The following is a 459094-nucleotide window of genomic DNA, read 5'->3' as shown; positions in this document are numbered from 1 at the left end:
TCTCCTCGTGCCTTCCCATCCTGGCGCAGTCCCCGTTCTTCTTCGCCCTGTACCGCGTGCTCAACAGCATCGCGACGGGCAAGACGATCGGCGTCATCAACCAGGACCTGCTCAACAGCGCCCGGCATGCGCACGTCTTCGGCGCCCCGTTGGCCGCGAAGTTCACGGACAGCGCGGCCAAGGTCGAGGCGCTCGGCGCCTCGCTGACCGACGTCCGGGTCGTGACCCTCATCATGATCGTCCTGATGTCGGCGTCCCAGTTCTACACGCAGCGCCAGCTGATGACGAAGAACGTCGACACCACGGTGAAGACGCCGTTCATGCAGCAGCAGAAAATGCTGATGTACGTCTTCCCGGTGATGTTCGCCGTCTTCGGCATCAACTTCCCGGTCGGTGTTCTCGTCTACTGGCTGACCACCAACGTGTGGACCATGGGCCAGCAGATGTATGTGATCCACAACAACCCGACCCCCGGTTCCAAGGCTCAGGCCGCGTACCTGGAGCGTCTCAGCAAGCACGTCGCGAACCACGGGAAGACCCGCAGCCGCGGCGAGCGTGCGATCGTCAAGGCGATCGTCTCCAAGGGCCGGGACCGTAACGAGTTCGAGCGCACGTTCATCACCAGCCTGAGCAAGGCGGGTCTCGCCGCCCAGGCCGACGGCACCGTGGTGAAGGCCGACAGCGTCACCGCCGTCCAGACCGAGGACGGCACGGCCGTGACCCCCGCACCGGCCAAGCGTCAGCAGCCCAAGCGGCAGTCCAAGTCCCAGCGCCAGTCCGGCGGTGCCAAGGCGGACGACTCCCCGTCGTCCACCTCGCTCGAGAAGCCCGACGAGCCGCAGGACACGCCGCCCGCCGCGGAGAAGGCCCCCGAGAAGGCCGCCCCGAAGCCCGGCACCGGTGGCCGGAGCCGGGCCCAGTCCGGCCAGCGCAAGGGCGGCTCCCGGCCCAAGTCCCCGACCAAGAAGTAAGAAGGAGTCCATCCCGTGACGGAAGGCACCACCGCCGCCGCTGCCGAGGGCGCGGACGCCCTGACCCGCCTTGAGCAGGAGGGTGAGATCGCGGCGGACTACCTTGAGGGTCTGCTGGACATCACCGACCTCGACGGTGACATCGACATGGACGTCGAGGCCGACCGCGCCTCTGTCTCGATCATCAGCGACACGGGCGGCCGTGATCTGCAGAAGCTGGTCGGCCGGGACGGCGAGGTGCTGGAGGCGCTTCAGGAGCTCACGCGGCTGGCGGTGCACCGGGAGACCGGCGACCGCAGCCGGCTGATGCTTGACGTCGCGGGCTACCGGGCAAAGAAGCGTGCCGAGCTGTCCGAACTGGGCGCCAAGGCCGCCGCCGAGGTGAAGAACACCGGCGAGCCGGTCAAGCTGAAGCCGATGACGCCGTTCGAGCGCAAGGTCGTGCACGACGCGGTCAAGGCCGCGGGGCTGCGCAGCGAGTCGGAGGGCGAGGAGCCGGAGCGCTTCGTCGTCGTGCTTCCCGCCTGAGCGGTTCCCACGATCCACCGGCCCCGTCTGTCCACCAGACGGGGCCGATTTCTTGTCAGCTTTCTTGTCAGTGTGATGATTCTGGAGGCCGGCGCCGGGTGCGTCGGTGCGGTACGGAAGGACGGTTCCCGTGACGGAGGCAGCGGAGCTTCCCCCTGCGCCCGAGCAGGCGCGTGAGGTGTTCGGCGAGCGTTATGCCGATGCGGTCCGGTACGCGGAGCTGCTCGCCGAGGCGGGTGTGCAGCGCGGTCTGATCGGGCCCAGGGAGGTGCCCCGCCTCTGGGAGCGGCACCTGTTGAACTGTGCGGTGCTCTCGGAGGTCGTACCCGAAGCTGTCACGGTGTGCGATGTCGGCTCGGGTGCGGGGCTGCCCGGTATTCCGCTGGCGCTTGTTCGGCCGGATCTGAAGATCACGCTGCTGGAGCCGTTGCTGCGGCGCACCAATTTCCTCACGGAGGTCGTCGAGCTGCTCGGCCTCGACCATGTCACGGTGGTGCGGGGGCGCGCCGAGGAGGTCATGGGGAAGGTGACCCCGGTGCATGTGGTGACGGCCCGCGCGGTGGCCCCGCTGGACCGGCTGGCCGCATGGGGCATTCCCCTACTGAGGCCCTACGGCGAGATGCTGGCGCTCAAGGGCGACACCGCCGAGGAGGAGCTGAAGAGTGCCGCCACGGCGCTGAGCAAGCTCGGTGCCGTGGAGACGTCCATCCTGCATGTGGGCGAGGGGATCGTGGATCCGCTGTCCACGGTGGTGCGGGTCGAGGTCGGAGAGAGTCCGGGCGGTGTGCGGTTCGCGGCCAAGCGGGCCAAGGCGGCCCGGACGGGGCGGGCACGCAGACGCCGCTGAGTGCGGGACGGCCCGCCGACCGAATCGGCCTGCATTCTGCAGGCCGTACTCCACACAAGCTGCCATACCTGTACATGCCGGAGTGTCGCGACAGTTCGGTCACGGGTGCCCTGCATCGTGTTTCACGTGAAACGTCGCTCACTGCTGCACGGCATCATCAGTCGGGGTCGCGCCGCCGCTCCCCGTGACCGCAAGTCCCATGGTCCGCTTCCGAAGAACCCTGCTTCGGGAGCCTCTTCGGCCCCCTCAAGGGGGGCCGAGTTGTCCACAGAGGTGGATTTCTCCACAGAAGGCCAGGGCTCACTGGTTCGGGACCCCGATGGCATGGGAGGCTCTGTTCATTGCGAGCCTGAAGTCGAGGAGAGTGAATCCTTGCGGTCCGACGCCAATATCGCGGGACCGATGACCGACCCGGTCCCCGGTCCCCGAAGCGAGTCGATGGGGGTGGATGTTTCACGTGAAACACCGCCCCCGATGGACGACACTCCCATCGGTCGTGCTGCCCAATTGGCGGTCGAGGCGCTGGGCCGGGCCGGCGAGGGCTTGCCACGGCCAGAGCACACCCGCGTCATCGTGGTCGCCAACCAGAAGGGCGGGGTGGGCAAGACGACGACGACCGTCAACCTTGCCGCCTCGCTGGCACTGCACGGCAGCCGTGTCCTGGTGATCGACCTCGACCCCCAGGGCAACGCGTCGACCGCCCTGGGGATCGACCACCATGCCGAGGTCCCGTCGATCTATGACGTGCTGATCGAGAGCAAGCCGCTGTCGGATGTCGTCCAGCCGGTCCCGGATGTGGAGGGACTCTTCTGCGCGCCGGCGACGATCGACCTCGCCGGTGCCGAGATCGAACTGGTCTCACTGGTGGCGCGGGAAAGCCGGCTCCTGCGGGCGATTCAGTCCTACGATCAGCCGCTGGACTACATCCTCATCGACTGCCCTCCCTCCCTGGGCCTGCTCACCGTCAACGCGCTGGTCGCCGGGCAGGAGGTCCTGATCCCGATCCAGTGCGAGTACTACGCGCTCGAGGGCCTCGGCCAGCTCCTGCGCAATGTCGACCTGGTGCGGGGGCACCTCAACCCCGCCCTGCATGTGTCGACCATTCTCCTCACGATGTACGACGGCCGGACGCGTCTGGCGTCACAGGTTGCCGAGGAGGTGCGCACCCACTTCGGTGACGAGGTGCTGCGGACGAGCATCCCCCGCTCCGTCCGTATCTCCGAGGCTCCGAGCTACGGTCAGACGGTTTTGACCTACGATCCAGGATCGAGCGGTGCCCTCTCCTACTTCGAGGCGGCACGAGAACTCGCGCTGAAGGGTGTCGGTGTCAGTTACGACCCGACGCAAGCCCATATCGGCGCCCAGAACGACCCGAGCATGGTGGAGGGGATCCAGTGAGTGAGCGACGGAGGGGGCTGGGCCGAGGTCTTGGCGCGCTGATCCCCGCGGCACCGACGGAGAAGGCGGTCGTTCCGGCCCCGCTGGGGGGTAGCCCGTCGGTGTCCCCCGCGAGCGTTCCGGTGCTGACCGCGGACCGGGGGGTGGCCGCCGCGAGGGTCACCACGCTGGCGCCTGTTGCCCAGGAACCGGAGGATGTGTCCCCACGGGGTGCGATGGAGACTCCCGTGGGGCCGATCGGCGCCCACTTCGCCGAGATCCCGCTCGACGACATCACGCCGAACCCGCGGCAGCCACGTGAGGTCTTCGACGAGGACGCACTCCAGGAACTGATCACCTCCATCAGGGAGGTCGGCCTCCTCCAGCCCGTCGTCGTCCGGCAGCTGGGCCCCGCGCGCTACGAGCTCATCATGGGCGAGCGCCGCTGGCGGGCCTGCCGTGAGGCGGGTCTCGAAGCGATCCCGGCGATCGTCCGGGCCACCGACGACGAGAAGCTCCTTCTCGACGCCCTCTTGGAGAACCTCCACCGGGCCCAGCTCAACCCGCTGGAGGAGGCGGCCGCCTACGACCAGCTGCTGAAGGACTTCAACTGCACGCATGACCAGCTGGCCGACCGGATCGGACGCTCCCGCCCGCAGGTCTCCAACACGCTGCGGCTGCTGAAGCTGTCCCCGGCCGTTCAGCGCCGGGTCGCCGCGGGCGTGCTGTCCGCGGGCCATGCCCGGGCACTGCTGTCGGTCGAGGACTCGGAGGAGCAGGACCGGCTGGCGCACCGGATCGTCGCCGAGGGGCTGTCGGTGCGGGCCGTCGAGGAGATCGTGACCCTGATGGGTTCGCGTCCCCAGACGAGCCAGCGGTCCAAGGGGCCCCGTGCCGGTACGCGGGTCTCACCCGCACTGTCCGACCTCGCCACACGGCTGTCGGACCGCTTCGAGACCCGGGTGAAGGTCGATCTGGGCCAGAAGAAGGGCAAGATCACGGTCGAGTTCGCCTCCATGGAGGACCTCGAGCGGATCCTCGGGACCCTCGCCCCGGGTGAGGGACCGGTCTTTGAGAGGAGCCTGGACGACGGCGATTCCGAGGACACGGAGGACTGAGTCCTCGGGCGGTTTCTCGGGGCGGCGGTGGAGCCGGCGGAGGTGGGGAGCGGACGGTGTCCGGTGTGTACCGGAACGCAGTCCGCTCTTTCCTTTCTGCCGGTATCGGGGCAATCGCAGGGTGGATACCATGCGATCGGGCATGGCGGTCGACCTGGCAGGACTTCTGAGGGGGAGGCGGTGGCCATGCGAACGGTGAGCCGTACCGGCCTGGTGAGCGTGGGACTGGGACTGGGGGCGGTCGGCGGGTTCGTCGGCAGTCTGCTCAGGGAACGGAACGCTCTGACTGCAGCCCGCGGTGGAGCGGGCGAAGGAAGCGAGGAACAGCCTTCATGGGGCGCCGGGTCGTACCGCTCACACTGGACAACCTCCAGGATCTCCCCCGACGCTGCCGTTCGTGCGTCTTCTGGGAACTGGATCCCGTGAGCGGAGAAGAGGCCGCCAGGAGCGGTACGACGGCCCTGGAGAAGGAGTCCTGGATCTCCGCCGTGCTGCTGGACTGGGGTTCCTGCGGTCGTGTCGTCTACATCGACGACTCCCCGGTGGGCTTTGTCCTCTACGCGCCCCCCGCCTATGTGCCCCGCTCCGCGGCGTTCCCCACTAGTCCCGTCTCACCGGACGCGGTGCAGCTGATGACCAGCTTCATCCAGCCCGGCTATCAGGGTCAGGGGCTCGGCCGGGTGATGGTCCAGACGGTCGCCAAGGATCTGCTGCGCCGGGGCTTCAAGGCGATTGAGGCGTTCGGCGACGCCCGCTGGAAGGAGCCCGCCTGCCTTCTTCCGGTGGACCATCTGCTCGCCGTCGGCTTCAAGACCGTACGGCAGCATCCGGTGCACCCGAGACTGCGTCTGGAGCTGCGTTCCACGCTCTCCTGGAAGGAAGACGTGGAGATGGCCCTGGACCGTCTTCTGGGGGCCGTACAGAAGGAACCAGCGCTTCGGCCCCTCTGACCCGGAGGCGTGCGGACCGATGTCAGCGGCGTGGTGATGCAGTGGGGGCCAACTCCCTTCGAGGAGTTGGCCCCCACTCATGCTTCATGTTTCACGTTTCATGTTTCACGTGAAACATCGCCACCGCGACAGGCGGCGTTCTTCGTCAGAAGGTCTTGGCGGCGCTGTCGCCGATGAACTCCTCGAGGTCGCGGACGATCGCGGCCTTGGGCTTGGCGCCGACGATGGTCTTCGCGACCTCACCCCGCTGGTACACGTTCAGGGTCGGGATGGACATGACGCCGTAGCGGGCGGCCGTGTTCGGGTTCTCGTCGATGTTGAGCTTGACGATCTCGATCTTGTCGCCGTACTCGGCGGCGATCGCCTCGAGCGACGGAGCGATCTGACGGCACGGACCGCACCAGGCGGCCCAGAAGTCCACCAGGACGGGCTTGTCGTTCTTCAGGACGTCCTCTTCGAAAGAAGCGTCGGTCACATGCTTCAAAGTGCCGGCCACTGCGGGCTCCTTCATTTGGTGCGGTCGGGCGGTTCGGGGAGGGTCAGACGGTGGTCTTCTCGGGCTCGGCCTTCTCCTCGTCCGCGAGGGCGGACAGGAAGCGCTCGGCGTCGAGAGCGGCGGAGCAGCCGGTGCCGGACGCGGTGATCGCCTGGCGGTAGGTGTGGTCGACCACGTCACCGGCGGCGAAGACACCGGTGAGGCTCGTGCGCGTGGAGGGGGAGGCGACCTTGAGGTAGCCCTCCTCGTCCAGGTCGAGCTGGCCCTTGAACAGTTCGGTGCGCGGGTCGTGGCCGATCGCGATGAACAGGCCGGTGACCGCGAGGTCCGAGAGCTCGCCGGTCTTGACGTTGCGCAGCTTCAGGCCGGACAGCTTCTGTCCGCCCTGGACCTCGGCGACCTCGCTGTCCCAGATGAACTTGATCTTCGGGTCGGCGAAGGCACGCTCCTGCATGGCCTTGGAGGCGCGCAGAGTGTCCCGGCGGTGGATGATCGTCACGGACTTGGCGAACCGGGAGAGGAAGGTGGCCTCCTCCATCGAGGTGTCGCCGCCGCCGATCACAGCGATGTCCTGGTCCTTGAAGAAGAAGCCGTCACAGGTGGCGCACCACGAGACGCCGCGACCGGACAGGGCGTCCTCGTTCGGCAGACCGAGCTTGCGGTGCTGGGAGCCGGTGGCGACGATGACGGCCTTCGCCCGGTGGACGGTGCCCTCGGTGTCCGTGACGGTCTTGATCTCACCGGTGAGGTCGACGGAGACGACATCGTCCGCCACCAGCTCGGCACCGAAGCGCTCGGCCTGGGCGCGCATGCTGTCCATGAGCTCGGGGCCCATGATGCCGTCGCGGAAGCCGGGGAAGTTCTCCACCTCGGTGGTGTTCATCAGCGCGCCACCCGCGGTGACGGCGCCCTCGAACACCAGCGGCTTCAGCGATGCGCGCGCGGTGTAGAGCGCCGCCGTGTAGCCGGCGGGACCGGAACCGATGATGATCACGTTACGGACGTCGCTCACGACTTGATTCCTCGTCTCTGGACTGCGTCGTACGGCGGGGGAGCCTTCCTCACTGCTCTCACCCACCCAACGGATCCTAAGGGGCGAGCATTCCCGCTGGGTTCGGCCACACGGGGAGCCGCAGGGTGACCCCGCGCACGAAGAGCTCAGGGACGGTCGTAGGACTCCGTGAGCAGCACCTTGCCGGGGGTCTGCTCGTGGCAGGACGCGTCGACGACGTAGGCCGTGACCTTGGTGTCATCGGAGGCGGCGGGGAGCACGACGAGATACGCCTCCCTGCCGTCGTAGGTGCCCTTCTTGGCGCCGAGCACATCGGCGGTGCCGCGGTGGATGCCCGCGCGGACGCATCCGGGGATCGCCGCCGAGGGCTGGATCATGGTCTGAGGCCTGTCGGTCTGGGACTGGATGCCCCACGGCTTCTGTGTGTCGGAGCCGCGTCCGGTGCCCTGCTTCTTGGCGAGCAGCTCCGTCACCTGGCTCTTGAGGTGCTCCTTGGCGAAGGTGCCGGCAGCGGTGGTCGTGCTCGTCGAGTCGTGGCCGACGAGCGTCGACACCAGCACGGAGCCCCCGCCGAGGAGGGCGGCGGTCAGCACGGCACCCAGGATGACTTTCCGGCGGCGTCCGAGGGGCCTGCGCTCCTTGCGGCCGGGCCCGGTCGCGGCGGACGAGCGGCCTGCGGGGCGGTCCGTCGGCCGTTCGGCGGGACGGTCTGTGGGGTGGTCCATGGAGTTGGCGTGGTCCGCCTCTGCCGATGTTTCACGTGAAACACGCGCCTCGGCGGCGAGGGCCGCATCGATGCGCTGGGCGACATTGGCGGGCATGTGAGTGGGGACGGGGAGGGTGCCGAGCAGGTCCTGGATCTCCGCGAGCGAGCCATGGACATCCGCGCACAGCTCGCACCCGTCGAGATGGCTTTGCACCTCGGCGGTCCGGGAGGGCGGGAGCAGCCCCTCGGTGAGGTCGGAGAGCTCGGTGACGTCCGGGTGCTCCGTCGTGTCCGTCGTCGGCGTCACGCTCGTCCACCTCCGCCCTTCACAGCCGCTGAATCGCTCGGTCCCGCATCGTCGGATCCCCTGCCGTGGGATCCCGCTGCCGGTGGGACGGATGTCCCCTGCGCCCGGTTCCGTCCTGGAGCCGGGTCTTGCGCGTCGCCGCCGCTTTCCGGTCTCAGATGGGCGATCAGGGGGAGGAGCCTGGCTCTGCCCCGGGCGCAGCGGCTCTTCACCGTCCCGGTCGGGACGCCGAGGATGCGGGCGGCCTCGGCGACGGGGTAGCCCTGCATGTCCACCAGGACGAGGGCCGCCCGCTGGTCGGGCGGCAGGGTGCCGAGCGCTTCCAGCAGCTGGCGGTGCAGATCATTGCGCTCCGCCGGGGCCGAGGCCGACTCGTGCGGCTCCAGGAGCTGCTCCAGCCGCTCGGTGTCGTCCACCGGGGACGTCTTGCGGGAGGCAGCCTTGCGGGCCCGGTCGAGGCAGGCGTTCACCGTGATCCGGTGCAGCCATGTCGTGACGGCCGACTGGCCCCGGAAGGTGTGGGCGGCCCGGTAGGCGGACACGAGGGCGTCCTGCACCGCGTCGGCGGCCTCCTCGCGGTCCCCCAGCGTCCGCAGCGCGACGGCCCAGAGCCGGTCCCGGTGCCGCCGCACGAGCTCCCCGAAGGCGTCGGGGTCGCCTTCCACATGACGGGCCAGCAGATCCTGATCGCTGGCCCCGTCGTATCCGGCGCCCTCCGCCATCCGTCCCTCCCCTTCCGGCGAGACGTCAGCCCGTGAACTTCACTTCGGTGATGGCCTGCTTGTAGCCGGCACGGCTGTACGCGGTCGGATCCGAGCCCGAGTATGGAACGGCCGTGATCCAGACGAGGACGTACTGCGTTTTCACCGACTTCGCGAGCTTCACGGTCGCGCTGTTGCCACTCGTCGTCCCGCTGCCGATCTTCGTCATGTCGCTCAGCGACGATGGCGTCAGCGAGTCGGCGGAGTACAGGTCGACCGTAGTGTGGTCGCCGGAGTACTGGAGCCCGAGGGACGCCGCACTGAGGTCCTGTGCCGAGCCGAGGTCGTAGACGATGCCCACTCCTGGCTTGTACGGCGCGAGGACCGGACCCTTTATGAAGGTATTCGTCTTCCAGTAGGTCGAACTGTTGCCGTCGTACGTTTTGCCGACGTCGCTGGGGTGCTGGGCGTCGCCCGTGGCAACGAATTCCTGGGCGTGTGCCACCGTGAGCTGCTTGACCGGCTTCGTGTTGCCGCTGTTCTTGTCGTGCCCGTCCGTCGTCTGGGTCTGGTTCGTGTCGTCGGACTTGCCGTCCGGGCCCATCAGAGTGTCCGCCAACTGCCAGCTGCCCAGCCCCAGGGCGGCGATCAGGAGGGCGGAGACGGCCCACTTGAGGGCTTTTCCAGTGCGGCTCTGGAGCGGGGGCGGGGGCGTGGTGATCGGCTGGGTGGCGCCGGGGTGCGGCGCCGGGCGGTTGTAGTTGCCCTGCTGGTACGTGGTGCGCTGGTACTCCGGCGGTGCCGTGAACGCGGGCTCCGGCGGGCGGATGCGGGGCATCTCACCGATCGCCTTGACCAGCTCCTCCGGCGAGGTGCAGGGCGCCTCGTGCCGCGAGGCTGTCGCCCCGTCGTTGGCGAGCGCCCGCATGGTCAGCTCGGACAGTCCCCGGTGGACACCGGCGCGCACCTGGTCGGGGGCGACGAGGCCCACGTCCTTGGGCAGGCCGGACAGGCCGAACGCGTCCTCCTCGTACGGCCAGCGCTGGGTGAGCGCCGCGTACAGCAGGGCGCCGATCGCCTCGGTGTCGGTGCGCTGCGGGGTGTCGGAGTCGATGCCGCGCAGCGCGGCGTTCACCGCGAGGCCTCGGATGCGCCACTGCCCGGTCGAGGCGCGCAGCACGGCGTTGGGGTTCAGCCGCAGATGGGCGAGTCCCTCACGGTGCGCGGCGGCCATGGCGGCGGCGATCTGACTCACCATCTGGTAGGCGTCGTGCGCCTCCAGCGGGCCGACGGCGAGCAGCGTGGTGAGCTCGGTCGCGTCGGGGAGCCATTCGTGGACGACGTAGACGAGATCGTTCTCCTCTACGGCGTCCAGGACTTGGACGAACCGCGGGTCGCCGAGCAGGGCGGCGGAACGGGCCGCGGCCAGCACGGTCCGCGCCCGCGGATGGTCCGACGGGAGGGTGTGGACGCCGACGGCGCGGCGCAGTTTCTCGTCGACCGCCCGCCAGCTGCTGAAGCCGTCCAGTCGGGTGACGCACTCCTCCAGCCGGTAGCGTCTGGCCAGCTTGTGCCCGCTGTGCAGTTCGGGCCGTGAGGCCGTACCGGGACTCATGGACCCGCTGCTCCCCTGTGCCTGGTCGTGTTCCGTGTCCCGCTCCGGGTTCTGGGCCACCCCGTCGGCCGTGGTCTGGTCCGCCTTGGCGGTCAGCGGCTTGCCACCGCTGTTGTCTGCCACGTCGACGGCAGCCGTGCTCCGTTCCGCCACCGCCGTTCCTGCCTCCCCATCCGTTGCACGCTGTCCGACGCCGAAACCAATTGTGCCCACAGTCCGCCGTCATGCACGACACACGACGGCGGACGATGGTTGTGCGCTTGCCCCCTTCTCAGCGTCCCAGTCGCCCGCGCACCATGCCGACGAGGGAGTTGAGTTCCTCGATGCGCATGCGGCGCGCGGCGACGAAGAAGACGCCGAGCAGAAGGGCACCACCGGCGAGCAGCGCGGCGAAGGAGCCGACGACACCCTGGCCGATGGTCTGGGCGATCCCGTAGACGGCCGCCCCGCTGAGCAGTGCGGCCGGCACCGAGGCGATGCACAGCCGCGCGTAGGTCCTGATGACGCGGGCCCCGTCGAGGTCGCCGCCGAGCCGCTGTCGCAGCCTCTTCCAGGCGACCCCCACACCGATCGCGTAGGCCACACCGTATGCGGCGGCCATGCCGGCCACGGCCCAGCGGGCCGGGAGCAAGTAGTAACAGGCCGCCGAGGCGCCCGCGTTGACCCCCGCCACGATGACGGTGTTGTAGAAGGGGGTCCGGGTGTCCTCGTAGGCATAGAAGGCGCGCAGGACGACGTACTGCACTGAGTACGGGATCAGGCCAAGGGCGAACGCCATCAGCATGAAGCCCATGTTGGTGGCCGATTTGGTGCCCGAGGAGCCGAAGATCAGCGTGCACATCGGGATGCCGAGCGAGAGGAAGCCGAACGCGATCGGCACGATCGCGACGGCGGTCGTGCGCAGGCCCTGCGAGATGTCGTCGCGGACGGCGCCCGCGTCGCCTTCGGCGGCGGAGCGCGAGATACGCGGCAGCAGCGCCGCCATCAGGGAGACGGTGATGATGGCCTGCGGCAGGCCCCAGATCAGCTGGGCGTTGGCGTAGGCGGCGAGACCGGTGCCGGCGACCCTCGAGTTCTTGCCCGCGGCGGTGGACAACTGGGAGACCACGAGCGCGCCCGCCTGGTTGGCGAGGACGAACAGGACGGTCCACTTGGCGAGCGTGGCGGCCTTGCCGAGGCCGTGGCCCCGCCAGTCGAAGCGCAGCCGCAGCCGGAACCCGGTCTCACGCAGGTACGGGATCATCGCCAGGGCCTGGACGACGAGGCCGAGCAGAATGCCGACGCCGAGCAGCCGCTGGCCCTCCGGCGGGATGCTGGTGACCTCCATGCCGGAGTTGGCGGCGGTGCCGTAGACCCAGATGAACATGCCGAGGGTGACGATGATCACGATGTTGTTGAGGACCGGGGTCCACATCATCGCGCCGAACTTCCCGCGGGCGTTGAGGACCTGACCCATGACCACATGGACGCCCATGAAGAAGATCGAGGGCAGGAAGTAACGGACGAAGGTGACAGCGACCTCGTTGGCGTCCGGGTTGGCGGCCACGGAGTTGGACAGCACGCGGATGAGCAGCGGGGCGATCGCGATGGCGAGTGCCGTCAGCGCGCCCAGTGCGACCATCACCAGGGTCAGCAGCCGGTTGGCGTAGGCCTCGCCGCCGTCCTCGTCCTCTTTCATGGCGCGCACCAGCTGGGGCACGAACACGGAGTTGAGGCCGCCGCCGACGGTGAGGATGTAGATCATCGTGGGCAGCTGGTAGGCGACCTGGAAGGTGTCGCCGAGCACGCCGACGCCCAGCGCGGAGACGATCAGCGCGGAGCGGATGAAGCCGGTGAGCCGGGAGACCAACGTGCCCGCGGCCATCACGGCGCTGGACTTCATGAGGTTCGACGCGCGGCCGCCCGTCTTCCCGGACTCGGGAGCGGCGGGCGTGGCGGTGAGGTTCATGGTCGCGTCGGTGCCGCGGGGCGGCGCCTGCGGTGCCTGGCTCTGCTGTGCGCCCCACTGACCGCCGGGGGCCGCTGCGGGACCTGGTACGGACGGGGACTCGGGGTAGGGGCGTGAGCCGCCCTGCTGCTGGTCGCGGAAGAGATGCGCGAAGGCGTCCGGCTCGTGGTACTCGTCCCCGGAGTCGGCCACGAGGTCGTCCACGCCCACGTACTGGGTGGTGCGGGGATCGTCGCCGTAGGGCCGGTTCGGGGCGGGGCGCTCCGGTTCCGGGGCCGGGGTCTGGGCCCACAGTCGCGGGTCGGGGGCGTACGGCGAGCGGGGCGGCCTGCCGTAGAGCGGCTGCTGGGGCTGCTGCGGCTGGGGTCCCGGGGGCGGCGGTGGGTGCGCGGCGCGGTCGTAGAACGCCTCGGCGACCGGGTCCTGGGCGGCGAGGTCCTGCGCCTGGTAGGGGTCCTGGCGGTAGGCGTCTTGGAAGTAGGTGTCGGCGGGTGGTTGGGAGGGCACCTGGCCGGGCTCGGGCGGCGGGCCCTCGGGGTAGCCGGGACCGCCCGCGGCGGCCCGTCCACGGTCACCGTCGTACGGCGCGTTCATGCTTACCCCACCTCATCGTCCCCGGCCCACCGGCCACGACATCGCTCAACGGTCCACTCTCTCACCCGTGCCGGACGGGGCGGCGCTTTCCGGAGCGGTGTCCGGTGTCGGGTCACTCGGCTGCTCCGGGGCGTCTGCCCGGGACTCGGCGCCGGACTCCTCCGCCGGACGGTCCTCCGTGGTCCCGGGGGTTCCGGTGTGCCCGGTGCTGTCGGAGGGATCGCCCGCGCCGTCGGGGCCGTCCGCAGTGGCCTCCCGGGCGGCCGCGCGTTTGCGCTGCGTGTACATCCGGAAGCCGGCCAGCACCAGCAGCAGGACGCCGCCACCGATGACCAGCATCACGGTGGCCGTGACCTCGGTGACCTTCACATCGAAGGTGACGGCCTGACCGTATGCCTGGCCGTCCTCCGTGTACAGCTGAGCGATCACTGTCGCCTGGCCGTTGGCGTTCGCGGACGTGGTGAACTTCACCGACTGGCTGTGGCCGCCGGACACCGCGACGCGCTGCTCCTGGTAGGCCTTGCCGCCGATCTTGAGCCGGGTGGGGTTGGTCGAGGTGAGCCGCAGCACCAGATGTTGGACGCCCTGCACGAGGTTGTTCTGCACCGTCACCGGGATCGTGGCACTGCGCCCGGAGAGCTTGGTCTCGGACTTGTCGATCAGTTTGACCTCGTCGGTGAGGTCGTCGAGATAGCCCTCCACGTCCTGCCGGTAGTCGGCTGCCTGGGAGGGACGGCCCCGCCACGACGTGGACATCTCACGGTTGACGGCCCGTCCGAAGGGGGTCACCACACGGGCCTTGACGGTGAGGACGACCTTGAAGTTGTCGAGTTTGTCCTGCGTGACCGCGATCTGCGCGAAGGCCTGCTTCGGCAGTTCCTGGCGGCGCAGTGACGTCGGGTACGAGGAACCGGACGGGACCCTGGTGGTGGCGCCCGGGTCCGGCTTGGCCTTGGCGGCCGCCGTGAGTTCCTGGGCCTGGGACCAGGTGCTGCCCTGGAGCGCCGTGACGGCCTCGGCCATGGCCCGGACCTGGCTCGCGGACGGCATGCGCTGCGGGGCGACGACGATGCTGCGCTGCTTGTTCGACTGGAGGCCGACGGCCAGGCTCTGGGCCAGGAACCGCTGGACGGCGAGCGTGCTCGCACCGGCCTCGGTCAGATCGCCCTGGAACACCGTCGACAGCCGGGCGTCCGCGACGACCGCGGTGGTGCCGCCGCCGATGGGGCGGGCCGCGGAGGGTGTGTAGGTCAGGCCGCCGGTCTCCTCGAGGCTGTCGCTGCGCGCGATCACCGCGTCGGCGCCCGCGGAGGTGGCGACCTTGACGATGGACGCGTCGACCGCGCCGTTCACCGGCCAGGCGAAGTCCGTGGACGGCTTGACGTGGAGGATCGGCTCGACCGTGTTCTCGATGGCATCCGTGGCCGCCTTCAGCTGGTTCAGCGAACCGGTGACGCCGGTGCCGTTGTGCGCCAGGGAGGCGAGGTCGGGGTCGCCGTAGGGCAGGGCGACGACCTCCTTGCCCGCCACGGCCTGCTGGAGTGCGGCGAGCCACTGCTTGGCGACCGCCTGCTGGGTGCCCGCGGTCGTGGTGCCGTCGTTGTTCCTGACCTTGTAGGTGCGGGTCATGGCGTCGACGGCGGCCAGCAGATCGGGGTCGAGGACCCAGGTGACATCGAGGTTCTTGCCCAGCGACACCAGCTCCGCCAGTCGTCCGCCGGGCGCGAGGTCCTTCGTGAGGTCCTCGTCGAGGAACACCCGCGTCTGCTGCTCGCCGGGACCCGACTCGGCGGTCATGTGGACGGTGGAGATCAGCGGCCAGAGGTACGTCGTCTTCGTTCGGGTGCTCGCCTCGTCGGGCTGCCAGGGCAGGAAGGTCCGCTGGATGCCCAGCACCTGCTCCCAGGGCTGTGCCGAGGTCTGCCCGGAGAGGGAGACACCGAGCTGGTAGACGCCGTCGGCGCCGAGGTCGAGCTTGCCGACCGGCACGGAGATGCTGAAGTGCTCGGCGACGCCGGGGGTGAGCTTGGCGAACTTCTCGACGTACTTGCCGCCGATCTCCTCGGCGTCGGCACCGGGCACATAGCCGGAGCGGCCGGCGGCGGTGTCGATCGCGGAGCGGGTGGTCAGGACGGAGCCGACACGCAGGCCCACATGGGCGTCGGTGACGGTCTGCTTGCTCTTGTTGGTCAGCGTGCCGGTGATCGTCAGCGTGTCCCCGTCGGTGGGGGCGCTGGGAGTGAGGGCGTCCAGCGAGACGGCGACCGTGCTGGAGCCGGACACCTCCTTCGCGGAGGCCGCCGCGGACGTCTGAGGAGATGCCGCGGCGGGCAGCTGGAGCACACCGGCCAGCAGGGGCGCGCCGGCGAGCAGCGCTCCGGCCCGGCGCAGCCACCGGCGGGCAGGTGAGGGAGCCGTCCCCTGGAAGTCTGCCGCCTCGGCCACGCGCTCGCCCGTCCCTTGTCGTCAGTGGTCAGTGGTCGTCGCAATGTACGTCCACGCATGGTAACGATGCCCGCTGAGCGGAAGTGCCACGGAGGGCCTCCACAAGATCGGAGAATTCGCCGAGCGGCTCGTTATGCGCCTGTATAAGGGGAGAGACGACGAAAGTCACAACGGTGGTTCTCGGGCTGGTATGGGCCCAGGTGATCGTCCGAACCTAATGGAGGCGCGGCCGTCGGTCCGGGCACCGTACCCTCTTCTGTTGTGCCGAACGCCAACGAAGACACCTACTCCACCACCCTGAGTCAGGAGCAGCGACGCGCCGTGACCGAGCTGCTGCGGGTGGCCCCCGCCGCCGACGACCTGGCCCGCCGTTTCCAGCAGGCCGGGTTCTCCCTGGCCCTCGTGGGCGGCTCGGTCCGGGACGCGCTGCTCGGCCGGCTCGGCAACGATCTGGACTTCACCACCGACGCCCGCCCCCAGGACGTCCTGAAGATCGTGCGGCCGTGGGCGGACGCGGTGTGGGAGGTCGGGATCGCCTTCGGCACCGTCGGCGTGCAGAAGGACGGCTACCAGATCGAGGTCACCACCTATCGGTCGGAGGCGTACGACCGGACCTCCCGCAAGCCCGAGGTGTTGTACGGAGACTCCATCGAGGAAGACCTCGTCCGGCGTGACTTCACGGTGAACGCGATGGCCGTGGCGCTGCCGCAGCAGGAGTTCATCGATCCGCACGGCGGGCGCGAAGATCTCGCCGCACGGATCCTGCGCACCCCGGGCACCCCGGAGGAGTCCTTCTCGGACGACCCGCTGCGCATGATGCGGGCAGCCCGGTTCGCCGCGCAGCTCGACTTCGAGGTGGCGCCCGAGGTCGTCGCGGCGATGAAGGAGATGAGCGGGCGGCTGGAGATTGTCTCGGCCGAGCGGGTCCGGGACGAACTGAACAAGCTGATCCTTTCGGCACACCCCCGCAAGGGTCTGACACTGCTCGTCGAGACCGGCCTCGCCCGTCATGTGCTGCCGGAGCTGCCGGCGCTCCGGCTGGAGAGCGACGAGCACCACCGTCACAAGGACGTCTACGAGCACACGCTGATCGTCCTGGAGCAGGCGATTGCGCTGGAGGAGAACGGCCCCGACCTCACCCTCCGTCTGGCGGCCCTGCTGCACGACATCGGCAAGCCGCGCACGCGCCGCTTCGAGAAGGACGGCCGTGTCTCGTTCCACCACCATGAACTGGTCGGGGCGAAGATGACGAAGAAGCGGATGGCGGCGCTCAAGTACTCCAACGAGCTGGTGAAGGACGTCTCGCGCCTGGTCGAGCTCCATCTGCGCTTCCACGGCTACGGCACCGGGGAGTGGACCGACTCGGCGGTGCGCCGGTACGTCCGGGACGCGGGACCGCTGCTCACCCGACTCCACAAGCTGACCCGCTCCGACTGCACCACCCGCAACAAGCGCAAGGCCGTCGCGCTGTCACGGGCGTACGACGGTCTTGAGGCACGTATCGCCGAGCTTCAGGAGCAGGAGGAGCTCGACGCGATCCGTCCCGACCTCGACGGCAACCAGATCATGGAGATTCTGGGCGTCGGGCCCGGGCCGGTGGTGGGCAAGGCGTACAAGCACATGCTGGACCTGCGTCTGGAGAACGGCCCGATGGGCCACGATGCGGCAGTGACGGCCCTCAAGGAGTGGTGGGCCGGGCAGGGCTGAGCCATAGAACCGGGCCATGGACCGGACCATGGAACGGCGCCATGTTTCACGTGAAACATGGCGCCGGATCTACGGACGGGGCTACGCGCGGATCTAAGGACGGGTCTGCGTGCAGCGGGCGCCCGGACGCGACGAGGGGCGGTGTTTCACGTGAAACACCGCCCCTTCGCTGTCGAACCGGCCTTGCCGTTACTTGGTTTCCTTCAGGCAGAGCACCACATCGTGGCCGCCGCCACTCTGGAGGTAGTAGATCGTCGAGCCCGTGACGGACTTGCACTTGTCCCGGTCGCTCGTGCCGTCGAACTTCTCAAGGACCTTGTACTCGGCGCCACTGGACGAGCAGTCGACCTCGTTGAGGTCGGGGTTGCTGAAGGTGCCGTCGTTGTGCATACAGGAGCCCACCGAGGTGGTCTCCGCGTCGTTACGGTTGAGGAACCAGCCGGCGCCGAATTTCAGCGCGGCTATCACAGCGAAGACGGCGATCGCACCCAGCACACGGAGCATCTTCTTTCCCCGCCGGGGCGGCGCGGGCGGCGGCGGGAGCGGGGCACCCTGCTGGGGGAAGGGCGCGTACGGCTGCTGCGGCGGGTAAGGCTGCTGGGGAACCCCGGGCTGGACGGGCTGCTGCCCCATGGGCGGAGTCGGCGTCTGGGCGTACGGATTCTGGCCCTGGGGCGGCGGTGGAACAGACACAGGGGTCCCCCTAGAACGTGAGCGCGAAAAGCGTGAGTTAAGACCCACGTAAAGTACCGGGCGCCTCTGACAACCTGGCAATCTGAGAGGGGGCTGTGTCATTGATGTGACACTTGGCGATACTCAAAGCGGGCCATAGCCGCAGCAACTGTCGCGTAGACAGCGGCCACCGAGAGCACCAGTGCCGCCGAACGGCCGTCCGGCGGGAGCATCAGAGCGGCCACTCCGGCAGCACCGACGAAGGCGACGTTGAAGAGCACGTCGTACAGCGAGAAGACCCGGCCCCGGAAGTCGTCGTCGATGGTGGACTGCACGATGGTGTCCGTGGCGATCTTCGCCGCCTGGGTGGTCAGCCCCAGCACGAAGGCGGCGACCATCACAGGTGCCGTGGCGAACGGGAGTCCGAGCGCGGGCTCCAGTACCGCGGCACAGGCGGCGCACACCGCGATCCACCGCCCGGGACCCAGCCGTCCCACGGCCCAGGGTGTGATCACGGCGGCGGCGAAGAATCCGGCCCCCGAGACGCCCAGCGCCAGCCCCAGCAGCCGGAGCCCGCCGTTGGTCGTGGAGCTCAGGGCGTAGCGGCACAGCATCAGCAGCATGACCAGCAGGGCGCCGTAGCAGAACCGCATGAGCGTCATCGAGGCGAGCGCCCGGGCGGCCTCACGGCGCTCCGGTGCCCCCAGGTGCCGTAGCCCCGCCATGAGGTCGCGCGCGGTGCCGCTGAGGGCCGTCCGCAGCTGTGGCCGGACCAATGCGCGGTCGGGGCCGAGCAGTTCCGGTGGCATGAGCAGGGACGTCAGGCTCGCGCACAGATACAGGGCGGCGCCCACCAGGACGACGGTGGCGTCGGAGTTCGCGATCACGAGCCGCACGACGAAGGCCAGCCCGCCTCCTGCTGTCGCTGCGAGCGTTCCGGCGGTCGGGGAGAGGGAGTTGGCCATCACCAGGCGTTCGGCGTCGACCACCCGGGGCAGTGCGGCGGACAGACCCGCGAGGACGAAGCGGTTGACGGCGGTGACGAACAGTGCGGACAGATAGAAGAGCCAGGCGGGTACGTGGCTCAGCATCAGCAGGGCCGTCCCCGCCGCCAGCAGTGCGCGCAGCAGATTGCCGTAGAGGAAGACCTGGCGGCGCCGCCAGCGGTCCAGCAGGACCCCGGCGAACGGTCCCACCAGGGAGTACGGGAGCAGCAGGACGGCCATCGCGGAGGCGATCGAGGCGGCCGAGGTCTGTTTCTCCGGTGAGAAGACGACGTACGTGGCGAGTGCGACCTGGTAGACCCCGTCGGCCCCCTGGGACAGCAGCCGTACGGCGAGCAGACGGCGGAAGTCGACGAAGCGGAGCAGGACGCGCAGGTCGCGGACGACGGGCATGGGGCTCAGCCTCACATACGGAGAGGGTCCCCGGGCGGACGACCCGGGGACCCCTTCCCGCCCTGGCAGGAGCAGTTGACCGCGCGGTGCGCGGTGTGCGAGCCGAGTGTCAGCGCTCGATCTCGCCGCGGATGAACTTCTCGACGTTCTCGCGGGCCTGGTCGTCGAAGTACTGGACCGGCGGGGACTTCATGAAGTACGAGGCCGCGGACAGCACGGGGCCGCCGATGCCGCGGTCCTTGGCGATCTTCGCCGCGCGCAGGGCGTCGATGATCACACCGGCGGAGTTCGGGGAGTCCCAGACCTCGAGCTTGTACTCCAGGTTCAGCGGGACGTCGCCGAAGGCGCGGCCCTCCAGGCGGACGTAGGCCCACTTGCGGTCGTCGAGCCACGGCACGTAGTCGGACGGGCCGATGTGGACGTTCTTCGCACCCAGGTCCCGGTCGGGGATCTGGGAGGTGACGGCCTGGGTCTTGGAGATCTTCTTGGACTCCAGGCGGTCGCGCTCCAGCATGTTCTTGAAGTCCATGTTGCCGCCGACGTTCAGCTGCATCGTGCGGTCCAGGACGACACCGCGGTCCTCGAACAGCTTCGCCAGGACGCGGTGCGTGATGGTCGCGCCGACCTGCGACTTGATGTCGTCACCGACGATCGGCACACCCGCCTCGGTGAACTTGTCCGCCCACTCCTTGGTGCCGGCGATGAAGACCGGGAGAGCGTTGACGAAGGCGACCTTGGCGTCGATGGCGCACTGGGCGTAGAACTTCGCCGCGTCCTCGGAGCCGACCGGCAGGTAGCAGATCAGGACGTCGACCTGCTTGTCCTTGAGGACCTGGACGACGTCGACGGGCTCGGCCTCGGACTCCTCGATGGTCTCGCGGTAGTACTTGCCCAGACCGTCGTGGGTGTGGCCGCGCTGGACGGTGACACCGGAGGCGGGTACGTCGCAGATCTTGATGGTGTTGTTCTCGGAGGCGCCGATGGCGTCCGCGAGATCGAGGCCGACCTTCTTCGCGTCCACGTCGAACGCGGCGACGAACTCGACGTCGCTCACGTGGTAGTCGCCGAACTGCACGTGCATCAGGCCGGGGACCTTGGACTCCGGGTCGGCGTCCTTGTAGTACTCGACTCCCTGGACCAGCGAGGCGGCGCAGTTGCCCACGCCGACGATGGCTACGCGAATCGAACCCATTCCGGGTGCTCCCTGTGTGTGCGAGTGACGCCCTGACCGGGCTGTCACGTGGCGGTGTCGCCGGGCGAATCCGTCTCCGGGGAGTCCCCGGGACGGGGCAGACCGCCCGTCGATCCAGTTGCGATGTCCTGCTGGGCGGATCCCCCCGCGGCGGGACCTTCGAGGTCCCGCCCGGTCCGCTCACTCTCGATGAGCTCGTTCAGCCAGCGCACTTCGCGCTCCACGGACTCCATCCCGTGGCGCTGGAGCTCGAGTGTGTAGTCGTCCAGCCGCTCCCGTGTGCGTGCCAGCGAGAGGCGCATCTTCTCCAGTCGCTCCTCCAGCCTGCTGCGGCGGCCTTCCAGCACGCGCATGCGGACATCGCGCGACGTCTGCCCGAAGAACGCGAAACGAGCGGCGAAGTGCTCGTCCTCGTACGCGTCGGGACCCGTCTGCGAGAGCAACTGCTCGAAGTGTTCTTTGCCTTCCGCGGTCAGCCGGTAGACGATCTTGGCGCGACGTCCCGCGAGCGGAGCGGCAGGGGCCTCCTCGGGGGTCTTCCCCGTCTCCTCGATCAGCCAGCCGTTGGCGACCAGCGTCTTGAGGCACGGATACAGCGTCCCGTAGCTGAACGCACGGAACACACCCAGCGATGTATTGAGCCGTTTGCGCAGCTCATAGCCGTGCATCGGAGACTCGCGGAGCAGACCGAGCACAGCGAACTCAAGGATTCCGGCACGCCGGCTCATCGTCGCCTCCTCCCGGTCCCGTTCCGCTTGTCTCGCTCCGATGTATCGACTCGATACATCAAGACGATAGAACGGCCTGCCTGATGCGACAAGAGGGGCAATCGTGAACGGGGTCACATCATGGATTCATCGGCGCCGAAGTGCCTGGTTTGAGGTGAACTTCGGGTCACGGCGGGTTTTTGCGGTGCGTAGTCTGTGCGCCATGCACACCACCGGGAACCGAGTGACAGCAGGGGGCGTCCTCGTCCCCGGTGCAGTACGGGTGAATGCAGGACCGACCACATCCGTACTTCGGGGGGACCGGAAACCAGCCGCCGTTTCCAGGCGCCCAAGGGTGCGCCTGCCCGAGGAGTAATCGTTCGATGAGCGAGCACCGTCGCAAACCGCCGCAGCCGCAGGGAGGCGGACGTGCCGAGGCCCGACGCGGCCAGTCCGGCCAGTCCTCCGGCCGCCGTGCGGCACCGCGAGGCGCCACCGGGTCTCCTTCCGATTCCTATGGGTCGAGTGGGTCGAACCGTCACGGGGGCGACGAGCTTCCGTACGGCAGCCGCGCCGAGGCCCGGCGCGCCTCACAGAGAGGCCCTGGCAACCGTCGCAGGGCACCCGACAACGGCCGCGGGCCCGCCGACCCGGGCGGTCCCGGCCGCGCCAGAGCCGGCGCCGCGGGGCAGAAGCGTTTCGTCGACTACCCCCGCTTCGACAAGTACGGCTGGCGCCGCTGGGTGCCGTCCTGGAAGCTCGTCTCCGGACTGTCCATCTTCTTCTTCGGCAGCCTGGTGGCGCTGGTCGGCGTCGCCTACGCCATGGTGGGCCTCCCCAGTGAGAACGATGCGGCCAAGTCGCAGAACAACGTCTACTACTGGTCCAACGGCGACCAGATGGTGGCTACCGGCACCGGGGTGAACCGCCAGAACGTCACCATCGACCGGATCCCCAAGGCGATGCAGTGGGCGGTGATCTCCGCCGAGAACAAGAGCTTCTACCAGGACTCCGGCGTCGACCCCATGGGCATCGCCCGTGCGCTGGTCAACATGGCGAAGGGCGGGCAGACGCAGGGTGGTTCGACGATCACCCAGCAGTTCGTCAAGAACACCTACCTGAGCCAGGACCAGACGATCTCCCGGAAGTTCAAGGAGATGTTCATCTCCATAAAGGTGGGCACGAAGCTCAAGAAGCCGCAGATCCTCCAGGGCTATCTGAACACCTCGTACTACGGCCGCGGCGCCTACGGCATTCAGGCCGCCGCGCAGACCTACTACGGAGTGGACGCGGTCAAGCTCACGCCGAGCCAGTGCGCCGTCCTCGCGGCCCTCCTCAAGGGCCCGACGTACTACGACCCGGCAGGCAACGAGGGCCTCGACCCCACGGCGACGGCCAAGGCCAACACCCAGCGCTCCAAGGACCGCTGGAGCTGGATCCTCAGCGAGATGCACAAGGACAAGCACCTCACGGACTCCGAGTACCAGGAAGCCATCAAGAAGTACCCGACGCCCGACGGCCGCAAGGCGACCAAGGGCATGACCGGCCAGATCAGCTACCTGGTGGACACGGCCAAGAAGTACGTCCTGGCGCACTCCGACATCACCCAGACCCAGTTCGACCAGGGCGGCTACCAGATCTACACGACCTTCGACAAGAAGAAGGTCGAGGCCCTCAACGCTGCCGTCAAGAAGATCCAGAAGGACCGTCTCGACCCGAAGAAGCGTGACCTCGACAAGTACGTCCAGTTCGGTGCGGCCTCGGTGGTGCCCAACGACGGCGCGATCGTCGCGCTGTACGGCGGCGACGGCTACGAGAACAACCACTTCACCAACAACGCCGACACCTCCGGTGTCCCGGTCGGTTCGACGTGGAAGCCGTTCGTGCTCGCCGCGGCCATGCAGGACGGCACGTACAAGACGGCCCCTGATGGTCTGTCACCGCTGGCCAAATACAACGGCGACGACAACCTCAAGGTCAGAAAGCCGGACGGCAGCTACTACCTCAACAAGGACCAGTCGATCTTCCGGCAGCGCAACGAGAGCGAACACGCCTGGGGCTACATCACGCTGCGCAAGGCGATGGAGCAGTCCATCAACACGCCGTTCGTGCAGCTCGGTGTGGACGTCGGCATGACGAAGGTGCGGGACATGGCCAAGGCGTCCGGCATCCTGCCGGACAGCATGTCGCAGGACCTCAACCCGTCGTTCGCCATCGGTACGTCGACGCCCAGCGCGATCCGCATGGCCGACGCCTACGCGACGTTCGCCGCGTCGGGCAAGCATGTCGATCCGTACTCGGTGACGTCGGTCAAGCGGAACGGCACGGAGCTGCCCCGCTTCACCAAGCCGAAGGCCACCACGGCCATGGACGCGAACGTGGCGAACAATGTCACGGACACGCTGGAGAACGTGATCCAGAACGGTACGGGCAAGAACGCCAAGGCCCTGGGCCGTACGGCGGCCGGCAAGACCGGTACCACCGACAGCAACAAGTCGGCCTGGTTCGTCGGCTACACCCAGCAGCTGTCGACCTCGGTCACGATGTTCCGTGAGAACCCGAAGGACCACGAGCTGCTCTCCATGAACGGCACCGCGGGCGTCGCCTCCATCCACGGTGGTGACATCCCGACGCTGGTGTGGACCGAGTACATGAAGGGCGCGCTGAAGGGGAAGTCCGACACCGGCTTCCCGGACGCCGAGAAGATCGGTGTGGTCCAGAATGAGGACGGCGCCCCGTCGCCGACCCCGTCCGTCACCATCACGCCGAGCGAGACGCCGAGCGACACGCCCAGCGCCACGCCGAGCGAGACGCCCGACCTGCCCACGCCGTCCGCGACGAGCACCTGCCGGGGTCCCAGTTGGAAGTGCAACGACAACGGAGGCACCCCCACGGGAGGCACCACTGGCGGGGTGACCTCGACACCGTCGGTGAGCGCCACCAGCACCAGAGGCAATGGCGGAGGCGGCCTCTTCGGAGGCTAGAACGGCCAGCCGGTCCGTTATCGCCCGCCAAGGGTGTTTCACGTGAAACATGGGCCGCCGCACCCCCGAGGTGCGGCGGCCCTCCGTGTTTACCTAGGTTTCCTGGGTTTCCTGGGTTTCCTAGCCTCGTACGGCAGGATGACCCCATGCCCAGTGCAGAAACGACGCCAGCGAGCGTGGACGAGCCCGAGCCCGTGCTGCCGACCAGGGAGGACGAGATCGCCGCGAGCGGCAGCGAGCTGATCGGCGGCCCCATCGGGCGCCACGCCCTGCTCGGGGCGACCTGGTGGACCCCGGTGCGGGTGGTCGTGTTCGTGGCGATCGGGATGTTCGCCCTCGGGTTGGTCCAGAAGGCGCCCTGCTACAACGGGGCCTGGTTCTTCGGCGCCAGTTCGCAGTACACGCACGCCTGCTACTCGGACATCCCCCACCTCTACCAGGGCCGGGGCTTCGCCGACGGGCTCGTGCCCTACTTCGACAAGCTGCCCGGCGACATGGACTACCTCGAATACCCGGTGCTGACCGGTGTGTTCATGGAGGTGGCCGCCTGGCTCACCCCCCACAGCGGCAGCGTCCAGGACCAGGAACAGTGGTACTGGATGGTCAACGCCGCGATGCTGATGGTCTGCGCGGCCGTCATCGCCGTCTGCGTGGCCCGCACCCAGGCACGCCGTCCCTGGGACGGCCTGCTGCTCGCACTCGCGCCCGCCTTCGTGCTGACCGCCACCATCAACTGGGACCTCTTGGCGGTCGCTCTGACGGCCGCCGCGATGCTGATGTGGTCCCGGGGCCGCTCCCTCGCCTTCGGTCTTCTGCTGGGCCTTGCGACGGCCGCCAAGCTCTATCCCGTGTTCCTGCTCGGCCCGCTCTTCCTGCTGTGCTGGCGCGCGGGCAAGTGGCGGGACTTCGGCAGGGCCCTGGGCGGCACGGTCCTGGCCTGGCTCGTGGTGAACCTTCCGGTGATGCTCTTCGCCTTCGAGGGCTGGTCGAAGTTCTACCGGTTCAGCCAGGAGCGGGGCGTCGACTTCGGGTCCTTCTGGCTCATCTGGTCCCAGAACACCACCAATCCGCCCAGCACCGACTTTGTGAACGCCGCCGCGATGGCCCTGGTGGTGCTGTGCTTCGCCGGTATCGCGGTCCTGACGCTGACCGCGCCCCGGCGGCCCCGCTTCGCCCAGCTGGCCTTCCTGGTGGTGGCGGCCTTCATCGTCACCAACAAGGTCTACTCACCGCAGTACGTTCTGTGGCTGGTCCCGCTGGCGGTGCTGGCCCGGCCGAAGTGGCGGGACTTTCTGATCTGGCAGGCCTGCGAGGTGACGTACTACCTCGGGATCTGGATGTACCTCGCGTACACGACCAGCGGCGACGCCCACAAGGGTCTGCCCACCCACGGCTACCACTGGGCCATCGCCGTGCATCTGCTGGGCACGCTGTACCTGTGCGCCGTCGTCGTACGGGACATCCTCCTGCCGGAGCGGGACGTGGTGCGCATCTCCGGTGACGACGACCCCTCGGGTGGTGTGCTCGACGGGGCGGAGGACGTCTTCGTGCTCGGCTCCGCCGCCCGTCCCCCGCAGCACGCCGTCCCGTTCGGCGGGCCACCCGTGGAATGGGGCACGCGCGAGCCCACCGACGGTTCGCTCTGAGCGAACAACCCCTGTCGGTTCCGCGGGACTCCGCGGACGCCGTACACACCGAGGGCCGTACACGGACGATTCCGTGTACGGCCCTCAGCGTTGTACGGGACTCTCAGCCGGCCTCAGCGGTCCACGAGACGGTCGAACTGCGTGGTGGTGTGCCGCAGATGGGCCACCAGCTCCTCGCCCACCTTCGGCTCGGGCGCGTCCGAAGGGACGAAGAGGATCGACACCTGCATGTGCGGCGGCTCGGCGAACCAGCGCTGCTTGCCGCCCCACACGAACGGCGAGAGGTTGCGGTTCACCGTGGCCAGGCCGGCCCGTGCGACGCCCTTGGCGCGCGGCATGACGCCGTGCAGCGCCTTGGGGGCCTCCAGACCCACCCCGTGCGACGTACCGCCCGCGACGACGACCAGGTAGCCGTCCGAGGCCGCCTTCTGCTGCCGGTAGCCGAACCGGTCGCCCTTGGTGACGCGCGTGACGTCCAGGACGGCACCGCGGTACTGGGTCGCGTCGTGGTCCCCCAGCCACAGCCGTGTGCCGATGCGGGCGCGGAACCGGGTCTGCGGGAACTGCTGCCGCAGACGCGCGAGTTCCTCGGCCCGCAGATGGCTGACGAACATCGTGTGCAGCGGCAGCCGGGCCGCGCGCAGCCGGTCCATCCAGCCGATGACCTCCTCGACGGCGTCCGAGCCGTCGGTGCGGTCCAGCGGCAGATGGATGGCGAAGCCCTCGAGACGGATGTTCTCTATGGCGGAGTGCAGCTGCGGCAGATCCTGCTCGCTGATGCCGTGCCGCTTCATGGAGGACATCACCTCGATGACCACCCGGGCCCCCACCAGGCCGTAGACGCCGTCGATGGACGACACCGAGCGGATCACCCGGTCGGGCAGCGGGACGGGTTCCTCGCCGCGTCGGTAGGGCGTCAGCACCAGCAGGTCACCGCTGAAGAAGTCCTTGATTCGCGCGGCCTCGTAGGTCGTGCCGACGGCGAGGACGTCCGAGCCCATGCGGGTGGCCTCCTCCGCCAGCCGCTCGTGACCGAAGCCGTAGCCGTTGCCCTTGCAGACCGGGACGAGACCCGGGAACTGCTCCTGGACCTGCTTGTGGTGCGCCCGCCAGCGCGCGGTGTCGACGTAGAGCGTGAGCGCCATGGCCGGACCCGGACCCTTCCTTGTTGCTTCGACGTGATGGGGGACGTATGTGGGGTGAGAGGCAATTGTGCCGGGTCAGCGGCGCGACATGTAGATGTCGAGTGCTTTGTGAAGAAGCTTGTTCAGCGGGAAGTCCCACTCGCCGAGATACTCGGCGGCCTCACCACCGGTGCCCACCTTGAACTGGATCAGTCCGAAGAGATGATCGGTCTCGTCCAGCGAGTCGGAGATGCCGCGCAGGTCGTAGGCGGTGGCGCCGAGCGCGTACGCGTCACGGAGCATCCGCCACTGCATCGCGTTCGACGGCCGTACCTCACGGCCGATGTTGTCGGAGGCGCCGTACGAGTACCAGACGTGCCCGCCGACGATCAGCATGGTCGCCGCCGACAGGTTCACCCCGTTGTGCCGGGCGAAGTACAGCCGCATCCGGTTGGGGTCCTCGGTGTTGAGGGCCGTCCACATGCGCTGGAAGTACGACAGCGGGCGCGGCCGGAAATGGTCGCGCACCGCCGTGATCTCGTACAGCCGCTGCCACTCCTCGAGGTCGTGGTAGCCGCCCTGGACGACCTCGACGCCGGCCTTCTCGGCCTTCTTGATGTTGCGGCGCCACAGCTGGTTGAAGTTCTTGTGGACCTCTTCCAGGGAACGATTCGCCAGCGGCACCTGGAAGACATAGCGAGGCTGCACATCGCCGAAGCCCGCGCCGCCGTCCTCGCCCTGCTGCCAGCCCATCCGGCGCAGCTTGTCGGCCACCTCGAAGGCGCGCGGCTCGATGAAGTCGGCCTCGATGTCGCGCAGCCGCTTCACATCGGGGTTCTGGATGCCCTGCTTGATGGAGTTCGAGTCCCACCGCCGGATGATCACCGGCGGGCCCATCTTCACCGAGAACGCGCCCTGCTGCTTGAGGTGCGCCAGCATCGGCTGGATCCAGTCGTCCAGGTTCGGCGCGAACCAGTTGATGACCGGGCCCTCGGGCAGATACGCCAGATACCGCTTGATCTTGGGGAGCTGCCGGTAGAGCACCAGACCCACGCCGACCAGCTCACCGGTCCGCCCGTCGAACCAGCCCAGATTCTCGGAGCGCCACTCCGCCTTGACGTCGGCCCAGGCCGGGACCTGCATGTGACTAGCCGCCGGCAGGCTCTGGATGTACGCCAGATGCTGCTCGCGGCTGATGGTCCTCAGGGTCAGGCTCATGTCGGGGCGCTCCTCGGGCTGGTGTGTCCCCATGGGTCAGGGGTTCCGGCTCACGCGCCGAAGCCTACTGCGCCTTGGCCATGGCCTGGCTGGGCGGACGCACGCCGCGCCCCGGCCGATTCGGGGCCGGGGCGTTTCATGACCGCTGCGCTGTGATGGCGGGGTGTCGATGTGGTGGTGTGTGCGGCGGTTTGTGTCGTGTCCGGCGTGGCATCCCGGTGGTGATTCCGGGGGCGTGCTACGGCGTCCGGGGTGCCCTTGCGTGAAGTCGCGCGGGTGCTACGGCGTCCGGGGCACTGCTGCGAGAGCCGTGCGCGTCAGCCGAACAGGCCGCCGTGCGCCATGCCGAGGTAGAAGCCGACTCCCGCGGCACCGAGACCCAGGACCAGTCCGAAGCGTTCGCGCGTGGTCTCCGAGATCCACTGGCCGTAGGCCCCGGTGAGGATCCCCACGAGGCCGGTCCAGGAGGCGAGCAGATTCAGGTGGTCGAAGAACCCCGTGACGAGGGCCGTCACACCCAGGACCAGGGTCACCGCGGTAAGGGTGTCCTGGACGGGGTGGGACCTGCCGTCCGTGGCGAAGAGGGATCCGGCGGTGTTGGGTCGCAATGCCTGTGCCATGGGGCACCTCCTGCGGAAGGCGGCGCATCGTAGCGCCTTACACACCCGACGTGTACAGACTGACGGCCCGGACCGCCGGATTTCAACCGGAAGCGGGGTGCGGGTACTCTGTATCTTCTGCACCGGTGTCTGCCCAGGCCACGCGGATCATCCGCGGTCCATCGACCGGGCCGGCGACCGGGGTCCGCCAGGATCCAGGGACAGCCGCCCCGATTGTCAGTGGCGGCCGATACCGTTGCGTACGCATCACAACCCTCCTGCCACGGAACGACCGTGGCCGTTGAGTCCAGAGGAGGTGGGTTCCACATGCGTCACTACGAGGTGATGGTGATCCTCGACCCCGATGTCGAGGAGCGCTCTGTCTCCCCGCTGATCGAGAACTTCCTGTCTGTCGTCCGTGACGGCGGCGGCAAGGTCGAGAAGGTCGACACCTGGGGCCGTCGTCGGCTCGCGTACGAGATCAAGAAGAAGCCCGAGGGCATCTACTCGGTCATCGACCTGCAGGCGGAGCCTGCGGTCGTCAAGGAGCTCGACCGCCAGATGAACCTGAACGAGTCGGTCCTCCGGACCAAGGTCCTCCGCCCCGAGACCCACTGAGCCCTCCGCTCACAAGGTCCCGGGACTTCGAGTAGCAGCAACCAAAAGCAGCAAACCCGCCGAGAGGTTCATCCATGGCAGGCGAGACCGTCATCACGGTGGTCGGCAATCTTGTCGACGACCCCGAGCTGCGCTTCACCCCCTCCGGTGCGGCGGTCGCGAAGTTCCGTGTCGCGTCCACTCCCCGCACCTTCGACCGTCAGACGAACGAGTGGAAGGACGGCGAGAGCCTCTTCCTGACCTGCTCGGTCTGGCGCCAGGCGGCTGAGAACGTCGCGGAGTCGCTCCAGCGAGGCATGCGCGTCGTCGTGCAGGGCCGGCTGAAGCAGCGGTCCTACGAGGACCGGGAGGGTGTCAAGCGCACGGTCTACGAGCTGGACGTCGAGGAAGTCGGCCCCAGCCTGCGCAACGCCACGGCGAAGGTCACCAAGACCTCCGGCCGCAGTGGCCAGGGCGGTCAAGGGGGCCAGGGCGGCTACGGCGGCGGTGGCGGCCAGGCTGGCGGCGGCTGGGGCGGTGGCTCCGGCGGCGGTCAGCAGGGCGGTGGCGACGACCCGTGGGCGACCGGTGCTCCCGCCGGCAACCAGGGCGGCGGCGGTGGCGGCTGGGGTGGAAACTCCGGCGGCGGCAGCGGTGGCGGCTACTCGGACGAGCCCCCCTTCTAGGTCTGCGGACCGATGGGTCCCGGGACTGAAAGGTTTCTGGACCCAGAGGTCTCCGGACCGAGGGCGGGTCGTACCCACACTTCTTGATCACACAGGAGAAACACCATGGCGAAGCCGCCTGTGCGCAAGCCTAAGAAGAAGGTTTGCGCATTCTGCAAGGACAAGGTCACGTACGTGGACTACAAGGACACGAACATGCTGCGGAAGTTCATTTCCGACCGCGGCAAGATCCGTGCCCGCCGCGTGACCGGCAACTGCACCCAGCACCAGCGTGATGTCGCCACGGCAGTCAAGAACAGCCGTGAGATGGCGCTGCTGCCCTACACCTCCACCGCGCGCTAAGGGAAGGGTGACCGACTCATGAGGATCATCCTCACCCACGAGGTCTCCGGCCTCGGCGCCGCCGGCGAAGTCGTCGATGTCAAGGACGGCTACGCCCGCAACTACCTGATCCCGCGGAAGTTCGCGATCCGCTGGACCAAGGGTGGCGAGAAGGACGTCGAGCAGATCCGTCGTGCTCGCAAGATCCACGAGATCCAGACCATCGAGCAGGCCAACGCGGTGAAGGCCCGGCTCGAGGGCGTCAAGGTCCGCCTGGCCGTCCGCTCCGGTGACTCCGGCCGTCTCTTCGGCTCCGTCACCCAGGCCGACATCGCTTCGGCGATCAAGGCCGCCGGTGGTCCCGACGTCGACAAGCGCCGTATCGAGGTCGGTTCGCCGATCAAGACGCTGGGCGCCCACGAGACGTCCGTGCGTCTGCACCCCGAGGTGGCCGCCAAGGTCAGCATCGAGGTCGTCGCGGCCTGATCGCCTGATCGCCGCGTCCGGCTGAAGCCGTGACGAGAGGGGCCGCACCTTTCACAGGTGCGGCCCCTCTCGCATGGGTGGGGTGGGGTCGGTCCGGGGGGTGCCAACGCATGGGCAGGGGCCCGTGTTTCACGTGAAACGTGACAGCTGCGGTGTTTCACGTGAAACGGTCAGCGCGTCGCGCCCGTCACGATCCAGCGGCCCGAGCGGGCACGCCACCACAGGGTCAGCATGCGCACGGTCATCATCAGCGTCATCGCCGCCCACAGCGCGGTGAGACCACCGCCGACAGTGGGCACCAGTAGGGCGGCAGGGGCGAATACCGCAAGGGTGAGCACCATGGCCCAGGCCAGATAGGGACCGTCTCCCGCGCCCATCAGGACTCCGTCCAGGACGAAGACGATCCCGCACACCGGCTGGGAGAGCGCCACCAGGAGCAACGCCGGAAACGCCGCGTCCTTCACGGTCGCGTCACCGGTGAACAACGGCAGGAAGACCGGCCGGGCCACGACCACCAGCAGACCGAGCGCACAGCCCGCCGCGATGCCCCACTGCACCATGCGGCGGCATGTGTCCCGAGCGCCACGGGCGTCACTGGCACCGAGACAGCGGCCGATGATGGCCTGCCCCGCGATCGCGATGGCGTCTAGCGCGAAGGCGAGCAGGCTCCACAAGGACAGGACGATCTGGTGGGCGGCGATGTCGGCGTCGCCGAGCCGGGCCGCGACGGCGGTGGCGATCATCAGGATGGCCCGCAGTGACAGCGTGCGGACCAGCAGGGGCACCCCCGCCTGTGCCGAGGCCCTGATGCCCGCGGCATGCGGTCGAAGCGAGGCGCCGTGCTCACGTGCCCCGCGGACGACCACGGTGAGATAGACCGCGGCCATGCCGCACTGGGCGATCACGGTTCCCCAGGCCGAGCCGGCGATGCCGAGCCCTGCGCCGTAGACGAGTGCGGCGTTGAGCGCGGCGTTGGCCACGAAACCAGCGACGGCGACGTAGAGCGGTGTTCTGGTGTTCTGGAGTCCGCGCAGGACACCGGTGGCGGCCAGCACGACGAGCATGGCCGGGATCCCGAGCGCGGAGATCCTCAGATAGGTCGTCGCGTACGGTGTCGCGGTGTCGGAGGCGCCGAAGAGCCCGACAAGGGCGGGCGCGCCGGGCAGGACGACGACGATGACGGCCGCGCCGAGCAGCAGTGCCAGCCAGATGCCGTCCATGCCTTGGCGGATGGCGGCCTGGAGATCGCCCGAGCCCACGCGCCGCGCCACGGCGGCGGTGGTGGCGTAGGCGAGGAAGACGAAGACGCTCACCGCTGTCATGAGGAGGGCCGAGGCGACCCCGAGTCCGGCCAGCTGCGCCGTGCCGAGATGCCCGACGATCGCGCTGTCCGCCATGACGAAGAGGGGCTCCGCGACCAGTGCGCCGAAGGCCGGAAGGGCCAGCGCGACGATCTCGCGGTCGTGCTGTCGCAGGGGGGTGCGAGAGGTCACGGGGGCCTGTGTCATGAGCATCAATGTAATCGTCCACAGGTAAGTGATGCAAACCCTTTGTGGTCCTTACCTCAATTCGCACGGGGTGTGCTTTCGCGCGGTGTTCGAAGCGATCTTGGGCTGAGTGGGGAAGTTTTTGTTCTGCACAGCCGGTGGATGGTAAAAATGCAGGTCAGATGGGTGGGCAGGGAAGGGTGGAGGTCTTGTTCACAGCACTGTCCACCGCGTCGTGCACAGGTTTGGCCGACTTCTCCACAGCATCCGGTGCGTCGTCCACATGGCCTGTGGATAACCAGATTGGCTGACGGTGCCGAGGGGCCTACCGTGGTCCGGCGCCCGCTCCGTGAACCGGCCTCGGAAATGCCGCAAATCCGACGCGCCACAAGTGGAGTTGGGCCTCTCATTTGTCAGTGCTGTGCCGTAGAAAAGACGAGGCACGGCGAGGTCCGCTCGGCGGACGGGAGGAGGTGGCTCGGTGAGTATTTCCGAGCCCTTGGACGACCCGTGGGCCGAGAGCGGACCCAGTGATCGTCTGCCTGCCTCCCGTCGGCGCGGCGACGGCGGCCGGGGCCGTGACGACCAGCACGACCGGGGCCGGGACAGCGGGGAGTGGGACGGCGGAGGGTCGTCGTCCTTCGAGCGGGTCCCCCCGCAGGACCTGGACGCCGAGCAGTCCGTGCTCGGCGGCATGCTGCTCTCCAAGGACGCCATCGCCGATGTCGTCGAGCTGCTCAAGGGCAACGACTTCTACAAGCCCGCGCACGAGACGATCTATCTGGCGATCCTCGACGTCTATGCCAAGGGTGAGCCGGCCGACCCCATCACCATCGCCGCGGAGCTCACCAAGCGCGGCGAGATCAACAAGGTCGGCGGCCCCTCCTATCTGCACACGCTCGTTCAGACGGTGCCGACGGCGGCGAACGCCGAGTACTACGCGGAGATCGTCCATGAGCGCGCGGTCCTGCGCCGTCTGGTCGAGGCGGGTACCCGCATCACCCAGATGGGATATGCCGCCGACGGCGATGTCGACGAGATCGTCAACCGGGCCCAGGCCGAGATCTACGCCGTCACCGAGCAGCGCACCAGCGAGGACTATCTGCCCCTCGGCGACATCATGGAGGGCGCCCTCGACGAGATCGAGGCGATCGGCTCACGCAGCGGCGAGATGACCGGTGTCCCCACCGGTTTCACCGACCTCGACTCCCTCACCAACGGACTGCACCCGGGCCAGATGATTGTCATCGCGGCCCGTCCTGCCATGGGCAAGTCCACCCTCGCGCTGGACTTCGCCCGGACCGCGTCGATCAAACACAACCTGCCGAGCGTCATCTTCTCCCTGGAGATGGGCCGCAACGAGATCGCGATGCGCCTGCTGTCCGCCGAGGCCCGGGTCGCGCTGCACCACATGCGCTCCGGCACGATGACCGACGACGACTGGACCCGTCTGGCCCGCCGTATGCCGGACGTGTCGGCCGCACCGCTCTACATCGACGACTCCCCGAACCTGTCGATGATGGAGATCCGTGCCAAGTGCCGCCGCCTCAAGCAGCGCAACGACATCAAGCTCGTCGTCATCGACTACCTCCAGCTGATGCAGTCCGGCGGTGCCAAGCGCGCCGAGAGCCGTCAGCAGGAGGTGTCGGACATGTCCCGTAATCTCAAGCTCCTCGCCAAGGAGCTGGAGATCCCGGTGATCGCGCTCTCCCAGCTCAACCGCGGCCCCGAGCAGCGCACCGACAAGAAGCCCATGGTGTCCGACCTGCGTGAGTCCGGCTCCATCGAGCAGGACGCCGACATGGTGATCCTGCTGCACCGGGAGGACGCCTACGAGAAGGAGTCACCGCGCGCGGGCGAGGCCGACCTGATCGTCGCCAAGCACCGCAACGGCCCCACCGCGACGATCACTGTCGCCTTCCAGGGCCACTACTCCCGCTTCGTGGACATGGCACAGACCTGATCCGCCCGGCTGTAGGGTCTCAGAGCCTCGTCTCGTACCTGGTCAGGACCACGCCGCCGGGAAACGTCCGCGTCTCCACCAGGTTCAGGTTCACCCAGCTGTCCAGCGCGGTGAAGAACGGCGTGCCGCCGCCCACCAGGACCGGATGGGTGGCGATCACGTACTCGTCGATCAGTCCGGCGCGCATGGCCGCCCCGGCGAGCGTTGCACCGCCGATGTCCATCGGGCCGCCGTCCTCGGCCTTGAGCCGGGTGATCTCGGCGATCGCGTCGCCGGTGACCAGGCGGGTGTTCCAGTCGACCTTGTCGATCGTCGAGGAGAACACCACCTTCGGCGTGTCCCGCCAGTTCCGCGCGAACTCCATCTCCGCCGGGGTGGCGTTGGGCTGCTGGTCGCCGGTCGGCCAGTAGGAACTCATCGTCTCCCACAGCTTGCGCCCGTACAGCGACAGACCACTCGCCAGCTCGTGGTCGAGCCACCACTGGAACAGCTCGTTGCTCGGCGGTCCGCCCCAGCCGATGTCGTCGCCGGCCGCGGCGATGTAGCCGTCCAGGGTCAGGTTCATGCCGTAGATCAGTTTCCGCATGGCCCAGCCTTCCGTCCGTGGGTGTCCGGCGTACAGACCGGCGCGGCGCGGGAAACTCATCGGTGCGCGATCTGGGCTCGCCGGTAGTCCTCGTCCTCGGGGCTCAGCGTGGTGTACTCGGCCGACACGGGCAAGCCGCAGGATGCCCGGTTCAGGGAACCGCCACTACGCAAACCGCCGTATCCGCCGCGGCCCGGTACGCGATGGCGCGTAGGGCGACTGCCGTCGGCCACGTGACGACGGCAGGGGTCTGACCAGGGGAGCCTTCGGAGAGCAGTCCCAGATCAGATTCGGAGATGGCCGTGGCCTCCTTGCTCTACCGATTGGGCCGGTTCGCCTTCCGGCGCCGATGGTCCGTGTTGTCGATGTGGGTCGCGGTGCTCGGCGCAGTCGTAGTTGCCGGGCTGTTCGCCCCGTCCGCGCCTGCGGACGACTCGTCCATTCCGGGAGCGGAGTTCTCGAAGGCGAACAGCCTGATCCAGAAGGACTTCCACACCACCACCGGCGGCGCCTCCGCGCAGATCGTCTTCATCGCCCCGCACGGGCAGAAAGTCACCGCCGCGCACTACGAGAAGGTGATGGCCGAGGTCGTCGCCGCGGCGGCGAAATCCTCGCAGGTCACGAGCTCGGACACGCCCTCGCAGACCGGTCAGGTCAGCAAGGACGGCACCACCGCGATCGGTGACGTCAACTACAGCGTCAAGAACGACGATCTCACCGACGCGACGACGAGCACGCTGCAGGGCGCGCTTAAGATCGCCCGCGATACGGGGCTGACGGTCGAGGTCGGCGGCGACGCGCTGTCGCCTGCGGCCTCGGACACGGCCCTGATCTTCAGCCTGGTCGCCGCCGCGATCATCCTGTTCATCACCTTCGGCGCCTTCGCCGCGGCCGGGATGCCGCTGCTGACGGCGATCGTCGGGGTGGTGCTGAGCCTGTTCGGGATCATGGCGCTGAGCAACGCGCTGGGACTGTCGGGCACCTCGCAGGAGCTCGCGCTGATGCTGGGCCTGGCCGTCGGCATCGACTATGCGCTCTTCATCGTCTCGCGCTACCGCGAGGAGCGCGCCCGCGGCCATGACCCCGCGGAGGCCGTCTCCGTGCTTGTCGCGCTCACCCAGATCAACAGAAACCTGCACTTGCCGGAGCGAAATGAGCTCGACGTGCGGTGGCTGTGGCGAGTGGACTGGGATCATGACAACACCTCAGGACGAACTGCTTCCCGGCACCCGTCGCGCCCTGCTGCAGCGGATCGCCGTGGCCCAGGCCGAGGGGCGGGCTCCCTCGCTCGTCGCGACGGTCGTGCGGGACGGATCAGCCGTGTGGACGGGAGCACGGAGTTCGGTCGACGGGTCCCTCCCGGACGAGAACGTGCAGTTCAGGATCGCCTCGATCACCAAGACCTTCACCGCCGTTCTCGTGCTCAGACTGCGCGACGAGGGAGTCCTCGACCTCGGTGATCCGCTGGAGATGCATCTGCCGGGGACCGGTGCGGGGGAGGCCACCATCGCCGGACTGCTCGCCCACAGTGCGGGGTTGGCGGCCGAGTCGCCGGGGCCGTGGTGGGAGCGGACGCCGGGGTCGCTGCGTCCCGAGCTCTCCGACGTGCTGGGCGAGAAGCCCTTCGTGCATCCTGCGGGCCGCCGCCACCACTACTCGAACACCGGCTTCACCCTGCTGGGCGCACTGGTCGAGGCGCTGCGGGACGCGCCCTGGGAGGACGTCCTGCGGCGCGAGCTGCTCGAGCCGCTGGGCCTGAACCGCACGACCACACGCCCCGAGGCGCCGCATGCGGGCGGCTGGGCCGTGCACCCTTGGGCCGATGCGCTGCTCCCGGAGCCCGCCGAGGACCTCGGCAGGATGGCTCCCGCCGGACAGCTCTGGTCGACGACGGGTGATCTGGCACGGTTCGCCGCGTTCCTGGCCAGGGGTGACGACCGGGTGCTGAGCGCGGCCTCCGTGGCGGAGATGCGGACGCCGTCCGCCCCGGCCGAGGCGGCGGATCTGGCGGACGGCGTGTCGTACGGGCTCGGCCTGCAGGTCCGGCAGCGGCACGGGCGGCTGCTGGTCGGGCACTCGGGCTCACTCCCGGGCTTCCTGGCCAACCTGACCATCAGCGTGGCGGACGACGTCGGGGCCGTGGTGCTGGCCAATTGCACCTCGGGCCCGCTGCTGTCCGCGGTGGCCGCCGATCTCGTCGGTATCGTCGCCGAGGCCGAGCCCAGGATCCCGGAGCCGTGGCGGCCGCTGCGGGAGGTCGACCCGGCCGTCCTGGAGCTGGCCGGGCAGTGGTACTGGGGGACGTACGGCTTCGGGCTGCGGGTGACGGCCGACGGGCCGCTCGTGCTGGAGCCGCTGACGGGGGACGGCCGCAGATCACGGTTCGAGCCCAACGGTGACGGCACCTGGACCGGGCTCGACGACTATTACGCCGGAGAGGTTCTGCGGGCCGTACGACGCCCGGACGGGTCGCTGAGCCATCTGGACATCGGATCGTTCGTGTTCACGCGCCAGCCGTACGAGGAGGGGGCTGCTGTGCCCGGAGGAGTGGACCCGCAGGGATGGCGCGGTATCGGATAGCCGACGCGGCGCCGAGGGCGGCTTGTTTCACGTGAAACCGGCCGCCCCCGTGTCCTCACAGGGGGAGCTTGAATCCGATGTGGGAGGCCGTGAACCCGAGCCGCTCGTAGAACCGGTGGGCGTCGGTGCGGGTGCTGTCGGAGGTCAGCTGGACCAACTGGCAGTCCTGACGCCGGGATTCCTCGATCGCCCACTCGATGAGCTGGGTGCCGAGACCGCTGCCGCGCTCGTCGGCATGGACACGGACACCCTCGATGATCGATCTGGTGGCGCCCCTGCGGGACAGTCCGGGAACGATGGTGAGCTGGAGGGTGCCCACCACACGGCCCTCGCATACCGCGACGACGACATGCTGGTTCGGGTCGCCGCTCAGCCGTTCCAGCGCGGCCAGATAAGGGGCCGGATCGTCCGGGGACTCGCGTCGAGCGCCCAGCGGGTCGTCGGCGAGCATGGCGACGATCGCCGGTACGTCGTCGGCGACCGCGGCGCGGACGGTGAGACCGGCCACCTCAGCCCGCCGCCACCGTCACGGGCGCGAACCGCCGGGTCCAGTCGCCGGGCAGCTCCGCGATCCCGTACGTCATGACGGAGTTGAACCCGGCGGACGCGAGGCCGCGTTCCTTGAGCCAGGCCAGGAGTTCTTCGTGTCGTACGTCGATGTCCGTACGCAGGGGGCGTTCCGTCTCTGCGGCCAGCGCGTCGATGAGTGCCTTCGCGGTTCTGGTGTCCCGGGCGATCAGCGGTCCGACGACCTGGGTGTCCATGTTGGGCCAGGCACCCGCGTAGCCGATGATCCTGCCCCTCTCCTCGGCGACCAGGAGACGGTCGGTGAAGGCGGGCAGCCGGGTGATGATGTGCGTGCGGTCGGTGCCGAACACCTCCTCGTCGAGCCGGATGATCGTGGGAAGGTCCTCGGCGTTGGCGGCTCGTGTCGCGATCCGGGGTCCCGGTTCTCCCGGCTCTCCCGGCTCTCTCGGTGTGAAGCGGCCGTGGAGCATTTCCGCACGGCCGGACACCTTGAATCCCATCTCCTCATAGAGCGGGCGGCCGTTCGGTGTCGCGTGGAGGGTCAGCGGCGTCGTGTTCATCGTTGTGACGACATGACGCATCAGCCGGCGGCCGACGCCCTGCCGGGCATACCGTGCGGCGACCAGAACCATACCGATGGCACCGAGCGCCGGACGGTCCCAGGGGCCGTATTCCGTGACCACGCACGCGGTGACGAGTCCGCCGCCGGGATCGTCGATGCCGTAGCCCTTTCCCGCAGTGAGGAGGAAGCCCCACTTGTGTTCCTCGCGCGGCCACCCCCGATCCTCGGACAAGTCGGCGCAGTCGGCCAGATCACGAAGTGTCAGCCGGCGAATGGGAAGAGTTGCGAGGGCAGGAGTCGGCACGCAGGTCAGGCTGTCCGACCGGCGCCCCCGGCGTCCACCGTTTCCTGGGAGACATACGTGCTTTTGGCCATGTCGTGGCCACCTGTACAGAGCGCCGACAGGTCCACGCTGTTTCACGTGAAACAGCGAGCCGGTACTCGGCGCAGAACCTCTGACCAGTCGGCCAGAGGTTCTGCCCACCCGGCCGGGATCGGACAACTCGTCCGGCCTGCCCTGTCATTGAGGGGAACGGGCAGCGCCGCACTTGGTGCACTCTTGTCCTACTCACCCGTAGGACACAGGAATGCGGGTTGAATGTAACCGCATTGACCGAGGCGCCGTACGCGCTGGGGATGTCCGGCCGCAACAGGAAAGCACGTCGGTCCGCTGGGGAGAATGTGCGCCCTTTCGAGAGTGGAGGGGCGCCGACCGGACGCAAGCAGTTCGAGGCGAGGCACACGATGGATGCTCCGACCACCCCGTCGGCCGACAATGGCGCTTCCGGCGAGGGCGGCTGGTTCAGCCCGCGCCGACCGATGGAGAAACGCCCCTCCACGGAGCGGGGGACGGGCGAGGGACTGCACCCGGCTGTGGTGCGGCCGACGCAAGGACCCGCGGTGGAGGGTGGCGTCCGGAACATCGGCCGGGGCCGCTCGGGTCCCGCAGGTGCGGGCGAGGAGCGCATACCGCGTGCCCTCGCACCCGCCGACACCCTGGCGCCGGGCCGGGGCGTGCCTCCCCGCCGGGCGGCGCTGCCCTCCCCAGCCCCGGCTCCGCCCCACCCGGGTGCCGCCTCCGCCCCCGAGGCGGTTCCGGATGCCGTGCTCATCCGCCGCACCATGGCTGAGATCACCCCCAGGGCCGGCGACTTCACCGCGTACTTCTACGCGCTCCTCTTCGTACGTCACCCCGGACTGCGTCCGATGTTCCCCGCCGCGATGGATGTCCCGCGGGAGCGGCTGCTGAAGGCGCTGCGTACCGCGGCCGGGTACATCGACGACACCCCGGCCCTGGTCGGCTATCTGCAGACCCTGGGGCGCAGCCACCGCAAGTACGGCACCCGGCCCGAGCATTACCCGGTCGTCGGTGAGTGCCTGCTCGGCGCCCTGGGTGCGTACGCCGGTGCCGTCTGGACCGCCCAGACGCACGCGGCGTGGGCGCGGGCGTACACGACCGCCTCCCAGGTGATGATCGACGCCGCTGCGGCGGACGCACGCCAGGCCCCGGCGTGGTGGCAGGCCGAGATCGTCGCGCACGAGCCGCTGACCCCGGACGTGACGGCCGTGACCGTCCGCCCCGACCAGCCCTACCCCTTCCTGGCCGGGCAGTACGCCGAGGTGGAGACGCCGTGGTGGCCCAGGGTCTGGCGGTCGTACTCCTTCGCTTCGGCTCCCCGGCCCGACGGGCTGCTGACGTTCCAGGTGAAGGCCGTTCCCGCGGGCTGGGTCTCCAACGCGCTGCACCGGGCCAGGCTCGGCGATGTCGTCCGGCTCGGCCCGCCGACCGGCTCGATGACCGTCGACCACACGACCGACGGGGGAATCGTCTGCGTCGCCGGCGGATCCGGCATCGCTCCCGTCAAGGCGATCGTGGAGGACGTCGTCGAACACGGCGGGCGGCGGCCGGTCGAGGTCGTCTACGGCGCCCGTACCCAGCGGGACCTGTACGAGCTCGACAACCTGCGCAGGCTCCAGCAGCGCCACCCATGGCTGGAGATCCGCCCGGTGCCGGACCGCAACGGGGTGCACCAACTCCCGCACGCCGTACGGGCGTACGGCCCGTGGGACGACTACGACGGCTATGTCGCCGGACCGCCCGGCCTGGTCCGCAGCGCGGTGAGCGCGCTGGCGGACAACGGCGTACCGGCCGGGCGTATCCGGCACGACCCGGCGGAGGAGCGGACCGGGGCCGGAGAATGAGCCCGGGGCCGGAGAATGAGCCCGGGGCCGCTGTCAGCCCAGGTCGGGGGCGTGCATGGCGCGGACGCCCTCGATGTTGCCGTCCAGGTAGTGCCGCAGCGAGAGCGGAACGAGATGGACGGAGGCGATGCCGACCCGGGTGAAGGGCACCCGGACGATCTGGTACTCGCCGATGGGCTCGTCCACCTCGGGGCCGTGCCGCAGGGCCGGGTCCATGGACTCCAGATGGCAGACGAAGAAGTGCTGCACTTTGACGCCGGTCGCACCACCGTCCTCACCGATGTGTTCCACGGTGTCGACGAAGCAGGGCACCACGTCGGTGATCTTGGCCCCCAGCTCCTCGTACACCTCGCGATGGAGGGCGTCGACGACGGTCGTGTCCCTTGGCTCGACACCGCCACCGGGTGTCACCCAGTAGGGATCGACGCCGGGTTTGGTGCGTTTGATCAGGATGAGGTCGTCGCCGTCCAGCAGAACGGCACGGGCGGTGCGCTTGACCACGGGTCGGACGGTCATGGAAGGAATGTGGCCCCGCTGGTTCCACGTGAAACATCGCGAAACGTCACCAAGCGACCTCGCGGAGTGATCATCTCCTGTTGTGCCGCTCAGCACCAGTCAGCCGCCGCCCGCTGGAGCCAGTCATGGGCGCGGGCGACGGGCGGCAGAGACAGGGTTCCGGCGCGAACCACCAGGAAGTACGTCCGCAGCGGCGGCACCGCCGGCTCGTGCAGAGCGACCACAGCACCGCGCTCCAGTTCCGCGGCGCACAGATAGCGGGGCAGGACCGCGAGTCCGGCGCCCGCGGCCGCGCAGGACAGGACCGCGCGCAGGTCGGGCACGATGACGGCGCCGGTGGCGGCGGGGAGGGCGTCGAAGACGGAGGCCCAGTAGCGGGAGACGAACGGCAGCGACTCATGGACCTCGACCACGGGGAGGTCCTCCAGAACGGGTGCGCCCTTGTGCTGCAGCGCCTCGGCGTCGATCTGCCGGGCCCAGCGCGGGGCGGCGACCAGCACATGCACCTCGTCGCAGAGCGGGGTCGCGGTGAGCAGAGGGCCGCGCGGGCGGGCCGTGCTGACGGCAAGGTCATGGTGTCCGGCGGCCAGCCCCTCCAGTGTCTCCTCGGCTGTCCCGAAGGAGGCGCGCAGCGCAAGTCCCGGGCCGTCCTCGCCGGTCAGCTCGGTGAGTGCGGGCAGGACGCGTTCGGCGGTGAACTCGGGCGGCCCCGCGAGATGCAGGGTGCGTAAGGAAGAGTCGTCCTCCAGTCCGGACTCGGTGATCTCCACGAGGGCGTCGAGGTGCGGGGCGGCCTTGTGGGCGAGTTCGTCGCCGATGGTCGTGGGGGTCACCCCGCGGGCCTGCCGCAGGAACAGCGGACGGCCCAACTGCCGCTCCAGGGTGCGGATCTGCGAGGTGACGGCGGGCTGCGAGAGACCGAGCAGGGCGGCGGCACGGGTGAAGGAACCGGCCCGGTGCACGGTCACGAAGGTGCGCAGCAAGGCCAGATCCATCGAGTGTCCCTCCCCGGTCCCTGCCCTTCTCCCCGCCCCCGAGGCAGGGTCCAACTATAAATAAGTCGATAGGTCTCTGTCGCCGGAGTGATTGGACACTGACACACAGTCAACTAGCCTTGTTCGCGCGGTTCCCGGCGCACGGGAACCGGAGCGGTCCGAGTCACGAGGGGGGAGGCTCGGACCGTTCGCGTGCGGCCCTGCCGATCGCTCAAGCCGCTCGTCCCTCCAGATGGTCGCGCACCGCGGTCAGCAGGCCCGCGCTCGCCGACTCCACCATCTCAAGGCACTCCGCAAACCCGTCCATACCGCCGTAATAAGGGTCCGGTACATCGAGATCGTCCCCGGCGGCCGGGTCGTACGAGCGCAGCAGCCGCACCTTCGCCGCGTCCTCGGGGGTGGGCGCGATACGGCGCAGGGCCCTGCGATGACCCTCGTCGAGGGCGATCACCAGATCCCGGCGGGCGAACCAGGACGGCTGGAACTGGCGAGCCGTGTGCTCCGTGCCGTAGCCCTGTTCACCGAGGACCGAGACCGTACGAGGGTCCGCGGTGTCACCTTCGTGCCAGCCGCCGGTACCGGCGCTGTCGACCTCGACCACTTTGTCGAGACCGGCCTCGGCGACACGCGCCCGGAAGACCGACTCGGCCATCGGGGAACGGCAGATGTTGCCCGTACAGACGAAACAGACGCGATAGGTCATCGGGCTCAGTCCTCGTCGGGCAGGACCATGTGCAGGGCCCAGGAGACGATCGAGATGATCAGACCGCCCAGCACGGCCGTCCAGAAGCCGTCGACATGGAAGCTCAGATCCAACTTGTCGCACACCCAGGACGTCAGCAGCAGCATCAGCGCGTTGACGATCAGGGTGATCAGGCCGAGCGTCAGGATGAACAGCGGGAAGGTCAGCACCTGCACGATCGGCTTGACCAGGAAGTTCACCACGCCGAAGACCAACGCGACGAGGATCAGCGTCAAGGCCTTCTTGCCCGTGCTGTCCCCGGTCAGAGTGATCTTGTCGAGCAGCCATACGGCGACCGCAAGGGCGCCCGCGTTGGCGATCGTCTTGACTACGAAATTCTTCATGTGTCTGATCGTGGCAGACGCGATCGGCTACGAGTACGGGCGAGGACGATGAAGGCATTCCGCTTGGACGAACTGGAGGCGGAACGCGCCGCCAACGACGGGGCCTACCTGCGGTTCCTGCGGGAACGGACCATGTCGGTCGGTCTCTACGCCCTTGACGCGGGCGCGCACGACCCGCAGACCCCGCACCGTCAGGACGAGGTGTACTTCGTCGTGAGCGGCCGCGCCTCGCTCACCGTCGGCCTGGAGACCACGCAGGTGGCACGCGGCAGCGTGGTGTTCGTGCCGGCCGGGGTGGCCCACAAGTTCCACCACATCAGCGAGGACCTCAGGGTGCTCGTCGTCTTCTCTCCCCCGGAAGCCTGAGCGGTTCCCCCGAGATTCCCTAGGGGACCGCTCAGGGGCGGACAAGGGATGCGGGGCCCCCGCAGGAGCCTGCGCCGCTCTAGCATCGAAGACAGACAGGCGGCAATACGACAAGAGCGCAAGCGAAAGAACAAGCGCAAACACGAGCTCAAGTCCGTCAGCCCGCCGGTCCGCACAGGAACACAGCAGAACACGAGGATCCGGCACCACAGGGTGCGGGACCTCCGAGGAACCCGGCGGTGACGACGGGCAGAGAGGCAAGGGACTAGGCAATGGGTGAGATCTTCGCGAGTCTGCCGTGGTGGGTGAAGTGGATCGCGGTGCCGGTCATCGCCCTGGTCGTGTTCGGCGGGCTGATCGCCACGGTCGTCGGCTTCGTGATCGGGCTGCTGTTCAAGGCGCTGGTCTTTGTGGCCCTGGTCGGTGGACTGATCTACGTGGTGCGGAAGTTCACGTCGAGTTCGTCGTCGCGCAGCGACTGGTGAGCGCCGCGGGAGCCGGGGACCGGTGACGGGAATCGCCGGTTCCCTCGCGGGAGGGAAGTTTGCCCACGTGGGGTGTCTGTGGGCTGTGGGGCGGAGTTAGAGTCCGGAGTTCCCCGCGGGGCCGGTCCCCGCGGGCGGCGTACACCCCCACCCGTGTTCCCCGCACGGGCTGGCCCTCTCGCGCTCCGGGAGTGACCCTTGGCCACGGCTGACACCGCACCCGCAGAACAGCACGCACTCCCCGCACCGCCGAAACAGCGGTGCTCCCCGGAACGTTCCGTACAGCCCCGGACCGCACCGTCCCCGGCATCACCCGACCCGGCGTACCTACCGGACGGCGGGACGAGCGCCGCGGATGCGCGGGGCGCCACGAAGCAGCCCAGCGCAACGGGGCTGCCGAGCCCGGCGACGCCACCGAGTCCGCCGGCGCCGGGCCCTGCCACACGGCCAAGCTCCGCCGGGCCCCGGGCAGCGGCGATGCGACCGAGCGCCGCAGGACCGCCCGACGCCACCCTGCCGAGCCCCACCAGGCCGCCGAGGCCGGTGGGCGCCCCGAAGCAGCCGTTTCCGACACGGCCGCCACGCGCTGCCGAGCAGCCGGGCCCGACGAGGCCACCGGACATCGCGAGACAGCCCGGTGCGGCGGAGACCACCGGTGTCTCACGGCAGTCGAACCGCGTCGGATCACCCGGTGCGGTGAAGGTGCCCAGCCCTGCCCGCCCCCCGGGCGTCCCAAGGGGGCCGGCCACCGCGGGACCAGCTGCCGAGAAGGCGGCACCCCCGGCACCCCCGGGGCATGCAGCGCCCAGAGCCCAGGCCGGGCCACCGGGCGGCGCGGCCGCACGGCAGGCGCCGGGCGGCGCGGCCGCACGGCAGGCGCCGGGCGGCCTGGCAACCCCCACACCGCAGCCCCGGGAGGCGACGCTCATCGGATCCGTTCAGCGGGCGATGCGGCTGCTGGAAGCCGTCGCCCGGCATGAGCGGGGAGCACCCGCCAAACAGCTCGCCCGGGAGACCGGCCTCGCGCTCCCCACCACGTACCACCTGCTGCGCACCCTGGTGCACGAGGGTTATCTGCGGCGTGAGAACGGGCTGTTCCACCTCGGCGCCGCCGCCGAGCGGCTCGGAGGCGAGGCCGCGCAGAAACGTCGCGGCACGATCGCCGACACCCTTGCCCGATGGCGCGATTCCATCGGCGCGCCGGTGTACTACGCGGTCTACCGCGACGGCGGGATCGAGGTCCTGGAAGTCGCCGGACCCCCCGGCACCCCGGCGGTCGGGGAGTGGACCGATCTGAGCGAGACCGCGCACGCCCACGCCCTCGGACAGTGCCTGCTGTCCCAACTGGACGACGACGCCCGCCGCGAGCACCTCGAACGCCATCCTGTGCGCCCCCTCACGCCGTACACCGTGCGTGACACCCACACCTTGCTACAGCGCCTGGAGCGGGCCCGGCGCACCGAACCGGTGGTCGAGCGGCAGGAGTACGCCCTGGGGACGGTCTGCGCGGCGATCCCCATCACGGTCGGTGGTACGGCGGCCAGCATGGCCATCTCCCTGCCCGCCCACCAGGCGGACCGGCTGCTGCCCGCGGCCCGGTGGCTGCAAAGGGAACTGGAGCTGCTGATGCGGTCGCCAACCCTCTCTATCAGTATCTGAAAACTTACTCCTTGTGATCTGATGTGCACGTTGAGCAAGATGCCCACAGTGTCAGAGGGATCATTCCCGGCCAGCCGGTGTCATATGACGGGGTAGACGATGCGCGAGTCCGTACACGCAGAAGTGATGATGAGCTTTCTCGTCTCCGAGGAGCTCTCCTTCCGGATCCCGGTGGAGTTGCGCTACGAGACCTGTGATCCCTATGCCGTGCGGCTGACGTTCCATCTGCCCGGCGATGCCCCGGTGACCTGGACGTTCGGGCGGGAGCTGATGGTGGACGGAGTGGGCGGACCGACCGGCGACGGCGATGTGCGGATCGCTCCGGCGGACCTGGAGGCGCCCGGCGATGTGCTGATCCGGCTTCAGGTGGGCGGCGAGCACGCCCTGTTCCGCTCCGGCGCGGCCCCGCTGGTCGCCTTCCTCGACCGCACCGACCGGCTGGTGCCGCTCGGCCAGGAAGGCGCCCTCGCCGACTTCGACGCCCATCTCGACGAGGCACTGGACAGGATCCTGACGGAGGAACAGAACGCGGGCTGACACGGCGGGGCAGGCCCCATGACGATGCCGTAACGCTTCTCCTGGGCCCCGGACGCCGATGGACACCCGGGATCCCACCGGAGACGCACCACAGCCCTCCGGCCGGGCGCACAGGCCCCGTGACAGCTCCCCACAGGCGGGCACGGGGCCGTCCTCACTGCTTGCGCCGCCGCCCCCGTCCCCCACGCGCGGGCGCCGGCAAAGCACCCGCGGGTGCCTGCTGACCGTGCGGCCGGTCGGCGGAGACCACCAGCGCCGCGAGCGCCGTGGTGAGCGGCACCGACGCGACGAGCCCGATCGAGCCGACCAGCGTGCGGACGATCTCCTCGGCGACCAGTTCGCTGTTGGCCACCGTGCCCACACTGCTCTGCGCGATCGAGAAGAGCAGCAGCAGCGGGAGCGCGGCGCCCGCGTAGGCGAGGACGAGCGTATTGACCACGGAGGCGATGTGGTCGCGGCCGATGCGGATGCCCGCCCTGTACAGCGCGCGGCGGCCCATCGAGGGGTTCGCCTCGTGCAGCTCCCACACGGCGGACGTCTGGGTGACCGTCACGTCGTCCAGGACGCCGAGCGAACCGATGATGACGCCGGCGAGCAGCAGACCGCTCATGTCGATCGATGGGTACAGACCGTGGATCAGGCCGGTGTTGTCGTCGGTGTTGCCGGTGAGCGCGGCCCAGCCGATGAACTGGGAGCCCAGGACTCCGATCAGCGTCAGTGAGACCAGTGTGCCGAGCACCGCGACCGAGGTCCGGGCCGACAGGCCGTGGCACATGTAGAGGGCGATCAGCATGATGGCGCTCGACCCGACGACCGCCACGACCAGCGGATTCGAGCCCTGGAGGATCGCCGGAAGGATGAAGAAGGTCAGCACCATGAAACTGACGGCCAGTGCGATCAGCGCCATGACACCGCGCATCCGGCCCACCACCACGACGGCGAGCGCGAAGACGGCGGCGAGCAGTCCCACGGGGAACCTGCGGTTCACGTCGGCGACCGAGTACTGAAGGTCCTTGGGCGCCGAGGGCTCATAGGCGACCACGACTTTCTGGCCCTGATGCAGCTGCCGAGGCTGATCCGGCTGCACGATCTCCGTGAACGTACGGCCCTTGCCGCCGCCGGTGTCGACCCGGATCGTCGCCTTCTTGCAGGTGCCGCCCGACTCCGCCGTCGTGGAGGTGCCCTCGGCGGTGGAGGCGTCCCCCGTCGAGGTCGAGCCCGATGCGTTCACCGACTTGCAGCTGACGTTCACGACCTTGGTGACCGTCGCCTGCTGCGTCTGCCGGTCGAAACCGACACCGCTGCGCTTGTGCCCGGGTGTGCCACCGGGCCACAGCACCGTGAGCCCCACGACGACGGCCACGGTGAACGGGATGAGGATAGCCGCGATGACCTTGCGCAGCCGCTTGGAGACGGGCGCCGCCGGGCCATGGCTGTGGCTGTGCCCGTGGACGAGCGGGGGAGGGTGGCCGTCGGCGTGGCCGCTCGCGGTGCGGTCCCCGTCGGCGGCGTCGGTACCGTGCCGGTGGGGCGGCCCGGGCGGCGGTGGGTACGGGGGCTGGTGTGTCGAGGTCACCGCCAGATCATCGCAAGAACGACGGGGGCCCACTGTTCAGCGCGTCACATCTGCCGCTAGCGTGGAGGCACCTTTGCACACGCGGGAGCTCGGAGCACCGGGCTGAGAGGGCGCTGACCTCCGTCTTTGCGATGTTTCACGTGGAACGAGCGATGTTTCACAGGGGAACACCGGACGACGGCGACTGCTGCGTCGACCGCCGAACCTGTTACCGGGTAATGCCGGCGTAGGGAGTAGGTCTCATGACCGACAAGGACGCGCGCACGCCTGCCTCCGTCCAGAACGATGCGGCCGAGAAAGACGCGGCCCCGGAGGCCGCGAGCCTCATCGGCTGGCACAAGGCGTATCTCCAGGGCTCGCGCCCGGACCTGAAGGTGCCGGTCCGTCAGGTGCACCTCACGAACGGGCGGTCGGTCACGCTGTACGACACCTCGGGCCCGTACACCGATCCGCTCGTCGGCACCGATGTCCGCCGGGGGCTGCCGCCGCTCAGGGAGAACTGGATCGTCGCCCGCGGCGACACCGAGGAGTACCCGGGGCGGCCGGTGCGCCCGGAGGACGACGGGATCCGGCACACCTCGCCGCGGGGCGGTCTGCGCAATCTCGACGCGGTCTTCCCGGGACGGCCCCGGCAGCCGCGCCGTGGCCGGGACGGCGCAGCGGTCACCCAGCTCGCTCATGCCCGCCGGGGCGAGATCACACCGGAGATGGAGTACGCGGCCCTCCGCGAGAGCATCTCCCCGGAGGTCGTCCGCGAGGAGATCGCGGCCGGACGGGCCGTGCTGCCGGCCAACGTCAACCATCCGGAGAGCGAGCCGATGATCATCGGCAAGCGGTTCCTGGTGAAGGTCAACGCGAACATCGGCAACTCGGCGGTGACGTCCTCCATCGAGGAGGAGGTCGAGAAGATGACCTGGGCGACCCGCTGGGGCGCCGACACGGTCATGGACCTGTCCACCGGCCGCAACATCCACACCACCCGCGAGTGGGTGCTGCGCAACTCCCCCGTCCCCATCGGCACGGTGCCGCTCTATCAGGCCCTGGAGAAGGTCGACGGCAGGGCCGAGGAACTGAGCTGGGAGATCTACCGGGACACCGTCGTCGAGCAGGCCGAGCAGGGCGTGGACTACATGACCGTCCACGCGGGCGTCCGCCTGGCGTACGTTCCTCTCACGGCGAACCGCAGGACCGGCATCGTCTCGCGCGGCGGCTCCATCATGGCGGCGTGGTGCCTGGCCCACCACAAGGAGTCCTTCCTGTACGAGAACTTCGAGGAACTCTGCGAGATCCTCGCCGCCTACGACGTCACCTACTCGCTGGGCGACGGCCTGCGGCCGGGTTCGATCGCCGACGCCAACGACGAGGCGCAGTTCGCGGAACTGCGCACCCTCGGGGAACTCAACGGGATCGCCAGGCGTTTGAATGTGCAGACCATGATCGAGGGCCCGGGACATGTCCCGATGCACAAGATCAAGGAGAACATCGACCTTCAGCAGGAGATCTGCGATGAAGCCCCGTTCTATACGCTCGGCCCGCTGACGACGGACGTCGCACCCGGGTACGACCACATCACCTCCGGCATCGGCGCCGCGATGATCGCCTGGTGGGGCACGGCGATGCTCTGTTACGTGACGCCGAAGGAACATCTGGGCCTGCCCGACCGCGACGACGTCAAGACCGGTGTCATCACCTACAAGATCGCCGCGCATGCGGCCGACCTCGCCAAAGGACACCCGGGCGCGCAGGCATGGGACGACGCGCTGTCGGACGCCCGTTTCGAGTTCCGCTGGGAGGACCAGTTCCAGCTCTCCCTCGACCCGGACACCGCACGGGAGTTCCATGACGCGACCCTGCCCGCCGAGCCCGCCAAGACGGCTCACTTCTGCTCCATGTGCGGGCCGAAGTTCTGCAGCATGAAGATCAGCCAGACCATCCGCCGTGAACACGGCGCCACACGTGAGGAGATCGAGGAGGGCATGGCTCAGAAGTCGAAGGAGTTCGCCGCCGGGGGCAACAGGGTCTATCTGCCCGTCGCGGACTGACCTCGCGGGCCCGTCCGGGCAAGGGACCTGCCCCGCGAGGGATTCCGTGGCCGCCGACCGGTTCGGCCTGCGCTCCGGCTGCCGGAGTCGCAAGCCGAGGGCTACTCGGGCTGGTGTTCCGGCCCCCCGAAGTCCGGGCTGGTGAAGTCCGGGCTGGTGAAGCTCGGGCGGTGACCCGGGGCGGGCCCGTCGTCCGGGCTGCTGAAGCCGGGGCGGTCGTAGCCGAGGCGCGGCATGCGGCTGGTCGGTGCCGGTGGCGTCGTGTGGTGGGGGGTGCCGGTGCCGGGCCGGGTGAGCGTCTCCCGCAGGAAGGGCAGGATGCCCCGTTCGAGCAGGGCGTCCCGCCAGGCGTCCCGGGCCTCGGCCACGTCTGCGGGCAGCTCGCCGTACGGTCCGTCGTTGTAGGTGGGGCGGTTGTGCAGGGCGGTCAGCAGCAGCCCCACGCCAGCGACGAGGATCGCGGCCGCGGTCAGGGCGCCGAAGACCCAGCCGGTGGTGAGCATCGTCCGGGCGAACGCCTGCTGCGGGTCGAGCATCTTGAGGATGTAGCCCACGAGCAGGAAGATCGCCGCGGCGGTTCCGGCGAGGACGGGAGTGAGGACAGCGGCGATGGCGACGGCGCCCGCGCCGGTCGTCTCCGCGACCCCCTCCATGGTGGTGGCGAGCCCCGTGGCGCCGTCCGGACCCAGGAAGTCGGTGCCGTCGGCGGCCGACGGGGTGGACGGCGCCGGGTGGCGCAGTTCCTCGCGGACCTTCACGTAGTGCTGGTACTCGGTCGCCGCGGCCGCCGCTATGAGCGCGGAGGCGTTGAGCGCCGCGGTGCGCAGCTGTTCTGTGTTCAGCCGCTGCCCTGCAGCGGCGAGTTCCGGGTGCTGAGGTGCGGAGCGCAGCGCCTCATCGAGGATCCGCTCGAATTCCACGCGGTCCTCGTTCAGCAGGTGCTGCGGAACGCTGTTCATGTGCATCCCCCGATGCTCCGTAGGGCTTGGGGCTCGCACGCTGACGAGCCGTCGGGCAGAAAACGGAGGGGAGCCTGCTACGGATAAGCCGATGGTAGAGCGGCGATGGTATGTGGTGACAGGGGGTTTGCCGAAATTGGCCCCCGGCCGCCGGGCCCGTCTCCCGCCCCCGGCCCGCGGAATGAACGCTCAGTTCTCCATGGGCAGTTGCTGGACCAGCAGTTTTCCGGCCATGGTGACCCCGCCGTCCATCGCGATGGCGAGGCCCTCGGCATAGACGTGCGGTGCCTCGACGACCGGGCCCGCGCCTTCCTCGCCGTCCTCGGAACCGACTTCGCCGAGCAGATAGGGGATCGGGCTGTGCCCGTGAACGATACGGGTGCCGCCGTACGTATCGAGCAGGGAGCGCACGGCGTCGGCGCCGCCCTCGTCGCGGAAGGAGAAACGCTTGGTGAACTTGCGGAAGAGGTCCCAGACCTCGTCCGCGTCATTACGGGTGAGGGCCTCGCGGATGGTGTCGTTGACGGCCTCGATCGAGTCGCCGTAGTCGAGGTAGGAGGTCGTGTCGGAGTGGACCAGCAGATAGCCGTCCTCCAGTTCCATGGCGTCCAGGCGTGCCATCCACTGGAGGTGGTGGTCCTGGAGGCGGTCCATGTCGGTCTTCTGGCCGCCGTTGAGCAGCCAGGCGGCCTGGAAGGTTGCGGTGCCCGCGCCGGAGTTGACGGGCGTGTCGCCGAACCGCTTGGCGCCGAGGAGCAGCAGCTCGTGGTTGCCCATGAGCGCCTTGCAGTAGCCGCCGGCAGCGGCGGCCTCGGCGGACAGCCGCATCACGAGGTCGATGACGCCGATGCCGTCGGGGCCGCGGTCGGTGAAGTCGCCGAGGAACCACACCCGGGCGTTTCCGGCGCACCACTGGCCCTCGGCGTCGAGGAGTTCCTTCTCCTGGAGCGCGGCGACCAGCTCGTCGAGATAGCCGTGCACATCGCCGACCACGAAGAGCGGACCCGGTCCGTCCGCGGGCCGCTGTGCGGCCACGGCCGCCGGGTCGACGGTCACCTGAACCGTGTCACCTCGATGGATGACGGGCAGGTCGCGCTGGGTGGGCGTGTACTCCTCCGGATAGTCCGCAGGCGTCTCGGGGAGCGGCCGGGCGGCCTCACCCGGGCCCGCTCCCTCGTCGTACGCTCGGGTCTCGTGGACATATGCCGGCACCCGGAAGTCGCGCACTGTCGCCGTGCGCTCCACCTCGGGTCCCTGACCGGCCCCCTGAGTCATCAGACCCCTCCACCATCGCGCCGCATCTGCACCTCCTCGGACTGCCTGGTCGCAGCGGCCCGCGGTGTCGTGGGCCCATCATAGGAATGCGGATCGCGCCATGTGATGACCCAGGGGCGGTGAATCGGGGCCGACTCCGTTTCACCGCCGCTTTCGCCCCGTTTGGGCAGGGCTTCGGCCCTCCGTGCGGGCCGGATCCTGCCGCCTCTCACCCCTGCTCGGGGGACCGAGGAGGGCTGACCGTCGTGCGTGGCGGGCGTCGCTGGGACGAGGTGCGCACGATCAGTTCGGTCGGTATCACCTGTTCGACGGGGTGGTCGGTGTCGACGCCCTCGATCGCGTCGATCAGCAGTTGCACCACGGCGGTGCCGATGCGGCGGGGCTTGAGGGAGAGGGTGGTGATGGGCGGCTCGGTGTTGGCGTACACGGTGGATTCGCTGCAGCACACGAGGAGCAGATCGTCCGGGACGCGCAGTCCGTAGCGGCGGGCGGCGGCGAGGAGGTCGGTGCCGTTGGGGTCGAACAGTCCGTAGACGGCGTCGGGGCGGTCGGGCCGGGCGAGCAGCCGGTCGGCGGCGACGGTGCCCGCGCAGGGGTCGTGCGCCGGGTACGCCTCGTACACCGGGTCCTGGCCGACCCGTTCGCACCAGCGCAGATAGGCCGTGGTCGACAGATGGGTGTAGGTGTCGGTCGTGGTCCCGGTCAGCAGGCCGATACGGCGGGCGCCGGAGTCGGCCAGATGGTCGAGGATGCCGAGCACGGCGGCCTCGTGGTCGTTGTCGACCCAGGCGGTGACCGGGAGCTCACCGGCCGGACGGCCGTCGGAGACGACGGGTAAGCCCTGCCGGACCAGCTCGCTGACCACGGGGTCCTGGTCGGAGGGGTCGATGACGACCGTGCCGTCCAGGGCGACGTTGGACCACACGTCGTGGCGCGAGGTCGCGGGCAGGATCACCAGGGCGTAGCCGCGGGCGAGCGCGGCCGAGGTGGCGGCACGCGCCATCTCGGCGAAGTACGCGAACTCGGTGAAGGTGAAAGGTTCATCCCCGTAGGTCGTCACGGTCAGGCCGATGAGGCCGGACTTGCCGGTACGGAGGGTGCGGGCCGCGGCCGACGGGCGGTAGCCCAGCCGGTCGGCGACTTCGCGGACGTGGCGTCGGGTGGCGTCCGGGAGCCTGCCCTTGCCGTTCAGGGCGTCGGAGACGGTCGTGATGGAGACTCCGGCGGCGGCGGCCACGTCCCTGATGCCCGCCCGGCCCGGCCGGCTGCCTCGGCGTGAGGTTTCCGCGCGGCTCACCTGGTGCTTCCCTGCTGCTGTCATGGCGAGCCGATAGTAGGGCTCACGCGGTGGGGTAGTGCGGACGCATATGCAGGTATTGACAGGCACGTTTCTGCATGGTCAAAGTCTATCAACTGCCTTGGAATATAAGCCAGTTGAACGATCCCATGGTGGTACGTAGCGCGTCGGGGCGCATGGGCCTGCCAAGTTCTTCATGTCTCGAAGAGGTCTCAACTCACCTGCACGAGCGATGCGCGCCACGGCGCAAGCCACCGGCGCATAGATATATGTACGACGCGCCCCCTATTCGTGTGACTTCATACACTGATGCCCCTGATGCGTGTGTGACAGTCGAGGTCCGGATTCCTGGCCGGACTGTCATACGTGAAGGTGTCCGAACGAGGCTGCCGCACCCGTTCGCAGGGGTGCCGAATCCTCATAGGCTGAGGAGAATTGGTAGTCGGCGGTACGGACGGGCCGTCGGCGGTCACAAGGAGGACTGCGGTGAGCCAGACGAACCCCAGGCTGCGTGCCGAGCTGGAGGGTATCCCCACCTACAAGCCGGGAAAGCCCGCCGCGGCGGACGGCCCCGTGGCCTACAAGCTGTCCTCCAACGAGAACCCCTACCCCCCGCTGCCCGGCGTCATGGAGACCGTGGCCGCGGCGGCCGCCTCCTTCAACCGCTACCCCGACATGGCGTGCACCGGGCTGATGGCCGAGCTCGCCGAGCGCTTCGCCGTGCCCCTCTCTCACCTCGCCACCGGCACCGGCTCGGTCGGCGTCGCCCAGCAGTTGGTCCAGGCCACCAGCGGCCCCGGCGACGAGGTCGTGTACGCCTGGCGGTCCTTCGAGGCGTACCCGATCATCACGCGGATCAGCGGCGCCACCCCGGTGCAGGTGCCGCTGACGCCGGGCGATGTGCACGACCTGGACGCGATGGCCGACGCGATCACCGACCGGACCCGGCTGGTCTTCGTCTGCAACCCCAACAACCCCACAGGCACTGCGGTACGACGGGCCGACCTGGAGCGGTTCCTGGACCGGGTGCCCCGTGATGTGCTCGTCGTACTGGACGAGGCGTACCGGGAGTTCATCCGCGACCCCGAGGTGCCCGACGGCGTCGAGCTGTACCGCGAGCGGCCGAACGTGTGCGTGCTGCGGACGTTCTCCAAGGCGTACGGACTCGCCGGGCTGCGGGTCGGATTCGCGATCGCGCACGAACCGGTGGCGGCGGCGCTGCGCAAGACGGCGGTGCCGTTCGGGGTGAGTCAGCTGGCGCAGGACGCGGCGATCGCCTCGCTGCGCGCCGAGGACGAACTGCTCGGCCGGGTCGGCCTGCTGGTGTGCGAGCGGACCCGGGTGGCCGAGGCGCTCGGCGCCCAGGGCTGGACGGTGCCGCAGAGCCAGGCCAACTTCGTGTGGCTGCGGCTGGGGGAGCGCACGGTCGCCTTCGCGCAGGCCTGTGAGCAGGCGGGCGCCGTGGTGCGGCCGTTCCCGGGCGAGGGCGTGCGGGTGACGATCGGCGAGACCGAGGCCAACGACATCTTCCTGAAGGTGGCGGAAGGGTTCCGCAAGGAGCTCTGACCGAGGCTCCGGCAGCCTCCGGCCGAGCCCCGGCAGCGTCCCCGGCCGAGCCTCCACCCAAGCGTCCAGCCGAGCCTCCAGCCGAGCCCGGCCGAGCGTCCAGCCGAGCCCGGCCGAGCCTCCAGCAGAGTCCCCGGCCGAGCCGGGTATGAGCCCGGTACGCGTCCCGCACGGTTTCCGGAATCCGGCTCGGACCGGGTTCCTGACCGGCGGCGGGTGTGTTCCGGACCGGTGCCGACGGGTGTTCCGTACCGGGTTCCGTGGCCGTCGCGGCCCACCGTGGGAGTGGCGAAGGTCACTCCACCCCCGCCCGAGGTGCCGACACGGTGTCGGTCCATGAAACTCCCAGCTTGCGCGCCCTGCCGCGTTCCCGGCCATGGGCCGTCCGGGCCGGCGCGGCGGGGTCCATGGGGGACGGCTCCATTGAGTCCGCCGGTTCGCAGCAGGGACCCCCGGCCCTCGAACATCTCGACTTCATGCTGCATAATCCTTGTGAATGTGAACGCGTTCACAAACGTGTCCCGGTTGCTCCCGCGATGTCCGATTGCCTCCGGGACAAACTGCCGATTGTGACCACGGCGACATAAGGAGACTGACGACGTGGAATTGGCTTTGGCGCCGGAGACCCTGGCGCGATGGCAGTTCGGAATCACCACCGTCTACCACTTCCTGTTCGTCCCGCTGACGATCTCGCTGGCCTCCCTCGTGGCCGGCCTTCAGACCGCATGGGTGCGGACGAACAAGGAGAAGTACCTCAGAGCCACCAAGTTCTGGGGCAAGCTCTTTCTGATCAACATCGCGATGGGTGTCGTCACCGGCATCGTGCAGGAGTTCCAGTTCGGTATGAACTGGTCCGACTACTCCCGCTTCGTCGGTGACATCTTCGGTGCCCCACTCGCCTTCGAGGCCCTGATCGCCTTCTTCTTCGAGTCGACGTTCATCGGGCTGTGGATCTTCGGCTGGGACAAGCTGCCGAAGAAGATCCACCTGGCCACCATCTGGATGACCGCGATCGGCACCGTGCTGTCGGCGTACTTCATCCTCGCGGCCAACTCCTGGATGCAGCACCCGGTCGGATACAAGATCAACAAGGCCAAGGGGCGGGCCGAGTTGACCGACTTCTGGCATGTGCTGACCCAGAACACCGCGCTGAGCCAGGTATTCCACACCTTGTCCGCCGCGTTCCTGACCGGTGGTGCCTTCATGATCGGCATCGCCGCCTACCACCTGGCCCGCAAGCGCCACATCCCTGAGATGAAGACCTCGCTGCGGCTGGGCCTGATCACCGTGGTCATCGCCGGTCTGCTCACCGCCGTCAGTGGCGACACCCTCGGCAAGGTCATGTTCAAGCAGCAGCCGATGAAGATGGCCGCCGCCGAGGCCCTCTGGGACGGCGACCACTCCGCACCCTTCTCGATCTTCGCCTACGGCGATGTGGACAAGGGACACAACACCGTGGCGATCGAGGTCCCCGGCGTCCTGTCGTTCCTGGCCAACAACGACTTCGGCTCGTACGTCCCCGGCATCAACGACATCAACAAGGCCGAGCAGCAGAAGTACGGCCCGGGTGACTACCGGCCCGTCGTCCCGGTCACCTACTGGGGCTTCCGCTGGATGATCGGCTTCGGCATGACGTCCTTCGTCCTGGGGATCGCCGGCCTGTGGCTGACCCGCAAGAAGTTCATGCTGCCCGCCCATCTCCAGGTGGGTGAGGACGAGGTGCCGAACCTGGTCCTCTTCAAGGAGAAGGTCCTCGGAGAGAAGGCCACCACCTGGTTCTGGCGCATCGCCCTGTGGACCCTGGCCTTCCCGCTGATCGCCAACTCCTGGGGCTGGATCTTCACCGAGATGGGCCGCCAGCCGTGGTCCGTCTTCGGTGTGCTGACCACCGCCGACTCGGTCTCCCCCGGGGTCTCCCAGGGCGAGGTCCTCACCTCGATGACCGTGCTCACCCTCCTCTACGCGGCCCTCGCCGTGGTCGAGGTCAAGCTGCTGGTCAAGTACGTCAAGGTCGGTCCGCCCGAGCTCACCGAGGCCGACCTCAACCCGCCCACGAAGATCGGCGGCGACTCCCGTGACGCCGACAAGCCGATGGCCTTCTCGTACTAGGCCGAGGGAGCTGCTAAGTCATGGCACTGCACGACGTCTGGTTCATCCTGATCGCCGTCCTGTGGATCGGGTACTTCTTCCTCGAGGGCTTCGACTTCGGGGTCGGCATCCTCACCAAACTGCTCGCCCGCGACCGGCCCGAGCGCCGGGTGCTCATCAACACCATCGGCCCCGTCTGGGACGGCAACGAGGTATGGCTGCTCACCGCGGGCGGCGCGACCTTCGCCGCGTTCCCCGAGTGGTACGCCACGCTGTTCTCCGGCTTCTATCTGCCGCTGCTGATCATCCTGGTCAGCCTGATCGTCCGGGGCGTCGCCTTCGAGTACCGGTCGAAGCGGGACGACGAGAGCTGGCAGAACAACTGGGAGCACGCGATCTTCTGGTCCTCCCTCGTCCCCGCGCTGCTGTGGGGTGTCGCCTTCGGCAACATCGTGCACGGCGTGAAGATCGACCAGCAGCACGAGTACGCGGGCACCTTCTTCGACCTGCTCAACCCGTACGCCCTGCTCGGCGGCCTCGTCACCCTGACGCTGTTCACCTTCCACGGTGCGGTGTTCACGGCGCTCAAGACCGTCGGTGACATCCGGGAGCGGGCCCGCAAGCTCGCCTTCCAGGTCGGGATCGCCACCGCCGCTCTCGCACTGGTCTTCCTGCTCTGGACGCAGTTCGACAACGGTGACGCCGCCAGCCTGGTCGCCATGGTCGTGGCCGTCCTCGCCCTGCTCGGGGCGCTGGGCGCCAACCAGATCGGACGCGAGGGATGGGCGTTCGCCCTGTCCGGCGTCACCATCGTGGCCGCGGTGGCGATGCTCTTCCTGACGCTCTTCCCGAACGTCATGCCGTCCACGCTCAACAGCGACTGGAGCCTCACGGTCTCCAACGCCTCGTCGAGCTCGTACACCCTGACGATCATGACGTGGTGCGCCGGGATCGCGACGCCGATCGTCCTGCTCTACCAGGGGTGGACATACTGGGTGTTCCGCAAGCGGATCGGTACGCAGCACCTGGCCGACGCCGCGCACTGAGTCCGGCGTAGGGGGGTTCGCGATGTTTCACGTGACACGTTGAACAACGCGAAACCCCCCTCTTCGGTTGAAGGGCATGTTTCACGTGAAACCAATCGATCCCCGTCTGCTGCGCTACGCCCGCGCCACCCGCCTCTTCCTCATGGCGATCGTGGCTCTGGGGGCCGTCGGCGCCGGACTGGTCATCGCCCAGGCGATGCTCATCGCCGAAGTGGTGGTCGGGGCGTTCCAGCACGGGCTGTCGGTCTCCGGTCTGCGGACCCCCCTGCTGCTGTTGGCGGCCGTCGCGGGCGGCCGTGCTCTGATCTCCTGGCTCACCGAACTCGCCGCGCACCGGGCGAGCGCCGCAGTGAAGTCGGAACTGCGTGAACGCCTGCTGGAGCGGGCCGCGGCCCTCGGCCCGGGATGGCTGAGCGGACAGCGGACCGGCTCCCTCGTCGCCCTCGCCACCCGGGGCGTCGACGCCCTGGACGACTACTTCTCCCGCTATCTGCCGCAACTGGGCCTCGCCGTCGTCGTACCGGTTGCGGTGCTCGCGCGGATCGTCACCGAGGACTGGGTGTCGGCCGCGATCATCGTCGCCACCCTGCCGCTGATCCCCCTCTTCATGGCGCTGATCGGCTGGGCCACGCAGTCCCGGATGGACCGTCAGTGGCGGCTGCTGACCGGGCTGTCCGGTCACTTCCTCGATGTCGTCGCGGGACTGCCCACCCTCAAAGTCTTCGGACGGGCCAAGGCACAGGCCGAGTCCATCCGGCGGATCACCGGCGAATACCGGCAGGCGACCATGCGGACGCTGCGGATCGCCTTCCTCTCCTCCTTCGCCCTGGAACTCCTGGCCACCCTCTCCGTCGCCCTGGTCGCCGTGACCATCGGTATGCGTCTCGTCCACGGCGACATGGACCTCTACATCGGCCTGGTGATCCTGGTCCTGGCGCCGGAGGCCTATCTGCCGCTGCGCCAGGTCGGCGCGCAGTACCACGCCGCCGCCGAGGGACTCGCCGCCGCGGAGGAGATCTTCGCCGTGCTGGAGACCCCGCTGCCCGAGTCCGGAAGCGCCGAGGTCCCGGCCGGGGGCATCGCCTTCGAGGGCGTGACCGTCCGCTACCCCGGCCGCTCCGGCGACGCCGTCTCGGACGCGTCCTTCGCCGTCGAACCCGGCGAGACGGTCGCCCTCGTGGGGCCCAGCGGGGTCGGCAAGTCGACGCTGCTGAACGTCCTGCTGGGCTTCGTACGTCCCGCCGAGGGCCGGGTGCGGATCGGCGGCGCCGATCTCGCCGGCCTTGACCTCGCACAGTGGCGTTCCCAGGTCGCGTGGGTGCCGCAGCGGCCGCATCTGTACGCCGGGACGATCGCCGAGAACGTACGGCTCGCCCGGCCCGACGCCGACGACGACGCCGTACGACGGGCCCTCGCGGACGCCGGTGCCCTGGAGTTCGTCGAGGCGCTGCCGGAGGGGGCGGCGACCCTGCTCGGTGAGGACGGCGCCGGTCTTTCCGCCGGTCAGCGCCAGCGCCTCGCCCTGGCCCGCGCCTTCCTCGCCGACCGCCCGGTGCTGCTGCTCGACGAGCCGACGGCCGCGCTGGACGGCCATACCGAGGCCGAGGTCGTATCCGCCGTCGGACGGCTGGCCCAGGGCCGCACCGTCCTGCTGGTCGTGCACCGGCCCGCGCTGCTCGGGGTGGCGGACCGGGTCGTACGGCTGGAGGAGGCCGAACCGGCGGACCGGCCGAGTGCCGCCGAGCAAGCCGCACCGGAGCCGACCGAGATCGCGGAGCCGGTTGCCGCCGCCCGCCCGGAAGACCTTGCCGCCGCCTCCCAGGCAGACCAGGCAGACCCGGCAGAGCTGGCAGACCAGGCAGACCCGGTAGACCCGGTCAGCCCCCCGGACACCGGGAACGAGGCGGTGGGACGCGCGCACGGCGGTGTCCTCGCCCGTGTCCGCGCCATGTCCGGCCCCCGCGGCAGCAGGCTCGCTCTCGCGCTGCTGCTCGGCACCCTCGCGCTCGGCAGCGCCGTCGGCCTGATGGCCACCTCCGGGTGGCTCATCTCCCGGGCCTCGCAGCAGCCGCCCGTGCTCTATCTGATGGTGGCCGTGACCGCCACGCGGACCTTCGGCATCGGGCGGGCCGTGTTCCGTTACGCCGAGCGGCTGGTGTCGCACGACGCCGTGCTGCGGATGCTGGCCGACACCCGCGTCGCCGTCTACCGCCGCCTGGAGCGGCTGGCGCCCGCCGGGCTGCGCACCACCCGGCGCGGCGATCTGCTGTCCCGGCTCGTCGCCGACGTGGACGCGCTCCAGGACTACTGGCTGCGCTGGCTGCTGCCCGCCGGGGTCGCCGTCGCCGTGTCCGCCGGATCGGTCGCCTTCACGGCCTGGCTGCTGCCCGAGGCCGGAGCCGCCCTCGCCGTCGGACTGCTCGCCGCCGGGGCCGGGGTGCCGCTGGTGAGCGGCGCCGTCGCCCGCCGCGCGGAACACCGCCTCGCACCCGCCCGAGGAACCCTCGCCACCCGGGTCACGGACCTGCTCACCGGCACCGCCGAACTCACCGTCGCGGGCGCGCTGCCCGCCCGTACCGCCGAGGCGAAGCGCGCCGACGCCGTGCTCACCCGGATCGCCTCCCGCGCCGCCACCGCCACCGCGCTCGGCGACGGACTCACCTCGCTGGTCTCCGGCCTGACCGTCACCGCGGCCGCCCTGTTCGGCGTCCAGGCGGTCGCCGACGGACGGCTGAGCGGGGTCGTGACCGCGGTGGTCGTCCTCACCCCGCTGGCCGCCTTCGAGGCCGTCCTCGGACTGCCGCTCGCGGTCCAGTACCGGCAGCGGGTGCACCGGAGCGCCGAGCGGGTGTACGAGGTGCTGGACGCCCCCGAGCCCGTACGCGAGCCGGAGCAGCCGCGGCAGGCCCCGGCGTCGCCGTTCCCGCTCATGGTCAAGGCCCTCTCCGCCCGCTACGCCGGTCAGGACCGGGAGGCGCTCGCGGGCGTGGACCTGACGCTGGAGGAGGGCCGCCGTATTGCCGTGGTCGGCCCCTCCGGCTCCGGCAAGACCACCCTCTCCCAGGTGCTGCTGCGGTTCCTGGACACCGAGGCGGGCGCGTACAGCCTCGGCGGCGTGGACGCGTACGCGCTGGACGGCGACGACGTACGGCGCCTCGTCGGCCTGTGCGCCCAGGACGCGCACCTCTTCGACAGCTCCGTGCGGGAGAACCTGCTGCTCGCGAAGAAGGACGCCACCGAGGCCGAGCTGCGCGACGCGCTCACCCGCGCCCGGCTGCTCGACTGGGCGGACGGACTGCCCGACGGGCTCGACACCTTCGTCGGCGAGCACGGGGCGCGGCTGTCCGGCGGTCAGCGCCAGCGCCTCGCTCTCGCCCGCGCGCTGCTCGCCGACTTCCCGGTCCTGGTCCTCGACGAGCCCGCCGAGCATCTCGACCTGCCGACGGCCGACGCGCTCACCGCCGATCTGCTGGCCGCCACCGAGGGCCGTACGACACTGCTCATCACCCACCGCCTGGCAGGGATCGAGGCCGTCGACGAGGTGATCGTCCTGGACGAGGGCCGCGTGGTGCAGCGCGGTGCCTACGCCGAACTGGCGGTCGTGGACGGCCCGCTGAGGGCGATGCTGGAGCGGGAGGCGGAGGCGGAACTGCTGGTGGCGGGGCGGTAGCGGGGGACCTTCGGGAGCGCCGTGCCGCCGTCCCGGCCGCCGTGCCGTCGTCCCGGCCGCCGCACCGCCGTCCCGGCCGTCGTGCCCGTCCCGGCGGTCGTGCCCGTCCCGGCGGTCGGGCTCCCGCCCTACGGCAGCTCGGCCAGCAGCTTCTCGATCACGAGGGCGACCCCGTCCTCGTTGTTGGCCACGGTGCGCCCCGAGGCGGCCTCGATCACCGCGGGGTGGGCGTTGCCCATGGCGTACGAACGGCCCGCCCAGGTGAGCATCTCGACGTCGTTGGGCATGTCGCCGAAGGCCACGACCTCCTCGGCCGCGATGCCCCGCTCCGCGCAGCACAGGGCGAGGGTGCTGGCCTTGGAGACGCCGGGGCCGCTGATCTCCAGCAGGGCACTGGGGCTGGAGCGGGTGACGACGGCGCGGTCGCCGAGCGCGAGCCGGGCGAGACCCAGGAAGACGTCCGGGTCGAGGGTGGCGTGGTAGGCGAGGATCTTGAGCAGCGGCTCGGTGGTGGCGGCGCCACCGGGAGCGAGCAGTTCCTCGGCGGGCGCGAGGCTGTCCGGGACCTCCATGTGCAGATGCGGATAGTCGGGCTCCTGGTGGAAGCCGTACGTCTGCTCCAGCGCGTACACCGTGCCGGGCGCCGCCGCGCGCAGCAGCCGTACGGCGTCGAGGGCGTTGTCCCGGGCCAGGTCACGCAGCTTGACGAACCGGTGGGCGCCGGGACCTCCGTGCAGGTCGACGACGGCCGCGCCGTTGCCGCAGATCGCGAGGCCGTGGCCATGGACATGGTCGCTGACCACGTCCATCCAGCGGGCCGGGCGGCCGGTGACGAAGAAGACCTCGATGCCCGCCTCCTCGGCGGCGGCGAGGGCGGCGACCGTGCGCGGGGAGACCGAATGGTCGTCGCGCAGCAGGGTCCCGTCGAGATCGGTGGCGATCAGCCGCGGTGGAACGGCGGGGGGACGGCTCTCGGGCGTTCGGGTGGCTGAGGTCACCGGTTCATTCTCGCGCATATGCCCGCACGGCCGTGCGGTGGGCCGCTCGGATGCAGCGGGGCATGCTGCCGCGGGCTTGGCAGGTCGGGCTAAGTCTGCTGCGGTTCGGCAGCGGCCTGAAGGGGCGCGGGGAACTGCGCGACCAGCCACGATGCTGCCGCAGACAGCAGACAGCAGACAGCAGACGGCAGACGGCAGACGGCAGACGGCAGACGGCCCATCGCGGCACTCCCAGCGGAGCGCTTACGCGGTCGTGGGTACCTCCAGCGACTCCACGACCCGTACCAGCGGTGCCAGGACCGGGTTCTTCGCCGCCTCGTCGAGAGCCTCGCGCAACGCGGCGTCGTTCGTGGGCCTGGCCTCCTCCAGGAGCTTCAGGCCGGCCGCCGTGACGTCGGTGTAGATGCCGCGCCGGTCGGTGGGGCACAGATAGCGCGCCAGCAGACCGCGGTCCTCGAGGCGGGTGACGAGGCGGGTGGTCGCGCTCTGGCTGAGGACGACGGCGTCGGCGACCTGCTTCATCTGGAGGTGGCCTCCCTCGTCGTCGTGCTGCCTGCTGAGGACGTCGAGCAGCGAGTACTCGCGCACGCTCAGCTCGTGCCCGGCCTGCAGGGCGCGCTCGACGTGGGTCTCGATCCTCCCGTGCAGCAGCGAGAGGGCGCACCAGCCCTGGGCGAGGGCGGTGAGCGCGGGGTCCGTCGCGGTCATGTGGCGTTTCCTCCGTCCCGGAGCGGCCGGCGGTCCGGCCGCGCGGTGGCTCAGCCGCTCGGTGGGTCGGCGACTCGGTTGCCGGGCGGCTCGGCGGCTCTGCGGTTCTGACGCTCGGTGGCTCGGCGGCTCGGTGGCTCGATCCAGGATAGGCCAGCGGTGAGATAGCCCGCCATTGCCTATAGGGCGCGTGTGCAATTATTGTGTACGCGCATTAAACGTGCGTGCAATCGGGCCCGCCACAGGCGCCTGCCATCGACTGGGAAGGTGTATCCCCCATGCCCCTCGCGCTCCTCGCCCTCGCGGTCGGGGCCTTCGGAATCGGAACGACCGAGTTCGTGATCACGGGTCTGCTGCCCGCGGTCGCCGGCGACTTCGGGGTCTCCATCCCCACCGCGGGCCTGCTCGTGACCGGCTACGCGCTCGGCGTGGTGGCCGGCGCCCCGCTGATGACCGTCCTTGGCACGAAGACGTCCCGCAAACGGATGCTGATGCTGCTGATGGGGCTGTTCACCGTCGGCAATCTGCTCTCCGCGATCGCCCCCTCCTTCTCGGTCATGCTGGCCGGCCGGGTTGTCGCCTCGCTCGCCCACGGCGCGTTCTTCGGCATCGGTTCGGTCGTCGCCGCCGACCTCGTCGCCCCCGACAGAAAGGCCGGGGCCATCGCGACGATGTTCACCGGACTGACCGTCGCCAACGTCGTCGGCGTGCCGCTCGGCACCCTGGTCGGACAGCACGTCGGCTGGCGTGTCACCTTCGGCATCGTCGCCGGGCTGGGAGTCGTCGGAGTGCTCGGTGTCGCCGCGCTGGTGCCAGAGCTGCCCCGGCCCGCGGGCGTACGCCTGCGCCATGAACTCGCCGCGTTCCGGAACGCCCAGGTGCTGCTCGCCATGGCGATGACGGTCCTCGGCTTCGGCGGCGTCTTCGCGGCCATCACCTACATAGCGCCGATGATGACCCGTGTCGCGGGCTTCGCCGAGGGCTCGGTGACCTGGCTGCTGGTGCTGTTCGGGCTCGGCATGGTCGCCGGCAACCTCGTCGGGGGCCGGTTCGCCGACCGCGCGCTGATGCCCATGCTCTACGTCTCCCTCGGCGGCCTCGCCCTCGTCCTCGCGCTCTTCACCCTCACCGCGCACAACAAGGCCGCGGCCGCCGTGACCGTCATGCTGATCGGAGCCCTGGGCTTCGCCACCGTCCCGCCGCTCCAGAAACGCGTCCTCGACCAGGCGCACGGAGCTCCCACACTGGCCTCGGCCGTGAACATCGGCGCCTTCAACCTGGGCAACGCCCTGTCGGCCTGGCTCGGCGGCCTGGTCATCACCGCGGGCTACGGCTATACCGCCCCCAACTTGATCGGTGCCGCTCTGACCACGTCCGCCCTCGCCCTCGCCGTCCTGTCGGCGGCCCTGGAACGCCGGGACAGCCGGCCCGGCAGGGTCGTCGCGACGAACGGTCGTACCGCAGGCCCGCAGCAGGCGAACGGCGTGGCGGCCTCCAGGAACCGCGTGCCGAACGGCTGACATGCGAGCTTCGGTGGTCGAGGGGACGTCGGGGAAAGTCGGGGACGTCGGGGACGTCCCGAGGGCCGAGGGAGCAAGTGGTGGTCGCCGCGTGCCGTGGTTGCTGTGGCGGGAGGGAGCGGCCGTAGGCTCGGGTGCATGAGTCTGCGTCTGAGCACCGTGATCCTGCCGTACCGCCGCTGGCACGAAGGGAGCCGGGACGACTGGCAGCGGGCTGAGGAGCTCGGGTTCCACGCCGGGTACAGCTACGACCATCTGTCCTGGCGCTCCTTCCGCGACGGCCCCTGGTTCGGTGCCGTGCCGACGCTGACCGCCGCCGCCGGGGTCACCGCTCGGATGCGGCTGGGCACCCTGGTCACCTCGCCCAACTTCCGGCACCCGGTGACCCTCGCCAAGGAGCTGATCTCGCTGGACGACGTCTCCGGCGGCCGTCTCACCCTCGGCGTCGGTGCCGGGGGCACCGGGTTCGACGCCACCGCGCTCGGCCAGGAGCCGTGGACGTCGCGCGAACGGGCCGACCGGTTCGCCGAGTTCGTGGCGCTGCTCGACCGGCTGCTCACCGAGGACGGCACGGCTGGGGTGTCGTACGAGGGCGACTACTACTCGGCGCACGAGGCGCGCAACATCCCCGGCTGTGTCCAGCGGCCCCGGCTGCCCTTCGCGGTGGCCGGCACCGGGCCGCGTGGGATGCGGCTCGCGGCGCGGTTCGGGCAGGCGTGGGTCACCACCGGGGACCCCAAGCTGTTCGAGACGGGCACCCCGGAACAGTCGCTGCGCGCGATGCGCGACCAGATCGGGCGGCTGGCCGACGCCTGCGCCGACCACGGCCGAGACGTCGACGAACTCGACAAGATCCTGCTCACCGGCTTCACCCCCGACCGGGGGCGCCCGCTGGAGTCCCTCGACGCCTTCGTCGACTTCGCCGGGCGGCACCAGGAACTCGGCTTCACCGAGATCGCCGTCCACTGGCCCATTCCCGACTCGGACTTCGCCGCCGATGAGAAGGTCTTCGAGCAGATCGCCACGGAGGCGCCCGCGCAACTCGCGTGACATCCCGGTCGTCCGTCAGCGCGGGGCGGGGAAGCGCAGATAGTGCGCCGGCACCGTCTTCGTCAGCCATACTCCGTTCGCGCTGACTTGGAAGACATGGCCGTCGCGGTGCATCGCCGCCGCGTCGACCGCCAGCACCACCGGCCGGCCCCGGCGGGCGCCCACCCGGGTCGCCGTCTCGCGGTCCGGCGACAGATGCACGTCATGCCGGTTCATGGGGCGCAGCCCCTCGGCCCGGATCCCGTCCAGATGGCGGGCCACCGTCCCGTGGTAGAGGTTCGCGGGCGGGGTCGCCGGGGGCAGGCCCAGGTCGACCTCGACGCTGTGGCCCTGGCTGGCCCGTATCCGGTCGCCCTCGACGGCGAAGCGCCGCTTGTCGTTGACGGCGACCACATGGTCCAGCTCCTCCCGCGTGACACGGAAGCCGTGTGCCGCCGTCGCCGCGAGCAGCACGTCGATCTCCACCCAGCCGCCCTCGTCGAGGACGAGACCGATCCGCTCCGGCTGGTGTCTCAGATGTTTCGACAGGTACTTCGACACCTTCACCGTGCGACGTTCGTCCATGTCCTTCCCGTGGCCGTCCTTCCCGTGGCCGTCCTTCCCGTGGCCGTCCTTCCCGTGGCCGTCCTTCCCGTGGCCGTCCTTCCCGTGGCCGTCCTTCCCGTCGCCGTCCTTCCCGTCGCCGTCCCCCTCAGGGCTGCCTTTCCCGTCGTTCTTCGGGCTCTTCTCGTTCATGGCCTTCAGGGTGCCGGATGAGACGTGGATCACGCATGTGAATTTCGCTTGGAGGTTTGTTCCACAAGTTCACTGTGTTTTCCACAGGCGAAACGACGAAACTGTGGACAACCTACTTACGATTCAAGAGGATTCGTCAAGGTGCGCCGAGAGGGGGCGGATTCGGGTAGCTCTCAGGCAGGGGATCCCCTACGGGCTCGTACGACTGGAGACTGACGCCAAAACTGCTCTGCAGTCTGACGACCGCGGTGGCCCGTATCACTACCGTCTACGGCGTGACTGTGATCGCGACCGAAAGCCTGAGCAAGCGGTTCCCACGGGTGACCGCTCTCGACCGGCTGACCGTGGACGTCGGACCCGGGGTGACGGGTCTCGTCGGAGCCAACGGAGCCGGCAAGTCCACCCTGATCAAGATCCTGCTGGGTCTGTCCCCCGCCAGCGAGGGCCGCGCCGAGGTACTCGGCCTGGACGTCGCGACCAAGGGTGCCGCCATCCGTGAACGCGTCGGCTACATGCCGGAGCACGACTGCCTGCCGCCCGATGTCTCGGCCACCGAGTTCGTCGTGCACATGGCTCGCATGTCCGGCCTCCCGCCGACCGCCGCCCGCGAGCGAACCGCCGACACCCTGCGCCACGTCGGCCTGTACGAGGAGCGCTACCGCCCCATCGGCGGCTACTCCACCGGTATGAAGCAGCGCGTCAAACTCGCCCAGGCCCTCGTCCACGACCCCCAGCTGGTCTTCCTGGACGAGCCGACCAACGGCCTCGACCCCGTCGGCCGCGACGAGATGCTCGGCCTCATCCGCCGTATCCACACCGACTTCGGCATCTCCGTCCTGGTCACCTCGCACCTGCTCGGCGAACTGGAACGCACCTGCGACCACGTCGTCGTCATCGACGGCGGCAAGCTGCTGCGCGCCAGTGCCACCCGGGACTTCACCCAGACCACCACCACCCTCGCGATCGAGGTCACGGACACCGACGACCACCCCGACGGCACCCGCAGCCTGCGCGAGGCACTCCACGCGCGCGGGGTGGACACCCACGACAGCGCCGGCCTCCCCGGCGCCGGGCACATCCTGCTGCTCACCGCCACCGGCGAGGAGACGTACGACCTCGTGCGCGATGTCGTCGCCGACCTCGGACTCGGCCTGGTGCGCATGGAACAGCGCCGCCACCACATCTCCGAGGTCTTCAAGAACGACGAGACAACCGATCAGGGTGCCCGGAAGGAGGCCGTCGGCCATGGCAACTGAGAACCCCGCCGCCACCGGGACGCGGGACCAGACCCGCATCCACGACATCGGCTACCGCAGCTACGACGGCCCCCGCCTCGGCCGCGCCTACGCGCGCCTCTCCCTCTACTCGCAGTCCCTGCGCGGCGCCTACGGCCTCGGCCGCTCCGTGAAGTCCAAGGTGCTGCCGATGCTGCTGTTCGCCGTGATGTGCGTGCCCGCGGCCATCATGGTGGCCGTCGCGGTCGCCACCAAGCTTAAGGAACTGCCCGTCGAGTACACCAAGTACGCGATCATCATGCAGGCCGTCATCAGCCTGTACGTCGCCTCGCAGGCACCCCAGTCCGTCTCCCGCGACCTGCGCTTCAAGACCGTACCGCTGTACTTCTCGCGGCCCATCGAGACCGCCGACTACGTCCGCGCCAAGTTCGCGGCGCTCGCCTCGGCGCTCTTCATCCTCACCGCGACCCCGCTGCTCGTGCTCTACGTGGGCGCGCTGCTCGCCAAGCTCGACTTCACCGACCAGACCAAGGGATTCGCTCAGGGGCTCGTCTCCGTGGCACTCCTCTCGCTGCTCTTCGCCGGGATCGGCCTCGTCATCGCCGCCGTCACCCCGCGCCGCGGCTTCGGCATCGCCGCGATCATCGCCGTCATGACCATCTCCTACGGCGCGGTCTCGACTCTCCAGGCCATCGCCGACGTCCAGGGCAGCCAGAGCGCCGTCCCCTGGATCGGCCTCTTCTCGCCGGTCACGCTCATCGACGGGGTGCAGAGCGCCTTCCTCGGTGCGACGTCCTCCTTCCCCGGCGGGAACTCGGCGGGACCCTCCGACCTGCAGGGAATCGTCTACGTCATCGCCGTCCTGGGCCTCGTCGCCGCGGCCTACGGCCTCCTGCTGCGCCGCTACCGGAAGGTGGGACAGTGACCACGCTCTCCATCGACCACGTCTCCCGCTGGTTCGGCAACGTGGTCGCCGTCAACGACGTCACCATGACCGTCGGCCCCGGCGTCACCGGGCTGCTCGGCCCCAACGGCGCCGGGAAGTCCACCCTGCTCAACATGATGGGCGGCTTCCTCGCCCCCTCCTCCGGCACCGTCACCCTCGACGGACAGGAGGTGTGGCGCAACGAGCAGATCTATAAGCACATCGGCATCGTCCCCGAACGCGAGGCGATGTACGACTTCCTCACCGGCCGCGAGTTCGTCCTCGCCAACGCCGAACTGCACGGCCTCGGCGCCAAGGCCGCCCAGCGCGCCCTGGCCACCGTCGAGATGGAGTACGCGCAGGACCGGAAGATCTCCACCTACTCCAAGGGCATGCGCCAGCGGGTGAAGATGGCCTCCGCGCTCGTCCACGAACCGTCCCTGCTGCTGCTCGACGAGCCGTTCAACGGCATGGACCCGCGCCAGCGCATGCAGCTCATGGACCTGCTGCGGCGGATGGGCGACGAGGGCCGCACCGTGCTGTTCTCCTCGCACATCCTCGAAGAGGTCGAGCAGCTCGCCTGGCACATCGAGGTGATCGTCGCCGGACGGCACGCCGCCAGCGGCGACTTCCGCAAGATCCGCCGTCTGATGACGGACCGGCCGCACCGCTATCTGGTCCGCTCCAGCGACGACCGCGCCCTCGCCGCCGCCCTGATCGCCGACCCGTCCACCTCCGGTATCGAGGTCGACCTCGCCGAGGACGCGCTGCGCATCCAGGCCGTCGACTTCGGCCGCTTCACGGCCCTGCTGCCGCGGGTGGCCAAGGAGCAGGGCATCCGGCTGCTCACGGTCTCGCCGTCCGACGAGTCCCTCGAGTCCGTCTTCTCGTATCTGGTCGCGGCGTAGGAGGCCGAAGATGTACGACCCCACAGTCGCCCGCCTCACCTACCGGGCGCTGCTCGGCCGACGCCGGGCGCTCATCCTGGGCGCCCTGCCCCTGCTGCTGATCGTGATCTCCATCGCGGTACGCGGTCTGGCCGGCGCCGACGACCAGACCGCCGCCGATCTGCTGGGCGGCCTCGCCCTCGCCACCATGGTGCCGATCATCGGCGTCATCGCCGGGACCGGCGCCATCGGGCCCGAGATCGACGACGGCTCGGTGGTCTACCTGCTGTCCAAGCCGCTGAAGCGGCCGGCGATCATCTTCACCAAGCTGATCGTCGCGATCGCCGTGACCATGGTCTTCTCCGCGGTGCCGACGTTCATCGCGGGCATGATCCTCAACGGCAACGGCCAGCAGGTCGCGGTCTCCTACACGGTGGCCGCACTGGTCGCCTCCATCGCCTACTCGGCGCTGTTCCTGCTGCTCGGCACGGTGTCCCGGCACGCGGTGGTCTTCGGGCTCGTCTACGCGCTGGTCTGGGAGGCCCTGTTCGGCTCCCTGGTCTCCGGCGCTCGCACCCTCAGCGTGCAGCAGTGGGCGCTGGCCGTGGCCCACAAGGTGTCCGGCGATTCGGCCCTGGTCACCTCGGACGTCAAGCTGCCGACGGCGACCGTGCTGCTGGTGCTGGTGACCATCGCGGCCACCTGGTACGCGGGGCAGCGGCTGCGGTCGCTGACGCTGACGGGCGAGGAGTAGGAAACGGGGCCCGGCCGGACGGGTGCTGCCTTCACGAAGGCTTCACGTTCGGCCGGGCACACTGTGCTCCAGGGGATGCACTGCTGGGAAGCGGGAGGCACGGGCATGGCCGCCGACGACGCGCCGAGGGACGACGACTCCGACTGGGACGAGACAGTCCTGGACGAAGACTTCATACGCTCGGCCTCGACCACCGAGCCGTCCGCCCGCGCCCGTATGCTCGCCGCCCGCTGGCGCAACGAGGCCCCCGAACCCCAGCCCTGGCGTTCCGACGAGGAACCCGCGGGCTGGTTCTTCAGCAAGGCCAGACGCCGCCGGTGGCGGTGGCGGTGACAGCCACCGGATGACGCCGGTGGTGGTGACGGTGGCGGCCACCGGAGGACGCCGGTGGTGGTGACGGTGGCGGTGGTGGTGACGGCCGAGGATGCCCGGGGTGCCTGACCCTGCAGCCGTACACCCCCATAGCGGGACACCCGGATTAAATCGGTGGCGTTCGACCCGCCTCGACCTGCACAGTTGGTGTGTCCACATCGCCGGTCGGGGACCGGCGTCCTATTCCGGGAGTGGAGCCGGGGCACGTCCATGCACGGCATTGCCTCCGGCTTCCAGCAGGGCAGTATGCGGAGCGACCACTACCTCCGCCCGCCCGTTTCCGCACGGGGAGCTGCCCGGGGCGGCCGCTTCGAGCACGCGATCTCACCCTCGCGTGGGCCGCCCACCCGGAAGGACGACGGCCGGACGACGGCCCAGGGCCCATGTCTTGCGGCATGATCCGCCGGACAGGCCCCGGGGGCCGGTCAGCCCAGTAGGCCCGGTCAGGCCAGCAGCCGCTCCAGGACCACGGCGATGCCGTCGTCCTCGTTGGACAGGGTCACCTCGTCGGCCACCGCCCGCAGTTCCTCGTGCGCGTTGGCCATGGCCACGCCGTGTGCCGCCCAGGCGAACATCGGGACGTCGTTGGGCATGTCACCGAAGGCGATGGTCTGCTCGGCCTTCACACCGAGACGGCGGGACGCCAGCGACAGGCCGGTCGCCTTGGACAGACCCAGCGGGAGCAGCTCCACGATGCCCGCGCCCGCCATGGCGACGGAGACGAAGCCGCCCGCGGCACGGCGGGCGGCGTCCGCCAGCTCGTCGTCCGACAGTTCGGGGTGCTGGATGTACAGCTTGGTCAACGGCGCGGACCACAGGTCGGCCACGTCCGTGAACGGGGTCGCGGGCAGCTTTTCGGTGGCCGCGTACCCCGGTCCCACCAGCACCTCGCCGTGCAGGCCGTCGCGGCTCGCCGCCAGGAACAGCGGGCCGGTCTCGGCCTCGATCTTGGCCAGCGCCACCGCCGCGAGCTGCCGGTCCAGGGTCACCGAGGTCAGCAGGCGGCCCTCCCCGGCGTCGTAGACCTGCGCGCCCTGGCCGCACACGGCCAGGCCCCGGTAGTCGAGGTCGTCGAGGATGTGACGGGTCCAGGCGACCGCGCGGCCGGTGACGACGATGTGCGCCGCGCCCGCCGCGGCAGCCGCGGTGAGCGCGTCACGGGTGCGCCGCGAGACCGACTCGTCGGAGCGCAGCAGTGTGCCGTCGAGGTCGGTCGCGACGAGCCGGTAGGGAAAGCCGTTGCTCACTTGGTGACCGGCTCCAGGAACTCCCGGCCGCCCAGGTACGGGCGCAGCACCTCGGGCACCCGCACCGAGCCGTCAGCCTGCTGGTGGTTCTCCAGGATCGCCACGATGGTGCGCGGTACGGCGCACAGCGTGCCGTTGAGTGTGGCCAGCGGGCGGACCTGCTTGCCGTCACGGACCCGGATCCGCAGCCGGCGGGACTGGAACTCGGTGCAGTCCGACGTCGACGTCAGCTCGCGGTACTTGCCCTGGGTCGGGATCCACGCCTCGCAGTCGAACTTGCGGGACGCCGAGGCGCCGAGGTCACCGGTGGCGACGTCGATGACCCGGAACGGCAGCTCCAGCGAGGTCAGCCACTGCTTCTCCCACTCCAGCAGCCGCCGGTGCTCCTCCTGCGACTCCTCCGGGAGGACGTACGAGAACATCTCCACCTTGTCGAACTGGTGGACGCGGAAGATGCCCTTGGTGTCCTTGCCGTGCGAGCCGGCCTCGCGGCGGAAACAGGGCGAGAAGCCCGCGTAGCGCAGCGGCAGCCGGTCGGCGTCCAGGATCTCGTCCATGTGGTACGCCGCGAGGGGCACCTCGGAGGTGCCGACCAGGTAGAGGTCGTCCTTGTCGAGGTGGTAGACGTCCTGGGCGGCCTGGCCGAGGAAGCCGGTGCCCGCCATCGACTGGGGGCGCACCAGCGCCGGGGTCAGCATCGGTGTGAAGCCGGCGGCCGTGGCCTGGGCGATCGCCGCGTTGACCAGCGCGAGCTCCAGCAGCGCGCCGATCCCGCTGAGGAAGTAGAAGCGCGAGCCGGACACCTTGGCACCCCGCTCGACGTCGATCGCGCCGAGCAGCTGGCCGAGCTCCAGATGTTCCTTGGGCTCGAAGCCCTCGGCCGCGAAGTCGCGGATCGTGCCGTGCGTCTCCAGGGTGACGAAGTCCTCCTCGCCGCCGACGGGCACATCGGTGTGGACGAGGTTGCCGAGCCGGAGCAGCAGCTCCTGCGTCTCGGCGTCGGCGGCGTCGCGCTCGGCGTCGGCCGTCTTGACGTCGGCGGCGAGCTGGCTCGCCTTCTTCAGCAGCTCGGCCTTCTCGTCCGCGGCGGCCTTGGGGATGAGCTTGCCGAGCGACCTCTGCTCGGCGCGCAGCTCGTCGAAGCGGACGCCGGACGACCTGCGCCGCTCGTCGGCAGACAGGAGAGCGTCGACGAGCGCGACGTCCTCTCCACGGGCGCGCTGCGACGCGCGCACACGGTCGGGGTCCTCACGGAGCAGACGAAGGTCAATCACGTGGCCAAGGCTACCGGTGCGGGGTCCTGCCCAACGACTCACTATTCCCGCCAGGGCGTACGTACCGTTATGGGGCAATAGCGCTGTGTGTCAAGAAAAGGTGTCTCACTCCCCGGGACGGGGCATGGTGCGGGCTTCCGGTTGACTCGATTCCCTTGTGAGGGGCGGGACTTGGAGCGGGGTGTTGTCCACAGGCCATTGGTCCCCCCAGTGAGTTATCCACAGGCTGTGTGCACGATCTGTGGATTTCGGAATTGATCACTCCGGAAGTGCGCTGCAGGGCGGGGTAAGGCACGGAATTCGTCGCTCAAAACGCAACAAAAGCCACTTTCACCAGGAAAGAGGTCACTCTGCAAGATGAACCAGGGGAAACAAGTGACCGAAGGGTGACCCGTCCGGCATGTGTCCGGATGGGGCTCCGCAGGCAGATTTGTCGACAGGCTGGCTCCCTGCTGTCGACTTGTCCCCAGGGGGAGCGGAAGGCCTGTGGATAACATCTGTGGACAACTTGAGGCGCCGCAGGTGGCGCGGGCTCACCCGCCGCCGGACCGCTCCGGACAGAGCCGCCGGACCGCTCCCGACAGAGCCGCCGGACCGCCCGGACAGATCAGAACCGCCCGTCAGAACCGACCGTCCTGGCACCGCGCGACCCAGTCCGCGGCCGACATGAACTCCTCGTCCGACGTCCCCGGATGCGGTGCGGCGACCTCTTCCGGGGTGATGTCCGCACGCGGGTACGACCCCAGGAACCGCACCTGGAGGCAGATCCGCTTGAGCCCCATCAGGGCCTCGGCGACCTTCCGGTCGGAGATATGGCCCTCGGCGTCGATGCAGAAGCAGTAGTTGCCGATACCGGCGCCCGTCGGGCGGGACTGGAGCAGCATCAGGTTGATCCCGCGGCCGGCGAACTCGCCGAGCAGATCGCGCAGGGTGCCGGGGTGGTCGGTGCGCTGCCACAGCACGACCGAGGTCTTGTCGGCCCCCGACCGGGCGGCGGGCCGCGCCGGGCGGCCGACCAGCACGAACCGCGTCTGCGCGTTCTCGGCGTCGTGGATGCCGGTCTCCAGGGCCTCCAGGCCGTAGCGCGCGGCGGCGAACTCACCGGCGAAGGCGGCGTCGTAGCGGCCCTCCTGGACCAGCCGGGCGCCGTCCGCGTTCGAGGCGGCCGACTCCCAGACGGCGTCGGGCAGATGGGTGCGCAGCCAGTTGCGCACCTGCGGCTGGGCGGCCGGGTGCGCGGTGACCGTCTTGATGTCCTTGAGCTTGGTACCGGGCCTGACCAGCAGCGCGAAGGTGATCGACAGCAGCACCTCGCGGTAGATCATCAGCGGGGTGCCCGCGACGAGCTCGTCGAGGGTGGTGGTGATGCCGCCCTCGACGGAGTTCTCGATCGGCACGAACGCGGCCTCGGCGTCACCCCCGCGCACGGCGTCGAGCGCGGACTGCACGGACACATACGGCACCAGCTGCCGGGTGGCCGCCTCGGGAAGGGTACGCAGGGCGACCTCGGTGAAGGTGCCCTCGGGGCCGAGATAGGCGTAGCTCGCAGGCATGACCTCACCCTAGTGGGCCCGCGACGGCCGGGGCGCCACACGCGCTCCGGCCTTCCCCGCGGCACCCCTCACCCTCCAGTCCTCATCCCCCAGGCTTCATCCCTCCAGTCACCCCTCCAGCAGGAGCTGCCCCACGTACTCCCCCCGTCCCGCCCCGCCCGGCACCGCGAAGAGGGCGCTCGTCTCGTGGCGGATGAACTTCGACAGGGCGTCGCCGCGGTCCAGCTTCCGCTGCACCGTCACGAAGCCGCGTAGGGGGTCGGCCTGCCAGCACACGAAGAGCAGACCGGCGTCCGGGGTGCCGTCGGCGGCGATGCCGTCGTGGTAGGAGAACGGGCGCCGTAGCATCGCCGCCCCGCCGTTCTTGTCGGGACGGCTGATCCGGGCGTGCGCGGTGGAGGGGACCACGTAGTCGCCCTTGGCGTCCGTCTTCTCCAGGTCCATCGCCGTCGTCTCGCCGCCCCCGGACAGCGGTGCCCCGTCGGACTTGCGGCGGCCGATGACCGCCTCCTGCGCGTGCGTCGACAGTTGCTCCCAGTCGTCGAGGAGCATCCGGATGCGGCGTACGACGGCGTAGGAGCCGTTCGCCATCCAGGCCGGGTCGGTGGAGCCGGACGCCGGTACGAAGATCCGCTTGGTGAAGTCGGCGTCGGTGGGTTTCGGGTTGCGGGTGCCGTCGATCTGGCCCATCAGATTGCGGGCGGTCATGGGGTGGGCGGTGGCGCCAGGGGAGCGGTTGAAGCCGTTCATCTGCCAGCGGACCCGGGCCGCGCTCCCGGCGTCCTTCTGTACGGTGCGCAGCGCGTGGAAGGCGACGAGGGCGTCGTCGGCGCCGATCTGCACCCACAGATCACCGTCGCTGCGGGCCTTGTCGAGGTGGTCGGAGGAGAAGTCGGGCAGCGGGTCCAGGGAGACCGGCCGCTGTTTCTCCAGGCCGGTGCGGGAGAAGAAGGTGCGTCCGAAGCCGAAGGTGAGCGTGAGGGAGGAGGGGCCGGCGTCGCGGGCCACGTCCGTGTCGTCGTGCGGGGCGGCTTCGCCTGCCATGAGCCGTTCGGCGGTCGCCGACCAGCGGCGCAGCAGCGCGGCGGCCTCCTTGCGCCCGGCCCCGGCCGTCAGATCGAAGGCGACGAGATGGCCGACGGCCTGGAGGCCCTCGGTGATACCGGGCTGATGTTTCCCGTGAAACAACGCCTTGGCGGAGCCGAGTGAGGTGAGCGGGGTGGCCCCGGCGGGTGCGGCCGTGTATCCGACGGCGGCGCCGGCCGCGCCGAGTACGAGCCCGGTGGCCCCGGCGGTGCTCAGTAGCCGTCGTCGGGACACGCCAGTGGCGGCGGCTGTGTCAGCGGGGGCCGTGGCGATGGTGTCGGTGGGTGTAGCGGTGTCGGTGGTAGCGGTGGTGTCGGGGGTGCGGGCCGTCTCGGCATCCGCGGTGGAGTGGTCAGGCATCGTGCGTTCAGCCGATCTGCGCGTTCTTGGAGACGGTGGTCTGGTCGATGTCGGAGGTCCGGACCGTGACGGAGATCTTCCAGTCGCCGGCCATGGGGATCTGGAGCGCGGTGGCCGCCCAGTGCCCGGTGGCGATGTGGTCCGGGGCCACGGGAAGGGGGCCGATCTTCTTGGCGTCGAGGGTGAAGGAGACCTTCACCTCGGGGATGTCGAAGGCGCGTCCGTTGGGGCGCTGCACCAGGACGTCCATCTTGTTGGCGCCGGTCCGGGCCGGGTCGAGTTCGAGCCGTACGAGGCCCTTGCCATCGGTGCCGCCTGTGTCGAAGGGCATGTCCAGGGTCAGGGCCGCCCCGGTGGACGCCGCCGAGTTCGACGAGGACGACGTCGACGACGAGGATGCCGCTGCCTTGGCCGCCTCGGCCTCCCGTACGGTCCGGCCCGGTTCGCTCTGGGTCAGCACGGTGGTGACGGCGAGCAGCGCCACCGCCACCCCGGCCTCCGCGAGGACCGAGCGGCGCAGCCCGGAGCGGCCCGCGTCGGAGTCGCGCAGCCGCTTGACCCGGGCGGCGTTCACGGCGGCGCGCTGCCGGGCCAGCTGGGCGGTACGGGCGGAGTTCGGGGAGCCCGCTCCGGACGCCTGGCCGCCCTTGTGCACGGCGGCGGGCCCCTTCGCGGCCTGCACGGCCTCTGCGGCCTGCACGGCCTCTGCGGCCTGCACGGCCTCTGCGGCCTCCACGGCCTCCACGGCATCCGTGGTGTCCGTGGTGTCCTGCGGGACCTCGGCCGTCTCCGTCAGCCGCCCGGTCCACCGCCGAGAGAACCAGGCGACGGCGACCATCACCGCCACGAGCGCGATCTTGGCGAGCAGCAGTCGCCCGTACGTCGTACCGGTGAACGCGGACCAAGAGCCGAGCTGCCGCCAGGACTGGTAGGTGCCGGTCGCGACCAGTGCGAGGACGGCGCCGAAGGCGACCTGGGAGAAGCGGCGTACGGCGGCGGCCTCGATCGGGGTGCCGGCGGGCGCCTTGTAGAGGGCGGTGAGCAAGGCGGCGAGCCCGCCCAGCCAGACGGCGACGGCGAGCAGATGGACGACGTCGACCGGCATGGCCACGGCGGGCTGGAGCCCGGTGGAGGCGTGCTCGGCCAGAGCCCAGCTTGCCGCCAGCCCGGCCGCGACGACCGTGCCGCCGACGGCGAGCCCGAAGGCGAGGTCGCGCCTCTCCTCGCCGTCCTGCGCGTCGTCCTCCCCTTCGACCTCCCCGTCGTTTTCGACCTCCCCGTCGTTCGGGGTTGCGGTGGACGACGGGCGGGCGTACGTCCCGAAGAGCACGGCGATGAACAGCGACCCGGCGGCCAGCAGCAGCAGCCGGGAGACCAGCGCGGCGCCGGTCTTGGTCTGGAGGACGTCGGCGAGCAGGCTCAGGTCGAAGATGTCGGCAGTCTTCCCCGACCCGGTGTAGGAGCCGCGCAGCAGGAGCAGGGCGAGGGTCGCCGCGGTGAGCGCGAGCCAGCCGGAGACGACGAGCCGCTGCATGGCCTTGACCCCTGCGCCGCGCGGCCAGCAGCCGAGCACGAAAGCGGCGCCGCCCACCATGACGATGAACCCGGCGTACGACATGTACCGCCCGAAGCCGTAGAGCCAGCCGACGACCCCGCCCCCCGCGGAGGGTCCCGAGACACTGACCGCGGTCTTCGAGGGACTGCCGACGGAGAAGGTGAACGCACCGGCGACGGGGTGGCTGTCGGCCGAGACGACCTGGTAGGTGACGGTGTACGTGCCGTTGTGCAGGCCGCTCTTCAGCTGCACCGAGTAGGTGGTGCCGCCGGTGTTGGACGGTTTGCCGACGTCGACGCGACCGCCCTTGGGATCGAGCACCCGCAGCGAGCCGTCGCTGAGGGCGACCTTCTCGGAGAAGGTGAGCGCCACCTCGGTCGGCGCCTTGGCGACCACCACCCCTTGCTGGGGATTGCTGCCGGTCAGCGCGGCGTGCGCGGTGGCGGGACCGGCACCGGCGAGGAGCATGCCGGTGACGGCGACGAGCAGCAGCACAAAGGTGCGCACGCGGGGGGTGATGGTCTGCGGCACGGTGGCCCTCCCTCAGTGTCCGGTCGCCGGGTTGTACGTGGCCGGCTTGACCGGCATCTCGACGGTGAGCGGATCGGATGTCGCGAAGTGCAGCTTCAGGGTCACCGTCCGGCCCTGCTCGGGCCGTTGCTTCAGCTTCTCGAACATGAGGTGGTAGCCCCCGCTCTTGAACACGAGTTGACCGTGGGCGGGGACCGTCAGGGAGGTGACCTCGTTCATCGCCTGCCCGGTGGTCTCGTGCAGGGTGACGCTGCCCGCCGCGTCGCTGGTGACGGAGGTCAGCTCGTCCTTCGTACCGCCCTTGTTGACGATGGTGAGAAACCCGGCGGCCATGTCGGAGGTGACGGGCCGGGGCATGTAGGAGGAGCTGACGGACAGTTCGGGGCGGTCGCTGGAGCCGGAGCCGGAGCCGGAGCCGTCGGCGGAGTCGCCCGAGCCGCCGCCGCAGCCGGTCAGGAGCAGGGCGCCGGTGAGTGCCGCGCCCATCGCAGCGGACAGGGCCGGGCGCCTGGAGGTTCTCACGGGTTCTCCCCCTTGATCAGCTTGGGGAGGTCCTTGGTGTAGTCGTCGACGGTGGTGTCCTGGCCGTAGAGGACATAGCCGCCGTCGGTCTTGGGGGAGAACGCGATGACCTGCGTGCCGTGCGCCGAGACGGTCTTGCCGTTCTTGTCCTTGCTGGTCGGCTCGACGGAGATGCCGAGGGCGCGGGCGCCCGCCTGGATGGCGGCGAAGTCACCGGTGAGCCCGATGAACTGAGGGTCGATGCCCCTGAGCCACTTGCCGAGCTCGGCCGAAGTGTCCCGCTTCGGGTCGGTGGTGACGAACACGACGCGCAGCTTCGCCTGTTCGGCCGCGGGCAGCGCCTTCTTGGCCACGGCGATGTTGTTCATCGTCAGCGGGCAGATGTCGGGGCAGTGGGTGTAGCCGAAGTAGACCAGCGTCGGACGGCCCGCGGTCTCCTTGCGGAGGTCGTACTTCTTGCCGTGGGTGTCGGTGAGAACCAGGCCGGGCTTGTCGAAGGGCTGGTCGAGCACGGTCGCGGCCTGCTGCGAGGCGTCGGCGGAGACCACGGCGACCGGGCTGTCCTTGCCGCCGCTGCCGGTGGCGCAGGCGGAGAGGGTGAGCGCGGCGGCGGCCAGCAGCGCGGCTGCGGCGAGGGTCTTGGGAGTCCGGGCGGTCTTGGCGGTCTTGGAGGTCTTCGTGCAGGTCATCTTGCGCATGGATGCGTGTCCCAGTGGTGAGTGCTCCGGCGCCCACCGGGGCCGTACAGCCGTATGACGAACGTACGGGCCCCGGTGCGCGCCATGGTGAGCGGGTCTCAGGCGGCGGTGCGCCGACGTCCGGCGAGGACGCCGTACGCCACTCCCGCGGCGCCGACGACGATGCCGACGACGCCGAGGACGCGGGCGGTGGTGTCGCTGCCGGAGGAGGCGGCGGAGGAGGTGGAGACGGCGGCGGTGGTCGCCTCGGAGGTGGCGGCGGCGTCCTCGGCGGTAGCGGCGCCGTGGCTGTGCCCGTCCTCGGAGGCGGCGGAGAGCGCGAGCACCGGAGCGGGGTTCTCCGGTTCTTCCTGGCCGTCCTTCTGGACCTCGATCCAGCGGACGACCTCCTTGTTCGAGTACGTCTGGACGGCCTTGAAGACCAGTTCGTCGGTGTCCTCGGGCAGGGCGCCCATGGAGAGCGGGAACTTCTGGAAGTAGCCCGGCTCGACGCCCTTGCCGTCCGCGGTCCAGGTCACCTTGGAGACGGCCTCGTCGATCTTCTTGCCGTGGACCTCCAGCGGCTTGGTGAGCTTGGACTTGGTGATCTCGACCTTCCAGCCGGCGAGCGGCTGCGCCATCACCGAGGCCAGCGGGTGGTCGGCGGGGAAGCTGACCTCGACCTTGGTGGTCGAGGCGTTGTCACGCTCGTTGGGGACTTTGAAGTCCACCACCGCGTAGCCGCCCTTGGCCGCGGTGCCCTCCGGGGCGACGCTGACGTGCGCGAACGAGGGGGTGGCCAGGGCGAGCACGGCGATCGCCGCGGCGCCGCCGACGGCGGTGAGACGGGAAGCCTTGGAAGCCTTCATGGCAGGAGCACTCCACTTCGGGTGATGATCCGGGGCACGGCGCCGGCTCAACCTGGAGCATCGGTTGATGGCTCGTGGCCGGTGGCCGGTGGCCGGTGGCCGGTGGCCGGTGGCCGGTGGCCGGTGACCGATGGCCGGCGGTCGGTGCCGTGCGGGACTGCGGGAAAGGGACGCGCGGCCGCACGACGGCGGACGGCCCCTCCCCGGCGGAATCCCGATGGAATGCCGACGGAGTCCCCGTGGGCTCCTGGAGGGCTTTCGGAAGGCTCCGGTGGGTGGGGTGCGGTGGTCGCTGTCGTGTCAGGCGGCGAGCGCGAGGGCGAGTGCGCCCGCGGCGGGCGGGCCGCGTCGGATCACGGCATGGCGGAGCGTGGTGGTACGGGGCCGGGGCGGGCCGGGCCAGGCGGTTTGCCCCAGCCCCGGTCCCGGCTCGGGCGCGGCGGGCAGCCCGGCGTACAGGGCGCGCGCCAGCGCGAGCGCCCCGCGTAGGGACCGTACGGCCGCCCCCTCGGCGACGGCGTGCGCCGACAGCTCGATCAGCCGCAGCAGCGCCAGGTCCCCGCGCCGCAGCAGCCAGCCCGCCGCGATGGCGGCGAGGACGTGGCACAGCAGCATCGGCAGGGAGGGCAGCAGGGCGGTGAGGGGCCCGGTGGAGGCGGCGGGCAGGGCGTCCGCCGCGTGGTGCGGGGCCGCCGTCGCACCGCCGGTGCCGGTGAAGGCGCCCGTGGCCCGGTCGTAGAGGCGGGCGTCGCCGAGGACACGGCGGGCGTGCTCGGGGGTGATCGCCGCAGCCGTCGTACCGCACAGGATGCGGGCCGCCCGTGACACCAGCTCGGCGTCACTCACGGAAGCCGCGGACCGGGCCATGGACGACGTTATGGACGACGTTATGGACGACGTCATGGACGTCATGGAGTTCATGGCCGCCGTGCCCGAGGTTGCCGCCTGCTGACCCAGCCCGAACAGGGTGTGCAGCGCCGTCTGGCCGACGGCGAGCAGTGCCGCGATCCCGGCGGGTGAGCGGGTGCGCCCGGCGAGCGGTACGGCGATGGCGAGTGCCCCCAGGAATCCCGCGGCCAGGGTCCACAGCGGGACCGTGGCGCAGGAGGCGAGGACATGGCCGCCCGCGCCCAGCACGACGCAGACCGCGGCGAACACCGCGGCCCGCAGGAACCGGAGCCCGTCTCCGGAGCGCGCCCAGCGCATGTGGGGGGCAGTCATGGCCCGCTCATCTTCGCACTGGGCCTCTCGGCCTCTTGCGGCAGGGGCGGGTAGTGACGTAAAGCCGGGCGGTCGCGGGAGGGTTGGACCGGTGGATCAGCGGGGACGACGGTGACAGCAGGGAGGGCAAGGGGGGCGACGGAAACGCCACATTCCGTCGCTCCATACACCGATCTCGTGCAGCGCGCATCCCCCGGATGGGCCTCTTCGCGTCAACTTCGTGCTTACGCCTCGCCGCTCGGGGCAATACGTATCGGTATGTCGAGCCGCAGCCAGGAGGCTGGAGCATGAGCATCTGGTGGTCACTCCACTTGCGGCGCGACGCTGCGAGCGTGCCGCTCGCCCGGCGCCTCCTGATCGGCACCATGGAGACGGCGGGGGTCGACCCCGATGTGTCGTACGACCTCTCCGTGGCGTTGAGCGAGGCGTGCGCGAACGCCGTCGAGCACGGCGGCGGCCCGGCGCGCGACGACACCTCGCAGGCGTATCGCGTCACCGCCTACCTCGACGGCGAGAAGTGCCGGATCGAAGTGGCCGATTCCGGACCGGGTTTCGCCCGGCATCATGTCGCCCGCACGGTCCGCGCGGACTCCGAGCACGGCCGGGGACTGTGCCTGATCAGAGAGCTCGCGGACCACGTCCACATCCGCACCGAGCCGGGGCGCGGTGGCGCGGTGGTCAGCTTCGACAAGATGCTGAAGTGGAGGAAGGACACCCCCCTCATGGTGGTGTAGCACCAGGGTGAGGGCTCAGGCGTGAGGGCTCACGGACGGGGCTGACGGGTCAGTCTGCCTGAGGTCGCCACCGGCTGGCCTCTCGTACGGCGGCCAGGCCGGCCGCTCCGGCTGCTCCTGCCGCGAGGGCCAGGGAGAGTACGAGCAGTTCACCGCACAGGCTCCAGGACAGTTGTGCGCCCTGTGGGCCGCCGCTGATGGGCTGAGCGAGGACGACGTAGGCCCCGATCCCTGCGGTCCCCGCGAGGGCGATGGGCAGGCTGAGCGACCATATCGCCGTGGTGCGGAAGACGCGGCGCTGCCCGGTGAGCGCGGTGAGCGGTGCGAGGGCGCGGGCGAACCGGAGAAATTCCGCGAGGGACGAGACGACCATGGCCACGGCGATGTACAGCGTGCCGACGGTGCCGAGGAAGGGGATCCACCGGGCCTGGAAGCCGAGCGTGTCGGAGCCGCTGCCCTCGGCCAGGGGGCGGATGACGGAGTCGGTGCTCAGGGACAGGCGGGCGGCGCGTTTGACCGCTGGGAGGTCGAGGGCGTTGCCGTCGGAGGTGAAGACGACCAGCCATATGTCCTGGGGGTCGAGGCGGGTGGCCTTTCCTGCGCGGACGGTGGCCGGGGTTTCTCCGAAGTCTGCGTAGGAGGCGACCTTGAGGCGGCGGTCGAGCTGGTCGAACGGCACCGTCGCGGGGGTCGGTCCCGTGGGGCAGGGAAGGTGCAGCGCCTTCAGGTCCGCGCAGGGGGCCTGGATGATGCGTCGCGTGCTGGAGCCGTCCGGTGCTGTGTCCGCGTGGCCGAGCGACAGCATATGGACGCCGCTGGGCAGAGCGGCCCGGAACAGCTCGGTGGGCCGGGCACGGTCGGCGGCCTGCACCAGCGCCATGCTCTTGCCCTGAGCCGTGTTCACGAATTCGGAGTCGTCGGAGCGGTTGTAGAGAAGGGTGCTGATCAGCTGGGTCTGTCCGATGACTCCGATCGCGATGACCAGTGTCGCGACCAGGCGCACGACGGCACCGGGGCGGGCGGCAAGGGTCCGGGCCGCGATCAACCGCCCGGGGTGACCTGTCTGGCGGGCGGCAGCGACCATCCGGGGCGCGTAGCGTGCGCAGGTCCAGGCGATCACTGAGGGCAGGGTGGTCCACACGCCCAGGACGGCGAGCAGGTAGCCGAAGGCGGAGCGCTGCCCGCCGCCGAGCATCGGTCCGGTGGCAACGGCGAGGACCAGGAAGGCCGGGCAGGCTCCGAGCGCGAAGCGTCGCAGGAGCCCGTCGCCCGCCGCGCGGACGCGGGTACGACCGGACCGGCGATCGGCGGACGGCTGGAGGAGCAGGGTGACCGACAGGACGAACGCCACGGCCGCGGCCAGCGCGACAAGCAGGCCGCCCGCAGCCCGGCGCAGGTCTGCCGCGGCCAGAGTGAAGTCGATCCACGGCAGCGTGACGTCGAGGACGAGGGCCGGGGTGACGAGGGCCGCGGCTGCTGCGGCGCCGACGGCGACGGGGAGCACGGCGGTTCCGAAGTCCATCCAGGCCCGCGTCCGACGGCCGGCGCCGAGGACGGACAGCAGACGGGCGCGGCGGTCATGACCGGCTGCGCCCATGCGGGCGGCGGCCACGGTGAGTCCGGCGGCGGGAAGTCCCACCAGTACCAGCATGATCAGGTCGAGTTGAGTGCCCCGGTCGCTGTCGATGGCCTTCAGATCACCGAACGAGGGACCGGGGGAGCCGAATCCCACGATGGGATCGAGGTAGCTGGAGTTGAGCATGGCCCGGCTGGGGCGGGTGTAGACGAGTCGCTCACCCGGGGTGGCCAGTCCGCTCTCGCCGATTCGGCCGACCGCCTTGCCGTAGCGGTGCGCGAAGTCCTCGGAGGGCGGTCTGTCCGCAAGGGCGGGAGAGAGGAACGCCTCGCCCGGAGCGGGCCAGCGGCTCAGCCCCGGAGGAAGTGGGGCGTCGGCCGTCAGCGGCCATACGACGACCACGGAGTACTGACGGCCCTGTTCACTGTCCCAGTACCGGGTCCACAGTGCCTTGGGCTGCCGGCCGTGTCCGGCCATGACGGGGTTGCGGGCCGTGCCACGCAGTTCGCGTCCGTGGAAGGTGGCGGCCGAGGCGGCGAAGGCGAAGGCAGTGAGGGCGGCCACGACCGTGGCCATCATCAGTGCCAGGAAGCGGGTACGCCCGCTCTCGCCGGCCCTCGCGGCCGACATGCCCATGCGCAGCAGCTGCCACCGCAGCGGCGCTTTGTTCGTCCTCACGCCTGCCCCCGGCCGCTTGCGTCCACCAGGCGTGCCTGGCTCAACCGCAGGACGCGGTCGGCACGTTCTGCCACCGATGCGTCGTGGGTGACCAGCAGCAGCCCGCAATTGCGTCGTCGTGGTGCGTCGAGCAGCACCTCGGCAACCTGGTCGCGGGCGTGCTCGTCCAGTGCCCCGGTGGGCTCGTCCGCCAGCAGCAGGGACGGCTCGGACATGAGTGCCCGGGCCACGGCGGTGCGTTGCCGCTCGCCGCCGGACAGGTCCGCGGTGAGCGTGCCGTCGACCGGCACGCCGAGACCGGCCAGCAGGTCCTCTCCCCGGCTGAACGCCTGGCCCCGGTTCTCACCGGCCAGCAGCGCCGGCAGGGCCACGTTCTCCACGGGGCTGAGCTCCGGCAGCAGCTCGCCGAACTGGAACACCATGCCCATGTGCCGCTGCCGCCACCGCGCCAGCTTGCCGCCCCGCAGGGCCATGACGTCCTGCCCGGCCACCAGGATCCGGCCCGCAGGCGCCCGGATGAGCCCCAGGACCAGGGAGAGCAGGGTGCTCTTCCCCGAGCCGGAAGGTCCCGTCACCGCGACCGACTCACCGCGCTGCACGGTCAGTTCCAGCGCGGACAGCAGCTTGCGGCCGCCGATCTCGTAGTCAAGCCCGTCGATACACAACGGGAGGTCAGCCGACACCGCTCCACCCCAGACGTCAGCCCCGCTGCGCGCCCGGCGCGACGGGGAGCTGCCACACCATGTCTCTTCCTACCCGCCCGGGCCGACAACGCGCGCACGCGAAGAGCCGGGCACCCAGCGGTACCCGGCCCTCGGCCCCGGAGCCAGGCATGTCGGTCGGTCAGCCGGTTCGGTCGGTCAGTCAGTCGGCCGGTCGGTCGGACAGCCGGTCGGTCAGTGCAGCGGCAGCCCGAGCTGCCGCTGCTCAGTCCGTCAGTCCGTCCGTCAGTCCGTCCGTCAGTCCGTCCGTCAGTCCGTCCGTCGGTCCGTCGGTCCGTCCGTCAGTCCGTCAGCCCTTGAGCGCGGCCATCCACGCCTCGACCTCGTCCGAGCGGCGCGGCAGGCCGGTGGAGAGGTTCCGGTTGCCGTTCTCGGTGACGAGGATGTCGTCCTCGATGCGGACGCCGATGCCGCGGTACTCCTCCGGCACGGTCACGTCGTCGGCCTGGAAGTACAGGCCCGGCTCGACGGTGAGCACCATGCCGGGCTCCAGGACGCCCTGGACATACGTCTCGGTGCGCGCCACGGCGCAGTCGTGGACGTCCATGCCGAGCATGTGCCCGGTGCCGTGCAGCGTCCAGCGGCGCTGGAGGCCGAGCTCCAGGACCCGCTCCACCGGGCCTTCGACCAGGCCCCATTCGACCAGCCGTTCGGTCAGCACACGCTGGGCGGCGTCGTGGAAGTCGCGGTACTTGGCGCCCGGCTGCACCGCCGTGATGCCGGCCTCCTGGGCGTCGTACACCGCGTCGTAGATCTTCTTCTGGAGCTCGCTGAACGTGCCGTTCACGGGCAGGGTGCGCGTGACGTCGGCGGTGTAGAGGGTGTGGGTCTCCACGCCCGCGTCGAGCAGGAGGAGGTCGCCGGAGCGGACGGGGCCGTCGTTGCGCACCCAGTGCAGGGTGCAGGCGTGCGGTCCGGACGCGCAGATGGAGCCGTAGCCGACGTCGTTGCCCTCCACGCGCGCGCGGAGGAAGAACGTGCCCTCGATGTAGCGCTCGCTGGTGGCCTCGGCCTTGTCGAGGACCTTCACCACGTCCTCGAACCCGCGCACGGTCGAGTCGATGGCCTTCTGGAGCTCGCCGATCTCGAAGTCGTCCTTGACGAGCCGGGCCTCGGACAGGAAGATCCGCAGCTCCTCGTCGCGCTCGGCGGTGACCTTGTCGGTGAGGGCGGCCTCGATGCCGGAGTCGTACCCGCGCACCACGCGGACCGGGCCGGTGGCCTCGCGCAGCATGTCGGGCAGTTCGCGCACGTCGGAGGCGGGGATGCCGTAGAGCCGTCCGGCCTCGGTGAGCGAGTGGCGGCGGCCGACCCACAGCTCGCCCTGGCCGGAGAGCCAGAACTCGCCGTTCTCGCGGTCGGAGCGCGGCAGGAGGTAGAGGGTCTCCTTGTGGCCGCCGTCGACCGGCTCCAGGACGAGGACGCCGTCCTCGGTCTGATTGCCGGTGAGGTACGTGTACTCGACCGACGACCGGAAGGGGTACTCGGTGTCGTTGGAGCGGGTCTTCAGGTTGCCCGCGGGGACGACCAGGCGTTCGCCCGGGAAGCGGGCGGACAGCGCGGCGCGGCGGCGGGCGGTGTTCTCCGCCTGCTCGACGGGCTTCAGGTCCCGCAGCTCCGTGTCGGCCCAGCCGGACTTCATGTTCTCGGCCAGCTCGTCGGACACGCCCGGGTACAGGCCGTTCTTCCGCTGCTTGATGGGCTCCTCTTCGGCAGTCTCCGGGGTCTCCGGAAGCTCTTCTGCCACGGTCATCCTCCTAGATACGGCACCGGACCCCATCCATCGTACGTTCGTACCGTCATATGAATTGGAGGTCAGGCCCGCCGCCCGGGCGGCCTGCGGCAGTCCCGGCCCGCCTCGGTCCGGCTTGGCCCGCCCCAGTTCGGCTCGCTTCGACTCAGTCCGCCAAGGGCGGTCTCAGTCGAACCGCACCGCCAGCAGCACCACGTCCTCCTCGCTGTCGGCCTGGTCGAGCCCGTCCGGCAGCACCGTGCGCAGCACGTGGTCGGCGATCGCGCCGGGGTCGCCTCGCAGCGTCCTCGGTACGGAGGCGGCGGCCGCGTGCAGCCGCGCGAAGGCGCGGTCCGCCGGGTCGCCCGTACGGTGCAACAGCCCGTCGGTGTAGAGCAGAACCGTCTCTCCTGCTTCGGCCAGGAACTCCACGCTGGGCGCCTCCCAGCAGGCGAGCATCCCGAGCGGCGCCGATACCGAGGTCTCCGCGAACTCCGTGCGCCGCTCACCGACCAGCAGCGGCGGGCAGTGTCCGGCCCCGGCCAGCGTGATCTTGCGCAGGGCGGGCTCGCAGTACGCGAACAGGGCGGTGGCCGAGCGAGCGGGTTCGGTGAGGCGCAGCAGCAGTTCGAGGTCGGACAGCACGGCGACCGGGTCCTCGCCCTCCATCACGGCGTACGCGCGCAGGCTGGCCCGCAGCCGCCCCATCGCGGCGACCGCGCTCGGCCCGGAGCCGGTGACCGAGCCGACCGCGAGGCCGAGGGCCGCGTCGGGCAGCGGCAGCGCGTCGTACCAGTCGCCGCCGCCGCGCGGCCCGGTGCGGTGCCGGGCGGCGAGCTGGACGCCGGCGACGCGGGGGAGCCGGGACGGCAGCAGCTCGTCGGCGATCGTCGCCATGGCGGTGCGGGTGCGCTCCAGCTCCAGCAGCCGGGCGAGGTGGTCGGTGGCGTAGCGGGTGTAGATGCCGACGAGGTGGCGCTGGCGGCGGAGCGGCTCGGCGGGCTCGTCGTAGAGCCATACGGCGGCGCCGAGGCGGCCCGCGTCCTCGGTGGCCAGCGGGAGCGCGTAGGCGGCGGCGTAGCCGAGGCGGGCGGCGACCTCGCGGTGGCGCGGGTCGAGGCCGTCCTCGGCGAACAGGTCGGGGCGGACCTGTTCGCCGTCGCCGCCGGGGCGTCCGTCGAGGATCCGGCCGTACGGCATGGCACCGCGCGGCACGGTCTCGATGTGCCCGAGGTCGGCGCGGGCGAGGCCGAGGCCGACGGTGGTGCGGGGGCCGAGCCCGTCCGCCGGTTCCAGTACGACGAGGCCGCGCCGGGCGCCGACGAGGGCGGACCCGGCGCGCAGCAGCTCCTGGAGCGCGGCGTCGAGCGTGTCCGTGCGGGCGAGGCGTTCGGTCAGTTCGTGGAGGGTCGTCAGGTCGGAGACCCAGCCCGCCAGACGGTCCTGGAGCAGGACTCCGGGGCCTGGTGAGGCGGGGTCCGGGCCGGCCGGCGCGGGGACCTCGGCGGCGCCGGCGGGGGTGAGCGCGGACGGGGTGCCCGACGCGGTGGGCGCGGGCTCGGCAGTGTGTGCGGGCGCGGGAACCTGGGAATCGATTCCAGCCACTTTCGGAGGATGCGGGGCACTCATGGCATCCGGCTTTCCGGCCGGTGCGTACTGCTCAAAAGCATCGCAAACCCCCATGTCATTCTGCGCCGCTGCAGTGGTTCCACACATACACGCACTCGTGAGGGGATGTCCAGCATTGTCCTGCCGGGATTCCTGGTGTCCGTGGGCTTTTCGCGACGAGTCACCCGACCCCCTTGCGAAAACGCAAAGTTGGCTTAAAACTGCCTCGGGTACGGGCTCATTGCGGTCGACTGGCCTTGTTCGGCGGAGCGTCACAACGGTCGCGATGGGTACGTACTCGGTGAAGGCCAGGGGTGGTTGGGGGCTACCCGGAACCTGGCGACGGACCCGGGCGTCTTAGCCACCGACGACCGGCCCCAGTCTCCCGTGGCGGAGGCGAAGAGAAATACGCGGATGGCAAAAACGCCAGACTTCGCCACCCCTACGCCGCACCGCGCTTCTGATAGACGCAGTATGGACGCGGACGCGGCCAACGCTCGAACCCCTGGGGTTCTCCTTGCTCTGAGCAGGGGTGTGATGCGCCAACAGGTACGCACAGTGAAGTGATCGACACATGATGTGATGTGGTCCTCGGTGTTGCCAGCGGTGCAACGGAAAGGAACGAGCGCTCATGCGCGAGATCCTCGGAAGGCGACGCAGGCTCCTGTCCGGGCGGGACGACGGGCGGCCTGAAATGCTCGGCGCGGCCCTGACCTTCGCGGCGGAATGGCAGTGGCCGGTGCTCCCGGGTGTGGCCCCGGACCCCCAGGGGCGGGCCGGCTGCGCCTGCCCCGACCCGGAGTGCTCGGTGCCCGGTGCACACCCCTTCGACCCCGGCCTCCTCGCGGCCACCACCGACGAGCGCATGGTGCGCTGGTGGTGGTCCAACCGGCCTACGGCGCCCATCGTCCTGGCGACGGGAGGCAGTGCGCCCTGCGCTGTCAGCCTGCCGGGCTCGGCCGCCGCCCGCGCGCTCGCCGCGCTCGACCAGGCCGGGCTGCGCCTCGGCCCGGTGGTCGCCTCGCCCACCCGCTGGTCGCTGCTGGTGCGGCCGTACTCCCTGGAGCAGCTCGGCGAACTGCTCTACGCCAAGGACTACGTCCCCGGCTCCCTCCGCTTCCACGGCGAGGGCGGCTATCTCGCGCTGCCACCGTCCGAGACCGGCCTCGGCGAGGTCCGCTGGGAGCGCGCCCCGCTGCCCGGTTCGGCCCGGCCGTGGGTGCCGGATGTGGAGGCCGTGGTGGACGCGGTCGTCGAGGCACTCACGCGCGGTACGGGTGTGAACGCGCCGGAGGTCTGAGGGGGCCGCGCCGCTCGGCCTGGTCGGCCCGCTCGGTGGCGGGTGCGTTCCGCTTGCCGCTGTTTCCGCGGCGGCGCCGCCCGCAGCTCCAGGTGTTCGCAGCTCCCGGTGTCCGGCCTCGGCCGGATGCCGGACGCTGGGACCTGGCTCGGCCGGATGCCAGATGTCAGCCACCGAACGCTGGGCCAACTCGGGTGCGCCCGGCGGCAGTTGACGTTCCCGGTGGCGTTGTAAAAGGTGAGCCCGGAGGCGACCCGCCGGAACCCGGGCATGAAAAGACCCGGTTGCTGGCGACGGGGGATGCACCAGCAACCGGGCTACTGGAACGGTAACAAGAGATCGGTGGTTCGCAAATTCGATCTCGGCTATTCGGACACGGATCGCCTTGTCACGACGGAGAGTTGTGACACGAGTCACGAGTTGCGACCGAATGCGACCGGGTGTGACCGACTGGCCGGACGGACGACCGGTCACACCCGATTGCGTGACTGTTCTTGATCGTTGAGTGTCGACGATTTGATCGCTGGCTGATCAGTCAACGATGGTCGGTCGCCGTCAGCTGAGCGTGACCTGGCGGTTGGTGAGCCCGCCGCGGGCCCGGCGCTCCTCGGCGGTGAGCGGCGCGTCGGAGGCGAGGGCGGCGGCCAGACGCTCGTCGAACTCGGCGGCCGGCTTCTCGATGTCCTGCGCACCGACCCCGCTCGGCAGGTCCCACACGGGCACGGTGAGCCCGTGGGCGCGGAACGAGCCGACCAGCCGGGTGCCCTCGCCGAGGGTGGAGCGCCCGGCCGCGTGCAGCCGTGCGAGAGCGTCCAGCAGCTGCTCCTCCGGGTGCGGCATGACCCAGCGCAGGTGGTTCTTCTCGGGGGTCTCGCACCAGTAGGCGGCGTCGACGCCGGTCAGCTTGGCGGTGGGGATGGCCGCGGCGTTGGCCCGCTCCAGGGAGGCGGTCACCTCGGGGGTGGCGTTCTCCGCGTCCGGGACCCAGAACTCGAAGCCGCTGTGCACAACTGGCTCGAAGGCGCCTGCCGGGTCGAGCAGATCCTGCATCCGCGGACCGTCCGCCGGAGCACGGCGGCCCTGGACGGGGGTGCCCGGCTCGGCGGTCAGCGCGCGCGTGAGGGTGTCGGCGAGGTCGCGGCTGATGTCGCCGGACGCCGTGTCGTTCTGGAGACCCAGCAGGACCGAGCCGTCGTCACGGCGCAGGGCGGGCCAGGCCATCGGCAGCACCGTGGCGAGGGTGACCGAGGGCACGCCCTCGGGGAGGCCGTCGCGCAGCGTCAGCTCGACGGTCGCCGCGGGCACCAGCTCGCGCAGCGCCACCCAGTCGCACTCGCCGGGCAGCCCCTCGAACGGGCGCTGCACCAGCTCGGTCACGGCGTGCGCGGCGGCCCGGCCGTGACACGCCTTGTAGCGCCGGCCGCTGCCGCACGGGCAGGGCTCGCGGGCGCCGACGACCGGGACCTCTCCGTCGGTGATCTGCGGTCGTGCGCCCTTCGCCTGCGCTCGCTTCTTGGCCATCGTGCGTGTCTCCCGGATACGGCTCGTCTCGTACGGCGGGAGCCTAGCCGCTCGCGCGGGGCCGGACGGGGTGCTGTGGACGACGGGGGCGGCGTCGGCGACACCGGGGGCGTGCGGTGGGCTGCGCTCGGGGCGGCTGGGGCGCGGTTCGTGCCTGCACCTGTACCTGCGCCGGTGCCAGGGTTTCTTGCCTGTGCCGGTGTCCGGTCAGGGAGTGCGGGCCTGTTGCCCCGCCTGGTGCGGTGGCCGGGCGGGGGCTCGGCCGCCGTAGGGGAGCGGCGGATTGGGCCGGTACTGCCGGGGCGGCCCATGCTCCGGCCCGTGACCCGCCGTCGTGATGGCACTCTTGCCCCGCCCTGTGCCGGTGTCCCGGCCAGGGAACGGCGTCGGTCGCCCCGGCAGGAGCGGCCGACCAGCGGGGACTCGGCCAACCGTGGCCGCGCGGCCTGGGCCGGGACGGCCGAGGCACGCCGCAGCAGCGCTCCGCGGCACCGGGAGCCGGTCCGTGACCCTGCCGACGCCCCGCTTCCCTGAGGCGCCCTCGCCCCCAGACGCCGACGCCCCGTCCCGCGCCGCCCCGACACAGAGGTCGACACAGAGGCCGACACAGAGGCCGACACAGAGGACCGGCCCGGTCGCTTTGCCGCCGAGAGCGCGCTCGGAGCGGTCCGCCCCCTCAGTCCAGGTCGTCGAGGGCGTCCTTGAAGTCCAGGCCGTGCAGGTCCGGAGGCAGGCGTGCGACGCGCGTAGCGAAACCGCGGCCGCTCCCGGGTTCCCGGTCGTGGTCCCGCTCACGGGCCACGTCCTGACGGAGATCCTGGACCTGTGGGAAGTCCTTGCGCAGGTCTCGGCGGGCGGTGTCCTCGCGCAGGCCTCTGCCCGAGCCGGCCCGCAGGTCCGTACGACTACCGGCGCGGCTGCCTGCGCGGCTGCCTGCGCGGCTGTCCGCCCGCCCGTCTATGCGTCCGTCCACGCGTCCGTCCACCCGCCCGTCCCCTTGGGCGCCGTCCTGGGCGTCGTCGTGGACGACGACCCACACCGTGACCTCGCCGCGGGCGTCGTCCCGTACGCCCCAGTCGTCGGCCAGCGCCGTGATGATGTTCAGCCCGCGGCCGCCGTGCGCGGTGACCGACGGGGTGGACGGAGCCGGGCGGGTGGGCCCGCCGCCGTCCGTCACCTCCACCACGAGCTGCCCGCGCGTGTCGACCCGCCATGCGGCCCGGACGTCGCCGTCCCCGGCCAGCGCGTCGCCGAGTGGACGACCGTGTTTGCACGCATTGCTCAAAAGTTCGGAAAGGATCAGAACAGCATCGTCAATGACCGTTTCTGAGACACCACCCGTACGCAACTGAGTGCGCATCCGGTGTCTTGCTTCCCCCACGCCCGCAGGGCCATGGGGTACGGCCATGCTTGACGACGTGGGCACCTCCTGTGCCACCACCAACGCCACCCCCGAGACCTCCTTCGCCCCACGCCACCGTGTGAATGCCCTCTCGGCCTGTACCGGAAACCGGCCATTCCCTGTACGGTGACGCATTCGCAATGAGCGGAACGAAACTGAACGACGCTGAACGCGCCGGAGCACTCCCCGTGACGGTTCGGTCACCGTTCGGGAGAGCCTTGAGGGTGGTTGCGCGAACCGGGGTTCTGCCTGGTCAGCGGCTGTCGCCGGGCCGGCTGCCGCGCCCGAGCCGCTCCAGCACCGTGCGCGGGCGGTTGGTGATGATGGCGTCGATGCCGAGTTCGACACAGAGATCGACGTCCTCGGGGTCGTTCACGGTCCAGACATGCACCTGGTGCCCTGCCTCCTTCAGCCGCTCGACGAACACGGGATTGTTGCGCACGATCCGGATCGAGGGCCCGGCGATCCGGACTCCGGCGGGCAGCCGTCCGTCGCGCAGCCGGGGCCGCACGAACTGCATCAGATAGACGGTGGGAAGTGTCGGGGACGCGGTCCGCACCCGGTGCAGTGAGCGCGCCGAGAAGCTCATGACGCGGACCGGGGACTCGGCGGCGGAGGCCGGGGCGTCGAGCCCGAACCGCTTCAGCAGCACCAGCAGCCGCTCCTCGACCTGGCCGGCCCAGCGGGTGGGGTGCTTGGTCTCGACGGCCAGCTCGACCCGGCGCCCCGAGTCGGCGACGAGCGAGAGCAGCCGCTCCAGGGTGAGCACGGAGGTGTGCTCGGGCTGGTCGGGGCGCACCTCCCAGTCGGGTTCCTCGGCCCGCCCGCGCCAGATGTCGCGCGTCTTCCTGGACCCGAAGTCCAGCGTGGCCAGCTCGGCGAGCTCCAGCGCGGAGACGGCGCCGCGGCCGTTGGACGTACGGTTGACGCGCCGGTCGTGCACACAGACCAGATGCCCGTCGGCGGTGAGCCGGACGTCGCACTCGAGGGCGTCGGCACCGTCCTCGATCGCCTTCATGTATGCGGCCAGGGTGTGCTCGGGAGCGTCCTCGGAGGCTCCGCGGTGGGCGACGACCTGGATACGGTGCTGTGGTGCGAGGGTCACCGCGACATGGTGCCACCGCCGTCGTACCGGCGGAGGGCAGGTGGAGCAATATAAATGCCAGATTTGCCGGTTGTATACCTTATAAAGGATCGTCGGATACCCATAGCCAGCGCTTATGGTGCTCTGACGTCTCGTGGGAAAAGCTGACGGCATACAAAGCAGAAGTGTGGGCGAGCGTGTCCCAGTGCACCGGATGACAGCATGACGACTGCCGTGGACGTGACAGACGGCAGTCGTGACATGACAGAAGAACACGACAGCGCACGCCGGAACACGCGACAGACCGCACGCCAGACCGCACGCCAGAACGTACGCAGAACGCGACGACAGTCGTGACAGACGAGACTCATGACGGACGACAGTCGTGAGACACCAGCCGTGGATCGAGGAGAAGAGCTGTGAGCACCGAGAACGAGGGCACCGCGGTACCCCCGGCCCCGTCTGCACCCCCCGTGCCGGTGGAAACTCCCGCGGCTCCCCAGCACACCCATCAGACGGCGGCGCATGACGGGAGCGCGCCGACGACCCAGCTGCCCCCGGTCCCGCCGGGCGGCCAGGTGTACGCCGCGGCGGGTGACGGCCCCACCGGACCCGTGGACCCCGCGGGCGGCCCGGCCCCGGACGGCAGTTGGCCGCCCCCGCCGCCGGCCACCCCGTCGTACTCCGACGGCGGCGCGGGGGGAGCGGGCGGCTGGGGCTCGACGTACCAGCAGCCCGCGCCCAAGTCGGGCGGCGGCCGGGGCGGACTGATCGCCGCGGTGCTGGTGGCCGCGCTGGTCGCCGGCGGCCTGGGCGGCGGCCTCGGCTACACACTGGCGAAGAACAACGACGGCAACGGCTCGACGACCGTGTCCGCGTCGACCGACAGCGGAGCCTCCCAGATCAAGCGCAGCCCCGGCACGATCGCGGCGGTGGCGGCGAAGTCGCTGCCGAGCACCGTCACCATCCAGGCGGAGTCGACGAGCGGCGAGGGCGGCACGGGCACGGGCTTCGTGTTCGACACCCAGGGCCATATCGTCACCAACAACCATGTGGTGGCCGACGCGGTGGACGGCGGCAAGCTCACTGCGACGTTCCCGAACGGCAAGAAGTACAACGCCGAGATCGTCGGCCATGCGCAGGGCTACGACGTGGCCGTCATCAAGCTCAAGAACGCGCCGTCGGACCTCAAGCCGCTCGCGCTGGGCGACTCCGACAAGGTGGCTGTCGGCGACGAGACCATCGCCATCGGCGCTCCCTTCGGCCTGTCCAACACGGTGACGACCGGCATCATCAGCGCCAAGAACCGCCCGGTCGCCTCCAGCGACGGCAGCTCCACCAGCAAGGCGTCCTACATGAGCGCCCTCCAGACCGACGCCTCCATCAACCCGGGCAACTCCGGCGGCCCGCTGCTGAACGCCTCGGGTGCGGTGATCGGCATCAACTCCGCGATCCAGTCGACGGGCAGCGGCGGGCTGGGCGGCTCCAGCCAGTCGGGCTCGATCGGCCTGGGCTTCGCGATCCCGATCAACCAGGCGAAGTACGTCGCCCAGCAGCTGATCAAGACCGGTAAGCCGGTGTACGCCAAGATCGGCGCGTCGGTCTCCCTGGAGGACTCCACGGCGGGCGCGAAGATCACCGACCAGGGCACGGGCGGCTCCGCCGCGGTCGAGTCCGGCGGCCCCGCCGCCCAGGCCGGCCTCAAGCCCGGCGATGTGATCGTCAAGCTCGACGACACGGTGATCGACTCCGGCCCGACCCTGATCGGCGAGATCTGGACCCACCAGCCGGGCGACGTCGTCAAGATCACCTACAAGCGGGACGGCCAGGAACACACCACCGAACTGACCCTCGGCTCCCGCGTCGGCGACAGCTGACACAGCACGGCGCACACAGAGACCGGCCCCCGCCAGAGCACATCGGCGGGGGCCGGTCTCTGCGCGCACCTACTCTCGCTCCAGTGAGCATGATCGGCGAGTACCTGCGTCTGACGCCCGCGGATCTGGACAAGGCGATCGCGAACCCCGAGTGGGCCGTGCTGCTGGCCGAGGCCGCCCAGGACGCGGCGGAGGTCCACCCGGACCTCAGACCGGCGGATGCCCGCCACTACTCCACATACAAGACCTGGGACCTGATCCGCCATCTCGTGGTCCGCGCGGAATTCCCCGTGAACGTGGTCCAGGGCGAGGAACTCTTCCCCGACCCGGAGGACTGGGTCTACGGCCCGCCCCGCTACCTGCCCCCCGCCCGAGTCCGCCAGGCCGCCGAAAGACTCCTCCCCCTGACCTACGACCTCCTCATCACCGGCGTCGACCCTTCAGACCTCACAGAACTGGAGGTCTACCCCCTGCACTGGGACACCCCCGGATCCCTCGACTGGGCCCGCCCCTGGTACGAGGGCCTGACCCAGTTCTTCGAAGCGGCAGCCCTGGACGGCGACGCGATGATCATCTGGCTCACCTAACCGCACGGATGCGCCCCCGCACGCATCACGCACCCCGCAGAACGCCCCATGCCGGTACGCTGTACCCGCTCCGCCCCTGGTGGCCCGGGGCACAGGTGGGTTGCCCGAGCGGCCTAAGGGAACGGTCTTGAAAACCGTCGTGGCGGCGACGTCACCGTGGGTTCAAATCCCACACCCACCGCGCAGGTCAGAAGCCTTGCAGGTCAGAAGGGGTGCCGCTCTGAGAGCGGCACCCCTTCAGCGTGCAGCCTGTCTCACCCTGACTCGCCGGTTTCCCACCCTTGACCAGCGCGTGCGGCCAACCTGCGGCCAGGATTCAGGGGCCCTCGGGCTCCCCGTCGTGCTCCGCTAGCCCCTGCTCGATCAGCGCGTTCATCCTGGCTTCCTCGCCGTCCAGCACCTTGGCGTAGTAGCGCTGGAGTACGGCGACGCTCTGCCCCGCCCGCCGCGCCGTCTCGGCCAGGCTGACCCCGGAACGAAGCCAGAACGACACGCACGCGTGCCGCAGGTCGTACGGAATGGCGGCCAGAGGAGAGGCCACCTGCGCAGGGGTGAGCGCCTTCCGGCGAGCCTCTTTCCACACCGCGCCGTACTCCTGCGACCGGACCGGGCCACCCCGGACGGCGCTGAACAACCGGCCGTCCGCCGTGATCCCGAAATCCTTCAGGTGGGTGCGCAGCAGCGTGACCAGAACGGGCGGAATGGGCACCGGGCGGATGGCGTGACGGGCCCGGTGCTTGAGCTGCCGTTCCTCGTACGGCTTGCCGTTGTCCGTCCAGGCTGAGCCCACTTGCGGCCGGGCGCCAGCCAACATGAGCCGTCCCCAGCCTTCCTCGGGAAGGTTGCACTGATCGGCGCTCAGCATGGACACTTCCTCCGGCCGCATCGCCGCGTAGTAGATGCACGCGAAGAACGCCACCAGGTGGGCGCCGCGCGGCCCCTGCGCCCGGACCGCGTCCAACAGGACCCGTGCTTGCGCGGGGGTGGCGACACTGCGCACGTCCAGTTCCTCAACGGCTTTGGGCGTCTCCCAATGGACCCGGTGCAGGGGGTTGCCGGGCAGCAACTCGTGTTCCACGGCCAGGCGCAGGCAGTTGCTCAGCACGGCACGGCGCCGCCGGAAGGTGTTCGCGGCGGCGGCCTTGCCGTTCTGCCGCTTGGCCAGGTGTTCCAGCACTGTGCGCACGCGTTTGGCACTGTCCAGGTCGACGACGGCAGGGGTGTTGCGCTCCACCCACGCCAACGCCTTGGCCTCCGCTTCCGGCGGTTCCTGGTCGTGTCGACCGGCGTTGAACCCCCACTGATAGAGCGCGCGGCGCAAGAGGCTGTCCGCCGGACGCCCCTTCCCCGACGGGCACAGAGCCATCGTGGCGATGGTCAGGCTCTCCGCGATGCTCGCCCGGTGCTTAGCCGACGTGGTCGGCCACTTCCGGGCGGCGTGCGCGCGAGCGTGGGCGTACCAACTCGTGCGGTTCCTCTCACGGACCTCCGACACAGGCAGGCCGGTCTCCGTGTCGAACGGCTCGCCCTTGCGGGTCGCGGTCAGCAGCTCTGCCCTGCGGGCGTCGGCGAGAGTCTTGGTCGCGAACTTCTCCTGATGCCCCGTACCGTCGACCTGCCACCGCAGTTGGAACGGGGCGACCTTGCTCGGACGCTTGCGGATGCTCCAAATCCGCACGTCGTAGCTGTGCATCGTGCTCCCTCATGGGAAGGAGCCCCGTCGGTGACGGGGCCCCTTGGTGGTCAGTGGTCAGGCTGCGATTTCGTGTTGGGCCCACCAGGTGTCCAGGTCGCTGCGGCGGCAGCGGATCTGTCCGTTGGACAGCTTGATGAGCTTGGGAGCGTCGCCGCGGGCTCGCATGCGGTAGAACGCGGCGCGGCTCATCTTGATCTCCGTGAGGACCTCGGAGAGCTTGAGTTTCTCGGTGCCGGCCAAGGCGGTGACTCCTCTTCGGGACTCTCGGGGTGTGGTTGGGGTCACATTGCTGTGGGTCGCGGCCCATCGCGGCCCAAGCCTGTGACCTGCACTTTTGCCGGGTGGTTGCGCGGCCCATCGCGGCCCAACCGTGAGCGGGCTGGGCCGCGATGGGCCGCGATGCGGGGTCGGGAAAGCCGCAGGTCAGACGTGGTGGGTCGCGATGGGCCGCGACCCTGGGGAATCTGTGCTCAACCGTTGAGAGCGATGCCGCTGTAGACGGCGAGCCGTTCGCCGGACGCGGTGCGGGGGCGGGAGCGGTTGAGCTGGGGGACGACGGACAGGAGGTTGCGGCCGAAGACCTGTTTCGTGCCGGCCTTGACGTTGTTGTCCTCGGCCCACTCCCGCCAGACGGTCCACAGGGTGTCCACGGGGACGCTGCAGGTGGGCCCGGTCTTGCAGCGTTCGCGGACGAACGCGCTGGTGGGTGAGGCGGTGTCCTGCATGGTGGTCACCGCTTCCCGGCTGGACGCCGGTTCGGTGATCCGGCGCGTCGACTCCAGACGGGCCAGTCCTTCCAGGGCCCAGTTGAAAATGCCGGGCATCTCGGCGATCAGCCGGTCCAGAAGGGTGGGGTCTTCCCTGCCCAGCCACGAAATGGTCGTGTTGAGCACCACGAACCGGCGCGCGATCACACCGGACGAGTCGCCGAAGTGCGGGAGTTCGTTGGACAGGATCACCAGCCGCGTGGGCAGCTTTCCCGTCCATGCCTCGCGGTACTTGCGGTCGATGTCGATGGTGTCCTCACCGGAAATGGTGAGCAGCCGTTCCACGACCTGGCAGTTGTCGTTGCCGGACAGCCGGGCGTCCGCGATGATCGCGAGCGGCTTGCCGACCAGGGTTGCCAGACCGAAGTTGGAGCCCAGCCCTGCGAGCGTCGGCCCGGCAAGGTTCTCCTTGCCGACCAGCGCTTTGAGGACGCGGGCGATCGTGCCTTTCCCGGATCGGGACGGGCCGACCATGAGCAGGATCTTCTGTAGGTCGGTGCGACCGGAGAGGACGTAGCCGAACCACTCCTGAACAGCACGGACGGAGTCCGGGTCATCGGGCCAGACCTGGTTCAGGAAGTCGTCCCAGGCCGGTGCCGTCGCGGTGGGGTCGTAGGGGAAGGGCACGGAGACGTGGTTGAAGAACGTCGGGGTGTGCGGGAGCAGGGCGCGGTCGCGGATACGCAACAGGCCGTTGCCGCACGCGACGATCGGCCCGTCATCCGCAGCGCCCGCGCCGTCGGCGTCGAGCCAGGCCGGGGCGTCGACGTCGGCGGGCAGAAGGGTGATGGCGCTCAACGCGTCGAGCAGGTTGCTGATCTTCTGCTTCGTCGGCGCCCACTCGTGTTCCTCCGTGTCACCGTCCTTGCCCGGGGTGAGGTAGACGACGTGCTCAAGGCGCTCGTACATGTAGGCGCGCACCTCCGCTTCGTCGGTCTCACGCCAGCAGGTGCCGTTCCACCGCATCCAGGACGCGCGCCAGCGGCGGTACATGAGCTGTCCGTCCTCGTTCTGCCAGTCGGGCAGCAGACGGCGCGCGACGGCCAGGGGGTTGGACGGCGGCGGCAGTTCCTCGGTCCGGGTGCTGGTGGTGTCGGTCATGCCGCGTGCCTCCCTTCCTGGGAGTTGCGGAGCGGGCAGGTGTCGCGGTGCGCCATGTGGTCGGTGATCAGGGCCAGGACCCGGTGACGGCCGAACGCCCGACGGTTCCACCCGCACTCGCATTGCGAGGACGCGGAGGGTGCGGCGCCCTGCGTCGCGCGGATGTGCAGCCACGCGACGGGGTAGCGGCCGTCGCCGCGCTGCGGGTCAGGGCGAAAGGCAGAAGGGACGCCCTTGCGGGCGGCGACCTTCGGTTCGCCCACGGCCGCCGGCGGTGGGGTCGGTCGGGCGGGGTGCGGGCCGGTCGGGGATGGGGTGATGCTTTTCAGAGGGGGGCGGGGAGGGGTTCTCATGCCGCGTCCCTGCGGGTCTGGTTGTGGGTGATGGACCAGTTGAGGGCGCTGCGGAGGGTGGAACGGCATTCGGCCGGGGCGAGTCCGGCCGCCTCGCCCCCCTCCTGAAGAGCCTGTTCGACCACGTGCCGGGGGATGTCGCCCCACGCGACGAACCGTCCCAGGGCGCGCGCCGCCCGGAACAACGTGGCCTCGCGGTCGCCGACTTGGGCCGCAGCGACGTTCCGTACCTCGTTGGCGAGCGCTACATCCGCGTATCGGCGGGATTGCCCCGATGCGGCCATGGAGGGGGCCTGAGACGCCCGGGGGGCGGGTCGCAGGATGCTCAGCAGCCATCCGGGCAGTGGGGCCGTCTCAGGGGCGCACAGGGCTTCGTACGGTCCGGCGGGGGTGATGCTGCCCGCGGCGACGACGTAGCCGCCCCACGCCCGGGTGTCGACCAACTCGGCCAGCGTTCCGGCCGTGTTGGCGAGTCGGAGCCCGGTCGGGGCGGTGAAGTAGAGGTGGGTTCCGCCGCTCGCGGTCCGGGTGCGGTAGGTGGTGGGGACGGCGTGTCCGGCGCGCTCGCAGAGCGCCCCGAAGGATGCCGCGCCGCCAGGCGCGTCCGAACTGCCCTTGTCCTTGGGCACGTCCAGGTCGACCACGACCAGCCCCGACGGGCCGGTCGCGATACCGACGTTGAACGGGGCCGTCGTCCAGGCGGCCCGGATACGGTCCGGGTCGACGGTGGCGCGCTGCTCCCACTTCAGGTGGCCGTCCGCGCAGGGTCCGGTGCCGGTGCAGGACTTCTCGCCGTGGAGGGCGGGGCGCTTGGTGTTGGGGCGGAGGGGGAAGACGTGCCAGCCGCGGGCGGCGGCGGCCAGTGCGGCGGTCAGGAGGTGGGTGTTGGTCATGCCGCTGCCTCCTGCGGTTCGGCGGAGGTGAAGCAACCGCAGCCGCCCTCGTCGAAGAGGTCAAGCTGTTCCGGCTGCTGTTCGATGCGGCGGCGGAGTGCGGCCAGGGTGAGCGGCCGGGTCTGGCCGCCGGTCCGGTCGCGGAGGATGCTCACGTCCTTGCCGAGGAGACGGCGCATCCTGGCCTCGGCGGCCTCGGCTCGGGCGTAGCGCTCGGGGAAGACCTCCAGCAAGCGCACCCATTGGGCCTGGCCGCCCTTGACGCAGCCACCGCCGCAGTTGTTATGCGACCAGCCGAGCCGGTACAGGCGCGGAATGGGCAGGCCAGCCGCGCGGGCTTCGGTCAAAAGCTGGTGCTTGTCCCGGTAGGGCGGACGGGTCAGCGGTGCGTCGACGGGCCAGGGCGCCCAGCCGTCGACGATGGCGGGCAGGCGGTGGGTTTCGCTCCAGTCGATGCCGACGTAGACCACCGTTGAGGCCGGGTCGGTGTGGTTGGTCAGCCAGCGTCGGCAGGGCTCCTGCTTGAGCACGTGGGAGCACTGGGCGATGCGGGTGTTGCCGAGCCACCGCTTGTCTTCGAAGACCTGCCAGGGGTCGCGCTCCTGCTCGTCGGCGACGCGCACGATCTGCGTACCGAGCTGCGCGGCAGCGGTCTGGTTCCAGGCGTAGAGGTCTTCGTCCTCGGCGTTCGTGTCGGCGAACAACAGGATGGTGCTGGCCGTACCGTGTTCGGCGATGACGTGACGGGCGGTGGCCCAGCTCGTGATGCCGCCGGACCACATGACGACATGCGTCACGTCGTCATGTGGCTGCGGCGTGCGGGGCGCTCGCCGGATAGGGATGGGTTGGGTCATGCTGGAGACCTCCAACAGGTCTGTAGTGGGTCTGACTGGACAAGGGCGGCCCCGGACTTTGGCGAGACGGGGGCCGCCCTTGGCGTGGCTAGGCGTCGGGGTGGTCGGCGGTGCGGTCGCGTCGCTGTTCCTGCTGCCGCCATGCGGCGTACTCGCGGCGGACGTAGCCGCGCGGGTCGGCCTCCGCCTGTGCCGGGACACGGCGCTTGTAGTGGCCCTTGTCCATGTCGAGCAGGTACAGGGCGGCGGCCTGCGCGGTTTCGGCGGCGTCGCCGTCGCTGAACAGGTCGAACTCGTCCCGGAGCGCCATACGGTCCAGCAGCGCAGCCCTGCGCAGGTAGAAGTCCCGGTCCATTTCGGCGAAGCCTTCGGCAGTGGCGACGACGTCGACCATCCAGCCGAACTCGTCGGCGATCGTCGGGGCCAGGGCGTAGGCGTCCCGCGGGGAGGGCCACGCCCGCGGGTCCATGTGGTGGTCGGCGGTCGCGTACAGCCGTGTCCGCCTGCGGTCGCGGGTCGGGCGGGCCTGGACGTGCCGCAGGTCGAACGTCTGGCCCAGGGCGGTGACGACCTGGTCGACGTCGGCGGGGTCGCAGATGACGCGGATCTCGAACATGTCTCTCCTCTCGGGGTTCAGAACGGGGGTTCGTCGCTGTAGCCGCCGTGGGTCCACGGGCTGCGGTCGCTGCCGTGCCGGTGCAGCCAGCGGGACATGCGCGGCAGGGGCAGCAGCGTCCAGCGGCGGGAGTCGTTCCAGCAGTCGCAGATCTCGTAGTCGGTGCCGTCGTACTCGCCGGTCTCGGGGTGGCCGTAGTCGCGTGCAGTGCCGCCCTCCCCCTGGCAGTTGTCGCAGTCGGGGCGAGGCGTGTCGGTCAGGACCAGGGCCCGGTGGGGGCAGTGGGCGACCTGAATGCGCAGTCGGATCACGGGTGTTGGGCTCCCTTGTCAGCCGTAGAACTTGTTGCGCTTGATGACGGCCTTGCGGATGTTGACCGTCGTTCCGCCCCGGTGGCCGCTGGCGCTGAACACCTGCACGGCGATCCAGCCGCCGAAGATGACGGCGGCGAGGATGACGAGTTGGGTGATCAGGGCGGTGAGGGCGGTGATGAAGGCGGTGAGCATGAGCAGTCCGCCGCACACCGCGAGGAACCCCACGCCTCCGAGCGCGATGTTCACCGCCGTCCGCGAGACGGCCGGCTTGGCGGCGACCGGTTCGGGTTTGGCGGGCTCGATGGCGTAGCCGGTGATGACGCGGCCGTCCGGGAGGACGACGCTCGCGACGGCCGGGATGGTGCCCGGCTGCACGGGCATGAGCGGGGCGGTGTGCACGGGGGTGAGCGGGGCGGGGGTGTGGACTTCCACGGCCGCCGTCTCGTGTGCGGCCGGACGGCCGTACGCGGTGGGTTCGTTCACGGTGCTGGTCTCCCTTCGGGTCAGTGACGGATGCCGGGCAGGGCGTCCGTGACGGCGGTGACGAGCTGGTCGACGGTGCCGGCCGCGCCGGTGTGGGCGAGGTAGAAGCCGAACAGCGCGACGGCGACCGCCGCACCGGCGCCGACCGCGCGGAAGCGCAGCAGCAGAACCACAACGACGGCGAGCAGCAGCACGAGCGGGACGGTGATGACCACGGGGTCTCCTGGATCAGCGGCGGGCGCAGGCGGGGTAGGCAGAGCCGTGGAAGCAGCTCTTGTAGTCGTGCCGGGTGACGCGGAAGGAGTGGCGCTGACCGTCGGTGGTGGTGACGGTGAGCCGGTAGTGCCAGCCGCCGGACTTGTAGTAGGCGGCGCTGCGGTCGGTGACGGTGCCGGTCGGACCGGGCGGGTACGTGGGGCTGCAAGCGGTCAGGGCCAGGACGGCCCCGAAGGTCGCGGCAGCGGCGAGGGCCGTGCGCATGGCGGGTTGCTCCTCCGGTCGGTCAGCGGTGGCCGGCGCGGTAGGTGCGCGCGGCGCGGTTGTAGATCCAGCGGCCGACGCGTATGCGCTTGCCGGTGGCGTCGCAGCGGCGGCAGTCACGGCCGCGCTTGGTCTTGCCCTTGCGGTCGGTCTTGAAGGCGTGGCCCATGCCGTCGCACTTGCGGCAGTCCCCGAACGGGCTCAGCCAGCACTTGACGACGTAACCAAGGGTGACGAACAGCAGGAAGGCGGTAGCGAGCACGGCAAGGCTCATCAAGGGCCTCTCAGAGGGGTTTCGAGGGGTTTCCGCAGGTCGGCCGCTAGACGCTAGCGACCTGATCAGGGGTGGTTTGGGTCGCTAGCGGGGTCGCTTGCGCAAGCGACGGACGGTGCTTACGCAAGCGACCCCGGGGACCTATCCGGCGTCCCGCTTGTTGTTGCGCTGCGTAATCGCGGTGGCGATGTCGTCGCGCTTGATGCCGCGCTTGTTGACGACCTTGCCGTCGACGCGGCGGCTGATCTGCTCGGTGGCCACCCCGTACGGCTTGAGCGAGGCGGTGAGGGCTTCGGCCTTGGGCTTGGGCTCAAGTTCGACCCACGGGCCATAGACGTCCGGGCGCAGATTCGCGAGACGGTCCACGACCGTTTCGGACCACACCTTGACCTCGCCCTTGCCGAGGACGGCCGCAACGTCGTCAAGGATCGTCGCGGACGTCTCCGGGACCGGGGCCTCGCCGGCCGCGTCGCCGGACAGAGTGCCCTCCGCCTCGCGCAGAGCTGCGGCGCGGGTCAGGATGCGGTCGGCGTCACGGCCGTCGGCGAGGTAGGTGCGCACGATCCCGGAGTCGTCGGACATGCCCTTGAGCAGACCGACGCCCTTGTGGGACTTCAGCAGCTTGGACGCGTCCAGCCCCTCCGAGTACGAACCCGCACCGAGGATGGTGTCCGACACCTGGTAGGCGCCGACCCGCAGCGCGAACCGGGCCTGATGCTGGTCACGCAGCTCCGACGGGCACGCCTTGTCGTCCGGCTTCTGCGTCGCGGTCATCACCGAGACGCCGACGGCCGGGGCGACGCGGGCGAGGTAGACCAGCAGGGCCAGGATCTCCTTGCCGTGCTCGGGATGGGTCAGGTACTCCTGCACCTCGTCCACCACGAACAGGACCAGGGGCATGTTGAGCCTCACGTCCCGGCTGATCTCCGGGGTGAGCTTGCCCTCCGGGCAGACGTGCAGCGGCAGTTCGGACAGCCGGTGATAGCGGTCCTCGACGTCCGCCTTCAGCTCCCGCAGTGAGGCGAGCAGGTGCTGAACCGGGTCGAACCCGTTCTTCGGCACGATGCCGAACCCGATGCGGTGGGCGACCTTGACGAACGTGCGCCAGTCCGGCGACGCCTTGCCGTCGAACACGTACAGCCTGACGTACGGGTCCAGTGCGGCGGCGAGGGCGATCGTGCGGGCGGAGAACGTCTTGCCCTGCCGGGGCACGGCGCCGACCAGCAGCGACAGCCACAGCATGGTCGCCATGACCGGGTTGCCGCGCTCGTCCACGCCCCACGGGAACGGCTTCCAGAAGTCCACCCGCGTCGCCCCCAGCAGGGGCGACTTGCCCGACGGCACGGCGAGCGGGTCACGGTCGGCGATCCAGTACGACACCCGCCGCCCGCTCGTCTCGTCCTTGTCCAGGAACAGTTGGGTCGGAGCGATGTCCATACCGGACGCCAGACGCGCATGCGCCTTCACCGCGTCCTCGAACGTCTTGCCGTACGGCAGGTCCACCACCACCCGCCATCCGTCGCCGTCCCGGCCGATCGGGCGCGGGAAGGCGATCGTCTGGTCCTTGCTGGTCAGCCCGGCCACCTCGTGCGCGCGGATGACGATGTCCGAGGACAGCCGCCGCTTGCGGAAGGTCACCTTCGCCATGTCGATGAGCGGCCGGTCGGCCGGCGCACCCACCATGCCCAACGTGGTGGTCAGCGTGGCCACGGCCAGCATGAGCAGCCACGACGGCGCCATGACGTACAGGGTGAGCGCGGCGGCGAGGCCGATGAACCCGCCCACGGTGGCGACGATCCCGCGCAGCCGCACGCGGTCGTTGCGCTGCCGGGAGAGCTTCAGGTAGTCCGCGGCGTTCTCCTCGGCGACGGAGGCCAGGCGCAGGGGCCTGCCCTCCGCGTCGGACACCCACCGGCCGAGGGCGGTCGACCACCGCCACGCGCCGCGCGGCGAGTACAGGCAGAGCTTCGGCGTGTAGACCAGCGGCAGCCGGACCGCGTGATAGCCGACCACAGTGGAGTAGTGCCGGATCGCCCACTTGCGGACGGCCGTGCGCTGGTCCGGGAGCTTCACCCAGTCCGGCAGCACCGGCATACGGGCCTTGTCCTTGGCCTCCATCCATTCCGCGACCGACGGCGGGTACGCCTCGCGCGGCGGGTCGACCGGCGCCCCCTCGTTCAGGCCGTCGGCCTCCGGGTCCTCGGCGTCGGGGAGTTCGGCCTCCCACTCCCCCGGCTTCACCACATCCTCGTTCGGGGCGGCCGGGGCGGGGTCGGTCGTCTTCTTCAGCGGGAACGGCAGCACGTCAGCCGTCGGCTGCTCGGTGCCCTCCGGACCCTCAAGGGGCGGCAGGTCGATGGTGTGCGTCACGATGTACGTACTCCTTCGGGAGTCGACGGGTCCGGCCGGCTTGCTGTGGCAAGTCGGGCGGCCGGACCCGGTGTGAGAGGTGGTTCAAGCGACGCGCTGTTCCTCGGGATAGGCGCAGGTCACGCACGTTCCGAGCGTGGGCGGGATGACGTATCCGGCATCCCGTCGGCAGGCGGGGCAGATACGGCGGGCGGTGTTCGCCCTGGCCAGGGCCGCCCATTTCGCGGGGGTCATGGGGCGTACCGGCTTGGCCAGGTCCACCCGGTAGAGGTAGGCGACCAGCGGCGGGCGTCGGCGGCGCGGCCGTTCGAGCTGAGCAGCCACGTCCTGACCGCCCGGACGCAACCCCCGGTCGCGCAACTGACGGCGGGTGGCGAGCCCGTCGGGGGCCAGATGCCACCGGTAGACCGCCAGCGCGGCCATCACGCCGCAGCCGCGTACGCGTTCGGGTGCGCGGCGGTGCGGGCCAGTAGGCGTAGCCGCGTGTCCGGGCAGGGCTCCTGCCGGGCGGCCCATTCGCCGGTGGTGATGAAGTCCTGGCCGATGTAGCGGGTGTAGGCGGGCGGGATCGCCTCGGTGAGTTCGGTGTGGTCAGCGGTCCATGTGATGTCCATGGCGGACTGCATCTCCGGGATGTCGGCCTTGCCGCCGCCCTTGCCGTACGCGGCGACGTACGGGCCGTCCCGCCACACGCCGTGCCGCCAGCCGCGCACCGGCCCGCGGTGCGGCCGGTGCGCGGGCCGCAGGGGCCGCCAGTACGGGCCGATCTCGAAGTAGCGATGCCGGATGACTCCGAGGTCGAACATCTCCCCGCACAGCGTCAGGTCCCTGCGCAGTCCGGAGCCTTGGACGTTCTCGATCACGTAGTCCACCCCGTACCGCTCGCACAGCTCCCGCACGGCGGGGATCAGGTCCGGGTGGAAGCGGCCCTTGTTCGTGCCCTTGGTCAGGGCGCAGGACGCCTGACAGGGCGGGGAGAGGTGCACCAGATGGAAGTCCTGAGCCCTCTCGCGGAACGCGTCCAACGCGTCCCCCAAGATGAACGGGAACGGGTAGGAGGGGCGGGGCACGATGTCGACCCCGACCACCTCGAAACCCGCCCGCCAGTACCCCATCCCTGCACCGCCGGCACCGCAGAACAGGTCCAGCACCCGCGGCCGTCGACGGATCATCACGCCACCCGCTTCCACGCCGCCCGCAACCGCACCTCCGACGCGGAATGACCCGCCGCGCGGAAGCGTGCGGCCATCTCGCGGTAGGACAGCGGAGGCGTCTGGGTGTGCCGGATGTCGTCGACCAGGACGTCAAGTTCCGTGTCCGTGAGCGCGGGCCCCGCCTCCAGCGCCAGCACCGTGACCGCCTCGGTCGGCCCCCACACCGGGAGCTCCCAGCGGGCCGTGACGGCGGGTGTGCCGTCGGGTGTGACGGGGGCCGTCACACAGGTCAGCGCCCTGCCCGTGTCCTCGCCCTGCCGCGCGCTCTCCAGCGTCGACCAGGCCGCGGACAGCTTCTGTGCAGTCTCGGCCTGGACGTGTGCGACGCGCGCACCGGCCTGCGTCACGGCCGTCAACCGGGTCTCCTCGGTGGCCGCTTCCGCCCGCAGCCGGGCACGCGCCACCGCCGCCTCGTCGCGGGCCTCCTGCTGGATGCCCCGGATGTCGGCGAGCGCGCCCGGGGTCAGGGCGGTGCGCTCCCACAGCCCGTGCACCAACCACAGAGCTTTCGCGGCGAGCGGCAGCCACGCCACCGCCAGCCACGCCCCCACCGAGGACCTCTCGGCGGTGAGGGCGTGGGCGACCAGGACACCGGTGGCTACCGCGCCGAAGGACCAGCCGACGGCCGTGACAGCGTGGTTGTGGTCGCCCTGCGCGGCCAGACGCCGCTCGTAGGCGAGGGTGGCCAGCCACCCACCGTCGATCCCCAGACCCACGACCAGCGCGACCAACCACGGCATCGAAGAGCCCAGCCACATCACGACCACCGCGAGGGTCAGCACCATGGAGACGGCCGTCATCGCGACGGCGGGCAGAACCGTCCGCTTCCTGCTCATGACGTCACCCCCCTGCGGCGGTTCTCGGCACGGCTGCGCTGGTCGGGCCGCGTGCGCGGACCGTCGACCCAGCAGAACGGGGCAATGCCGTCGGCAGCCTTGAACACGCGGATGGCGGCGCCCGCCGGCGCGTCAGGCAGGGCGTAGACCCTGCCCCCCTCCAGCGACGCCAGCAGCCGCGCCCCGTGGTGCTCGCAGCCGTCCACACCGCCGTTGAACGCATCCAGCACCGTCACGACCACCGGACCGTCGCACGGCGTCGGGTCTTCGGGGTGAGCAGCCGGGCAGCGGACCGTGCCGGTCATGCCGCACCCCCGGGCACGGTCGCGGCGGCCGTGTTGGCGAGGGTCCGGCGGGCGGCCAGAACACGGCGGCGGGCGCGGCGCAGCCTGCGGGCGTCCAGCTCGGTCGGCGTGCGGTCCAGGGTGATGATCTGCGCGTCCAACAGGTCGACGCGCGCCAGGATCAGCGGCATCTCGTGCTCGATCGCGTCCAGTTCCGCGGCCGTCGGCTCGCGGTCGAAACCGTCGGCGGTAACAACCGCCTGAACAGCAGCGATGTGCTTCATGGGTCGTGGTTCCTCTCGAAGGGTGGACGGCCCGAAAAGGCACCCCCGGAGTTGGCGCTCCGGGGGTGCGTGCCGTCATGGGTGAAGCCGCAGGTGCGGCCGTTTCAGCGTCCGCTCACACCCGGTGCGGGTGCGGACGCGGAGGACGGACCGGCAACGGCGGCTTGGTCCGCTCGTGCTCCGCGCCGGCCATCAGCGGCCACCGCGCACACGGGCGTTGTCCTCGCTGCGCTTGTTCGCCGCAGCGTTCTTGCGCGACAGATCCTCGTGCTCTTTCTCTGTCAGACTCGTCACCACAGGTGACCTCCACGTCAGGCGCCTGTACGCGGGTCCCGGGGTGCCACCCGGGGCCCGCTCCCGTAACGGAGCCAGCCGATTCCGACTCCCCCACCCCGCCCGTACGACCACCGCACGCGGCGGGTGGCCGGACGGCCGGGGGAGGCAACCGGCCGCAGCGTCAGACGCTGCGAGGCCGGGCGCGGAGTGGTGTCAGCAGATGTAGTCGGTGGGGTCGAGCGGCCGAAGCGCCCGGTCGATCAGGTAGAGGAGTGCCGCAGACTCCGCGGCGGTGAGGTCCGCGGTCGGGTCCAAGAGATCGTCCATGAGCACGGTCGTGTCGTAGAAGACGTCGTGGTCGTTCGCCCCGGGCAGGTCCTCGGTGGCGTAGCTGAGCGCGGCGAGCAGATTGCGGAAGTCCGCAGGTGTGGGCGGAACGACGGCGGGCTTCGTGACTCCGAGGTGATCGGCCACCTCGGTGAGCGTTTCGGTGTGTATGCCGATGAGCAAGTCGAGCGTGAGAGCGACGGTCTCAGCCATGAGAGTCCTTCGTTGTCGTCGCGGGAACAGAGCAGGTCAGTCCGGCTCCCCGCGCCCCCGCCCGTACGACCTCCGTGCGATGCACGTGGTCGGACGGGCGGGAGAGGCAGCCGCCCGCAGTGTCAGCACTGCGAAGCCAGAGCGGACCGGAATGAAGGTGGTGCGGCGCTGCCGGCCGGTCCATCGGGCAGCGCCGTCGTATGTCGTCGGCTCATGCCGACCTCCCTGTTGAGCGCAGGGGCTACAGGGCGCGGCTTTGTGCCGCGCGGTCCGCCTTTTCGACTCGGGGAGGCGGGGCCCACCTATGCAGTTCTCAAGTAACGGCAGCTCCCCGGTGAGCGCGGTAACCCTCCTCAGAGCGGCTCCCGTGAACACGGGACCCACCGGGCGCTGTCAGTGCAGGTCAAACAGGTGCGCCGTACGCGACGCCCCGTCTGGGTTGTCGCGTCCGCTGTGTGCAGTACCTGTTTTACAGGTACTGCATGAGGGTTCGTCAAGTACCGCGACGGACTCTCTTGGTTTTGTGCCGGGACTTCTTGGCGCACATTCAGAATCGCTGCTGGTCAGGGGAGTTGGTCACCCCACCCATGGACAGCTCTTCGACTTGTGGCTACGGTCAAGAGGTCCCTAGAAGTCCCTACGGGGGTGCAGATGTCGAACGAGCGTTTACGGTCCGCCCTCCTCGCGCGCGGCATGACCGTGCAGGGTCTCGCCGAAGCGATCGAGGTCAACCCGAAGACAGTCGAACGCTGGATCACGCAGGGCAAGGTGCCGTACCGGCGTCACCAGTACGCGACGGCGGCGGTGCTCAAGGTCGACGTGACGACGCTCTGGGATGACAGTCGCGCGGTCGAGAGTGCGACGGATCTGTCCAAAGCGGAGATCGTTGCCGTCTACCCGCATCGGCACACCGTGCCGTCCGGTCTCTGGCGTGACATCTATGCGCGAGCGGAGGCCAACCTAGACGTTCTCGTCTACTCCGGGCTCTTCCTGTCCGAAGATCCGCTGTTCCACGATCTTCTGAAGAAGAAGGTCCAAGGGGCGACCCAAGTGCGCATTCTGCTGGGGGACCCGGACTGTGAGGCCGTTCGGCAGCGTGGTGTCGATGAAGGGCACCGGATCATGGACGGCAAGATCCGCAACGCGCTGGTGAACTACCGGCCCCTCTTTGCGAGCCACCCGGAAATCCGCTTCAGGCTCCATGCCACGACGCTCTACAACTCCATATACCGGTCCGATGACGAGATGCTCGTCAACCCCCACGTCTACGGCATCGGCGCCTACATGGCACCGGTCTTCCACCTGCGGCGGATGCCGGGCGGCGGCCTGTTCGACACCTATGCGAATAGCATCGAACAGACCTGGGGCGGTGCCCGCCAGGTCACGGACCGAGACATCACAGGAGTCTGAACATGGGACGGATTGACTACCTCCATGACCCTGCTGCCCCGCCGGCCAACTCAGTCGTGCCGTCCGTGGTCGCGTTCGTGCAGAACGAGGCGGGACAGGTGCTGATGATCCAGCGTTCTGACAACGGGCGTTGGGCCCTGCCAGGTGGCGGCCATGATGTGGGGGAGTCCATCAGTGACACCGTCGTGCGGGAAGTCTGGGAAGAGACCGGCATCAAGGCGGAAGTCGTCGACGTCACGGGGCTCTACACCGACCCCGGGCACGTGATGCAGTACGACGACGGTGAGGTACGCCAGCAGTTCAGCATCTGTTTCCGTGCGCGGCCGGTCGGGGGTGAACTCCGTACCAGTGACGAGACGACTCAGGTCCGCTGGGTGGACCCTGCGGACCTGACGGCGTTGGACGTTCACCCGACCATGCGGCTCCGTATCGAGCACGCCATGGACCGTGCGAGGACGGTGCCCTACATCGGTTGACGCTTGGCGGCGGCAACCCGTTCGAGGACGCGGAACGTGCACATGTGGATCTCGGGTTCCGCGCGTCGGATGAACTTCCCGATCAGGCTCTCGGGCCCGTACCGGCCAGCGATCTCGTTGACCCGGTCGACAGGATTGGTCGGCGTGCCGTCCGGCGTGGTGTTCATGTCGCAGTAGCACAGGGCGTCGTTCAAGTGCTCGCTCTCGCGCGAGAACTCGCCCTCCAGCTCCTCGCGCATACCGCGGGCCTCCGCCTCCAGCCGTGCGCAGGAGTGGTGAGCAACGAGGTTGACGACCCGCTCGTCTGCACCGGCCACGTCCCGGAGATAGCGTGCGCCGTCAAGCGGGTGGAAGCCCGTCTTGGCCAGGTCCGGCGCGTAACCGATGTCATGCAGGACCGCCGCGGCCTCCAGCAGATCCGCGTCCTGGTCAAGGATGAGCGCGATGGTGCGTGCCCGCTCAGCGACTCCGAGACAGTGCCGCCAGCGGCGCGGCAGGGGCTCGGCTAGCAGGGACTCTGCCAAGGGATAGGCCCACTCGGTCAATTTCGGCAAGCTAGGAACGCTCCTCTCGCGTCGGCATGGCGCGGACGGTCCGCACCCTGCCCTGTCCTCCCCCCGCCAGCACGCCGGCGGTCTCCAGCCTCTCCAGGGCTTTGGTCACCGTGGGACGTGAGACCCCGAACCGCCCCGCGAGCACGGAGGCACTCGGAAACGCTTCCCCCACCGCGAGCCTCTCAGCCGTGATGATGTCAGCGATCTGCTGATCCAACGGGCGCCGGTCCACTCGTTCGCCCGGACGCACGACACGCCACCGCTCGCCCTGGACCGGTTCGGCCACGCCGTCCTGCCGCAGCACGCCGAACGCGCGGACGGCGACTCCGCGCGAGACCTTGTGAGCGCTCATGACCTCAGCCAGGGACGGGAGTTCCGTCATGTCCGGGTCACTCTCGATCTGCCGCTTCACGGACTCGGCAATCTTCAGGAAGGTTCCCCGGGGGTTGGCCTGTTGCGACACTCGCTCTCCCTCTTCAGCGCCCGTCGTCACCCCAAGACTCCCACGACTTGCGACCTCTGCGGAGGGCCCGACCGGCAGCGCGCGAACGCGGTGCCGACCAGTCCCAAACCATGTGCCCGGCCTCGTGTGCGGGCAGAGCCCGCGGAGACTCCTGCGGCCAACCTGTGGCCAGCAGAGGGCCGACAGCGGGGCACCGCATCCTGTATCCGCAGGTCAAGGCAGTGGTCACCACACGAAAGCGGGTGGTCTTGAAAACCGTCGTGGCGGCGACGTCACCGTGGGTTCAAATCCCACACCCACCGCAGGTGAACGGCCCCTGACCAGGTACGACGGTCGGGGGCCATCGCATTGTCCGGTGCCCGTCAGTCGCCCTGATTCACCGTGGTTTACCCCTCTATCGGGCACGGATGGGGCACGCTACGCGTGTCGATGAGCGGGACGCCTCCTGGCTGGCTCGACCGAGCACCTTGTACGTAGCATCGCTCGATGTGACGTACATGGGGGCTGCTAGTTCGGCCGACAACGATCCGGTGCATACCGGGATCTTCTTCCTGGTCATGGGGCTGGTCGTTATGGGATGGGTGACGCTCGGCCGTCGACAAGGGTGGAAGTTGATCCAGGAAGTTGGACCGTACTCGTACAGGTCTGGGATGGTACAGGGTGCTTTGTCTGTCTTGGGTGGAGCGATTGCGGTGGTTGTTGGTCTCCTGACCCGGTAGCTATGCGGATGATCGCGCCAGCATTGCTGGCGTGCAGTCGGAGCCGACCGGCCCCGCTGTCGCTTTGACCGTACGGTCTCGGTTCATCGCCTGGCCTGTCCTCGCGCGTCGGCGCAGCGCGGGCGGAGCCGGCTGGCGGCAAGAGCGGCGCCCGCAGCGGAGCCGGGAGCGTGCCCGGCGGAGCGGCAGCGGAGCCGGGCTTGAATGAAGACGCGTCGACGGCGAGCCACGCACAGGCCATTCACGATCAGCACCGCTGTGTCTGCGATGGGTCAGCCCAAAGATTCGCCGTCGCGGTGCATCTTGACACCTACGGCTAACAGCAGTGTGCCAGCCACCAGGCCCATCAGGTCGGGGAGGGAGTCCAACCAGCTCGCGATCTTCGCGGAGTTGACCACGGGATTGATCGTGGCAGGTGAACGTGCTCAGTGCCACGGGCGGGTTGTCCTCGGAAGGGGTGCCGCTCATGGAGTGGCGCCCCTTCCGGGTCATCGGTCAGCGGATCGCCTCGTCCATCAGGACGTAGAGCAGGCCCACCAGGGAGCCGCTGCTGACGATCTCCTGGCGGTCGATCATCGCGCGTACCGCGGTCAGGGGGATCCACTCGATGCGGTCGGACTCGTTCAGTTCTGTCGGCGGGCCTACGTACGTGGCTCCGTCCGCGCGGAAGATGTGGTGCTGGGAGTCGGTGATGCCGTTGGCCGGTTCGGCGTAGATCAGGGGTTTGACCGGGCCGCAGCGCCAGCCCGTTTCCTCCAGGACCTCGCGGGCTGCCGTGTCGGCCGGGGTCTCGTCCTCCTCGACCAGGCCCATGGGGAGTTCCCAGGCCCAGGTGTCCGTGATGAAGCGGTGGCGCCACATCATCAGGATCTCGCGTCGTTCGTTGACCACCGCGGCCACGGCCAGGTGACGGAGCTTGACGACGTGGTGTTCCCAGCGGTTTCCGTCCGGTGTCTCGATGTCGGTGAGCCAGAGGTTCACCCACTCGTTCTCATAGATCGGACGTTCACCGTGGATCTTCCACTGCATTGCTGTGGCCCCTCTCGATCGGGCTCCAGCATTGCAGAGCATGCCCCTATCGGTGTGCGGGACAGGCCAGTTGGGGTATTGCGTGTCGTGGCGAGTTATGCGTCGCGGGTGCAGGTCAGACGGGCCGCCGACGCCAGCGTCGCCCGCGCCTCGCGTTCCGTCAGCCCTGTCCGGCAGGCCGCGTCCACCAGTGGCTCGGTCAGGGCCGGGCCCATGCCGTTCTCGTACGCGCGGCAGGCCGCCCAGAACAGGCGGGTGTTGCGCTGGCCCGCGTGTGCCGCCAGGACGAACTGGACCAGGCCGTCGCCGTTCCCGTTGTGCGAAGGGGCCGGTGCGCCGCGGTTCGGGCGGGGTGGCGGCGGGAGCAGGAGGCAGAGGAGGGAGCGCGGGCACGGGGCGGGGGTCAGGTGCGTGGTGCCGGGGGCTGTTGTGTACACGCCGTGGTCCGTACGGGAGCCCGGGCCGACCAGATAGCCGCCCGCGCCCCTGATGTCTATGCCCGGCGCCAGTCGGCCGGCCGAGTTCGGGACCACGACGTCCGGCGGGCCGGTGAGCCACAGATGGCGTCCGCCCGACGGGGTCACTACGACGACCGTCGGCGGGATGGTGAACAGATGGCGCAGCGCCAGTTCCCGCAGCGCCGCCGAGGAGTCCGTGCCCGTCTTGACGTCCAGGTCCACGCCGATCAGATGGTGCGGAGCCAGCCCGCAGGCGATGCCGTAACCGGTCGCCCACGGCGCGGCGGCGAACAGCGTGCGGATACGCGCCGGGTCGCTCGACGCGTCGTACACCCCGTGGCCCGGGCGGCCGCACTCGCCGCGGCAGGGCGGCGTCGAGGGGGAGTCGCCGTGGTGGGGGGAGCGCAGGGCCGGGAGCTTCGTCCGGGACAGGGGGATGACGGCCAGGCCGCGTTCGGCGGCCGACAGGGCGTGCGCGAGGGCGATGGCCAGGGTTGTGGCCTGCCGGTGTGTGGTGGCCATGCCTTTAGTTTCGTACGAATGTTCGAGGATGGGAAGGGGGTGGGGGTTCCGGGAGGGGCTGTGTCCGCGCCCCGGTGGCAGCGGTGGCGCTTCGGTGCCGCCGCGCGGACGTGTGCCTGGCGCCTGCCCGGGAGTCCTACGGCCGTCGTACGGTCATTCACTCGCGTGACCTTGACACCCTTCCCTATCTGACGGACAGTCAGATATTCGTGAACAGCCACAGCCCCATCGGGACGACGGGAACGGAGTGCGGCCGTGGACGATGTCGGGGCGGCGGGCCAGTGGGACCAGCGGCTCAAGGCGTACGAAGGGCGGGTCGCCGCTCCTACCGTCACTGGGCTGGACCCCGTCAACGCCCCCATGATCCGGCACTGGTGCGAGGCCCTCGGCGACACCAACCCCGTGTACACCGGCCCGGACGCCGTCGCACCGGCCACGATGCTCCAGGTGTGGACCATGTCCGGCCTCGCCGGTCGCCCCGGGCGCTCCGGGCCGTACGTCGAACTGCTCGGCCTGCTCGACGAGGTGGGCTGCACCTCGATCGTCGCCACCGACTGCGAGCAGGAGTATCTACGGCCGCTGCGGCTCGGTGACGAGGTCGAGTTCGACGCCGTCATCGAGTCGGTCTCGGAGCGCAAGTCCACCAAACTGGGCAGCGGTTACTTCGTCACCACCCGCATGGACGTCCGTGTCGGCGGTGAACTCGTGGGCACCCACCGTTTCCGGGTCCTCAAATACGCCCCCATCAGACCCAGTTCCAGTTCCCCTTCCAGTTCCGGTTCCGGATCTGGCACCAGCACCGCCGCCGGTGCCAAACGCCCCCGCCCCGTCGTCAACCGCGACAACGCCGGTTTCTGGGCAGGGATCAAGGACCACCGCCTTCTCATCCAGCGCTGCACCGCCTGCGGTACCCTCCGGCACCCCTGGCTGCCGGGCTGCAACAGTTGCGGCAGCCCCGGCTGGGACACCGTCGAGGCGAGCGGCGACGGCACCGTGTACTCGTACGTCGTCATGCACCACCCGCCCTTCCCCGCCTTCGAACCCCCGTACGCGGTCGCCCTGGTCGAGCTCGCGGAGGGTGTGCGGATCGTCAGCAACGTGGTCGGGGTGCCGTACGACAAGGTGCGGATCGGGATGCCCGTGCGGGTCGGGTTCCGTGCCTATGAGGAGGATCTGGTGCTGCCCGTCTTCCAACCCGCCGACCAGGCTGGGCCCGACGAGGGCGGATCCGTGCCGTCGGAGATGTCGGAGGTCGCCCCGTGAAAGTCGGTCAGCGGCTCGCCCCGCTGGAGATCCCGATCACCCGTACCCTCATCGTCGCCGGGGCCATCGCCTCCCGTGACTACCAGGACGTCCACCACGACCCGGACCTGGCACGGGGCAAGGGCTCCCCGGACGTCTTCATGAACATCCTCACCACCAACGGCCTCGTCGGCCGCTACATCACTGACCACTTCGGGCCCACGGCCGAGCTCCGCAAGGTCGCCATCCGCCTCGGCGCCCCCAACTACCCGGGGGACACGATGGTGTTGACCGGAACGGTGGAAGAGGTCGAAGAGGTTGAAGAGGTCGATGAGGAGGAGGGCGGTGCCCGCCTCACCGCCACCGTCCGCGTCGTCGGCGCCAATCGCATCGGCCGCCATGTGACCGGCACGGTCACCGTCACCGTACCGAGGAACGGACCGTCCGCCGCGGACGGTGGCGGTGAGGCATGAGCCTGCGGAACCGGGATCGGCTCGGTGGCCGGGCCGCCGTCGTCGGCATCGGGGCGACCGAGTTCTCCAAGGACTCCGGGCGCAGTGAGCTGCGGTTGGCGGTGGAGGCGGTGCGGGCCGCGCTCGACGACGCCGGGCTGACACCGGCCGACGTCGACGGGCTGGTCACCTTCACCATGGACACCAGCCCCGAGATCACCGTGGCCCAGGCGGCCGGCATCGGTGAGCTGTCCTTCTTCTCCCGCGTCCACTACGGCGGCGGCGCGGCCTGCGCGACCGTCCAGCAGGCGGTGCTCGCGGTGGCGGCGGGCGTGGCCGAGGTCGTCGTCTGCTATCGCGCCTTCAACGAGCGCTCCGGCCGCCGGTTCGGCTCCGGGGTGCAGCACCGGGAGCCCTCCGCGGAGGGCGCCGCGCTCGGCTGGTCGCTGCCGTTCGGGCTGCTGACGCCCGCCTCCTGGGTGGCGATGGCGGCCCAGCGCTATCTGCACACCTACGGGCTGACCCCCGAGGCGTTCGGGCACGTGGCCGTGGTGGACCGGGCGCACGCCGCGAACAACCCTGCGGCGTACTTCCACGGCCGCCCCATCACCCTCGCCGACCACGCCGCCTCCCGCTGGATCGCCGAGCCGCTGCGGCTGCTGGACTGCTGCCAGGAGACCGACGGCGGTCAGGCGCTCGTCGTGACCTCCCTCGAACGGGCCCGCGATCTGCCCCGCCCGCCCGCGGTGATCGCCGCCGCCGCGCAGGGCGCCGGCCGCGGGCAGGAGCAGATGACCAGCTTCTACCGCGACGACCTCACCGGCCTTCCGGAGACGGCCGTCGTCGCCCGGCAGCTGTGGCGGACGTCCGGGCTCGCTCCCGCCGACATCGACGTGGGGATCCTGTACGACCACTTCACGCCGTTCGTGCTGATGCAACTGGAGGAGTTCGGCTTCTGCGGGCCGGGCGAGGCGGCCGACTTCGTGGCTGCCCGGGGGCTGCCCCTGAACACCCACGGGGGCCAGCTCGGGGAGGCGTATCTGCACGGCATGAACGGCATCGCGGAGGCGGTACGGCAGGTGCGCGGCACCTCCGTGAACCAGGTGTCCGGGGCGGCGCGGGTCCTGGTGACCGCAGGGACCGGGGTGCCGACGTCCGGGCTGGTCCTCACCGGGGACGGGCAGCGGGGCTGAACACTCCCCGGTCCCCGCGCAGGTGAGCCGTCGGGCCCCGCGTAACCGAGCCGTAGGGTCACGTTCCCGCACGGTTGAGCCGTACGGTCCTCGCACGAGTGAACTCAGGGGCGAACCCGCAGTACTTGCGGGCCGCTCGTCCACCTTCAGGAGGTGTAGCCGACCCCACCCCTACAACCTGAGGGGGACCTCGCTTCGGGACCTGGGGCCGATCCGCGGCAAACGCCGCGCTCATAGCGTTGAGCCCATGACCACACCCGTCTGCACCAGCGCGTCGGCCGTCGCGTACGCGACCTACCCGTCGTTCGCGTCGTACGTCATGGCCCGTCAGCCCGTGCTGCTGCGCACCGCCCGTTCGCTCACCGCCAACCCGAGCGACGCCGAGGACCTGCTGCAGACCGCGCTCACCAAGACGTATGTGGCCTGGGAACGGATCGAGGACCACCGGGCGCTGGACGGCTATGTGCGCCGCGCGCTGCTCAACACCCGTACCTCGCAGTGGCGCAAGCGCAAGGTGGACGAGTTCGTCTGCGACGAGCTGCCCGAGCCGGAGCCGGTGCCGGGGGACGGCGACCCGGCGGAGCAGCAGGCGCTGCACGACGCGATGTGGCGGGCGATCCTGAGGCTCCCGGCGCGGCAGCGGGCGATGGTCGTCCTCAGGTACTACGAGGACCTCAGCGAGGCCCAGACGGCCGAGGTGCTCGGCGTATCGGTGGGCACCGTCAAGTCGGCGGTGTCCCGCGCCCTGGGCAAGCTGCGCGAGGACCCCGAGCTGGGGCTGGTGCGCAGCGCGGCCACGGCGTCGTAGGCGACGATCACCACCGCCCCGGGAAGACGGTAACCACCGCCCCGGGAAGACGGTAACCACCGCCCCAGGAAGACGGTCACCACCGCCCCGGGGAATTGCCGCCCTGTGAGGTTTCCGACGCGCCCGGCGAGACCGGTGTCACCAGTTCACTCGTCCCCGCCTAGTGACATACCGAGCGGTATGTGCGCACAATCAGCGCAAACCCTGACCGCCGCGTAGGCAATGTCGCCACCCCGGGAGGACGCCGTGCTGAGCACGATGCAGGACGTACCGCTGCTGATCTCAAGGATCCTGACCCATGGGTCGACGATCCACGGCACCTCCCAGGTGATCACCTGGACGGGTGAGGGAGAGCCGCAGCGCCGTACGTTCGCCGAGATCGGCGCGCGGGCCGCCCAGCTGGCGCACGGCCTGGCCGGGGACCTCGGGGTCCGCGACGACGAACGCGTGGCCACGCTCGCCTGGAACAACGCCGAGCATGTCGAGGCGTACTTCGCGATCCCCTCCATGGGCGCCGTGCTGCACACCCTCAACCTCCGCCTCCCGGCCGAGCAGCTGACCTGGATCGTCAACCACGCCGAGGACCGCGTGATCATCGTGGGCGGCTCGCTCCTGCCGCTGCTCGCCCCGCTGCTGCCGCACCTCAAGACCGTCGAGCACATCGTCGTCACCGGCCCCGGCGACCGGAGCCTGCTGGCAGGCACCGCCGCACAGGTCCACGAGTACGAGGACCTCCTCGCCGGAAGGCCCACCGCCTACGACTGGCCGGAGATGGACGAGCGCCACGCCGCCTCCATGTGCTACACCTCCGGCACCACCGGCGACCCCAAGGGCGTGGTCTACAGCCACCGTTCGGTCTATCTGCACTCCATGCAGGTCAACATGACGCAGTCCATGGGCCTCACCGACCGGGACACCTCGCTCATCGTCGTCCCCCAGTTCCACGTCAACGCCTGGGGCCTGCCGCACGCCACCTTCATGACCGGCGTCAACATGCTGATGCCGGACCGCTTCCTCCAGCCCGTGCCGCTCGCCGAGATGATCGAGAAGGAGCGGCCGACGCACGCCGCCGCCGTTCCCACCATCTGGCAGGGACTGCTCGCCGAGCTGACCGCGAAGCCGCGCGACGTCTCCTCCCTCGTCCAGGTCACCATCGGCGGCTCGGCCTGTCCGCCCTCCCTCATGCGGGCCTTCGACGACCTCGGCATGCGGGTCTGCCACGCCTGGGGCATGACGGAGACCTCCCCGCTCGGCACCGTCGCCCGCCCGCCCGCCTCCGTGGCCGGCACCGACGCGGAGTTCGCCTACCGCCTCACCCAGGGCCGTTTCCCGACGAGCGTCGAGGCACGTCTCACCGGCCCGGGCGGCGAACGGCTGCCCTGGGACGGCGAGTCGGCCGGTGAGCTGGAGGTGCGCGGCCCCTGGATCGCGGGCGCCTACTACAACGGCACCGACGCCGAACCCCTGCGCCCCGCAGACAAGTTCAGCGAGGACGGCTGGCTGAAGACGGGCGACGTCGGCACCATCTCCCCCGACGGCTACCTCACCCTCACCGACCGCGCCAAGGACGTCATCAAGTCCGGCGGCGAGTGGATCTCCTCCGTCGACCTGGAGAACGCCCTGATGTCCCACCCGGACGTCGTCGAGGCCGCCGTGGTCGCCGTACCCGACGACAAGTGGGGCGAGCGCCCGCTGGCCACCGTCGTGCTGAAGGAGGGCTCCACCGCCGGTTTCGAGTCGCTGCGGGCCTTCCTCGCGGAGGAGGGGAAGATCGCCAAGTGGCAGCTCCCGGAGCGCTGGACGATCGTCGAGGCGGTGCCCAAGACCAGCGTCGGGAAGTTCGACAAGAAGGTGCTGCGGCGGCGGTACGCGGCGGGGGATCTGGATGTGACTCAGCTCTGAGGCACTGAGCGGCGCTGAGCCGACGCGGCGGGGACTCCGGATGTCCGGAATCCCCGCCGCGGTGCGTGTCTCAGGCGACTGCCTCAGCCGGTTCCTCAGTTGACGCCGATGCGCGCCAGCAGGTCCACGATGCGGGCCTGCACCTCGGGGGTGGTGGAGCGTTCCGCGAGGAACAGCACCGTCTCGCCCGAGGCCAGCCGCGGCAGGTCCACCGGGTCGACGGCGGCCGTGTAGACCACCAGCGGGGTGCGGTTGAGCTGTCCGTTCGCCCGCAGCCAGTCGACGATCCCGGCCTGGTGCCGCTGCATCTGCATCAGGTCCATCACGACCAGGTTGGGCCGCAGCTGACCGGCCAGCGTCACCGCGTCGGCGTCGCTCGCCGCCCGAGCCACCTGCATCCCGCGCCGCTCCAGCGCCGCGGTCAGCGCCAGCGCGATCTCCGCGTGCTCCTCGATGAGCAGCACCCGCGGCGGGTGCTGCTCGCTGTCGCGCGGCGCGAGCGCCTTCAGCAGTACGGCGGGATCGGCGCCGTACGCCTCCTCACGCGTCGCCTGCCCCAGCCCCGCGGTCACCATCACCGGCACCTCGGCGGCCACCGCCGCCTGGCGCAGGGACTGCAGCGCGGTACGGGTGATCGGCCCGGTCAGCGGGTCGACGAACAGCGCGGCGGGGAACGCGGCGATCTGCGCGTCCACCTCCTCGCGCGAGTGCACGATGACGGGACGGTAGCCGCGGTCGCTGAGCGCCTGCTGCGTCAGCACGTCCGGCGCGGGCCACACCAGCAGCCGCCGCGGGTTGTCCAGCGGCTCGGGCGGCAACTCGTCGTCCAGCGGCTGCGGGCGCGGGGCGTCCGCCACCTCTACGGCGCCGCCCGGGCCGTCCAGCGGCTCGGGACCCTCGGCGGCGTTCTCGTCCGGCGCGCCGATCGCGTACGAACGTCCGGCGCCGTCGGTCGGCTTGACGAGACGGGGCTGCCCGGGGACGGCTCCGGTTCCGGTTCCGGTTCCGGCTCCGGTGAGGGAGGGGTGGGGCTGCGGCTGGGCGGGAGTCTGCTCGGCAGCCGGGTGTGGCTGGCCGCCGGTGGGGTCGGGCGGGGTGCCCAGCTTGCGGCGCCGTCCGGCCGACGACGACGTGCCGTGCGGCGGGGTCGCCGAGACACCGGGCTGCGGGGCCTGCGCCTGGGCTGCCGACACCGGCCGCGCGAAGGGGACGCCCTGACCCAGGGTGCGGACGCTGAAGGCGCGGCCCTGGGTGGAGTTCGGGTCGAGGGGGGCGGGGGCGACCGGGATCGGGGCGGGGGCGGGCGCTGCCGGTGCCGGTAGGGGTGTTGCGGGTACCGCGGGTGCTGGTGCAGCGGCTTCGGCGGGCAGCGGCTGGGCTACGGCTTGGGGTTGAGCCGGCTGCGGGGCCTGAGCGGTCGGTGTGGCCTGCTCGGCGGGGAGGGGGGCGGCCTGGGACGCCTGCGGCTGCGGCTGCGGCTGCGGTTGAGGCTGCGGTTGAGGCTGCGGCGGTGCCGGGATCGGGGCGGGGGCGACGGGGACGGGCTGGGGCTGGACCGGGGCGAGTTGGGGCGCGGCGGGTTGCAGGGCTGGGGCCTGCGGGACCGGCTGCGGTGCCGCGGGGACGGGCTGGGCCGCGAGGGGCTGGCCGGGGGCCACCGGGAGGGGCTGAGGCTGGAGTTGGGGCTGTGGCTGGGCGGCGGCCTGCGCCGGGATCGCCCCGGCGGGGACGGGCTGCATCGGCGTGCCCGGTACACCCTGCGCGGGCACACCCTGCGCCGGTACGCCTTGCATCGGCACACCCTGCGCGGGCGTACCCATCACAGCACCGGCACCGGCACCGGCACCGGCACCGGCCTCGGCCAGCGGCGTCGGCTGACCTGGCTGCACCGGCTGGGCCATCGCCCGGCGCCTGCGGCCGGTCGGCGCGTTGGTGGGGTGCGGCTGCGGAGGGGTGTGGTCGTCGTCCGGGTCGTGCAGCGCCGCATCGTGCTGCCCCTCGTCGTCACCCGGCCGGGCGGCGATAGGCAGCGGAGCGGCAGGCACGGGAGCGACGGGAGCCACTGGGGCCATGGGGGCCTGACCTGGAACAACGGGAGCCTGACCCGGAACGGGCACGGGCCCCTGCACGGCGATGCCGTCGGGCGCGCGGTCCGCGTCGGCGGGCGGCAGTGCGAAGACCGGACGGGGACCCGCGCTCGCCTCCTGCGCGGCGGCACGCTCGGCCGCGGCGGCCAGCGCACGCCGACGGCGCCCGGTGGGCTGCGTACCGTCGTCCGCACCGGAGGCACCGGAGACCTCGGCGGCACCGCCGTCGGCGCCGGCGACCGCGGGCAACGCGGGCATGCCACCCGGCGGCACGGCGGCGGCCGACGCGGGCACACCCCCGGGCGGTACGGCGGCACCAAGGCCGCTGCCGACGGCGGCGGCGCCGGCGGCATGCTCGGCCGCGGTCACCACGGCACCCTCGGCCACGGCGGGCTGCACGCCGACGCCCTGACCACCGGCGGCTTCGGCGGGCCGCCCACGGCGCCGCCCGGTACCGCCGGACGTCTCGGTGCCCTCGGCCACGACGGCCTCGGACTCCTCGGCGGGCCGCCCACGTCGCCGTCGCCCGGTGGGCGCGCCCGCCTCCGTACCACCGGAGGCGCCCGGCACCTCGCTCTCGAGGAAGGCGTCCACGGACGATCGCCGGGCCCGGCGCCGTCCCCCGCCGACGGTGTGATCGGGATGCTCACCCGCGACACCGCCCTCGGCGACGACCTCAGGACCCACGCCCGGACCCGCACCCGGATCCACGCCCGGATCCACGCCCGGATCCACGCCCGGATCCACGCCCGGATCCACACCCAGATCCACACCCAGACCCGCATTCGGAGCGGGGGCCGGATCCATGGCCGGAACCGGTTCAAGAACAGGTTGCGGAACAGGTTCCGTGACCGGAGCCGGATCAAGAACCAGCTGTTGCTGCTGCTGTACTTGAACGGCGGCCCCCGCCCCCTCCCCGAGGGGTACCTCGAGGACGTAGGCGTTGCCGCTCATACCCGGCACCTCATGCGTCTGGAGCACACCGCCGTGGGCCCGTACGATCCCGCGCACGATCGGCTCGTGCACCGGGTCTCCCCCGGCGTACGGCCCGCGCACCTCGATACGTACGACCTCTCCGCGCTGCGCCGCAGCGACCACGACGGTGCTGTCCATGTAACCGCCCGCGGACACCGGCGCGTTGCCGGTCGCGTCGACACCGGCGACGTCGGCGATGAGGTGGGCGAGGGCGGTGGCGAGGCGTTGGGGGTCGACCTCGGCCTCGATGGGCGGGGCGTGGACGGCGAACTGGACGCGGCCGGGGCCGATGAGCTCGATGGCGCCCTCGACACCGGCGGTGACGACGGCGTCGAGCATGACCTTGGCCCGGCTGATCTCCTCGCCGCCGGCGTCGAGGAGCTGGTAGCCGAGGACGTTGTCGATGAGGGTGGTGATACGGGCGTAGCCGGCCGAGAGATGGTGGAGGACCTGGTTGGCCTCGGGCCACAGCTGACCGGCGTCGTCGGCGGCGAGGGCGGCGAGTTCGCGGCGCAGCTCGTCGAGCGGGCCGCGCAGCGAGCGCCCGAGGAGGACGGTGAGCTGCTCGTACCGGGCGGCCAGCGTCTCGAAGCGGTCCTTCTCCTGCTCGGCAAGCGTCTCGAAGCGTTCCTTCTCCCGCTCGGCGAGGTCAGAGAGGCGCTCCTCGGCGGCGGTCAGCTCCTCGGCGTGCCGCTCGGTGAGCTCCTCGACCTCGGTGACGTGCTGCTGGCGCAGGGCGGTGAGGTCGGAGGCGTGTTCCTCGGCGAGCCGTTCGAGGTCGGCCTCGTGCTCCTTGTCGGCGGCGTCCTTCTCGTCGGCGAGGGCGTCGAAGGGGCGCCGGTCGGTGAAGGTCATGACGGCGCCGACGAGCTGGTCACCGTCGCGCACGGGCGCGGTGGTGAGGTCGACGGGGAGCGCGTCGCCGTTCTTGGTGAACAGCACCTGGCCGCGGACGCGGTGCTTGCGGCCGGAGCGCAGGGTGTCGGCGAGCGGCGACTCGGCGTACGGGAAGGGGGAGCCGTCGGGGCGGGAGTGCAGAACGAGGTTGTGCAGTTCTTTGCCGCCGAGGTCGCTGGCGCGGTAGCCCAGTATCTGCGCGGCGGCGGGGTTGACGAGCACGACGCGGCCGTCGGTGTCGGTGCCGACGACGCCCTCGGAGGCGGCCCGCAGGATCATCTCGGTCTGCCGCTGGGAGCGGGCCAGCTCGGCCTCGGTGTCGACGGTGCCGGAGAGGTCGCGTACGACGAGCATCAGCAGCTCGTCGCCGGTGTAGCCGGAGCCGTCGTAGGCCTGCTGCCCGTTCTCGAGGTTGGCGCTGGTGACCTCGACGGGGAACTCGGCGCCGTCGGTCCGTCGGGCGATCATCCGGGTCGGCTTGGTACGGCCCCGCGGGTCCATGTGGTCGGGCCGGCGCATGGAGCCCGGGATGAGCCGGGAGTCGAACTGCGGAAGCAGGTCCAGCAGGCCCCGCCCGACGAGCGCGGTACCCGGCGCCTCGAACGCCTCGAGGGCGATCGTGTTGGCGTTGACGACCGTTCCATTGGCGTTGACCAGCACCAACGCGTCGGGAAGCGCGTCCAGTATGGCTGCGAGGCGAGCAGCGCCTCGGGATGGCCTGCTGCTCACGAGCGCTTCCTCCCTGTTACCGCATGTTGCCGACCGCTCCGGCCATCTTGCCAATCGGCCCGCGGTGTGTCACGCGAGGGATTCTAAGGGAGGGGGTTGCCCCGGCGGTGCCGGATGAGAGGGAGGTCCCACGACGAACTGACGGCGGAAGGGTGCAGAACCTGTGACGGTACGTTTCCGCTGCCGCACCGGCGCGTACGGCTGCTGCCGCACCGGCGCACACGGCTCGGCGCACACCGCGTCCCACCCACCCCCACACCCACCCCACACCCGCCCCCAGCCACCTCCCACCCCCTCCCGCCAGGCCCGACACGCCGCCCCCGTACCCCTCCCTCTCCCTCCGACCCGCGGAAAGGGCTTTGCCCTGCGGCCTACCCGCCTAGTACCGTGGGAGGCGATTGGTGACACGGCACTCGCCTGTGTCATCATCTGCAGGCACCACTCGCGCACACGCGCGGGGGGTCGTGCTGGAGGCGTCGCCTAGTCCGGTCTATGGCGCCGCACTGCTAATGCGGTTTGGGCCTTAAAGCCCATCGAGGGTTCAAATCCCTCCGCCTCCGCGCTTGATCACCGAAGCCCCGGTCCCAGGACCGGGGCTTCGTTCGTTCAAACGGCGTTTCCGCAGGTCACAAGGGGTAGACCAAACGGATTTCACATGGCGGCGGCAGTCATGTAATGTTCTTCCTGTCGCCGGGACGGGCCGAAAGCCCCGAAAACGGAGACGAAAACAGAACAAGCACTCGTAGCTTAACGGATAGAGCATCTGACTACGGATCAGAAGGTTGCAGGTTCGAATCCTGCCGAGTGCGCACTGACCAGAGGCCCCGGATCACTCCGGGGCCTCTGGCGTTTCCGGGGTTGTACAGCAGCGAAGTGCAGCAACGGTTGATGTCAGGCGTTGATGTCAGCCCGCTTCGCTGTCGCCCATCGCTGCGGACAGCTTGCCGAGCGCGGCCCGCCTCCTCCTTGCTCGTCTCGGCGCCCCGTACGGCGCCCGCCCCGGCACATCCCTCTGCCCAGGTGAGACTGCGTCACCGGCGGCCCGGGGGCAGGCCCGCGCCGTCGGTACCTGCCGGAAGGCCGGACGGATCAACGGCGGTGACCAGCGGCTGCGTCGTGGCCGCGGACGCGGCCACGACGAGGACGAGTCGACACCCGAGTCCGCCGGCGTCAGGAGGTCGAGGCCACGAGAGTGTGCTCGGTTCCCAGCGCGGTGGCTCCTGTGTCGGTGTACATGATGGTCTCACCGTCGGACCAGCGGATGACGAGGTCGTCGGTGCGCCCGTTTCCGGTGTAGGCGCCGGTCGTCATGGCCGTGTCGCGGGTCCAGAGCTTGTTGGGGTTCGGGATGCGCCGCTCGGTGCCCAGGCCCGAGGTGGTGGTGCCGACGTAGTTGTCGAATTCGCCGTCGGCCCGGCGCACCATGAGGTCCCACTTGGCGTTGCCGGAGAACTCGCCGCTCGTGAGGAGTGTGGCGTTCTTCCATGTGCCGCCGGGGGCCTGGAGCCTGTGCTTCTGGCCGAAGGTGCCGGCGCCGACGCCGGTGTAGAGGGTCAGTTCGCCGTCGGCCCAGCGCACGATCAGGTCGGTGACGTACCGCGAGGTGCTGAAGCGGCCCGCCGCGATCTGGGCCGCGTTCTTCCAGGTGCCGTTGGGTTTGATCATCTGCGTGCCGGCCCAGTTGAGTCCCTTGGAGCCGACGTCGCCGTAGAGGGTGACCTCACCATCGCCCCAGCGGACCAGCAGGTCGAACTGGTTCGATCCGGTGAAGTCGCCGGCGGTGATGGTCTTCGCGTTCTTCCAGGTGCTGTTGGGGGCCAGCAGTTGCCGCTCGGTGTCGTAGCCGCCGTGCCCGTTGCCGGGACAGAGCGTGACCTTGCCGTCGGTCCAGACCACGATCATGTCGCTGTGGCCGGTCTGCCGGAAGTCGCCCGAGGCCAGCAGGCCGGCGTTCTTCCAGGTGCCCGCCGAGCCGGGCAGCCGAGGGTCCCCCGACCCCTTGTAGGGCGGCTTCCCGCCCAGCTGTTGGTGGGCGGCGGCGTGGGCGAACAGGTCCTGGGCGTCCGTGCCGTAGATCGGCGCGTACGTCACCCAGTCGTCGTTGGCGTCGTTGCCGCCGCCGTTGTATCCGCCGGTGTTGCCGATGACCTTGCCGGTGCCGGTGGTGCTGTTGTAGTCCTCGATCCAGGGGCCGCCGGAGACACCGCCGTAGAAGCCCTTGCAGGTCATGCGCAGCTGCCGGAAGCCCGGCAGCTGGGAGGTGCTGACGGGGCAGCGGACCGGCACATGCCCGGGGTTGACGTTGTCGGCGCCGGGATAGCCGATGACGGTGACCTTGTGGTGGTAGCTGCTGGTGGGTGTGAAGGTCAGAGCGCCAGTGACGGCCTCCACCTCGCCGCGGCTGTTGGCGTCCACCTGGGCGAAGGCCAGGTCGAGGTCGGACGTGGCTGCCTTGGTGTTCTGCGAGTAGCGCGCGTCCAGGTACAGCTGCGTGACGGGGAAGACCCCGTAGGGCTGCTGGGCGGCGGACTTACCGTTGCGGTACATCGGTACGAAGATGCGATGCGTGGCCCGCTGCAGGCCGGTTCCGCAGTGACCGGCGGTCAGGACGATGTCCTTGGCGGCGGTGTGGACGACGCTGCCCGTGCAGTAGGTCCTCGGGCCGCCCAGGGGCGTGCCGTCGAAGAAGAAGGTCCCCACCGTCTTGTGGCCGGCGAAGTGCTCGGGCTCGGGCGTGCCGGACGGCGGTGGCCGGTGGCTGGCGGCCCGCTGTGCGCTGATGCCGTGCCTGGTGGCGGCTGGGACCGGTGCGTGGTCGACCGGGACCGGTGCGGCGTCGACCGGGACCGCGCGGTCCATGCGGTTCGCCGTCCAGTACTTCTCCTCCTCGCTGAGACTCGGTCCCATTAAGGGAGCGGGGGAGCCGGTCGGCCTGGAGGTCTTTGCCGAGGGGGCCGGGACCGTGCGATCGGCGGCCCCCGCGGCCGCCGATGGCGCGGCCGGAGCCGTCGGCAGTGGAGTGCCGGACGCGGCGGACGCCGGCCCGGTGGCGAGTATGCCCGCGCACAGACTCAGCGCGAGGGCCGGAACCGATCTGTTTCTGGAACCCAATGAGGTCTCTTTCCGTCTTGAAGTCAGCCGGACGGTGCATGATGCCGAGCTTCGCTCCATGAGAGATCGCACACCAGTTCGACACGGATGCGGCCAGCATACTGACCCCTGTGATGCTGTCCGGCACGACGCCAGAAGAACAGGACAGGCCAAGGCGATAGACAGATTCCGTACGGCCGCGTGGGCGGCGCTCCCGCTCCTGCTGCCCCTCCTCGCGGCCGGACCGGCCTCGGCCTCGGTCTCGCAGCCCACGGCATCGCTCACCTACGGAAGCGTCAGGTCGGTGCGGCCCGGCGACACGCTGACGGTCGATGCCAAGCAGGGCGAGGCGATGTACGGCGACACCATGCGCTCGTCCCGAGCCGATTCCCTCGCCTCGATGAGCTGGCCGAGCTGGATGTAGTACAGCTCGACCTGCGCCGGGGTGAGCACGAGCAGCGTCTCGCAGGCGCAGCCGTCCTCGTAGTACACGGTGACCGGTACTGCGGCCTGCTGCGCGCGGTGGTCGTAGACGGCATCCCGCTTCATCGGCGTGACGTGCGTGACCGGGACGGGTACGGGGCGCAGGGTGCGTCCGTCGTTTCTGGCCCGCCACTCCTCACCACCGCCAGGCGGGCGCAGTTGGTACGACGCCGAGGTGTCGCTCGGCAGAGCGACGACTACCCCGATCTTCCCGCCCTTGGCGAGGTCGAGAGCGAGGTCACCGAGGCGGGGATGAAACGGGGCACCAGGAGTTAACTCGGCGCCCCGCGTGAGCAAGCCACACCGCTCGGCCTCGGCCTGGTCGGCGATCACGCGGGTGGTGAACCCGGTGTCTGCCAGCCCGGCACCCTTCAGCGCCTGCCGTAGCCGGTCTTCGAGGAGCCGCTGGTTGGGGCAGTCCGGTACGACCAAGACCTCGATGTCCCTATCGACCATGTCTCCAGGATCGCGCCCCAGTTCCGTACCGGCCAAGGGGCCCCGACCTGGCCCGGCAGTGCGCTGGGCCGGAGTGCGTGGCCCTTCGTCCGCGCAACCGTTGGGCTCACGGGCGTGTTCTCGGCCCGGGCGTGACGGCTGCCCGATTCGGGCATGTTGTTTCTGAAGATCAGCGTTTGCCCGGCACTCCCGATCTGTGGCCGGTAGCGTCGATGCCCGCCGATGGGCAACCCGTGGATCGCTTCGGAAGGGGGGAGTACCGGTGGTCGAGCGGATCTGGCTGGATGTCCCGTACGCGGAGAAGGACCAGGCGAAGAAGGCCGGCGCGCGGTGGGATCCGGTGGCCAAGCGCTGGTTCGCGCCCCGCAAGGACATGACCGCGCTTCAGCCCTGGGACGCCGCCCCGGACGTGCCCGACCTGCTGCCCGGCGAGGACCGCACGCTGGGCGGGGGCCTGTTCGTCGATCTGGTGCCGTCCAGCTGCTGGTTCACCAACGTCCGCTCGTGCGTGACGCCGCGGGACTGGGAACGGCTCCGGCGGATGATCACCCGGCGGGCCGGGATGCGGTGCGAAGCGTCTCTGATCAGCCAAGCGATCCCATGCGAACCGTAGGGTTCGGCGTGGGTTCTGCCCACCTGGGCGGGGTAGCGTGAGCGTGGAGATGGAATCCCGCGCCGAGTGCTGCTCCGCGTGGCCGGTGGCCGGTGGTGGGTGTGCTGATCGCGGTCATGCCCTGGTGCCGGTGGGCTGCGCGGGGCAGCCGGGTCCGGTCCGTTGGTGCGTGTCCCTCCGGACGCTTTCCGGCTGGGCCCGAGGGCCGGGCCGGGGAGGGAATCCCGCGTCGCCTGGGCGCGGGACGGTTGGAACGCCGCCGGGTAGGGCCGGTCTTGGACCGGTCTTTCCGGCTGGTCTTCGGTGTGGCCGTGATGACCGCCCCGGCTTCGAGCTTGTCCACGACCTTGCGGATCACCATGGCGCCGCTGGTCTTGTCCACGACGGTCTTGGTCTGGTGGGTGAGCCCACGCGCCACGATCCGCCGCCATGCGCCCTGGTCACGGTCGTCCTGCCATCGGCAGGACGGGCAGATGGCCCACTTCCAGCCCGGGATGGTGGGCCGGTCAGGGGACTTGCGGTGTCGCAGCGGGGTGAGGCAGTGCGGACAGTGCTTGGAGGTGTTCGCCGGCGGCACGGTCACCACGGCAACGCCGGCCTCGGCGGCGAGGTGCCGCATACGGTCGGCGATCTGCCCGCGCACGGTCTGGGACATGCGAGTGTTCTGGATGCGGCCCATGCCGCCCGCTTCCATCGACCGCAGGTCTTCCAGGTAGATGACCGTGGCTCCGGCTGCAACGGCCTGGTCCACCGCCCATCGGGCAGCGGCCCAGGCCAACGCGTCGTTGAGGTGGGAGCGGCGCTCCGAGACGCGTCGGATCTCCTCCGTGAGCACGGCCTGTTTGCCGTCCAGGGCCGGGTGGGTGAGACGGGTGTACTGGTCAGTCTTGGCGTGCAGCTGCTCGGACTGCTTCCGGAGGCGGTACTGCTTGGCCAGCACACCGGAGGCACGGAACTGCGCCCCGGTACCGAGGGCGGTGATCGTGCCGTCCGGGCGGAGCCGGGCCGCACCGGCGGACAGAAGGGTGTTCAGTCCCCAGTCCACACCCAACGCCACGGTGTGGCCGGAGTGCTGGGCCTTGGGCACGGGGTGGGTGTAGGCGAGATCGGCTCGCACCTTCCCGCCGACGATGCGCAGGGTCGGCAAGTGCAGGACGGCGTTCGCGGGAACAGTCGGGGGCAGCTTGATCGTGCAGGCGACCCACGACCAGTCCGCGTACTTCTGCGGGCCGGGCCGGGTGGGAAGCTGCAACCGCAGCAGCACCTTTGTCGGCTCGGTCACGGACCGCTCGATCGACGCTTGCTGCCCATCACAGGCGGAGAGAAGAAGTATCCGCGCCACGTGGGGCGCGGGCTCCAGCTCGAACACGTCCACCGGGAGACGCCTGTTCTTCCGCAGATACGCGGCGATCTGACGGGTGCGGGAACGGATCACGCTGGACAGCAGGAACTCACCGCCAGGTATCGCGGCCCGCACCGCTTCCCACTCACCCTCGGTACGCTTCTTCGGATCGACAGGCCAGGTGGACAGAATTCCAGCGACTACATCGACGCGCCACTTCACCGACCGCAGAGCGCGCCCGGCCTGTTCCTGAACGGCACGGACGATCCGGTCATTGACCTTCACGTTCTCGGGCACGGCAGTGGTCCAGCCGAGGCGGCGCAGTGCCATCCACGCGTTCGACGGAAGCTTCCGTCCCCCGGCGTCCACTCCGGCGGCCAGAGTGTTCACGTCGGCGGTGTTCCAGTGCTCGCCGAGCAGGGAGGCGGTCATGCCGGCTGCCAGGCCGGTGCACCAACCCACGCGTTCGGCCAGCACGGCAGCGGTGAGGACTTCGCCGGTCTTCTCATCCACCCCGGCATGGACCAGGGTGCGGGCGCATGCGGTGTGGGAGGTCTCGCCCTCGGTGAGCGGCAGCTTCCGGCTCACCGGGCGCGGCCCTCTTCGCTGCACTGCCCCGACTCGGACAGCAGACGGCGACGGTTGTCCGCGCTGCGCATCCCGTACAGCCGCCCGGCGAACGTCGTCACCAGCGAGACGAAGTCTTCGAGGAGTTCGTCCCGGCCGCCGAGCTTCTTCGGGTGCAGCACCTCCACGGTGACGCCGTACACGGCGAACAGCCGCTTCAGCCAGCCCACACCGAACCGCGCGAGCCGGTCCTCATGCGTCACCCGCACCACGGTCACCGAGCCGTCCGCGACCATCGCGATCACCCGGTTCAAGCCGGGCCGGTTCTCCTTCAGACCGGAACCGCGATCCTTGACGACCTTGACGACCGTCCCCGTCGAGGTAGCCCGTAACTCCTGCTCCTGAGCCTCCAGCGAGGACTCCTGCCCCGACGAGCCCGACACCCGCGCATACAGCAACTCCAGACGCGGCCGGGAAACGGTGGAGTCACTGCCGCGCTTCATGTTCTCCACGTCCACCGAGGAAAACCGGCGCTCACGCCCGACCCAGGTGAACGGGATCTTGCCGTCCAACGCCCACTGGCGAAGCGTCATCGGGTGTATCCCGAGACGCTTCGCAGCCTTGGACATACGCAGCAACTCCACGCGTTCAACAATACATGCACAACACTAGGGATAACTAATGAAGTTGTTTTGAAGCGGCTGATCTGCCTGTGCACCGACTGTCACACCGTCACCCACTACGGATATGCCCAGGTCCGCGGTCTGGAGTCGGAAGCCTTCGCCCATCTGGTCAAGGTGACCGGGATGGACGGCGTCGCGGCCCGCGGGCACATCGACGCCGCGTTCGCGCTGTGGCGGCGCCGCTCGGCCGTCACCTGGAACCCGGACCTGAGCATGCTCACCGACGCAGGGATCACCCTCCGACGGCCGCCCAGCGCAGAGAAGCGTCCCGGCATCGCCGCAACCACGCTCGCCGTTGAACGCGGCGCCCCGCGACCGGTCCGCACCGATGTGATGGAGATCGTGGAGCGGATCGCTGTCGAACGTGGCATCGCCCCGCCCAGGCCCACACCCGCGAGTCCTCAGCCCGTGCCGTCGGCTCTGCCTCGGCCCGTCGACAGCGTTGTTCCTGGCCCCCGTGACGAGGAGTCACCGTCCGTCCTGCAGCGCTCGTTCCGCAGGGGCAAGCGGTAGCCGTCCCAACGGCGGACCTCCCGCAGGGCACCAGGAATCAACTTGGTTCCCCGCATGGGTAGTTGGTCGGGGTAGACCTCTGTGATCGCCACGTTGGCAGCGGCGTCTCGCAGGTGGTGCAGCGAGTGGTCTCAGTCCAGAGCTGACGGGCAGGGACGACTTCCTTGCCGACTTTGCGTCTCCGGTGAGTGCCACCCAGGAGGCTGCGCCTCGCGTCAGCCTGATGCCGCGCCTCATCCGGCGTGAAGCCGTCGGCCTGGACTCCGAGCGGCCCCTGGACGACAGTGTCCGGAGCCGCTCGGAGTCCAGGTCTGACGTGCCTTCAGCCCGCCGCCTTGGTGATGATGCGGCTGATTTCCTCCCTGTCGAAGGCGCGCAGCGTCGTGCTGCGGACGTTGCCCGCGCTGCCGACCTGGAGGAGGGCCGCCGTGGCGGTTTCGTCGTCGGGGGCCTCTACGACCGTGACGAGGTCGTAGGAACCGACGGTCCAGTAGAGGTTCACGAGTTTGCCCCCGAGGTTCTGGATTGCTGCGGCGAAGGCTTCCGCGCGCTGTGCGGTGTCCTTGTAGTTCCGGATCCCTTGGTCGGTCCAGTTCAGCAGCGTGACGTACGTCGGCATGGTTTTTCACCTTCATGAGGGAACATCGCCACCTGCAACACTCCGCGTCATGCCTGAAATGTGCATGAGGTGTGCCGCCGAACGGGTGGCTCCGCCGACGCTGTCCCTGCGGGTACTGGTATCGGCAGGATCTGGAGCGGGCGGTCCCGCGCGGTCACCGTGGGGGCATGGCACATGTACTCGTCACCGGTGGGACCGGGTTTCTCGGCTCCCACACGATCGCTCGGCTCCTCGCCTCGGGGCACACCGTCACGACCACTCTGCGTTCGGCGAAGCGGCAGGGTGAGCTGGAGGAGATGCTCGGCGTGGCCGGTGCTCCGGGGCCAGGGCGCGTCTCGTACGTCGAAGCAGACCTCGGCGGCAACAGCGGGTGGGGCCGGGCGATGGCCGGAGCCGACCACGTTCTGCACATTGCCTCTCCCTTTCCGGCCTCGCGTCCCGCGGACGAGAACGAACTGATCGTCCCCGCCCGCGACGGCACTCTCCGGGTGCTGCGGGCCGCCCGGGACGCGGGCATCAGGCGTGTGGTCCTCACCTCCTCGTTCGCCGCGGTCGGCTACGGCCACGATCCGACGGACAGGGTGTTCACGGAGGACGACTGGACCGATGTCACCGGGCCCGGCGTCGGGCCGTACGCGAAGTCGAAGGCCCTTGCCGAGCGTGCCGCGTGGGACTTCGTCGACGGTGAAGGGCAGGGGCTGGAGCTCGTCGTGATCAATCCCGTCGGGATCTTCGGGCCGGTGCTCGGGCCCGACTACTCCAGCTCGATCCGCATCATCCACTCGATGCTCACCGGCGGTATGCGCGCCGCACCCCCGATCTGGACCAACACCGTCGACGTCCGGGATGTCGCCGATCTGCATATCAAGGCGATGACATCGCCGGTCGCCGCCGGACAGCGGTACCTGGCGCTGGCCGGCGAGCCGATCTCCTTCCAGCAGATCGCGCTCACGCTCCGCGCCCGGCTGGGCGCGGCGGCAGCCAAGGCCCCCGCTCGATCCGCCCCCGCCTGGCTGCTGCGGCTGCTGTCCACCTTCACCCCGCAGCTGCGTGAGACCGTGCCGCAGCTGGGCGTCGTGCGCCGGGCCAGCAACGCCAAGGCCCGCGAGCAACTGAGCTGGTCGCCGCGCTCGAACGAGGAGAGCGTCCTCGCCAGCGCGGACAGTCTGGCGCGGCTCGGTCTGCTCTCCGACTAAGCGCTCCGCTGGAAGTGCCGTGATGTGCCGTCTGTCGTCTGCGGCACCACCGTGGCCGGTCGCTCCCCCAAGCTCTCAACTTCGTTCGAGCAGGGAGGTACCCCCATCGCGGTGGAGCCGCATGTCGGCACAGCCCCGCGCCCCTTCACGGCGCTGAACCGGAGCGGACTTCGCCCGACCTGCTAGCGTCCAACTACCGTCGGAGAATGCGCGATATGGCGGACACCCTCGGCGAGTTCCTGCGGGCCCGGCGGGAACAGCTCAGTCCCGAGCAGGTCGGCCTGCCGGCCGGCGAGCGGCGCCGTGTCCCGGGGCTCCGCCGCGAGGAGGTCGCCCAGCTCGCCGGGATCAGCCCCGAGTACTACCTGCGCTTGGAGCAGGGGCGCAACCGGCATCCCTCCGACCAGATCCTGGACAGTCTGGCCGCCGCGCTGCACCTCGACGACGACGCCGTCGCCTATCTGCACCGCCTCGCCCATCCCGCGCCCTCGCCCCGGCGACGCCGCCCCCGGCCCCCCGCCGGTCAGACGGACCTGCAGCCGCTGCTGGACAGCTGGCCTCTCACACCCGCCTACGCCCAGGGGACAGCCGGCCGTGTCGTCGCCGCGAACCGCCTCGCCGTCGCCCTGTGCCCGTTCTTCGCCGTGGGCGGCAACCCCCTGCGCGCCGCCTTTCTCGAACCCGAGATGCGCAGCCTGTACCCCCAGTGGAACGACATGACGGCCAAAGCCGTGTCCGGGCTGCGCGCCACACTCGGCATCGATGACGCCGACCCCGAACTCCTGGAGACCATCGGCGAACTCAGCGTCGCCAGCGAACGGTTCCGCACACTGTGGGCCAAGCGCGAGGTGCGCCGCCGCTCCACCGGCCACACCCTGTTCGACCACCCGCTGGTCGGCCGGCTGGAACTGCGCTACGAGAAGCTGCTCAGACCGGAAGCACGGCAACTGCTCATCGTCTACTACGCCGACCCGGACTCTGAGAGTGCCGAACGCCTCCAGCGGCTCGCCGGCCTCTGAACGTGAGTGCGGCACGTCGATGTCAGTGGCACCGTCTAACCTCCGAGGTGATGGCACAGGTGTGGAAGTGCGCGGGGCTCCGGTGGGTGGACGGGCGGCCCGTGCTGGAGTGGGACGGCGGGCGGCGCAGTGCGCTCGCCCTGGGGCAGCGCGTCGCCTTCGGGGTCGCCACGGACGCCGTGCGGACGTGCGTCGGTGCGCGCGGCTTTCCGTGCCCGGTGCGGGCAGCGGTACCGGGGCGCAGTACCGGAGCCCGGTGCGAGGAATGCGCCCGGCTGGACCGCGCTCACTCCGTGGCCGCCGACCGGGTCCCCGACGATCCCCGGCCCTATCACGTGTACCTGGCCTGGTTCGGGCCAGGCATGGTCAAGGTCGGCATCACCGCCGTCGAGCGGGGCTCCGCGCGGCTTCTCGAACAGGGGGCCGTGTGCTTCAGCTGGCTCGGTGCCGGGCCGCTGATGGCCGCGCGGCGGGCCGAGGAACTGCTGCGCGCCGCGCTTCGGGTGCCCGACCGGATTCCGTACGCCGCGAAGCGCGCCGTACGCGCCGTACTGCCGACCTCCGCCGCCGAGCGGGCGGCCGAGGTGGAGGAGATGCATCGGCGGGCCGTGGGGCTGGAGGCTTGGCCCGAGTCGCTGGCGGCCGAGCCCTGCCGGGTTGTAGATCATGTCGGTGCGTTCGGGCTCGGGGTGTCCGTCTCGCTCCTCGGTGAGGTCGGTGAGCTGGTCGCCGGGGGTGCTGTCGGTGGGGAGCTGATGGCTGCCGCCGGGCCCGATCTGCATCTCCGTACCTCCTCCCGGGGAGTCGTCGTCCTCGACACCCGGCTGATGCGGGGCTGGGAACTCGTCTCGGCGGGGGAGGACGGGCCGCTCACCGTTCCTGTGCGGGAGTTCAGGGCGGCGGAACAGGGTGCGAGGGTGCAGGAGGGCTTGTTCTGAGCGACGGGACGGGGGCTGGACTTCGCGGGGTGGCCCAACCGATCGTGGGCGTATGAGCGATCAGAGCGCCGTTCCTGCCGATGCCGGTGCGTCCACCGTTCCCGCCGATCTCGCCGACGCCGCCGATGTCGCCGATGTCGCCGATGTCCGCCGTTTTCAGCGGCGGCTCGGACTCGCCGGGCTGGTCGATGTGCACACCCACTTCATGCCCCACCAGGTCCTGGCCAAGGTCTGGAGCTACTTCGACGCCCTCGGGCCGCTCACCGGCGGAATCGAGTGGCCCATCCGGTACCGGCACGAGGAGGAGGAACGGGCCGCTCTGCTGCGGGAGTTCGGGGTGCGGGCATTCACCGCGATGCTCTATCCCCACAAGCCCGGGATGGCACGGTGGCTGAACGAATGGGCCGCAGGGTTCGCCCGGCGTACCCCCGATGCGCTGCACACCTCGACCTTCTTCCCGGAGCCGGGAGCCGAGGAGTATGTCCGGGAGGCCGTCGAGGCGGGGGCCCGGGTGTTCAAGGCCCATGTGCAGGTCGGGGCGTACGACCCCGGTGATCCCCTGCTCGACGGGGTGTGGGGGCTGCTCGCCGAGGCCGCGGTGCCTGTCGTCGTCCACTGCGGGTCCGGGCCCGCGCCCGGCAAGTTCACCGGGCCGGAACCCGTCACGCGGGTGCTTTCCCGGCACCCCAGGCTGCGGCTGATCGTCGCCCACCTCGGCATGCCCGAGTACGAGGACTTCCTCGGCCTCGCCGAGCGATACCCGGAGGTCCGGCTGGACACGACCATGGCGTTCACCGACTTCGGGGAGCGGTTCGCGCCGTTTCCGGCGCGGGCGCTGCCCCGGCTCGCGGATCTGGGGGGCCGCATACTGCTCGGGTCGGACTTCCCCAACATCCCCTATCCGTACGCCGACCAGCTCCACGCGCTGGAGCGGCTCGGGCTCGGCGAGGCCTGGCTGCGGGCCGTCTGCCATGACAACGGTGCGGAGCTGTTCGGGATCCACCCGGAACATCCGGAGCCGGAACATCCGTAGGGAGATCCGTAGGGAGATCCGTCGGGAGATTCGAAGGATCTTCTCAGGAAGATCCGCAGGAAGATCCAGTGGCCGAAGACCCGATAGCACCGGCCCAGGTGTTCCCTGAGAGGCGCCTGTGGGTTTCTCAGGGAAATCACAGACTTATGAAAGGGCGTTCTCAGAGGACCCGGACAAGGTGTGCACCATGACCACGATCTCGCCCCAGGGGCGCACCGAACTGCTGAGGCCGGACGGGAGCCCCGTTCGCGTGCTTGTGGTGGACGACGAGTTGTCGATCACCGAGCTTCTGTCCATGGCTCTTCGCTACGAGGGCTGGCAGATACGCAGCGCGGGGGACGGGCAGGGTGCCCTCCACACAGCTCGCGAGTTCCGCCCGGACGCCGTAGTGCTCGACATGATGCTCCCCGACATGGACGGCCTGACCGTGCTCGGCCGGCTGCGCCGCGAGCTGCCCGATGTGCCGGTGCTGTTCCTGACGGCCAAGGACGCCGTGGAGGATCGTATCGCCGGGCTCACCGCGGGCGGCGACGACTATGTCACCAAGCCGTTCAGCCTGGAGGAGGTCGTGGCGCGGCTGCGCGGGCTGATCCGGCGCTCCGGTGCCGCCGACCGGCGGTCCGACTCCGTGCTCGTGGTCGGGGACCTCCAGCTCGACGAGGACAGCCACGAGGTCTCGCGCGGCGGGGACAACATCCACCTCACCGCCACCGAGTTCGAGCTGCTGCGCTTCCTGATGCGCAACCCCCGGCGGGTCCTGAGCAAGGCACAGATCCTGGACCGGGTGTGGTCGTACGACTTCGGCGGCCAGGCCAATGTGGTCGAGCTCTACATCTCGTACCTCCGCCGCAAGATCGACGCAGGCCGGGAGCCGATGATTCACACCCGGCGCGGCGCCGGTTACCTGATCAAGCCCGCCGCGTCATGAGCGGGCGGCGACGGCCGCGTGCGCAGTCACGACGAGCGCGCCAGCCGCGCACCCTGCGGACGCGGCTCGTCGTCGCGTCCGTGGTGCTGATCGCCGTCGTGTGCGCCGTGATCGGGACCGTGACGACGCTGGCGCTGCGCTCGCACCTCTACGACCAGCTCAACACCCAGCTCATCGAGGTGGCGAAACGCGCGGGCGGGGGGCCCGGGCCGCTCGGCGATCAGAACCCCAAGGACGGCACCGAGACACCGGCGCAGACCAGCGGCCAGCAGAACAGCCAGCCGTCCAAGACGTTCACGCTCGGCGACTTCGTCGCCAGGGGCCCCCAGCCGCAGTACACCCTCGCCGCCACCGTCCAGAACGGCCATGTCACCGACGGCAAGTACGGCAAGAAGGCGAAGAACAGCAACGGCGTCACCAACATGAGCCCCGGTGACCTGAACCGGGTGCAGCTGAACGTCCTCAACTCGGTCCCCCAGGACCGCAAGCTGCACACCGTGGAGATCCCCGGCCTCGGCAGCTACCGCGTGCAGTTCACCAGTGGCACCAACGGCACCTTCTACGTCGGCATCCCCACCACGGACGTCGACAGCACCATCAACACCCTCATCCTCGTCGAGCTCAGCGTCACCGGCGCCGGACTGATCGCCGCGTCCCTCGCCGGCACCGTCATCGTCGGCGTCGCCACCCGACCGCTGCGCAAGGTGGCCGCCACCGCGACCCGGGTCTCCGAACTCCCCCTGCACACCGGCGAGGTGAACCTCAGCGAACGTGTCCCGGAGTCCGAGACCGATCCGCACTCCGAGGTCGGTCAGGTCGGTGCCGCGCTCAACCGGATGCTCGACCATGTGCACGGCGCGCTGCACGCACGCCAGCAGAGCGAGATGCGGGTACGGCAGTTCGTCGCCGACGCCAGCCATGAGCTCAGAACCCCCCTCGCCTCGATCCGCGGCTATGCCGAACTGACCCGGCGCGGACGTGAGCAGGTCGGGCCCGACACCCGGCACGCCCTGGGCCGTATCGAGTCCGAGGCGGGCCGGATGACACTGCTCGTCGAGGACCTGCTGCTGCTCGCCCGCCTGGACGCCGGACGGCCGCTGCAGTTCGAGCAGACCGACCTCATCCCCCTCGTCGTCGACACCATCAGCGACACCCGCGCGGCCGGCATGGGCCACAACTGGCGGCTCCAACTGCCCGACGAACCCGCCCTGGTGGCAGCCGACGCGGCCCGTATCCAGCAGGTGCTGGTCAATCTGCTGGGCAACGCCCGCAAGCACACCCCGCCGGGCACCACCGTCACCGCGCGCGTCCAGCGGCGCGGGCCGTGGATGTGCATCGACGTCGAGGACAACGGTCAGGGCATCCCGCCCGAACTGCTGCCGCATGTCTTCGAACGGTTCGCGCGCGGCGACTCGGCGCGCTCCCGGACCACCGGCTCCACCGGCCTCGGCCTCGCCATCGTGCAGGCCGTCGCGACCGCGCACGGCGGCGCCGTGACCGTCGACAGCGTTCCCGGGCGGACCGTGTTCACCGTCCACCTGCCCGCGCTGGCCCCCGCCGTGCCGAACCCGGCGCCCGAAACAAACTGGCAATCGCACTCACAGGCACAGCACAGCGCCACCACATGGGTGCAACAGGGCGCTTGACGAGAGTCGGTGGCATGCGAACCGATTCCTCTCCCGGCAACCTGCCGGCGCGGGAGCACCTCCCGGCCGGTAACGCCGGTACGCCTGTCCTGGACGTAGTGATCCCCGTCTACAACGAGGAGAAGGACCTCCAGCCGTGTGTGCTCAGACTTCACCAACACCTCACCCGCACCTTCCCTTACGCGTTCCGCATCACCATCGCGGACAACGCGTCCACGGACACCACCCCGCAGGTGGCGGCGCGGCTGGAGGCACAGCTCCCGGAGGTGACGAACTTCCGGCTGGAGCAGAAGGGGCGCGGCCGGGCCCTCAACACCGTGTGGTCCGCCTCGGACGCCCCCGTCCTCGCCTACATGGACGTGGACCTGTCCACCGACCTCAACGCCCTGCTGCCGCTGGTGGCGCCGCTGATCTCGGGCCACTCGGACCTGGCGATCGGTTCCCGGCTGTCCCGCAGCTCCCGTGTGGTGCGCGGGTCGAAGCGGGAGTTCATCAGCCGCACCTACAACATGATCCTGCGCGGCTCGCTCCAGGCCCGCTTCTCGGACGCCCAGTGCGGCTTCAAGGCGATCCGCCGTGATGTCGCCCAGGCGCTGCTGCCGCTGGTGGAGGACACCGGCTGGTTCTTCGACACCGAGATGCTGGTGCTGGCCGAACGGGCCGGGCTGCGCATCCACGAGGTGCCGGTGGACTGGGTCGACGACCCGGACTCCACGGTCCACATCGTCAAGACCGCGACCGACGACCTGAAGGGGGTGCTGCGGGTGGGCAAGGCCCTGGCCACCGGCTCGCTCCCCCTGGACCGGCTCGCCCGGCCGTTCGGCGACGACCCCCGCGACCGCGACATCCAGGACGTCCCCAAGGGCCTGGCCCGTCAGCTCGTCGGCTTCAGCGTCATCGGCGGTCTGTCGACGCTGTTCTATCTGCTGCTCTACAGCGGCTTCCGCACCTTCTCCGGCTCCCAGGTCGCCAACGCGCTCGCCCTGCTCGTCTCGGCGATCGCCAACACGGCGGCGAACCGGCGGCTGACCTTCGGGGTGCGCGGCCGCGGCGGTGCCGTACGGCACCAGGCGCAGGGCCTGGTCGTCTTCGGTATCGGCCTGGCGCTGACCAGCGGTTCACTCGCCGCCCTGAACGCGGCGAGCGACCACCCGGCGCACTCCACCGAACTCGCGGTGCTCGTCGCCGCCAACCTCGCGGCGACCGTGCTGCGCTTCCTGCTCTTCCGGGCGTGGGTCTTCCCCGACCGTGGCGAGCAGGCGTCCATGTCCACGTCCACTCTGGTCGCCTCGCACACCCCGGACCCGGCCCCGTCTCCGGCTTCGTCTCCGCGGGCGTACGCCACGTCCGCGCCGGCCCCCGGCCCGTACGGCGCCCCCTACCCGCAGCACCCCGCGCCGATCCGTCCGCAGGGCACGCCGTACTACTACGGCGGCTCCTACGACACCCCCCGGTACGACACCGATTCGTACGACACCCCACAGTTCCGCGCCGGTGAAGCCGCGGACGGCACCTGGAAGGACGCGACGATGCCGCTTCAGCCGGTGCGCCCGCACGACACCGATCCGAGGGACCCGCGATGACCACGCACTACGACGACCGTACGGCCGGTCCGGGGGACGCGAATCCCTCGGTCTGGGGACCGCCCCGACTGACCGCTCCCCCGCCGCCGGTCGCCGCCCCCACCGCGGCACCCCAGGAACCCGTCCCCGTCCCCGCCCCGGCCCCCGCCTCGGGCGAGCCCGAGCAGCCCTTCGTACGGCGGCTGTGGCGCGGGCGCCCCGAGGACCCGCGCTGGGCGCGCCCGGCCTTCCTCGGCCTGCTGGCCGCGACCCTCCTGCTCTACCTCTACAACCTCAGCTCCTCCGGCTACGCCAACTCCTTCTACTCGGCGGCCGTCCAGGCAGGCAGCAAGTCCTGGAAGGCGCTCTTCTTCGGCTCGCTGGACGCGGGCAACGCGATCACCGTCGACAAGCCGCCGGCCTCGCTGTGGCCGATGGAGCTGTCGGTGCGGATCTTCGGCCTCAACTCGGGGGCGATCCTCGCCCCCGAGGTGCTGATGGGCGTGGCCACGGTCGCGGTCGTGTACGGGGCTGTACGGCGCCGGTTCAGCCCGGTGGCCGGTCTGATCGCGGGTGCGGTGCTCGCCCTCACCCCGGTCGCGGCGCTGATGTTCCGGTTCAACAACCCGGACGCGATGCTGGCGCTGCTGATGGCCGTGGCCTGCTACTGCGTGGTCCGCGCGCTGGAGGACGGCCGTACCAAGTGGCTGCTGTGGGCGGGCGTCGCGATCGGTTTCGCGTTCCTCGCCAAGACCCTCCAGGCGTTCCTGATCCTGCCGCCGCTCGCGATCGTCTACGCGGTCTGCGCGCCGGTGCCGGTGCGCAAGCGCTTCGTGCAACTGGCCGCGGCGACCGCCGCCCTGGTGGTGTCCGGCGGCTGGTGGGTCGCGATCGTCGAACTGTGGCCCGCCTCCTCCCGCCCGTACATCGGCGGCTCGCAGAACAACAGCTTCCTGAACCTGACCTTCGGCTACAACGGCCTCGGTCGCCTGAGTGGCGACGAGACCGGCAGTGTCGGCGGCACCGGCGGCGGGGGCAGCACCGGGCAGTGGGGCACGACCGGCTGGAACCGGATGTTCAACTCCGAGATCGGCGGCCAGATCTCCTGGCTGCTGCCCGCCGCGCTGATCCTGCTCGTCGCCGGCCTGGTGGCGACCCGAAAGGCCCGGCGCACCTCCGTGACCCGCGGCGCGTTCCTGGTGTGGGGCGGCTCGCTGCTGATCACCATGGTGGTCTTCAGCTACATGGCGGGCATCTTCCACCAGTACTACACGGTGGCCCTCGCCCCCTACATGGCGGCCGTGATCGGCATGGGCGCCGGACTCCTCTGGGAGAAGCGCCGGGAGACCTGGGTGTCGATCACCCTCGCCGCCTCGGTCGTGGCGGCCGCGGTCTGGAGCTACGTCCTGCTCAACCGCACCTCCGACTACCTCCCCTGGCTGAAGTACCTGATCCTGATCGGCGGTCTGACCAGCGCCCTCGGCCTGGTCTTCGCGGGCCGCGTCACCCGGCAGCTCGCCCTCGCGGCGGCGTCCGCCGGTCTGGTCGCGGCGCTGGCCGGTCCCACGGCGTACACCCTCAGCACCCTCCAGGAAGGCCACACCGGGTCCATCGTCACGGCCGGTCCGGCGGGCGCCAGCATGATGGGCGGCGGCGGTATGGGCGGTGGCCGGGGCGGCTTCGGCGGGGGCGGCGGGCAGATGCCGGGTCAGCAGGGCCAGAACCAGCAGAACGGCAACGGCACCACGGGCGGCAACGGCACCGCGGGCGGTAATTCGCAGGGGCAGAACCAGCAGGGCAACGGGTTCCCCGGCGGCGGGATGCCCGGCCAGCAGGGCCAGAACCAGCAGAACGGCAACGGCAGTTCGCAAGGCCAGGGGCAGCAGGGCAACGGCTTCCCCGGCGGTACGACCGGTGAGGGCGGCATGGGTGGCGGCGGTGGCGCCAGCGGTCTGCTGAACGGCGCGAGCGTCACCGACGCGGCCAAGAAGCTGCTGGAGAAGAACGCCGGGGACTACACCTGGGTGGCCGCGTCCGTGGGCTCCCAGAACGCCGCGAGCTACCAGCTCGCCACCGGTGACCCGGTGATGGCGATCGGCGGCTTCAACGGCACCGACCCGTCACCGACGCTGGCGCAGTTCAAGAAGTACGTGGCCGACGGAAAGATCCACTACTTCATCTCCGGCGGCAGCATGGGCGGCGGCATGGGCAGCAGCTCCACCGGTTCGGCCTCGAAGATCAGCTCGTGGGTCACGAGCAACTTCAAGAAGGTGACGGTCGGTTCGGCCACCTTCTACGACCTCACGCAGAAGACGAGCGGGAGTTGAGCCGGGGCACGAATCCCGGCCGGTGAACGGCAGCCGGTGAGTCGCGGCTCAAGAGCGGGAGCCGACGGCGGCGACGGAGGAGCGGGAGTCCAGAAGGCGCTCGCCCGACTCTCCGGCTGACCGGAAGAGGCGGTGGTCCGACGGCGGACCACCGCCTCTCCCTTGTGCCTACGACGCGTGCGTTCCGGTTCGCAGTCCCTGCTCCGGTCTACGACCCCGACACCAGCCGTGCCGGGAAGCCGCCGGTGGCCACCGGGCCCCAGCGCTCCGGGGTGATCCGGATGACCGACTTGCCCTGCTTGACCATCGCCGCCCGGTACTCGTCCCAGTCCGGGTGCTCACCGGCGATGTTGCGGTAGTACTCGACCAGCGGCTCCACGGAGTCGGGCGTGTCGATGACCTCGGCGGTCCCGTCGACCTGGACCCACGGCCCGTTCCAGTCGTCGCTCAGCACGATGACGCTGACCCGCGCGTCCCGCTTGGCGTTCCGCGTCTTGGCGCGCTCCGGGTAGGTGGAGAGCACGATCCGTCCCGAGTCGTCCACCCCGCAGGTGAGCGGCGACCCCTGGGGGCCGCCGTCGGCACGGCGGGTGAGCAGGATGGCGCGGTGCCGGGGGCGTACGAAGTCCAGCAGCTCGTCCAGCGATACGGCGGTGTTCGTCGCGATGTTCGGTGCCATGCGGGCAGCGTAGGCGGTGACGGGGGCGGGGAGAGCGGTCCGGGGCAAGGGACACGGGAGCGGCCCGTGACGGGAGCGCGCTGCCGCTCACGGCGCGCCGCCCGTCACGGGCCGGGCAGGGGAGGTGCCGGTCAGCCGGTCTGCGTCGTACCGGCGTCCGTACGGCCTCCCGCGCCACCCTCGTCCGCCGTTGCGGTCACGGCTGTGACCGCACCGGCGGACGCCGTCACCTGCTGCTGGGCTGCCGCTCCGGTGCCCTCGGCCCGGTCCTTCGCGACGGCCTCGGCCGCCTGGGACGTGCCGCTCTTGGTGCGCAGCGGGACCTCCTTGATGAACAGGGTGATCAGGAAGGCGATCAGAGCCATGCTGGAGGCGATCAGGAAGACGTTCGCGATGCCGTGGCCGTACGCGCTCTCCATGACCGTGCGCAGCGGCGCGGGCAGCTTGTCCATGTCCGGGATGGCGGAGTCGGAGTTCGAACCGGAGGCGAGGGCCGCGTACTTGGGGCCGAGGGCGATGAGGCCCTCGGTGGCGTAGTGGGTGATCCGGTTGGCCATGACGGCGCCCAGCGCGGAGACACCGATCGCACCGCCGAGGGAGCGGAAGAAGGTGACCGTGGAGCTGGCCGAGCCGAGGTCACCGGGGGCGACCTGGTTCTGGGTGCACAGCACCAGGTTCTGCATCATCATGCCGATGCCGAGGCCGAGCAGCGCCATGAAGACGGCGGTCTTCCAGTACGGCGTGTCGTAGCGGATGCTGCCGAGCAGGCCCAGGCCGGCCGTCACGAGCACACCACCGCTGACCAGCCATGCCTTCCAGCGTCCGGTGCGGGTGATGAACTGCCCGGAGACGGTGGAGGAGAGGAACAGGCCGCCGATCATCGGGATGGTCAGGACGCCCGACATGGTCGGCGACTTGTCGCGGGCGAGCTGGAAGTACTGGGCGAAGAAGACCGTGCCGGAGAACATCGCGACGCCGACGAACATCGAGGCGGCGGACGACAGGGCGATGGTGCGGTTGCGGAACAGCCGCAGCGGGATGATCGGCTCGCTGGCCCTGGTCTCGACGATCAGGAAGACCGCCCCGAGCAGGAGCGAACCGCCGACCATCGCCACCGTCTGCCACGACAGCCAGTCGTACTTGTTGCCGGCGAAGGTGACCCATATGAGCAGCAGCGAGACCGACGCGGAGATGAAGAACGCGCCCGCCCAGTCGACCTTCACCTCGCGCCGGACCACGGGCAGGTGCAGCGTCTTCTGGAGCACGATCAGGGCGATGACGGCGAAGGGCACACCGACGTAGAAGCACCAGCGCCAGCCGAGCCACGAGGTGTCGGTGATGACACCGCCGAGCAGCGGGCCGCCGACGGTGGCGACGGCGAAGGTGGCGCCGAGGTAGCCGGAGTAACGGCCCCGGTCGCGCGGCGCGATCATCGCGGCCATGACGATCTGGGCCAGGGCGCCCAGACCGCCCGAGCCTATGCCCTGCACGACACGGAAGGCGATCAGCGTCCCGGGGTTCTGCGACAGACCGGCCGCCGCGGAACCGAGGACGAAGATGATCAGCGCGCTCTGGACGAGCACCTTTTTGTTGTAGAGGTCGGCGAGCTTGCCCCACAGGGGCGTGGTCGCCGTCATCGACAGCAGGGTGGCGGTGACGACCCAGGTGTAGGCGGACTGGCCGCCGCCGAGATCGCCGATGATCTGGGGGAGGGCGTTCGAGACGATCGTGGACGAGAGGATCGACACGAACATGCCGAGCAGCAGCCCGGAGATGGCCTCCAAGATCTCGCGGTGCGTCATGGGGGTCTGACCGTCGGGGCCTGACCCGTCCTTGCTGTCGGCCCGCACACCTGCTGGTGTGGTGGTTGCCATGGACTTCCTTCTCTGTGCGGTCTACGCGGTCGCGGGTGTACGGGGGGTCTGTGCGAGTGCGAGTGCGGGGGTGTGGGGGGAAGGCAGGGGGGAGCCGGCCGGGGGCGTGGGGGCCGTCGGGGCCGGAGCGGTGTCCGTGTCCGTGAAGGCCGGGGCGTCCGCCGGGGGCGCGAGGGCTGGGGCCGGGACCGGGGCCGGGAGGTGCAGGGAACGGCAGTTGCCGAAGCTCTCTCTCAGCCGGGTCATCAGACGGGTCAGCAGGGCGACCTCGTCGTCGGTCCAGTCGCTCAGCCGCTCGGCCAGCAGATCGGAGACCCGGCCGGACAGCTCGCAGAGCACCGCGTGACCGGCCGGGGTGAGACGCAGGATGCGTGAGCGCTTGTCGGCCGGATCGGGGGACCGCTCGATCCAGCCGCGCTCGGCGACATGGGCGACATGACGGCTGGTCACGGACATGTCGACGTCGAGCAGCTCACCGAGCCTGCTGATCCGCATGTCCCCGTGCCGGCCGAGCAGCGTCAGGACGGCGGCGGAGCCCCCCGGGCACTCGGGCGGCAGGATCCGGCCCAGGTCCCGCTTGACGGCGCCGAGGGCACTGAGCTGACGTGCCAGCTCCTCGAACTGCGCCTGCCTCGCCATCGCACCTCACCTGTGAGTGGTTGTTCTTGTGGGGGTGTTCGTTGCTTGGGGCAACCATATGGGAGTTTGGTTGCTGCAGGCAAATAATTCGGGGAGTGCTGCCGCAAAAACTTGGCAAAGGCAAGCATTTCGGAGGTAAATCCGCAGATGGCGTATGTCGTGCCCATGTCGGGCCCCGCACTTGGGTGTATAGCGCTGATTCGCTAGTGTCCTGGCCATGGCTAACACCCAGGGCCCCCAGGGCAACTACGACCCCGCCGGCAGCACCCAGATGTTCCGCGCGTTCGTCGACGAGGGGCCGCAGAGCGGCCCTCAGCAACAGCAGCAGACCTCCTCCGGTCCGCGAATCGGTCTGATCATCGGCGTCGTCGTCGCCGTGGCGGTCCTGGTCGGGGTGGCCCTTCTCGCGTTCAACAAGTCCTAGGGCAATAGGGCAGTAGGGCAAGTCGAGCCCGTACCACTGCGGTTCGACCGCTAACCCCACTGGACGGACAGGTCCCGGGTCTCCACGTGCATGCCGAGCGGCACGCTCCCCCAAGTTCTCGGCTCCGCTCGAACAGGGGGGACCCCCATGGACTCCACGCACACCGTCCAGGATTTTGACGTGCGCGCACCTGCCGCGATCGGCACCGGAAGGTCCTGCGTGGACCGTACGGTCGCCCAGTCGATGCCGAGCGCGTCGATGATGTGCGTCCCGAAGGTCACGGTGCCCGAACGGACCGGACTCCCGCCGGAGTTGCGGAAACCGACGGTCACCTCGTCGCACCAGCGGTGCGCGCCGTCGGCCCGTTCCGGGTCGCTCCAGGTGAGGGCGGCGGGGGCGGGAGGGGCGGAGGTGCCGGGCGGGGGCGCCGGGGCGGTCGTACGGCCGTGGCGGGCGCCCGGTGCCGTGGGGGCTGCGGTGGTCGGGCTTCCGGGGTTCCCGGGGCTGGCGGAATCCGCCGATCCCGCCGATCCCGCCGTAGCCGTGCCCGTACTCGTATCCGTGCCCGGACCCGACTTCGTACCCGTGCCGTCGGCCGCACCAGGGCCGGACGGTGAGCCACCGCGGTCGCGACCACCACTGCCACTGCCGCCGCCGTCCAGCGGGACGAACGTCACATCACCCGTCGGCCCGCCGGAGGCCGGACCGGACACTCCTGGCGCGCCCACCGCGGCATAGCCGCCGTGCCCGCCGCCGCTCCCGCAACCGGTCAGCACCCCGCCCAGACAGACCACGGCGGCCATCGCACGTGTCACCCGAAACATCGCGTCATGGTGACTGACGTACCGTCAATAAGGAACCCTCCGGTAAGAATCCGGCCGCGCCCGCGGCCGGACCCGGTCGGCGAGTCCCAGTCAATAATCTCTCAGTCGGAGATGAGCCCCTCGCGCAGCTGGGCCAGTGTCCGGGTCAGCAGCCGGGAGACATGCATCTGGGAGATGCCGACCTCCTCGCCGATCTGGGACTGGGTCATGTTGGCGAAGAAGCGCAGCATGATGATCCGCCGCTCGCGGGGCGGCAGCTTGGCGAGCAGGGGCTTGAGCGACTCGCGGTACTCGACGCCCTCCAGGGCGGTGTCCTCGTAGCCGAGGCGGTCGGCCAGGGAGCCCTCGCCGCCGTCGTCCTCGGGGGCCGGGGAGTCCAGCGAGGAGGCCGTGTAGGCGTTGCCCACGGCGAGGCCGTCGACCACGTCCTCCTCGGACACGCCGAGCACGGAGGCGAGTTCGGTGACCGTCGGGGAGCGGTCGAGCTTCTGGGAGAGCTCGTCGCTGGCCTTGGTGAGGGCCAGCCGCAGCTCCTGGAGGCGGCGCGGCACCCGCACCGACCACGAGGTGTCCCGGAAGAACCGCTTGATCTCGCCGACGACCGTGGGCATCGCGAAGGTCGGGAACTCCACGCCCCGTTCGCAGTCGAAGCGGTCGATCGCCTTGATCAGGCCGATGGTGCCGACCTGGACGATGTCCTCCATGGGCTCGTTGCGCGAGCGGAAGCGGGCCGCCGCGTAGCGCACGAGGGGGAGGTTGAGCTCGATGAGGGTGTCCCGGACATAGGCGCGCTCGGGGCTGTGCTCGTCGAGGGCGGCGAGCCGCAGGAAGAGGGAGCGGGAGAGGGTGCGGGTGTCGATGGCTTCCGAGGCTGCCGGGGTCGGCGGCGCGGCCTCGACAGCCGCAACCCCGTCGATGGGGCTGATGGGGCCGATGGGGCCGATGGGGCCGTCGAGCGCGTCGATCGCCTCGGGCGCGGTGTCGCTCTTCTGGAGCGTGAGCACCTTCGAGCTGCCCTGTTCTGCGGACATGCCACCCCCTTTGGGTCGCGGGACGGTCGCGGCGGCGTTTCCGTCGAGGAACGCAGCCTTCACCTGAATACCGGAGCCTGAGCCACGGCAAACGCTCTTCCCGCAGAATGTCACATGTCGGCAACACGCTGTAGTGACATGTCGACATGTGAGTGACGAAACAGCCCTGGAAAGAGGGGGTCTGACGGTCTTTCGGCACACAACTGTCGGGAAGCACCCAGGTGGGTGATTCGCTCCTGACGGTTACGTCTCGATCCTGTTTGCGGATCTCAGCCGCTGGAAGCTACGCGCCAGTAGCCGCGAGACATGCATCTGGGAGACCCCGAGCTCCGCGCTGATCTGCGACTGGGTGAGATTGCTGTAGTAGCGCAGCAGCAGGATCCGCTGCTCGCGCTCGGGCAGCTGGACGAGCAGATGGCGCACCAGATCGCGGTGCTCGACCCCGTCCAGCGCCGGGTCCTCGTAGCCGATCCGGTCGACGAGCCCCGGCAGCCCGTCGCCCTCCTGGGCGGCCTCCAGGGAGGTGGCGTGGTACGACCGCCCGGCCTCGATGCAGGACAGCACCTCGTCCTCGCTGATGCGCAGCCGCTCGGCGATCTCGGCGGTGGAGGGGGAGCGCCCGTGGGCGGTCGTGAGGTCCTCGGTGGCGCTGTTGACCTGTACCCACAGCTCGTGCAGCCGGCGCGGTACGTGCACGGTGCGGACGTTGTCGCGGAAGTACCGCTTGATCTCGCCGACGACCGTCGGCATGGCGAAGGTGGGGAACTGCACCCCCCGGTCCGGGTCGAAGCGGTCGATGGCGTTGATCAGCCCGATGGTGCCGACCTGGACGACGTCCTCCATCGGTTCGTTGCGGGAGCGGAAGCGGGCGGCCGCGTAGCGTACGAGCGGGAGGTTGGCCTCGATGAGCGCCCCGCGCACGCGGTCGTGCTCCGGCGTGCCGGGCCGGAGCTCCTTGAGCTGAGCGAAGAGCACCTGGGTGAGCGCCCGGGTGTCCGCGCCCCGGCGTTTCACCCCGGGGGGCGGCTGGGCCGGCGCCGGAGGATGGGGGGTGGGGGCCTCCTCCTGGGGCGGCGCAGTACTGGCCGACACGGTCAACGCCACCTCTTCCTCGGTCAATCATCCGTCAAAAGCGGTCATAGCATCACAAGACATGTGCACTGTGTGCAAGCACCTCATCACGCCGTGTTGAGGGCGAGTTGGGTGACCGGGAGGCGTGCCGGGCATGGGAAAAGCCCCCGGCCGGTAGGGCGAGGGGCTCGATGTTCGCGTTGGGTCAGTAGGAGTAGTCCGCCATCACCCATGTGGCGAACTCACGCCACAGGCCGACGCCCGCCTGGTGCTCGGGGTGCTCCACATAGCGGCGCAGGGACTCGGGGTCGTCGAAGCCGGAGTTGATCGCGAAGTCGTAGGCGATGGGCCGGTCGCTGACGTTCCAGCCGAGCTCCCAGAAGCGGATCTCGGGGATGATGCCGTCCAGCGCCTCGAAGGCCGCCACGCCCGCCAGGACCCGCGGGTCGTCGCGCTCGACGCCCTCGTTGAGCTTGAAGAGGACCAGATGGCGGATCATGACTGCTCCCGGAGGGGGTTTGGCGACCGGCGCGCCGGGGCGCCGGTGCACCGGAGGGCCGGAGCGTCCGAGTGCTGTGGGCGACAGGCGCTAGTTGTGGGCGCCGTTGGCTAGCCAGGTCATGAAGTCGCCGACAGCCTTGGCGGCGTTCGATATGCCCTCGAAGCCTATCTGGACGTAGTCGGCCGCCTTGGCCGGGTCCGTGATGATCACGTACAGCGCGAAGACCACCAGCACATAGACGGCGATCTTCTTCGCGTTCACCGCCATGAGCGGCCCTCCCCTGTGACTGCTGTCGCTCTAAGTGACTGCTGTGGCCCCAAGTCTCCATGTCACCGGCGCGAGTGTAGCCACCGCACGCCCACACGCCTGTAATAGGGACCAATGGCCCGCACGCCAAGGGCCTTTGTCGGTCCCGCGGAATCGCTCGCGGCCCCAAGATGGATTCAGAGCCCAGGGGATCTGGCAGGAATCCCGAGGGCCGGGACGGACCCCACTGCGGGGTACACGCCGTGACCTCCCCCGTTACCGGCGCGTACTTGAGGGTCCGGGTCTGCACCGGGGGAGACGACGCACATCCCCCGCGCCGTCTCCCCCGAATTCTTTTTTCCGCCGTTCTCTCTCTCGCGTCTCGTGCCGGTAGTGGCACCCGCGCTTCTCGTACTTCTCGTGGCTCTCGCGCGTCTTTCATGTCGCTCGTGCTTCCTGCGCCTGCGCTTCTTTCCCTTTCGCGCGCCTTCACATGCGCCTCCTGGCTGCTTCCGCACCCCACCGCCGACGCATACGACGTGCCGACGCATACGACGAAGGGCCCCGCCGTCCGGCGGGGCCCTTCTGTGGCGGTAGCGGAGGGATTTGAACCCTCGGTGACTTGCGCCACACTCGCTTTCGAGGCGAGCTCCTTCGGCCGCTCGGACACGCTACCGAGGGAGACCTTACAGCACGGAAAGCCCTGCTCCGAAATCCGTTTCTCAGCGGGTGCGGAAGAAGTCCGTCAGGAGGCGGGCGCAGTCGGCGGCGAGGACGCCCTCGATCACTTCGGGCCGGTGGTTGAGCCTCCGGTCGCGTACGAGGTCCCAGACGGAGCCGGCCGCGCCGGCCTTGTCGTCGCGGGCGCCGTAGACCACACGGTCCACGCGGGACTGCACCAGGGCTCCCGCGCACATCGGGCACGGTTCGAGGGTCACCACGAGCGTGCAGCCGGTCAGCCGCCACTCGCCGAGCCGTGCGGAGGCCCGGCGCAGGGCGAGGACCTCGGCGTGCGCGGTCGGGTCGCCGTTCGCCTCGCGCTCGTTGTGCCCGGCGCCGAGCACCGTCGTACCGTCCGTGGACAGCACGACGGCGCCGACGGGGACGTCCCCGCCGCGGACGGCCTGCCGGGCCTCGTCCAGGGCGAGCCGCATCGCGGCCCGCCAGCGGTCGCGTACGGGGTCCGGAGCGGTGTCCGGGGCCCCGTCTCCCGGGTTTCCCGGGTCGTCCGGCGCCGGGGCGGTCAGCGGACGGTCTCCAGCACCTCCGAGGCACCCAGGGCCTCGGCGATCGCGCTCAGCGCGTCCTCGGCGTCGAGGCCGCGCAACTCCTTCTCGTCGATGCCCAGGTCCTCCAGGATCCCGGCGTCGCCGACGGGGCTGTGCGGGACCGCGTCGGCGGCCGGGCCGTCCCCGTCGTCGTCATCGGGCTCACCGTCCTCGGTGCCGTCGAGGTCCAGCGACTCCAGGTCGCTGCCGTCGTCGCCGGGCTCCCGCCCGAGCAGTTCGTCGGTGAGCAGGATCTCGCCGTACGAGCTGCGGGCAGCCGCGGCGGCGTCCGAGACGTAGATGCGAGGGTCCTCCTCGCCGTCCACCCGGACGACACCGAACCATGCGTCCTCCTGCTCGATGAGCACAAGGACCGTGTCGTCGTCGGGCGAGGCCTCACGGGCCAGATCGGCCAGATCCGACAGGGTCTCCACATCGTCGAGCTCCGTGTCGCTCGCTTCCCACCCGTCTTCGGTGCGCGCGAGCAGTGCGGCGAAGTACACCGTGACTCTCCCACTGGTCTTAGGCGTGCCGGTTGGGGGTCCCCCCGGCGCGGGTTCTGGGCGGGAAGAGCTGGGCTCCGAGCCCCACCCACTCGGAATCGTGGCAGAAACAAGGCGTTCAGGGGACGTCTTCGGCCCCCTGTGTCCGGCTGTTTTGATCGCAGGTCCATAAAGGACTCACCAGCGCACTCGTTGCCGCCACCTGCGGATCGTACGCGGGTTTTCCAAAACCCCACGCACGGCCGTCCGCACAACGCCCCGACACGGTGTGATCTTCCCTACCAGCGGAACGTCCGCATACGCATCGCGTGCCGCAGCCGGGCCGCCTTGGCGCGCCGGGGCTGGACCCGCTCGCGCAGCTCACGGGCCTCCGCGAGATCGTGCAGGAACTGGGCGCGGCGACGGCGCCGCTCGGTGTCGGTCTCCCGCGGGCGGCCCGCGACGGGTATCTCCGGCGATCCCCCGGCGGAGGCGCTGTCAGGCAGGTCGGGCATGGGTCACCACCTCGGTCCGTCCCACCCACTTTCCCCCCGCCGGACGGTTTGATGCCAGGAGTGGTGCCGGCAGTGATGCGAGCGGTGCTGCCCGGTGGTGCCAGCCGTGATGCCCGCGGTGGTGCCAGCCGTGATGCCGACAGTGGTGCCAGCAGTGGGTCCGGCTGTGGTGCCAGCAGTGGGGGACGGCGGGCGCGGTTACTGTTGTGCACATGCGTCTCCACGTCGTCGACCACCCCCTGGTCGCCCACAAGCTCACCACGTTGCGCGACGAGCGCACCGACACCGCGACCTTCCGCCGGCTCGCCGACGAACTGGTCACCCTGCTCGCCTACGAGGCCACGCGGGACGTACGCACCGAAGCGGTCGACATCCGGACCCCGGTCGCGCCCACCACCGGCGTCAAGCTGTCCCACCCCCGCCCCCTGGTGGTGCCGATCCTGCGGGCCGGGCTCGGCATGCTGGACGGCATGGTCCGGCTGCTGCCGACCGCCGAGGTGGGCTTCCTGGGGATGATCCGCAACGAGGAGACCCTCAAGGCGTCCACGTACGCCTCCCGGATGCCGGAGGACCTCTCGGGGCGTCAGGTGTACGTCCTCGACCCGATGCTGGCCACCGGCGGCACCCTGGTCGCGGCGATCCAGGAGCTGATGCGGCGCGGCGCCGACGACGTCACCGCCGTGGTGCTGCTGGCCGCGCCGGAGGGCGTCGAGGTCATGGAGCGCGAGCTGGCGGGCACGCCGGTGACGGTCGTGACGGCGGCCGTCGACGACCACCTCAACGACCGCGGCTACATCGTCCCGGGCCTCGGCGACGCGGGCGACCGGCTCTACGGGCTGGCGGACTGAGCGCTCCGCTGGACGTGCCGTGCTGTGCCGTCTGTCGTCTGCGGCATCGTCGTGGCTGGTCGCTCCCCCAAGCTCTCAACTTCGTTCGAGCAGGGAGGTACCCCCATCGCGGCGGAGCCGCATGTAGGCACAGCCCCGCGCCCCTTCGGGGGCGCTGCCGAACCGCAGCGGGCGTCGCCCGATCTGCTGAGCGACGCGTCAAGTATCGGCGGGGCCGTACCAGGTGGGTACGGCCCCGCTTTCGTGCCCGGGGCTACGGCCTCAGCAAGGCTTCTTCGACGTGGTGGCAGTCGGCTGCGGTGCGGTCAGCGCGGTCAGCGCCTTCGTGGCCGTGTCCGTCTTGTCGAGGGTCTTGAAGCCGTCGCCGATGATCAGATCGACGTCACCGCCCTTGCGGGCGTCGGTGCGCAGTTGGGCGCCGCCCAGCTGGGTGCTCAGCACCGGCAGCGTCGTCTTCAGGGACGACAGCCGGCCCAGCAGCACCGCGCTGCCGTGGACCTTCTTGTCGTACTCCTTGCTCGCGTTGCCCACGTCGCCGATCTTGAAGCCGCGCTTCTTCAGCTCGTCCGCGGTGCCCTTGGCGAGGCCGGTTCGGGCTGTGGCGTTGAACACGTTGACCGTGATCTGGCCCGGCTTCGGCAGATTCGTTGCGACGGTGGCTGACGGGCTGGCCTTCTTGGTGCAATCGGCCTTGGTCCCGGCCGCGGACGCGGAGTTGCCGCCGCCGGTGAACACGTCGATGAGCTGAAGTGTCCCCCAGCCGAGCACCCCGAGCACGGTCACACCGGCGACGACCATGAACACGAGTCGGCCGCGCCGCCGGGGACGACGCATCCGCGGGTATTTGTCCCCCGTGATCCGGTACTGGCCGCCCATGCCAGGGGGAGTGAGCATGCTCATGAGCGCAGCGTAGTGCGCCTGGGCTGCAATGCCTACTAGATGATCATTCGACGCCGCAGGAGCACTCGAAAGGGCCAAGCCGGTGCCGGATCCGACACCCGCTCGGCCCTGTCCATGCCAGTTGTCCGTCCCGGTCAGGATCGGTGGCGCGCTCAGTCCGGTTCGCTCAGTCCAGTTCGAGGACGCGTGCGTGCAGCACCTGGCGCTGCTGGAGGGCCGCCCGCACGGCGCGGTGCAGGCCGTCCTCCAGATAGAGATCGCCCTGCCACTTCACGACATGCGCGAACAGATCGCCGTAGAACGTGGAGTCCTCGGCGAGGAGGGTCTCCAGGTCGAGCTGCTGCTTGGTCGTCACGAGCTGATCGAGGCGGACCGGGCGCGGCGCGACGTCCGCCCACTGCCGGGTGCTTTCCCGGCCGTGGTCGGGGTACGGCCGGCCGTTTCCGATGCGCTTGAAGATCACACGGAAAGCCTACCGGTCGAGACGTTCCGGGCGCAGCCATGGCGGCGGAGTACGGGGCCGGAAAGCCGCGGGGAAGGCGGGTCGCAAGGGAGATCAAATCGAGATCAAGTTGTTGAAATGACCCGCCGGGGCCCACCGCGGGGCGGGTCCAACATCACATCGCGATGTGGTGCGCCCGTCCTCGTTCGACCCAGCGAACACCGGATCAAAGCTGTCACACCGTCCGCGGGATGCGGTTGGCACGGCTGTGGATGCCGACCGCCGTGAAGATCTCCATGACACCCACGACGACCAGCCACACCCCGCCGACCACGGCGAGGACGGTGAGCGAGTCGAACGGGGAGTCGATCATCACGATCCCGGCGGCGATCGTGATGACGCCGAGGAAGATCTGCCGGCCGCGCGCAGGCATGCTCGGGTCGGAGGCGGCGGCCAGGGTCTGGGTGATCCCCCGGATCAGCCAGCCGATGCCGATCCACAGGGCGAGCAGCAGGACCGACTGCATCGGGCCCCGGAAGCAGAACAGGCCCAGCAGGATCGACAGCGAGCCGCTGATGAACGCCAGCACCCGCAGCGAGGTGGTGCGATGCGTACCGAACGCCGCGATCAGCTGGAAGACACCGCTGACCAGCAGATACAGCCCGAACAGCACCCCGGCCACGCGCAACGACACATCGGGCCAGGCCAGCACCACGATCCCGAGGACCAGCGAGGCGATCCCGGTGAGCAGGACGATCTGCCAGGCGGCGCGGGAGAGGGCGTGCAGGGGACCCTCGAAGGGCGGTTCGGGTTCGTGGGACGGGTGGTGGGCCGCCGGGTGAGGGGTGGCCCGGGGTCCGTGGACCTTGCGGTCGTCGTCCGGGTTCAGGGGGGAGCCGGAGGGTGCCTCGGTCATGCTCCATGCTGGGGACGGACTCGGCCGGGCTGCCACTCGGGGCGTCCGGTCGGCTGACCCGGACGGGCCGGCGGACCCGGACCGAGTCGATCAAGCAGATCGACGGATCAGATCGACGGATCACTTGCCCTTGGCGGCTCGCGCCGCCGCCTTCATCTCCTGCTTGTGCGCCCGCACCCTGGCCAGCGACTCGGGCCCGGTGATGTCGGCGACGGAGCGGTAGCAGCCGGAGTCCCCGTAGGCACCGGCCGCCTCGCGCCAGCCCCTCGGGCTCACCCCGAACCGCTTGCCCAGCAGGGCGAGGAAGATCTGCGCCTTCTGTTTGCCGAACCCGGGCAGGTCCTGGAGCCGTTTCAGCAGCTCCTGGCCCTCGTCCACGCCCTTCCACACCAGCTCGGCGTTGCCGTCGTAGTGCTCGACGAGGTACTGGCACAGTTGCTGGATGCGCTTGGCCATCGACCCGGGGTAGCGGTGCACGGCCGGCTTCTCGGACAGGAGCGCGGCGAAGTCGTCGGGGTCCTGGACGGCGATCTCATGGGCGTCCAGGTCGGCGGCGCCCATCCGCTGCGCGATGGTCGCGGGGCCGCGGAACGCCCACTCCATCGGGACCTGCTGGTCCAGCAGCATCCCGACCAGCGCGGCAAGCGGCGACCTGCCGAGCAGCGCGTCGGCCTCGGGGTCCTGGGCGAGGTGCAGGGTGATGTCCATGGGTCGATGATCCCGCGGGGGCGGGCGGGGCGCGCGTTGCCGTTGCCGCGGCTTTCCCTGCACGGCGTTGTCGGGCTGGCGTACCTTCCGGTGTGCCGTATGAGCGGGGAGTTCGTCCCGTCCGTACGAGATGCGGAGTGACGGACCGACGACGGAACGACGACGGAGTTACGACGTGCAGCGACGGCCGAGCGAGGAAACCAGCGAGGAAACGAGCGAGGGAACCACCAGGAAGACGGCACACAGCGGGCGACCCACCCCTCGACTGTCGCCACCGCTGCTGGGCATGCTGGTGCTCCTCCTCCCCTTTCTCCTCCTCGGTACGGCGGCCCCGGCGTCGGCGCACGCGGCGCTGCGCGGCTCCGATCCCGCCGACGGGAGCGTGGTCAAGTCCTCGCCCCGGTACGTGACCTTGACGTTCACCGAGTCGGTGGGCCTGCTCGACGACTCCTTCCGCGTCCTCGCCCCGGGCAACAAGCGGCTGGACACGCCCGAGCCGGAGCATGCCCCGGGCCGTTCGAACACGGCCCGGGTGAGGCTGCCCGGCAAGCTCGCCACCGGCACCTTCACAGTGGCGTGGCGGGTGGTCTCGGCGGACAGCCACCCGGTGTCCGGCGCGCTGACCTTCTCGGTCGGCAAACCGTCCCCGACCCCTCCGCCGGTGCCCGCGGCCCCCGTGGAACACCCGCTCACCGGCGGCCTCTACGACACCGCCCGCTACGCCGCCTACCTGGCGGCCGCCCTCCTCATCGGCACCGCGGCCTTCGCGGCCCTGTGCCGCCCCCCTGACCCGGCCCCCCTGCGCAAGCTGCTGCTGGCGGGCTGGTGGACCCTGGCCGCCGCCACCGCCGTACTCCTCCTGCTGCGCGCCCCCTACGAGACGGGCACCGCGCCGACGACGGCGTTCGATGCGTCGGCCCTGCACCGCACCCTGACCGGCCGCCCCGGCCAGGCCCTGCTGGTCCGCCTCGCGCTGCTGCTGCTCACGGCTCTCCTTGCCGCACGGGTCCGCAAGCTGTCGCCCACTGCTCTCGAGCCGTCGCCCACCTCCCTGGCGACCGGTGCAGTTCTTGCCGTCGCCCTGGCCCTGACCTGGGCGGTCTCCGACCACGCCTCGGCCGGTGTCCAGGTGCCGGTGGCCATGGCGTCGTCGGCGCTGCATCTGCTCGCGACGGCGGTGTGGCTCGGCGGCCTGGCGGCACTGCTCACGACACTCCACCGGGCCCGGCCCGACAGGGCTTTCGTGGCCTCTGCCGTCCGCTTCTCCCGCCTGGCGTCCGCGGCCGTGGCCGTGCTGGTGATCACCGGCGTCTACCAGTCCTGGCGGGGCCTCGGCTCCTGGCAGGCGCTGACCGACACCTCGTACGGCCGGCTGCTGTTGCTGAAACTGGCCGCGGTGGCCGTGCTGCTGATGATCGCGGACCGCTCCCGCCGCTGGACGGCGCGCCGCGTGCTGACGGTGGAGACGGGGGCTACGGAGGTGACGGCGGCAGTCCGGGAGGGGGTCAGGGAGACTGTGGGCGGCACCCGAAGTGCACTGCCCCACCCCCTCCCGGACACCGACGGCGACCGCACCCCACCACCGCCCGCCGCCGCCCACCGGACCCTGCAGCGCACCGTGCTGGCCGAGGCGGCCGTGGCCGCGGTGGTCCTGCTGATCACGACGGTGCTGACCGGCACCGTGCCCGGCCGGGCGGCGTCGGAGGCGTCGGAGGCGCAGGCGGCGGCGGGGCTGCCGGTCGCGGCGGTCATGACGATCCCCTTCGACGTGGGTATCCGGAACGGTCACGGCAAGGTGCAGATCACCCTTGATCCCGGCCGGGTGGGGCGCAATTCGGTCGAGGCGGTGGTCTTCGGCCCCGACGGCGGCCTGGTCACCGTCCCCGAACTCCGGCTGTCCCTCACCCTGCCCAGCCAGAAGCTCGGCCCGATCGACGCCAAGGTGACCGACCTGGGCGGCTACTGGGGCACCGGCCGCCTGACTCTCCCCGCCCCCGGCACCTGGATGGTGAAGGCGACGGTACGGGTGTCGGACCTGGACCAGGTGACGGTGTCGAAATCCCTGAGGATCGCGCCCTGACAAACCCCGTCGACGGGCCCGATCCCTGGCCGACGGGCCCGTGGCGGGCAGGGCCGGACGGGCCGACTCTGGAGGTAACGGAGGTAATGGAGGCAACGGAGGTAACGGAGGTAAGGGGAGGAGAGGGAGCACCGGCGTGTTCGGGTGGGAGAACGGAGGCAGGGTGATGAGCGTCAGTGGTCTGGTGGTCGTCGGAGTGGACGGCTCGGCCTCGAGCCTCGGTGCGGTGGAGGTCGCGGCGCGCGAGGCCCGGGCGCGGGAGGCGGGGCTGCGGGTGGTGCACGCGTTCTTCTGGCCCGCGATGCACGCGCCGCTGGGACCCTCGCTGCTGGGTCCGCCCGAGGGCGGGATGCGGAACATGGTCGAGCGCCTGGTCGCCGAGGCGGTGGCACGGGCCCGCGAGGCGGAACCGGATGTCGAGGTCAGCCATGCCGTCGTGGCCGGGGAGCCGCTCACCGTCATGGAGGCCCAGTCACGTGCCGCCGAGCTCGTGGTGGTCGGGTCCCGGGGCATGGGCGGGTTCGTGGGGCTGCTCATCGGGTCCACGGCGGTGCATCTGGCCGCCCACGGCCGGTGCCCGGTGCTGGTCGTACGGGAACAGGACGAAGCGGGGGCACCGGCGGACGGGCCGATCGTGCTCGGTGTCGACGGCTCCGCCGCGGGTGAGCGGGCGGTGGACTTCGCCTTCGCCGAAGCCGCGTTCCGCGGTGCCGGGCTCGTCGCCCTGCACGCCTGGACCACCTGGAACGCACCCCTGCCCGCCCCGCCGGACCCCGCCGAGCCGTACGCCAACCCCTCCGGCGCACTCGCCGGAGAGGAACAGCGGCTGCTCTACGAGTCCCTCGCCGGCCGGCAGGAGCGGTACCCCGGCGTGAAGGTCGAGCACCAGGTCGTGCACGGCCGAACACGGGAGGCACTGATCGAGGCGAGCCGGTCCGCACAGCTCGTGGTGGTCGGCGCGCGCGGACGGGGCGGATTCCGCGGGCTGCTGCTGGGCTCGGTCAGCCAGGCCCTGCTGCATCACGCGCACTGCCCGGTCGCGGTGGTGCGGGGGACGCTCGCCCCTGAGTGAACCGCCGACCGGTGGGACGGGCACGGCGCGCGCGGTACGTGCGGTACGTGCGGTACGTGCGGTACGTGCGACACGTGACTGTGTGGCGGAACGGGAAGGGACCGCAATTGCGTGATCCGCGCCGTGCCCGCCCTCAGACGTGATCGGCGCAGCAGGGTGTCGGATCGGGCACCTCGAACGGCGCCAGCGTTCCCCCGACGGCCGGGACGAGCGCGAGCGTCAGCCGCCCGTCCCGCCACTCGGGCCGCACGTGATCGCGGGTGAGGACGTGGGTGGCGGGATCGGCCCCGCCCGTGTCCGTGCCGTCGTTCGGTGTGCCCACTACGACGATCCGCTCGACGGCGCTGAGTCCGAGCAGCTCGACGACGGTGACCGTACCGGTGAGACGGTCGGCGCCGGGGTAGAGCACGGCGCGTCCGCCGCTGCGGCGGGAGTGCTCGTCGGCGGCGAGGGCGGCGGCGGGGACGGCGGCGGGGGAGCCGTGGGTCCGGTCGCCGAGTACCGCGGCGAAGTCCGGACCGAGGACTGCACCGATGCCTGCACCGATGTCCGTACCGACGCCTGCACCGACGTCCGTACGGACGTCCGTACCGACGTCCGAACCGGGGACGGCGGAGGTGTCCGCCGCCGTGAGTGCATCCCAGACGGTCTCCGCGTCCATGCCCTCGGGCAGGGCGAACGACAGGGCGGTGCCGCGGCGTTCGTCGGTGCGGATGAGGTGGGTGCAGACGACGGTCCCGGGAGGGAGGCCGCCCATCCGTTCCACGAGATCGTGGATCAGATGGTCGGCCTCGCGCAGGGACGCCGTCCCGGCGTCCACCCCGATCACGGAGCGGACGCCGGGCACGGCATGAGTCACGGCGGGCTCACTGCTGCCACTGCCGAGGGCACTGCCAGCGGCACTGCCGGGGACACTGCCAGCGGCACTGCCGGGGACACTGCTCATGCGGGCAGGACCCACATGGGGTTGGAGTAGAACCAGAGGTCCTTCCACGGGTCGGCGTCGCCGACGACGTCCATGGCCGGGCCCGCCGGGTCGACGGAGGCGCCCATGATGCCGACGGCGGAGCGGTTGCCGTCGGTGCCGCGCAGACGGACGTAGAACGGCTTGTCGACCTTGCCGAGGGAGTAGGTGAGGCGGACCGTGCCGGTGGACTTGTTCACCTCGAAGGACTTCACGACCTTGGTGTCCGGCGTGGTGAAGGCGTCCTTGTCGGAGACGGCGCCGGTGACGGTGCCCTGGATGACGTCGACACGGGCGAGCTGCGGCACGAACTGCGACCAGTTGGGGCCGCCCGCGAGGCTGATCTCGACGACCAGGTCGACCTGGCTGCCGCGGCGGACGGTCAGCATCTCGCCCAGGGTCGCGGCACGCTTGCCGGAGCGCAGCCGGGCGTCGAGGCCGCTGATGAGACCGCCGTGGTCGACCCAGACACGGCCGGCACGGATGCCGTCCATGACCGCCTTGTAGGAGAACGAGGCGGCACCGACGTGGGTGCGCGAGTACTGGCCCGGCCAGTAGTCGCCGTTGGCGAGGTCCATGGCGCCGCCGTAGACGGGGTCCTCGTAGCGGCCGTTGGCGTTGAAGTCGCTGTTCGGGCCGCGGACGGAGGTGTCGGTGTAGACGTTGTGGGAGTCGGAGTTGGCGGTGATCCACCAGGGCTTGCCCTCGGCGAGCAGGCTGTCCCACAGGCCGCCGACGGTGGCGGTCATCCAGTCGAAACCGCCCCAGGTGCGGTAGCTCTCCAGCGGGTACGCGGCGAAGGAGTCGGCGCTGGGGCTGTTGTCGTAGTAGCCGCGGCCGGAGCCGGGACCCTGCGGGGCCTTGATACCGGCGGCCTGGTGGCCGGGCGCGCCCTCCATGCCGACGGCGATGCTCGGCTGGGCGTCGCGCCAGCTGCGGATCTCGTGCGGGGAGTCGATGCCCTTGCGGGCCGGGTGGTTGGCGAGGAAGAGAATGTCCTTCACCTTGCGGCGCTGGACCTGCTCGGCGAGGAAGTTGATGCCGGCGATGGCGAGGGCCTCGTTGGCCGGGGTGCCCGCGGTGGCCTTCTTGACCGCGCCGTCGAAGGAGTTCTCGAACTCCTTCAGCACGGCCACCTCGTTTCTGCCGGGGTGGACGAAGACGGTGCCGTGCTCCGCGGCGGGGATGTTCCACTCGAGGCCCTGGAAGACGAGGGTGTCCTCGATCTGGTCGCGGGCCGCGACGATGTCGGGGTTGACCTTCTCGACGCCGATCTTGGCGTGCGCCTCGCTGCCGTGGTCGGTGATGACCATCCAGTCGAGGCCGTACGCGTTGGCGTGGCGGACGTGGTCGATGACGCGGAACTTGCCGTCGGAGCTGTACTGGGTGTGGATGTGGTGGTCGCCGGCCAGCCACAGGTAACCGCCGGAACGGTCACTGCGGGAACCGGACGCAGCGGCGGAGGTGGCGGAGGTGGCGGGCGCGGCGGCAGCGGCCTGCCCGGCACCGGCGAGCACACTGCCGGCCGCGAGCCCGGCCCCGAGCAGACCGGTACGGCGCAGCATGGAGCGGCGCGAGAGCTGGCTGGGCGTCAGCTCCGCGTCAGGGACGGAGAGATCGAGGGCGGGCGGCAGGGAGGTGGCCTCCCCGCTGTCGTGGTGGTGATGATGGTGGTGACCGGAACCGTGGCTGTGACCGTGGCCGTGGCCGTGGCCGTGGCTGTGGCTCATACTCAACTCCCGCGGGCGGCAGGGATGTACACGCTTGGGACGTGCAGATTCTGAGAAGGCCGATTGAACGACGGGGGTCGTGCTGATGCTCCGTGGCCGAACGGATGATGTGCGGCCGGGGTTTGGGCGGGACGGGAGCGGAGAGCCACGGCGGGAACGCGCCACTCGGGGGCGTGCGGGTGGACCGCAGATGACCATGGGCCGACAGCCGCTGCCCCTGCCGCTGCCTGATGAGGCAGTGCAGGGCGCGGCTGTCGGCCCATGTGTTCCGGTCCCGTGGGTGCCGCTACGAGGCGGCCGCCGCGGCGGTCACATGCGCATCGCCATCGGCAGGGCGAAGAGGTACACGTTGAACGCGCCGAAGACCAGGAGCAGTACGGCGTACGGCGCCAGGGTCGCCCAGGTGCGGGCGGTGGCGGGGCGGGCGGAGCGGGCCGTGCCGGCGGGGCCTCGGGCGATGCGCCAGGCGGTGTACGCCGAGCCCGCGACACCGAGGGCGACGACGACGTACTGGAGCACCTGGATGGTGCCCGTCGAGACGAACGCGGTCGAGGTGCCGTAGGAGCCCTGGCCCAGCGCTTCGAGGGCGGTGTAGAACACCGACTTGCCCTCGGCCAGCAGATGGAACAGGTTGTGCGCCACGTGCCCGGCGACGTCCAGCGGGATGAGCGCGTACCCGAACCGCGCGAAGTTGCTCCACACCGTGCCTCCCGCCGTACGGGACGCGACGAAGGAGGCGGCGGCCAGCAGCGCCGCCGGTGCGGCGATCGCGACCGTGAAGGCGGCGGTGAAGATGACCCCGTAGCTGGTGACGCCGAAGGTGTCGGAGATCCAGTCCAGGATGTCGTTCCACACGGTGAGCATCGTGATGTTCTGGATGAAGACGATGCCCATGATCGCCACCGCGAGGAACGTCTCCTCGATCTTCGGCCTGCGGATGAACCACAGTTCCTTGGTCGGCGGACGCACCGTCAGCGTGATCGCGTCGTTGGGGCAGTTCTTGATGCAGTTCGCGCACAGGTTGCAGTTGGCGGAGGAGTCCATCGTGCGGGGGAACTCGAACAGCGGGCAGGCCGGAGCCGCCTCACCGCCGTTGAAGCACACGGCGCGCGCCGTGCAGGTGGCGCAGATGTCGGTGTTCGCGCGGAGCGCGACGGCCCCGGTGCGTGCGTAGTTGCCGGAGAGACCGCCCAGGAAGCACAGGTAACGGCAGAAGGTGCGCCGGGTGAAGAAGGCGCCCGAGACGACCACGGCGGTCGTCATCAGCAGGAGCAGCATCCCGGTGCCCCAGGGCGACTCCACGATGCCGAAGACATGGTCGGCCCAGGTGATGGCGATGAACTGGGCGTCGATGATCCAGATGCCGTACTGCTTCAGGAACCGCGGCACCGGGCGTTCGACGCCGACCAGCCGCTGCACGAGGTCGGACAGCTTGCCGAACGGGCAGACCGTGCACCAGGCACGCCCGACGGCGATGAACACGATCGGGATCAGCGGCCACCACAGCACCCAGACCAGGGCGGTGCCCAGGTTGTCGTGCGCGGCCTGGGGACCCACCAGGAGCTGGTAGACCACGACGGCGAACACGGCCATCGCCGCGTACTGGAGCACCCCGGGGTACCAGCGGCTGCGCGCCACGGCGCGGACGGGCCGGTAGTCGAGGAGGTTGCGGCTTCGGCCGGGCGGGTCGGTGGGGGTGATCCCGGGCGTACGGGAGCCGCGGGGACCGCGCGGGCTGCGCGTGGTGTCGTCGGTGCGGGCGGGGCTCATCGCGTGGCTCCCTTCTTGGCGTTCCGCTGACGACGCCGTACGACGGCCGCCGACGCCATCACACCGACGTTGACGACGCCGAACGCGCTGAGTACGGCGGTGCGGGGGTGGTCGGCTTCGGTGGTCTGGCCGGTGGAGGAGCCGCTGTGGCTGTGACTGCTGCCGTCCATGCCGGGCATGTCCATACCGTCCATGCCGTCCATGCCGTCCATGCCATCCATCCCGTCCATGCCGGGCATGTTGCTCATGTCATTGCTGTTGCTGTCGCTGTGGCTGTCGCTGTGGCTGTGGCTGTGGCTGTGGCTGTCACCGGTGGCGGAACAGGTACCGCTCGTGCCCTTGGCGGAGAGGGAGGGAAACGGGTTGGGGGTGGCGCTGGCACTCGGTGAACCGGTGCTTTTGGGCTGGCAGTCGGCCAGTGCCGCGGAGGCGCCGAGAAGCGTGATCGCGGGCACCGCCAGACAGATCACGGCGGTGCGCCGGAGGGCGTGTTTCATCAGAGGATTCCTTCGCTCGGCCATGCGCCGGGCAGGACGGAGCCATGGCGTGACCCGGCATCGCCGGGGGCGGATGGGGGCAGCTAGGAGGTGATGGCCAGGCGCTTGGTGAACGTCTTGCCGCCGTCGCGGGAGTCGTAGACACCGTTCTGGGTAGCGGCGAGCACCCGCCCGTTGGCGTAGGCGGTCAGCGCCTCGGGCTGCCCACCGGGTACCGTGCCGGTTTTCCGCCAGGTGGCGCCGCCGTCGGTGCTGAGGTGCAGGCCGCCGGAGAGATCGGCGCCGTAGAGCGTGTCGGCCGCGGGCCAGGACAGGTAGGCCATCACCTTCCCGGAACCCTTGCCGAACGTTCGGCCGCCGTCCTTGCTTGTGACGACGCCGCCCTCGGTGGTGGCGAGTACGACGTCGGCGTCCTTCGGGCTGATGGCGAAGTCCAGGGCGGCGATCCGGGCGCGGCTGTCCCAAGTGGAGCGGTCGGTGCTGACGCGCAGGGTGCCGCGGGTGCTGTCGTAGCCGTAGACGGTGTTGTGCGCGTACTTCAGGGCGTGGAAGTCGGCCGAGCCGCCCAGGGAGAGCGTTGTCCAGTTCCGACCGGCGTCGGTGGAACGGATCAGTCCGCGATTGCCGGGGTCGCTGCTGCCCTCGGCGGAGTGACCGCTGCCGAGGAAGGTCTTGGGCCCGATGACGGTGAAGCCCATGTAGTCGGCGGTGTCACCGACCCGCCGGGCCTTGCCGTTCTGCGCCACGGCGACGACGCCCTCATGCGTGGCGACGTAGAGGCGTCCGTCGGAGGGGTCGATGCCGACGCCGTGGACATGGACGATGGAGAGCTTGCCGTCGGAGCTGCTGCTTTGGCTGTCGCCGTTGCCGGCGCAACCGGAGAGGACGAGAGCGGCGGCGGCTGCGACGGTGACGCCGAGCCCGAGACGACGTGGATGACGTGGACGATATGAGGGGAAACGAGCGCTACTGGTGCGCGGATCCAGCGGATTCAGCGAATCCGGATGATGCCGATTCTGATGCCGATTCATGCGGAAACGCATGCGGAACTCCTGCGGAGCGGAAGGGGGACGCGCGCGAGAACGGCGCGGGACATGACGGACCGCCGTGCGACCACCGCCCGCGGCACACACCGCAGGGGCGGACACGGCTGGGCCTTGTCCTAGATCCGCAGAAGCTGCAATGCGCTGAGGGAGGGAGGCGCGCGACCGCCCTCCAGCCCGATGACGGCGGACCGGTGCCCGCCGGCAGACGCCGGAGCGGGACTGGGAGGAGCGGGCAGCAGAGCGGGAAGCGCGGTCCCGGCGCTGAGCGCACCGGAGGCACAGGTCGCATCGGCATGCTGGGCATGCCCGCCGCCGACACCACTCTCACTGAGGCAGACGGAATCAGCCTTTCGGCCCCACATGTCAGGCATGCCGAGGTGCATCTCGCTCGCGGAGGAGTGGTGCCCCCCGACACGACCGGACTCCCCGAGAGCCAGCCCGTGCATACCGACCAGCCCGACCAGCAGCCCGAACACCAGCAACGTCGGCCACCACTTCAGCGGCGACGGCGCCCGGCGAGGCTGCACAGAGGCTGTCACAGCGCACATGCTACGGAAGTCCGAGCCTCCTGAAACCCACGAGTACACGACAACCACACATTAGCGCCGCCCGCCGCACGACCTGTCACCTGCGCCTCGCGGGCGGGAGACGACGGCCACCGTCGACCACAGCTGAGAGCAAGAGCACAGCCCTCCCCGACCTTCAGGCCGGTCCACACGCTGTCAGCCGCCGAACCCGTCGCGCAGGATGCGGCGGGCCACCTCGGTGCGGGCGGGTGCGAGTTCCTTGCCGATGCGGAGGTCCCGGTCCGGGGCCGGGGTCACCGCCGCCTCCAGGTGCGGGCCGTCGAGGAGGCAGGTGCGGCGCAGGTGGGTCGGTGGGTGGGTGGTGTCGACGCGGTGTCCGCGGCGGGCTCCGGCGCGGCGCTGGCGTTCGTACGCGTACTCCGGGACGGACGCCGTGTACGCGGTGAGCGCGCCCCACAGTTCGTCCGCGTGGGCCGCCGCCTCTCGGGTGGACCGGGAGCCGGTGAGGGCGGCCTTGTTGGCCTCGCTGCGCAGCAGCACGGCGAGCGAGTCCGCGATCAGCAGCCGGTCCATGAACGACGCCGCGGCCTGCGTGGAGGCGACGCGGGCGGCATGCCGGTCGGCGAGGTATTCGGCGCGCAGACCGGCGCGGGTGGTCAGCCGGACGAGCAGTTCGTGCACGCTCCGTACCAGCAGCCTGGGCACGATGTAGAGCACGTTCACGATCATCTCGGTGGGGGAGGGATCCTGCAGCGGCTGGAGGGCGTGGTGCCACAGGGAGAGCGTCCGTACCGCTGTCGCCACGACGAAGCCGTGCCGGGTGTCGCCGTTGGCGTAGTGCCCCAGCTCATGGCCGAGCACGGCGAGCCGTTCCTCCGGGGTGAGGACCTCCCACAGCGGCATGCCCAGCATCAGCAGCCGACGGCGGCGTACACCGTAGGTCGTGACGCCGGCGTTGATGCGCTCGTCCACGACGATCGCGTGCACACCGCGGGTGCCCACCACGCCGGCGATCTCGTCGACCAGGGCGAAGAGTTCGGGCGCGTCGGCACGGAACAGGACGGGCCGGTCGTCGGGCAGCTTGCGGAACCGGGGGCCGAGCACGACGGCCATGGCCAGGAGCAGCAGGCCCACGACCACGCCCAGACCGCCCCAGCCCGCCACGAGGCACCAGACACCGGCGACCGCCAGCACCACGGTGACACCGTGCACGCCGAGTGCGAGCGCGATGGCCAGCACCGCCGAGGAATCGCGCTGCGGCCGGGGTTCGCGGCCGCTCAGCATCTCGGCGAGCAAGGCCTCACCGTGCCGTCGGGCGAGGGCCAGTTCCGCCCGCTCGAACCGTGTTGGCTCCGGGCGGCCCGGCTCCGGATCCACATTCCAGTCGCAGGCCGCGCACCATGCGGCGAACCGGCGGTCGAACCGGATCTGCGCGCCGCACTCCGGGCACGGCTGTGTCGTCTCTTCCGCGACGGCGGACATGACCGCTCCCCCTCCCGGACGGCCCCCACCGAACCGCCCCCCATGGTGATCTGCGCAAGCTGATCATCTGGATCGGGGCTGGTAAAGAGGAGGCGTCCGGTCCACGCGGCACTTGACCCAACCGCAACCCGCACGACGCCGTTGCGGGGCCGCTGTGGCCACCCTTGGGCCACCCTTGGAGAGGAAATCTCGTATGTTCGGACTGTTTGTGCGGTTCACCTGCAAGGACGCTGCCGCTGCGACCGCCTTCGACGACCTGGTCGCGCGCACCGGCGAGCGCATCCGTGCGAACGAGCCCGGAACGCTGATCTACACCGTGCACCGAGTCGACGGCCGCCCCCTGGAGCGCGTGTTCTACGAGCTGTACCGCGACGAGGACGCCTTCGAGGACCACGAGTCGCAGGACTACGTACGCGCCTTCCTCACCGAGCGGGAGCAGTACCTCGCGGCCAAAGAGGTGGACCGGCTGGAGTTCGTGTCCGGCAAGGGGGTCGATGCCGAGAGGTGACGTGGGGAATCGTTCCACCGACATCGGGCCTGGGGAGCAGCGCCCTGAAGGGGCGCGGGGCTGTTCCGATCTGCGGCTCCGCCGCGACGGGGGTACCTCCCTGCTCGAACGAAGTTGAGAGCTTGGGGGAGCGACCGGCCACGTCGGCGCCGCAGACGACAGACGGCAGATCGCGGCACATCCCATCGTGGCACTTCCCGCCGAGCGCTCAGCGCGCAAGCGACCCGCGCTGGGCGTCGGACGCGGACTGCCACGCCTGCACACCCGCTCGGGACGCCTCCTTGGCCTGCCGCCACTTCGCGGCCGCCTGCTGGCTCGGGGGCACGTCCATCTCGCGGATCATGCGCCGACCTGCCGCGAACACGGCGATAGCCCCGATGGCCATACCGATGCCTGCCACCGCGGCACCGGCCGCGGTGAGCACGGCACCGGTCGTGACGAGCCGGGTGTCGATCTCGATCGCCTTACGGGACTGGTGGTGATGCTGGTTCATGACACCACCTTCCACCGGGGGGAACCCCCTCGCATCCCGACCGACGGCTCAGTACGCCGTACGTGAGCGGGCGTGCGTCGCCAAGGGGGCGCGGCCCTGCCCGACGACATATCAGGTGGGGCTGTAGATGGTTGCCAAGTCGATCAGCCGGATGTCGGGATCCGCCTCCGCGTAGGCGTGTGCCTTGTCGTTGAAGCCTGCTCCGCTGAAGCAGATGAGGCGGGTGCCGCTCGTGTCGTAGCGCCCGGCCTGCGTGATGAGGTCGCGGACATGCCGGAGGCGGTCGATGTGGGCCATGCCGATCATGTCGTTCCACTTGGCCTCCCCGATGGCCAGGAGCGGCGGCTTGGCGCCATCGGCGATTCCGATGACCGCCGCGTCGATCTCATGGTTGACGCGGGCCTTGGGGTCGTGGACCACGCCGTGCCCGACGCGGGCGGGCAGGCCGCCCAGTGTTTCGGGGTCGGCGTGATGGAGGGCCCAGTCGCGGCAGACCTGTTCGAAGTGGGGTCCCAGCACGTTGCTGACGAAGCGGCGGCGGCTGGCCTGCCAGACCCGTGTCGCGCTGCCCGGGCGTTCGAGCTGGTCCCAGACCGGACGCATGATCGCGTGGTAGAAGCGGATGAGCGGCTCGGCGATGCGATAAGTGGGCCTGTTGTCGCGGAAGGCGTCCGCATCCCGGTGCAGCAGTCCCGCGTCTTCGAGGACGTTGATGGGGTGCGCGATGTCCGTGGCCTTGCGTTCCAGGTAGCCGGCCATACCACCCCGGGTGGCGTTGCCGTCGGCGACGGCGGCCAGGACGGACAGGTACAGCGCGGTGTCGCGGAGGTCGGGTTCTTCGGCGAGCAGGTAGCGGGCCTCGCGGAAGAGCGGGGTCTCGGGATTGAGGACGGTACGGACGACCCAGTCGTCGAAGTCGTCCGGACCTGAGGGCGTGTCGCCGCGCGCGAACTCGCGCCGGTAAGCGGGAGTGCCGCCGACGATCGCGTTCACCTTCATGGCCAGCCGGGGATCGGTGATGCCCCAGAACTCGGCGGCGAGACGGTGATCGAGGGGGCGGACCACGAGCTCCAGTCCCGCCCGGCCCCGCAGCGGGGCATTGCCCGACAGCAGCCGCCCCATGAAGGACAGCGCCGAGCCGCACAACAGGAGCCGGGTGCGGGAGGCGGTGCGCTGGTCACGCAGCGGGCGCAGCGCCTCTTGGATGATCGACGGCAGCTCCGGGTTGGCCTTGGCGAGGTAGGGGAACTCGTCGATCACCACCGGAACGGGCCGCTCGGAGCCGAGCGCGAGGAGCGCGTCGACCGCCTCCGACCAGTCGGCGAAGTGGAACGGGGCGGCGGGGCGGACATGCGCTGTCAGAGCGGCGCCGATCCGCCGCAACGACTCCGCATCGGCTGCCTCGGTCGCCCCGAAATAGAACCCTCCGGAGGCACGGCAGGCGGCGTCCAGCAGGAACGTCTTTCCCTGGCGGCGGCGCCCGGAGACCACCCCGAGGGTCGCGCCGGGCTGCGGATCCGTGATGAACCGGCGCAGCGCCGACCACTCGTAGTCCCGGTCGAACATCTCGGCAGGCTTGTCCATGCCTCACCTCAAGGGGCGCGTGAATGTAGAAGTACAGATCTATAAACCGTACCCCTACTTTGTGCCCCTGGGCCTGTACCTCGTAGGCGGGGCGTCGGCCCCCGACCACCACCCCGTTTCCGTTATCCCGCCCCCGCTGCTCCGGTCTCCCCTGGAGAAGCCGCCTCCGCAGGAGCAGACAGGAGCGTTCCGCCATGTCAGAAAGCCGGTTGTCCAGACGCCGCCGACACCGCCGACGCGTACGATCCGTCGGCCTGGCCACCGCCACGGTGCTCGTCACCTGCCTGGCCGTGGTGGCAGCCGTCCTGCTGGCCCGTACCGACTCATCCGCCCCGACGACGGCGGAGCGAGCCGCCACAACCCTGTCGTCGCCCGCACACCCCGCCCCGGCCCTCACCACCGCCACTCCCCGCCCCACCCCCTCCTCGTCGGCGTCGCCGAAGAAGTCGCCCGCGCACTCGGCCACGCCCGCCCCGCGGACGTCAGCCACCGCCCGCACCGGGTCCGAGTCCACCGCCGCCACCCCCGGCAAGCGGACCATCACCCTGGTCAACCGTCTCTCCCAGACCATCTGGCCGGCCATCGCCGCGGACCCCAAACATCCCGTCGAGGCCACCGGATGGGTCCTGAAGCCCGGCGCAAGCCTGAGCTTCAGCATCCCCGACCACTGGGACGTGCGGCTGTGGGCTCGCACCGGCTGCTCCTTCGACGCCGCCGGCAACGGCCACTGTCTGACCGGGGACTGCGGACACCTCCAGTGCGGTTCGACCTGGGGCGAATTCCCCTCCACCCTGGCCGAGTTCAATCTGAACGCCTGGAACGGCATGGACTTCTACGACGTGAGCCTGGTCGAGGGCAACAACCTGCCGATGTGGATCAACAGTTACGGCGGATCGTCCCAGGACAAGCTCGACGCCAACGGGTGTTCCGGCGCGGGCTGCACCCGGGACGCCAACGCGACCTGCCCCGCCGAGCTGCAGCGGATCCGCAACGGCCGTGTCGTGGCCTGTCTGAGCGCCTGCCTGGTGTTCAAGACCGACCAGACCTGCTGTACGGGCGACTACGCCGCGCGCCCCAAGTGCGTGCCCTCGTCCTGGCCCGTCGACTCGGCCGCCGTGTTCAAGAAGGCCGAGCCCTTCGCCTACTCCTACGTCAACGACGACGCGACCAGCGTCCTGACCTGCTCGGGAGAGTGCGGTTACCGCGTCACCTGGGGCGTGAGCCCATAGCTCTCACGAAGGCTCTGCCGAAAGCCATGCCGAAAGCCATGCCGAAAAAATCGACGGGTCGGCCCGAATTTCTGTTGTCGGGCCACCGACGGCGACGTCACCGATACGAGAGGACGCCCCGCGAACAGCACGAGGACGCGAACAGCACGAGGAAGAGGCGCAGCAATGGCAAGCGGACGCAGAAGACACGGTGCGAGACCACTACGCCGCCGCTGGTGGTACGCGGGGACGGCCGCCCTCGCGGCAGCGGTCGCGGTGCTGATCGCGTACGGCACATGGTCACCGTCCGGCACGGGCGCCGGCACCGTGCGCACAGCGGACGCGGACCGCCAGGTCACCGCCGGGCTTCAGCCGTCCACCGCGCCGAGCACCTCCCCGTCCGCGTCACCCTCGCCGAGCCACAGCGCCTCGGCGTCGGCGTCCGTGTCGGCATCGTCCTCGGCGAAGGCGAGCGCGGCGGCGAAGCGCACAGCGAAGCCGGCCACCGGCTCGGGCACGACGGTGGCCCAGCCGTCGACGGCACCCGCCGGCAAGCGCCTGATCACGGTCGTCAACCGGACCTCGAAGACGGTCTGGGCGGTCGTCACCAACACCGCCGTCTACCCGTCCGGCCGCAAGCTGGCCCCCGGCCAGAGCATGTCCGTGGCCGTGGCGAACAACTGGGGCGGCCGTATCTGGGGCCGTACCGGATGCGCCTCCACCGCCGCGAGCCACTGCGCGTCCGGTGACTGCACCAGCGTGTGCGACGGCCCCAACCCGCCCACCACCCTGGGCGAGTTCACCTTCGACGCGTACGCCGGCATGGACTTCTACGACGTGAGCATGGTCGACGGTTCGAACCTGCCGATGTACATCAACGTCTCCCACACCACGACCGTCGACCCGGTCAGCTCCGCCGGCTGCTACAAGGGTGTCTGCACCACGCCCGTCAACTGCCCCACCGCGATGCAGTCCGTCTCGGGCGGCCAGGTCATCGGCTGCAAGCCGCCGTGCGCGGCGTTCGGCGGCGACACGTACTGCTGCCGCGGCAAATGGGCGGGCCGCGAGAACTGCGTCCCCTCCAAGTGGCCGGTGGACTACACCCGGGTCTTCAAGCGAGCCGCGCCGTACGCCTACTCCTACGCCTTCGACGACGCCGCGACGATGTCCTGCAAGGGCGCCTGCTACTACAAGGTGACCTTCGGCACGACGGCCGGCGCCTGACCGGTCGTGCGGCGGCGCGCCGACGTAGCGCCACACGTGGGCTGCTGGAACGCCGGGGCACGGTCTCCAGAGGACCGTGCCCCGGCGCCTGGCGCTCTCTGCCGGGCAGGGTGAGGCCGGTCAGACGACGGCCTGAGTACCGCAACTGTGCCGAGAAACGCCTTGCAGGACATCGGCCACCCTGGCGATGCTGCGTCGATGATTGCTTCCGTCGTGGCGTTCGTCGGCGCCGCCTTTCTGATCGCCATGGCCCCGGGGCCGAGCACGGTCGTGATCCTGCGCCGCGCGGTGGTGAACGGCCGGAGGACCGGCATGGTCACGGTCCTGGGCAACGAGTGCGGTGTGCTGCTGTGGGGCCTCGCCGCGGCCTTCGGTCTCTCGGCCCTGCTGCTGGCCTCGCAGGTCGCCTACGACATCATCCGGATGGTCGGCGCCGCGGCGCTGGTATGGATGGGAGCGCGCGCCTTGTGGCAGACGAGGCGAGCCGGCCGGTCGGAGGAGAGACCTGCGGAAACAGCCGCGCTGTCGCTTCGGCGGGCGTACTGGCAGGGTCTAGTGACCAACTTCGCCAATCCCAAGGCCGGCGTGTTCGCCGTCTCCTTCCTGCCCCAGTTCGTTCCGCACGGAGCCCCGGTACTTCCGACATTGCTCGCGTTCTCGGTGCTGTGGGCCATGGTCGACCTGCTCTGGTACCTACCGCTGGTCTGGCTGGCCGGACGGATGGGGGGCGTGCTTCAGCGGCAGTCCGTTCGGCGCCGTATGGAACAGGTCTCCGGCGCGGTCCTGATCGGACTGGGAGTGCGTTTGGCCACCGAGTCTTAACCGTCTACTTAGAGACCGAGCGAGCACGGCGACGGTCAAGAATGCGTCATGGGATACCGGCGGCTGAGAAGGCGCGGGTCGGCCGACGTACCAAGGGAGCAAACAGATGCGACTCCCGACGAAGGGCGACCTCTTGATCCCGCGACGCATCGTCCCGAACCTGGTCATAGGGCTCGCCTCCGCGTTCCTGCTGGGAGCATGCGGCTCCTCGACCGACACCGGCACCGGCACCGGCAGCGCTGCTCCGGCGGCCCCGGCCGCGTCCGGTCCCGCGCCTTCCGCATCGGCTGCTTCAGCGCCGGGCGACGCAGGCAGCTCCGGGAGCGGACACCCGGCCACGACCACAGCCGTGACGGCCAGGGCGATGAAGGGCATGGGCACCGTGGTCACCGACGACAAGGGGCTGGCCCTCTACCGCTACGACAAGGACCAGCCGACTCCCTCGAAGTGGACGTGCGCGGGTGCCTGCACCAAGACGTGGATCCCCGTCATCGTGCAGGAATCCGTACAGACTTCAGGGGTTGAGCACAGCCTCCTCGGTACGGTCCACCGGAAGGGCATGAAGCAGCTGACCCTTGCCGGCTGGCCGCTCTATCGGTACATCGGCGACACAAAGGCCGGACAGGTGAACGGCCAGGGGAAAGACAAAGAGTGGTACGCCGTCACCCCCTCCGGACAGAAATCCGCCGTGACGGGCGCGACGGGCTGACATCCGCAACCTGATCCCTACCGGCTCACCTGGCACTTCCCCGCGCAATCAAAGACTTCTGTTCTGCTTGAATGGCATCTCGAACATCTTGGAAAACAGCCACGCCCCGAATAGTGAAACCGGAAGGCCCAAGGCAAGTGTGAACCAGAATGTGGGCAGCCCGGGTGATGTGAAGTGCGGGGCTATTCGGCGAATTACGGCCATGACGATCGGAAGATGAATCAGGTAGAGGCTGTAGGAGAAGTTGCCGAGGCTGCTGACAGGGCGCGTGGTCAGTAACCGAACAAGGCAGGCGGGTTTGCCGGTGGCAACCGCGGTAAGCACCATCGTCATGGCCGGAGCGATGGCGAGATCTATCCAGAAATAGTGGTTCACCGTCCAGACAGAGCCCCGGACGGCGCCAAGAGCCAGGACAGGCAGGGCGGCCAGCACAGCGAGCCATCCCCACGGCAGACGTCGAAGCCTGTCCGACGCGCTGATGACCCCTCCACCTATCACTCCGGCGGCGAACACCGGGACGAGATGGGGAGCGAGCCAGTTGTCGCCCTCCACGGGGGACGCGTCAGCCGCCATGAGCCCTCGGGCGACCACCGGGAGCGTCACGCACACGGCCAGTACCGCAGCGCCCCACCGTCGACGGACGAACAGAAGTAGGGGGAAGAGGAGATACAGCTCGGACTCCACTCCGATCGACCAGAACGCACCATTCGGTGTCGGAGCGGTGACCACGTCCTGGGCGACGAGGCCGTACACCAGTACCGTCGCGCCGGTCGGTGGCCCGAAGCGCGAAGCCGGCACCACGAACCATGAGATGAGCAAGCTCAGGATCAGTGCCGCCCAGTACGGGGGCAGGATGCGCCAAGCGCGCCGACGCAGGAACTGGCCGATGCCGCCCGACCGCCAACCGTGACGCGCCGGGGAGATCGCCAGGGAGAACCCGGACAGCACCAGAAAGAAGACGACAGCAAGACGCCCGAACATCAAGCCGTCCAGCCACGGAGGCGCCGAACTGTCGGGGTAGCCCGGGAAGGTGTACAACCAGCAGTGAAACAGGACTACATACAGTGCCGCCAGGCCACGGAGACCATCCAGGCCCAGCACTTGCCGACGGAGATGCGCTCCGCTTCCCTTCCCGTCCTGGCCGGACGGGGCGGCTGAGCCGAGAGCACTGCCCGCCGGACGGCTGCCCGTCGGACGGCTCGAATCCACTGAAACTGTTCAGCCCTTCCTCTGGTCACCGATTACCGCACACCGGCAACGCCTCCTGACGGCCTGATGCCGTCCGCAGCACCTGGTACGTCACGTCGAGCTGAGCCGTTCAACGGGCAAGGGCAAGCGGTCATGACGGAGCCGGCCGTCGCGCCGCCGGGCTCGGGGCGACGCCCCCGCCGTACCCCGCAACAGTCGGTCCACCGACAAAAAACGGCCGGAAGAACTGGCGGATTCCTGAATCGAATCGCGGAAGGCGGACATGATGTGGTGGCTACGGAAACGCAACTCCGCCGACGCCTGAACAAGGGATACCGGATACCGAGAATCCGGACAATCCGAGAGGTCACCGCATCGGCGCCTTTCCGATCTCTCCGGCGCCCTGGAATTCCCCGTATCCCGCTGCACCTTTCCGTACCTCTCCGCGTCTCACCGCCGGTGACTGACCCACAATGGAGCTGCCATGAAGGCCGCAGAGCGAATAATCGGTTCCACGCCAGAATCCGGGTTACCCCCTCGATCGCGCACCGCCCGCGGCGCCGCTGTCCTCGACCGGACCGCTGCTGTCCTCGACCGGACCGCCGCTGTCCGCGACCGGACCGCCGCTGTCCGCGACCGGACCGCCGCCGTCACACGCCGGAACCGAGGGGAGGCACGATGACCGTCGAAGCCATGACCGTGCCCTCGCGAGAGGATGTCCGCTCCCTGCTGGGGAAGTTCGCCGAGACGGCGGTCGGCAGCCTTCAGCCCTCGAACCCGCCCACGATCCGTCAGCTCTGGGAGGACGCCGGCGCGGCCGGCCTGCTGGCGCCGGCCGAGGCTGTCGGCCCCGAGTGGCGGCGCTTCACCCTTGTCGTCGCCGAGGAGCTGGGCCGCCACTGGCTGCTCGACCTGCCGCTGTGGCTCCAGAGCGACGTGCTGCCCACGGTGCTCCGCCTGCACGGCACCCCGCAACAGCAGGCCCTGCTGCCGGAGTTCGCGCGCGGCTCCGCGGTGGTCTCGGCGGCGCTGGCCGAGACGGCCAACGCGTCGTCCCTCACCGGACTGGCCTCCACGGCGCGGCCGGTGGCGGACGGCTACCTGATCAACGCGGACAAGCGCAACATCAGCAACTCCGTGATCGCCGACTACATCGCGGTCTCCGCCAAGGTCGGCGAGGACGGCCCGAGCACGGGGCTGTTCCTGGTCCCCCGGAACACCCCCGGTATCGAGGTGACCCAGACATCGATGGGTCTGGGCCTGGAACTGCTCGGGACGGGCACCGTCACCTTCACCGATGTGCGCGTTCCGGCCGAGACGCTGCTGGGCGGGGTGGCCGACGCGGGCGGCCAACTCCAGTCCGCGATGGCCCTGGAGTGGTACTTCCTGGCCCTCATGAGCAACGCGGCGGCGTGGTCGGTGGTGGCCGGGACGTACGCCCGCGTCAACGCCTCGCGCGGCGCCGGTCCGCTGCTGGGCCACTCCTCGGTGCAGCACCGGGTCGCCGAACTCGTGAGCCGTCTGCACACGGTGACGGCGCTGGTACGGACCCTGGGCGCCGGTTATGTGGAGACCGGCGCGGCGCCCGCCGACCTGGCCGCCGTCAGCAAGAACGAGGCGGCGCAGGTGCTGCTTGCGGCGCTCGACCTGGAAAGCGGGCTGCGCGGCGCCGCCGACCTCGCGGCGTCCCCCGCCACCAGCAGGACCGACGTGGACGGCCGCCGCAGGGCCGCAGCCGCGCAGGCGCTCGCGGGCGGCGCGACGCACGCGCTGCACGGGGTGACGCTGGCGGGGCTGGCGGCGAGGGTCGGACAGGACCCGATCATCTGACCGCCTCCCCCGTGGGTGCGGGCACGGCGTCCGGCCGGCCCGCGCCCGCGCCCACGAGCGTTCACGGTCCCGTCCGATGACCGCCCGGACCGATACCCCGGCCCGCCCCGGGCGGATGCCCCGGGCGCCGGGCGAACGCGACGGCAGCGGTCCGGCTCACGGGGCGGCTGACGTCGTGTTCTCCTCCTCGTCGTCGGTGATGGCCGCGAGGCGTTCGGCACGGCGGCGGGCGTACGACCACAGCAGGCCGGACAACACGGCCGCCACGAGAAGGACGACGGTCGCCTTGGCCAACTGCGCCCAAGGCGTGGACGTGGCCGTGATCCAGGTCAGGTAGAACCAGGCCGCCGGCATGGGCGTGAACGTGACCAGCCAGCTGTAGGGGCGGTTCTGCAGCAACTCGCCGCCGTCCAGGCCGGGGACGGGCAGGAGCGCGAAGAAGGCGGTCTCCAGGGCGACGACGGTCAACGTCTGCAGGAAGAGGTCGTACGACGGTGTGCTCGCGGCCCGCCGCCACAGGAACCAGCAGGCCAGAGCGGCCGCGAAGGTGACCCAGGCGGCGAGCACGACGGCCTGGAGCCTGCGCTCGGGGCGGGGCTCACCCCGGGCGGGGGCCACGACGAAGAAGCCGATCAGGCCGTACACATGCCCAGGGTCGAGGGCGAGCGCGTAGGACACCGCCGACATGACGACGGCGATGGCGAGACCGGCCCAGAGAGTGCGGTACCGGCCGAAGGGGCCCGGCAGGTCGAGGGTTTCCCACCCGTGTGCGACGGCCGAGTATGTGAGGAGGGCCAGCAGGGTGCCGGCCGCGAAGGCGCCCAGTAGCACGGCGGCGGCCTGGTGGTCGATGCCGCCGCCGGGGAGGCGGATGTCGGCACTGGCGAAGGTCTGGACCGTGGGGTGACGGTGACCCCGGCGACGAGGTGCGTCCAGGGGAAGCGGGGTTCCTCGCCGCTGCGCCGCTCATTGAGGCTTTCCAGTGCGGCGTTGAACACCTCGGCAGGGAAGGCGGGCTGCGGGAGCCGCACGCGGCTCGGGATGAGCCGGTCGCGGAGCGCCACCGTGCGGGTGAACAGGAACGTCCACGCCACCACAAGGGCCGCGGCGAGCGCCGCCGCGGGCGGCCCGAGCCTGGTCGGCAGCCGCCAGGACGCCCCGGAGGGGACGGTGCCCGGGTCCCGGACCGCGTCGGTACCGGTTGCGCCACGGCCTTGTTCAGAGGCTGCTGGCCGCGGGCGGTTGATGCGGTTGTGGTACTTCACTGCGTACCACAACCAAACCAGTGGTTAACCGTTGGCCAGCGCCGTACGCTTCCTCTGATCAAGCAAAAAATCCGTGGGGGAACATTCATGCGCACAACCATGCGCCTTGCCATGCTCGGCACCAGCGCCGCGCTGGTCGCCACCGCAATCGGTGCCACTACCGCCCAGGCGACAGACGGCGGCTCGGGCAATATCACGATCGACAAGGTCGTTGTCAACGGCGGCAAGCCGGTCGTGGTCGGTACCACCAACGTGGTGTCTGCCAGGGTCTCCGTGACCGCGTCGGACGATTCGGGCATCGCCGAGACCACGTACATCAGCGCCTTCGGTCCGAGGCCGAACTACGCGCAGATCTGGTACGACCACGGCGAGATCACGTGCGTCAAGGCGAGCGCCACTACGTCGACCTGCACGGGCACGCTGACGTTCGACCCGCAGGCGTCGACCGGGTTCGTCGGCAACAACGCGGCGGCCACGTGGAACCTCGGCACGCTGGTCTCCGCCAACGACTACGACTACATCCACCGGGACGCGGCCACCACGTTCAAGGTGCAGCGCTACGCGAAGCTGACGGTCAACGCCTCGCCGGAGCCGGTGAAGAAGGGCAAGACCATTACGGTCACCGGCAAGCTCTCCCGGGCCAACTGGGAGGACAACAAGTACCACGGCTACGCGAACCAGTTGGTGAAGCTGCAGTTCCGCAAGAAGGGCAGCAACACCTACACCACGGTGAAGACGATCAAGTCCGACGCGACGGGCAACCTCAGGACGACTGTCACCGCCTCCACCGACGGCTACTTCCGTTACAGCTTCGCGGGCACGACGACGACTTCGACGGCCAACGCGACCGGCGACTTCGTGGACGTCCAATAGCCACGTACTGAGAGCGTTTCCGACCACAGGCCACCGTCACACCACGCCTGGTCGAGTGTCAGCGGATGTCCAGTGGGGCGCCGTTCTTACCGGGACGGCTGCGCAAGGTCGCTCAGCAGGTCGGGGAAGCGCTCCGGGAGTCGCCCGGCGGCGGCCGGAAAGCCGACTGAGACGGAAAGTGGGACGGGGCAACGCCAGAGGGCCGGACCGCTTGTGCGGTCCGGCCCTCTGGGCTGGCGGAGGATACGAGATTCGAACTCGTGAGGGGTTGCCCCAACACGCTTTCCACATGTTCGTCAGGGGGTTCGGCGAGGGCCGGGGGCGTTCTGACCTGCGGTGGAGCGGATTGTTCAGTGACGTCCGGACGCAACTGAACGTGGGTGAATGAGACCAGAACTGAGACCACGAGATGACGGGCGAGCGGCTCGCGTCGTTCGGTGGGTGCTGTACCCGGACCGAAGAATTCCTACTTGTTTGATAATGTCGGTCCCATGAGCGAGATTCCTTACAGCGTCGGCGAGGGGCCGGCCACCAGGGTCAGCCTCTCCCTCCCCGAGGGGACGGCGGATGCGATCCGCCGACGGGTCGGCAAGCGTGAGTTCTCCGCGTTCATCACCGAAGCGGTGGAGCGCGAGCTGCGCGGTCAGATCTTGGATGAGTACCTGGCCGACTACGAACGTCGTCAGGGGCCGATCTCCGAGCACGAGCAGGAGCGGGCACGCCGGGTCTTCGACGAGGTGTTCGCCGAGGAGGGGCAGTGGCCCGCCGCAAGTTGAGTCACGAAGGCACGCTCGTTCTCGACTGCGAGGGTCTGTCGAAGTTCGTCAGTGATCACGAGCCCGTCGTCGCCCTCATCGCCGAAGCCCGCAAGCGGGGCATGGAGGTGGTCATCAGCGCACTCACCATCATCGAAGCGGTGCATCGCCGGACCGACAAGGTGCGGCTCGCCTGGGTCCTGTCCGGCGTGCGGATCGTGCACATCGGCGACGAGGAGGCCAGGGCCGCCTCAGCCATGCTGATCAACGCCGGGCTGCATGGTCACAAGTACCCCATCGACGCTGCCGTGGCCGAGACGGCGCTGCGTCAGCGCCGTCCGGTCGTCATGCTCACCTCGGACATCGACGACATGACGAAGCTCTGCGGCGACAGAGTGCGCCTCGTCGCCGTGTAATCGACGCCCAAGACCCGAACGCCCGGACCCAAGGTCGAGCGCGGCGGGGCCGGTGGGCCAGTCGGTGGCACCCAGGGCCGTGAACGGCTGTGCGGCCGGACGGCTCGTCTCTCATGGTGCCGTAAGGCTCAGCAGCCACGCGTTGGCCTCGTCCGGCGTGAAACGGTCAGGGGCCAATTCCGCGGCGGACCGGCGTCGGAGCCACTCCCGCATGGCGTGGAGTTCCTCATGGGCCGGATCGGCGAGTATCCCTTTGAAGTCGCTGTAGCCGGAGGGGCCGCCGCAGTCCTCAGGCGGGCACGCCGCAGTCCTCAGGCGGGCACGCCCCGGTGCCGTCCACACAGTGCGGGTAGTGGATCCCGGCTACGGCTGTCTGGGACTCTTCCACGGTGATGAGGTGCTCCCAGGAGTCCCCGAAGTCGTACGTGTAAACGAAGTGGGCGCCCGGTTTGAGCAGGGCGGCCAGTGTGGCGGTGTGCTCGTCGCGGAAACCGAGTTCGCCTCCGGGACGGCCGTACTGGACGCCGTCGATGGTGAACGCATGCATGTGGCTGTTCTGCCAGCCCATCGCTGCCTGGATCACGGAGTGGAGGCGGCCCAGGCGGATCGCGGCGGGCACCAGCAGCCGCCGCGTGGCCTGGTTACGGGAAGGACCCGGCACACGGTCTCGTCCGAAGGACGGTGAACGGGGCTGAATGAGACGGAAACTGAGATGGCCGCACTCCGCACCGCAGTACGGTAGGCGGCCCGCGGCCAGTTGCCGGAGCCACCGTCATTCGTGGAGCTGAGCTGCCCTGGGTCGCGCCGCATGTACGCCCGAGGCGGGCTTCTTCGCGTCCTCTAGCGGCAAGGTCTCGTCTGTCCCGAAGTCAGGTGCCTGGAAGGGGTTGGCCGTCGGAGGCGGCGATGCTGCAGCGGAGCAGCGGGGTTGCCCTTCCACGGCGGAAAACAGCGACGTCAGATCGATGAGAGGACTCTCTTTCGTTACAGGTCCCTGAAGGGGCCTGGTGTGCCGTGACCGGGCACAGCGGTCCTACAGGTTGGTCATCTTGGCGTACGGACTCAAGATCCGCATTTGGGCCGAGCCGAAATCCACGAGCGCCGCCACTCCGTCCTCGATGCCGATTACTCGGCCGAGGCCGTAGATGTCGTGTGTGACCTGGTCGCCCACGGCGAAGTGCTTGGGAGCCGGGGTGACCGGGGCCTTGAAGGGGCTGGTAGGCAAATGACGTTTCGGCGCAGCAGGCTTTGTCATGGCTCAGTATGAGCCTTCGTGTATCCGATTCGCTGTGGCCGGCGGCACAGATCCGGACGGGAACAAGCGCTTCGTGTCACTGACCTGGGGTTTCGAGACCTGGTGAGGCGAACCTGGACCGTAGGTCCCTTCGCTGACCGTGGCTGACCCCTGCATCTGGCACGGTTGTGGTACGAACCTCAGCCGACGACAGCCTCGCCGGTCGGCGGGCCGCTGAGCCCCAACACCGACTTCCACGTCTGGAAGCGGTTGCTGCGGGATGCGGGCGTACGAGACGGGCGTCTCCATGACGCTCGCCACACCGCCGCGACTGTCCTGCTGATCCTCGGCGTTCCGGACGTCGTGATCGACTCGATCATGGGTTGGGAGCCCGGGGGAGCGGCCCGGATGCGCGCCCGGTACATGCACGTGACCGGGACCATGCTTCGGAAAGTCGCGCAGCAGGTCGGCGATGCGCTCTGGGAGCTCCCGGAAAGGAACTGAGACGGAAACTGAGACGGACAACGTCGAAGGCCCCACCGCGAACGGTGGGCCTTCGACTTCGTGCCCGGTGAGGCACTGGCGGAGGGTACGAGATTCGAACTCGTCAGGCGTTGCCCCCAACACCTTTTCCAAATGTTCGTCCGTGGGTTCGGGATTGATCAGCGGCGTCCTCCTGACCTGCGGCGGAACGAGGCCGAGGGCGGGTGCTGGACGGTGCTGAACGGCGGCGAATGCAACCAGAACTCCAACCGGGGTTCAGCTTCCTGCTCGCGCCCTGCGCCAGGCGGTGAGTAGTTCCTCGGGGCCGTACGCCGCCTGAAGGCCGGAGCAACCGATCCCGCTGCGGGAGACCGCCACGAGCGGTACCGGTTCCTCGGTGATCGCTGCCCGGTGCTTCTGCAGTGCGGCCAGGTCGTGGCTGTCGAACGCCGAGTTCTCCAGCCACTTGACCGAGCCGAGAAAGAGCAACTGCTTGGCCACCGGCTGCCGGTCGGCGCCCACCAGGTCGATTTCCACGTCGTTGCTGCGGGTCCAGTACCCGCCGATCGCCGGAGCGGCGGGCAGGAGCCCGTCCGGCAAGAGGCGGGCGAGGGATTCCCGGACCAGGGGCTCGATCGCGCGGCCCCGCCAGCTCGTCCACTGCTCCTTGATCCGGTTCAGCGTGAGATCTCCCCGCATCCGCTCGATCTCCGCCATGTGCGGATCCAGAAACGCGAGCCAGAAGCGCAGGTAGGGGTCGGCCACGTGGTAGCGGCGTTCCTTCGACGGCCGCAGTGAGAGCGGCAGCTCGGCGGCGACGACCCGTTTCTCGGTCAGGACGTCAGTGGCTCGGGTGAGAGTGGTGTGGGCGATGCCGCCCGCCGTGCGAGCGATGTTGGTGAAGGTTCGTTCCCCGGATCCGATGGCCCGCAGGACCTCCCTGGTCATCGCCTGCGGTGGAAATTCCGCCGCCAGGGAACGTTCGGCGGAGACCAGCAGCGCCGAGATCGGGTTGTCCAGCGAGTCGCGGAGGAACTCCCAGACATCAGCTCCGGCCCGCCACTCGGTGCAGATCAGGGGGAGACCCCCCGTGATCAGTGTGGCGTCGAACGTGGCCGCCGGAGACAGGCCGAGCATCTCGCCGATGTCGGCCGGGTTCAGGGGCCCCACGATCATTTCCCGGCCCCGCTGGTGAAAGGGGCGGTCGTAGCTGTTCAGCGCCTCCATCATCGACAGATCGGACCCGACCAGGAGGAGAAGCACCGGCTTGCGGCTGAGCAGCCGGTCCCATGCCCGCTGGAGCATGCCCTCGAAGGCGTCGATGCGGTTCATGAGATACGGAACCTCGTCGATGACGACCACGCTCGGGCTGTCGTCGGGAAGGATCTCCGAGAGCAGTCTGAACGCTGCGTTCCACTGCCCCGGGGTCTCCTCCGAGAACAGCCCCCGCTCCGGCAGGGTGGATCTGGCGACGGCGTCGAGCAGCTCTGAGAGTTCGTCCTCCGCCGTGCCCCCCGCCGCTGTGAAGAAGAGGTACGGCGTCTCGGTACGCCGGAGGAACTCCTCGACGAGGCTGGACTTGCCGACCCGCCGCCTTCCCCGCATGAGGATGCACTGCCCCGGTTTCGCCGACCCGACGGCATCGTGAACCGTCTGCAGGGCGTTGCCGAGCACGTTCAGCTCGCGGTCCCGCCCGATGAAACGCAGCATGGCAAGCCTCCCGATCGGTCCCCCGAGGGAGATAGTATCGATAGAGATACTATCTCCCTCGATACTATCGACATCGATAGCAACGGCGCCTTCGAAACCTCCGATGCTGCCGTCGGCTCGTCCGGCCGCGACCGTTGATCATGCCGGCGGGCAGTATCCGCAACTGCTGCACGGTGCCCTTGGCCTGGATCACCGTGCGGCGTCTGCCGTTGATCAGTGGCCTGTCGGAGAATTCACGCCGCCCAGAGCCTTTGCCGGTGTCCACGATGAGACCGAACCTGTCGACGGCGACGGCGGGCGCGTTCCTGTGGGCCCGCCGTCGCCATTGTGATCAGCTCTTCGGCATGACGCGGGCGATGACGATCGAGGTACTGGTGCTGCCGGCGGCCGCATAGGCGGCGCTGCCGTCCGAGTACGTCTTGAAGGACATGTAGGCGTGGTCGGGCACGTCGATCGTGAACTGGCTGCCCACGGTGGAGCCTGTACCTGAGTTGTACACCTGCGCGGCCATCTTCGAGCCTGACGCCCAGGCCATCAGCATCCGGCCACCGTAGCTGACCAGGTGCGGATGACTGGTGGCGGCCGAGGTGGTGACGGTCTTGTCGGAGGCACCGGTGCTGAAGTGGTCCAGACGCGCGTGGCCGCCCTGGCTCCACCCGACCCAGTATCCGGCGTTGCTCGACAAGACGATGTCGCCGCCGAACAGGGTGCCGTCACAGGTACCCGAAGCCACCGTCTGGTAGTTGGCCGGCTGCGCTATCCGACAGTTGTTGTCGGTGGCGCAGACCATCACGAAATGGCCCACCCTTGGATCCCAGACGCTGTGGGTGTCCCAGCTGTGGCTGCAGCCGAGTTCGAAACTGTCGTGCCCGGACAGCAGGGCCCCGGTCGGGCCGACCACCTGCATCCGGTCGCCTTCGTGGATGTCGACGCAGTGGCCGTTCTGCACGGTGACGGCGTCGCGGCCAGCCAGGCCAGACCCCGCTTCTGGTACTCACGCAACGTGGCATTGAGGGCGGCGGGCTGGGGCACGGGGGTGCGGGACTCGGGGTCGCGGATGCGAGCGACCAAGTCGCCGAGCGCACCGACCGCCGCACAGGGGACCCGGTCACCGTCCCGCTCGACCTCGCCGGTCAGCGCGGCGCTCAACGCTTCCATGGGGGTGAGCGGCTCCATCCGGCGGCGCTTGGCGCGGGCCACCAGCTTCGGGTCGGCGAGCACCCACTGGTCGCGAAGCCGGACGAGGGGACGGCGTGACTCTGCGAGGGCATCCATCTCGGCCTCGGTGAGCGGCTCGTCGCCGAGGGAGACCTGCCAGCGGAAGTCGAGCAGCGCCTCGGTGTCCAGCAGGCCGCCCGCGGTGGAACCGGGGGCGGTGCGCTGCCCGATCTCCGCGGTCGCGGTGAGTGCCTTGACCAGTTCGCGCGGCCAGTGCACGTCGACACCGGCCGCGCGCAGCGCGTCCGTGGCGTCCCCAAGGAGATCGAAGGCTTCGTCGTCGGTCAACCGGAGCTGATCGGGAGCGGCATCGTCGAGCAGCCTCCGCAGCGGGGGCCAGGCGCGGGCGCCGCGGCGCAGGGCGAGCAGGGTCTCGGTCTCGGCGCGCGGGCCAGCAGCCGCTCCACTTCGGTCGGCTCGCTCCACAGCCGTGCGGCCTCGATGACGAGCGCCGGGTCCGCCGCGGTGTGCAGTTGCAGGACGGCCCGAAACTGCCGTCGGCGTCCTTCGGGGACGTCGACGCGCAGGGAGACACTCACCTCGGCGGTGAGCGCCGCCTGGGTTTCCTCGGCCCATTCACGCAAGGTGGGCACGGCACGGGCCTCGCGCCAGGCGTACGGCAGCGCTCCCATGGCGAGCGGCGCGGCCGGGGTACGCACCAGATCATCGGCGACCGCGTCGCAGAACTGGCGTACCAGCGCAGCCGGTTCGGCGATCCGTACCGGCGCAGGGCCTGGCTCGGGCAGGCAGTGGGCGTGTGGCGGGAAGGCGGCGGCCAGGGCGTCCAGCGTCTGGCGCTGGGCGGCGGTGCAGGGACCCACCTGCCAGGTGTCGTAACCGGCGGGGGTGACGGCCGGGTGGAGGCGGCCGTCGGCGAGCAGCCGCAGCGCGAAGCGAGTGGCGGCCTGCCAGGCGGCGCCGGAGGGATGCGTCGGCTCCGCATTGGCCAGGGCGGAGACAGCGACGGCGACAGGCAGCGCGTAACCCTCGACCCTGCGCCGTCTGACCGAGCGGCCGTGCGGCAGGACCAGTTCCACCGCCTCGGTCTCAAGGCCGGCGGGCGCCATACTGTCTCCGGCCGCCGCCCCGGTCGGCTTCCACAGCAGCAGCCGCCCAAGGCGCGCGGGCTCACCGGGCAGGAACACCGCCGCCCAGCCGGCGCTGAGCAACTCCCTCACGAAGGCTGACGTTTCCTGCCGGGCCAGCGGCGGTGCGCCCCTCGCGCCCGTATTCGGCTCTCGTACGACGACTCGTGCCACTCTCTTCCGCCCTGTCGCTTGCCGGACCTCCCCTGGGCCGCTCACTACCGAACCCCACCAGGCAACGTCACACGCTGGCAACCACGGGCCTTGGCTTGACTGCCGGCGAGGGCGCCACAACGGATACGCCGCTGCTGAACACACCGGTCCTCAACCGTACGGTGCGGCGCTACGGTGAGGCCATGAGCACCTGGGACCCAGCCGCGCTGGAGGCGTTGGTCGAAGAGGCCACCGTCGACGCCTACGGCGAGGATGAGCAGCTCACCGGCTTCTTCACGATGATCGAGGAGAGCCTTGCCGTGCCGTTCACCACGACTGTTCTCGGCGTCGAGGTGAGCGTGGTCGGTGTCGATCTGGCCGAGGACGGACGCGTGGTCGCACGCTGCGCCCGGGGGCCGGTCCGACAGGACATCGGAATTCTGGACCTGCCGCTGCAGGAACCCGCCCCCGAGGGCTGGCAATGGATCGAGGCATACCGCTACTGGGCCCGCTGAACTGACGCGTCGCACAACTGCCCAGCTGAGCCCCTGCTCGACCGGACAGTCGCCGCGACTGCCGCTGACCGGACCGACTGCGGGGAAAAGGCAGCACGCAGCGCGCATACCGAAGTATGCTTGCCGCTATGGCTGACACCACACGCATCACGGTGACACTCCCCACCGAGCAGGTGGCGGAGCTGAAGAAGATCACGGACAACATCTCCGGCTATGTGGCCGAAGCGGTCGCCAGGCAGATCCGGCACCAGCTTCTGGGGGCCGACCTGCGCAGCCACACGGACGAGCACGGGGCCTTCAGTGAGGAAGAGCTGGCCGAGGCACGGGCGCGGATCTTCGGTACGACGTCGGCCGCCGGGGGCGCGAGCGCCGCGTGAGCGGGCACATTGAGACCGTCGTCCTGGACAGTGAGGGGCTGTCGGCCTGGGTGGCGCAGGACCGGAAGGTTCTGGCGATGTTCCAGGTGTTCCACGACATGGGGGCGGACCTTGTCGTCAGCGCCAACACCATCGTGGAGGTGAGCCACGCCAGGGTGAACCTGCCCCGACTGCAATGGGCGCTCTCCCGGGTCAAGGTGGAGCCGATCACGGAGGCGGCGGCGAAGGCGGCGGCCCAACTGCTCAAGGGCGCCGGTCTGCACGGACACAAGTACGCGATCGACGCCACCGTCGCGGAAGCGGCTTTGCGTCAGCCTGGCCCGGTCGCCATCCTCACGTCGGATGTCGATGACCTGACCCGGCTGTGCGGCAGCAAGGTCCGGATGATCGGGCTATGACCGCGGCATCGTTCCGGGAACATGGATAGATCCGCGTGGATCCGCAGAAACCAGAGTCGCCGCAGGTCAGCCCGCGACGGGTGAATAAGGCGCCGACGGATGCCGGGGGTATGACTGCGTTCGGCGTCAAAGCCCCTCAGGGCGCAACGCCGGTTGGCGGCTCAGAGCGGCGACTGCCTCTTCGTCTACGCCGTTGAGGACGGCCGACTCATCGTGTGGGTCCTGGCGGCCGGTGACCGTCGTGACGAATCCCCGTCAGACGGCGTGGCTCCTCGCAGTCTGCGCCGGTCGCCCTATGGGACGCGAGCGTGTGCCCTTCCTGCTTGAGGCTATGTCCTAAATGTCACCTATAAATGTAACCGAAATTGCAACCAGGGCATGCCGAAGAGCCGGACCGTAATGAACGGTCCGGCTCTTCGTTTCGCCTGTTCAGGCGGCTGCGGAGGATACGAGATTCGAACTCGTGAGGGGTTGCCCCCAACACGCTTTCCAACTGTGGTGGTGGTCCTGGGGGCCTCGGACGGGGCCGTTCACCTGCGTTCATGGGCGGTTCACTGCGTGAGCTGCTTCCGGGTTCGGTCTCGTCTGAACGGCCGCGAACGGTGCTGAATGAGACGGAAACTGAGACGGCCGGCCTGTTGCTGAGCCGCCTCGTGGGTGGCGTGACCTTCCGATCCGTAGCTCTACAGAGATCGGTCACCGAGGGTCATACAGGTCGGGGTTCGGCCCCTCGGGGTGGCTGTAGGGCTGACCGGTTGCTGGGGTTGCTGTGCTTCGCTGCTGTACCGAGGGGTGTGCCTCGGAAGGATGATCACTCGGGCTGATCCGATCTTGTGTACCGCCCACGTTCTCGATACAACCGTGCGGAGGGGGCGATTTATGATGCTGGGCTTGCTGGGGGAGCTACTGAGCGGACTGTTGGGAGGTCTGGCCAGGGATCGCGTCATCAAGAAGCGGAGCGAGCGGCTAGCTAAGGACGGGAAGGTCGAGTGCGGCCTCCGCGTCTTGTCGGGCAGTCATCCCCGGGCGCCAGCAAGAATGTGGATGCACAGTACCGCTCAGCTGTCACCAGGGCTTATCAAAATGGGTGGAATCGTCGTCCGGATCACGGAGCTCGATGCAACGAACCCAAGGCGACCCAAGGGCAGGGAAGTCTGGTCAGTGAGTCCTCAGACAACCATCGTGCGCGTAGTCGCTTCGACTGGGGCAGTTCTTGAATGGGCCGTGCTGGCCGAACAGTTGCCGTGGGCCCTGGAACAGGTGCACGTGGCGGCCTGAGCGCACGCGAGGCGGCGCTCCAAGCCCGGGTCCGGCCTTGAGATCTGGCCTCATCCTTATCAGGTCGGTCACGCGGGGACGGGGGCGTTGGCTCACCGGCTGTGTGTCGGCAACGGCTGAATTTGGGACCGGCCCGTCTTCACCTCAGCCGACGACAGTCAGCCACGACGGCGGGCGCGCCGACCGACCACGCGCGCGTGTGGCTCGCTGCACCCCCACCGGCCTCAGCCACGCTACCGGTCACGTTGAACCGCTCCGGGTTCGGTAGGGACTCGATCATTTGAGAGGATCGAGTCATGGCACGTCCTTCCCAGTACCCGCTTGAGCTGCGCCGTCGTGCGGTGCGGATGGTCGCCGAGGTGCGGCCGGACTACGACACCGAGTGGGCCGCGATGAAAGCGGTCGCCCAGAAGCTGGGCATCGGCACGACCGAGACGCTGCGCAAGTGGGTGCGGCAGGACCAGATCGACGCCGGGGCCCGGCCCGGCACCACGACCGAGGAGTCGGCCGAGCTGAAGCGGCTGAAGAAGGAGAACGCCGAGCTCAAGCGGGCCAACGAGATCCTGAAGGCCGCGGCGTCTTTCTTCGCGGCCGAGCTCGACCGGCCACACACACGCTCGTAGCGTTCATCGACGAGCACCGGGACCGCTTCGGCGGCGTCGAGCCGATCTGCCGGGTCCTCACCGACCAAGACTGCCAGATCGCACCCTCCACCTACTACGCCCACCACAAACGCCGGGCCGCACCGTCCGCCAGGACCGTGCGGGACGGTGAGCTGAAGGAACTGATCCAGCACGTCTACGACACCAACTACCGCGTCTATGGCGCGAGGAAGATCTGGCGGGAGCTGAACCGGCAGGGCCGGGCAGTGGCCCGCTGCACCGTCGAACGCCTGATGCGCGAGCTCGGCATCACCGGAGCGGTCCGCGGCAGACGCGTGATCACCACGCTTCCCGGCGGTCGGACCGACCGGGCCCCAGACCTCGTGGACCGGGACTTCGTCGCCGGCGCCCCGAACCGCTGCTGGGTCGCGGACTTCACCCACGTGAGGACCTGGGCGGGTGTCGTCTACGTCGCCTTCGTCGTGGACACCTTCTCTCGCCGCATCGTCGGCTGGTCCGCTGCCACCGTGAAAGAAACTGTCTTCGTGCTGGACGCCCTGGAGATGGCGATCTGGCAACGCGACCGGGACCAACACCCCGTCCAGCCGGGCGAGTTGATCCACCACTCGGATAGTGAGTATGTGAAGTACCGGATGTCCCGGGCCTCTTGACCCGCACAGCGATGGACGCGCCAGGATGCCGGTGCCGGGATGCTCTCGCGGCCTCCTGACCCGCACTCCGATCGACGGCGCTGTCCTTCCTCGGACTTGTCGGTGGCCCGGGAACATCCCGGCGAGGCGCTCGCCTCGCCGACGGGAGTGACTTAAGGAGAGCCTGGCCAAGGTCCCATCACTGTCTTGTCCGCCGCCTCGGTGACCGCGCGCCGACCCACCGCGCTCTCGTCCGCGAGGAGGCCGACATGGCCAGCATCCCACCCGTCTCCCGCGTCGTCATCGGCGGCGTGGACACCCACAAAGACCTGCACGTCGCCGCCGTGATCGACACCGACGACCACGTTCTGGACACCCAGGCGTTCTCCACAACCCGCGCCGGCTACCGCGCCCTGCTCGCCTGGATGCGCACCTTCGGCGACGTCCGCCGCATCGGCATCGAAGGCACCGGCTCCTACGGCGCCGGACTCCTGCGCCACCTGCAGCAGGCCGGCATCGAGATCCTGGAGGTCAACCGGCCCGACCGCTCCGACCGGCGCCGCCGCGGCAAGGACGACACCCTCGACGCCGAGAACGCCGCCCACGCCGCGCTGGCCGGCAACCGCGTGATCACTCCCAAGACCCGCACCGGCATGGTCGAGTCCTTACGCGTCCTGCGGATCGCCCGCTCCACCGCCGTCAAGGCCCGCCGCGTCGCCCTGCAGATGCTGCGCTGCCAGATCATCTCCGCGCCCGAGGAACTCCGCGACCAGATACGCAACCTGACGCGGATGCAGCTCATCCGCACCTGCGCCGCCTGGCGGCCGGACGAGACCGCCTTCCGCGACCCCGTCTCAGCCACCCGCATCGCGATCAAGTCCCTGGCCCGCCGCTACCTGGAACTCAACGACGAGGTCGCTGATCTCGACGCGATGATCGAGCCTCTGGTCCGTGAACTGGCACCCTCGCTGCTGGAGCGGACCGGCTTCGGGATCGAGAACACCGCCCAGCTCCTGGTCACCTGCGGCGACAACCCTCAGCGGGTCACCGACGAGGCCCGCTTCGCCAAGCTCTGCGGCGTCGCCCCGCTGCCCGCCTCCTCCGGGAAGGTCCAGCGTCACCGGCTCAACCGCGGCGGCGACCGCCAGGCCAACTCCGCTCTCCACATGGCCGTCGTCTGCCGCCTGCACTACGACGAGGCCACGCAAGAGTACGTCGAACGCCGCACCAGCGAGGGCAAGACGAAGATGGAGATCATCCGTTGTCTCAAACGCTACGTCGCCCGCGAGGCCTACTACCTGATCAAGCAGGACAGCACCCCGAACCGGTCGGTCCAGAGGGGTTGACATTCAGGAGAGCGTCGCCGGGTCGCAGTACACGAGTTTCCGGCTCGCCGAGCACCTGGAGGCCGCCGGTATCGCCGCCTCCATCGGATCGGTCGGCGACGCCTACGACAACGCCCTGATGGAGAGCACGATCGGCCTCTTCAAGACTGAACTGATCAAGCCCCGGCGGCCGTGGAAGATGCTGTCCGACGTCGAACTCGCCACCGCCGAGTACGTCGACTGGTACAACCACCGGCGACTCCACGGTGAGATAGGCCACGTCCCGCCGGTCGAATACGAGAACAACCACTACCTCGCAACCACGAAACCCCAGGTCACACCCAACATCTGAGATCTCTACCGAACCCGGAGCGGTTCAACGTCGACCAGCCAGGCCCGGGCCTCGGTCGATCGTCTACTGGGGTCCGGCGTCGACCGCTGCTGTTCGCGCTTGTTGGTGTCAGCCACTGGTGTCAGCCGCCGCACGCAGCCTTGACAAGCGTGGCTTTCCCCTCCGGCCTGGAATACCAGTTCGGAACCCTCAACGCCCTGTCCACAGCCCCGAGATCGTAATGCTCGGCGTCGACGCTTCGGAAGGCACGGCGCTTATCGGTTCCGTGGCCATACATCGAGGAGGACTCTTCCTCCGCGACTGTCACCGCCGCCGGTAGAACCAACTTCCCTCATAGTCGCGGTCGACGGTCTCCTGTGACTCGATCACGAGCCCGTCATAGAGCTCGGCCATGTCGTGTTCGGCGGCGACCCTACGAACTCGGCCGTCAAAGGTTGCGTCCTGCTGGCAGGCATCGCGCTCTTGATCTGTTGAGACGCCGAGCCACACCGAGTAGTAGAAGGGCTGGCTGAACGCGACGACGAACTCGACAAGAGTGACGCCGTCGACGGCAAACTCACGGAGCAAGCCGTCCTCGACGCGCTTCAAGCGTTCCCAGTCCGGTTTCGGCTGCTTTGCTCTCCACAGCCTCTCGCCCCTTTTCTTACTCATGCCCAGTTCCCCCCTGCTGCCCTGGTACCGCGCCTGCCTGGCCTGCGGCAATCACCCATCCCCTCGGTGCCCAGTAGTGTCGCAGGACAGGCTCCGGTTGGCCGTTCTAACTGCGGATCTGCCGCCCCGGCCACAACGTGTTCTGACCTCATGCCCGTGTGCCTGCCTGTTGGGCGGGAGCGGGCGGTCGGCGGTGCCGAGCGGGGCGCAGACATGAGCGCGGGCGCCGCCGGCCGCCCGCTCCCGCCCGGAGGAGCGAAGCGACGACGGGTGCTTGAACCCGTGAAGAAGGTTGTAACTCAGTCGGTGCTCTGGGCTTTGTCCTGTCTCGGTTGATGCTTGACAGTTCGGTCCCAGCTGATGGGCCTTCACCCGCGAAAGTGGACACGCGTTCGGGTGGTTATGCGGCCAGCGTGAGCTTATCGGGCTCCTGCTGGTGCTGGTGTTCGTAGTCGACGGGGCTGAGGTGTCCGTTGGCGGAGTGCCTGCGGCGGGTGTTGTAGCGGGTGAGCCACCGGAAGACGGTGCGTCGGCAGAGTTCCGCGCCCGGGTAGTGGTGGGCGCCGCGCAGGGTCTCCCGCTTGAGGGTGGCGTGGAAGCTCTCGCAGGCGGCGTTGTCGGCGGAGGTGACGACCGCGCCCATGGACTGGGTGACGCCCAACTCGCCGCACAGGTCGGCGAATTCGCGCGATGTGTACTGGGCGCCGTGATCGGAGTGGAAGACCGCGCCGCTCAGTCCGCCGCGGGTGGCGGCTGCCATCCGCAGGGCGTCGGCGACGAGTTCGGTGCGCATGTGGGCGGCGATGGACCAGCCGACCACCCGGCGGCTGTAGCAGTCCAGGACGGTGGCCAGGTAGAGGAACTTGCCGTCCCCGGTGGGGAGATAGGTGATGTCGCCCATGTACTTGACTCCGGGCACCGGGGCGGTGAAGTTCCGCTGGAACAGGTCCGGGACCGGTGTCGCCGACGGCTCGGGGATCGTGGTGCGGACCCGTCTGCGCAGGCGTATGCCCTGGATGGAGAACTTGCGCATCACGCGGGCCACCCGTTTCTCGTTGATCTTCCGGCCGTCGGCGCGGAGCTCGGCGGTGATCCGCGGGGACCCGTAGGCGCCGTCGGAGTCGGCATGGACGGCGCGGATCTGCTCGGCCAGGGCCCGGTCGGCGGCCCGACGCGCGGTCCGCGCGTCGGCTCCGTCCCGCCACTTGTAGTAGCTGGACCGGTTCACGCCCAGCACCTGGCACAACCGCTTCACGCCGAAGGCGTCCCGGTGGTCGTGGACGAACTGGAAGCGGTTCACCAGTTCGTCTCGCCAGCGAAATACTTGGCCGCCTTGCGCAGGATGTCCCGCTCGGTGGCGAGCTTCCGCTCACTCGCCTCAAGCTCGGCCACCCGGGCCTCCAGCTGCCGGATCCGTTCGTCCGGATCGGCGGACGGTGCCGACTGTCCTGCCCGGGCCGGCGCTGCCCCACCTGCCCGAGGAGCTGCGGGAGCGACCCCGCGACGTTCCCGGTCCCGCAGCACCCACTCACGCAGCGTCGCCCTGTTGATGCCCAGGTCAGCGGCGATGCTCTTGTAGGTCGCCCCGGGCGTGGACTCGTACAGGGCCACGGCATCGGCCTTGAACTCGTCCGAGTAGTCCTTCATCGCCATCGGCGGTGTTCTCGCTTCCTCCGGATCAAGCAGATCCAGTATCAGCGTGTCCACCGCTCAGGGGGAGGCCCCGATCGACGACTGCCTCCTGTCCACCAGCCTGATCATGGACTGCGGTGTGGTCAGTTCATCGGACTCCATGAGTTCAACCTGAGTCCGTATCCGAGTCTTCCTGCGTGCCAGCAGCAGGCGTTCCGTTCTCTTCGCCGTTGGCGGGGAGGTCGATGCCCCGGCGTGCTAGCTCCATCTGCGCCTGTGCCCGGATGCGGTCGTTGTCTGCGAGTCGCTGCTTCACGTCGATCTCGCCTCGCGTCCGCAGGAGCTTGATCCAAAGGTTACCCAAGACGCCCGCTGCTGAAATGACGGCCGTTAACAGGGCAATGATCAGCATGATCACAGGCGGTTGATCGGCGGATGCAGGTGGTGGAGACGGCGCCGGTCCTGCTGATAGCACCGTTGCCCCGCCCAGCCACACAAACGACAGCAGCAGCGGTCCGAGCAGGGCGATCGTCTGTCCCTGAAAGCGCCTGTCTCGACCGCGACCGCGAACGAAGAGCGCCACGATCCACAGGGCGGGGACGACCGGACCGAACAATAGCCAGGCTTCTAGCAGATAGGACATGTTTCATGTTCGCGCACAACTCGGTTGTAGGTCATGCAAAATGGCGAAACTACAGGGCTGGGTGACTGCCAGTGGCACAGCAGCGCGACCAGCGAGTTGGGGTGTCCATTGCAGGCTCGTACCCATGCTGCAACCGTGCCCAGCCGGTTTGACTGGGTGATTCCGGCAGATCGGAAATTGACGGGAGCCAGAGACTCGTGGGTGTCCCTCATTCGATCTGCCACAAGGGCGTTGTGTACTTCTCCGGTCGGCTGTTGATGAGCAACTGGCGCAGGTCATCGCGCTGTGAGCCGTCGAGATTCAGGGCCTCGGTCAGGTGGCGGAACGTCGTGTGAGTGATTCCGCGGCTTCGGGCGTCCGCCTCAAACTGGGCGAGTTGGGGTAGCAGCGTCTCGGTGTCGAGTTGCCTCGGGTGTTGCTCCTTGAGCCAGAGTGCCTTGTTGCGCTCGTAGTCGATTTCCGAGAAGCCGCAGATCTCGCGGCTCAGGGCTTCTGCCTCGTCTAGTGTGGTGGTCGAGATGGCGGCGCGGGCCAGTTCGTTGCGGCTCAGGGCGTCGTCCAGGTCGGCCTCGTGGACCGTCGGGCTCTCGTCGGTGAGGGGGATGGGGAGGCCGGCGTCTCGGACTTCGCAGGTGCCGCGTACGCCTCGGGCCGTTGCCGCGAGCATCCCTGTGGCCTCTGAGGGGTGCCACTCCAGGACCGTGCTGATCGGCTCGGTGTCCGGTCCCGTGAAGGTGTGGACGAGGGGGCCGAGCAGGGGACGCAGGTCGTCGGGAGGGAGTTCGCCGTCGAGGCCGGGGCCTGCGATCAGCAGGCGGATCGGCGTGTCCACCTGGGCGCAGGCTGCCAGTGTCAGGGAGTCGGCGAGCGGGCTTTTCAGGGTCGGTTCGTCGCCTCGGGCCAGGATGTCGCCGCCAACGTCGAGGAGATCGACCGACGTCGGCTCCAGGTGGGCGATCAGGTCCGTGAGCTGGCTGGTGATGCCTTCGGCGCCGTGCTTCGGGTCGATCAGGGCGAAGGTGTGCGGGAGCTCTGCGGCCAACCGGGGGAGTGTCGAGCCTGCCGGTGCGATGGGGCGGGCGGTCGCCGGCACGGTCCAGACGGCTGGGGTGAGCGGTTGGAGGCCGGTGAAGTTGTCTGCTCCTCGGGGGCCCGGTACCGGGTCGATCAGCAAGCGGTCCCATGCGTACGTGAAGATCACCGTATGGTCGCTGTCACCCCCGTACAGGGCGGCGTCAAGCATTGCGGCGGCGACTGCGTCGCCCCCTCCTCCTGCTGCGACGATCAACCGCGTCATGGGTCCAAGCCTACGGGGTGGGCCGTTGACCACTCACTCTATAGTGGCTAGAGGCTATAGCCACTTGGACGAGGAGGGGACACATGCCTCAGATCGAGGAGGCGCAGCCGAAGTATCTCCAGATCGCGCACTTCATCCGCGATCAGATCCTTCGGGGTGACCTGCGGCCGGGGGACGAGGTTCCCTCGGAGCGGCAGTTGGCGGCGGCCTGGAAGGTGTCGCGGCCGACGGCGGCGCGGTCTTTGGAGGCGTTGAGCCATCAGGGGCTCGTCGAGAAGCGGCAGGGGTCCGGCACGTACGTGCGGAGCCTCGAAGTGAACCGGCGGGCCAGGGAGTTGTACGGGCGGGCGTGGCAGACGGGGAAGATCTACACGCCCGGTGAGTACGCCGTGATCACCTCGGCGGGATGGCTGGATGCGCCCGACTACGTCGCTGAGGCACTGGGCCTGGTGAAGGATCTCCGGGCGGTGCACCGTCAGCGGGTGACCAACAATCAGGACGGGCCGATCACGCTGTCCACCTCGTGGTTCGCGTCGGATGTCGGGCAGCGGGCGCCCAAGCTCCTGGAACCGGAGAGGATCCAGGAGGGAACCCTGATGTACGTCGAGAACATGACCGGTCGGCAGGGCAGTTACGCCGAAGACCGGATGTGTGCGCGACAGGCGACCGAGGAAGAGGCGACCGACCTCCTTTTGGAGCCGGGCTCTGCCGTGCTGATCGTGCATCACGTCGTCTTCGACCTCCAGGACCGGCCGTTGGAGTTCGCCGAAGCCACCTACCCACCTCACCGCTGGGCTTTCGAACAGGGGTACCCCCTCACCTGAGGATTCATCACTTCGGTGTTCGTGCTTGCGCACTACGACTGGCTAATGCCACTATCCAGTAAGTGGCTAAGGCCACTTACGGAAGGGGGCACGGAGTGACGAGTCAGCGGCCGAGCCGTGAAGCCGGCTTACCTTGCCGGGCTTGCCGGGGACGCGGTTGGAAGCGGGTCAGTTCGCGTACGTCCCTGGCGCTCACCGTTGCCGCCGACCGCACTCGTGCCACATCGAAGCGGCGCTGTCCCGACTGTGACGGCAGCGGCAAGGAGTGAGTGCGGATGGCCTATACGATCGACCGCTACGCCTCCGGGGACTCTCCGCGGCTGGGGGCTATGACCTTGCATCCGACCCCGGAATCCGCCCCCCGGGCGCGACGCTGGTTCCGGAAGTTCATCGCCCCCTACAACCCGGCCTGCTCGGTCGAGGACTGCACGCTGATGATCTCGGAACTGGTGACCAACGCCATCCGTTACGGGCAGGCGGACGAGCCGTGGGTCGTGCGGGTGGAGTGGTTCCGGGAGGGGGCCGCGCTGCGGGTCGAGGTGCACAACCCCGGGTTTCCTGCCAGCGTGCGGCTCCGGCGTCCCGACGCCAGCGACGCACATGGGCGCGGGCTGCTGCTGGTCGACTCCATCGCCGAGTCGTGGCACTCCGGGCCCAGTCGCTTCGGCGGCACGGTGGTGTCGTTCGTGGTGGCCGATGCCTGGCCGGTGTGAAGGGAATGCCTTCTGCTGGTTCTGCGACGGGGAATTCCTTGTTCCTGAGCGTCCTGGTCGTTGTGTGCGATGCCTCCGGCCAGGTGCTGTAGGTGTCTGAAGTGCTGCTTCCTGCCGGCCTGGCAGGAACTTGAAGACACCTACCGCCTGAGCTGAGCCCCCGGCCCGGTGTCAGCCGTCTTCCCGGCCAGGAAGCGGCGCTCCGTGGAGGAACGCTTGGTAAGCGTCTGCGGCGTCATCCTCCACTGCTGGCTCTGCCGGTCCGTACCGTGTGTCGTTCCGGTCGCGTTTCGGTCCGGAGAGCCAGAAAGCCTCGTCGGTTTCTACGTCGTAGAAGTTTGCGTCGAACAAGCCGAGAGCCGTGGCACGCCGCAGGGTCCGCCCCTGGAAGTAGGCCGTCTTCCAAGTCTTGGAGAAGTCCACCCATCCGATCCATGAGGGTCCGCGGTCGGTGTTGTAGCCCGTTTTGAGCTGCACGAACATGATCCTGCGAGGCATGGCCCCAGCCTGGCTGACAGGGCCGATCCGACCAACTGAGTTTCTTGGGGGGCGATCCTGGAATCGGCCCTACCGAGGGGCGTACGGTCCGATGCGGCCGGACGAGCTGGCTGGCCTCCGCCGCCGTGACGTCGACCTGGACACCTGCGCATCCGGGTGCGCCTTGCCGAGCCCGGGCGGATGGACGGGCGGGATGTCCGGGGCGGGACCAAGTCCGAGGCGGGTACGCGGACTGTGATTCTTCCCGCGTTCCTCCGTCGGGAGCTCCGCCGGCACCTGGAGAGCTATGCCGAGCCGGGACCGGATGGGCTGCTCTTTGTCGGTGCACCTTCGGGCGGAGGGGGCGGAAACGGCGGAAGGTGCGAGAGATCGTCGGCATGCGGGGGCTTGCGGTTCACCTCCAGCACACGGGGCACAGGACGCACACTGTCCAAGCGCTCTGGCAGGAATCTGGCGCGCGGGGGGAGTGATCACCGAGGACAGCAAAAAGGCCCGGGTCTCTGACCTGGGCCTTGATCGTGGAGCGGGTGACGAGAATCGAACTCGCGCTCTCAGCTTGGGAAGCTGATGTTCTACCATTAAACTACACCCGCGTAGTGCATCCGTCACCCAAGGTGATCATCCCGGGGTGGTGTCCGAACGCTCGCTCACTGTACCCCATGCCCGGCTCCCGGTGTCGTAGCCGTGGGGTCTGCTCTGTGTTTCGGGCGGGTGACGAGGCTGCGGGGGGCCGGAGTTGGGGCGTACGGTGTGGCGGTGGTTGCGGGTCTGGACGGGGTCGGAGTGCCGCCTGGAGGGCCGCCCCGTAGATCCCGTAACGTGGCATTTGTCGTCAGGCAACTGGCAGCCAGACGCGGTTCTTGGGGAAGGGACTCTAGGACTTGATGGAGCGCACCGTCGTCCGTTGTGCCGATGGGCACGTGTTCAGTACCGCTTCGTTCCCGATGCAGAAGGCCGAGCGACTCGGCCCCGGCCGGCTCGTCCGGTGTCCACGGTGTGCCCGGCTCCGCAGCGCGGTTCCGGTGAGCATCGAGGGGCGATAGCGGCGGTAACAGAGAGGTAGGAGGACTGGCGCGCGGCGCCGGCGATTGTGGCCGGTCCGCGCGCCTTGCGTATCCTCGGGGCGTGCTTCTCTCAGACAAGGACATCAAGGCCGAGATCGACGCCGGGCGAGTTCGGATCGATCCGTACGACGAGTCGATGGTTCAGCCGTCGAGTATCGACGTGCGCCTCGATCGTTACTTCCGGGTCTTCGAGAACCATCGGTACCCCCACATCGACCCCTCCGTCGAGCAGCCCGATCTCACCCGCCTCGTCGAACCCGCCGGCGACGAGCCGTTCATCCTCCACCCCGGGGAGTTCGTGCTCGCCTCGACGTACGAGGTCGTCACACTGCCTCATGATCTTGCCTCGCGGCTGGAGGGCAAGAGTTCCCTCGGGCGGCTCGGGCTCGTCACCCACTCCACCGCCGGGTTCATCGACCCGGGGTTCTCGGGGCACGTGACACTGGAACTGTCCAACCTCGCCACGCTCCCCATCAAGCTCTGGCCCGGTATGAAGATCGGCCAGCTGGCCATGTTCCGGCTCACCTCGCCCGCCGAGCACCCCTACGGCAGCGAGCGCTACGGGTCCCGTTACCAGGGGCAACGGGGGCCGACCGCCTCCCGTTCCTATCTCAACTTCCACAGGACGCAGGTGTGAGCCGGTGAGCAGCGACATCCGGGAGAATCTCACGTACGAGCGGTTCGGCACCGCCGTACGGGAGCTGGCGCAGACCATCGCCGACGACGGCTACGAGCCCGACATAGTCCTCTCCATCGCCCGCGGCGGCGTCTTCGTCGCCGGCGGCCTCGCCTACGCCCTCGACTGCAAGAACATCCACCTCGTGAATGTGGAGTTCTACACAGGCGTCGGTACGACGCTCGAGATGCCCGTCATGCTTGCTCCCGTCCCCAACGCGATCGACTTCACCGACAAGAAGGTGCTGATCGCCGACGACGTCGCCGACACGGGCAAGACGCTCAAGCTCGTGCACGACTTCTGCCTCGGGCATGTGGCGGAGGTGCGCTCCGCGGTGATCTACGAGAAGTCGCAGAGCCTCGTCAAGTGCGAGTACGTCTGGAAGCGGACGGACGACTGGATCGAGTTCCCCTGGAGCGTCGAACGGCCTGTCGTGCAGCGGGTCGGGCAGGTTCTCGACGCCTGAGCGTGCAGAAGGGGGCCCGGGCGACCGTTTCCGTGGTCGCCCGGGCCCCCTTCTGGCGGTCGTCAGCCCTGAGGCCTGTCAACCCTGAGGCCTGTCAGCCCTAGAACGTGCCCAGCTTCACGATCGACAGCAGCGCGATCAGCTGGATCGCCGACGCACCCAGGGCCTTCGGCCACGGGAGGTCGTGGGAGCGGGAGACCATCAGGGTCAGCAGGGCGCCCGCCGCCACCCAGGTGGCCCAGCCGAGCAGCTTCACGAACGTCGCGTCGCCGCCCAAGAACATCGCCACGACCAGACGCGGCGCGTCCGTGATGGACATGATCAGCATGGACAGGCCCACCGTCGGCTGCCACGCGCCGTCGCCGCCCAGCTGACGGGCCAGGGTGTGGGTGACGACACTGAGCACGAACGAGCTCAGCACCATCGCCACCGCCGTGACCAGCACGATCGGCACCGCGTTCGACAGCGTCGCGTCGATCGCTTCCTTGCGGGCGCCGTCGAAGCCGAAGACGGCGAGCAGGCCGTAGAGGAACGTGACGATCAGGGCCGGGGCCCACATCGTGTAGTCCCGCATGCGGAGGAAGGTCTGGCCGGGGGAGAGCACGATGCCCCTCAGCAGTTCCTTCCAGTGCAGCGGCGGGCCGATCGGGCCCGGCGGCGGCGCGGTGGCGGAGCCCGCGTGGTACGTCTCGCCCTGGCTGTACGGGTCCTCGCCCACCGCGAACGCCTGGGTGCTGCCCGGGTTGTTCGCCGCGTACGGGTCCTGGGCGCCCTGCCCGTACGGGGCGCCGCCGTCGCCGAAGTACTCCGGCTCGCCGTGCGGGCCCTGCGGCGCGCCGCCCTGGCCGCCCGGGCCGGGGCCGTAGCCACCGCCCTGCGGGGCCTGCGGGTAGCCGTACGACGGTCCCGCCGGGGCCTGCCCGTACGACGACGGCCCCGGTCCGTACGACGGTCCCTGCTGACGGCCGTACGACGGCCCTTGCGGGGCCTGTTGCCCGTACGGCGGTTGTTGCGGTCGCGAGTGCGGGGCGGCGTGATTGTCGCGGCCGCCGCGTCCGTTCCTGAATCCAGCCACGTTCTCGAACGTACCTGCTTCCCCGGAGTGACGTGCCGGGCCCAGCCATCCGGGCCAGGCTTTGCTGCCGAGCTGTGACATCCCCTAGTGGCCTGACCGTGCCCTCCCGGTGACATCCCCTAAGGGAGGTCACCGGGAGGGCACAGGGGTTCACTGGGCTCACTGAGCCGGCGTCGCGCGTCGGTCAGTTCGCGAACACTCCGCCGAACTGCGGCGTGCCCGACGTCGAGACGCCGACGTTGCCCGGGGAGAGCGCACGGGAGCCGGTGGTGGTGATCTTCGCGCCGTTGGAGGGCAGGTAGGTGACCGAGCCGTCGCCGGCGTTCTCGAAGCTGCCGACGACCAGATCGGCCTTGCCGTCGCCGGTGACATCGTCGAGTTTGACGTCGAGGCCGAAGAGGTCGTTCTTCTCGTCGCTGCCCGGGACGCCGGCGGTGCTCTGGGCGAACGTCTGGAAGCCGGACGACACGTTCAGGCCGGATGCCGAGCCGTACAGGACGGTGACCATGCCGGCGTCGGTGACGCCCCCGAGGTCCTCCTTGGCGGTGGCGACGGCCAGGTCCTGGTAGCCGTCCCCGTTGATGTCGCCGAGGTCGAGGTCCCAGCCGAAGCTGTCACCCTTCTCCGAGCTGCCGGGCACGTTCCCGGTGTTCTGGGTGACGCCGGTGGTGCTGCCGGGGCCGGAGGCCGTGCCGTAGGTGATGTTCACCTTGCCGCCGTCGGCCGCGCCCACCGGGTAGGTCCGCCCGTCGCTGGTCTTGGCGTCCCAGCCCGCGCCGCTGATGATGTCGCCGTAGCCGTCGCCGTTGATGTCGCCGATGCCGGTGATCGTGCCGGGCAGGAGGGTCTTCGTGGGCGCCGCGCTGAGACCGCTCGCGGTGCCGGGGACGTAGTAGTTGGTGTTCCAGCCGTTGCCGGTCTTGGTCTCGAAGCCGTCGACGACCAGGTCGGTCCTGCCGTCGCCGTTCACGTCGCCGGCGGTGAGGTTCAGCGGGCCGTAGCCGCTCGACATGACCGGGGCCTTGACCGTCGTGCGCCCGCCGGGGGTGCCGGCCGTGGTGAAGCCGCCCTTGTAGACGTAGATCGTGCTCGCCGAGCTGCCCACGGCCAGATCGGCCTTGCCGTCGCCGTCGAAGTCGCCGGCGGCCAGGGTGTTGCCCCAGTGGTCGTGCGAGGAGGCGGCCGGGTCCTTGACGTCCACGCTCTTGCCGGTGAGACCGCTCTTGGAGCCCCACAGGATGGCCAGGGCGCCGCCGCCCGTGTCGGTGCCGACCTTCTCGTTCGGGGAGCCGACGGCGAGGTCGTCGTAGCCGTCCCCGTTGAAGTCCGCGTACGCCGTGGCGTAACCGAAGAAGTCGCCCGCCTCGGCGGTACCGGGGACGCCGGTGGTGTTCTGGCTGATGGTGGTGCGCTTGGCGGAGGTCACGCCGGAGGCGCTGCCGTAGAGGGCGACGACCTGGCCCGCGTTGGCGTGGCCGCTCACGGCCGCGCCGGGCGCGGAGGCTACGACGTCGCCGATGCCGTCGCCGTTGAAGTCGGCCTTCGCGACCTTGAAGGAGTCCGCGGCGGTGGCCGTCGTCGCCGCGAACGTGAGCAGCCCGCCCGTCAGCGCGGCCGCGGTGGCCGTCGCGAGGGCGAGTCGCAGGTGGCGGTGCTGGTGCATGCGGGTTCTCCTGCAGCATGCGGGGGATGCCTCGCACGGGCATCCGCAGTCGATGGGGTGCCGGGCGTTCAGGTGTTTGACGGGAGTTGGTCCCGCTGTCATGAACGGGTCGGCTTACGGATGACCATCGGTGTGACGTAAGGGTTGTAGGTGAGTTCGATAAACGGCCGAAAGAGGTCCATCAGAGATCCACCAGAGATCCATCGCGGCTCGCCGCGGGGTGACCCCGGTCCGGTCCGCGGGGAGGCCGGGGAGGAGGATGAGGGCATGAGCGTAGTCAAGATCAACGTGCTGACTGTTCCTGCCGAACAGCGGGAGATCCTTGAGAAGCGGTTCGCCTCACGGGCCCACGCCGTCGAGAGCTCCGACGGTTTCGAGTGGTTCGAGCTGCTGCGTCCGGTCGACGGGACCGACAGGTACCTCGTCTACACCCGCTGGCGCGACGAGGCCGCTTTCGAGGCGTGGCGCGACGGCCCGATGCGCTCCGCCCACCGCGACGGCGGCGCGGGCGAGGGCGGCGAACGGCCCACGCCGGCGGCGACGGACGCGACGCTGTGGTCCTTCGAGGTCGTGCAGCAGGCGGGACCGGGTTCCGCGGGCGCGTAGTTCCTACGGCGGTGTGCCGCGCCCCCGTGGGTGGTGACCGACGCTGACTCTGTCGGGGATCTTGGCGGTCTGCTCAGTCTCTGGCGGACCGCCAAGACCTCGGCCGGGGGATCCCGTGCTGGTCCAGGTAGTTCTGGAAGGCGGTCGGCCGTCGGGACGGAGGCGCTTCTCCGGTCGGCGGCCGTCGGCTGAGGCGCTCGATGTTTGCAGCGATGGCTGTGAACACGTGCTGTAAGTGGGCTTTGTGCTGTCCCCGGTAGCGGCAGTGGCGCATGCCGTGTCCGTGGGCGAGCTCGTTGATGGTGCCTTCCACTCCGGAGCGGACCGCGTAGCGAGCCTGCCATTCGGGTGTCTGCTGCTCGGCACGGACTCGGAGTTGCAGGTCACGGAGTTCTCGCGGGGGGAAGCCCACGCTCCGGGCGCTGTCGGCGGTGGTCGTGCAGCGGGTGCGGACCGGGCAGGGCCGGCACTGGCTCTTGGTGAACCGGGCCACGATCAGAGGTGCCGCCGTGGGCGAGGAAGTCGGGTAGGGGCCGTGCCAGCCCGCGCTGGTCTCGCCCTGCGGGCAGGTGACCTGCCGACGGTCGAAGTCGATGTGGAAGTCGTCGCGGCCGAACCCGTTGTTCCTGCGGTTCTGGCGGGTGGTGTTGACCGGCAGTGGTCCGGTGACCGTGACCTGGTGTTCGCGGGCTGCCTGTTCCAGATGGACCAGGGAGGTGTAGCCGCCGTCGACCAGATGCTCGGCGGGCAGCAGCCCGCGGCGCTTGAGCCGGGTGTGGATGCCGGGCAGAGCCTTCGCGTCGTAGCCGGTGGCATCGGTGGTGGCCACATCCGTGATCACGTTGACGCCGTCGGGATCGCAGGTCTCGGTGAGATGCGCGACGAACCCCTTCCAACGGGTGACGTGTCCGCGGCGCGCGTAGCGGGCCGTCGGATCGTAGGGCGAGACGACCGCGACGGACGAGGGCGGCAGCCCGCCGTCCTCCACGGTGCGCCAGCGCAGGCGCCCGGCCCCGTCACGGTAGTAGTTCTGCACCATGATCTGCCGCAGGGCCTGGACGCGGGGCCCTGACAGGCGTTCCGGCCCGTGCTGCCCGAGGTGCTCGATCAGCCGGACGGCGTCGCCTCCGGTGGCGAGGATTCTGGTCTTGGGGCGGGTGGGGTTCTTGCCCAGACGGACCGGACGGCCGTAGCGGCGCCCCCACTCCTCGTCCACCAGGCCGGCCAGCAGGTGATCAGCGGTGCCGGCCAGCTCTTCCAGCGCGGCGCGGACGGCCTCGGTGACCAGTTCCAGCCGGGTCAGGTCGCGCACCGCGGCCAGGACGTGGGTGGAGTCCGTGCGCTGGGTGGTGCGTTCGCGAACGAGACCGGCCTCCTTCAGGCGTTCGAGCGCGAGGTCGAGGAGACGGTCGGCTCGGCCGTCCTCGGTGAGACGGTCGCGGAAGTCGGCCAGCACGCTGTGGTGGAAGCCGGGATCGTCCAGTTCCATGGCCAGCGCGTATTTGAAATCGATGCGGCAGCGAACCGCTTCGGCCGCCTGCCGGTCCGACAGACCGAGCAGGAACTGGAGCACACAGACGGTGGCCAGCTGGGCGGGCGAGAGCCCTGGGCGGCCGTCGCGGGGGTACCAGTCGGCGAAGTCCTCGTCACGCCACAGCCCGCCCAGGCGGTCTCTCACCCACATCGCCGTTGTACCGCTCGGGTTGCTCGCCCGCGCCATCTGCATGGTCAGAGAAGGGACTTGCTCACCAGAACGGGCGTGAAGCGACAACGGGCACCTCGACAACTGCATCGGTCCTTGAACAGAGCCGAGCATGCCCGTTGATCATGCTGCCCCGCCGGGGATCCTCAAGATCCCCGACAGAGTCAGCGTCGTGGTGACCCTGCGGGGGCGCGGCGTGACGGCGTCAGGCGGTGGGGTCGGTGGCTTCGGCGGGGCGCTCGGCCACGAAGGAGCCCAGGCCCGGCTCGGTGTAGGTCAGGCCCTCTTCGCGCAGCGCGCGCAGCACCTTGTGCGCAGTCGCGTTGGCGATGCCGAACTCCGTCGTGAGCTGCACGACGGACGGCACCCGGGCGCGCGGGCGGTACGTACCGTCCGCTATGCGCCGCCGGATCACCTCGGCCACCTGGCGCCACCGGGGAACGTCGGGAGCAAACTCGATCACGGCAACATCATGCCTGGAATGCCGCAGTTGCTGTGAATCCGTTGTGGAGATGTGGACGGACTCCGCAGCCGGCGGGCAGCAGGGCTGGCGTCATGCGTGACGGTGCCCTCCGTCCCGTAGGAGACGGAGGGCACCGGAACTTCCGTACCGGGGGCGTTACTTCACCGGCTCCGGCTCCGGCGCGGGCTCCGCCTCAGGCTCGCCTGCCGGGTCCACCGGGGTTTTCACCGAGTTCAGGAGGAGCTGGGCGACGTCCACGACCTGGACCGATTCCTTCGCCTTGCCCTCGTTCTTCTTGCCGTTGACCGAGTCGGTCAGCATGACCAGGCAGAAGGGACAGGCCGTGGAGACGATGTCGGGGTTCAGCGAGAGGGCCTCGTCGACGCGTTCGTCGTTGATGCGCTTGCCGATCCGCTCCTCCATCCACATCCGCGCGCCGCCCGCGCCGCAGCAGAAGCCGCGCTCCTTGTGGCGGTGCATCTCCTCGTTGCGCAGGCCGGGGACGCTCGCGATGATCTCGCGCGGCGGGGTGTAGATCTTGTTGTGGCGGCCCAGGTAGCACGGGTCGTGGTAGGTGATGATGCCCTCGACCGGGGTCACCGGGACCAGCTTGCCCTCGTCGACCAGGTGTTGGAGCAGTTGGGTGTGGTGGATGACCTCGTAGTCGCCGCCGAGCTGCGGGTACTCGTTGCCGATGGTGTTGAGGCAGTGCGGGCAGGTGGCGACGATCTTCTTCGCCGCCCTCGGCTTCCTCGACTCCGCCGTGACGTTGCCGTCGTCGTCCAGTTCCTCGCCGAACGCCGTGTTCAGCGCCATGACGTTCTCCATGCCGAGCTCCTGGAACAGGGGCTCGTTGCCCAGCCGGCGGGCGGAGTCACCGGTGCACTTCTCGTCGCCGCCCATGATCGCGAACTTCACGCCCGCAATGTGGAGGAGCTCGGCGAACGCCTTGGTCGTCTTCTTGGCGCGGTCCTCCAGGGAGCCCGCGCAGCCGACCCAGTACAGATACTCGACCTCGGTCAGGTCCTCGATGTCCCGGCCGACCACCGGCACCTCGAAGTCGACCTCCTTCAGCCACTCCAGGCGCTGCTTCTTGGCCAGGCCCCAGGGATTGCCCTTCTTCTCCAGGTTCTTGAGCATCGTGCCCGCCTCGGAGGGGAAGCTGGACTCGATCATCACCTGGTAGCGGCGCATGTCGACGATGTGGTCCACGTGCTCGATGTCCACCGGGCACTGCTCCACGCACGCACCGCACGTTGTGCACGACCACAGCACGTCCGGGTCGATGACGCCGCCCGTGGCGAAGCCGTCGTCGGACACGGCGTCGGCCGGGCCGATCAGCGGCCGCTCGGCCTCGGCGAGAGCCGCGGCGGGCACCCCGGCGAGCTGCTCCGTGGACGCCCGCTCCTCGCCCTCCGCCGACTTTCCGCCGCCCGCCAGCAGATACGGCGCCTTGGCGTGCGCGTGGTCGCGCAGCGACATGATCAGCAGCTTCGGCGACAGCGGCTTGCCGGTGTTCCAGGCAGGGCACTGCGACTGGCAGCGGCCGCACTCCGTGCAGGTGGAGAAGTCCAGCAGGCCCTTCCAGGAGAAGTGCTCGACCTGCGACACGCCGAAGACGTCGTCCTCGCCCGGGTCCTCGAAGTCGATCGTCTTTCCGGCGCTGGTCATCGGTTGGAGCGCGCCCAGCGAGGTGCCGCCGGTCGCGTTCCGCTTGAACCAGATGTTCGGGAAGGCGAGGAAGCGGTGCCACGCCACACCCATGTTGGTGTTCAGCGAGACCACGATCATCCAGACCATCGACACGCTGATCTTGATCATGGCGACCAGGTAGACCAGGTTCTGGAGCGTCGTCAGGCTCAGGCCCTTGAAGGCCAGGACCAGGGGGTACGAGGCGAAGTACCCGGCCTCGTAGCTGTCCACGTGGTGCAGCGCGCCCTCCAGGCCGCGCAGGGTGTAGATCGCCAGGCCGATGGTCAGGATGACGTACTCGACGAAGTACGCCTGGCCCAGTTTCGAGCCGGCGAAGCGCGACTTGCGGCCCGGGCGCGACGGCAGGCTCAGCAGGCGGATCGTCATCAGTACGGCGATGCCGAGCACCGTCATCACACCGATGAACTCGGTGTACATCTCGAACGGCACGAACTCGCCGAGCCAGGGCAGCAGCCATTCGGCCTTGAAGATCTGGCCGTACGCCTGGGCCAGGGTCGGCGGCAGGGTGAGGAAGCCGATGGCCACGAACCAGTGGGCGAAGCCGACGACACCCCAGCGGTTCATCCGCGTGTGGCCCAGGAATTCCCTGACCAGGGTCACGCTGCGCTCATAGGGGTTGTCCGTGCGGCTGCCGGCCGGGACCGGCTGGCCGAGTCTGAAGTACCGGAGGAACTGGCCGATGGCGCGTGCGATCAACGCGACGCCGACCACCGTCAGGACCAGCGACACGACGATCGCGGCGAGTTGCATGAGGGCTCCTCGGGCCTGCGAGGCTTATGTATTACTAAGCGGTAACTTACCTGGTCCGTCTGAGACTACCCTCATCTTGGACCGCATTGCAGTCGGCCGTGCGGTGATCTGTGTCGCTGAGTGCTCCCTTCTCGCACACCCCGGGTGCTCCCGTCTCGTCCCCCGTGTGCCCTCCGGTCCCCCGCGTGCCCTCCGGTCCCCCGTGTGCCCTCCGGTCCCCCGTGTGCCCTCCGGTCCCCCGTGTGCCCTCCGGTCCCCCGTGTGCCCTCCGGTCCCCCGTGTGCCCTCCGGTCCCCCGCGTGCCCTCCGGTCCCCCGCGTGCCCTCCGGTCCCCCGCGTGCCCTCCGGTCCCCCGTGTGCCCTCCGGTCCCCCGTGTGCCCTCCGGTCGTCCGTATCCCGTCCTCCGGTCGTCCGTATCCCGTCCTCTGGTCGTCGTCATCCCCTCCTTCTGCTCCGCGACACGCGATCCGATGATGCGATTCGTACCGAATTGCTACATTCACCCCCTACTTTGGATCCGTGCTCTACGGGATCGCCGCCGCCACCTCCGCCCTCCTCCTGGCCGCCCTGCTCACGGCGCTGCTCCGGGCGCCGCTGCTGCGCGCCGGGGTCGTCGACCGGCGCCGGGTGCGGCCCGTGCCGCTCGGCGGCGTGGCCGTCGTCCTCGCCACCTGTGCCGTCGCCGGTGCCGGGAACTGGACCGGCGTCGCGCCGCTCGGCGACGGGACCGGTGCCCTGCTGCTCGCCGCCGGGGGTGTCGCGGTCCTCGGTGCGGCGGCCGACGCGTGGCGGCTCAGGACACGGTTCCTGGCCGTCGGTACGGCTGTCGCCGCGGCGCTCGTCGTGCCGTACGGCGAGACCGGCACGGCCGCCGGGGTGGCCGCCGGGGTGGCCGCCGTGGGTTGGGTCGTCGGCGTCACGCTCGCCTTCCGGGGGCTCGACCACGCCGACGGGCTCGCTGGGACCGTCGGGGTGGTGACTGCCTTCGGGGCCGGGATGTGTGCGGCGGCGGAGGTGCTGGACGGGCTGGCGGTACTGCTCTGCGTGCTGGCCGCGTCGCTCACCGGGTTCCTGATGCACAACTGGCCTCCCGCGCGCGCGGGACTCGGCGCGTCGGGCTCCCTCTTCACCGGGTTCCTGCTCGCCTCGGCGGGCGTGCTGGTGAGGAGCGGGGGCGGGCATACGTTCATGTCGAGCACGGCGGTGCTGTTCGGGCTCGGCGCGGTGGCCGTCGCCGACACCGTCCTGGTGCTGCTGTCCCGGGTGCTGTCCGGGCGTCCGCCGCTCCGTGACGGCCCCGATCATCTCGTCCACCGCCTCCGGCGGCTCGGGGTCACACCGTCGGGTGCAGTGGTCCTGGTCGGTGCCGGGGCGTCGGCCGGTGTCACGGTGGCCGTGCTGATCCACACCGGGTGGTGCGGGGCGGGCGCGGCTCTGTGGACGGCGGGCGGGGCCCTCGTCGCCGTACTCGCGCTGCTGCGCGTGTCGCCGTACCGTCGTCGGGCGGAGGCGCGTACGAGCGTGCGTACGAGCGTGCGTACGGGCGTCCGTACGAGTGCGCGCATGGACCCCGCCACCTCCACCGCCACCGCCGCTGCCGCCGTCCGGCGACCGTACGACACGCGGGCACATGGCGTGTCGTACGCCCCCACGCGCGCGGGAGCCACGGGAGCCACGGGATCCACGGGAGCCACGGGAGCCACGGGAGCCACGGGAGCCACGGGAACCAGCCGTGCCGGAGCCACGCGCGCGGGCGGATCGATCCCCGTCGCCCCACGCGCGCGGGTGACCCGGTCAACCCCGATCCCACCCCCGCTCCGCCCGGCCCCGCCGCAAACCCGCAGCTCAAGCACCCCTTGCGTGTAAGGAACGGATAAGACTTGAGCCCTGCAGACTCAGGTCTGTTGACCCCGCGGCGGGCGTCATGCACACTTGAGCCTGTTCCACTCAAGTCAGCTGGAGGAAATCACCATGGCACGTGCGGTCGGCATCGACCTGGGCACGACTAACTCCGTCGTCAGCGTTCTGGAGGGCGGCGAGCCCACCGTCATCACCAACGCCGAGGGTGCCAGGACCACGCCGTCCGTCGTCGCCTTCGCCAAGAACGGCGAGGTGCTGGTCGGCGAGGTCGCCAAGCGCCAGGCGGTCACCAACGTGGACCGGACCATCCGGTCCGTCAAGCGCCACATGGGCACCGACTGGAAGATCCAGTTGGACGGCAAGGACTTCAACCCGCAGCAGATGTCCGCCTTCATCCTGCAGAAGCTCAAGCGGGACGCCGAGGCGTACCTGGGCGAGAAGGTGACCGACGCGGTCATCACCGTCCCGGCGTACTTCAACGACTCCGAGCGCCAGGCGACGAAGGAGGCCGGCGAGATCGCCGGTCTGAACGTGCTGCGCATCGTCAACGAGCCCACCGCCGCCGCGCTGGCGTACGGCCTCGACAAGGACGAGCAGATCATCCTGGTCTTCGACCTCGGTGGCGGCACCTTCGACGTGTCGCTGCTGGAGATCGGCGACGGCGTCGTCGAGGTGAAGGCCACCAACGGCGACAACCACCTCGGTGGTGACGACTGGGACCAGCGTGTCGTCGACTACCTGGTGCGCCAGTTCCACTCCGGCCACGGCGTGGACCTCTCCAAGGACAAGATGGCCCTCCAGCGTCTGCGCGAGGCTGCGGAGAAGGCCAAGATCGAGCTGTCCTCGTCCACCGAGACCTCGATCAACCTGCCCTACATCACGGCGTCCGCCGAGGGCCCGCTGCACCTGGACGAGAAGCTCACCCGCGCCCAGTTCCAGCAGCTGACGGCCGACCTCCTGGAGCGCTGCAAGACGCCGTTCCACAACGTCATCAAGGACGCCGGTATCGCCCTGAGCGAGATCGACCACGTCGTCCTGGTCGGCGGTTCCACCCGTATGCCCGCCGTCGCCGAGCTCGTCAAGGAGCTGACCGGCGGCCGTGAGGCCAACAAGGGCGTGAACCCGGACGAGGTCGTCGCCATCGGCGCCTCGCTCCAGGCCGGTGTCCTCAAGGGCGAGGTCAAGGACGTTCTGCTTCTCGACGTCACCCCGCTGTCCCTCGGCATCGAGACCAAGGGCGGCATCATGACCAAGCTCATCGAGCGGAACACGACGATCCCGACCAAGCGTTCCGAGATCTTCACCACCGCCGAGGACAACCAGCCCTCCGTGCAGATCCAGGTCTACCAGGGCGAGCGCGAGATCGCGGCGTACAACAAGAAGCTCGGCATGTTCGAGCTGACCGGTCTGCCGCCGGCGCCCCGCGGCGTCCCGCAGATCGAGGTGTCCTTCGACATCGACGCCAACGGCATCATGCACGTCACGGCGAAGGACCTCGGCACCGGCAAGGAGCAGAAGATGACCGTCACCGGCGGCTCCTCGCTGCCGAAGGACGAGGTCGACCGGATGCGCCAGGAGGCCGAGCAGTACGCGGACGAGGACCACCGCCGCCGCGAGGCCGCCGAGACCCGCAACCAGGGCGAGCAGCTCGTCTACCAGACGGAGAAGTTCCTCAAGGACAACGAGGACAAGGTCCCCGGCGAGATCAAGGCCGAGGTCGAGGTCTCCATCGCGGACCTGAAGGAGAAGCTCAAGGGCGAGGACACCGCCGCGATCCGCTCCGCCACGGAGCAGGTCGCCGCCGTGTCGCAGAAGCTGGGCCAGGCCATGTACGCCGACGCCCAGGCCTCGCAGGCCACGGGCGGCGCGTCCGCCGGTGCCCCCGCCGGTGACGACGACGTCGTGGACGCCGAGATCGTCGACGACGAGCGCAGGGACGGTGCCGCGTGACGGAGGAGACCCCGGGCTTCGAGGAGAAGCCCGACGTCCCTTCCGGCGCCACCCCTGACGACGCCGAGCCGAAGGCCGCCCCCGAGGAGGGGGCGGCCCCGGCCGGGGACGCGAGCGACCGGACCGCAGGTCTGATCGCCCAGCTCGACCAGACGCGCACGGCGCTGTCCGAGCGCACCGGGGACGTACAGCGTCTCCAGGCCGAATTCCAGAACTACCGCCGCCGTGTCGAACGTGACCGGATCGCGGTCAAGGAGATCGCCATCGCGAACCTCCTGACCGAGCTCCTGCCCGTGCTCGACGACATCGGCCGCGCGCGGGAGCACGGCGAGCTCGTCGGCGGGTTCAAGTCCGTCGCCGAATCGGTGGAGACCGTCGTCGCGAAGATGGGCCTCCAGCAGTTCGGCAAGGAGGGCGAGCCCTTCGACCCGACGGTCCACGAGGCCCTGATGCACTCGTACGCGCCGGACGTCACCGAGACGACGTGCGTGGCGATTCTCCAGCCCGGGTATCGGATCGGCGAGCGCACCATCCGCCCCGCGCGCGTGGCGGTCGCCGAGCCCCAGCCCGGCGCGCAGACCGTCAAGGCCGACACGGCGGACGAGACCGCGGCGGGCGACGACAAGGAGAGCGGTGGCCCGGAGGAGGGCTGACACAAGGCTCGACGAGCGGTTCGACGAGCGGAAGGAGGGACGTCGGGGATGAGCACCAAGGACTTCATCGAGAAGGACTACTACAAGGTCCTCGGCGTCCCCAAGGACGCCACCGAGGCCGAGATCAAGAAGGCGTACCGGAAGCTCGCGCGCGAGTTCCACCCGGACGCCAACAAGGGCAACGCCAAGGCGGAGGAACGTTTCAAGGAGATCTCCGAGGCGAACGACATCCTCGGTGACCCCAAGAAGCGCAAGGAGTACGACGAGGCCCGCGCCCTGTTCGGCAACGGCGGCTTCCGCCCCGGTCCCGGAGCGGGCGGCGGCTCCTTCAACTTCGACCTGGGCGACCTCTTCGGCGGCGGCACCCAGGGCGGCCAGCAGGGCGCCGGCGGTTTCGGCGGCGGCCTGGGGGACGTCTTCGGCGGCCTGTTCAACCGGGGCGGCACGGGTACGCGGACCCAGCCGCGGCGCGGTCAGGACATCGAGTCCGAGGTCACCCTGAGCTTCACGGAGGCCATCGAGGGCGCCACCGTCCCGTTGCGGATGTCCTCGCAGGCCCCGTGCAAGGCGTGCTCCGGCACCGGCGACAAGAACGGCACCCCGCGCGTGTGCCCGACCTGTGTCGGCACCGGGCAGGTGGCCCGGGGTTCGGGCGGCGGCTTCTCGCTCACCGACCCCTGCCCCGACTGCAAGGGCCGCGGTCTCATCGCCGAGCATCCCTGCCTGGAGTGCAAGGGCAGCGGCCGCGCCAAGTCCTCCCGCACCATGCAGGTGCGCATCCCCGCGGGCGTCACCGACTCGCAGCGGATCCGGCTGCGCGGCAAGGGCGCCCCGGGCGAGCGCGGCGGCCCGGCCGGGGACCTGTATGTCACGGTCCACGTCGGGCCCCACCCGGTGTTCGGCCGCAAGGACGACAACCTGACCGTCACCGTGCCCGTCACCTTCACGGAGGCGGCGCTCGGCGGCGAGATCCGGGTGCCCACCCTGGGCGGGCCGCCGGTCACCCTGAAGCTGCCCGCCGGCACGCCCAACGGCCGCACCATGCGCGCCCGGGGCAAGGGCGCGGTCCGCAAGGACGGCACCCGCGGCGACCTTCTGGTCACCGTCGAGGTGAGTGTCCCGAAGGACCTGCCGGGGAAGGCTCGTGACGCACTTGAGGCGTATCGCGAGGCGACCGCGGGCGAGGATCCGCGGGCGCAGCTGTTCGAGGCCGCGAAGGGAGCTTGAAGGTGATGGACGGCCGTCGACGAAATCCGTATGAACTGACCGAGGAGACCCCGGTCTACGTCATCTCGGTGGCGGCCCAGCTCTCCGGACTGCACCCGCAGACGCTGCGCCAGTACGACCGCCTGGGCCTGGTCTCCCCGGACCGCACCGCGGGCCGGGGCCGGCGCTACTCGGCCCGTGACATCGAACTGCTCCGCCAGGTGCAGCAGTTGTCGCAGGACGAGGGCATAAACCTGGCGGGTATCAAGCGCATCATCGAACTGGAGAACCAGGTCGTCGCGCTCCAGTCCCGGGTGGCGGAACTGGAGGCGGCGTTGGACGGCGCGGCGGCCGCAATGCGCCAGCGCGAGGCCGCGGTGCACGCCTCGTACCGGCGCGACCTGGTGCCGTATCAGGAGGTCCAGCAGACCAGCGCGCTGGTCGTCTGGCGGCCGAAGCGGCAGCAGGACTGACCTGCGGCCGGGGCCGGTGACTCTGCGAGGGGTCCGGAGGAGACATCCTCCGGGCCTCTTCGTCGTCTCTTCGCCGTCTCTTCGTCGGTCTTCGCCGTCTCTTCGTCGTCTCTTCGCCGTCTTCTCCCCGTGTCGCCGGCAGGGGGAAACGACGGCGGCTGTCAGGGCCTGATGGGGTTTGACGGGGCTTGGCGGGGTCCTGGGCGGCACAGCGTGCGGGAGGGGTGGCCGACTTCGTTCGATCTTCTGATCGGGCGTCGAACGGGCAGCGAACGGCCCCGGGAGCGGTGCCCCTCGCGACTCGAGAGGAACGCGCGGGGAAGGGGGATCGGATGTGCGGATCTTTACCTTCCCCTGAACTCCGGCTGGGTGAAGGGTCCGTAAAGAACCATTGATGGTGATTTCACAATCCCTTCACAGGACTTGCGGAGCGTGGCGTTGCGCACTCGTTAAGTATTGCTCTTGACGCTGGGCCTGCCGGGAGCGTTGGCTTTTGAGTCATCTGGGTCTTCATGCTGCCCAGACATCTTGGGCCGCAGTGCGCTGCGCCCATGCCCCGGAAACGCACGTGAAGTGAGCCCCCTAATGCGTCGTATCGCCATATCCTTGGCCGCGTCCACGGTTACCCTTTCGCTCGCCGGATGTGGGGTGCTCAACGCTTCAGGGGACAGCGCGAGCGCCAGTCCGACCAAAGGCAACGATGTCACCATCGGCCTGCTGCTCCCGGAGAAGGCCAACACTCGGTACGACGACTTCGACTACCCGATCATCAAGGAGCACGTCGCCAGCCTCACCAAGAAGCAGGGCAAGGTGCTCTACGAGAACGCCGACGCCGACGCCAAGACGCAGGCCAAGCAGCTCCAGCAGATGATCGACGAGAAGGTCGACATCATCCTGCTCGACGCCGTCGACTCGCACGGCATCGCGTCCGGCGTCAAGAAGGCCAAGGAGGCGGGCATCCCGGTCATCGCCTACGACCGGCTGGCCGAGGGCCCGATCGACGCGTACATCTCCTTCGACAACGAGCTCGTCGGCGAGGTGCAGGGCCGCACCCTGCTCGAGGCGATGGGCAGCGTCGGGACCTCCACCAAGATCGTCATGATGAACGGTTCGCCCACCGACCCGAACGCCAAGCAGTTCAAGCAGGGCGCCCTGTCCGAGCTGAACGGCAAGGTGACGATCGCCAAGTCCTACGACACCAAGGACTGGAAGCCGGAGAACGCCCAGGCCAACATGGCTGAGTCGATCAGGGCGATCGGCGCGAGCAACATCGCCGGTGTCTACGCCGCCAACGACGGCATGGCCGGCGGCATCATCCAGGCCTTCGAGGCCGCGGGCGTCACCAACCTGCCGCCCATCACCGGCCAGGACGCGGAACTCGCCGGTGTGCAGCGCATCCTGGACGGCACGCAGTACATGAGCATCTACAAGTCCTACCCGGCGGAGGCCGAGGCTGCCGCGCAGATGGCCGTGGCCCGTGTCCAGGGCAAGGACATCCAGTTCGACGCGCTCACCCGCGACCAGGTCGACAGCCCCACCAACAAGAAGATCCCGGCCCAGCTGGTCGCCGTGACCGCCCTGACGAAGGACAACATCAAGGAAACCGTGATCGCGGACAACATCTACAAGCAGTCCGAGATCTGCGCGGGCAAGTACAAGTCGGAGTGCGCCGCCGTGGGCCTGAAGTAGCCCGCAGCCTGCGGTCCGGAGCCTGCTGCCCGCTGCCTGCTGCCTGCTGTCCGCTGCCCGCAGCGTGCGGCCCGCAGCGCTTGTCGCGCGGTCAGCAGCGGACCCGCGGGCCGGGCTCCCCTCCCGGCCCGCCTCCGCCCCCCTACCCCCGCCCGTGCCCTGAGCGGCGGCGGTCCCCCCGGGCCGCCGCCCGCCCTCGCCGCATCGCGCCACCCCCGTGGACGCGATGCGGCGTCGTGCTTTCCGGGGGTGTCGGCCGTGCGGCGGTCCCGGGACGGCGGGGAGCCTGAACGGGACCGGAGTCGGGTGACGGGCACCCTGGGGAAGCGGAATCCACGATGCACGCTGCCACACCGCCACACCACCGTCAGCTTGTTGCAATGCGACGGGCGGAGGCCCGGAAATAGCGGTGGATACCGGTGGTTTGCGCCGTCCGTAGTGCGAAGAGCCGTGTTGCGGAGCAGGTCCCGGCCGCGCATAGTTGCGGAGCCGAGGGGTCTCGACACGCGCTGTTGCGCCCCGCGGGCGGACCGTGGAACAGGCGGGTCTTCGGGGGTGAGATGGGCGATGGCCGGGCATACGGCGGGGCAGCATCCGCACGGTGCGGACCGGCTGTGCGAGGAGGGGGACCGTGTGTACTCCCGGGCGGTACGCCGCGGCCGGGTGCGGCGCGGGGAGGCGGACCGGGTGCCCTGCCTGCTGGAGCTGGCCCTGCTGCACCCCGACCCCGACGACATGGACTGGCTGGTGCCCACCTCCCCGCAGGAGGTCATGACCCGGCTGCTGCGCGGCGTCTACGACGAGGTCACCGCCAGCCACAGCCGCGTCGGCTCCGCCGTCGAGGCCATCGAGCGGTACGCCGGGCTCGGCCACCGGCTCCAGGCGCCCTCATCGCCCGAGGGCACCGCGATCCGCGTCCTGGACGGCCTCTCCCGTATCCAGGCCGCGATGGACGAGGCCACCGAGGCCTGCACCACCGAGGTCCTCACCGTGCAGCCCGGCGGCATCCGCAGGGAGGACGAGCTCACCGAGGGCCTGCACCGGGCGCTCGCCCTGCGCGGCCGCGGAGTGCGGATGCGCGACCTCTACACGCACGTCGCCCGGCACGGCCAGGGCCTGCTCAACTACCTGGAGCTGATGGGCGACGCGGTCGAGGCACGCACCCTCGACGAGGTGATCGACCGGCTGATCCTGTTCGACCGCACCGTCGCCTTCGTCCCCGCCAACACCGACCGCACGATGGCCCTGGAACTGCGCCATCCCGCGCTGGTCGGCTATCTGATGACCGTCTTCGAGCGGCTGTGGCGGCTGGCGATCCCGCTGACCGCGCCGCTGCCGGACACCGGTATCGAGGGCATCTCGCACCGTGAGCAGTCCATCGCCGCGCTGCTCGCCGAGGGCCACCAGGACGCGGCGATCGCGGAACGCCTCGGCATCAGCGTGCGTACCTGCCGGGCCCATATCGCCCGTCTCTCCGAGACACTCGGCGCGGCGAACCGCACACAACTGGGCGTACGCATCGCCCAGGTCGGCCTCGACTGCCCACGGGGCTCGACGGGTTCGCCGGGCCCGGCGGGACCGGTGGTGGGTGCAGCGCCTTTCGCCCCCGCCGCCCCTTCCCGTCCCGTCACGGGGGCTCCGCCCCCGTCCCCCCGCTCCTCAAACGCCGGAGGGGCTGATTTTTAGCCCGTCCGGCGTTTGAGGACGAGGCCCGAAGGGCCGACAAGGGGGGTCTGGGGGCGCAGCCCCCAGGGACGGGAACGGGAAGGGGCGGCGGGGGCGAGACTCATCCCTCCCGGTCGAGGATCCCCGAGCGGGCGATGAGGAAGCCCAGTTGGGCGCGGCTCTCGCTGCCCAGGGTTGCGGCGAGCTTGGCGATGTGGACGCGGGCGGTGCGGACGTTCATGCCGAGGCGTTTGGCGATCACCGCGTCGGTGTGGCCCTCGACCAGCAGGGCCGCGATGGCGCGCTGGCGGGCTGTGACGCCGTCCGGGGCGGGCGGGCGTACCGCGCTCGGGTACATCGGCGTGGCCAGCCGCCACAGCCGTTCGAAGGTCGTCACGAAGTAGTCGAGCAGTGCGGGGTGGCGGACCTCCAGTGCCAGGCGGCCGTCCTCGCCCGCCGGGATGAACGCCACCGTCCGGTCGATGACGATGAGCCGGTCGGTGACCTCGTCCAGGGTGCGGCACTCCACGTCGCCGCGCAGCGCCTCGCAGTTGGCGAGGATCGCCGGGGAGTGGCGCTGGGTGTGCTGGTAGAGGGTGCGGATCCGGCCGTCGCGGTCCAGTAACGCCTGGTCACGGGCGCGGGCGCGGGACCGGGCCACCTCGTTGCGGTGGTCGTCGTAGTGGGCGTGCGGCTGGATGCACAGGGTCTCCCGGCACGCCTCCGCCATGGCGTCGGTGATGACCTGGTTGATCCGGTCGGTGCCGCTGAGGATCCGCAGCGTCGGGGTCTCGGCCGTGGCCGCCGTACGGCCCCCGTCGAGCCGCAGCAGCCGTTCGAACGAAGCCGCCAGCCGCTCCTCGCGGCGCCGTTCGTCCGCGATCCGGGTCGCGGAGGCGCGCAGCAGCCGGTGCAGGGCGAGGGCGGGCGGCACGGGCTCCAGCCGGTCCAGATCGTCCACGGCGGGCTGCAGCAGGCCGTGGCCGACCAGACAGGGTGCCTCAGCGGCCTCCGCGGCGGCCACCCGGCCGTCGCGCAGGGCGCGTTCGTAGAGCTTCTCGCCGACCGGGCACAGGTCCTCGACACCGTGCTCCGGATGTGCCGCCGCGTTCATGACATGCATCCTCCGTCCGGTCCGAGTATCCATCGCGTCCGGCGCCCGTACGCGGGCCGGTCGTCCGGCGTGCGGCCCTGTCCGCCGGTGCGTCAGGGCCGCTCGTTTGGATCATGCCCGCGGACACAGGGTTTGGATCAGGCCCGCGGACACAGGGTTTGGATCAGGCCCGCGGACACAGGGTTTGGATCAGGCCCGCGGACACGGGGTTCGGATCACGCCCGCGGACACAGGGAACGGATCATGCCCGCAGATGCGGGTTTCGGATCAGGCCCGCAAACGCGGGGGCGGCACTCCTCCGAGCTCGGCGATGCTTCAGTGCTCCTGGTCCAGCAGGCCCGACTGGGCGATCAGATAACCGAGTTGGGCCCGGCTGCCGCTGCCGAGGGCGGCGGCGAGCTTGGCGATGTGGGCGCGGCAGGTGCGGACGTTCATGCCGAGCCGGCGGGCGATCGCCTCGTCGACATGACCCTCGATCAGCAGCTTCGCTATGGACCGCTGGACGCCGGTGATGCCGTCGGTGGGGGGCGCGTAGGCGGGCTCCTCCAGGAGGGGCGCGGCGCGGCGCCACAACTGCTCGAAGACCTTCACGAGGTACTGGACGAGGCCGGGATGCCGCAGCTCCAGGGCGATCTGACGGTCGTCGCGGGCCGGTATGAAGGCGACCGCGCGGTCGAAGATCATCAGGCGATCGATGAGTTCTTCGAGCGTCCGGATCTCCACCTTGCCCTTCGCCATCATCTCGGCGTAGGCGAGCGTGCCCTGGCTGTGCCGGGCCGTGTGCTGGTACAGCGTCCGCATGGTGATGCCGCGTCCGATGACGTCCTGGCCGCGTTTGAGGGCGGTCTCCAGGACGTGTTCGCTGCGCCCGCCCCCGGGTTGGACGGTCAGCACCTCCGACTGGCACTCGTGGGTGGCCCGTTCGATGGCCGCGTTGATGCGCTCGATGCCCTCGTGCACGGTGACCGCGTGCGTCTCACCTGGGCTCTGGGCGCTGATGGCCATGAACGGCTCGAAGGAGTCGGTCAGTTCGGTGGCCTCGTGGCGGCGCTCCTGGATCTCGCGTTCGAGGGGGTGCAGACGCTGTGCGAGAGCGATGGCCGGGGGGACGGGCTGGAGCCAGGTCGGGTCGTCCGGATCCGGATGGAGCAGCGCGAACTCCAGCAGGCAGGGGGCCGGTCCGGCCTCCGAGCGGGCGACGCGTCCCAGACGGAGCGCGTCGGCGTACAGTCGCTTGCCGGCATCGCAAAGCTCCGTCATGCCATGAGGATGTGTCCCTTTTTTAGCTGTATTCGGCAAATCTCCACCCCCCAGGGTCCTGAACATGCAGGAACATGATGCACCGCTGCTGTGGCTTTGACGTGGCTTGATGAGCCATCGTCTTGAGGGCGGGGGAGAGACACAGGGGAAGTGAGGACGAAGCCCACCATGTGCAAGAGAACGCTTCGCTCGATACTTGCCGTTGCCTTCTCCGCGGGACTGGTCTTCGGCGCGGCGAGCACTCTGGACCTCGGCTGGGACAGCAGCACGGCGGTCGTGAGCGTGTCCGACAGTTCGCAGGACCTCGGCTGGGACAACGGCAAGCTCGATCTCGGCTGGGACAGCAGCACGGCGGTAGTCGGCGCGGCGAACGTTCCGGGTGACCTGGGCTGGGACAGCAGCAAGCTGGATCTCGGCTGGGACAGCAGCAAGCTGGACCTGGGCTGGGACAGCAGTGCGACCGTCGTGAGCGCGGCGGATGTTCCGGGCGACCTCGGCTGGGACAGTGCCCAGGCGGTCGTGAAGGCGTCGGACGGTTCGCAGGACCTCGGCTGGGACAGCGTCCAGGCGGGTGTCACGGCATGACCACTCCCCCGGACGACCGCTCGTTCCGCCGGGAAATGGCCACCGCCTACCGCTCCGGCTGGCACTTCATCGACCTGGTCACCGCGATCCCGCACAGCGGGGACTCGCTGATGGTGACCGTGTTCGGCGAGCCGGTGGTCGTCACGCGGGACGAGGACGAGGACGTACGGGCCTACCGATGTCTGCGCAGGCCGCGCGGCGCGCCGCAGCCGGTGCGGTGTGCCATACGGTACGGAATGATCTTTGTGAACCTGGATCAGCGGGATCACCGGCTGGTTGAGCCGGACAGCGCGGACATACAGACTATTTCAGCCACCCCCCGCAGTGCCTGACGCGATTCCCCCGTCGTAAAAGATCGCCTCAGGTGCTTCCCCCCGCAGCGGCGTCACCGTGACCTGAACACGGTGACGCCGCTGCAGTTTTGAGCCGATATTTCAGGACACCGGCCGTATCCCGGTCTTGGCTGAAACTCGTCCATGCGCGGCGGCCGGGTATGGCGCCCGTGCGCGGCGGCTGTTTGTGTCACCCGTGTGCGGCCCGCCTCTGTCGCCCGCATGCGCCCCCGCTCGTGTCATACGCGCTCACCCGCGCCCCGTAGCCCGCGTCAGCGCGATCTCGATCACCACCCGGGACGGATTCGGCCGCGGCGCATGCCCGTACCGCTCGGCGTACCGCCGTTCCGCCTCCGCGACCTGCTCGGGCTCGGCCCGTACGACGGCCAGCCCCTCCAGCGTGGCCCAGCGCCGCCCGTCCACCTGGCACACCGCGACCCGCGCCCCGTCCGGCCCGGATGTAAGAACATGGCGTACCTTCGCGCTCCCCTTGTCCGTGATCACCCGGGCCAGCCGGGCCGCGGGGTCGTACGTCACCCCGACCGGCACCACATGCGGGCTGCCGTCCGGCCGGAGCGTGGTGAGCGTGCAGAGATGCCGCTCCTGCCAGAAGGAGAGGTACGGGGCGTCGGGTGCGCCCGGGTCTTGGGGATACGTCGCCATGGTTCTGGAATCTAACCGGGGCTTCGCCGGGTTTCGCCGGCGGATCCCACCCATCCAGTAGCCGTATCTCGTACCCATCCCGTACTTGAGCGGAATAGACTCAACTTTGTGTACGCTGAGGGAGTCAGTAGTGGGGCTGACTGAGGCGAGGAGGAGAAAGCGAACGTGGAAGCCGAGCTGACCAACAGGAGCCGGGACGCGATCAACGCGGCCAGCAACCGTGCCGTGACCGGGGGCCACCCCGACCTCACCCCCGCCCACCTGCTCCTGGCGCTGCTTGAGGGCCAGGACAACGAGAACATCATCGACCTGCTGGCGGCCACCGACGCCGACCAGGCCGCCGTACGCTCCGCAGCGGAGCGCGTGCTGGCCCAGCTGCCCAGCGTGACCGGCTCCACGGTCGCACCGCCGCAGCCCAACCGCGAGCTGCTCGCCGTCCTCGCGGACGCGCAGCGCCGGGCCAAGGAGCTGGGCGACGAGTACCTCTCCACCGAACATCTGATCATCGGTATCGCCGCGAAGGGTGGCGCGGCCGGTGACGTCCTCACCAAGCAGGGCGCGAGCGCCGGGAAGCTCCAGGAGGCGTTCCAGAAGGCCCGCGGCGGCCGTCGGGTGACCACCGCCGACCCCGAGGGGCAGTACAAGGCCCTGGAGAAGTTCGGCACCGACTTCACCGCCGCCGCCCGCGAGGGCAAGCTCGACCCGGTCATCGGGCGCGACCAGGAGATCCGCCGGGTCGTGCAGGTGCTGTCCCGTCGCACCAAGAACAACCCCGTGCTCATCGGCGAGCCCGGCGTCGGCAAGACCGCCGTCGTGGAGGGCCTCGCCCAGCGGATCGTGAAGGGCGACGTGCCCGAGTCCCTCAAGAACAAGCGGCTGGTCGCGCTCGACCTCGGCGCGATGGTCGCGGGGGCGAAGTACCGGGGCGAGTTCGAGGAGCGCCTGAAGACGGTGCTGGCCGAGATCAAGGACTCCGACGGCCAGATCATCACCTTCATCGATGAACTGCACACCGTCGTCGGCGCGGGCGCGGGCGGCGACAGCGCGATGGACGCCGGCAACATGCTCAAGCCCATGCTGGCCCGCGGCGAGCTGCGGATGGTCGGCGCGACCACGCTCGACGAGTACCGCGAGCGGATCGAGAAGGACCCTGCGCTGGAACGGCGCTTCCAGCAGGTGCTGGTCGCCGAGCCGACCGTCGAGGACAGCATCGCGATCCTGCGCGGGCTCAAGGGCCGCTACGAGGCCCACCACAAGGTGCAGATCGCGGACAGCGCGCTGGTCGCGGCGGCCACCCTCTCCGACCGCTACATCACCTCCCGCTTCCTGCCCGACAAGGCCATCGACCTCGTCGACGAGGCCGCCTCCCGGCTCCGTATGGAGATCGACTCCTCGCCCGTCGAGATCGACGAACTCCAGCGCGCCGTCGACCGGTTGAAGATGGAGGAGCTGGCCCTCGCCAAGGAGACCGACGCGGCCTCCCGGGAGCGCCTGGAGAAGCTGCGCCGCGACCTCGCCGACAAGGAGGAGGAGCTACGCGGCCTCAACGCCCGCTGGGAGAAGGAGAAGGAGTCCCTCAACCGGGTCGGCGAGCTGAAGGAACGCCTCGACGATCTGCGCGGCCAGGCCGAACGCGCCCAGCGCGACGGCGACTTCGACACCGCGTCCAAGCTGCTCTACGGCGAGATCCCCGCCCTGGAGCGGGATCTCGCGGAGGCCACCGAGGCCGAGGAGGAGGCCGCCCGCAACACCATGGTCAAGGAGGAGGTCGGCCCCGACGACATCGCGGACGTCGTCGCGTCCTGGACCGGCATCCCGGCCGGCCGTCTCCTGGAGGGCGAGACACAGAAGCTGCTGCGCATGGAGGACGAGCTGGGCAAACGCCTGATCGGCCAGTCGGAGGCGGTACGGGCCGTGTCGGACGCCGTACGCCGCAGCCGCGCCGGCATCGCCGACCCGGACCGGCCCACCGGCTCCTTCCTCTTCCTCGGCCCGACCGGCGTCGGCAAGACCGAACTCGCCAAGGCACTCGCCGACTTCCTCTTCGACGACGAGCGGGCGATGGTCCGTATCGACATGTCGGAGTACGGCGAGAAGCACAGCGTCGCCCGCCTGGTCGGCGCACCGCCCGGCTATGTCGGCTACGAAGAGGGTGGCCAGCTCACGGAGGCGGTACGCAGGCGCCCGTACAGCGTGGTGCTGCTCGACGAGGTGGAGAAGGCCCACCCCGAGGTCTTCGACGTCCTCCTCCAGGTGCTGGACGACGGCCGCCTGACGGACGGTCAGGGCCGCACGGTCGACTTCCGCAACGCCATCCTGGTCCTCACCTCCAACCTGGGCAGCCAGTTCCTGGTGGACCCGGCGCTGACCGAGGAGGAGAAGAAGCGGCAGGTCCTGGAGGTCGTGAGGATCTCCTTCAAGCCGGAGTTCCTCAACCGTCTCGACGACCTGGTGGTGTTCTCCGCGCTCAGCAAGGAGGAACTGGGCCGTATCGCACGCCTCCAGATCGACCGCCTGGCCAAGCGGCTCGCCGAACGCCGCCTCAGCCTGGAGATCACCCCGGAGGCCCTGGCCTGGCTCGCCGAGGAGGGCAACGACCCGGCCTACGGCGCCCGCCCACTGCGCCGCCTCGTCCAGACCGCCATCGGTGACCGGCTGGCCCGGGAGATCCTCTCCGGGGAGGTCAAGGACGGCGACACGGTCCGTGTGGACGTCTTCGGCGAGGGCCTGATCGTGGGCCCGGCGACCGGCAAGACGCTGTAGCCGCCCGCCCGCCGGACACGCGCCGCGAGGCCCCGTCACCCGGTGTGGCGGGGCCTCGCGGCGCCTGTCCGCCCACCGGCTGACCGGATCGGATCACCCTCGCCCCCACACCCCTGTCGGGGTTGCCACCCCCCTCCCCGGATGAGGGAGGATGGCAGGATCCGTACGAAGGGAAAAACACGGTGACCATCGATCCGTCCTCGATTCCGAACTTCGGGGGCCAGCCCGAGCCGCAGCCCCAAGGACCGGCGGGCCCCGTCGTCCCGGATCAGGACCTCGTGAAGCAGCTCCTCGACCAGATGGAGCTCAAGTACGTCGTCGACGACGAGGGGGACCTCGCGGCGCCGTGGGAGCAGTTCCGTACGTACTTCATGTTCCGCGGGGAGGCCGAACAGGCGGTCTTCTCGGTGCGGACCTTCTACGACCGTCCCCACAAGATCGACGAGAAGCCGCAGCTCCTGGAGTCCATCGACGACTGGAACCGCAGGACGCTGTGGCCCAAGGTCTACAGCCACACCCACGACGACGGCACCGTCCGTCTCATCGGTGAGGCCCAGATGCTGATCGGCACGGGCGTCGACCTCAACCACTTCGTCTCCTCCACGGTCAGCTGGGTGCGGGCCGCGATCGAGTTCGACAAGTGGCTGGTCGAGCAGCTCGGCCTGGAGCAGGAGGTCAACGACGCGGACGAAACCGACGGCGAGGCCGACACGGACGGGGAGTGACCCCCGCCCCAACCGACCAGGAGCCCGGCCAGGCCACCGACCACCACGGTCGGCTGCCAGGACCGGGCTCTTGCCGTGTTTCACCCGGTCGGGTGTTCCAGCCCGGCCCCCGAGGGGCCCGCGAGGGTCAAGCCCGCCTTAAGGCGGCCGTAAATCGGGTTAGGGATGGGCGGCTCACCTCTTCGGACGGAGGCCGGGCCGACGGGGTGTGCGTGTCCGGTGTTGCGGGTGGGGTGGAAGGAAGTGGCTGGTCAGGGGTGCTGGAGAGGGTCGGGGTGGGGCTCGGCCGATGTGGTGGGCCGGGCTTCGGCGGGGGCGGTGGGGTGGTTCCGCTGTGCTTGACGGGCTTCCGACAACGGAGCCAGGATCTGGTCTCGCATTCGGAAAGTTAGTTTCCAATTGCGGGAGTCGCCGCACCCGGCGTCGATTCCTCCGCCAGAGATCCGACCGCCCGGCCGGACCATCGAAACAGCCCCCGTCGAGGCGGCGATGAGGCCCCGGTGCCGCTACGGCACCACCGGCCCGCGCTCGCCCGGGAACCCACAGGAGACCGTCCTCATGGCCCCTCGTGCACAACACGGCCACCGGCGTCGTGGCGTCAAGCATCCCGCGGTGATCACCGGAGCCGCGGTCCTCGGCGCGGGCGCCCTCGCGTTCACCGGTATCCAGGCGATGGCGACCTCGGCTCCGAAGACTGCGAAGAACGCGACGATCAGCGTCGCCACCGCGGCGCAACTGCGGTCCGCACTGGCCGCGGCGCAGCCCGGCACGACCATCAAGCTGGCCGACGGCACCTACTCCGGCCAGTTCACGAGCACCACCCCCGGCACCGCCGCCGCTCCGATCACCCTGACCGGAGGCGCCGGCGCCGTCCTCACCTCCAACGGCGGCAACGGCTACGGCCTGTGGCTGAAGGGCGCGCCGTACTGGAACCTCACCGGCTTCACCGTGGACAACGCGAAGAAGGGCATCGTCATGGATGCCTCCTCGCACGTCACGATCGACAAGGTGACCGTCCGTCACATCGGTTACGAGGGCGTGCACTTCCGCTCGGGCAGCTCCTACGGGGTGATCAAGAACTCGTCCGTCCACGACACCGGCACCACCGCCCCGCAGTACGGCGAGGGTGTCTACATCGGCTCGGCCCACAGCAACTGGGACCAGTTCGCCGGGTCGACCGGCGTGGACGCCTCCGACCACGTCCAGGTCCTGAACAACCGCATCGGCCCGAATGTGGCCGCCGAGGGCATCGACGTCAAGGAGGGCACCAAGGCCGGCACGATCAGCGGCAACACCCTCGACGGCACCGGTGAGAAGAACCAGAACTCCGGTGACTCGACGATCGACCTCAAGGGCGACGGCTACACCGTCTCCTCGAACACCGTCAGCCACCCGTACACCGACGGCTTCCAGGTCCACAACGCGTACGCCGCCTACGGCTGCGGCAACGCCTTCAGCGGCAACAAGTTCACCCTGTCCGGCGCCAATGGCTACGGCATCAACGTCACCGACAACAGCAAGTGCGCCACGAAGAACACGGTGACCACCTCCAACACCGCCACCGGAGGAAAGGGCCTGACCAACATCGCCACGGTCAAGTCCCCGGAGTCCACCCCGTCCGCGACGCCGACGGCCACCGCCAAGCCCACCGCCACCGCGTCGGCGACCCCGAAGCCCACCGCGACGGCCACGCGGACCACCGCCTCCGGGACCGGTCTGGACGACGCGCGCAAGAAGGAGATCGCGATGGAGCTCGTCAGCTCCGCCGAGAACTCCTCGCTGGACTGGAAGGCCCAGTACGCGTACATCGAGGACATCGGTGACGGCCGCGGTTACACGGCCGGGATCATAGGCTTCTGCTCCGGCACCGGCGACATGCTGGAGCTGGTGCAGGCGTACACCGACGCCGAGCCCGGCAACCCGCTCGCGAAGTACCTGCCCGCGCTGAAGAAGGTCAACGGCACGGAGTCCCACACCGGTCTGGGCAACGCCTTCGTGAGCGACTGGAAGACCGCCGCCAAGGACACCGTCTTCCAGACCGCGCAGAACAACGAGCGCGACCGTGTCTACTTCGACCCGTCGGTCAAGCAGGCGAAGGCGGACGGCCTGCGCGCGCTGGGCCAGTTCATCTACTACGACGCCATCGTGATGCACGGCCCCGGCGACGACGGCGTCAGCTTCGGCGGTATCCGCAAGGCCGCCATGAAGAAGGCCAAGACCCCGGCGCAGGGCGGCGACGAGACCACGTACCTCAACGCCTTCCTCGACGCCCGCAAGGCCGCGATGCTCACCGAGGCGGCCCACGACGACACCAGCCGGGTCGACACCGAGCAGCGCGTCTTCCTCAAGGCCGGCAACCTGGACCTCGACCCGCCGCTGACCTGGAAGACGTACGGCGACTCCTACACCATCAAGAACTGACCGCCCCTTCCCCCACCCGGTGCCCCCGTGCCCCCGTGCCTGCCGCACGGGGGCACCGGTATGCCGCGCGGGTGTTCTGGCGCGGACCGCGGCTGCTTTCGGCGGGCACCCGGAGAAGTCACGGGTTTCAGCAGGCACCCGGAGAAGTCACGGGCCGTCGTGCATCGGTGCTGTCGAGGCGTCCTGCGAGCTGGGTGCCGAGCTGGCGCAGGCCACCGAGGAAGGGCATGCCTGCGGCGACGAGTACGACCAGCGCCCCGGGCAGTATGAACAGCAGGGGCAGGCTCATCGAGCCCAGTGTTCCTGCCAGCGCCTGGGACACCGGTACGAGTCCTGAGCCGGCGAGCATCATCAGGCTCATGATGCGGCCGGTCATCTCCTTGGGTACGCGGGCCTGCATCCAGGTGATGAGCAGGACGGCGAGGAATCCGTTGCCGAGTCCCAGCACGGCAAGCAGCATGAAGTCCAACCACATCCAGGGAATGAATGCGAGCGAGGCGACGATCGCGCCGAAGGCCGCGACGAATGCGAGCATCACGTGGCGCAGGAGCGCCGCGGAGGGGCGGGGCAGCGATCCGGCCGTGAGGTACCCGAAAAGGTTGCCGACGGCGAACGCGGACATGAGCAGCCCGAGCGCGATGCTGCCCTCGGCGAGGCGCCGATCGGCCAGTAGCGGGATTCCCACCAGTACCGGTCCTGTGATCAGGAAGTTGACGATGGCGAGGACCCCGAAGACGGCCCGCAGCGCGGTGTCGTCCCGAAGGTGGCGCAGGCCGACGACTGTCGAGGTGAGAAGGCTGCTCTCGGTGGCTGCCGGTCGGTCGGCCTGGTGCCGGGCGCGCATGCGCATCAGCGTGAGCAGACATACCGCGAAGGTGGCGGCGTCGATGCCGAGCGCGACGGCGACGCCGGTGAGGCTGTGGGCGAACGCGCCGATGAGGGCACCCGCCGCGCTGGGGCCGACGAAGCCGGCCAACTGACCCAGTCCCATGATGACGGAGTTGCCCGCCTGCAGGTCATCGGTGTGGACGAGCTGCGGCACCATGCTGTTTTCTGCGGGCACCGAGAATCCGGCGGTGATGCCGAACAGCGCGCTCGCCAGGAACACCGTCCACAGTTGCACGGCACCGGTGGCCACTGCCATGGCGAGCAGGGCGGTGAGCAGGCCGCGCACCGCCGCGGTGATCTGCATCACCCGGCGCGGTGAGATGCGGTCGGTCACGGCCCCGCCGAAGAGCATGAGCAGTGCCCGTGGTGCCCCCTCGAGAGCGAGCGCCGCGCCCAGGGCCACCGGGCTCCGGGTGAGCTGCAGCACGAGCCAGGGCATCGCGATGAGGCTGAACTGGTCACCGAGCAGGGAGGTGCCCGCTCCGGCGACGAACAGACGGAAGTCGCGCAGGCCCAACACCCTGGACAGGGAGCTGCCGGGCCTGGGTCCGGCGCCCGCCGGAGTGCTGCTGTGGGCGGGGGTCCCGGTCTGAGGGCAGGGGGTGGTCATGGTGGTCATCGGGTCCTTTCAGGCTGGGCCGCGGGGTGAAGTGAGCTGAGCTGGGACAAGACGGTGGCGGCCGTTCACCAGTGGCGGCCGTTCACCGGCGGCCGCCCGGGCCCGGCCGGTGAACGCCATGACGGCCGCCACGGGCAGTGGTACGGAGGTCTCAGGTGGCGAACGGAAACATCAAGGGAGCGGCGCGTCCCAGGTCAGCCCGCGGGGGGCTGTTCCGGCATGAGGAGGAACGCGAAAGTCCCCTCGGCCGCGCCCACCAGGCGTTCGACGAGGGAGGGCAGCGCTTGCGCCCGGCGCGCGAGAGTCTCCGGCGGCCAAGGGGCGATCCCTTCGTCGGTGAGGAACTGCGCAGCGCTCAGCAGGAACTCGGCCGTCTCCAGGGGGAGGCCGACCGCGAAGACGCCGGTTGCGGTGCCCTCGCGTAGCACCTCGGCGTACAGAGGGGCCTGCTGTTCGATCGCCACGGCGAGCAGCCGGGCGTGCATCCCGGCATTCCCGCCACGGTGCAGATGTTCGAGGATTCGCTCGTTCTCGTCGGCGACCCGGCCGGCGGAGATGAGGGCGGCCATTCGCTCGACAGCACCGCCGTCGGCCGCATGCAGGACCTGGCGCATCTGTTCGGTCGCCTGCCCGACGATGTCGGTCACGACGGCCTCGAGCAGATCCTCCTTGGACTTGAAGTAGTGGTAGACGGTGCCCTTCGCGATCCCAAGGTCGGAGACCACGTCGTTCATCGTGAAGACGTCGTAGCCGCGGCTCGCGAACAGACGCCGTGCCGCCGCCACGATCTCGGCACGCCGCTCGTGGGGCTTCTTTACCGTGCGCGCCATCTCGATCACTCTCCTGTATTGACCGACCGTCGGTCAATACAGGACACTAGATTAGTGACCGACCGTCGGTCAATAGCCTCCTGGGTGAGTCCGCGGGGCGGGGGCCGACCCGCACGGAAGCCAGACCTGCGAGCACTGAGGGCAAGGGCGCGGTGCCGGATGGACGTCGGATCCGACGTGGCGCCGAGACACGCAGGTCGCGCCTGTACCTCGTTCGCGATGGAACGCCGACGCCTGTACGGCCGAGCGGCCGCATCGGGAACAGCCGGTCCGGCCGGCATGGTTGCATCGACCGAGGGACTCATGCGGCAGCCCCGAGGCATTGAGGAACTGCTGCAGGTCTCCGACGACCACGCCATCACCCTCCACGGTGAGGCGAACCGGCGGGACCTCTCCGACCCCGACGACCGGTCCATCCTCCGCATCGAGGTCGCGCACGCCTGCCGCTCCTCGGAGGGCACCTCGCGACAGCTGAAGTCCGCGATGCAGGACCGGGCGCGGGAGGGCAGGCCGCGCAGGGCGGCGTGAGGCGGTTCTCGCCGCTGTCCGTCTCGCCGCCCACCGGGTGGACGCCTTCACCCGGCGCTGCTCGGACAACGAGGCGAGAGCCGCGTGATCCCCGTCGTCCACGAGATGGGCAAGCGCACGATCGGCCTGCTGTACCACCTGTACGGACCGGTCACTCACGAGGAGTACATCGCCCCACACCTCGTCGCCGCCCGGGACAGTCTCGCTTCCGACCCCGGCCGCCGCCCAGGAGGACCTCCAACGCATCCCGGACCAGCCCGTCATGGCCTGCCCAAGAGCCGACGGCATCCGATCGAGTGAAGTGGGACTCGGGCCTGGCCTGTCTGCTGCTGTCACGGCAGACAGGCGGTGACCCTCTAGCTTCTGATCAGCGACGTCCCGAGCCCTGGCTCGTGAGGTGCGCCGCGCCGGGGCCTGGGGTCAGTCACCTACGGGGCGGGGACTTCTACGGGGCGGGGACTTCCCGGACCAGACGCGAGCTCCAGTCGCACCAGTAGCCGCCGGGCAGGAAGGCGCCGCCGACCTCGTCGAGGTGGTCTTCGACGTAGGGGATGGTCGCGTCGCAGACCTCGATGGCCTGGTCGAAGAAGTGGGTTGAGTCAGGGTTGTTGCCGAAGCTCCAGCGCGGGTTGTAGGCAGCCTCCCGCTTGACGATCCGCGTGACCACGTGGGGCCGTTCGCTGGTCTCTCCGCTGACGAGCTCCCGGGCGTGCTTGATCTCGTCGCTGTGCGTCAGCTTGATGACGAACTCTTCCCGGGTGATGTCGGTCATCACGAAGTGCGCGGGGCCTTCCGCGGCGGCACGGACCGCCTGTCGGCCGGGAGTAACGGCCTGCGAGGGCGGGGCCGCGACGAAAGCCAGCACGCCGACGGCGGCCATAGTGGCCGCCTTGATGAACACGCTTCGCATGGGTGATCTCTCCTTGTGCCCGGTCGCCGCGCACTGCACGGCTGACTACACAAGGCATTGAATAAGCAACTTAAAGTAATCAACGCTATGTCGGGGTTCGGGTCGGCGATGAATGCCGGTGAGTTCACGCCGGGTCGGCCGGAGGACCGCGGTGGCCATGGGGGCGTCGACACGCGGTGAGGTGGCAGGCGGATTTCGAGGACGACGAATCCTGCGCCTGGGCTACAGGGGAGCGGTTGAGCAGCGCTTCTCCGGCGACCGCCACCGCGTGCAACCCGAGCCGTCGGGCCGTGCGGCGGTGCACCGACTGGTCAGCCCGGACACCTCGACCGTGATCCTTGTGTACGCCTCCCCGCGACACCCGAAGGAAACCGAATAGCCTCTGCGGCCTTGTGGCCGGCGACGTCGGCACCGGGTAGCCGAAGGTCTGTTGATGCTCCCACGGGTTCGAGCAAAGCGATCTGCGCGACGGATGCACGGGGGCATCACCGAAGTCGACACGTGGTGCCGTCGGGCATGATCGCCTCGACCGAGGCGACAGCTACAGCACCTCACCCGGTCGCGGCTGTGCGGCGTACGTTCCCTGACTTCGTCGATCACCCTCGTCCGCTCTCTGCACAGCATCGATGCTCGTTCAGGTCGAAGAGCTCGTGAGCTCAGTCGGCCAGGTGCCGCAGCCGACTTGCTGCTTCTTGGAGGATGCCGTCCTTCTTGCAGAAGGCGAAGCGGACCTGGCTGCGGCCGGCTTCGGGGTCGTCGTAGAAGACGGAGTTGGGGATGGCTACTACGCCGCAGCGTTCGGGGAGCGCGTGGCAGAAGGCGTAGCCGTCCTTCTCTCCGAAGGGGGTGATGTCGGTGGTGATGAAGTACGTGCCCTGGGGCTGGAAGACCGTGAACCCGGCCGTGCGCAGTCCGGCCGCCAGTAGGTCGCGCTTGGTCTCCAGGTCGGTGCGGTAGTCCTCGAAGTACGACTCCGGTAGGCGCAGGGCCTCGGCGACCGCGTACTGGAACGGGCCCGCGCTGACGTACGTCAGGAACTGCTTCGCCGAGCGCACCGCCGTGACCAGGGCTGGGGTCGAGGTCACCCAGGCCACTCCGTGTTCGCGCACCCATTTTTCGGGGACAGCTGTCATCCCGCCTAGAAGTCAGAGTGCAGTCAGAGTACAGTCTGAGTATGAGCGTCGTGTATCTGGCATCCGAATCGGAATCCGTCTCGTTCACCGATCTGTCCCGGAACCCGAAGGCAGTCGCCGCGAGGGCCGCCGCCCTGGGATGTCTGCGTGTCACGCACCGAGACGCGCCGGACATGGTGCTGACCACAGCCATACACGCAGAGCGCACCGAGGAAAACCTGACTACCGCGTCCCGACTGTTCCTTGCCCTGATGAAGCAGGACGGCGGCGCCAGGTCGCTTGTGCTCGCGCTGCCTGAGGTGTTCCCGTGGGTGCGTCACCTGGACGACGAGGAAGTTCGGGAATTCACCGTCGAGCTCCTGGATGCGCTCTCCGACGCCGCTGAGCTGGGCGCCAGGGAGGCTGTGCACCGAGCGATCGTCTCGTGGCGAGCGACCGCCCGCATCAACGCCGACCCTGACCAGCTCAGGGAAGCGCTCCGTCCGCTGGCCGACGTCGAGCTCGGCCCGGTCGAGGTACACGAGTGAGCCCGAAGAAGGGCGATCGGGTCAGTGTTCCCCCGCTGAGCGGTTGGAACGTCATCCACGGGACCACGGAGGCTGCGACAGGTTGGGAGGAGCTGTGCCGGGTGGCGTTGCCGAACGCGCATCGCTGCCTGGAAGCCCTTCGCGCGGACCCGCTGTCGCGCGCCAACTGGAACCGCCAGCACCAGCTCCGCGGCAGGCACGCCACCAGGGAATGGAAGGGCTCCGAGCTGGAGCAGTGGGAGTACGAGATCACCAGCGGCGGCCGCGTCCGCTACCTGGTCAGTCCGGATACCTCGACTGTGATCCTGGTGTACGCCTCGCCGCGACACCCGAAGGACACCGAATAGCGTCAAGCGCTTCGCGCTCTCCCGGCCTCCTACGACCTCGCCGCCCTGCTCGTGGTGGTCGTAGAAGACCGCAGTCGGCGGCGGGCCGTGGATCTCGGCCCGCCGCACCGGGTCCGGCAGGGGCTTCCGCGTTTCAGCGAGCTTCTCGGCGACCCGCACGACAGAACCCGCCCTCGTCCCGATCCGCTGACGGAACCAGAAGCCCATCCGGACGGCGCGCTCCTTACCGTTCGGTCTAGGCGGCGGCTGAATCAGCCACATGTGCTGTGGATGCTCTCGGCGACGCCCGAATTCTGGTTCTGGCTCACTTCAGCACCAGAAGTGAGCCAGAACCAGATTTCTGACCCTCTGACGGCGGATCAAAAGTGAGGCACACCGCCGCAGAGCGGCGGAACGACGCGCCCTGCGGCTGGAAGACCGTGAACCCGGCCGCGCGGGCCGTCGGCAAGCTGGTCGCGCTGGGACGACGGCCCCCGGATCAGCTGACCTTGACCGTCCAGGACGAGGAGTACGTGCCCGTCAGATCGGTGGTACCCGGGCGGTAGACCCGCAGCGTCCATGTCCCCGTGTGCGAGAAGGTGATCTTCGCAGTGGCGCTGCCGCTGGTGGAGAGGGAGGCACTGGTGAGGGTCACCCATGTGCCGTCCTTCTGGCGGGCCTGGAAGCGCAGCGCGGTCCCCGTGACGTAGGGGGAGCTGAGCGCGGTGTAGGACACGGGCTTGCCGTGGACTGCCGTGGTGGCCGGCCTGCTGACCGTGAGTATGGCCTTGACCTGCGACGTCAGGGTCTTGCTGGTCGAGGACGCCCACGTCAGGCTCTTGGCCGCGGTGACGGCGCGCCAGGCGCCGTTGTACTTGGCGGTCGTGGTGTAGGAGGCCTTGCCGGTGCTGTCCGCGGTGACGGTCGCCTGGGTCTTCCAGGTGGAGGTTCCCGCCCGCTTGTACTGGAAGCTGACCTTGGCGCCGGCCGCGGCCTTGGCGCCGGTCTGCGCCACGGTGGCGGTGAAGGTCGCCTTGCTGCCGTAGGTGCTGGTGGCAGGGCCGGTCAGCTGGGTGGTCGTGGCGGCTACGACGCGGAGCGGCTGGCTCCGCACGGTGGTGTCGCCGTACTGGGAGACGACGGTCAGCGTTACGTAGTGCACACCGGTGGTCGTGGCCTTCCAGGTGCCGGAGGGCTGCGCGGGATAGCTGCCGGTGGCAACGGTCGTGCCGTCGACGTCGAGGGTCCAGTGCTCGGCCCGGCTGACGCCGTCGTCGGCGGATGTAGTGGCGGCGATCTTCCAGTTGCTGCCCGCCACGGGGAAGTCCTGGAAGCCGTCCGTCCACGTCGGCTCGACTGTGGACACCACCCTGACCGGCAGGTCCACCCGGCCGTGGGCGCCGCGGTTGTCGACCGTGTCGAACGTCAGCGTGTGGGCGCCGTAGGGGAGCTGGCCGAGGTCGGCGACGAAGCCCCCGGTGTTGCCCTCGTAGGTGTAGGCGCCGACCGGTGTCGTCGCCTGGGCCTTGCCGTCGAGCGACACGGTGGTACTGACCGGGTAGGCGTAGTTGAGGTTGGACGGGAACGTCTTGGTGAGCGCCGACGGGTAGGCGTAGGTCACGTTTACCGGCGTCTCGCCCGGGTGGATGACGGCGTCGAGCTTCGGCGTGATGCTGAAGCCGTGGTCGACAAGGGTGTCGGCCCGGACCGGGGAACCCGCGCGGCCGTCCTTGTCGTAGGCAACGACGTAGACGCCTCCGGCATACAGGCCGGCCGGGACCGCACTCGTGTCCAGCGTGGTGGTCCACGTCGCGCCGCTTTCCGGGGCGGCCAGGTCGGCAGGGGCGGGCCAGGCGCTGCTGGAGCTGAAGTACCGCACGCGCGAGACTCCGTTGTCGCCGGTCGCGGTGGCGCGCAGCGACAACTCGCCGTCCGCGGACAGGCCCACGGGCTTGTGGCCGGTCCAGGCGTCCTCGCCAGGCAGATCGGGCAGGGTGACGACCGGCCGCCCGTTGTCCACGGTGACGTCGGCGTCGGCCGTGACGGTCCGTGGGCGAGGGCTGTTCACGTCGATGTGGATGGTGTTCGCACCGTCGTTCACCAGCGGCGCGGCCACTCCGTTCGTGCCCCCGAACTGCTGGGTGGCGGCGGTGTCCAGGGTCGCGTGCAGGGTGCAGGAGGGCAGGCAGTCCCCCGGGTGCAGATCGAAGGTCTGCTTGAGCGTGCCGGTGCCCTGGTACACGCCGCTGCCGGTGATGCTCACAACGGCCGAGGTGGGCTCGTCGTCCGGGTCCGCGTGCACCGTGAAGGTGACGTCCGTCGTGCCGGTGATCGTCTGCCCGGTGCTGACGGTGCCGTCCCCTCCGGCGTCCGAGGAAATGCCGTCGAACGTGATCACGGCACCGGTGTCGTCCGCGACAGCGGTCGGCGCGGGCGCGACGGCGCACAGAACCGCGGCACTCGCGGCAACGGTGAGCGATCTGACAGATCGGGATATACCCATGTCTCTCCTCCTGGGCCTGCCCCTGGCTCGGCGGAGGGCGCCGGGTGCGGTCCGCACGCTGGTTCGGCTCGGGGCCCGTTCCATGGCGGAACCGGAAACGAGAGGCAGAGCGCAGACCATCCCCAGGTCATTGCGTATGGGCGGGGAGCGGGTGGCCGGTGTGGCAATAGTGTGAAGATCTTGAACGGACTCCGACCGCGTGTCAAGAACCGCGCGCACCGAGATCCACTCGGGCCACCCGGCACCTTCTGCGGCCGGCGTCGGGGTCGTCGTAGAAGACGGGGTTGGGGACGGCGACAACGCCGCAGCGTTCGGGGAGCGCCTGGCAGAAGGTGAAGGCGTCCTTGTCGTCGAAGGGGGCGATGTCGGTGGTGATGACGTACGTGCCCCGGGGCTGGTAGACCTCGAATCCGGCCGCGCGCAGGCCGTCACCGACGAGGAGTTACCGGCCCCGGCTCGTGAGGTGCGCCGCGCCGGGGCCTGGGGTCAGTCACCTACGGGGCGGGGACTTCCCGGACCAGACGCGAGCTCCAGTCGCACCAGTAGCCGCCGGGCAGGAAGGCGCCGCCGACCTCGTCGAGGTGGTCTTCGACGTAGGGGATGGTCGCGTCGCAGACCTCGATGGCCTGGTCGAAGAAGTGGGTTGAGCCAGGGTTGTTGCTGAAGCTCCAGCGCGGGTTGTAGGCGGCCTCCCGCTTGACGATCCGCGTGACCACGTGGGGCCGTTCGCTGGTCTCTCCGCTGACGAGCTCCCGGGCGTGCTTGATCTCGTCGCTCTTCGTCAGCTTGATGACGAACTCTTCCCGCGTGATGTCGGTCATCACGAAGTACGCGGAGCCTTCCGCGGCGGCACGGACCGCCTCTCGGCCGGGAGTAACGGCCTGCGAGGGCGGGGCCGCGACGAAAGCCAGCACGCCGACGGCGGACATGGTGGCCGCCTTGAATAAACATGCTTCGCATGGGTGATCTCTCCTCGTTCCCGGTCGCCGTGCGCTTCACGCCGACTACAGAAAGCATTGAATCAGCAACTTAGAGTAATCAACGCTATGTCGGGGTTCGGGTCGGCGATGAATGCCGGTGAGTTCACGCCGGGCCGGCCGGAGGACCATCGAAGGCAAGAATGCGGCAACGTATCTGGAGGCAACCCGCACCGCCGTGACGGACGCGCCGTTCATCCTTCATGCTTTGCCGGAGAACGTGCGAGCGTTGGCCGGGCGACGATGACGGTGCCCAGCGGGGGTACGTCCCGTGCTCCGCAGCGCCGACGAGGTCGTGAGTTCAGCCAGCCAGCCGTCGCAGCCGACTTGCTGCTTCTCGGAGGACATCGTCCTTCTTGCAGAAGGCGAAGCGGACCTGGCTGCGGCCGGCTTCGGGGTCGTCGTAGAAGACGGAGTTGGGGATGGCGACTACGCCGCAGCGTTCGGGGAGCGCGTGGCAGAAGGCGTAGCCGTCCTTCTCTCCGAAGGGCGTGATGTCGGTGGTGATGAAGTACGTGCCCTGGGGCTGGAAGACCGTGAACCCGGCCGTGCGCAGTCCGGCCGCCAGCAGGTCGCGCTTGGTCTCCAGGTCGGTGCGGTAGTCCTCGAAGTACGACTCCGGCAGGCGCAGGGCCTCGGCGACCGCGTACTGGAACGGGCCCGCGCTGACGTACGTCAGGAACTGCTTCGCCGAGCGCACCGCCGTGACCAGGGCCGGGGTCGAGGTCACCCAGCCGACCTTCCATCCCGTGAACGAGAACGTCTTGCCCGCCGAGCCGATCGTCACCGTGCGCTCGCGCATCCCCGGGAACGTCGCCAGCGGTACATGTTCCGAGGTGTCGAAGACCAGGTGCTCGTACACCTCGTCGGTGACGACGAGGAGGTTCCGTTCGACGGCGAGATCGGCGATCACCGCGAGTTCCTCGCGGGTCAGGACCGTGCCCGTCGGGTTGTGCGGAGTGTTGATCAGGAGCAGCCTCGTGCGGTCGGTGACCGCGTCGCGCAGTTCGTCGAGGTCCAGGCGGAACCCCCCCTCGTGCGGGCGCAGGGTGACCGGGACGCGTCTGCCGCCCGCCATCGCGATACAGGCCGCGTACGAGTCGTAGTACGGCTCCAGCGCGACCACCTCGTCACCGGGCTCCAGCAGCGCCAGCAGCGCCGCCGCGATCGCCTCCGTCGCGCCCGCCGTGACCAGGACCTCCGTGTCGGGGTCGACGGCGAGGCCGTAGCGGCGTCGCTGGTGGTCCGCTACCGCCGTGCGCAGCTCCGGGATGCCCGGGCCCGGCGGGTACTGGTTGCCCCGGCCGTCGCGCAGCGCCCGTACCGCCGCCTCCCGCACCTCCTCCGGGCCGTCCGTGTCGGGGAAGCCCTGGCCCAGGTTGATCGACCCGGTCCGCAGGGCCAGCGCCGACATCTCGGCGAAGATCGTCGTCCCGAACTCGGCGAGCCGGCGGTTGAGGAAGGGGCGTCCGCTGGTGGTCATGCCGGCCATCCTGCGCCGAAGCTCTGGCTTTGCTCAACTCCGCTTTGGGCCGCTGGGGCGCCGGGCATCCCCCAGATCCTGGGGAGCGCCCACGGGGGGACGCTCCGGGGGAACGGAAGGAGGGTGGCGCCATGGTCTTCGGCATCATCCTGGCGGTGGTCGTGGTCCTGGTTCTCGGGAATGCGATCGGCAGGGCACGGCGGCGCCGGGGGAGGGACCGGCTGGTGAAGCGGGGGCGGTCCTCGCGGTCCTCGCGGTCGTACGGCCGCGGCAGCGGGAGCGGGAGTGGGAGCGGCGGGAGCTGGTGGGCCGATACAGGTGACGGCTCCGGCGGGTCCTCGTCGGGCGGGCATCACGGGGGCCACAGCGGTGGCGGCCATCACGGGGGGCATTCCTCGTGCGGAGGCGGTGGCGGCTGCGGTGGGGGCGGTGGCTGTGGCGGTGGGGGCGGGTGTGGGGGTGGCTGCGGAGGCGGCGGCTGAGCCCAGGGCTCGGTACGGGGCTGAGCCCGGGGCTGAGCACGGGGCCGAGTACCGGGGTCGGGAGGCGGTCGTCATCGGGCCGTGGATGTGAGCGAGTCGGGCGGAAGTTGTCGTACCGGTGTGTGGCTTTCACGATCGGGTGCACACAGGTGATTGAACAGATGAGCTGAAGGGCCCTCTGAGGGATGGAAACCCCACGAAGTTGGGTAAAAACGCTGTGGCAGAGCCACAGTTCATGATTCCCTCTAAATCACCAACGCAGCCCCTCGGTCGTCCGCGGGACGCCCCCTCCCGACTGGGCTGTCCCGGCCGTTCCCCCGGTGTCAACGGGGCGGGCCGGGCCGCACCCCCTCTCCTCGCGTGCCAGCGGAGCCGATCCATGCTCACGACCCTGAACACCTCCTACACCGATACACGCGCGGCCGACCTCGCCTGGGCCCTGGGGCGTGAGCCGCTCCCCGCCCTCGCCACGCTCGACCTGGAACTGGCGGGCGCGAAACTCCAGTTGAGACTTCTCGGCGCGTCCCACCAGGTGCTCCTGGAGGAGGAGCGGACGCACTGCTCGGAGACGGTCGCCTGTATCGCGGGGTCCAGCACACCCCTGCCGCTGGGCGTCGCGAAACGGGTCGGCGACTGGGAGTACGAGTTCGCCGCGCGCGTCGAGATGCTGTCCCCGGGCCAGTTCGCGGGCCGAGCCCAGGAGTTGCTGGCGCTGGTCGCCGACCATCCGCACGGTCTCGCGGGCGTCTTCCCCGGCAGCCCGCACGCGTTCACCGCGCTGCTCGCCCAGCGGCACGAGGGGCAGGTGCACTGGCGCACCTGGCACGCGTACCCACAGGACGGGCAGTTGGTGGCGACGCGGACGCGGGTCGGCACCCGGGTGCCGACGGGGAGGGCCCGGTGAGCGGGGCTCCAGTGGCCAACAGGGCTCACTGTGCACGGAGTTAAACGCGCACCGGCTCAACGGCTGCGAATTCGGCACGTATTACACACGTGTGGGTGACGAAACATGCCGTAGCCATGACATAACGTCTCAGGATGATCGAACCGCGCGCACCGGCCACCGGGAATCCGTCGGGGTCCCCGACGGGTTCGCCGACGGGTCCCCCGACGGATTTCCCGCCGTTCGGCGGAGGTTCGGCGCGGCTGCCCGTCCGGCCCGCGACCGGGCGGTTCCTGGTCCTCCTGGGCGTGTTCGTCTGCGCCGCCTGCGGACTGGTGTACGAGCTCGAACTCGTCGCCCTCGCCTCGTACTTGATCGGCGACTCGGTCACCCAGGCGTCCGTCGTGCTGTCCGTCATGGTCTTCGCGATGGGCGTCGGCTCGCTCGCCGCGAAGCGGCTGTGCCGGCTCGCGGCGGCCGGCTTCGGGGTGGTCGAGGCCGCGCTCGCCCTGGTCGGCGGCTGCAGCGCCATGGCGTTGTACGCCGTCTTCGCCTGGACCGCCGACTGGGGCGGACTGTGGGCCGACGGACCACGGCTGCTGCTGGTCGTCTTCTCCCTCGCCATCGGCCTCCTCATCGGCGCCGAGGTCCCCCTGCTGATGGAGCTGATCCAGCGCATCCGCCGCCAGGACGTGGGCGGCGCGGTCGCCGACCTGTTCGCCGCGGACTACGTCGGCGCGCTGGCCGGCGGCCTCGCCTTCCCCTTCCTCCTGCTGCCGTTCCTCGGCCAGCTCACCGGTGCGCTGCTCACCGGCACGGTCAACGCCACCGCCGGTGCCGCCCTCGTCCTCGGCCTCTTCCGCCGCGACCTCAGCCGCCGCGCCCGCAGGCTGCTGCTCGTCGCCAACGTCGCCGTCCTCGTCGTCCTCGCCTCGGCCGCCGTCCTCGTCGACGACTTCGAGCGCGCCGCACGCCACGCGGTCTACGGCGCCGATGTGCGCGTCGCCGTCCAGACCGGTGCCCAGGAGGTCGTCCTCACCGGCGGCACCGGCGGGCGCCCCCTCGATCTCTTCCTCGACGGCCGCCTCCGGGTCGCCGGACGCGACGAGCGCCGCTACCACGAGGCCCTCGTCCATCCCGCCCTGCACGGCCCCCACGCCCGCGTCCTCGTCCTCGGCGGCGGCGACGGGCTCGCCGCCCGCGAGGTGCTGCGCCACCCGGGGGTGCACCGGGTGGACATCGTCGACCCCGACCCGGACGTCGTACGGCTCGCCCGCCACGACCCCGCCCTCTCCCGTCTCAACCACCACGTCTACGGCGACCCGCGCGTCCACGTCACCACGGCCGACGTCTTCTGCCGGCTCCGTGCGCTGCCCGCCTCGTCGTACGACGTCGTTGTCGCGGACCTGCCCGACCCCGGCATCTCCTCCGACGCGAAGCTCTACTCCGAGGAGTTCTACGGCCTCGCCCGCCGCGCCCTCGCCCCCGGCGGCCGGCTCGTCGTGCACGCGGGTCCGGTCGAGTCCCGTCCGCGCGTCTTCTGGACGGTCGAGGCGACCGTCCGCGCCGCCGGACTGCGCACCGCGCCCTACCGGGTGGGCGGCCGCACCTCCGGCTACGCCGCGGGCCCCGACCGCACCACCGGCACGGCGGGTGCCCCGCGCGACTGGGGCTTCGTCCTCGCCTCCGTACGGCCGCCCGTCCTCCGCGTCGACGGCAGCGAACCGTTCCTGCGGACCCTCACCCAGGCCTCCCTCCTCGCCGACGCCAGAGCGGCGGACCGCACCCGGGTGCCGGGGGTGGCGGCATCGACGCTGGTGCAGCCGCGGTACTGAACGGCACCGCGAGACGGGAGCGAACCGATGGGAATCCGGGCCGGGGCTGGGTAGGCTCCGCCGACATGGAGCATGAGGCGTTCGTTCCGGTACCGCCCGACCGACTCAGGAAGGCGCTCACCGACCCCGGGAGGGTCGCGCGCGCGATCCCGGGGCTCCAGCGGGACGCCTCGGCGGGGGAGAGCGGCGAGGCCGGTGGGGTCGGTGGGGTTGGTGGGGTTGGTGAGGGGGCCGTCGTCGGGCGCCTGAAGGTGCGCGTCGGCGGTACGACGATCACCTACCGGGGCTCGGCACGTGTCACCGCCCGCCCCGACGGGGGCTACGCCATCGAGACCGACGCGACCGAGTCCCGAGGCACGGGCGCGGTGAAACTCACGCTCACGGTGGAACTGCGGGAGTCGGACGACGGCACGACGGTGGTCTACGGCGGCACGGGAACGGCGTCCGGCCGGCTCACGGAACTGCCGGAGGAGACGGTACGGGCGGCGGCGACGCGCTTGCTGAACCGTTTCACGGAGCAGTTGGCCCGGGAGGTGGAGCAAGCACCGGAAGCGCCGCAAGAGCCCTCCGCCGAGCCGACGGAACCCTCGGAGACTCCGGAACCGGAGGCCGAGTCCGCCCCCGCAGACGCCCCCGAGGCACCCGAGCCCACCTACCCCGACTCCCCCCACCCCCCAGCCGAAGCGGCCCACGCCCGCCGCACGATGATCGGCCGCAGTGCCGAAGAGGTCGACCACGCCCCACCACGCGGCCGCTACGCCCCCGTCCCCGCACCGCAGACCATCACCGGCGAAGCCACCCTCCGCTGGTTGGCCCCCGCGGCGGCATTGGCGGTGGCATCGGCGATCGTCGTGGCGAGGATGCTCCGCAAGAGACGCTGAACGGCGAGGTGCATCGGTGCCGATCTGACCGACCGAGTCGGGTGGGCGGGTGGGCAACACTGGGGTCCGGGGGGCAGAGCCCCCGGAAACCACTCGCGAAACCACCCGCACCCCCACCCCCCGCCGACGTTAGGGTCGGACCCGTGACCGCAGACATCACCCTGACCGCAGCCGACGCCGAGGCAACCCTCCGGCCGGAGCACGGCGGCAGACTGACCGGCCTCAGGATCGCCGGTACCGAACTCCTCCGCCAGGGCGACCGCTTCGGCTCCTTCCCCATGGTCCCCTGGTGCGGCCGGACCCGGGACGGCCGCTTCCTGGACGGCGCCACCGTCCGCCGGCTTCCGCTCAACGCCCCGCCGCACGCCATCCACGGCACCGCCCGGGACGGCGCCTGGAAGACGGCCCGCACGTCGGCCGGGGAGGCGGTGATCACGTACGACCTGACCGACCCCTGGCCCTACACCGGCCGCGTCACCCAGGTGGTCGCCCTGACCCCGGACAGCCTGACGCTCACGATGTCGGTGGAGACGTACGACGACTCCTTCCCGGCGCAGATCGGCTGGCACCCGTGGTTCCACCGCAACCTCGGCGGTGAGGACGTACGGCTCGACTTCGCGCCCGCCTGGCAGGAGGAGCGCGGCGCCGACCACCTCCCCACCGGCAACCGGATCGACCCGCTGCCCGGCCCCTGGGACGACTGCTTCGGGATGCCCGGCGGCGTCGATGTCACCCTCACCTGGCCCGGGCAGCTGGAGCTGAAGGTGACGAGCAGGGAGGAGTGGGTGGTCGTCTACGACGAGCAGGAGGCCGCCGTGTGCGTGGAGCCGCAGACCGGTCCGCCCAACGGCCTCAACACGCTTCCGCGACTGGTCACACCGCTGGAGCCGCTGGAGGCCACGACGACCTGGTCCTGGCGGCGCCTTTGAGCGCCTTTAGGGTCTGCCTGGAGTTGTGATCTGGATCAGGCAACGCGGCGAGCGTGCGTGCCACGCCCTGCGAGCCCAGATCACAACTCCAGACAGGCCCTAGGCTGGCTGCCATGACGGACGACGTGCGTGGCACCCTGCTGCGGCAGATCAAGGACAAGGCCGTGGTGCACGGCAAGGTGACCCTCTCCTCGGGTCTGGAGGCGGACTACTACGTCGACCTCCGCCGTATCACCCTGGACGGCGAGGCCGCCCCGCTGGTCGGCCAGGTTCTGCTGGACCTGACGGCCGGGCTGGAGTTCGACGCGGTGGGCGGTCTGACCATGGGCGCCGACCCGGTGGCCGCGGCGATGCTGCACGCGGCGGCGGCCCGCGGCCGGAGGCTGGACGCGTTCGTCGTACGGAAGGCGGCCAAGGCGCACGGGCTGCAGAGGCGGGTCGAAGGTCCCGAGATCGCGGGCCGCAGGGTCCTGATCGTGGAGGACACCTCGACCACCGGCGGCTCCCCGCTCACCGCGGTGGACGCGGTGCGGGAGGCCGGCGCGGAGGTCGTCGCCGTGGCCACCATCGTGGACCGGGCGACCGGCGCGGCCGAGAAGATCGAGGTGGGCGCGGGGGTGCCGTACCTCTACGCCTACGCGAAGGACGAGCTGGGTCTGGACTGAGCGGCCCGCGCGTATCGGGACGAATGGCCCTAGGAGCCCGGGTCCCGGGGACTGGAGCATCGGGCCGAGTCTGGAAAGATGGGGCTGACAATGGCGTCGCACCATGGGCCGGGTCAGGGCCGCACGACACGAGGCCGGACACTCTCAGGGCCGTAGAACCACAGCAGTACCTCAACCCGCGGATACAAGGAGCGGTCAGATGCCCATCGCAACCCCCGAGGTCTACAACGAGATGCTCGACCGGGCGAAGGCTGGCAAGTTCGCCTACCCGGCCATCAACGTCACCTCGACCCAGACCCTGCACGCGGTGCTGCGCGGCCTCTCGGAGGCCGAGAGCGACGGCATCGTCCAGATCTCCACGGGTGGCGCCGAGTTCCTCGGCGGCCAGTACAACAGGGACATGGTGTCCGGCGCGGTCGGCCTCGCCGAGTTCGCCCACGTCGTCGCCGAGAAGTACCCGGTCACCGTCGCCCTGCACACGGACCACTGCCCCAAGGACAAGCTCGACGGGTACGTCCGCCCGCTGCTCGCGATCTCCGAGGAGCGCGTGAAGGCCGGCCGCAACCCGCTCTTCCAGTCGCACATGTGGGACGGCTCCGCCGAGACCCTGGCCGACAACCTGGCGATCGCGCAGGAGCTGCTGGCCCGCGCCGCCGCCGCGAAGATCATCCTTGAGGTCGAGATCACCCCGACCGGTGGCGAGGAGGACGGTGTCTCCCACGAGATCAACGACTCCCTCTACACGACGATCGACGACGCGGTCCGCACCGTGGAGGCCCTCGGCCTCGGCGACAAGGGCCGTTACCTGCTCGCCGCGTCCTTCGGCAACGTGCACGGCGTCTACAAGCCGGGCAACGTGGTGCTCCGTCCCGAGCTGCTGAAGGAGCTCAACGAGGGCATCGCCGCCAAGTACGGCAAGGCCTCCCCGTTCGACTTCGTCTTCCACGGCGGCTCCGGCTCCACCGCCGAGGAGATCGCCACCGCGCTGGACAACGGCGTGGTCAAGATGAACCTCGACACGGACACGCAGTACGCCTTCACCCGCCCGATCGTGGACCACGTGTTCCGCAACTACAACGGCGTCCTGAAGGTCGACGGCGAGGTCGGCACCAAGTCGACCTACGACCCGCGCACCTGGGGCAAGCTGGCCGAGGCGGGCATGGCCGCGCGCGTCGTCGAGGCGACGCAGGCGCTGCGCTCCGCGGGCAACAAGATGAAGTAAGCGGCTCGCGGCAGGGTGTCTGCCGCCGCCGTCAGCCGGGAGAGCCCGGCGCCCCGGACCGACTGCGGTCGGTCCGCCGGGCGCCGGGCTCTCCGCGTTCCGGACACCCCGGGGTATACCGGAATGGTGGCCGATTCAGATTCCGATGACGCAGTCGCAGCCGACGCAGCGGAAGCACGTGACGCAGCCGACGCAGCAGTCGCAGGGGACGCAGCCGACACAGCCGCCACCGGCGACCTCGCCGTGCGGCTGTCCTCCGCCCGGGGCCGCTGGATCCTGTTCACCACGGTCCTCGGCTCGACCATGGCCCTGCTGGACTCGACGGTCGTCAATGTCGCCCTGCCGCACATCGGCGACGACCTGGGCGCCTCTCTGGCCCAGCTCCAGTGGACGGTCAACGCCTATCTGCTGACGCTGGCGGGCCTGATCCTGCTGGGCGGCACCCTGGGCGACCGCTACGGGCGCCGCAGGATCTTCGTGATCGGTGTGGTGTGGTTCGCGACGGCCTCGCTGCTGTGCGGGCTGGCCCCCACGGCGGACGTCCTGATCGCGGCCCGCGCGCTCCAGGGCATCGGCGGTGCGCTGCTCACCCCGGGATCCCTGGCCCTGATCCAGGCGTCCTTCCACCCCGACGACCGGAGCCCCGCGGTGGGCCTGTGGTCCGGCTTCGGCGGCGTCGGCGCGGCGGTCGGCCCGTTCCTGGGCGGCTGGCTGGTGGACGGCCCCGGCTGGCGCTGGGTGTTCTTCCTGAACGTCCCCCTGGCCATGCTCTGTGTCCCGGTGGCGCTGCGCCACGTCCCGGAATCGGCGGCGCCGGGAGCCCGTACGTCCCACCAGCGCTTCGACATCACCGGCGCGGCCCTGGCCGCGCTGTCCCTGGCCCTGCTGACGTACGCGCTGATCGAGGCGGGCCACGGCCAGGCGGCGCTGGTGACGACGACGGCGGTGGGCGGCCTGGTGGCGGCCGCGGCCTTCCTCTACGTCGAGAAACACACCCCGAACCCGATGATGCCGCTGGACATCTTCACGTCACGCCAGTTCACGGCGGTGAACCTGGTGACGCTGTGCGTGTACGCGGCGTTCGGCGGCTTCTTCTTCCTGACCGCGCTCCAGCTCCAGGTGGTGTCGGGCTACTCCGCGCTCCAGGCGGGCGCGGCGCTGCTGCCGCCGACGGTGCTGATGCTGCTGTTCTCGGCCCGCTCGGGCGCCCTGGCGGACCGTATCGGCCCCCGGATCCCGCTGACGGTGGGCCCGCTCCTCTGCGCCGCGGGGCTGCTGCTGATGCTGCGGGTGGGCAAGCAGGCGGTCTATGTGACGGACGTCCTCCCGGCCATGGTGGTCATGGGCACCGGGATGGTGGTGCTGGTGGCGCCGCTGACGGCGACGGTTCTGGCGTCCGTGGACACCGCGCGGGCGGGGCTGGCCAGCGGTATCAACAACGCGGCGGCACGGGCGGCGGGCCTGGTGGCGGTGGCGGCGCTGCCGGTGCTGACGGGGATGGGCCCGGATGCGTACCGGTCGGCCGACGCCTTCGACAGCGCGTTCCGCAAGGCGATGCCGATCTGCGCGGGAGTCCTGCTGGTCGGGGCGGCGCTGGCCTTCACCCTGGTACGCCGCCCGGCCCCGGGCTGCCGCCACCCCGACTGCCACACCCATTGCAGCATGACGGCCCCACCCTTGGAGGGCCGCCAGAGCCGCTAGCTGCCGCTGCCTACTTCTTCGACTCGGCCTACTTCTTCAACTCCGCGTAGGCCTCGGCGCTGCTGTCCTGAAGGAACTGCTGGCAGCGCTCCTGCTCGTCCTTCTCCCCGATCTCCCCGGCGGCCCGGGCCAGCGCGGCGAGGCAGCGCAGGAACCCCTGATTCCCCGCGTGGCTCCACGGAATCGGCCCATGCCCCTTCCACCCGGCCCGCCGCAGCGCGTCCAGCCCCCGGTGATACCCGGTCCGGGCATACGCGTACGACTCGACGACCCGCCCCGCCCCGAACGCCTCCTCGGCCAGCACGGCCCACCCGAGCGAGAAGGCGGGATACTTCGCCACCACCTCGACGGCCCCCACACCGCCTTCCAGCATCCCGTAGGCGTCCTCGTTCACCGGCAGTTCGGTCGGCCCGGGTCCACCGAGCAGATTCTTGTGCGTCGTCATGGTCTGCAGTGTGCCACCCGGGCAGGATGGGTGCGGGGAGGGTGGGGAGAGCGGGGACGGCCCAGGAGATCCCCTCTTGCCGTCGGGTGGAGGGTCACGCAGGATGCCCGTGGGGACCGGGGCCCCCGTGCCGGCAAGGCAGGGGCGGACCGCTACCCGGAGCAGTTACAGGAGACAGCGATGTCCCAGCAGGCTCAGCAGCCGCCCCGGCAGACCGAGGCTTCCGAGCCCGAGGCCCCGCATCTCGACTTCGCCGGTACCACGCCGTACGAGGACTACGTCAAGGCGGATGTGCTCACCCACTTGCAGCACACCCTCTCCGACGATCCCGGGGAGATGGTCTTCCTGGTCACCACCCAGGTGATGGAACTGTGGTTCACCGTGATCGTGCACGAGTGGGAGACCGCCGTACGGGCGCTGCGGTCGGACGACGTGCCGGTGGCGGTCGCCGCGCTCAAGCGGTCCGTACGGGAACTGGAGGCGCTCAACGCCTCCTGGAAGCCGCTCGGACAGCTCACCCCGGGCCAGTTCAACGCGTACCGAGGCGCGCTGGGCGAGGGGTCCGGGTTCCAGTCGGCGATGTACCGGCGCATGGAGTTCCTGCTCGGCGAGAAGTCCGCCTCCATGCTCGTCCCGCACCGCGGTGCACCCCGGGTGCACGCCGAGCTGGAGAAGGCCCTGCACGAGCCGAGCCTCTACGACGAGGTCGTACGGCTGCTCGCGCGGCGCGGGTATCCGGTCCCGGAGGCCGTGCTGCGGCGGGACGTGTCCCGGCGGTACGAGGCGTCCGACGCCGTGGAGGCCGCCTGGGCGGCCGTCTACTCCGGTGATTCCGGCGGCGGTCCCGACCGCGGTCCGGGCTCCGAACTCGCCTGCCTCGGCGAGGCGTTGACCGATGTCGCCGAGCTGGTGTGGCGCTGGCGCAACGATCATCTCGTCGCCACCCGGCGCGCCATGGGTGCCAAGCCCGGCACCGGCGGCTCCGCCGGGGTGGCCTGGCTGGAGAAGCGTGCGCAGAAGAACGTGTTCCCCGAGCTGTGGACGGCCAGGTCGCATGTCTGAGCTCGGGGCGCGGGCCGCCGTGCTTGATTGCGCCGATGAACTTGCCTTCAAGCGGCAGGAGTTCGTGCTCACCGACGACGTCGTCTACCTCGACGGCAACTCGCTCGGCGCACTGCCCGCCGGGGTGCCCGCGCGGGTCGAGGACGTCGTGCGGCGGCAGTGGGGTGAACTCCGTATCCGTTCCTGGGAGGAGAGCGGGTGGTGGACCGCGCCGGAGCGGATCGGGGACCGGATCGGGGCTCTCGTGGGGGCCGCGGGCGGGCAGGTCGTGGTCGGTGACTCCACAAGTGTCAATGTGTTCAAGGCGCTTGTGGGGGCCGTGCGGATGGCCGGGGACGAGCGGGATGAGATTCTCGTCGACGCGTCCACCTTTCCGACCGACGGGTACATCGCCTCGTCCGCCGCCCGGCTCACGGGGCACACCGTGCGCTCCGTCCAACCGGAGGATATGGGGCGGGCGTTGAGCCGCCGTACCGCCGCCGTGCTGCTCAACCACGTCGACTACCGCACCGGCCGCCTCCACGAACTGCCCGCTCTCACCGCCGCCGTGCACGACGCCGGGGCCGTCGTCGTCTGGGATCTCTGTCACAGCGCGGGCGCACTGCCGGTCGGGCTCGACGAGCACGGGGTGGATCTCGCGGTCGGCTGCACCTACAAGTACCTGAACGGCGGCCCGGGTTCGCCCGCCTATCTCTACGTCCGCGCCGGGCTCCAGGACCGTTTCGACTCGCCGCTGCCCGGTTGGAACTCGCACGCCGAGCCGTTCGGGATGCGGCCCGAGTACCGGGCGGCGTCCGGGGCGGTGCGGGGGCGGGTGGGGACGCCGGACATCCTGTCCATGCTCGCCCTCGACGCCGCGCTCGACGTGTGGGACGGGGTGAGCGTCGCGGCCGTACGGGCCAAGTCCCTTGCCCTGACGGACTTCTTCCTGGAGTGCGTCGCCGCCTACGTCCCCGAGGGGTGGGTCGAGTCGCTCACCCCTGCTGCTCATGCCGAGCGTGGCAGCCAGGTCGCGCTGCGGGTGGCGGAAGGCGCCGGGGATGTGATGAAGCGGCTTGTCGAGCGGGGCGTCGTCGGGGACTTCCGGCAGCCTGACGTGCTGCGGTTCGGGTTCACACCGCTGTACGTCGGGTTCGCGGACGTGGAGCGGGCGGCGCGGGTGCTGGGTGAGGTGCTGGGTGAGGTGCTGAGCGACCAGAGGGGAGAATGAGAGCCCGTGGGGTGTGGTTCACCGTGTGTGATGCGTGTGGGCCCGTGATGGCGGACGGGCTGGTACCGTCCCGGCCAACGGGTGAATATTCCCCTGGCTTGAGAGAGGTTTGGAGCATGCCGGACGACGCTGCCTCCGCAGCCCGGACCGCCGCCGAGGAGGCGTCCGCCTTCGGGCACCCGCCCGTCGATCCCGACGCCACGGCCGCCTACGGCGACCACCCCGACCAGGTGATCGACTTCTATGCCCCGCGCCCGGCCGAGGGTGCCGCCGACGCCGTACCGGCTGACACGAGCGACACGAGCGACACGGCCGACGAATCGGCGCCGCTGGTCGTCCTGCTGCACGGCGGCGCCTGGCGGGCCCCTTACGACCGGGTGCACCTCAGCCCGCTCGCCGCCTTCCTGGCCCGCCGGGGCTTCGCCGTGGCCAGCGTGGAGTACCGGCGCGGGGCGGCGGACGACGGTACGGGAAGCGGCTCGGACGACGGTACGGGCAGCGGTTCGGACGGGGGCTCGGGCAGTGGCTCGGACGGCGGTCCGGTCGCCGGGCGGTGGCCGGAGACGTTCGACGACGTCGCCGCCGCGATGGACGCGCTGCCCGGCCTCGTACGGCAGGCCCTGCCGCAGGCCGACCCGAGCCGTACCGTGCTCACCGGGCACTCGGCGGGCGGTCACCTCGCCCTGTGGGCTGCCGCCCGGCACGTCCTGCCCGCCGACTCGCCCTGGCGCACCCCCGCCCCCGCCCCGCTGCGCGGCGTCGTCGCCCTCGCCCCGGTCGCCGACTTCGACGTCGCCGAGAAGCTCGCCGTGTGCGGCAACGCTTCCCGCCAACTCCTCGGCGGCGACGACCACTTCGCCGAGCGCCGCCCGTACGCCGACCCCGCGCTGCTGCTGCCGACCGGCATCGCCACGACCCTGGTCCAGGGCCGCACCGACGAGGTCGTACCGCTGGCCGTCGCCGAGGCGTACACGGACGCGGCGGCCAAGGCCGGGGAGGTGGTCGGGCTGACGCTGCTGGAGGACGTGGGCCACTTCCCGCTGATCGACCCGGCGGCCGGCGCGGCCGCGGTGGTGGCGGAGGAGATAGCCCAACTGGCCTGGTAACGGACTGACGGTCTGACGGACCGGGGCCGGGACGACGGACCTGGCAACCGTGTAGTACCTGAGACGGACCCCCCACAACCCCTCTCACTGCTGACGACTTCGCCCCTGGCCCCGTCCTACGGTTCTCCCGTGACCGAGACATACCAGGCGCAGACCACCCCCACGGCCCCGACGGCCGCCGCGCGCACCGGCCGCAGCCCCCGCAGCCCGGAATACCGGCTGGCCGCGGACGCGCTGCGCGGGCTGCGGCAGGACCTGCTGTACGACGTGTTCGCCTACCGCCCGCTGCCGCGCAGGCCCGCCGCCGGCGGACGGCTCGCCCGGCTGCTGCCCGCGGCGCTGCGGCCGTACACCGTCTGGACCCCGCACGCCGCGGTCGCCGCGTGCGGACTGCTGGCGGCGCTGATCGCCTGGGGCAGCAGCGACGCGGTGCCGGGGAGCGTGCTGAGCGGCGCCCTCGCCCTCGCCCCGGTGCTGCTCACCCTGGCCAGGCCCGTCGCCGCCTTCTGGCTGTCGCTCGCCGCGACCACGCTCGTCGCGCCCATGAGCCAACCCTGGGACTCCTGGCCCTGGATGCCGGGGAGCTTCGCCGCGCACCTGGTGGTGCTGACCGTGGTGGCGGTCCGCACCCGGCCGCGCATCGCGGGCTGGATGTGGCTGGTCACCGCCGCCTACAGCGTTCTCGTCGAGTCGGGCTTCGGCGGCGGGTACTACGACATGAACGGCGGCTCGATGGCGGTGGTCTCCGCGATCGTCCTGCTCGCCGTCACCGTCTGGCACATCCGCCGGGACGCCGAACAGGAGGTCACCGCCCAGCAGACGGTGACGGCGCACGAGCGCTCCCGCCGTACGCTGCTGGAGGAGCGCACCACGATCGCGCGCGAGCTGCACGACGTGGTCGCCCACCACATGTCGGTGGTCGCCATCCAGGCGGAGGCGGCGCCGTACCGGGTGGAGAACCCGCCGCCCGAGCTGGAGAAGGCGTTCGCCGTCATCCGGGAGAACGCGGTCGCCGCGCTCACCGAGCTGCGCCGGGTCCTCGGCGTCGTACGGGCGGAGGACTACGAGGTCCCCGAAGCGCCGCAGCCCACCCTCGCCGACCTCGACGCGCTGCTCGCCAATGTGCGCGAGGCCGGACTCGACGTCACGAAGGCGGTGACCGGGGCGGTGCGTGAACTCCCGCAGGGCGTCGAGCTGTCGGCGTACCGGATCGTCCAGGAGGCGCTGAGCAACAGCCTGCGGCACGCACCGGGGGCGAGTGCGCGTGTCGAGATCGGGTACGTCCTCGGCGGGCTCGGCCTGCGCATAGTCAACGGCCCGCCGCCCGCTGACGCCCTGCCGCGCCCCTCCTCGCCCGGCGCCGGGCACGGCATCACCGGGATGCGGGAGCGGGTGACCATGCTGGACGGTGTGATGACGGCGGGTCCGGTGGACGACGGGGGGTACGAGGTGGCGGTGTTCCTGCCGGTGCCGGCGGTCGTGGCGGGCGGGGGCGACGCGGAGTGAGCGGCATCCGGGTCCTGGTCGCCGACGACCAGGTGATGGTGCGGGAGGGCTTCTCCGTGCTGCTGAACGCGATGCCGGACATCGAGGTCGTCGGTGAGGCGGTCGACGGGCGTGACGCGGTGCGGCAGACGCGCGAACTCGCCCCGGACGTCGTCCTGATGGACATCCGGATGCCCGAGATGAACGGCATCGAGGCGACCCGGGAGATCGTCGCGGCGGACCGGGCGACGGACCGGGCGGCGGACGGGGCGACGGACCGGGCGGCGGACGGGGCGGACGGCGCGGCGAAGGTGCTCGTGCTGACCACGTTCGACCTCGACGAGTACGTCTACCAGGCGCTGCGGGCCGGGGCCTCCGGCTTCCTGCTGAAGGACGCCTCCGCGCGCCGGCTCGCCGAGGGCGTACGGGTGGTGGCATCGGGGGAGGCGCTGCTCGCGCCGACCGTGACGAGACGCCTGATCACGGAGTTCGCCAAGCTGTCCGAGGTGCCGCGACCGCTCGCCGGGGCGTTCTCGGCGTACGGCGAGCTGACCGAGCGGGAGACCGAGGTGCTGGTCCTCATCGCGCACGGGCTGTCCAACGCGGAGATCGCCCGGCGGCTGGTGGTCGCCGAGTCGACGATCAAGACGCATGTCAGCCGGATCCTGGTGAAGCTGGGCCTGCGGGACCGCACCCAGGCGGCGGTGTTCGCGTACGAGGCGAGGCTGGTGACGCCGGGGTGATCGGACTGAGCGGGGCGACCGGCCGCTGACCTGGGGCGGAGATGTTCCCCCTGTCCAAGGCGGCGTCCCCGGGCTAGCGTCCCCGCATGGCACCTGTCTCCGGCCTCGCCTTCGACCCCTGGGACCCGGCGTTCCTCGCGGACCCGTACCCCGCCTACGCAGAACTGCGCGAGCGCGGACGGGTGCTGTACTACGAGCCCAGCGACCAGTGGCTGGTCCCGCACCACGCGGACGTCTCGGCACTGCTGCGCGAACGCCGCCTGGGCCGCACCTATCTGCACCGCTTCACCCACGAGGAGTTCGGCCGCACCCCGCCCCCGCCGGAGCACGAGCCGTTCCACACCCTCAACGACCAGGGGATGCTCGAACTGGAGCCGCCGGACCACCCCCGGATCCGGCGCCTGGTGTCGAAGGCGTTCACCCCGCGCACGGTGGAGCGGCTGAGACCGTACGTCGAGGAGGTCGCCGGCGGTCTGGTCGCGCGGCTGGTGGAGCGGGGCGGCGGCGATCTGCTGGAGGACGTGGCGGAACCGCTGCCGGTCGCGGTGATCGCGGAGATGCTGGGCGTCCCCGAGGCGGACCGGGGGCTGCTGCGGCCGTGGTCGGCGGCGATCTGCGGGATGTACGAGCTGAACCCGACCGAGGACACGGCCGCCAGCGCGGTCCGCGCCTCGGCCGAGTTCTCCGCCTACCTCCGTGACCTGATCACCGCACGCCGCACCGATCCCGGCGAGGACCTGATCTCCGCCATGATCGCCGCGCACGACGAGGACGACCACCTCACCGAGACCGAGATGATCGCCACCGCCGCCCTCCTCCTCAACGCGGGCCACGAGGCCACCGTGAACGCCACGGTCAACGGCTGGTGGGCGCTGTTCCGCAACCCCGCCCAGCTCGCCGCACTGCGCGCCGACCACAGCCTGATCCCCACGGCCGTGGAGGAGCTGATGCGCTACGACACCCCGCTCCAGCTCTTCGAGCGCTGGGTCCTGGACGAGATCGAGATCGACGGCACCACCCTCCCCCGGGGCGCGGAGATCGCGATGCTCTTCGGCTCCGCCAACCACGACCCCGCGGTCTTCACCGACCCCGCCCGCCTGGACCTCGCCCGCCCGGACAACCCGCACATCTCCTTCAGCGCCGGCATCCACTACTGCCTGGGCGCCCCGCTGGCCCGCCTGGAACTGACGTCCTCGCTCCGAGCCCTCCTCACCCGGGCCCCGACCCTGACCCCGACGACGGAACCCGCCCGCAAGCCGAACTTCGTGATCAGGGGGCTTGCGGGGCTGGAGGTGGAGCTGCGCTGATCATCCGTTTGGCTGAACGGGGGGGCGATTCCGGCCACCGGGAGCCGCGGGCAGGACACGCTGGTGCCTGCCTGCGAAGGGAGGCACCATGACGGTTATGGCAGAGCGTGCGTCGTCTCAGTTGTCGGTGGACATGTTCGAGCGGATCGCCAAGTTCGCCGAGGGTGAGGACGAGACCGTCAGGTTCGAGCTCATCGACGGACGGATCGGACTCAGGAAAGTGACGAACGGAAACCATGGCGCGATCACCATGTGGCTGATCCGGCAATGCATGCGTGTCCGGCCCGAGCTCGATCTCAATCCGCTGCAGGGTTTGAAGGTGGCGACCTACCGCAAGGGCCGAGCCCGCCCTGACGGTGTGCTGGCCCCTGTCGATCACTTCGTGGGTCACGGCGACTGGGCTGACACCCACGGTGTGCTGATGGTGGTCGAGATCACCTCGTTCGACTCCGACACCCACAACCGCGACCGCGTGGAGAAGCCCCGGGCGTACGGGGAGGCGGGAATCCCCGTCTACCTGCTGATCGACCGTGACCACCTCTCGATCCTGGTGCACAGCAACCCGGACCCGGAGGTCGGCTACCGAGACATCCATGTGGCGGTGCTCGGTGACAAGATCACCCTGCCTGAGCCCGTCGGCATCGAACTCGACACCGAGGAGCTCAAGCAGTACGTCGACTGACGAAGTTCCCCTCAGTTGGTGATCGCATCCCGGTGCCGTAGCCCCGCCAGCCCCGCCGTGACCAGGGCTGCTGCCACGGCCAGGAGGAGCAGGACCGGGGTCCAGTGCATGGGGGCGCCGGGGAGCTTGGGGAGGTGGCCGAAGGGGGAGAGGTCCAGGACGAGCTGGGGGGCCTTCAGGGCCGGGCCGACCCAGCCGATCAGGAGGACCGTCACCGCCACGCCCCAGGAGGCCATCGCCGCGCGGGGCAGGACGCCGACGAAGAGGACCGCCACTCCGCCGATCACCCACACCGCCGCCAGTTGCAGCACGCAAGCGCCGAGGACCGCGGTGAACTCCTTGCCGTAGCCGATCGAGAAGCCCAGACCGGCGAGGAGCATGATCAGGGCCGAGCCGCCGAAGGCGATCGTCAGATGGCCCGCTGCCCAGCGCAGCCGGCTCACCGCGCAGGCCAGCACCGGTTCCGCCCGGCCCGAGGTCTCCTCGCCGTGCAGCCGCAGCACGGACGAGACGACGTAGAGCGAGGCGATCAGGCCCAGCATGCCGATCATGGCCGCCACGAACGCGTGGGTGAGGGCGGTGTGGCCGCCCATCCGCTGGAAGATCTCCCGCGCGTTCTTGTTGTTGCCGACCAGGTCCGCCGCGCCCTCCGTGAGCCCGCCGTAGATCACGCCCGCCAGGAAGAAGCCGATCGACCAGCCGAGCACACCGCCCCGCTGGAGCCGCCATGCGAGCCCGCCCGCCGAGGACAGGGAGCCGGCGGCGGGGCCGGGGCGGGTGGGGAAGAAGCTCATCCCCACGTCACGGCGGCCGGCCAAGGTGTAGGCCACCAGGATCTGTACGGCGATCGCCACGGCGAAGAGCAGCAGGACCCACCAGCGTTCGCCCGCGAAGGCGCGCAGATTCTCCAGCCAGCCCAGCGGGGAGAGCCAGGTGAAGGCGGAGGAGCCGTCGTCCGACACCGAGTCCCCCGCCGCGCGCAGCACGAACGCCGCACCCAGCGCGGCCGCGGCGATGCCCCGTGCCAGCCGCGCGCTCTCGGTGAGCTGGGCGGTGATCGCGGCGATCGCGGCGAAGAACATGCCGACGGCCCCGAGCCCCAGCCCGAACGCCAGCGCCCCGGCAGTGCCCTGTGCGGCCAGGCCCGCCGTCATCAGCAGCGCGAGCGCTGCGTTGGCGGCCGCCGCCGCCAGCAAGGCCGCGGTGAGGGAGGCGCGTCGGCCCACCGTCCCGGACGAGATCAGCTCCTGCCGGCCGCTCTCCTCCTCGTCACGGGTGTGCCGTACGACGACCAGGAGGCTGACCACCGCCGCCAGCTCTCCCGCGGTCAGGCCCACCCGCCAGGCCGTCAGCGCGCCCAGCGAGTCGCCGAAGGCGGGGCCGAGCAGCGCGCGGAAGGAGGAGTTGGTGGTCATCTGGTGCACCAGGTCGGCGCGTTCGGCCGGGGTGCTGTACAGGCTCTTGAGAGTGCCTGGCATCGACAGCACCATCAGCGCGTTCACCGCCACCCACACCGGGATCATCACCCGGTCGCGGCGCAGCGCGAAGCGCAACAGGATTCCCGTGCCCGCCAGTTGGCGTGAGCCACCCGGGGCTCTTACTGCCAGAGCAGCGGTGGTCATCGCGCCACCTCGTCGTCCTGGTAGTGGCGCAGGAACAGCTCCTCCAGCGTCGGCGGAGTCGACGTCAGCGACCGCACGCCGGACTCGCTCAACTGCCGCAGTACGGCGTCGAGTTTGTCGGTGTCGACCTGGAGACGCACCCGCTTGCCCTGGATGTCGAGGTCGTGGACGCCGGGCAGCTGGGCCAGCCCGTTGGGGGCGCCCGCGAGTTCGGCGGAGACACTGGTGCGGGTGAGGTGGCGCAGATCGGCCAGCGAACCCGTCTCGACCGTGCGGCCGCGGCGGATGATGCTGACCCGGTCGCAGAGTTCCTCGACCTCGCTCAGGATGTGCGACGACAGCAGGATCGTACGGCCGCGCTCGCGCTCCTCCTCCACACAGCGCTGGAAGACCTCCTCCATCAGGGGGTCCAGGCCCGAGGTCGGCTCGTCGAGGATCAGCAGGTCCACGTCGGAGGAGAAGGCGGCGACCAGGGCGACCTTCTGCCGGTTGCCCTTGGAGTAGGTGCGGCCCTTCTTCGTCGGGTCCAGCTCGAAGCGTTCGAGCAGATCGGCGCGGCGCTTGGCGTCGAGTCCTCCGCGCAGCCTGCCGTACAGGTCGATGACCTCCCCGCCGGACAGATTGCGCCAGAGGGTCACGTCCCCGGGGACGTACGCGATCCGGCGGTGCACCTCCACCGCGTCCTTCCAGGGGTTGCGGCCGAGCACCCGCGAGGTGCCGGCGTCGGCGCGCAGCAGGCCCAGCAGCACCCGGATGGCGGTGGACTTCCCGGCGCCGTTCGGGCCGAGGAAGCCGTGCACCTCGCCGGTCTCGACGGTCAGGTCGAGTGCGTCGAGAGCGTGGGTCCGGCCGAAGGACTTGTGCAGGCCGGACACCTCGATGGCGGAGTTTGCCGTGGTCATGGCTCAGAAAGTACGCTTCTTTCAGAAATTTGTGAAGTTAAGGAAGTGTGAAAAGAGGAACGGGGTCGGGTGGTGTGTCCGGCCCCTGGCGGGATGCGCGGAACGGGCGGATCCCGGGTGGGTGAAGGGGAGATGATCCAGCTATGACGGAAGCAGCAGAAGCAGCCGGAGCGGCAGCGGCGGCAGCGGCGGCAGCGGAAGCCGGCGCCGCCGAACGGGACCCCGAGGCCGTGTCCAAGTTCGTGGAGAGTTTCGCCGCCCAGCTGGTCGAGGCCGGTATGCAGCGCATGCCCTCCCGTATCTTCGCCGCGCTGCTCGCGTCGGACGAGGCCACGATGACCTCCGCCGAGATCGGCGAACAGCTCCAGGTCAGCCCCGCTGCGGTGTCCGGCGGGGTGCGCTATCTCTCCCAGGTGCACATGGTGTCCCGGGAGCGCGAACCCGGCTCCCGGCGCGAGCGCTACCGGGTGCACAGCAACCAGTGGTACGAGGCCCTCACCAACCGCGAGGCCGTCATCACCCGCTGGGAGGCCGCCCTGCGCGACGGCGTCGCCAGCCTCGGTCCCGAGACCCCCGCGGGACGCCGCATGGCCGAGACGCTCGCCTTCTTCGAGTTCGTCGAGGGCGAGATCTCGGCCATGATGGAACGCTGGCGGGTGCACCGGGAGCAGACCTTCGGGACGTGAGCCGCTGTTCTCCGGGGGACGTCAAGTGGTGTGGTGTGTCCGCTACTTGGACTCGAGGCGCCCCAGCGGATCGGTCCCGGTGGCGAGGGCGTCGCAGGCGGTCTGCCAGGCGGTCTGCCACGCCGGGTCTCCGGGGCGGAGCCTGCTGCGGAGGTAGGCGGCGCTGAGATCGGCGACCGCCGCGACCCGCGCGGGGTTCTCGTCGGTCGTCTCGGCGACGTCGTACCCGGAGACCCCGCCGAGTCCGTGCTCGGCGTCGAACAGGGTGAGCAGGGACTTCGGCCCGGGGGAGAGGACGTACGGGTCGGTGTGCCACTCCGGGCCGCGGACGGTCAGATGCTCGGAGGCGTCCTTGTCGCCCGCGACGACCAGCGCGGGCGCCGCCATCCGCGAGAAGTCCATGGTCAGGAAGAACGAGTAGTGCTCGGCCACGAACTCGGTGACCGCGTCCCCGCCCCGCCCGGGCGCCGCGAGCAGCACACCCGCCTTGATACGGGCATCGGCCAGGTCCGGCACGGTGCCGTCGCGCGGATCGGTGACACGTGCTCCGAGCAGCAGGCTCGCGGTGTGCCCGCCCATCGAGTGCCCGGCGACGGCGATCCGGTCGCGGTCCAGGCGTCCGGGGAGCTGCGGGACGGCGGCCTCGATCGCGTCGAGCTGGTCGAGGACGCGGCTCATGTCCTCGGCCCGGGAGCGCCAGTACATGGGTGCGTCAGGGTCGTCGGGGCTGAGGGCGGGGTGGCCGGTGAGGGTGCGGGAGCTGAGGTGGGTGGGCTGGACGACGGCGAAGCCGTGCGCGGCCCAGCGGTTGACGAGGGGGCCGTAGCCGTTGAGGGAGGAGAGGTGGTGGGAGTAGCCCTGGCCGTGCGAGAGGAGGATCACAGGGAGGTCGCCGTCGGCGGTGGCGGGCGCGGTGATCCGCAGTTCGAGGTCGACGGGGCGGCCGGGGGCGGGCAGGGTGACGGGGGCCACGGAGAGGACGGGGGTGGTGGGGACGGCGGTGGGGCGGGGTGTTGCGCTCATGGTCGGGTGATCCCTTCGATGGCGGGATGGCGGAGGCCGCCAGGCACGCAGGACGGGAGACAGACGTCGGGCGTCGGGCGTCGGCTAGACTGTGCGCGAAACGGAGCGACGTTCCACTTACCTCGGGAACGATACGGAACGCTGTTCCGCTTTGTCAAAGCCCGACGTCCGGAAGGAGAACGCGGTGCCCACTGATGACCGGGGCCACGACCGGTCCGGGGAGACCCCCGTGGCCGTGGCCGCCACCCGCCCCAAACGGGCGGACGCACGCCGCAACCAGGAGACGCTGCTGGCCGCGGCCGCTGCGGTGTTCGTGACGTCGGGCGTGGACGCGCCGATCCGGGAGATCGCGGCCAGGGCGGGCGTCGGCATGGGCACGATCTACCGGCACTTCCCGACCAGGGCGGATCTCGTCGTCGCCGTCTACCGCCACCAGGTGGAGGCCTGCGCGGAGGCGGGCCCGGCGCTGCTGGCGGAGGAGGACTCGCCGTTCGAGGCGCTGGGCAGATGGGTCGACCTGTTCGTCGACTTCCTGGTCACCAAGCACGGGCTGGCCGGCGCCATGCGGTCGGACAGCAGCGGTTTCGAGGCGCTGCACGTGTACTTCCTGGACCGCCTGGTGCCGGTGTGCGAGCAGCTGCTGGACGCGGCGGTGGCGGCGGGCGAGGTGGTGCCGGGCATCCGGCCGGTGGAGCTGATGCGCGGCATCGGCAACCTCTGCATCGGCCGAGACGACGACCCGCGCTACGACCCGCGCCGCATGGTCGGCTTCCTGCTGCGGGGCGTGCGGCAGGAAGCCGGACCGATGGGCGGACCGAAGGGCGCTACGACGTAGCGGGCACCGTGAGCCCCCAGGCCCCCTCCAGCACCCGCCAGGTCCGCCGCCGTACCGGACCGGAGACGGCGGCGTCGGCCCGGTAGCGGAAGTCGGACCCGGTGACGGTGACGGTCTGCCCGGAGGCCAGCAGCAGGGCCGCCTCGGCCCCGACCGAGCACGGCCGTACAGCGACCTGGGCGAGCCCGGAATGCCCGGCGGTCACGGAGACCTCGGCGACCGGCTGGTCGAGATCGACGATCGTTGCCCCGTCGACCTGCACCCGCAGCCGGGCGGGCCCGTGGACGGGCACGGAGGGCGCGGGCCCCGAGCCCCGGGCGGGCCGCGACCCGAGGGACCGTACGAGCGACTGGTAGGTGGTACGCAGCCAAGGATGCCCGTGCCCCTGCCCGAACGCGTGCCCATGGGTCTCGTGGGCGCCATGGCCGTTCTGCTGCACGGTGGCGGCCCCGGACAGGGAGCCAGCCCCGGACGAGGAGCCCGCCCCGGACGGGGAGGCGACTGTGCTGCCGCCCCCCACCCGCCCCGAGACCGGCGGAATGCACACGCCGCCGAGGACGACCCCGTCGCTGTCGTCGGCGAGGAGATCCAGCCGCCGTTCGACCCCGTCGAGCACGGCGCGGGCGGCGGCGACGGCCCCCGTGGGCACGCCGAGGGCCTCCGCGAGGCTCAGGGAGCCCCCCACGGGCACCACGGAGAGCACACATCCGGCCAGCTCTCGCTGCCGGTGCAGCACGGCGACGGCGCGGATGAGGGCGTGATCGTCGCCGACGACGACGGGCCGCCGGGACCCCCGGCGCTGGAGGGCGCGGGCGAACTCGGAGGCGTTCTCCGGGAGACACACCTTGGTGTGTGCACCGGCGCTGAGCACGTCTTTCGCAATCCGGACGGACTCTCCGTCCGTCCGGCGGGCGGCAGGATCGATGACGACCAGCAAGTGGTCGGAAGCCGCGAAAGTCGCCACCTCGGCCATGCCTCGCTTCCTCGGGTAGCATCTTTGTGCAAGAGCCCCTTTGCGCTATTGCGCCAGGGGCTTCGTCTATTCCGGGGCATCCGGTCCGACGGTTGTGCGACCAACAGCGGTCGCAGTGGTACGCGGCGATGAACCTTACGCGCACGCCCCTGACCTTGGACATGCCCCGCCCGGAAGGGGTGTACGCGCGTGCCCGCACTTGTGCTGCTCGGTGCTCAGTGGGGTGACGAGGGCAAGGGGAAGGCGACGGACCTGCTCGGTGGGTCCGTGGACTACGTGGTCCGCTACCAGGGCGGCAACAACGCCGGCCATACGGTGGTCGTGGGCGATCAGAAGTACGCCCTTCACCTTCTCCCTTCCGGAATACTGTCGCCCGGTTGTACGCCTGTCATCGGCAATGGTGTCGTCATCGACCCGTCGGTCCTGCTCTCCGAGCTGAGCGGTCTGAACGAGCGAGGCGTCGACACGTCCAAGCTCATGATCAGCGGTAACGCGCACATCATCACGCCGTACAACGTGACGGTGGACAAGGTGTCGGAGCGCTTCCTCGGAAAGCGCAAGATCGGCACGACGGGCCGGGGCATCGGCCCGACGTACGCGGACAAGATCAACCGCGTGGGCATCCGGGTCCAGGACCTGTACGACGAGTCGATCCTCGCCCAGAAGGTGGAGGCAGCGCTCGACGTCAAGAACCAGATGCTCACCAAGCTCTACAACCGCCGCGCGATCGCCGCGGACCAGGTGGTCGCGGAGCTGCTGGAGTACGCCGAGAAGATGAAGCCGTACGTGGCGGACACGGTGCTGGTCCTGAACAAGGCGCTGGAGGACGACAAGGTCGTCCTCTTCGAAGGCGGCCAGGGCACCTTGCTCGACATCGACCACGGCACGTACCCCTTCGTCACCTCCTCGAACCCGACGGCGGGCGGGGCGTGCACGGGTGCGGGCGTCGGCCCGACGAAGATCACCCGCGTGATCGGCATCCTGAAGGCGTACACGACCCGCGTCGGCGCCGGCCCCTTCCCGACGGAGCTGTTCGACGCGGACGGCGCCGCGCTGCGCCGGATCGGCGGCGAGGTGGGCGTGACGACGGGCCGCGACCGCCGCTGCGGCTGGTTCGACGCGGTGATCGCCCGCTATGCGACCCGGGTCAACGGCCTGACCGACTTCTTCCTCACCAAGCTGGACGTCCTGACCGGCTGGGAGCAGATCCCGGTCTGCGTGGCGTACGAGATCGACGGCAAGCGCGTCGAGGAACTCCCGTACTCCCAGTCCGACTTCCACCACGCGAAGCCGGTCTACGAGAACCTCCCGGGCTGGTCGGAGGACATCACGAAGGCCAAGACCTTCAGCGACCTCCCGAAGAACGCCCAGAACTACGTCAAGGCCCTGGAAGACATGTCCGGAGCCCCGATCTCCGCGATCGGCGTGGGCCCGGGCCGCGACGAGACGATCGAGGTCAACTCGTTCCTGTAGGCGGCGCGCAGCCCCCAGGAACGCGATCGACCACGACGACGGATGCTGCCGGCCTGCCCTGGGCCGGCAGCATCCGTCGGCTCACCAGGGCAGGGGGTCCGGGCGGCGGTTCCACCACCATCCGTGAACCGCTGTGTCGCATTCCGCACGAGGCAGTTCCTTGCGGAGCAGTCCGTCGGCGTCGTCGACGGTCAGCTCTGCGAAGAGGGCGTCCAGGGGATCAAGGGCGTTCCGGAGCAAGGCCGCCACGTTCTCGGGCAGTCGGGTGCGCAGCTGTTCCAACTCGTCGCGTGCTTCGAGGCGGTCACGGTAGAGGTCGGAGGGATGCCAGCCGGTCGGTTCCCAGGCGGCTTCCATCTGCCGGACGAGTTTCTCCCAGGCGCCCAGGCAACTACGTGCCTTCCAGAACGGCGTTCCGGGGGTGCTGGTCTCCTCCGGGTACATAGGGTCGAGGTGCGCTTTGAAAGCGTCCCCCAGCGGGGTGGCGATCTGCTGTTCGCCGACAATCTCGGGGATACGGGCGACGGTGAGGTGCGGAAGCCCTGCGACGGGGGCTTCGACCCTGTCGATGGTGCGGCGAAGTTGTTCGTCGTCGGACTCATAAAGCCGCGCCCGCGTGACCAGCCCGTCCGGCGTGGCCAGCCAGTACGCGCTCGGCCGCACCTCTTCGGCGGGGAAGAGCACCACGGTGCCTGCCTCCCGGGCGAACGCGGACGCCACTTCCCGCTCACTCGGCTGGGGCTGGACGAACTCCTGGACGTAGACGTCCAGGGACGTCGACACATCGCCCTGCACCGTCACTTTGTCGCAGAACACCAGAGCGTCCCAGTTGCGCAGTTCCTGGTCGGTGTCCTCGTCGGCGGCGTCCACCTCTTGCTCGCGCACGTGCAGACACCGGGCGAGTACTGCCGTGACGGCGTCGAGAGTCAGAGGCTCCACGGTGAGGAGGTTGTACGTCATGGCGAATAAGTCCCGTTGTAGATGTCCAAGGCATTCCGTCCGAGCATCCACCTGCGAGCGGGCACGACACCTACAGTAGGGGCGAGGGGGCAACATGAGCAGCGGCTACCACACCAGTTGGAGTGTCCCGCCCGAGCACCGGGAGGATCCCGCCTACTGCGCCGCCGGACGGCGGATGGACTTCGCTGTTGCCGTCTACGAACGGCGCTCGGCGCTCGGTCTGAGCAGCGCGGAACTCGCGGACCGGGCGGGTCTGCCGGTGGAGGAGATAGAGCGGATCGAGGAGAGCAGTGTCGACCCGACCCTCGAACTCATCGAGAGCCTGGCCGAGGCGCTGCACTCCGGGCCTTGATCGATCCCTGCGCCACGCCGGAATTCCGCTTCGAGAGCCGTGCCGCATCCGTCAACCCGTTGATGCTCGCGCTTGCTTGAGTCTTGCCTGCTCGTGAAGCATCAGCCGATATGGATCGGCAGGCCGCGGTGCGGCAGAAAGGGGGCCTCATGGCCATCCGTAAGCCTCCTACCGCCCGTCAGCGGCGACTTGGGGCTGAGCTTCGGCGGATGCGTGAGCAGGTCGGGCTCTCCGTGGCGGAAGCTGCAGTGCTGCACCGTGTCGACAAGACGGCGATCAGCAATACCGAGTCGGCACGGTTCGGAGTGAGTTCTGACCGCGTTCGGGTGTGGGCCGCCAACTACTCGTGCCCCGACCAGGCTTACGTGGACGCGCTCGCCGCCATGGCAAGGGAACGGCCCGCGATCACATGGTGGCAGGAGTACCGGGACTCCATGGCCTCGTTCATGCTGGACCTGGCGGAGCTGGAGCACCACGCCGCAGGCCTGCGGCACGTGCAGATCACGCACCTCCCCGGCCTGCTCCAGCACGAGGACTACGCCAGGGCGGTGTTCGCCGAGGCCGTACCGCCCCTCGCCTCGCAAGTCCTCGATCTCCAGATTGAGTTCCGTATGCGCCGCCGCGAACTGCTCGACCGACCCGAGCCCCCGGACTGCTCGTTCCTCCTCCACGAGGCAGCTCTGCGCATGCTCTTCGGCGACCGTGGCGTGGTGCGCCGGCAACTGGAAGAGCTCCTGAAGCAGTCGGAACGGGAACGGGTGACTCTGCGGGTGATCCCGTTCTCGGCCGGGGGCTTCACGACTGCCGGCAGCTCCACGATGTACGCGAACGGCCCGGTCCACCAGCTGGATACCGTCCAGATCGACATCCCCAACGGGGTCACATTCCTGGACTCCGAGACCCACCGCACCAACTACCGCGCTGTACTTGACCGCATGGAGCAACGGTCCCTGGACCAGGGGTCGTCACGCGACTTCATCCGCAAGGTGCTGCAGGAACTGTGAGGATGTGATGAGGGTGCCGGACATCGGCTGGCGCAAGTCGACGTACTCCGAGCCATCGGGCAACTGCCTGGAGGTGGCGGTGATGGACGACCGAATACTCCTGAGGGAGAGCGACGACCCCGGGGTCGTGGTCACCACGACGCCCGCCAAGCTGGCGGCGTTCCTGGCGGGGGCGAAGGACGGGGAGTTTGACGATCTGGTGTGACGGGCGTTGACGTCGACGCGCGGCTTCACCCTTTCGGGTATCAACGTTGATGTATCAGCAGGGTTGCGGCTAGCTTGGTGTCGGAGGGTAGTTTTCCTGTCACCCTCCGACCCCACAGTGTCCAACGCCTTACAGGAGCGTCAGCATGAGGATGCAGATCAGCCGAGTCCCCAGCAGGCCGGTCCGACGGGAGCAGGACGGCACGCTCACGATCGACCTGTGGCTGTGCAGGGACGCCAAATTCGAAACGGACCTGGCCCTGCGCCTCACGGCAGCCGAGGCAGAGCTGCTGCACGCCCAGCTCTGCTACGCCCTCGACGAAGAGGTCGCGCCGGTGATCACCCCCGAATCGAAACTCCCGGACTGCCGAAAGCCGACGCGGACGAGTGGTCGCCCCTGACGTAGGCCGCCGCTCCCGACGCCCACGCCTCCGGCGAGGCGTGGGCAACAGATGGCGGCTTCGGTGAACGCCTGGCTATCGCTGGACACTGCCGAGCCACAGCACGTCGCGAGCCCGTGTCATGGCAACGAACAACTGACTGCGTAGAAGTTCATCGCGCTCCTGAGTGGTTTCAGGAAGTCTCTCGCCGCTCGCCGCAGGCCCCTGGGACAGAGCCGCATCGTGGTGCGGCAGGTACACGCGTTTGAACTCCAGGCCCTTCGCCCGGCGGTAGCTGCCGAGTTTGACCGCGTCGACGGGGTGGCCGTCGTAGTGTTCCAGCAGGCAGACCGGGATGGCCGCCCGTTCGAGGAGCCGCTGGTAGTGACCTATGGCGCGCTTGGAGGGGCACAGCACCGCCGCGTCCGCGCGGGCTCCCGGCGGCAAGCTGTGCAGGGCCGCCACAAGGGCTTGGTCGTGCTCGGACGGGCTGCGCTCCGACACCCTGATCACCTGGCCTTCGAGGTAGGTCATATCGACGTCTCGGCGGCCGGAGGAACGCAGCCCGTCGAGGTCCTCGAACGAGTCCTCGGCGACGACGGCAAGTGCTGTGTCGAGGATCGGCTTGCTGTTGCGGTAGTTGTTGCGCAGCAATTGTCCCCGGCCGCCGCGGATGTCGATGCCGGCGTCGGAGAGGCGGAACCCGCCGGGGTACACAGCCTGTTGGCCGTCCCCCACCAGCAGAAGGCCGTTGGGAGCGTCGCCGGTAAGGGTGTGGAGGAGTTTCACCCCGATCAGGGTCAGGTCCTGGACCTCGTCGACGATCACAGCAGTGTAAGGGCGTTCCTCGGTACGGCGGCGGGCCTCTGCCAGAGCGAGGATGAGGATGTCGTTGAAGTCGTGTACGCCGCGCTCATTGCGGAGTGTCTCGTAGGCCTCGTACAGAGCCCAGACAGCCTGCCGATGGACACGTCGCAGGCTCGTACGACGACGTCGGCGAGGAACGGTGGCGTACTCCTGGAACGAGCTGATGCCGCGCCCCTTGATGATGTAATCGATCTCCTCCTCCCAATAGGCGGGCGTCGGGTCGATCTCTGCCAGACAGCTCTCGCGGCCGACGTGCTTCCAGGCGAGGCTGAACGCCGTCCTGGCCTTCTCTCCGTGTAACCGGGCCGTGACACCGCAACCGCGCAGATACTCCTGAGCCCATGAGTGCAGGCTGCGGAAGTCCACCCTGTCCGACACTGCAGGAGACATGGCCTTGAGGAAGGTGGCCTGCACGCGCGGGAGGTTGCTGGCGAAGGTGACGTACAGGATCCGGCCCGTGGTGCGCTGGGCCAGGTGAGCCGCGCGGTGCAGACCGACGACCGTTTTGCCGGTACCTGCCGGACCACTGATCCGCGCGGGACCGGACCAGTTGCGGCGTACCAGAGCCACCTGGTCGGAGTCGAGGAAGGTCATCCACTGCTCGATCGGGGCCCGCAGCACTTCTTCCATAGCCGCGTCGCGCAGGGCGCCGAGGTCGAACAGTCCGTCGGACGACTCGTCTCGGGGCTCCGGCCGTGGTGAAGGCGGTGCTTCGTGCGACAGGGAGGAGTCCTCGTACTCGGGGAAGATCCGCTCCAGAAGGTCGCAAAGGGCACGCACGGATTCGGCACGCACCCGATGACGCTCCGAGAGCAGTGCCGGTCCGATCTCGTGCTCACCCAGCAGCCGGATTCTGCCCAGCTCGGCATCGACGCGCTGCCCGGCGAAGACCATGACAGGTCGGACCGCGACAGGGGACATTCCCAAGGACGCCACCGCGGACTCGGTCACCTTCGTCACAGCCAGGAGCTTGTCGGCTTGCTCGTCACGCGGTTCGCCACCGACACACAGCGTTCCCTCGGAAGTCTCCGGTGCAGACGGCCAATTCTTGACGTCGACGACATAAACACCCGCAGGACCGATCAGCAACATGTCCGCGTTGGCCGCCCGCGACCCCGGCCATCGCCGGTCCACCAACAATCGCCATCCACGCGCGGTCAGGACCAACAGCTGTGCCGTAACCCTGCGTTCGGCCTCGTGGGCCGCCTTCCAGCGCCTGGCCTGCTGCTGGGCGGCCTGCCACTGCTCTCTCAGCAACCGTTCCTGCCGCCGCGCCTCCTGCGCCCGCCGCGACGCCGATCCGCCAACTGCCATAGCCAGCCCCCTCGTACGCAGAGTAGCGATCTTAAGACGAACAGCGATGACAGGGCAGGGTGCACCTCGGACAAAGAGACATCCCTGGCGGGCATCTTCGTGCCCGCGAGGCTGGCGGTCATGACGCTCCGGGCCATCGACCTTCTGAGCGATATGCCGATCACGGGCCCGACAGGCCGATACGATCCGTGACGGAGGGCAGGTGTCGATGAACATCACAAGCCGTTCGGGTGACTCAATCACCGCGCACCAACTGCTGGCACTGTTGGATACGGAGGGGATCGCCTTCCTCTCTGCAGCAGATTGCGACGATGTGATCAGGATATTCCGCCGTGAGCTGAGGGTCTTTCGCCATTCGGATTCACCCGCCACTCCGTGGACCATGATCTCACCGCTCCTGAACGGTCAGCGCACGCCAGGATTATCCGGATTCAGTCGTGCTGCTCTGGCGCCACACACGGATCGAAGCCTGCACAACTATCCGCCATCAATTCTATGCTTTCTCATGATCCGAGAGGCGTCGGACGGCGGAGATTCAATCCTGATCGACACGAAGCCCATACTTTCCCGTTACGACCTGGAATCGCTGCACTCCATCGAGAACGACCTCCGGCTCTCCAGCAGCCAGTTTGGGCAGGAGCACAAGGTACTGACGGTCAGCGATCGTAGATCCGTGGTCATTCGTTACCGAGATGATGAAGTCGCACAGCCGCAAGCCTCCTCCCGGCAGTCCAAATTCCTGCTGGCAGATCTCGACCAGGCGCGTTGCAGTGCACAGCAGTTCCGCCTTCGGCCAGGAGACGGTTACTTAATTCATAACCATCGGATTTTACACGGCAGAACGGCGTTCAGCGGTTTCCGATTAGGGGCAAGACTGCTCTTCTTTGTCAACGAGGACTCGCCCCATGCGCACCTGAACGACGGCTTCAGCTTCGATCGCAGACACACCAAAAGCAAAGGTATTTATTGATGGCTGCAGCATTTTACTCGGGAACGGTCGAGGTGGAACAAGCCCTGTCGGCCCTGCCTCCCACCGGCGACGCCTCATTCCTGCAGGAAATCCGCAGGGTGATTGATCGCACAAGAAATCCCGAGAACACATTTCGACGAATCTGCAATGATTCGACCAAGCCAGCCGCCATGCGCTTTTGTGCATTATATGCGGTACTGCTGAGATTACGCAGAGAAGAGCGCCTGTCGGAATACGCCGAGCTGGTCAACAGAAATGAGCAAGAGTTCGGAAGTGAACCCTACTTCCATACGTTCCGTGCGGTGATCCTGCGCCTGGAAGGGGAACTGGCGAGCCTGCTTCAGGCGATCGAGCATTCGCGAGAAGCCGCCAGATTGCTGAGAGATGTTCCAGGCGTCCAGCATCAAGTTGCCGAATTCATGGCAGAGTACTTGGAGAGGAGAGACTCTCCGCCTCAGGCGAAGGAGCTGGAAGAGGCCGAATCCTCGGTGGACCGTGCTATCACGTTGTCATACGGCCGAGTTGCTCACTACTTCGAGACCAAGGCGCGAATCCTATGCCTGAAGAACGATTTTGACACGGCGCGTAGCCTCGTTCGCAGGGCCATCGAACTGGAGCCCAGAGAAGGTCTGGATTATCTGCGAAGAATTTCCCAGTACCAGACGACACGGGTGAAGATCGATGTATTTTCCCAGCGGGCGGAGTGGGTGAGATCTCGAGACTCGTTCCGCAACGAGATGAGCCAGTTCAGAACACAGCAGCTTGAGCTTCTCGGCCTGTTGGCTGGTGTGGTCGCGTTCGTGGCCAGTACAGCGAATATCGCCAGTCAAGCCACCGGCCCGGTGGCGGTTCGCTTGGTCACTGCTATGGCTGGCGCCCTGATTATAGTGTTCTCATCATTCTTTCTTCTCATCAATAACGATCAGCGGCGGCGTGTTGCCGTTACGGCTGCGATAGGATTTCTACTCCTCCTTGCCGGACTGCTGGCTCCAGGATTACGGAATCTATTCGGATTGGAGTGCCCTGCTGGAGGCGTCGCTCAGGGCGGGGCTGCGGTCGGTTCTGGACCGGATCAGAGAGCATGAGGAGCTTGCGGAAGAATCGGCACACTTCAAAAAGTCGGACGACGTAACAGCGCTGCTGATGTCGATTTAGTCCGAGCCGGAACGGGAGAGGGAAGGGTAGAAAATATGAATCAGCCGTATCTCGTGGAACGCAGTCCGGGGTATTTCGAGTACCAACTGCCCATCTCGGTCAAGATGGTGATTGAGATTCGGGGGAAGATTCCCCTGCTCAAGAACGAGCGAGACGAGTGGGAGCTTCCTGGAGGGAAGCTAGAACTGGGGGAGTCCGCGGAGTCGACGGTGCTTCGTGAAGTGGGCGAGGAGTTGGCACTTGAGCCGGAATCCATTGCCGGGATCGAGATCATCGATTCCTGGGTGTACGAAATCTTCCCGCACCGCCATGTTTTCATCGTGAGCTACGGGGCGGAGTACACAGGTTCGCGGGAACCGAAGCTGTCGAACGAGCACAAGGAACTCGGCTTGTTCGACTACCACGAAATCCCCGGACTCGGGATGCCCGAACCGTACAAGAAGACGATTGCCTCGTGGCGGCTTCGGCGCTCGGGTCGGTGACCGTGCGGTGGCCCGTGGGCAGAGTTGAGGCAGTTGAGGCAGGGGAGGACGCCGCCTCGTCTATCGGCCCGGAGCGCCGCTGGCCGGACGAATCGGGCGTCCGGGCATATTCTGAGATCGTCCGACCTGAAGAGGTGATCAGCATGCGTATGTTGCTCAAGGCAAGCATGGACACCGAGAAGGCCAACGACGTCATCCGCAGCGGGAAGATGCCCGAGATGGTCCAGGAGGTGATGGAGCAGCTCAAGCCCGAGGCCGCCTACTTCACGCTCGACGGTGGGGTCCGTACCGCGTACATCGTGTTCGACATGCAGGACAGCTCCCAGATGCCGCCCACCGCCGAGGCCTTCTTCCTCGGGATGAACGCCAGGCTCGACATGACGCCCATCATGAACTCCGAGGATCTCCAGAAGGGGCTGGCTGGGCTTCGGTGAGCCCTCGGCAGTGGCTCAGCTGAATACGATCATCGAGCCTTGGGCCAGGCTCCTCGTCGTTGCCGCGTGCAGGCCCAGCCATACGTGGCGTTCGCGGGCGAAGGGGCTCGGGTCGTACGGGGCCGGGACCGCCGGTTCCTCCAACTCGGTGGGGGCCGGCGGGGGTTCCGGGGCCGCCGGGGGGTTGGCCGGGTCGATGCCGATCGACGAGGCCACCAGGTCCAGTTCCCTCAGGAGGGTCTGCGAGCTGCCCAGCGGGCCGCCGCCGGCCAGCAGTTCGTCGTTCGAGAGCGGCGTCGGGAAGTCCACCGGGACGTACGCGCCGGCGTGGTCGTAGTGCCAGACCAGATGGGACTGCTGGGCCGTCGACTCGAACATCTCCAGCAACTGCTCGTAGTCCCCGCCCAGTTCACCCACCGGCGTCACCGGCAGCCCGCACACCTGGAGGAGGTACGCCCGGCGCAGGAAATGCAGCGCGTCGTAGTCGAAACCGGCGACCGGGGCGACGTCGCCGGACAGCCCCGGCATGTACTGGTACACCGGCACCGGCGGCAGGCCGTTCTCCGCGAGCGCCTTGTTGTACTGCGCGAGTTCGTCGGCGAACGGGTTGTCCGGGGTGTGGCACAACACGTCCACGAGCGGCACGAGCCAAAGGTCACAGGCCAAAGAGGGCTCCTCGCATAGCTCCTCGTACAGCGCGCGGTGCGCGCACGGTGGTCAGGGCAGCGTAATCGGTGTGGCGCACCCGCTCCTCCCCCAGGAGGAGAAGGCCTAGTGCAGGTCCCATACCCACACCCCGCCCGTCCATTTACCAGGACGGCCCACCAGCTTCTGCACCGCCTGCCGCAGAGCGTCGTCGTGCGGCTGCGGGGCCACCACCAGCGCGCCCGCCTTCCAGTAGGCGAAGTCCTGCTTCGCCTGCGCCTGCCAGTTCTTCCCGATCGTCGGGATCACTCCCGTGTAGCGGACGTCCCGCAGCATGTTGGAGGTGTAGCGCGGGCTGGCACCGTAGATGCCGATGTGGTCCTCGCCGTAGGGGCCGTTGAAGTAGCCGCCGGGCAGTTTGAAGCCCAGGTCCGCGTCGGTCTGCCAGTGCAGCGCCTCGGCGGCGCCCGGGTCGGGCAGGGGGAGCGGGACCAGGGACTCGCCGTCCTTGACGTACGACTTCCACATTCCCGTGGTGATGAAGGCCGGGACTTCGGCCCTGTCCACTGCCTTCAGCGGCGACGGGACGATCGGGATGATCGCCAGGGCGATCGCCAGCAGGCCCAGGTACTGCGTGCCCAGCTCGCGCGTCGCCGCCAGTCTGTCCACCGCCAGCGCCAGCAGCATCCCCAGCGCCGGTGCGCACACCATCGCCACCCTGCCCTCGATCACCGACTCGAACAGCGGCTTGTGCGCCAGCAGGGCCCAGGGGCCGGGGAAGACGATGTCGGTGCGCGGGATGCGGAAGGACGGGCCGAGGGACAGGAGGGCGGCCGCGGCCGTGGTGAAGGACAGCGCCTTCACCAGGGGGCGGTCCCACAGGCGTACGGCTATGCCCACCGCCACGATCAGCAGCGGCCAGCCGTAGAACGCGTTCTGCTCGGTCGGGTTCAGGGACAGCGCGTTCGCCTGCGTCGCGTCGCCCGCGGCCATCGAGCGTTCCGCGAACGAGATCAGCGCCAGCGGGCTGTTGCCCGCGTTGTCGCCGTGCATCACGCTCTGGTAGCTCTGCGGGCCCGCGAACTGCCAGTACAGGGGGAACGCGATCAGGGGGAGGCAGACCGCCCCGGCCAGCAGCAGGCCCTTGCCGAGCGGGCGCCAGGCCGCCTTCGCCGTCTGCGGGCGGGCCCCCGCGTACGCCACCGCGAACAGCAGCATGCCGAGGGCCGCGAGGAGCAGCGGTTCCTCGCCCAGGAAGATCTGGTACGTCGCCAGCAGGCCCAGGACGACGCCGTTGCGCCGTACCGCCCTGGCATCGTCCCCGCTCTCGCACAGCCGCAGCGCCCGTTCGATGATCAGCGGGATCATGAACAGGATCACGAAGTTCGGGTGCGCGTTGGCGTGGCTCACCATCGGCGGGGCGAAGGCCGCGAGCGACGCGCCGGTGAAGGCCGCCGCCCGGCGCCGCACCACCCGCCGCACGATCAGCCGGTACCACGCCGCCGCCGTCACCGCGAGGCCCAGCGTCATGCACAGGCTCAGCGCCGCCGCCGGGCCGAACGCCAGTGTCACCGGCGCGAACGGCACCGACAGCCCCAGCATGACCGTGTTGGCCATCAGATTGACGCCGTCGGGGAAGCCCTGGAGGTCGGTGAAGAGCGGATTGCGGAGGTGGGCGACGTTGTCCGCCGTCACCTTGAAGAACCACTCCCACTGGTTCTGGTCCTGGAGGGAGTCGGGGAGATAGCGGTGCGCCGGGTCGAAGAAGCGGCCCGAGTAGAGGGCCACCGCCATCAGCAGGAACAGCACACACGCCAGTACGTCCGCCGGGCGTACCGACAGCCGGGCCGCCCTCAGCCGCGCCAGTTCCGCGAGGACACGGCCGTAGTCCAGCGGCCGTACCTTCGAACCGGACTGGTGCGACCAGCGCACCGGGACCTCCGCGATCGGCCAGCCCGCCCGGTGGAAGTGCTGGAGCACCTCGACATCGATGCCCCAGCCGTCCAGCCGTGACGCCGCGAACGCCGTACGCGCCCGCTCGCCCTCGAACAGCTTGAAGCCGCACTGCGTGTCCCGGATGCCCGGCACCGCGACCGCCCGTATCAGCAAGTTCCCGGCCCGGCCCAGCAGTTCACGCAGCCGGTGCTGATGGTGGTCGATCGTCGCCCCCGGCACCGAGCGCGAGCCGATCGCCGCCGCGCCGCCCTGCTCCAGCTCCTTGTCGAGGTGCTCCAACTCCTCGATGGGCGCGGCCAGATCGGCGTCCGTGACCAGCACCCGGCGCCCGCGCGTCGCCGCCACCCCGAGGCGCAGCGCGCTGCCCTTGCCGCGGTTGCGCGGACTGGTGACGAGCTGCACCCGGGGATCCCGGCGGGCCGTGACCACCTCGCGGGTGCCGTCGGTCGAGCCGTCGTCGGCGACGACTATCTCCCAGCTCGTCCAGCGGCTCTCGCTCTCCCGCAGATAGCCGGTGATCGCGTCGAGCGTCGGACCCAGCCGTTCCTGCTCGTTGTAGGCGGGGACGACGACCGACAGGTCGACCGTCCCCTCACCCCTGTGTTCCTGCCGCGTCCGATGTGCCTCTATCGGCCCGCTCACCGGGCCGCCAGCCGCTCGACGAGCGCCAGCGAGTGTGCGTTGTACGCGGTCACGATCTCCTTCGCCCCCACTGCGTCCCGTCGCGCCAGCGCGTCCACCAGATCGGTGTGGCATGCCCACAGCACGCCGCGCAGATCCGCCAGCTTGCGCAGATGCTGCACCGCGCACACCCACGACTGGACCCGCAGCCGGTGCAGGAAGTCGGCCAGATAGGGATTTCCGAACAGGAGGCTCAGCTCCCGCCAGAACCGCAGGTCGTAGCCGATCAGCACGGTCAGATCACCGGCGGCGGCAGCGCGCTGCGCCTCCTCGCCGCGCCGGCGCACGGCGGCCAGGCCGGCGGCCCGGTCCGGCCGGTCCAGGTCCTGGAACGCGGGGTGCCCGCCCACGAGCGCGTGGAACATGCCGTCGGTGACCAGGCTGCGCGCCTCGATCAGACCCCGGTAGTCGTCCACCGAGTATTCGGTCACCCGGAATCCGCGGTGCTGGTCGGCCTCCAGCAGGCCCTGGGCCGACAGATCGACCAGGGCCTCCCGGACGGGCGTCGCCGAGACCCCGTACTGCTCGGCGATCTCCTTGACCGTGAACTCCTGGCCCGGCTGGAGGCGCCCGGCCAGCACCTCGTCGCGGAGCGCGTCCGCGATCTGCTGGCGCAGCGTGCTGCGAGTCACGGCACCGTTGCCGGTGGAGCCGGACATGATCGGAGGTCCCCCCTTGCGCGTGCGTGGCGTGCCTACGTATATGTCTACGGGCACGCCACCTTACGCGTTCGGGTTCCCGACCCGTCAGTTCCGGTGTCTCATCCGGCTAGTGGGTCAGGTCCGGGTACGGCGGGGGTGACGTCCGGGTACGGCGTCGGATGCGGCGCGTCACGAGATCTTCAGGGGCGCGGGGCTGTGCCGATGTGCGGCTCTGCCGCGATGGGGGTACCTCCCTGCTCGAACGAAGTTGAGAGCTTGGGGGAGCGCCCAGCCCCCACCGGCCCGCGGCCGAAGAGCACGGATCACTTCGCGTAGAAGAACACGGATCACCTCGCGTATTCGTCGGCCACAGCCAGCGCAGCGTCAAGCGCCGCCAGTCCCTCCTTCAGCTCCGCCTCCGTGACATTGCACGGCGGCACCACATGCGTCCGGTTCATGTTGACGAACGGCCACAGGCCCTGCCGCTTCGCCGCCGCCGCGAAGGCGGCCATCGGCGCGTTCGCCTCGCCGGCCGCGTTGTACGGCACCAGGGGCTCCCGCGTCTCGCGGTCGCGCACCAGCTCCAGCGCCCAGAACATGCCGACGCCGCGCACCTCCCCGACGCTCGGGTGCCGCTGCGCCAGGGCCCGCAGCCCCGGTTCCAGGACCGTGGCGCCGAGCCGTGCCGCGTTCTCGACGACGCCCTCCTCCGCCATCACCCCGATCGTCGCGACGGCGGCCGCGCAGGCCAGAGGGTGGCCGGAATACGTCAGCCCGCCGGGGTAGGGCCGCTTCGCGAAGGTCTCCGCGATCGCGCCCGAGATGGCCACGCCGCCGAGCGGCACATAACCGGAGTTGACGCCCTTGGCGAAGGTCATCAGGTCCGGTACGACGCCGAAGAGATCCGCGGCGAACCACTCACCGGTCCGCCCGAATCCGGCCATCACCTCGTCCAGGACGAAGACGATCCCGTACGTGTCGCACAGCTCCCGTACCCCGGCCAGATAGCCCGGCGGCGGCACCATGATCCCCGCGGTGCCGGGAACGGTCTCCAGGACGATCGCCGCGATCGTGCCCGGCCCCTCGAAGGCGATGGTCGTCTCCAGGTGCTCCAGCGCCCGTGCGCACTCCTGCTCCTCCGTCTCGGCGTAGAAGCGGGAGCGGTAGAGGAACGGTGCCCAGAAGTGCACGACTCCGGCGCTGCCGCTGTCCGACGCCCAGCGGCGCGGGTCGCCGGTCACGTTGATCGCCTGCTGGGTGCCGCCGTGGTACGACCGGTACGCCGACAGCACCTTCGGCCGCCCGGTGTGCAGCCGCGCCATACGGATCGCGTGCTCCACCGCGTCCGCGCCGGCGTTGGTGAAGAAGATCTTGTCGAGGCCGCCGGGGGTGCGCTCGGCGATCAGCCGGGCCGCCTCGGAGCGGGCCTCGATCGCGAAGGCGGGCGCGAAGGTCGTCAGACGCGCGGCCTGCTCCTGTATCGCGGCGACGACCTTGGGGTGCTGGTAGCCGATGTTCGTGTAGACGAGGCCGCTGGTGAAGTCGAGGTAGCGGTTGCCGTCGTAGTCCCAGAAGTACGAACCCTCGGCACCGGCGACGGCGAGCGGGTCGATGAGCTCCTGAGCGGACCAGGAGTGGAACACATGCGCGCGGTCCGCGGCCTTGACGGCGGCGCCCGTCTGCGGGTCGGGGCGGGGAGCGGACTGAGGGCGGGCGGACTCGGGGTGGGCGGGCTGGGGGACGGTCGGCCGGTTCTGGGTCATGGCGGCGAGCGTAGGCCCGCCGGTGGCGGGGGTGATATCGGCGTCCTGTCTGCGGTAACGGGGTTTCCGCGACAGATTGTCGACGGGTGGGGCGAGACACCTCCATCCAGGTCTCCGGAGGCATCTGCGTATGGATCTCCGTATTTGATCTTCGTATCACCCCACTATCCTTCGGCCAGTTGCACATCAAGCGGGGAAGGGCGGGCGCAGCCATGGAGAAGCTGGGGCCGGAGGATCCGCGGTGGATCGGCGCGTACCGGCTGCTGGCGCGGCTGGGCGCGGGCGGTATGGGGCATGTGTACCTCGCCCGGTCGGACCGGGGCCGTACCGTCGCCGTGAAGCTGGTGCGTGAGGAACTGGCCCGGCAGGAGGAGTTCCGCGCCCGGTTCCGCCAGGAGGTACGGGCCGCGCGGCGCGTCGGCGGCTACTGGACCGCGCCCGTCCTGGACGCCGACACCGAGGCCCCGGTGCCCTGGGTGGCCACCGGCTATGTCGCCGGGCCCAGCCTCCAGCAGGTCGTCGGGCACGACCACGGGGCGTTGCCGGAGCGGTCCGTGCGGACACTGGCCGCCGGTCTCGCGTACGCGCTCCAGGACATACACGCCGCCGGGATCGTCCACCGTGACCTCAAGCCGTCCAATGTGCTCGTCACCATCGACGGTCCGCGCGTGATCGACTTCGGTATCGCACGGGCGCTGGAGACGGTGGCCGACGGCGGGCTGACCCGCACCGGCTCGCTGGTCGGCTCGCCCGGCTTCATGGCCCCCGAGCAGGTGCGCGGCGACCGCATCACCCCGGCCTGCGATGTCTTCTGCCTCGGCTCCGTGCTCGCGTACGCCGCCACCGGCAGGCTGCCGTTCGGCGCCGACAACAGCGGGGTGCACGCGCTGATGTTCCGTATCGCGCAGGAGGATCCCGACCTCACGGGCCTGCCCGAGGGACTCCTCGATCTGGTACGGCACTGTCTGCGCAAGGATCCCGCCGCCCGCCCCACCCTCGGCGACATCCTTGCCCGCACCGGCGCCGGTGACACGGTCGCCGACGGCCGCTCCCGCGACCCGTGGCTGCCGAGCGCGCTGGTGGCGCAGCTGGGGCGGCATGCGGTGCGGCTGCTGGAGACGGAGAACCCGGAGGGTTCGGAGGGAGTGGAGGGAGTGGAGGGAGCGGAGGGTTCGGAGGGAGCGGACGGGGCGAATGGCGTGGGGGCGTCCAACGCCGAAGGCACGTCCGGCGAGTTTGCGCCGACCGCACCGGCCGCCGATCCGTCCGGTTCTGCGACGCCTGCCGGGCCGACCCTCGCCAAGACCGCCGATACCGACGCTGACGCCGGTTCCGCGCCCGCCACCCCTGCCACCCCGGTCGCCCCGGCCACCGGCGCCGCCCCCGCCGCCGTACCGCCTCCCGCCTGGATACACGGTCCTGCGAGCCCCGCGTACTCCAACCCCCCGGAGCCGACCCCGCCAGCCGATACGCCCACGACCCACCTCCCCACCGTGGCCGCGGCCCCGACGCCCCTCCCGCCCCCGCCGCCCGCCTACGGCTACCCCCAGAACCCGGGCCCGCTCCCGCCCCTGGCCCCCGCCCCGCAGGGACCGTACGGAGCCCCCGGCACCCCTGGCACCCCCGGCACCTACGGCCCGACCCCGCCGTACGGCCCGACCCCGCCGTACGGCCCGACCCCGCCGTACGGCCCGACCCCGCCGTACGGCCCGACCCCGCCGTACGGCCCGACCCCGCCGTACGGCCCGACCCCGCCCTACGGCCCGACCCCGCCGTACGGCCCCACTCCGCCGTACGGCCCGCAGCCCTCGTACGGCATGCCCCCGACCCCCGCCACCCCCGCCGAACCGCCCCACGGCACCGCCCGCACCGCCCGCTCCACCGTCTTCCTCGTCGTCATAGCCGTGGTGGTCGCCCTCGGCGCCGGTGGCTCGGTGTACGCCCTGATGAAGCACGGCGGCACCGACGACAAGGGCGGCGGCCCCGGCCCCTCCCACAGCGCCACGGCCCCCACCACCCCCGGCCCGTCCGCCACCACCGCACAACCGGAGTCGGACTCCCCGTCCCCTTCGCCCTCCCCCTCGGAGTCGGACGGCGCGATACCGGCCGCCTACCTCGGCACCTGGACGACGACGATCGACAACGCCGCCGGGCAGAGCACGCGTGAACTGACCATCACCCAGGGCGGGGTGGGCGACAAGGTGCTCAGCCTGGTCGCCGACGGACCGTCCTCCGCCGGCGGCGGCTACCACTGTGTCTTCGAGGCACCGCTGGCCCAGCAGCCGGGCGACGGCGGGCCGTTGGAGATCGGCCCCTCGACCGTCACCTCGGGCCCCACCGGGTCCTGCACCCCGGGCGCGGCCAGCGAGGTCACCCTGCTCGGGGACGGCAGACTTCAGCGGGTGAGCTCCGACAACGGCGCCAAGCTGGTCTACAGCAAGGCGAATTGACGTATCACCGTGGTGAATCGACGTGTTGGCGGCATGAGGTGACGGGTCATCACTACCTGGTCGCCGTAATGTAACCCGGGCTTCGCCCGTCGGCTCCGGTAAGTTCTCGCGGCCTCACGTACGGTGACCGGACCATCCGGATCCAGGGAGTTGCGGGGGCACACACCATGGACTGGCTGAGCCCGGAGAACGTCGTCGCCGTGGGCACCGCGGTGCTCGGCATCGTGGCGTCCGGTGTGATGGTCTGGTACGAGCGCAGGGTGCCGCACCGCAAACGGGTCGGCTACCGCGTCCAGATGGACAGCCCGATCGGCGACGACATCCGCTCCGGGCGGCCCAACCGCCGTATAGGTGTGTTCGACGAGATGGAGGGCATGGCCGACGCCACCCTCGTCCTGCTGCGCATCGAGAACGACGGCTCGCTCGCCATCGACCGCGACGACTACACCAGCCCCGGACCGCACGGGCTGACCGCGGTGTTCACCGACCGCACGGTGCGCGGCGTCTCGGTCACCCAGCCGACCGACGTCGACCACCTCATGGACCACTTCACGCCGGAACGCGGCTTCGGCTACGACGGCAACACCCTGCGCATCCCGCGCGTCCCGCTCAACCACGGCGACCACTTCAAGCTGCTGGTGCTGCTGGCGGGCGGTGACGTGGGCCGGGACATCCGGCTCAGGGGCGGGATCCGCGAGGGCGAGGTGCACCCCAACCGCAGCGCGACGCCGGACGACAAACCGCCCGTCTTCAGCCGCGCCGCCCGGATCATCACCGTGCTGCTCACGGCCTGTGTGCTCGTCCTCGCCGGGATCGTCGTGTTCCGCGACGACAGCCCGCCGCCGGTGGGCTGTGAGCGCGGCAGTCTGACGGTGATCGGCTCGACGGCGTTCGCACCGGTCATGGCGGAGGTGGCGACGAAGTACGAGCACGACTGCGAGGGCTCCTCGATCACCGTCGATCCGCACGGCTCGACGGCCGGGGTCCGCGAACTCGCCGCCACCGGCGCCCGGTCGCAGAAGGGCTCGCCGCCCCTCGTGGCCCTCTCGGACGGACCCAGACCTGAGGGGCTGCCGCAACTGCGCGAGAACCGGGTGGCGGTGTCGGTGTTCGCGCTCGTCGTCAACGACGATGTCGGGCTGACCAACCTGACGCTGACGGACGTACGGCGGCTGTACGGCGGGAAGATCACCAACTGGCGGCAGCTGGGCGGGCCGGACCTCGAGGTGCACCTGGTCAGCCGGGACGCCAACTCCGGTACCCGGCAGGTGTTCCAGCGCCGGGTGCTGGGCCGCAACGAGATCGCCAACTCGTCGGTCGACTGCGTCCACAAGGACGACTCGACGGCCCCGGTGATCCGCTGCGAGCTGGACTCCATCGACCAGGTGCTCACCCAGGTGGCCAAGCTGCCCGGCGCCGTCGGCTACAGCGAGCTGAACCTCGCCGGCCGGGCTCCCGGTCTGCGGGTCCTCGACATCGACGGCGACCCGCCCTCCGCCGACGCCATCGAGCACGGCACCAGCACCTACCCGTACCGCGAGATCGAGTACGCCTACACCTACGGCCGCCCGCCCGCCGACTCGCTGGCATCGAGCTTCCTCACCTACCTCACCCGCGGCAGCGGCCAGGACGTGGTCCGCACCCACGGCCACATCCCCTGCTGGACCCCGGAGGGCATGAAGCTGTGCGGGGGCCCGCAGCCGTAGCCGCCGCGGCGACCCACGCCGTGCCGGTCCCCCTCTCGGCCACCGCCTTCCCGAGATCCGTCCACCGCTCCGGCCCGGCGTTCGGGCCGGAGCGGTCGGCCCGATCCCGGGGGCCGTCACGCCGATGCCGACCGGAGTCGTAGGCCCGCCCCCGGCAGCCTGGTCCCGGCGGCAGGGCGGGGGCATCGTGGCCCCGGCGGTGACCAGGGCGTCCAGGCGCCGGCCCGGCACCCCTCAGAGTCGGCTCACCGGGGCTCCGGCGGTCGCTGGCGGGGCATGTTGGGGCGGGCGGGGGTGAGGGGGCCGCCGTAGCGGGTGTGGGCGGTGAGGCCGTCCTGCCGTCCGCCGGGCGAGGCCGCCGACTGGAGGCCCATCGGGGCCGGTCCGGTCCGGAACTCGACCATCCAGTCGGCCGTCTCCGAGCGCACCAGCTCCGTCACGTCCTCCGAGAATCGGCGCAGCACCCCCAGGCACCGCTCGGCCGCCTCGCCCGCGGTGCCCTCGGCGGGGCCCAGCACCTCCCGGACGCTCTCCGACGCCCAGTCGAACTGGAGCATCTGGAGCCGGCGCTGCACGGCCTGCGCGGTCGCCACGTTCCGCATCCAGCCGGACGTCACCCCGAAGAACCGGTCCCCGGCCACACACGCCCCCGCCGTCAGCAGCGCCAGATATCCCCAGGCGGCCACCCCGCCGACCAGGCCGGTCAGGTCGAGCAGCGGCAGCGCCGCGCCCACCGCCGTACCCACGGCGGCGCCCCCGCGCAGCAGCCGTGCGCCCCGGCGCTTCCACACCCGGTCGGCGAGATACCAGGCTGCCGTCTCCAGTGCGCCCCGCTCCACCCAGCGATACAGCTCGTCGAGCCGTTCGGCGGGTTCGCCCCAGTCGCCGAGCGGGAACGCCCGCCCGGTCAGATCGCCCGGCCGCGGTCCGGCCGCGCCCTCGCCCCTGCCACCCCGTCCGCCATGTCCGTCCCGTCCGTCCCGTCCGTCCTGAGGCGCACCCTCGGGCTGCATCTCCGGCTGACCCACCCGGCACTCCCTACTGACCACGACCCGAACCGACCGACTGCGACGACGCGCGGCCCCTTCCTACCGCCCAATGGGTGGCGGAGTGGACGCCTCCACGGCTTTTCCGCCCGGAAGTGGGCCTTGATCAGGTATAGGTCGACCCCCTGTATCACCCGAAAGAGTGGCGCCGCGATGCCGTGGTGGACCACGTAGGCTCATGCACAACGAGAACCACAACGCAGGAACCGCAACGCACAAAGCGCACCGCGGTCGACGACGGAAGACGCAAGCAGGAGGCGATCGTGATTCCCGGTGGCGGGCAGCCCAACATGCAGCAGCTTCTCCAGCAGGCCCAGAAGATGCAGCAGGACCTGGCGCGTGCCCAGGAGGAGCTGGCGAACACGGAGGTCGACGGCCAGTCGGGCGGCGGCCTGGTGAAGGCGACGGTCACCGGAGCCGGCGAGCTGCGCGGTCTGGTGATCGACCCGAAGGCGGTGGACCCGGAAGACACCGAGACCCTCGCCGACCTGATCGTCGCGGCGGTGCAGGCCGCCAACCAGAACGCCCAGACGCTCCAGCAGCAGAAGCTCGGCCCGCTGGCCCAGGGCATGGGCGGCGGCATCCCCGGTCTGCCTTTCTAAGAGGGGCCGCGGGCGTTTACGGTACGTACCGAAGACTTCAGGAAGGTCAGTCCGTTGTACGAAGGCGTGGTCCAGGACCTCATCGACGAGCTGGGGCGGCTGCCCGGCGTCGGTCCCAAGAGCGCGCAGCGGATCGCCTTCCACATCCTCCAGGCCGAGCCCACCGACGTAAGGCGTCTCGCACACGCCCTGCTGGAGGTGAAGGCGAAGGTCCGCTTCTGCGCGACATGCGGCAATGTCGCGCAGGAGGAGCTGTGCGGCATCTGCCGGGACGCACGCCGGGACCCGACGGTCATCTGTGTCGTGGAGGAGCCCAAGGACGTCGTCGCGGTCGAGCGGACGCGTGAGTTCCGGGGCCGCTACCACGTGCTGGGCGGCGCGATCAGCCCGATCGAGGGCGTCGGCCCCGACGACCTGCGCATCAGGGAACTGCTGGCGCGGCTCGCGGACGGCGCGGTCACCGAGCTGATCCTCGCCACCGACCCCAACCTGGAGGGCGAGGCCACCGCCACGTACCTCGCCCGCATGATCAAACCCATGGGCCTCAAGGTCACCCGCCTGGCCAGCGGCCTCCCGGTGGGCGGCGACCTGGAATACGCGGACGAGGTGACCCTCGGCCGTGCCTTCGAGGGGAGACGACTCCTAGATGTCTGAGATCGCTGACGCCACGATGCACTCCACGACGCGGGACCCCGATGACTTCGCGGTCCAGATCGCCGACCAGGTCGAGAGCTTCCTGGTGGCCGTCAGGGAGGTCGCCAAGGGCGACGAACCGGACTCGGCCGTCCCCTTCCTCCTCCTGGAGGTCTCCCAGCTCCTGCTGGCCGGCGGCCGCCTCGGCGCGCACGAGGACATCGTCCCCGACGAGCGCTACGAGCCCGACCCGGGCCCCGAGCAGGACGTCGACGAACTGCGCGAGAACCTCGTCCGGCTGCTGGAGCCGATCGACGTCTACTCCGAGGTCTTCGACCCTTACGAGCCCCGCAAGGCCCCGGTCCCGGCCCGGATCTCCGACGACCTCGCGGACGTCGTCACCGACCTGCGCCACGGTATGGCCCACTACCGGGCGGGCCGTGTCACCGAGGCCCTGTGGTGGTGGCAGTTCTCCTACTTCTCCAACTGGGGCTCCACCGCCTCCGCGACCCTGCGCGCCCTGCACTCCGTACTGGCCCACGTCCGTCTGGACCAGCCCCTGGAAGAACTGGACGGCCTCGACACCGACCAGTCCCCGATGGGCGACGAGACCCTCGAGTTCGAGGCGGGTGTGGTGATGGCGAAGGAGATCGCCGGCCCCTTGGGCCTGCGCGAGGCCAAGCAGCACTGACCGCACTGACCCCACTGACCAAGGGGGTCCGTCCACGCGGCACGTACATCCGTTGATACGACGTCACCCGTAAGCGTGACTTTCCGTAATCGTCTTGTTCCGGAGGGTTGCGGCGTCGTACCTTTGCCATGCGGAGATTCCGGATTACATTTGTAATATGGCAGAGAAGGTGAAGTTCAGCGTGAGTGTCAGTGCCGAACTCGGCGCCGCCCTGCGGGAGTGCGCCGAGGCCGATGACGTACAGCTCTCGACGGTGGTGAGCCGGGCGCTGGAGCGGTATCTCGACGACCGCCGCCGCATCAGGGCGGGGCTGGCGGAGATGGACCAGTACGAGATGGAGTACGGCCCCTTCTCCAGCCAGGAGATGACGGAGGCGGAAGCCTGGGTGGACGGCCTCTTCGAACACCCTGACGAGGAGAGGCGCAGCGCATGAACCACGTGGTCTACGACAGTGGTGCGCTCATCGCCGCAGCCAAGAACGACCGGCGGTTCCTTGGCCGCCACAAGGCGTTGTTGGTGCGTGGGTACATTCCACTGGTCCCGGCAGGTGTGCTGGCGCAGTGCTGGGACGAGCGGGCCTCGGCGGCGATGCTGCACCGGATGCTGGGCGGATGCAGGGTCGTACCGCTGACCGAGTCGGGCGCAAAGGCGGCAGCCGTGCTCTGCAAGGAGAACAAGACGCCCGATGTCGTCGACGCGAGCGTCGTGCTGACGTCCATCACCTTCGACGCCGCACCGATCATCACCGACGACCTGGGCGACATCCGTGCCCTGGCCGACTGCGCGGGTCACAGAGACATCCACGTCGAACGGCCGTAGGCCGAGCATCCGCTCGCGGGGTGTCCGGAATCTCACCATGCGGCGGCGCCGAGGGGTATTTCGGCCGGTCGATAGACTGAGCCCGCAATCGACGGACCGAGCTAGGAGCGCACGTGGGCCTTGTCGTGCAGAAGTACGGAGGCTCATCCGTAGCCGATGCCGAGGGCATCAAGCGCGTCGCCAAGCGGATCGCGGAAACGAAGAAGAACGGCCACCAGGTGGTCGTCGTCGTTTCCGCGATGGGCGACACCACGGACGAGCTGATCGATCTCGCCGAGCGGGTATCCCCGATGCCCGCCGGACGCGAGCTCGACATGCTGTTGACCGCCGGAGAGCGGATCTCCATGGCACTGCTGGCCATGGCGATCAAAAACCTGGGGCACGAGGCCCAGTCGTTCACCGGCAGCCAGGCAGGTGTCATCACCGACTCGGTCCACAACAAAGCGCGGATCATCGACGTCACGCCGGGCCGGATCCGGAAGGCGCTCGACGAGGGCAACATCGCGATCGTCGCCGGCTTCCAGGGTGTCTCGCAGGACAAGAAGGACATCACCACGCTGGGCCGCGGTGGTTCCGACACCACGGCCGTGGCGCTCGCCGCCGCCCTCGACGCCGAGGTCGCCGAGATCTACACCGACGTGGACGGCGTGTTCACCGCCGACCCGCGCGTGGTGAAGAAGGCGAAGAAGATCGACTGGATCTCCTTCGAGGACATGCTGGAGCTCGCCGCCTCCGGTTCCAAGGTGCTGCTCCACCGCTGTGTGGAGTACGCGCGCCGTTACAACATCCCGATCCATGTGCGCTCCTCCTTCAGCGGGCTTCAGGGCACCTGGGTCAGCAGCGAGCCGATCGAGCAAGGGGACAAGCAGGTGGAGCAGGCCATCATCTCCGGTGTCGCACACGACACCTCCGAGGCCAAGATCACGGTCGTCGGCGTCCCCGACAAGCCCGGTGAGGCCGCGTCCATCTTCCGCACGATCGCCGACGCCGAGATCAACATCGACATGGTCGTGCAGAACGTGTCCGCCGCGGCCACCGGACTGACGGACATCTCCTTCACGCTGCCCAAGGCCGAGGGCCGCAAGGCCATCGACGCGCTGGAGAAGAACCGCGGCGGCATCGGCTTCGACTCGCTGCGCTACGACGACCAGATCGCCAAGATCTCACTCGTCGGCGCCGGCATGAAGACCAACCCCGGTGTCACCGCCGACTTCTTCACCGCGCTGTCCGACGCCGGTGTGAACATCGAGCTGATCTCGACCTCCGAGATCCGTATCTCGGTCGTCACCCGCGCCGACGACGTCAACAACGCGGTCCGCGCCGTACACACCGCGTTCGGACTGGACTCCGACAGCGACGAGGCCGTCGTCTACGGAGGCACCGGGCGATGACCGGACGACCGACGCTCGCGGTCGTGGGAGCGACCGGAGCCGTCGGCTCGGTCATGCTGGGCATCCTGTCCCACCACGCGGACATCTGGGGCGAGATCCGGCTGATCGCCTCGCAGCGCTCGGCCGGCCGCAAGCTGGCCGTGCGCGGCGAACAGGTCGAGGTGGTGGCGCTCACCGAGGCGGCCTTCGACGGCGTCGACGTCGCGATGTTCGACGTGCCGGACGAGGTCGCCGCCGAGTGGGCGCCCGTCGCCGCCGCCAAGGGTGCGATCGTCGTCGACAACTCCGCCGCCTTCCGGCTGGACCCGGACGTCCCGCTGGTGGTGCCCGAGGTCAACGCGCCCGCGGCACGGCGCCGTCCGCGGGGCATCATCGCCAACCCCAACTGCACGACGCTGTCGATGATCGTCGCCCTGGGCGCGCTGCACGCCGAGTTCGGGCTGCGCGAGCTGGTGGTGTCGTCGTACCAGGCCGTCAGCGGGGCGGGGCAGGCCGGAGTGGAGACACTGCGGCGCCAGCTGTCCCTGGTCGCGGGCACGGAGCTCGGTACCGGGCCCGGTGATCTGCGCCGGGTGGTCGGGGACGACACCGGGCCCTTCCCGGAGCCGGTCGCGCTCAACGTCGTACCGTGGGCCGGGTCGTTGCGGGCCGACGGCTGGTCGTCGGAGGAGATGAAGGTGCGGGACGAGACCCGCAAGATCCTCGGGCTGCCCGCCCTGCCCGTCGCGGTGACCTGCGTCCGCGTCCCGGTGGTGACCGCCCACTCCCTCACCGTCCACGCCCGCTTCCAGCGTGAGGTCACCGTCGACGGCGCCCGCGAGATCCTCGCCACGGCGCCCGGTGTCGTCCTGTTCGACGATCCGGCGGCCGGGGAGTTCCCCACACCTGCGGATGTGGTGGGCACGGATCCGACGTGGGTCGGACGGGTACGGCGGGCCTTGGACGATCCGACGGCGCTCGAATTGTTCGTGTGTGCCGACAACTTGCGCAAAGGCGCGGCCCTCAACACCGCGCAGATCGCGGAACTGGTGGCGGCGGAGTTCGTATGAGGGACCGTCAGCGAAGGAAAAGCCCTGGCCAAAGCCGGAATCATTTGTAGGATCTGTGAGTCGGTTGCGGACGGGTTGACGCTCCAGCCGGTGCTTCCGAAGATTTTTCTCCCTGCCCTCCGCAACCGCGCACAGGGCAGGGAGCGTCTTTGCGGTAGCCCTCCTGGGCCGTGAAGCGCGTGATGATCCTGGCGTGGGGACGCCGTGATCAGGGCGTGGGGACGCCCGTTCATAATGGGATATAGGGGAAGAGCAGTTCGCATGACGGCATTCTTGGCATCAGTGGGTGTGCCGCCGGACGGGCGGAGAGAGCCGCATCTGTCGTCCGAAGCGCCGTGCGACGAGCCGACGGACAGACCCGCCCCGGCGCATGACGCCGACGTGATGCTCCGCACGTACAACCCCTTGGGGGTTCGGGGCGTCAAACAGACGTGGCAGAGGTACTCGACTTCTCCCCCAGGCTCTTCGAGCAGGGGGTTCCCCCAGCGGCCCGCGGCGGCAGCGCCGTACGGCGCCGACCGGCGACGCTCCGACCCCGTATGCCCGGCGCGCCCGGCGGCATGCCGGTGATCGCGCCCATGCCCGCAGCGCGGCCTGCCCGCATACCCAGCCAGCGTGACGCCGCCGACGAGACCGTCGCGGCCGGCACCACCGTCGATCACCTCACCGAGACCTACCGGGCGCACTACCGCCAGTTGCTGGGTCTCGCCGCCCTCCTGCTCGACGACACCGCGTCCTGCGAGGACATCGTCCAGGAGGCGTTCATCCGCGTTCACTCCGCACGCAGACGCGTCCGCGACCCGGAGAAGACGCTCGCCTATCTGCGTCAGACGGTCGTCAACCTCTCCCGCTCGGCCCTGCGCCGCCGCATCCTCGGCCTCAAACTGCTGTCCAAGCCGATGCCGGACATGGCCAGCGCCGAGGAGGGCGCCTACGACCAGCTGGAGCGCGACTCGCTGATCAAGGCGATGAAGGGCCTCCAGCGGCGCCAGCGCGAGGTCCTCGTCCTGCGCTACTTCGCGGACATGACCGAGGCCCAGGTCGCGGAGACGCTCGGCATATCGCTGGGCTCGGTCAAGGCGTACGGCTCCCGGGGGATCGCGGCACTGCGGATCGCCATGGAGGCACGGGCATGACGGGCAAGGACCAGAGGCGCGACCGCGAGGAGCGGCACGAGCCTCACGCGCCGTACGAGTGGCACGAGCCGATGCAGGACGAGCAAGAGCACACGGACACGCACGCTGGGAACGGAACTGTGAACGACGGCCCCGACGAACTCGCCCCTGAGGGGACCGCCCCGGACGGGCGCCCCCACGACGGGCAGGACTCGGCCGGGAACAGTCCGCTGGGCTTCGGCGCTTTTGGCGTCGGTGCCGGTGCCGGTGCCGGTGCCGGTGCCGGTGCCGGTGCCGGTACTGGCGCCGGTGTCTTCGGTCTCGGCGGCGGCGACCGTGGCCGCGACGGCCGCGACGGCGACCGTGGCCACGACGACCGCGGAGGCCACAGAGGCCATGGAGGCCATGGAGGCCACGACAGCCTGGGTCTCGACGGGCTGGATCAGGACGAACTGGCGCTGCGCGCCATGCTGCACGGCGCCGTCGACGAGATGCACCCGCGGGACGGCGTGCTGGAGCATCTGCGCCGCGCGGTACCGGCCCGGCGGGCGCGCAAGCGCCAGGCGCTGGTCGGTATGGCGGCCGCCGCGCTCTTCATCGGCACCGCGGTCCCGGCCCTGTTGCACGTCTCCGCCGTGACGGGTTCCGACGCGGACCCTTCGATCGCGGGCAGCAGCTCGCAGGCCCAGGGCGGCACCGACCAGGGCAAGAAGCCTGACGGCGGCTCGGGCGGCTCCGGCGGCGGCAGCGGCCACTCCAAGGGCGGCGGCAGCGGCGGCGGCCAGAGCGGTGGCAAGGGCAACGGCTCGGGCGGCGGCAACGGCTCGGGCGGCGGCACCAGTGCCTCGGCCAGCCCCGGAACCAGCGTCCCGCTGTGTACGGCGGCGCAGCTCGGCTCGGCGACCTCGACCGTCGCGAGCCCCGACTCGGCGGGGGTCGTCTACGGCACGTTCCGCGTCGTCAATGTGTCGAGCAGCAACTGCACGGTCGGCAGCGAGGGCACCGTCGCCACGGCGGTCCAGGGCGCTGCGGACGCCGCCAAGATCAGCGTGGTCCAGCACACGTCGGGGGACGCGGCGACCGGCCTGCCGGACCCGTCGACCGAGGCGTCCCAGCTGCTTCTGCTGCCCGGCGCGGCGTACCAGGTGAAGTTCGCCTGGGTACCCTCGCAGACCTGCCCCACCAACGGCGGCACCGACCCCAGCACCTCACCGGACCCGTCGCCCTCGGCGAGCACCGGCACGACCGGCACCACCGGCGGCAACACCGGGGTCACGACCCAGCTCGCCAATGAGGACTTCATGACCGCGGCCCAGCTCGCCAAGGAGGACGCCCTGACCGACGGCAGCGTCGTGGTGTCCCATACGACGGCCGCGGGCTCGCCGACGGTCTCGGCGACGGTGTCCGGCGCCTGCGCGGGGACGGTGTACCGGACAGGGGTGCTCCCGGGGTCGTAGCCGGGGCGGAGGTGCCTAGGGCGCCGCAGCCACCGTGTCCTCCTCGTCCTCCTCCGGCACGATCCCCAGCGCCGCGTCCCGGGCGAACTCCACCTCGCGGCGCATCAGCCGGAACCACATGAAGACGACGAAGCCCGCGAAGACGAACCACTCGCCGGTGTAGCCGAGGTTCTGGAACGCCTTGAGGTCGAGCCCGGAGCCCGCGGGCGCCGTGGCGGGCACGGCCTTCATTCCGGAGTCGCCCTTGTCGAGGGTGATCCAGGCGTCGTACAGCCGGTACGGCACGAGGTTGACGAGTGAGGCGGAGCTGATCGCGGCGGTCTGCCCGGCCGGGAGCCCGCTGCGGGCGCTGACCCCGTTGTCGCCGGGCGTCTCGGACGCCTGGAGGGTGCCGGTGACGGTGACCTCGCCGGTGGGCGCGGCGGGCGCCTTCGCCGGGTCGGGGCTGCCGGGCAGCCAGCCGCGGACGACAGGGACGGCCTTGCCGGAGTCGGCGCCGGAGCCGGAGCTGGCGTCGATGCGCAGGAGTGTCAGCACGTAGAAGCCGCGCCGGTCGTCGAGTTCGCGGTCGGGGACGAGGAGCTGCTTGCCGTACCGGCCGGTGACGGTGGTCCGCTTGCCCGAGGTGGCCTTGGTGACGGGCAGCAGCTCGGTGAGAGGCTTGGCGGCCTCGTGCGAGGCGGACTCGATCTGCCGGGTCTGGTCCCGGTGCTCCTGCACACGGTCCTCGAACCGGCTCAGCTGCCAGGACCCCATGAAGATGCAGAAGGGGATGGCCAGCAGGGTGAAGACGTTGATCCCCCACCATCGGGGCGTCAGCAGGAACCGGTACACGCGTCAACGGTACGGCCCCGGTGTCCGGCGCCTGGCCGGGGGGTGGGTCTGGACGTGGGCCTGGACGTGGGCCTGGGGGTGAGACTCGGACGGCCTCGGTGTCTCGGCTGAGCAGGTCGGGCGAAGTCCACTGCGGTTCGGCAGCTCCCTGAAGGGGCGCGGGGCTGTACCGATCTGCGGCTCCGCCGCGTGGGCACGACCAGCCACGATGGTGCCGCAGACGGCATACGGCACATCACGGCACTTCCAGCGGAGCGCTCAGGCGTTTCCGCTCGGCAAAGTTATCCACAGGCTGTGAAAGCTCTCTCACAAGGTAAGGGCCCGACCAGGCAAGATGGGCCCATGACTGAGAGCAACGCATCAGCTTCGCCGCAGCGGAGCGAGGGGATGCCGGACTGGGAGAAGCGCTTCCGGGCGCCACGGGTGTCGCTGCCCGACTGGGCGGAGGACGCGCCGGACCGCTCCCTGTTCGTGTCGAACGCGACGGGGACGTACGAGCTGTACGCCTGGGACCGCGCGACGGGTGAGCAGCGCCAGGTGACGAAACGGCCGAACGGCACCACGGACGGTCTGCTCTCCCCGGACGGCCGCTGGATCTGGTGGTTCGACGACAAGGACGGCGACGAGTTCGGGGTGTGGCGCCGTCAGCCCTTCGACGGCGGCGAGAACGAACCGGCCACGCCCGGCCTGGAGCCCTCCTATCCGGCGGGTCTGGCCCTGTCGCGGGACGGCAAGATCGCGGTGGTGGGCCGCTCCACGGACGAGGACGGTACGACGATCCATCTCGCCCGGGTCGGGGAGGTCCCGGTCGAGGTGTACCGGCACCGGGAGTCCGCGGGCGTGGGCGATCTGTCGCACGACGGCTCGCTGATCGCGATCGAGCACACCGAGCACGGCGACGCCATGCATTCGGCGCTGCGCGTGATGCGCCCGGACGGCACGACGGTAGCCGACCTGGACGACACCCTGGGCGGCACCGAGGAACTGGGCCTGGACGTGCTGGGCTTCGCCCCGGTCGACGGCGACACCCGGCTGCTCATCGGCCATCAGCGGCGCGGCCGCTGGGAACCGCTGGTGTGGGACGTGGCCACGGGCACGGAGACCGATCTGGCGCTCGACCTGCCGGGCGATGTCAGCGCCGAGTGGTTTCCGGACGGTTCGGGGCTGCTGATCGTGCACGGCTTCGAGGCCCGGAGCGAGATGTTCCGCTACGACCTGGCGAGCCGTGAGCTGACCGGGATCCCGACCCCGCAGGGCACGCTGTCGGGTGCGACGGCGCGGCCGGACGGCAGCGTGGAGTACCTGTGGTCGTCGGCGGCACAGCCGTCGGTGGTGCGCTCGACCGGCGGCGGTGTGGTGCTGGACCCGCCGGGGATGCGGTCGCCGGGTTCGGTGCCGGTGGAGGACGTGTGGGTGGAGGGCCCCGGGGGCCGGATCCACGCGCTGGTCCAGAAACCGGCGGGGGCGACGGGCCCGCTGCCGACGGTCTTCGACATCCACGGCGGCCCGACCTGGCACGACAGCGACTCCTTCGCGGCGGGCCCGGCGGCGTGGGTCGACCACGGGTATGCGGTGGTGCGGGTCAACTACCGCGGTTCGACGGGCTACGGCCGCGCGTGGACGGACGCCCTGAAGCATCGGGTGGGCCTGATCGAGCTGGAGGACATCGCGGCGGTCCGGGAATGGGCGGTCGCCTCGGGCCTGGCCGACCCCGCCCGCCTGATCCTCACGGGCGGCAGCTGGGGCGGCTACCTCACGCTGCTCGGCATGGGCACCCAGCCGGACGCATGGGCGCTGGGCATCGCGGCGGTGCCGGTCGCGGACTACGTCACGGCGTACTACGACGAGATGGAAGCCCTCAAGGCCATGGACCGCACCCTCCTCGGCGGCACCCCGGAGGAGGTCCCGGACCGCTTCGAGGCGTCGTCCCCGCTGACGTACGTCGACGCGGTCAAGGCCCCGGTCTACATCTCGGCGGGCGTCAACGACCCCCGCTGCCCGATCCGCCAGATCGAGAACTACGTCAAGCGCCTGGAGGCGAGGGGCGCGGTCCACGAGGTGTACCGCTACGACGCGGGCCACGGCTCGCTGGTGGTGGACGAGCGGATCAAACAGGTCCGCCTGGAACTGGACTTCGCGGAGCGGCATTTGGGGACGGGGGAGTAGGCAGGCGACGGGAGTCGGCTGAGCCGGCGTGCCGGGGCTGGCGGGGGGAGTCGGCTGGGGAGGGTGCCGGGGCGGTGCCGGTGGCGGGGGCGGCGGTGGTAGGGGTGTCGGTGGTGGGGCGGCGCCGGGGGCGATGGGCGGAATTCGCCCACGTGCCCGGCACGTGCCCCGCCCTCGCTGATCAACCGCGCTGCAACAACTCCCCCAGGGGCGCGGGGAACTGCGCGATCAACCACGACGGCGCCGCACCCGCAGAACCCCACCGCGGCGCGGGCGCCGAGGCACCGGACCAACCGCTGGCCGCCCACCCCGGCACCAACTCCCTCAGGGACGCGGGGAACTGCGCGATCAACCACAACGGCGCCGCACCCGCACAACCTCACCGAGGCGGGGTCGCCAACGCACCGGACAACCCCCCGCCCCCGGAGGGGCTACGTCCCAGCAACTCGGCGAGCCCCCGCCGCGTCACGGCGAGGACGACCCGGTCCTGGGGGCGCAGCACATAGTCGGCGTCGTACTGGTCGAAGTCACCGACAAGCCGCACGGGTTCACCGGCCCGCCCGTCGGCCGCAGGCCCCCGTGCCACCGCCGCCCCGGCGGCCCCGCCCCGTTCGAGGACCAGCACCCGCCAAGCCCCGGCCCGCGAGGCATGCCGTACCGCCTTCCCCTCCAGCTGCGGATGTCCGCCCACGTCCAGCACCGCGAACAGCAGCACCCGCCGCTCGACGGGAATGGCACCGAGGATCTGCCGCCCCTGCATGGCCCCGGCGAATGCGGGGGCGGCGAGGTGGCTGACGCTGCGGCTGCGGGTGAGGGCCTGCGGATGGGCGGCGCGGAGGGTGCGGTAGACGGCGGTGGCGAAGTCGTCGTCGTAGAGCCGCAGTACGACCCGCAGATCGGGCCGCAGGGAGCGGGCGTAGAGCACGGCTTCGAGGTTGGTGGTGTCGGAGCTGGAGAGCGCGAGGAGCGCGTGGGCGCGATGGATCTTGGCGGCTTCGAGGACGCCCTCCTGGGTGACGTCGCCGAGGACGACGGGCACGCGCAGCCGCCGGGCGGTGGCGAGGCCGCGCGCGTCGGCCACGGCTTCGACGCAGACGACCGGGATGTGCAGTTCGCGCAGCCGGGTCAGCACCCGGGTGCCGATCTTCCCGAGCCCGAGAAGGACGACATGCCCGCTGAGCCCGCGGGGCGGCTTGCGCAGCCCGGAGGCGTTGCGGAAGGTCCCGAGCCCTTCGAGGACGGCGGCGATCAGCACGGGAAGCAGCAGCAACCCGACAAGCCCGGACAGCAGTTGGAGAAGCTGCCGCCCGAGGGATTGACCGATGGCGGGATCGTCGATGGCGAAGAGATCGAGAAGAGTCAGATAGAAGGCGCTGAGCGGATGGATCCCGCTGACGACGGACAGCGCCACGGCCAGCGCGACCACGCACGCGAACATCCCGGCGAGCAACCAGCGCAGCCGCGGCGAGAACAGCGAGGCGAAGGCGGGTACGACCCCGCCGACCGCGTCCCCGACCGTGCCCCCGGCGGACAGCGACGAGGGCGGGTCGGCGGTGTAGGAGACCTGCTCCAGTACGACGGTCCCGCGCCCGGTGGCGGCTCGTACGGCGGCCTCGTCGGGCAGCAGCCGGGGCCGTCCCTGCTCGCGGCTCCCCTCGGACCCTTCGGCCCCGGCGGGATCGCTGCTGGTCGTGGAGAGCAGGGCGAGGGTGCACAGCCCGGGGTCGGCCACCTCGCCGGGGGCGGGTGGCGGCCGCTCGACGACCTGGAGCAGGACACGGTCGGTCTGGATGACCTTGCTTGTGCCGGCGACTGCGGTGGCAGCGAGGGCGGGCGCGGCGGTGTCGGCGTCGGAGAGCACGATGGTGCAGGAATCGCCGTCGGACCCGTCCGTCCCGCTGTCGTCGGTCGTGGCCAACGCGGCGGCCTGGTCGAGGAGTTCCTCGATGTGCTGCCCGAGCCGCCGGTTGTAGAGGCGCAGCACCAGCCGGATCCGGGGATTGAGCCGACGGGCGGTGAGGGCGGCGCGGATGTTGGTCTCGTCGTCCTCATGGACGAGGGCGAGCGCGACGGCTCGCTCGACCCCGGCGGCGAGGAGCACGCTCTCGCTCACCTCGACGGCTTGGATCACCTGCTCCGCTGAACCGTTACTGCCGTTGCTGCCACCGGCGTTGGCGCTGCCGCCGACGCGCCCGGTGGCGGCGGTGACGACCCGGTCGACCCGGTCGAGTATCGCTGCGGACGCGGCACGGGCCCGCCCGACGACGGCCATCCGGACGGCACGCTCGGCCGGCGGGACGACAAGGGTGACCGTCTCGCCGTAGACATGCCGCAGTTCGGCGGCGAGCCGGTGCGCGAGCGCGTCGTCACCGCACACGATCATGTGCGCGGGCCCGCGACCACCCTGACCCTGACGGCTCTGCTGGCCCTGTTGGCTCTGCTGACTCTGATTAGGAACGCTCCCCACGAGGGCAAAGAGTGCCCCAGGAAGACGGCTGGTTCCAGCATCCGCTGAACGTGCACGAGGGGCAGGCCGTATTCCGGGGGAGGAGCCCTGGCCCTCTGGGCGCTCAAGTCCCGCAGCCGCAGCGGAGGTACGACCCGTGACCCTCACGAAGCCCCCTCCGACGACGGAGCGGACGGAGCAGACAGATCGGACGCATCGGACGGAGCGCCAAGGCTCCCGGGGCTCGGACGGCTGGACTCTCAACTCGCCCCTCCTCCTGACCCTGTTGCTTCTGACGGTGGTGGCAGGCCAGGCCCCGATCCGCAAGGCGCTCTCCGCACCGGTGATGCAGAGCTGGACGACGGTGTTCGTGGCCGTGGTGGTCCAGGCGCTCCCCTTCCTGGTCCTGGGCGTACTGCTGTCGGCGGCGATAGCGGTGTTCGTCCCGGCGTCGTTCTTCGCGAGGGCACTGCCGAGCCGTCCGGCGCTGGCGGTCCCGGTGGCGGGGATGGCGGGCGCGGTGCTGCCGGGCTGCGAGTGCGCGTCGGTCCCGGTGGCAGGAGCCCTGGTCCGCCGAGGCGTCCCCGCCTCCGCGGCCCTGGCCTTCCTCCTCTCCGCCCCGGCGATCAACCCGATCGTGCTGACGGCGACGGCCGTGGCGTTCCCGCGCAACCCGGAGATGGTGGTGGCACGCTTCGCGGCGAGCCTGCTGGTGGCGTGCGCGATGGGCTGGCTGTGGCAGCGCATAGGCCGCCCGGACTGGCTGAAGGCGCCGCAGCACCACGCCCACGATGCCGGGACAAAGGGCGAGACCTTCTGGTCCTCCGTCCGCCACGATGTAATGCACGCAGGCGGCTTCCTGGTGGTGGGAGCGATGGCGGCGGCGACACTGAAGGCGGTCGCCCCGGCAAGCTGGCTGCGCACGGCGGCGGAGAACCCGGCGCTGGCGATCCTGGCCCTGTCCGTCCTGGCGGTGTTGCTGTCGATCTGCTCGGAGGCGGACGCGTTCGTGGCGGCATCGCTGACGCAGTTCTCTCTGACGGCGAAGCTGGCGTTCCTGGTGGTGGGCCCGATGATCGACCTGAAGCTGTTCGCGATGCAGGCGGGCACATTCGGCAGGACCTTCGCCCTGCGCTTCGCACCGACGACGTTCGCGCTGGCGATAGCGGGAGCGCTGCTGACAGGAGCGATCCTGCTATGAACAAACAAGCCCAGTCGGCGGTCCTGTTCCTGATGGGCGCGGCGCTGCTCCACGCGGGCACGACGGATCTGTACCTCCGCTACGTAAAATCGGCCCTGCGCCCGCTACTCCTCCTGGCAGGCGCGGTACTACTGCTGACGGCGCTGGCGACGACGTGGTACGAGTGGCGGGCTTCGCGCCGGGTCACTGGTCCTGACGACGTCCACCGCGAACCGCGGATCTCCTGGCTCCTTCTCCTCCCCCTCTTCGCACTGATCCTGGTGGCGCCGCCAGCACTGGGCTCGTACAGCGCGGTGAGGACAGGCACAGCGCTGCAACAGCCGTACGGCTACGGAAAATTGCCGGAGCGCGGGGTGCTGCGGCTGAGCCTGGTGGACTACGCGGGCCGCGCGGCGTACGACCATGGCCGCCACTTGACGGGCCGCACGATCCAGATCACGGGTTTCGTGTCCCTGGACGCGAAGGGCACCCCGTACCTGGTCCGCATGGCCCTGAACTGCTGCGCGGCAGACGCCCAGCCGGTGAAGATAGCCCTGACGGGCAAGATCCCCCCGGTCCTCCAGCCGGATACCTGGCTGGAGGTGGCAGGCACCTACACCCCCCGGGAGTCCCGGGACCCGATCAACAACGGGAGGATCCCGTACCTGAAGGTCACCACGGCCAAACCGGTCCCGACCCCGCACGATCCGTACGACGAGAGCTGGAACCAATGACGGAACGCGGACCCCTGCGCGCACCCGGACCCACCTGATGGGTCCGCCGTCACTGATCAGGGCCAGGTGCGGTCGATCCTGTCCTGCCGCACGGCGTAGGCGGCCGGACCGCCTTTCTCGATGGCTTGATGGATTGCATCGCGGCAGACGACGAGCCGGTGAACCATCTCAACACTGCGGAGCTGCTGGTTGTCCAGGTAGAAGAGCACCGCTTCGCGCTCCAGGACCGGCCGGATCTCCAGATCGCGGGTCTTGATCCGCCCGTCTTTGGACAACGGGACCCACGACCGGTCGAGACCGTGAGCGATCCACTCCTCGTCGGGAACGTCCTGCCCGTCGTCCGGGAAGACGTCGCCGATCCGGTGCACCGTCCATCCGGAGGCTCGCAGCCCCTCGGCGACCCGGCGACCGAGGTTCCGGTCGAGGAAGAACTCAGGCAGCAAGGTGCACCACTGCCTGGCAGAGAGCGTGCACCTGCTCAGGCGTCATGTCGTAGTCGTACGCGATGTCCTCGACGGTCTCCCCGGCCTCCCACAGATCGGTGATGGCCTTCACCGCGACGCGGTTGGCGGCCACGACGGGCAGCCCATGACCGAAACGCGGATCGATCACGACGGGGACGGAGGCCGGGTACTGGCGCAGTCGCAGGCTGGAGGGGAAGTCGTCGCCCGGCTCCCAGGTCAGATAGCGGAGGTAGTCCGAAACCACTTCGTGGATGGGGACTTGGCCGTCGCGTGCCCGTCGGAGATCCCCCCAGCCGTGCTCGACGAAGATGTCCACGCCGTCTGTCGCGATCCGTTTGGAGACGAGTCCGTACGGCGTGTCGAAGGCGTCCCGCACGGCGGCGGCAGCGTCCCTGATCTCACTCATACGGAGCCCGAGGGTGCGCAGGGACCGCAGGACGTGGGCTTCCGCCACGGCGATGAAGGGGACGGAGGGCTGCCCCTTCCGAACGGGCTCCACCTGATGGACCAAGGGCGCGCCGGCCGCCCTGCTCTTCAGCCAGGAGACGAGGGTCGACTGCGGAATCTCCAGGTAGGAGGCGGTCTCCGCGGGTGTCAGAAATCCGTCCGTGAACCTGTCGACCATGTCCCACCTCCTCTTGGTGCCGGGTTTCGCATCGTCGCACATCAAGCCTCCCACCGGCCGGAGGACCACACACCGGGCCACCGGCTCAGCAGACCGCACGAAGTTGCTCCTTGGACCGGCATTCCCGGCATCGCCCGCCCAGTACCGGCGTGCGGAATGCGCGGTCGCAGCCGTCGCAGTTTTGAAGTGGATGGATGACGGCTGGCCGGTCCTGCACGGTCGGTGTCGCCGTCGCTGACGGGGGAGGCAGCGGCAGGGGCGTCTCGCGGAGCCGGTAGGCGAGGATGCCGACGGGACGGCCGAGGAAATGGTCGGGGAGCCGTTCGGTGAGCAGCGAGACGATCCGCACCTTGTCCATGCCTGCCGCGAGCCATTGGCTGATGCCGGGGGCGAGTCTCGCGGCCTCCCGCATGGAGAGGTCGAGGCGGGGGTCGACCCGGCGCAGTGAAGTGAGAACGGCGAGGACCTGCGGATCGATGTCGGCGAGCACCACGGGTTGTTCCGGCTCCGGCTCCGGCTCCGGTTCCGGCTGGGGCTGTGGCTGCGAACATGGCTGCTGCGGAGCGGGGTCGGGAGTGCTCGCTACTGGAGGCGTTGTGCCGTCTGCTGCCGCGCGCCTCGTCTTCCGCGGCCGGGGCGGAGACGGCGGCTCCAGCGGGCCGTCGGGGTCCGTGTCGCCGCAGGGGACGTCGTAGAAGTAGGTCCGGGTGCAAATGTTTCCGTTGGACTGCCGTTCGCGTCGGCGGTCCAGGTATCCGGCCTCTTCGAGGACCCGGAGCGCCCGGGAGATGAGAATCTCGCCCTCATCGAAGTGCCCGCACAGGGCATCGATGCTGACAGGGGTGCCGTCAGGCAGCGAGGCGATGTAAGCGGCGACCCCGACGACGACCGCGCTGCCGGGCTGCTGGGCGAGGTCGTTGGAGATAACGGTGAACTCGGCGTCGAGCCGGGTACGGATGTGGATCACGCCGGAAGTCGGAGCTCCGGCGTCGGCGCGCAGGCGCGCGTTAGACTCACGGTCAGCCATCGGGAAGGTGTCTCTTCCTGGGGTCAGGCCCTCGTTCGGGATTTGCGGTCCCGGCCGGGGGCCGTCGTCTGTGTGGGTTGTTGCGGCGAACGTAACCGTCCGCCTGCCACGCCAGCAAGCCAGTCACCCGGACGAGTGACGCGGGCCTCTTGGCGAGGAGGGCGGGTGGGTGGGTAGTTCTTTCCACCAGTTCTTTAAGGAGGTCAGCGGCCCACCGGCCCCTCACGAACAAGGACCTGGTGGACCTGAACCCCACGCAACAACCGGCCCCAGCCGCCTCAGAGACGGTGAGCCGGTGCCTTCAACTCGCTTACGAATGCGACCCAGGGACCGGGACTGAAGGCGAGCACGGGCCCGTGAGGGATTCGAAAGTGTCAGCAGGCCCGTCCTGAGTTTCGGACATCGACACGCCGTGGCTGACGGCGTGTCGATGTCCGAAACTGCCCGGAAGCAGAGACTACGTTCCGCCGGACGGGCTCGAACTCACCCGCGGGGTGGCCGAGCCACAGTGCTTCGGACATGAAGCGGTGTCCTTCCTGGGCTGCATCGGAGAACCTCGCCAACTCAGTTGAGGTGGTGTGGGGCCTTCAACTTGCCTATGAACGCAGCCCAGGAACCGGACTCGAAGACGAGAGCGGGCCCGTGCGGGTCCTTGCTGTCACGGACGGGGACGACGCCCGGGAAGCCGTCGGCCACCTCCACGCAGTCGCCGCCCGCCTGATTGCTGTAGCTGCTCTTGCGCCAGTCGACGCCGTTCAGATCTGGATGGGACATTCGCGCCACGGTAGTTGCCCTCCATCGCGGACCGGATCATGTCGAGCGACATGAGTGGGGACAGCGCTGCTGCCCGCAGTCGATCGTAAATCACCTCGTAACGGGTGACCTCGTCCGTGTCCTCGATGAGTTGGCCGTAGTCCGAGCCCTCCGTGTAAGCCGCCGAAGAGCCGTCGGGCAGGGTCAGAATCGTCAGAGATCCGCCCATCGCCTCGTGTCCGCCATGGTCGAACGGCAGTACCTGCACGGTGATGTGGCGTTCAGCGGCGGCATCCAGCAGTCGAGCCAGTTGCTCCCGCATGACAGCAGGCCCGCCGATCGGGCGCCGAAGTACAGCCTCATCCAGGATGACCCACAAGTTGGGTGCCCCCGGTGAGCGAAGTCGCTCCTGTCGGCTGATCCGTGCCGCTACTCGCTCTTCCAACTGCTCCTCATCACGCAGCAGTACGTCGAGGCTCAGCACCGCACGCGCATACGCCTCGGTCTGCAAGAGGCCCGGTACCACATGGGCCGCGTACTGGCTGATGGCCACCGCCTGCTCCGAAAGCGCAATGAAGGCTCTCGACCAGTCGGGGAACGCCTCCCGATACACATACGGCCAAAGGTCGATGAGAAGGTCGTCCGCAACCAGCGCCACATCCAGCGCCCGCGCAAGCTTCAGCGTGGGCCTGGCCCCGGACGCCCGCTCGATCTGGGTGATGCGGGTGGCCACGACGTGGACCATGCTGCCGAGTTCGACCTGGGTCAGCCCCGCCGCGATACGGAGCTTGCGGACGCGCGAGCCGAACAGCGCCGCCATGGACGTACCGGGATCAATTGCGTTGGCCAAGGCGTCACTTCCGTTCCTTACGAGCCGAAAGGTAATGCTGTGTCACCTTCCGAGCGTAGGGCGGTCGGACGACTCTTGGGTACGGAACGTAATGATTTGTGTACGCCGAGAGACGTAGGTCGACTCGGCAGGCGAGGAAGAGGCCGAAGTGCTGACAGAAACGCCCACCTCGAACGAGGACCCCCGAAGGACCCTGGAACCGCTACCGCTGAAGGCGCAGTTCACGTCATCGCCGCGAGGCGCGTGGCTGGCCCGCCAGGCCGCCGTACGGCAGATGGAGACGTGGGGACACGACCGGACGTCGGACGCGTCGTGCACCGTAGCCCTGGTGGTCGCCGAACTCGCGGCCAACGCCGTACGACACGGCCACGCGCCGGGCCACGACTTCAGCCTCCACCTGACCTTCGACGAGCCGTCGAAATTGATCCGAGTCGAGATGGCGGACGCCGTCGCCGGAAAACACCCCCCGACGACGGCCCCCACGGCCCACCCCGACGACGAATCGGGCCGCGGCCTGCTCCTGGTGGACACGTTGGCACTGCGCTGGGGCTGGACCCCCCGCGACCCGGTGGGCAAGACGGTGTGGGCGGACGTGCCGCTTGACTAGCCTGCGCAGCAACCTCATGTCGTGCCGGATTCGACGCGGTACCCGATCTTCCCGTCCGATTCCGAGAACACCAGTGACGCGTAGAGGATCACCTCACTGTGATCAGTACTGGGTGTTGAGATCCGTGCCCTCGGGAGCCCGCCAGCAGCCGGAGACGATGTTGATCAGGATCTTCGGTTCCTTCTCGTGGCCGGCTGTCGGGCTCGATACCCAGAGTTCGGCGTTCACGGAGAAGGGCTCGGTCTTGGAGTCCGCCGTGAGGGAGAGCGACTTGGCCCGGCTCTTGTTGGGGCCGTAGTCGACGATCTTCCAGCCCTTCTTCGGCAGTTCCTCCCGCAATCGCTGGAAGCCAGCCCTCAGCTCGTCCTCGGAGACGCCGTAGACCGACCAGGGATGGAAGGTCTTGTAGAGGTGCTCGGGGTCCTCGTCGCAGGTCGAAACACTGGGACCCGGCTCCGTGGCCTTGGCCGTACGCATGTCGATCATCTCGTAGATCGCGCTGGAGGCGGCCTTCGCCTTGTCGCGGGCCGTGTCCACATCCAGCGTGGGGAGCCTGGAGGCCGCTTCCGAGCTGGAGGCCTGTTGCGTCGAGGGCGAGTGTCCGTTGTCGTCCGCAGTCTTCGAACATCCAGCCGTGAGAAGGGAAACCACGGCTGTGGCGGCGGCAAGGCCAATGAAGGCACCCCGGTACCGCTTCCTTACTAGGACACGCATCAGCATTGCCTTACGTATTGCGACCCTCGGACGGCAGACCGTCGAGCGCCAACGGACCGTCTAGCATCCCTGCGGCCGACAGCACCCCGACAGCGCTGGTTGGGCTGGCACCGGTCAGTCTGTCCCGGGGACACTCCATCGCTAGGCCCCCGCCAGGGTGTTCCAGATGTCCGGGTTTCGGAGTCAGCCGGATCACCTCACCGCGATCAGTACTGGGTGTTGAGATCCGTGCCCTCGGGGGCGCGCCAACAGCCGGAGACGACGGTGATCGCGAGCAGCGGGTCCTTCTCGTGCGGGTTGGTCAGGGTGGACACGATGAGCACGGCGTTCACTGAGAAGCGGTCCGTCTCCGAATCCGCCGTGAGAGAGAGCGACTTGGCCTCGCTGTTGTTGGGGCCGTAGTCGACGATCTTCCAGCCCTTCTTCGGCAGTTCCTCCCGCAGCCGGTGGAAGCCCGCCTTCAGTTCGTCCTCGGAGACGTCGTAGACCGACCAGGGGTGCCGCGTCATGTAGAAGTGCTCGGGGTCCTGCTCTTCGCAGGTCGAGATGGCGGGTCCGCGCTCGGTGACCTTGCCTTTGCGGATTCCGACCATTTCGTAGATTGCGCTGGAGGCGGCCTTCGCCTTGTCGCGAGCTTTGTCCACGTCCAACGTGGGGTGCCCGGAGGCTGTCTCCGAGCTGGATGACTGCGGCATCGAGGTGGAGCGTCCATTGTCGTCCACGGTCTTCGAACATCCTGCCGTGAGAAGGGAAACTACGACTGCGGCGGCGGCAAGACCGATGGCGGCCCCTCGGTACCGCTTCCTTACTGGGCTATGCATCAGCGTCACCTTACGGGTAGACAACTTGGTTGTACCGTCCAGTAACTACGGCCGCCTGGTTCCAGAGGCTGTACGAACCTTTGTCCCAGTAGCCACTGTGACCACTCGTGTCGACACCCATGCGATGCGCGCCGAACGCTTCGTCTGACGGAACCGTCTGGATGGGACCGGCGTCGTACGGCAGCCCATGAAAGGTCTGGACGCCCCACTTGTAGCCGCCGAGGTGGGCGATCTTGCCGCCCAGCGGAACCGGGTCGTTGTGTGCCGCCTCGGACCACACGTGGTTCTTGCCGACGTCCAGGTCGCTTGCGTCGCCGACCAGCATCCCCGGGCTGCCCGCCACAACGATTTCGTCCGCAGCGAAGTGGCCCGGGGCCTTCGACGCTGCGCCCACGGTGGTGGAACCGTAGCTGTGGCCAATGACGGCGGTGTGGCTGGCATCCGGGCCGCCCTGGACTGTCTGCAGACCATCCAGGAAGTTGTTCAGCTTGGGGGCGCCCTCGTAGGCCCAATGCTTCTCCATGGCCTCAGGGGCGATGTTCTGCGGGGCGTCGTACCCGATCCAGGTGATGGTCGAGGTGGTTTTGCCGGGAGACAGCTGGTGGCTGGCGTCCCACACATCCTGCATGCGCTGGATGTCGCCTTTGGCCCCCGCCAGCTTCGACTTCGTCCCCGGCACATACACCGCCGTGTTGTCCGCCGTGTCCGGGTTGCCGTTCGCCACGATGGCGTGACCGTTGCCCTTGAGGTCGAACCCCAGTAGGTAGGCCGGGGGTAAGCCGTCGATGCCGGTCCGGTCGAAGCGGGACTGGATGGCGTCCATGCCCTTGAGCTGGTCCTTGTACTTGTTGCCGATGGCGTTCCACGCCGTCCATTCCGGGTTCGTGATGATCCTGCCCGGGGTGACGATCTGCTTCTCCTGCTCCGGGCCCAGCCGGTCGAGATTGTGTTGGATCTGGGCGTGGGCCTCATCCAGCACGATGCGGTTGGACGAGTCGCGGACCACGCTCGGGATGCCGTCGAGAGCGCCGATCTCGGCCGGATACAGCGTCTGGTACTCCTCGCGCTGCTCCTGCGTGAGGCCGTCCCACCACTTCTTGTTGTCGGCGGGGGACTTGCCCTGCGGAATGCCGTCCTCGCTGAGGTAGCTGCCGACCGTCTTCTGGACGTCGCCCATGTCGTGGGCCTCGTCCATCAGCATGTCGTCGGTCACGGCCAGGCCGTCCGGTGCCTTCAGTTCACGCAATATCTTGGCGTACCGGTTGTCGATCTCGACGGCGCTGTTCACTGCCTGCGAGATGCGTTCGGCGATGTCCTCGGCCTTGCCCTTGTTGGGGTCGCCGTTGGCTTCACCCGCACCGGGCAGGTACGGGACCGGGGCGCCCGGCTTGGCGACTCCGGTGCCGGAACCCAGGAGAACCGCGGTGCTCCTCGGATACTCGACCGAGCCGTCCTCATTCACCGTGAACTTGAGATCGGCCGCGTCGTCGAGGGCCTGCTTCAGCTTCCGCTGGGCGCCCGACAGTTCTGAGGCGAGGCCGATCAGGGTCGTGCGGACGAGACCGCATTCGCCGTGCAGGTACTGGTAGTTGCGGCCCAACTGGGTCAGGTCGCCTTCTGCCGAGGTCTGCGCCTCACCCTTCTGCGTGGTGTGGATCGGTGCCGACATCTCCTGGTCGACCCGGATGCGTGCTGCGTCGGCCCGGTTACTGGCCTTGCCCCAGCCGCCGGCGGCTTCCTCGTACTCGGCAAGCTTCGCGTCGCGTAGTTGCTGCCATGTGGGCATACCGCCTCACCGCGCCCAGTCGGGCTTGTCGCCGGTCTTGACACCATTGATCTTGTCGGCGACGGCGGGGTCGACTTCGCCGAAATCGCGGCCGGTCTTGGCAAGTGCGCCGTGCAGTCGGTCGCACTCGTTGCGCACCGAGGTCAGCCGCTTCTCCCAGGTGGGAAGGATCTCGTTCAGCGCGGCCGTGCTGGCGAAACCGTCGGTACCGCCCTTGACGCCCTCGTGCGCCGTCTTGAGCTCGGTGAGCCCCGAGTTGGTGGCGGTCTGCAGTTCCTCAGCCACGGTGGAGGCTTTCGTCCATGGCCCCTTCGACGCCTTCAGATCAGGGGCCGATCCTCCGCTGGAACTGCTCGATCCTCCGCCTCCCTGATCGGGCACATGGTCGATCTGCATCCGCTGGGCGGCATCTGCCTTGAGTTGCTCCCACTCGTCCCACGCCATCGGTGTGGCCTCCCCCTCCTCGTGGCGGCGATGTGGTGTGTGCAGTGTGCCGTGATGCGTTGTGTTGCCGCGGTGCGCCAGCCTATTGATCTGGCCCAGGGAGCGCCTGAGTATTCGTACTCACATGAGGCGGGCGTGCCGTGTTTCCCCCGTAGCCACCGCTGTCATTCCTGGACCATGTCAACCCGTCCGTCGCGAGCTGCTTCTGACTGCCGTCGTGCTTGGCGATGATGTCGCGCAGCCCGGTCGCCGCGATCCGCATGGGGATGGCTGGGATCGCCCGGTCGGGGCCGGCCAGAGTCCACATGCCGTGCTTTCGGGAGGTTTCGCGGACGAGCCGCTCGCCGGTTGTGGAGCAGTGCCGGGCCAGCATGGCGAGCGGTACCTGGCGGTTCAGCGCCATGTAGTCCGCGCGCGAGAGATTCGCAAAGAGCAGTCCGTCGGGGCCAGAAGGCGGCCAGCGGCCGAGAGTTGGTCCAGCCCTTCTTGCTCATCACTTCCTTGCAGATGGTGTGGAGGTCCTGTCGTTCCTCCTTTCCGCGAGCGACTCCTGCGTTGTCGATGTCGTCGATGACATAGGTCCCCGTACCACGGAACGCGAAGGCGAGCGCCAGCGCAATCGTCCACGGCCTCTGGTACAGGGCGAGCGGGGGAGCCGCAGACGTCCTTTCTGGAGGCCCTTTTGTCAGGAATACGTGACACCTCAGGAGGCGGGCCCACCGGTCCTGCGGCCGTTCTCGGCGGATCTGATCTCGTCGGCGGCCATCCGCAGATCCCGCCAATCCGCGACAGCCAGCCGGGCGAATCGGATCATCCGCGCGAGATCACCCTGGGAGCAGGTCAGGATGTCCTCAACCACATTCTCGCTCGGCGTGATGTCGCCATAGCAGTCGTGCCATGCGAACTCGACCAGTTCCAGCAGATCGAGCGCGGCGGGAGCCGCACCCTTCCCGACCGCCGCCTCGACTCTCGCCGTGCGTTCTGCCCGACGAGCCGCCCTTCCCACTGCCATAAGCTCCTCCACCTGGAAGACGTGTTATCGACAAGGCACAAACGTGCACGGGAGCACCCGCCAGGGCACCGCGGCCCTGGACCATTCTCCAGCCCGGCGGCCGTGTGAACTATGCCGAGGGCAGGCCGGCAGACATGAAAGCTCGCCACTGACCGCTGAGCTGCATAATCTTGACGTGTCCCGGACCCCTGTTCCCCTACCGTCGGCAGCCGCGCCGACAGACGTGCCCGCCTGGCTGTCCACCGATGCCGAGGAGTGGGCGAGGCTCCGACCGGCTGCCTGGGCGCGGCCGGTGTGGCCCGTCCTGGCCCTGATCGTCACCGTCGCGTGGGCGAGCGTCATAGACCCGCAGCCGCCCTGTAGTGCGGCGGCCCCGTGCGGCCCCGACTGGGGCGGCATGATGCAAATGGGACTGGCCATCGGCCTGTTGTACTGGCTGGTCGAACTGCCCGAACTGACACTGGTCGCCGCCCCCGTCCTGGCGGTCATCGTGGCTTGGGTGGAGCTGCCGGGGGTGGGCGGAACCCGCCTGGCAGCGAACGTTGCGGTGATCGTGGCCCTGGCCCTCGGTGTGGCGTCGGCTGGAGAGCGGCTGGCCGCCTGTGGCAGACAGAGGGAACTCGGCGAGCGGGCCGCCGGTATACGGCAACCGCTGCCTCACCCCGTCGGTCCGCTGGCACGCGGAATGATCCCGGTCGGCGCGGGCTTGATCCTCTGCGCGCTGGCCGCGGTACCGGTTGTCATGGGACTGCGCGGCATACGGGCGGACGAGGACCACGCGGCCCACGCCACACCGACGACCGCGCGTGTGATCCACCGGGGAGAGGACTCGATACGCCTGCGCACCGCCGACGCACGGCACCTTACTGTCGGCGCGCTTTACCCGGAGGACTATGGCATCGGCAGCACGGTGACTGTGCTGCAGGACGGCTCGTGGCGGCGCCTGGCCGCAGAGCCGTACGACGCCTTCGGCTGGCAATTGCTGACTCTGGCCATGGTTCTGCCCGGCATCTCCCTGCTCGCAACGGGCTCCTTGACCCGTAGCCGTACGGCGTCCCTTCGCCGTGGCCCGGTGCCGGCCTTGCGTGTGTTGCAACGCACCGGCATCGACGGCACGACGTGGGTCTACGCGGCGGACGACGTCACGGGCCGCACTCCGCTGATGAAGTGCCACGTGCTGCCGACGCTACGGGAGGCCCCACTGCCCGAACCGTACCTTCCGAACACCATGGCGTACGGCGATGAGGGATTCCCCGTCGTCGACCAGCACATGCGTGACATGCGTGAAGCCGTCATGTACGGAGCCCCGTACGACGCAGCCGAACTGGTCCTGGTGACCACAGGCGACTGCGCGCATCCGCTGACACTGCGCACATGCACCCCGGCCCGTCGGCCCCGGCCGGGGGAAGGCCGGACACTGCTGGCCGAGGCAGAATCGGCAGGCGCGAGGCCACGATCACGGCTACGACGGCAGCAGCACCACCTCGACGTGGACCGGACCGCCGCGACGCTGAAAGCCACGGGCGAGCCGATGCGCTGGGGCGCCGGCCCCGTGTCCCGGACCGTCGGCGCGGTCTTCATGGTGAGCCTGTTGGCAGCGCAGATCTGGACCCTCATGCGGTCGCTGATGACGGATGGGCCCGGCTTGAACCTCATCGCTGTGCTCGGGCTGTTCCCGGTGACCCACATGGCAGCCACGCTCCTCAACTGGCGGGTCACCGCCGACAGCACAGGGCTGTGGCTGAACGGTGCCTGGAGGCTGCGGCATGTGCCATGGGATCGGGTGCGGGCAATCGAGTACAAGGCGGATGACACGATCGAGATCCGTCTGCCCGGTGGCGAGACGTGGGGACTGCTCAACATGGGCTGGCCGGCTGCGGAACGCTGTCTCGGCATCAGGCCGCAGTACGTCCGCATGGCCGAGGAACTCATCGCCCTCCACCTCCACCCGGACCTACGCCCCACCATCCCCAGCCACCCACAGGACCGCGGCCGTCCAGCGGGCCCGCTCCTGCTCCTCGGGGCGATCCTCATTACCGTGTCGAAGATCATCAGCTGAGACGGGTCAGCCGCCGACGACGACGGGGCCCGGCGACTCCTCCGGGCCCCGCCACGCGCTCAAGGCGCCAGAGTCACCCAGCCGCCGCCGGGAACGGATTCCGTGCCGTCCGCGTACTGTGCCGTCACCCAGTAGTAGTGCGTGGTGCCCTTGGCGGCGCCGGTGTCCTGGTAGGAGGTCGCCGTCGTGGCTGCCAGCTTCTCGTAAGCCTGGGTGCCAGGGTTCCAGCGGTAGACCTGGTAGCCGATGGCGTCGGTCACCGCGGGCCAGGTCAGTTCGACGCCCGCGCCTGCGGAGGCCGCGGTCGGCCGGACCGGTGAGCCCGCCGGCGTCGGCACGCTCGGCGTCAGGTCGAGCTCGGTCGCGACCACGATCTGGGCCTCGCCGGTCCACCGGAAGGAAGAGTTCCCGGCCTTGTCGACGGCGTCGACGATGAAGCAGGACTCCTCACCGTCGGGGTCGGTGGTGTACCCGTACGAGGTGGTGTCGGCCGACACGTAGTAGCCCGGGTAGAGCGAGCACATCCGCTCCTCCTCGTCCCCCAGCAGCTCGCCCCGCCGCACCACGTAACTCGCCAGGTCAGCAGCCGGATTGGCGTCCCAGTGCACCTCGAAGCCGTACTCGGTCGGAGTGACGGTCACCCCGGTGACGGCGGGCGGCGGGGTGACGTCCCGGCGCTTGCCGCTGACGGCGGCGGACTGCGCGGACTCGTTGCCCGCGGCGTCCACAGCGGTCACCCGGTAGTAGTAGGTGGCGCCCTCGACGGCCGAGGCGTCGAGATACGAGCCCTGGCTGCTGCTGCCGACGCCGGTGTAGGTCCCGCCCGCACTGGCCGCCCGGTACACCCGGTACGACACCGCGTCCTCGACCGCGCTCCACCCGACCTGCAGACCCTCCGCCTCGGAGACGGTGCTCAGTCCGGTCGGCACGGCCGGAGCGGTGCGGTCGACGGTGGTGACCGGCTGATCGGCGGTGCCCGTCGACTCGTTGCCCGCCTGGTCGTAGGCGCGGATCTCGTAGTAGTACGCCGCTCCGGTCACCGGCAGAGTCGTGTCCGTGTACGACGTGGCGGTGGTGGTCGCCAGCTTCGTCCAGGTGGTGCTGCCCTTCGTGCGGCGGTAGACCCGGTAACCCGCCAGGTCCATCTCCTTGTTCTGGGACCAGGTGAGCTTGGCCTTCCCCGTCGCCGTGTCGTACGACACGGAGGTTCCGGTCGGGCTGAGCGGCTTGACGCTGTCGACGGTCGAGGAAGTGCGCGGCGTGTATGCGAACTTGACGTTCGCGCTCCCGGTCCAGTTGACATAGTCGACGCGGAGGGTGTGCTTCCCAGAGGGGATGGTCAGGTTGACGGTCTTGGAGACCGTCGACGAGACGTTCTTCCACAGGTCGATCTTGCGGGTGCCGTCGAGGTAGACCCGGATGCCGTCCTGCGTCGCCGCGGTGAGGGCGAAGGGCCCGCCGGAGCCGAAGTCGCGCGTCACCGTCCAGCGGACGGAGAAGTTGTTGGTCGGTAGGCCCGAAGCAGGAGCGCCGGTACCCCAGTTCTCGCTGATCGTCGAGTCGCAGTCGGTCTTCTTCGGTGTACCCGAGAAGGTGGTGTTCGCGAAGAACTGCCGCTTGTAGACGGGGGAAGTGCAGCTGACGGCTGCGGAGGCGGGCGCGGCGAGCGCGGTGAGCAAGCCGCCCGCGGTGGCGAGCACGACGGCGATGGCAGCCGCGGAGGTCGTGCGTCGTCTTGCTGGGTTCATTCGGTCCTCTGATCGGATCAGTACACAGGAAGTCCGTTCCTGATCACGACATGCGAGGCGAGGGAGAGGTTGTACTGATCTTTACAATTCGATGACCGGGACTTTGTCCTGGCCGCCGGTTGCACTGGCCGTCCTCTCTCTCAGCGCCGCCTGCGCCACGTCAGCTGCCTCAGGGTCCTATGGGCTGGCTCGTCGGCACTTGAGGGGCTCCTCGCGGGCTCCGCCCGGCGAGAGGGGCTCTCCGCGGGCTCCGCCCGGCGCACTTGGGGTCAGACACGCCCCGGTACCGTCCTAGGACCTGGCTCTGACGAGCCCGGTGTCGTAGGCCGTGATCACGGCCTGGATGCGGTCGCGGGCGCCGATCTTGGCGAGGACGCGGCCGACGTGCTTCTTCACCGTGGACTCGGTGAGGACGAGGTGTTCGGCGATCTCGGTGTTGGTCCAGCCCTGGCCGATGGCGACCAGGACCTCACGTTCGCGGTCGCTGAGGGTCTTCAGACGGGGGTCCTCTGCCGAGGGGGCGTCGGCGGGTGCGAGGACCTGGTGGGCGTAGGCGTCCAGCAGGCGCCGGGTCAGGCGCGGGGCGACTACGGCGTCGCCGGTGGCGACGGCGCGGATGCCCGCGACGAGTTCCTCGGGGCGGGCGTCCTTGAGCAGGAACCCGCTGGCGCCGGCCCGTAGGCCCTCGTAGGCGTACTCGTCGAGGTCGAAGGTGGTCACGATGAGGACGTGGGTGCGGCCGCCGGTGGCGATGATGCGGCGGGTGGCCTCGATGCCGTCCATGCCCGGCATGCGGATGTCCATGAGGACGACGTCGGGCCGCAGTTGCGCGGCCAGACGGACGGCCTCGGTGCCGTGCTCGGCCTCGCCGACCGTGGTCAGACCGGGGGTGCCCTCGATGAGCATGCGGACGCCCATACGCTGGAGGGGCTGGTCGTCGACGATCAGGACGGTGGTCATGGCAGATGGTCTCCCGGTGCCGACGGCGCGGGTGCGGAGGGTACGTCGAGGCGGACGTCCACGAGCCAGCCGTGGCCGGTGTCGCGCGGTCCGATGACGACGGTGCCGCCGTACATGGCGGCCCGCTGGCGGATGCCGACGAGGCCGTGGCCGGGGCTGTCGCTCTGTTCGGTCGGCTTCGCTCGCGGGAGTGCCCCTGGCGGTACGCCGGTGTCGGCGACCCGGATCCGCACCCCTCCCGCCTCGACGGCGATGGTGACCTCGGCGGATGTCCCGGTCCCCGCGTGCTTGAGCGTATTGGTCAGCGATTCCTGCACGATGCGGTACACGGTGAGCTGTACGCCGCTGCCCAGTGTGTCGAGATCGCCCACGGTCCGGTAGGCCACCGGCAGTCCCGCCGCGCGCACCCGCGCCATCAGGGGGTCCAGATCTGCGATGCCGGGCTGCGGGCTGAGCATCCGTCCGCCGCCGTCCTGGTCCTCGCGCAGGACGCCCAGTACACGGCGCAGTTCGCTCATGGCCTGGCGGCCGGTGTCGCCGAGGATGCGCAGGGCGTCGGCGGACCGCTCGCCCCGGTTGGCGGCGAGGGTCGCGGCGCCGTCGGCGACGCTGACCATGACGGAGAGGTTGTGGCCGACGATGTCGTGCATCTCGCGAGCCACCCGGGAGCGCTCGGCCGCGGCGGTGAGCCGGACGCGTTGGTCCTGCTCGATCTCGAGGCGTCTGGCGCGGTCCTCCAGAGCTTCCAGATACATCCGGCGGATACGGAGTGTCAGGCCGCTGGCGACGGCGGCCGTCACCGTGCCCAGCAGGAAGAAACCGCCGAGCAGTGGATGGTCGGCCGGTATCAGGACGAATACGGCCAGCATCAGTTCGACGGCCGTCACCGCGACGGCCCAGCCCAGCACCCGCAACGAACCGTTCCGGGCCAGGGTGTACAGGGCGATGAGCGCGGCGAGGCCGGTCGGCAGCCAGACACCCAGGGACCACTGGACCAGGGACACCAGGGCGATCACGGAATACGTGACGGCCGGGGCCCTGCGGCGCCACCACAGCGGAATGCTGAGCGCGGCGACGAGGGCGAACAGGACGGCATGCGGCAGCCCGTCACGGGCATCCGGGTGTCCGAAGGGCGCGTTGCCGCTGCCCCAGAGCACGTCGGGCACGCTGATGGCGACGACGGCCAGCACCACCGCGGTGTCGAGCAGCCACGGATGCCGGCGGTCGAGCCGCTGCCGGTGGCTCTGACCGCGCAGCAGACGGCCCAGGAACGGGTGTGCCCACGCGGCGTCGAACCCGGGGAGCGGCGGGGTGGCCGTCCCCCGGGCGGTGTCGGCGGAGGCTGCCGCACGGTGCGCGCTCATGGACACCATTGTCCTCGTGCCCTTTGTCCTCGTGCCCTGGTCAGGCGTCTGTCGTGCGGAGCCGGTAGGCGGCCCCGGCGAGGGTCAGGGCCACCCATCCGGCGAAGACTGCGAGTCCTGCCCCGGGGCTGAGGGCGTCCGAGGACTGGTGCAGGGCGTAGATGGCCGATCCCGCGTTGCTGGGGAAGTAGGGGCTGAGCGTGTCGTACCAGGAGTCGGGCAGCAGCGAGGCGAGGCCGGGGAGGATGAGCAGGACGCCGACCAGGGCCGCGATGGCTCCGGCGGAGTTGCGCAGCAGCATGCCCAGGGCCACCCCGAAGACGGCGACCAGACCGAGGTAGACGCCGGCGCCGGCCAGGCTGCGCAGGACGCCGTCGTCGCTCAGGGACAGGGCGATCTTCTCGCCGTCCAGTCCGGGGGTGCCGAGCTGGAACGCGGCCAGCGTGCCGATCGTGGTGAGGATCAGGGCGATGGGTCCGATCACGGCGGCCTTCGACCACAGGACCGGGAGCCGTCGCGGGACCGCGGCGAGGGTGGAGCGGATCATGCCGGTGCTGTACTCGCCCGCGGCCAGCAGCACCCCGAGCACGCCCACGGCCAGCTGCGCGAAGGACACACCGGTGAGAGCCAGACTGACCGCGTCGCTGTCGCCGGAGGAGGCCCCCGGTCCGCCGGGCGGCCCGCCGGCCGCGACGGCGTCGGGACTGTAGGTGTAGCTGGCGATCGCCCCGAAGAGGACCAGCAGGAACACGGCGACGCCCAGGGTGATCCAGCTGGAGCGCAGCGACCAGAACTTGCCCCACTCGGAGTGCAGGACCCGTAGGCCGGTCACCCTGTATCGCGTGGCGGACGTCGTGGGCTCGGGCGCCGCGGACAGGTCGGAGCGCCGACCGGGGCGCCGACCGGGGCGCGGGCCGGGGCGCGGGCTGCGGCGCGGGCTGCGGCGGCGAAGTGCGGTGGCAGGCATCAGGCGGCCCTTCGTTCGGCGTCGACTCGTCCGGTCTCGACTCGTTCGGCGTCGACCGGAGCACTGTGGTATTCCACGACATCGCGGGTGAGTTCCATGAACGCCGCCTCCAGGGAGACGGCCTGCGGGGTGAGCTCGTACAGCGGCACCCCGTGCTGGGCGGCGATCGCCCCGATCTCCCGGGCGTCGCGCCCGGTGACCAGCAACTCCTCGCCGGCGGACGACGTGATCGTGACGTCCGGACCGGCCAGCAGCGAGCGCAGCCTCCCGGCCTCGGCGGAGGCGACCTTCACGCCACCGCCGCTGGCCTCCCGGGTGAAGTCGTCGACCGTGGTGTCGGCGAGCAGCCGGCCACGTCCGATGATCACCAGATGGTCGGCGATCAGCGCGGTCTCGCTCATCAGGTGCGAGGAGAGCATCACGGCCCGGCCCTCGTCGGCCAGCCCCCGCAGCAGGTTGCGCACCCAGAGCACGCCTTCGGGGTCGAGGCCGTTGACCGGCTCGTCGAGCATGACGATCGCCGGATCGCCGAGGAGGGCCGAGGCGATACCGAGCCGCTGGCCCATGCCGAGCGAGAAGGCCCCCACGCGCTGGCCGGCCACGCTGGTCAGTCCCGCCAGCTCGATGACCTCGTCCACCCGGCGGCGCGGAATGCCGTGCGTACGCGCGAGCGCCATGAGGTGGTTGAACGCGCTGCGCCCGGGGTGGACCGACTTGGCCTCCAGCAAGGTACCGATCTCGTGCAAGGGCGCGGCGTGCTGGGCGTAGGAACGGCCGTTGACGGTGACCGAGCCCTTGTCGGGGGAGTCCAGGCCGACGATCATGCGCATGGTCGTGGACTTGCCCGCGCCGTTGGGGCCGAGGAAGCCGGTCACCTCGCCGGGCTTGGCCGTGAAGCTCAGGTTGTCGACGACCGTCTTGTCGCCGTAGCGCTTCGTCAGCTCACGCGCTTCGATCATGGGAGTGGGCCTTTCCTGCCTCGGACTCGGCCGCGGACGCACCGCGGTGTCTGCCTTCGAAGCTAGGAGCGCGGCCGACCGGAATCCTGGGACCACGGGGGAATCTTCGGCGGGCCACTGGTACCGCGGTACCACTCGCAGGCGGGCGACGCGGTGCGCCCTGCCATGTCCCCAGGTATCGACCCTTCGCCGGGCAAGGCGGGTGACTCGGGCAAGCCGGATGATCTACCCCGAACTGCCGTTTACACGCCCATTTGACAGGTCTAGCGTAAAAGTACAGAAGAAAGTACAGAAGAAAGTACAGAAGAAAGTGCAGACCAAGTGCGGAGGAAGCACACACGACGCTCGCCGCATCACCATCCGAGAAGGGGAGCAGTCATGTCATGGACGATATCCGGCACGTATGTGGCCGGTTGTTCCTGCGCGGTGCTGTGCAGCTGTCCGTACGACGGTCAGCCCCGTGACGCCAGGGGCGGTACCGAGTGCCTGGGCACGGCCGTGTTCCACGTGGCCGACGGGAATCTGGACGACCTCGATCTGTCCGGTGTGGACTTCGCGTTCTACAACCACTTCCCGTCCAACCTGTCCTCCGGCAACTGGAAGGTCGGCCTGGTCGTGGACAGCGCGGCCAGTGACGAGCAGGCCGGTGCCCTGGAGCGCATCCTGTCCGGCCGGGAAGGCGGGCCGTTCGGCCAGCTCTCGCAGTTCTACGGCGAGTACCTGGGCATGGAACGGGCCGGGGTCTCCCTCACGGACGGAGACCGGCCCGGCTTCACGGTCGAGGGCAGGACGGACCTGACGTACGAGCCGCTGACCGGCCCCGACGGCAGCCCGACGAAGATCAAGAACGCCACGTTCGGGTTCGCGCCCGAATTCGAGGTCGGCAAGACCACCGGGCGTTCCGACGCCTTCGGGCTGAGTTACGAGGCGTCGTACGGCGAGACGGCCCAGTACGTCTTCAGCAGCGAGGAGGCAGAGGGAGCCGCCTCGGGCCGTGCGTGACCTGGATCTGACCTCGCTCGAACGCGACAGTCGAACAGTCGACCAGGGCGCGGTGATCGCGTCCCGGGAGGCCACGGCCGCGACCGGGTTGCGGGTGCTGTTTCAACTACGGTGCTGTTCAACTACGGTGCTGTTCAACTGCCTGGCGGCCGTACGCCTCACATGTCGCCCATTGACGGCATCGAGCCCTGGAGCCCCGGCAGCAGCCAGTCCTGGAAAGGTGCGAGCACGGCCAGGAAGAGGAAGAGGACGCCCACGACGCGGGCGAGCAGCGGGCCCCAGGACCACAGCTTCTCCACGAAGATCACCACGGCCAGCCCGGCCATCGCGGCCACGTTCATCACGCCGAGCGGAATGAGGACGACCATCAGCCCCGCGCAGCAGCCGACGCAGTAGGCGCCGTGGTGGACGCCCACCCGCAGGTCACGGGCCGGTCGCCGGAAGCCGGCGTAGCGCACCAGCTGGCTCAGGGGGTTGCGGCAGTGCCGCAGGCAGACGTTCTTGAGGGGCCCGAGCTGGTACAGACCCGCGAGCAGGAAGGCGACGGAGCCGATCCAGCGGCCGGCGGTGGAATGGCGGTCCACCAGATCGCCGGTGATGGCGAGAGCCGCGTAGGCGAGCAGTCCGAAGGCGGTCCACGCCAGCAGATATCCGCCGACGAACTCGACGGTGCGGGCGGTCCGCGCCCAGCCGGAGGACTGCCGCCCGATACCCCGGACCCAGGTGATGGCGACCGGGGCCATGGACGGCAGCATCATGGCCGCCATCATGGTCACCCAGAGCACGAGGAACAGCGGCAGCGCCATGCCCATCGTGCCGGGCTCGACCCCCATGTCCCGGGCCTGCCCGATGGTGAGCACCCAGGCGGGCACCGCGATCAGCACCACCAGCAACCAGGCAACCGCGAGATCCCGCGTCGGCAGCAACCCCCCACCCGCTCCGGTCGGGGCGGCCGACCGCGCGGATACGAGAGCGGAACTCCGGCTGCTGCGCATCAGCGTGCCCTCCTGCGGCTGCTTCCAGCACAGCACACGTCCACGTGCGCTGCACATCATCCTCGAACCGGTAGGAAGTGGTCGGGAACTGCGCGTCTGCCGTGACAAGGGCTCGCTACGACACTGTAGAGCCCGCGCTGGAAGCCTCCCCTGACCTGCCGTTTCCCGGCCCGAGGGCGCCCTCGGGCCACACCCCTCCCACGGTGAACTGTGCTGCGATCTGGATGAAGACGCTCGAAGGCAAGTCCTGACTCACGTGGCTGGACTTCCGTCCGACTCCGAGGCGCGAGATGCTGGTGCTCCGACCGTGGATCAGCGAACAGACACGGGCTGGTGCGCCTCTCACGCGTCGTAAAGCCCACCTCATGCCTCATACGGCCCTCAGCGCGACGGGTGCCGTTGCGCCTTCCCGAAGGAAGCCGGGCGATGAATCTCCTGTCGTACCGTGACCGCAGAAGCGCGACAACACCGCTGCGGCTCCCCGGTCGGGCCGGGAACGGACGAAGGCTGAGCACCGCTGCCGCCGTGGCGGCGATGCTCGTGGCGGGCTGTGGCACGGGCATCCCCAAGGCGGCCCCGCACTCCGGTGGTCCCGGCGTGTCCCCCGCCCGGTCCGCCACGCTTTTCCACTCCCGTTCGACCTTCGATCCGGCCCTCACCTCCGCCGCAAGTGCGTGCACCAACAGCACGAAGCTGGCCGGGTGGCCGAACCGCCGGCTGGCCATGCTGACCATCGCCGTCCCGGTGTCGGAGACCTCGGTGTCCGACATCACTTCCGAGGTGAGCGCGGGTGCGGGCGGCGCGCTGCTGTTCGGCAATAAGGCGCCGTCCGACCTCGGCTCCCGGCTGACCGCCCTGAAGTCCCATGTGCCCGGCCACCTGGGCCTGTTGGTGATGACCGACGAGGAGGGCGGCGGCATCCAGCGCATGGCGAACCTCGTCGGGTCCCTGCCCTGGGCCGCGTACATGGGCACGCACTGGACCCCGGCCCAGATCCAGCAGAACGTCACGAAGGTCGCCACCAAGATGGCGGCCGCCCAGGTCAACATGGACCTCGCGCCGGTGGTCGACGTCGACGGCAGGAACGTGGCCCCCAGTCGGGCCAACCCCGATGGATGGCGGTCCTTCAGCGGCAGCACCTCGGTGGTCTCCAAGGATGGTGTCGCGTACATGAACGGGTTGCGTGCCGGGCATGTGATACCTGTCGTCAAGCACTTCCCGGGCCTTGGCGGCTCCAGCTACAACTCCGACTTCGGCCCTGCCCGCACCCTGCCTTGGTCCACCCTGCAAAAGGTGGGTATCCCGCCGTTCACAGCGGCTGTCAAGGCCGGTGTCCCGGCCATCATGGTCTCCAACAACATCGTGCCGGGCCTGGGCACCAATCCGGCGAGCCTGTCACCCACCGACATCACCTCCGAGCTGCGCGGCAGGCTGGGATTCAAGGGGCTGGTGGTCACCGACTCGCTCAGCGCAAAGGCGATTTCCGCCGCCGGTTTCAGCGTCCCCGCCGCCGCAGTCCAGGCCCTGCGCTCCGGCGCCGACATGGTCATGTTCGACCTGGGGAGCAACGTCAGCTCCCAAGCGTCCTCGATCGCCACGGCGATCACGAATGCGGTGGCCGGCGGACACCTCTCCCGCAGCCGCCTCATCGGCGCGGCGGGGCACGTCCTGGCCGTCCGGCACGTGAATCTCTGCTCCTGAGCGCGAGCGGAACGCGAGGAGCTCTTGGCACACCCGGCTGCTCAGCCTCTCTCCACCGCGTTACTTCTGTCGGAGTTGGCCGAGCCCTTGCGCAGCCTCGTTGCCACGATCATCGGCGCGCAGGTGCCCGTCTTGACCGTGACGATCTGGAAGTGCAGGCCTCGCTGCTCGGTCCAGCCGAAGGAAGCGCCCTGCTCGGCCGGGCCGTAGACCTGCTCGACCTTGGAGTCGACGTCGACGAACACCACCTCGTCCCCGTCGGGGACCAGACCGGTGTGCGCGGCGAGGTTGCAGGTGAACGCCCGTGCCGCGGATTCCAGTTGGCGCACGTGCCGCCAGGTCGTGCCGCCCACGATCGACAGGGCCTTCGCGTCGGCTGCCCTGTCGGCACCGTTCCCTGTGCCGGTGGGCTTCACCGGTGTGTGAGGCGCCGACGACGGCGTTTGGCGAGGCCTGTCCCAGCGGACACGTCAGAGGAACGGCCGAATCTCACCCACCTTCTCTGACCCCCGTTTGCCTCTGCTGTCACGGGCGTGACCTAGGCTCCGGTTACTTCCCCAGTTCAACAACAGGGGCTCTCTTCGTTCCGGGCGTTCGAAGTCACCGTGCGCATACGCACTCTTCCGGCCGCGACGGCACTCGCGGTCCTCTTCAGCTCGGCCGCGCTCGCGGTCACCTCGGCCGTACCCGCGCTGGCCGACTCCAGCACCGTCCTGCCGGTCAAGTCGACCGGCGACGTCGTTGTGGACGGCGTCCATCAGCGGGTCTTCATCAGCGACCCGACCAGCGGAAAGGTCGTCGCAACCGACTACAGCGGCACGGTTGTCGGCACCGTCGGATCGTTGCCCGGCGTCCGCGGCCTGGAACTGTCCGCCGACTCCGGCACCCTGTACGCGGCCGTTGAGGACGCCGACGCGATCGTCGCCATCGATACGGCGACTGCCACCGAGGCCCATCGCTACCCGACGGGCGACGGCACCCAGCCCGAGTATCCGGCCCTCGCCGGTGGCAAGCTCTGGTTCGGCTACCGCGGCGCCGGCAGCGGCAACATCGGCTCGCTCGACCTGAGCGCCGGTGACCCGGTCGTGGCCCTCCACCAGTCGGCATGGGGGCCGTCCGATGCGATCAGGGGATGGGCGAGCAGAAGCCGGGCGGCGGTGCAGCGCTCGGCGGCCAGGGCAACGTCGTGAGTCGAGGGAAGGGCCATGACACACTCGCCTCCGCTTCGCCGTCGACCTCGGCGGAGATGCGACCGATGTCCAACTCCAGGTCGTCCAGCAGCAGGTCGCCGTCGGCCGAGTACAGCACCGTCCGCGTGCCCGCCGTCCGGCGCACGGTGAGCCGGATACGCAGTTCGGCGTCTTCACTGCCGGCCGAGTCGAGGTCGAACCCCGCCACCCTCTCCCCGCCCGTGCTGACGTGCCTGCTGAGCTGTGCGTTTCCGAGTGCCGTGGCCAGCAACTCCAGGAGCAGCCCGAGTGCCGCCGAGGTGAGGCGTACTTCGGCGAACCGGCCGGACGCGCTGCGCAGTTCGTCCGCCGCCGCTGCCCTGGCCGCTGCCCGCCGACGGGCGGCCTCACGCAGCAACTGCTTCTGCGCGGAGTGGTCCTCCACAGAGGAGGCCCGGCCCCGCTGGGCGCGGCTGCCCCTCACCATGTATCGGCAGCTGTCCCGATGGGCCGACAGAGGGCTCATCCACAAGCTCGGACCCGGCCTCTACGCAGCCACAGCCTGGGTCTCAACCCCCGTGCCACCAGCACAAACAGGCTAACTTCCCGGCCTTGGGGGAGGCCCCGTTGAGCTCGACGAGAGGCTGAAGCACGAAGCAGCCTGTTCCGCAGATCCAGCGCTGCTGCTCCTCACGAACGACAGCACATCGTCCCAGTTCTCCACGGCGTGCCCGCGCGACGTCGCCACGGTGAAGGCGGAAGCGTTCCAGACCTTCGGCTTGCTGCTCGGCGATGTATCTGATGCTCGCCACACTGAAACCGCTGTCTGTCAGGGCTGCGCGTCTGTCGGCGGGGGCTGAACCATTGAGGCGTACTCGTCGAGACACGCGTCGACGCCGTCGGCGAGGGCCTGGACGCGAGCTGCCGGAGCGGAACTCGCGTGGACAAGCCTCCGCATGTGTGTCCCGCTCGATCGCGCCGTGCGGTCGATGCGCTTCCCCGGCAGGGCGGACGGATCAGCGCAGTCCGGCGAAGAGATCGTTCTCGGGTACGGCCGCGCCGGTGGCGTCCTGGATACGTACGAAGGTCTCCATGCCCATCAACTCGCCGAACCTCTCCTTGCCCATCTTGAGGAAGAAGATGTTCTCGCCCTGGCTGGCGTGCGCGGCCAAGGCGTCGAACTTCTGACCGCTGAACGCGGTGGTGTCCACCCACGTGGTGATCTCATCGTCGGGGAGGCCGATCTCGGCCATCGTGGCGGCCTCCGCAGGATCCGGCTCCGGCATGTCCTCATGAAACTCGCTCATGATCTCGCCGAACCGCTGCATCATCGAGCGGGGCATCGTGGTCCAGTACACCTTCGGTGCCAGCGAGGTCATCTCCAGCGCCGCCATCGTGATGCGGTGGGCCTGGATGTGGTCGGGGTGGCCGTAGAAGCCGTTCTCGTCATAGGTGACGACCACATCAGGCCGGTAGTGCCGCATGAGTTCCGCGAGTCGGGCCGCGCCCTCCTGCACAGGGGTCTGCCAGAAGGATCCGGGGGCATCGTTGCTCGGCCAGCCCATCATCCCGGAGTCGGCATAGTCCAGCGTCTCCAGATGGCTGACCTTCAGGACGTCACAGCTCGCCTGGAGTTCTTGACGGCGCATCAAGGCGACCGCCGCCGGTTCATGCCCGGTGTCGCCCGGCTTGACGCCCCCCGGTCCGTCACCGCAACTGCCGTCGGTACACGTCACGAGAACCGTGCGGACGCCTTCCGCCGCGTACCGCGCCAGCACCCCTCCGGTTCCGGTGGCCTCGTCGTCGGGGTGGGCGTGTACCGCCATCAGCGTCAAGGGCCGGTCAGCCATAAAGCAGTCCTCCTGCAGAAAGTACGTCTTGGTCCGAGGCCGCGACGGGCGTACCGCAATCTTGGGGCCCGGATCCCGGTGGGGCGGACGACCTTGTGGTCTCCGAGTGGCCCGTCCGTGCGGCGCCGGCCCCTCGGTCGATGCAACCGTGCAGGCCAGACCGATTGTTCCCGGCGCGGCCGCTCGGCTGTCCGGACGTCGGCGTTCAACGCCGGCGCAACCGGTTGTCAGTGCTGTTCGGCAAGGTATGCATGTGACGGATCGAGACGAGGAACGTGGCGCCCCCATGTGGTCTGGACTGCCTCCGACGGCCAGAGAGCTGCTCATGGCAACCGAATGGGATGCCCTGCAGCATGCATATGGGAGCGCCGAGGACACCCCGCCATACCTGTGCCAACTCCTGAACGAGGATCCCGAGGTGCAGGCCGAGGCACTGGGAATGCTGGAAATGTCCGTACTGCACCAAGGGTCCTTGTACAGCTCCACCCGGCCGGCCGCACTGTTCATCGCCGCGATCCTGGCCCACCCTCAGACGTTGGCCGAGCACGAGAGCTTCTTCCCCTGGGGCGACCGGTCCCGGCACCTGCGGGCCGCACTACTCGACTGGCTCGGCCAGTTCGCCGACTCGGCCTCCTACGGCGAGGACCCCGGCAGAGAGGGCGAGTACGGGGATGAGTACGACGGCGAGGACGAAGACGAGCTCGAAGCGATCCGCGCATGCCGGAGTATCCGACCCGAGCTCTACGACGCGGTCGAACCGTTCCTCGACGATCCGCATCCGGACACCCGAGAGGCAGCCCTCGGCACGGTCACCCTGCTTCTGAAGGCACCCGACCTCGCCGCACTCGTTCCCCTTGCCGCCCACCGCCTGCGTAGCGTTCTCGAAGCAGACGGCAACCGCCGAGAACGCTCCTCCGCCGCTCTGGCAATGGGTGCCTGGGGCCAGGACATCACCGGACTCCTCAACGATCCTGATCCAGCCGTGCGCACTTGCGCCGCTCTGGCCACCGGATGTGCGCACATCCCCCGCGCCACCGCCGTCCTGCTCGAAGCCCTGCAGAATCCGGCCGAGGCAGACCACTGGTTCCCTGACCCCCTTCCTCAGTTCGACGGCTGGCTCCGCTTCACCCTCCTGAAGGCTGTCCTTGACCGCGTCGACTCCTTCGAGGACCTAGCTCCAGCGGCCATGGCCCTGATACCGCTCGCCAGCGACTACACCGTCGACCGCGACTGGGGTCCGCTGCTCGTCAAAGCTTTCCCTGCCGGCTACAGCCCTGACGTGCCTCTGTCGGCCGCGCAACGGGAGCTCCTGCAAGCCGTCAGCGCCAATGACAAATGCTGGGGAAACATTGGCAACAAATTCCGCTGGCTCAGGGAAGCCGGCCTGCCGGAGCAGCGCGACGCCATCCGAGCCCTGCTCTGATCGCACAGGTACGGGGTCCCGCCTCACGTCGCCGTGTGGCGCTCGGTGCGTAAACACGGCGAGACCAAGACCAAGAAGATCCCTTGGCCCCCTGTTTGGCCCCCCAAGCACAGCAGAGGCCAGGTAGTAAATTTACTACCTGGCCTCTGATCAGCGTCGGGGTGGCGGGATTTGAACCCACGACCTCTTCGTCCCGAACGAAGCGCGCTGCCAAGCTGCGCTACACCCCGATGTCGCTGCTCTCGCGGCGACGACGTTTACTTTAGCCCACCGGTGGCCGGAGACGAAATCCGGTTTTGGCGCGGTGGCGGGTGGGGTTCGGGCGGGCGTGGTCGACGGCGATGAGGAGGACTGCGAGGGCGTAGCAGGTGAGGCCCAGGAGGAGGGCGTTGCCCAGGGTGTGCTTGTAGCCGTGCTGTGCCACGTCGAGGAAGGGGTAGAGGTAGCGGCCCGGCGTGCCGGGGGTGAGGAGGGTGCCCCGGGTGAGGATGAAGGCCAGGTAGGCAGCGGGGTAGAGCATCCACGTCGTTGCCCGGCGGGGGTGGGTGTGGCCCGGTGCCGTCAGGAGGAGCCAGTCCAGGGCTGCGGCCAGGGGGATCGCCGTGTGGAGGGTGATGTTGGTCAGGGTCTGCCAAGGGGCGGGGGTGGGGGAAGGGGGTGTGGGGGGCGGCAGCGGGAACGCCGGGGATACGTGGGGGCGTAGGTAGTGGTACGTCAGTGCGGCGATCGTTGTGTAGAGGAGCCCTGCTGCCATCACCGCCGGGGAGATGGGGCGGCGGGCCGTCCATGCCCTTTTCGCCGACGCGGTGAACAGCAGGGATATGAAGATCGTGGCCTGGATCGAGAAGTAGCTCAGAACTGTCGACGGAGGGTTCAGGAGCAGGGACAGGGTCACCGCTCCGGCTGCCGCCACCGCGATCAAGGCGCGGAACGCCGCCGTCAACGGGCGGCGGGCCAGAGGGACCACCGCCGTGGCCGGGACCGGTGAGGGTGCCAGGGGTGCTATGCCTGGGATCGCCGGGAGGTCCGGGATATCCCTGGGTATCGGGGTCGTCACACCCTCAAGCTAGGCAAAGGGGGTATATCCGGCCATGCGGGGTGGGGCGTGTGGGTGAGGGGGCACAGGTCGGGGCCCCCTCACCCACACGCCCCACCCCCGTCGGGCACGGGCGGAGGCCTACTCCCGCCCCACCAGCGTCAGCAACGTCGCCTCCGGCGGGCAAGCGAACCGGAACGGTGTGTAGCGGTTCGCGCCGCAGCCTGCCGAGACGTGGAGGTACGACGTGCGGCCCTCCGCGGTGTGCCGGGACAGGCCCTTCACACGGTCCGTGTCCAGGTCGCAGTTGGTGACCAGGGCGCCGTAGAACGGGATGCACAGCTGGCCGCCGTGGGTGTGGCCGGCCAGGATCAGCGGGTAGCTGTCTGCCGTGTACGCGTCCAGTACGCGCAGGTACGGCGCGTGCACCACGCCCATCGCGAAGTCCGCCGACCTCGACGGGCCCCCGGCCACCTGGGCGTAACGGTCGCGCTTGATGTGCGGGTCGTCCAGGCCCGTCAGCTCGACCGAGACCCCCTCGACCTTCAGGACACCCCGGGTGTTGGTGAGGTTCAGCCAGCCGGCCGCGTCGAAGCCGTCCCGCAGGCCCTCCCACGGGTTGTGGACCGCCCCTACGACGGGCCGGTTGCCGTTCAGGCCATGGCGGCCGCTCGCCTTCTCGGCGAGGTAGCGGGCCGGGTTGCGCGGCGTGGGGCCGTAGTAGTCGTTGGAGCCGAAGACGTACGCGCCCGGGAACTCCATCAGCGGACCCAGCGCGTCCAGCACCTCCGGCACACCCTCCGGGTCGGAGAGGTTGTCGCCGGTGTTGATCACGAAGTCCGGGCGCAGGCCCGCCAGCGAGCGCAGCCAGCGCTGCTTCTTGCGCTGCCCGCCGACCATGTGGATGTCGGACACCTGGAGGACCCGCAGGGGGCGCATACCCGCGGGGAGGATCGGTACCGTCACCCGCCGCAGGCGGAAGGACCGCACCTCGATGCCGGCCGAGTAGACGAGACCGGCGGCCGCTACCGCCGTGATGCCCAGAGGGACTCCGTATAGCGCACGCATATGACCATGGTGTCAGACCGGAGGAGTGTTCAACGACCAAGCGGTGGTCAGCATTCCGTGTGCACCGCTCGTGGGGGCCAGCGTCGTCGGCGCCCCGAAATCAGCAGGCGTCACCGGCCCCGCACCTGCGACAATCGGACACATGACCACCACGCTCAAGTCGAAGCTGCACGCCGACCTCAACGCCGCGATCAAGGAACGCGACGAGCTCCGCTCCTCGACGCTCCGGCTCACGCTCGCCGCGATCACCAAGGAGGAGGTCGCGGGCAAGGAGAAGCGTGAGCTCTCCGACGACGAGGTGCTCAAGGTGATCGCCAAGGAGGCGAAGAAGCGCCGTGAGGCCGCCGACGCCTTTGAGCAGGGCGGTCGTCCCGAGCAGGCCGAGCGGGAGAAGGCGGAGGGCGTGGTGCTCGCCGGGTATCTGCCCAAGCAGCTGAGCGACGAGGAGCTGGGCGCGATCGTCGCCCAGGCCGTCGAGGAGGCCCGTGCCGCCGGTGCCGAGGGGCCGCGGGCCATGGGCGCCGTGATGAAGATCGTGAACCCGAAGGTCGCCGGGCTGGCCGAGGGCGGGCGCGTCGCCGCCGTCGTGAAGAAGCTCCTGGCTGGTTGATGGCCCACGGCTGACACGGCTGACACGGCCGACGGCTGACGACCGACGGCTCACGGCTCAAGAAGGATGCGGCTGTACGGCCGTATGAGCGATATCGCCGTACGAGCGACACCGCCGTACGAACAACGGAGGGGACCGCACGCCCGGTGCGGTCCCCTCCGTCGTACGCGGTCGGCCGGCCTGTCAGCCGTTCCCGCCCCGGCGGCCTCCGTTGCCGTTCCCCTGGAAGAGGCCGTCCGGGAAGGAGAACGTCGGCGTCGGCGAGCTGTTGTCACCGTTGCCGTTGCCGTTGCCGTTGCCGTTGCCGTTGCCGTTGCCGTTGCCGTTCCCGTTCCCGTTCCCGTTGCCGTTGTTGTCGTTGTTTCCGTTGCCCTTGTCCTTGTTGTTGTCGTCCGGGATGTCGACAAGGGTGAAGGACTCCACGGGCTTGCCCTCCAGGGCGCCGGTCATGGCGTCCTTCCAGATCGGGCCCGGGACCTGGCCGCCGTAGACGAGGTCGTGGTAGACGCCGCCGATGGTGATATTGGTCATCTGGACGTTCTGCTTGGCGCTGCCGACCCAGACCGCACCGGCGAGGTTGGGCGTGTAGCCGACGAACCAGGCGTTCTTGCGGGAGTCCGTCGTACCCGTCTTGCCGGCGCTCTCGCGGTCGGTGAGTCCGGCCTGCTGACCGGTGCCGGAGTCGACCACGCCACGCAGCAGGGTGTTGACGGTGTCGGCCGTCGTCTCGCTCATCGCGCGCGAGCAGGTCGACTTGGGCACCTCCAGCGACTTCTGCTCATTGCCGACCTTCTGGGTGATCGACTCGATGGCGATCGGCGTGCAGTACATGCCGCGGGAGGCGAAGGCGGCGTACGCGCTCGCCATCGTCAGCGGCGAGAGGCCCACCGCGCCGAGCGCGATGGAGGGGCTCTCGGGGAGCTTGTCGCCGTTGCCCTGCACCACATGCAGCGCGTCGGTCATCTTGACGACCGGGCAGAGGCCGATGTCGGAGATCATCTGCACGAAGTAGGTGTTGACCGACTTGGCCATCGCCTCCTTCATCCGGAACGGGCCGACCTCGGACTCGCTCTCGTTCTCCGCCGTGTAGTGTCTGTCGTTGATCCACGGCTTGCTGGCACAGGTCTGGACCGGGCTCGGGTACTCCATCTTGTACGGCGACGAGTACTCCTGGGTCGCCGGCTTGCCGCCCTCCACCGCGGCGGCGGCCACGAACGGCTTGAACGTCGAACCCGTCGGGAAGCCGAAGTTCGACCCGCCCATGTCCCGGTTGACCGAGTAGTTGTACTCCGTCTCGTTCTTGCCGTAGCCGTACGGCTTGGACTGGCCCATCGCCAGGATCTTGCCGGTGCCGGGCTCGACCAGGGTGGCGGCGGCCGCGACCTTGTCGGACTTGTAGACGTGGTCCTTCAGGGATGCCTGCACCGATGCCTGGGACTGCGGGTCCAGTGTCGTACGGATGGTCAGGCCGCCCCGGTTCCAGACCTTCGCGCGGTCCGCGCGCGTCTTGCCGAACACCGGGTCGGTCAGAAAGACGTTCTCGACGTACTTGCAGAAGAAACTCGCGCCCTTGACCGCCGTGATGCAGCCGTTCTTCGGCTGGGTCACCTGCAGTCCGAGCGGCTTCTTCATGGCCGCGTCCGCCTCGGTCTGCGAGATGTCGCCGACCTCGGCCATGCGCTGGAGGACGGTGTTGCGGCGCTTGGTGGCCTCCGCCTCGTCGTTGACCGGGTCGTAGCGGCTCGGCGACTGGACGATGCCGGCGAGGAGGGCCGCCTGCTGGAGGCTGAGGTCCTTCGCGTGCTTGGAGAAGTAACGCTGGGAGGCCGCCTCGACGCCGTAGGCCTGCTCGCCGAAGAAGGTGATGTTCAGATAGTTCTCGAGGATCTTCTTCTTGCCGAGCTTCTCCTCGATCTGGATCGCGTACTTCAGCTCGCGGATCTTGCGTCCGATGGTCTGCTGCGTGGCCTGTGCGACCTTGGTCGGGTCGTCACCGGCCTCCTCGATGAAGTAGTTCTTCACCAGCTGCTGGGTGAGCGTGGAGGCGCCCTGGGCGACCCCGCCGCTCTGCGCGTTCTTGTTCAGGGCGCGCAGTACGCCCTTCAGGTCGACCGCGCCGTGCTCGTAGAAGCGCGAGTCCTCGATCGCGACGATCGCCTTCTGCATGTACGGCGAGATGTCCTTGAGGTCCACCACCGTGCGGTCCCGGGAGTAGACCGACGCGATCTGGTTGCCCGCGTTGTCCAGGATGGTGGTCCGCTGGCTCAGCTGCGGGCTCTTGAGGTTGTCCGGGATCTCGTCGAAACCCTGGACCGACCCCTTGGCCGCTAGTCCGAGCGCACCGGCGGCGGGCAGCGCGATGCCTGCCAGCACGGCTCCTGCGAGCACACTGACACCGAGGAACTTGGCGGCCTGCTGTGTCGTCGACAGCCCGCCGCCCGAGCGCTTCTTTGGCATGGGGGCAGCCTACGTTCTCATTCGCCGGACACGCGTCTAGGCGTTGGCCTAAGCTGCTCTCAGCCGTCACATGTCACAACAGTGCGGTTACGTATCACGCGGTTACGTATCAATACGTCCGGCGACCCCGAATCGTTCCGGATCTTGCACAAGATTTTCCGCGGGCTCCGGCCCACCCGTTGTTCTGCCCCGGGGCGGGGTGTGGCGGTGTGTGTGCGGTGGGGCCGTGTCCTGAACCGCCTTGTGTGTCATCGGGTGTCCGTTGTGACGCACCTCCATTGTCTGATTTTGCCGGTTATGTCCCACATGTCGTCAGCTCACTCCCGCGGGTGATCTGCCGCTTACCCATAGTCCGTTCGGACCATTCAAGATTGGGCCCCAAGGGGGTGTTGCGCTGTGCCGCCCTTCCGTAACGTCCTCAACTGGCGGCGGTGAATATGCCGCCGTCGCCGTGGGGGAGCCTCGATTCGGGAGAGGACGGCGCCGGTATGGGCTGGGTAACCGACTGGAGTGCGCAGGCGGCCTGCCGCACTACCGATCCGGATGAACTGTTCGTTCAGGGAGCAGCGCAGAACAGGGCGAAAGCGGTGTGCACCGGCTGCCCGGTGCGCACAGAATGCCTGGCGGACGCGCTGGACAACCGCGTCGAGTTCGGCGTGTGGGGAGGCATGACGGAGCGCGAGCGCCGCGCACTGCTACGTCGGCGGCCCACCGTGACCTCCTGGCGGAGGCTCCTGGAGACGGCCCGTACGGAGTACGAACGGAGCATCGGCATCGTTCCCCTCGAGAGTGACGAGGTGTACGAGAACTACGCGGCGGTGGGCTGAGCCAGCCCCTGGTGGACACTGCCTGGGGGACACCACCCGGGAGCCATTCTTGTCGTACGACGGCGAGTTCAGGTCCTACGACGGCGAGGGCGCCGACCCCGAGTGGGCTGCCGAGCCGCACGGCCGACGGGGCGTCAGGCGCCCCCGGACGGAGTAGTCGACCCGGTCGGCCCCGGCGGCAGTTCCCGTCGGCCGGCCGCGAGCCGGTCGCCGATGTCCCGCAGCCCGTCCAGGTCGTGGACGTCGCCGGGCAGTGCGGCCACTTCGACCACAGCCACCTCGGGGTGCAGTGCGATGAAACGGTCACGTGTGCGCTGTTCACGGGCGAGGAGTTGCATACGTTCGGCGTGAAGTCTCAGCAGGCCGGCCGTGAGCTGTTCGGTGTCCCGCTCCGCGCCTCCGGGGGAGTCGGCTTCGGATGCGGTCACCTCTGTGGGCTCGGATACGGGCTCCGGTGTGGGCTCGGGCTCGGACCCCGATGGGGGCCCGGATACGGGAGATTCTGAACTGTCGTACGTGTCGGGGGAGTTACGAACACCAGCTTTCCCACCACTCTGATCGACAATGCGGAGTTCCTCAAGATTTTCTGCGGCGGTGAGCGCCCGCTCGGCCGACAGCCGGTCGGCGCCGCTGCCGTGCACCCTGTTGAGGACCAGACCCATCAACGGCATGTGCTCCGCGGCCAGCCGTTCCACGAAGTACGCCGCTTCGCGCAGCGCGTCCCGCTCCGGCGCCGCCACCACGAGGAACGCCGTCCCCGGCGCCTGGAGCAGCTTGTAGGTGGCGTCCGCGCGCGTGCGGAACCCGCCGAACATGGAGTCCATGGCGGCCACGAACGTCTGCACGTCCTTGAGCAGCTGACCGCCCAGCAGCTTGCCCAGCGCGCCCGTCATCATCGACATGCCGACGTTCAGGAACATCATCCCCGCGCGCCCGCCGACCTTCGCCGGGGCGAGCAGCACCCGGATCAGCTTGCCGTCCAGGAAGGACCCCAGCCGCTTGGGCGCGTCCAGGAAGTCCAGCGCCGACCGGGACGGCGGCGTGTCGACGACGATGAGGTCCCACTCGTCGCGCGCGCGCAGTTGGCCCAGCTTCTCCATCGCCATGTACTCCTGCGTGCCGGCGAAGCCCGCGGAGAGCGACTGGTAGAAGGGGTTGCTCAGGATCGCGTCCGCCCGCTCGCGGTCCGCGTGCGCCTCGACGATCTCGTCGAAGGTGCGCTTCATGTCCAGCATCATGGCGTGCAGTTCGCCGCCCGCCGTGTCGTCGATGCCCTTCACCCGGCGCGGCACGTTGTCCAGCGAATCGATGCCCATGGACTGCGCCAGCCGCCTGGCCGGGTCGATGGTCAGCACGACGACCTTGCGGCCACGTTCGGCGGCCCGCAGGCCCAGTGCCGCCGCCGACGTCGTCTTCCCCACGCCGCCCGAGCCGCAGCACACCACGATCCGGGTCCGCGGGTCGTCGAGCAGCGGATCGACGTCGAGCACGCGCGCGGGGGTCAGATGATGGCGGGCGGGATCCTGCGGAGGGCCGGCGGCGGGGGTCGGCTCGGCGGGGTCCGGACTCATGACATCCCCTGCTTCCGCAGCTCGGTGGCGAGTTCGTACAGGCCCGCCAGGTCCATGCCCTCGGCGAGCAGCGGCAGTTCGTGCAGCTGCAGGCCCAGGCCGGCCAGGACGGAGCGCTGCTCATGCTCCAGTTCGTACCGCTCGGCGTACTCCTCCGCCTGCGCCAGCAGCGGGCCGACCAGCTTTTCCGCGTTCCCGCCGCGCCGCGCCCCGCCCAGCCCGGCGGCCGACAGCGACTTGGCGACGGCGGTGCGCGGGATGGTCCGTACGAACTCCAGATCGGCCGCGTCCAGCACCTCCGGCCGTTCCATGTTCACGATGATGCGCCCCACCGGCAGCCGTGCCGCCCGCAGTTCGGCGATGCCGTCGACGGTCTCCTGGACGGGCATCTCCTCCAGCAGCGTCACCAGGTGCACGGCCGTCTCCGACGATTTCAGCACCCGCATCACGGCCTGCGCCTGATTGTGTATCGGGCCGATCTTGGCGAGGCCCGCCACCTCGTCGTTGACGTTCAGGAACCGTGTGACACGCCCGGTCGGCGGTGCGTCCATCACGATGTAGTCGTACACGAACCGGCCGCTCTTCTCCTTGCGCCGCACCGCCTCGCACGCCTTGCCGGTCAGCAGGACGTCCCTGAGACCGGGCGCGATGGTGGTCGCGAAGTCGATCGCACCGAGCTTCTTCAGCGCCCGCCCGGCGCCGCCCAGTTTGTAGAACATCTGGAGGTAGTCCAGCAGGGCCAGCTCGGGGTCGATCGCGAGTGCGTACACCTCCCCGCCGCCCGGAGCGACGGCGATCTTTCGCTCCTCGTAAGGCAATGCCTCTGTCTCGAAGAGTTGCGCGATGCCTTGCCGGCCCTCTACCTCGACGAGGAGCGTCCGCTTCCCCTCCGTGGCGAGAGCCAGCGCGAGTGCGGCGGCGACCGTCGTCTTTCCGGTCCCGCCCTTGCCGCTGACGACCTGGAGCCTGCTCACGTCTTCGAGCCTAACCAGTTCGGCGGAAACTCACGCCGGGGGCTGTGGACAACCTGCCCGTGGCCGCCACCTGACCTGCGCCGGGCAGGGGCTACAGTCGGCCCCATGACCAAGTGGGAATATGCGACCGTACCTCTGCTCGTCCACGCCACGAAGCAGATTCTGGACACCTGGGGCGAGGACGGCTGGGAGCTCGTGCAGGTGGTCCCGGGACCGAACCCGGAGCAGCTGGTGGCCTACCTGAAGCGCGAGAAGCAGTGATGGGCGCCGTCGAGACGAGGCTCGCCGAGCTCGGCCTCACCCTTCCGGAGGTCGTGCCCCCGCTGGCCGCCTACCAACCTGCCGTGCAGTCCGGCGTCTACGTCTTCACCTCCGGCCAGCTGCCCATGGTGGAGGGCAAACTCCCGGTCACCGGCAAGGTGGGCGCCGAGGTCACCGCGGAGGAGGCCAAGGACCTGGCGCGGGTCTGCGCGCTGAACGCCCTGGCCGCCGTGAAGTCCGTCACCGGCGATCTCGACCGCATCGCGCGCGTGGTGAAGGTCGTGGGCTTCGTCGCCTCGGCCCCGGACTTCACCGGCCAGCCGGGTGTCGTCAACGGCGCGAGCGAACTGCTGGGCGAGGTCCTCGGCGACAAAGGCGTACACGCCCGCAGCGCGGTCGGCGTGGCGGTGCTGCCGCTGGACGCGCCGGTCGAGGTCGAGGTGCAGGTGGAGCTGGCGCCGTAAGGGTCGGCGTGGGGCGTCGTCGAGGGGCGCCGGGGCCGTCGAGCGCCGTAGGGGCTGGGCGGGTGCGTGACGCGGCGGCGCGGCGGCACGGCAGGCGGTTGATGGCCTTGCGCGCGTACGGTGTGCATGGCGTCGTACGCGCGCGTGGAGCCCGGTTCTGCTGGCGTACGCGCGCGTGGGGACCGGTTCCGCAGGTTGTATCTGTGCACGTGGGGCCTAGTTCTGGCGGCCCCTCGCGTGGCTGCGAGCCCCGTTGCACCCACGCGCGTGTACGACTGTGATGACAGCCTTGTTGCCCAACGCCCGCTGGGCCCGTGCTTGTGCCTGCGCCCTCTGGGCCCGTAATGACGACTTTCACATCCGTGCGGGCAGCGCGGGGCGAACCCGCGCGCGTGGGACGCAGCAGCCGCGTCCTGGCGTCGTCCCGCGCGCGTAGTCGTCGTTCTGGCGGGCTCCCCGGCCACCTCTCGAACATTCGCGCGCCACGGGATAGCCTCCGCCCATGGCGAATGGGCAGTGGATCCCGCAGGACTGGCCTGAGCGCATCCGCGGACTCGCGGACGGCAGCCTCACCCCGGTCACGCCCAAGCGTGCTGCCACCGTCATGCTGCTGAGAGACACGGCAGCCGGACCCGCCGTGCACATGCTGCGCAGACGCGCCTCCATGGCCTTTGCCGGAGGCGCGTACGCATATCCGGGCGGCGGTGTCGACCCCCGCGACAACGAGCACCACCTCCGCTGGGCGGGCCCCACGCGCGCGTGGTGGGCCGAACGCCTCGGCGTCGACGAGACGGCGGCCCAGGCGATCGTCTGCGCGGCCGTACGGGAGACCTACGAGGAGGCGGGCGTCCTGCTCGCCGGGCCCGCCCCCGACTCGGTGGTCGGCGACACGACCGGCGCCGACTGGGAGAAGGATCGTTCCGCCGTGGTCGCCCGTGAGCTGTCCTTCGCGGAGTTCCTCGACCGCCGCGGTCTGGTGCTGCGCTCGGACCTGCTGGGTGCCTGGGCGCGCTGGATCACCCCGGAGTTCGAGTCCCGCCGCTACGACACCTGGTTCTTCGTTGCCGCCCTCCCCGAGGGCCAGCGCACCCGCAACGCCTCGACCGAGGCCGACCGTACGGTGTGGACCCGGCCCGCGGAGGCCGCGGCCGCATACGACAAGGGCGAGCTGACGATGATGCCGCCCACCATTGCCACACTCCGCGCCCTGGCCCCGTACGAGAGTGCCGCCGAGGCACTCACGGCAGCCCCCGATCGCGACCTGACGCCCGTCCTCGCCAGGGCCCGGCTGGTGGACGGGGAGATAGAGCTGTCCTGGCCGGGGCATGAGGAGTTCACACGGCACATCCCGGCCACAGCGGCAACCTCAACCGCGTCATCGGCCGCACCGGCCACACAGGCCACATCGACGCCCGCATCGACGACCACATCGGCCACCCCGCCCACTTCCGCCACCCCGCCCACTTCCGCCACCCCGACCGCACGAAGCGCACCAGCGACCGGTGGAGACCCCGTATGACGGACGCAGCAACCCTGCCCGGCCAGCCCCGGGGCACGGTCCGCTCGGGGCCCGCCACGCCCCGGGCCGTCAACGTGCTCGCGCCCAACGCCTCCCCGATGACCCTGGACGGCACCAACACCTGGATCCTGTCCGAGCCCGGCTCCGGCCAGGCCGTGGTGATCGACCCCGGCCCCCTGCACGAGGGCCACCTGAGTTCCGTCGTCGACATGGCCGAGCGGGCCGGTCAACGTGTCGCCCTGACGCTGCTCACCCACGGCCACCCCGACCACGCCGAGGGCGCCGCCCGCTTCGCCGCCCTGACCGGCACCGAGGTGCGGGCTCTGGACCCGGCGATGCGGCTCGGTGCCGAGGGGCTCGGCGCGGGTGACGTGATCGATGTCGGCGGGCTGGAGCTGAGGGTCGTACCCACGCCGGGACACACCGCCGACTCGCTCTGCTTCCATCTTCCGGCCGACCGGGCGGTGCTGACCGGCGACACCATCCTCGGGCGCGGTACGACCGTCGTGGCGCACCCCGACGGCCGCCTGGGCGACTACCTCGACTCGCTGCGCCGGCTCCGGTCGCTGACCGTCGACGACGGCGTCCACACCGTCCTGCCCGGCCATGGCCCCGTCCTGGAGGACGCCCAGGGGGCGGTGGAGTTCTATCTCGCCCACCGCGCCCACCGGCTCGCCCAGATCGAGACGGCCGTGGAGGACGGCTACGCCACCCCCGCCGAAGTTGTCGCCCATGTGTACGCGGACGTCGACCGCGTGCTGTGGCCCGCGGCGGAACTGTCCGTACGGGCTCAGCTGGACTACCTGGCAGAACACGGGCTCATACCGTCCGACCAGTCCGATGAGTCAGACGAGTCCGACCAGTCCTACCGGCCCGACGGCGTCTGGGACGGTCTCTAGGCGACAGGACCCGGGGGACTACGGCTGGTCCTGGTCCGGGCGTGACGCCTTGATGCCGTGCACGCGCGCGTACTCCCCGGCGAGCCAGGGCCCCAGGTCGTCGACGTACGACCGCAGCACCTCCGCGTCCCCGACCGGCTCCAGCCCGAGAACGGCCGCCCGGCGCAGTTGTACGGCGCGCTCGGGGTAGTAGCCGGCGAAGACCTCGGCCATCTCCCGCAGATCGCTGGTCCAGCCGTTCCAGCGCGGCATGACCAGCGTGAACCCGGTGCGCACCAGGCGACGGGACATGAGGCGGACGAGCGGCCGCAGGGCGGCCTCGCTGTCACCTGCGGCGGCGATCCGTGCGCGCCAGCGGGGCAGGACCAGGGCGAGATCGCCGTTGGTCTCCCGGGCGAGCAGGGAGTCGGGCCGGTAGCGCGGCAGGTACTCGGCGAGATCGTCGCCGAGCAGCGGGGTGCACAGACAGGCCACGAACCACCCCAGGTCGTGACGTTCCAGCTCGCTCAGCACCACGGCCCGGTCGAGGAGAATCGTTTCGACGCCGTCGATCTGTGGGAACTCCGCGTCCAGCGCGTCGCTCAGGGCGCGTACGGCGGCCCGGTCGACGTCGGCCGGGGCCTCGCGCAGCGCGATCAGCAGGTCGAGGTCGCTGCGTCCCACGCGCGCGGTGCCGCGCGGGATCGAGCCGTAGAGGTACGCGCTGTGCAGCCGCGGCCCGAAAGCGTCCAGCACCCGGTCGCGTGCCGCGGCGACGACCGGCCGGAAGTCCGGCTGGACCCGCCCGAGAGCCCCCTCGCGCGCGATGTAGCCCTGGGGGTCGAGCCCCTTGTGGCTGCCACCGGGGCGGGAACGGCTGGTGTCGCGGCTGGGGCGCGCGGAGTCGCGACGGGGGCGTGCGGAGTCGGCCATGGGATCACTGTGCCCCGGCGGTGCCGCCGGGGCAGGTGATTATGGCCGGATGGACGGCTTATGCCTGGAAGGACGGCGCGAGGCGTCGTAGTACCCGCGCCCGTGCCGTCGTAGGACCCGTCTCTCGTGTCAGCGCGAGCGCTTTGCCAGCCGCTCGACGTCCAGCAGGATCACGGCCCGCGCCTCCAGGCGGAGCCAGCCGCGCTGGGCGAAGTCCGCCAGGGCCTTGTTCACGGTCTCGCGCGAGGCGCCGACCAACTGGGCCAGTTCCTCCTGGGTGAGGTCGTGGACGACGTGGATGCCCTCCTCGGACTGCACGCCGAAGCGGCGGGAGAGGTCCAGCAGGGCGCGCGCCACACGGCCGGGGACGTCCGAGAAGACCAGGTCGGACATCTGGTCGTTGGTCTTGCGCAGGCGCCGGGCGACGGCACGCAGCAGGGCGCCCGCGACCTCGGGGCGCGCGTTCAGCCAGGGCTGGAGGTCGCCGTGGCCGAGTCCCAGCAGCTTGGCCTCGGTCAGCGCGGTCGCGGTCGCGGTGCGCGGGCCGGGGTCGAAGAGGGACAGTTCACCGATGAGCTCGCTGGGGCCTACGACGGCAAGCATGTTCTCGCGTCCGTCGGGGGAGGTGCGGTGCAGCTTGACCTTGCCCTCGGTGACGACATACAGCCGGTCACCGGGGTCGCCCTCGTGGAAGAGCGAGTCGCCGCGTGCGAGGGTCACCTCACTCATGGAGGCGCGGAGCTCCGCGGCCTGCTCGTCGTCAAGAGCCGCGAAGAGCGGGTTGCGCCGCAGAACGTCGTCCACGAGTTCTCTCCTTGTCGTCCTGCTCAGGGGATCTTGCTTCCCGCATATCAGGGGTCCGTGCTCCCCGTTTTGCCGGGCAGTCCAAACAGTGTGATCTGTCACAAGGATGCCGCACAGGGGTCCCTAGGTGAGTGCCAGGGGGCCAATCGGGGGCCGATCTTCCGGGTCCGGGGCGGATGTCGGTGGTGGGCTCTAGGCTGGCCGGGTGTCCAAATCGCCGGTGAGAGCACAGGCCAAGGGGGCTGGACGGGTGGTTGCACGGCGTGATTCCGCTGTGGGCGAACAAGGTTCCCCCGGTGGTGGGAAGACGTCCGGAGCGGGCGAGGGGGCGGGAACTTCGCGGGCGGCGAAGACGTCGAAACGGTCGAAGACCTCACAAGTGTCAAGAGGAGGTGCGACGGCGGCGGAAGCGGCAGAAGCGGTAGAAGCGGTAGAAGCGGTAGAAAATGCCCAAGCGGGTGTCGGTGCAGGTCGTGGTAGTGCTCGTGGCGCGGGGGCCGGAAAGGCCTCACGGCCGATGAAGAGCGAGTCGCGCGTCGCCCTCGTCCGCCGTGCCCGACGCATCAACCGTGAGCTCGCCGAGGTGTATCCGTACGCCCACCCGGAACTGGACTTCGAGAACCCCTTCGAACTGATCATCGCCACGGTGCTGTCCGCCCAGACCACCGACCTCCGCGTCAATCAGACGACACCGGCGCTATTTGCGAAGTACCCCACCCCGGAGGACCTGGCCGTCGCCAACCCGGAGGAGGTCGAGGGGATTCTGCGCCCGACCGGCTTCTTCCGGGCCAAGACGAAGGCCGTCATAGGGCTGTCGAAGGCGCTGACGGAGGACTTCGGGGGTGAGGTCCCGGGGCGGCTCGACGATCTCGTCAAGCTGCCCGGGGTCGGCCGCAAGACCGCCTTCGTCGTGCTCGGCAACGCCTTCGGACGGCCCGGCATCACCGTGGACACGCACTTCCAGCGGCTGGTGCGGCGCTGGCGGTGGACGGAGGAGACGGAGCCCGACAAGATCGAGGCCGCCGTCGCCTCCCTCTTCCCCAAGAGCGACTGGACGGATCTGTCTCACCATGTGATCTGGCACGGCCGCCGGATCTGCCACGCCCGCAAGCCGGCCTGCGGTGTCTGCCCCATCGCCCCGCTGTGTCCGGCGTACGGCGAGGGCGAGACCGATCCGGAGAAGGCGAAGAAGCTGCTGAAGTACGAGAAGGGCGGCTTCCCCGGGCAGCGCCTGAAGCCACCGCAGGCGTACCTGGATGCGGGCGGCAGGCCTGCCCCGCCGCTGGGGGCCTGATGCCGGGGACGGAACCGGAGGGCCCGGAACCAGATCCGGAACCAGATCCGGAAACGGATCCTGAGACGGATCCTGAGACGGGTCCGAGGATGGATCCCGAGACGGATCCGAGGACTGATGGAGCGGAACGATCTCGGCCCGCTCGGGCGTTGGGCAAGGCAGGACGACGGGGGTGGTCATGACGCGGGTCGGCCGTGCGGGCACGACGGAGGACAGACCGAGTACGGCCGACGGGCTGGTGACGGCCGATGGGCTGAGAACAGCTGAGACGCTGAAAACGGCCGACGGGTCTGGGAATCAAGGCTTGCCGGGGACGGCTGACGGGCAGAGGGTGGACGACCGGCTACGGACGGGGGAATCGCTGCGGACGGAGCACAGGGAGGTCGGCACGAGTACGGCAGGGGACACCGGCGGCGGACACAGTCCGAGCGCCGCCGCGCAACGGATGGGCGCGGCACAGAGCACGACGGGCCCGCAGGGCATGAACGGCGGGCACAGCATGAACGGTGAACAAGGCATCAGCCAAGTGCCGGGCACGGGCACCCCGCCCACCTGGGGCACGCGCACCACGCCGCCCGCCGGTGACGTACCGGCCATGGGCGGCGATGCCCGGGCTGCGGGCAGCTCGCGGAGCGCCCCGGCGATCGTCAGCAAGGACGGTCTGCCGGCCTGGCTCGGCCCGGTGGTGCGCGCTGCCGAGACGGTCCAGCCGCTCCAGCTCAGCCGCTTCCTGCCTCCGGAGGACGGCGCGGGCCGCCAGTCCGCCGTCCTCATTCTCTTCGGCGATGGCGAGCAGGGGCCCGAGCTGCTGCTGATGGAGCGGTCCGGCTCGCTGCGGTCACACGCCGGTCAGCCGGCCTTCCCCGGCGGCGCCCTCGACCCCGAGGACGGCGACCCGACGGCCGACGGGCCGCTGCGGGCCGCTCTCCGCGAGGCCGAGGAGGAGACCGGCCTGGACCCGCGCGGCGTCCAGTTGTTCGGCGTGCTGCCCAAGCTGTACATCCCGGTCAGCAGCTTCGTCGTCACACCGGTCCTCGGCTGGTGGCGTGAGCCGAGCCCGGTCGGCGTCGTGGATCCGAACGAGACGGCCCGCGTCTTCACGGTCCCGGTGGCCGATCTCACCGACCCGGCGAACCGGGCGACGGTCACCCACCCGTCCGGTTTCCGCGGTCCCGCCTTCCTGGTCGAATCGGCGCTCGTGTGGGGATTCACGGCGGGTGTCATCGACCGGCTGCTGCACTACTCCGGTTGGGAGCAGCCCTGGGACCGGGAGAAGCTGGTCCCGCTCGACAGGCGGTCATGACAGGGTGGCCTCCGTGAACGTGCTGGACATCCTGCTGCTGGTCGCCGCCGTGTGGTTCGCGATCGTGGGCTACCGCCAGGGGTTCGTCGTCGGCATCCTGTCGGTGACCGGCTTCCTGGGGGGCGGCCTCGTCGCCGTCTACACGCTGCCCGTCATCTGGGCCGCGCTGACCGACAACGCGGAGGTCAACACCACCGCGGCCGTCGTCGCCGTGGTCGTCGTCATCGTGTGCGCGTCGGTCGGCCAGGCCCTGACCACCCACCTCGGCAACAAACTGCGCCGCTACATCACCTGGTCCCCGGCCCGCGCCCTGGATGCGACCGGCGGCGCCCTCGTCAACGTCGTCGCGATGCTCCTGGTGGCCTGGCTGATCGGCTCGGCTCTCGCCGGTACGACGCTGCCGACGCTCGGCAAGGAGGTGCGCACCTCCAAGGTGCTGCACGGGGTGTCCTGGGCGCTGCCCCAGCAGGCCGACACCTGGTTCGCGGACTTCTCCTCAGTGCTCGCGCAGAACGGTTTCCCCCAGGTCTTCAGCCCGTTCGCCAGCGAGCCCATCAACGATGTGCGGCCGCCCGACCCCGCCCTCGCGGGCAGCACGGTGGCCACGCGGGCCCGGCAGTCCATCGTCAAGGTGATGGGCACCGCCACCAGCTGCGGCAAGGTCCTGGAGGGCAGCGGCTTCGTGTTCGGCCAGCGCCGTGTCATGACCAACGCGCATGTCGTCGGCGGGGTGGACGAGCCCACCGTCCAGATAGGCGGCGAGGGCCGCAAGTACGACGCGAAGGTCGTCCTCTACGACTGGAAGCGCGACATCGCCGTCCTCGACGTCCCCGATCTCCAGGCCCGCTCCCTGCGGTTCACCACCGACGACGCGGCGCGCGGGGACAGCGCGATCGTCGCCGGCTTCCCGGAGAACGGGTCGTACGACGTCCGGTCGGCGAGGCTGCGCGGGCGCATAACGGCCAACGGCCCGGACATCTACCACCGCGGCACCGTCCGCCGTGACGTCTACTCGCTCTACGCCACCGTCCGCCAGGGCAACTCGGGCGGCCCGCTGCTCACGCCCGACGGACAGGTGTACGGAGTGGTCTTCGCGAAGTCGCTCGACGACCCCGACACCGGCTACGCCCTCACCACCGACGAGATCCAGGACGACATCACCAAGGGGCGCACCGCGAACGAGCAGGTGGACAGCGACAGCTGCGCGCTCTGACGGGCGCGCGGCGTCGGCCGCCCCGATGTGCGTGGCCGGTCGCCTGTCGCTGATCGCCCGTCGTCGGCCACCCGACGTACGGCGTCACCCGGCGCACAGCGTCGGCCGCCGGGCGCACGGCTTCAACCGCCGTACGGGCGGTGTCAGCCGTGCGGGTGGGGCGGGAGGCATCGTGCGGTGCCGGCCGGGTGGCCGGTGTCAGCCGCGCGGGTGACGCAGCCGTACCGTGACCCAGCGGGCCCGGCGGCGGAGGATGCGCGGAATGCCCACCCTGAGGTCCGTGCCCGCCAGTTGCGGGGTGCCCCGGGTGTGGGTGCTCGGGCCGCCTGCCGAGCGGCGGGTGCGTGCTGCGTCACTGTAGTCGTGCGTCCAGCCCATACCCCGACCTCTGCCCCTGCCCCAAGGTCGATAACCGCTCCGAGGGCGCTCATTTGGCGTATGCGCCGGGCATTTGAAGGTTCGATGGACGTGTGTGCGGGTCCGGATATCGGGCATATCGGCGCTGTCACCGGTCAGGTTCGGGGTCTTTCAGCCAGTTGATCAGTTCTGCGGAGAACGTCACCGGGTCCTCCTCGTGCGGAAAGTGCCCGAGTCCGTCGAACAGCCGCCAGCGGTACGGCGCCTCGACGTACTCCCCGGAACCGGCTGCGCTGCGGGTGCGCATCACCGGGTCCAGCGAGCCGTGCAGATGCAGCGTCGGCACCCGCACCGGGCGTTTCATCCGGCGGTTGAACTGGATGCCGTCCGGACGGGCCAGGGAACGCACCATCCACCGGTACGGCTCGATCGCGCAGTGCGCGGTCGACGGGATGCACATGGCGCGCCGGTACGTCTCCACCACGTCGTCGTCCGGGAGGTTCGGCCCGGCCCAGTCCCGGATCAGCCGCCCCACCAGGGCGCCGTCGTCGGCGGTGAGCTGGCGCTCCGGGATCCAGGGGCGCTGGAAGCCCCAGATGTAGGAGCCGGCAGCCGACTGCCGGACGTCGGCGACCATTGCCGAGCGCCAGCGCCGGGGGTGCGGCATCGACGCGACCGCGAGCCGTCGTACCAGCTTGGGGCGCATCGCGGCCGCCGTCCACGCCAGATAGCCGCCCAGATCGTGGCCGACCAGCGCGGCGTCCGGCTCGCCCAGGGAACGGACCACACCGGTGATGTCGAGAGCGAGGTTGGCCGGGTCGTAGCCGCGTGGTGTGCGGTCGCTGCCGCCGACGCCGCGCAGGTCCATGGCGACCGCCCGGAAGCCCGCGTCGGCGAGCGCCACCAGCTGATGCCGCCACGTCCACCAGAACTGCGGGAAGCCGTGCAGGAGCATCACCAGCGGGCCGTCGCCGAGTTCTGCGATGTGGAAGCGCGCGCCGTTCGCGGCGACGTCCCGGTGGGTCCAGGGGCCGTCCATGCGAACGACCGAGCCGTGATGCGCCGAAGGGGTGGCGGGGTCCGTCATGAGGACGAGCGTGCCACAGCCTCGATGGCTGCGGGCGTCTCGTCGCCCAGAGCGGGCGATTCCGGGCGCGGCCGCGGCTTGGCCCTCTGGAGCACGGCGGCCGTCTCCTTCATCGACGCGGCGACCTTCTGCGGGCCCTGATCCTTCTTGGCCTTCTTCGCGAAGACGGTGCCGATCAGCGCGAGGACGGCGGCGACGAGGACGTTTGCTGCGAAGGACAGCAGGAAGCAGATCGCGAGATTCCAGTGGCTCCAGGTGCGGATGCCGTACGCCAGGGCGAAGTTGAGCATCGGCAGGGAGAACAGCAGCACCGCTGCGGCCACCGAGAACACGCCGCCACTGGTCGCGCCGCGCTTGAAGTCCCGTTTGAGCTGGGCCTTGGCCAGCGCGATCTCGTCGTGCACCAGGGCCGACATCTCGGTCGTCGCTGAGGCGAACAGCTGGCCGATGCTGCGTTCGGCGCCGACCGGGCTGCCGTCGGGTGCGCTCATCGCGGTCTCCCTTTTCTGCGTACGGTTCCGTCCTGCCTCACTGCGCACGGTCCCGCTGTTTTGTACCGTCCCGTCAGATCATGCCGGACGGTCGTTCTCCTCGCCTGCCCCGCCCGGCACTTCGGTGCTCTCACGTTGTTCCGTGGCCTTCAGTGCGGCGGTTCTGCGGTGCTCTGCGGCCTTCCGCTCGTGGAGGGCGGCCATGCGCAGGTGGTACTCCGGTTCGTCCTCCTCGTAGATGTCCGGGACGCCGTCCTGGTCCTCGTCCCGTTCCTCCGCCTCGCACAGCTTGCGGTATCGGGCGTTGCGCAGCTTCAGCAGCACCGTGGCGATGACTGCGGCGATGACGGAGCCCGTCAGGACGGCGGCCTTGGCCTCGTCCGTCAGGGTGACGTCGCCCTCGAAGGCGAGCTCGCCGATGAGCAACGAGACGGTGAAGCCGATGCCGGCGAGGGTGGCCATCGCGAACACGTCGGGCCAGGCGAGGTCCTCGCTGAGTGACGCACGTGTGAAGCGGGCGGTCAGCCAGGTCCCGCCGAAGATCCCGGCCGTCTTGCCGACGACGAGCCCCAGCACCACACCGAGCGTCTCGGGCCTGGTGAACACACCCCCCAGCGCGTTCCCGGAGACCGGCACCCCCGCGCTGAACAGCGCGAACAGCGGCACCGCGAGCCCCGCCGACAACGGGCGCACAAGGTGCTCGATGCGCTCACCGGGGGAGTGCTCCTCGCCCTCCCGCGTGGTGCAGCGCAGCATCAGGCCCATCGCCACTCCGGCGATGGTCGCGTGGACGCCGCTGTGGTACATCAGCGCCCAGACGACCACGGCGAGCGGCACATACACGTACCAGCCGCGCACCCCCGTCCTGAGCAGCACCCAGAACACGGCCAGACCCGCCACGGCGCCGCCCAGCGCGACGAGGTCGATCCGGTCGGTGAAGAACACCGCGATGATCAGGATCGCGAACAGGTCGTCGACCACCGCGAGTGTGAGCAGGAAGGCGCGCAGGGCGCTCGGCAGTGAGGTGCCGATGACGGCGAGCACCGCCAGTGCGAAGGCGATGTCGGTGGCGGTGGGAACCGCCCAGCCGGCCAGCGAGCCGCCGCCGTTGACACTGGTGAGGGTGTAGACGAGCGCGGGTACGGCCATCCCGCACAGCGCGGCGACGACAGGCAGTGCCGCGGCCCGCGGATCTCGCAGATCCCCGGCGACCAACTCGCGCTTCAGCTCGATGCCGGCCACGAAGAAGAACAGCGCGAGCAGCCCGTCGGCCGCCCAGTGCGCTACGGACAGATGCAGCCCGAGCGCCTCGGGGCCGAGGTGGAACTGGGCGACCGCCTCGTACCCGTGACGCCACGCCGGTACGTTCGCCCAGACCAGCGCGGTGACCGCGGCGGCGAGCAGCAGCACACCGCCGACGGTCTCGGTGCGCAGTGCGTCCGCCACATAGCTCCGCTCGGGCAGGGACAGTCGGCCGAGCAGCCTGCGCGGGGTGCGGGTGGCGGGTGCGGTCACTGGCGGGACCTCCGGTCGGTGGGCATGCGGAGCTCTTGCCGACCAGACTTCCCGGCGCACCTGGGCGCGGCGAGCGCAGTGCACACTGCCGCTTTGCTTAGTTTACCTAACCTTGCTGGATTTGCCTAGGGGAAAGGAGGACAGCGTCCCCGGCCGACGGATGCTGCGGATGCCGTCGGCCGGGGCGCCGAGCGCCCAGCCCTCTCAGTAGCCCTGGATCTCTCAGTCCTCGCTCCCCGTGGTCGGGAGCTTGGCCTGGATGAGGTCCATGACGGTGGAGTCGGTCAGTGTGGTGACGTCGCCCAGTTGGCGATTCTCCGCCACGTCGCGCAGCAGCCGCCGCATGATCTTGCCGGAGCGGGTCTTCGGCAGCTCGGCCACCGGCAGGATCCGTTTGGGCTTGGCGATCGGGCCGAGGGTGGTGCCGACGTGGTTGCGCAGTTCGTCGACCAGACCCTCGTCCTCGGACGCCGTACCGCGCAGGATCACGAAGGCCACGATCGCCTGCCCGGTGGTCTCGTCCGTCGCACCGACCACGGCCGCCTCTGCCACCGCCGGGTGCGAGACGAGCGCCGACTCCACCTCGGTGGTGGAGATGTTGTGCCCGGACACCAGCATCACGTCGTCGACCCGGCCCAGCAGCCAGATATCGCCGTCGTCGTCCTTCTTCGCGCCGTCACCCGCGAAGTACTTGCTCTCGAAACGTGACCAGTACGTGTCGAGGAACCGCTGGTCGTCGCCCCAGATGGTTCGCAGCATCGACGGCCACGGCTCGGTCAGGACCAGATAGCCACCGCCGCCGTTCGGCACCTCGTTCGCCTCGTCGTCGACGACGGTCGCGGAGATGCCCGGCAGCGGCCGCTGGGCCGAGCCCGGCTTGGTCTCGGTCACGCCCGGCAGCGGGGAGATCATCATCGCGCCGGTCTCGGTCTGCCACCAGGTGTCCACGATCGGCGTGCGGTCGGCGCCGATGTGCTTGCGGTACCAGATCCACGCCTCGGGGTTGATCGGCTCGCCCACGGAGCCCAGCACGCGCAGGCTGCCGAGGTCGAACTTCGCGGGGATGTCGTCGCCCCACTTCATGAACGTACGGATCGCGGTCGGCGCCGTATACAGGATCGTCACGCCGTACTTCTGCACGATCTCCCAGAAGCGGCCCTGGTGCGGGGTGTCCGGCGTGCCCTCGTACATGACCTGCGTCCCGCCGTTCGCCAGCGGTCCGTACACGATGTACGAGTGGCCGGTGACCCAGCCGACGTCCGCCGTGCACCAGTACACGTCGGTCTCCGGCTTGAGGTCGAACACGGCGTGGTGCGTGTACGCGGTCTGCGTGAGGTAGCCGCCGGATGTGTGCAGGATGCCCTTCGGCTTCCCCGTCGTGCCTGATGTGTAGAGGATGAAGAGCGGCTGCTCCGCGCCGAACGCCTCCGGTGTGTGCTCGGCGGACTGCCGTTCCACGGCCTCGTGCCACCACACGTCGCGCCCGTCGTTCCACGGGATGTCCTGGCCGGTGCGGCGGACCACCACGACATGCCGGACCCCGTCCACGCGCTCGACCGCGTCGTCGACGGCGGGCTTGAGCGCGGACGGCTTGCCGCGCCGGTAGCCGCCGTCGGAGGTGATGACCACCTTGGCGTCGGCGTCCTGGATACGGGTCGCCAGCGCGTCCGCCGAGAAGCCGCCGAACACCACGGAGTGCGCGGCGCCGATCCGCGCGCACGCCAGCATCGCGACGGCCGTCTCCGGGATCATCGGCATGTAGACGGCGACCCGGTCGCCCGCCTGGACACCCAGCTCCAGCAGGGCGTTCGCGGCCTTGGAGACCTCGTCCTTCAGCTCGGCGTAGGTGATGGCACGGCTGTCGCCCGGCTCGCCCTCGAAGTGGATGGCGACCCGGTCCCCGAGGCCGGCCTCGACATGCCGGTCGACGCAGTTGTACGCGACGTTGAGCTCGCCGTCCTTGAACCACTTGGCGAACGGCGGGTTCGACCAGTCCAGCGTCTCCGTCGGGTCCTTGGCCCAGGTCAGCCGACGGGCCTGCTCCGCCCAGAAGCCGAGCCTGTCAGCCTTGGCCTGTTCATACGCCTCCGCCGTCACATTGGCGTTCGCTGCCAGCTCGGCGGGCGGCGCGAACCTGCGCTCTTCCTTGAGCAGGTTGGCCAGGCTCTCGTTGCTCACGACATCTCCCTCTCGCAGGGTGTCCCTTGTGTCCCAGGTCACAGCTCACCAGAACCCGGGGTCCGGTGACAAGGGTTGGCGGGAAAATGGTTTAGACCTGTGTGGGCCGGTTTGTCGGCGGCCACGCAGGGCCGGACCGGAGCTGTGCGTACCTCCGTACCCACGGATGTCATCCCGCCGGAGTTCAGGGTGTGTAACGCCTCTCACACCATGGAAGTGTCGCAGGCCACACCGCGGATGCGCTGCGGGGCAGACCTACAGGCCGTCTCCTCGTACCTCGACGGGGCACCGCTGCACACGCCGGTGAGACACCACGGCGCACGCGGCACCGACGTGCCCGGGAGCCGCAAGACACCGCGGCGCACAGCACCGGAGTGGCCGGGAGCCGCAAGACACCGCGGCGCACGGCACCGGAGTGGCCGGGAGCCGCCCCGCGTCGCCCCGTACGGTCGACGTATCCGGCGACCGGTGGTGCGGACAGGCACCCTGCTGCCGCCCGCACCACCCGTCAGCCCCCGCCGGGGCGGGCCGCCCCCGTACTCACGGCCCGCCCCGACCAGCCCGGCCTCGCTCACACCGGGCTGTGGAGCTCCTCCGCGTCCGCCACATGTGCGAACACCTCGGACGAGCCGTCCGGCTCGGTGAGCAGATACGCCTGCGCCTCGCCCACATGGAAGTACATCCCGTGCAGCTCCAGCGCACCCTCGGCCAGTGCCCGCGCCACCGAGTCATGGGCCCGCAGATGGTCCAACTGCTGGACCACATTGGTCAGGCACAGCTGCTCGACCGTGTCGGCGGACGGCCGTACGGTCAGCCGGGCGCCGGGACGGCTGCCGTCGGCCAGCCGTGCCAGGCTCGGCAGGCCGTGCCGCAGCCACCGCCTGAGCGGCGTCGAGGCGTCTCCGGGGCCGGAGTCGACCAGCGCCTGCATGGCGCCGCACCCGGAGTGCCCGCACACCGTGATGGACCGCACCTTCAGCACGTCCACCGCGTACTCGATAGCCGCCGCCACCGAGTCGTCGCCGCTCTCCTCACCCGGCAGGGGCACCAGGTTGCCGACATTGCGCACCACGAACAGATCACCCGGACCACTGGACGTGATCATTGAGGTGACCAGCCGTGAATCGGCGCAGGTCAGGAAGAGCTGGGACGGCTGCTGCCCTTCCTGCGCCAGCCGTGCCAGCTCGCTCCGCACGAACGGCGCGGTGTTGCGCTGGAACGCGCTGATGCCACGCACCAGTTGATGCCCTCCGGACCCGGACCGGATGAGCCCGGAGCCTTCCTGCCCGGGCCTCGCCAGGCCGGACCCCCCGGACCCAGACCCCCCGTACCCGGATTCCCCGTACCCGGATTCCCCGAGCCCGGCAGGGAGCCCGGATTCCGCGAACGGTGGCAGGACCAGGCCGGTTGTCCCGTCCGCCGTGTCCGTCTCCACCGCCCCGGGTGCGGTGGGCCCGCTCGGGTGGCTTCCGGGCGGCGGGGAGGGTGGGAACGGTGGGAACGGCGGACGTTCGCACTGGTGGTTGCGCCAAGGTGTCCAGGGCCGGCAGCGGCAGCCGACGGTTCCGACGGACCCGGACTCCTCGGCCGCTCCGGTCGACTCCGACGCCGGACGGTGGCTGAGATAGATCCCGGGTTCGGCGGTTCCGACTCCGAGGCGGCGGCCGGTCAGTTCGACGGTGCCTCCGTGTCCGGTGTGCGTGCGCTGCCAGTCCTGCAGTGACTCGTACGCCGCGTGGTCCATGAACGACCCGTCCAACTCCACGACGGCGTGGGCGCCCTGGGGTACGAGATGCAGGGTCCGGCTGAGCCGCGGCACTGCGAGGAACGTCAACTGTCCTCTGACGTGAATGTGATGGGCTCCCTCCTTCTCTTCGTGGGTGATGCGGGTTCGGGTGAGGCGGTGCAGGGCGACGGCGACCGCCACGGCGACGCCCAGGCCGACACCCTCCAGGACGCCGAGGCACACCACGCCGAGGGTCGTGACGACGTAGACCAGCACCTCTCGGTGGCGGGTCACCGTGCGGATGTGGTGCAGGGACACCATCTGGATGCCGACGGCCATCACCAGGGCGGCGAGCGAGGCGAGCGGGATGAGCTCCAGCAGCGGGACCATCAGCAGCGCGGCGACTACTACAAGAACGCCGTGCAGCATCGTGGAGTTCCGGCTCACGGCACCGGCTTGCACATTCGCCGAACTCCGCACGGCCACACCCGCGATCGGCAGCCCACCGAGCGCCCCGGAGACGATGTTGGCGGCACCCTGCCCGAGCAGTTCGCGGTTCAGGTCGGAGCGGGGGACACGGACCGCCGGTCCGGGGCGGGCGGCCACGAGTCTGTCGACGGCGACCGCACCCAGCAGCGACTGCACACTGCACACCAGTGTGATGGCGAGCACCGCCGTGGCGATTCCGGTCACCGGCCCTTCGGGCAGGGTGGCCAGGGCGTGGCTGCGCCAGGACGGCAGGTCGACGAGGGGCAGTCTGATGCCGGTGAACGCGGCGGCGGCGGTCGCCCCGGCGACGGCGACGAGTGCCGCAGGGATCGTGCGAAGCAGCCGCCCTGCCCGGCCGGGCAATCTGGGCCAGAGAGTCAGGAGGGTGAGTGTCAGGGCGCTCACCGCCACCGCTCCCGGATGCACCCGGGACAGCAGGGCGGGCAGGGCGCGGAGGTTGTCGAGCACGGAGCTGTGCGGGGTGCCGCCGAGGACGATGTGCAACTGGGCGACGGCGATCGTGATGCCGATGCCGGCGAGCATGCCGTGCACGATGGCCGGGCTGACGGCGAGAGCTGTGCGGGCCACGCGCAGACAGCCGAGGCCGAGCTGGGCGAGCCCCGCGAGAACGGTGATCGCGCAGGTTGTGCGCCAGCCATGACGCTGGATCAGATCGGCGGTGACGACGGTGAGTCCGGCGGCCGGACCGCTGACCTGGAGCGGGGAGCCGCCGAACTGTCCGGCCACCACTCCGCCGACGGCGGCGGCGACGAGTCCGGCCTGGAGCGGCGCTCCGGTGGCGAGGGCGATTCCCAGGGACAGGGGTAGGGCGATCAGGAAGACCGCGATCGAGGCGGAAAGGTCGGCCGCGACACGGAAGCGGCGGGGCGCGGCCGGTGGCGGGCTGTGGGGCTGGTGGAGGCGCTTCGGCTGAGGCGCGTCGGGGGTGCGGTCAGGGACGCAGGCGGACATGTTCCCGTCTCCTCCGGGGCGGCGCGGTCGCGGATGGTTGGGCCCCCGTCCAAGGCGGGGGTCGGTCGCGGCCGTGGGTCACGGCGTACAGCGGCGGGATGAATCAACGTTGGGTAAATGGATCGTAATGCAGAGTAAAGGTAGATCCAGTCTTTTGAAGGCAAATGGGTCAGCAATTCACCCTGAAGAGTGGCGTAGGTATTTGATCGGCTTGTCGTACTAATTCCTTCTCGGCCCCGTGCGACCTTGGCGGCGCTGTTGGCGCTCTCCGGCCCGACGCCGGATTGCGCACCCATCAGCGTCGGCCCGAGAGAAGGAAGAAGGTGTGCGGAACATGGCCGTCACCCAGAGGATCGCCGTGGGCGTCGTGATTGCCTCGGCGTGTGCCGCGTCACTGGCCGGTTGCGTGACCGATACCGCCCATTCCGCCGCTCCCCGGATCGGTGCGCCCGGGCCCCAGCGTGCGAAACCGGCTCAGCCGCCGGGGAGTGCCGTACGGCTGATCGGCGACGGATCCACCGCGTACACCGGACCGCAGCCGCACCTGCCCCGGCCCGAGCGGCTGATGCCCGGTCAGAAGCCGCCGCAGTTCGTGGTGTTCTCCTGGGACGGCGCGGGCGAGGACAGCCAGAAACTCTTCTCGCACTTCCGTGACGTCGCCAAGGCCAACAATGCGACGATGACCTACTTCCTCAGCGGTGTGTATCTGCTGCCCGAGGAGAAACGTGACCTCTACAAGCCGCCGCAGCATTCACCTGGCCGCTCCGACATCGGCTTCAACGACGAGCAGGGCATCGCCGACACCGTGAAGCAACTGCGGCTGGCATGGCTGGAGGGCAACGAGATCGGCACCCACTTCAACGGCCATTTCTGCGGCAACAACGGCGGCGTCGGCCAGTGGTCGGTGGACGAGTGGAAGAGCGAGATCGCCCAGGCCAAGCAGTTCGTGGAGAACTGGAAGACCAACTCCGGCATGACGCGGGCGGCCCCGCTGCCCTTCGACTACGGCAAGGAACTCATCGGAGCCCGCACCCCCTGCCTCGAGGGCCAGCAGAACTTCGTGAAGGCGGCGAGCGAACTCGGCTTCCGCTACGACACGAGCGGCGTCGACAACCAGGTGTGGCCGGGGAAGAGGCAGGGTCTGTGGGACCTGTCGATGCAGCTCGTGCCCTTCCCGGGACACTCCTACGAGCAGCTCACCATGGACTACAACTTCATGGTGAACCAGTCCGGCACCCGCACCCAGGGCGACCCCGCCAAGTACGCCTACTGGGGTGACCAGATGCGCGACGGTCTCCTCGCCGGTTTCCGCCGGGCCTACGACGGCAACCGTGCGCCCCTGGTCATCGGCAACCACTTCGAGTCCTGGAACGGCGGCACCTACATGCGCGCCGTCGAGGAGGTGGTCCAGGAGGTGTGCACCAAGCCCGACGTGCGCTGTGTGTCCTTCCGCCAGCTCGCCGACTGGCTGGATGCGCAGGACCCGCGGACCCTGGCGAAGCTGCGCACCCTCACCGTGGGCGAGGCCCCGAAGGAGGGCTGGGAGTCCTTCCTGTCACAAAGCCCCGCCCCGGCGCCCAGGGGTGTGCCCGGCGCACCAGCCGCCAGGCCGTAGCGGCGGTCACGCGCCGGCGAGTGCCGCCCCACGGCGGTGGCGTCACGCGGGAGTCGTGAGCTCCTCGCCGAGCACGAATCCGGGGTCGATCTGCGCGGCCAGATCGGCCCCGGTGCGCTCATTGCCCCAGGACCGGGCGTTCTTCAGATGGAAGTGCACCATCTGCTGGGTGTACCGCTGCCAGTCGCGCAGGCCGTACGTCGCGTCCGCCGCGTCGTGCAGGGTGTGCAGGGCGCGGCGGTTGGCGTCCTCCAGTTGCTCGAACCGGGGCGGCCGGCCCTTCTCCATGGCGCGCACCCAGTCCGAGTGGCCGACCGTCACCAGCAGGTCGTCCCCGGTCTCGGAGTGTAGGAACGCGAGGTCGTCAGAGCCCTGCACCTTGTTGCCGACGACCTTCAGGGCGACGCCGTAGTCCCGCGCGTAGTCCCTGTACTGGCGGTAGACGGAGACTCCTTTCCGGGTCGGCTCGGCGACGAGGAATGTGATGTCGAAGCGGGTGAACATGCCGGAGGCGAAGGAGTCCGAACCCGCCGTCATGTCGACCACCACGTACTCCTCGCGGCTGTCGACCAGATGGTTCAGGAACAGTTCCACCGCTCCCGTCTTGGAGTGGTAGCAGGCGACCCCCAGGTCGGCGTCCGTGAAGGGGCCCGTGACCATCAAACGGACGGCGCCGCCGTCGAGTTCCACGGGCCGCGCGCAGGCGTCGTAGACCGGGTTGTCCTCCCGGATGCGCAGGATCCGTGAGCCCTCGCCGGGCGGGGTCGTCTTGATCATCGTCCCGGCGGAGGTGATGCGCGGGTTGGATCCGCGCAGACAGTCCTTGATCAGGGGCAGCCGCTCGCCCATGGCGGGCAGCGCGGCGGCTTCCTCCTCGCCCAGGCCCAGTGCGGCGCCCAGGTGCTGGTTGATGTCGGCGTCGACGGCGAGGACCGGGGCGCCGGTGGTCGCGAGATGGCGGATGAACAGGGAGGAGAGCGTGGTCTTGCCGCTCCCGCCCTTCCCGACGAAAGCAATTTTCATGTTCACGAAGCGTAGTCAGATGGTTGCCTTGTGTCGCGGCCCTGTGGAAACAGAGCCCCTGGGCGTGAACAAGACCACTCCTTCGTGGGGCCGGTCGGCGGGGTGCGTAGTGTCGTACTCATGAGTACGACTGGTGCGACCGCCGATCCTCCCCCAAGCTCTCGAATGAGCTCGGACAGGGAGGACCCCCTTGCGACCCTGGGCGTGCTGCCCGGCGTGGCGGAGTCCGTGGAGTCCGTGCGCAAGGCCGTGGACCGGGTCTACGGGCACCGCGTCATGCGGCGCCGCAGCAACGAGATCACCTCCGAGGCGGCGCTGCGCGGCGCCCGCGGCTCGGCGGCGCTGTCCGGTGCCGACTGGGCCGTCGAAGAGGTGCGTCGGCGCACCGACTTCAGCGGTGACCCCGAAGCCAGGGTCGTGGGCGCGGCCCTGCGGCTGACCGCCGAGGCCGGTCAACTGCTGTCGATCTGGCGGCAGTCGCCCCTGAGGGTGCTGGCCCGGCTGCACCTGGTGGCGGCCGTGAGTCAGAGCGAGGACGTCGGACGGCCCCGGCGGGACGGCGAGGCGGTCGACGAGCCTCTCGTCGAACTGCCGCTGCCCGGCGTGGTGGAGGTGGCCGGCCGTCTGGAAGGGCTCTCGGAACTCGTCGTGGCGGGCAGTTCTGCCCCGGCGCTGGTGCTGGCCGCTGTCGTGCACGGCGAACTCCTCGCGCTGCGCCCCTTCACCTCCGGCAACGGCCTGGTCGCGCGCGCGGCCGAGCGGATCGTCCTGGTCGGCAGCGGCCTCGACCCGAAGTCCGTGTGCCCGGCCGAGGTGGGGCACGCCGAACTGGGCCGGGCGGCCTATCTCGCGGCGCTCGACGGCTATGTATCCGGCACACCGGAGGGGATGGCCGCCTGGATCGCACATTGCGGCCGGGCGGTCGAACTCGGTGCGCGCGAGTCGACTGCGGTGTGCGAGGCGCTTCAGCGGGGAGCCGCGTGACAGGTGCGCGTGGGGTGAAAAGCGTGACACGCGCGCGCGTGCGGCGAAACGTGACACACGCGCGCGTGCGGCGAAAAGTGTGATGTACGGGCGCGTATGAACCGAGTGAGAAGAATGGCCCCTTGAAAAGGGCCATTCAGACGGTTTGCGGCGGCGATAACGCCATAGGCCCGCAGCGGTCTGTACTGGCCGGCCATTGCACAAAGATGCGGCGGTACGAGAACTCGTACCGCCGCTGGCATGTCCACCGGGTTACCAAGCGTCCTCGATATGTGCCCATCAGGTCGGGATCTTCGCCCGTCGCCTGGTGCGGCTGGCCCGTAATCGACGGGTCGACGTCGCGTGGGTGCCCGGTGTTCATGCTCGGTCCGTGGGGCCAAATGCGTTGTAAAGGTGATCCTCGCGGATGTCCTTTGGTCTCGCGGGCCGTTAAGTCCTTTGTACTGCACCCCCGAAGCGAGCGGAAGACCCGCTTGCAGTTCTTTACTTTTACTCTCAAAGAGGTGCTAAACGGGCGTCAGAGTGCCCGATTCGGGTGGGGTCGGTGAAACACCAGGTCAGGCTGGCGCGGCCCGGCGCCGGTTGGCGTACCAGACGAGGCCCGCGGTGGCTGCCGCCGCACCTATCGCCGCGGCTGCGACGAGCGCGGGCCGGGGCGGTACGGAGAAGCCGGGCAGCCGCTGCTTCAGCCGCACCGGGCGGTGGAAGTCGAGAATCGGCCACCCGCGTGCGAGGGCCTCGCGGCGCAGCGCGCGGTCCGGGTTCACGGCGTGCGGGTGGCCCACGGCCTGGAGCATCGGCAGATCGGTCGCGGAGTCGCTGTAGGCATAGCAGCGCGACAGGTCGTATCCCTCGGACCCGGCCAGTTCCCGGACCGCGTCCGCCTTGGTCGGGCCATAGGCGTAGTACTCCACCTCACCGGTGAAGCAACCGTCGTCGCCCACGACCATGCGGGTCGCCACCACCCGGTCGGCGCCGAGGAGTTCACCGATCGGCTCGACCACCTCGGCGCCCGACGTGGAGACGATGACGACGTCCCGTCCGGCGGCGTGGTGCTCCTCGATGAGGGAGGCCGCCTCGTCGTAGATGATCGGGTCCACGATGTCGTGCAGTGTCTCGGCGACGATCTCCTTGACCTGCTGGACGTTCCAGCCGCGGCACAGTGCGGAGAGATACTCCCGCATGCGCTCCATCTGGTCGTGGTCGGCGCCGCCGGCGAGGAAGACGAACTGGGCGTATGCGGTGCGCAGGACGGCCCTGCGGTTGATCAGTCCGCCTTGGTAGAACGACTTGCTGAACGTGAGCGTGCTCGACTTCGCAATGACCGTCTTGTCCAGGTCAAAGAAGGCCGCAGTGCGGGGCAACGAGTGGTTTTCCACGACCCCGAGCATAGGCGCCCGCCATTCGGCGTAAGGTGGGGCGCGTGGGTTTGCCTGAGATGGGTCTCGGGTACACCATGGAAGTCACGGATCGTTCGCGACCGTGCTAACCCGGCCCGACTCCTCCCCCCCCGAGTCGGCCGTGGGGACGACCCCCGCTCTCCCCCCCGGCGGGGGTCGTCGCATGTCCGGGTGGGTTTTCTCCTTTCCTCACGGCAGTCGAGCCCTTCCGGCACGACGATGGGCCGTCCTCTACCTCGCCCATGATTCGTCACTCTGTGTAGTCATGGGGGTGCGCTGCGGGAGTTGTTCACAGGGCGGCCGGGGACTCACCTGTATGAGTGACGGAGATATTCACAAAGCACTGAGTTGTCCACAGATTTCGACCAAGATCCACAAGATTTCCGAGATCGGTGCACCGTGATTCCCGATGCGTCCCGGCCGCGGCGAGTTCATGGCCGGTTCCCAATGCCGGGACGCCTATGACCGGTCCGTATCGGCCCCGCAAATCGAGGCCGGTCGCCGGTTCTTCACACCTTTGACAATCACGTGGCCGGTGAGGCCGCGCGAGAGACACCGTGAAGGGGGACACGACGTGACCGCAACCGTCACAGAGGAACCACCGCCCGCCGGCGGAAAACCGGGCGGACCGCTGATCGTCACCGAGGACGCCGAGCTCCTCGACGACCTGCTGCGCCTGTGCGCGGCCGCCGGAGCCACACCCGAGGTCCATCACGGGGTGCCGGAGCGCCGGGGCGGCTGGGAGAGCGCGCCGCTCGTCCTGGTCGGCGACGACGCGGCACGCCGGGTCCGTTCGGCCGCCCGCAGGCGCGGAGTTGTTCTGGTCGGCCGAGATCAGGACGACCCCGGGGTCTGGCAGCGCGCCATCGAGATCGGTGCCGACCATGTCCTGATGCTGCCCGGGAGCGACCGTTAAATACACCCTACCCTCCTTGATCCCCCGGAGCCTGGCAGACCTCGGTTTTCGTTGTCATGCAGACAGATGAGAGCCCCGCCCGGCGGGTGCCGGACGGGGCCTGAACGTTGATGGTCAGCGGGTTGGTTGCCTTGCGATCACTCCTTGGTCCTCACGCGCCCCATTCCAGTTCACCGGGGGTAGGGCCGTGTGGGAACTCTCCGGCGTGGCTCGGGCATGCGTACAAGGTCACTCCGGGGCCGCTCGGACGCTGGATGTACTGGACGGCCACGGGTGCGCACGTCCACTGGCGACAGCGGCAGCACACCGCGCCGGAAGGCTCGCGGACGGGTTTGGAGCCGACCAGTGCGGCGACGAACCGAGCGGCGGTCACGCGGTCACCCTCTCTCGCGTCACGACGCTGCTGAGACCCATGGTCGGAAAGTCGTAGTCCACCCCGAGCCCTGCAAACTGGCTGCCCCAGAGCCGCTCACGTTGTACGGCGGGCAACCCTTGTGCCCGCTCGTCTTTGAAGATGGCCCGGACCTCTTGCGAGGACGGCCCGGTCCACGGGTGGGACCACGGGTTTACGGGGGCGGCTTGGGGGTTTGGGGTGTGCGTGGCGAAGTAGTCGGCGCTGTGGCGTCCGGGCCGGTGAGAGGTAAAGACATGGAGCACCCAAGTAAGGGCGCGGGCGATACCATCGCGCATGGTCGTTTCAGCTCCCTCGAAGCTGTCTCGGCAAGCCCCGATGGACCGGGCCTAAACCGGTCTGTCGGGGCGTCTTCGTGTTCGGGCATCACGCTAAGCCGACACGTCTAACCTGTCTACCCGTCTAACTCGTCTACCCGTCTAAGTCGCCCAGGATCGGCGCGTTGTCTACGCTCTGCCCCATGCCCGAGCGCTCCGAGAATCCGCACGCCCCGCGAGCCCCCTACATGGATGTGTTGCGGGCTCTTACGGAAGAGATCAAGGGCAAGCGTCCGGGTGATCCGATCTCTTCAGAGGCGGAGTTGTGCGAGCGGCATGGCGTAGCTCGGGAAACTGCTCGCAGGGCGGTGCGCGTTCTTCGGGAAAGGGGTCTCGTCGAGACCCGGTGGGGTAAGGGGTCGTTCGTTGCCGGTCCCGTTGAGCGGGGCGAGGACGAGTACCAGGGCGACTAGCGCGGAGCCCCGCCTGCGGGCCACGGGGGCAGCTACGCGGACGGGGCGGTGTGGTGACGCAAGGGCTGCGTCACGGACCAGCACACCCAGGGGGAGGCTGCGATGTGCCGGGCTTTACGCGGCGCCCATGGATGCGTGCCACCGACCACGGGATAGCTGGCACACACCATCGGGCGTGATGCGGACTTGCGCACCGAGTAGCGGCAATGAGCCCTCGGTGTTCAGGCGGTTGCGGATGCGTTCCAAAGCATCCCAGAGCCGTTGCGGGCCGCTCTGGTGCACCTCGGGCGGGTCGGTCCAAATGGCAGACGCGCGTGCCCATGAGCCATCGGGATGTACCAGGTAGGCCGTTCTGCGCCGCCCGCTGGTCTCGTAGCCGAGTTCGACGCTGGGCGTCGTCACTTCCAGCATGGAACGGAGTTCCCATGCGTTCGCCACGTCCACCACGGGGTAGCGGCCGGTGCTTGCCTGCTCCCCGTCCGCGTCGCGGGCGACAGCGAACAGTTCGGTAAAGGCGGGTGGGTAGTCGTCACCAGACCGAGTGATCATGAAACCCGCCATATCCCGCTCCACCCGCCCGATCACATCCCCGTTCCCGTGCTTCCATCCGGTGACGATCAGGGAAGTGCGTGCGAGTGTCGTTGTGATCCGCCCGCCGATTTCCAGCGCGCCGAGTACTGGCCGGAGCCCCTGTCCCGGAGACAGTGCCACTGTCGAGACGATCCGGTCGTACGATCCCGGCACGTGCTCGGTGGCGTCTGCCGTGATCATCTTCGGGTGATAGCCCATGGATGCAAGTCGTTCGCCTGCCGCGCTGACTAGGTACGCGTCCACGTCGAGACTCGTCACACACGCGTCACCGAACCGGTCACAGGCGTATGCCGTGAGCCCGCTGGCACCCGTCCCCAAATCCAGCAGAGACAGGCCCTCGCCGAGTCGGCCGTGTCGCAGCATCCGCACGACCAAGCTTGGCAACGTGGCGGACGACGTGGGCCGTCCCTTGGGCTGGGCGTCGGGCTCGGCCTGGTCGGCGTGTAGCGTGCCCACCCGAGTGATCAGCGAGCGGTCCGCGTAGGCGGCTTCCGCCCAAGCTTCTGGGTCGCTGGGCCCGTTCCGCAGTACCCATGGTCCTGCGTCGTCCCTCTCCCACCAGCGCGGGACAAGCTGGTGACGTGCGACGCGCGCCACGGGGGCAAGCCACCGAGAATCAGGGTCGGTCACCCGGTCCGCAAGGGCACTCGCCTTGCTTTGCCAATCCATGCTGCGGGGCCTTCCTAGTCGTCGTACGCGGGGTCACATGCGTCGGTGTTGGCGGGGTCGCAGTCTCCGCTGTCGTCGGGCGGGCATGCGTTCGCTCGTGGGGGCGGGATGCTGGCTGAGTGAAGTTCCCCCCGAGTCCTGGACAGCGGGTGTTTACGCTGCGGGGGTGAGGTCTTGCCAGAGCATGGTTCTCGTTTCGAGCGGGGTGACGTACCCGTACTCGGGGTGTCTGCGGAGTCGGCTGCGGTTGTACTCGACCTCGATGTAGCGGAAGACGTCGGCCCGGGCGGCCTCGCGAGTGGCCCAGGCGGTGGTTCCGATCTCCGCTTTGAGGAGCGCGAACCAGCTTTCCGCGGCAGCGTTATCGTAACAAGAGCCGACACGCCCCATCGACTGCCGCATGTGCAACCTGCGTATCTCGGTGCGGAATTCGTCACTCGTGTACTCGCTGCCGCGGTCGGTGTGCATGATGCAGCCGTCCTCGAGGGCGGCGCGCCCGGCCGCCATCCGCAGAGCGGCGACCGGCAGCTCGGCGCGATGACGGTCGGCCATCGCCCAACCGATGATCTCCCGGGTGGCGAGATCGATACAGGTCGCCAGATACAACTTGCCCTCGCACGTGACGAGTTCGGTCATGTCGCCGACCAGGCGCATGCCGGGGCGGGGTGCGGTGAAGTCGCGGCCGATCAGGTCGGTGGCGAACACCGCCCGCTTCGCCTGCCGGGTCAGCCCCCGGCGCCGCCGCCGCGTGATCCCTGCGATGCGATGCACGCGCATCAGGCGCTCGACTCTCTTCGCGTTGACGGTCCGCCCGGCCCGCCGCAGAGCTGCGTGGATCCGTGGAGCCCCGTATGCGCCCCGCGAGCCGGCGTGCAGCACCCGGATCTCGTCCACCAGCAGTTCCTCGGCCCGGTCCCGCACCGCCCGGGCCGGACGCGCCGCCACATGCGCGTAGTAGGTGGAGCGGGGCACACCCAGTACACGGCACAGAAACGCAACACTGTGACCTGCCGGATTGTCCTCGGACGCCTTCTCCACGTCGATGAAGCGACACCGCGCAGCGGTGTCTACCTGATCATGTCCTGCGCGAAGAAGGCGGTCGCTTTTCCCAGTACCTCGATCGTGGCCTCCTGCTCGCGGACCTTCCGCCGGAGCCGGACCAGTTCCTCACGCTCCGCCGTGGTCAGGGCCCCGGCGGGCCCCTCACCCCGGTCGGTCTTCGCCTGCTTCACCCAACCTCGGAGACCTTCCGGGCTCACGCCCAGGTCCCGGGCGACCTCGGTGACGGTCTTGTCCGAAGACAGCGCCAGAGCGACCGCGTCACGCTTGAACTCGGCCGTGTACCTCTTGCTCGTATTGCTCTTCTTGCTCACTACCTGTGACTGCTTCCTCCGGGACCATCCGTCCCAGTATCAAGCTGTCCAGGTCACAGGGGGAACTTCAGAGAGCTCCCCCCATGCCTTCCCACGGAGCAGTTCGGCGAGCCGAGTTTCCCGCACGTTGCCAGCCGGGAAATCACGCGAGAGCACGCAACCGGCAAGGTCCCCGTTCGGAAGGATGGCAGCACGTCCGCGCGTGCATCGCCCGCACATCTCGCCCAACGTCGGCGTCGTACCGGGCAGTGCGGCGCGACCGACGGCGCGAACTCGGTCAGTGTTGATGTGCTTTACACCCATGGATTCCAACTCGGTGCGGGCTTCGGCTACGCGCTGCCCCGGCAGGATGTCAACGATCCCGGCCCGGATGGTCACCCCTCGGTTCACTGCTTCGCGGATGTGGCACCGGGTACGTGCATAACTCCCCTCCCGTCCCGTGATCTTGTCGTGCTCAGCGGGGTCGTTGCTGTAATAGCTCGTACCGAGCGTCACGCCTTCGCGGGTGAACAAGTCCCACCACTCAGGCCGGACGTGGTAGAGGTTCGAGTACACCTCGACGTGCAGCCCGAGTGACAAGCCCAGTTCGGTGAACTCCCGCCAGTGCGGGTGAACGGTCGGCTCACCGCCGATGAGCTGGATGGTCCGGATGCCGAGTCCAGCAGCGTCCGTGATCACCGTGCGCCATTCCGCGGGCGTCATTGTGCCGTGTGTTGCCTGCGGGCTGGACTCGGACAGACAGTGCGTGCACGTGAGCTGGCACGTGCCGGTGATTTCCAGTTCAAGCGACTGGATGGCGAAGGTTGGGGATGGGGCGGGCGGTTCAAGGAGTGTCGTCACCGTGCTGGTTCCTTCCGCTTGTGGTGTGTGAGCTTCCGGTGCCGGACGGCTACCGCTATCCGATTGGTGACAGATGTCCGTCGAGCTATGCGGCGTCGTCGTCCTGGTGCTCGTCGTTGTTTCCGTTGTCCCGGGCGGTTGGCGAGGCCAACGGTCGGCCGGTCATGTCGGACCCCGCGCCACATGACCCACGGGCGCTCGATCAGTTCGGCGTAACTGGTCTGTTCGGAGTGCCGGCTCATGTGGTTGAACGCCCAAGCCTGCGGTTCGGCGGATTTGGGTGCTCACATCAGCTCACCCCGGCTACGCACATTCGCGCGGGCAGTCTCAGCCTGGGAGCGCTGCGCGGGGCTCACCGGCCTTACCTCATCCGGGGTAACCAACCATTCCTTGCCACCCGTAACCGGACGCAGGTACCAGACTCCGAACATCGCGTCCCGGAACACGCCGACCCGATCACGCCCGTCCACCACGAGCGTGCCAGGGCTGGGGATGCATGGGGGCCCCTGCCACTGGGCGGGGTCGCTCTTGCCGGACACGGCCGTTCCTCTCTGTAGTGCTTCCACTACCAAGGCGGTTCAGCGTGGCCTACAGTCGGGAACCCTTCAACTTGTCAGCAATGAATGGAAAGTTGGTGTCAGGTTGGTCAACCGGAAGCAACTCAACCCTGAGAGCAGCCCTGAGGCGGCCTTCGGCGCACGGCTTCGCAGTTCACGGGAGGCACACGGCTGGAGCCAGGAAGACCTAGCCACACACATGGAATATTCCAGTACGCATATTTCGGCTGTTGAAACTGGTCGCAAGATGCCAACTCTTCGTTTCGCACGTAGGGCAGACATCGCCTTCGGCATCGTCGGCACAGTCGATACGTTCGAGCGGCAGTGGCGCGAGATGCGGCATGGCAGCTTGCTGGACGGCTTCCCGGAGTATGTGGGTTACGAGGGACGGGCATCAGAGATCCGGCTTTACGAGGTGGGCGTCATTCCCGGGCTGCTTCAGACCCCGGGGTACTCATCGGCCCTGGCGGAGAGTGCTGTCAAGCGTGAAGCGATCACCTCGGAGCAAGCGCGCGAGCGGGTCACGATCGTTGCGGAACGGCAAGCTGCACTTGTCCGCAAGCCTCCACCTCTTGTCTTCGTGGTCTTGGACGAAAGCTGCCTCCGTCGCCCCATCGGCACGGCGGCCGTCATGGACTCACAGTTAGCTTCTCTCGTCCGGTTCGCGGAACTGCCGAACACGGTGCTACAGGTCGCCCCGTTCAGCATGGGCGCCCGTCGACCATTCGATCTGCCGATAACCGTGCTGACCTTGCCAGATCGTTCGCTCATGTCGTACGCCGAGTCTGCTCAGCGGGGCCACCTGGAGCGGGAAAGCGCCTTCGTCCTGCCGACGCTGACGGCCTACCATCAGCTACAGGCTGAAGCGCCCTCGCAGGCGACTTCCGTAGCCATGATCGAACAGCTTCGAAAGGGCACCCAGTGACGACCGAAGACCCGCGTTGGTTCACGTCCTCCCACAGCAACAACGGCGGCCAGTGCATCCAGGTCGCCACGAACCTTGCCACCTCGCATGACACGATCCCCGTACGGGACTCCAAGAACCCGAACGGGCCGGTACTGAGCTTCCCAGCTGACTCGTTCTCGTCCTTCGTGACGGGCGTCAAGGAAGGCAAGTTCGGCACCGTTTGAGTGCTGCCCTCGCCCTCCTGTCATCTCATGCAACCACGGAAGCCCCGTTTGCCCCCAGTTTGGGGGCATGGCGGGGCTTTCGGCATGTGGCCCTTCTCTAAACAAGCCACTCATCCGGATAAGTGGTTGACCTCTCAGGAGGGGCGGCGGATGCTGGTGACTCATCCGGATGAGTGGTTACCCGGCGGTGTGTCAGGTGGCGCTCGTCCTCTTTCGAGTCGAAGGGATTTCGATCATGGGACGTAAGGCTCTGCGGTCGTTGATTGTGTCGGGTGCGCTGGTGGCTGGTGTCGGTCTGGTTGGCGCCTCGGCGGCGTCGGCGGTGATCCTGGACCCGGGGCCGTCTGGCTACTCCGGCGGGACGGCGTTGATCCAGAACGAGGGTCCCTACAAGACGGCGACGGTCAACGGGTTGCGAGTGCGTACGGGTCCGGGTACGAACCGGACGATCCTCGGTCTGGTCTACCGGGGGCAGCGCGTTCGGGTCATCGCGACGGCTCGTGACCGTCGGGGGCAGCGCTGGGACAAGGTGAGGCTTCAGACGGCTTCGCCCGGCGGCCTGCCCCGCGGCTTCAAGGGCTGGATCTCGGACATGTACCTCTACTGACCGACAGCTCAGGAAGAGTCAACTAGGACAGCGGCCCCCTCTCTGCCTTCGGCGGGAGGGGGCCGCTCCTGTGTAACCACCATGGGGCGTGTGTTGATTGTGTGACGAGAGAGTGTGGAAAGTGTGCTTGTTGCCACAGTTTTGCAATCTGACTGTCGGTAACTGAGCGCTCGCAGCATGCGGAGGCATAGTCTGCTGCCTGTTTGACCTTGATGGACATGTGTTCGATTCCGATACGGGGCGGCTCCCTGTGGGCGGCAATGAAAGGGTGAGGGGGTCGGAAAGGGTGTGCGGTAGTGAACGCTCAGGGGGAGGATTACGGCGGCCCTGATGAAGCCGTGTTCGTGCCGGGAGTTGACTATGTGTCAGGCTGGCGGGCGGCGGATGAGGCGGCCGTGATGGTGAACGAGGCACTAGAGGGGCTGGGCATTGACACGCGGCTGGTGCGGGCCGTGCCCCATGCGGGCCCTCACGGTGAGCCGGTGGTGTGGCTGCGCCCGGAGAGTGCCCGTGTGATAGCTCGGGTTCTCCGGCTCAGGGCTCGGCGGGTGGGGCGACGGCACGTTGGCGGACGGCAGACGAGAGGGAAGGGGACCGGGATGGCGCGGGATGACTGGCGGACGGCGGTGGGCTCTCGTGTGTGGATTGAGACGGATCGGCGCGGAGAGTTCATCCGGTGCGAGGGGTGCCGACGGCGGATTCTGATCACGGGTGCGGGTCCTGCACGGTTCGCTGCCGAGCAGCACGCGCGGACCTGCCGGAACTAGCGGAAACGGTGGCTCGGGCGGGCAAGTGCCGGCTGACGGGCACAAGTCGGTTCAGTACCTCGTGACGGCGGAAAGTGGCTGATCACGTGCGTGGTGGCCTCACGCGCGTACGGGCATGGACCATGACGAAACCCGCATTCGCGCGTGAGGTTGCCACGCCTGGGCGGGGTCCAGGGGTGCGCTGTAGCGCCCCTGGTACCACCGCCCGCAACCCTGTTCGTCACTGCGTTGCGTGCCACGGTGAGCGGCGTTGGCGCCCTTGGTGAACCACCGTGTGAGCGGGCGGAGTTGGCGCCCGTAGTGGGGGAGTGGGGGCCTCGTCCTGGTGCGGCTCGTCTCCCCGGTGAAGCGATAGAGCAGACGACAGAGCCCCCCGCGAGGATTCCGCGGGGGGCTTCTCTGCTTGGTCGGGGCGGGGGCGGTGTCGGGCGGCTGCCGACCGGACGGGACCGGCCGTAGGCCGCACGCCCGGCCGAGGCGGCAGGGCCGCCCGGCGCGCCGTAGGCGCGCCCTTGAGCAAGTAAAGAGAAGTTACTCCGATTCGGATCGGCGGCGGGCGGCGCGCTTGGCGGCTGGCTTCGTCGGGGTCACGGGGTAGGTGAGCTGGCACGTGGCGGCGGGGGCCTTCAGCTCCTCGCACAGAAGCGGGCGGTCCTGGTCCGCGTCGCTGGTGATGCGGTAGGTGATCAGGAGGGGGCTGGCGTCGCTGAGTCCGAGTGCGGTCCGCTCGTCGGGATACGGGGTGCGGGCGGTGACATGCTCGGTGAACGACAGGCTGAGTCCGGCTTCCGAAAGCTGCCGGTATAGGTCGATGATCTCGGCGTCTGGCTGCTCGGCGAGTGAGGGCACGTCGGCGGCGGTGGCGAGCGGGATAAGGACGCGGTGAGCCATGCGGGCGCCGGTTGCCGGGTCGTGGATCAGGCGGTCCACGCTGATGGCGTCCTCGTCCGGCTGGTCCAACAGGAGTGCCGGGGGTCCGTCGAGTGAGGTCCTGGTGATGGCGGGCGCCTCCACCTCTGTCATCTCCGGCAGGCTCCAACTCCCCTTCGCGGTGCGCTGGATGGAGCGGTCCACTCGGGTGGCGGGGAGAACTCCGCCGGACGGGAGCACGATGCTGCCCTTGCCCTGCTGGGACTCCACCAGCCCCATGCGGCGCAGTTCGGCGACGGCGGCACGCGCGGTGTGCTTGCCGATTCCGTACATCGCCACCATTTCCGACTCGGACGGCAGGAGACTGCCGGGCTGGTAGCGGCCTCGCTTGATGTCGGTTGCCACGCGCTGAGCTACCTGCAAGTACATGGACGGGGCGCGTTCGATGTGCTCTCGGGCTGCCATGGCACGTGTCCTTCTCGGGTCGGGGGTCTAGGTACTCGGGCGGGTGTCGGGCTGAGCTGCTGGTCAGTGGTGCTTGACGGTGGTGCGTGGTATACGCCAGGCACTCATGAGGATAAGTGGTTGTTCCTCTGCTGCACACCCCCGCACCACTCATCCGGATAAGTGGTTGACCCAGTCGTGTTGGCGAGTGAGGATGATCCCCGCAACTCATCCGGATAAGTGGTCGGGTGAGTGTGGGACTTGGAAGAGAGGTGAACTCCCATGGACAACAAGCCGATCGACGTTGGGCGGCTGGGTGCAATCCGCTGTGTGATCGCTCCGGAACCGCGTATGACGCCGGAAGGCGAGACGCGCCGCGACCGTGAGGGAAACCCGCTGTGGATCACGGGCCTGTCCGTCCGGCAGGCGGAGGGACGGCGTACGGACGTCGTCCACGTGGTCACCAGCGGTCAGCCGCAGGGCCTCACGGAGGGCGCTGAGGTGAGGGTGACGAACCTGTGGGCCAACGAATGGGCCGTGGACGGCCGGACCGGTACGACCTACCGGGCCGATGCCATCACCCCCGTGTCCGGCTCCGGCTCGGGCGGGGGCTCGGCCTCGGCGGCTGCGGCCGGTGGTCGCGGGAAGTCGGCGGGTGGTGATTCCTGATGGAACGCTACTTCTGGCACCTGAACCCCGCTCAGGCGGACGGCATGGCCTGCGTGCTGTGCGGCGCGGACTTCCTCACGACGAAGATCACGTCCGTTCCGGTGGGCCGGTCGCCTGCCGACGAGTCGCAGGTGTTCGCGTGTAAAGAGCCGTGCGCGGGGCGCATCGCTGATGACGCTGAGCGCATGGCCCGTGAGATGCGGACGGCGGCGGGCACGGACGGCGGGGACGTTGCCGGGTGTGACGATCCGGTGTTCTGCGTAGACGGCCACTTCGGCTCGCTGCTGCGGGACCTGCGGACGCTAGCCGGTACTGAGGCCCTGCTGGCGACGGCCGATGACATCCCCACCATTCGGTTCCTCCTCGCGCTGACGGCCCATCACGCGGAGGCAGCCATGATCCGTGCCCGGCTCGTGCTGGCACGGACCAAGGAAGGGGAGGAGTAATGCCCGCTTCCCTGGTGGTGTGGATTCTGTCGGCGCTGCTCCTGGTGGGCGTGATGACACAGAGCTGGTGGGAACCCCGGCTGGCGGCTCGGGGCCTGCCGGTCCGGCGGTGGCCGTGGCGCTGGTGGCTGGCTGGCTATCCGGGTACTGCGCTTCGGATCTTCTCGACCTGGCGGCGGCTGGCCTACCTGAACGGGCTGTCGGTGAGCATGCGGCCGGACCGTCGGGTGATCGGCCGTGATCTTGTGGTGCAGGGGCAGGCGCTGCGGCCCAAGCCTCCTCGTCTGTCCTGGCCCATGCCGACGAAAACGGGGCTGACGCTGCGGGTGCTGCTGCATCCGGGGCAGACTCCGGCGCCGTACTTCGCGGCGGCGCGTGCCATGGAACACGCCTGGCAGGTGCACGGGGTGCGGGTCACCTCGCCCCGCCGTGGCCTGGTGGTCGTCCATGTCACGGCCCTGGATCCGCTGACCGGTGATGTCCCTGCCGTCCGGGTGTCGGCCCACGCCCTACTGGCAGCGGACGTGGGCCGGACCGAGGACGGTGAACCCTGGCTGATCGACCTCCGGCGCGTTCCCCACTGGCTCATCACGGGGGCCACGCAGTCCGGCAAGTCGTCCATGCTGGCGGCGCTGGTGCTCGCGCTGGCGCCTCAGCCGGTCGCCCTGGTCGGCGTCGACTGCAAGGGCGGCATGGAACTCGGGCTGTTCGGCGGGCGGCTGTCGGCGCTGGCCATTGACCGGACACAGGCTCTTGGGCTGCTGTCCGGTGTGGTCGACGAGATCCAAGAGCGTATGCGGGTGTGCCGTGCGGCGGGCAAGCGGTCGGTGTGGGAGCTGTCCGCAGATGAGCGGCCGGTGCCCCTGGTCGTGATCGTGGACGAGCTGGCGGAGCTGTATCTCACGGACGGCTCTCGGGAGTCGAAGGATGCGGCGGAGCAGTGCGGAACGCTGCTGTTGCGGGTCGCTCAGCTCGGTGCGGCACTCGGCGTGCACCTGGTCGTCGCCGGTCAGCGGGTCGGCTCCGACATCGGCCCCCGCGTGACCGCGCTGCGCGCTCAGCTTGGCGGACGCGTCGCTCACCGCGCGCATGACGAAGCGTCAGCGGAAATGACCCTCGGGGACATCAACCCGGATGCCGTGATCACCGCGCAGAACATCACGGAGGACGAACAGGGTGTGGCCGTGGTCGCCATGGGCGGCCGGTGGATGCGTGCCCGTTCCCGCCTGGTCACCACTGCCGATGCGGCCGAGATCGCCCGCACCGATCCGCCGGTGAACCCGTTCCTGACTCAGCCCGGCACCGTGAAATTCCAGAAAGGAGAAACGGCGGCATGACACAGACAAACATTTGGGTCATCGACACATTCCTGTTCCTGTACGTCGTCCTGACCGCGCGGTCACGGGAAATCCGCTGGTATCAGGCAACCCTGATCTCGCTGTTCGGATTTCTCCTGGCCGGTACGCCCTTCGCGTATCCCGTGTGGGTGATCGTTCAGGCTGTCGGAAGGTTCTTTTTCGGCTGACACCGGAAAAGAGTCCGAGAGGCGGCAAGAGGCTGCCTCGCCACTTTCATCGAGGAGAACAACCATGGAGATCCGCAACAACCTCGTGCGTGCCCTTGCGGGCAGCGCTCTTGGCCTTACCGTGGCTGCGGCCGGTATCGCCACCGCCGGTCCGGCATCGGCGGCCTCCCTCCCCCGGGCGTGCCGCTATGTGCATCCGCACCCCGTCAAGCACGTCACCTCGACCGCGGTGAACCTGCGAACCGGACCCGGAACCACATACGTTTCCAAGGGGATTCTGTCCAAGGGAACCCGGTTCAGCGAGTACTGCACCAACGGGAAACGCAACTGGTCCTATGGAAAGGTCACCAGCGGCCCGAACAAAGGGAAGACGGGGTGGGTCAGGGGTATCTACCTCCGCTGGGTCATAGGCTGACCCCGCGCCAGAAAGACAGCATTCTGCGCCAAAGTAATCGAACCAAAGACACTCTTTCTAGCCGCATCACGCAAAGCCGAATTCATAGCCAAGCCAAGCCATAGCAGGAGTCGACCAATGAACGCCGCGCCTATCCCACATGAAAGGGGGCCTCCTATGTTCCCGACGTCGGATGAGGCGCGGCGCTCAGTCCTCAATGAGGCTGAGCGTCTGCGCCTTCTTTCGTCTACCGAACGTGACCTGATCCGGCTCGTCCATGAACCCGGATTCTCACGCTGGGTCGATCAGATCAAATCCATTGGCGGGTGCGCGCACCCGATTTACCTTGCCGGGCACACGACTACTCGTGACGCGGTTACGGGTGAGGTGCTGCGGCACTACGACACCGGCAACGAACCCGGCGGCCGGATGCCGGTGCGCTGTCGCAACCGTCGGGAAACCCGCTGTGAGCCCTGCTCCTATCTGCACGCGGGCGACACTTTCCACCTCGTCCGCTCCGGCCTGCTGGGCGGCAAGGGCGTTACGGACGGCGTCCGGTATCACCCCCGGCTCTTCGTCACCCTTACCGCTCCGTCCTTCGGCTCGGTGCACCGTGCAAGCGGCCCTGACGGGGCTGTATGCCGTCCTCGACGGGACGGCGGCACCTGCGAACACGGGCGGCCCCTCGGCTGCGGCCAGAAACACGCCGAGATGGATTACACGGTAGGCCAACCGCTGTGCCGGGACTGCTACGACTACCCCGGACACGTCCTTTGGCACGCTTCAGCCGGCTCACTGTGGAACCGTTATTGCCACATGCTCAGGCGGCATTTGGCGACTGCCGCAGGGATCACACAAACCCGCCTGCGGGAACACCTCACAGTCTCCTTCGCGAAAGTCGCCGAATACCAGCGGCGGGGGGCTGTCCACTTCCACGCGGTAATCCGTCTAGACGGGCCAGACGGCCCTTGCTCACCCCCGCCGTTGTGGGCGACAACCGACCTGCTGTCCGACGCGGTGCGGTCGGCGGCGGCCTCTGTGGAGGTGCACACCCCGTATTCTTCGGCCACCGGTGAGCGGGTCATTAAGTGGGGTAAACAGCTTGACGTACATCCGATCCGCAGCGACGCGTTCACGGAATCATCGGCAGTCACAGACAGTGCCGTTGCGGCCTACGTCGCGAAATACGTATCCAAGAGCGTCGGCGACTCCGGCGGAATCGACTACCGCATAGACGACTTCGACAGCATCCGGCTCGCCCCGGTGAATGACCACCTGCGCGCCCTCATGACCGCCTGCTGGCGCCTGGGCGGCCTCCCTGAGCTGGAGGCGCTGAACCTGCGGGCCTGGGCTCACACGCTCGGCTACCGCGGCCACGTACTCACCAAATCACGCCAGTACTCCACCACATACGGGGCGCTGCGCGCGGTCCGGGCGGACTACCAGGGCGGCGGCCTGCTCGCCCTGGAAGACCGAGAGACGGCCACCGAATCGGCCTGGCGCTATGTGGGCTCCGGGCATTCACCGGCGGAAGCAGAAATTGCATACGGCATAGCTGAAGACCTGGCGAACCTGCGTGAAATTAGAAGGGACATGATCGCTGAGGGGTGGGAATATGCTACATAAGGAACATGTAGGGTACTTCCATTCGAGCCGAACGGTAAACGGCCGAACAGAGATGCTGCGTAAATGGCGCGTGACGACAGATTGCCGAAGCGCGGCGCAGGCGGTGTCCCGGCAACTTGGCGGCTATATGCAGAACGTAGGGGATTCCCCCCACGGCAGATGGGAAGTGCTGACCGAATCTCCTGTCGTTGAGGTTGCTGTCATGCAAGTTGCCGACGGGGCTATTACCCTTCTCCTACTCGGAGAGCCCGATATTGGGGGTTTCTTTTTCTCTTCCGATGTGTGGAATCGTGAAGAGATGCTCCGAATTTCGGCTGCCTGTGATTCGGCGGCCGTGCATTGCGAGTTGAGGCTAACGCCTGTTGAATTCCAAACGCGGACGGGGCTTACGGTACTCTATATTCTTCCATCAATCGAATTGATCGATTCGGCTAAGTGGTGAGGGCATAGGAGAGCCCCGGCAAGTCTGCGTACTTGCCGGGGCTTGCTCGGTACCCTAGAGGGCCTTGAGGTGCTGGGCGGCCCGGGGGCGAATTTCAGCGCCCGTGATCCGGACGCGTTCCTTGGCGCTTGCTGGGAAAAGGGTCACGCGTACGTCGAATCCATTTAGAAGCTCGCGGCGCGCGGCATCGTCGTGAGCTGCTTGCCATTCATCGGCCACAGTCTTTCCAGTGGGCACCATCCGCATTCCGGCGGGACGCTCCGGCAACTTCTTGAGTTCGGCGATTTCCCGCCCCATGCGGGCGTACTCTCGGCGATACCATTCGGCATCATCCTCGGAATCGTAGAGACCTGCTGAGCGGTCGTCTCGGAGACGCTTTCGGTCTGCCTCCAGTTCGGCAATTCGCGACGCGTAGCCGGTCCCGGGGTCGAACTCGCGTCGCATAAGTTGACCATTTCCGTACTTGGCAAGAAACCAATCCTCAACCTCCTTGTCCAGCTTGACCGCCTGCATTGCTGGGGCCGGTCGGCAATCCTGGGAAGTGCGTACACCGTCTAGGCGCGCGGTGCACGCATAACCAATCTTCCTTCCCGCCCGGTAATAGACGTAGAGTCGCTCTCCGCAATTCCCGCAGAATGCCAGGCCGGAAAGTAGGCGTGCCCCCTTCTGGGCGCGCTTCCTAGTGTGCTTCGGTGCAGTCTTCGCAATCAATGCGTCGCGTGTTGCGTGGTCCCACAACGGAGGGGCCAAGCGTACCGGGTGCCCATCGGAACCAATTACCGGGCGCCCTTTATGCATGAGGTATCCAAGAGATCCCTCCTCTGTGAGTAGCCGGATTACGGTACTGCTCTTCCAAATGGAGCCCTTCGGCTCGCGGCCGTACATTGTGGCGCGGTAGTCATCCGGTGAGGGAATCCCTTCGCGGTTAAGCCTTGCCGCTTCCGTGAAAACAGTCACCTCCCCTGTTTCGTCCGCGAGAATTCGGCGGGCAACATTGCGGATTACCTCGGCTGCGTCGGGGTCGACCTCGACATGGTCAACCTTTCCTGTTGGGACAAGCCGAACGAATCGGTAGCCATACCGGTTCTTTTGCTTCGGCTGACCAGCGGCGCGTGCCCGTTCGGTCTCTTCTCGGTTGCGCTTCTGTATTGCCCGCAACTCCATTTGTGCGCCGAACGATTCCATGGAAAGGCGCATTTCGTCGTTGGTGTCGTTGAGATCCCACGGACCGTCATGCCCGTACGTGATCAGGAGCCGGTCTGACTCGTGGATCATGTACGCGGTGTTCAGCACGTCACGCTGATTGCGGCCGATCCGGTCGACTGCTGCGCCAACGATCCCCGAGTACGGCCCTGCTTCGGCCCGGAGCCATGGGCCGAGTCCGGGTCGCGTGAGCGGGTTCGTGGCGCCCGAGACCTCCCAGTCGTCGGCCCACGCGATGATGTGGCCACCAACGGACTGAGCCGCGCTCAGGACCTGGTCTAGCTGCTTTTCGGGGCTGCTGCTCGCCTCGCTCTTCCGAGAGAGACGGCGCACGCCCACCAGACAGCGCCCGCATCCGTCGTACTCAGTTGTCATCACCTGGTCCATGATGTGTGCCCTTCGCTTGGAGCGCATGTGTGTTTTGCGATCGCTCCTCCCCGACGGCGAGCAATGGCTCGTCGACCGCATCGCCGACGTCGCCGAAGGCGTGGGCAGGCCCGCCATCACCGTCGGCGTCATCGGCGGTCGTGGCGGCGCCGGAGCGTCCACGCTGGCGTGCGCGCTCGCCGTCACCTCCGCGCGTGAGGGGCTGCGCAGTCTGCTCGTGGACGCGGATCCGCTGGGCGGCGGACTCGATGTACTCCTCGGTGGGGAGACAGCCGAAGGACTGCGCTGGCCCGCCTTCGCCGCCTCACGCGGACGGCTCGGTGGGGGCGCTCTGGAGGAGTCTCTGCCACGGCTGCACTCCCTGCGCGTGCTCAGCTGGGACCGCGGCGACTGCGTCGCCGTCCCTCCGCAGGCAGTGCGGGCGGTCCTCGCGGCGGCCCGGCGCCGGGGCGGCACCGTGGTCGTGGACCTGCCGCGGCGTCTGGACGAGGGAGTCGGCGAGGTCCTCGCCCAGCTCGACCTCGCGATCCTCGTTGCCCCGGCCGAACTTCGCGCCGTCGCCGCGGCCGGACGGGTCGCGTCCAGCGTCGGCATGATCATCCGCGATCTGCGGGTGGCTGTGCGCGGGCCGTTCGCGCCCGGGCTCGGCGGCCGCGAGGTGGCCCGGCTGCTCGGACTGCCGCTGGCCGGCGAACTGCCCGCCGAGTCGGTGCTGACCCGCCCCCACGAGGCCAAGGCACCACCGGGCGCGACCGGCCGCGGCCCGATGGCGCGCTTCTGCAAGGAGTTCTGGGAGCGGACGCTGGTGGAAGCGAGCGACGTATGAACACGACCACGCCCTACAGCGGGACGTCTCTTCGGACCACGCCGTACGACAGGACACCTTCGACGGCGGCTCCGCACACCGGAGCGCCGCCCGCGGACGCATGGACCCCCTACCCGGAGGCCGCACAGACCCCCGCGGCCATGGCGGCCGTGCCCGACCCGTCAGCCGGTCGTGCGCTGCTCGACGGGGTGCGCCGCCGGCTCGCCGAGAGCGGGGCGGAACCGACGCCAGCGCGTGTGGCGCAGGCGCTGCGCGAACAGGGGCGGGTGCTCGGCGACGCCGAAGTCCTCGGCGCGGCACGTCGATTGCGCTCCGAACTGGTCGGCAGCGGACCGCTGGAGCCGCTGCTCGCCGACCCGGCGGTCACCGATGTCCTCGTGTCGGCCCCCGACCGCGTATGGGTGGACCGGGGCGGCGGACTGGAGCTGACAGGGGTGTCCTTCCCGGACGCGGCGGCGCTACGACGCCTCGCGCAGCGCCTGGCCGCCGTGGCCGGACGGCGCCTCGACGACGCCCGCCCCTGGGTGGACGCCCGGCTGCCCGACGGAACCCGTCTCCACGCGGTGCTCCCGCCGGTCGCCGTCGGCTGCACCTGCCTGTCGCTTCGGGTGGTACGGCCCCGGGCCTTCACCCTCGGCGAACTCGTGGCGGCGGGCACGGTGCCGCCCGGCGGGGACCGCGTCCTGCGCGCACTGCTGCGGGCACGGCTGTCCTTCCTGATCAGCGGCGGCACGGGCACCGGCAAGACCACATTGCTGAGCGCGCTGCTCGGGCTGGTCGGACCGGCCGAGCGGATCGTCCTCGCCGAGGACTCCGCCGAACTGCGCCCCGACCATCCGCACGTCGTCCGTCTGGAGACCAGACCCGCCAACCAGGAGGGCGCCGGTCTCGTCACGCTCGAGGACCTGGTGCGCCAGGCGCTGCGGATGCGTCCCGACCGGCTGGTCGTGGGCGAGGTGCGTGGAGCCGAGGTCGTCCATCTGCTGGCCGCCCTGAACACGGGGCATGAAGGCGGCTCTGGAACTGTCCATGCCAATGCCGCCGCGGACGTCCCGGCTCGCCTGGAGGCGCTGGGTACGGCGGCCGGGCTCGACCGGGCCGCGCTGCACAGCCAGTTGGCGGCTGCGCTCTCGGTGGTGCTGCACCTCGTGCGGGACCGGACCGGACGGCGGCGGATCGCCGAGGTCCATGTGCTGGAGCGGGACACCTCTGGCCTGGTGCGGACGGTGCCGGCGCTGCGCTGGGGCGAGGACGCGTTCGCCTACGAGCGGGGCTGGGAGCGGCTGCGGGGGCTGCTCCGAGGCGGCGGCGACAGCCGGGTGGGCGGCCGGAATGAGGGGAGCCGAAGCGGTGACGGGTGCGATGACTGAGGGGGGTGTGGTGAGCGTGACCCAGATGACGCTGGCCGCGGTGGCTGTGGCGTGCGCGGGCGCCCTGCTTCTGCTGCGGGGCGGGCCGTACTCCGGGGCGCGACGGGCACGGCTGCTGTTCGCGGACGGTGGTGCGACCGGCATCGGGCCCCCGGGCTGGGAACGGGCCGTGGGTGAACTGCGCCGTGTCCGGGGGCGGTTGTGTGCCGAGTGGTGGGTGCCGGTGGCAGGGCTGCTGCTCGCGGTGCTGGGCGCTTCGGTGGTTCCGGTCGTTGTGGCGGCGGCAGGGGTGCCGCTCGTGCGGCGGGCTCGGCTGGCCGGCGAGGCACGGCGGGCACGGGAGCGCCGCGGGGACGCGGTGATCACGTTGTGCGGGGCGCTCGCCGGTGAGGTGCGCGCCGGGCGGCAGCCGGGGGAGGCGCTTCTGCGGGCCGCGCGTGACTCGGGCGGGCTCGGGGAGGCGCAGGCCGCGGTGCTCGCGGCGGCGCGATTCGGCGGGGACGTGCCGGGTGCGCTCGCCGCAGCGGCCGGACGACCGGGTGCCGAGGGGCTGTTGGGCCTCGCCGCCTGCTGGCGGGTTGCAGTGGACCGGGGTGCCGGTCTCGCGGCGGGACTCGACCGGCTCGAAGGCGCCCTGCGCGCGGAGCGGGACCAGCGTGCCGACCTGCGCGCCCAGTTGGCGGGCGCGAAGACCACGGTGGTGATGCTCGCGGGGCTGCCCTTGCTGGGGCTCCTGCTCGGCACGGCGCTGGGCGCCGACCCCCTGGACGTCCTGCTGCACACAGGCCCCGGCCTGGTCTGTCTGGCCCTCGGCGGGCTGCTGGAGGGCGCGGGGCTGTGGTGGGCGCTGCACATCGTGAGAGGGGTGGAGACGGCGTGAACACCGAGTTCGCACACAGGCTGTTGACGGTCCTGGGCGTTTCTGCGGGCGTGGCCGCCGGGTTGCTGGTGCTCGTCGGTGGGTCGGCGCGGTGGGTGCGTGCCGTGCGGCAGGCGCGCAGGGCAAGGCGGCGGCTGGCCCGTCTGCTGCCCCGCAGGCCGGAGAAGACACGGCAGGGGCCGCGCCTTCCGGCGGACGGGTCGGCACGGCGTTGGCTTCCCCTCGCGGGTGTCGCGGGCGCCGGCTGGGTGCTGGTCGGCGGTATCTCCGGGCTTGTGGCGGGGCTGGCCGCAGCAGTCGGCCTGTGGTGGTGGCGCCGGAGGCGCGAGGCGTCCGGTCCCGAGGACAGGTACGACGCCACCCAGGCGGTGCGTCAGCTTCCGCTCGCCGCCGATCTGCTGGCCGCCTGCATCGCTGCCGGTGCCGGGCCGGTGAGTGCGGCGCGGGCCGTGGGCGAGGCCCTGGCGGGCCCGGTCGGTGACGGGCTCGCGCGGGGTGCGGCCGAGGTACGGCTCGGCGGTGAGCCGGCCGATGCCTGGCGGCGGCTGGCCGCGCTGCCCGGGGCCGCGGCCCTGGCGAGGCTGCTGGAGCGGGCCGACGAGTCCGGCCTTCCCGCTGCCGCTCCGGTCGCGCGGCTGGCGGCGGACGCCCGCACCGAATGGGCCCGCGCGGCGACGGCACGGGCCCGGCGCGCGGGCGTGCTGATCACCGCGCCGGTGGGGCTGTGCTTCCTGCCCGCGTTCATCGCGGTCGGCGTCGTGCCGGTCGTGATCGGTCTCGCGGGCGGGGTGCTCGGCGGAGGGGGTGGCTGACGGGGTGGCGTACGGAGGTACGGCGTGCGGGGCGGTTTCGGGACGCGGGCCGCCGCGTGGGTGCCGATGGTCGAGATCAAGCCAATAAGGCCGATGAAGTGAAGCGAGTGACCTGAGTGATCCGGCTGTTCCGGGTGATCGGCCCGCCGGAATCGACGGGTCATCAATACGAGTGAACCTCTCGGGGGTTGAGATGAACAGGCTGATGTACAGGAAGGCGTGGGCGCGGCTGTGTGCGCTGCTGCGCCGGGACGCGGGCATGGTGACGTCCGAGTACGCGGTGGGGATCATCGCGGCGGTGGCCTTCGCCGCGGTGCTCTACAAGATCGTGACGAGCGGGGCGGTCAGCGAGGAACTCCAGGGCATCGTGGATCGAGCACTTCATGCGGGCACGTGAACCGCGCGCCGGTGTACGGGGCACTGTCGCGCGTGCGCCGGACGCCGGGTTCGTGAGTGCCGAGTCGGCCATGGTGATGCCGGTCCTGGTGCTGGTCGCACTGGCGCTGCTGTGGGGGCTCTACGCCATGGCGGTACGGATCCAGTGCCTGGACGCGGCACGGACGGGTGCCCGCGCCGCCGCCCGCCAGGACCCGGACGACGCCGTGACCGCGGTGACCCGGGAGGTGGCTCCGCGCGGGGCCGTGGTCACCGTGAGCCGGGAGGGTGACCGGGTGCGTGTGACGGTGGTGGCCAGACCGCCGGTACCGCTCGGGAGCCTGTCCTTCGAACTGCGGGAGGAGGCCGTGGCGTCGGCGGAGGAGACGGTCGGCGCCGGAACGGCGGGGACGCGGCCGTGAAGCGGGCCATGGCGGCCCGGCGGGCCGGTGCCGGGAGCCGGCGGCAGGGCAGGGCAACGGCGTGGGCCGCGCGGCGCCGGTTCTCGGACCGGGGGTCGGCGACCGTCCTGGGCGTCGGCGTGGTCGCAGTGCTGTGCGCGGTGTTCGGGCTCGTGCTCGCACTCGGCCAGGCGGTGATCGTCCGGCACAGGGCGGCAGGCGGAGCCGATCTCGCGGCGCTCGCCGCGGCGGACCACTGGGCCGAGGGCACCGCGGCGGCCTGTGTCCGGGCCGACCGGGTGGCGCGGGCCCAGGGCACGTGGCTCGTGCGGTGCGTGATCAGCGGTGACGTCTCCGACGTGACGGCGGCGTCGGGCGCGGGGATGTTCGCGGCGGAGGTCAGGGCACGGGCGGGTCCTGCGGGGCCGGAACCTGGTCCCGGCCCGGACCCCACGTCGAGTCCCGGCCTGGGCCTGAACCCGGAACCGAGCCCCGGCCTGAACCCGGACCCGAGCCTCCGCCCGGACTCCGCCCCCGGTCCCGGCCTGATCCCGGCCCCGAGTCCCGGCCCGGACCCGGACCGGGACCCGAGCCTCCGCCCGGACTCCGCCCCGAACCCAGGCCTGGACCGGAGACCGAGCCCCCGCCCAACGGACGCCTCTGGAGCCGCCGTACCGGACGCGGCGAGGGCCACGGGTGGGATACGGCCGCCCATGGGAGACCCGCCTCCGCCCCCGCCCCCGCCCCCGCCCCAGCCAGGTGACCAGCGGGTGTCCGCCGGTCACCCCGCTCCTTGACCCGCCTCCCGTCCCTCCCCGGCCTTCTCCGCCGTCTCCCCGTCGTTCTTCTCCTCCTTGTCCCCCGGTGCCCCCCTCAGGAGCACCGTGAGCAGCCGGACGGCTCCCCGTTTGTGCAGTGGGTCGTTGCCGTTGCCGCACTTGGGGGACTGGATGCAGGACGGGCAGCCGGCGTCGCACTCGCAGGAGGCGATGGCCTGGCGGGTGGCGGCCAGCCAGTCGCGGGCGGTGTGGAAGGCGCGCTCCGCGAACCCGGCACCACCCGGATGGCCGTCGTAGACGAAGACCGTCGGGAGCAGGGTGTCCGGGTGCAGCGGGACCGACACGCCGCCGATGTCCCAGCGGTCGCATGTCGCGAAGAGGGGCAGCAGGCCGATCGACGCGTGCTCGGCGGCGTGCAGGGCGCCGCCGAGGATCTCCGGGTGGATACGGGCCTCGTCCAGTTGATCCTCGGTGACCGTCCACCACACCGCGCGGGTGCGGAGCGTGCGGGGCGGGAGGTCGAGCTTGCTCTCGCCGAGGACCTCACCGGTGATGAGACGTCTGCGTAGAAAGGAGACGACCTGGTTGGTTACTTCCACGGAGCCGTAGCACAGCCGCCCCGCGCCCCAGGGCACCTCGACGTCCGTCTCCAGGACGGAGATCGACGTCGTGTCGCGCGCGACCGTCGAGTACGGCGGCTCGGCCCGCTCGACCAGGGCCACGGAATCCTTCAGGTCGAGGGACCGTACGAGGTAGGTGCGGCCCTGGTGGAGGTGGACGGCGCCCTCGTGGACGGAGGCGTGGGCGGCGCCCGCGTCGACCGTGCCGAGCAGCCGCCCGGTGCCGGACTCGACGATCTGCACCGGCTGCCCGCCCCCGCCGCGGATGTCGGCGAGATCGGCGGCCCGCTCCCGGCGCGTCCAGTGCCAGGCCCTGGTGCGGCGGCGCAGCAGCCCGGCCGCCTCCAGCTGGGGCAGCAGGTCCGGGCAGGCCGGGCCGAACAGCTCGACGTCCTCCTCCGTCAGGGGAAGCTCCGCGGCGGCGGCGCACAGATGGGGGGCGAGGACGTAGGGGTTGTCGGGGTCGAGGACGGTGGACTCCACCGGCCGGTCGAACAGGGCCTCCGGATGGTGCACCAGGAAGGTGTCCAGCGGGTCGTCGCGGGCGACGAGGACGGCCAGGGCACCCTGTCCGGCGCGGCCCGCCCGGCCCGCCTGCTGCCACAGGGACGCGCGGGTGCCCGGGTATCCGGCGATGAGCACGGCGTCCAGGCCGGACACGTCGATGCCGAGCTCCAGCGCGGTCGTGGCGGCGAGGCCGAGGAGTTCGCCGGAGTGCAGGGCTTGTTCCAGGGCGCGGCGTTCCTCGGGCAGATAGCCGCCGCGGTAGGCCGCCACGCGCCGCGCGAGGGAGCGGTCGACCTCGGCGAGGCGTTCCTGGGCGATCACCGCGATCAGCTCGGCGCCGCGCCGGGAGCGCACGAAGGCAACCGTGCGCACGCCCTGGACGGCGAGGTCGGTGAGGAGGTCGGCCGTCTCGGCGGTGGCTGTGCGCCGAACGGGTGCATCTTTCTCGCCGTGCAGCTCGGTGAGCGGGGGTTCCCAGAGGGCGAACACCACCTCGCCGCGCGGTGAGGCGTCGTCGGCGACCTCCACCACCGGCAGCCCGGTCAGCCGGCGGGCGGCGACGGCGGGCTCGGCGGCGGTCGCGGAGGCCAGCAGGAACACGGGCGAGGAGCCGTAGCGGGCGCACAGTCGGCGTAGTCGGCGCAGTACCTGGGCGACGTGGGAGCCGAACACGCCCCGGTAGGTGTGGCACTCGTCGATCACGACGTACTTGAGCGACTTCAGGAAGGAGGACCAGCGGGTGTGTGCCGGCAGCATGCCGCGGTGCAGCATGTCCGGGTTGGTGAGGACGTAGTTGGCGTACTGGCGGATCCATTCGCGCTGCTCGACCGGCGTGTCGCCGTCGTACACGGCGGCTCGCACGGCGCTGCCCAGCGGGTGGGAGACCTCCTTCACCGCACGGCACTGGTCCGCGGCGAGCGCCTTGGTCGGCGCGAGGTAGAGAGCGGTGGCGCCGCGGCCGTTGGGGGCCTCGGAACCGTCCAGGAGAGCGGTCAGGACGGGCATCAGGTAGGCGAGGGACTTGCCGGACGCCGTGCCGGTGGCCACGACCACGCTGTCGGCGTCCAGGGCGTGCTCGGCGGCGAGGGCCTGGTGCGCCCAGGGGTGGTCGATCCCGCGGGCCTGGACGGCCGCGACGACCTCGGCGCGGATCCGGTCGGGCCAGACGGCATGACGGCCCGCGCGCGGGGGCAAGTGCTCCGTATGAGTGATGCGCGTGGTCCGGCTCGGTCCGGAGGCGAGCCGGGCCAGGACCGCGCCCGGTTCCGGGCGCGTCACGGGCCCGGCCGGGGGTCCATCGGATCGGTGATTCTTGGCCATCGGCATCGAGTGTGTCACCGGCATGACGGACAATGAGGCCAAGGCGTCGTGCACGCCTGCCGGTAAGTGATTGAATGCCATCGCGGCTGGCGAACCGTCCTGGTGGCTTCAAGCCGAGGTGCCCCCGAGGGCGACCGCTCGATAGCAAGGTGCTGGAGGATCCGTGGACCTGTCCCTGTCGACCCGTACCGTCGGCGATCGTACGGTCGTCGAGGTCGGTGGCGAAATCGACGTATATACCGCGCCCAAGTTGCGCGAGCAGCTGGTCGAGCTGGTGAACGACGGGAGTTTCCACCTCGTCGTCGACATGGAGGGCGTGGACTTCCTCGACTCCACCGGGCTCGGCGTGCTGGTCGGCGGCTTGAAGCGGGTGCGCGCCCATGAGGGCTCCCTGCGACTGGTGTGCAACCAGGAGCGCATTCTGAAGATCTTCCGTATCACCGGCCTCACCAAGGTGTTCCCGATCCACACCTCGGTCGAGGAAGCGGTCGCGGCCACCGACTGACCGTCGTCGGCCGACCGGCCCGGGCCGGTCATCGGCCCGCGTGCCGGTCCGCCGTGCCGGGCCGCCACCGGAACCGGGCCGCGCGCCCGGTACGGAAGCAGTTCACCAGGGAGGCCGGGCTCTTCGGCGGCCCGGCCCTCCCGACCGCACACCCGTACTTCGGAGGGGGATGCATGGCCACCGTTGAACTCCGCTTCAGCGCGCTGCCCGAGCACGTCCGGACCGCCCGGCTGGTGGCGGCAGCGGTGGCGCGCAGGGCCGGGGTGGACGAGGCCGTACTCGACGAGGTCAGGCTCGCCGTGGGCGAGGCCTGCACCCGCGCGGTCGGACTGCACCAGAACGGCGGTATCAGTGCGCCGGTGAAGGTGCTCCTGATAGAAGAGGAGAAGCAGTTCTCCATCGAGGTCGGCGACGAGGCGCCGCGCGTGGCCCCCGGGCACCGCGCGCCCGGCTCCCCGGGCGAGGACCCGGACGCGGACGCCGAGGAGGACGAGATGGGCCTCGCGGTCATCAGCGGGCTCGTAGACGACGTGGAGGTCACCGCCGGCGAGCACGGCGGGCTGATCCGAATGACCTGGCCGACCACCCCTCCGGTGGTCGCTCTCTCCTGAACGCCCACGTCACGGCGTTACTGACCCGCCCATGTCACGGTGTACACGTGCGTCACTCCTGTCCCGAAGGGCCCTCCCCGTAGGGCCCTTCGGCATGTGCGGGTATCAGTGGCCGAGCCTAGAGTTGCTCATGTCAGAGGTGCCGGGCAGGGCGGTGCCGTACCAAAGATTTCGTGAATTCGTTCACGATCATTCACGCGATGTTGGATCGGATTTTCATGCTCCGAAAGCGTTACCCCTCCGGGTTCCGTGATCGCCACGCGATCATTTGCTGAAGAGCATGTGAAGACATATTCCCTTCACGCGGACTGTTTTGATCAGGTTCCGGTACCTACAATCCGTCCACATCTTGAGCTCGCCCAAGCGTCAAGGAGGACGAATGGCGGGGCTTTCTACCCCTCATCAGTTGGGCCATCCCACAACCTTCGCAGCCGCAGTGCTGACCGACGGCAACCGCGTGATCATCGCGGTCATCGCCGTGGTGGCACTGGCGGCGCTCGCTGTCGCCGGCGTCCTGGTACGCCAGGTGCTCGCGGCCGACGAAGGCACCGACAGCATGAAAGAGATCGCCTCGGCGGTCCAGGAAGGTGCGATGGCCTATCTGGCCCGGCAGCTTCGTACGCTGGGTGTCTTCGCCGTCGTCGTGTTCTTCCTGCTCATGCTGCTGCCCGCGGACGACTTGAATCAGCGTGCCGGGCGGTCGATCTTCTTCCTGATCGGTGCGGCGTTCTCGGCTGCCACCGGATATATCGGCATGTGGCTCGCCGTGCGCAGCAATGTGCGCGTCGCCGCGGCGGCACGGGAAGCGACCCCGGCGGAAGGTGAGCCGGAAAAGGATCTCACCACCGTTTCGCACCACGCAATGAAGATCGCTTTCCGTACGGGCGGCGTCGTCGGCATGTTCACCGTGGGACTGGGCCTGCTGGGCGCCTCCTGCGTGGTGCTCGTGTACGCGGCCAACGCCCCGAAGGTGCTCGAAGGGTTCGGCCTCGGAGCCGCCCTGATCGCCATGTTCATGCGTGTCGGCGGCGGTATCTTCACCAAGGCCGCCGATGTCGGTGCCGACCTGGTCGGCAAGGTCGAGCAGGGCATTCCGGAGGACGACCCGCGCAATGCCGCGACCATCGCCGACAACGTGGGCGACAACGTCGGCGACTGCGCCGGTATGGCTGCCGACCTGTTCGAGTCGTACGCCGTGACCCTGGTCGCCGCGCTGATCCTCGGCAAGGCCGCCTTCGGTGACTCGGGGCTCGCCTTCCCGCTGATCGTTCCCGCGATCGGTGTCATCACCGCCATGATCGGCATCTTCGCGGTCGCCCCGCGCAGGACCGACCGCAGCGGCATGTCCGCGATCAACCGGGGGTTCTTCATCTCCGCGGTGATCTCGCTCGTGCTGGTGACAGTGGCCGTCTTCGTCTATCTCCCATCCTCGTACGCCGACCTCGACGGTGTCACCGACGCGGCCATCAAGGCCAAGGACGGCGACCCGCGGATCCTCGCGGTCGTCGCGGTGGCCATCGGCATCCTGCTCGCCGCTGTCATCCAGCAGCTGACGGGCTACTTCACCGAGACGACCCGGCGTCCCGTGCGGGACATCGGCAAGAGCTCGCTGACCGGCCCCGCCACGGTGGTCCTCGCCGGTATCTCAGTCGGCCTCGAGTCGGCCGTCTACACCGCTCTGCTGATCGGTCTGGGCGTCTACGGCGCCTTCCTGCTCGGCGGTACGTCGATCATGCTCGCCCTGTTCGCGGTGGCGCTGGCCGGTACCGGCCTGCTCACCACAGTCGGCGTGATCGTCGCGATGGACACCTTCGGCCCGGTCTCCGACAACGCGCAGGGCATCGCCGAGATGTCCGGTGACGTCCAGGGCGCGGGCGCGCAGGTGCTCACCAACCTGGACGCCGTCGGCAACACCACCAAGGCCATCACCAAGGGCATCGCCATCGCCACCGCCGTCCTTGCGGCGTCGGCGCTCTTCGGCTCGTACCGCGACGCGATCACCACCGGCGCGCACGACGTCGGGGAGAAGCTCTCCGGAGCCGGTGCGCCGCTGAACCTGATGATGGACATCTCGCAGCCCAACAACCTCGTCGGTCTCATCGCGGGCGCGGCAGTCGTCTTCCTCTTCTCGGGGCTGGCGATCAACGCGGTGTCGCGGTCGGCGGGTGCGGTGGTGTACGAGGTGCGTCGGCAGTTCCGTGAGAAGCCCGGGATCATGGACTACACGGAGAAGCCGGAATACGGCAAGGTCGTCGACATCTGCACCAAGGACGCCCTGCGGGAGCTCACCACACCCGGTCTGCTCGCCGTCATGGCGCCGATCTTCATCGGGTTCACGCTCGGCGTCGGTGCGCTCGGCTCCTTCCTCGCCGGGGCGATCGGCACGGGCACCCTGATGGCGGTGTTCCTCGCCAACTCCGGTGGCGCCTGGGACAACGCCAAGAAGATGGTCGAGGACGGCGCGCACGGCGGCAAGGGCAGCGAGGCACACGCGGCCACGGTGATCGGCGACACGGTCGGCGACCCCTTCAAGGACACGGCCGGACCGGCGATCAACCCGCTGCTCAAGGTCATGAACCTGGTGTCGCTGCTGATCGCGCCAGCGGTCATCAAGTTCAGCTACGGTGCCGACGAGAACATCGGTGTGCGGATCTTCATCGCGATCCTCGCGTTCGTGGTCATCGTCGGAGCGGTCTACGTCTCCAAGCGGCGCGGTATCGCCGTGAGCGACGAGTCCGACGCCGAGCAGACCGCCAACCCTGCGGATCCCGCGGTGGTTTCGTAGACGGTCTTACGAGCGCACCGCTCCAGGGGCCGGCAGCCGACGCACATTCCGCGTCGGCTGCCGGCCCTTCCGGTTTCCGCACCCGCACCGTGACTCTTCTCTCTCTTGGTGCAAACCACTGCAAAACCTTCCAGGAGAACCCGTTCGGGCACGGTCTCCGGTGCCTCGGCGTGTAGGGTCCGTGGGCCGAGAGCCATGGAAGGGACCGATCCGGTGAACAAGAAGCTCGCGGCCGCACTGTCCGGCGGTGCGGTACTGGTGATGGCGCTGACGGGATGCAGCAGCAGCGGCGGCGGCGGAACCAAGGACAACAAGGAACTGGACGCCTGGGCCAAGAAGGTGTGCGACGCGGTTCCCGCCCAGGACGCCAAGATCAAGGCCGCCAACGCCTCGATCGCCGAGGCGGCGTCGAACACGTCGAACGCACCGGAGACCATCCAGAAGACCGACTCCCAGGCCTTCCAGGACATGTCCGACGGCTACAAGGCGCTCGCCACGGCCATCAGCGGCGCCGGTAGGCCCCCTGGCGTCACCGGCGGTGCCGCACGCCAGAGTGAGGCCGTCAAGAACCTCAACGAGCTCTCCAGCGCCTACGCCGACCTGAAGAAGAAGGTCGACGCGCTGGACACCAAGAACCAGGCGAAGTTCGCGACCGGCCTGCACGACATCGCCACCCAGATGACCGCACTGGAGGCGCAGAACAAGAGCGGCACCGCGGCCCTGAAGAACCTGGAGCAGGGCGACGTCAAGGACGCGATCGCCAAGCAGGCGAGCTGCAAGAAGGTGGCCGCCTCGGCATCGGCCACACAGGGCTGAACGAGGAACTGTTGCGGGGCCGCGGGTGACAATGGAGGGCGTGACCGACGCCACCCTGCCGACGCTGCCCGCATCAGACCGCCCCGACACCGCCACACGGCTGCGGGAGGCCCTCCTCGGGGCCGCCTTCACCGCCGACGGACTCCTCGACCTGCTCGGCGCCCCCGCGTACGCGGCGCTGGCCCGCAGCGAGACCGTACCGGCCCTCAGGGCGACCCGTGGCGACACGCCGCTGGAACTGCTCGTACGGCTGTTCCTGCTCCAGCAGCCCGTGCCCCACGCGCGCGTGGCGGCCGTTCTGCCCCTCGCCGAGTGTCTTCAGACGGGGTGGCTGGTGCGGGTGGGCGGCGACGAGGTCGCCGCGACCGTGGACGTACGGCCCTACGGCGGGCCGGGCGGCGAGGACTGGTTCATCGCGTCCGACCTGGGCTGCGCCGTCGGCGGGGCCGGCGGGATCGGCAGCCGGGAGGAGGGCGTCGTCCTCGGTGTCGGCGGCGCGTCCACGACACTGGCCGGGATCACCGTGCGCACGCCCGTCGCCGCCGCGCTCGACCTCGGCACCGGCTCCGGCATCCAGGCCCTGCACGCCACGCATCACGCCACGCGCGTGACGGCGACCGACGTCAACCCGCGCGCGCTGCACATCGCGGCGCTGACGCTGGCGCTGTCCGGCGCGTCTGCCGCGGATCTGCGCCAGGGCTCGCTGTTCGAGCCGGTCCGCGACGACGAGTCGTACGACCTGATCGTCTCCAACCCGCCCTTCGTGATCTCGCCCGGTGCCCGGCTGACGTACCGGGACGGCGGGATGGGCGGGGACGATCTGTGCCGCACGCTCGTTCAGCAGGCAGGGGAACGGCTGACCACGGGCGGGTTCGCGCAGTTCCTCGCCAACTGGCAGCACGTGGAAGGGGAGGACTGGCAGGACAGACTCAGGTCATGGGTGCCCCGCGGGTGCGACGCGTGGATCGTGCAGCGCGAGGTGCAGGACGTCACCCAGTACGCCGAGCTGTGGCTCAGGGACGCGGGCGACCACCGCGGCGATCCCGCCGAGTATCAGGCGCGGTACGACGCTTGGCTCGACGAGTTCGAGGCGCGCAAGGTCAAGGCGGTCGGCTTCGGCTGGATCACGCTGCGCCGGACGGCCGCCGCCGAGCCGTCGGTCGTCGTGGAGGAGTGGCCGCACCCGGTCGAGCAGCCGCTCGGCGACACGGTCCGGGCGCACTTCGAGCGCCTTGACTACCTCCGGGAGAACGACGACGCGGCCCTGCTCGAGGGCCACTTCAGGCTGACCGCGGAGGTCGTCCAGGAGCAGGTCGGGCTGCCCGGTGCCGAGGACCCGGAGCATGTGGTGCTGCGTCAGCACCGCGGGATGCGCCGGGCCACCAAGGTGGATACGGTCGGCGCGGGCTTCGCGGGCGTGTGCGACGGCACGCTCAGCGCTGGACGCATCCTGGACGCCATCGCGCAGCTCGTCGGCGAGGACCCGGTGATGCTGCGCGACCGCACCCCGCAGCAGATCCGGCTGCTGGTGGAGCAGGGGTTCCTCGAACCGGCCCGGTGAGGCGGGCGCCGGGCGGGGCCGTCGGTGTCGCGGTGGCCATGGGCGTCGGTGGTGGCACTGGGTGTCGGCGGTGGCAATGGCGTCGGCGACGCCGGTGGTTCTGGTGATGCCGGTGCTGGCGCGTGTTCAATCTGGTACCAGCTGTTCTGATTGATGCCGGTGGTTCTGCTGATGCCGGTGGCTCAGATTGGTGCCAGTGGGTCTGCTGCCGTCGGTGGTTCGGGTGTCCCCCGTGGGGGCAGCCGGAAAAAAAGACTTGAAAGTCACCGGCGCCCGCGCTTCCCGCGCGCCCCCGAAGGTTGATTCGAGCAAGTGTTCGGGCAACTTCTGGCCGTCCGTTCACCTTCGGTTCGCCCGATGGATGCCTGTACGTGGGACTCTCGCGGCGCTGGGCACTCGCGGACGGAGAACAGGGGCAGGGGAGCGATGGAGAGCGGACCGGCGATCTTCGCGGGGACAGTGTTCGCCCTGTTCGGAGGCGCATTGCTGCTGTGGACCGTCGTCCGGGTCCGGCTCGGTGAGCCCGTGGCCCACGGTGTGAACCAGATCGCATCCGCCACCCTCGCGACCACGGTCGCGGTGATCGCGCTGGGCCTCGGAGCGTGGTGCTTCACCCACGTGTGAGCTGCGCTCACGGCCTTCCGGCCGGGTAACCGGTAGGTCACGCTCCGGACAGGACGGCGGGAACGGCCGGACACTCCGGGCGGCAGGAATGGCGGTAGTCGGGTTACCGTTCGAGTGGCCGTTGCGGGCTTTCCCCGTTTGACACGGGGGCGGGATGTACCGTCACACTCCGCAGCGTCACATGCGAGCGACCCGAAAAGGCGCGACGGTGTCGGGAGAGCGAACGCGCGGAGCCCCAAGGGCTGAGCACGTGCGCCGTCCGGGCACCGGGTGCAGCGCCCCGTAGGTGAGCGAGCCATGAAAGCAGCCCCGACCCCGGGACGAAGCCTGGGGAGGCCCCAGCGTCGACCGGAGAGAAGAGCGAAGTTGTCCCCGACCAGCGAGACCGCAACCGGCGGCCGCCGACTCGTCATCGTGGAGTCGCCTGCCAAGGCGAAGACGATCAAGGGTTATCTCGGCCCCGGCTACATCGTCGAGGCCAGCGTCGGGCACATCCGCGACCTCCCCAACGGCGCCGCCGAGGTGCCGGAGAAGTACACCGGAGAAGTCCGCCGCCTCGGCGTGGACGTCGAACACGACTTCCAGCCCATCTATGTGATCAACGCCGACAAGAAGGCGCAGGTCAAGAAGCTCAAGGATCTGCTGAAGGACTCCGACGAGCTCTTCCTGGCGACGGACGAGGACCGGGAGGGCGAGGCGATCGCCTGGCACCTCCAGGAGGTCCTCAAGCCGAAGATCCCGGTCAAGCGCATGGTGTTCCACGAGATCACCAAGGACGCCATCCGCGCGGCCGTGGACAACCCGCGCACGCTCAACCAGAGGCTGGTCGACGCCCAGGAGACCCGCCGCATCCTCGACCGCCTCTACGGCTACGAGGTCTCGCCGGTCCTGTGGAAGAAGGTCATGCCGCGCCTGTCGGCGGGCCGCGTGCAGTCGGTCGCCACACGCCTCGTCGTGGAGCGGGAACGCGAGCGCAGGGCTTTTCGTTCTGCTGAGTACTGGGACCTCACGGGCACCTTCGCGACCGGCCGCGCGGGGGACTCGTCGGACCCGTCGTCGCTGGTCGCGCGCCTTCAGACCGTCGACGGCAGGCGGGTCGCGCAGGGCCGCGACTTCGACTCCCTGGGACAACTCAAGAGTGCGAACACCCTCCACCTCGACGAGGCGAACGCCCGCGCCCTCGCCGCCGCCCTGGAGAGCACCCGCTTCGCCGTCCGGTCCGTCGAGTCCAAGCCGTACCGCCGCTCGCCGTATGCCCCGTTCCGTACGACGACGCTCCAGCAGGAGGCCAGCCGCAAGCTCGGCTTCGGCGCGAAGGCGACGATGCAGGTCGCCCAGAAGCTGTACGAGAACGGCTACATCACGTACATGCGTACGGACTCCACGACGCTCAGCGACACCGCTGTCGCCGCCGCCCGCGCGCAGGTCACACAGCTCTACGGCGCCGACTACCTGCCGCCCGCCCCGCGCACGTACACCGGCAAGGTCAAGAACGCCCAAGAGGCGCACGAGGCGATCCGTCCCTCGGGCGACCGCTTCCGCACCCCCGCGGAGACGGGCCTGACCGGCGACCAGTTCAAGCTCTACGAGCTGATCTGGAAGCGGACCGTCGCCTCCCAGATGAAGGACGCGACCGGCAACAGCGTGACCGTGCGGATCGGCGGCACGGCAGCCGACGGCCGGGACGTCGAATTCAGCGCCTCCGGTAAGACGATCACCTTCCACGGCTTCCTGAAGGCGTACGTCGAGGGCGCCGACGACCCGAACGCCGAGCTGGACGACCGCGAGCGCCGCCTGCCCCAGGTCGCCGAGGGCGACGCTCTGACGGCCGGGGAGATCACGGCCGAGGGCCACGCCACCAAGCCCCCGGCCCGCTACACCGAGGCCAGCCTGGTCAAGGAGCTCGAAGAGCGCGAGATCGGCCGCCCGTCGACCTACGCGTCGATCATCGGCACCATCCTCGACCGCGGCTATGTGTTCAAGAAGGGCACGGCCCTCGTGCCGTCCTTCCTGTCCTTCGCCGTGGTCAACCTCCTGGAGAAGCACTTCGGGCGGCTCGTCGACTACGACTTCACCGCCAGGATGGAGGACGACCTCGACCGCATCGCCCGCGGCGAGGCCCGGGCTGTGCCGTGGCTGAAGCGGTTCTACTTCGGCGAGGGCGTCGCGGAAGGCGGCGCGGCGGACGCCGGCAACGGCGACGGGGACCACCTCGGCGGCCTCAAGGAACTGGTGACCGACCTGGGCGCGATCGACGCGCGCGAGGTGTCCACGTTCCCGGTGGGCAACGACATCGTGCTGCGTGTCGGCCGGTTCGGCCCGTACATCGAGCGCGGTGAGCGGGACTCCGAGCAGCACCAGCGCGCGGACATCCCGGACGACCTGGCGCCCGACGAACTCACCGTCGAACTGGCGGAGGAACTGCTCGCCAAGCCGAGCGGCGACTTCGAACTGGGCGCCGACCCGGAGACCGGCCACCAGATCGTCGCCAAGGCCGGCCGCTACGGCCCGTACGTGACGGAGGTCCTCCCCGAGGGCACCCCGAAGACCGGCAAGAACGCCGTCAAGCCGCGCACGGCCTCGCTGTTCAAGTCGATGTCCCTGGACACGGTGACGCTCCAGGACGCGCTCCGGCTGATGTCGCTGCCGCGTGTCGTCGGCACCGACGCCGACGGCGTGGAGATCACCGCGCAGAACGGCCGCTACGGCCCGTACCTGAAGAAGGGCACGGACTCGCGGTCCCTCCAGACCGAGGACCAGCTCTTCACGATCACCCTGGAAGAGGCGCAGGCGATCTACGCCCAGCCCAAGCAGCGGGGCCGGGCCGCAGCCAAGCCGCCGCTGAAGGAGCTGGGCGAGGACCCGGTCAGCGGGAAGCCCGTGGTGGTCAAGGACGGCCGGTTCGGGCCTTACGTCACCGACGGCGAGACCAACGCGACCCTGCGCTCGGGCGACAGCGTCGAGGAGATCACCCCGGAGCGCGGCTTCGAACTGCTCGCCGAGAAGCGCGCCAAGGGCCCCGCCAAGAAGACCGCGAAGAAGGCGCCCGCCAAGAAGACGGCCGCCAAGACCACCGCGGCCAAGAAGACGGCGGCCAAGAAGACCACCGCGAAGAAGACGGCGGCCAAGACGACGACGGCGAAGAAGGCCACGACGGCACGGAAGACGACGGCCGCCAAGGCGTCCTCGGCGGACGACTGACATCCGACGGCCGGGGGGCACACGGGCTGCATTCCTGGGCACGCATCGGCAGCATCCGCTGCGCGTGTGGCTCGTGTGGCTCGTGTGGCGCGCGTGTGGCTCGTGTGGCTCGTGTGGCGCGTGCAGCCGTGTGGCGGTATGCGACGTGCCTCGGCAGGGCCGGGTATGCGACGTGCCTCGGTCGGCGTGTGCGAGGTGCCTCGGCAGGCGTAGGCGGCCTGCCGAGGCCGTCCGAGCGCGTACACGAGTGCGCGCCCCCAGGCAACACTTCTGTACCGGGGCGTGCGCACGTTCGGACGGTGACAGCATGCTGTCAGCCAGTCCCGATAGGCTGAACGCATGACCCGAGCCGAGCAGCCGACGGCACACCACCCGGCCCCCGACGACGCCCTCGTCGCGGACTCCCGAGAGCGTGCCGTCCGCGCACTGTTGCGCCGACCCCAGCTGAAACGGTTGTGGAGCGCGCAGCTCGTGGGAGGCGTCGGCGACGCCCTCGCGCTCCTCGTGCTGATCCTGCTCGCCCTCCAGGCGTCCATCGCCGAGGGCTCCTTCGGCGGCGGTTACCGGGGTGTGGCGTTCGCGGTGGCGTCCGTCCTCGCGGTGCGCATCCTGGCGACGCTCCTGTTCGGAGCCGTCCTCCTCGGCCCGCTCACCTCGCTGACCGCGCCGGACGGCCCGCTCGACCGCCGCTGGACGATGGTCGGCGCCGACGCGCTGCGTGCCGTACTGCTGCTCATCGCCCCGCTGTGGATCGACTGGACGCCGGACAACGCGCTGGCCGTCCTCATGGTCACTGTGTTCGTCACCGGTGTCGCCGAGCGCCTGTGGACGGTGTGCCGGGAGAGCGCCGCGCCCGCCCTGCTGCCCGCCCCGCCCCCGGAGGGCGCCACGGTACGGCCGCTGCCCGACCACATGGACGCCCTGCGCCGTCTGACGCTGCGCACGACCTTCGTCGCGATCCCGCTCGCCGCCGCCGCGCTCGTCGCCGCCGCGCTGATCAACAACCTGCTCGGCACCGTCGTCGAATGGTTCGACCAGCACCAGGCGGCCCTCGGCTCGTACGTCGCGGCGGGACTGTTCGCCGCGTCCCTGAACCTGCTGGTCTTCCTGGAGGTGCCCGACACCCGCACCCCCCGCGCGCGGTCCCCGCTGGAGGGCCTGCGTCGCCCCAGGACCGGCACCGGCCCCGACAAGGGCCGTACCGGCGCGATCCCGCTGCTGGTGTTCGCCTGCGCCGCCGTCGCCGGGGCGATTTCCGCCGCCGTCGCCGTGTCGGTGCTGCACGCCACGGACCTGGGCGGCGGCCCGGTCCTGTACGGCCTGCTGGTGCTCGCGCTGACCGGCGGCGTGGTGATCGGCATCCGTACGGCGCCGCTGATGCTGGTGTCCCTGTCGCGACGCAGACTGCTCGCACTGTCCATCGCCTTCACCGGTGTCGCACTGCTCGCGGCCGGACTGGTACCGGACGTCACCAGCGTGCTGCTGATCGACGCCCTGGCCGGCGTCGGCGCCGGTGTGGCCGCCAACACCGGGCACACCCTGCTCGACCAGGAGGCCGAGGACTACCGGCGCGCCCGTACGACCGAGCACCTGCACACCGTCGTCCGGGTCCTCGTGGCCCTCGGCGCGGTGCTCGCCCCCCTGGTGGCGGCCCTCATCGGCCGGCACCGCCTGGAGAGCGGCCGGTTCGTGTTCGCGCACGGCGGAGCCGCGTTCACCCTGATGCTGGTGGGCGCGCTGCTGCTGCCGGTGGCCGTGCTGGTGCTCGCCAAGGTCGACGACCGTTCCGGCGTACCGCTGCGCCAGGACCTGCGCGACGCGCTGCTCGGCGGCGACGACCCCGTACAGACGCCCGCGACCGGCGGCTTCTTCATCGCCCTGGAGGGCGGCGACGGCGCAGGGAAGTCCACCCAGGCGGGGGCGCTCGCCGAGTGGATCAGGTCCAAGGGCCACGAGGTCGTCCTCACCCATGAACCCGGGGCCACCCCGGTGGGCAAGCGGCTGCGGTCGATCCTGCTGGACGTGTCGTCGGCGGGCCTGTCCCACCGCGCGGAGGCGCTGCTGTACGCGGCGGACCGCGCCGAGCACGTCGACACCGTCGTACGACCCGCCCTGGAGCGCGGCGCGGTGGTGATCTCGGACCGCTACATCGACTCGTCGGTGGCCTACCAGGGTGCGGGCCGCGACCTCTCGCCGACCGAGATCGCCCGTATCAACCGCTGGGCGACCAACGGGCTCGTCCCCCATCTGACCGTCCTGCTCGACGTGTCGCCGGAGGCCGCCCGCGAGCGGTTCACCGAGGCCCCGGACCGGCTGGAGTCGGAGCCCGCCGAGTTCCACGCGCGCGTGCGGTCCGGTTTCCTCACGCTGGCCGCCGCCGATCCCGGCCGCTATCTGGTCGTGGACGCGGGCCAGGAGCCCGAGGCCGTCACCACCGTGATCCGGCACCGCCTCGACACCGTGTTGCCGCTGTCCGAGGCCGAGAAACAGGCCCAGGAGGAGGCACGGCGCAAGGCCGAGGAGGAGGCCCGCCGCGAGGCGGAGGAGGAAGCCGCCCGCAAGGCCGAGGAGGAGCGCCTGGAGCGGGAGCGCGAGGAGCAGCTGGCGAAGCTGCGCGCCGAGGAGGAAGAGCGCAAGCGGCGCGAGCTGGAGGAGGCGCAGCGGCGCGAGGCCGAGCGGCAGGCCGAGGAGGCCAGGCAGCGTGCGGAGGAGGCGGCCAGGCGCGCCGAGGAGGAGCGTCAGCGGCTGCTCGCGGAGGAGAAGGCCCGCGCCGAGGAGGAAGCCCGCCGCAAGGTGGAGGAGGAGCGGCGCCGCAAGCAGGCCGAGGAGGAGGCCCGGCTGCGCCGTGAGGCCGAGGAACGCAGGCTGGAGAAGCAGCGCAGGGCCGAGGAGGCGCTGCTGAGGGCGGAGGAGGCACGCCGGCTGGCCGCGGAGGCGGCGGCCGCCGCGGACACGGCGTCCCGGCAGCCCACGGTCACCGACACGCCGGTCGCGGCGTCGGCCGGGGCGGAGGCGATCACTACGCCTGCGCCGGTGGTGACGCGGGACGAGGCGGCTGCGGGTTCTGCGGGTTCCGCTGGGTCAGGGGCTTCCGGGGACCGGGAGACCGGGGCCAGGGCCGAGCGCAGGACCGGGTCCAGGGCGGAGTCCGAGTCCGAGGTGACGGCCAAGCTGCCGAAGCCGCCGGTCACGCCTGTTCCGTCAGGTGCGGCGGACGAGACGGCCGTACTGCCTCCGGTCCGGCCGGGTGCCGCCGATGAGACGGCCGTGATACCGCCCGTACGGCCGGGTGCGGCGGACGAGACCGCGGTGCTGCCGCCGGTCGGGCCGGGCCCGCAGGACGCCCTCGCGGACCGGCTGCCCCGCGGCTACTTCCGGGACGAGCGCCCGGCCCCGGCGCGCCCCGACGGCTCCGACGACCGCACGCGCGAGCTGCCGCAGATCGACCCGGCCGCGGCGGAGGCCCCGCGCAGGCGGCAGCGGCCCGACTGGGCGGAGGAGACGCCGCTGGACGACCTGCCGTCGCTGGCCGACGAACTGCTCGGCCCGCGGGACGACGACGAGCACGACGACTGGGGCCGAGGCGAGGGACGGGGACGCCGGGACTGACCGGAGGCCGGTGACGGCGGCGCAGCGCCGCCGTCACCACCGCCCTCACAGCAGTCGCCGGCACCCCGTTGTCAGTGGTGGCCCCCACAATGGACGGCGACAGATCTTCGCCGGACGGCGATGGATGACGCACGACGACGCACCACGATGTATGACGACGCACCGTGAAGCGTGATTCGTGACGCGTGATTCGTGACGCTTGACGCGTGACAAGGACGAGGGACGAAGGGGCGGTCCGACCCATGACCGTGTGGGACGACCTGGTCGGCCAGGAGAAAGTGAGCGAGCAGCTGGACGCGGCTGCCCGCGACGCCGACGCGCTCGTCACCGCTGCCGCCACCGCCGCCCCGCCGCCCGAGGCGTCGAAGATGACGCACGCATGGCTGTTCACCGGCCCGCCCGGTGCGGGCCGTAACCAGGCCGCCCGTGCCTTCGCCGCCGCCCTCCAGTGCGTCAGCCCCGACCGCGCCCTCGGCGGCAGCCCGGGCTGCGGCTTCTGCGACGGCTGTCATACGGCGCTGGTCGGCACCCATGCCGATGTCACGACGGTCGCCGCCGTCGGCACGCAGATCCTGGCCGAGGACATGCGGGACACCGTTCGGAAGTCGTTCACCGCACCGGCGGGCGGCCGCTGGCAGATCATCCTGGTCGAGGACGCCGAGCGGCTGAACGAGAAGTCGGCCAACGCCGTCCTCAAGGCCGTCGAGGAGCCCGCCCCGCGCACGGTGTGGATGCTGTGCGCGCCCTCGATCGAGGACGTGCTGCCGACCATCCGCTCCCGCTGCCGCCATCTGAACCTGCGCACGCCGTCGGTTGACGCCGTGGCCGACATGCTCGTCCGCCGCGACGGCATCGAGCCGGACGTCGCCGCAGCGATGGCCCGCGCCACCCAGGGGCATGTGGACCGGGCCCGCCGCCTGGCCACCGACCCTGCGGCCCGCGAACGCCGCGCCGCAGTGCTGAAGCTGCCGCTTCGGGTGGAGGAGATCGGAAGCGCCCTCAGAGCCGCCCAGGAGCTGGTCGACGCGGCCACCGAGGACGCCAAACAACTCGCCGAGGAGCGGGACGGCAAGGAGACCGAGGAACTGAAGGCGGCGCTGGGTGCCGCCCAGGGCGGCCGGATGCCGCGCGGCACCGCGGGAGTGATGAAGGAACTGGAGGAGAGACAGAAACGCCGCCGCACCCGCACACAGCGTGACAGCCTCGACCTCGCCCTCACCGACCTCACCGCCTTCTACCGTGACGTCCTGGCCCTCCAGCTCGGCTCCCGCACGGCGATAGCCAACGCGGACGGGGAGGACGCCCTGGAGCGACTGGCCCGCTCCAGCACCCCGGAGTCCACACTGCGCCGCATCGAGGCGATCGCCGCCTGCCGCGACGCTCTGGACCGCAATGTGGCACCGCTGCTGGCGGTGGAGGCGATGACGATGGCGCTGAGATCGGGCTGACGCAGGCGCGGGGCGCAGCAGAGCGCCCCCCGGCCGTCTCCGACCGCCCTTGACCCCACGACGCCCCGGCCGTCTCCGGTCACGGGACGTTGACGCAGTAACCCTTACGAGCGGAAAGGATTGCGGAACGTACGCGAATGATCGCCCAGGGTTACGCTCGACGGATGCGCCTCCGCAAGCCCCCAGCTGTACTCGCCTCCCTCGCCGCCATGGCGACCACCGCGGCCCTCCTGCTCACCGGGTGTTCCGCCGACAACCCGGTGACGGCCTCGCCCGGCACGGCGGCGGCGGGGGAAGCGCAGGCGCTGCTGACGCCGCTGCCGAAGTCGACGTCGGCCGCCCTGGCGCCGTACTACCGGCAGCGGCTGACCTGGCGAAACTGCGGGGTACCGGGCTTCCAGTGCGCCACGCTGAAGGCACCGCTCGACTACGCGAAGCCCACCGCGGGCGACGTACGGCTGGCCGTGGCACGCAAGAAGGCCACCGCGCAGGGCAGACCGCTGGGCTCGCTCCTGGTCAACCCGGGCGGACCGGGCGGCTCGGCGGTCGGCTATCTGGAGCAGTACGCCGGGATCGGCTACCCCGCCGGGGTGCGCGCCCGCTACGACATGGTCGCGATGGACCCGCGCGGCGTAGCCCGCAGCGCGCCGGTCACATGTCTCGACGGGCACGCGATGGACACGTACACGCAGACCGACCCGACGCCTGACGACGCTAGGGAGACCGAGGCGCTCGTCGCGGCGTACAAGAAGTTCGCGGAAGGCTGCGGCGCCCGCTCACCGGGCCTGCTGCGCCATGTCTCCACGGTGGAGGCGGCCCGGGACATGGACATCCTGCGCGCGGTGCTGGGCGACCGGCGGCTGAATTATGTGGGCGCGTCGTACGGCACCTTCCTCGGAGCGACGTACGCGGGGCTCTTCCCGTCCCGGGTGGGCAGGCTGGTGCTGGACGGTGCGATGGACCCGTCGCTGCCTGCGCGCCGTATGAACCTTGATCAGACGGCGGGCTTCGAGACGGCGTTCCGGTCCTTCGCGAAGGACTGCGTACGGCACGCGGACTGCCCCCTGGGCCACAAGGGCACCACCACACCCGAAGCGGCCCGCACCCTCAAGACTCTGTTCCGCGCACTGGACGCCCACCCCGTCCCGGCGGGCGATGCGGACGGCCGCAGAGTCGGTGAGGGGCTCGCCACGACCGGCGTGATCGCGGCGATGTACGACGAGTCGGCGTGGCCGCAGCTGCGCGAGGCGCTGTCCTCGGCGATGCGGGAGCACGATGGCGCCGGACTCCTGGCCCTCTCCGACAGCTACTACGAGCGCGGCGCGGACGGCCACTACACCAACCTGATGTCCGCCAACGCCGCGGTGAACTGCCTGGACCTCCCCGCGCCCTACGCGGCCCCGGACCAGGTGGAGGAAGCCCTCCCGGCCTTCGAGAAGGCGTCCCCGGTCTTCGGCGAGGGCCTGGCCTGGGCCTCCCTGACCTGCGCGTACTGGCCGGTGCGCCCGACGGGTGAACCGCACCGCATCGAGGCCCGGGGCGCCGCCCCGATCATCGTCGTGGGCACCACCCGCGATCCGGCCACCCCCTACCCCTGGGCCCGCTCCCTCGCGAGCCAGCTCACCTCGGCGCGCCTCCTCACCTACGACGGCGACGGCCACACGGCCTACGGCCGAGGCAGCACGTGCATCGACACCACGATCAACACATACCTCCTCAACGGCACCCCGCCCGCGTACGGAAAGCGCTGCTCATAGCCTCGCCCCCTACCCTGGATCCCACCCCTCCGACCCCTGGTCGGAGCACCCCCGGAAACTGTGTAGACTTTCCGATGTTGCCGATCGCACCATGGTGCAGGCAGCATGCCGCCTTAGCTCAGATGGCCAGAGCAACGCACTCGTAATGCGTAGGTCTCGGGTTCGAATCCCGAAGGCGGCTCTTTCCATGCCCAGGTCGGACAGTGTCTGACCTGGGCATTCGCGTTCAGCGGATACGCCGACGGCGGTGGACGCGGGCCGCGCGGCGCCGACGGCCACGATCGTGCCCACGTTCGGCCGTCGGTCATCCAGAGACCGCTGTCCGCAGCGTTGCAGTTGTTGCTCCCCGGCCCAACGTCCTCCTCGATAGGCTGCTTTGGTGCAGGCGTGGTGGCGGTGCAGCCACCCCGGACATCGAGGCGTGCCAAAGGACGGTCGGCTTGGGTGAGAGGCTGAGACTCGCAGACGTCGAACACATTCCGGCGGACGAGCTCGTACCGCTGATCACCGATAGTTTCGACAACCTCGTCACGGTAGCCATCGCGGAAGCCACCAACGGCTACATTCCGCAACGCACCCGTCGCTTGACTCTGTCGGGGATCTTGAGGATCCCCGGCGGGGCAGCATGATCAACGGGCATGCTCGGCTCTGTTCAAGGACCGATGCAGTTGTCGAGGTGCCCGTTGTCGCTTCACGCCCGTTCTGGTGAGCAAGTCCCTTCTCTGACCATGCAGATGGCGCGGGCGAGCAACCCGAGCGGTACAACGGCGATGTGGGTGAGAGACCGCCTGGGCGGGCTGTGGCGTGACGAGGACTTCGCCGACTGGTACCCCCGCGACGGCCGCCCAGGGCTCTCGCCCGCCCAGCTGGCCACCGTCTGTGTGCTCCAGTTCCTGCTCGGTCTGTCGGACCGGCAGGCGGCCGAAGCGGTTCGCTGCCGCATCGATTTCAAATACGCGCTGGCCATGGAACTGGACGATCCCGGCTTCCACCACAGCGTGCTGGCCGACTTCCGCGACCGTCTCACCGAGGACGGCCGAGCCGACCGTCTCCTCGACCTCGCGCTCGAACGCCTGAAGGAGGCCGGTCTCGTTCGCGAACGCACCACCCAGCGCACGGACTCCACCCACGTCCTGGCCGCGGTGCGCGACCTGACCCGGCTGGAACTGGTCACCGAGGCCGTCCGCGCCGCGCTGGAAGAGCTGGCCGGCACCGCTGATCACCTGCTGGCCGGCCTGGTGGACGAGGAGTGGGGGCGCCGCTACGGCCGTCCGGTCCGTCTGGGCAAGAACCCCACCCGCCCCAAGACCAGAATCCTCGCCACCGGAGGCGACGCCGTCCGGCTGATCGAGCACCTCGGGCAGCACGGGCCGGAACGCCTGTCAGGGCCCCGCGTCCAGGCCCTGCGGCAGATCATGGTGCAGAACTACTACCGTGACGGGGCCGGGCGCCTGCGCTGGCGCACCGTGGAGGACGGCGGGCTGCCGCCCTCGTCCGTCGCGGTCGTCTCGCCCTACGATCCGACGGCCCGCTACGCGCGCCGCGGACACGTCACCCGTTGGAAGGGGTTCGTCGCGCATCTCACCGAGACCTGCGATCCCGACGGCGTCAACGTGATCACGGATGTGGCCACCACCGATGCCACCGGCTACGACGCGAAGGCTCTGCCCGGCATCCACACCCGGCTCAAGCGCCGCGGGCTGCTGCCCGCCGAGCATCTGGTCGACGGCGGCTACACCTCCCTGGTCCATCTGGAACAGGCAGCCCGCGAACACCAGGTCACGGTCACCGGACCACTGCCGGTCAACACCACCCGCCAGAACCGCAGGAACAACGGGTTCGGCCGCGACGACTTCCACATCGACTTCGACCGTCGGCAGGTCACCTGCCCGCAGGGCGAGACCAGCGCGGGCTGGCACGGCCCCTACCCGACTTCCTCGCCCACGGCGGCACCTCTGATCGTGGCCCGGTTCACCAAGAGCCAGTGCCGGCCCTGCCCGGTCCGCACCCGCTGCACGACCACCGCCGACAGCGCCCGGAGCGTGGGCTTCCCCCCGCGAGAACTCCGTGACCTGCAACTCCGAGTCCGTGCCGAGCAGCAGACACCCGAATGGCAGGCTCGCTACGCGGTCCGCTCCGGAGTGGAAGGCACCATCAACGAGCTCGCCCACGGACACGGCATGCGCCACTGCCGCTACCGGGGACAGCACAAAGCCCACTTACAGCACGTGTTCACAGCCATCGCTGCAAACATCGAGCGCCTCAGCCGACGGCCGCCGACCGGAGAAGCGCCTCCGTCCCGACGGCCGACCGCCTTCCAGAACTACCTGGACCAGCACGGGATCCCCCGGCCGAGGTCTTGGCGGTCCGCCAGAGACTGAGCAGACCGCCAAGATCCCCGACAGAGTCAGCGTGGAGCGTAAGAGTGGTACGAACTCCCATCTCACCGCCCTGGGCTGGCTGAGGAATGCATTCTCGAGCGAGTACGCGGAGCTTCTTGAGCAGGAGCGTGCCCGCCGGAACGTGGGCGACAAAGTCGAGAAGCCCCCGTTCCGCGACGTGCACGAGCAGATCAAGTACGCCTATGAGTGCGGCCAGATCACCGCGCCCCGCACTCCGGAAGTCGACAGGCTGCTCGTCGCCGATGGTGCAACTGTGCGACTCGCTGCTGCCGACGACGCCAAGGATCAAGAAGAACGCAACATGGTGCTGCGCCATCCCCTGATGCTGGGCCGTTGGGAGAACGCACTGCGGGAACTTGGGGAGATGACCGCAGAACGGGCGCATGCGGAAACCCCTCATGGATTGGGAACCCTCCCTGAGGACTTCTACGCCCTACCCCTGGAGGAAGCGACCGTGGTGCTCAACGCCCGCCGTTTTCTCGCGGCCATCCAGCAGCGGCGTCTCGAGTACAAGCGCCACGTCCGTCAGATCACCCACGCGTTGCGTGAGCGGGAGCGTGAAAGCTCCCACGCCATCGCTGCGGCCGAAGCCAAAGCCGCGGTCGGCCAGCTTCTCATCGAAAGGCGCTCGTCCGAGTACGCCTACGTCCGCGCCGCGCTGCGGCCGCACGAAGAGCGCGACGGCTTTCTACCCAGGTCGCTCGTCACCAGCCCGAAGCGCGCCGAGATCAAGCGTCGTGTCCTGGCGGCCTTGGCGGACGGGACGTGGATGCAGTCGGCGTCGTCGAAAGCGGAAGGAGCGGGGTGAGCCCAGGCGCAGACGCCGCAATCGTGTCGTTGCCCTGCGCCTTGGCCAGAGTCGTAGGACGGGGCGGCGTTGCAGTGGCGTGGGGCGGCTGCTTCCGCTTTGCGACTGGGGGCCCGTGGGGGTTGTGACCTGGTAGGTGCGGAGGATCTTGCGGTAGGTGAGTGTTCGGTCGCCCGGGAATGCCAGTCCTCCGTCAGACGGCCACAAGAACGATAGTCTCTGCCGGATTGCGGATTGCGGATTGCGGATTGCGGATTGCGGATTGCGGTTCACGATCACGGATCACGGATCACGAGGCCGACCCCACCATCCGGGCGGGTGAAAACCAGATGGTGTTCCTCGCAGGCTTCCCCGGCTGCTTCGCGTGCTTCCTCTTGTTGCTCCTTGTGCCGGAGCATGCCCTGCCCCCCTCCGGGCCGCTCGGTCACTGATTGTCAGACCCTCGTGGCACAGTGTGAAAACAGGGAACGCGGGGGAGGAACATCATGGCCGGTACGGCGGCAAAACACCTCACGCTCGAAGCAGCACGCCGGGAACTCGGTCTGTCAAAGGGCGAGTTCACTCTGGGGATCGAACACGGCGTGATCCGTACGTGCTGGAGGGGAGACGAGCTGTGCGTCACAGTGGGCGAGGTGGCCCGGTGGCGTGCGAGTCCCGGCGAACTCGCCGAACTCACCTGCCTGGTACATGCGGCGGAGGCCGCCGGGCTCGCGGGGATCAGCCGACACCGATTCGACCAGTTGGCGCGTGCCGGGGTCATCCGCCCAGTCCGGTCGTACACCAATCGCTATCACGCCGAGGTCTGGCAGTACTCGGCCGCCGACGCCCGCCAGTTGCCGGAGCGTTGTCCCGAGTTGCTCGGTGCCCGGCTGCCCGGCCCCGTCCTGGCCGAACTGGCCGCCGGCGCCGACCGCAGGGCCGAGGGCTACCGTTCGCGGCTCCGTGCCCAGGCGTTGCTGATACTGCGTGGCACCTGGGCGAAAGCCGCCGCGTGGTCGTACTGGCTGAGCGCCGTGCAGCCGCCTGTCGACCGAGCGGAGCTCAGCCAGGCCGAGGTCGTCCATCTCATGCGGCGTGCAGCGGAGGAGTGCCTCGCGGACGTGCTGGGCTCGCAGGCGAGTCCTGCCACCCCTGAGGAGCAGGCAGATGCCGCCCGGGAGTTCACGGCCGCGCTGCGCAGGGCACGGCGCAGTTCCCCGGCGCCCGAGCTGATCGCTCCTTCCGGCGCGGCGTCGCGGCTGGGCTGCGCCGTGGAACAGATCCCGGACGCGTACCGCGACCACGGTGTCCCCGCGGACCTCCTCGAACAGAGCGTGGCCGATGACCTGGCCACGGTGCCCGCCCCCGCGCAGGCCACGGTGGTGCGTGCACGGCGGGCCGCGCAGCACCGGAGGGACGAACGGAGGGCGGCCCGCCAAGCCGGACAGGCCGCGAAGCGGCTGCGCGAGCAACGCGAGCGTGCAGCCGCCGCGCGTGCCCGCGCCCATATCCCGGAACGTACAGGCAACCCCATGGTGACCTTCCACCTGGGCCCCACCAACTCCGGTAAGACACATGACGCCGTCGCCCTGCTGGCCGCGCGCGCTGAGGCCGGGCGAACCGGCGTGTACGCGGCACCGCTGCGCATGCTCGCCTTCGAGGTCTACGAACGGCTGTGCAGCCGACTCGGTGCGGAGAGGGTTGGTCTGCGCACGGGTGAGGAATACCGCAATCCGGATGCGCCAGTGCTGTGCTGCACTGCTGAGGCGGCGCCCACTGACGGCGATTTCCTGGTCGTCGACGAAGCGCACTGGCTGGCCGATGAGGGCCGTGGCCATGCCTGGACCCTCCTGCTGCTCTCCGGAGCACATACCGAGGTGCACGTCTGCGCCGCACCGGAAGCCGAGGATCTGCTGCGCAAGCTCTTCGCCCCCGGCGCGGACATCACTGTGCTCCGCCACGCCCGGCACGGCACACTGAGTCGGACGGAGGAGTTCCGGGCTGCGACCCTCCCGTCGGCAAGTGCGGTGGTGGCCTTCTCCCGTAAAGCCGTTCTCGCCCTGCACCGCGAACTGCTCGAGGCGGGCCGGTCAGCGACGGTCCTCTACGGCGCGATGCCGCCCGCGGCGCGCCGCGAGCAGATCCGGCGGCTGTGCGAGGGCGAGGTCGACGTGATCGTCACCACGGATGTGATCGGTCATGGCGTCAACCTTCCGCTGCGTGCGGTGGCGTTCGCGGAGACGGGCAAGTACGACGGCAGATCTCGCCGGGAGTTGCTGATCTGGGAGGCTGCGCAGATCGCCGGCCGAGCCGGCCGTCGGGGCCATGACGCGGGGGAGGGATTCGTGGGCGTCTACCGTAGCCGCCTTCCCGGCCTCACCGCCACGGCCCGGCTTCTGGACCAGGCCGTCCAGGCAGCCAACGGAACGCGGTCCAGCGGCCTGCGCGTCACGACGGCCCAGGTTCGCCCCACCTGGACCGACCTCGGACAACCGGAACCCGGAGAGATCCCGCACGCTCTGGCCGGTTGGACCGCTGCCGCCCGTACGGTCGCCCAGGGGCGCTCCTGGCTGCGACCCATGCCCGTGGGCGAGATCCACGACAAGCTGATGGCGGCCAGCCGTGCCGTCGGGGTGCCGCCGGACGCAGACGGCTGCTGGCCGCGTGACGGCCACACCGTCTGGCGCCTGATCACCTTGCCCATCGAAGCGGACCGCCCGGCCTTCCCAGCCGTCTGCCGGGCGGTCCTGCGTGGTGTGACCCTGCACCATCTGATCCGTCCGCTCACCAGCATCGAACGGATGACCTTGCCGCAAGCCGAGGAGTACGCCGCGACCATGCGGGACCTGGGCACTGCCATCCGGGCCTTCGGCCGTGAGTGCGGCGGACTGAGCGCCGAGGAGGTGGCGGTCGGCGAGCAGGCTGCCGCTGAACGGATCAGCCAACTGGTCGCCGCCTCCCGGCCACTGGCCGCGCACGGCAGTTGCGCCTCCTGCGGCGAACCCTGTGCTCCCTGGTACACACGCTGCGATGCCTGCCACTCCGCCCGCTTCTCCGGCTATGACGCCCACCGGCTCGCCTGGTGAGAGCGGGGCTGCGGTGACATCACCCTCGACTGGTGGACCGGCCCGGATCCCCGCTGGGCCGTGTTGGGCCCGCGGGACGTTGTTGTCGAATGCGATGAATTGTCAGCCCCGGACTTGCTGCCCGTGTAGATCCGGGCTTTCGGATCTTCGGCTCTGCCGGACGCCGGGCGATGAAAGACTTTTAGCGTGGGTGATCGTTGGGCAGTGCGTGCAGGACACTGTGGATGGGCGAAGGGACTGTTGTGAGGGTCGAACTTCCTCCGGAGCCAATGTTCTTCGTCAACCGCGACGATGAGCGGGAACGTGCCTTGCGTGCCGTGACGGAATGGCGGAGCCGTTCCCGTCCGCTGGTGCTGGCGCTGAGCGGGCCGGGTGGTCTGGGAAAGACGGAGCTGGCCGGTCTGATCGCCCGCACTCTGCTCGACCGCTACCCGTTCACCGACGGTGTGCTGTCGGTCGACCTCGACGACTTTCGGGCGGACGGCGTGCTTGACCCCGGTGATGTGCTCTCCCAGTTGCTGCATTCGCTCGACGTGGCGCCGGACCAGGTGCAGGCCCAGTACGCGGCTCGGTGCAGGCAGTACTGGAACAGGACTTCGGACGCGAAGCTCGTCCTTCTGCTGGACAACGCCTGCTACGCCTCGGAGGTCGTCCCCCTGCTTCCGGCGTCGGGCGGCAGCGTGGTGATCGTCACGAGTCACGGTCCGCTCCATGACCTCGAAGCCGGTGCCGCGGTGGATCTGGCGCTGCCGCCGCTGGACGAGCGGGCAGCCCTGGAACTGCTGGAGCTGCTTGTCCGTGATCACCCGCTGGCCGCCGACCCGGAGACGGCACGGGCGGTGGTCCGGCTGTGTGACGGCCTTCCGGCGGCACTGCACGTGGCGGGCCGGTGGGTGCGTACGCACCGGCTGCGTCCACTCTCCCGTATCCTCGCCGATCTCCAGGCCGAGTTGGACGAGAAGGGTGTGCCGGGCGTGGAACACATCTGGGACACGGCCTGCGCCGATCTGTCCCGCCCGGCGGCGCAGCTCTACCGGTTGCTTCCGCACCATCCCGGTGAGACGTTCACGCTCCACTCCGCCACCGCGTTGTCGGGGCTGGGACCGGAGGCCTGCCAGGACGCCCTGGAGGAACTGGACCGGGCCGGGTTACTGGACCTGCGTCTGCTGTCGCTGACGGTGGCAGGCCAGATGAGGCTGCCGGGGCCTCAGCGTGGGCACGCCCTGCGCTGGTCCCGCCGGGAGACCGGGGACACCGGCGGTGTGGTGGCCGAGGCACAGGCCAGGCTGCTGCGCTGGGTTGTCCGGCAGGCTCAGCTGGCCGACCGGTTTGCCGCCGGCCGTCGGCTGACCGTCGTGGATCTCTTCGACCCTGTTCCCGGTGTGCCGGACGTTCCGCTGGAGGATCCGGAAGCGGCCGTGGACGACGCGTCACGGTCTGTACGGGCAGAAAGTGCGGCGCGCTGGCTGGACGAGGAACGCCATGTGCTGTTCGCGTGCTCGCGGCTGGCCCACGGCCGTGGGATGGACACCGAGGTCGTGGCCCTGTCAGAGCCCGTGTGGACGCATGCCCTGGATCATCCCCATCAGTCCGAGGTCATCGAAGTCTTCCGGCGTGCCGTCGACTCGGCGGTCCGGCACGGGGGGAACGCCGGGTGGCTGGTGCGCACGCGCTGCCAGTTGGCCAGGCCGCGGTGGGAGTCGGAGAGGCTGAGCGAGGCCCAGGAACAGATCGACAGAGCGATGTCCGCCGTGGAACTGCTGGGGAACTCCGAACGGGACCGCAAGCTCGCTGCGTCGGCTGTCGAGCACCGGGGCATGCTCAAGGGCGTACGGGGTGAGTGGAGTTCGGCTCTGGTCGACTTCGCCGACTCCCGGGACATGCACCGGGCGATCCCTAACCCCTACGGCGTCCTGCTCCAGACCTATCGGATGGGAGAGGCGAGCGCGAAGGCGGGTGACCTTGAGACGGCGCGTCGTCTGCTGTCCGAGGCGTACACCGGGTTCGTGGGGGAGAGGCGCGAGAGGCTGATCGGACGCTCGGCGTTCGCCCTCGCCGGTGTCCTGCACCGCCTCGGCCGGATGGACGAGGCCCGTGAGCTGTACCTGCAGTCGCTCGGGCGGGCTGACAGGCGGCGCTCGGGCTTCGACCTGGCACGCGTGCACGACGCGCTCGCCGAACTGGACACGGCTGGGGGACACTTGGCGGAGGCCGAGGAGCATCGTTCGGCGGCCCGGACCCTCCGGCGGCGCAACGGACTGGGCTAGGCCCTAGATCGCCTGCGTGGCTTCGGCGTCCGTGGCCGGGCGGAGGTTGATGCGGAAAGTCCGTTCTCCGATGAGGCAGTTCAGCACGGTGGGGCTGTCCGTGGCGGGCTCGGGGGAGACCAACCGGGCGTGTGCGGCCGACAGGGCGACGGCCGGGTCGATCCGTACGATCCGGCCTTCTTCGGAGCGTGGTTCGACCTGGACGGCGTACGTCTGCTCGTGACCGCGGACTCTGAGCAGGCACCCTCCGGACGGCAGCAGAGCTGCGGCCGAACGACAGCTCGGGTAAGCGGACAGGGCGTGCCGAGTCCACCCGTCGGCGGTCCAGGCCAGGTCCACGGGGGCGGCGGAGGCCGAGAGCGGACGGCGGTACAACAGGCCTGCGGAACGGGAAAGTTGTTCGCCGGCGGCGCCGTGCTCCACGGCCAAGTGGTGGCCGGGCAGCCCGGTGCCGGCCGGGCGCCGGGTGATTCGGACGCCGGCCTCGTCGGTCTCCACGTGGACGTCGAACGCCGCGGGGACATGCGTGGCGGGCGAGGGCGAGGGCAGCAGCCGGGGTGTGCAGCCGTGCGTGGGTGGCGTGAGACCGAGCAGGGCGTAGACCTCGGTTCGCAGGCGGTCCACGGCATCACCGGGGGGTGCGAACGCGGCCTCGGCGGCGGCGTGCCCGGGGCCCGGCCGGTATGCCCGCAGTGCGTCGACGATCTCTTCGGCCCGTTCCAACTGCGGTATTCGGCTGAGGAGTACGCCCATCGGGCTGCCGGTGATCAGTTCGCCGCCACCCTGGTGGACGCTCACGATGGGGCGGTCCTGGGCGGCGCAGTAGTACAGGGCGGTTGATCCGTGGTCGGTGACCAGGGCGTCGGCGGCGATCAGGACGGAGGCCCACTCCTCATGGGGATTCGGCAGGATCAACCCGGCGTCGAGGGCGGGCGCCAGGCGTTCGGTCAGCTCGTACGTTCCGAGCAGGCTGCGCTCATTGGGATGGACCACGAGCGCCAACTGGTATTCGTCGTGGGGCAGTCGGGTCGCGAGCCGGGAGGGCAGTCCGGGGTGTCGCCGGATGAGAGATTCCGGCCCCCAGGTGGAGACCAGGACCAGCAGCTTGCGGGCTCCGGTGCCCAACGCCGCCCGGTAGTGGTCGCGTAGGGACGACGAGGCGAGGACGCGTTCCAGAGTGAGATCGCCGATCACCTTCGCCTGCCGGGCGGCCCGCGGATTCGTGGCGGCCACCATGGCGACCTGATCGGGATGGGCCAGGGCGTGCAGCGCTATCGGAGCGTCGTGATCGGTTCGCCGCAGATACGCCGGGTCCAGCCCGGACGCGGAGTCGGCCGAACCCTCGCCGGGGATCGACTTGTTGAAGCCCGCGCCGTGCGGCAGAAGAACGTGTGGGCCGCGCAGCAGCCTCAGGTCGCCCTTCGGGCTCGCGGCGACGACAAGGTCGTACGAATGACCGCACGCCTCGCTCCACGGCACCGTGCGGCCTCCGAGGGCGTCGATCGCGGAGAGAGCGTCCGCTCCGAAGCCAGAGCCGGGAACGAGGGTGAACACGCGGGTGATCCGATCGTCACCTGAGAAGACGGGGAGAACGTCGAGCAGACGATAGAGGGCCACCGCCGAACGAGCCGCGAACAGAACCGTTCGCCCGTCGCCCGTCGCCCGTCGCCCGTCGCCCGTCGCCCGTCGCCCGTCGCCCGTCGCCCGTCGCCCCACGATGTCGAGTCTACCGAGAACCGGTCGGTGGAACGGCTGTTTCCGCAGGTCGGGGCGGATTCCTTCGCGTCGTCGGGCGACATGATCCGATCGTATCGCGCACTGTCCGAAGGTCGCGGAGAGTGATCCGCGAGTGATCCGCACTGCACATTCGGCAAGAGTGCTGCGGCATGCCGTGGCTGATCGCGAGGATGGTGGCATGAGTGACTGGGCCATCGCACTGATCGCCGCGGGATCGGCGATCGCGGGCAGCGTCGTCACCGGCTGGTACGCCCGCAGCGCCGGTATCCGGCAGGCCGAAGCCGCGCGTCACGCCGGCGACCGCCAGGCGGACGCGCTGCTCGAATCGGTCCGTATGACCCTTCGCGCCGAGGCCGGCCACCGCGCGTTCGCCCTCCGCCGCCAGACCTACGCGGAGTTCCTCGGAGCCGCAGAGGTCAAGATCCTCACCCAGCGGAACGGACGGGGTCAGGCCGACGACGACGTCCTGCTGCAACGCGCCTTGGGCGGGGTGCTTCTGGAAGGTCCGCCGGATGTCGCCGCCGCGGCGCAGCATCTCGTCGACTGTCTGAGACACCATGAGAGTCATGACGAACTCAAGCGTGCGAAGCTGGCCTTCGTCTCGGTGGCGCAGGAGTGCTGCCGGCCCCGATGAACTTCCCTCAGCCCCACCGGATCGGCCCCATCGGATCGGTCCCGTCGGATCGGTCCCGTCGGATCGGTCCCGTCGGATCAGTCCCGGGTCGATGCGGCGGCGCACCACCGCGAGTGTTCCCGCGATCGCCACGATGAGGACGCCGAGGGTGGCGCCCAGCAGGAGCGGTACGCCCGCGCTGTCCCAGAAGATCTCGCCGCCGCCCGTGGGGAAGGCCGGCATGCTCATCGGTCGGCGCTGCCCGGCGGGACGACCCATTCGGTGGGCTGGCCTGTGAGGGAGGCGATCATGTCGAAGTCTCCGTCGTGGTGGAGGACCGTTCGCCGGTTCAGTTCCTCTGTGGCGGCGCAGCAGGTCGGGAAGGGGCAGAGCGCGGTGGAAGCCTGCGTTGAGGGCATGGCGCTCGATCTCGAGAGCGCGGGTGAAGAGGTTCCCTCGTGGATGGAGACTGCGGCTCATTCGACGGGCGCCGAGGCCGAACGATTAGCCAACCGTAGCGATCCTGTGGCACGGTGTGAGCGCGCCCGGTGCCCAGGCGACCTCGGGCGCCCTTCGCTGTAGGACCTATGTGGTCGTCCCGGCCGACCGGTGTCCGGAGGGACACGTCTGGGGCACCTCACGGGACGGGGCCTGGAGGAAGGTCGGCCGCCCGTGCGGGTGGCGCGAGGGCACGAAGGCGAGTGAGCGTGACGATCATCATCCTGGGGTGCTCGAATGAGAGACGATGAGGAACTGCTCGCACAGGTGCGTGAGCTCCGGCGGCGCGGCAGTGGACCGAAGCAGGTTGCCCGGGTGCTCGGTCTGCGGCAGTCGGCCGCGAGCGTGCTGGTGCGGCGCGCCGCCGAGATGGAACAGGCGGTCGATGACCCGGCGGACTGTGCCCTGGCCGGTTGCTGGCTCAGTCCGGGGTGGAGCGAAGGGCTTGGCCTCGTGGATGCTCCTCGTGCCTGGCACGAGAGCGACCCTCTGTTCGGCGACGAGGTCCCCTCGGGTGGGTTGGCCGGGGTGGTGGTCGCCCGGCGAGAGCGGGCCAGCCGGGTCACGGTCTGCGGGTTCCTGGTCGACGTGCACTGCCTTGGTGTGAAGAACGTGAACGGGCCGCACACGATGGGATCGGGTTCTCTCGACTCCTGGCGGCGGGAGTTCTTCTCCGCGTTCGACTCGCCGGGTGTCGAGGCGCCGCTGGAGCTGGCCCAGCATCTGGTGCACGGGGCGGTGACTTTCGCCCGCGGGCTGGGCTTCGAGCCGCATGAGGAGTTCGAGGCGGCGGCTGTGCACCTGGGGGAGCCCACAGGGCCGGTGCCGATCGAGTTCGGCCGGGACGGTGTGCCGTTCTATGTCGCCGGCCCCTACGACGATGCCCGGTCCGTCGTCCGCACGCTCGAAGCGGCGGTCGGCGAGGGCAACTATCACTACGTGTTGCCGATGGGGTAGCGGGCCGCCCGTCCCCGGCTGGGCAGCGCGTCGTCGTTCGGGATTTCGGGGATAGCGTGGCGCGGCACGTCATGGTTGCTGTGGACAAGGTGGGCGGGTTCATGCGGATGCGGTTCGAGGACGGGGCCGAGGAGGAGTTCGAGGCGGGCGTGCGGGCTGCTGGTGGACCGGCTGCTCCGGTGGGCCCGACAACAGCATTCCGTACGCGTGCGCAGGCGATGCTCGACGTGCTGCTGGTGGCGTTGCCGGACGGCGAGGGCGAACGGCTGCTGCGCGAGCGGCGTGGCGATGCTCAGCTTGCGCCGCTCGCGCTGAATGCGCTGGCGCACCATGAACTGCTGTCCCCCGAGGACATGACCGATGCCGAGCAATTGCTGCTGCTCGCCGAGAACCTGCTCCAGCTCGGTGAGTTGCCGCAGCGCGGCATCGCGCTCGCCGCGAGCCGAAATCCAGCCGGCCAGCTCCGCGCGGAGCACGCGTCAAATGCGCGCAGCCACAACTGAAGCGGGTCGGCCAGCACCGGCCGGGCCTTGGCCACCGCATACAACCGGCCCTTGGCCACCCGGACCAGCCGCGCCTTCTTCGCCCACTCCACCAGCAGCCCGAGCCGCGGCAGATCGGCGGACGAGCGCACCCCATGTGGAGGAGCTGCTGCTCGCCTGGCTGCCGCAGACGGTCACCGAACTCCCTGGGGAGGAAATCGGAGACGGCCCAGGTACGTTGCGCGGGCGGCGGGGAGAGCGCCGAGGAGGCGCTGCGCGCGCAGGGGCCCGAGATCAGGGACGCGGTTGCCGCGGCTCTTGCCTCTGCGCACCCGGAGCGGTCCGGACTCGACGAGCTCAGACAACTTGTGGCCCGTGGACTGCGTAGTCCCGCTGCCCGCGTCGGCCGGGCCGGAAAGCGTCGGCGCACCGCGGGCAAGAACCGCCCCAAGCGGCGCCGCTGACCAGGGCAGGGCCGCCCAGTCATGGAGGTGCCGCGTGAGACCGGCACCGCCATGGAGTCGGGCGGGCATCGGGCGGGAGTCGGGCGGGAGTCGGGTGGCGGGGAATCGCGAAGATCACCTGGAGCCTCGTACCGGAACGTGTAACGCCTGATGCCCTGCACCACGACGCGTTCACGGGCGCGTTCACGACGCGCTGACGATGCGGGATGCGACCCGCGGCGAGCCGGGCTGTCCAAGCGTCCGCGATCTCTCTACGGTTGGTGTCCGACCGCCCCTTGGGGCTGGACGGGTGAAGGGGGCTTTGTGGAAGCGGAGTTGGCGGCTCTCGCTGCGTCGGGAGCGACGACGCTGGTCGGGTTGATGGTGTCGGAGTCGTGGGAGCGGGCGAAGGGCGGACTGGCCCGGTTCTTCGGGCGGCGCACTCCGGGCTCGGCCGCCGAGGAAGAACTCCAGGCAGCGAGCGCGGAGTTGGACAGCGCCAGGGCGGCTGGTGACGCAGGCGTCCAGGCAGGTGTGCAGGCCAGGTTGCGGCAGCGTCTGGAGCGGATGTTCCAGGACGATCCCAGTGCCGCCGGAGAACTGGCGCACCTGCTCGCCGAGTTGGCGCCGGACGCGTCCCGCACCTTCGTCCATCTCGTCGGCGGAGGGGTGAATTACGGTCCCGCCTTCCAGGGATCGCACATCCACGGTGGCATCACCTTCAACGTCCCGCCGGCGCCGCAATCCGCGTCGGGCGTGCCGGTCAGGCCGGACCAAGTTCCGCCGGTGACGGTCCCGTTCAGCAATCGGACGGCCGAACTCGCCGTCCTGGACGAGGCACTCGGGGCGGCACCCGGTGCGCGAGCCGACGGCTCCGGATCCGTCGATGTCGGGGTGCTCGACGGACTCCCCGGGGTCGGCAAGACGACCATGGCGTGGCGGTGGGCGGCACGGGCCCGCGGGCTCTTCCCGGACGGACAGCTGTACGTCGATTTCGCCGCCCTGCGCGACCGGTCCGCGCAGATGACCGCAGTCGGCGCGGATGTCTCCGAGGCCCTTGCCATGTGCCTGAGGTCGCTGCCCGGAGGCGACGACGGCATCCCGAGTTCACTCGCGGAGCGGACCAATCTGTTCCGCTCGCGCTCGGCCGGCCTGCGCATTCTGCTCGTCCTCGACGACGTGAACCAGCCCGCACAGGTTCGTGCGCTGATCCCCAAGGGGCCGGGCAGCGCGGTACTGGTCACGAGCCAGGGCAGGCTCGGTGAACTGGCCATGGACGGTGCCAGGTTGATCTCCGTCAAGCCGCTGGACGCGCACGGCGGGCTGACGCTGCTGAAGGACCGGTGCGGTGCGGAAGCGGTCGACGCCGAACCGGACGCCGCACAGCGCCTGGTGGAGCTGTGCGGCGGACTGCCGGTGGCCCTGCAGATCGTTGCGGCGCGTCTGGTCACCGTCGACGGTCTCACCCTGACCGAACTGGCCGCCGAACTGGACGACGAGGCCGGAAGACTGGCCGGCATGGCGCTGGAAGGCGAGGAGACGTCGGTGTCCGCTGTTCTGGGTTCCTCCTACCGGCTGCTGCCGCCCGACGCCGCTCGGCTCTACCGTCTGCTCGGATGGCTGCCGGTCGGCATCTTCGACGCCGGTGTGGCCGCCGTTGCCGCGGACATCGATACGAGGAGTGCGAAACGCCTGCTGGGCGTCCTGGTGAAAGCCAGCCTGGCGGAGACCATGGGCGACGGCCGCTACCGCATGCACGATCTGGTCCGGCTGCATGCGAGGGAGCGCGCCGCGGAGGAGGAGCCGGAGCCGGAGCAGGCGGCGCTGACGGAGCGGGTGGGCACGCACTATCTCGTCCTGGCCGCGTTCGCCGACCGGGCGCTCAGGCGGGACCGGCTGCGGATCGCTGAACTGTCCGCCCTGCTGCGGGAAGCCGACGACCCCTTCGCCGTCGTCGGCGGGCCGCCTCCGTTGGAGTGGCTGGACACCGAGCGTCCGGCCGTCCTGGCGGTACTGCGTACGGCGGTCCGTCACGGGCTGCACACCCTGGCCTGGCAACTGGCCGAGGCGTTCACGGTGTTGTTCCTGTACCGCCGTCGTTACCTCGGGGCGTGGGTGGAGTCGCTGGAGCTGGGTGCCCAGGCAGCCGCCGCGGCGGTGGCGTCCGCGGACACGGCCGGCGAGATCGCGGAGGCCACGGCGGCCGAGGCCCGGCTGCGCAGCCTGCTGTCGCGCCCGTTGCTGGACCTCGGCGAGAACGACCGGGCCGGAGCGGAACTGGACAAGGCTGTCGACTTGGCAGAGGTGGCCGGTCACCTCGTCCTGCGCGCCTCCGTACAGGAGTTCCTCGGGCGGTACCGGGACCTCTTCGAACCGTCCCGCGCCGTCGAGGCGTACCAGCTCTCCCTCGCACTCAACGAGCAGGCCGGGGAGGCCCGCGGAGCGGCCATCGCCGCCTACTTCCTCGGGTGTGCGCAGGACACTCAGGGCGATCATGCCCAGGCCCTGGCCACGCTGCGCCGGGCGCGGCAGGACCTGGAGACCCATGTGGAGCCCGATCGGCGTATGGCGGCCCGAGTGACCGCCGCCATCGGCGTCGTACGTGATCATCTCGGCGAGACCGACGAAGCGATCCGCGAGCTGCGCGAGGCGGCCCGGGTGCTGGGCGAGGTGGAGGCGACGCACTACGAGGCGCAGGCCCTGGTGCAGCTCGCCGACATCGCGGAGCGGACGGGAGGCCACGAGGATCTGCTGCGCGACTGCTTGAGCCGGGCCGTCGCGATCCACGAGGCGGCCGGCAACCGCCTGGCGGAGAGTCTGCGGCGGCGGTGGGAAGACCTCGATCGTTGAGGGACGGGCGATAGATCGTTGAGGGATCGTGGCTACCTGACCGGCAGGGCGGGACGACGGCGCAGGACGACGTCCTCGTCCCGGCCGTCACCGATCCGCCCTGAGGGATCGTGGCTACCTGACCGGCAGGGCGGGACGACGGCGCAGGACGACGTCCTCGTCCCGGCCGTCACCGATCCGCAGGCTCAGCTGGGCGTCGTTCAGCGGACGTCCTGAGCGCAGAAGGGCGTACACGACCGCGGCGAGCAGGGCCGGATCCACCGCGGGGCCGGTGGCTGCGGCCTCCACGATCCGGCCGTCCCTGAGCCCGACCAGGCAGCAGCCCCCGCGTACCTCCGAGGCCGCGAGGAGGCTTCCGGGGAACTGGGCGAGTGTGTCCTCGATCCACCGCAGTGCCCCGACCGAGGTGGACACGGGGTGGCGGCGCAGGAGTACGGAGGCGCTTTCTGTCAGTCGGCGGTCGGGTTCGTCGTCCACGCATGCGAGATGGGTGAAGCAGGCGGGGGAGTCGGGACGGGGCGCGTCGTCAGCAGCGGACGCGGCTGCCGGAAAGCGGCGCACGGTGACGGCGGCCGGTGTTTCACCGGCTTCGGTGACACCGGTGGTCACCTCCCAGGAGGTGACCGGTGAGGCGGGCGGATCCGGAACAGGCAGTACCGGCGCGGACGGCGGTGGGGACGACGGCTCCGGGAGCCTCAGCAGACGGTAGAGAGCGGTGCGCAGCCGGGCGAGTGCATGCCCCGGTTCGGCGAAGGCCTGCTCCGCGACCGCGGCGTACCGCTCGGGCGTGTGCTCCCGTACGACATCCTCCACCTGCTGGAGCAGGTCCCCGCGTGGGTCGAGGCGGGGTGCGACGGCCGCCATGTCGTGAACGGCCGTCCCGGGCACCGCGTCTTGGCCGAACGCGGCCAGCAGCAGCGGCGTAGCGGCTGCCGCGCCGTACAGCGTCACCGAACCGTGGTCGCCGATGAGGACGTCCGCCGCGACGAGTGCGGGCCGCCAGGCGTGGATGGCCGGCATCAGCAGCAGGCCCGCGTCCAGGGCGGCGGCCTGCAGGGTGCGGATCTGCCAGGCCCCGTGGGCAGACCAGACGTTGGGGTGGATGATCGCGCCCACCCGGTAGTCGTCGCAGGGAAGTTGTGAGAGGAGACGCGGGAGAAGGGCCGGGTGACGTCCCAGGAGGGAGGTGGGTCCCCAGGTGGAACTGACCATGACGAGACGCTGGTGCTCCGCGACTCCCAGCGCGTCTCGGTACGCCTCCCTGCGTGGTCGGCTGCCGACCAGTTCGTCGAAGCACGGGTCGCCCACGAGGAGGGTGCGCCCGGCGGCCTTCGGGTGCGTGTCGAGCAACTGCTCTTCCTGCGCCGGATGCGAGACCGCCAGCCAGGCACGCCCCGTCTCCAGGAGAGAGTCAGGCACGACCCCGGAGAGCCTGTCCGCCGAGCTCCGGGAATCCGGCACGAACTTCTGAAACCCGACACCGTGCGGCAGCACCAGCACCGGACAGTCGCCTTCCGGTACGTCGATGTTCTCGCTGGCGGAGAGGATGAGGTCGGGGGCCATGTGCCCCAGCTGCTCCCAGGGCATGACCCGGCATCCGGCGGCGTGCAGGAGGTCGAGGACGCCGGAGCTGAAGGCGGACGTGGGGTCGTAGGCGAAGACGACGGTCACACGGTGGTCGCCGCGAAGGAGCGGCGGCAGCGTTTCGAGGACTCGTACGGTCGAGGTGACCGTACGGGCGGCGACGACGAGGGTACGTTCGCCGTGGAAGGTGCTCCAACGGTGGGCGTCACGCCCCACAGGCACCCGAAGCGGCCGGCTACCGAACACGGCGCCCGCCTCCGACGAACCCGCATCTCCAGCCGGTCAGCGGCTCGCGGCTCGCGGCTCGCGGCTCGCGGCTCGCGGCTCGCGGCTCGCGGCTCGCGGCAACGGTGCGTGTATCGCATTTCAAGCCGGTCAGCAATCTTTCGGGCAGTGTGCGGCGGGTGGGCGGACGTATGAACTCGTACACGGTAACGAGAAGCTCAGTAGGTGACGAGATCCGTGCCCTCGTCCTCGGGTGAGCGGCGTGGCACTGGATGAGCGTCGTGCCCGGCCTGCCGCCCCACGGTGCTCTCGCGCACGATGAGCCGATGTGGGGCCCGGATCTCCAGACCCGGTACGGGCGTTGGGCTGGTGATCCGGGTGATCAGTCGTTCGACCGCCGTCTCGGCGATCAGCTTCTTGTCCGGCGAGATCGTCGTGACGGACGGGTTGGCGTACCTGCCGTCCTCGATGTCGTCATAGCCGACGACGGCAATGTCCTCGGGAACGCGCAGTCCTCGGGAGGCCAGCGTGCGCAGGGCTCCCAGCGCCACCAGGTCGCTGTAGCAGAAGACCGCGTCGGGCGGCTCCTCCAGGTCGAGCAGCCGGGCCATGGCTGCGGCACCGTCGAAGCGGTTGAAGCGTGGCGTGGAGACGATGAGGTCCTCGTGGACCGGCAGCCCGGCGCGCTCGTGGGCCAGGCGGAAGCCTCGCGTGCGCAGTTGGGCCGCCTCGCCGGTGCGGTACGGCTGGTCGCCGATCGCCGCGATACGGCGCCTGCCGAGGCCGATCAGGTGCTCCGTGACCTCCCGGGACGCGGCGACATCGTCGATGCCGATGTGGTCGAAGCCGCCGTCACTGACCCGCTCGCCGAGTACGACGAGAGGCAGACGGGGGTCGCGGCCGGACAGGTCCGCCTGGGCCAGACCCAGCGGGCTGAAGATGACCCCGTCGAAGAGCAGCCGCGCGGAGCCACGGGAGAGGAACAGTTTCTCGTGCTCCGCGTCGCCGTCGGTCTGGTCGATCAGGACGTTGTACCCCTGGACGCGGGCGGCGCGGATGATGCCCTGCAGCAGTTCGGAGAAGTACGGCGTGTCCAGGTACGGCACGACCACCGCGATCTGCCCGGAGCGTCCGGCGGCGAGGTTGCGGGCCAGCACGTTGGGCCGGTAGCCGAGCTCGTCCACGGCCTGCTGTACGCGAGCGCGGGTGGCCTCGGCGACCGGCGCGTAGCCGTTGACGACGTTGGACACGGTGCGGCTGGAGACGCCGGCGCGTTCCGCCACATCGCGAAGTGTGACGTCTCTTCCCATGGCTTGCCCTTTGTCGGATCTGCCGGGTTCTCTGCCGGGTTCTTGGGTCGCTGAAATTTTCTTTACGTTTCCGCGAAGCGCCTATTGCAGCGCAGCAAGTTGTTGGTTAAGACTTCTGCAGCGCTGCAAGAAGCGTAACAGAGCCGATCCGACCGCCTGATCAACCAGTGTCCCCTTGCGTGGCCGAGGTGAAACCCGGCGCGACGCACGCCCCTCAGCCCCGTCTGCTCTCTGGTCCATGACTCGGACAACGTCCGAAATTTCGAACGTATCCGCAACTCGTCCGCACCCGTCCTCACCCGTCCACAACACACCCCGCAGCACCTCCCGCAGCACCTGACCGAGGAGAACGCCCATGTCTTCCAGCAGACTGCATCCCCTGTCCGGCTCACGCCGCGCGGCCCGTCCCGTCCGCCGGGTCGCGACCGCAGCGGTGTCCGCCGCCGTCGCGACCGCGCTCCTCGCCGCCTGTGGTGGCAGCGGCGGCAGCGGTTCGGGTGCCGCCGGGAACGGCCCGGTGCATATCAAGGTGTGGGCCTGGTACCCCGAGTTCAAGCAGGTCGTGGCCGAGTTCAACAAGACGCACAAGGACGTCCAGGTCGACTGGGTGCAGGCCGGCGTCGGCCAGGACGAGTACACCAAGCTCAAGACGGCGCTCAAGGCCGGGCAGGGTGCACCGGACGTCGTCATGCTGGAGTTCCAGGAGTTGCCGACCATTCAGCTCACCAAGGGCCTGCTCGACATGGGCAAGTACGGAGCAGGCGACGACAAGAGCAAGTACGTCGACTGGGCCTGGAACCAGGTCTCCGACGGCGACCACGTCTACGCCGTCCCGGTCGACGCCGGGCCCATGGCGATGCTCTACCGGGTGGACATCTTCAAGAAGTACGGCCTGAAGGTCCCGACCACCTGGGCGGAGTACAAGGAGGAGGCCGTCAAGCTGCACAAGGCCGACCCGAAGGCGTACATCACCGACTTCGGCAGCGACGAGTCGGCCGCGGGCTGGCTCCAGGGCCTGATGTGGCAGGCCGGCTCACGCCCGTACGACTACTCGGCGAGCAAGCTGCCGGGCATCGGCGTCAAGCTCAACGACACCGGCGCCAAGCAGGTGTACGACTACTGGGGCGACCTGGTGCAGAACAAGCTCGTCGACACCGCGTCGTACGCGACCACCGACTTCTACAACGGGCTCAGCAGCGGCAAGTACGCCACCTACCTCGCCGCGGGATGGGGCCCCGGGTACCTCTCCAGCGTGGCGAAGAAGACCGCGGGCAAGTGGCGCGCCGCCCCGCTGCCGCAGTGGACGGCCGGTGGTAACGCCCAGGGCGACTGGGGCGGTTCGTCCTTCTCGGTCACCAACCAGACCCAGCACCCCAAGGAGGCCACCCAGGTCGCCAGGGAGCTGTTCGGCACCTCCCAGGCCGCCTGGAAGATCGGCATCGACAAGGCCTACCTGTTCCCGACCGTCAACTCCGTCCTGAACGGTGCGTACTTCAAGGACAAGAAGTACGACTTCTTCGGCGGCCAGCAGGTCAACCAGATCTTCGTGCCCGCCGCCAACGGCATCGGGACCTTCGACTGGAGCCCGTTCCAGGACTACGCCTACAACACCCAGACCACCGAAGTGGGCAAGGCCATCCAGGGCGGGACCCCTTGGTCGTCCGTCGCCGACAACATCCAGCAGCAGGTGTCCTCCTACGCGAGCAAGCAGGGATTCAAGGTCAACAAGTAGTCCCCCTCTGCCCCCCCTCTGCCCCCCCTCTGCTCCCCTCTGCCCCTCTCTGTCCCCCTTTGTATCTCTCGGGATCCCTCCGAGTCCCTCCGAATCCCCCGGCATTCCTCCGAACCGCCCCCGCTGCCCGCGCCGATGCGCCGCACGTCCCGCCGCCGTCGGCGGGGGCCTCCAGACGCGCAAGGAGATGTGATGAGCCCGCTCAGGCAGGGATCCGCAGCGGCCGCCGCGCCCGTGCCCCCGCACACCCCGGTCCGGAGGGGCCGTGCTGCCGTGACAGCCGGCGGGAACACCGGGCCGCGTACCGGCCGGCTGTCCTCCCGCACCCGTCATCAGGCGATGGGCCTGTTCCTGGTCACCCCGTTCACCCTGCTGTTCCTCGCCTTCCTGGTGGCCCCGCTCTGCTACGCCTTCTGGCTGAGCCTGCACACCTCCACCCTGGTCGGTGGCGACCACTTCAGCTGGTTCGCCAACTATCGGCAGGCGTTCACCGACCACCAGTTCCTGTCCGGCCTGGAACGGGTGGCGCTCTTCGGCGTCGTACAGATCCCCCTCATGCTGGGGCTCGCGCTGCTCGGGGCCCTGCTCATCGACGAGGTGGGCAGCCGCCTCGCCAAGGTCTTCCGGATGACCCTGTTCATGCCGTACGCCGTTCCCGCGGTGATCGGCGCCCTGATGTGGGGATTCCTGTACAGCCCGACATTCGGCCCCGTGCAGTCGCTCAGCCGTGCGCTGGGCCTGGGCTCGGTCGACCTGCTCTCCCACAACCTGATGCTGACCTCGCTGGGCAACATCGTGACCTGGCAGTGGACCGGCTACAACATGATCGTCCTCTACGCCGCCCTGCAGGGCCTGCCCCGTGAGGTCTACGAGGCGGCGAAGCTCGACGGAGCCGGTCCGGTGCAGACGGCCCTGCGCGTCAAGGTCCCGATGATCTCCTCGGCGCTGGTGCTCACGCTGATGTTCACCATCATCGGCACGCTCCAGTTCTTCACCGAGCCGCGGGTCCTCAGGCCGATCGCCTCCTCGGTGATCACCCCGGACTACACGCCGAACCTCTACGCCTACAACCTCGCCTTCCAGTACTCCGAGTTCAACTACTCCGCCGCGATCTCGTTCGCCCTGGGCGCGGCGGTCTTCATCGGCTCCTACGTGTTCCTGTTCGCCGCACGCCGAAGGAGCGGACTGAAATGACCACCGCCGTAGCGCCCCCCGCTCCCGCCGCGCCCGCCACCCGTCACGAGCACCGCGGGCCCCGCGTCTCCAGGGGGCGCGTCACCGTCAACGTAGTGATGGTGGCGATGATCCTCTACTTCCTGATGCCGTTCTGGTGGCTGGTGGTCGCCTCCACCAAGAACAACGACGCGCTGTTCTCCACCGCCGCCCTGTGGTTCCACTCGCCGGGTTCCTTCTTCGACAACCTCCGGCAGCTGTTCACGTACAACGACGGCGAGTATCTGCGCTGGATGGGCAACACCGCCGTCTACGCGGGCGTCAGCGGCGTCGGCGCCACCGCCGTGGCCACCTTCGCCGGTTACGCGTTCGCCAAGTACCGCTTCCCCGGCCGGAATCTGCTGTTCTCCAGTCTGCTCGGCGCGATCATGGTTCCCGCGACCGCGCTGGCCATCCCCACCTATCTGCTGCTGAGCAAGGTGGCGCTGACGGACACCATGTGGGCGGTCATCCTGCCCTCGCTGCTCAACCCGTTCGGCGTCTACCTGGTGCGGGTGTACGTCCAGGACTCCCTGCCGGACGAACTGCTGGAGGCGGCCCGTGTCGACGGGGCCGGTGAGCTGCGCGTGCTGTTCAACGTCGCGCTGCCCACGCTGAAGCCCGCGCTGGTGACCGTGCTGCTGTTCTCCGTGGTCGGCACCTGGAACAACTTCTTCCTGCCGCTGGTGATGCTCAACAACGACAAGCTGTTCCCGCTCACCGTCGGTCTTCAGTCCTGGTACGCGGGCGCGATGGTGCAGAGCGGTGCCAACGCGCTGTTCACGCTGGTCGTCGTGGGCTCGCTGGTGGCGATCCTGCCTCTGATAGCGGCGTTCCTCCTCCTCCAGCGGTACTGGCGCGGCGGTCTGACCGTCGGCAGCCTCAAGTGACCCCCGCCTGTCCCGCCCACCCCTTCTCCACGGAGCGACTCATGCTGCACGCCACCCTGACCGTCGACCCCGCCTTCCGCGTCGCCGACGTCAGCCCCCGCACCTTCGGCTCGTTCGTCGAGCACATGGGCCGATGCGTCTACACCGGCATCTACGAGCCGGGCCACCCGCACGCCGACGAGGACGGTCTGCGCCGCGATGTACTGGACCTGGTCCGCGAACTGGGCGTGACCACCGTCCGCTACCCCGGTGGCAACTTCGTCTCCGGCTTCCGCTGGGAGGACAGCGTCGGCCCGGTGGCCGAGCGCCCCGCCCGCCTCGACCTCGCCTGGCACAGCACCGAGACCAATGCCTTTGGACTGCACGAGTTCCACTCCTGGGCCGTCAAGGCCGGTGTCGAGCCGATGATGGCCCTCAACCTCGGCACCCGCGGTGTCCAGGAAGCCCTGGACCTGCTGGAGTACTGCAACCATCCCAGTGGGACCGCCCGGTCCGAACAGCGGATCAAGAACGGCGCCCAGGACCCCTTCGGCATCCGGATGTGGTGCCTGGGCAACGAGCTGGACGGCCCCTGGCAGACCGGCCACAAGACCGCCGCGGAGTACGGACGCCTGGCCGCCGAGACCGCCCGGGCCATGCGCATGATCGACCCCGGCCTGGAACTGGTGGCCTGCGGCAGCTCCAGCTCCTCGATGCCGACCTTCGGCGCCTGGGAGGCCACCGTCCTGGAAGAGGCCTATGACGAGGTCGACTACATCTCCTGCCACGCGTACTACGAGGAACTCGACGGCGACCTCGGCAGCTTCCTCGCCTCGCCGGTCGACATGGACCGGTTCGTGGAGTCGGTGGTCGCCACCGCCGACCACATCCGGGCCAAGCAGCGCAGGAAGAAGCGGATCAACATCTCCTTCGACGAGTGGAACGTCTGGTACATGTCCCGCTTCCAGGCGCAGGACAAGCCCGCCGACTGGGCGGTCGCCCCGCGCGTGATCGAGGACGAGTACAGCGTCGCCGACGCCGTCGTCGTCGGCGGGCTGCTGATCAGCCTGCTGCGCAACAGCGACCGCGTCACCGCCGCCTGCCTCGCCCAGCTCGTCAATGTCATCGCCCCCATCCGCAGCGAGCCCGGCGGCCCCAGCTGGCGTCAGACCACCTTCCACCCCTTCGCCCAGGCCGCCCGCCACGCCCGCGGCACCGTCCTGCGGGTGGAACCGGTGGCGCCGGTGTACGACACCGAGAGGTTCGGGGAGGTCCCCGTCGTGGACGCCGTCGCCACCCACCTGGCCGGGGCAGAGGGCGCCGACGAGCTGACCGTCCTCGCCGTCAACCGCCACCGGTCCGAGACCGTCGAACTCGACCTCGACCTGCGGGCCTTCCCCGGCTACGCCCCGGTGGAGCACTCGGTGCTCAGCGACCCGGACCTCCGTGCCACGAACACCGAGCAGCACCCCGACCGGGTCCGCCCGCGTGCCACCGGCACCGGTGACGTCACCGACGGCCGTCTCGCCGTACACCTTCAGCCCGTCTCCTGGAACGTCATCCGGCTGCGCCCCGTGGGCTGACCTCCTCGTTCCACCGGCCGACTGCCGGATGCCGAACCCCGACCCCCGACCCCCGCCCCCTGACGCCTGACGCCTAACGCCGACTGCCGACTGCCGAATGCCGACTGCCGAATGCCGAGTGCGGGCTCAACCGTGTGTCTGCTGGGCATGCCTCGGCAGGAGGCCGACGAGGAGCAGGGTCAGGAAATCCAGGGCCGCGACGACGGCGAAGACCAGTTCCGCGGCGGCGAGGTAGGAGTGGGTGGACGGGTGGCCGACCCGGGTGAAGAACACCGTGCCCAGGGCGGCGACCCCGATGGCACCGGCGAACTGCTGGACGGCGTTGAGCATGCCCGCGCCGGTGCCGACCTCCTCCGCGGTGGCGTCGCCGAGGATGAAGTCGACCAGCGGGACGAACACCAGCCCGGAGCCGAAGCCGGTGACCAGCAGCGCGGGCGCCAGCTTCGACACGGTGATCTCGGTGCCCCAGTGGGCGACGGACCACCATAGGGCGAGCAGGCCGACGACGGCGACGGACAGCCCCAGATGCAGGCTGGCGCGCCCCAGCCTCTCGGCGAGTACGGCGCCCGCGAGCAGGACGGCGACGGCGGTGCCGAGGGCCCAGGGGATCAGCGTGAGGCCGGTGTGCAGTGGCGTCCAGCCCATGCCCAGCTGGAGCAGCAGGTTGATGACGAGGACGAACGCGCTCAGTGAGGCGTAGAACCCGGCGACGATCATCAGGCCGACGACGAAACTGCGTTTGCGCAGCAGCGTCGGTGCGATGACCGGGTGCCTGCTGTGCCGTTCGGAGACCACGAACAGGGCGAGCAGGACGACCGCCGCGGCCATCATGACGTAGGTCCAGGCGGGCCAGCCGAGTTCGCGTCCCTGGATGAGGGGGACGATGAGCAGGGCCGAGGCCGCGGTGAGCAGGCCGACGCCGGTGAGGTCGAGGCGGGCGGTCGGGTCCTCCCCGCCTCGGCGGGGCAGGACACGCCGGGCGAGTACGGCGGCGACGATGCCGAACGGGACGTTGATCAGGAAGATGGCGCGCCACTGGCTGCCGAACAGATCCAGGTGGAGCAGCCAGCCGGCGAGGATGGGCCCGCCCACCATGGTCAGACCCATCAGCGGGCCGACCGGGGTCAGTGCCTTGCGCAGGTACGGGGGCGGGAACACGACCTTCACCAGGGCCAGGCCCTGCGGGATCATGACCGATCCGCACAGGCCCTGGAGCGTGCGGGCGATGATCAGGAAGACCACGCTCGGGGCGAGTCCGCAGGCCAGTGAGGTCAGGGTGAAGCCGGTCATGCCGAGCAGGAACAGCCGTCGGCGCCCGAGCAGGTCGCCCAGCCGCCCTGAGGTGACGAGGCCGAGCGCGAAGGCCGCGGTGTAGGCGCTCAGCACCCACTGCACGGTCACCTGGGAGCCGCCGAGGTCGGCTCGGATGGACGGGCCGGCGAGGTTGGCGATGCTGGAGTCGATCAGATCCATGATGTCGGCCAGGACCACGACGACCAGGACGAGCCATGCGGTGCGCAGCGGCAGCGGTGGCGTGTCGGCGGCGGGTGCTTGAGATGTCTGCTGATGAATGGACACGAACACCGTTCTACTTACGAACACTGTTCTTGGCAACACGAACGACGTTCTTTGTGGTGTGGAACACTGTTCGTCGATCGGCTAGGCTGCGCCCATGTCACCGACTCCGCAGGAACGGCGCGCGGCACGGCACCAAGGCGGCGGTACCGGACCGGGCGCGCCCGCCGCCCGGCGCGGACCGTCCGGGGGCCGCAAGAAGCCGATCACGGTCGACGCCATCATCGACACCGCGTTCGGCATCGTGCGGAGCGAGGGCTATGAGGCCCTGACGATGCGGCGCGTGGCCACCGCGCTGGAGACGGGACCGTCGTCGCTCTACGCCCACGTGGTCAACAAGGAGGACCTGGACGAGCTGCTCATCGGCAGGCTGTGCGCCGAGATCGAGCTGCCCGACCCGGACCCCGCCCGCTGGCGGCAGCAGATCATCGACATCTGCGTCCAGTTGCGCGACCAGTATCTGCGGTACCCGGGCATCTCCCAGGCGTCGTTCGCCGCCGCACCGTCCAGCCTGGACACGCTGCGCGTCAGCGAGGGAATGCTCGCCGTCCTCCTCGCCGGGGGCATCGACCCGCAGGCCGCCGCCTGGGCGATCGACTCACTGACGCTCTACGTCAACGCGTACAGCCTGGAGATCTCGCTGGCCGACAGCCGGCTCCGCCGCAGTGACGACGGCTGGGTCGTGGGCCGCGACGAACTGCTGCGCCGTTTCGCCGCCCTGCCCGACACCTTCCCCCAGACCAAGCGCTACGCCGCCGAGCTCACCGCCGGAACCGTCCACGACCGCTTCGACTTCACCATCGGCCTGATGATCGACGGGCTTCCGGGTTCCCGGCGCGAGTCCTGAACCCGAGAGCCCGAGGCGGCTACGACGAAGCCCGGCTCAGCCGTCCGTGTGCTGGTGGGGGACGATCTTGCGGGCGCGGCGGCGGAGGGCCGGGCCCACGCGGACCAGGAGGCGGCGGTCTATGCCGCCGACCTTGCGGTCGGTGGCCGCGAGTTGCTTGCGGAGGGCGTCGAGTTCCTTGCGTACGGCGGTGAGTTCCTGGCCTGCCTTTTTCTCGACGCTGGCCAGACGCCTGGTCAGGTCCTGGTTCTTCCGGGCGAGGGTGCGGAGTCCGGCGTCGGCGCCGGTGATCTGCTCGCGCAGGCGGCCGATGCGGTAGGGCAGGTGACCGTCGTCCTCGCCGTGCCATACATGCATCGACTCGGGCAGGTCCAGGGCGGCGACGCGGGCGTCGAAGGCTGCGCCGCCGTCACCGTGCTGGTACGTGTTCTCCAGGTCGTTGTGGGCGAGGAACGACATCATGCGCTCGAAGCGTTCGCCGTGACCCTTGAGCATGGCAGAGAAGTCGGCTGATGCGAGCAGGTCCCGTGGGTCCGTGTCCGCGGGCATGCCGGTGAGCGGGCGGTGCGGGATGTCGAAGTAGCGGCACAGCTCCAGGGTGCGGGAGTCGTGGGTGAGGACGACCGCGGGCGTGCCGGCCAGGAGCGCCGCGATGTTGCCGTGGATACGGGTGCCGTAGGCGAAGTCGTAGGTGCGCAGTTCCTTGATCCATGTGGTCGGGTCGAGGGGCATGCGGACCTTGTTCTCGCGCATCAGCGGGTGCGAGTGGTCGAGCGGGAAGGGGTCGTTCCTGCCCGCTTCCGCCGTCGTGTCGCTCCACAGCAGGGTCTCGGCGTCGACCAGGTTCTGCGCGTAGTACGTGAGATGCGGGTAGGTCTCCTGGGCGTGGCGGGCGATACCCGCGATGTCACCGACCGGGATCGCATCCGGCGAGAGGTTGATCGCTATGCGGGAGCCGGCCGTGAGCGGCGCGGTGTCGCGGATGGCGGGAAAGGCGTCGCCGTACAGGAACATCGACGGACACCCGATGATCTCGGTGTCCTTGAACCCCATCGTGTTCAGATAGCGGGCGGTCAGTTCACCGCGGACGCCGATGCTGGCCGAGCGTTCCAGGACCGCCGCCGCGAAGCGCCTGACCGAGGCCTCCATCGGCTTCAGCACCTCGGTGTCGTAGTCGTCCCCGACCTGGGCGCCGACGCCGAAGACCACCACAGGGATGGTGAGCTGCTCGATGAGGGTGGAGAGCCGGTCCAGCGAGGCATGGAACTGCGGGCGGAAGGCATTGGCGAGCGGGACGACGAAGACGTCGTACTCCTCATTGATCTGAGCGGCGCGCTCCGCCGACTTGTCGGTGGTGATGCCGTTGGAGGTGACCTCCGTGCACGGCGTTAGCAGCATCTTGTGCGCCGAGTCGCTGAACAGCAGGTTCCCCGTGTTGGTGCCGATCAGGTTCTGGTGGATGAACTCCGTCGGAGTGGCGACACGGAAAGGGCTCTTGCCGGACCGGATGAGTATGCGCTTCACGTGCTTCCTCGGGTGAACCTGGGCAAAAGCCGCTACCGATGGATGCGTCGAGCCCGCTCGAACGGGTGCAGGACGCGGATGAGCGCACCTTATAGCGAGGTGAAGAAATGGTGAAGGATGGGCCAAAGGGCCCGGTGGGAGGGCTGATCGGGTCCCGCTGGGGGTGGGCGGGAGGCGTCGGAAGGTTGTCTCTTGTCCTTGTCGATCGGGGTCGACCGGGTTCGATCTTGGCGTGGAGGCAAAACTCCCCTTACCGGTCCCGGTGTTGCCGCTTTCGGGTGCCGCACGTGCCGCACGTGCCGCGGACGTCGCGGGAGACGGCGTCGGGCCTTCCGGCGGTCGTGATGTCGGTGGCGCCGATGATCGTGTGGTGTGAGTCGGCCCGATGGGTGGCGATTCTCACTCCCGGCCGGCCTCGCGACACCTCTGCGAGGCGGTCCTGCTGACTGCGGTGATCTTGTGGTGATCTTGTGGTGAGGTGATCTCTCATGGCAGACAGAGGAGACGCGAAGACAGGGGCCGGAGCCGGACCGGGGACAGGAGCCAGGGCCGGGGCCGGTGGTTCCGGTACCCCGCTCGCCCGGAAGCTCGGTGTCAGACCGGGGCACCGTGTGCGGTTGCTGCACGCCCCCGAGGGCTGGGCCGTCCCCGGGCTGCCCGACGACTGCGAGACGGGCATCGGCGGTCCGCGCGGCGCCGACATCGCCCTCGCCTTCTACGGCACCCACGCCCGCCTGTCCGCCGAGGCCCCCGCCCTCGTCCGTGACCTCGCCGACGACGCCATGCTCTGGATCGCCTGGCCGCGCAAGGCCGCCGGACATGTCAGCGATATCACCGAGAACGCCCTGCGTGAGCTGTTCCTCCCGCTCGGTGTCGTCGACGTCAAGGTTGCCGCGCTGGGTGAGGACTGGTCGGGGCTGAAATTCGTCCGCCGCAGGGAAAACCGCCGTAAAAACGGCGCAAAGTGAATCGATATCGGTGTCCAGGGCGCCCGCAAGGCAACATCTTGGTGAACGAAGGGCGCCGTGCGATCAGCGTACGGACGTACGCCCCGTCGGCCGGATGAGGTGAGGGGCGTTGGCGGAGCCGAGGATCGCGGTGGCCGTGGTGACCATGGGGAACCGGCCCGCCGAGGTGGACGCGCTGCTGGAGTCCGTGGCCAAACAGGACCTCGTCCCGGCGCGCATCGTCGTCGTCGGCAACGGCTGCCGGCTGCCGGACTTCGCCGGGCGGCTGCAACTGCCGGGTGAGGTCACCACCGTCGACGTCGAGGAGAACCTCGGCTGCCCCGGCGGACGCAATGTCGCGCTGCGGCGGCTGCGGGAGTTCGGCGAAATCGACGTCGTCGTCGACCTGGACGACGACGGGCTGCTCGTCGACGCGGATGTGCTGCGCCGGGTACGGGATCTGTACGCCGCCGATCCGCGCCTGGGCATCGTCGGCTTCCGGATCGCCGACGAGGAGGGGCACACCCAGCAGCGGCACGTCCCCCGGATCGGCAACTCCGATCCGCTGCACGGCGGTTATGTCACCGGGTTCCTCGGCGGCGGGCACGCTCTGCGGATGGCGATGCTCGATCAGACCGGCGACTGGCCCGCCGAGTTCTTCTTCGCGCACGAGGAGACCGACCTGGCCTGGCGCGCGGCCGACGCTGGCTGGAAGATCCTCTACGCGCCCGAGCTGCTCCTGAGGCACCCCCGCACCTCGCCCGCCCGGCACGCCATCTACCACCGCGTCACCGCCCGCAACCGCGTCTGGCTGGTCCGGCGCCGCCTCCCGCTGCCGCTGATCCCGGTGCACCTCGGGGTGTGGGCCCTCCTCACCCTCGTACGCACCAGATCGGCCGCCGGTCTACGCGCCTGGTGGGGCGGGTTCCTGGAAGGCATGCGCCAGCCCGCCGGGGAACGGCGCCCGATGCGCTGGCGCACCGTCTGGCGGCTCACCCGGCTGGGACGGCCGCCGGTCATCTGACGGCTCGTACCGCTTACTTGACGCCAGCCCACGTGACGCCAGCCCACGTGACGCCAGCCCACGTGACGCCGGCTCACTTGGCGTCCGCATAGCAGTCCACCACCGCCGTCGTGAACGGGAACCGCACCGGAGTCACCCCGAACGTCAGCCGCCCCGCCAGCTCCGCCGCCTCCCGGATCGCCGCCACGACGGCCCCGGCCTCCTCCTCGGGACAGTGCACGATCACTTCGTCGTGTTGGAAGAAGACCAGCTCGGCCGCCAGCGGCGCGCAGGCTCTGCGCAGCGCGGCGAGCAGCAGCAGGGCCCAGTCGGCGGCACTGCCCTGGACGACGAAGTTACGGGCGAAACGGCCGCGGGCCCGGGCGTCGGTGGAGGCGTAGCCCGGCAGCCAGCCGTGTTCGGCGCGGCGCGCGGCCGGATCGTCCCGGGCGCCGGAGCCGCCGGAGCCGCCGGAGCCGCCGGAACCGCTGGAACCGCCGGAGCGGCCGGTGCCGTCGGCGCTGTACGTGCCGTCGAAGCCGACGGGACCATGACCGTCCGAATCGACGGCGCCGTCGGGCCCTTGGGGGATGCCCGCCTCCTCCGCCGCGTCCTCGTCCGTCCCCGTCCCCGTTCCCGCCGCCGGTGGGCAGGTCCGCCCCAGCCAGGTGCGCACCAGGCGCCCCTCCTCCCCGGCCCTGGCCGCCTCGTCGACGTAGGCGACCGCGGCGGGGAAACGGCGTCTGAGCGCGGCCAGGTTCTTGAGGCCGTCGCCGGAGGTCTGGCCGTAGACCGCGCCGAGCACGGCGAGCTTGGCCTGCGCCCGGTCGCCGGAGAAGGCGTGGTCCGACACCGACTGGTACAGGTCCGTCTCCCGCCCGGCCACCTCCATCAGACCGGGGTCGCGCGAGATCGCCGCCAGGACACGCGGCTCCATCTGGTCGGCGTCGGCCACCACCAGCCGCCAGCCGGGGTCGGCGACCACGGCACGCCGGATGACCTTGGGTATCTGGAGCGCGCCCCCGCCGTTGGTGACCCAGCGTCCGGTGACCGTGCCGCCCGCGAGGAACCCAGGGCGGAACCGGCCGTCCCGCACCCAGTCCTGGAGCCAGGTCCAGCCGTGGGCGACCCAGACGCGGTACAGCTTCTTGTACTCGATCAGGGGCTTCACCGCCGGGTGGTCGACGGACTCCAGCTCCCAGCGGCGGGTGGAACGCACCTTGATCCCGGCCTGGGCGAAGGCCTTGACCACATCGGCGGGCAGATCGGGTCTGACCCGCCGCCCGAAGGCCGCGGACACCTCGTCCGCCAGCTCGGCGAGGCGTCTGGGCTCGCCGCCGCCCGCGTACCGCTCGCCGAGCAGGTCGCGCAGCACTTCGCGGTGCACCTCGGCGCTCCACGGCAGCCCGGCGCGGTTCATCTCGGCGGCCACCAGCATCCCCGCCGACTCGGCCGCGGTGAGCAGCCGCAACCGGTCGGGGTGCGCGGTCGCGTCATGACGGCGCAACTGGTCGGCGTAGACCGCGAGAAGGTCGTCGAGCGGCAGGCGGGCGGCGTCCTGCGGCTCGAAGAGCGGTGACTGCGCCCCGGGTGCGGCGGCGCGCTGCGGCGGGTCGGGCGGGACGGCGCCGCCGCGCAGTCTGGCCAGGGCGGCGGCCGCGGAATGCGGTCTGCCGTGCCGGCCCTCGTGGCCGAGGAGCAGGGTCTCGGCGTCCTCGATGTCGTAGCACCGCTCGACGCGCACCCCCGCGTCGAGCAGGCGCGGATAGATCTCGGCGGTGGAGCGCCACACCCACCGCGTCACCTCCGGCCGGTCACGGACGGCTGCGACGAGGTCCGGCTCCCGCCGCACCGGTCCGGCGGGCAGCCCGGCCGGGCCGAGGGGGGCGAGGTCCGCGCCACCGTCCTCGGCCGGTGCGAGAGCCCACCGGTCGGTCATGGCGCAAGTCTCGCAGCCACCACTGACAACGGCCCCGTGAGCCGTCGCGGCAACCGCTCCGAGCTGCGGTTTCAGGCGCCCTTCTGCGTCAGGCGTCTTCTGCTTCAGACGCCTTCTTCGGCCTCGCCCGGCGCTTCGGCCTCGCCCGGCGCTTCGGCCTCGCCCGGCGCTGCGGCCTCGCCCGGCGCTGCGGCCTCGCCCGGCGCTGCGGCCTCGCCCGGCGCTGCGGCCTCGCCCGGCGCCGCCGCCTCCTCGCGCTGCTTGACGATCAGGGCGAGCACCTGCGCCACGTACTGCTCGGTCTGCTCCTTGCCGATGCCGAGACCGCTGAGGAGGCCCTCGCCGTTCTCGTGCTCCAGCAGGGCGAGCAGGATGTGCTCGGTGCCGACGTAGTTGTGGCCGAGGCGGAGGGCCTCGCGGAAGGTCAGCTCCAGGACCTTCTTGGCCTCCGGGCCGTACGGCACCAGCTCGGGCGGGTTCTCGGCGGCGGGCGGCAGAGCGGCGGTCGCGGCGTCGCCGGCCTCCTTCAGCGTGACGCCCTGGGCGGTGATCGCCTTCGCGGCGAGGCCGTCGGGGTCGGCGAGCAGGCCGAGCACCAGGTGCGCGGGCAGGCCCTCGGTGCTGTGCGCGGTCCTCGCCCTGTCGTGCGCGGTCGCGACCGCCTGGCGGGCGCGCGGGGTGAAGCGGCTGAAGTCCTGGGCGCCGAGCTCGGACTCCTTCGGGACGAAGCGCTTCTGGGCCGCCTGCCGGGTGACGCCCATGCTCTTGCCGATGTCCGTCCAGGACGCGCCCGAGCGGCGGGCCTGGTCGACGAAGTGGCCGATCAGATGGTCGGCCACGTCACCCAGGTGGTCGGCGGCGATCACCGCGTCCTGGAGCTGGTCGAGGGGTTCGGGGTGAACCTTCTTGATCGCCGCGATCAGGTCGTCGAGGCGGATGGATGCGGTGGGAGAGGGGTTGTCTGCCATGTGTCAACCGTAGGTTGACACCCAATACCCTGTCAACCCGGGGTTGACATCTCGATGCGCCGTGTCCCCATGTCAGGATCGACGGGTGAGCACGCCGCCCAGCACCGTGGACCGCGCCTTCCGGGCCGCCCTCTACGACGACACCGACTCCGGCCTCGACACGGGTGCCTCGCTCCTCGCGGCCGACACCGGCGCGGACGCCGGACTCGAGCGGCGCGGGCGGGAGTTCGTGGCGGCCGCCTGGCGGCGCGGCTGGCAGCCCTCCGATGTCGTACGGCTCGTACGACGCGACCTGGACGACACCCACGTACGCCTCCTGGCCGCGCTGATCCATGCGCAGGCGCCGGACGACGGCCCGCGCGGGCCCCGCTGGGCGGCGCAGCTCGCGGAGCTGGCCGACGTACCCGCGCCGCCCCGCACCGACCGTTTCTCGCACGCGACCGCGGTCCTGGAGCTGTACCGCCTGCTGCTGCGGCTGCCCACCCTGGAGCCCTTGGACCAGCCGCCTCCGAGGCATCCGCACCCGCGGTCGGACTCGTCGCGGCTGCTCACCCGGATCCGCGCCCTGCTCGCCAAGGCGGAGGCGACCGGCTTCCCCGAGGAGGCGGAGGCCCTCAGCGCCAAGGCGCAGGAGCTGATGGCGCGGCACAGTATCGACGAGGCGCTGCTGGATGCGCGTGCCCCGGACAAGGACGCCCCCGGGGCCTGCCGGATCGGGGTCGAGCCGCCGTACGAGCAGTCCAAGGCGGTGCTGCTGGACGCGGTGGCCGGTGCGAACCATTGCCGCGCCGTCTGGCACGAGGCGTACTGCTTCTCCGCGGTGGTCGGGTTCGAGGCCGACCTGGAGGTGGTGGAGCTGCTCTACACCTCCCTCCTCGTGCAAGCCACGACGGCGATGACCAAGGCGGAAGCGGCCCAGCGGGCGGGTGGAAGGAAGCGGACGAAGACCTTCCGGCAGTCCTTCCTGGCCGCCTACGCTCACCGAGTCGGCGACCGTCTCACCGCCGCGGCGGCGACGGCGGCAACGGCGGCAACGGCGGCAACGGAGACCCCGCTCACCGCTGACCTGCTGCCTGTCCTGGCGAGCCGCGAGAAGGCCGTCGCGCAACGCCTGGACCAGCTGTTCCCGCAGACCACCACGACCCGCCTGCGCGGCATCACGGACGCGGCGGGCTGGACAGAGGGCACCGCGGCAGCGGACCGCGCCCAGGTGAGGGCCCGGCCGGGGCTGGAGTGACGCGGGCTCCCCAGGCTGCTGAGGATGCCCTCAACGCGGCGCCGGGGCAGCACGTGTGACCATGCGGATATGACACCCGGCCGGATCATCTTCCTCAACGGCACGTCCAGTTCAGGGAGTACGACCTGGTTCACCGTCACGGCGACTACGACCTGGAGTGCGACACCAGCACGGCGAGCCCACGCGAATGCGCCCAGCGGATCAAGGAGTTCCTCCCGTACCGCTCCGATCCCACCCCTTTCACCCGCCTGCGCCGGCATCACCTGACCGACGGCAAGCAGCCCCCGGCGCCCGACTCCATTACGCCCAACTGACGGAAGCCCAACTGGCGGAAGCGCAACCGGGTCGGCGACCCCGCTCACCGCCGTCGGCCAGTCCCCGCCGCCGTCTTCGTGCCCCGCGCGGAGGGGCCTGAGCAGCTCGGGCGAAGTCTGCTGCGGCTCGGCAGCGCCCTGAAGGGGCGCGGGGAACTGCGCGACCAGCCACGATGGTGCCGCAGGCGATAGACGACAGACGGCGCATCACGGCACTTCCAGCGGAGCGCTCAGTCGCCGGCCTGGGTGAACGCGCTCACCGTGGCGTTCGGGGTGGTGGCCGAGCTCTTTCCGGCGACCGGGCCGTAGGTCCAGGGGTAGGACTGGGTGTCGCCGCTGCCCGGCAGGGCGATCTTCATCGTCTTCGCAGCGAGGCTGCCGGCTGCGCCCGCCTCGCCGCGTACGTAGGAGATCGTGAAGGTGGCCGAGGCCCCCTTGGCGAGGGTCAGCTTCTGCGTCTTCGCGCCCTTCAGCGAGGGGACGGCGGCCGAGGCGGAGCCCGTGGTCAGCGTGACGCCCGCGAAGCCGTCCAGGGTGCACTTCGCGCTCTGGTTGGTGACGGAGACGGTGACCTCGCCCGTGTCACCGGCGGCCGGTGCGGCGCTCGCGGGGCCTACCTGGAGGCCGATCCGGTCGAACGAGCAGGCGGAGGAGTCGCTGCTGCTCTTGCCTCCGCCGCTGTCGCAGCCGGTGAGCAGCAGGGCGGCGGTGAGGGCGGTGACGGTGAGCGTGATGGCGCGCATGAACGGATCCCCTGGTCGGGTCGTGACGGTATACCGGTGCACAGGCATCATCACGCCTCGGCGGGGGTGCCTGTCGCCCGGCCCCCACCGACGGGTCACGATCGAGCCGGAATCGTTCACCGGCCGGCGGCCAGGAGGTCACGGGGCGCGTGCCACCGGCCTGTTGTCATGACCCCAGGCTCGCCGTCGGCAGCCCCGTCGGGAGCGAGCCGCCCTCGGCCTTGGTGTAGGTCTCCTTGCCGAGCGCGCCCGACCACGTCACCACCAGCGTGCTCTTGGTGAGGGAGTCGACCATGCCGGTCGCCCGCTTCTTGTCGCCGTCGGTGCAGGTGAGGTGGATCATCTGCATACCCGATTCCTCGCCCGCGGTGCCGCTGCACACCGTCCCGCCGGTCGCGAACAGCCCGGCCTTGGTGCCGGTGACCACCAGCGCCACCGCCTTGCCGCCGGTCGTGGCGAGCCAACTCCCCTGGAGACCGGACGCCTTCGACGTCGAGCCGCCGGAGCCGCCCGTACCGCCGCCGCTGCCGGAGGACGTCGCCGTCGAGGACGACGCCGTACTCGGCGTGGCCGACGAGTCGTCCCCACCGCCACCGCCACCGCACGCCGTCAGCGCGAGCACGCCCGTCACTCCCGCCGCCACGGCCGCGAGCCGTACCACCGGACGGTTCCTGGTCACCGAGGTCACTGAGACTCCCAAGCTGTAGCTGGCCGGCCGGCTGGGTCGGCCGGGGACAGCGGCAAGCTACCAGCACCCCCGCGGGTCCCTTTGAGCGGCTCTCGAACCAATATCCGGGCCACGGGAACAAGGGCGCCGCGGCGTGCGTCTGTTCCTTATGCCACGAGGAGTCCGGATCCGCCGGATCCGGGAGTTCCGGTGCGACCGATGGCGGCACGGTACGGCGGCAAGGCGAACGGGGGAGGGCCGGCAGGGGCATGCCCTGCGGGCTTCGGGGCAGGCGCGCTGGAACGGCTCGAGGGAGTCGGCCGTTTCCGGTACGGCGGCTGTCACAGCCCCCGTGCGGCGATCGCCGCCGTCCTCGGTAAAGCCCTCGGTAAAGCGCTCGTCAAAGCTGTAACCGGAGAACCACTCCACGTGCACGTGCATATGCCCGCGCATCTGCACGTGAACAGAGCTATGATCCGGGTCAGTTGACTACTGCATCCATGGCCTCACCAGCCAATGCACCACCGGGGAGCGACCTGTGGACCACGACGTGTACGACGTGTTGTACGACGTTGCCGACGCGTCCGGCGTGCCCGGGGTATCGGGCCTGCACCATTACAACGGAATGACCGCCACGGAGCTGAGCGGGGTGGCCTGGCAAAAGAGCCGGCACAGCAACTCGCAGGGTTCCTGCGTGGAGTTCGCGCGCCTTCCCGGCGGGGACGTCGCCGTGCGCAACTCCCGCTTCCCTGACGGCCCCGCGCTCGTCTACACCCGCGCCGAGATCGAGGCGATGCTGCTCGGCATCAAGGACGGCGAGTTCGACCATCTGATCGTGAGCTGATCGGTCGTCTGCTGAAACGATCCGCGCGGCCGTGTCGCGGCGTGCCACGTGCCGGTGCGGGACGTACTGGCGCTGGGCATACCAGTATCAGTCGTACCGGTGCATAACGATGCATAGTGGCGCGTAATGCCGTCTGTCGGACCGTAACGCGCGTAGAACCGCGGCACTCCAGAGTGGCGCGGTTCGTTATTCGGCGGGTGGCAGCCGGAACAGCGCCCAGACGACCTTGCCGGTGAGCGTGCCGGTCATCGGGTGCCAGCCCCAGCCGTCGCTGAAGGAGTCGACGAGGAACAGTCCGCGTCCCGACTCCGCCGCGAAGTCGTCCGAATCGCGTGCCACCGGGCTCTCCTGGCTGGGGTCGCGCACCGCGCACACCAGCCGTTCCGTCCACTGCATCAGATGCAGCCGTACGGCGGGGGACTGCTCGGGCACCCGGGGCGAGCCGCACGGCAGCGCGTGGCGCAGGGCGTTGGTGACGAGTTCCGAAACCACCAGGCAGATGTCGTCGAACCGCTCGTCCACACGCCACTGTTCCAGGGTGCTGCGCGTGAACGCCCGGGCCTCGCGTACCGCTTCGTAGCGGGCGGGCAGGGCGCACGATGCCGCACTCGACACGGCCGCAGGATCCAGCGGCGGAAGGCCCTGCCTTAACGGCTCGAGCATGGTTGATCCATTCGTCCCCATGCGAGGCACTCCCGGGAATTCGCGGTCGTTGCGATGCAGCGGTTGCGCGAGACCATGGTTTCCGAAGCGAACACCAGATGCAAGGGCAGATGCACGTGCAGGTGACCGAATTGGACCCGGACGTACCGCTTGTTGGCCATTTTTTCCGCCAACTTCCCTCGCGCTTCTTGCTCCTGCTCGCCTGGGTCTGAGGAAAACGTGTGGCCCGTTTCCGTTTCCGTAACCGGACGAGTACAGCTCGAAGTGTTTTAGTGGCAGACTGCGGCCCCTGAAGACCGTTGGGGAGGCTGGCGAACGTGAGCGCGGGAGAGCCCGGATCGGTGGTGCGGCGCATGCTGCTCGGCTCGCAACTCAGGAGACTGCGGGAAGCCCGGGGGATCACGCGCGAGGCGGCGGGCTACTCGATCCGCGCCTCGGAATCGAAGATCAGCCGGATGGAGCTGGGCCGGGTGAGCTTCAAGACCAGGGACGTGGAAGACCTCCTGACGCTTTACGGCATCACGGACGACCTGGAGCGCACCTCGCTGCTCTCCCTCGCCCGGGAGGCCAACGTGGCGGGATGGTGGCACAGTTATTCGGACGTTCTGCCGAGCTGGTTCCCCACCTACGTGGGTCTGGAGGGCGCCGCGTCACTGATCCGCGCCTACGAGGTGCAGTTCGTGCACGGCCTGCTGCAGACCGAGGCGTATGCGCAGGCCGTCGTACGGCGCGGGATGCAGGGCGCGAGCGACGCCGACATCGAACGGCGTGTCGCGCTGCGCCTGGAGCGCCAGAAGTACCTCGTGGCCGAGAACGCTCCCGAGTTCCACATCGTCCTCGACGAGGCCGCCCTGCGCCGTCCCTACGGCGACCGCGAGGTGATGCGCGGCCAGCTCCAGCACCTCATCGACATCTCCGAACGCCCCAACGTACGGCTCCAGATCATGCCGTTCAGCCTCGGCGGGCACACCGGGGAGAGCGGCGCCTTCACGATCCTCAGCTTCCCGGAGTCCGATCTGTCGGACGTCGTCTATCTGGAGCAGCTCACCAGCGCCCTCTATCTGGACAAGCGCGAGGACGTAACCCAGTACGAGAAGGCCCTCGGTGAGCTCCAGAAGGACAGCCCCGGACCGCTGGAGAGCCGTGACCTGCTGCGCGGGCTGCTCCAGCTCTCGTAGGGCTAACCCTCTATTTTCCTGTGGGTTGCTGGGGGTTGTGGAAGTGAGCAGTCAACTGTGGTGCAGCGCAAGTACGATGACGTGTGATCAGCCCACATAAATGATCAGAAGATGATCGTATGAGGTGGTCGGCTGTCCGTTGCGGCTGCGCCGACCGCGCCTGCAGCAGGGGATTGAGGGATCACATGTCGTCGTCCTATTTCACCGACCTGGCTCAGCAGTACATCGACGGTGAATGGCGCCCGGGCACCGGCTCCTGGGACATCATCGACTTCAACCCGTACGACGGCGAGAAGCTGGCCTCGATCACCATAGCCACCGTCGAAGAGGTCGACTCGGCGTACCAGGCGGCCGCCCGTGCCCAGAAGAAGTGGGCCGCGACCAACCCCTACGCCCGCCGCGCCGTGTTCGAGAGGGCTCTGCGCCTCGTCGAGGAGCGCGAGGCGGAGATCACCGAGGCGATCATCGCCGAGCTCGGCGGCACCCGGTTGAAGGCCGGGTTCGAACTGCACCTCGCCAAGGAGTTCCTGCGCGAGTCGGTCCACCTCGCGCTGCGTCCCGAGGGCAAGATCCTGCCGTCGCCGGTCGACGGCAAGGAGAACCGCCTCTACCGCGAGCCCGTCGGCGTCGTCGGAGTGATCAGCCCCTTCAACTTCCCCTTCCTGCTGTCGCTCAAGTCGGTCGCCCCGGCCCTCGCGCTCGGCAACGGCGTGGTCCTCAAGCCGCACCAGAACACCCCGATCGTCGGCGGCTCCCTGGTCGCGAAGATCTTCGAGGACGCGGGCCTGCCCGGCGGCCTGCTCAACGTTGTCATCACGGACATCGCCGAGATCGGTGACTCCTTCCTGGAGCACCCCCTTCCCAAGGTCATCTCCTTCACCGGCTCCGACAAGGTCGGCCGCCATGTGGCCACCGTCTGCGCCTCGAACTTCAAGCGCACGGTCCTCGAACTCGGCGGCAACAGCGCCATCGTGGTCCTCGACGACGCCGACATCGACTACGCGGTCGACGCCGCCGTCTTCAGCCGCTACGTCCACCAGGGCCAGGTCTGCATGGCCGCCAACCGTGTCCTGGTCGATCGCTCCATCGCCGACGAGTTCACCGAGAAGTTCGTCAACAAGGTCAAGACGCTCAAGGCCGGCGACCCGCGCGACCCGCAGACGATCATCGGTCCGGTGATCAACTCCCAGCAGGCCGACGCCCTCTCGGGTGTCGTCGAGCAGGCCATCGCCGAGGGCGCCACCGCCCTGGTGCACGGCACGACCACCGAGAACCTGGTCGAGCCGTCGGTCCTCACCGGCGTACCCGCCGACTCGGCCCTCCTCCACCAGGAGGTCTTCGGCCCGGTCGCCTTCCTCATCCCCTTCGACGGCGAGGAGGAGGCGGTACGCATCGTCAACGACACCCCGTACGGGCTGAGCGGCGCCGTCCACACCGGTGACGTCGAGCGCGGCGTGGCCTTCGCCCGCCAGATCGACACCGGGATGTTCCACGTCAACGACGGCACCGTCCACGACGAGCCCCTCGTGCCCTTCGGCGGCGAGAAGAGCTCCGGCGTGGGCCGCCTCAACGGCGAGACCACCCTGGAGGCCTTCACCACCCTGAAGTGGGTCTCCGTCCAGCACGGCCGCAGCGGCTTCCCGTTCTAGCCGAACTTCCTGCTCTGATCCCGTGGGGCCGAGCCAGCTCAGATGCTGGCTCGGCCCCATGCCACGAGCGCCGCGCCCAGCTCCGGACCGAAGGTGAGCTCTGCCATGGCGGGCGTACGGGCCCGCCGCTGCAGCGTCCGCAACACATCGCCGAACGGTTCCCGACGAAGCACCGAGACCGTCTCAGCCGCGCCTTCCCCGTCACCCCGGAGCACCTTTGCGTGCCAGACCGGCAACATGTCCTTGCACAGACAGAACATCCGCGCCCGGCCGAGCCGCAGGTCCTCACGGTTGAGGTCGAACACCTCGATTGAGTGGCACCCTTTGGTCGTGAGTGCCCGGTACTCTCCCGAGGCCGGAAGCAGCTTGAGGTGTTCGGCAGGATCGTCGGCGGTCGGGTCGATCAGCAGGCTGTCACCGGTCACCTCATCGCACGGGAAGGGCTTCCGTTTGGCGTTGCTGTTGCAGAACGAGCAGGCGAGCAGGTGGTTGAACCAGTCGAAGGTACGCAGGGGCGCCAGCGCCTTGGGCTCGAAGTGATCGATGTCGGTGGCGAGGTTGTCCAGGCAATACATGCACCGCTTGACGCCTGGCGTCATGGGTTCGAGCAGGGAACGGATCTCCTCCTTGGCGGCACGCGCCTTGCCCCACTGGTCTGCGGCCGCCTCGCTGGTAGCGCCCTGTTCCTTGATCTTGAGTGTCCGGCTGTCGCACAGCCGGGTAAGCCTCGGCGTCGGGCCGGGTCTGCGTAATGGGATCATTCGTGCCCTCTCAGCCTCGCCGCCACTTCGTCCATGCGGGTCGAGAGGGAACTGGTGAGAAGATCGCTTAACTCGCGGTATTCGCGTAATTCGGCCTCGCTGGCCTCATCGTCGAAGACCTTCTGTTCCAGTCGTACGAGCTGTGCGCGGCGCTCCTCGGCACGGCTGGAGTACGGCGTCTCCAGGCCGAACAGCTCCGAAAGCACTGCGTCCTCGCCGCTGCCGTAGACGATGCGGTGGTAGAGCGGCTCGTCGACGACCTGGGGAGCCCGGTCCTCCTCCGGGCCGGGCAGACGGATCAGGCCGCCCGGGTCGGCCGCCTGGCAGATGTACGGGCTGTGGCTGGTGACGATGAACTGGATCCGCGGGAAATGGGTCCGCAGCCAGTCCCCGATCCTCCGTTGCCAGGTGACGTGGAGGTGCGCGTCCACCTCGTCGATGATGACCACTCCGGGCATCCTGACGACGGGACGCCCCTTGTCGTCCGTGGCGAAGTCGAGGGTGCCGTAGGTGAGCTGCAACTGCCGGGCGATGTCCAGGACCAAGGAGGCGACGGTACGGAACCCGTCACTCATCTCACGGAGCGGATAGGCACGTTCGGGATGCCTGGCGGGGGCGATCCACAGCCCGTCGGCGGTGACCTTCTGTGCGCGGTAGCCGTCGGGGAGGAGACCGTCGGAGAGCAGCGCCTTGACGACCTCCAGCAGGTCCGAGGCGGCCTGCTGCCCTTCGAGGCCGCGCAGCCGCAGTTCCTGGAGCCAGCTCACTCCTTCGGCCAGGGAGGCGTCCTCGTGGAAGAGGGAAGCCATCCGGCCCATCGGGCCGGGGGCGAGCATCATCCGCAGGGCGGTGCTCGCGCCGCCGCTGAGACGACGGAAGGGGCCGTATGCGGCGCAGAACCAGCCTTCGGGATTGTCTGCCCAGGGGCCGCGTGCGGCGCCCTCCCAGCTGTATTCCTCGCGCTGCGGGGTGAGCCTGGGTTGCGAGGAAGAACCGTAGGTGTACGGACCAGGATCGTCCTCGGAGCGGGTCCAGAGCAGTCCGAGGACTTCCTCGTCTCCGGGCGCCTGGCCGCTACCGGTGAGGCGGTCCACGGCGGGGTCACGGCGGACGACGGCCTGCGTTGTCGCCGTTGTCCAGCCTGTGGTGATCCACGTGCTGAAGTCCTGCATGAGGCTACGGGCGACCTGAGGGCCGGCGAGGGTGAGCGCAAGGGCCCGTAGCAGGGTGGATTTGCCGGAGCCGTTGCGCCCGGCGATCACGGTCCAACTGCCTCCGTCCGTCGCGGGCAGGGCGAGATCCTCGACGACACGGTTCTCTGCGAAGCCCCGGACCTGCCAGAGGCTGATCTCGGATACGTACACGCGACCTTCCCGGGACTGGGGCCGTCAGCCCTTGAGGTGGGTGATGAAGGCGGTCCAGGCGGAGGGGGTGATGATCAGGGCGGGGGCGTCTGGGCGCTTGCTGTCGCGTATCGGGACGAGCGGGGCGGGGCGGATGTCGGCCACCTCCACGCATTCGCCGCCCTGTGAGTTGCTGTAGCTGGACGTGCGCCATGACGTGGTGCTCAGGTCAGGTCGGGGGATGCGCATGGCGTGCTGGCCTCCATGAGGTTCCTGATGAACGTCTTTGACTCGGGCGGGGACAGCGCGGAGTCCCGAAGCAGATCGTAGGACAGCTTCAGCTGTTCGACGCCGTGTGGTTCTTCGAAGAGTTCGGCACTCACGTTGGTCTCGCTGTACGCCACCGATGTGCCGTCAGGGAGCCACAGCACGGTGAGCGATGTGCCCAGCAGGTGATGCAGTCCAACGTGGTAGGGCAACACCTGAACCGTGACGTTGCGTAGTTCGGCCATCTCAAGGAGATGGAGCAGTTGCTGTTGCCAGGCTGCGGCGTCCCGGAGCGGGCGACGGAGAACAGCCTCGTCCAGGATGGCCCGGACGGTCAGTCGTCCCTCTCCGTACAGCCGGTTCTGGCGTGCCATACGGGCCGTCAGCTGGGCCGTCAGCACGTCCTCGTCCTCCGCATAGACGAGGCTCAGCATCTCCCGGGCGTACTCCTTGGTTTGCAGCAGCCCCGGGATCGCACCGGTGGCGTACTGCTGCCAGACGGTGGCCCGCCTCTCCAACTCCATGAAGCGCTTGGACTTGTCCCAGAAGACATCATCTCTCGCCAACTCCCACAGCTCCGAGAGGTGTTCCTGCGTTCCGTAGGTCTTGTCCAGGGCGGCCATCACCTCCGGCGACCCGAGCTTCGCCCCAGTCTCCAGCTTGTGCAGATACGTGCGGTCGTACGTCGTCTCGCCGGCGAGATCGCTCAGGGACTTGCCGGACACCTCGCGCAGTCGTGCGAGCTCTTTGGCGAGTACTTGTCGCGCCGAGCCTTTGCTTCGGGTCGTGTTGGGCTTACGTGGTGGCATCGTTCGCGCCCCCCTGTGGTCCTGACGTGCGGGCCTACGCCCTTCCACTACCCACAGTAGTTCGCGTCCGTCACGCTGGAGAAGGAATCAACAACTCCGCGTGATGAGAGGATCCGAGTGAGTACTGAGAATCCGGCCAAGGGCTGGCGCATCGATCGTGTCCCCGGCAAGCGGGTGACGACGACCGACGAGGGTGTACGGCTTCCGCTCTGGCTGCTCTACGACGGCAGGCACAAGGCCGACACCGTCTTCCGCCTCAGCCCGGCCGAGGCGGAACAGCTGCACGCCGAGCTGTGCTACGCGCTTGGTGAGGGTGAGCCCCCGGCCTGCCGCCCGGTCCCGGCGCGCTGGGCCTGACACAGGGCGGAAGGAGTGGGCCGGAGGGAGCTCAGGCCCACTCCTCGGCCCACTCCTCCGCCTTGACCTCGGTCTGCTTGAGCACGCGCTTGACGGCTTCCGGCTCCTCGTCCGGCGGGTAACCGTAAAGCCCGAGCAGGAACTTCACCTTGGCGCGGATACGGTCGCGGGCCTGGTTCTTGACGCGCCAGTCGACGGTGACGTCCTTACGGACGAGCTCGCACAGCTTGTGGGCGATCTCGGAGAGGACCCCCTGCCCCATCTCCAGCGCGGACGGGTTGGCGGCGATGGCGTCGTAGAAGGCCAATTCGTCGTTGGTGAGCCCGAGGTCCTGCGCCCGGGCGTAGTTGGTGACGACCTCCCGTGAGACCTCGATGAGCAGCTCGATGGTCTCGGCGGACGTCATAAGGCCGTTGTGGTAGCTGTTGATGGCCTCCTGCATCTTCTCGGTGAAGGCCTTCTGACGGGCCACGTTGCCGGAGAAGGTCTGACGGATCTGTGCGTTGAGCGCGCGGCGCAACGCCCTGATGGCCAGGCTCGGCCGGTCGCTGGCCTTGACCTGCTGGATGAATCCCTCGTCCAGGTGCGAGATGTCGGGCTTGGCCAGGCCGGCGGCGTCATAGATGTCCACCACGCCGTCCGCGGACACAGCCTGGGCGTTGAGCTGTTCGATGAGGCGGGCCACGTCGGCTTCGGTGGCCAGGCCCTCGTCCTGCCGTTCGTCCGCGGCGATCTTCTCGCGGGAGGTCCGCACGGCCGCGAAGAAGTGGATGTCCGGCACGAGGTCCTGAATCTCGGGATGCGTGGCGCAGAGCGAGAACGACCGGGAGAGGAGCCGTGCGTAGTGCATGAAGAGCTGCTGGCGCGTGGGCTTGCCCGGCTCCAGCTCGGGCTGGGCCTCTTCGAGGAGCTCCAGCACCCTGCTCAGGGCTTCTGTGTAGCCCTCGGTCTCCAGTGCCTCGCGCCACCTGCTGGGCCGAAGCAGGTCTTCGATCCGCTGGTGCATGCGCCGCACGGAGGACAGTGCCTCGTCGAGGGGAGCGCCGATGGTCTGCTGCGCCCTGTCCTCGGGTGAGTATTCGGCGAGTGCCGCGGTGATGTGGTGGGCGACCCCGAGGAAGTCCACGACAAGGCCGGAAGGCTTCTCACCCCATGTCCGGTTCACACGGGCGATGGCCTGCATCAGGGCGGCGCCGCGCATTCGGCGGTCTAGGTAGAGGGTGTGGAGGGGCGGAGCGTCGAATCCCGTCAGCCACAGGGACTGCACGATCACCAACTCCAGTTCGTCGTCCTCGTTGACGACACGCTTCTGGATGGCCTTGATCTGATCGGGGGTGCGGACGTAGTCGGCGACCTCCGCGGTGTCGTGACCGGCGTTGCCGGTGAAGACCACGCGGATCTTGCCGGTGGTGTCCGGGTACAGCTCGGTCTGCTCGTCCCGTTCACCGACCCACTCGGGCCGGAGGCGGGCGAGCACCTTGAAGAGCCGGGCGGCGATGGCACGCGAGGAGCACACGATCATGCCCTTGCCGGTCCTGCCGGAGAGCTTGGTCATCTCTTCACGTCGTACGTCCCAGTGCCTGAGGACGGTGGCGGCGACTTCCTCGATGCGTTTGTCGGCGCCGATGAGGTCCTCGAAGGAGGCGAACCGCCGCCGGGCGCGGGTCTGTTCGGCTTCGGAAAGCCCTTCGACCAGCCCTTCGGCCTGTGCGTCGAGGTCGTCGAGATCGATGTCCTCGGCGATCCGGACCTTGTGCAGGATCGGTTCGTAGAAGACGGGCACGGTGGCACCGTCGTCGACGGCCTGGGTCAGATCGTAGGTGTGGATGATCGGCCCGAAGACGCCCTCGGTGCTGCCGGTCGTGTTGTCGATCGGGGTGCCGGTGAAGGCCAGGAAGGTGGCGTTGGGCAGGGCGTCGCGCAGGTGGCGGGCGAAGCCGTCCTCGAAGTCGTAGTGGCTGCGGTGCGCCTCGTCGACTACGACGATGATGTCCCGCCGCTCGGAAATGACGGGGTGCCGGGCGCCGGCCTCCCTCTCCTCCTTGCTGATGCGGAACTTCTGGAGGGTGGTGAAGATGACGCCGCCGCTGTTCGAACGCCGGGTGAGCAGGTCCTTGAGCAGGGCCGACCTCGCGGCCTTCTCTGGGAGATCGCCGATGAGCCGGTGGAGGCTGTTGCTGCGCACGAACGTGCTGTAGAGCTGGCCGTCGAGATCGATCCGGTCGGTGAGCAGGACGATCGTCGGGTTGGACAGCTCGGGGGTCTGGGACACCTTGCCGGTGTAGAAGACCATCTCCTCGCTCTTGCCGGCGCCCTGGGTGTGCCATACGACGCCGGCCCGGCCGTCGGTGGCGACGGCGGCCTCGGTGGCGGCGACGGCGGCCTTTACGGCGAAGTACTGGTGGGCCTTGGCGAGCTTGACGGTGTCGACCTCGCCGCCGGTGCCTTCGGCGGAGTAGGAGAGGTAGAAGGCGATGAGGTCCAGGAACCGGCCGGGGTCGAGGGGGCCGTGGATCATCCGCTCGAGGGCCCGCCCATCGCGGCGCTCGTGCTTGCGGAGGAGGACGCCGTCCTGGTCGGCGTGCCAGGGCGCCATGTGCTGCCAGGGCGTGAACGGGGTGCCGAGGCGGGCCGTTATGCCGTCGGAGGCGACCGCGAGAAGGACCGTGCGGAACACGCCGTCGCGCTTCAGTTCGCGCCGGTAGTTCTGGATCTGGTCGTACGCCTTGCGGGCGTCGTCGGGACCGCTGGCCTTCTTCAACTCGATGACGGCGAGGGGGAGTCCGTTGACGTACAGGACGATGTCGAAGACGAACTGGCGGCCGCGCACACCTCTGACGCGGACCTGGGAGGCGGCAACGAGGTCGTTGCCGTGGGGGTCGTCGAAGTTGATGGGCCAGACCGTCTCGTGTTTCTCCGCTCCGGTGAGGGCTTCCTCGTAGGTGACCTTCACACCACCGGCGAGGCGCCGGTAGAAGGCCCAGTTCTCGCGGATGTCGGAGCCGGTGGACTGCTTCAGCAGCTCGCTGACGACCGAGGCGACGGCGGACTCGGGGAGGTGCGGGTAGTGGGTGGCGATGGCCCGGCGCAGGCGGGGGTAAAGGACGAGGTCCTCTTTGCGCTCCGGGTCGCGCTCGTCCCTGAGATCCTTACCGCTGACGGGCTGCCAGTGTTCCCCGAGCTTGTCGAGAGCCTCGATCTCCCAGTCCTGCTCGGAGAAGGTGAGCGCTTCGGCGTGGCTGGCCTCTATCTCCGATACGGCGGCCAGGTCGTCGGAGTCGGGGTCTCTGCCGGGGGTGGGTGTCGCCGGGTCGCTGTCGGTGGTCATATGGCCTCCTCTACGGCGCGTTCGGCGTCCTTGATGCGGAGCTTTCCGGTTACCAGTTGAGGGAGGAGGGCGTCGCGGATTTCAACGAGTGCCCGGGTTTCGTTAATCGCCGTCATCGCGCGGGCATCGAGCGTTGAGAATTCTTCGTTAATGCGCGCCCGAGCCTCAACGGGTGGTACCACGATTGGGACCGCTCCGAGGATGGCCGTATTGAGATTTGGCATGGTCGCTCCGACAGCGTGCTGGTGGATCCAGCTCTGCACTTCCGGTTCGCCAAGGTAGTGGCTGAGGAACAGTGGCTCGATTGCGTGGCCTGCTCTTACTCGGAGACACCCTGTTCCGCAAAGCCAACCTGATTCGCGGCTTCTGACGAGGGCTCGTCGTTTCACGTCGCCCCGCCGTGAGTAAACGATGTCGCCGTATACCAGTCGATATTTCGACAGGCGGTGGATGTCTGCTTCCGACACTCTAGCGATGCCATCCTCGTTGATGACGTTATCGCCAATATTCTGTGGCATTACGCTTGGGACGCCGTGCTCGACATAGTCGGAGGCGTGGAGTTGACTGCCAAATGGGCCTGTCTGGATGGATCCGCCACCTTGAATGCACAGTGCGCCAAGCGTCGTACGGAGCCAACTCTGTTCTTGAAGCGCAGAATTACCAATGAGCGACGAGACGTGGCCAGACCTCCACAGAGCTTGCATCATGGTGCGGCAGAGGTCGGCTGTTGTGCTGGCGATACGCTCGTTGACCGCGATCTTGTCGTCCAGTGCACCGAGCGCTTCTGCGATGGCTTTTTGGGTCCTCAAAGGAGGATACGGCACTCTGAGTGATTTGATCGTGGTTACCGGTTGTCTGATTCCTGGAACGCCGACCGTAGATGAATTACTAAGGATTTCATGCTGGCCGAGCGATGATGTGAACCAGTAATAGTAAAATTCCGGACTGGCCAGATTTGGGTCGAGACGGGCTTTGACCTGGCTTGTTGAAAGGGTGTAGCGAGGGAATCGTGGCGAACGGGGAATCATTGAAACCTGGCCGATTGTTCCTCGGTGGGTGAACACCAAGTCCCCGGGGAGAAGGGCGGCGCCCGGCATTTCATCGGCCTTTTCGGCGGTGATGAAAACGAAGTCGTCGTCAAGGAAGATTCCGCGACCAAGGTTGACTCCGCGAACCATCGGTACTCCGTCTGGAACGTAGTCATCCTTGGTGAAGGCGGAGCCGTAGGGTTTGGAGAAAGCGCTCTTTTCGTTCGCTGCGAGCTCCTCGAAGCGGGGCATCGGCCACTTATCCATTGATCCTCCCCAACTGCTCACGCACCGCAGCCTCTAGCTGCCCTGACTCCTCAAACAGTCTGTACAACTCTTTTGTCAGGCGAGCCACCTTCTCCTCTACCGGCTCCGCGTCCGGATCTTCCTCGGTATCCACGACCCCCACATACCGCCCCGGCGTCAGTACAAAGTCGTGCTCTCGCAACTCCTCCAGCGAGGCGGTGTGGCAGAAACCGGGAACGTCCTCATACCCCTCCGCCCCACCGGCCCCCCGCCAAGCCCGAAACGCCCCCGCGATCCGCTGCAGCTCCTCCTCCGTCAGCTCCCGCAACGTCCGTGAAGCCATGACCCCCATCCCCCGGGCGTCGATGAACAGCACCTCCCCCTTCCGCCCCCGCACCCACTTCGAATGCCGCCCCTTGCCGTCCGCGAGGAACCACAGACAAGCCGGAATCTGGGTCGACCGGAACAACTGCCCCGGTAGAGCCACCATGCAGGCCACCAGGTCCCCCTCGACCATTGCCCGCCGGATGTCCCCTTCCCCGCCCGACTTGCTGCTCATCGACCCGTTGGCCAGGACAACCCCCGCCCGCCCCCCGGGCGCCAGCTTGCTCACCATGTGCTGGATCCAGGCAAAGTTGGCGTTGCCGACCGGTGGGGTTCCGTACACCCAGCGGTCGTCCATGCCGAGCCGTTCGCCGCCCCAGTCGGAGATGTTGAACGGCGGGTTGGCCAGCACCACGTCCGCTTTCAGGTCCCCGTGCTGGTCGTTGTGGAAGGAGTCGGCGGGCTCCTCGCCGAGGTCGGCCTCGATGCCGTGGATCGCGAGGTTCATGTGCGCCAGTCGCCACGTCGTGAGGTTGCGTTCCTGGCCGTACACAGCCACGTTGAAGCGGTCGCCCCCGTGGGTCTCCACGAACTTCTCGGCCTGTACGAACATGCCGCCCGAACCGCACGCCGGGTCCAGTACCCGCTCGCCCGCCACCGGCTCCAGCATCTCCACGAGCAGCCGCACCACACTCGCCGGTGTGAAGTACTCGCCGCCCTTGCGACCCTCCTGAAGGGCGAACTGCGCGAGGAAGTACTCGTACACCTCACCCATGAGGTCCCGCGCCCCGACCCGTCGGCCGTCCTCGCCCACCTGGGCCTGGAAGGTGAGCCGGTCCAGCAGCTTCACCAGACCGGCGAGGGTCGTCTCGTCGACCCGGCCGCTGTTGTACTGCTTCGGGAGGGTGTTCTTCAGCGAGGGGTTGAACTTCTCGACGGTCTCCATGGCGGTGTCGATGACCTTGCCGAGGCTCGGATCGCCCAACGTCCCCTTGGCGCGCTCCAGCACGACCTCCCAACGGGCCGTCGGCGGCACGTAGAAGATCCCGGCGCCTGTGTACTGCGTGCGCTCTTCCAGTGTCTGGAGGATCAGTGCCTCCGGTGCCTTGCCCTCGAAGCCCAGCTCGGCCAGCAGCCCGCCGCCCGACCGCAGTTCGGTCTCCAACTGCTCACGCTTCTCGGCCATCGCCTCGGAGACATACTTGAGGAACACGAGCCCCAGCACGAAGTGCTTGTACTCGGCGGCGTCCAGGCTTCCGCGCAGCTTGTCGGCGGATGCCCACAGGATCGCCTTCATGTCCTGCGGCTTGGTTTCCTTCTTCTTCCGTGGGGGCACGGGGTCTCTCTTCTCTCTTCGGGAGGACTCTCCAAGAGTCCAACAGACAAGCGCGGTCAGCGTCGCCGCAACGCCAGGTCACCGTCGGCGACACCGGCGGAGACGCGCGCGGCAAGGCGGTCCAGGGCTGCCAGCTGTCTGCGTACGTCGGCGCGCAGCCGTTCCGTCTCGGCCAGGACAGCTTCCAGCTCTGTGACCTCCTCGGCGGGAAGCTGCGGCAGGTCCATGTCGCGCACGCTCACCCGGCGCACGAGGGAACCGCTGCCGCGCTGCTGATTCCGCGGGGATTGGAGCAGTTGGGCGAGTGTGTGCGGCCGCATCCACAAGGCGTCCGGCCCCACCGGTTCGCCCTTGGCCACCGCCAGCAAGTGCTCTCGGTACGAGCTGATTCGCAGCCCTTGCACCGGCGACAGCAGCACGCAGCCGCCCGCCTCGTCCACCTGGCAGCGCACCCCGTGCTCGGCGAGCACGATGACGTCACCCCGTTCGGTGATCTTGGCGGACGAGTATGCCGCCAGGGATTCCGGGCTGATGCGCCGCTGCCCGACGGGTAGTGCGCCCAGCATCTCTTCGCGGCCGATGACGGGCAGACCGGCCTCTTTGATGTCTGAGTCCTTGAGGCGATGTCCGGTGAGCGTCCTCAGCTGCCCGGCCTTGAGATGCTCGTCCACTCTGCGGTGCCGGATCGGCGTACGGCGTTTGGCGATGCCCATCGCGCCTAGCCAGTCGCGCAGTTGCGGCATCGCGGCAACGGCGGCACGCCTGGCGGTTATAGTCTCCTCGAAATGGTCGATATCGGTCTCCGCCGCGGCGAGCCGATGCGCCGGCAGCACGGAGCGGCCGTCGAGCAACCACTCCCCGCCCGCTCGGCGCGGCCGCAGTGGGATTGACCGTACGTCACCAGCGCCGGGCTCGTCCTCGGCGAGGACGAACCGCGCGACTTCACCGATCCACTTGCGTCCGTCCGTCCGGCGAGCGATGCGGTCGGCATCGACGAGGAGGACCGGAAGGCCGGTGGCTTCGTACGCAGGCGGGCGCAGAATCAGCAGCGCGTATTCGGCGCCCGTGCGGAACGGATGGATACGGCGCGGCAGTTGGACGATCGCTTCGATGCTGCCCGCGGCCAGAAGTTCCTCGCGGGCGTCGATCGTCGGTGCCGGCACCGCGCCCCGCGTCCGTGTCAGCGTCCAGCTCGGTACGACGGCGTAGCCCCGCCCGCCTGGCTTCAGTCGCCGGGCAGCCTCCCCGGCCCACCACAGAGGCCCCTGCTCGTCCCGCTCCCGCTCGCCCGAGGCATACGGCGGCGAGGCCAGCACGATGTCGGCGCTGGAGAAGGACCACATGTCGTCGACCGGCACCGCGCCCCATGTACGAGGGACGTCCAGGTCCGACGGTGCGGGGTACACATCCATGCCGCCGTACATCTCGTAGCACAGCAGCCGGTACCTCAGGAGCTTGCGCCGCAGCGGGTCGGGCTCGATCGCGACCAGTTCGCCGTGACCGCCGAGGTTTCCGTAGGGACCGCCGTCCATGCCGAGGAGCAGTTCGCCGAAGCCCGCGCACAGGCTGATGACTGAGCGTTGGCCCGGCCCGGCCACGCTGGGGCCGATGAGCATGGCCACGAGCGAGACGATCTCGCGGGGAACCGTGTCCATGACGACATCGGATTCGAGCCGCTTGGCGAGCTCCACGTCCTCGTCGAGGCCGAGGAGCGCGTCTGCTGCCCTGCCCGCCGAGCCGATCTCGTTCTCCAGGGTCAGGACGGCCTGTCGGACGTCCTGGGCCGCCGCGTCGTGGTCGGGCCGGAGTTCCTCGGGCAGGCACTCGGGGATGAGGTCCTGGGCCTCGGCATGCGTGGCGATGACGGCCAAGGCCTGGGTGATGAGCGCCTCCGCCGAGCCGAGCCGGTGCTTGAGGGCCACCAGCCCCCGCAGTCTCAGACCGCGGCGGAACCGGTCGCCGTAGGTGGGGACCTTGCCGTGCTCGTCCGGCTCGGTGTCCGGGACAGGGCGCAGGTCCAGCCAGTCCGCGATCTCCAGTGCGTCGAACAGAGGCTTGCTCTCACTGCCGCCGACGGGGGCGGGGAAGGGGGGCCGCCGGTCCTTGGCGGCAGCCAGGGCCGCGGGGGAGAAGCGGCGCCGCCAGTTGCTGACGGTGGGCCGCCCCACTCCGGCAAGCTCCTTGATCTCGCCGAGGGTGACGGGAGCGTGGAGCGCGGACTCGGTCCGCGATGTCGCCTCCGCCATCACAGCCGCACCGGTTCCCGGCCGGCGAGCACGGCCGACTTGCGGGCGAGGACCGACGGCACCTGGCTGAACTGCCGGTGCAGGGCGGCCTTCTCCGGCGACACGTACTCCATGAGCCGAAGCAGCGTGTCGAGGTCCTGCGGCAGGTGGCGGTGGCAGATCCGCTCGTGGTGGCCGATGCGGTTGCGGAACTTGCGCACGTAGTCCAGCTGCTGCTGAAGCGCACCGCGGCGACCCTGGTAACCGCGGAAAGTGTGCCGGAGAGCCGGGTTCCAGAACTGCATCTCGTAGTTGAGACCGCGGCCGGTCAGCCCCACCCAGAAGCCGAGCGTCAGCTTGGCGACCATGTCGTCCGCGGAGTACCCGGAGCCGTATTCGCGGCCGAGGTCCCGCTGAGCGCCGTGCACCTGCTCACGGCCCTTCGTGGTAAGCCGGACACGCGGGGAGTCCCACCAGTCCGTGCGGCCGTACCGGCCACTCAGCTTCGCGTGGAACGAGTTCCGCATGGCGACCTCGAAGTCGCGCAGGATGCCGAGGAAGGCTCGGGAGATCTCGCCGTCCCAGCAGTACAAGCGCAACGCGACGAGCGCATCGCCGTCGCACTCGTCGAGGAACGGCTTGAACCGCTCCGCCGAGATCGAGTCCACGATCCGCTTGACTTCGTCCTCCGTCACCGCTGAGTCTCCCTTGACTGAAAGATCCGTGTTACGCTCGTTTCCGTGCGCCCCGGAGTACTGTCACTGCATTGCATACAGCCCGGGGCACAGCTCTTTCCCGAGCCCGTTGAGCGGGCGTGCGGCAGCTGTGCGGTGACCTGACTGCGGTCTCGCCTCCAACGACTACTACCTTAGGCCGTAGTCATTTTCGAATCAAGGGGGTTGCTGAGAACCCGGCTTCTCAGCAGTTGCGCGGCGTTAGTTGAGCTGGTGAGTAGTCCTGCTTCTTGGGGTGCGCTGCAGCTTGAGGACGGAATCTGACCTAGTGGCCCCGTAGCGTCGCCGGTGTCAGACGGAGGGAACCCACGGAAACCCCCTCCAGGGGTCCCTGGAACCCCTCTGCCGAACCGGCGAAAGGCGACGGTCATGGTCACTCACGTACACCCCGAGGCGGCGGGCGACGAGCGCGGCGCGCTGCTCTCCTACCTGGCCGAGCAGCGCGGCGGCATCCGGCGGGCCGTGCTCGGCCTCACGGACGAGCAGGCGTCGGCCCGGCCCACCGTCAGCGAGCTGTCCCTCGCGGGGCTGGTCAAGCACGCCGCCGAGGTGGAGCAGTTCTGGATCGCCCGCGCCAAGGGCGAACCGCCGCAGGTGCAGCGCGACCAGTCGACCTGGCAGGAGAGCTTCCGGCTCGTCGGGGACGAGACGGTGGAGTCACGGCTGGCCTACTGGGAGAAGGTCGCTGCCGACACGGAGGCCTTCATCACCGCAGCGCCCAGCCTCGACGACACCTTCGCCCTTCCCGAGGCGCCCTGGTTTCCTCGCGGACCGGTCTCCTTGCGCTGGCTGATGCTCCATCTGATCCGTGAGACTGCCCGGCACGCGGGGCACGCCGACATCATCCGTGAGTCCCTGGACGGGAAGACCGCCTTCGAGCTCGTGGCCCTGGAACAGGCGGAGTAGGCGGAGGGAGGGGCCGAGCACCGGCCCGAACAGGCGGTTCGGGCCGGTCACGGACCGGAGCAACCGGCCCGAGCAGGCGGATCGGGCCGGTCAGAGGGAGGAACGATCGGCACACCGGCCGGGTTCCCGCGCCCCGGCCGGTTCTTCTCCCTGGTTTCCCCCTCGGTCTCCTCCCTCGGTCTCCTCCCTCGGTCTCCTCAGTGGTGGAAGCCCGTCGCCGCCTCCTTGTCGTGGACCAGCGGATGGGGCTGGCGGCGCAGCTCCGGCAGCAGCTGGCGCAGATCCTCCATCAGCAGTTCCGCGAGGTCGGCCGAGAATCCGTTGCGGCACACCACGCGCAGCACGGACAGGTCCTGACGGTTCTCCGGGAAGGTGTACGCGGGCACGAGCCAGCCGTTCTCACGTAGCCGCCGCGAGACGTCGAACACGTCGTACGAGGTCACCTCGGGGGCGGTCGTGAAGGCGAAGACCGGCAGGTCTTCGCCCCGGGTCAGCAGCCGGAAGTCGCCCATCGCCTCGATCTGCCCGGCGAGGGACTGCGCCACGTCGCGGGTGGACTGCTGCACCGCCCGGAAGCCCTCCCTGCCCAGCCGCAGGAACGTGTAGTACTGGGCGACGACCTGCGCGCCGGGGCGGGAGAAGTTGAGGGCGAACGTCGGCATGTTGCCGCCGAGGTAGTTGACCCGGAAGACCAGTTCCTCGGGCAGCGCCTCCTTGTCCCGCCACAGGGCCCAGCCCACGCCCGGGTAGACCAGGCCGTACTTGTGCCCCGAGGTGTTGATGGAGGCGACGCGCGGGAGCCGGAAGTCCCACACCAGATCCTCGTCCAGGAACGGTGCGACCATCGCCCCGGACGCGCCGTCCACATGCACGGGGATGTCGAGCCCGGTGCGTTCCTGGAGCGCGTCAAGGGCCGCGCACAGGTCGGCGATCGGCTCGTAGGACCCGTCGAAGGTCGAGCCGAGGATGCCGACCACACCGATCGTGTTCTCGTCGCACAGTTCGGCCGCGGCCTGCGGGTCGAGATGGAAGCGATCGCCCTCCATGGGTACCTGGCGTGCTTCCACCTCCCAGAACTGGCAGAACTTCTCCCAGCAGACCTGCACATTGACGCCCATGATCAGATTGGGTCGCGCTCCCGGGTAACGGTCGGCGTTGCGCTTCATCCAGCGGCGCTTGAGCGCCATCCCGGCGAGCATGCACGCCTCGCTGGACCCGGTCGTCGAACAGCCCACGGCGGCCGCCGGGTCCGGTGCGTTCCACAGGTCGGCGAGCATCGCCACACAGCGCCGCTCCAGCTCGGCGGTGCGCGGGTACTCATCTTTGTCGATCATGTTCTTGTCGCGGCACTCTGCCATCAGGAGCCCGGCCTCCGGCTCCATCCAGGTGGTCACGAAGGTGGCCAGGTTCAGCCGGGAGTTGCCGTCCAGCATCAGTTCGTCGTGCACCAGTTGGGCCGCGGTGACCGGGGTCAAGGGCCCGTCCGGCAGCCGGTGCGTGGGCGGGGCGTCGGCCATACCGGCGACCGGGTTCGCCGCCCCGTAGAACGGATTGACCGCCATGATGCGCTCGTCGTGCTTGGCGGGGCCTTTGTGGAGGGGCATCGCGATGTCTCCTGACTGACGTCTGCTTCTTCCGGTGTCTTCGTTGCCTTCCGGTGTCTTCCGGTTTCGGTGTCTTCCGGTCTCTTCCAGGGCCCTCCGGACCTCGTCGGGAGGATGCCTCAGCGGACCGCGCTCCCGTCCTCCCGCACCTGCATGCGCCACCGCCCGGTCACCAGCAGCCAGGCCGGGAGCGAGGCGATGCACAGGAGCGCGATGATCGACGGCGAGGTCACCAGGATCGCCGCGGTGAACAGGCTCAGCCACGCCTGCCGGGTGACGGCGAGAAGCATGCCCAGCACACCCGCCGTGACGCCCACCGCCGGATCCACCCCGGACACCAGGGCGTGCGCGAACAGCCCGAAGGCACCGCCGATGAACACCGAGGGGAAGATCCGGCCGCCGCGGAAGCCACAGGTTCCGGCGACCACCAGCGCGGTCAGCTTCACGATCGTCATCGTCGCGTACTGCCCTGCGGACCACCCGTCGGGATTCTTCGCGAGGTCCTCCAACTGGTCCAGCCCTTTGAACAGCGTCAGGCTCCCGCCCAGCGCGCCGAGCAGCCCGAGGACCACTCCGCCCACGGGGAGCGCCACCATCGGATGCCGCAGACGCGCGAAAACGGCGTGCGAGTACGGGAACGCGTACACCGCGCACAGGCCGAGCAGCGCCGCCGCCGATGCGACCACCAGGACCGCCGCGATATCTCGCCAGCCGGGTACGCCGAACGGGGGAAGACCCAGGTTGAACGTCGGCTCGGCGATCAGCGACGTCGTGAGCGCGCCGGCGGTGGCCGCGACCAGCGGTGCGAACACGTTGTCCCACAGCAGCCCCTTGAGTTGCCGCCCGGCCAGCGCCTCGGAGACGACCAGTGCCGCCGCCACCGGCGTGCCGAACAGCGCGCCGATGGTCGCCGCCTCGGCCAGCAGCACCCACAGCTCGCCCGGTGCCTGGGGCGCGACCCTGCGGCCGAGCCAGAAGACGAGCCCGACGTTCACCGCGATCACCGGGTTCTCCGGGCCGAGGCTCACACCGCCGGACAGCGTCAGCATGGCCGTGAGCAGCACGCCGGGCAGCACCCAGGGGGCCACCGGTGTCGCGGTCAGCCCGGTGGTCGCCGGGTCGGGGCCCGCGTGGCCCGGCACCTTCCACACCACGAGGCCCGTGAGGATGCCGGTCGCGGTGAGCATGACCATCACCCAGAGGACCGAGTATCTGCCGATCCCCAGCGCGTCCGGCAGGTCCCGCCACAGCACGTGCTGGAGCTCCTCGGCCAGCGTGTCCACCAGCACGAACACCAGGCTGGCGCCCACCCCGATGACGAGCGAGGGGAGAATCAGAGGCAGCAGAGTGCGCGCCGGGGTCGCCGGGGGTGCGGGCGACGGCTGCGCGGTGTCCTGGGCCACGGGCACACCATAAGCGGACGGAACGGGCAGAACATCTCAGCGTGACCGGACTTGCACCTCACGTGGCGTGAGGCGGCAGTGTGGACGGCGTACCGAGATAAGGGAGCGGAAGTGAGCTACTCCGTCGGACAGGTCGCCGGATTCGCCGGTGTCACGGTGCGCACGCTGCACCACTACGACACCATCGGCCTGCTCGCCCCCAGCGAGCGCAGCCACGCCGGTCACCGGCGCTACAACGAGGCCGACCTCGACCGGCTCCAGCGGATCCTGTTCTACCGGGAGCTCGGCTTCCCGCTCGACGAGGTCGCCGTCCTCCTCGACGACCCGGACGCGGACCCGCGCGCGCATCTGCGCCGCCAGCACGACCTGCTGACCGCCCGGATCGAGAGGCTGCGGAAGATGGCGGCGGCCGTGGAGCACGCCATGGAGGCACGCAAGATGGGTATCAACCTCACCCCCGAGGAGCGGTTCGAGGTCTTCGGCGACAAGGACCCCGAGCAGTACGCCGACGAGGCGGAGCAGCGCTGGGGCGGCACCGCCGCGTACGCCGAGTCGCAGCGCCGGGCCGCGCGTTACGCCAAGGACGACTGGCGGCGGCTCCAGGCCGAGGCCGACGACTGGAGCGCGCGCTACACGGCCCTGATGACCGACGGCGAGCCGCCCGCCGGTGAGCGGGCCATGGACCTGGCCGAGGAGCACCGGCGGCACATCGGCACATGGTTCTACGACTGCTCGTACGACATGCACCGCTGCCTCGGCGACATGTACGTGTCCGACGAGCGCTTCAAGGCGTTCTACGACAGCATGCGCCCCGGCCTCGCCGAGCACCTCAGGGACGCCATCACGGCGAACGCCGACCGGAACGGGCGGCTGGACGGGGTCCGGCACGGGCGGCAGGACGGGGTCCGGCACACGGCCGGTTGAGGGCCGCTGGGCAGCTCACAGCTTTGACCTGGGCGGCGCACAGTGCATCCTGGAGACACCGGTGGAACCTGGGGCGGACACAATGCGTTGATAGCTTTGTGCGGCCGCACTAGGACGCCGCACCACCCATCCGTCAGGAGTCCGGAACGTCATGACGCTTGCCCTCGGACCGAACTGGCTGGACCCCAACTATCTGCTCAACACCTACAGCATCTGGGGTCTGCTGCTCATCGTCTTCGCCGAGTCGGGGCTGCTCATCGGCTTCTTCCTGCCGGGTGACTCGCTGCTGTTCACCTGCGGTCTGCTGATCACCTCCGGTGATCTGGACTTCCCGCTGGCGGGTGCGATCGCGCTGATCTGCCTGGCCGCCGTCCTCGGCGACCAGGCGGGCTACATGTTCGGCAAGAAGGTCGGCCCGTCCCTGTTCAACCGGCCGGACTCCCGGCTGTTCAAGCAGGAGAACATCACCAAGGCGCACGAGTTCTTCGAGAAGTACGGCCCGAAGTCCCTGGTCCTGGCCCGCTTCGTGCCCGTCGTGCGCACCTTCACGCCGATCATCGCCGGTGTCAGCGGTATGAAGTACCGCTCGTTCCTAGTGTTCAACCTCATCGGCGGCGCCATGTGGGGCGCGGGTGTGACGCTGCTCGGCTCCTGGCTGGGCAACATCGGCGTGGTGAAGAACAACATCGAGGCGATCCTCATCCTGATCGTCCTCGTGTCGGTGGTCCCGATCGGCATCGAGTTCCTGCGGGCCCGCTCCAAGGCCCAGGCCGAGGGCCCCGAAGGCCCGGAGGGTCCTGAGGAGCCGGGGGCCGCCGGGTTCGAGCCCGAGCCGCAGTTCCAGGCCTTCCAGCGCCAGCAGCAGCCCCAGCCCCAGCAGCAGTCCCAGCCGCAGTACCAGTCGCAGTACCAGCCCGTCATGGACGACGCGACGACCCGGCTGCGCCCCGTCGCCGCCTCCGAGCCGCAGTACAGCGGCTACGACCAGCAGGGCGGCTACGGTCGGCAGGGCTACGACCAGGGCTACGACCAGGGCTATGACCAGCAGGGGTACGAGGGGTACGACGGCTACGACCAGGGTTACGGCCAGCAGGACCACGGCCGCCAGCAGCCGCAGCCCTACGCCGCCCAGCAGTACCCCCAGCAGCAGTACCCCCAGCCCCGGCAGCAGCCGCAGCAGCCGCCGCAGGGCTATCCGCAGCAGCAGCCCCAGCAGCAGCAGCCGTACGGTGCCCCGCAGGACCCGCGCCAGGGCGGCAACCAGTACCCGTACGGCCAGGGGTACTGAGCCGAGAGGGGACTGCGCCGCCCCACCGGCCCGCACGGACGGTCCCGCGCGGTACCCGGGCGGGCGGCGGGGTTCAGAACCCGCGCGTCCGCTTCGCCGCCAGGCGCCCCGCTGCCTCCGCCACCGGGACCCGCAGGAACAGCCGGGAGATCTCCGACCCCAGGTTGACGCCGATCGCGATCGCCATGGCGAGCGCCGCCGCCTTCGACAGGGAGACCAGCCCCTTGTCGACCTCGTTCTGAGCCATCGCCAGCAGCCCGAGATAGGTTGCCGACCCCGGCAGCAGCGGCCCGATCGCGGCCGTCGTGTACGGCAGCGCCGAAGCGAACCGGTAGCGCGCCAGCAGCTGGCCGAACAGCCCCACGAGCCCCGCCGCGACGGCCGTGGAGGCGACGGGGGAGAAGCCACCCGGGTAGTGCATCGCGCCGTAGACCGACCACGCGACGCCGCCGTTGAGGGTCACCGCGAGCACAGTGGAACGTTCCTGCTGGAGCAGCACGGCGAAGGTCAGCGACAGCAGCATGGACGCGCCGATCTGCCACAGCGGCCGCTCGGCCATGTTCTGGACCGCGTCCGGGTTGAGCGGAACGCCCAGCTTCACCCCGAAGTAGAGGACCACCAGCACGCCCACGACGATCCCCACGAAGAGGTACATGACCTCCAGCAGACGCGCCGACGCGGTGATGTAGAAGCCGGTCAGCCCGTCCTGCACGCCCGCCACCAGCGCGCGCCCGGGCAGCAGCGCGAACAGTCCGCCGGTGATGACCGCCGCCGCGTTCACATGCACCCCGGCCAGGGTGAGCGCGACGCCGATCGCCGCGGGTGGCATGGCGGCGATCATGAACTGGTAGAACTCCGGCAGCCCGCGCCCCGCGGACAGCCAGGCCAGCCGGTCGCCGAGCATCGCGCCGAGCACCGCCGCGACGAACACCAGGAGATCCCCGCCGACCAGCACGGCCGCCGCCCCGGCGAGCAGCCCCGCGGCGGCGGTCAGCACCCAGCTGGGGTACGGGTGCCGGTTGCGGCGTATCTCGGCGAGCCGCCGGTACGCCTCCTCCAGGGAGACCGTCGTACCGGGGTCGCTCAGATCCGCCACCAGCCGGTAGACCGCCGTGAGACGGGTGTAGTCGCTGCCGCGGCGGCGCACCGTCCGTGACGCCGTCACCGGGTGGTCGACCAGGGACGGCTGATGGGAGACGGTCAGCAGGGTGAAGGTGACGATGGGCTCGCTGCGGTCGAGGCCGTAGGAGCGGCACACCGACAGCATCGCCGCCTCCACGTCCTCGGCGCCCTCGCCGCCCGCCAGCAGCAGCTCGCCGATGCGGAGGGTCAGGTCGAGGACGCGCGGGACGGCCGGACCGCCCTCGTCCGGCTTCTGCGCGGGCTCCGGCGCGGGCCACTCCGACACCGGCATGCGCAGCATCGTGCGCATCCGGTCCTGCCAGGGCCCGTCCTTGACGAGGCTGACCACCGGGACACCGGTCGCGGGAGTGAACGCGGGTGAGGAATACCGGGAGCCGTCGGTGCCGGGCACGGTGAAACCCGAGCCCTCCTTGGTACCGGCCTGCGGCTGCGGCACGTCCAGTCCCTCGGGCAGGGCGAACCCCGAGGTGGTCTCCGTCTCGCCGCTGCCCTGCGGGAGGGTCAGCCCCGCCGGGAGGGCGAACCCGGATGTGATCTCGGGGTCGTACACGCTCCTCGCCTCGTCCGGACGAGGCCCCCGGCCCTCCGCCTCCGCCACTCCTGCAACGCTCCTTGCTCGCACTTACGTATGCCCCAGTATGCGCATGCACACAGGCGGGCGACGCAAACGGGCCGCACGCGCGTGCGGCCCGTCGGCGGAGCAGGGTCCTCACAGGGACGAGGTCCGCGGCGACCGTGTCTTCAGTGGCCGCCCTGTTCCTCAAGTCGCTTGAACGACCGCTCGATCTCGGCCTCGGCCTCGATGCGGCCCACCCAGTTGGCGCCCTCGACGGACTTGCCGGGCTCGAGGTCCTTGTAGACCTCGAAGAAGTGCTGGATCTCCAGACGGTCGAACTCCGACACGTGGTGGATGTCGCGCAGGTGCTCCACGCGCGGGTCGGTGGCCGGCACGCACAGCAGCTTGTCGTCGCCGCCGGCCTCGTCGGTCATACGGAACATGCCGATCGCGCGGCAGCGGATCAGGCAGCCCGGGAAGGTCGGCTCGTCCAGGATGACCAGCGCGTCCAGCGGGTCGCCGTCCTCACCGAGGGTGTTCTCGACGAAGCCGTAGTCGGTCGGGTAGGCGGTCGAGGTGAACAGCCGACGGTCCAGGCGCATACGACCGGTCTCGTGGTCCACCTCGTACTTGTTGCGCGAACCCTTCGGAATCTCGATCGTGACGTCGAACTCCACCGGTGGCTCCTCCATGATCAGCACATAGTTCTGGTGATTAAGTGTCCCTCACGCAGGTGTGTGATCGCGAAAGGGGCTGGTGGTCGTGCCGGAGCTGAGGCCTTGGCGTGCCGCGGGACCGCACGTGGTGCGGGCCGCGAACGCCGTACGACCACGGCTGGCACGTGCCGCGGACGCCGTACGGCCGCATGTCGCGCGCGCCGGGGCGGCCCTGAGGCCGCGGGTCGCGCGACTCGTCCAGGGCGTTCAGGGTTTTCAGGGTGTGA

General features: G+C 69.7%; 404 protein-coding genes, 8 tRNA genes and 12 pseudogenes (2 of these 424 cut by a window edge). 212 read left to right on the top strand and 212 right to left on the bottom strand.

The window, feature by feature from the left end:
• From yidC to ACSYGN_RS19780, 6 genes are all read left to right on the top strand, one after another.
• Positions 1-971, top strand: the 3' portion of a protein-coding gene (yidC, locus tag ACSYGN_RS19805) for a membrane protein insertase YidC (protein WP_460397461.1). The gene continues 310 nt to the left of window position 1, outside the view; only the last 971 of its 1281 coding nucleotides appear in the window; its start codon lies beyond the left edge, outside the window; the stop codon is at positions 969-971.
• A gap of 15 nt (positions 972-986) precedes the next feature.
• Entirely contained in the window at positions 987-1499 is a 513-nt protein-coding gene (locus ACSYGN_RS19800) for a Jag family protein (protein ID WP_460397459.1), read from the top strand.
• 130 nt (positions 1500-1629) lie between these two features.
• Positions 1630-2346, top strand: a complete 717-nt coding sequence (gene rsmG / locus ACSYGN_RS19795) for a 16S rRNA (guanine(527)-N(7))-methyltransferase RsmG (protein ID WP_460397457.1) — start codon at positions 1630-1632, stop codon at positions 2344-2346.
• Between the two features lie 324 nt (positions 2347-2670).
• Positions 2671-3744: a ParA family protein gene (locus ACSYGN_RS19790; protein WP_460403582.1), complete on the top strand. Its 1074-nt coding sequence runs from the start codon at positions 2671-2673 to the stop codon at positions 3742-3744.
• Positions 3741-4841, top strand: coding sequence for a ParB/RepB/Spo0J family partition protein (locus tag ACSYGN_RS19785; protein ID WP_460397455.1), 1101 nt, complete (start codon positions 3741-3743; stop codon positions 4839-4841). The genes ACSYGN_RS19790 and ACSYGN_RS19785 overlap by 4 nt, the downstream gene beginning before the upstream one ends.
• A gap of 332 nt (positions 4842-5173) precedes the next feature.
• On the top strand, positions 5174-5791 hold the full coding sequence (locus ACSYGN_RS19780) for a GNAT family N-acetyltransferase (RefSeq protein WP_460397453.1): 618 nt from the start codon (positions 5174-5176) through the stop codon (positions 5789-5791).
• 145 nt (positions 5792-5936) lie between these two features.
• Here ACSYGN_RS19780 and trxA read toward each other — a convergent pair whose 3' ends face one another.
• The 7 genes from trxA to ACSYGN_RS19745 form a co-directional block, all read right to left on the bottom strand.
• Positions 5937-6287, bottom strand: a complete 351-nt coding sequence (trxA, locus tag ACSYGN_RS19775; protein ID WP_460397451.1) for a thioredoxin — start codon at positions 6285-6287, stop codon at positions 5937-5939.
• A gap of 43 nt (positions 6288-6330) precedes the next feature.
• On the bottom strand, positions 6331-7299 hold the full coding sequence (gene trxB, locus ACSYGN_RS19770; protein WP_460397449.1) for a thioredoxin-disulfide reductase: 969 nt from the start codon (positions 7297-7299) through the stop codon (positions 6331-6333).
• A 146-nt stretch (positions 7300-7445) separates the two neighbouring features.
• The gene (locus ACSYGN_RS19765) at positions 7446-8312 is read right to left on the bottom strand and encodes an anti-sigma factor family protein (RefSeq protein WP_460397447.1); all 867 of its coding nucleotides are present in this window, start codon (positions 8310-8312) and stop codon (positions 7446-7448) included.
• Complete coding sequence (sigM, locus tag ACSYGN_RS19760; protein ID WP_460397445.1) at positions 8309-9034, bottom strand: RNA polymerase sigma factor SigM; 726 nt, start codon at positions 9032-9034, stop codon at positions 8309-8311. Before sigM ends, ACSYGN_RS19765 begins: the two co-directional genes overlap by 4 nt.
• Before the next feature lie 25 nt (positions 9035-9059).
• Entirely contained in the window at positions 9060-10781 is a 1722-nt protein-coding gene (locus ACSYGN_RS19755) for a protein kinase family protein (RefSeq protein ID WP_460397443.1), read from the bottom strand.
• A 118-nt stretch (positions 10782-10899) separates the two neighbouring features.
• Positions 10900-13170, bottom strand: coding sequence for a murein biosynthesis integral membrane protein MurJ (gene murJ / locus ACSYGN_RS19750; RefSeq protein ID WP_460397441.1), 2271 nt, complete (start codon positions 13168-13170; stop codon positions 10900-10902).
• A 45-nt stretch (positions 13171-13215) separates the two neighbouring features.
• Positions 13216-15615, bottom strand: a complete 2400-nt coding sequence (locus ACSYGN_RS19745) for a DUF6049 family protein (RefSeq protein WP_460397439.1) — start codon at positions 15613-15615, stop codon at positions 13216-13218.
• A gap of 261 nt (positions 15616-15876) precedes the next feature.
• On the opposite strand from ACSYGN_RS19745, the gene ACSYGN_RS19740 reads away from it, so the two are divergent.
• The gene (locus ACSYGN_RS19740; RefSeq protein ID WP_460397437.1) at positions 15877-17322 is read left to right on the top strand and encodes a CCA tRNA nucleotidyltransferase; all 1446 of its coding nucleotides are present in this window, start codon (positions 15877-15879) and stop codon (positions 17320-17322) included.
• Between the two features lie 189 nt (positions 17323-17511).
• On the opposite strand, the gene ACSYGN_RS19735 is transcribed toward ACSYGN_RS19740, so the two are convergent.
• From ACSYGN_RS19735 to ACSYGN_RS19720, 4 genes are all read right to left on the bottom strand, one after another.
• Entirely contained in the window at positions 17512-17955 is a 444-nt protein-coding gene (locus tag ACSYGN_RS19735; RefSeq protein ID WP_460397435.1) for an LppU/SCO3897 family protein, read from the bottom strand.
• Positions 17956-18113: 158 nt separating this feature from the next.
• Entirely contained in the window at positions 18114-19391 is a 1278-nt protein-coding gene (locus ACSYGN_RS19730; protein ID WP_460397433.1) for an MFS transporter, read from the bottom strand.
• 109 nt (positions 19392-19500) lie between these two features.
• Complete coding sequence (locus ACSYGN_RS19725) at positions 19501-20583, bottom strand: inositol-3-phosphate synthase (RefSeq protein ID WP_460397431.1); 1083 nt, start codon at positions 20581-20583, stop codon at positions 19501-19503.
• A 44-nt stretch (positions 20584-20627) separates the two neighbouring features.
• Positions 20628-21311 carry a PadR family transcriptional regulator gene (locus tag ACSYGN_RS19720; RefSeq protein ID WP_460397429.1) on the bottom strand — a complete coding sequence of 228 codons (684 nt, stop codon included), beginning with the start codon at positions 21309-21311 and terminating at the stop codon, positions 20628-20630.
• A 362-nt stretch (positions 21312-21673) separates the two neighbouring features.
• Here ACSYGN_RS19720 and ACSYGN_RS19715 point away from each other — a divergent pair, with 362 nt between their 5' ends.
• On the top strand, positions 21674-24274 hold the full coding sequence (locus tag ACSYGN_RS19715; RefSeq protein WP_460397427.1) for a transglycosylase domain-containing protein: 2601 nt from the start codon (positions 21674-21676) through the stop codon (positions 24272-24274).
• A gap of 146 nt (positions 24275-24420) precedes the next feature.
• Entirely contained in the window at positions 24421-25920 is a 1500-nt protein-coding gene (locus ACSYGN_RS19710; RefSeq protein WP_460397425.1) for a glycosyltransferase family 87 protein, read from the top strand.
• A 113-nt stretch (positions 25921-26033) separates the two neighbouring features.
• Here ACSYGN_RS19710 and ACSYGN_RS19705 read toward each other — a convergent pair whose 3' ends face one another.
• The 3 genes from ACSYGN_RS19705 to ACSYGN_RS19695 all read right to left on the bottom strand — a co-directional run bounded on the left by ACSYGN_RS19705 (position 26034) and on the right by ACSYGN_RS19695 (position 28882).
• Complete coding sequence (locus tag ACSYGN_RS19705) at positions 26034-27065, bottom strand: alanine racemase (protein WP_460397423.1); 1032 nt, start codon at positions 27063-27065, stop codon at positions 26034-26036.
• A gap of 75 nt (positions 27066-27140) precedes the next feature.
• Positions 27141-28262 (bottom strand): peptidoglycan bridge formation glycyltransferase FemX, encoded by a 1122-nt coding sequence (femX, locus tag ACSYGN_RS19700; protein ID WP_460397421.1) that lies wholly within the window; start codon positions 28260-28262, stop codon positions 27141-27143.
• A 317-nt stretch (positions 28263-28579) separates the two neighbouring features.
• Positions 28580-28882: a hypothetical protein gene (locus ACSYGN_RS19695; protein WP_460397419.1), complete on the bottom strand. Its 303-nt coding sequence runs from the start codon at positions 28880-28882 to the stop codon at positions 28580-28582.
• 306 nt (positions 28883-29188) lie between these two features.
• Between ACSYGN_RS19695 and rpsF the strand changes: the two genes are divergently transcribed.
• The 4 genes from rpsF (at position 29189) to rplI (ending at position 30951) form a co-directional block, all read left to right on the top strand.
• Positions 29189-29479 (top strand): 30S ribosomal protein S6, encoded by a 291-nt coding sequence (gene rpsF, locus ACSYGN_RS19690; protein ID WP_289939642.1) that lies wholly within the window; start codon positions 29189-29191, stop codon positions 29477-29479.
• Positions 29480-29553: 74 nt separating this feature from the next.
• Entirely contained in the window at positions 29554-30144 is a 591-nt protein-coding gene (locus ACSYGN_RS19685; protein ID WP_460397417.1) for a single-stranded DNA-binding protein, read from the top strand.
• Positions 30145-30249: 105 nt separating this feature from the next.
• Entirely contained in the window at positions 30250-30486 is a 237-nt protein-coding gene (gene rpsR, locus ACSYGN_RS19680) for a 30S ribosomal protein S18 (RefSeq protein WP_003949403.1), read from the top strand.
• 18 nt (positions 30487-30504) lie between these two features.
• Positions 30505-30951 carry a 50S ribosomal protein L9 gene (rplI, locus tag ACSYGN_RS19675; RefSeq protein WP_460397415.1) on the top strand — a complete coding sequence of 149 codons (447 nt, stop codon included), beginning with the start codon at positions 30505-30507 and terminating at the stop codon, positions 30949-30951.
• Between the two features lie 170 nt (positions 30952-31121).
• Here the strand turns inward: rplI and ACSYGN_RS19670 are convergent, their stop codons facing one another.
• Positions 31122-32459, bottom strand: coding sequence for an MATE family efflux transporter (locus tag ACSYGN_RS19670; protein WP_460397413.1), 1338 nt, complete (start codon positions 32457-32459; stop codon positions 31122-31124).
• Positions 32460-32919: 460 nt separating this feature from the next.
• Between ACSYGN_RS19670 and dnaB the strand changes: the two genes are divergently transcribed.
• The gene (gene dnaB / locus ACSYGN_RS19665) at positions 32920-34401 is read left to right on the top strand and encodes a replicative DNA helicase (RefSeq protein WP_460397411.1); all 1482 of its coding nucleotides are present in this window, start codon (positions 32920-32922) and stop codon (positions 34399-34401) included.
• Between the two features lie 19 nt (positions 34402-34420).
• Here dnaB and ACSYGN_RS19660 read toward each other — a convergent pair whose 3' ends face one another.
• Positions 34421-34987, bottom strand: coding sequence for a dihydrofolate reductase family protein (locus ACSYGN_RS19660; RefSeq protein ID WP_460397409.1), 567 nt, complete (start codon positions 34985-34987; stop codon positions 34421-34423).
• Between the two features lie 296 nt (positions 34988-35283).
• Here ACSYGN_RS19660 and ACSYGN_RS19655 point away from each other — a divergent pair.
• Positions 35284-36078: pseudogene (locus ACSYGN_RS19655) on the top strand (MMPL family transporter); the annotation flags it as partial.
• Positions 36079-36181: 103 nt separating this feature from the next.
• Positions 36182-37567: a serine hydrolase domain-containing protein gene (locus ACSYGN_RS19650; RefSeq protein WP_460397407.1), complete on the top strand. Its 1386-nt coding sequence runs from the start codon at positions 36182-36184 to the stop codon at positions 37565-37567.
• 55 nt (positions 37568-37622) lie between these two features.
• Here ACSYGN_RS19650 and ACSYGN_RS19645 read toward each other — a convergent pair whose 3' ends face one another.
• Positions 37623-38018, bottom strand: a complete 396-nt coding sequence (locus ACSYGN_RS19645) for a GNAT family N-acetyltransferase (RefSeq protein WP_460403580.1) — start codon at positions 38016-38018, stop codon at positions 37623-37625.
• A gap of 58 nt (positions 38019-38076) precedes the next feature.
• Positions 38077-38961: a GNAT family N-acetyltransferase gene (locus tag ACSYGN_RS19640; RefSeq protein WP_460397405.1), complete on the bottom strand. Its 885-nt coding sequence runs from the start codon at positions 38959-38961 to the stop codon at positions 38077-38079.
• Between the two features lie 440 nt (positions 38962-39401).
• Between ACSYGN_RS19640 and ACSYGN_RS19635 the strand changes: the two genes are divergently transcribed.
• Positions 39402-40859 (top strand): globin domain-containing protein, encoded by a 1458-nt coding sequence (locus tag ACSYGN_RS19635; protein WP_460397403.1) that lies wholly within the window; start codon positions 39402-39404, stop codon positions 40857-40859.
• Positions 40860-40892: 33 nt separating this feature from the next.
• On the opposite strand, the gene ACSYGN_RS19630 is transcribed toward ACSYGN_RS19635, so the two are convergent.
• The 4 genes from ACSYGN_RS19630 to ACSYGN_RS19615 form a co-directional block, all read right to left on the bottom strand.
• Positions 40893-41375, bottom strand: coding sequence for an NUDIX domain-containing protein (locus ACSYGN_RS19630; RefSeq protein ID WP_460397401.1), 483 nt, complete (start codon positions 41373-41375; stop codon positions 40893-40895).
• A gap of 89 nt (positions 41376-41464) precedes the next feature.
• Positions 41465-42370 (bottom strand): LysR family transcriptional regulator, encoded by a 906-nt coding sequence (locus ACSYGN_RS19625; protein WP_460397399.1) that lies wholly within the window; start codon positions 42368-42370, stop codon positions 41465-41467.
• 211 nt (positions 42371-42581) lie between these two features.
• Positions 42582-43073, bottom strand: coding sequence for a low molecular weight protein-tyrosine-phosphatase (locus tag ACSYGN_RS19620; RefSeq protein ID WP_460397397.1), 492 nt, complete (start codon positions 43071-43073; stop codon positions 42582-42584).
• A gap of 5 nt (positions 43074-43078) precedes the next feature.
• Positions 43079-43456 (bottom strand): phage holin family protein, encoded by a 378-nt coding sequence (locus ACSYGN_RS19615; RefSeq protein ID WP_460397395.1) that lies wholly within the window; start codon positions 43454-43456, stop codon positions 43079-43081.
• Between the two features lie 48 nt (positions 43457-43504).
• On the opposite strand from ACSYGN_RS19615, the gene ACSYGN_RS19610 reads away from it, so the two are divergent.
• From ACSYGN_RS19610 to ACSYGN_RS19595, 4 genes are all read left to right on the top strand, one after another.
• Complete coding sequence (locus ACSYGN_RS19610) at positions 43505-43822, top strand: cupin domain-containing protein (RefSeq protein ID WP_460397393.1); 318 nt, start codon at positions 43505-43507, stop codon at positions 43820-43822.
• Positions 43823-44094: 272 nt separating this feature from the next.
• A complete protein-coding gene (locus ACSYGN_RS19605) occupies positions 44095-44307 on the top strand; it encodes a DUF5326 family protein (protein ID WP_460397391.1) in 213 nt (70 codons plus the stop codon).
• 888 nt (positions 44308-45195) lie between these two features.
• Positions 45196-45966 carry an IclR family transcriptional regulator gene (locus ACSYGN_RS19600; protein WP_460403578.1) on the top strand — a complete coding sequence of 257 codons (771 nt, stop codon included), beginning with the start codon at positions 45196-45198 and terminating at the stop codon, positions 45964-45966.
• Between the two features lie 99 nt (positions 45967-46065).
• A complete protein-coding gene (locus tag ACSYGN_RS19595) occupies positions 46066-46503 on the top strand; it encodes an SsgA family sporulation/cell division regulator (RefSeq protein ID WP_460397389.1) in 438 nt (145 codons plus the stop codon).
• A gap of 154 nt (positions 46504-46657) precedes the next feature.
• On the opposite strand, the gene ACSYGN_RS19590 is transcribed toward ACSYGN_RS19595, so the two are convergent.
• Positions 46658-48079: a YibE/F family protein gene (locus ACSYGN_RS19590; protein WP_460397387.1), complete on the bottom strand. Its 1422-nt coding sequence runs from the start codon at positions 48077-48079 to the stop codon at positions 46658-46660.
• A 242-nt stretch (positions 48080-48321) separates the two neighbouring features.
• Between ACSYGN_RS19590 and thiC the strand changes: the two genes are divergently transcribed.
• A complete protein-coding gene (gene thiC, locus ACSYGN_RS19585; RefSeq protein ID WP_460397385.1) occupies positions 48322-50121 on the top strand; it encodes a phosphomethylpyrimidine synthase ThiC in 1800 nt (599 codons plus the stop codon).
• Positions 50122-50222: 101 nt separating this feature from the next.
• Here the strand turns inward: thiC and ACSYGN_RS19580 are convergent, their stop codons facing one another.
• The 3 genes from ACSYGN_RS19580 to ACSYGN_RS19570 form a co-directional block, all read right to left on the bottom strand.
• The gene (locus tag ACSYGN_RS19580) at positions 50223-51086 is read right to left on the bottom strand and encodes a hypothetical protein (RefSeq protein ID WP_460397383.1); all 864 of its coding nucleotides are present in this window, start codon (positions 51084-51086) and stop codon (positions 50223-50225) included.
• Between the two features lie 183 nt (positions 51087-51269).
• Positions 51270-52355, bottom strand: a complete 1086-nt coding sequence (locus tag ACSYGN_RS19575) for a metallophosphoesterase (protein WP_460397381.1) — start codon at positions 52353-52355, stop codon at positions 51270-51272.
• Between the two features lie 208 nt (positions 52356-52563).
• On the bottom strand, positions 52564-53676 hold the full coding sequence (locus tag ACSYGN_RS19570; protein WP_460397379.1) for a LacI family DNA-binding transcriptional regulator: 1113 nt from the start codon (positions 53674-53676) through the stop codon (positions 52564-52566).
• Between the two features lie 462 nt (positions 53677-54138).
• On the opposite strand from ACSYGN_RS19570, the gene hisC reads away from it, so the two are divergent.
• The 4 genes from hisC to cydD all read left to right on the top strand — a co-directional run bounded on the left by hisC (position 54139) and on the right by cydD (position 62022).
• The gene (gene hisC / locus ACSYGN_RS19565) at positions 54139-55218 is read left to right on the top strand and encodes a histidinol-phosphate transaminase (protein WP_460397377.1); all 1080 of its coding nucleotides are present in this window, start codon (positions 54139-54141) and stop codon (positions 55216-55218) included.
• A gap of 600 nt (positions 55219-55818) precedes the next feature.
• A complete protein-coding gene (locus ACSYGN_RS19560) occupies positions 55819-57327 on the top strand; it encodes a cytochrome ubiquinol oxidase subunit I (RefSeq protein ID WP_460397375.1) in 1509 nt (502 codons plus the stop codon).
• A 20-nt stretch (positions 57328-57347) separates the two neighbouring features.
• Complete coding sequence (gene cydB, locus ACSYGN_RS19555) at positions 57348-58352, top strand: cytochrome d ubiquinol oxidase subunit II (RefSeq protein ID WP_460397373.1); 1005 nt, start codon at positions 57348-57350, stop codon at positions 58350-58352.
• Between the two features lie 76 nt (positions 58353-58428).
• Positions 58429-62022 carry a thiol reductant ABC exporter subunit CydD gene (gene cydD, locus ACSYGN_RS19550; protein ID WP_460397371.1) on the top strand — a complete coding sequence of 1198 codons (3594 nt, stop codon included), beginning with the start codon at positions 58429-58431 and terminating at the stop codon, positions 62020-62022.
• A 128-nt stretch (positions 62023-62150) separates the two neighbouring features.
• Here cydD and ACSYGN_RS19545 read toward each other — a convergent pair whose 3' ends face one another.
• Both ACSYGN_RS19545 and ACSYGN_RS19540 read right to left on the bottom strand, forming a co-directional pair.
• Positions 62151-63038 (bottom strand): HAD-IIB family hydrolase, encoded by an 888-nt coding sequence (locus tag ACSYGN_RS19545; protein ID WP_460397369.1) that lies wholly within the window; start codon positions 63036-63038, stop codon positions 62151-62153.
• Between the two features lie 225 nt (positions 63039-63263).
• A complete protein-coding gene (locus ACSYGN_RS19540) occupies positions 63264-63728 on the bottom strand; it encodes a MarR family winged helix-turn-helix transcriptional regulator (RefSeq protein WP_460397367.1) in 465 nt (154 codons plus the stop codon).
• 278 nt (positions 63729-64006) lie between these two features.
• Here ACSYGN_RS19540 and ACSYGN_RS19535 point away from each other — a divergent pair, with 278 nt between their 5' ends.
• A complete protein-coding gene (locus ACSYGN_RS19535) occupies positions 64007-65248 on the top strand; it encodes an MFS transporter (protein ID WP_460397365.1) in 1242 nt (413 codons plus the stop codon).
• Positions 65249-65386: 138 nt separating this feature from the next.
• Positions 65387-66298, top strand: coding sequence for an LLM class flavin-dependent oxidoreductase (locus ACSYGN_RS19530; protein WP_460397363.1), 912 nt, complete (start codon positions 65387-65389; stop codon positions 66296-66298).
• A 15-nt stretch (positions 66299-66313) separates the two neighbouring features.
• Here the strand turns inward: ACSYGN_RS19530 and ACSYGN_RS19525 are convergent, their stop codons facing one another.
• The gene (locus tag ACSYGN_RS19525) at positions 66314-66862 is read right to left on the bottom strand and encodes an RNA 2'-phosphotransferase (RefSeq protein WP_460403576.1); all 549 of its coding nucleotides are present in this window, start codon (positions 66860-66862) and stop codon (positions 66314-66316) included.
• Between the two features lie 452 nt (positions 66863-67314).
• Between ACSYGN_RS19525 and ACSYGN_RS19520 the strand changes: the two genes are divergently transcribed.
• The 5 genes from ACSYGN_RS19520 (at position 67315) to ACSYGN_RS19500 (ending at position 71167) form a co-directional block, all read left to right on the top strand.
• Positions 67315-68289, top strand: coding sequence for an ABC transporter ATP-binding protein (locus ACSYGN_RS19520; protein ID WP_460403574.1), 975 nt, complete (start codon positions 67315-67317; stop codon positions 68287-68289).
• Positions 68279-69193, top strand: a complete 915-nt coding sequence (locus tag ACSYGN_RS19515; protein WP_460397361.1) for an ABC transporter permease — start codon at positions 68279-68281, stop codon at positions 69191-69193. The genes ACSYGN_RS19520 and ACSYGN_RS19515 overlap by 11 nt, the downstream gene beginning before the upstream one ends.
• The gene (locus ACSYGN_RS19510) at positions 69190-70101 is read left to right on the top strand and encodes an ABC transporter ATP-binding protein (protein WP_460397359.1); all 912 of its coding nucleotides are present in this window, start codon (positions 69190-69192) and stop codon (positions 70099-70101) included. Before ACSYGN_RS19515 ends, ACSYGN_RS19510 begins: the two co-directional genes overlap by 4 nt.
• A gap of 10 nt (positions 70102-70111) precedes the next feature.
• Entirely contained in the window at positions 70112-70834 is a 723-nt protein-coding gene (locus ACSYGN_RS19505; protein ID WP_460397357.1) for an ABC transporter permease subunit, read from the top strand.
• Positions 70835-70939: 105 nt separating this feature from the next.
• Positions 70940-71167, top strand: coding sequence for an SGM_3592 family protein (locus ACSYGN_RS19500; RefSeq protein ID WP_460397355.1), 228 nt, complete (start codon positions 70940-70942; stop codon positions 71165-71167).
• 482 nt (positions 71168-71649) lie between these two features.
• Here ACSYGN_RS19500 and ACSYGN_RS19495 read toward each other — a convergent pair whose 3' ends face one another.
• From ACSYGN_RS19495 to ACSYGN_RS19455, 9 genes are all read right to left on the bottom strand, one after another.
• Complete coding sequence (locus ACSYGN_RS19495) at positions 71650-72453, bottom strand: HAD family hydrolase (RefSeq protein WP_460397353.1); 804 nt, start codon at positions 72451-72453, stop codon at positions 71650-71652.
• The gene (gene serS / locus ACSYGN_RS19490; RefSeq protein WP_460397351.1) at positions 72450-73727 is read right to left on the bottom strand and encodes a serine--tRNA ligase; all 1278 of its coding nucleotides are present in this window, start codon (positions 73725-73727) and stop codon (positions 72450-72452) included. The genes ACSYGN_RS19495 and serS overlap by 4 nt, the downstream gene beginning before the upstream one ends.
• Positions 73728-74347: 620 nt before the next feature.
• Positions 74348-75280 carry a prephenate dehydratase gene (pheA, locus tag ACSYGN_RS19485; protein WP_460397349.1) on the bottom strand — a complete coding sequence of 311 codons (933 nt, stop codon included), beginning with the start codon at positions 75278-75280 and terminating at the stop codon, positions 74348-74350.
• Between the two features lie 108 nt (positions 75281-75388).
• Entirely contained in the window at positions 75389-76726 is a 1338-nt protein-coding gene (gene efeB, locus ACSYGN_RS19480; protein WP_460397347.1) for an iron uptake transporter deferrochelatase/peroxidase subunit, read from the bottom strand.
• A gap of 7 nt (positions 76727-76733) precedes the next feature.
• Positions 76734-78812 (bottom strand): copper resistance CopC/CopD family protein, encoded by a 2079-nt coding sequence (locus ACSYGN_RS19475; protein WP_460397345.1) that lies wholly within the window; start codon positions 78810-78812, stop codon positions 76734-76736.
• A gap of 12 nt (positions 78813-78824) precedes the next feature.
• A complete protein-coding gene (locus tag ACSYGN_RS19470) occupies positions 78825-79298 on the bottom strand; it encodes a copper chaperone PCu(A)C (RefSeq protein ID WP_460403572.1) in 474 nt (157 codons plus the stop codon).
• A 32-nt stretch (positions 79299-79330) separates the two neighbouring features.
• Positions 79331-80032, bottom strand: a complete 702-nt coding sequence (locus tag ACSYGN_RS19465) for an SCO family protein (protein ID WP_460397343.1) — start codon at positions 80030-80032, stop codon at positions 79331-79333.
• A gap of 98 nt (positions 80033-80130) precedes the next feature.
• Positions 80131-80880, bottom strand: a complete 750-nt coding sequence (locus tag ACSYGN_RS19460; RefSeq protein ID WP_460397341.1) for a YcnI family copper-binding membrane protein — start codon at positions 80878-80880, stop codon at positions 80131-80133.
• A 300-nt stretch (positions 80881-81180) separates the two neighbouring features.
• A complete protein-coding gene (locus ACSYGN_RS19455) occupies positions 81181-82101 on the bottom strand; it encodes a hypothetical protein (protein WP_460397339.1) in 921 nt (306 codons plus the stop codon).
• Between the two features lie 287 nt (positions 82102-82388).
• Here ACSYGN_RS19455 and ACSYGN_RS19450 point away from each other — a divergent pair, with 287 nt between their 5' ends.
• Positions 82389-82835, top strand: coding sequence for an ATP-binding protein (locus tag ACSYGN_RS19450; RefSeq protein WP_460397337.1), 447 nt, complete (start codon positions 82389-82391; stop codon positions 82833-82835).
• Positions 82836-82884: 49 nt separating this feature from the next.
• On the opposite strand, the gene ACSYGN_RS19445 is transcribed toward ACSYGN_RS19450, so the two are convergent.
• From ACSYGN_RS19445 to ACSYGN_RS19430, 4 genes are all read right to left on the bottom strand, one after another.
• The gene (locus tag ACSYGN_RS19445; protein ID WP_460397335.1) at positions 82885-85089 is read right to left on the bottom strand and encodes a hypothetical protein; all 2205 of its coding nucleotides are present in this window, start codon (positions 85087-85089) and stop codon (positions 82885-82887) included.
• Positions 85086-85772: an ABC transporter ATP-binding protein gene (locus ACSYGN_RS19440; RefSeq protein WP_460397333.1), complete on the bottom strand. Its 687-nt coding sequence runs from the start codon at positions 85770-85772 to the stop codon at positions 85086-85088. The genes ACSYGN_RS19445 and ACSYGN_RS19440 overlap by 4 nt, the downstream gene beginning before the upstream one ends.
• A gap of 328 nt (positions 85773-86100) precedes the next feature.
• The gene (locus ACSYGN_RS19435; protein ID WP_460397331.1) at positions 86101-87564 is read right to left on the bottom strand and encodes an aminopeptidase P family protein; all 1464 of its coding nucleotides are present in this window, start codon (positions 87562-87564) and stop codon (positions 86101-86103) included.
• Positions 87565-87729: 165 nt separating this feature from the next.
• Positions 87730-89172 (bottom strand): PP2C family protein-serine/threonine phosphatase, encoded by a 1443-nt coding sequence (locus ACSYGN_RS19430; protein ID WP_460397329.1) that lies wholly within the window; start codon positions 89170-89172, stop codon positions 87730-87732.
• A gap of 610 nt (positions 89173-89782) precedes the next feature.
• On the opposite strand from ACSYGN_RS19430, the gene ACSYGN_RS19425 reads away from it, so the two are divergent.
• Entirely contained in the window at positions 89783-90451 is a 669-nt protein-coding gene (locus ACSYGN_RS19425) for a bifunctional DNA primase/polymerase (RefSeq protein ID WP_460397327.1), read from the top strand.
• Positions 90452-91006: 555 nt separating this feature from the next.
• On the opposite strand, the gene ACSYGN_RS19420 is transcribed toward ACSYGN_RS19425, so the two are convergent.
• From ACSYGN_RS19420 to ACSYGN_RS19410, 3 genes and pseudogenes are all read right to left on the bottom strand, one after another.
• Complete coding sequence (locus ACSYGN_RS19420) at positions 91007-91972, bottom strand: DUF5926 family protein (protein WP_460397325.1); 966 nt, start codon at positions 91970-91972, stop codon at positions 91007-91009.
• A gap of 979 nt (positions 91973-92951) precedes the next feature.
• Positions 92952-93509, bottom strand: a pseudogene (locus tag ACSYGN_RS19415) (ATP-binding protein); the annotation flags it as partial.
• Positions 93510-93627: 118 nt separating this feature from the next.
• Positions 93628-94479, bottom strand: coding sequence for a glycerophosphodiester phosphodiesterase (locus ACSYGN_RS19410; RefSeq protein ID WP_460397323.1), 852 nt, complete (start codon positions 94477-94479; stop codon positions 93628-93630).
• A gap of 398 nt (positions 94480-94877) precedes the next feature.
• On the opposite strand from ACSYGN_RS19410, the gene ACSYGN_RS19405 reads away from it, so the two are divergent.
• From ACSYGN_RS19405 to ACSYGN_RS19395, 3 genes are all read left to right on the top strand, one after another.
• Positions 94878-96335 carry a S1C family serine protease gene (locus ACSYGN_RS19405; RefSeq protein WP_460397321.1) on the top strand — a complete coding sequence of 486 codons (1458 nt, stop codon included), beginning with the start codon at positions 94878-94880 and terminating at the stop codon, positions 96333-96335.
• Between the two features lie 89 nt (positions 96336-96424).
• Positions 96425-96922: a YfbM family protein gene (locus ACSYGN_RS19400; RefSeq protein WP_460403570.1), complete on the top strand. Its 498-nt coding sequence runs from the start codon at positions 96425-96427 to the stop codon at positions 96920-96922.
• A gap of 94 nt (positions 96923-97016) precedes the next feature.
• Positions 97017-97103: transfer RNA gene (locus ACSYGN_RS19395), tRNA-Ser, on the top strand.
• Between the two features lie 135 nt (positions 97104-97238).
• On the opposite strand, the gene ACSYGN_RS19390 is transcribed toward ACSYGN_RS19395, so the two are convergent.
• The 19 genes from ACSYGN_RS19390 to ACSYGN_RS19300 all read right to left on the bottom strand — a co-directional run bounded on the left by ACSYGN_RS19390 (position 97239) and on the right by ACSYGN_RS19300 (position 110557).
• Positions 97239-98615, bottom strand: a complete 1377-nt coding sequence (locus ACSYGN_RS19390) for a tyrosine-type recombinase/integrase (protein WP_460397319.1) — start codon at positions 98613-98615, stop codon at positions 97239-97241.
• Positions 98616-98672: 57 nt separating this feature from the next.
• The gene (locus ACSYGN_RS19385; RefSeq protein WP_460397317.1) at positions 98673-98858 is read right to left on the bottom strand and encodes a helix-turn-helix transcriptional regulator; all 186 of its coding nucleotides are present in this window, start codon (positions 98856-98858) and stop codon (positions 98673-98675) included.
• Positions 98859-99088: 230 nt separating this feature from the next.
• The gene (locus ACSYGN_RS19380) at positions 99089-100486 is read right to left on the bottom strand and encodes a DNA primase family protein (RefSeq protein ID WP_460397315.1); all 1398 of its coding nucleotides are present in this window, start codon (positions 100484-100486) and stop codon (positions 99089-99091) included.
• On the bottom strand, positions 100483-100749 hold the full coding sequence (locus ACSYGN_RS19375; RefSeq protein ID WP_460397313.1) for a hypothetical protein: 267 nt from the start codon (positions 100747-100749) through the stop codon (positions 100483-100485). Before ACSYGN_RS19375 ends, ACSYGN_RS19380 begins: the two co-directional genes overlap by 4 nt.
• A gap of 86 nt (positions 100750-100835) precedes the next feature.
• The gene (locus ACSYGN_RS19370; RefSeq protein ID WP_460397311.1) at positions 100836-101732 is read right to left on the bottom strand and encodes a bifunctional DNA primase/polymerase; all 897 of its coding nucleotides are present in this window, start codon (positions 101730-101732) and stop codon (positions 100836-100838) included.
• On the bottom strand, positions 101729-102529 hold the full coding sequence (locus tag ACSYGN_RS19365) for a hypothetical protein (RefSeq protein WP_460397309.1): 801 nt from the start codon (positions 102527-102529) through the stop codon (positions 101729-101731). Before ACSYGN_RS19365 ends, ACSYGN_RS19370 begins: the two co-directional genes overlap by 4 nt.
• Before the next feature lie 145 nt (positions 102530-102674).
• Positions 102675-103202: a hypothetical protein gene (locus ACSYGN_RS19360; RefSeq protein ID WP_460397307.1), complete on the bottom strand. Its 528-nt coding sequence runs from the start codon at positions 103200-103202 to the stop codon at positions 102675-102677.
• 17 nt (positions 103203-103219) lie between these two features.
• The gene (locus tag ACSYGN_RS19355) at positions 103220-103513 is read right to left on the bottom strand and encodes a hypothetical protein (RefSeq protein ID WP_460397305.1); all 294 of its coding nucleotides are present in this window, start codon (positions 103511-103513) and stop codon (positions 103220-103222) included.
• Positions 103514-103531: 18 nt separating this feature from the next.
• A complete protein-coding gene (locus tag ACSYGN_RS19350; protein ID WP_460397303.1) occupies positions 103532-103999 on the bottom strand; it encodes a hypothetical protein in 468 nt (155 codons plus the stop codon).
• Positions 104000-104019: 20 nt separating this feature from the next.
• Positions 104020-104214, bottom strand: coding sequence for a hypothetical protein (locus tag ACSYGN_RS19345; protein ID WP_460397301.1), 195 nt, complete (start codon positions 104212-104214; stop codon positions 104020-104022).
• Positions 104215-104227: 13 nt separating this feature from the next.
• Positions 104228-104479: a hypothetical protein gene (locus ACSYGN_RS19340; RefSeq protein WP_460397299.1), complete on the bottom strand. Its 252-nt coding sequence runs from the start codon at positions 104477-104479 to the stop codon at positions 104228-104230.
• A 22-nt stretch (positions 104480-104501) separates the two neighbouring features.
• Positions 104502-104753: a hypothetical protein gene (locus ACSYGN_RS19335; RefSeq protein WP_460397297.1), complete on the bottom strand. Its 252-nt coding sequence runs from the start codon at positions 104751-104753 to the stop codon at positions 104502-104504.
• A gap of 141 nt (positions 104754-104894) precedes the next feature.
• Positions 104895-107123 carry a cell division protein FtsK gene (locus ACSYGN_RS19330; RefSeq protein ID WP_460397295.1) on the bottom strand — a complete coding sequence of 743 codons (2229 nt, stop codon included), beginning with the start codon at positions 107121-107123 and terminating at the stop codon, positions 104895-104897.
• 84 nt (positions 107124-107207) lie between these two features.
• On the bottom strand, positions 107208-107546 hold the full coding sequence (locus ACSYGN_RS19325) for an RRQRL motif-containing zinc-binding protein (protein WP_460397293.1): 339 nt from the start codon (positions 107544-107546) through the stop codon (positions 107208-107210).
• Entirely contained in the window at positions 107546-108295 is a 750-nt protein-coding gene (locus ACSYGN_RS19320) for a DNA cytosine methyltransferase (RefSeq protein ID WP_460397291.1), read from the bottom strand. Before ACSYGN_RS19320 ends, ACSYGN_RS19325 begins: the two co-directional genes overlap by 1 nt.
• Positions 108295-109173: a protein spdB gene (locus tag ACSYGN_RS19315; RefSeq protein WP_460397289.1), complete on the bottom strand. Its 879-nt coding sequence runs from the start codon at positions 109171-109173 to the stop codon at positions 108295-108297. Before ACSYGN_RS19315 ends, ACSYGN_RS19320 begins: the two co-directional genes overlap by 1 nt.
• Complete coding sequence (locus ACSYGN_RS19310) at positions 109170-109478, bottom strand: hypothetical protein (protein ID WP_460397287.1); 309 nt, start codon at positions 109476-109478, stop codon at positions 109170-109172. The genes ACSYGN_RS19315 and ACSYGN_RS19310 overlap by 4 nt, the downstream gene beginning before the upstream one ends.
• On the bottom strand, positions 109475-109741 hold the full coding sequence (locus tag ACSYGN_RS19305; protein ID WP_460397285.1) for a DUF6284 family protein: 267 nt from the start codon (positions 109739-109741) through the stop codon (positions 109475-109477). Before ACSYGN_RS19305 ends, ACSYGN_RS19310 begins: the two co-directional genes overlap by 4 nt.
• Before the next feature lie 489 nt (positions 109742-110230).
• Positions 110231-110557 (bottom strand): hypothetical protein, encoded by a 327-nt coding sequence (locus ACSYGN_RS19300; protein WP_460397283.1) that lies wholly within the window; start codon positions 110555-110557, stop codon positions 110231-110233.
• A gap of 651 nt (positions 110558-111208) precedes the next feature.
• Here ACSYGN_RS19300 and ACSYGN_RS19295 point away from each other — a divergent pair.
• Complete coding sequence (locus tag ACSYGN_RS19295; protein WP_460397281.1) at positions 111209-111967, top strand: helix-turn-helix domain-containing protein; 759 nt, start codon at positions 111209-111211, stop codon at positions 111965-111967.
• Positions 111968-111969: 2 nt separating this feature from the next.
• Entirely contained in the window at positions 111970-112443 is a 474-nt protein-coding gene (locus tag ACSYGN_RS19290) for an NUDIX domain-containing protein (protein ID WP_460397279.1), read from the top strand.
• Here ACSYGN_RS19290 and ACSYGN_RS19285 read toward each other — a convergent pair.
• Both ACSYGN_RS19285 and ACSYGN_RS19280 read right to left on the bottom strand, forming a co-directional pair.
• Positions 112431-112997, bottom strand: coding sequence for an HD domain-containing protein (locus ACSYGN_RS19285; protein WP_460397277.1), 567 nt, complete (start codon positions 112995-112997; stop codon positions 112431-112433). The genes ACSYGN_RS19290 and ACSYGN_RS19285 overlap by 13 nt on opposite strands.
• A 1-nt stretch (position 112998) precedes the next feature.
• Positions 112999-113460, bottom strand: a complete 462-nt coding sequence (locus ACSYGN_RS19280) for a GntR family transcriptional regulator (RefSeq protein ID WP_460397275.1) — start codon at positions 113458-113460, stop codon at positions 112999-113001.
• Positions 113461-113671: 211 nt separating this feature from the next.
• Between ACSYGN_RS19280 and ACSYGN_RS19275 the strand changes: the two genes are divergently transcribed.
• Positions 113672-113762: transfer RNA gene (locus ACSYGN_RS19275), tRNA-OTHER, on the top strand.
• A gap of 912 nt (positions 113763-114674) precedes the next feature.
• Here ACSYGN_RS19275 and ACSYGN_RS19270 read toward each other — a convergent pair.
• Both ACSYGN_RS19270 and ACSYGN_RS19265 read right to left on the bottom strand, forming a co-directional pair.
• The gene (locus tag ACSYGN_RS19270; protein ID WP_460397273.1) at positions 114675-115208 is read right to left on the bottom strand and encodes an NUDIX hydrolase; all 534 of its coding nucleotides are present in this window, start codon (positions 115206-115208) and stop codon (positions 114675-114677) included.
• Positions 115209-115303: 95 nt separating this feature from the next.
• Positions 115304-116188: a bifunctional DNA primase/polymerase gene (locus tag ACSYGN_RS19265; protein ID WP_460397271.1), complete on the bottom strand. Its 885-nt coding sequence runs from the start codon at positions 116186-116188 to the stop codon at positions 115304-115306.
• Positions 116189-116443: 255 nt separating this feature from the next.
• Between ACSYGN_RS19265 and ACSYGN_RS19260 the strand changes: the two genes are divergently transcribed.
• From ACSYGN_RS19260 to ACSYGN_RS19240, 5 genes are all read left to right on the top strand, one after another.
• Entirely contained in the window at positions 116444-117451 is a 1008-nt protein-coding gene (locus tag ACSYGN_RS19260; RefSeq protein WP_460397269.1) for a bifunctional MaoC family dehydratase N-terminal/OB-fold nucleic acid binding domain-containing protein, read from the top strand.
• Positions 117448-117903 (top strand): MaoC/PaaZ C-terminal domain-containing protein, encoded by a 456-nt coding sequence (locus ACSYGN_RS19255; RefSeq protein ID WP_460397267.1) that lies wholly within the window; start codon positions 117448-117450, stop codon positions 117901-117903. Before ACSYGN_RS19260 ends, ACSYGN_RS19255 begins: the two co-directional genes overlap by 4 nt.
• Complete coding sequence (locus ACSYGN_RS19250) at positions 117900-119075, top strand: lipid-transfer protein (RefSeq protein WP_460397265.1); 1176 nt, start codon at positions 117900-117902, stop codon at positions 119073-119075. Before ACSYGN_RS19255 ends, ACSYGN_RS19250 begins: the two co-directional genes overlap by 4 nt.
• Before the next feature lie 247 nt (positions 119076-119322).
• Complete coding sequence (locus tag ACSYGN_RS19245; protein WP_460397263.1) at positions 119323-119883, top strand: SigE family RNA polymerase sigma factor; 561 nt, start codon at positions 119323-119325, stop codon at positions 119881-119883.
• 246 nt (positions 119884-120129) lie between these two features.
• Positions 120130-121785, top strand: a complete 1656-nt coding sequence (locus ACSYGN_RS19240; protein ID WP_460397261.1) for a long-chain fatty acid--CoA ligase — start codon at positions 120130-120132, stop codon at positions 121783-121785.
• 95 nt (positions 121786-121880) lie between these two features.
• On the opposite strand, the gene ACSYGN_RS19235 is transcribed toward ACSYGN_RS19240, so the two are convergent.
• Positions 121881-126473 (bottom strand): PAS domain-containing protein, encoded by a 4593-nt coding sequence (locus ACSYGN_RS19235; RefSeq protein WP_460397260.1) that lies wholly within the window; start codon positions 126471-126473, stop codon positions 121881-121883.
• Between the two features lie 469 nt (positions 126474-126942).
• On the opposite strand from ACSYGN_RS19235, the gene ACSYGN_RS19230 reads away from it, so the two are divergent.
• A tRNA-Ser gene (locus ACSYGN_RS19230) sits at positions 126943-127033 on the top strand.
• Positions 127034-127209: 176 nt separating this feature from the next.
• Positions 127210-127282, top strand: a tRNA-Arg gene (locus ACSYGN_RS19225).
• Positions 127283-127643: 361 nt separating this feature from the next.
• On the opposite strand, the gene ACSYGN_RS19220 is transcribed toward ACSYGN_RS19225, so the two are convergent.
• Both ACSYGN_RS19220 and ACSYGN_RS19215 read right to left on the bottom strand, forming a co-directional pair.
• Positions 127644-129380 (bottom strand): trypsin-like serine peptidase, encoded by a 1737-nt coding sequence (locus tag ACSYGN_RS19220; protein WP_460397258.1) that lies wholly within the window; start codon positions 129378-129380, stop codon positions 127644-127646.
• 468 nt (positions 129381-129848) lie between these two features.
• Positions 129849-130502 carry a hypothetical protein gene (locus ACSYGN_RS19215; RefSeq protein ID WP_460397256.1) on the bottom strand — a complete coding sequence of 218 codons (654 nt, stop codon included), beginning with the start codon at positions 130500-130502 and terminating at the stop codon, positions 129849-129851.
• A 262-nt stretch (positions 130503-130764) separates the two neighbouring features.
• On the opposite strand from ACSYGN_RS19215, the gene ACSYGN_RS19210 reads away from it, so the two are divergent.
• Positions 130765-131115: a DUF5710 domain-containing protein gene (locus tag ACSYGN_RS19210; RefSeq protein WP_460397254.1), complete on the top strand. Its 351-nt coding sequence runs from the start codon at positions 130765-130767 to the stop codon at positions 131113-131115.
• Here ACSYGN_RS19210 and ACSYGN_RS19205 read toward each other — a convergent pair.
• A complete protein-coding gene (locus tag ACSYGN_RS19205) occupies positions 131087-133045 on the bottom strand; it encodes a zinc ribbon domain-containing protein (RefSeq protein WP_460397252.1) in 1959 nt (652 codons plus the stop codon). The genes ACSYGN_RS19210 and ACSYGN_RS19205 overlap by 29 nt on opposite strands.
• Positions 133042-133668, bottom strand: coding sequence for an IS607 family transposase (locus tag ACSYGN_RS19200; RefSeq protein WP_460397250.1), 627 nt, complete (start codon positions 133666-133668; stop codon positions 133042-133044). Before ACSYGN_RS19200 ends, ACSYGN_RS19205 begins: the two co-directional genes overlap by 4 nt.
• 48 nt (positions 133669-133716) lie before the next feature.
• On the opposite strand from ACSYGN_RS19200, the gene ACSYGN_RS19195 reads away from it, so the two are divergent.
• Entirely contained in the window at positions 133717-134220 is a 504-nt protein-coding gene (locus ACSYGN_RS19195; RefSeq protein ID WP_460397248.1) for a hypothetical protein, read from the top strand.
• Positions 134221-134542: 322 nt separating this feature from the next.
• Here ACSYGN_RS19195 and ACSYGN_RS19190 read toward each other — a convergent pair whose 3' ends face one another.
• Positions 134543-134839, bottom strand: coding sequence for a GYD domain-containing protein (locus ACSYGN_RS19190; protein WP_460397246.1), 297 nt, complete (start codon positions 134837-134839; stop codon positions 134543-134545).
• A 167-nt stretch (positions 134840-135006) separates the two neighbouring features.
• On the opposite strand from ACSYGN_RS19190, the gene ACSYGN_RS19185 reads away from it, so the two are divergent.
• The 8 genes from ACSYGN_RS19185 (at position 135007) to ACSYGN_RS19150 (ending at position 145488) form a co-directional block, all read left to right on the top strand.
• Positions 135007-136035 (top strand): SDR family oxidoreductase, encoded by a 1029-nt coding sequence (locus tag ACSYGN_RS19185; RefSeq protein WP_460397244.1) that lies wholly within the window; start codon positions 135007-135009, stop codon positions 136033-136035.
• A 206-nt stretch (positions 136036-136241) separates the two neighbouring features.
• The gene (locus ACSYGN_RS19180; RefSeq protein ID WP_460397242.1) at positions 136242-137054 is read left to right on the top strand and encodes a helix-turn-helix domain-containing protein; all 813 of its coding nucleotides are present in this window, start codon (positions 136242-136244) and stop codon (positions 137052-137054) included.
• Positions 137055-137104: 50 nt separating this feature from the next.
• Positions 137105-137992, top strand: coding sequence for a DUF2797 domain-containing protein (locus tag ACSYGN_RS19175; protein ID WP_460397240.1), 888 nt, complete (start codon positions 137105-137107; stop codon positions 137990-137992).
• 52 nt (positions 137993-138044) lie between these two features.
• On the top strand, positions 138045-139025 hold the full coding sequence (locus tag ACSYGN_RS19170) for an amidohydrolase family protein (RefSeq protein ID WP_460397238.1): 981 nt from the start codon (positions 138045-138047) through the stop codon (positions 139023-139025).
• Positions 139026-139212: 187 nt separating this feature from the next.
• Positions 139213-139953, top strand: a complete 741-nt coding sequence (locus ACSYGN_RS19165) for a response regulator transcription factor (RefSeq protein ID WP_460397236.1) — start codon at positions 139213-139215, stop codon at positions 139951-139953.
• The gene (locus tag ACSYGN_RS19160; RefSeq protein ID WP_460397234.1) at positions 139950-141599 is read left to right on the top strand and encodes an ATP-binding protein; all 1650 of its coding nucleotides are present in this window, start codon (positions 139950-139952) and stop codon (positions 141597-141599) included. Before ACSYGN_RS19165 ends, ACSYGN_RS19160 begins: the two co-directional genes overlap by 4 nt.
• 14 nt (positions 141600-141613) lie before the next feature.
• Positions 141614-143182, top strand: coding sequence for a bifunctional glycosyltransferase family 2/GtrA family protein (locus ACSYGN_RS19155; protein WP_460397232.1), 1569 nt, complete (start codon positions 141614-141616; stop codon positions 143180-143182).
• On the top strand, positions 143179-145488 hold the full coding sequence (locus ACSYGN_RS19150) for a glycosyltransferase family 39 protein (protein WP_460397230.1): 2310 nt from the start codon (positions 143179-143181) through the stop codon (positions 145486-145488). The genes ACSYGN_RS19155 and ACSYGN_RS19150 overlap by 4 nt, the downstream gene beginning before the upstream one ends.
• A gap of 208 nt (positions 145489-145696) precedes the next feature.
• On the opposite strand, the gene ACSYGN_RS19145 is transcribed toward ACSYGN_RS19150, so the two are convergent.
• The 3 genes and pseudogenes from ACSYGN_RS19145 to ACSYGN_RS19135 form a co-directional block, all read right to left on the bottom strand.
• The gene (locus ACSYGN_RS19145; protein WP_460397228.1) at positions 145697-146167 is read right to left on the bottom strand and encodes a PPOX class F420-dependent oxidoreductase; all 471 of its coding nucleotides are present in this window, start codon (positions 146165-146167) and stop codon (positions 145697-145699) included.
• Positions 146168-146438: 271 nt separating this feature from the next.
• Positions 146439-147969, bottom strand: a pseudogene (locus tag ACSYGN_RS19140) (MDR family MFS transporter); the annotation flags it as partial.
• 93 nt (positions 147970-148062) lie between these two features.
• Complete coding sequence (locus tag ACSYGN_RS19135) at positions 148063-148680, bottom strand: MarR family winged helix-turn-helix transcriptional regulator (protein WP_460397226.1); 618 nt, start codon at positions 148678-148680, stop codon at positions 148063-148065.
• A gap of 217 nt (positions 148681-148897) precedes the next feature.
• Here ACSYGN_RS19135 and ACSYGN_RS19130 point away from each other — a divergent pair, with 217 nt between their 5' ends.
• The gene (locus ACSYGN_RS19130; protein WP_460397224.1) at positions 148898-149104 is read left to right on the top strand and encodes a hypothetical protein; all 207 of its coding nucleotides are present in this window, start codon (positions 148898-148900) and stop codon (positions 149102-149104) included.
• Positions 149105-149154: 50 nt separating this feature from the next.
• On the opposite strand, the gene ACSYGN_RS19125 is transcribed toward ACSYGN_RS19130, so the two are convergent.
• From ACSYGN_RS19125 to ACSYGN_RS19085, 9 genes are all read right to left on the bottom strand, one after another.
• Positions 149155-149928, bottom strand: a complete 774-nt coding sequence (locus ACSYGN_RS19125) for a hypothetical protein (RefSeq protein ID WP_460397222.1) — start codon at positions 149926-149928, stop codon at positions 149155-149157.
• A gap of 101 nt (positions 149929-150029) precedes the next feature.
• A complete protein-coding gene (locus ACSYGN_RS19120) occupies positions 150030-150959 on the bottom strand; it encodes an RNA polymerase sigma factor SigF (protein ID WP_460397220.1) in 930 nt (309 codons plus the stop codon).
• A 243-nt stretch (positions 150960-151202) separates the two neighbouring features.
• Complete coding sequence (locus ACSYGN_RS19115; protein ID WP_460403568.1) at positions 151203-152057, bottom strand: RNA polymerase sigma factor SigF; 855 nt, start codon at positions 152055-152057, stop codon at positions 151203-151205.
• A 178-nt stretch (positions 152058-152235) separates the two neighbouring features.
• Complete coding sequence (locus ACSYGN_RS19110) at positions 152236-152529, bottom strand: Dabb family protein (protein ID WP_460397218.1); 294 nt, start codon at positions 152527-152529, stop codon at positions 152236-152238.
• A gap of 90 nt (positions 152530-152619) precedes the next feature.
• Complete coding sequence (locus tag ACSYGN_RS19105; protein WP_460397216.1) at positions 152620-152799, bottom strand: hypothetical protein; 180 nt, start codon at positions 152797-152799, stop codon at positions 152620-152622.
• A 567-nt stretch (positions 152800-153366) separates the two neighbouring features.
• Positions 153367-153454: transfer RNA gene (locus tag ACSYGN_RS19100), tRNA-Ser, on the bottom strand.
• Positions 153455-153500: 46 nt separating this feature from the next.
• Complete coding sequence (tadA, locus tag ACSYGN_RS19095; protein WP_460397214.1) at positions 153501-153932, bottom strand: tRNA adenosine(34) deaminase TadA; 432 nt, start codon at positions 153930-153932, stop codon at positions 153501-153503.
• 89 nt (positions 153933-154021) lie between these two features.
• Positions 154022-154549, bottom strand: coding sequence for a tRNA adenosine deaminase-associated protein (locus ACSYGN_RS19090; RefSeq protein ID WP_460397212.1), 528 nt, complete (start codon positions 154547-154549; stop codon positions 154022-154024).
• Between the two features lie 278 nt (positions 154550-154827).
• Positions 154828-155043, bottom strand: coding sequence for a hypothetical protein (locus tag ACSYGN_RS19085; RefSeq protein WP_460397210.1), 216 nt, complete (start codon positions 155041-155043; stop codon positions 154828-154830).
• A 212-nt stretch (positions 155044-155255) separates the two neighbouring features.
• On the opposite strand from ACSYGN_RS19085, the gene upp reads away from it, so the two are divergent.
• Complete coding sequence (upp, locus tag ACSYGN_RS19080) at positions 155256-155891, top strand: uracil phosphoribosyltransferase (protein ID WP_460397208.1); 636 nt, start codon at positions 155256-155258, stop codon at positions 155889-155891.
• A 261-nt stretch (positions 155892-156152) separates the two neighbouring features.
• Here the strand turns inward: upp and ACSYGN_RS19075 are convergent, their stop codons facing one another.
• The 4 genes from ACSYGN_RS19075 to ACSYGN_RS19060 form a co-directional block, all read right to left on the bottom strand.
• The gene (locus ACSYGN_RS19075; protein ID WP_460397206.1) at positions 156153-156791 is read right to left on the bottom strand and encodes a LytR C-terminal domain-containing protein; all 639 of its coding nucleotides are present in this window, start codon (positions 156789-156791) and stop codon (positions 156153-156155) included.
• 166 nt (positions 156792-156957) lie between these two features.
• Positions 156958-157254 carry a type II toxin-antitoxin system VapB family antitoxin gene (locus ACSYGN_RS19070; protein ID WP_004943146.1) on the bottom strand — a complete coding sequence of 99 codons (297 nt, stop codon included), beginning with the start codon at positions 157252-157254 and terminating at the stop codon, positions 156958-156960.
• A gap of 214 nt (positions 157255-157468) precedes the next feature.
• Positions 157469-158149, bottom strand: coding sequence for an HdeD family acid-resistance protein (locus ACSYGN_RS19065; protein ID WP_460397203.1), 681 nt, complete (start codon positions 158147-158149; stop codon positions 157469-157471).
• Between the two features lie 120 nt (positions 158150-158269).
• Complete coding sequence (locus ACSYGN_RS19060; RefSeq protein ID WP_460397201.1) at positions 158270-158857, bottom strand: HhH-GPD-type base excision DNA repair protein; 588 nt, start codon at positions 158855-158857, stop codon at positions 158270-158272.
• Between the two features lie 286 nt (positions 158858-159143).
• Here ACSYGN_RS19060 and ACSYGN_RS19055 point away from each other — a divergent pair, with 286 nt between their 5' ends.
• Both ACSYGN_RS19055 and ACSYGN_RS19050 read left to right on the top strand, forming a co-directional pair.
• Entirely contained in the window at positions 159144-160937 is a 1794-nt protein-coding gene (locus tag ACSYGN_RS19055; protein WP_460403566.1) for a copper resistance protein CopC, read from the top strand.
• A gap of 166 nt (positions 160938-161103) precedes the next feature.
• On the top strand, positions 161104-162009 hold the full coding sequence (locus tag ACSYGN_RS19050; RefSeq protein ID WP_460397199.1) for a universal stress protein: 906 nt from the start codon (positions 161104-161106) through the stop codon (positions 162007-162009).
• A gap of 133 nt (positions 162010-162142) precedes the next feature.
• Here the strand turns inward: ACSYGN_RS19050 and ACSYGN_RS19045 are convergent, their stop codons facing one another.
• The 7 genes from ACSYGN_RS19045 to ACSYGN_RS19015 all read right to left on the bottom strand — a co-directional run bounded on the left by ACSYGN_RS19045 (position 162143) and on the right by ACSYGN_RS19015 (position 170025).
• Positions 162143-162868 carry a hypothetical protein gene (locus tag ACSYGN_RS19045; protein WP_460397197.1) on the bottom strand — a complete coding sequence of 242 codons (726 nt, stop codon included), beginning with the start codon at positions 162866-162868 and terminating at the stop codon, positions 162143-162145.
• Positions 162869-162951: 83 nt separating this feature from the next.
• A complete protein-coding gene (locus tag ACSYGN_RS19040; protein WP_460397195.1) occupies positions 162952-164703 on the bottom strand; it encodes a PHP domain-containing protein in 1752 nt (583 codons plus the stop codon).
• A gap of 309 nt (positions 164704-165012) precedes the next feature.
• On the bottom strand, positions 165013-166473 hold the full coding sequence (locus ACSYGN_RS19035; protein WP_460397193.1) for a 4Fe-4S binding protein: 1461 nt from the start codon (positions 166471-166473) through the stop codon (positions 165013-165015).
• On the bottom strand, positions 166470-166970 hold the full coding sequence (locus ACSYGN_RS19030) for a hypothetical protein (RefSeq protein WP_460397191.1): 501 nt from the start codon (positions 166968-166970) through the stop codon (positions 166470-166472). The genes ACSYGN_RS19035 and ACSYGN_RS19030 overlap by 4 nt, the downstream gene beginning before the upstream one ends.
• A gap of 83 nt (positions 166971-167053) precedes the next feature.
• The gene (locus tag ACSYGN_RS19025) at positions 167054-168013 is read right to left on the bottom strand and encodes a F510_1955 family glycosylhydrolase (protein ID WP_460397189.1); all 960 of its coding nucleotides are present in this window, start codon (positions 168011-168013) and stop codon (positions 167054-167056) included.
• Between the two features lie 119 nt (positions 168014-168132).
• Complete coding sequence (locus ACSYGN_RS19020) at positions 168133-168564, bottom strand: DUF6153 family protein (protein ID WP_460397187.1); 432 nt, start codon at positions 168562-168564, stop codon at positions 168133-168135.
• Positions 168565-168738: 174 nt separating this feature from the next.
• Entirely contained in the window at positions 168739-170025 is a 1287-nt protein-coding gene (locus ACSYGN_RS19015; protein WP_460397185.1) for a M48 family metallopeptidase, read from the bottom strand.
• A 193-nt stretch (positions 170026-170218) separates the two neighbouring features.
• On the opposite strand from ACSYGN_RS19015, the gene ACSYGN_RS19010 reads away from it, so the two are divergent.
• Positions 170219-170533, top strand: coding sequence for a putative quinol monooxygenase (locus ACSYGN_RS19010; RefSeq protein ID WP_460397183.1), 315 nt, complete (start codon positions 170219-170221; stop codon positions 170531-170533).
• Between the two features lie 208 nt (positions 170534-170741).
• Here the strand turns inward: ACSYGN_RS19010 and ACSYGN_RS19005 are convergent, their stop codons facing one another.
• Both ACSYGN_RS19005 and ACSYGN_RS19000 read right to left on the bottom strand, forming a co-directional pair.
• Entirely contained in the window at positions 170742-171026 is a 285-nt protein-coding gene (locus ACSYGN_RS19005; protein WP_460397181.1) for a hypothetical protein, read from the bottom strand.
• A 111-nt stretch (positions 171027-171137) separates the two neighbouring features.
• Positions 171138-172610, bottom strand: coding sequence for an AAA family ATPase (locus ACSYGN_RS19000; RefSeq protein ID WP_460397179.1), 1473 nt, complete (start codon positions 172608-172610; stop codon positions 171138-171140).
• Positions 172611-172804: 194 nt separating this feature from the next.
• Here ACSYGN_RS19000 and ACSYGN_RS18995 point away from each other — a divergent pair, with 194 nt between their 5' ends.
• Entirely contained in the window at positions 172805-173839 is a 1035-nt protein-coding gene (locus tag ACSYGN_RS18995; protein WP_460397177.1) for a thaumatin family protein, read from the top strand.
• A 347-nt stretch (positions 173840-174186) separates the two neighbouring features.
• On the opposite strand, the gene ACSYGN_RS18990 is transcribed toward ACSYGN_RS18995, so the two are convergent.
• A complete protein-coding gene (locus ACSYGN_RS18990) occupies positions 174187-174324 on the bottom strand; it encodes a hypothetical protein (protein ID WP_460397175.1) in 138 nt (45 codons plus the stop codon).
• A 16-nt stretch (positions 174325-174340) separates the two neighbouring features.
• On the opposite strand from ACSYGN_RS18990, the gene ACSYGN_RS18985 reads away from it, so the two are divergent.
• The 3 genes from ACSYGN_RS18985 (at position 174341) to ACSYGN_RS18975 (ending at position 176573) form a co-directional block, all read left to right on the top strand.
• Positions 174341-175042 carry a thaumatin family protein gene (locus tag ACSYGN_RS18985; RefSeq protein ID WP_460397173.1) on the top strand — a complete coding sequence of 234 codons (702 nt, stop codon included), beginning with the start codon at positions 174341-174343 and terminating at the stop codon, positions 175040-175042.
• Positions 175043-175240: 198 nt separating this feature from the next.
• Positions 175241-175864, top strand: coding sequence for a LysE family translocator (locus ACSYGN_RS18980; RefSeq protein WP_460397171.1), 624 nt, complete (start codon positions 175241-175243; stop codon positions 175862-175864).
• Positions 175865-175970: 106 nt separating this feature from the next.
• Positions 175971-176573, top strand: a complete 603-nt coding sequence (locus tag ACSYGN_RS18975) for a hypothetical protein (protein ID WP_460397169.1) — start codon at positions 175971-175973, stop codon at positions 176571-176573.
• Positions 176574-176621: 48 nt separating this feature from the next.
• Here ACSYGN_RS18975 and ACSYGN_RS18970 read toward each other — a convergent pair whose 3' ends face one another.
• Positions 176622-177674, bottom strand: a complete 1053-nt coding sequence (locus ACSYGN_RS18970) for an acyltransferase family protein (RefSeq protein ID WP_460397167.1) — start codon at positions 177672-177674, stop codon at positions 176622-176624.
• A 765-nt stretch (positions 177675-178439) separates the two neighbouring features.
• Between ACSYGN_RS18970 and ACSYGN_RS18965 the strand changes: the two genes are divergently transcribed.
• A complete protein-coding gene (locus ACSYGN_RS18965) occupies positions 178440-179591 on the top strand; it encodes an acyl-CoA dehydrogenase family protein (RefSeq protein WP_460397165.1) in 1152 nt (383 codons plus the stop codon).
• A gap of 156 nt (positions 179592-179747) precedes the next feature.
• Here the strand turns inward: ACSYGN_RS18965 and ACSYGN_RS18960 are convergent, their stop codons facing one another.
• Positions 179748-180422 (bottom strand): hypothetical protein, encoded by a 675-nt coding sequence (locus ACSYGN_RS18960; protein ID WP_460397163.1) that lies wholly within the window; start codon positions 180420-180422, stop codon positions 179748-179750.
• A gap of 521 nt (positions 180423-180943) precedes the next feature.
• Here ACSYGN_RS18960 and ACSYGN_RS18955 point away from each other — a divergent pair.
• The 3 genes from ACSYGN_RS18955 (at position 180944) to ACSYGN_RS18945 (ending at position 182900) form a co-directional block, all read left to right on the top strand.
• Positions 180944-181729 (top strand): calcium-binding protein, encoded by a 786-nt coding sequence (locus tag ACSYGN_RS18955; RefSeq protein ID WP_460397161.1) that lies wholly within the window; start codon positions 180944-180946, stop codon positions 181727-181729.
• Positions 181730-182220: 491 nt separating this feature from the next.
• A complete protein-coding gene (locus tag ACSYGN_RS18950) occupies positions 182221-182505 on the top strand; it encodes a hypothetical protein (protein WP_453665413.1) in 285 nt (94 codons plus the stop codon).
• Positions 182487-182900 (top strand): DNA-binding protein, encoded by a 414-nt coding sequence (locus tag ACSYGN_RS18945; protein WP_460397158.1) that lies wholly within the window; start codon positions 182487-182489, stop codon positions 182898-182900. The genes ACSYGN_RS18950 and ACSYGN_RS18945 overlap by 19 nt, the downstream gene beginning before the upstream one ends.
• Positions 182901-183011: 111 nt before the next feature.
• On the opposite strand, the gene ACSYGN_RS18940 is transcribed toward ACSYGN_RS18945, so the two are convergent.
• From ACSYGN_RS18940 to ACSYGN_RS18930, 3 genes are all read right to left on the bottom strand, one after another.
• The gene (locus tag ACSYGN_RS18940) at positions 183012-183242 is read right to left on the bottom strand and encodes an IS1096 element passenger TnpR family protein (RefSeq protein ID WP_460397156.1); all 231 of its coding nucleotides are present in this window, start codon (positions 183240-183242) and stop codon (positions 183012-183014) included.
• On the bottom strand, positions 183190-183561 hold the full coding sequence (locus ACSYGN_RS18935) for a plasmid pRiA4b ORF-3 family protein (protein ID WP_460397154.1): 372 nt from the start codon (positions 183559-183561) through the stop codon (positions 183190-183192). Before ACSYGN_RS18935 ends, ACSYGN_RS18940 begins: the two co-directional genes overlap by 53 nt.
• 372 nt (positions 183562-183933) lie before the next feature.
• Positions 183934-184155 carry a hypothetical protein gene (locus ACSYGN_RS18930; RefSeq protein ID WP_460397152.1) on the bottom strand — a complete coding sequence of 74 codons (222 nt, stop codon included), beginning with the start codon at positions 184153-184155 and terminating at the stop codon, positions 183934-183936.
• Between the two features lie 165 nt (positions 184156-184320).
• Between ACSYGN_RS18930 and ACSYGN_RS18925 the strand changes: the two are divergent.
• Positions 184321-184638 (top strand): annotated as a pseudogene (locus ACSYGN_RS18925) (tyrosine-type recombinase/integrase); the annotation flags it as partial.
• A 255-nt stretch (positions 184639-184893) separates the two neighbouring features.
• On the opposite strand, the gene ACSYGN_RS18920 reads toward ACSYGN_RS18925, so the two are convergent.
• From ACSYGN_RS18920 to ACSYGN_RS18905, 4 genes are all read right to left on the bottom strand, one after another.
• On the bottom strand, positions 184894-186327 hold the full coding sequence (locus tag ACSYGN_RS18920; RefSeq protein ID WP_460397150.1) for an ATP-binding protein: 1434 nt from the start codon (positions 186325-186327) through the stop codon (positions 184894-184896).
• Between the two features lie 331 nt (positions 186328-186658).
• Positions 186659-187132 (bottom strand): hypothetical protein, encoded by a 474-nt coding sequence (locus ACSYGN_RS18915; RefSeq protein ID WP_460397148.1) that lies wholly within the window; start codon positions 187130-187132, stop codon positions 186659-186661.
• Complete coding sequence (locus ACSYGN_RS18910; protein ID WP_460397146.1) at positions 187117-187833, bottom strand: SNF2 helicase-associated domain-containing protein; 717 nt, start codon at positions 187831-187833, stop codon at positions 187117-187119. The genes ACSYGN_RS18915 and ACSYGN_RS18910 overlap by 16 nt, the downstream gene beginning before the upstream one ends.
• Entirely contained in the window at positions 187830-188723 is an 894-nt protein-coding gene (locus ACSYGN_RS18905; RefSeq protein WP_460397144.1) for a hypothetical protein, read from the bottom strand. The genes ACSYGN_RS18910 and ACSYGN_RS18905 overlap by 4 nt, the downstream gene beginning before the upstream one ends.
• Before the next feature lie 263 nt (positions 188724-188986).
• Here ACSYGN_RS18905 and ACSYGN_RS18900 point away from each other — a divergent pair, with 263 nt between their 5' ends.
• The 7 genes from ACSYGN_RS18900 (at position 188987) to ACSYGN_RS18870 (ending at position 194280) form a co-directional block, all read left to right on the top strand.
• Entirely contained in the window at positions 188987-189298 is a 312-nt protein-coding gene (locus ACSYGN_RS18900; RefSeq protein WP_460397142.1) for a hypothetical protein, read from the top strand.
• 128 nt (positions 189299-189426) lie between these two features.
• Complete coding sequence (locus ACSYGN_RS18895) at positions 189427-189675, top strand: hypothetical protein (protein WP_058850160.1); 249 nt, start codon at positions 189427-189429, stop codon at positions 189673-189675.
• Entirely contained in the window at positions 189672-190073 is a 402-nt protein-coding gene (locus ACSYGN_RS18890) for a DNA-binding protein (protein WP_388705813.1), read from the top strand. Before ACSYGN_RS18895 ends, ACSYGN_RS18890 begins: the two co-directional genes overlap by 4 nt.
• A gap of 1574 nt (positions 190074-191647) precedes the next feature.
• A complete protein-coding gene (locus ACSYGN_RS18885) occupies positions 191648-191974 on the top strand; it encodes a transposase (RefSeq protein ID WP_460397140.1) in 327 nt (108 codons plus the stop codon).
• A 5-nt stretch (positions 191975-191979) separates the two neighbouring features.
• Positions 191980-192624: an IS3 family transposase gene (locus ACSYGN_RS18880; RefSeq protein WP_460403564.1), complete on the top strand. Its 645-nt coding sequence runs from the start codon at positions 191980-191982 to the stop codon at positions 192622-192624.
• A 248-nt stretch (positions 192625-192872) separates the two neighbouring features.
• Positions 192873-193949 carry an IS110 family RNA-guided transposase gene (locus tag ACSYGN_RS18875; RefSeq protein ID WP_460397138.1) on the top strand — a complete coding sequence of 359 codons (1077 nt, stop codon included), beginning with the start codon at positions 192873-192875 and terminating at the stop codon, positions 193947-193949.
• A gap of 1 nt (position 193950) precedes the next feature.
• Positions 193951-194280 (top strand): integrase core domain-containing protein, encoded by a 330-nt coding sequence (locus ACSYGN_RS18870; RefSeq protein WP_460403562.1) that lies wholly within the window; start codon positions 193951-193953, stop codon positions 194278-194280.
• A 303-nt stretch (positions 194281-194583) separates the two neighbouring features.
• Here the strand turns inward: ACSYGN_RS18870 and ACSYGN_RS18865 are convergent, their stop codons facing one another.
• The 4 genes from ACSYGN_RS18865 to ACSYGN_RS18850 form a co-directional block, all read right to left on the bottom strand.
• Complete coding sequence (locus ACSYGN_RS18865) at positions 194584-194931, bottom strand: hypothetical protein (RefSeq protein WP_460397136.1); 348 nt, start codon at positions 194929-194931, stop codon at positions 194584-194586.
• 400 nt (positions 194932-195331) lie between these two features.
• Positions 195332-196584, bottom strand: a protein-coding gene (locus tag ACSYGN_RS18860) for an IS3 family transposase (RefSeq protein WP_460403560.1) whose coding sequence is annotated in 2 segments (ribosomal slippage) — positions 195332-196242 and positions 196242-196584 — 1254 coding nt in all. Because the reading frame shifts where the segments join, the coding sequence is not laid out codon by codon here.
• 145 nt (positions 196585-196729) lie between these two features.
• On the bottom strand, positions 196730-197206 hold the full coding sequence (locus ACSYGN_RS18855; RefSeq protein WP_460397134.1) for a hypothetical protein: 477 nt from the start codon (positions 197204-197206) through the stop codon (positions 196730-196732).
• Positions 197207-197414: 208 nt separating this feature from the next.
• Entirely contained in the window at positions 197415-198503 is a 1089-nt protein-coding gene (locus ACSYGN_RS18850; protein WP_460397132.1) for a DUF1152 domain-containing protein, read from the bottom strand.
• Positions 198504-198586: 83 nt separating this feature from the next.
• Here ACSYGN_RS18850 and ACSYGN_RS18845 point away from each other — a divergent pair, with 83 nt between their 5' ends.
• Positions 198587-199327, top strand: a complete 741-nt coding sequence (locus ACSYGN_RS18845) for a GntR family transcriptional regulator (protein WP_460397130.1) — start codon at positions 198587-198589, stop codon at positions 199325-199327.
• Positions 199328-199602: 275 nt separating this feature from the next.
• Positions 199603-200040: an ATP-binding protein gene (locus tag ACSYGN_RS18840; RefSeq protein ID WP_460397128.1), complete on the top strand. Its 438-nt coding sequence runs from the start codon at positions 199603-199605 to the stop codon at positions 200038-200040.
• Between the two features lie 171 nt (positions 200041-200211).
• Here ACSYGN_RS18840 and ACSYGN_RS18835 read toward each other — a convergent pair whose 3' ends face one another.
• Positions 200212-200523, bottom strand: coding sequence for a hypothetical protein (locus ACSYGN_RS18835; RefSeq protein ID WP_460403558.1), 312 nt, complete (start codon positions 200521-200523; stop codon positions 200212-200214).
• Positions 200524-201057: 534 nt separating this feature from the next.
• Positions 201058-201131 (bottom strand) — tRNA-Gly (locus tag ACSYGN_RS18830).
• A gap of 532 nt (positions 201132-201663) precedes the next feature.
• On the opposite strand from ACSYGN_RS18830, the gene dcd reads away from it, so the two are divergent.
• Positions 201664-202239 carry a dCTP deaminase gene (dcd, locus tag ACSYGN_RS18825; RefSeq protein ID WP_460397126.1) on the top strand — a complete coding sequence of 192 codons (576 nt, stop codon included), beginning with the start codon at positions 201664-201666 and terminating at the stop codon, positions 202237-202239.
• A gap of 4 nt (positions 202240-202243) precedes the next feature.
• Positions 202244-202744, top strand: a complete 501-nt coding sequence (locus ACSYGN_RS18820) for a phosphoribosyltransferase (protein WP_460397124.1) — start codon at positions 202244-202246, stop codon at positions 202742-202744.
• Positions 202745-202844: 100 nt separating this feature from the next.
• Here the strand turns inward: ACSYGN_RS18820 and ACSYGN_RS18815 are convergent, their stop codons facing one another.
• Together ACSYGN_RS18815 and ACSYGN_RS18810 are read right to left on the bottom strand one after the other, a co-directional pair.
• Positions 202845-203900: a Yip1 family protein gene (locus ACSYGN_RS18815; protein ID WP_460397122.1), complete on the bottom strand. Its 1056-nt coding sequence runs from the start codon at positions 203898-203900 to the stop codon at positions 202845-202847.
• Between the two features lie 103 nt (positions 203901-204003).
• Positions 204004-205482: an FG-GAP repeat domain-containing protein gene (locus tag ACSYGN_RS18810; protein WP_460397120.1), complete on the bottom strand. Its 1479-nt coding sequence runs from the start codon at positions 205480-205482 to the stop codon at positions 204004-204006.
• Positions 205483-205749: 267 nt separating this feature from the next.
• On the opposite strand from ACSYGN_RS18810, the gene ACSYGN_RS18805 reads away from it, so the two are divergent.
• Complete coding sequence (locus tag ACSYGN_RS18805; RefSeq protein WP_460397118.1) at positions 205750-206088, top strand: antibiotic biosynthesis monooxygenase family protein; 339 nt, start codon at positions 205750-205752, stop codon at positions 206086-206088.
• A gap of 73 nt (positions 206089-206161) precedes the next feature.
• Here the strand turns inward: ACSYGN_RS18805 and ACSYGN_RS18800 are convergent, their stop codons facing one another.
• From ACSYGN_RS18800 to ACSYGN_RS18790, 3 genes are all read right to left on the bottom strand, one after another.
• Complete coding sequence (locus ACSYGN_RS18800) at positions 206162-207814, bottom strand: IS1182 family transposase (RefSeq protein WP_460391610.1); 1653 nt, start codon at positions 207812-207814, stop codon at positions 206162-206164.
• A 181-nt stretch (positions 207815-207995) separates the two neighbouring features.
• A complete protein-coding gene (locus ACSYGN_RS18795; RefSeq protein ID WP_460397116.1) occupies positions 207996-208253 on the bottom strand; it encodes a GntR family transcriptional regulator in 258 nt (85 codons plus the stop codon).
• A 156-nt stretch (positions 208254-208409) separates the two neighbouring features.
• Positions 208410-210716: a (Fe-S)-binding protein gene (locus tag ACSYGN_RS18790; protein ID WP_460397114.1), complete on the bottom strand. Its 2307-nt coding sequence runs from the start codon at positions 210714-210716 to the stop codon at positions 208410-208412.
• A 520-nt stretch (positions 210717-211236) separates the two neighbouring features.
• On the opposite strand from ACSYGN_RS18790, the gene ACSYGN_RS18785 reads away from it, so the two are divergent.
• From ACSYGN_RS18785 to ACSYGN_RS18755, 7 genes are all read left to right on the top strand, one after another.
• Positions 211237-212583, top strand: a complete 1347-nt coding sequence (locus tag ACSYGN_RS18785; RefSeq protein WP_460397112.1) for an MraY family glycosyltransferase — start codon at positions 211237-211239, stop codon at positions 212581-212583.
• Positions 212584-212688: 105 nt separating this feature from the next.
• A complete protein-coding gene (gene dnaK / locus ACSYGN_RS18780; RefSeq protein WP_460397110.1) occupies positions 212689-214527 on the top strand; it encodes a molecular chaperone DnaK in 1839 nt (612 codons plus the stop codon).
• The gene (gene grpE, locus ACSYGN_RS18775) at positions 214524-215180 is read left to right on the top strand and encodes a nucleotide exchange factor GrpE (protein WP_460397108.1); all 657 of its coding nucleotides are present in this window, start codon (positions 214524-214526) and stop codon (positions 215178-215180) included. The genes dnaK and grpE overlap by 4 nt, the downstream gene beginning before the upstream one ends.
• A gap of 48 nt (positions 215181-215228) precedes the next feature.
• Positions 215229-216407, top strand: a complete 1179-nt coding sequence (gene dnaJ, locus ACSYGN_RS18770) for a molecular chaperone DnaJ (protein WP_460397106.1) — start codon at positions 215229-215231, stop codon at positions 216405-216407.
• A 5-nt stretch (positions 216408-216412) separates the two neighbouring features.
• Positions 216413-216859: a heat shock protein transcriptional repressor HspR gene (locus ACSYGN_RS18765; protein ID WP_460397104.1), complete on the top strand. Its 447-nt coding sequence runs from the start codon at positions 216413-216415 to the stop codon at positions 216857-216859.
• A 585-nt stretch (positions 216860-217444) separates the two neighbouring features.
• The gene (locus ACSYGN_RS18760) at positions 217445-218548 is read left to right on the top strand and encodes a sugar ABC transporter substrate-binding protein (RefSeq protein WP_460397102.1); all 1104 of its coding nucleotides are present in this window, start codon (positions 217445-217447) and stop codon (positions 218546-218548) included.
• A 567-nt stretch (positions 218549-219115) separates the two neighbouring features.
• On the top strand, positions 219116-220234 hold the full coding sequence (locus ACSYGN_RS18755; protein WP_460397100.1) for a helix-turn-helix transcriptional regulator: 1119 nt from the start codon (positions 219116-219118) through the stop codon (positions 220232-220234).
• Between the two features lie 100 nt (positions 220235-220334).
• On the opposite strand, the gene ACSYGN_RS18750 is transcribed toward ACSYGN_RS18755, so the two are convergent.
• Together ACSYGN_RS18750 and ACSYGN_RS18745 are read right to left on the bottom strand one after the other, a co-directional pair.
• Positions 220335-221327 (bottom strand): helix-turn-helix transcriptional regulator, encoded by a 993-nt coding sequence (locus ACSYGN_RS18750; RefSeq protein ID WP_460397098.1) that lies wholly within the window; start codon positions 221325-221327, stop codon positions 220335-220337.
• A 315-nt stretch (positions 221328-221642) separates the two neighbouring features.
• Positions 221643-222653, bottom strand: a complete 1011-nt coding sequence (locus ACSYGN_RS18745) for a helix-turn-helix transcriptional regulator (protein ID WP_460397096.1) — start codon at positions 222651-222653, stop codon at positions 221643-221645.
• A 102-nt stretch (positions 222654-222755) separates the two neighbouring features.
• On the opposite strand from ACSYGN_RS18745, the gene ACSYGN_RS18740 reads away from it, so the two are divergent.
• Together ACSYGN_RS18740 and ACSYGN_RS18735 are read left to right on the top strand one after the other, a co-directional pair.
• Positions 222756-223172, top strand: a complete 417-nt coding sequence (locus ACSYGN_RS18740; RefSeq protein WP_460397094.1) for a hypothetical protein — start codon at positions 222756-222758, stop codon at positions 223170-223172.
• On the top strand, positions 223169-223504 hold the full coding sequence (locus ACSYGN_RS18735; RefSeq protein ID WP_460397092.1) for a hypothetical protein: 336 nt from the start codon (positions 223169-223171) through the stop codon (positions 223502-223504). Before ACSYGN_RS18740 ends, ACSYGN_RS18735 begins: the two co-directional genes overlap by 4 nt.
• Before the next feature lie 249 nt (positions 223505-223753).
• Here ACSYGN_RS18735 and ACSYGN_RS18730 read toward each other — a convergent pair whose 3' ends face one another.
• Positions 223754-224167 carry a pyridoxamine 5'-phosphate oxidase family protein gene (locus ACSYGN_RS18730; protein WP_460397090.1) on the bottom strand — a complete coding sequence of 138 codons (414 nt, stop codon included), beginning with the start codon at positions 224165-224167 and terminating at the stop codon, positions 223754-223756.
• Positions 224168-224332: 165 nt separating this feature from the next.
• Between ACSYGN_RS18730 and clpB the strand changes: the two genes are divergently transcribed.
• From clpB to ACSYGN_RS18710, 4 genes and pseudogenes are all read left to right on the top strand, one after another.
• Complete coding sequence (gene clpB, locus ACSYGN_RS18725; RefSeq protein ID WP_460397087.1) at positions 224333-226930, top strand: ATP-dependent chaperone ClpB; 2598 nt, start codon at positions 224333-224335, stop codon at positions 226928-226930.
• A gap of 182 nt (positions 226931-227112) precedes the next feature.
• Entirely contained in the window at positions 227113-227655 is a 543-nt protein-coding gene (locus ACSYGN_RS18720; protein WP_460397085.1) for a type III secretion system chaperone family protein, read from the top strand.
• Between the two features lie 489 nt (positions 227656-228144).
• A pseudogene (locus ACSYGN_RS18715) lies at positions 228145-228954 on the top strand (right-handed parallel beta-helix repeat-containing protein); the annotation flags it as partial.
• A gap of 276 nt (positions 228955-229230) precedes the next feature.
• Positions 229231-230076 carry a chitosanase gene (locus tag ACSYGN_RS18710; protein WP_460403556.1) on the top strand — a complete coding sequence of 282 codons (846 nt, stop codon included), beginning with the start codon at positions 229231-229233 and terminating at the stop codon, positions 230074-230076.
• A gap of 127 nt (positions 230077-230203) precedes the next feature.
• On the opposite strand, the gene ACSYGN_RS18705 is transcribed toward ACSYGN_RS18710, so the two are convergent.
• Both ACSYGN_RS18705 and ACSYGN_RS18700 read right to left on the bottom strand, forming a co-directional pair.
• Entirely contained in the window at positions 230204-231583 is a 1380-nt protein-coding gene (locus tag ACSYGN_RS18705; RefSeq protein WP_460397083.1) for an MFS transporter, read from the bottom strand.
• A 194-nt stretch (positions 231584-231777) separates the two neighbouring features.
• The gene (locus tag ACSYGN_RS18700) at positions 231778-232413 is read right to left on the bottom strand and encodes a TetR/AcrR family transcriptional regulator (RefSeq protein WP_460397081.1); all 636 of its coding nucleotides are present in this window, start codon (positions 232411-232413) and stop codon (positions 231778-231780) included.
• 303 nt (positions 232414-232716) lie between these two features.
• Here ACSYGN_RS18700 and ACSYGN_RS18695 point away from each other — a divergent pair, with 303 nt between their 5' ends.
• Both ACSYGN_RS18695 and ACSYGN_RS18690 read left to right on the top strand, forming a co-directional pair.
• Positions 232717-232941 carry a hypothetical protein gene (locus ACSYGN_RS18695; RefSeq protein WP_460397080.1) on the top strand — a complete coding sequence of 75 codons (225 nt, stop codon included), beginning with the start codon at positions 232717-232719 and terminating at the stop codon, positions 232939-232941.
• A gap of 84 nt (positions 232942-233025) precedes the next feature.
• The gene (locus ACSYGN_RS18690) at positions 233026-233241 is read left to right on the top strand and encodes a hypothetical protein (RefSeq protein WP_460397078.1); all 216 of its coding nucleotides are present in this window, start codon (positions 233026-233028) and stop codon (positions 233239-233241) included.
• Positions 233242-233386: 145 nt separating this feature from the next.
• On the opposite strand, the gene ACSYGN_RS18685 is transcribed toward ACSYGN_RS18690, so the two are convergent.
• The gene (locus ACSYGN_RS18685) at positions 233387-233851 is read right to left on the bottom strand and encodes a BP74-related protein (RefSeq protein ID WP_460397076.1); all 465 of its coding nucleotides are present in this window, start codon (positions 233849-233851) and stop codon (positions 233387-233389) included.
• Between the two features lie 656 nt (positions 233852-234507).
• Positions 234508-234945 (bottom strand): annotated as a pseudogene (locus ACSYGN_RS18680) (aminotransferase class I/II-fold pyridoxal phosphate-dependent enzyme); the annotation flags it as partial.
• An 80-nt stretch (positions 234946-235025) separates the two neighbouring features.
• On the opposite strand from ACSYGN_RS18680, the gene ACSYGN_RS18675 reads away from it, so the two are divergent.
• Positions 235026-235511 (top strand): prevent-host-death family protein, encoded by a 486-nt coding sequence (locus ACSYGN_RS18675; protein ID WP_460397074.1) that lies wholly within the window; start codon positions 235026-235028, stop codon positions 235509-235511.
• A 101-nt stretch (positions 235512-235612) separates the two neighbouring features.
• Positions 235613-235858: a hypothetical protein gene (locus tag ACSYGN_RS18670; protein WP_360221781.1), complete on the top strand. Its 246-nt coding sequence runs from the start codon at positions 235613-235615 to the stop codon at positions 235856-235858.
• A gap of 478 nt (positions 235859-236336) precedes the next feature.
• Here the strand turns inward: ACSYGN_RS18670 and ACSYGN_RS18665 are convergent, their stop codons facing one another.
• From ACSYGN_RS18665 to ACSYGN_RS18650, 4 genes and pseudogenes are all read right to left on the bottom strand, one after another.
• Positions 236337-238340 (bottom strand): RHS repeat domain-containing protein, encoded by a 2004-nt coding sequence (locus ACSYGN_RS18665; protein ID WP_460397072.1) that lies wholly within the window; start codon positions 238338-238340, stop codon positions 236337-236339.
• Between the two features lie 202 nt (positions 238341-238542).
• Positions 238543-238779, bottom strand: a pseudogene (locus ACSYGN_RS18660) (hypothetical protein); the annotation flags it as partial.
• A gap of 55 nt (positions 238780-238834) precedes the next feature.
• Positions 238835-239269, bottom strand: a complete 435-nt coding sequence (locus ACSYGN_RS18655) for a BP74-related protein (RefSeq protein WP_460397070.1) — start codon at positions 239267-239269, stop codon at positions 238835-238837.
• Positions 239270-239618: 349 nt separating this feature from the next.
• A complete protein-coding gene (locus tag ACSYGN_RS18650; RefSeq protein WP_460397068.1) occupies positions 239619-240809 on the bottom strand; it encodes a pyridoxal phosphate-dependent aminotransferase in 1191 nt (396 codons plus the stop codon).
• 852 nt (positions 240810-241661) lie between these two features.
• Between ACSYGN_RS18650 and ACSYGN_RS18645 the strand changes: the two genes are divergently transcribed.
• The 7 genes from ACSYGN_RS18645 to ACSYGN_RS18615 all read left to right on the top strand — a co-directional run bounded on the left by ACSYGN_RS18645 (position 241662) and on the right by ACSYGN_RS18615 (position 249398).
• A complete protein-coding gene (locus tag ACSYGN_RS18645; RefSeq protein ID WP_460397066.1) occupies positions 241662-242186 on the top strand; it encodes a DUF2617 family protein in 525 nt (174 codons plus the stop codon).
• Positions 242187-242320: 134 nt separating this feature from the next.
• Complete coding sequence (locus ACSYGN_RS18640; RefSeq protein WP_460397064.1) at positions 242321-244000, top strand: polyamine aminopropyltransferase; 1680 nt, start codon at positions 242321-242323, stop codon at positions 243998-244000.
• 65 nt (positions 244001-244065) lie between these two features.
• The gene (locus tag ACSYGN_RS18635) at positions 244066-244881 is read left to right on the top strand and encodes an SRPBCC family protein (RefSeq protein WP_460397062.1); all 816 of its coding nucleotides are present in this window, start codon (positions 244066-244068) and stop codon (positions 244879-244881) included.
• A gap of 143 nt (positions 244882-245024) precedes the next feature.
• The gene (locus tag ACSYGN_RS18630; RefSeq protein ID WP_460397060.1) at positions 245025-245810 is read left to right on the top strand and encodes an aldose epimerase family protein; all 786 of its coding nucleotides are present in this window, start codon (positions 245025-245027) and stop codon (positions 245808-245810) included.
• Between the two features lie 113 nt (positions 245811-245923).
• On the top strand, positions 245924-246475 hold the full coding sequence (gene pyrE / locus ACSYGN_RS18625; RefSeq protein WP_460397058.1) for an orotate phosphoribosyltransferase: 552 nt from the start codon (positions 245924-245926) through the stop codon (positions 246473-246475).
• A gap of 199 nt (positions 246476-246674) precedes the next feature.
• Complete coding sequence (fbaA, locus tag ACSYGN_RS18620) at positions 246675-247697, top strand: class II fructose-bisphosphate aldolase (RefSeq protein WP_460397056.1); 1023 nt, start codon at positions 246675-246677, stop codon at positions 247695-247697.
• A gap of 243 nt (positions 247698-247940) precedes the next feature.
• Positions 247941-249398: an MFS transporter gene (locus ACSYGN_RS18615; protein ID WP_460403554.1), complete on the top strand. Its 1458-nt coding sequence runs from the start codon at positions 247941-247943 to the stop codon at positions 249396-249398.
• Between the two features lie 28 nt (positions 249399-249426).
• Here ACSYGN_RS18615 and ACSYGN_RS18610 read toward each other — a convergent pair whose 3' ends face one another.
• A complete protein-coding gene (locus ACSYGN_RS18610; RefSeq protein WP_460397054.1) occupies positions 249427-249843 on the bottom strand; it encodes a DUF3151 domain-containing protein in 417 nt (138 codons plus the stop codon).
• 180 nt (positions 249844-250023) lie between these two features.
• On the opposite strand from ACSYGN_RS18610, the gene ACSYGN_RS18605 reads away from it, so the two are divergent.
• The 7 genes from ACSYGN_RS18605 (at position 250024) to ACSYGN_RS18575 (ending at position 257438) form a co-directional block, all read left to right on the top strand.
• A complete protein-coding gene (locus tag ACSYGN_RS18605) occupies positions 250024-250905 on the top strand; it encodes a tryptophan 2,3-dioxygenase family protein (protein WP_460397052.1) in 882 nt (293 codons plus the stop codon).
• Positions 250898-252115 (top strand): kynureninase, encoded by a 1218-nt coding sequence (gene kynU / locus ACSYGN_RS18600; protein WP_460397050.1) that lies wholly within the window; start codon positions 250898-250900, stop codon positions 252113-252115. The genes ACSYGN_RS18605 and kynU overlap by 8 nt, the downstream gene beginning before the upstream one ends.
• A gap of 116 nt (positions 252116-252231) precedes the next feature.
• Positions 252232-253221: an alpha/beta hydrolase family protein gene (locus tag ACSYGN_RS18595; protein ID WP_460397048.1), complete on the top strand. Its 990-nt coding sequence runs from the start codon at positions 252232-252234 to the stop codon at positions 253219-253221.
• Between the two features lie 129 nt (positions 253222-253350).
• Positions 253351-254727: a sensor histidine kinase gene (locus tag ACSYGN_RS18590; RefSeq protein WP_460397046.1), complete on the top strand. Its 1377-nt coding sequence runs from the start codon at positions 253351-253353 to the stop codon at positions 254725-254727.
• Entirely contained in the window at positions 254724-255449 is a 726-nt protein-coding gene (locus ACSYGN_RS18585; RefSeq protein WP_460397044.1) for a response regulator, read from the top strand. The genes ACSYGN_RS18590 and ACSYGN_RS18585 overlap by 4 nt, the downstream gene beginning before the upstream one ends.
• Before the next feature lie 86 nt (positions 255450-255535).
• A complete protein-coding gene (locus ACSYGN_RS18580) occupies positions 255536-256756 on the top strand; it encodes a cytochrome P450 (RefSeq protein ID WP_460397042.1) in 1221 nt (406 codons plus the stop codon).
• A gap of 88 nt (positions 256757-256844) precedes the next feature.
• Positions 256845-257438 (top strand): Uma2 family endonuclease, encoded by a 594-nt coding sequence (locus tag ACSYGN_RS18575; RefSeq protein ID WP_460397040.1) that lies wholly within the window; start codon positions 256845-256847, stop codon positions 257436-257438.
• Between the two features lie 11 nt (positions 257439-257449).
• Here ACSYGN_RS18575 and ACSYGN_RS18570 read toward each other — a convergent pair whose 3' ends face one another.
• Positions 257450-259060 (bottom strand): ABC transporter permease, encoded by a 1611-nt coding sequence (locus ACSYGN_RS18570; RefSeq protein WP_460397038.1) that lies wholly within the window; start codon positions 259058-259060, stop codon positions 257450-257452.
• Complete coding sequence (locus ACSYGN_RS18565) at positions 259057-259962, bottom strand: ABC transporter ATP-binding protein (RefSeq protein ID WP_460397036.1); 906 nt, start codon at positions 259960-259962, stop codon at positions 259057-259059. The genes ACSYGN_RS18570 and ACSYGN_RS18565 overlap by 4 nt, the downstream gene beginning before the upstream one ends.
• Positions 259963-260105: 143 nt before the next feature.
• Between ACSYGN_RS18565 and ACSYGN_RS18560 the strand changes: the two genes are divergently transcribed.
• Entirely contained in the window at positions 260106-260648 is a 543-nt protein-coding gene (locus ACSYGN_RS18560; RefSeq protein WP_460397034.1) for a GbsR/MarR family transcriptional regulator, read from the top strand.
• 42 nt (positions 260649-260690) lie between these two features.
• Here ACSYGN_RS18560 and ACSYGN_RS18555 read toward each other — a convergent pair whose 3' ends face one another.
• Positions 260691-261671 carry an alpha/beta hydrolase family protein gene (locus tag ACSYGN_RS18555; protein ID WP_460397032.1) on the bottom strand — a complete coding sequence of 327 codons (981 nt, stop codon included), beginning with the start codon at positions 261669-261671 and terminating at the stop codon, positions 260691-260693.
• Between the two features lie 184 nt (positions 261672-261855).
• Between ACSYGN_RS18555 and ACSYGN_RS18550 the strand changes: the two genes are divergently transcribed.
• Positions 261856-262506, top strand: coding sequence for a TetR/AcrR family transcriptional regulator (locus tag ACSYGN_RS18550; RefSeq protein ID WP_460397030.1), 651 nt, complete (start codon positions 261856-261858; stop codon positions 262504-262506).
• Here ACSYGN_RS18550 and ACSYGN_RS18545 read toward each other — a convergent pair.
• Positions 262496-263479 (bottom strand): diacylglycerol kinase family protein, encoded by a 984-nt coding sequence (locus tag ACSYGN_RS18545; protein WP_460397028.1) that lies wholly within the window; start codon positions 263477-263479, stop codon positions 262496-262498. The two genes, ACSYGN_RS18550 and ACSYGN_RS18545, sit on opposite strands and share 11 nt — an antisense overlap.
• A 189-nt stretch (positions 263480-263668) precedes the next feature.
• On the opposite strand from ACSYGN_RS18545, the gene ACSYGN_RS18540 reads away from it, so the two are divergent.
• Positions 263669-264952, top strand: a complete 1284-nt coding sequence (locus ACSYGN_RS18540; protein WP_460397026.1) for an adenylosuccinate synthase — start codon at positions 263669-263671, stop codon at positions 264950-264952.
• Positions 264953-265033: 81 nt separating this feature from the next.
• Here the strand turns inward: ACSYGN_RS18540 and ACSYGN_RS18535 are convergent, their stop codons facing one another.
• Positions 265034-265912, bottom strand: coding sequence for a hypothetical protein (locus tag ACSYGN_RS18535; RefSeq protein ID WP_460397023.1), 879 nt, complete (start codon positions 265910-265912; stop codon positions 265034-265036).
• Between the two features lie 94 nt (positions 265913-266006).
• Here ACSYGN_RS18535 and ACSYGN_RS18530 point away from each other — a divergent pair, with 94 nt between their 5' ends.
• The 4 genes from ACSYGN_RS18530 (at position 266007) to ACSYGN_RS18515 (ending at position 267873) form a co-directional block, all read left to right on the top strand.
• Positions 266007-266264: a helix-turn-helix domain-containing protein gene (locus tag ACSYGN_RS18530; RefSeq protein ID WP_460397021.1), complete on the top strand. Its 258-nt coding sequence runs from the start codon at positions 266007-266009 to the stop codon at positions 266262-266264.
• A 149-nt stretch (positions 266265-266413) separates the two neighbouring features.
• Positions 266414-267268 (top strand): helix-turn-helix domain-containing protein, encoded by an 855-nt coding sequence (locus ACSYGN_RS18525; RefSeq protein WP_460397018.1) that lies wholly within the window; start codon positions 266414-266416, stop codon positions 267266-267268.
• Between the two features lie 7 nt (positions 267269-267275).
• Positions 267276-267473, top strand: a complete 198-nt coding sequence (locus ACSYGN_RS18520) for a DUF397 domain-containing protein (protein ID WP_460397016.1) — start codon at positions 267276-267278, stop codon at positions 267471-267473.
• 145 nt (positions 267474-267618) lie between these two features.
• Positions 267619-267873: a hypothetical protein gene (locus tag ACSYGN_RS18515; protein WP_460397013.1), complete on the top strand. Its 255-nt coding sequence runs from the start codon at positions 267619-267621 to the stop codon at positions 267871-267873.
• Positions 267874-267948: 75 nt separating this feature from the next.
• Here ACSYGN_RS18515 and ACSYGN_RS18510 read toward each other — a convergent pair whose 3' ends face one another.
• A complete protein-coding gene (locus ACSYGN_RS18510) occupies positions 267949-270249 on the bottom strand; it encodes a nuclease-related domain-containing DEAD/DEAH box helicase (RefSeq protein ID WP_460397011.1) in 2301 nt (766 codons plus the stop codon).
• On the opposite strand from ACSYGN_RS18510, the gene ACSYGN_RS18505 reads away from it, so the two are divergent.
• The 4 genes from ACSYGN_RS18505 to ACSYGN_RS18490 all read left to right on the top strand — a co-directional run bounded on the left by ACSYGN_RS18505 (position 270242) and on the right by ACSYGN_RS18490 (position 273074).
• A complete protein-coding gene (locus tag ACSYGN_RS18505; RefSeq protein WP_460403552.1) occupies positions 270242-271003 on the top strand; it encodes a TauD/TfdA family dioxygenase in 762 nt (253 codons plus the stop codon). The genes ACSYGN_RS18510 and ACSYGN_RS18505 overlap by 8 nt on opposite strands.
• A complete protein-coding gene (locus tag ACSYGN_RS18500; RefSeq protein ID WP_460397009.1) occupies positions 271003-272088 on the top strand; it encodes a hypothetical protein in 1086 nt (361 codons plus the stop codon). The genes ACSYGN_RS18505 and ACSYGN_RS18500 overlap by 1 nt, the downstream gene beginning before the upstream one ends.
• 105 nt (positions 272089-272193) lie before the next feature.
• Complete coding sequence (locus ACSYGN_RS18495) at positions 272194-272640, top strand: NUDIX domain-containing protein (RefSeq protein WP_460397007.1); 447 nt, start codon at positions 272194-272196, stop codon at positions 272638-272640.
• A 143-nt stretch (positions 272641-272783) separates the two neighbouring features.
• Positions 272784-273074, top strand: coding sequence for a hypothetical protein (locus ACSYGN_RS18490; protein WP_460397005.1), 291 nt, complete (start codon positions 272784-272786; stop codon positions 273072-273074).
• Positions 273075-273089: 15 nt separating this feature from the next.
• On the opposite strand, the gene ACSYGN_RS18485 is transcribed toward ACSYGN_RS18490, so the two are convergent.
• From ACSYGN_RS18485 to ACSYGN_RS18470, 4 genes are all read right to left on the bottom strand, one after another.
• On the bottom strand, positions 273090-273740 hold the full coding sequence (locus ACSYGN_RS18485; RefSeq protein ID WP_460397003.1) for a hypothetical protein: 651 nt from the start codon (positions 273738-273740) through the stop codon (positions 273090-273092).
• A 105-nt stretch (positions 273741-273845) separates the two neighbouring features.
• Positions 273846-276317: a dolichyl-phosphate beta-glucosyltransferase gene (locus ACSYGN_RS18480; RefSeq protein WP_460397001.1), complete on the bottom strand. Its 2472-nt coding sequence runs from the start codon at positions 276315-276317 to the stop codon at positions 273846-273848.
• On the bottom strand, positions 276314-277015 hold the full coding sequence (locus tag ACSYGN_RS18475; RefSeq protein ID WP_460396999.1) for a GntR family transcriptional regulator: 702 nt from the start codon (positions 277013-277015) through the stop codon (positions 276314-276316). Before ACSYGN_RS18475 ends, ACSYGN_RS18480 begins: the two co-directional genes overlap by 4 nt.
• 329 nt (positions 277016-277344) lie before the next feature.
• Positions 277345-278760, bottom strand: a complete 1416-nt coding sequence (locus tag ACSYGN_RS18470) for an aminotransferase class III-fold pyridoxal phosphate-dependent enzyme (protein WP_460396997.1) — start codon at positions 278758-278760, stop codon at positions 277345-277347.
• Between the two features lie 212 nt (positions 278761-278972).
• On the opposite strand from ACSYGN_RS18470, the gene ACSYGN_RS18465 reads away from it, so the two are divergent.
• Both ACSYGN_RS18465 and ACSYGN_RS18460 read left to right on the top strand, forming a co-directional pair.
• Complete coding sequence (locus ACSYGN_RS18465) at positions 278973-281210, top strand: serine/threonine-protein kinase (protein ID WP_460396995.1); 2238 nt, start codon at positions 278973-278975, stop codon at positions 281208-281210.
• A 167-nt stretch (positions 281211-281377) separates the two neighbouring features.
• A complete protein-coding gene (locus ACSYGN_RS18460) occupies positions 281378-282916 on the top strand; it encodes a substrate-binding domain-containing protein (RefSeq protein ID WP_460396993.1) in 1539 nt (512 codons plus the stop codon).
• 245 nt (positions 282917-283161) lie between these two features.
• Here the strand turns inward: ACSYGN_RS18460 and ACSYGN_RS18455 are convergent, their stop codons facing one another.
• Positions 283162-283944 carry an SLATT domain-containing protein gene (locus ACSYGN_RS18455; RefSeq protein WP_460396991.1) on the bottom strand — a complete coding sequence of 261 codons (783 nt, stop codon included), beginning with the start codon at positions 283942-283944 and terminating at the stop codon, positions 283162-283164.
• Positions 283945-284225: 281 nt separating this feature from the next.
• Between ACSYGN_RS18455 and ACSYGN_RS18450 the strand changes: the two genes are divergently transcribed.
• From ACSYGN_RS18450 to ACSYGN_RS18410, 9 genes are all read left to right on the top strand, one after another.
• Positions 284226-284564 carry a YbaB/EbfC family nucleoid-associated protein gene (locus tag ACSYGN_RS18450; protein ID WP_460396988.1) on the top strand — a complete coding sequence of 113 codons (339 nt, stop codon included), beginning with the start codon at positions 284226-284228 and terminating at the stop codon, positions 284562-284564.
• A 54-nt stretch (positions 284565-284618) separates the two neighbouring features.
• A complete protein-coding gene (gene recR / locus ACSYGN_RS18445) occupies positions 284619-285218 on the top strand; it encodes a recombination mediator RecR (protein WP_460396986.1) in 600 nt (199 codons plus the stop codon).
• Position 285219: 1 nt separating this feature from the next.
• Positions 285220-285888, top strand: a complete 669-nt coding sequence (locus ACSYGN_RS18440; protein ID WP_460403550.1) for a DUF5063 domain-containing protein — start codon at positions 285220-285222, stop codon at positions 285886-285888.
• 157 nt (positions 285889-286045) lie between these two features.
• Positions 286046-286321, top strand: coding sequence for a hypothetical protein (locus ACSYGN_RS18435; protein WP_460396985.1), 276 nt, complete (start codon positions 286046-286048; stop codon positions 286319-286321).
• Entirely contained in the window at positions 286318-286707 is a 390-nt protein-coding gene (locus ACSYGN_RS18430; RefSeq protein ID WP_460396984.1) for a twitching motility protein PilT, read from the top strand. Before ACSYGN_RS18435 ends, ACSYGN_RS18430 begins: the two co-directional genes overlap by 4 nt.
• 113 nt (positions 286708-286820) lie before the next feature.
• Entirely contained in the window at positions 286821-288098 is a 1278-nt protein-coding gene (locus tag ACSYGN_RS18425; RefSeq protein ID WP_460396982.1) for an aspartate kinase, read from the top strand.
• Positions 288095-289147, top strand: coding sequence for an aspartate-semialdehyde dehydrogenase (locus tag ACSYGN_RS18420; RefSeq protein ID WP_460396980.1), 1053 nt, complete (start codon positions 288095-288097; stop codon positions 289145-289147). Before ACSYGN_RS18425 ends, ACSYGN_RS18420 begins: the two co-directional genes overlap by 4 nt.
• A gap of 431 nt (positions 289148-289578) precedes the next feature.
• Entirely contained in the window at positions 289579-290283 is a 705-nt protein-coding gene (locus ACSYGN_RS18415) for a SigE family RNA polymerase sigma factor (protein ID WP_460396978.1), read from the top strand.
• Complete coding sequence (locus ACSYGN_RS18410) at positions 290280-291719, top strand: hypothetical protein (protein WP_460396975.1); 1440 nt, start codon at positions 290280-290282, stop codon at positions 291717-291719. The genes ACSYGN_RS18415 and ACSYGN_RS18410 overlap by 4 nt, the downstream gene beginning before the upstream one ends.
• 15 nt (positions 291720-291734) lie before the next feature.
• Here ACSYGN_RS18410 and ACSYGN_RS18405 read toward each other — a convergent pair whose 3' ends face one another.
• Entirely contained in the window at positions 291735-292553 is an 819-nt protein-coding gene (locus ACSYGN_RS18405) for an SURF1 family protein (protein ID WP_460396973.1), read from the bottom strand.
• Positions 292554-292895: 342 nt separating this feature from the next.
• Between ACSYGN_RS18405 and ACSYGN_RS18400 the strand changes: the two genes are divergently transcribed.
• Positions 292896-294719, top strand: coding sequence for a S9 family peptidase (locus ACSYGN_RS18400; RefSeq protein ID WP_460396971.1), 1824 nt, complete (start codon positions 292896-292898; stop codon positions 294717-294719).
• 379 nt (positions 294720-295098) lie between these two features.
• Here the strand turns inward: ACSYGN_RS18400 and ACSYGN_RS18395 are convergent, their stop codons facing one another.
• Positions 295099-297102: an NAD-binding protein gene (locus ACSYGN_RS18395; RefSeq protein ID WP_460396969.1), complete on the bottom strand. Its 2004-nt coding sequence runs from the start codon at positions 297100-297102 to the stop codon at positions 295099-295101.
• A gap of 220 nt (positions 297103-297322) precedes the next feature.
• On the opposite strand from ACSYGN_RS18395, the gene ACSYGN_RS18390 reads away from it, so the two are divergent.
• Complete coding sequence (locus tag ACSYGN_RS18390; RefSeq protein WP_460396966.1) at positions 297323-298366, top strand: permease; 1044 nt, start codon at positions 297323-297325, stop codon at positions 298364-298366.
• Positions 298363-299079, top strand: a complete 717-nt coding sequence (locus ACSYGN_RS18385) for a TIGR03943 family putative permease subunit (protein ID WP_460396964.1) — start codon at positions 298363-298365, stop codon at positions 299077-299079. The genes ACSYGN_RS18390 and ACSYGN_RS18385 overlap by 4 nt, the downstream gene beginning before the upstream one ends.
• Positions 299080-299135: 56 nt before the next feature.
• Here ACSYGN_RS18385 and ACSYGN_RS18380 read toward each other — a convergent pair whose 3' ends face one another.
• The 5 genes from ACSYGN_RS18380 to ACSYGN_RS18360 all read right to left on the bottom strand — a co-directional run bounded on the left by ACSYGN_RS18380 (position 299136) and on the right by ACSYGN_RS18360 (position 302768).
• A complete protein-coding gene (locus tag ACSYGN_RS18380) occupies positions 299136-299522 on the bottom strand; it encodes a PIN-like domain-containing protein (RefSeq protein WP_460396962.1) in 387 nt (128 codons plus the stop codon).
• Positions 299512-300168, bottom strand: a complete 657-nt coding sequence (locus ACSYGN_RS18375) for a DUF433 domain-containing protein (protein WP_460396960.1) — start codon at positions 300166-300168, stop codon at positions 299512-299514. Before ACSYGN_RS18375 ends, ACSYGN_RS18380 begins: the two co-directional genes overlap by 11 nt.
• An 85-nt stretch (positions 300169-300253) precedes the next feature.
• Positions 300254-301195, bottom strand: coding sequence for a hypothetical protein (locus ACSYGN_RS18370; RefSeq protein ID WP_460396958.1), 942 nt, complete (start codon positions 301193-301195; stop codon positions 300254-300256).
• Between the two features lie 564 nt (positions 301196-301759).
• Positions 301760-301891 (bottom strand): DUF397 domain-containing protein, encoded by a 132-nt coding sequence (locus tag ACSYGN_RS18365; protein WP_460396956.1) that lies wholly within the window; start codon positions 301889-301891, stop codon positions 301760-301762.
• Entirely contained in the window at positions 301854-302768 is a 915-nt protein-coding gene (locus ACSYGN_RS18360) for a helix-turn-helix domain-containing protein (protein ID WP_460396954.1), read from the bottom strand. Before ACSYGN_RS18360 ends, ACSYGN_RS18365 begins: the two co-directional genes overlap by 38 nt.
• Positions 302769-302946: 178 nt before the next feature.
• Between ACSYGN_RS18360 and ACSYGN_RS18355 the strand changes: the two genes are divergently transcribed.
• Entirely contained in the window at positions 302947-303405 is a 459-nt protein-coding gene (locus ACSYGN_RS18355) for an ATP-binding protein (RefSeq protein ID WP_460396952.1), read from the top strand.
• Positions 303406-303507: 102 nt separating this feature from the next.
• On the opposite strand, the gene ACSYGN_RS18350 is transcribed toward ACSYGN_RS18355, so the two are convergent.
• The 6 genes from ACSYGN_RS18350 to ACSYGN_RS18325 all read right to left on the bottom strand — a co-directional run bounded on the left by ACSYGN_RS18350 (position 303508) and on the right by ACSYGN_RS18325 (position 308182).
• On the bottom strand, positions 303508-303942 hold the full coding sequence (locus ACSYGN_RS18350) for a hypothetical protein (RefSeq protein WP_460396950.1): 435 nt from the start codon (positions 303940-303942) through the stop codon (positions 303508-303510).
• Positions 303943-304325: 383 nt separating this feature from the next.
• Complete coding sequence (locus ACSYGN_RS18345; protein ID WP_460396947.1) at positions 304326-304841, bottom strand: hypothetical protein; 516 nt, start codon at positions 304839-304841, stop codon at positions 304326-304328.
• A 109-nt stretch (positions 304842-304950) separates the two neighbouring features.
• Positions 304951-306726: an alpha/beta hydrolase gene (locus ACSYGN_RS18340; protein ID WP_460396945.1), complete on the bottom strand. Its 1776-nt coding sequence runs from the start codon at positions 306724-306726 to the stop codon at positions 304951-304953.
• Between the two features lie 6 nt (positions 306727-306732).
• On the bottom strand, positions 306733-307170 hold the full coding sequence (locus tag ACSYGN_RS18335) for an amino acid ABC transporter permease (protein WP_460396943.1): 438 nt from the start codon (positions 307168-307170) through the stop codon (positions 306733-306735).
• An 82-nt stretch (positions 307171-307252) separates the two neighbouring features.
• Positions 307253-307573 (bottom strand): hypothetical protein, encoded by a 321-nt coding sequence (locus tag ACSYGN_RS18330; RefSeq protein ID WP_460396941.1) that lies wholly within the window; start codon positions 307571-307573, stop codon positions 307253-307255.
• Positions 307574-307873: 300 nt separating this feature from the next.
• The gene (locus ACSYGN_RS18325; protein ID WP_460396939.1) at positions 307874-308182 is read right to left on the bottom strand and encodes a hypothetical protein; all 309 of its coding nucleotides are present in this window, start codon (positions 308180-308182) and stop codon (positions 307874-307876) included.
• A 175-nt stretch (positions 308183-308357) separates the two neighbouring features.
• Here ACSYGN_RS18325 and ACSYGN_RS18320 point away from each other — a divergent pair, with 175 nt between their 5' ends.
• Positions 308358-310241 carry a hypothetical protein gene (locus tag ACSYGN_RS18320; protein WP_460396937.1) on the top strand — a complete coding sequence of 628 codons (1884 nt, stop codon included), beginning with the start codon at positions 308358-308360 and terminating at the stop codon, positions 310239-310241.
• 59 nt (positions 310242-310300) lie between these two features.
• On the opposite strand, the gene ACSYGN_RS18315 is transcribed toward ACSYGN_RS18320, so the two are convergent.
• The 5 genes from ACSYGN_RS18315 to ACSYGN_RS18295 form a co-directional block, all read right to left on the bottom strand.
• Positions 310301-311989 (bottom strand): fibronectin type III domain-containing protein, encoded by a 1689-nt coding sequence (locus tag ACSYGN_RS18315; RefSeq protein WP_460396935.1) that lies wholly within the window; start codon positions 311987-311989, stop codon positions 310301-310303.
• A gap of 291 nt (positions 311990-312280) precedes the next feature.
• A complete protein-coding gene (locus ACSYGN_RS18310) occupies positions 312281-312949 on the bottom strand; it encodes a response regulator (protein WP_460396933.1) in 669 nt (222 codons plus the stop codon).
• Positions 312946-314313 carry a sensor histidine kinase gene (locus tag ACSYGN_RS18305; protein ID WP_460396931.1) on the bottom strand — a complete coding sequence of 456 codons (1368 nt, stop codon included), beginning with the start codon at positions 314311-314313 and terminating at the stop codon, positions 312946-312948. The genes ACSYGN_RS18310 and ACSYGN_RS18305 overlap by 4 nt, the downstream gene beginning before the upstream one ends.
• A gap of 40 nt (positions 314314-314353) precedes the next feature.
• Positions 314354-315280, bottom strand: coding sequence for an ABC transporter permease (locus ACSYGN_RS18300; RefSeq protein ID WP_460396929.1), 927 nt, complete (start codon positions 315278-315280; stop codon positions 314354-314356).
• Positions 315280-316239, bottom strand: coding sequence for an ABC transporter ATP-binding protein (locus ACSYGN_RS18295; protein WP_460396927.1), 960 nt, complete (start codon positions 316237-316239; stop codon positions 315280-315282). Before ACSYGN_RS18295 ends, ACSYGN_RS18300 begins: the two co-directional genes overlap by 1 nt.
• A gap of 378 nt (positions 316240-316617) precedes the next feature.
• Here ACSYGN_RS18295 and ACSYGN_RS18290 point away from each other — a divergent pair, with 378 nt between their 5' ends.
• Positions 316618-317241, top strand: coding sequence for a DUF1326 domain-containing protein (locus tag ACSYGN_RS18290; RefSeq protein ID WP_460396925.1), 624 nt, complete (start codon positions 316618-316620; stop codon positions 317239-317241).
• Between the two features lie 158 nt (positions 317242-317399).
• On the opposite strand, the gene ACSYGN_RS18285 is transcribed toward ACSYGN_RS18290, so the two are convergent.
• On the bottom strand, positions 317400-318236 hold the full coding sequence (locus ACSYGN_RS18285; protein WP_460396923.1) for a DUF2182 domain-containing protein: 837 nt from the start codon (positions 318234-318236) through the stop codon (positions 317400-317402).
• A 426-nt stretch (positions 318237-318662) separates the two neighbouring features.
• Between ACSYGN_RS18285 and ACSYGN_RS18280 the strand changes: the two genes are divergently transcribed.
• Complete coding sequence (locus tag ACSYGN_RS18280) at positions 318663-319937, top strand: glycoside hydrolase family 3 N-terminal domain-containing protein (RefSeq protein ID WP_460396920.1); 1275 nt, start codon at positions 318663-318665, stop codon at positions 319935-319937.
• A 41-nt stretch (positions 319938-319978) separates the two neighbouring features.
• On the opposite strand, the gene ACSYGN_RS18275 is transcribed toward ACSYGN_RS18280, so the two are convergent.
• On the bottom strand, positions 319979-320353 hold the full coding sequence (locus ACSYGN_RS18275; RefSeq protein ID WP_460396918.1) for a hypothetical protein: 375 nt from the start codon (positions 320351-320353) through the stop codon (positions 319979-319981).
• Between the two features lie 189 nt (positions 320354-320542).
• On the opposite strand from ACSYGN_RS18275, the pseudogene ACSYGN_RS18270 reads away from it, so the two are divergent.
• Positions 320543-321049 (top strand): annotated as a pseudogene (locus ACSYGN_RS18270) (YncE family protein); the annotation flags it as partial.
• Between the two features lie 13 nt (positions 321050-321062).
• On the opposite strand, the gene ACSYGN_RS18265 reads toward ACSYGN_RS18270, so the two are convergent.
• Positions 321063-321593, bottom strand: coding sequence for a DUF2397 family protein (locus ACSYGN_RS18265; protein ID WP_460396916.1), 531 nt, complete (start codon positions 321591-321593; stop codon positions 321063-321065).
• Positions 321594-322122: 529 nt separating this feature from the next.
• The gene (locus ACSYGN_RS18260; RefSeq protein ID WP_460396914.1) at positions 322123-322956 is read right to left on the bottom strand and encodes a PIG-L family deacetylase; all 834 of its coding nucleotides are present in this window, start codon (positions 322954-322956) and stop codon (positions 322123-322125) included.
• Positions 322957-323281: 325 nt separating this feature from the next.
• Here ACSYGN_RS18260 and ACSYGN_RS18255 point away from each other — a divergent pair, with 325 nt between their 5' ends.
• Complete coding sequence (locus tag ACSYGN_RS18255) at positions 323282-324379, top strand: HEAT repeat domain-containing protein (RefSeq protein WP_460396912.1); 1098 nt, start codon at positions 323282-323284, stop codon at positions 324377-324379.
• 156 nt (positions 324380-324535) lie between these two features.
• On the opposite strand, the gene ACSYGN_RS18250 is transcribed toward ACSYGN_RS18255, so the two are convergent.
• The 3 genes from ACSYGN_RS18250 to ACSYGN_RS18240 form a co-directional block, all read right to left on the bottom strand.
• Positions 324536-324609 (bottom strand) — tRNA-Pro (locus ACSYGN_RS18250).
• A 32-nt stretch (positions 324610-324641) separates the two neighbouring features.
• Positions 324642-325436, bottom strand: a complete 795-nt coding sequence (locus ACSYGN_RS18245; protein WP_460396910.1) for a Pr6Pr family membrane protein — start codon at positions 325434-325436, stop codon at positions 324642-324644.
• Between the two features lie 120 nt (positions 325437-325556).
• A complete protein-coding gene (locus ACSYGN_RS18240) occupies positions 325557-326483 on the bottom strand; it encodes a metallophosphoesterase (RefSeq protein ID WP_460396908.1) in 927 nt (308 codons plus the stop codon).
• Positions 326484-326625: 142 nt separating this feature from the next.
• Between ACSYGN_RS18240 and ACSYGN_RS18235 the strand changes: the two genes are divergently transcribed.
• Entirely contained in the window at positions 326626-327093 is a 468-nt protein-coding gene (locus ACSYGN_RS18235; protein ID WP_460396906.1) for a GatB/YqeY domain-containing protein, read from the top strand.
• Positions 327094-327276: 183 nt separating this feature from the next.
• On the opposite strand, the gene ACSYGN_RS18230 is transcribed toward ACSYGN_RS18235, so the two are convergent.
• Positions 327277-329550 carry a transglycosylase domain-containing protein gene (locus tag ACSYGN_RS18230; RefSeq protein ID WP_460396904.1) on the bottom strand — a complete coding sequence of 758 codons (2274 nt, stop codon included), beginning with the start codon at positions 329548-329550 and terminating at the stop codon, positions 327277-327279.
• Positions 329551-330038: 488 nt separating this feature from the next.
• Here ACSYGN_RS18230 and wblA point away from each other — a divergent pair, with 488 nt between their 5' ends.
• Complete coding sequence (gene wblA / locus ACSYGN_RS18225) at positions 330039-330377, top strand: transcriptional regulator WblA (RefSeq protein WP_460396902.1); 339 nt, start codon at positions 330039-330041, stop codon at positions 330375-330377.
• 134 nt (positions 330378-330511) lie between these two features.
• On the opposite strand, the gene ACSYGN_RS18220 is transcribed toward wblA, so the two are convergent.
• Together ACSYGN_RS18220 and ACSYGN_RS18215 are read right to left on the bottom strand one after the other, a co-directional pair.
• On the bottom strand, positions 330512-331948 hold the full coding sequence (locus tag ACSYGN_RS18220) for an ArsA family ATPase (RefSeq protein ID WP_460396900.1): 1437 nt from the start codon (positions 331946-331948) through the stop codon (positions 330512-330514).
• Positions 331945-332922 (bottom strand): ArsA-related P-loop ATPase, encoded by a 978-nt coding sequence (locus ACSYGN_RS18215; protein ID WP_460396898.1) that lies wholly within the window; start codon positions 332920-332922, stop codon positions 331945-331947. Before ACSYGN_RS18215 ends, ACSYGN_RS18220 begins: the two co-directional genes overlap by 4 nt.
• A 105-nt stretch (positions 332923-333027) precedes the next feature.
• Between ACSYGN_RS18215 and ACSYGN_RS18210 the strand changes: the two genes are divergently transcribed.
• The 4 genes from ACSYGN_RS18210 (at position 333028) to ACSYGN_RS18195 (ending at position 336065) form a co-directional block, all read left to right on the top strand.
• Positions 333028-333183 (top strand): DUF4177 domain-containing protein, encoded by a 156-nt coding sequence (locus ACSYGN_RS18210; protein ID WP_100202903.1) that lies wholly within the window; start codon positions 333028-333030, stop codon positions 333181-333183.
• A complete protein-coding gene (locus ACSYGN_RS18205) occupies positions 333183-333647 on the top strand; it encodes a RidA family protein (RefSeq protein WP_460396896.1) in 465 nt (154 codons plus the stop codon). Before ACSYGN_RS18210 ends, ACSYGN_RS18205 begins: the two co-directional genes overlap by 1 nt.
• Positions 333648-334149: 502 nt before the next feature.
• The gene (locus ACSYGN_RS18200; protein WP_460396894.1) at positions 334150-335166 is read left to right on the top strand and encodes an NUDIX hydrolase; all 1017 of its coding nucleotides are present in this window, start codon (positions 334150-334152) and stop codon (positions 335164-335166) included.
• A complete protein-coding gene (locus ACSYGN_RS18195; RefSeq protein ID WP_460396891.1) occupies positions 335163-336065 on the top strand; it encodes an MBL fold metallo-hydrolase in 903 nt (300 codons plus the stop codon). The genes ACSYGN_RS18200 and ACSYGN_RS18195 overlap by 4 nt, the downstream gene beginning before the upstream one ends.
• Positions 336066-336083: 18 nt before the next feature.
• Here ACSYGN_RS18195 and ACSYGN_RS18190 read toward each other — a convergent pair whose 3' ends face one another.
• Positions 336084-336977, bottom strand: a complete 894-nt coding sequence (locus ACSYGN_RS18190) for a nucleotidyltransferase domain-containing protein (protein ID WP_460396888.1) — start codon at positions 336975-336977, stop codon at positions 336084-336086.
• 129 nt (positions 336978-337106) lie between these two features.
• A complete protein-coding gene (locus ACSYGN_RS18185) occupies positions 337107-337781 on the bottom strand; it encodes a Crp/Fnr family transcriptional regulator (protein WP_046581525.1) in 675 nt (224 codons plus the stop codon).
• A 379-nt stretch (positions 337782-338160) separates the two neighbouring features.
• Between ACSYGN_RS18185 and nth the strand changes: the two genes are divergently transcribed.
• The 3 genes from nth to ACSYGN_RS18170 all read left to right on the top strand — a co-directional run bounded on the left by nth (position 338161) and on the right by ACSYGN_RS18170 (position 341591).
• Complete coding sequence (nth, locus tag ACSYGN_RS18180; protein WP_460396886.1) at positions 338161-339075, top strand: endonuclease III; 915 nt, start codon at positions 338161-338163, stop codon at positions 339073-339075.
• 595 nt (positions 339076-339670) lie between these two features.
• Complete coding sequence (locus tag ACSYGN_RS18175; RefSeq protein ID WP_460403548.1) at positions 339671-340378, top strand: NUDIX hydrolase; 708 nt, start codon at positions 339671-339673, stop codon at positions 340376-340378.
• Positions 340379-340391: 13 nt separating this feature from the next.
• On the top strand, positions 340392-341591 hold the full coding sequence (locus ACSYGN_RS18170; RefSeq protein WP_460396884.1) for a MarP family serine protease: 1200 nt from the start codon (positions 340392-340394) through the stop codon (positions 341589-341591).
• Between the two features lie 198 nt (positions 341592-341789).
• Here ACSYGN_RS18170 and ACSYGN_RS18165 read toward each other — a convergent pair whose 3' ends face one another.
• The 6 genes from ACSYGN_RS18165 to ACSYGN_RS18140 all read right to left on the bottom strand — a co-directional run bounded on the left by ACSYGN_RS18165 (position 341790) and on the right by ACSYGN_RS18140 (position 350406).
• Positions 341790-341969, bottom strand: coding sequence for a hypothetical protein (locus ACSYGN_RS18165; protein WP_460396882.1), 180 nt, complete (start codon positions 341967-341969; stop codon positions 341790-341792).
• Between the two features lie 127 nt (positions 341970-342096).
• Positions 342097-343035 carry an alpha/beta fold hydrolase gene (locus ACSYGN_RS18160; RefSeq protein WP_460396880.1) on the bottom strand — a complete coding sequence of 313 codons (939 nt, stop codon included), beginning with the start codon at positions 343033-343035 and terminating at the stop codon, positions 342097-342099.
• The gene (locus ACSYGN_RS18155; RefSeq protein ID WP_460396878.1) at positions 343032-343526 is read right to left on the bottom strand and encodes a phage holin family protein; all 495 of its coding nucleotides are present in this window, start codon (positions 343524-343526) and stop codon (positions 343032-343034) included. The genes ACSYGN_RS18160 and ACSYGN_RS18155 overlap by 4 nt, the downstream gene beginning before the upstream one ends.
• Positions 343527-343604: 78 nt before the next feature.
• Positions 343605-345041: a Na+/H+ antiporter NhaA gene (nhaA, locus tag ACSYGN_RS18150; protein ID WP_460396876.1), complete on the bottom strand. Its 1437-nt coding sequence runs from the start codon at positions 345039-345041 to the stop codon at positions 343605-343607.
• Between the two features lie 222 nt (positions 345042-345263).
• Positions 345264-347219 (bottom strand): acetate--CoA ligase, encoded by a 1956-nt coding sequence (gene acs, locus ACSYGN_RS18145; RefSeq protein ID WP_460396873.1) that lies wholly within the window; start codon positions 347217-347219, stop codon positions 345264-345266.
• 571 nt (positions 347220-347790) lie between these two features.
• Positions 347791-350406 (bottom strand): SulP family inorganic anion transporter, encoded by a 2616-nt coding sequence (locus ACSYGN_RS18140; protein WP_460396871.1) that lies wholly within the window; start codon positions 350404-350406, stop codon positions 347791-347793.
• Positions 350407-350740: 334 nt separating this feature from the next.
• Here ACSYGN_RS18140 and ACSYGN_RS18135 point away from each other — a divergent pair, with 334 nt between their 5' ends.
• Positions 350741-352021 (top strand): polysaccharide deacetylase family protein, encoded by a 1281-nt coding sequence (locus tag ACSYGN_RS18135; RefSeq protein ID WP_460396869.1) that lies wholly within the window; start codon positions 350741-350743, stop codon positions 352019-352021.
• Between the two features lie 42 nt (positions 352022-352063).
• Here ACSYGN_RS18135 and ACSYGN_RS18130 read toward each other — a convergent pair whose 3' ends face one another.
• On the bottom strand, positions 352064-353044 hold the full coding sequence (locus ACSYGN_RS18130) for an ATP-binding protein (protein ID WP_460396867.1): 981 nt from the start codon (positions 353042-353044) through the stop codon (positions 352064-352066).
• A 120-nt stretch (positions 353045-353164) separates the two neighbouring features.
• Here ACSYGN_RS18130 and ACSYGN_RS18125 point away from each other — a divergent pair, with 120 nt between their 5' ends.
• Positions 353165-354028, top strand: coding sequence for a Fic family protein (locus ACSYGN_RS18125; RefSeq protein WP_460396865.1), 864 nt, complete (start codon positions 353165-353167; stop codon positions 354026-354028).
• A 557-nt stretch (positions 354029-354585) separates the two neighbouring features.
• Here ACSYGN_RS18125 and ACSYGN_RS18120 read toward each other — a convergent pair.
• Complete coding sequence (locus tag ACSYGN_RS18120; RefSeq protein WP_460396863.1) at positions 354586-355419, bottom strand: HAD family hydrolase; 834 nt, start codon at positions 355417-355419, stop codon at positions 354586-354588.
• Between the two features lie 583 nt (positions 355420-356002).
• Between ACSYGN_RS18120 and ACSYGN_RS18115 the strand changes: the two are divergent.
• Positions 356003-356341 (top strand): annotated as a pseudogene (locus ACSYGN_RS18115) (septum site-determining protein Ssd); the annotation flags it as partial.
• A gap of 875 nt (positions 356342-357216) precedes the next feature.
• Entirely contained in the window at positions 357217-357486 is a 270-nt protein-coding gene (locus ACSYGN_RS18110) for a GntR family transcriptional regulator (protein ID WP_460396861.1), read from the top strand.
• 114 nt (positions 357487-357600) lie between these two features.
• Here the strand turns inward: ACSYGN_RS18110 and ACSYGN_RS18105 are convergent, their stop codons facing one another.
• The 5 genes and pseudogenes from ACSYGN_RS18105 to ACSYGN_RS18085 form a co-directional block, all read right to left on the bottom strand.
• A complete protein-coding gene (locus ACSYGN_RS18105) occupies positions 357601-358746 on the bottom strand; it encodes a methyltransferase domain-containing protein (RefSeq protein WP_460396859.1) in 1146 nt (381 codons plus the stop codon).
• Positions 358747-358899: 153 nt separating this feature from the next.
• The gene (locus ACSYGN_RS18100; RefSeq protein WP_460396857.1) at positions 358900-359784 is read right to left on the bottom strand and encodes an IS3 family transposase; all 885 of its coding nucleotides are present in this window, start codon (positions 359782-359784) and stop codon (positions 358900-358902) included.
• Positions 359785-359813: 29 nt separating this feature from the next.
• Positions 359814-360119 (bottom strand): transposase, encoded by a 306-nt coding sequence (locus ACSYGN_RS18095; protein ID WP_460396855.1) that lies wholly within the window; start codon positions 360117-360119, stop codon positions 359814-359816.
• A 39-nt stretch (positions 360120-360158) separates the two neighbouring features.
• Complete coding sequence (locus tag ACSYGN_RS18090) at positions 360159-360959, bottom strand: radical SAM protein (protein ID WP_460396852.1); 801 nt, start codon at positions 360957-360959, stop codon at positions 360159-360161.
• Positions 360956-361222: pseudogene (locus tag ACSYGN_RS18085) on the bottom strand (DUF7848 domain-containing protein); the annotation flags it as partial. The gene ACSYGN_RS18090 and the pseudogene ACSYGN_RS18085, both read right to left, overlap by 4 nt.
• A gap of 379 nt (positions 361223-361601) precedes the next feature.
• On the opposite strand from ACSYGN_RS18085, the gene ACSYGN_RS18080 reads away from it, so the two are divergent.
• The 3 genes from ACSYGN_RS18080 to ACSYGN_RS18070 all read left to right on the top strand — a co-directional run bounded on the left by ACSYGN_RS18080 (position 361602) and on the right by ACSYGN_RS18070 (position 363254).
• Positions 361602-362441, top strand: coding sequence for a helix-turn-helix domain-containing protein (locus ACSYGN_RS18080; protein WP_460396850.1), 840 nt, complete (start codon positions 361602-361604; stop codon positions 362439-362441).
• Positions 362438-362647 (top strand): DUF397 domain-containing protein, encoded by a 210-nt coding sequence (locus ACSYGN_RS18075; RefSeq protein WP_460396848.1) that lies wholly within the window; start codon positions 362438-362440, stop codon positions 362645-362647. Before ACSYGN_RS18080 ends, ACSYGN_RS18075 begins: the two co-directional genes overlap by 4 nt.
• A gap of 196 nt (positions 362648-362843) precedes the next feature.
• The gene (locus ACSYGN_RS18070; RefSeq protein WP_460396846.1) at positions 362844-363254 is read left to right on the top strand and encodes an SH3 domain-containing protein; all 411 of its coding nucleotides are present in this window, start codon (positions 362844-362846) and stop codon (positions 363252-363254) included.
• Positions 363255-364552: 1298 nt separating this feature from the next.
• Here ACSYGN_RS18070 and ACSYGN_RS18065 read toward each other — a convergent pair.
• Positions 364553-365356 carry a GntR family transcriptional regulator gene (locus ACSYGN_RS18065; protein WP_460396844.1) on the bottom strand — a complete coding sequence of 268 codons (804 nt, stop codon included), beginning with the start codon at positions 365354-365356 and terminating at the stop codon, positions 364553-364555.
• Between the two features lie 261 nt (positions 365357-365617).
• On the opposite strand from ACSYGN_RS18065, the gene ACSYGN_RS18060 reads away from it, so the two are divergent.
• The 6 genes from ACSYGN_RS18060 (at position 365618) to ACSYGN_RS18035 (ending at position 369995) form a co-directional block, all read left to right on the top strand.
• Positions 365618-366004 carry a hypothetical protein gene (locus ACSYGN_RS18060; protein ID WP_460396842.1) on the top strand — a complete coding sequence of 129 codons (387 nt, stop codon included), beginning with the start codon at positions 365618-365620 and terminating at the stop codon, positions 366002-366004.
• On the top strand, positions 366004-366450 hold the full coding sequence (locus ACSYGN_RS18055; RefSeq protein WP_460396840.1) for a hypothetical protein: 447 nt from the start codon (positions 366004-366006) through the stop codon (positions 366448-366450). The genes ACSYGN_RS18060 and ACSYGN_RS18055 overlap by 1 nt, the downstream gene beginning before the upstream one ends.
• Complete coding sequence (locus ACSYGN_RS18050) at positions 366450-367787, top strand: FtsK/SpoIIIE domain-containing protein (protein WP_460396838.1); 1338 nt, start codon at positions 366450-366452, stop codon at positions 367785-367787. The genes ACSYGN_RS18055 and ACSYGN_RS18050 overlap by 1 nt, the downstream gene beginning before the upstream one ends.
• Positions 367784-367975 (top strand): hypothetical protein, encoded by a 192-nt coding sequence (locus ACSYGN_RS18045; RefSeq protein WP_460396836.1) that lies wholly within the window; start codon positions 367784-367786, stop codon positions 367973-367975. The genes ACSYGN_RS18050 and ACSYGN_RS18045 overlap by 4 nt, the downstream gene beginning before the upstream one ends.
• 64 nt (positions 367976-368039) lie before the next feature.
• Positions 368040-368390, top strand: a complete 351-nt coding sequence (locus ACSYGN_RS18040; RefSeq protein ID WP_460396834.1) for an SH3 domain-containing protein — start codon at positions 368040-368042, stop codon at positions 368388-368390.
• A gap of 156 nt (positions 368391-368546) precedes the next feature.
• A complete protein-coding gene (locus ACSYGN_RS18035; protein WP_460396832.1) occupies positions 368547-369995 on the top strand; it encodes a replication initiator in 1449 nt (482 codons plus the stop codon).
• Between the two features lie 496 nt (positions 369996-370491).
• Here the strand turns inward: ACSYGN_RS18035 and ACSYGN_RS18030 are convergent, their stop codons facing one another.
• On the bottom strand, positions 370492-372027 hold the full coding sequence (locus ACSYGN_RS18030; protein ID WP_460396830.1) for a recombinase family protein: 1536 nt from the start codon (positions 372025-372027) through the stop codon (positions 370492-370494).
• Positions 372028-372070: 43 nt separating this feature from the next.
• Here ACSYGN_RS18030 and ssd point away from each other — a divergent pair.
• The 7 genes and pseudogenes from ssd to ACSYGN_RS17995 all read left to right on the top strand — a co-directional run.
• Positions 372071-372853 (top strand): annotated as a pseudogene (gene ssd / locus ACSYGN_RS18025) (septum site-determining protein Ssd); the annotation flags it as partial.
• A gap of 140 nt (positions 372854-372993) precedes the next feature.
• A complete protein-coding gene (locus ACSYGN_RS18020; RefSeq protein ID WP_460403546.1) occupies positions 372994-374223 on the top strand; it encodes a TadA family conjugal transfer-associated ATPase in 1230 nt (409 codons plus the stop codon).
• Between the two features lie 25 nt (positions 374224-374248).
• A complete protein-coding gene (locus ACSYGN_RS18015; RefSeq protein WP_460403544.1) occupies positions 374249-375103 on the top strand; it encodes a type II secretion system F family protein in 855 nt (284 codons plus the stop codon).
• Positions 375100-375915 carry a type II secretion system F family protein gene (locus ACSYGN_RS18010; RefSeq protein WP_460396827.1) on the top strand — a complete coding sequence of 272 codons (816 nt, stop codon included), beginning with the start codon at positions 375100-375102 and terminating at the stop codon, positions 375913-375915. Before ACSYGN_RS18015 ends, ACSYGN_RS18010 begins: the two co-directional genes overlap by 4 nt.
• A gap of 205 nt (positions 375916-376120) precedes the next feature.
• Positions 376121-376312, top strand: coding sequence for a DUF4244 domain-containing protein (locus ACSYGN_RS18005; protein WP_460403542.1), 192 nt, complete (start codon positions 376121-376123; stop codon positions 376310-376312).
• Positions 376299-376712, top strand: coding sequence for a TadE family type IV pilus minor pilin (locus tag ACSYGN_RS18000; protein ID WP_460396825.1), 414 nt, complete (start codon positions 376299-376301; stop codon positions 376710-376712). The genes ACSYGN_RS18005 and ACSYGN_RS18000 overlap by 14 nt, the downstream gene beginning before the upstream one ends.
• Complete coding sequence (locus ACSYGN_RS17995; protein ID WP_460396823.1) at positions 376709-377488, top strand: Rv3654c family TadE-like protein; 780 nt, start codon at positions 376709-376711, stop codon at positions 377486-377488. The genes ACSYGN_RS18000 and ACSYGN_RS17995 overlap by 4 nt, the downstream gene beginning before the upstream one ends.
• On the opposite strand, the gene ACSYGN_RS17990 is transcribed toward ACSYGN_RS17995, so the two are convergent.
• Positions 377473-379998 (bottom strand): DEAD/DEAH box helicase, encoded by a 2526-nt coding sequence (locus tag ACSYGN_RS17990; RefSeq protein WP_460396821.1) that lies wholly within the window; start codon positions 379996-379998, stop codon positions 377473-377475. The genes ACSYGN_RS17995 and ACSYGN_RS17990 overlap by 16 nt on opposite strands.
• A gap of 82 nt (positions 379999-380080) precedes the next feature.
• On the opposite strand from ACSYGN_RS17990, the gene bldG reads away from it, so the two are divergent.
• From bldG to ACSYGN_RS17910, 16 genes are all read left to right on the top strand, one after another.
• Positions 380081-380422 carry an anti-sigma factor antagonist BldG gene (bldG, locus tag ACSYGN_RS17985; RefSeq protein WP_003975386.1) on the top strand — a complete coding sequence of 114 codons (342 nt, stop codon included), beginning with the start codon at positions 380081-380083 and terminating at the stop codon, positions 380420-380422.
• Positions 380423-380595: 173 nt separating this feature from the next.
• Positions 380596-381033: an ATP-binding protein gene (locus ACSYGN_RS17980; RefSeq protein WP_460396818.1), complete on the top strand. Its 438-nt coding sequence runs from the start codon at positions 380596-380598 to the stop codon at positions 381031-381033.
• A gap of 379 nt (positions 381034-381412) precedes the next feature.
• Positions 381413-383818, top strand: a complete 2406-nt coding sequence (locus tag ACSYGN_RS17975) for a sodium-translocating pyrophosphatase (RefSeq protein ID WP_460396816.1) — start codon at positions 381413-381415, stop codon at positions 383816-383818.
• A 195-nt stretch (positions 383819-384013) separates the two neighbouring features.
• Positions 384014-384634, top strand: coding sequence for a small secreted protein (locus ACSYGN_RS17970; RefSeq protein WP_460396814.1), 621 nt, complete (start codon positions 384014-384016; stop codon positions 384632-384634).
• Positions 384635-384665: 31 nt separating this feature from the next.
• A complete protein-coding gene (locus tag ACSYGN_RS17965; protein WP_460403540.1) occupies positions 384666-386195 on the top strand; it encodes a DUF7059 domain-containing protein in 1530 nt (509 codons plus the stop codon).
• A 426-nt stretch (positions 386196-386621) separates the two neighbouring features.
• A complete protein-coding gene (locus ACSYGN_RS17960; RefSeq protein ID WP_460396812.1) occupies positions 386622-386819 on the top strand; it encodes a hypothetical protein in 198 nt (65 codons plus the stop codon).
• Positions 386820-387185: 366 nt separating this feature from the next.
• Positions 387186-390020, top strand: coding sequence for a type I DNA topoisomerase (gene topA, locus ACSYGN_RS17955; RefSeq protein WP_460396810.1), 2835 nt, complete (start codon positions 387186-387188; stop codon positions 390018-390020).
• A gap of 339 nt (positions 390021-390359) precedes the next feature.
• Positions 390360-393629 (top strand): dTMP kinase, encoded by a 3270-nt coding sequence (gene tmk, locus ACSYGN_RS17950; protein WP_460396808.1) that lies wholly within the window; start codon positions 390360-390362, stop codon positions 393627-393629.
• Between the two features lie 242 nt (positions 393630-393871).
• On the top strand, positions 393872-395077 hold the full coding sequence (locus ACSYGN_RS17945) for a DNA polymerase III subunit delta' (RefSeq protein WP_460396806.1): 1206 nt from the start codon (positions 393872-393874) through the stop codon (positions 395075-395077).
• Between the two features lie 164 nt (positions 395078-395241).
• Positions 395242-396834: an alpha/beta hydrolase gene (locus tag ACSYGN_RS17940; RefSeq protein WP_460396804.1), complete on the top strand. Its 1593-nt coding sequence runs from the start codon at positions 395242-395244 to the stop codon at positions 396832-396834.
• Between the two features lie 107 nt (positions 396835-396941).
• Positions 396942-397015, top strand: a tRNA-Thr gene (locus ACSYGN_RS17935).
• A 259-nt stretch (positions 397016-397274) separates the two neighbouring features.
• On the top strand, positions 397275-397463 hold the full coding sequence (locus tag ACSYGN_RS17930; protein ID WP_460396801.1) for a hypothetical protein: 189 nt from the start codon (positions 397275-397277) through the stop codon (positions 397461-397463).
• A 99-nt stretch (positions 397464-397562) separates the two neighbouring features.
• On the top strand, positions 397563-399215 hold the full coding sequence (locus ACSYGN_RS17925; RefSeq protein ID WP_460391610.1) for an IS1182 family transposase: 1653 nt from the start codon (positions 397563-397565) through the stop codon (positions 399213-399215).
• 31 nt (positions 399216-399246) lie between these two features.
• Positions 399247-400044, top strand: a complete 798-nt coding sequence (locus tag ACSYGN_RS17920) for a hypothetical protein (RefSeq protein WP_460396799.1) — start codon at positions 399247-399249, stop codon at positions 400042-400044.
• A gap of 485 nt (positions 400045-400529) precedes the next feature.
• On the top strand, positions 400530-403109 hold the full coding sequence (locus ACSYGN_RS17915) for a DUF6397 family protein (RefSeq protein ID WP_460396797.1): 2580 nt from the start codon (positions 400530-400532) through the stop codon (positions 403107-403109).
• Between the two features lie 224 nt (positions 403110-403333).
• Positions 403334-405376, top strand: a complete 2043-nt coding sequence (locus ACSYGN_RS17910; protein WP_460396795.1) for an NB-ARC domain-containing protein — start codon at positions 403334-403336, stop codon at positions 405374-405376.
• A gap of 3 nt (positions 405377-405379) precedes the next feature.
• On the opposite strand, the gene ACSYGN_RS17905 is transcribed toward ACSYGN_RS17910, so the two are convergent.
• On the bottom strand, positions 405380-406930 hold the full coding sequence (locus ACSYGN_RS17905) for a translation initiation factor 2 (protein WP_460396793.1): 1551 nt from the start codon (positions 406928-406930) through the stop codon (positions 405380-405382).
• 361 nt (positions 406931-407291) lie between these two features.
• Here ACSYGN_RS17905 and ACSYGN_RS17900 point away from each other — a divergent pair, with 361 nt between their 5' ends.
• The 4 genes from ACSYGN_RS17900 (at position 407292) to ACSYGN_RS17885 (ending at position 412956) form a co-directional block, all read left to right on the top strand.
• Positions 407292-407747, top strand: a complete 456-nt coding sequence (locus tag ACSYGN_RS17900; RefSeq protein ID WP_460396791.1) for a hypothetical protein — start codon at positions 407292-407294, stop codon at positions 407745-407747.
• Positions 407748-408461: 714 nt separating this feature from the next.
• Positions 408462-409181 (top strand): hypothetical protein, encoded by a 720-nt coding sequence (locus ACSYGN_RS17895; protein ID WP_460396788.1) that lies wholly within the window; start codon positions 408462-408464, stop codon positions 409179-409181.
• A 71-nt stretch (positions 409182-409252) separates the two neighbouring features.
• Positions 409253-409684: a hypothetical protein gene (locus ACSYGN_RS17890; protein ID WP_460396786.1), complete on the top strand. Its 432-nt coding sequence runs from the start codon at positions 409253-409255 to the stop codon at positions 409682-409684.
• 746 nt (positions 409685-410430) lie between these two features.
• Entirely contained in the window at positions 410431-412956 is a 2526-nt protein-coding gene (locus ACSYGN_RS17885; RefSeq protein ID WP_460396784.1) for an NB-ARC domain-containing protein, read from the top strand.
• 114 nt (positions 412957-413070) lie between these two features.
• On the opposite strand, the gene ACSYGN_RS17880 is transcribed toward ACSYGN_RS17885, so the two are convergent.
• Positions 413071-414756: a hypothetical protein gene (locus ACSYGN_RS17880; protein ID WP_460396782.1), complete on the bottom strand. Its 1686-nt coding sequence runs from the start codon at positions 414754-414756 to the stop codon at positions 413071-413073.
• A gap of 227 nt (positions 414757-414983) precedes the next feature.
• Positions 414984-416075 carry a LacI family DNA-binding transcriptional regulator gene (locus ACSYGN_RS17875; RefSeq protein WP_460396779.1) on the bottom strand — a complete coding sequence of 364 codons (1092 nt, stop codon included), beginning with the start codon at positions 416073-416075 and terminating at the stop codon, positions 414984-414986.
• Between the two features lie 355 nt (positions 416076-416430).
• On the opposite strand from ACSYGN_RS17875, the gene ACSYGN_RS17870 reads away from it, so the two are divergent.
• The 4 genes from ACSYGN_RS17870 (at position 416431) to arfA (ending at position 421471) form a co-directional block, all read left to right on the top strand.
• On the top strand, positions 416431-417807 hold the full coding sequence (locus tag ACSYGN_RS17870; protein ID WP_460396777.1) for an ABC transporter substrate-binding protein: 1377 nt from the start codon (positions 416431-416433) through the stop codon (positions 417805-417807).
• A 192-nt stretch (positions 417808-417999) separates the two neighbouring features.
• Entirely contained in the window at positions 418000-419001 is a 1002-nt protein-coding gene (locus ACSYGN_RS17865) for a carbohydrate ABC transporter permease (protein ID WP_460396775.1), read from the top strand.
• Positions 418998-419909 carry a carbohydrate ABC transporter permease gene (locus tag ACSYGN_RS17860; RefSeq protein WP_460396773.1) on the top strand — a complete coding sequence of 304 codons (912 nt, stop codon included), beginning with the start codon at positions 418998-419000 and terminating at the stop codon, positions 419907-419909. Before ACSYGN_RS17865 ends, ACSYGN_RS17860 begins: the two co-directional genes overlap by 4 nt.
• 41 nt (positions 419910-419950) lie before the next feature.
• On the top strand, positions 419951-421471 hold the full coding sequence (arfA, locus tag ACSYGN_RS17855; RefSeq protein WP_460396771.1) for an arabinosylfuranosidase ArfA: 1521 nt from the start codon (positions 419951-419953) through the stop codon (positions 421469-421471).
• A 126-nt stretch (positions 421472-421597) separates the two neighbouring features.
• On the opposite strand, the gene ACSYGN_RS17850 is transcribed toward arfA, so the two are convergent.
• Positions 421598-423049, bottom strand: a complete 1452-nt coding sequence (locus ACSYGN_RS17850; RefSeq protein ID WP_460396769.1) for a DHA2 family efflux MFS transporter permease subunit — start codon at positions 423047-423049, stop codon at positions 421598-421600.
• 94 nt (positions 423050-423143) lie between these two features.
• Here ACSYGN_RS17850 and ACSYGN_RS17845 point away from each other — a divergent pair, with 94 nt between their 5' ends.
• A complete protein-coding gene (locus ACSYGN_RS17845; RefSeq protein WP_460396767.1) occupies positions 423144-423893 on the top strand; it encodes a TetR/AcrR family transcriptional regulator in 750 nt (249 codons plus the stop codon).
• A gap of 36 nt (positions 423894-423929) precedes the next feature.
• Here the strand turns inward: ACSYGN_RS17845 and ACSYGN_RS17840 are convergent, their stop codons facing one another.
• Positions 423930-425417, bottom strand: coding sequence for a polysaccharide pyruvyl transferase family protein (locus ACSYGN_RS17840; RefSeq protein ID WP_460396765.1), 1488 nt, complete (start codon positions 425415-425417; stop codon positions 423930-423932).
• Between the two features lie 488 nt (positions 425418-425905).
• Here ACSYGN_RS17840 and ACSYGN_RS17835 point away from each other — a divergent pair, with 488 nt between their 5' ends.
• Positions 425906-426385, top strand: coding sequence for a DUF3052 domain-containing protein (locus tag ACSYGN_RS17835; protein ID WP_460396763.1), 480 nt, complete (start codon positions 425906-425908; stop codon positions 426383-426385).
• A gap of 109 nt (positions 426386-426494) precedes the next feature.
• Positions 426495-427388 carry a glycosyltransferase family 2 protein gene (locus tag ACSYGN_RS17830; RefSeq protein ID WP_460396761.1) on the top strand — a complete coding sequence of 298 codons (894 nt, stop codon included), beginning with the start codon at positions 426495-426497 and terminating at the stop codon, positions 427386-427388.
• Positions 427389-427461: 73 nt separating this feature from the next.
• Here ACSYGN_RS17830 and ACSYGN_RS17825 read toward each other — a convergent pair whose 3' ends face one another.
• Both ACSYGN_RS17825 and ACSYGN_RS17820 read right to left on the bottom strand, forming a co-directional pair.
• On the bottom strand, positions 427462-429306 hold the full coding sequence (locus ACSYGN_RS17825) for a bifunctional 3'-5' exonuclease/DNA polymerase (protein ID WP_460396759.1): 1845 nt from the start codon (positions 429304-429306) through the stop codon (positions 427462-427464).
• Between the two features lie 104 nt (positions 429307-429410).
• Positions 429411-430274 (bottom strand): Clp protease N-terminal domain-containing protein, encoded by an 864-nt coding sequence (locus ACSYGN_RS17820; RefSeq protein ID WP_460396757.1) that lies wholly within the window; start codon positions 430272-430274, stop codon positions 429411-429413.
• 85 nt (positions 430275-430359) lie between these two features.
• Between ACSYGN_RS17820 and ACSYGN_RS17815 the strand changes: the two genes are divergently transcribed.
• On the top strand, positions 430360-431511 hold the full coding sequence (locus tag ACSYGN_RS17815; protein ID WP_460396755.1) for a DUF2786 domain-containing protein: 1152 nt from the start codon (positions 430360-430362) through the stop codon (positions 431509-431511).
• Between the two features lie 116 nt (positions 431512-431627).
• A pseudogene (locus tag ACSYGN_RS17810) lies at positions 431628-431825 on the top strand (phosphotransferase-like protein); the annotation flags it as partial.
• Between the two features lie 230 nt (positions 431826-432055).
• Here the strand turns inward: ACSYGN_RS17810 and ACSYGN_RS17805 are convergent.
• Both ACSYGN_RS17805 and ACSYGN_RS17800 read right to left on the bottom strand, forming a co-directional pair.
• The gene (locus ACSYGN_RS17805; protein WP_460396753.1) at positions 432056-432568 is read right to left on the bottom strand and encodes a DUF4232 domain-containing protein; all 513 of its coding nucleotides are present in this window, start codon (positions 432566-432568) and stop codon (positions 432056-432058) included.
• Positions 432569-432734: 166 nt separating this feature from the next.
• On the bottom strand, positions 432735-433256 hold the full coding sequence (locus tag ACSYGN_RS17800) for a hypothetical protein (RefSeq protein ID WP_460396751.1): 522 nt from the start codon (positions 433254-433256) through the stop codon (positions 432735-432737).
• 517 nt (positions 433257-433773) lie between these two features.
• Between ACSYGN_RS17800 and ACSYGN_RS17795 the strand changes: the two genes are divergently transcribed.
• Complete coding sequence (locus ACSYGN_RS17795) at positions 433774-434079, top strand: DUF397 domain-containing protein (protein WP_460396749.1); 306 nt, start codon at positions 433774-433776, stop codon at positions 434077-434079.
• 186 nt (positions 434080-434265) lie between these two features.
• Here the strand turns inward: ACSYGN_RS17795 and ACSYGN_RS17790 are convergent, their stop codons facing one another.
• Complete coding sequence (locus ACSYGN_RS17790) at positions 434266-434763, bottom strand: ATP-binding protein (protein WP_460396747.1); 498 nt, start codon at positions 434761-434763, stop codon at positions 434266-434268.
• A 332-nt stretch (positions 434764-435095) separates the two neighbouring features.
• Here ACSYGN_RS17790 and ACSYGN_RS17785 point away from each other — a divergent pair, with 332 nt between their 5' ends.
• Both ACSYGN_RS17785 and ACSYGN_RS17780 read left to right on the top strand, forming a co-directional pair.
• Positions 435096-435920, top strand: a complete 825-nt coding sequence (locus ACSYGN_RS17785) for a helix-turn-helix domain-containing protein (protein ID WP_460403537.1) — start codon at positions 435096-435098, stop codon at positions 435918-435920.
• A gap of 185 nt (positions 435921-436105) precedes the next feature.
• Complete coding sequence (locus ACSYGN_RS17780) at positions 436106-437569, top strand: aldehyde dehydrogenase family protein (RefSeq protein WP_460396745.1); 1464 nt, start codon at positions 436106-436108, stop codon at positions 437567-437569.
• Between the two features lie 38 nt (positions 437570-437607).
• Here ACSYGN_RS17780 and ACSYGN_RS17775 read toward each other — a convergent pair whose 3' ends face one another.
• Genes ACSYGN_RS17775 through ACSYGN_RS17760 form a run of 4 tightly spaced genes read right to left on the bottom strand, consistent with a single transcriptional unit; the run spans position 437608 to position 440749 of the window.
• Positions 437608-438330, bottom strand: coding sequence for an HNH endonuclease family protein (locus ACSYGN_RS17775; RefSeq protein ID WP_460396743.1), 723 nt, complete (start codon positions 438328-438330; stop codon positions 437608-437610).
• Positions 438327-439694: an AAA family ATPase gene (locus ACSYGN_RS17770; protein WP_460396741.1), complete on the bottom strand. Its 1368-nt coding sequence runs from the start codon at positions 439692-439694 to the stop codon at positions 438327-438329. Before ACSYGN_RS17770 ends, ACSYGN_RS17775 begins: the two co-directional genes overlap by 4 nt.
• A gap of 24 nt (positions 439695-439718) precedes the next feature.
• Positions 439719-439922 (bottom strand): DUF397 domain-containing protein, encoded by a 204-nt coding sequence (locus tag ACSYGN_RS17765; protein WP_460396739.1) that lies wholly within the window; start codon positions 439920-439922, stop codon positions 439719-439721.
• Positions 439898-440749, bottom strand: a complete 852-nt coding sequence (locus ACSYGN_RS17760) for a helix-turn-helix domain-containing protein (protein ID WP_460396737.1) — start codon at positions 440747-440749, stop codon at positions 439898-439900. Before ACSYGN_RS17760 ends, ACSYGN_RS17765 begins: the two co-directional genes overlap by 25 nt.
• A gap of 117 nt (positions 440750-440866) precedes the next feature.
• On the opposite strand from ACSYGN_RS17760, the gene ACSYGN_RS17755 reads away from it, so the two are divergent.
• A complete protein-coding gene (locus ACSYGN_RS17755) occupies positions 440867-441106 on the top strand; it encodes a hypothetical protein (protein ID WP_460396735.1) in 240 nt (79 codons plus the stop codon).
• Positions 441107-441137: 31 nt separating this feature from the next.
• On the opposite strand, the gene ACSYGN_RS17750 is transcribed toward ACSYGN_RS17755, so the two are convergent.
• Genes ACSYGN_RS17750 through ACSYGN_RS17730 form a run of 5 tightly spaced genes read right to left on the bottom strand, consistent with a single transcriptional unit; the run spans position 441138 to position 450288 of the window.
• The gene (locus ACSYGN_RS17750) at positions 441138-444434 is read right to left on the bottom strand and encodes a type I restriction endonuclease subunit R (RefSeq protein WP_460396733.1); all 3297 of its coding nucleotides are present in this window, start codon (positions 444432-444434) and stop codon (positions 441138-441140) included.
• On the bottom strand, positions 444431-445714 hold the full coding sequence (locus ACSYGN_RS17745; protein ID WP_460396731.1) for a restriction endonuclease subunit S: 1284 nt from the start codon (positions 445712-445714) through the stop codon (positions 444431-444433). The genes ACSYGN_RS17750 and ACSYGN_RS17745 overlap by 4 nt, the downstream gene beginning before the upstream one ends.
• Before the next feature lie 7 nt (positions 445715-445721).
• Positions 445722-447368 carry a class I SAM-dependent DNA methyltransferase gene (locus ACSYGN_RS17740; RefSeq protein WP_460396729.1) on the bottom strand — a complete coding sequence of 549 codons (1647 nt, stop codon included), beginning with the start codon at positions 447366-447368 and terminating at the stop codon, positions 445722-445724.
• A 56-nt stretch (positions 447369-447424) separates the two neighbouring features.
• A complete protein-coding gene (locus ACSYGN_RS17735) occupies positions 447425-449614 on the bottom strand; it encodes a DNA methyltransferase family protein (RefSeq protein WP_460396727.1) in 2190 nt (729 codons plus the stop codon).
• Complete coding sequence (locus tag ACSYGN_RS17730) at positions 449614-450288, bottom strand: hypothetical protein (RefSeq protein WP_460396725.1); 675 nt, start codon at positions 450286-450288, stop codon at positions 449614-449616. Before ACSYGN_RS17730 ends, ACSYGN_RS17735 begins: the two co-directional genes overlap by 1 nt.
• Positions 450289-450696: 408 nt before the next feature.
• On the opposite strand from ACSYGN_RS17730, the gene ACSYGN_RS17725 reads away from it, so the two are divergent.
• A complete protein-coding gene (locus ACSYGN_RS17725; protein WP_460396723.1) occupies positions 450697-451233 on the top strand; it encodes a DinB family protein in 537 nt (178 codons plus the stop codon).
• A gap of 197 nt (positions 451234-451430) precedes the next feature.
• Here the strand turns inward: ACSYGN_RS17725 and ACSYGN_RS17720 are convergent, their stop codons facing one another.
• Both ACSYGN_RS17720 and ACSYGN_RS17715 read right to left on the bottom strand, forming a co-directional pair.
• A complete protein-coding gene (locus ACSYGN_RS17720) occupies positions 451431-452837 on the bottom strand; it encodes a glutamate decarboxylase (protein WP_460396721.1) in 1407 nt (468 codons plus the stop codon).
• A 119-nt stretch (positions 452838-452956) separates the two neighbouring features.
• Positions 452957-454240: an ion channel protein gene (locus ACSYGN_RS17715; RefSeq protein ID WP_460396719.1), complete on the bottom strand. Its 1284-nt coding sequence runs from the start codon at positions 454238-454240 to the stop codon at positions 452957-452959.
• A gap of 111 nt (positions 454241-454351) precedes the next feature.
• On the opposite strand from ACSYGN_RS17715, the gene ACSYGN_RS17710 reads away from it, so the two are divergent.
• The gene (locus tag ACSYGN_RS17710; RefSeq protein ID WP_460396717.1) at positions 454352-455164 is read left to right on the top strand and encodes a MerR family transcriptional regulator; all 813 of its coding nucleotides are present in this window, start codon (positions 454352-454354) and stop codon (positions 455162-455164) included.
• A gap of 151 nt (positions 455165-455315) precedes the next feature.
• Positions 455316-456452 carry a VTT domain-containing protein gene (locus tag ACSYGN_RS17705; RefSeq protein ID WP_460396715.1) on the top strand — a complete coding sequence of 379 codons (1137 nt, stop codon included), beginning with the start codon at positions 455316-455318 and terminating at the stop codon, positions 456450-456452.
• A 73-nt stretch (positions 456453-456525) separates the two neighbouring features.
• Here ACSYGN_RS17705 and ACSYGN_RS17700 read toward each other — a convergent pair whose 3' ends face one another.
• Both ACSYGN_RS17700 and ACSYGN_RS17695 read right to left on the bottom strand, forming a co-directional pair.
• A complete protein-coding gene (locus ACSYGN_RS17700; protein ID WP_460396713.1) occupies positions 456526-458193 on the bottom strand; it encodes a threonine/serine exporter family protein in 1668 nt (555 codons plus the stop codon).
• 143 nt (positions 458194-458336) lie between these two features.
• The gene (locus ACSYGN_RS17695) at positions 458337-458828 is read right to left on the bottom strand and encodes an inorganic diphosphatase (RefSeq protein WP_460396711.1); all 492 of its coding nucleotides are present in this window, start codon (positions 458826-458828) and stop codon (positions 458337-458339) included.
• Between the two features lie 79 nt (positions 458829-458907).
• On the opposite strand from ACSYGN_RS17695, the gene dacB reads away from it, so the two are divergent.
• A protein-coding gene (gene dacB / locus ACSYGN_RS17690) for a D-alanyl-D-alanine carboxypeptidase/D-alanyl-D-alanine endopeptidase (protein ID WP_460396709.1) crosses the window boundary here: on the top strand, positions 458908-459094 show its 5' end (the start). Its footprint extends 1475 nt past the window's final position; only the first 187 of its 1662 coding nucleotides appear in the window; its start codon is at positions 458908-458910; the stop codon falls past the right edge of the window.

It is taken from the genome of Streptomyces sp. YIM S03343, assembly GCF_054729195.1.
Note: the sequence above shows the minus strand (reverse complement) of the source record. Positions and strands in the feature narration are given on the sequence as shown.

Excerpts from the sequence above, each read along its gene's own strand:
- ACSYGN_RS19790 (WP_460403582.1), top strand. The coding sequence starts at position 2,671 with ATGGGAGGCTCTGTTCATTGCGAGCCTGAAGTCGAGGAGAGTGAATCC.
- ACSYGN_RS19780 (WP_460397453.1), top strand. The coding sequence starts at position 5,174 with ATGGGGCGCCGGGTCGTACCGCTCACACTGGACAACCTCCAGGATCTC.
- sigM (WP_460397445.1), bottom strand. The coding sequence starts at position 9,034 with ATGGCGGAGGGCGCCGGATACGACGGGGCCAGCGATCAGGATCTGCTG.
- murJ (WP_460397441.1), bottom strand. The coding sequence starts at position 13,170 with ATGAACGCGCCGTACGACGGTGACCGTGGACGGGCCGCCGCGGGCGGT.
- ACSYGN_RS19735 (WP_460397435.1), bottom strand. The coding sequence starts at position 17,955 with ATGGGGCAGCAGCCCGTCCAGCCCGGGGTTCCCCAGCAGCCTTACCCG.
- ACSYGN_RS19730 (WP_460397433.1), bottom strand. The coding sequence starts at position 19,391 with ATGCCCGTCGTCCGCGACCTGCGCGTCCTGCTCCGCTTCGTCGACTTC.
- ACSYGN_RS19725 (WP_460397431.1), bottom strand. The coding sequence starts at position 20,583 with ATGGGTTCGATTCGCGTAGCCATCGTCGGCGTGGGCAACTGCGCCGCC.
- ACSYGN_RS19720 (WP_460397429.1), bottom strand. The coding sequence starts at position 21,311 with ATGAGCCGGCGTGCCGGAATCCTTGAGTTCGCTGTGCTCGGTCTGCTC.
- ACSYGN_RS19715 (WP_460397427.1), top strand. The coding sequence starts at position 21,674 with ATGAGCGAGCACCGTCGCAAACCGCCGCAGCCGCAGGGAGGCGGACGT.
- ACSYGN_RS19710 (WP_460397425.1), top strand. The coding sequence starts at position 24,421 with ATGCCCAGTGCAGAAACGACGCCAGCGAGCGTGGACGAGCCCGAGCCC.
- ACSYGN_RS19705 (WP_460397423.1), bottom strand. The coding sequence starts at position 27,065 with ATGGCGCTCACGCTCTACGTCGACACCGCGCGCTGGCGGGCGCACCAC.
- femX (WP_460397421.1), bottom strand. The coding sequence starts at position 28,262 with ATGAGCCTGACCCTGAGGACCATCAGCCGCGAGCAGCATCTGGCGTAC.
- ACSYGN_RS19695 (WP_460397419.1), bottom strand. The coding sequence starts at position 28,882 with ATGGCACAGGCATTGCGACCCAACACCGCCGGATCCCTCTTCGCCACG.
- rpsF (WP_289939642.1), top strand. The coding sequence starts at position 29,189 with ATGCGTCACTACGAGGTGATGGTGATCCTCGACCCCGATGTCGAGGAG.
- ACSYGN_RS19685 (WP_460397417.1), top strand. The coding sequence starts at position 29,554 with ATGGCAGGCGAGACCGTCATCACGGTGGTCGGCAATCTTGTCGACGAC.
- rpsR (WP_003949403.1), top strand. The coding sequence starts at position 30,250 with ATGGCGAAGCCGCCTGTGCGCAAGCCTAAGAAGAAGGTTTGCGCATTC.
- rplI (WP_460397415.1), top strand. The coding sequence starts at position 30,505 with ATGAGGATCATCCTCACCCACGAGGTCTCCGGCCTCGGCGCCGCCGGC.
- ACSYGN_RS19670 (WP_460397413.1), bottom strand. The coding sequence starts at position 32,459 with ATGACACAGGCCCCCGTGACCTCTCGCACCCCCCTGCGACAGCACGAC.
- ACSYGN_RS19660 (WP_460397409.1), bottom strand. The coding sequence starts at position 34,987 with ATGCGGAAACTGATCTACGGCATGAACCTGACCCTGGACGGCTACATC.
- ACSYGN_RS19650 (WP_460397407.1), top strand. The coding sequence starts at position 36,182 with ATGACAACACCTCAGGACGAACTGCTTCCCGGCACCCGTCGCGCCCTG.
- ACSYGN_RS19645 (WP_460403580.1), bottom strand. The coding sequence starts at position 38,018 with ATGCTCGCCGACGACCCGCTGGGCGCTCGACGCGAGTCCCCGGACGAT.
- ACSYGN_RS19635 (WP_460397403.1), top strand. The coding sequence starts at position 39,402 with ATGGATGCTCCGACCACCCCGTCGGCCGACAATGGCGCTTCCGGCGAG.
- ACSYGN_RS19630 (WP_460397401.1), bottom strand. The coding sequence starts at position 41,375 with ATGACCGTCCGACCCGTGGTCAAGCGCACCGCCCGTGCCGTTCTGCTG.
- ACSYGN_RS19625 (WP_460397399.1), bottom strand. The coding sequence starts at position 42,370 with ATGGATCTGGCCTTGCTGCGCACCTTCGTGACCGTGCACCGGGCCGGT.
- ACSYGN_RS19620 (WP_460397397.1), bottom strand. The coding sequence starts at position 43,073 with ATGACCTATCGCGTCTGTTTCGTCTGTACGGGCAACATCTGCCGTTCC.
- ACSYGN_RS19615 (WP_460397395.1), bottom strand. The coding sequence starts at position 43,456 with ATGAAGAATTTCGTAGTCAAGACGATCGCCAACGCGGGCGCCCTTGCG.
- ACSYGN_RS19610 (WP_460397393.1), top strand. The coding sequence starts at position 43,505 with ATGAAGGCATTCCGCTTGGACGAACTGGAGGCGGAACGCGCCGCCAAC.
- ACSYGN_RS19605 (WP_460397391.1), top strand. The coding sequence starts at position 44,095 with ATGGGTGAGATCTTCGCGAGTCTGCCGTGGTGGGTGAAGTGGATCGCG.
- ACSYGN_RS19595 (WP_460397389.1), top strand. The coding sequence starts at position 46,066 with ATGCGCGAGTCCGTACACGCAGAAGTGATGATGAGCTTTCTCGTCTCC.
- thiC (WP_460397385.1), top strand. The coding sequence starts at position 48,322 with ATGACCGACAAGGACGCGCGCACGCCTGCCTCCGTCCAGAACGATGCG.
- ACSYGN_RS19580 (WP_460397383.1), bottom strand. The coding sequence starts at position 51,086 with ATGCACATGAACAGCGTTCCGCAGCACCTGCTGAACGAGGACCGCGTG.
- ACSYGN_RS19575 (WP_460397381.1), bottom strand. The coding sequence starts at position 52,355 with ATGACTCAGGGGGCCGGTCAGGGACCCGAGGTGGAGCGCACGGCGACA.
- ACSYGN_RS19570 (WP_460397379.1), bottom strand. The coding sequence starts at position 53,676 with ATGACAGCAGCAGGGAAGCACCAGGTGAGCCGCGCGGAAACCTCACGC.
- cydB (WP_460397373.1), top strand. The coding sequence starts at position 57,348 with ATGGCACTGCACGACGTCTGGTTCATCCTGATCGCCGTCCTGTGGATC.
- cydD (WP_460397371.1), top strand. The coding sequence starts at position 58,429 with ATGTTTCACGTGAAACCAATCGATCCCCGTCTGCTGCGCTACGCCCGC.
- ACSYGN_RS19545 (WP_460397369.1), bottom strand. The coding sequence starts at position 63,038 with ATGCGCGAGAATGAACCGGTGACCTCAGCCACCCGAACGCCCGAGAGC.
- ACSYGN_RS19540 (WP_460397367.1), bottom strand. The coding sequence starts at position 63,728 with ATGACCGCGACGGACCCCGCGCTCACCGCCCTCGCCCAGGGCTGGTGC.
- ACSYGN_RS19535 (WP_460397365.1), top strand. The coding sequence starts at position 64,007 with ATGCCCCTCGCGCTCCTCGCCCTCGCGGTCGGGGCCTTCGGAATCGGA.
- ACSYGN_RS19530 (WP_460397363.1), top strand. The coding sequence starts at position 65,387 with ATGAGTCTGCGTCTGAGCACCGTGATCCTGCCGTACCGCCGCTGGCAC.
- ACSYGN_RS19525 (WP_460403576.1), bottom strand. The coding sequence starts at position 66,862 with ATGGACGAACGTCGCACGGTGAAGGTGTCGAAGTACCTGTCGAAACAT.
- ACSYGN_RS19515 (WP_460397361.1), top strand. The coding sequence starts at position 68,279 with ATGGCAACTGAGAACCCCGCCGCCACCGGGACGCGGGACCAGACCCGC.
- ACSYGN_RS19505 (WP_460397357.1), top strand. The coding sequence starts at position 70,112 with ATGTACGACCCCACAGTCGCCCGCCTCACCTACCGGGCGCTGCTCGGC.
- ACSYGN_RS19500 (WP_460397355.1), top strand. The coding sequence starts at position 70,940 with ATGGCCGCCGACGACGCGCCGAGGGACGACGACTCCGACTGGGACGAG.
- pheA (WP_460397349.1), bottom strand. The coding sequence starts at position 75,280 with ATGCCTGCGAGCTACGCCTATCTCGGCCCCGAGGGCACCTTCACCGAG.
- efeB (WP_460397347.1), bottom strand. The coding sequence starts at position 76,726 with ATGCCTGACCACTCCACCGCGGATGCCGAGACGGCCCGCACCCCCGAC.
- ACSYGN_RS19470 (WP_460403572.1), bottom strand. The coding sequence starts at position 79,298 with ATGGGCGCGGCACTCACCGGCGCCCTGCTCCTGACCGGCTGCGGCGGC.
- ACSYGN_RS19465 (WP_460397343.1), bottom strand. The coding sequence starts at position 80,032 with ATGCGCAAGATGACCTGCACGAAGACCTCCAAGACCGCCAAGACCGCC.
- ACSYGN_RS19460 (WP_460397341.1), bottom strand. The coding sequence starts at position 80,880 with ATGAAGGCTTCCAAGGCTTCCCGTCTCACCGCCGTCGGCGGCGCCGCG.
- ACSYGN_RS19455 (WP_460397339.1), bottom strand. The coding sequence starts at position 82,101 with ATGACTGCCCCCCACATGCGCTGGGCGCGCTCCGGAGACGGGCTCCGG.
- ACSYGN_RS19450 (WP_460397337.1), top strand. The coding sequence starts at position 82,389 with ATGAGCATCTGGTGGTCACTCCACTTGCGGCGCGACGCTGCGAGCGTG.
- ACSYGN_RS19435 (WP_460397331.1), bottom strand. The coding sequence starts at position 87,564 with ATGACCGTGGCAGAAGAGCTTCCGGAGACCCCGGAGACTGCCGAAGAG.
- ACSYGN_RS19430 (WP_460397329.1), bottom strand. The coding sequence starts at position 89,172 with ATGAGTGCCCCGCATCCTCCGAAAGTGGCTGGAATCGATTCCCAGGTT.
- ACSYGN_RS19425 (WP_460397327.1), top strand. The coding sequence starts at position 89,783 with ATGCGCGAGATCCTCGGAAGGCGACGCAGGCTCCTGTCCGGGCGGGAC.
- ACSYGN_RS19420 (WP_460397325.1), bottom strand. The coding sequence starts at position 91,972 with ATGGCCAAGAAGCGAGCGCAGGCGAAGGGCGCACGACCGCAGATCACC.
- ACSYGN_RS19400 (WP_460403570.1), top strand. The coding sequence starts at position 96,425 with ATGATCGGCGAGTACCTGCGTCTGACGCCCGCGGATCTGGACAAGGCG.
- ACSYGN_RS19390 (WP_460397319.1), bottom strand. The coding sequence starts at position 98,615 with ATGCACAGCTACGACGTGCGGATTTGGAGCATCCGCAAGCGTCCGAGC.
- ACSYGN_RS19380 (WP_460397315.1), bottom strand. The coding sequence starts at position 100,486 with ATGACCGACACCACCAGCACCCGGACCGAGGAACTGCCGCCGCCGTCC.
- ACSYGN_RS19370 (WP_460397311.1), bottom strand. The coding sequence starts at position 101,732 with ATGACCAACACCCACCTCCTGACCGCCGCACTGGCCGCCGCCGCCCGC.
- ACSYGN_RS19360 (WP_460397307.1), bottom strand. The coding sequence starts at position 103,202 with ATGTTCGAGATCCGCGTCATCTGCGACCCCGCCGACGTCGACCAGGTC.
- ACSYGN_RS19340 (WP_460397299.1), bottom strand. The coding sequence starts at position 104,479 with ATGCGCACGGCCCTCGCCGCTGCCGCGACCTTCGGGGCCGTCCTGGCC.
- ACSYGN_RS19335 (WP_460397297.1), bottom strand. The coding sequence starts at position 104,753 with ATGAGCCTTGCCGTGCTCGCTACCGCCTTCCTGCTGTTCGTCACCCTT.
- ACSYGN_RS19325 (WP_460397293.1), bottom strand. The coding sequence starts at position 107,546 with ATGGCCGCGCTGGCGGTCTACCGGTGGCATCTGGCCCCCGACGGGCTC.
- ACSYGN_RS19320 (WP_460397291.1), bottom strand. The coding sequence starts at position 108,295 with ATGATCCGTCGACGGCCGCGGGTGCTGGACCTGTTCTGCGGTGCCGGC.
- ACSYGN_RS19315 (WP_460397289.1), bottom strand. The coding sequence starts at position 109,173 with ATGAGCAGGAAGCGGACGGTTCTGCCCGCCGTCGCGATGACGGCCGTC.
- ACSYGN_RS19310 (WP_460397287.1), bottom strand. The coding sequence starts at position 109,478 with ATGACCGGCACGGTCCGCTGCCCGGCTGCTCACCCCGAAGACCCGACG.
- ACSYGN_RS19305 (WP_460397285.1), bottom strand. The coding sequence starts at position 109,741 with ATGAAGCACATCGCTGCTGTTCAGGCGGTTGTTACCGCCGACGGTTTC.
- ACSYGN_RS19300 (WP_460397283.1), bottom strand. The coding sequence starts at position 110,557 with ATGGCTGAGACCGTCGCTCTCACGCTCGACTTGCTCATCGGCATACAC.
- ACSYGN_RS19295 (WP_460397281.1), top strand. The coding sequence starts at position 111,209 with ATGTCGAACGAGCGTTTACGGTCCGCCCTCCTCGCGCGCGGCATGACC.
- ACSYGN_RS19290 (WP_460397279.1), top strand. The coding sequence starts at position 111,970 with ATGGGACGGATTGACTACCTCCATGACCCTGCTGCCCCGCCGGCCAAC.
- ACSYGN_RS19270 (WP_460397273.1), bottom strand. The coding sequence starts at position 115,208 with ATGCAGTGGAAGATCCACGGTGAACGTCCGATCTATGAGAACGAGTGG.
- ACSYGN_RS19265 (WP_460397271.1), bottom strand. The coding sequence starts at position 116,188 with ATGGCCACCACACACCGGCAGGCCACAACCCTGGCCATCGCCCTCGCG.
- ACSYGN_RS19250 (WP_460397265.1), top strand. The coding sequence starts at position 117,900 with ATGAGCCTGCGGAACCGGGATCGGCTCGGTGGCCGGGCCGCCGTCGTC.
- ACSYGN_RS19245 (WP_460397263.1), top strand. The coding sequence starts at position 119,323 with ATGACCACACCCGTCTGCACCAGCGCGTCGGCCGTCGCGTACGCGACC.
- ACSYGN_RS19220 (WP_460397258.1), bottom strand. The coding sequence starts at position 129,380 with ATGGGACCGAGTCTCAGCGAGGAGGAGAAGTACTGGACGGCGAACCGC.
- ACSYGN_RS19215 (WP_460397256.1), bottom strand. The coding sequence starts at position 130,502 with ATGGTCGATAGGGACATCGAGGTCTTGGTCGTACCGGACTGCCCCAAC.
- ACSYGN_RS19190 (WP_460397246.1), bottom strand. The coding sequence starts at position 134,839 with ATGCCGACGTACGTCACGCTGCTGAACTGGACCGACCAAGGGATCCGG.
- ACSYGN_RS19185 (WP_460397244.1), top strand. The coding sequence starts at position 135,007 with ATGGCACATGTACTCGTCACCGGTGGGACCGGGTTTCTCGGCTCCCAC.
- ACSYGN_RS19180 (WP_460397242.1), top strand. The coding sequence starts at position 136,242 with ATGCGCGATATGGCGGACACCCTCGGCGAGTTCCTGCGGGCCCGGCGG.
- ACSYGN_RS19175 (WP_460397240.1), top strand. The coding sequence starts at position 137,105 with ATGGCACAGGTGTGGAAGTGCGCGGGGCTCCGGTGGGTGGACGGGCGG.
- ACSYGN_RS19170 (WP_460397238.1), top strand. The coding sequence starts at position 138,045 with ATGAGCGATCAGAGCGCCGTTCCTGCCGATGCCGGTGCGTCCACCGTT.
- ACSYGN_RS19165 (WP_460397236.1), top strand. The coding sequence starts at position 139,213 with ATGACCACGATCTCGCCCCAGGGGCGCACCGAACTGCTGAGGCCGGAC.
- ACSYGN_RS19160 (WP_460397234.1), top strand. The coding sequence starts at position 139,950 with ATGAGCGGGCGGCGACGGCCGCGTGCGCAGTCACGACGAGCGCGCCAG.
- ACSYGN_RS19155 (WP_460397232.1), top strand. The coding sequence starts at position 141,614 with ATGCGAACCGATTCCTCTCCCGGCAACCTGCCGGCGCGGGAGCACCTC.
- ACSYGN_RS19150 (WP_460397230.1), top strand. The coding sequence starts at position 143,179 with ATGACCACGCACTACGACGACCGTACGGCCGGTCCGGGGGACGCGAAT.
- ACSYGN_RS19145 (WP_460397228.1), bottom strand. The coding sequence starts at position 146,167 with ATGGCACCGAACATCGCGACGAACACCGCCGTATCGCTGGACGAGCTG.
- ACSYGN_RS19135 (WP_460397226.1), bottom strand. The coding sequence starts at position 148,680 with ATGGCGAGGCAGGCGCAGTTCGAGGAGCTGGCACGTCAGCTCAGTGCC.
- ACSYGN_RS19130 (WP_460397224.1), top strand. The coding sequence starts at position 148,898 with ATGGCTAACACCCAGGGCCCCCAGGGCAACTACGACCCCGCCGGCAGC.
- ACSYGN_RS19125 (WP_460397222.1), bottom strand. The coding sequence starts at position 149,928 with ATGTTTCGGGTGACACGTGCGATGGCCGCCGTGGTCTGTCTGGGCGGG.
- ACSYGN_RS19120 (WP_460397220.1), bottom strand. The coding sequence starts at position 150,959 with ATGTCCGCAGAACAGGGCAGCTCGAAGGTGCTCACGCTCCAGAAGAGC.
- ACSYGN_RS19110 (WP_460397218.1), bottom strand. The coding sequence starts at position 152,529 with ATGATCCGCCATCTGGTCCTCTTCAAGCTCAACGAGGGCGTCGAGCGC.
- ACSYGN_RS19105 (WP_460397216.1), bottom strand. The coding sequence starts at position 152,799 with ATGGCGGTGAACGCGAAGAAGATCGCCGTCTATGTGCTGGTGGTCTTC.
- tadA (WP_460397214.1), bottom strand. The coding sequence starts at position 153,932 with ATGCGGCTCGCCCTGGACGAGGCCCGGCAGGCCGTCCGCGGCGGGGAC.
- ACSYGN_RS19085 (WP_460397210.1), bottom strand. The coding sequence starts at position 155,043 with ATGCCCGACCTGCCTGACAGCGCCTCCGCCGGGGGATCGCCGGAGATA.
- upp (WP_460397208.1), top strand. The coding sequence starts at position 155,256 with ATGCGTCTCCACGTCGTCGACCACCCCCTGGTCGCCCACAAGCTCACC.
- ACSYGN_RS19075 (WP_460397206.1), bottom strand. The coding sequence starts at position 156,791 with ATGAGCATGCTCACTCCCCCTGGCATGGGCGGCCAGTACCGGATCACG.
- ACSYGN_RS19065 (WP_460397203.1), bottom strand. The coding sequence starts at position 158,149 with ATGACCGAGGCACCCTCCGGCTCCCCCCTGAACCCGGACGACGACCGC.
- ACSYGN_RS19060 (WP_460397201.1), bottom strand. The coding sequence starts at position 158,857 with ATGGACATCACCCTGCACCTCGCCCAGGACCCCGAGGCCGACGCGCTG.
- ACSYGN_RS19055 (WP_460403566.1), top strand. The coding sequence starts at position 159,144 with ATGCTGGTGCTCCTCCTCCCCTTTCTCCTCCTCGGTACGGCGGCCCCG.
- ACSYGN_RS19050 (WP_460397199.1), top strand. The coding sequence starts at position 161,104 with ATGAGCGTCAGTGGTCTGGTGGTCGTCGGAGTGGACGGCTCGGCCTCG.
- ACSYGN_RS19040 (WP_460397195.1), bottom strand. The coding sequence starts at position 164,703 with ATGAGCCACAGCCACGGCCACGGCCACGGCCACGGTCACAGCCACGGT.
- ACSYGN_RS19035 (WP_460397193.1), bottom strand. The coding sequence starts at position 166,473 with ATGAGCCCCGCCCGCACCGACGACACCACGCGCAGCCCGCGCGGTCCC.
- ACSYGN_RS19030 (WP_460397191.1), bottom strand. The coding sequence starts at position 166,970 with ATGAAACACGCCCTCCGGCGCACCGCCGTGATCTGTCTGGCGGTGCCC.
- ACSYGN_RS19025 (WP_460397189.1), bottom strand. The coding sequence starts at position 168,013 with ATGCGTTTCCGCATGAATCGGCATCAGAATCGGCATCATCCGGATTCG.
- ACSYGN_RS19020 (WP_460397187.1), bottom strand. The coding sequence starts at position 168,564 with ATGTGCGCTGTGACAGCCTCTGTGCAGCCTCGCCGGGCGCCGTCGCCG.
- ACSYGN_RS19015 (WP_460397185.1), bottom strand. The coding sequence starts at position 170,025 with ATGTCCGCCGTCGCGGAAGAGACGACACAGCCGTGCCCGGAGTGCGGC.
- ACSYGN_RS19010 (WP_460397183.1), top strand. The coding sequence starts at position 170,219 with ATGTTCGGACTGTTTGTGCGGTTCACCTGCAAGGACGCTGCCGCTGCG.
- ACSYGN_RS19005 (WP_460397181.1), bottom strand. The coding sequence starts at position 171,026 with ATGAACCAGCATCACCACCAGTCCCGTAAGGCGATCGAGATCGACACC.
- ACSYGN_RS19000 (WP_460397179.1), bottom strand. The coding sequence starts at position 172,610 with ATGGACAAGCCTGCCGAGATGTTCGACCGGGACTACGAGTGGTCGGCG.
- ACSYGN_RS18995 (WP_460397177.1), top strand. The coding sequence starts at position 172,805 with ATGTCAGAAAGCCGGTTGTCCAGACGCCGCCGACACCGCCGACGCGTA.
- ACSYGN_RS18980 (WP_460397171.1), top strand. The coding sequence starts at position 175,241 with ATGATTGCTTCCGTCGTGGCGTTCGTCGGCGCCGCCTTTCTGATCGCC.
- ACSYGN_RS18975 (WP_460397169.1), top strand. The coding sequence starts at position 175,971 with ATGCGACTCCCGACGAAGGGCGACCTCTTGATCCCGCGACGCATCGTC.
- ACSYGN_RS18965 (WP_460397165.1), top strand. The coding sequence starts at position 178,440 with ATGACCGTCGAAGCCATGACCGTGCCCTCGCGAGAGGATGTCCGCTCC.
- ACSYGN_RS18955 (WP_460397161.1), top strand. The coding sequence starts at position 180,944 with ATGCGCACAACCATGCGCCTTGCCATGCTCGGCACCAGCGCCGCGCTG.
- ACSYGN_RS18950 (WP_453665413.1), top strand. The coding sequence starts at position 182,221 with ATGAGCGAGATTCCTTACAGCGTCGGCGAGGGGCCGGCCACCAGGGTC.
- ACSYGN_RS18930 (WP_460397152.1), bottom strand. The coding sequence starts at position 184,155 with ATGACAAAGCCTGCTGCGCCGAAACGTCATTTGCCTACCAGCCCCTTC.
- ACSYGN_RS18920 (WP_460397150.1), bottom strand. The coding sequence starts at position 186,327 with ATGCTGCGTTTCATCGGGCGGGACCGCGAGCTGAACGTGCTCGGCAAC.
- ACSYGN_RS18900 (WP_460397142.1), top strand. The coding sequence starts at position 188,987 with ATGAGCACCTGGGACCCAGCCGCGCTGGAGGCGTTGGTCGAAGAGGCC.
- ACSYGN_RS18895 (WP_058850160.1), top strand. The coding sequence starts at position 189,427 with ATGGCTGACACCACACGCATCACGGTGACACTCCCCACCGAGCAGGTG.
- ACSYGN_RS18885 (WP_460397140.1), top strand. The coding sequence starts at position 191,648 with ATGGCACGTCCTTCCCAGTACCCGCTTGAGCTGCGCCGTCGTGCGGTG.
- ACSYGN_RS18875 (WP_460397138.1), top strand. The coding sequence starts at position 192,873 with ATGGCCAGCATCCCACCCGTCTCCCGCGTCGTCATCGGCGGCGTGGAC.
- ACSYGN_RS18865 (WP_460397136.1), bottom strand. The coding sequence starts at position 194,931 with ATGAGTAAGAAAAGGGGCGAGAGGCTGTGGAGAGCAAAGCAGCCGAAA.
- ACSYGN_RS18855 (WP_460397134.1), bottom strand. The coding sequence starts at position 197,206 with ATGTCCTATCTGCTAGAAGCCTGGCTATTGTTCGGTCCGGTCGTCCCC.
- ACSYGN_RS18850 (WP_460397132.1), bottom strand. The coding sequence starts at position 198,503 with ATGACGCGGTTGATCGTCGCAGCAGGAGGAGGGGGCGACGCAGTCGCC.
- ACSYGN_RS18845 (WP_460397130.1), top strand. The coding sequence starts at position 198,587 with ATGCCTCAGATCGAGGAGGCGCAGCCGAAGTATCTCCAGATCGCGCAC.
- ACSYGN_RS18840 (WP_460397128.1), top strand. The coding sequence starts at position 199,603 with ATGGCCTATACGATCGACCGCTACGCCTCCGGGGACTCTCCGCGGCTG.
- ACSYGN_RS18835 (WP_460403558.1), bottom strand. The coding sequence starts at position 200,523 with ATGTTCGTGCAGCTCAAAACGGGCTACAACACCGACCGCGGACCCTCA.
- ACSYGN_RS18815 (WP_460397122.1), bottom strand. The coding sequence starts at position 203,900 with ATGTCACAGCTCGGCAGCAAAGCCTGGCCCGGATGGCTGGGCCCGGCA.
- ACSYGN_RS18810 (WP_460397120.1), bottom strand. The coding sequence starts at position 205,482 with ATGCACCAGCACCGCCACCTGCGACTCGCCCTCGCGACGGCCACCGCG.
- ACSYGN_RS18805 (WP_460397118.1), top strand. The coding sequence starts at position 205,750 with ATGAGCGTAGTCAAGATCAACGTGCTGACTGTTCCTGCCGAACAGCGG.
- ACSYGN_RS18800 (WP_460391610.1), bottom strand. The coding sequence starts at position 207,814 with ATGCAGATGGCGCGGGCGAGCAACCCGAGCGGTACAACGGCGATGTGG.
- ACSYGN_RS18790 (WP_460397114.1), bottom strand. The coding sequence starts at position 210,716 with ATGCAACTCGCCGCGATCGTCGTGTCGCTGGTCCTGACGGTGGTCGGC.
- dnaK (WP_460397110.1), top strand. The coding sequence starts at position 212,689 with ATGGCACGTGCGGTCGGCATCGACCTGGGCACGACTAACTCCGTCGTC.
- dnaJ (WP_460397106.1), top strand. The coding sequence starts at position 215,229 with ATGAGCACCAAGGACTTCATCGAGAAGGACTACTACAAGGTCCTCGGC.
- ACSYGN_RS18765 (WP_460397104.1), top strand. The coding sequence starts at position 216,413 with ATGGACGGCCGTCGACGAAATCCGTATGAACTGACCGAGGAGACCCCG.
- ACSYGN_RS18760 (WP_460397102.1), top strand. The coding sequence starts at position 217,445 with ATGCGTCGTATCGCCATATCCTTGGCCGCGTCCACGGTTACCCTTTCG.
- ACSYGN_RS18755 (WP_460397100.1), top strand. The coding sequence starts at position 219,116 with ATGGCCGGGCATACGGCGGGGCAGCATCCGCACGGTGCGGACCGGCTG.
- ACSYGN_RS18750 (WP_460397098.1), bottom strand. The coding sequence starts at position 221,327 with ATGAACGCGGCGGCACATCCGGAGCACGGTGTCGAGGACCTGTGCCCG.
- ACSYGN_RS18745 (WP_460397096.1), bottom strand. The coding sequence starts at position 222,653 with ATGTTCAGGACCCTGGGGGGTGGAGATTTGCCGAATACAGCTAAAAAA.
- ACSYGN_RS18740 (WP_460397094.1), top strand. The coding sequence starts at position 222,756 with ATGTGCAAGAGAACGCTTCGCTCGATACTTGCCGTTGCCTTCTCCGCG.
- ACSYGN_RS18735 (WP_460397092.1), top strand. The coding sequence starts at position 223,169 with ATGACCACTCCCCCGGACGACCGCTCGTTCCGCCGGGAAATGGCCACC.
- ACSYGN_RS18730 (WP_460397090.1), bottom strand. The coding sequence starts at position 224,167 with ATGGCGACGTATCCCCAAGACCCGGGCGCACCCGACGCCCCGTACCTC.
- ACSYGN_RS18705 (WP_460397083.1), bottom strand. The coding sequence starts at position 231,583 with ATGACCACCATGACCACCCCCTGCCCTCAGACCGGGACCCCCGCCCAC.
- ACSYGN_RS18700 (WP_460397081.1), bottom strand. The coding sequence starts at position 232,413 with ATGGCGCGCACGGTAAAGAAGCCCCACGAGCGGCGTGCCGAGATCGTG.
- ACSYGN_RS18695 (WP_460397080.1), top strand. The coding sequence starts at position 232,717 with ATGCGGCAGCCCCGAGGCATTGAGGAACTGCTGCAGGTCTCCGACGAC.
- ACSYGN_RS18685 (WP_460397076.1), bottom strand. The coding sequence starts at position 233,851 with ATGCGAAGCGTGTTCATCAAGGCGGCCACTATGGCCGCCGTCGGCGTG.
- ACSYGN_RS18675 (WP_460397074.1), top strand. The coding sequence starts at position 235,026 with ATGAGCGTCGTGTATCTGGCATCCGAATCGGAATCCGTCTCGTTCACC.
- ACSYGN_RS18665 (WP_460397072.1), bottom strand. The coding sequence starts at position 238,340 with ATGGGTATATCCCGATCTGTCAGATCGCTCACCGTTGCCGCGAGTGCC.
- ACSYGN_RS18655 (WP_460397070.1), bottom strand. The coding sequence starts at position 239,269 with ATGTCCGCCGTCGGCGTGCTGGCTTTCGTCGCGGCCCCGCCCTCGCAG.
- ACSYGN_RS18650 (WP_460397068.1), bottom strand. The coding sequence starts at position 240,809 with ATGGCCGGCATGACCACCAGCGGACGCCCCTTCCTCAACCGCCGGCTC.
- ACSYGN_RS18645 (WP_460397066.1), top strand. The coding sequence starts at position 241,662 with ATGCTCACGACCCTGAACACCTCCTACACCGATACACGCGCGGCCGAC.
- ACSYGN_RS18640 (WP_460397064.1), top strand. The coding sequence starts at position 242,321 with ATGATCGAACCGCGCGCACCGGCCACCGGGAATCCGTCGGGGTCCCCG.
- ACSYGN_RS18635 (WP_460397062.1), top strand. The coding sequence starts at position 244,066 with ATGGAGCATGAGGCGTTCGTTCCGGTACCGCCCGACCGACTCAGGAAG.
- pyrE (WP_460397058.1), top strand. The coding sequence starts at position 245,924 with ATGACGGACGACGTGCGTGGCACCCTGCTGCGGCAGATCAAGGACAAG.
- fbaA (WP_460397056.1), top strand. The coding sequence starts at position 246,675 with ATGCCCATCGCAACCCCCGAGGTCTACAACGAGATGCTCGACCGGGCG.
- ACSYGN_RS18610 (WP_460397054.1), bottom strand. The coding sequence starts at position 249,843 with ATGACGACGCACAAGAATCTGCTCGGTGGACCCGGGCCGACCGAACTG.
- ACSYGN_RS18605 (WP_460397052.1), top strand. The coding sequence starts at position 250,024 with ATGTCCCAGCAGGCTCAGCAGCCGCCCCGGCAGACCGAGGCTTCCGAG.
- kynU (WP_460397050.1), top strand. The coding sequence starts at position 250,898 with ATGTCTGAGCTCGGGGCGCGGGCCGCCGTGCTTGATTGCGCCGATGAA.
- ACSYGN_RS18595 (WP_460397048.1), top strand. The coding sequence starts at position 252,232 with ATGCCGGACGACGCTGCCTCCGCAGCCCGGACCGCCGCCGAGGAGGCG.
- ACSYGN_RS18580 (WP_460397042.1), top strand. The coding sequence starts at position 255,536 with ATGGCACCTGTCTCCGGCCTCGCCTTCGACCCCTGGGACCCGGCGTTC.
- ACSYGN_RS18575 (WP_460397040.1), top strand. The coding sequence starts at position 256,845 with ATGACGGTTATGGCAGAGCGTGCGTCGTCTCAGTTGTCGGTGGACATG.
- ACSYGN_RS18570 (WP_460397038.1), bottom strand. The coding sequence starts at position 259,060 with ATGACCACCGCTGCTCTGGCAGTAAGAGCCCCGGGTGGCTCACGCCAA.
- ACSYGN_RS18565 (WP_460397036.1), bottom strand. The coding sequence starts at position 259,962 with ATGACCACGGCAAACTCCGCCATCGAGGTGTCCGGCCTGCACAAGTCC.
- ACSYGN_RS18560 (WP_460397034.1), top strand. The coding sequence starts at position 260,106 with ATGACGGAAGCAGCAGAAGCAGCCGGAGCGGCAGCGGCGGCAGCGGCG.
- ACSYGN_RS18555 (WP_460397032.1), bottom strand. The coding sequence starts at position 261,671 with ATGAGCGCAACACCCCGCCCCACCGCCGTCCCCACCACCCCCGTCCTC.
- ACSYGN_RS18545 (WP_460397028.1), bottom strand. The coding sequence starts at position 263,479 with ATGGCCGAGGTGGCGACTTTCGCGGCTTCCGACCACTTGCTGGTCGTC.
- ACSYGN_RS18535 (WP_460397023.1), bottom strand. The coding sequence starts at position 265,912 with ATGACGTACAACCTCCTCACCGTGGAGCCTCTGACTCTCGACGCCGTC.
- ACSYGN_RS18530 (WP_460397021.1), top strand. The coding sequence starts at position 266,007 with ATGAGCAGCGGCTACCACACCAGTTGGAGTGTCCCGCCCGAGCACCGG.
- ACSYGN_RS18525 (WP_460397018.1), top strand. The coding sequence starts at position 266,414 with ATGGCCATCCGTAAGCCTCCTACCGCCCGTCAGCGGCGACTTGGGGCT.
- ACSYGN_RS18520 (WP_460397016.1), top strand. The coding sequence starts at position 267,276 with ATGAGGGTGCCGGACATCGGCTGGCGCAAGTCGACGTACTCCGAGCCA.
- ACSYGN_RS18515 (WP_460397013.1), top strand. The coding sequence starts at position 267,619 with ATGAGGATGCAGATCAGCCGAGTCCCCAGCAGGCCGGTCCGACGGGAG.
- ACSYGN_RS18505 (WP_460403552.1), top strand. The coding sequence starts at position 270,242 with ATGAACATCACAAGCCGTTCGGGTGACTCAATCACCGCGCACCAACTG.
- ACSYGN_RS18510 (WP_460397011.1), bottom strand. The coding sequence starts at position 270,249 with ATGTTCATCGACACCTGCCCTCCGTCACGGATCGTATCGGCCTGTCGG.
- ACSYGN_RS18500 (WP_460397009.1), top strand. The coding sequence starts at position 271,003 with ATGGCTGCAGCATTTTACTCGGGAACGGTCGAGGTGGAACAAGCCCTG.
- ACSYGN_RS18495 (WP_460397007.1), top strand. The coding sequence starts at position 272,194 with ATGAATCAGCCGTATCTCGTGGAACGCAGTCCGGGGTATTTCGAGTAC.
- ACSYGN_RS18490 (WP_460397005.1), top strand. The coding sequence starts at position 272,784 with ATGCGTATGTTGCTCAAGGCAAGCATGGACACCGAGAAGGCCAACGAC.
- ACSYGN_RS18475 (WP_460396999.1), bottom strand. The coding sequence starts at position 277,015 with ATGTCCGGCTCCACCGGCAACGGTGCCGTGACTCGCAGCACGCTGCGC.
- ACSYGN_RS18470 (WP_460396997.1), bottom strand. The coding sequence starts at position 278,760 with ATGACCCAGAACCGGCCGACCGTCCCCCAGCCCGCCCACCCCGAGTCC.
- ACSYGN_RS18465 (WP_460396995.1), top strand. The coding sequence starts at position 278,973 with ATGGAGAAGCTGGGGCCGGAGGATCCGCGGTGGATCGGCGCGTACCGG.
- ACSYGN_RS18460 (WP_460396993.1), top strand. The coding sequence starts at position 281,378 with ATGGACTGGCTGAGCCCGGAGAACGTCGTCGCCGTGGGCACCGCGGTG.
- ACSYGN_RS18435 (WP_460396985.1), top strand. The coding sequence starts at position 286,046 with ATGGCAGAGAAGGTGAAGTTCAGCGTGAGTGTCAGTGCCGAACTCGGC.
- ACSYGN_RS18430 (WP_460396984.1), top strand. The coding sequence starts at position 286,318 with ATGAACCACGTGGTCTACGACAGTGGTGCGCTCATCGCCGCAGCCAAG.
- ACSYGN_RS18420 (WP_460396980.1), top strand. The coding sequence starts at position 288,095 with ATGACCGGACGACCGACGCTCGCGGTCGTGGGAGCGACCGGAGCCGTC.
- ACSYGN_RS18410 (WP_460396975.1), top strand. The coding sequence starts at position 290,280 with ATGACGGGCAAGGACCAGAGGCGCGACCGCGAGGAGCGGCACGAGCCT.
- ACSYGN_RS18400 (WP_460396971.1), top strand. The coding sequence starts at position 292,896 with ATGACTGAGAGCAACGCATCAGCTTCGCCGCAGCGGAGCGAGGGGATG.
- ACSYGN_RS18395 (WP_460396969.1), bottom strand. The coding sequence starts at position 297,102 with ATGATCGTGTGCGGTGACGACGCGCTCGCGCACCGGCTCGCCGCCGAA.
- ACSYGN_RS18385 (WP_460396964.1), top strand. The coding sequence starts at position 298,363 with ATGAACAAACAAGCCCAGTCGGCGGTCCTGTTCCTGATGGGCGCGGCG.
- ACSYGN_RS18375 (WP_460396960.1), bottom strand. The coding sequence starts at position 300,168 with ATGGTCGACAGGTTCACGGACGGATTTCTGACACCCGCGGAGACCGCC.
- ACSYGN_RS18370 (WP_460396958.1), bottom strand. The coding sequence starts at position 301,195 with ATGGCTGACCGTGAGTCTAACGCGCGCCTGCGCGCCGACGCCGGAGCT.
- ACSYGN_RS18360 (WP_460396954.1), bottom strand. The coding sequence starts at position 302,768 with ATGGCGGCGCTGTTCGGCTCGCGCGTCCGCAAGCTCCGTATCGCGGCG.
- ACSYGN_RS18340 (WP_460396945.1), bottom strand. The coding sequence starts at position 306,726 with ATGCCCACATGGCAGCAACTACGCGACGCGAAGCTTGCCGAGTACGAG.
- ACSYGN_RS18335 (WP_460396943.1), bottom strand. The coding sequence starts at position 307,170 with ATGGCGTGGGACGAGTGGGAGCAACTCAAGGCAGATGCCGCCCAGCGG.
- ACSYGN_RS18330 (WP_460396941.1), bottom strand. The coding sequence starts at position 307,573 with ATGGCGCTGAACCGCCAGGTACCGCTCGCCATGCTGGCCCGGCACTGC.
- ACSYGN_RS18325 (WP_460396939.1), bottom strand. The coding sequence starts at position 308,182 with ATGGCAGTGGGAAGGGCGGCTCGTCGGGCAGAACGCACGGCGAGAGTC.
- ACSYGN_RS18315 (WP_460396935.1), bottom strand. The coding sequence starts at position 311,989 with ATGAACCCAGCAAGACGACGCACGACCTCCGCGGCTGCCATCGCCGTC.
- ACSYGN_RS18310 (WP_460396933.1), bottom strand. The coding sequence starts at position 312,949 with ATGACCACCGTCCTGATCGTCGACGACCAGCCCCTCCAGCGTATGGGC.
- ACSYGN_RS18305 (WP_460396931.1), bottom strand. The coding sequence starts at position 314,313 with ATGAGCGCGCACCGTGCGGCAGCCTCCGCCGACACCGCCCGGGGGACG.
- ACSYGN_RS18300 (WP_460396929.1), bottom strand. The coding sequence starts at position 315,280 with ATGCCTGCCACCGCACTTCGCCGCCGCAGCCCGCGCCGCAGCCCGCGC.
- ACSYGN_RS18295 (WP_460396927.1), bottom strand. The coding sequence starts at position 316,239 with ATGATCGAAGCGCGTGAGCTGACGAAGCGCTACGGCGACAAGACGGTC.
- ACSYGN_RS18290 (WP_460396925.1), top strand. The coding sequence starts at position 316,618 with ATGTCATGGACGATATCCGGCACGTATGTGGCCGGTTGTTCCTGCGCG.
- ACSYGN_RS18285 (WP_460396923.1), bottom strand. The coding sequence starts at position 318,236 with ATGCGCAGCAGCCGGAGTTCCGCTCTCGTATCCGCGCGGTCGGCCGCC.
- ACSYGN_RS18280 (WP_460396920.1), top strand. The coding sequence starts at position 318,663 with ATGAATCTCCTGTCGTACCGTGACCGCAGAAGCGCGACAACACCGCTG.
- ACSYGN_RS18265 (WP_460396916.1), bottom strand. The coding sequence starts at position 321,593 with ATGGTGAGGGGCAGCCGCGCCCAGCGGGGCCGGGCCTCCTCTGTGGAG.
- ACSYGN_RS18260 (WP_460396914.1), bottom strand. The coding sequence starts at position 322,956 with ATGGCTGACCGGCCCTTGACGCTGATGGCGGTACACGCCCACCCCGAC.
- ACSYGN_RS18255 (WP_460396912.1), top strand. The coding sequence starts at position 323,282 with ATGGCAACCGAATGGGATGCCCTGCAGCATGCATATGGGAGCGCCGAG.
- ACSYGN_RS18240 (WP_460396908.1), bottom strand. The coding sequence starts at position 326,483 with ATGCGTGCGCTATACGGAGTCCCTCTGGGCATCACGGCGGTAGCGGCC.
- ACSYGN_RS18235 (WP_460396906.1), top strand. The coding sequence starts at position 326,626 with ATGACCACCACGCTCAAGTCGAAGCTGCACGCCGACCTCAACGCCGCG.
- ACSYGN_RS18230 (WP_460396904.1), bottom strand. The coding sequence starts at position 329,550 with ATGCCAAAGAAGCGCTCGGGCGGCGGGCTGTCGACGACACAGCAGGCC.
- wblA (WP_460396902.1), top strand. The coding sequence starts at position 330,039 with ATGGGCTGGGTAACCGACTGGAGTGCGCAGGCGGCCTGCCGCACTACC.
- ACSYGN_RS18220 (WP_460396900.1), bottom strand. The coding sequence starts at position 331,948 with ATGAGTCCGGACCCCGCCGAGCCGACCCCCGCCGCCGGCCCTCCGCAG.
- ACSYGN_RS18210 (WP_100202903.1), top strand. The coding sequence starts at position 333,028 with ATGACCAAGTGGGAATATGCGACCGTACCTCTGCTCGTCCACGCCACG.
- ACSYGN_RS18205 (WP_460396896.1), top strand. The coding sequence starts at position 333,183 with ATGGGCGCCGTCGAGACGAGGCTCGCCGAGCTCGGCCTCACCCTTCCG.
- ACSYGN_RS18200 (WP_460396894.1), top strand. The coding sequence starts at position 334,150 with ATGGCGAATGGGCAGTGGATCCCGCAGGACTGGCCTGAGCGCATCCGC.
- ACSYGN_RS18195 (WP_460396891.1), top strand. The coding sequence starts at position 335,163 with ATGACGGACGCAGCAACCCTGCCCGGCCAGCCCCGGGGCACGGTCCGC.
- ACSYGN_RS18190 (WP_460396888.1), bottom strand. The coding sequence starts at position 336,977 with ATGGCCGACTCCGCACGCCCCCGTCGCGACTCCGCGCGCCCCAGCCGC.
- ACSYGN_RS18175 (WP_460403548.1), top strand. The coding sequence starts at position 339,671 with ATGGGCGGCGATGCCCGGGCTGCGGGCAGCTCGCGGAGCGCCCCGGCG.
- ACSYGN_RS18165 (WP_460396882.1), bottom strand. The coding sequence starts at position 341,969 with ATGGGCTGGACGCACGACTACAGTGACGCAGCACGCACCCGCCGCTCG.
- ACSYGN_RS18160 (WP_460396880.1), bottom strand. The coding sequence starts at position 343,035 with ATGACGGACCCCGCCACCCCTTCGGCGCATCACGGCTCGGTCGTTCGC.
- ACSYGN_RS18155 (WP_460396878.1), bottom strand. The coding sequence starts at position 343,526 with ATGAGCGCACCCGACGGCAGCCCGGTCGGCGCCGAACGCAGCATCGGC.
- ACSYGN_RS18140 (WP_460396871.1), bottom strand. The coding sequence starts at position 350,406 with ATGTCCGCCTGCGTCCCTGACCGCACCCCCGACGCGCCTCAGCCGAAG.
- ACSYGN_RS18135 (WP_460396869.1), top strand. The coding sequence starts at position 350,741 with ATGGCCGTCACCCAGAGGATCGCCGTGGGCGTCGTGATTGCCTCGGCG.
- ACSYGN_RS18130 (WP_460396867.1), bottom strand. The coding sequence starts at position 353,044 with ATGAAAATTGCTTTCGTCGGGAAGGGCGGGAGCGGCAAGACCACGCTC.
- ACSYGN_RS18125 (WP_460396865.1), top strand. The coding sequence starts at position 353,165 with ATGAGTACGACTGGTGCGACCGCCGATCCTCCCCCAAGCTCTCGAATG.
- ACSYGN_RS18120 (WP_460396863.1), bottom strand. The coding sequence starts at position 355,419 with ATGCTCGGGGTCGTGGAAAACCACTCGTTGCCCCGCACTGCGGCCTTC.
- ACSYGN_RS18110 (WP_460396861.1), top strand. The coding sequence starts at position 357,217 with ATGCCCGAGCGCTCCGAGAATCCGCACGCCCCGCGAGCCCCCTACATG.
- ACSYGN_RS18105 (WP_460396859.1), bottom strand. The coding sequence starts at position 358,746 with ATGGATTGGCAAAGCAAGGCGAGTGCCCTTGCGGACCGGGTGACCGAC.
- ACSYGN_RS18065 (WP_460396844.1), bottom strand. The coding sequence starts at position 365,356 with ATGGCAGCCCGAGAGCACATCGAACGCGCCCCGTCCATGTACTTGCAG.
- ACSYGN_RS18060 (WP_460396842.1), top strand. The coding sequence starts at position 365,618 with ATGGACAACAAGCCGATCGACGTTGGGCGGCTGGGTGCAATCCGCTGT.
- ACSYGN_RS18055 (WP_460396840.1), top strand. The coding sequence starts at position 366,004 with ATGGAACGCTACTTCTGGCACCTGAACCCCGCTCAGGCGGACGGCATG.
- ACSYGN_RS18050 (WP_460396838.1), top strand. The coding sequence starts at position 366,450 with ATGCCCGCTTCCCTGGTGGTGTGGATTCTGTCGGCGCTGCTCCTGGTG.
- ACSYGN_RS18045 (WP_460396836.1), top strand. The coding sequence starts at position 367,784 with ATGACACAGACAAACATTTGGGTCATCGACACATTCCTGTTCCTGTAC.
- ACSYGN_RS18040 (WP_460396834.1), top strand. The coding sequence starts at position 368,040 with ATGGAGATCCGCAACAACCTCGTGCGTGCCCTTGCGGGCAGCGCTCTT.
- ACSYGN_RS18035 (WP_460396832.1), top strand. The coding sequence starts at position 368,547 with ATGTTCCCGACGTCGGATGAGGCGCGGCGCTCAGTCCTCAATGAGGCT.
- ACSYGN_RS18030 (WP_460396830.1), bottom strand. The coding sequence starts at position 372,027 with ATGGACCAGGTGATGACAACTGAGTACGACGGATGCGGGCGCTGTCTG.
- ACSYGN_RS18020 (WP_460403546.1), top strand. The coding sequence starts at position 372,994 with ATGGCGGCCGTGCCCGACCCGTCAGCCGGTCGTGCGCTGCTCGACGGG.
- ACSYGN_RS18015 (WP_460403544.1), top strand. The coding sequence starts at position 374,249 with ATGACGCTGGCCGCGGTGGCTGTGGCGTGCGCGGGCGCCCTGCTTCTG.
- ACSYGN_RS18005 (WP_460403542.1), top strand. The coding sequence starts at position 376,121 with ATGTACAGGAAGGCGTGGGCGCGGCTGTGTGCGCTGCTGCGCCGGGAC.
- ACSYGN_RS18000 (WP_460396825.1), top strand. The coding sequence starts at position 376,299 with ATGCGGGCACGTGAACCGCGCGCCGGTGTACGGGGCACTGTCGCGCGT.
- ACSYGN_RS17990 (WP_460396821.1), bottom strand. The coding sequence starts at position 379,998 with ATGGCATTCAATCACTTACCGGCAGGCGTGCACGACGCCTTGGCCTCA.
- ACSYGN_RS17980 (WP_460396818.1), top strand. The coding sequence starts at position 380,596 with ATGGCCACCGTTGAACTCCGCTTCAGCGCGCTGCCCGAGCACGTCCGG.
- ACSYGN_RS17975 (WP_460396816.1), top strand. The coding sequence starts at position 381,413 with ATGGCGGGGCTTTCTACCCCTCATCAGTTGGGCCATCCCACAACCTTC.
- ACSYGN_RS17970 (WP_460396814.1), top strand. The coding sequence starts at position 384,014 with ATGGAAGGGACCGATCCGGTGAACAAGAAGCTCGCGGCCGCACTGTCC.
- ACSYGN_RS17965 (WP_460403540.1), top strand. The coding sequence starts at position 384,666 with ATGGAGGGCGTGACCGACGCCACCCTGCCGACGCTGCCCGCATCAGAC.
- ACSYGN_RS17960 (WP_460396812.1), top strand. The coding sequence starts at position 386,622 with ATGGAGAGCGGACCGGCGATCTTCGCGGGGACAGTGTTCGCCCTGTTC.
- tmk (WP_460396808.1), top strand. The coding sequence starts at position 390,360 with ATGACCCGAGCCGAGCAGCCGACGGCACACCACCCGGCCCCCGACGAC.
- ACSYGN_RS17945 (WP_460396806.1), top strand. The coding sequence starts at position 393,872 with ATGACCGTGTGGGACGACCTGGTCGGCCAGGAGAAAGTGAGCGAGCAG.
- ACSYGN_RS17940 (WP_460396804.1), top strand. The coding sequence starts at position 395,242 with ATGCGCCTCCGCAAGCCCCCAGCTGTACTCGCCTCCCTCGCCGCCATG.
- ACSYGN_RS17925 (WP_460391610.1), top strand. The coding sequence starts at position 397,563 with ATGCAGATGGCGCGGGCGAGCAACCCGAGCGGTACAACGGCGATGTGG.
- ACSYGN_RS17915 (WP_460396797.1), top strand. The coding sequence starts at position 400,530 with ATGGCCGGTACGGCGGCAAAACACCTCACGCTCGAAGCAGCACGCCGG.
- ACSYGN_RS17910 (WP_460396795.1), top strand. The coding sequence starts at position 403,334 with ATGGGCGAAGGGACTGTTGTGAGGGTCGAACTTCCTCCGGAGCCAATG.
- ACSYGN_RS17900 (WP_460396791.1), top strand. The coding sequence starts at position 407,292 with ATGAGTGACTGGGCCATCGCACTGATCGCCGCGGGATCGGCGATCGCG.
- ACSYGN_RS17895 (WP_460396788.1), top strand. The coding sequence starts at position 408,462 with ATGAGAGACGATGAGGAACTGCTCGCACAGGTGCGTGAGCTCCGGCGG.
- ACSYGN_RS17890 (WP_460396786.1), top strand. The coding sequence starts at position 409,253 with ATGGTTGCTGTGGACAAGGTGGGCGGGTTCATGCGGATGCGGTTCGAG.
- ACSYGN_RS17875 (WP_460396779.1), bottom strand. The coding sequence starts at position 416,075 with ATGGGAAGAGACGTCACACTTCGCGATGTGGCGGAACGCGCCGGCGTC.
- ACSYGN_RS17870 (WP_460396777.1), top strand. The coding sequence starts at position 416,431 with ATGTCTTCCAGCAGACTGCATCCCCTGTCCGGCTCACGCCGCGCGGCC.
- ACSYGN_RS17865 (WP_460396775.1), top strand. The coding sequence starts at position 418,000 with ATGAGCCCGCTCAGGCAGGGATCCGCAGCGGCCGCCGCGCCCGTGCCC.
- ACSYGN_RS17860 (WP_460396773.1), top strand. The coding sequence starts at position 418,998 with ATGACCACCGCCGTAGCGCCCCCCGCTCCCGCCGCGCCCGCCACCCGT.
- arfA (WP_460396771.1), top strand. The coding sequence starts at position 419,951 with ATGCTGCACGCCACCCTGACCGTCGACCCCGCCTTCCGCGTCGCCGAC.
- ACSYGN_RS17845 (WP_460396767.1), top strand. The coding sequence starts at position 423,144 with ATGTCACCGACTCCGCAGGAACGGCGCGCGGCACGGCACCAAGGCGGC.
- ACSYGN_RS17835 (WP_460396763.1), top strand. The coding sequence starts at position 425,906 with ATGGCAGACAGAGGAGACGCGAAGACAGGGGCCGGAGCCGGACCGGGG.
- ACSYGN_RS17825 (WP_460396759.1), bottom strand. The coding sequence starts at position 429,306 with ATGACCGACCGGTGGGCTCTCGCACCGGCCGAGGACGGTGGCGCGGAC.
- ACSYGN_RS17820 (WP_460396757.1), bottom strand. The coding sequence starts at position 430,274 with ATGGCAGACAACCCCTCTCCCACCGCATCCATCCGCCTCGACGACCTG.
- ACSYGN_RS17805 (WP_460396753.1), bottom strand. The coding sequence starts at position 432,568 with ATGCGCGCCATCACGCTCACCGTCACCGCCCTCACCGCCGCCCTGCTG.
- ACSYGN_RS17790 (WP_460396747.1), bottom strand. The coding sequence starts at position 434,763 with ATGGGGACGAATGGATCAACCATGCTCGAGCCGTTAAGGCAGGGCCTT.
- ACSYGN_RS17785 (WP_460403537.1), top strand. The coding sequence starts at position 435,096 with ATGCTGCTCGGCTCGCAACTCAGGAGACTGCGGGAAGCCCGGGGGATC.
- ACSYGN_RS17780 (WP_460396745.1), top strand. The coding sequence starts at position 436,106 with ATGTCGTCGTCCTATTTCACCGACCTGGCTCAGCAGTACATCGACGGT.
- ACSYGN_RS17775 (WP_460396743.1), bottom strand. The coding sequence starts at position 438,330 with ATGATCCCATTACGCAGACCCGGCCCGACGCCGAGGCTTACCCGGCTG.
- ACSYGN_RS17765 (WP_460396739.1), bottom strand. The coding sequence starts at position 439,922 with ATGCGCATCCCCCGACCTGACCTGAGCACCACGTCATGGCGCACGTCC.
- ACSYGN_RS17760 (WP_460396737.1), bottom strand. The coding sequence starts at position 440,749 with ATGCCACCACGTAAGCCCAACACGACCCGAAGCAAAGGCTCGGCGCGA.
- ACSYGN_RS17750 (WP_460396733.1), bottom strand. The coding sequence starts at position 444,434 with ATGACCACCGACAGCGACCCGGCGACACCCACCCCCGGCAGAGACCCC.
- ACSYGN_RS17745 (WP_460396731.1), bottom strand. The coding sequence starts at position 445,714 with ATGCCCCGCTTCGAGGAGCTCGCAGCGAACGAAAAGAGCGCTTTCTCC.
- ACSYGN_RS17735 (WP_460396727.1), bottom strand. The coding sequence starts at position 449,614 with ATGGCGGAGGCGACATCGCGGACCGAGTCCGCGCTCCACGCTCCCGTC.
- ACSYGN_RS17725 (WP_460396723.1), top strand. The coding sequence starts at position 450,697 with ATGGTCACTCACGTACACCCCGAGGCGGCGGGCGACGAGCGCGGCGCG.
- ACSYGN_RS17720 (WP_460396721.1), bottom strand. The coding sequence starts at position 452,837 with ATGCCCCTCCACAAAGGCCCCGCCAAGCACGACGAGCGCATCATGGCG.
- ACSYGN_RS17705 (WP_460396715.1), top strand. The coding sequence starts at position 455,316 with ATGACGCTTGCCCTCGGACCGAACTGGCTGGACCCCAACTATCTGCTC.